Here is a 461373-nt window from a genome sequence, read left to right on the forward strand (position 1 = left end):
CACAGGGAGTGCAGTTCTCCCGAAGCCGTGGCGGCCAGTGCACTGCCGGGGAGATGGCTCATGTCGAGCTCGACCACCTTCAGCGCGGGGAGCCCGGTGAGGGGGCCGAGGTCCCGTACGCCAGGACAGTCGCTCAGCGACAGGGACTCGAGCTGCTCGGCGCAGTCCGTCAGGAACGAGAGGTCGGTCAGGCAGGGGTTCCGCAGGAAGGCCAGTCCGGTCCATGGGCCGTCGCGCAGGGCGGCGTGGAGTTCGGCGGCGGTGAGGGCCCCGGCGATCTCCAGGTTCGTGGCGGACGGCAGGTCGCGCAGTGCTGCCAGCTTCTCCGGGGCGTCGATCTGCAGGGCGTCGTGCGTCAGATCGCAGGTGGCAAGGACCTGCTGGGCGTATGCCCGTACCGGGTACCTGTTCCAGTACGCCTCGAACAGGTGGCTGTGTTCCGGGTGGGCGAGTGCCCAGCGGCGGGCGTGCGGTATGGCCTCCGGCCCGCCGATTTCGCTGATCAGGTCGATGAACAGGCCGGCCTGCTCCCTGCCGGATACGTTGGCCGGGTCCGGCAGATGGTCCAGAGCGGCCGGACCGAGCCGGGCGAGCAGCCGTACGTCCGCGTGGTCCCTCGGCGGGAACAGCGCCCCGACGGCCGTGCGGACCCTGTCCCGTGTCGTCTCGTCCAGCCAGGTCGCGTGCTGCGCGCAGAGCGCGGCCAGGACGACGACCTCGTCCCGGGTGACGGTGTCGGCGGGGCCGGGCCGCGCGTCCAGCAGCCCGTTGACCAGTACCGGGTGTTCCCGGCGGCCGCAGTGGCCGGCCGAGAGCAGGATGACGTCGTACCAGTGCTGTGCGCCCGCCCGGCCGAGCAGTTCGTTCAGCTGGTCGCCCTCGATGAACTCCTTCGCGGCGAGGAAGTCCTGGAAGGTGCGGTGGGCGAACTGGTAGACGTCGTCGGCGCGCTCCTGGAGGACTCCGCTGCGGTTCAGCAGATGGGTCAGGATCTCCTCGGCCGAGCCCTGGCCGCGCAGCCGTTCCATGCCCGGCAGGGCGCGTTCCAGCTGGTGCAGCGCCGCGGAGCGGTGGAGCTCCGACTGGCCGCCCCGCACCAGCCAGATCGCGATGCGCTGGAGGAGCTGGGCCTGCTCCGCCACGTTCGTCGTGATGCCCTCGGGAGCCTCGATCCTGCGCTGCTTGTCGCGGTCGCCGAGCAGCAGCGTGAGGGCCGAGTCGTACAGGCTCCAGCGGGTCTCCGGCAGGATGCCCTGGCGGCGTCGGTGCAGGGCGCAGATCACCGCGCAGAGCAGTGGCGTACGGGCCAGGTCGCGCAGGGTCCGGTTCCGGGCGAACTGCTGGATCAGGTCCCGTTCCAGCCTGCCGAGCGTCTCGTGGTCCTCGTCGTCCAGCCGGGCGGCCCGGTGCCAGGCGGCGACGAAGGCCTCGATGTCCTCGTCCCGCATCGGCAGCAGCCGCAGCTCGTCGAAGTCCTGGGACATCAGCCAGCCCGGCTCGACGGCCAGCGGGCGCACCGTGGCCACACAGCGGATGTCCGGGTACCGGTCGAGGAGACGGGACAGCCACTCGTGCGCCTGCTCGCGGTCGTCGCGCGGGACCTCGTCCAGACCGTCGACCAGCAGCAGCGCCCGGCCCGACTCCAGCACCCGGCCGACCCAGCCCCCGGGAGCCTCGTCGATCACCAGCCGGGCCGCGTCGGGGAGCTGCGCGGGGGCGGGGAACGTGCCGCCCTGGGCGCGCAGGGTGCGCAGCGGTACGACGAACGGGACCAGGCCGTTGAGCGGGGCCAGCTCCGGGCCCAGCGTGCCGGCCGAGGCGTGCGCCGCCAGCCACCAGAGCAGCGTGGTCTTGCCGGCGCCCGCGTCGCCGCGCAGCAGGACCCGGGGGCGGTCCGGGAGCAGCGTGTCGATCCGCATGGGCGACGGCCCCGCGCGCCCGGAGGCCTGCTGGGCCTCCAGGCTCAGGTACGCGGTGTCCAGATCCCACTCGGAGTCGCGCCGGCCCAGCTCGTCGAGGCCGAAGATCTTCGTACGGCGGTACGCGGCCCCGAGCGCCGCCGCGTACTCCTCCTCGTACCGCGCGTCCCTGGGGAAGCGGCCGTGGACCTGCTCGTGGCGCAGTGCCGTGCCGGTCTGCCGGTAGACGAGCTCGAACGGCTGCGAGGCGATGAGCGGGGCGAGCGGTACGCACTCCACGCGCCGGCCGCCGCGCTGCCGGGGGATCTGCCGGGCGATGCCGATGAGGACGTTCCCGGCGAAGACCGGTCCGCCGGACATGCCGCGCAGCGACGGGGGCTCCGAGTCGTTTCCCGGGGGCGGCGGGCCGTCCAGCTCGCAGACCAGCAGTCCGCGCAGGTGTCCGGCCATCGGCAGGGCGGTGGCCGTGTACTGGTCGGCCTCCAGATGCCGCTCGGGGCCGTACCGCTGGATGTCGGGGAAGCCGGTGATCTCGCATCCGGAGACGGCCTGCTCGGAGTGGAGGACGCCGAGCCGTACCGCGGAGACCGGGAGCACCGGTTCGGCGGTCAGCAGGAGGGCGGCGTCGAGGTCGTGGTCGACCCAGGCGACCGTTGCCGTCGCGTGGTCCGCCCGCCCGGGGTGGGCGACGGTGGCCCGGCTGCCGCCCCGGACCACATGGGCGCAGGTCAGCACGAGCCGGTCGGTGAGCAGGGCGCCGCTGCCCTGGACGGTTCCGGCGCCGAGGACGACGACCGTGCGCGCCGCGGGCGCGGTGGGCAGCGCGGTGGTCACGGCCGTGCCGCCCCGCCGCCGAAGCGGGCGGTGCTGCCCTGGTCCCCGTGGCCGATCTGCCAGGGCCCGCCGGTCGCGGCGTCGCGCGGCTTCAGGGTGAACGCGACCTTGTGCGTGCGGCCGGTCGCGCGGGAGGCATCGGCGCCCGCCTCGACCACCCAGGCCTTGACCTTGCCGCCGCCCTTGATCTCCTTGCGGAGTTCGAGGGTGAACTCCATCTGGATGTCGCCGACCTCGAAGGCCACGGGGCGGCCGGTGGCGCGGCCCGCGGCGTCGATGAGCTGGTTGCGGATCGACTCGACGGCGTCGGCGAGTTCGATGCCATCCATGTCGCTGGTGTCCGCGGCGTCACTGGCCATGGCATGCCCCCCGGAGTCGGCCTGGTCGTCGGGTCAGCCTAAGGGCTGTCCCGCGCACAGGCCGAAGGTCCCGAAACGGACAGCCTTCGGGCCCGCCGACGGTGACAAGGCGCACAGCCCGTTCCGGGCCTACTAGGCGCGGTAGGGGAGGGTGCCGTGATCACCGCGGGGGCCTTCGGCCCTGCGGTGGAGGGGGCTTTCGGTGCCGGACACCCAGGGGCCCGGATCGCTGGGATCTGTCCGATTCGAGCGGTTTGGAACTGGGGTTAAACCTGGCCGGAACAAGAGTTTCGACGGGTTCGGGCGCGCGTCGCGCGAAACCCGCTGCGGCGAATTCCCGGGGCTCGGGATACGGCTTTTGTTCGTAGATGGGGTGTTTGAGCAATGGCCGGGGTACGGGTTACCAAGGAATGGCCAGCCCGGCCGGAGCGCCGGGTCCAGTCATCTCCGGAGGTTCTCCGCTTATGTCGAAGCGCGTTTCGTTCCAGCACTCCCGCCGTCCGTCCCTGTCCCGTGTCCGTGGCGCCGTCGTGGCAGCCGGCCTGGGGACGTCGATGGTTCTCGGTGCGGGCGCTGCGTTCGCGGCCGGCTCGGCGGGCGCCCCGGATTCCGTGAACCTGATCAACGCCGGCGCGGCCGAATCGGTCGCCGAGCAGGCGGCCGTGCAGGGCAAGGTCGCCGAGAAGGCCGCGGCCAAGAAGGCGGCGGCGGTCAAGAAGGCGGCCGCGGCGAAGAAGGCCGCCCTGAAGAAGGCCCAGAGCTGGGAGGCCCCGGTGAGCCGCTACGAGCTGAGCGCGAGCTTCGGCAACGACGGCAGCCGCTGGGCGCACAAGCACTCCGGCCAGGACTTCGCCGTGCCGATCGGCACCAAGGTCGAGGCCGCGCACACCGGCACCGTCGTGAAGGCCGGCCCCAACGGCGGCGGCGACGGTCCCGCGTACGGCAACGCCGTCGTGATCAAGCACGCCAACGGCACGTACTCGCAGTACGCCCACCTGTCGAAGATCGAAGTGCGCATCGGCGAGACCGTGAAGACCGGCGAAAAGATCGCGCTCTCCGGCAACACCGGCAACTCCAGCGGCCCGCACCTGCACTTCGAGATCCGGCACACCGCCGACTACGGCTCCGCGGTCAACCCGGTCAGCTTCCTGCACAAGGAGGGCGTGCGCGTCTGATCCGGACGCCCCTGCCCGCGTTACTCCGCGGACCCCTGCCCGCGTTGCTCCGCGGACTCCTGGCCGTGTGCCCGGGTGACCAGTTCGAAGGCGACTTCGAGGACGGCCTTGCGCTTCTCCTCGGGGTCGCCTTCGAGGTCCTTGAGGGCGAACAGGCCCGCGTGCGTCGCGAAGAGCGCGGTGGAGCAGCGCACCTGGTCGGTCAGTGACGCGCCGGGTTCCTGGATCAGGGCGAACAGAGCGACGACGCGTTGCTTGATGGTCACCCCGATGCTCAGGTCCCGTACGGCCGCCTGGTTCTCCTGCATGAAGCGGAACAGCGGGGCGGCGCCGATCAGGGCCTCGCTGTAGCGGCTGAGGATCTCCTTCTTCGTCTCCAGGGTGCGCGGCTGTTCCTTGCCCCAGGCGAGCAGCTCCTCGACCGGGCGGTTGAGGTCCTCGAAGATGCTGACCAGGATGTCTTCCTTGGTCTTGAAGTGGTAGTACAGCGCGGCCTTGGTGACGTCCAGCCGCTCGGAGATCTCGCGGAGCGAGGTCTTCTCGTAGCCCTGTTCGGCGAAGAGCTCCAGGGCGACGTCCTGAATGCGCTGGCGCGTGTTGCCACGGCGCTGGTGCGGCGTGCTCCCCATGAAGCTCTCCCTTAAAAAAACTTACTTGACGCCCGGCTAGTTGGGGTCTACTTTCCCCAGTGTAGTTACTAGCCGGGCGGCAAGTAAGTGTCTGGCCCGCACAGAGGATCACAGGGGAGTGGGGGATCGATGTCCGATCTGAAGAAGGCGGCGGGCGGGACGGCAACAGTCGTCGACCGCCCGGCCGGGAAACCCGAGACGCAGCAGCGCAGCGTCCGGGTGGTGATGCTCGCCCTGATGATCACGATGCTGCTCGCCATGCTGGACAACCTGATCGTCGGCACGGCCATGCCGACCATCGTGGGTGACCTCGGCGGCCTGGAGCACCTGTCCTGGGTCGTCACCGCGTACACCCTGGCCACCGCCGCCTCCACCCCCATCTGGGGCAAGCTCGGCGACATGTACGGGCGCAAGGGCATCTTCCTCACGTCCATCGTGATCTTCCTGATCGGCTCGGTGCTGAGCGGTATGGCCCAGGACATGGGCCAGCTGATCGGCTTCCGGGCGGTCCAGGGGCTCGGCGCGGGCGGCCTGATGGTCGGCGTCATGGCGATCATCGGCGACCTCGTACCGCCCCGTGAACGCGGTAAGTACCAGGGCATGATGGCCGGTGTCATGGCCATCGCCATGATCGGCGGACCGCTGGTCGGCGGCACCATCACCGACCACCTCGGCTGGCGCTGGAGCTTCTACATAAACCTGCCGCTGGGCGCGGTCGCCCTCGCCATGGTCACCATCGTGCTGCACCTGCCGAAGACGAAGGCGGCCCAGGCCAAGGTCGACTACCTCGGCGCGGGGCTGCTGACCCTCGGCATCACCTCGATCGTGCTGGTGACCACCTGGGGCGGTACGGAGTACGACTGGAACTCCGCCGTGATCATGGAGCTCATCGCGATCGGTGTCGCCTCGCTCGCCGGCTTCCTCTTCGTCGAGACGAAGGCAGCAGAACCGATCATTCCGTTGCACATCTTCCGCAACCGCAACTTCACCCTGATGTCCGTCGTCGGCTTCATGGCGGGCTTCGTGATGTTCGGCGCGGTGCTCTTCCTGCCGCTGTACCAGCAGTCCGTCCAGGGCGCCTCGGCGACCAACTCGGGTCTGCTGCTCCTGCCGATGCTGCTGGCGATGATGGTCGTCTCGCTGATCGCCGGACGGGTCACCACCAGCACCGGCAAGTACAAGATCTTCCCCGTGGTGGGCTCCGCGCTGATGGTGACCGGTCTCTTCCTGCTCTCCCGGATGGATGTCGACACCACGCGGTTCACCTCCGGCGTCTACATGGCGGTGCTCGGCGCGGGCATGGGCTTCCTGATGCAGATCACGATGCTCGTCGCGCAGAACAGCGTGGAGATGAAGGACATGGGCGTCGCCTCCTCGGCGACGACCCTCTTCCGTACGCTCGGCAGCTCCTTCGGCGTCGCGATCATGGGCGCGCTGTTCACCGGACGGGTGCAGGACGAGATGATGGCCCGCGGCGGCGGGGCGGCCACCGCGAAGTCCGCGCAGCTGGACGCGGCGAGCCTGGCGAAGCTGCCGGCGGCGGCGCGCGAGGCCTACCAGTTCGCGGTGTCCTCCGGCACGCACATCGCATTCCTCGTGGGCGCCTCGGTCGGCCTGATCGCCCTGATCGCCTCGGTCTTCGTCAAGGAGGTACCGCTGCGCGGAGCGGGCCCGGTCACCAAGCAGGCCGAGGCCGTCTGACCCTGCGCGGTGTACGAGGAGGCTCCCGGGGCGCGCGCCCCGGGAGCCTCCCGTCGTATCCGGCCCCCCGGGGCCCGCCGCTGTATCCGGCTCAGCCGCCGGACCGCCCGCGGCCCGACTCCGCGCTCTGCGCCTCGTCGCCGTCCGGGCCCCGCTGCTCGGACACCTGGAGCATCGGGAAGCTGCCGGTGTTCGTCGGCGCGTGCTCGGGCAGCCACAGCACGGCGATGGCCCCGCCCGTGCCCTGCGCCGCCCCTTCCGGCGCCGCGTTGCGGAAGGTCAGCCGGGCCCCGAGGACCCGCGCCTGACCGGCCGCGATCGTCAGCCCGAGACCGTGCCCGTGCCCGGCCCGGTCGCTGCTTCCGGTACGGAACCGGCTCGGCCCCTCGAGCAGCAGCGCCGCCGGGAACCCGGAACCGTGATCGCGGATCCGGACCACCCGGCCCTCGACCGTGACCTCCACCGGAGTGGCGCCGTGCTTGGCGGCGTTGCCCAGCAGATTGCCGAGGATGCGCTCCAGCCGGCGCGGATCGGTGCTGACCCAGGACTCGTGCACGACCCGCACCCGCACGTCCGGGTCCAGCAGCGCGATCCGCCGGCTGACGAACTCGCCCAGCGCGACCTCCTGGAGCTCGGCCCGCTCCGACGCGCTGTCCAGCCGGGCCACCTCCAGCACGTCCTCGACGAGCGTGCGCATCGCCTGCGCCCGGTCCCGTACCAGCTCGGTGGGGCGGCCGGGCGGCAGCAGCTCGGCCGCCGTCAGCAGACCGGTCACCGGCGTACGCAGCTCGTGAGCGATGTCCGCGGTGACCCGGCGCTCCGCCTCGATCCGCGCGTTCAACGCGTCCGTCAGCGCGTCCACCGCACCGGCCAGCTCATCGGTCTCGTCCTGGACGACACCGCCGACGGCCTCCCTGACCCGTTCATCCGTATTGCCCTGCGCGACCCTGCCCGCCGCGGCCGCCGCCTTGCGCAGCCGGCGCGACAGCTGCCCGCCGATCAGCACCCCCAGCGCACAGCCGCCGAACACCACCGAGACCGAGCCGATGATCAGCGCCCGGTCGAGATCGCGCATGATCGTGGAGCTGCGGCCCGCGAACCGGGTGTGCAGCGAAAGCACGTCGCCGTGGCCGACCGGCACCGCCGCCCACACGTCGGGCACCCCCTTGGCGGACACCTCGACATGGGTGGCGCGCCGGTTCCTGGCGGTCTCCGCGCGCAGGCTGCGCGGCATGGTCGGGTCGTTGAGCTTGGCGCCGAACCGGGGGTCGGCCTTCTTCGTCTTCGTCGCCTCGTACAGCAGCTGCGCGTACGTCAGCCGCTCCAGCTGGACCTCGCGGGCGTTCTCCAGCATCGAGACCCGGGCCGCGTTGTGGACGACGAAGCTGAGCGCGACCGCGGTCAGCGCGCCGACCGCGGCGATCGCGATGCTGATCTTCCAGCGGACTCCCGTCCGCAGAACCGGCCGCTTCATGGCCTGAGTTTGTAGCCGAAGCCGCGGACCGTCTCGATCCGGTCCTGGCCGATCTTGGTGCGCAGCCGCTGCACATGGACATCCACGACCCGGGTGTCACCGCCCCATCCGTAGTCCCAGACCCGCTCCAGGAGCTTGTCGCGGGAGAGCACCGTGCCGGGCGCCGCGGAGAACTCCAGGAGCAGCCGCATCTCGGTCGGGGTCAGCGCCACCTGTTCGCCGCTCCGGTGGACCGCCATGCCCTCGGTGTCGACCTCCAGATCGCCGAAGACCAGCACCCCGCCGACGGGCTGCGACTCCGGCTCCCCGCTGCCCGGCTGCCCGCCCGCGGCATGGCCGAAACGGCGCAGCACGGCACGGATCCGGGCGACCAGGACCGCCCCGTCGAAGGGCTTGGTGACGTAGTCGTCCGCGCCGGCCTCCAGGCCGAGCACCACATCGATCGAGTCCGCGCGGGCGGACAGCATGATCACGGGCACCGTCGACTCGTCGCGGATGCGACGGCAGAGGCTGACCCCGTCGAGCCCCGGCACCATCACGTCCAGCAGGGCGATGTCGGGGCGGTCGGCCCGGAAGGCGTCGAGGCCCGACATGCCGTCGGGCATGGCGGTGACCACGAAACCTGCGCGCTCCAGCGCCAGCTGGGTGGCCTCGCGGATGACGTCGTCGTCCTCGACGAACAGGACGTGGGTCTCGGCCATCGGAAATGCTCTCAGTTCCCCGGCGGCTCGGCGTCCGGAGCAGGAAGGACCGCCCCGCCGCTGCCGACGGCTCGGTTGAAGTCGTTGTGCACCCGGTCGTGCTCGTTGAAGCGGCTACCCGCCCAGCGGTAGGTGATCACTTCCTCGCCGGAGGGGTACGCGACCGAGTCCTTCTTCTCGTACACCTGGGTCGTCACCACCAGATCGCCGCGGTCGATGGTGCCGTAGACCGCGGGCTGCTCGATGGCGAACACGTTCTCGTACCCGCCATTGTTCCGCGGGCGGTACACATAGGTGCCGACGCCCACCGAATCGCCGCAGGTCATCACGTTCACCACGACATCGGCCGAGGGGCCGCCGGTCATGGTGCCGTACGAGGTGTCCACCGGGTACTCGGAGCCGGTGCAGGGCTTCAGATCCGTTCTGACCCGCTCGCTGACCTTCGGGTCGTGCTTGAGCAGAGCCACGGGATCGATCCGCGAGGAGGGCTTCGCGGAGGAGGACGGCTCGTCGCTGGGGGTGACCTGGGCGACGGGCTGGGTGCCGGCCGGGCCCTCGTCCCGGGTGCCGGTACCGCCGGTCGAGCAGCCGACGGTGAGCAGCCCGAAGGCGGCGAGCCCGACCAGGGTCGTGGCGCTCGCCGCCCAGCCGGTCAGTGCCCGGCCACGTCCGACGGTGGCCGCGCGGCCACCGTTGTCTCTTTCACCGCCACGGTCGTCCCCGTCGCCGCTGGCTGTCAGGCCGCGCAACGCTCCCGCCCCCGTTCATCCGTACGCCTGCCCACCTGCGCCCGCGCACATACCGGAGCGCGGTCGGCCGCCGGACCGCGCTCCTCGCGGATCCGGGCCTCCCTGCTCGCCGCCTCACGGCTCTCCAGCTCCTGGCGCAGCCGTGCCAGCGCACGGTGCAGCGTGCTCTTCACCGTACCGGCAGACATACCGAGCGCCGCAGCCGTCTCCTCCGTACTCATCTGCTCCCAGTGTCGCAGCACGACGACGCTGCGCTGCTTGGGAGCCAGTACGCCCAGCACATCCATCAGCAGGGCGCGGTCGGCGCGCTGCTCGGTGCCGTCCTCGACGCTCGCGTCGGGAAGCTGCTCGGTGGGGACCTCGTCCAGCTTGCGGGCCCGCCACCACTCGGTACGGGTGTTGATCATGACGCGGCGCAGATAGGCGTCGGCCAGGGACTTGTCGGCGATGCCGTCCCAGCGGCCGTACGTACGGACCAGCGCGGTCTGGAGCAGGTCCTGTGCGTCCACAGGGTCCGGGACCAGCCGCCGCGCGCTGCGCAGCAGCGCGTCCTGCCGAGTGCGTACGTACTCTTCGAATTCGAGCACCTCGCCATGCGCCATTCCAACCGCCTCCGTCCCCGTGGATCCCCGTGGTACCGCCGTCAGCCATCGATCGGTCGGGCTGACATCGAAGACGCTACGGAGCTGTTGTCACGGGGTTGTGCGGAGCAGCCATACGCCGACGCACGGCTGTCCATCGGTTGTGTAACAGCGGGGGAGCGGAGCGGGCGAGGAGCTCAGCTCAGCGGCAGCCGGTACTGCCCGCCGGCCAGCGGTTCGACCAGGCCGTCGGCGACCAGGCCGTCCAACGCGCGGGCACGTTGCACCGGTTCGTCCCACACCGCGTCCAGCGCCGACTGCGGCACCGGCGTCATGGCCTCGCGCAACACGGCGAGCAGCCGTCCGCGGACCTGCCGGTCGGTGCCGGCGTAGGTCTGACCACGCCGCGGGGGCCCCTGGTGGGCGGGCTTCCCGGCCAGCCGCCAGGCGCACTGCCCGGCGATCGGGCACCGGGTGCAGTCCTCGTTCTTCGCGGTGCAGACGAGGGCCCCGAGCTCCATCGTCGCGGCGGCCCAGCGGGCGGCCCGCTCGTCCTCCTCGGGGAGCAGCGCTCGGGCGAGCTTGCGCTCGGCGGCGGTGGTCGCGTTCGGCGGGTACTGGATCCCGGTCGCGGCCCGTGCGAACACCCGGCGGACGTTCGTGTCGAGCACGGCATGCCGCTGCCCGTACGCGAACGAGGCCACGGCCGCCGCGGTGTACTCGCCGATCCCGGGCAGGGCGAGCAGCTGACCGTGCTCGCTCGGTACGTCGCCGCCGTGCCGCTCCGTTATGGCCTGCGCGGCTCCGTGCAGGCGGAGCGCCCGGCGGGGATAGCCGAGCCGGCCCCAGGCGCGGACCGCCTCGCCGGGCGGTTCGGCAGCCAGGTCGGCGGGACGGGGCCAGCGGGCGAGCCACTGCTCGTACACCGGGAGGACCCGGTTCACGGGGGTCTGCTGCAGCATGAACTCGCTCACCATCACGCCCCAGGCGCCCGCTTCGGGGCGGCGCCAGGGCAGATCGCGGGCGTGCTGGTCGAACCACCCGATCACGGGGGAGTGGAGGGAGGTGGGGGGCGTCTGTGTCGCAGTCATGGCAGTCATCGCACCGCCGATCCTGGCACGGAAGGGCGGACGACGGTTCCGCGTACGGTGGTGTTGCTCCTCCTGAGGGCCCTTGGGGTGATAATGCCACCCGTCCGCGCCCCGGCGGTCCGGCAACCGGCCCAAGCGGGCCCGGCCGGGCCCGGCCGGAGCCGTCAGCGCCGCTTGGCCCGATGCCGGGAGCGGCCGGCCTGGGCCTCGCCCGGCCCCGAGGCCCAGGCCGCCACCGGCGCCCGGCTGCTCCGCACCGTCCGGGCGAGCGACTGTGCCGGGCGGCGCAGCACCGCGACCACCAGGGCCGAGACCACGGCGCCCAGCAGCAGTCCGACCGCCACGTCATGCGGATAGTGCACCCCGACGAAGACCCGGGAGAAGGCCATCAGCAGAGCCATCGGCACCGTGAGCCAGGCCAGCCGGGGCCGGGCGATCGCCAGGGCGACCGCTGCCGCACCGGCGATCGCGGAGTGGTTGCTGGGGAACGACCAGTCGCCGGTCGGCGGGCAGGTCACCAGCGAGGCCGCGGCGCCGACCACCGATCTGCACGGGCGCTCCTCGTCCACCACCGACTTGAGCACCTCGCTGGCCACATAGCCGAAGGCCGTCGCGACGGGCGCGAGCACCGCCAGGGCCAGGGCGCCGTCGCCCTGGTTCCGGGCACGCCACCACCCGGTGATGAACAGGACACCGAAGACCAGGAGCCCGAGCTCCGTCCATATCTCGGCCAGATGCTGCACCCATGACGGCATGTCATGTGCGAAGTCGGTGATGTCCCGGTAGAGCGGGGCCGTAACTGAACTATCCATGTGACAGAGGGTAGTCAATGAAACCGGGAGTTCATCCGGGCGATGCCCGGAGGCCAACTCGGCGGCGGTACGGGGACGGAACGGGCCGCCCGTGATGATGATCCGTAAAACTTGAGACCCAGGGCGGCGGGTGGGGCGGGAGTTGGTGCCGATCTCTCGTACAGTTTGAGCCGTGGGATCTTTGCGTAATCCGATCGGTCCGCTTCCCTCCACCATCTACTGGCGACGGAGGGCCGTAGCGGCGACGCTCGTTGCGCTGCTCGCGCTGTTGATCGTATGGGTCGTCACCTCGGGCGGGGACAAGGAGAGCAAGGACGACTCCCGGCCTGCCGGGTCGGGCCCCGTACACGAGATCACGCCGGGCCCCGGAGGCTCGGGCCCGGCCATCACCCAACAGCCCGGCGGACGCGACGAGTCGGGCGACTCGGGCGGTGACGGCGGCGGCGGGGACGGCGGCGGTACGGGCGCGGGCTCGGGCGACGCCACGGGCGACGGCGGTACGGACACCGGAGCCGGCGGCGCGAGCGGCGGCGGTACGGCCGGCCGGCAGGTCCCGGCCTCCTCCCCGCTCCCCGACTGCACCCCCGCGGCACTGCGGTTGAGCCTGAGCACCGAGCTCAACTACAGCCCCGGCGAGAAGCCGAAGTTCAAGCTGGTCGTCAAGAACACCTCGGCCACCACCTGCAAGGCCGACCTCGGGCCGAAGAGCGCGGTGCTCACCATCACCGAGGCCGGCGGCGACGACAGCCAGGTGTGGTCCTCCAAGGACTGCCCGCGCGACGCGGGCGTTCTGCTGTTGAAGGTTCCGGCGGGCGAGACCGTCGTCCACACCGTGGAGTGGGACCGCAGGAAGAGTTCTCCGCAGTGCGCGACGCCGCCCGCGGGGACGGCGGGGCCCGGTACGTATCTGGTCGAGGCGAAGGCGCCGGGCGAGCCGGTGCAGCGCGCCTCGTTCGTCCTCGCGAAGGACTGACGTCCTCGCGAAGGACCGAGCGCGCGAGCGCCGGGGCGGGGCGGGCCCGGAGAAACGGCGGGGCCCGGTCTCCCGGGCCCCGATCGTCCTGCGCGCCGCGGCGCGTACCGGCTCTGCGCGTATCGGCTCTACACGTACCGTTCGAGGATCGACGACTCGGCCAGCCGTGACAGGCCCTCGCGCACGCTGCGCGCCCGCGCCTCGCCGACGCCGTCCACCGTCTGGAGGTCGTCCACGCTGGCGGCGAGCAGCTTCTGCAGACCGCCGAAGTGCTCCACCAGCCGGTCGATGATCGCCCCGGGCAGCCGCGGCACCTTCGCCAGCAGCCGGAAGCCGCGCGGCGAGACCGCCGAGTCCAGCGTCTCGGGCGAGCCGCTGTAGCCCAGGGCCCGTGCCACGACCGCGAGTTCGAGCAGCTCGGTGTGGGAGAGCGCGTCGAGCTCGGTCAGCGCCTCGGCGACCGTACGGGACCGCTTCGCGGTCGGCTCCGGCACATAGTCGCGCACGACCAGCTCGCGTTCCGGCTCGACCCCCGCGATCAACTCGTCGAGCTGGAGGGAGAGAAGCCGGCCGTCGGTGCCCAGCTCGACCACGTACTCCGCGATCTCGGTCGCGATCCGGCGGACCATCTCCAGCCGCTGTGCGACCGCCGTGACATCCCGGACCGTCACCAGGTCCTCGATCTCCAGCGCGGAGAGCGTGCCCGCGACCTCGTCGAGCCGGAGCTTGTACCGCTCCAGGGTGGCGAGGGCCTGATTGGCGCGGGAGAGGATCGCGGCGGACTCCTCCAGGACCCGGCGCTCCCCGTCCACGTAGAGCGCGATCAGGCGCATCGACTGCGAGACCGAGACGACCGGGAAGTTGCACTGCTTGGAGACCCGGTCCGCCGTGCGGTGGCGGGTGCCGGTCTCCTCGGTGGGGATGGAGGCGTCCGGCACCAGCTGCACGCCGGCGCGCAGGATCTTGGTCATGTCCTTGTCGAGGATCAGCGCGCCGTCGAGCTTGGCCAGCTCGCGCAGGCGCGTCGCGGTGAACTCCACGTCCAGCACGAATCCGCCGGTGCACATCGACTCGACGGTCCTGTCCATGCCGAGCACGATCAGCCCGCCGGTGTTGCCACGGAGGATGCGCTCCAGGCCGTCCCGCAGCGCCATTCCGGGCGCCACGGCGCTCAGCGAGGCGCGCATCAGCGCCTCATTACCGGTGCCTTGGCCGGACTTTCCGGGCGATGCTGCCCGGTCGTTGGCTGCCACTGCACTCCTCCGGTCACAGGTTTGCGGTGCCCTTACGTCCCTCGTACCGTTCGTACGGACGGGCGAGACCAGGGCAAAGTCTACCGGCGTGCGCTCTCCTCCTGGGGGGCCTGTGCATGAGACCGGCGCGGGAGGACGCTCAGCGCATCGCCCATGTTGGCGACTTCTGTGACCTTCATACCGGCCGGGACCTTCCCCGGGTCGGTCGGAACCAGCGCGTGCGTGAAGCCCAGGCGGTGCGCCTCGGCCAGCCTGCGCTGAACCCCCGTGACCCTTCTGACCTCGCCCGCGAGGCCCACTTCGCCGATCGCCACCAGGTTCTTGGGCAGCGGGGTGTCGCTCGCGGCACTGGCCAGGGCCAGCGCGACGGCGAGGTCCGCGGCGGGCTCGGAGAGCTTCACACCGCCGACCGTCGCGCTGTAGATGTCCCGCTTGCCCAGCGAACTGATCCGGCCGCGCTGCTCCAGGACCGCGAGCATCATCGACACCCGGGACGTCTCCAGGCCCGAGGTGGTGCGCCGGGGCGAAGGGATCTGGGAATCGACCGTCAGCGCCTGCACTTCGGCGACGAGCGGACGCTTGCCCTCCAGGGTGACGGTCAGGCAGGTGCCGGGCACGGGCTCGTCGCGCCGGGTGAGGAACAGCCCGGAGGGGTCGGCGAGGCCGGTGATGCCCTCGTCGTGCAGCTCGAAGCAGCCGACCTCGTCGGTCGCGCCGTACCTGTTCTTGACGCCCCGTACGAGCCGCAGGCGGGCATGGCGGTCGCCCTCGAAGGACAGCACCACGTCGACGAGATGCTCCAGCAGCCGGGGCCCCGCGATCGCCCCGTCCTTGGTGACATGGCCGACCAGGAGCGTCGACATGCCGCGCTCCTTGGAGGCCCGGATGAGGGCACCGGCGACCTCCCGGACCTGCGCCATACCGCCCGGCGCCCCGTCGATCTCGGGCGAGGCGACGGTCTGCACGGAGTCGAGGACGAGGAGCGAGGGCTTGACGGCGTCCAGATGGCCGAGGACCGCGGACAGGTCGGTCTCGGCGGCGAGGTACAGATGGTCGTCGATCGCCCGGATCCGGTCGGCGCGCAGCCGCACCTGGCTCGCGGACTCCTCGGCGGTGACGTAGAGCGTGCGGTGGTCCTCGCTCGCCGCCTTGGCGGCGACGTCCAGCAGCAGCGTCGACTTGCCGACGCCCGGCTCGCCCGCGAGGAGCACCACGGCGCCCGGGACGAGACCGCCGCCGAGCACCCGGTCCAGCTCGCCGACGCCGGTCGACCGGGCGGTGGCCTGCCGGCTGTCGACCTGGCCGATGGGGAGCGCGGCGGTACTGACCCGGCCGGCCGCGGTGGTCCGCACGGCGGGGGCGCCGCCGAACTCCTCGACCGTCCCCCATGCCTGGCATTCGGGGCAGCGGCCGAGCCACTTGGCGGTCGTCCAGCCGCATTCGGTGCAGCGGTAGGACGGCCGGTCCTTCGCGGTTTTCGTACGGGCAGCCATGGCGCAACCGTATAGGTGGGGTACGACAGTGCCGCCCGGCGCGGTCCGGCGGCGGCGCCCGGCGGCGGGTGCGCGCCCTCCGGAGGCCGGGGAACTTCCGGGCGAGCGCCGGGGCGATTCCGTTGGAATCGGAAATTCCTGTCCCCTTTTGAGGGATACGTTCACCCGTAAGGGTTAAAAGTGCTGAAGGGGAGCTAAAGGTGTGCCCTGTGCTGCCTACGGTCGCAAGGTGACGAGCAGCGGTCTGGAGCCCCCCACGCACACCACCGGCGCACACCGGGCGCGGCGCAGTGCGCCCCGCCTCTCGACGCCCTCTTCGCCGCGTCGGCCACCCGCCCGTTACGAACCGCATCTCGACGGCCTGTTCACCTACTGCCTCTCCGTGCTCTGCGACCACGACGCCGCCACCGAGGCGCTCGGCGGTGTGCTCGCGATCGCGGAACGGCAGGGCGGCCGGTGCCCGGCGGGCGAGGAGGAACGTAAACCCTGGTTGTACGCGCTGGCCAGATGGATGTGCCTGCGCAAGCTCACCGAGCAGAAGCAGGGCCGTCAGGCGCACCGGCACAAGGCCGGGAAGCAGCCGGGGCGACTCTCCTCGAAGCAGGCGGCGTCGTCGAAGCCGTCGAAGCAGGAGACGAGGCGGGCGGGCGGGCCTCCGGGCAAGCAGCCGGGCGGAACGGCCACCCAGGGGGCGCGCGCGGGACGCCGTACGCCCCCCGCCGTCGCGGCGAAGACCTCTGCCACCGCCGGGTTCACGCCGGGCGGCGCCCCCGTCGGCCCCGCCCGCGCCCCCGAAACCGAGGCCGCTGCCGAGGCGCACCGCCGTGAGCTCGCCCAGCTGGCCTGGCCCGAGGCCGCGGGCACCACCCCCGAGCAGCGCGAAGCACTCGAACTCGCGGTCCGCCACCGCCTCGCCCCGCGCGCCGTCGCCGCCGTCCTGGGCCTCGACCCGGCGGCCGCCCGTGAGCTCCTGGCCTGCGCGGCCTGCGAGGTGGAACGCACCCGCGCCGCCCTCGCCGTCGTCGAGACCGGCAACTGCCCCATCGTCGCCCGGCTCACCGGCGAACACCGCGTCCTGCTCTCCGCCGCCCTGCGCCGCGAACTCGTCCGCCACGTCGACGACTGCCCCCGTTGCCGCAGGGCCGCCGAACGGGCCGGGGCCGAGGGCCCGTGGCCCGGCGCCGCGGTCACCCCGGCCGCCGCGCTGCCGGTCGTCGAGGCGCCCCGGCCCTCGGCGTACGTTGCGATGGTCCACGCCCAGCGCAACCGCTCCGGCGGCCCGCGCTTCGACCGGGCGGGCTTCCCCATGGACCCGAAGGACCGCGCCGCGCGCCGGGACCGGCTGCGGGCCAGGGTCGTGACGACGACGGTGGTGGCCACGGTCGTCGCCGCCCCGGTGATCGCGCTGTGGACCGCCTACCGCGGCGCCCCGCAGACCGGCGAGGGCCACGAGGGCTCGTCGGTCACCGCCACCGAGACCGATGCCCGGCACGGACCCGACGGCACCGCGGACGGCCATTACGAGAACGCGGGCAATGCCCGGCCCGAGCCCGGCGCCCGCTTCGAGGACGGCCGCGCCCCGGACGTCTCGGCGGAGGTGATCAGCTCGGGTCCGGGCCGGGACGGCGTCGGCGGGCTCACCGTCGAGGCCCGCTCCTCCGGCGGCACCACCCTGATCCGGCTGACCGCGTCGGGCGGCGCGCCCGTCGCCTGGTCGGGCCGCGCGGACGCGTCCTGGGTCCGGCTGAGCCGCTCCTCGGGCACGCTCGCCGCGGGCGAGAGCATCACGGTCCGCGTCCTCGTGGACCACTGGCGGGAACCGGCCGGCCCGTGGAGCGCGCGCATCGCCCTCGCCCCGTCGGGCTCGGCGGTGGTGATCCGGGGGCACGGGGCGACGCCGTCCTCGCCCGGCGGCCCGGGGCACCCGGCCGAACCCTCCGCCACCCCCGGCCCGCCCACGTCCTCGCCGGGTCCCACACCGTCCACCGACCCGACACCCGACCCGAGCGACCCCACCCCGTCACCGACGGACCCGGACCCGACCGATCACCCGTCGCCGTCCCCGGACCCGTCCGACTCCAAGACCCCCACCGACCCGGGGCAGGGCACGACGGGCTGAACCGGGCCGTCCGGGGCTCGCGCCCGGCCGCCGAGCTTGGCCGTCATGCCCCGGCCGCCCCGCCCCGCCCGGGATTCACGCCCCGGTCGTCACGCCGGATCGACCGGATCCGCCGGGTGCGGTGCCATCGGCAGCAGCGAGGACAACCGCTCCTCGCACAGTTCGACGAGCCGCTCGTACGCCTCCTTGCCCATCATCTCGGTGAGCTCGGGCCGGTACGAGACGTACACCGGCTCCCCGGCCCCGTGCGCCGAGGTCGCCGAGGTGCACCACCAGTGCAGATCGTGACCGCCGGGGCCCCAGCCCCTGCGGTCGTACTCGCCGATCGACACCTGGAGCACCCGCGTGTCGTCGGGCCGGTCGATCCAGTCGTACGTACGCCGGACCGGCAGCTGCCAGCAGACGTCCGGCTTGGTCTCCAGGGGCTCCTTGCCCTCCCGCAGCGCCAGGATGTGCAGGGAGCAGCCCGCGCCCGCTGCGAATCCGGGCCGGTTCTGGAAGATGCACGAACCCTTCCAGCGTCGCGTCTGGCGCTCCCCGTCGTCGTCGACCTCGACCCAGCCGGTCCCGGTGCCGACATCGTGGAACTGCCACAGATCGGGGGTCAGCCGTTCGACATGGCTCGCCACCCGCTTCTCGTCGTCCTCGTCCGAGAAGTGCGCGCCCAGCGTGCAGCATCCGTCGTCCGCACGGCCCGCCTGGATGCCCTGGCAGCCGCTGCCGAAGATGCAGGTCCACCTGGAGGTCAGCCAGGTCAGGTCGCAGCGGAAGACCTGCTCCTCGTCCGCGGGGTCCGGGAACTCCACCCAGGCGCGCGCGAAGTCGATCCCCGTCTCGTCCTCGGACCGGTTCGGTCCGTTCGCTTCCTGCTGCCGCATCTCCTGCTTCGTTCCCTGCTTCTTTGTGTTTTTGCCCGGCTTCGCCTTTTTCGTCTTTGGCACGCGCCAAGAGTAAGGCGGCCGGCCCCGAGTTCGCGGTCCCGATCACTGGTCGGCCCGGCTCCGAGGTCCCGGTAGCGTTCCGGGTATGAGACTCGGAGTCCTCGACGTCGGTTCGAACACGGTGCATCTGCTGGTGGTGGACGCGCACCCCGGCGCGCGCCCGCTGCCCGCGCATTCGCACAAGGCGGAGCTCCGCCTGGCCGAACTCCTCGACGAGGACGGGGCGATCGGCCCCGACGGTGTGGACCGGCTCGTGGCGACGATCACCGACGCGCTCCAGGCCGCCGAGGACAAGGGGTGCGAGGACGTCCTGCCGTTCGCCACGTCCGCGGTACGGGAGGCGAGCAACGCCGACCAGGTGCTGGCCCGGGTGCGCGACGAGACGGGCATCGACCTCGCCGTCCTCAGCGGCGCCGAGGAGGCCCGGCTCACTTTCCTCGCCGCGCGCCGCTGGTTCGGCTGGTCGGCGGGGCGGCTGCTGGTCCTGGACATCGGAGGCGGTTCGCTGGAGATCGCGTACGGCATGGACGAGGAGCCGGACGCCGCGGTGTCGCTGCCGCTCGGGGCCGGCCGGCTCACCGCAGGGTGGCTGCCGGGCGATCCGCCGGACCCGGCGGAGGTGAAGGCGCTGCGCCGCCATGTCCGGGCCAGGATCGCCCGCAGTGTCGGGGAGTTCACCCGTCTCGGGCGCCCCGACCATGTCGTGGGCACGTCCAAGACCTTCAGACAGCTCGCCAGGATCGCGGGCGCCGCGCGCTCCGCCGACGGCCTGTACGTGCAGCGCGGCCTCACCCGCAAGGCGCTGGAGGAGTGGGTGCCGAAGCTGGCGGCGATGACCGTCGAGCAGCGGGGCGGTCTGCCCGGCGTCTCCGAGGGCCGGGCCGCGCAGCTGCTTGCCGGGGCGCTGGTCGCGGAGGGGGCGATGGATCTGTTCGGGGTCGAGGAGCTGGAGATCTGCCCCTGGGCGTTGCGCGAGGGCGTCATCCTGCGCCGCCTGGACCACCTGCCGGCGGAGCGGGCCGCGCTGGGCTGAGAGCCTGTCGGGTGACCTCTGATCGGGGGGAGGTCACCCGACAGGCTCTGAGTGCGCCGGGCCGAGTGCCGCCGGGTAGCCGGAAGTCCGCCATGGTCCTGCTCACTTTCCGCCGGGACCCCTCGGCGCGGCGTACCACTGCCCGTACGCTGTCCCAGTGGCAGAACCAGTGGTGCGCATCCCGGATGCGAAGGTCGCCCTGTCGACGGCTTCCGTCTACCCGGAGTCGACGGCGACGGCCTTCGAGATCGCCGCGCGCCTCGGTTACGACGGCGTCGAGGTCATGGTGTGGACGGACCCCGTCAGCCAGGACATCGAGGCGCTGCGACGGCTCTCGGACTACCACCAGGTGCCGATCCTCGCCGTCCACGCGCCCTGTCTGCTGATCACGCAGCGCGTCTGGTCCACCGATCCCTGGGTGAAGCTCCAGCGGGCCCGCGCCGCGGCGGAGAAGCTCGGGGCGACGACGGTGGTCGTCCATCCGCCGTTCCGTTGGCAGCGCAACTACGCGCGCGACTTCGTCACCGGAATCTGGCGCATGGCCGACGAGACCGATGTGCGGTTCGCCGTCGAGAACATGTACCCCTGGCGCTACCGGGACCGCGAGATGCTCGCGTACGCCCCCGACTGGGACGTCACCAACGGCGACTACCGCCACTTCACCGTGGACCTCTCGCACACCGCGACGGCCCGCACCGACGGCATGGCGATGGTCGAGCGGATGGGCGACCGGCTCGCCCACATCCACCTCGCCGACGGCAAGGGCTCCAACAAGGACGAGCACCTGGTGCCCGGCCGGGGCGACCAGCCCTGTGCCGAACTCCTGGAGCACCTGGCCCGCACCGGCTTCGACGGCCATGTCGTCATCGAGGTCAACACCCGCCGTGCCATGTCCACCGCCGAACGCGAGGCCGACCTGGCGGAGGCGCTGGCCTTCACCCGGCTCCACCTGGCGTCGTCCCCGATCCGCGCGCCGCGCCCATGACCGGCGCCCCCACCGGCCCCACGGACCCCGGCGGCCCCACGGGCGGCCCCGCCCCCAAGCGCCGCGGCCGCCCCTCCCGTACCGCCGCCCCCACCGGCCCCGACGCGCGCACCCGCATCCTGGAGGCGGCCCGCACCGAATTCGCGGAGCGCGGCTACGACAAGGCGTCGGTTCGGGGCATCGCCAAGGCGGCGGGCGTCGACTCCGCCCTGGTCCACCACTACTTCGGCACGAAGGACGAGGTCTTCGCGGCCGCGATCGAGCTCTCCTTCGAGCCGGCCCTGGTGCTCCCGGCCGTCCTCGGCAACGGCACGGACGGCCTGGGGGAGCGGCTGGCCCGCTACTTCATCTCCGTGTGGGAGAACCCGGCGTCCAGGGCCCCGCTGCTGGCGATCATGCGATCCGCGCTGACGCACGAGGCGGCGGCGAAGGTCCTCCGGGGCTTCGTCCTGCGCCGGCTCCTGGAACGCGTGGCGGAGGCACTCGACGTACCGGACGCCACGTTCCGCGCGGAACTGGCGGCTTCGCACATGATCGGGATCGCGATGCTCCGCTATGTGATCCGGGCGGAACCGCTGGCCTCGGCGGACCCCGAGAAGATCGTCGAGATGGTCGCACCGACCCTGCAGCGCTACCTGACGGAAGCCTGAGGATCCCCGAGCCCCACGGAATCGCGCACGCCGCCGCCCCGCCCACCCACCGAGCATTTCGTCCCGCATTTCGGACACTGTGTCCAGATCTTGGAGTCGGAGGCGTACGCTCGGAGACAGTCTTTAACGTCGAAGGAGCGAGAGACGATGCCCCAGCTGAGGTCCCGCACTGTCACTCACGGCCGCAACATGGCGGGTGCCCGCGCGCTCATGCGGGCCTCGGGCGTAGCGAGCGAGGACATCGGCAAGCCGATCATCGCGGTCGCCAACTCCTTCACCGAGTTCGTCCCCGGCCACACGCACCTGGCCCCGGTCGGCCGGATCGTCTCCGATGCCATCAAGGCCGCGGGCGCCGTGCCCCGCGAGTTCAACACCATCGCCGTCGACGACGGCATCGCGATGGGCCACGCCGGGATGCTGTACAGCCTCCCCTCCCGCGACCTGATCGCCGACTCCGTCGAGTACATGGTCGAGGCGCACTGCGCGGACGCGCTGATCTGCATCTCCAACTGCGACAAGATCACCCCCGGCATGCTGATGGCCGCGATGCGCCTCAACATCCCGACGGTCTTCGTCTCCGGCGGCCCGATGGAGGCCGGCAAGGCCACCCTCGTCGACGGCACGGTCCGCAAGCTCGACCTGGTCAACGCCATCAGCGACGCGGTCGACGAGAGCATCTCCGACGAGGACATCCTCCGCATCGAGGAGAACGCCTGCCCCACCTGCGGCAGCTGTTCCGGCATGTTCACCGCCAACTCGATGAACTGCCTGACCGAGGTCCTCGGCCTCTCCCTCCCCGGCAACGGCTCCGTCCTCGCCACGCACACCGCCCGCAAGGCGCTGTACGAGGAGGCCGGCCGCACGGTCGTCGGGATCACCAGGCGCTACTACGAGCAGGACGACGCCTCGGTCCTGCCCCGCTCCATCGGCACCCGTGCCGCGTTCGAGAACGCCATGGCACTCGATATCTCGATGGGCGGCTCCACCAACACGATCCTGCACCTGCTGGCCGCCGCCCAGGAGGCGGAGCTCGACTACGACCTCGGCGACATGGACGAGGTCTCGCGCCGCGTCCCCTGCCTGTCGAAGGTCGCGCCCAACGTCGCCCCCGGCGGCACGTACTACATGGAGGACGTGCACCGGGCCGGTGGCATCCCCGCCATCCTGGGCGAACTGCACCGCGGCGGCCTGCTCAACGAGGACGTGCACTCGGTCCACTCCGACTCCCTCGCCGAGTGGCTGAAGAACTGGGACATCCGCGGCGGCTCGCCGTCGCCGGAGGCCGTCGAGATGTGGCACGCGGCCCCCGGCTGCGTCCGTTCCGCGATCGCCTTCTCGCAGTCCGAACGCTGGGAGACCCTCGACCTGGACGCGGCCGGTGGCTGCATCCGCGACGTGGAGCACGCGTACTCCAAGGACGGCGGCCTCGCGGTCCTCAAGGGGAACCTCGCCGTGGACGGCTGTGTCGTCAAGACGGCGGGCGTCGACGAGTCGATCTGGACCTTCGAGGGCCCGGCGGTCGTCTGCGAGTCGCAGGAGGAGGCCGTCGACAAGATCCTCCGCAAGGAGATCAAGGACGGCGACGTCGTCGTCATCCGCTACGAGGGCCCGCGCGGCGGACCCGGCATGCAGGAGATGCTCTACCCGACCTCCTTCCTCAAGGGCCGCGGCCTCGGCAAGAGCTGCGCCCTGGTGACCGACGGCCGCTTCTCCGGCGGTACGTCGGGTCTGTCCATCGGCCACGCGTCGCCGGAGGCCGCGTCGGGCGGCACGATCGCGCTGGTCGAGGACGGCGACCGGATCAGGATCGACATCCCGAACCGTTCGATCGAGCTCCTCGTCCCCGAGGCCGAGCTGGCCACCCGCCGCGAGGCGCTGAACGGCGTCTACGCGCCGAAGAACCGCGAGCGCAAGGTCTCGGCGGCACTGCGCGCCTACGCGGCGATGGCGACGAGCGCCGACCGGGGCGCGGTGCGCGACGTGTCCAAGCTCGGCTGAACGACGCGCCGACCGACGACCCGGACGACGCGCTGCCCGACGAGGACCCCGCTCGCGCTCACCAGCGAGCGGGGTCCTGTCCGTCCACGGCGAACACGGACCCGTCGGGCGCGGTCCCGAAGACGGTCCGGCCGGCGGCGACGGGGGCGGGCAGCGCCGAGGAGTACGTGAGCCTTCCGTCCCGCAGCCGTGGGCCCGTCTGCCCCAGCAGCTTCCCGTGCTCGGTGTCCACGGCCAGCAGCCGCCCGTCCGCCGTCGAGAAGTACAGCCGGTTCCCGGGGGCGAGGACGGGCGCGGACGTCCGCCCGGCAGCGGTCTCCAGCTGCCAGCGGACCGTTCTGCCGCCGTCGGCCGGGCGGGTGTCGACGGCGACCAGCGTCCCGCCGTGCGCCAGCAGATAGGCGGTGTCCCCGCCCAGCACGACCTCCGGTTCATTCATCCGGAACGGCAGCGCCATCCGTACGACGCGCCGCGTCCCCGGCTCGTAGCGGACGAGCCCGACGGTCTGGGCGTCCCCGTTCATGGCCGTCAGGACGAGCGCGCCGTCCGAGGTCCCCACCGGGGTCAGCATCCCGTCCAGCCTGCGCTGCCACGCGGTGTGCCCCGTCGCGGCGTCGACGGCCGTGACCAGTGTGGTGGACCCGTAGGCCGAGTGCTCGAACGCGTAGGCCAGACCGGTCCTGTCGTCGTACAGCGCGTAGTCCGGGCGCTGGTGCCCGGCGAGCGGATGCCGCCAGAGGGAGACACCGGTCGCGGAGTCGAGCGCCTCGGTCGTGCCGTCCTCGGCGACCAGCAGCAGCGTGTCACCCGCGTCGAAGGGGGTGCCCAGATACGGGGAGAGGTCCGCGTCCCAGACCTGTTCGCCCTTGGCGGGGTCGTACGCCCGGAGCTTCCCGCCCGGCACCGCGGTGTGCACCAGACCGCCGGAGACCGACACCACGCCGACCGACGGGCTGTCCGCCGCCGGGCGACGGGACCAGAGCACCCGGCCGTCCGCCGGGTCCAGCCGGGTGACACCGACACCGCCCGCCGCGCAGTACAGAGCCGCGGACCGGTCGGACGCCTCCTTCCCGGACTCCCCGGACTCCCCGGAGCCGTCCACCGGGGAACAGACCGGCGTCGCCTTGCCCGCGGTCCGCAACGGCGTCCGCCACGGGGCGAACGCCTCCGCCGAACCCTTCGTCCCGCCCGACCCGTCGGCCCCGCCCGAGCCACCGAGGTCGAACCCCGCGCCGACGGCCCACACCCCGCCGGCCCCCATGACCAGCAGCGCCGCGGAGGCTGCCAGCCACCGCCGCCTGCCGCCGCCGTCCCCGGCCGCCCCCCTGCCCCGCGCCGCCGCGCCCGCGCCCACATGCGTGTCCGCGTCGGCCGCCGCCCCCGCGTCCGCCCCGGTCTCCGGGACGGGGGCCGCGGCGGTGACCGGCCGCCGCTGCGACGGTATGAACGCGGCGGCGTCGTACGAGGGCGGGCGCAGCGTCGTCATGATCTCGTCCGGGGTGGGCCGCCCGTCGGGGTCCTTCGCCAGGCACTGCCCGATCAGCGGAGCCAGGTCCGCCGGCACCCCCGCCAGATCGGCCTCGTCGTGCACCACCTGGTAGGCCACGATGTACGGGCTGTCCGAGTCGAAGGGCCCCCGGCCGGTCGCCGCGTGGACGAGCACGGCCCCCAGGGCGAACACATCGGCGGCGGGCCCGACCTCGCGCGGTCGCTGGAACTGCTCGGGCGCCATGTACGGCGGCGAGCCGATCAGCTTGCCCGTCTCGGTGCGCAGATCGCTGTCGTACGGCCGGGAGATCCCGAAGTCGATGACCTTGGGCCCGGAGTCGGAGAGCAGCACATTGCTCGGCTTGAGGTCGCGGTGGATCACCCCGGCCCGATGGATGTCGCGCAGCGCCTCGGCGAGTCCCGCCGTCAGCCTGCGCAGTTCGGCGGGGGCCATCGGCCCGTTCCGCTTCACCTGGTCGGCGAGCGTGGGACCGGGCACGTACAGGGTGGCCATCCACGGCCGTACGGCATCCGGATCGGCGTCGACGACCGATGCGGTGAAGGCGCCGCTGACCCGCCGGGCCGCCCCGACCTCCTGCCGGAAACGTGCCCTGAACTCGGGGTCCGCCGCGTACTGCTGGTGCACCACCTTGACGGCCAGCTGCAGCCCGGAGGCGGAGCGCGCCAGGTGCACGACTCCCATGCCGCCCGCGCCGAGACGTGCCTCAAGACGGTACTGCCCGGCGTACTCCGGATGCTCCGCTTCCGGAGTGGCTCCGGTACCTCGCAGCGGCGGCATCGCCCACCCCCGTGTGTTCGTCCGCAAGCGCGACGCACGGAGCCTAGTCGATGGTGCGTGCGATCCGGACGGGGCTTGTAGCCTGCGCGTCGTACACCTCGTACACACCATCTCTCGACGGGGGAGGGCCTCATGGCCATGGACGAGCACACCGGCGGCACGGCCGCCGCAGCCGATGTCACCGACGTCACCGAGGACGTGGAGACGCTCGCCGGGAACGACGACGTCACCAGGTATCCGATCGCGCCCGGCTACCGCGTCAACGTCCGCACGGGACCGGGCACCAAGTACGGGATCGTCAGGACCCTCCCGTACGGGATGAAGGTGCCGGTCTACTGCCAGAAGCCGGGGGAGCGGGTCACCGGCCCGTACGGCACCTCGAACCTCTGGGACAACATCGCCAACGGCCAGTTCGTGGCGGACGCCTACGTCCACACGGGCAGCGACGGCTACATCGCGCCGCACTGCGACTGACCGGGACGGCGGCCGGGATCGCGACCGGCGCGTCCGGGACCCCGGCCGCCCGGGGATAATCGACTTCGTGAGCGAGAACAGCGAAGCCCCCGTCGCCGGCGCCACGCCCGGCTCCACCACGCCCGGCCCGCAGCCCGAGCCCCTGCGCTTCTTCGGTACGACCTGGGTCGACCACAGCGGGGGCTACGGGCTGCGCCGCGCCGGCGCCGCGGTCGGCTCCCTGGCCGCCTCGGTCGCCGCCTGTTTCGTGCTCCGCTTCGCCTACCAGGGACTGCAGATCGCCGATGTCGGCGGCTTCGTCGGCATTCTGGTCGTCCTGATGTTCGCGATCTGCAGCGCCATCGCCTTCCGCAAGACCTGGGAAGGGTTCAGCCGCCGCCCCGCCGACCCGGCGCGCGAGGCCAATCTGCGCGGTCTCAAGACGATCGGCTTCGTCGGCTCGCTGATCGCGTACTTCCTCCGCACGTTCCGGGAGGCGCCGGGCGAGCGACTGCACCGCACGGAGTACGAGACGGCCCTGGCCCGCTACGAGAAGCGCCGCTCGGCCCGCACCGGGAACCCGGCGGCCCGCAGGACCGGCAAGGGCAAGCGCCCCAAGCGCAAGTAGGCGGCCCCGGGCGGAAGCCATGTGCGCACAGGGCGAAACCACCGGCGCGGGCCCGGCGCACGCGCCACGATGAACCCATGCTTCCCGCCGATCCCGACGCCCCCGCCTCCTCGCCCGCACCCCTGACCCCCGCCACCCCGTCCCGGGCGCTCTCCTTCGACGGCGCGGCCGCCCAGTACGCCGCGGCCCGCCCCGGCTACCCGCCCGCACTCTTCGACGCCGTCGAGGAACTGGCCCGCCGCCCGCTGCGCGGCGCCCGGGTCGTCGACGTCGGCGCCGGCACGGGCATCTCCACCCGGCTCCTCCACGAGCGGGGCGCCCGGGTCACCGCCGTCGAACCGGGCGCCGGCATGGCGGAGGAACTCCACCGCTCGCTCCCGCACCTGCCCGTCGTGCGCGGCGACGGCAACCACCTCCCCCTCGCCACCGCATCGGCCGACCTGATCACGTACGCCCAGTCCTGGCACTGGACGGACCCGGCCCTCGCCGCCCCCGAGGCGCTGCGGGACCTTCGCCCCGGAGGTGCCCTCGTCCTCTGGTGGAACGTCTCGGACCACTCCGTCCCCTGGATCGCCGAGCAGGACGCCCGCCTCCGCCGCTTCTTCGACACCGGCGACTCCGCCCACGGCTCGCCCGTCCGCCCCCGCGACCTGACGTCCGGGCTCCACTTCGCGCACCGCCGGGTGCCCTGGAGCCGACGGGTGTCCCTCGACACCCACCTCGCCAACCTCGGCACCCACTCCGCCTTCCTCGTCCTGGGCGCGGAACCGGCGCGAGGCTTCCTCGCGGAGGAGCGCGACCGGCTCGCGGAGCTCTTCCCGGACGGCACGGTCGAGGAGCGCTACGTGGTCGACCTGGGCGTGGCGATCAGCCCCGGCCCACCCTCGCACGCCCCTTGACGGGCGGACACCCCGGGATAAAAATTCACCACATGATGAATTCCCCGGGTGTCGCCGTCGAGGCCCGTGGCCTCACGGTCGTACGAGGCGACCGCACCGTCCTGCGAGGCCTCGACTTCACCGTCGAACCCGGCAGGATCACCGGCCTCCTGGGCCCCTCCGGCTGCGGCAAATCCACCCTGATGCGTGCCGTCGTCGGCACCCAGGCCAAGGTCACCGGCACCCTCGACGTGCTCGGCAGCCCCGCGGGCCACCCCACCCTCCGCCCGCGCATCGGGTACGTCACCCAGGCCCCGTCCGTCTACACCGACCTGACCGTCCGGCAGAACCTCGACTACTTCGCGGCGATCCTCCGGCCGGGCCGCCGACAGCGGGACGCCCGCCGGGCCGCCGTCGCCCGCGCCATCACCGAGGTCGACCTGACCGGCCACGCCGACGACCTCGCGGGCACCCTCTCCGGCGGCGAGCTCGCCCGCGCCTCCCTCGCCGTGGCCCTGCTCGGCACCCCGGAACTCCTGGTCCTCGACGAACCCACCGTGGGCCTGGACCCCGTGCTCCGCCGCGACCTGTGGAACCTCTTCCACCGCCTCGCCGCCGACCACGGCACCACGCTTCTCGTCTCCTCCCACGTCATGGACGAGGCCGAGCGCTGCCACCGCCTGCTCCTCATGCGCGAGGGCGAGATCCTCGCCGACGGCACCCCCGAGGCGCTGCGCGCCGACGCCCGCGCGGACACCGTCGAAGAGGCCTTCCTCCACCTGGTCGACCAGGCCGCCACCCACCGGGAGCCCTCCCGATGAGCACGCACCCGCCCCCGCCGCCCGCGCCCCGGAACCGCCCCCGCCCGGCCGCACCACCCCCGAGAGGCTGTCGGGTGACCTCGGACCGGGCGGCCCGCACCCTCGCCACCGCCGCCCGGGTGCTGCGCCAGCTGAGCCACGACGCCCGCACCGTCGCACTGCTGCTCCTCATCCCGGTCGTGCTGATCACGCTGCTCCGGTACGTGTTCGACGGCAGCCCCCGCGTCTTCGACACCATCGGCGCCTCGCTCCTCGGCATCTTCCCGCTGATCACGATGTTCCTGGTGACCTCGATCGCCACCCTGCGCGAACGCACCTCGGGCACCCTCGAACGCCTCCTCGCGATGCCGCTCGGCAAGGGCGACCTGATCGCCGGCTACGCCCTCGCGTTCGGCGCCGTGGCGATCGTCCAGTCCCTCCTGGCCACCGCGCTCTCCGTCTGGGCGCTGGGCCTGGACGTCACCGGCTCCCCGTGGCTGCTGCTCCTGGTCGCCCTGCTCGACGCCCTGCTCGGCACAGCACTGGGCCTGTTCGTCTCCGCCTTCGCAGCGTCCGAGTTCCAGGCCGTCCAGTTCATGCCCGCCGTGATCTTCCCGCAGATCCTGCTCTGCGGACTGTTCACCGCCCGCGACCGGATGGCACCCGTCCTCGAAGCGATCTCGAACGCCCTGCCCATGTCGTACGCCGTCGACGGCATGAACGAGGTCCTCCGCCACACCGACATCACCGGCGACTTCGTGCGCGACGTCCTGATTGTGGCGGGCTGCGCCCTCCTCGTCCTCGCCCTCGGCGCCGCCACGCTCCGCCGCCGCACCGCCTGACGGGCCGGTGCGAGGATGGCGGACACGAGCACCGAGCACCGAGAACCGTCAGCACCGCCCGGAGGGTGAACCACATGACCCAGACAGTCGCAGTCCTCGGCACCGGCAAGATCGGCGAGGCCCTGCTCAGCGGCATGATCCGGGCGGGCTGGCGCCCGGCGAACCTGCTGGTCACCACCCGCCGCTCCGAGCGCGCCGACGAACTCCACAACCGCTACGGCGTCGATTCCGTCAGCAACGCCGAAGCCGCCAAGCGCGCCGACATCCTCATCCTCGCGGTCAAGCCCCAGGACATGGGCCGGCTCCTCGACGAACTCGCCGAGCACGTCACCCCCGACCGCCTGGTCATCAGCGCGGCCGCGGGCATCACGACCTCCTTCATCGAGGACCGCCTCGCCGCGAACACCCCGGTCGTACGTGTCATGCCGAACACCCCCGTCCTCGTCGACGAGGGCATGTCCGTCATCTCGGCGGGCAGCCACGCCACCACCGACCACCTCGCCGCCGCGGAGGCGATCTTCGGCGGCGTCGGCAAGACCCTCCGCGTCCCCGAGTCCCAGCAGGACGCGGCAACCGCCCTGTCCGGATCGGGCCCCGCGTACTTCTACTTCCTCGTCGAGGCGATGACCGACGCCGGCATCCTCCTCGGCCTGCCCCGCGCCCAGGCCCACGAGCTGATCGTCCAGGCCGCCATCGGCGCCGCCGTGATGCTCCGCGACAGCGGCGAACACCCCGTCAAGCTGCGCGAAGCCGTCACCAGCCCGGCCGGCACGACCATCAGCGCCATCCGCGAGCTGGAGAACCACGGCGTACGAGCCGCCCTCATCGCCGCCCTCGAAGCCGCCCGCGACCGCAGCCGCGAACTGGCCTCCGGCAACGGCTGACCTACTCCGCGGCAGCGATCAGCTCCGCACTGCGCACCACCTTCGCGAACCCACCGCCGTGCAACGACACGGCGGTGGCCCGCGCCAGCTCGTCCGCGCCCAGCGTCCACCCCCACGGCCCGGCCAGGTCGAAGGTGTGCGTGGCATCGAGTGCGAAGAACACCTCGTACCCGAGGTTCCCGCCCATCCGCGCCGTCGTCTCCGCGCACATATTGGTCTGGATCCCGGCCACCACGAACTGCCGGATCCCGCTCCGGTCCAGCCACGCCGCGAGGTCCGGCGTCCCGTAGAAGGCGGAGTTCACGCTCTTCGTCAGCAACAGCTCGGGCCCACCGCCCTTCCCGCGCCGCTCCTCCACATACCCCTTGAAGTCGTTCCCCGGCTGCCCCACCCGCAAGGGCGAATCAGGCGTGAGCGAGTCATGCCGTACGAACACCACGGGGCGCCCGCCCGCCTGCCAGGCATCGATCAGCCCCGCGATGTTCCGATCGGCCGCGGGGTTGTTCCGCGGCCCCCAGTACGCCTCCTCCTCGAAGCCCTCCTGCACGTCCACCACGATCAGCGCTGCGTTCTCTGCGATCTCCATGCGAACGATCCTGCCGTCCGGCGACCCCACGCCCCAGAGGTCAGAAAGTCATCGATCGATGCTTTACTGCCACCATGGCGACCTCCCCCGAGCCCACCCGCATCGCGCTCGTCGCCTTCCCCGGCATCCGTGCCTTCGATGTCTCGGTCATCACGGAGGTCTGGGGCGTCGACCGCACCGACCGCGGCGTCCCGCCCTTCGACCTGCGCCGCACCGCCGCGGAACCGAGCCCCATCGCCCTGCGCGGCGGCCTCTCCCTCACCCCCGACCGCACCCTCGCCTGGCTCGCCCGCGCCGACCTGATCGTCGTCCCCGGCCTCGACGACCACCTGACACCGGCCCCCGCCCCGGTCCTCGAAGCCCTCCGCCGCGCCCACGCCCGAGCCACCCCGATCGCGTCCCTGTGCGGCGGAGCCTTCACGCTCGCCCAGGCCGGCCTCCTGGACGGCCGCCGAGCAGTCACCCACTGGAACCTCACCGACCTCCTGAGCACCCGCCACCCCCAGGTGAAGGTCACCCAGGACGCCCTCTTCCTCCACGAGGACAACATCTGGACGTCGGCGGGCACCGCGGCCGGCATCGACCTCTGCCTCCACCTCGTCCGCGCGACCCACGGAGCCGAGACGGCGGCGACGATCGCCCGCTCGATGGTCACGGCCCCGTTCCGCACCGGCACCCAGGCCCAGTTCATCGAGCACCCCACCCCCCGCGCCGACCGCGACGCGGACACCCTCGCCGCGGTACGGGCCTTCGCCCTGGCCCATCTGGCCGAACCCCACACGGTCGCCGACCTCGCCGCCCGCGCCGGAATGTCCCCCCGCTCCTTCGCCCGCCACTTCCGGGCCTCCACCGGCACGACCCCGCTGCGCTGGCTGATCACCCAACGCATCGCCGCAGCCCAGAAGCTCCTGGAACGCACCGACCTCCCCCTCCCCGAGGTGGCCCGCCGCACCGGCTTCGGCAGCGAGATCACCATGCGCCAGCACTTCGCCACCCACCTCTCCACCAGCCCCCGCGACTACCGCCTGGCCTTCCAGCAGGACCCGACCCGGCCCGAGGTTGACACGGCCTGCCCGGATCCGTAATGTGCTCCGAGTTGTCCGACGTGAGTGCCGACTCCGGTCGGTCCCCGGACAGCCATTCCGCAGTGACCACATCTAGTCAGCGACATCTGTCGCCGGACTTTCTGTGCGTATTTGCGAAATGAGGAATCCGCGTTCGAAGGAGCGCGACCCCGATTAGCGTCGGGGCCCAGGATTCCGCTAAAGTCTCACTCGTCGGAACGGCCCAACAGCTGGGAAGACAAACCCCGCTGACTGGGAATCAGGCCCGAAAGGATCTGATAGAGTCGGACTCGCCGGAAAGGGAAGCGCGAAAGCGAAGAACTGGAAAGCGAAACCCGCTTCGACCGGGAATCGGACACGAAAGAGTCTGATAGAGTCGGAAACGCAAGACCGAAGGGAAAAGCCCGGAGGAAAGCCCGAGAGGGTGAGTACAAAGGAAGCGTCCGTTCCTTGAGAACTCAACAGCGTGCCAAAAGTCAACGCCAGATATGTTGATACCCCGGCCTGCTTCGGCAGGTTGGAGGTTCCTTTGAAAGTCCCGCGGGGTCACTGACCCGGTGGGCAATTTACACAGCGAGGACGCTGTGAACGACCGGTCTTATTCCGTCCGGTCGTTCCGCTCTCGTGTTGTGTTGTCCCGATCACGGGAAAACATTCACGGAGAGTTTGATCCTGGCTCAGGACGAACGCTGGCGGCGTGCTTAACACATGCAAGTCGAACGATGAAGCCCTTCGGGGTGGATTAGTGGCGAACGGGTGAGTAACACGTGGGCAATCTGCCCTTCACTCTGGGACAAGCCCTGGAAACGGGGTCTAATACCGGATAACACTCTGTCCCGCATGGGACGGGGTTGAAAGCTCCGGCGGTGAAGGATGAGCCCGCGGCCTATCAGCTTGTTGGTGGGGTGATGGCCTACCAAGGCGACGACGGGTAGCCGGCCTGAGAGGGCGACCGGCCACACTGGGACTGAGACACGGCCCAGACTCCTACGGGAGGCAGCAGTGGGGAATATTGCACAATGGGCGAAAGCCTGATGCAGCGACGCCGCGTGAGGGATGACGGCCTTCGGGTTGTAAACCTCTTTCAGCAGGGAAGAAGCGAGAGTGACGGTACCTGCAGAAGAAGCGCCGGCTAACTACGTGCCAGCAGCCGCGGTAATACGTAGGGCGCAAGCGTTGTCCGGAATTATTGGGCGTAAAGAGCTCGTAGGCGGCTTGTTGCGTCGGTTGTGAAAGCCCGGGGCTTAACCCCGGGTCTGCAGTCGATACGGGCAGGCTAGAGTGTGGTAGGGGAGATCGGAATTCCTGGTGTAGCGGTGAAATGCGCAGATATCAGGAGGAACACCGGTGGCGAAGGCGGATCTCTGGGCCATTACTGACGCTGAGGAGCGAAAGCGTGGGGAGCGAACAGGATTAGATACCCTGGTAGTCCACGCCGTAAACGTTGGGAACTAGGTGTTGGCGACATTCCACGTCGTCGGTGCCGCAGCTAACGCATTAAGTTCCCCGCCTGGGGAGTACGGCCGCAAGGCTAAAACTCAAAGGAATTGACGGGGGCCCGCACAAGCAGCGGAGCATGTGGCTTAATTCGACGCAACGCGAAGAACCTTACCAAGGCTTGACATACACCGGAAAGCATCAGAGATGGTGCCCCCCTTGTGGTCGGTGTACAGGTGGTGCATGGCTGTCGTCAGCTCGTGTCGTGAGATGTTGGGTTAAGTCCCGCAACGAGCGCAACCCTTGTTCTGTGTTGCCAGCATGCCCTTCGGGGTGATGGGGACTCACAGGAGACTGCCGGGGTCAACTCGGAGGAAGGTGGGGACGACGTCAAGTCATCATGCCCCTTATGTCTTGGGCTGCACACGTGCTACAATGGCCGGTACAATGAGCTGCGATGCCGCGAGGCGGAGCGAATCTCAAAAAGCCGGTCTCAGTTCGGATTGGGGTCTGCAACTCGACCCCATGAAGTCGGAGTTGCTAGTAATCGCAGATCAGCATTGCTGCGGTGAATACGTTCCCGGGCCTTGTACACACCGCCCGTCACGTCACGAAAGTCGGTAACACCCGAAGCCGGTGGCCCAACCCCTTGTGGGAGGGAGCTGTCGAAGGTGGGACTGGCGATTGGGACGAAGTCGTAACAAGGTAGCCGTACCGGAAGGTGCGGCTGGATCACCTCCTTTCTAAGGAGCATCTAGATTCCGCAAGGAGTCCAGAGGCCATTACGTCGGCAAATGTTCGACGGTGGTTGCTCATGGGTGGAACGTTGACTATTCGGCACGACAGGTTGTTTTTCACTAGTACTGCTTCGGCGTGGAACGTGGGGGATGGCAGGTCGGGTCGGGCACGTTGTTGGGTATCTGAGGGTACGGCCGTATGGTCGCCTTCAGTTGCCGGCCCCAGTGAACCTGTTCTTCGGAGCGGGGTGATGGGTGGCTGGTCGTTGTTTGAGAACTGCACAGTGGACGCGAGCATCTGTGGCCAAGTTTTTAAGGGCGCACGGTGGATGCCTTGGCACCAGGAACCGATGAAGGACGTGGGAGGCCACGATAGGCCCCGGGGAGCTGTCAACCGAGCTTTGATCCGGGGGTGTCCGAATGGGGAAACCCGGCAGTCGTCATGGGCTGTCACCCGCTGCTGAACACATAGGCAGTGTGGAGGGAACGAGGGGAAGTGAAACATCTCAGTACCCTCAGGAAGAGAAAACAACCGTGATTCCGGGAGTAGTGGCGAGCGAAACCGGATGAGGCCAAACCGTATGTGTGTGATACCCGGCAGGGGTTGCGCATGCGGGGTTGTGGGATCTCTCTTTTGCGGTCTGCCGGCCGTGAGACGAGTCAGAAACCGTTGATGTAGGCGAAGGACATGCGAAAGGTCCGGCGTAGAGGGTAAGACCCCCGTAGCTGAAACATTGACGGCTCGTTTGAGAGACACCCAAGTAGCACGGGGCCCGAGAAATCCCGTGTGAATCTGGCGGGACCACCCGCTAAGCCTAAATATTCCCTGGTGACCGATAGCGGATAGTACCGTGAGGGAATGGTGAAAAGTACCGCGGGAGCGGAGTGAAATAGTACCTGAAACCGTGTGCCTACAAGCCGTGGGAGCGTCGCTGTGTGTGCTTGCACATGCAGTCGTGACTGCGTGCCTTTTGAAGAATGAGCCTGCGAGTTTGCGGTGTGTTGCGAGGTTAACCCGTGTGGGGAAGCCGTAGCGAAAGCGAGTCCGAATAGGGCGTTTCAGTAGCACGCTCAAGACCCGAAGCGGAGTGATCTAGCCATGGGCAGGTTGAAGCGGAGGTAAGACTTCGTGGAGGACCGAACCCACCAGGGTTGAAAACCTGGGGGATGACCTGTGGTTAGGGGTGAAAGGCCAATCAAACTCCGTGATAGCTGGTTCTCCCCGAAATGCATTTAGGTGCAGCGTCGTGTGTTTCTTGCCGGAGGTAGAGCACTGGATAGGCGATGGGCCCTACCGGGTTACTGACCTTAGCCAAACTCCGAATGCCGGTAAGTGAGAGCACGGCAGTGAGACTGTGGGGGATAAGCTCCATGGTCGAGAGGGAAACAGCCCAGAGCATCGACTAAGGCCCCTAAGCGTACGCTAAGTGGGAAAGGATGTGGAGTCGCAGAGACAACCAGGAGGTTGGCTTAGAAGCAGCCACCCTTGAAAGAGTGCGTAATAGCTCACTGGTCAAGTGATTCCGCGCCGACAATGTAGCGGGGCTCAAGCGTACCGCCGAAGTCGTGTCATTCACACATGAAGGGCCAACGCCTGTGTGGATGGGTAGGGGAGCGTCGTGTGCCGGGTGAAGCAGCCGCGGAAGCGAGTTGTGGACGGTTCACGAGTGAGAATGCAGGCATGAGTAGCGATACACACGTGAGAAACGTGTGCGCCGATTGACTAAGGGTTCCTGGGTCAAGCTGATCTGCCCAGGGTAAGTCGGGACCTAAGGCGAGGCCGACAGGCGTAGTCGATGGACAACCGGTTGATATTCCGGTACCCGCTTTGAAACGCCCAATACTGAATCAGGCGATGCTAAGTCCGTGAAGCCGGCCCGATCTCTTCGGAGTTGAGGGTAGTGGTGGAGCCGATGAACCAGACTTGTAGTAGGTAAGCGATGGGGTGACGCAGGAAGGTAGTCCAGCCCGGGCGGTGGTTGTCCCGGGGTAAGGGTGTAGGACGCACGGTAGGCAAATCCGTCGTGCATATAGTCTGAGACCTGATGCCGAGCCGATTGTGGTGAAGTGGATGATCCTATGCTGTCGAGAAAAGCCTCTAGCGAGTTTCATGGCGGCCCGTACCCTAAACCGACTCAGGTGGTCAGGTAGAGAATACCGAGGCGTTCGGGTGAACTATGGTTAAGGAACTCGGCAAAATGCCCCCGTAACTTCGGGAGAAGGGGGGCCATCACTGGTGAGTGGATTTACTCCATGAGCTGGGGGTGGCCGCAGAGACCAGCGAGAAGCGACTGTTTACTAAAAACACAGGTCCGTGCGAAGCCGTAAGGCGATGTATACGGACTGACGCCTGCCCGGTGCTGGAACGTTAAGGGGACCGGTTAGCTGACTTTCGGGTCGGCGAAGCTGAGAACTTAAGCGCCAGTAAACGGCGGTGGTAACTATAACCATCCTAAGGTAGCGAAATTCCTTGTCGGGTAAGTTCCGACCTGCACGAATGGCGTAACGACTTCTCGACTGTCTCAACCATAGGCCCGGTGAAATTGCACTACGAGTAAAGATGCTCGTTTCGCGCAGCAGGACGGAAAGACCCCGGGACCTTTACTACAGTTTGATATTGGTGTTCGGTTCGGCTTGTGTAGGATAGGTGGGAGACTTTGAAGCGGCCACGCCAGTGGTTGTGGAGTCGTCGTTGAAATACCACTCTGGTCGTGCTGGATGTCTAACCTGGGTCCGTGATCCGGATCAGGGACAGTGTCTGATGGGTAGTTTAACTGGGGCGGTTGCCTCCTAAAGAGTAACGGAGGCGCCCAAAGGTTCCCTCAGCCTGGTTGGCAATCAGGTGTTGAGTGTAAGTGCACAAGGGAGCTTGACTGTGAGACCGACGGGTCGAGCAGGGACGAAAGTCGGGACTAGTGATCCGGCAGTGGCTTGTGGAAGCGCTGTCGCTCAACGGATAAAAGGTACCCCGGGGATAACAGGCTGATCTTCCCCAAGAGTCCATATCGACGGGATGGTTTGGCACCTCGATGTCGGCTCGTCGCATCCTGGGGCTGGAGTCGGTCCCAAGGGTTGGGCTGTTCGCCCATTAAAGCGGTACGCGAGCTGGGTTTAGAACGTCGTGAGACAGTTCGGTCCCTATCCGCTGTGCGCGTAGGAATATTGAGAAGGGCTGTCCCTAGTACGAGAGGACCGGGACGGACGAACCTCTGGTGTGCCAGTTGTTCTGCCAAGGGCATGGCTGGTTGGCTACGTTCGGAAAGGATAACCGCTGAAAGCATCTAAGCGGGAAGCCTGCTTCGAGATGAGTATTCCCACCCTCTTGAAGGGTTAAGGCTCCCAGTAGACGACTGGGTTGATAGGCCAGATGTGGAAGCCCGGTAACGGGTGGAGCTGACTGGTACTAATAGGCCGAGGGCTTGTCCTCAGTTGCTCGCGTCCACTGTGTTAGTTCTGAAATAACGAACGGCCGTGTTTTTCCGGTGTTGGTTAATTTCATAGTGTTTCGGTGGTCATTGCGTTAGGGAAACGCCCGGTTACATTCCGAACCCGGAAGCTAAGCCTTTCAGCGCCGATGGTACTGCAGGGGGGACCCTGTGGGAGAGTAGGACGCCGCCGAACTCCTTTTACGGGAAAGCCCCGTGCCCTTGTGGCACGGGGCTTTTCTGCGTTCGGAGCGTCTAGGCTCGAACCATGCGCTACGAACTGGTCATCTTCGACAACGACGGTGTGCTCGTGGACAGCGAGCCGATCTCCAACACCATCCTGGCCGAGTACCTCACGGAGCTCGGTCACCCCACCTCGTACCAGGAGAGTCTTCGGGACTACATGGGCGCTGCCGTGCACCGGGTGCACGATCTCGTCGAGGAAAGGACCGGGGAGAAGCTGCCCTCGGACTTCGACGCGACGCTGCACTCGCGGATCTTCGCCGCGTTCGAGCAGGAGCTGGAACCGGTGGCGGGGGTCGAGGACGTGCTGGGGAAGCTCGTCGCCGACGGGGTTCCGTACTGTGTCGCGTCCTCCGGCAGCCATGAACGGATCCGGGTCGGGCATCGCAAGACCGGGCTCGACCAGTGGTTCGAGGAGGAGTGGATCTTCAGCGCGGAGGACGTGGCGCAGGGAAAGCCGGCGCCGGATCTGTTCCTGCTCGCCGCCGAGCGGATGGGGGTTCCTCCCGAGCGGTGCGTCGTCATCGAGGACAGCCCGCTCGGCGTGGAGGCGGCCAGGGCCGCGGGGATGGATGTGTACGGGTTTACGTCGATGATGCCGGCGGACCGGCTCCCCGGGGTGAACGGGCACTTCTCCGACATGGGCCAACTCCGGGAATTGCTCGCCTGATCCATCTACCCACGGGTAGAGACTGGCCTTACGCTCGCGGCCATGACAGATGCTCGTTTGCGGCACGGCAGGGCCTCCCTCGCGCTGAGTTTCTTCGTGCAGGGAGTCACCTTCGCGCTGCTGGTGACGCGGATTCCCGCCATTCAGGACCGGTACGGGATATCCGACGGGCTGTTGCCCGTCTTCCTGGCCGCGGTGCCCGTCCTGGCCGGGGTGGGCAGTGTGGGCACCGAGAAGGTGGTTGCGCGGGTGCGGCCCAGGGTCGTGCTGCGATGGGCCCAGCCCGTCGTGCTGCTCGCGCTGCTCGGTGCCGGGGCCGGGAACGCGCTGTGGGAGGCGGCTCTGGCGCTGGGCGTGTTCGGGCTGTCCGTAGGCGCGCTCGACGCCTCCATGAACATGATGGGGGTCAGCCTCCAGCGGGCGTACGGGCGTTCCATCATGCTCGGGTTCCACGCCGCGTACAGCCTGGGCGGGATCGCCGGGGCGTCCATGGCATGGGCCGGGGCGCACTGGGACCTTTCGCTGCTGGTCTCCTACCTGCCGGCGGTCGTCGTGCTGCTGCCCGTCGCGTTCATCGGGAGCCGGTGGTACGCCGAGGGCGCGGCGGCGGAGGCGGACCCGAGGGAGACGCAGGGCAAGGGGGCGGCGGCCTCGGTCTCCTTCAAGTTGCTGATGCCGCTCTGTCTGGTGATGAGCTTCGCGTACATCGGGGACTCGACGGTCTCCAACTGGAGCGCCAAGTATCTGCAGGACGTGCTGGGGAGCTCGGAGCAGCTGTCGACCGTTCCGTACAACGTCTACATGGTGACGACGCTGCTGGGGCGGGCCGTCGGAGACTTCGGGGTGCGGCGGTTCGGGGCGGTGGCCGTGGTGCGGTCCGGGAGTGTGCTGGCCGCTGCCGGGTTCGGGGTGGTGGCGCTGGCCGGTGGGGCGTGGACCGGGATGCTCGGGTTCACCATGCTCGGGCTCGGGCTCTGTGTGATCGTGCCGCAGACGTTCGCCGCTGCCGGGCGGATGTTCCCCGGGGCGAGCGATACGGCCGTCGCGCGGCTGAACGTCTTCAACTACGTGGGATTCCTGGTGGGATCACCGCTGGTGGGGGCGCTCGGGGACGCCTGGAGCTATCGGGGGGCGATGCTCGTACCGATGGTGCTGGTGCTCGCGACGCTGGTGTACGCCAAGTCGTTCGGCGCGGAGTCCGCCCGATACGGTGGCGGGCATGAGCGGCCGCGCACAGTTGATGTGGGATGACGCAGTAACGGGATACGACTTCGGGGAAAGTCATCCGATGGACCCCGTCAGACTCGCCCTGACGATGGGGCTGGTCCGGGCGTTCGGGCTCGACGGCGCGGTGGATGTGGTGGCCGCCAAGCCCGCCGGGGAGTCCACGCTGCGGCTGGTGCACCGCGAGGACTACGTGGCCGCGGTGCGTGCGGCGTCGGCGGATCCGAAGCGGGCCGATCAGCGCTACGGGCTCGGGACGGTGGACGATCCGGCGTTCGTGGGGATGCACGAGGTGTCGGCGCTGATCGCCGGGCAGTCGGTGGCGGCGGCCGAGGCGGTGTGGCGCGGGGACACCTCGCACGCCGTGAACTTCACGGGTGGGCTGCACCATGCCATGCCAGGCGGTGCGGCGGGGTTCTGCATCTACAACGACCCGGCGCTCGCCATCGCGCGGATGCTGGAGCTGGGTGCCGAGCGGGTCGCGTACATCGATGTGGACGTGCACCACGGTGACGGGGTGCAGGCGGCGTTCTGGGAGGACCCGCGGGTCCTGACCGTCTCGCTGCACGAGCACCCGCGGACGCTCTTCCCGCAGACCGGTTGGCCGGAGGAGACCGGCTCCGGGGCGGGTGAGGGCAGTGCGGTGAATGTGGCGCTGCCGGCCGGTACGGGGGACGCGGGGTGGCTGCGGGCGTTCCACGCGGTGGTGCCGGAGCTGCTGGCGGACTTCCGGCCGCAGGTGCTGGTGAGCCAGCACGGGGCCGATACGCATTTCGAGGATCCGCTCGCCCATTTCGCGGTGTCGCTGGACGCGCAGCGTGCGGTGATGTCGGCCTGTCACGACCTCGCCCATGAGCACGTGGAGGGCGGGCGCTGGGTGGCCCTCGGCGGGGGCGGTTACGCGGTGGTCGATGTGGTGCCGCGGTCCTGGACGCATCTGGTGGGGATCGCCGCGCATGCTCCGGTGGACCCGGAGTCGGTGATTCCGTCGTCGTGGCGGGACGAGGTCTATGCCCGGACCCGGCAGTTGGGGCCGGCCCGGATGACGGACGGGCGTACTCCTTCCTGGAAGTCGTGGGAGGAGGGGTACGACCCCGCGGACCGGCTGGACCAGGCGGTGCTGGCGACGCGGCGGGCGGTGTTTCCGTTGCGGGGTCTGCTGACCTGATCCGGGCGGGGGTGGTCGTGGCGCGGACGTTTCCGTGCGGTGGCGCGTAATGGTTACGCCAACTGTGGGGCGTAACCCGGCTTCCGGCCCTCCGTCCGGGTGATTGGGGGAGCATCGGTGGAGTGTTGAGCACCGGAGCGCTGCGTGCGCATCTGCTTGCGGCCCGGCTGGCCGGGCCCGTGGCCACCTCGCGGGAAGCGAGTCTGCGGAGCTATCGGCTCTTCGCGGCCAGGGATCCGCGGGCGACGCTCGGCCTCGTCCCCGGGCGGGGCTGGAAGGAGCTCGATCTGCTGCGTCTGATGGCCGACCGGTGCGGGGTCTCGGACGATCCCGCTCATGTCTCGGGGCCTGATGTGATCGATCCGGAGCGGACCCTGGCAGGTCTGGACGCATTCGCCGAGCGCTTGTCGCATGCCGCGGTCCGGCGGGCGCCGGTCCTCTTCGGGACCGGTCATCCGCACCGGCTGCTCGGTTTCTACGCAGCGCTGGCAGACGCCATGTCGGCGGCCGGGTGCCGCGTACTCACTCCCGCGCAGGGGCGATGTATCGACATAACGACCCGGTTCGGCGTACGTACGTGCAGCCTCGATTACGTACAAGGAGTCGCGATGGTGCGCGAGCCCGGCGTGCGGTCCGCCGGTGGTGACACCGGCGCACATACCCATTCCCCGTTGCCGGTCAGGGTCGTTCTGGAGGCGGCCGCGGAGGGTCGCGGGCGGCTGCCGGAACTGGTCGTCGGGGACCACGGGTGGGTCTGCGGGGCAGGTCAGCTGGGCATTGAGGCGATCGGCCTGGCCGATACGGACGATCCCGCGCTGTTCGTCGGGGAGGCCGAGGGGCGGGTGGCGGTGGCCGTTCCGCTCGATGACGCCGTGCCGTCCGCGTACTACCGGCCGCTCACGCGCTATGTACTCAATCGGGCGTTTCTGTCACGGTAGGCGGCCGATCGTCTCCCCTCTTCCCCACTCGCATCACCCGCCCCTAACCTGGGGAGTGAGCGCACAACGACGAAGAGTCACCGGAGGGGAAGCCGGTGCGCGTCTCGTGCGGAAGGTACAGGTGGGTCATGGCTGCTGGCAGCGAGAGGCCTCTCAACGAGGTCAAGTTTCTGACCGTGGCGGAAGTCGCCTCGGTCATGAGAGTGTCGAAGATGACCGTGTACCGCTTGGTGCACAGCGGTCATCTGCCGGCGATCCGGGTGGGCAGGTCCTTCCGGGTTCCGGAGCAAGCGGTTCACGAGTATCTCCGCGAGTCCTTTGTGGGGGTGGAGTCCGCCTGAGGTTCACCTCGGATTACGCCCCTCACGCGCTGGCGGGTAGGCTAGGCCGACGTAGGTCGTGTGGGCCCAGACGCCCCGCACCAGTGAAGAAGAAGTGAGCGAGGGTAGTCGTGGGCTCTGTTATCAAGAAGCGGCGCAAGCGGATGGCCAAGAAGAAGCACCGCAAGCTGCTCAAGCGCACGCGCGTTCAGCGTCGCAACAAGAAGTAAGCGAACGCAGTTCGTGAATCCGCAGCCCTCCCGCCGATCCGGCGGGAGGGCTGCGGCGCGTTGTGGGGGCAGTGACCCGCATTCGGGCCGAAGGGCATTCGGGCCAAAGACTTCGGGGAAGGCCGCCGCGCGGTCATCACAGGACAACATCCACCCGCTACGGTGACGGCCAGGGGAAACCTTTCGACGGAAGGCGCTGATCTTGGGGAAGGTCGTGCTGGTCACGGGAGCGGCCCGGCAGCTGGGAGGCCGCTTCGTGCGGCGCATCCAGCGTGATCCGGGCGTGGACCGGGTGATCGCCGTCGACGCGGTCACGCCCGGACACGAGTTGGGCGACGCCGATTTCGTGACGGCGGACATCCGCCAGCCCGCGATCGCCCGAGTCCTCGCCGAGCACTCCGTCGACACGGTGGTGCATCTGGACGTCTCGGCCAAGGCGGTCGGCACGGGCGGCCGGACGACGGTCAAGGAGACCAACGTCATCGGCACCATGCAGCTGCTCGGTGCCTGCCAGAAGGCGCCGAGCGTGCGGCGGCTGGTGGTCAAGTCCAGTACGAATGTGTACGGCTCGGCGCCGCGCGATCCGGCGGTCTTCACCGAGACCACCCCGCCCAAGTCCCTGCCCAGCGGGGGCTTCGCCAAGGACGTGGTGGAGGTCGAGGGGTACGTGCGGGGCTTCGCGCGCCGTCGGCCGGATGTGGCCGTGTGCGTGCTCAGGTTCGCGAACATCCTGGGCCCCCGGGCCGACTCGCCGCTCGCCGACTATCTGTCACTGTCGGTTCTGCCGACGGTGTTCGGATACGACCCGAGGCTCCAGTTCGTGCACGAGGACGATGTCGTCGACGTACTGGGCGTCGCGTCGGGCGAGCCGCGGCGCGGGACGCTGAACAGCGGCACGTTCAATATCGCCGGGGACGGGGTGCTGCTGCTCTCGCAGTGCTCGCGGCGGCTGGGGCGGCCGACGGTGCCGTTGCTGCTGCCCGCGGTCACCTGGGTCGGCCAGGCGCTGCGTACGGTCGGCATGACGGACTTCTCGCCGGAGCAGATCCGGCTGCTCACCCATGGCCGGGTGGTCTCCACGGTCCAGATGCGCGAGACCCTCGGCTTCCACCCCGGGTTCAGTACCGCGGAGACGTTCGCGGAGTTCGCGCGCAGTCAGGGGCCCGGACTGCTGCCGCCCGAGGCGGTGGGCAGGGCGGTCGACAGCTTGGCCGCCGTGCCGTTCGCCGGGGCGGGCGGCGATGTTCCGGGGATCACCGGGGCCGGCGACACCGAGCCGACCCCCAGCGCCAGGTAGAGGAGCGCATCGACGATGGCGGATGCCAAGGTCATTCCGTTCGACGACGACCGTTCGCGGACGGGCGGTTCAGGGCGGCCCGCACGGCGCCGGTCCGCAGGGGGCGGCGGCCGGGGCCAGGGGCCCGCGGCGGCCTCTGTGCTGGGGACCGCGGCCGTGAGCGCCCTTCCGGGGCAGCAGGACGCCTCGAAGCCGCAGGAGGAGCCGGAGGGGGCCGGGGGGCAGCCCCTGGGACGGGGCGAGCGCGGCGATTGGGACCGGCGGATCGCCGGCGGGCTCGCGTTCCTGCGGCGGCGGGTCACGGGCGAGTACGACGTCGACGAGTTCGGGTACGACGAGGAGCTGACCGATCAGGTCCTGATGTCGATGCTCCGGCCGGTGTACGAGAAGTACTTCCGGGTCGAGGTGAAGGGCATCGAGAACATCCCCTCCGAGGGCGGGGCGCTGATCGTGTCCAACCACTCGGGGACGCTGCCGCTCGATGGGCTGATGCTCCAGGTCGCCGTGCACGACGACCATCCGGCGGGCCGTCATCTGCGGCTGCTGGCCGCCGATCTCGTCTTCATGCTGCCGGTGGTGAACGAGCTGGCCCGCAAGGCCGGGCACACGCTGGCCTGCGCGGAGGACGCCGAGCGGCTGCTGCGGCGGGGCGAGGTCGTCGGGGTGATGCCGGAGGGGTTCAAGGGCATCGGGAAGCCGTTCGGGGAGCGGTACAAGCTGCAGCGCTTCGGGCGGGGCGGTTTCGTGTCCACGGCGCTGCGGGCCGGGGTGCCGATCATTCCGTGCTCGATCGTGGGGGCGGAGGAGATCTACCCGATGATCGGCAACTCGAAGACGCTGGCGCGGCTGCTGGGGTTTCCGTACTTCCCGATCACGCCGACGTTTCCCTGGCTCGGGCCGCTCGGGGCGGTGCCGCTGCCGACGAAGTGGACGATCCAGTTCGGGGAGCCGATTTCCACGAGCGGGTATCCGGTGGAGGCGGCGGAGGACCCGATGCTGATGTTCAATCTGACGGATCAGGTGCGGGAGCAGATCCAGCACACGCTGTACAAGCTGCTGGTGCAGCGGAGGTCGGTGTTCTTCTGAGGGGTGCGCCGATACGCGGTTGGGGGCGGGCTCGGTGAGCCCGCCCCCAACCGTTCGAGGTGGCGCTAGTCGTTCAGGTTCTCGCCGTTGATGCCCAGGCCCGGGAGCAGGCCGGGGAGGAGCGGCGGGAGGGTGACGTCCGGGGCGGGCGGGGTGCTGACCCGGCCATCGGTGGACGGCACGGTGCCCGGGGGCGGGGTGCCGAGGAGGCCGTCCGTGCCGCCGACGATCAGGCCCTCGGCCGGGGCGCTGCCGGATCCCGACGGGTGGGGCGAGGTGCTGTCGCCCGGACGGCCGTGTGGGGCTTCCGGTGACGTGGGCGCCGAGGGGGCCGTGCGCGAGGGTTGCGTGCCCTGTTCCCCCGTGTCCGACTGCTGGGCGCCGCCGCTGTCCGGGGTGCGGGGGAACAGCGACTGCAGCGGCTGGACCTCTTCGTCTATGGCGTCGAAGACCGAGCTGACCTTGTCGCCGATGTCCGTCAGCTGTACGGGCAGCCGGTCGCGGAGGCTGCTCCAGCTCTCGCGGTGCGAGCGGGAGAAGGAGTCCAGGGTCTGGATGGGGCCGATGGCGCCGTTCTGCTGGTAGGCGGAGTGGAGCAGGCGGTGGCCCTCGCCGGCGTCGTGCGTCATGCCGTTGAGCGTGCGCCTGACCTCGCCGAGCTGTTCGTGGTCCAGGGCGCCGGAGCGGGCGCGCTCCATCAGCCGGCGGGCCTCGTTGAGCCTGGTCGACGCCTGGTCCAGGTAGACCTCGCCGCGGTCGGCGTCGCCGCTGGCCATGCCGAGGTGGATGTCCTCCATGCCGCGCTTGAGCCCGTACAGCGAATCACCCGGCAGGGCGTCGGAACTGGCAGCGGCCACTCCGCCGAAGGCTCCCGCCGCCACACCGACGGTGAGTCCGCCGGCCGCGAGGCCCTTCGTCCAGCGTGAACGCGGACGCAGTTTCCGGAGCGGGGAGGCCCGGTGGGCTCCCTTGGCGCGCTGTTCGGGCACCGTAGGGCCCGCGGACGCACCGCCCTCGGTGAGCATGGCCTCCATGGCGGCGACGAGCTGGGCTCGCTGCACCACTTTGACCTCGGGGTCCAACTCCGGCCGCGGTACCTCGCCGAGGCCGTTCGCCAGGGCCAGCAGCGGTCCGTGGTCGGCCGGTTCGGCCGATTCCTCGGGCTGTGCGGCCGCCGCACCGCGGAGCGACTGCTCCTCCAGGGCCTGGGCGAAGGCGTTCGCCCGCCGGTGTGCCGAAACGTTTGCGATCACTGGCGGCACCTCCTCTCGTCATGACGGTCGACTCCCCTGGGGGTCCGGAAGGTTGCACACCTTGAGCGCTTCCACACGAATGAGTGAGTGTCGGCGGACACGGGGTGACGACAGGGGGCCTGCAACCGGCACAACGAGGAGCGCGGCACTTGGGTTACGCACGAAGGATGATCGGACCAGTGTGTGATGAACGTGTTGCCGAGCGTGATTCGGCCGGGGGTGGGTCAGCGGGCATCGTCCGGGAGGAGCCGGGCCAGCGTGCGGACGGCGCGGTACTGCAAGGTCTTGATCGCGCCCTCGTTCTTGCCCATGACCCGGGCGGTCTCGGCGACCGAGAGGCCCTGGAGGAAGCGCAGGGTCACGCACTCCTGCTGCTGGGGGTTGAGCCGGCGCACGGCCTGCAGGAGCGCGGCGTTGGAGAGGGACTCCAGGACGGAGTCCTCGGGGCTGCGTTCGACCTCGTTGGCGTCGAGCATTTCGCCGGTGGTCACTTCCAGTCGGAAACGGCTGGACTTGAAGTGGTCGGCGACCAGGTTGCGGGCGATGGTGACCAGCCAGGCGCCGAAGTCGCGACCCTGCCAGGTGAAGGTGGAGATGCGGCGCAGGGCGCGCAGGAAGGTCTCGCTCGTGAGATCCTCCGCCGTCGCCTTGCCGCCCACGCGGTAGTAGATGTAGCGGTAGACGGTGTCGCTGTACTGGTCGTAGAGGCGGCCGAAGGCGTCGGCCTCGCCGGCCTGTGCGCGCTCGACGAGATCCATCATGCGCGCGCTGTCACTGTCGGCGGTCGGCCGACGAACGGTGGACGTGGTCGTTGCGCCGCGGTTGCTGCGTCTTCCGACCGCCGCACCGCGTTCGGCCAGGGCATAGCAAGGGCCGACAGGTGCAGGGGTGGCAAATGCGGGTACGGCGTACGCGGTGGGGACGAAGCCGCGCAAGCGGTCGGCGACCGTTGCGCGCAGCGTAGCCAGGCCCGAGGTGTCAACCCCGACGTGTGGGTACACGGGACTCCCAGAGGCAGAGCTTCCATCACGTGCAGTGCGAAACCGTCACTCGTCGTAGTGAGTGGTGGGTTCCGGAATGCGTCTGAGGAGAATAACGCTTCGTACAGGCAGTGCTACACCCAGTTGCTCAAATCACCGATTACGTCGTTTCTGTAGCGACTAAACGACGCATCAAGTAGCACATCGTGACCGTTTGTTGATCGAATTACTTCGTGATCTGTCTATCGGTGCGACGGGTTGTGGCCGTGTGAGAGCAGGACGACTGGCCGGAGCGGTCGGTGGGTAAGGGGTTCCGATCGGCCGCGAAGGTCCGGGCGTGGCTCGCCCGGCCCACGGCGGGGCCGGGCGGGTCGGGGGCGCGTCAGCGGCGGCGGCGGTGCAGGGCGACGGCGGCGGCGGTGCCGCCCGCGATGGCGCCCACGCCGGCCGCGGCCGGGATGCCGACCTTGGCCGCCTTGCGGCCCGTCCGGTAGTCCCGCAGCCGCCAGTCGAGCGCGCGGGCGTGCTTGCGGAGCTTGGCGTCCGGATTGATCGCGTACGGGTGTCCGACCAGGGACAGCATCGGGATGTCGTTGTGCGAATCGCTGTACGCCGCGCAGCGGTCGAGATCCAGGCCCTCGGCGGCGGCCAGGGCGCGGACCGCCTCGGCCTTCGCGGGGCCGTGCAGCGGCTCGCCGACCAGGCGGCCGGTGTAGACGCCGCCGACGGATTCGGCGACCGTGCCGAGCGCGCCGGTCAGGCCGAGCCGGCGGGCGATGATCGTGGCGGTCTCCACCGGGGCGGCGGTGACCAGCCAGACGCGCTGTCCGGCGTCGAGGTGGGCCTGGGCGAGGGCCCGGGTGCCGGGCCAGATGCGGTCGGCCATGTACTCGTCGTAGATCTCCTCGCCGATGGACATCAGCTCCGAGACGCGGTGGCCCTTGACGATGGACAGGGCGCTGTCGCGGGCGTCCTGCATGTGCTCCGGGTCCTCGACGCCCGCCAGTCTGAACCAGGCCTGCTGCCAGGCGAACCGGGTCAGCTCGCGGCGCTGGAAGAACTTCCGCTTGTACAGGCCGCGGCCGAAGTGGAAGATCGCCGCGCCCTGCATGACGGTGTTGTCCAGGTCGAAGAAGGCGGCGGCCCGCTCGTCGCCGACGACGGGGAAGGGCGCTTCCTCGGCCTCCGCCTTCGCGGAGGCACCCTGCTCGGCACCGGGGGGCCGATCGTCGGGGAGGGTGGATTTCCGCGCTGCCTCAGCTGCTGCCTCGCCGGCCAGCACACTCCGTGCTGTCGCGGGGCGCCTACGTGGTGTGAGCCATCCAAGAGCGGCCATGTCGTGAGCATAGCCAGTCGGTTCGGCCCTTCCCGACCTGCCGGGATGCCGCGGCGTGAACTCTTGACCGCCGATTTGTTGAACGGGTGATTCCGGGCGTACCGGATCAAGGAGGGAACAGTTCCTCTCGCGGCGCAGAATGAAGGCATGAGTGCCTTGCTGCGACGTACGAAGAAGAAGCCCGCGGAACGCATGGTGACCCTGGTCGGGAAGCCTGGATGTCATCTCTGTGACGACGCGAGGCAGGTGGTGCGGGAGGTGTGCGAGGAGACCGGCGTGTCCTGGGAGGAGAAGGACATCTCCCGGGACGAGGAGCTGTACCGGGAGTACTGGGAACAGATTCCGGTGGTGCTGATCGATGACGAACAGCACACGTTCTGGCGGGTGGACCCGGTGAGGCTGCGCCGGGCACTGCGGTCGTGAGCGAAAGCCGGTTACCATCGTGGGCGTTTTGAGTGCTCTCGGGGGAGTGGTAGTGAGGAGTGTGTGCCGCTTTGCCCCCTTCGGGCCTGCAACGGGCTGATGCGATCCTTGGTTCCGGGATCGCGCGACGAATGTGCGTGACCCCGGTCACTTTGACCGGACAAAACGGACACTATCTTTGTGCACGCGTTCACAAAGACATAGCCTGCATTCGACGGGGCGGCCTTGGGAAATACGGCCGCCTGCAGCCCCGCTCATCCCGCAGGAGCACCGTGGCAACTGGCCGAACTCACCGACCGGCGACCCGTAGCCGAGGAATTCCCGAGGCCACCGTCGCCCGACTTCCGCTGTATCTGCGCGCACTGACCGCGCTCTCCGAGCGCTCGGTACCCACGGTCTCGTCCGAGGAGCTCGCCGCGGCTGCGGGGGTCAATTCCGCCAAGCTGCGCAAGGACTTCAGCTACCTCGGCTCGTACGGGACGCGCGGTGTCGGGTACGACGTCGAGTATCTCGTCTACCAGATCTCCCGCGAACTCGGGCTCACCCAGGACTGGCCGGTCGTGATCGTCGGTATCGGTAACCTCGGCGCCGCGCTCGCCAACTACGGCGGTTTCGCCTCCCGTGGTTTCCGGGTCGCCGCGCTGATCGACGCCGACCCCGCGATGGCCGGAACGCCGGTCGCCGGGATTCCCGTCCAGCACGCCGACGAACTGGAGAAGATCGTCGGCGACAACGGCGTGTCGATCGGTGTCATCTCGACCCCGGCCGGTGCCGCCCAGCAGGTCTGCGACCGCCTCGTCGCCGCGGGCGTCACCTCCATCCTGAACTTCGCGCCGACCGTGCTGTCCGTGCCCGACGGCGTGGACGTGCGCAAGGTCGACCTCTCCATCGAGCTCCAGATCCTCGCCTTCCACGAGCAGCGCAAGGCCGGCGAGGACACCGCCGAGAGCAGCTCGGACCCGGCCGCGCCTCCGGTGCGCTCGGCCTCCGGCAGTCGGAAGGGACCCGACGGGGACATGCCCGCCGTGATGCCGGCATGAGTCTTCTTGTCGTAGGGCTGAGCCACCGCAGCGCCCCCGTCTCCGTACTGGAGCGGGCCTCGCTGGCTGCCGAGACGCAGGCCAAGCTGCTCCAGGACACCCTCGCCGCGGAGCCCGCGGTCGAGGCCGCCGTGCTGGCCACCTGCAACCGCATCGAGCTGTACGCCGACGTGGACAAGTTCCACGCGGGCGTCGCCGAGCTGTCCACGCTCCTCGCCCAGCACAGTGGCGTCGGTCTGGACGAGCTCACTCCGTATCTCTATGTGCACTACGAGGACCGGGCCGTCCACCACCTCTTCTCGGTGGCGTGCGGGCTGGACTCGATGGTCGTCGGCGAGGGCCAGATCCTCGGCCAGATCAAGGACGCGCTGGCGCTGGGGCAGGAGCTCCACACCGCGGGCCGGCTGCTGAACGACCTGTTCCAGCAGGCCCTGCGGGTCGGCAAGCGGGCCCACAGCGAGACCGGGATCGACCGGGCCGGGCAGTCGCTCGTCACCTTCGGTCTGGAACAGCTCGCGGCCGGCGCGGACGTCGCCGACTGGGCCCGGGGCAAGCGCGCCCTGGTGATCGGCGCGGGCTCGATGTCCTCGCTCGCCGCCGCCACCCTGGCCCGCACCGGTGTCGCCGAGATCGTCGTCGCCAACCGGACCCGGGCCCGTGCCGACCGGCTCGTCGAGATCCTGGCCCAGCCCGGAGGTACGGGCGTGGCCGCCCGCGCCGTGGAGATGGCCGCGGTCCGCGACGAACTGACACGTGCCGACGTCGTCGTCTCGTGCACCGGCGCGACCGGTCTCGTGCTGACCGCCGAGGCCGTCGCCGAGGCGCTCGGCCTGGACGTCGCCGACGCCGTCGAGACGCCCGCCGCCGCGCCCGTGGTGCCCGCCCCCGCCGATGTCGACCGGCACGCCGCCTGGGTGGAGAACGGCAGCGCCGGCGCGGTGCGCCAGGCCGTCCGCCGGGCCACCGTGCCCGCGCAGGGCACCGGCCCCGTGCGCCTGGCCCTGCTCGACCTCGCCATGCCGCGCGACATCGACGGCGGGGTGGCCCGGCTCGACGGTGTGCGCCTCGTCGACATCGAGTCGCTCGCGGAGGCGTCGGCGGACGCCCCGATGGCCGCCGATGTGGACCAGGTGCGCACCATCGTCTCCGACGAGGTCGCCGCCTTCGGCGCCGCCCAGCGCGCCGCCCACATCACCCCGACCGTCGTCGCCCTGCGCACGATGGCCGCCGGAGTGGTCGCGGGCGAGATCGCGCGGCTCGACGGACGCCTCCCCGACCTGGACGAGAAGCAGCGCGCCGAGATCTCGCAGACCGTGCGCCGCGTCGTCGACAAGCTCCTGCACGCGCCCACCGTGCGGGTCAAGCAGCTCGCCAGCGAGCCCGGCGGCGCCGGGTACGCCGATGCGCTGCGGGAACTCTTCGACCTCGACCCGCAGACGGTCGCCGCCGTCTCCCGGGCAGACCTGAACGACCCGAATCGAGGGCGGTCATGACCGACAACTCACCCCTGGGCGCGGGGGCCGACAAGCCGCTGAGGCTGGGCACCCGGCGCAGCAAGCTCGCCATGGCGCAGTCAGGCCTCGTCGCCGACGCGGTCAGCGAGGTGACCGGGCGCGCCGTCGAGCTCGTCGAGATCACCACGTACGGCGACACCTCGCGGGAGCACCTCGCGCAGATCGGCGGCACCGGTGTGTTCGTCGCGGCGCTGCGCGACGCGCTGCTGCGCGGCGAGGTGGACTTCGCCGTCCACTCGCTCAAGGACCTGCCGACCGCCCAGCCCGAGGGCCTCGTGCTGGCCGCGGTGCCGGTGCGCGAGGACCCGCGCGACGTACTGGTGGCGCGGGACGGGCTGACCTTCGAGCAGCTGCCGTCCGGCGCCCGCATCGGTACCGGCTCGCCGCGCCGCATGGCGCAGCTCAACGCGTACGCCCGTAACCACGGTCTCGACATCGAGACCGTGGCGATCCGCGGGAACGTCGATACGCGTATCGGATTTGTCCGGAGCGGTGAGCTGGACGCGGTGGTACTCGCCGCGGCCGGGCTCAGCCGCCTCGGCCGGACCGGTGAGGTGACCGACTTCCTGTCGGTCGACACCGTCCTGCCCGCTCCCGGCCAGGGAGCACTGGCGATCGAGTGCGCTGCGAGCAGCGCCGACCTCGCCGCCGCGCTCGCCGAGCTCGACGACCCGTACACCCGGGCCGCCGTGACCGCCGAGCGTGCCCTGCTCGCCGCCCTGGAGGCCGGTTGCTCCGCACCTGTGGGTGCGTTGGCCGACCTCCTGGTCGACGGGCAGGCTGTCAACGAACTGCGCCTGCGCGGTGTCGTCGGTTCCACCGACGGTTCCTCGCTGGTGCAGCTGTCCACCACCGGTCCCGTTCCCACGTCGCAGGACGACGCGGCGGCTCTCGGTCGCGAGCTCGCGGCCGAGATGCTTGCCAAGGGTGCGGCCGGTCTTATGGGGGAGCGAGCACTTTGAGCCCCACCGGCCCCGCCGCAACCGACTTTCCGGCCCTGTCCGCACAAGGGCACGTCACCTTCCTCGGCGCCGGTCCCGGCGACCCGGGACTGCTGACTCTGCGCGCCGTCGAGGCGCTCGCGAGCGCGGACGTCCTTGTCGCCGAGCCGGACGTCCTCGGCGTCGTTCGCTGCCATGCGCGGGCAAGCGTAAGCACACCTGAGCTGGCGGTTGTTGACGCGCAGTCAGCAGCCGCCGGTGTTCCCGTTCTCAGGGACGCGGCCAATCTTGTCATGGAGGCGGTGAGGGGCGGCAGGCGGGTCGTGCGTGCCGTCTCCGGCGACCCGGGGCTGGACGGGAACGCCGGTGCCGAGATGCTCGCCTGCGCCGCCGCCGGCATTCCCTTCGAGGTCGTTCCGGGTGTCGCCAACGTCGTGGGCGTGCCCGCGTACGCCGGTGTACCGCTGCGTGACGCGCAGGGCGCGGACGTCAGGTTCGTCGACGCCCGTACCGCCTCCGACCGTTGCTGGACCGAGGTCGGCGCGAGCGATGCCACGGCCGTCGTCTCGACGACGCTCGACTCGGTGGCCGCGGCCGCCGGTGAGCTGGTCTCGGCGGGCCGCAAGCCCGACACCCCGCTGACCGTGACGGTGGCCGGTACGACGACCCGCCAGCGCACCTGGACGGCGACCCTCGGGACGATCGCCCAGGTCCTGAAGCAGGCGAAGGTCCTGCCGTCGCCGGAGGGGCACCGGCCCGTCATAGCCGTGGTCGGTGAGCGCGGCTCCGCCGCCCAGCGCGACCAGCTCGCGTGGTTCGAGTCCAAGCCGCTGTTCGGCTGGAAGGTTCTCGTGCCGCGTACGAAGGAGCAGTCCGCGTCGCTCTCCGACCAGCTTCGTTCCTACGGTGCCGTGCCGCACGAGGTCCCGACGATCGCCGTCGAGCCGCCCCGTACGCCCCAGCAGATGGAGCGCGCGGTCAAGGGCCTGGTCACGGGCCGCTACGAGTGGATCGCCTTCACCAGCGTCAATGCGGTGAAGGCCGTCCGGGAGAAGTTCGAGGAGTACGGGCTCGACGCCCGTGCCTTCGCCGGGATCAAGGTCGCGGCCGTCGGTGAGCAGACCGCCGCCGCGCTGGTCGACTTCGGTGTGAAGCCGGACCTGGTGCCGTCCGGTGAGCAGTCCGCCGCCGGTCTGCTGGAGGACTGGCCGCCGTACGACCCGGTCTTCGACCCGATCGACCGGGTCTTCCTGCCGCGTGCCGACATCGCCACCGAGACGCTGGTGGCCGGGCTCATCGAGCTGGGCTGGGAGGTCGACGACGTCACCGCGTACCGCACGGTCCGCGCCTCGCCGCCGCCCGCCGACACGCGTGAGGCGATCAAGGGCGGCGGCTTCGACGCGGTGCTCTTCACCTCGTCGTCGACCGTGCGGAACCTGGTCGGCATCGCGGGCAAGCCGCACAACGTGACCGTCATCGCGTGTATCGGCCCGGCGACGGCGAAGACCGCCGAGGAGCACGGACTGCGCGTCGACGTCCTCTCCCCGGAGCCGTCGGTGCACAAGCTGGCCCAGGCGCTCGCCGAGTTCGGCGCCCGACGCCGGGAGGCGGCGAAGGAGGCCGGCGATCCGGTGACGCGGCCGAGCGAGCGGCGCCCCGGCGCGCGGCGGCGTCGTACGACGACCTGACCTGCTCGGTCGAAGAAGAGGTCGAGGAGTGTGAGGGGCCCGGTTGCTTCGGCAGCCGGGCCCCTGCCCGTTTGGCGGTCTTTTTCCGGCACAGGTGTCGGTAAGACGGTGATGTGTGCGGGTCTAATCTCGAAGGATGACTGTGTACGGAAACTTCCCCGGCTCCCGCCCCCGGCGGCTGCGGACGACCCCGACGATGCGGCGGATGGTCGCCGAGACACGGCTCGATGCGGCGAATCTGATCCTGCCCGCGTTCGTGCGCGAGGGCATCGACGCCCCGGTCGCCATCTCGACCATGCCCGGCGTGCAGCAGCACACCCTGGACACCCTGCGGAAGGCCGCCGTCGAGGCGGTGTCGGCCGGGGTCTCCGGAATCATGCTCTTCGGCGTCCCCACGGACGAGAAGAAGGACGCCCGGGGCACGGCGGGCACCGACCCGGACGGCATCCTCCAGGCCGGGCTGCGCGCGGTGCGTGCGGAGGTCGGTGACGATCTCGTCGTCATGTCGGACCTGTGCCTGGACGAGTACACCGACCACGGCCACTGCGGTGTGCTCACCGAGGACGGCCGGATCGACAACGACGTGACGCTGGAGCGGTACGCCGAGATGGCCCAGGTCCAGGCCGACGCGGGCGCCCATGTGGTGGGCCCGAGCGGCATGATGGACGGCCAGGTCGGTGTCGTCCGCGACGCGCTCGACCAGACGGGCCACGAGGACGTCTCGATCCTCGCCTACACCGTGAAGTACGCCTCGGCGTTCTACGGGCCGTTCCGCGAGGCCGTGGGTTCCTCGCTCAAGGGCGACCGCAAGACGTACCAGCAGGACCCGGCGAACAGCCGTGAGTCGCAGCGCGAGCTGGCGCTCGACCTGGCGGAGGGCGCCGACATGGTCATGGTGAAGCCGGCCGGGCCGTACCTCGACATCCTCGCGAAGGTCGCCGACTCGGTGGACGTGCCGGTCGCGGCGTACCAGATCAGCGGTGAGTACGCGATGATCGAGGCCGCCGCCGAGAAGGGCTGGATCGACCGGGACGCGGCGATCATGGAGAGCCTGACCGGAATCCGGCGCGCGGGTGCGCAGATGATCCTGACGTACTGGGCGACGGAGGTCGCACAGCGGCTGCGGCGCGCGTAGCCGGGCAGGCGCCGGGGCGCCTGTGGGATTCCCGTGGGTGCGGGGTTCCCACAGGCGCCCTTTCGCGTCAGGCCCGCTTGGCGCGGCGGCGGGCCGCCACGGTCAGGCCGGCGCCCGCGGAGAGCACCACGACGGTGCCGATGGCCAGCGGGATGGTGCCGCCGCTGCCGGTCGAGGCCAGGTCACCGTCCTTGCCGCCGGGCGTGCTCTGCGACGCGGTCGGGGTGGCCGGTGCGGACTCGGACGGGCTGTCGGACGGGGTGCCGCTCGTCGGCGGTGTGCTCGCCGGGGCGGATGGCGTGCCGGTCACCGGCGGCGTGGTGCCGGGGGTCTCGCCGGTCTCCGGGAGGCAGCCGGTGAAGGGGGAGTGGTGCGTCTCCGCGCCGCCCGAGCCGTGCAGCGAGGCCACCCAGACCGAGCCGTTGACGGGGGCGCCGGTGCCCAGCTCCAGGTGTGCCTTGGGGGCCAGCACACTGCCGGGCCAGGCGGCCTGGCTGCTCTTGGTGACCGCGGTGGCGTCGGGGAAGTTCCACAGCAGGCGGGCGCGGACCTTGCCGTCGGAGGCGCTCTGGAGCTTGTCGTCCAGTACGTGGTCCTGGCCGCCGGAGAGGAAGAAGCCGGTGGTGCCGGCCTTGGCCATGTCGTACGTCGTGCCGCTGACATTGACGACCGCGGTGGCGCCGGCGGGGACCTTGAGGTAGATGTCCTTGGCGCCTTCGAGCTGTTCGGCCGTCACCTCGAAGATGTTGCGGGTGGTGTTCCCGCCCTCCAGGGTCAGCTTGCTGCCGGTCAGTTCCACTTCGGTGCCGGTGGTCGCGGGTTCCTTCGCCAGTGCGGTGGAGTAGGACCGGAGCTTGCTGAACTCGGCGTCGAAGTCGATCAGTCCGGCGTTCTTGCCGAAGGTGCCGGAGTGCATTTCGAGGGCGCGGTCGCTGACCTTGCCGCCGACGACCGCGTTGCCCTTCATCACCGCGGTGACCGAACTGCCGTTGAGCAGGTCGCCGCGCACGACGAGCGACGCGCGGCCGGGCAGGGCGTCGACCTCCGCGGCCGTCAGTTCGTTGGCGGCGCTGAAGCCGCCGCGGAAGTCGGCATTGCCACCGACGGCCACCGCGCCTTCCGCGTCGGGGGAGTGGACGTCGTCACCGAGGACGAACTCGCCGTACTTTCCGGCGATTCCGAAGGCATCGGTGGTGCAGCCCGCCGTATCGGCGACGGGCGTGGCCTGTGCGGCGGGGACGGCCGTGAGGCCGAGGACGAGGGCTCCGCCGAGCACTGCGAACGCTGTGGCGGCGGTTGCGGATATGCGCATGGGGGCGTGTCTCTCCAGCGGAGGCGCTTGTAAAGATTCTGTGGCGGCTACGGCCAAGTTCTTCACACAATAGGATATTGGTCAAGACCAATGCGGAGAGTGCTGCTTTGTCCGGTTGTCAGTTCCGGTCCCAGGCCGCTGTCGGTTCTTGGCCCCACGCCGTTGCCGGCCCCTGGCCCGTGGGCCTGCTTCCCCGTGGGCCTACTTCCCCGTGACGTAGGCGTTCCAGATCCGGAGCGGGAAGACATTGCCGCGTCCCGAATCGGGCCCGCCCACACCCTGCATTCCCAGCAGTTGAGGGGTGCCCGGCTTGTTGCGGAACATCGTGACGGCCGTGGTCAGCCCTTCGGTGTGGCCGATGAACCAGGCCGACTTCATCCGGTCGTCCTCGCCGGTCGCGCCCGCCGAGAGGCCGTCGGCAGCCTTGGCCCTGGCGAACGTGCCGAACTTCCCGTCCTGACCCAGCCGCGTCCAGGCCACCATCCCCAGGGTGTTGTTCACATCGTTGGCCACCGAGGCGTCCATCGCGCGCCGCGGCTCGGGCTTCCCGAAGCCCTCGACCGCCTCGCCGTCCCGGGTCATCCTGGTCACCGAGTAGGGATCGGCCCTCATGCCGTCGTTACTGAAGGCGGTGTACGCGTCTGCCATCCTGACCGCGCTCGGTGTGGACGTGCCGAGGGGAAAGGACTTGTCCAAACGGGCCAGGCTCTCCTCGTGCAGCCCGGCCGATACCGCCAGTTCCTTCACCTTCTTCAGCCCGATGTCCTTGCCGAGCAGCGTGAAGGTGGCGTTGGACGACTTGATCAGCGCATCGCGCAGGGGCGTCGGCGCCGTGACCATCGCCCGGCCGGGACCGGCACCCGACGGGGCGGGAGGTGCCGCGTACGGGCCGCCCTTGATCAGGCGCCCCCCACTGTCGTAGCCGCTGTCCAGGGAGATCCCGTCGCCGTACTGAAGGGCTGCGGCCAGCACGAAGGGCTTGAAGGCCGAGCCGACGGGGACGCCCGCGGTATCGGCGTTGTTGGCGAAGTGGGTGACCGCGTCGGCTCCGCCGTACACCGCGACCACGGCCCCGTCGGCCCGCACGGATGCGGCGCCGACCTCGACGTACTTGTCCTCGGAGCGCTTCTTGGGGTCGAGGTCGCGCTTGCGCACACTGCGCACGGCCCGCTCCAGCTGCCCCACCCTGGCCTTGTCGAAGGTGGTGTGCACCCGGTAGCCGCCCCGGAAGAGGTCCTTGTCGGTGAGGCCCGAACGCTTCTTGATGTACTTGTTGGCGATGTCGACGAGATAGCCGGTCTGGCCGCCGAGGCTGGTCGGCTTCGCGGCCGGCTTCGGCTCGGGGAACTTCTGGTACGCGGCCCGCTCGGCCTTCGTCATCGTGCCGATCTCCACCTGCCGGTCGAGGATCCACTCCCAGCGGTCGACGGCGCGTTCGTGGTTGCCCCTGCCGCCCGCGGGGTCGTACTGCTCCGCCCCCTTGAGCAGGGAGGCGAGCAGCGCCGCCTGACTGGGGTCGAGGTCCTTCGCGGGGATTCCGTAGTACGCGTTCGCCGCTGCCTGGATGCCGTAGGCGCCGCGGCCGAACCAGCTGGTGTTCAGATACCCCTGGAGGATCTCCTTCTTGCTCTGCTTGTTGTTGACCTTCAGCGAGATGAAGAATTCCTTGAACTTCCGGGTGGCCGACTGCTCCTGGCTGAGATAGGTGTTCTTGACGTACTGCTGGGTGATGGTGGAGCCGCCTTGGGTCTCACCGCCTGTGACGATGCTTGCGGCCGCGCGGGCGATGCCCGTCGCCGATACCCCCGGGTCGGAGTAGAAGGTCTCGTTCTCGGCGGCGATGACCGCGTTCTCCACCGAACGGGGTATGTCGGCGAGCGTGACATTCTGCCGATTGACCGCGCCCACGCTCACCAACTGGCTGCCGTCCGCCCAGTAGTAGACGGTGCCCTGCCTGCGCGCCTCGTCGTTCTCGTTCGGGATGTCGACGGACGCGTACACCACGGCGAACAGGCCGGCCAGCGCGACGAGTCCGAGCATGACCCCGCTCAGCGCCTGCCGCCACGAAGGGATCCAACGGCGCCAAGTACGTTTCCCCCGGCGGGGGTAGTCGATACCGAGTCTGCGATGGCGGATCGCGCGGATGGGGCGGATGGGGTGGATGGGGCTTCGGGCCATGCTCCAGCTCCTCGTTCACCGTCCCGTACCGGTGGCGCGGGGCTTGTGAGAGAGGACGTTCCGGATCGCGATCTGGTTGTCCCGGGGCCCGTCAGACACGAGTGGTGAACGCGTACCGGACGGCCTTTCCGGAGGAACAGTCCGTGATACCCGACTTTGTCGGCGGGCGCGGCGACCGGGCGTGAGCCCCGGGCGTGCTCAAGCGAGGCCCGCCTCTTCCAGGGCGGATCTCGCGCAGGCCTGGACGAGGGGGTCCTCCTCGGACCCTCCGGCGGCTATCAGAGCCTCGGTGACCGCCGGGTCGTCCGAGGCGTAGGGGCCGAGCGCCATCGCCGCGTACTGGCGCACCAGATCCTCCTCGGGGTCGTTCAGCGCCGCCAGCAGGGCCCTGCCCGCGCGGTGGCGCAGGTCGGGGTCGGCCGGGGGCCACAGGCGCAGGACGGTGGCGGCCTCGGTGCGGGCGAGGTCGTACTCCTGCGGGTCGGCGACGAGGGCGGTGAGGAAGGCCACCACGTCGGCGTTGCCGCAGTCGCCGTCCAGTTGCGCGACGATCTCGCGTCTGCGGTCGCTGGTGGCGGGCAGGGCGCGGAACTCTTCGACGAGGTGGCCGGCGCGGGTGGCGCGGGTGGCTTCGTCCGGGGCCGGCTCGGGGTTCATGGGCGGTGTTCCTCCGCTCGAAGGCTCAGGGCCAGTTGATCAGAGTCATGAAGGCGACCCAGGTGAAGAACACGGTGACGGGCGCGGCCACGGCGAGGCCGATCGCGGCCGGCGGTCTGCGCCATGAGCAAGACCCAGTCCTGTCAACAACGCTCGTGATCAATACACCTAGGGCCTCCGGTCGGTTCGGGTCAGTCCCACCAGAACGACCAGGTCTCCTGGTTCAGCACCATCTTCTCGGCGTAGACGTCGAGGTCGTACGGCGGGTTCTGGTTGATGTTGTCCGGGCAGAAAGCGAAGTGCTCGGCGGCGACCGCGCGGGCCTCCGGGAGGGTGGTGGGCGGGCGCCCGACCGAGACGGTCAGGGTGTCGAAGCCCAGCACCACGACCCGTATGCCGAAGCGGTCCTCCCAGGAGCGGAGCACGGCACAGAGCCGGGCCGTGTCGTCCTCGAAGTTGACCGGGCCCGACCAGCCGATCGCCGCCGGTATGTCCGCGCTGCGCCGGGCCGGGACGAGCGCCACCCGCGAGCCGGGGTACCAGCCGTCCGGGCCGACGCACTCCTCGGCGATGGCGGCCGCCAGGTCGTCGGGGGTGTCCTGCCCCTCGGCGGCCGGGACGGGGGCCAGGCCCGGCCAGTCGCCCTCGGCGGCGTCGAGCTCCTCGGGCGCGCAGTCCTCCCAGTACTCGCTGAGCACCTCCTCGGCGTCGTGATCGCCGGGGTACGACGTGCTGTCCGGGATCAGGTCCCAGTCGTCGGGCCACTGGTCGCGTCGCCCGCCGTCGATCAGCACGGGGAGCAGGCCGACCGTCCGCCCGGCCGCGCGCAGCGCGCGCCACGTCCCGTGGGACGCGGGCTCGTCGGCGCACCAGAGCAGCGGCTCGTGCCAGATGCCGTCGATCGTGGCGTCCACCAGTGAGCCGGGCGGGAGTCGAAGCCCTGAGGTGGCCAGGGACGGGAGCGGGTTCGGGAGCGTCGCCATGAACCGAACTCTAGGCGCGACCACTGACAACGGCCGGGCGGGGCAGGGCGGTCCGGGCTACGGGCGTGCGTGAACGACGACGTACGCGGTGCGCGCAGTGGTGCCGTCGGGCAGCGGCGCGTCCGCGGTGACGTGGCCGAGTGCCCGTCCGTCCGCGTTCTGCCCGGGGTGGAGAACGCGGTTGATGTGGAGGGTCAGCAGGCGGCCTGCGGGTGCCGTCGCGACCAGGAGGTCCGTGCCGTTCGGGTCGTCGGTGGCGGTCGTGGCGGCGATCTCCGCCAGGGTGTCCGATTCGGCGAACCGGGCGATGACGGACGGGTCGGGGGTGTCGCTCGTGCTCTGCATCTGCGGCTCGGCCTTGCCGAGGACGAGCGCGAACAGCTGGGCGACGAGGACCGGGTCACGCGTCCCGTCGTACACCCACCGCTGCCCCAGCACCCCGTGCTCGGTCGTGCCGATGAGCGCGTCGTCGGCGCCCGCGAGCGGTGTGCCGCGGTAGCTGAACGGCACCTGGTACGTGACCGGTTGGTCCCCCGAGGTGTCGGTGACCGCCATGAACTCGATCCCCACCTCGCCCTTCGGGTCGTCCAGCCGGAACCCGCCGGTCCTGGCCAGCTCGGGCTGCCGCCCCTTGCCGCGGTACCAGGGCTGTGCGGGCAGCCAGGAGGCGAGGAGTTCCAGTTTGGTGGGCGTCAGCGTGGTGCGGTGGATGACAGCCATGCGGTGGTATCCCTCCGGTGGATTCAGACGAGTCGCCGGTCGGCGGCGAAGCCGGCGAAGGCCGCCCAGGTGGTGGGGGCGACGGTGAGGATGGGGCCGTCGGGGTTCTTGGAGTCGCGGATGTGGATGGCGGCGGGGTGGGCGGCGACCTCGACGCACTCGCCGCCTTCGCTGCCGCTGTGGCTCGACTTCTGCCACTCGTAGGCGACTTCGAGGCAGGCGCCGCCTTCGTCGCCGCTGTAGCTGGACTTGAACCACTTGCGTGCAGTGCTCATTGCTCTCCCAGCAGACGGTCCAGCAGGCCCACGGTGTCTTCAGGGCTGAGGGCCTGGGCTCGCAGCATCGCATATTTCTGGGCGAGGATGCTGACCTCGTCGGGGTCGGAGACGAGCAGGCTGCCGCGCTGTGTCTCTGAGTAGGCGACGCGCTGGAAGTCCGGGGTTTCCAGCAGGATGAACGGGCCGTTCAGCCCGGCATGGGTGCGGTGGTTCAGTGGCAGGACCTGGAGGCAGACGCCGGGGAGCGCGGCGCAGGTACGCAGGTGGTTCAACTGCTCCGCGTGCCCTTCGTCGTCCAGGAGTTGGAGCATCAGGACCGGTTCCCAGACGACGAAGCTGATGGTCGGGGGCGACGGCCGATGAAGGATCTCCTGGCGTTCCAGGCGGGCTTCCGTCTGAATCGCCACCTTTTCCTCGCTGAAGGCCGGGACCCGGTTGCGGAACACCGCCTGGGCGTAGCGGTCCGCCTGGAGAAGGCCCGGTACGACCTGGTTGTCGTACCAGGACAGCGCCAGGGCCTCCCGCTCCAGCCCCAAGTACTCCTCCGCCCACGCCGGGATCAGATCGATCTCCGGCATGTGCGCCACGGCCTCCTTCAACGCGCCCTTGGTGTCCAGCAGTTCGTCCAGCTTGGCGGCCAGGTCGGGCAGTAGGGCGCGTCTGCCCTGTTCGATGGAGGAGATCGTCTCCACCTGGTGGCCCACCAGGTCGGCGAGTTGGGTCTGGGTCAGGCCGGCCGCCCTGCGGAAGACGGCGACCAGCTTGCCCACAAGTTTCATTGCCGACGCGTTCTTGCGCTTCCGCTTCCCGGGGTGCATACCGAGCCAACTTCCACCTGCGCGCCCGCGTTACGCGCGTACGACCCGTACAAGAAATCTGTACGGGTTCGAGCCCGGTCGGGGCGAGGGGCCTCAGGTCTCGGGTGCGCTGGACTCGACGGCCTCCCGGACCGTCGCGTCCGGGTCCTGGGCGAGGCGGTGGAGGAGTTCCGTGGCGCCATGGGACGACCAGTTCTCGACGGCCCATACGAGGGCCCTGCGGACCTTCGGGTCCGGGTGGTCCGCGAGGTGGGCCAGTTGGTCGACCGGTCCGCGGCGGCGCATCCCGAACCAGTGCAGGGCCTGGATGAGCTGTTCGGGGTCGCCGGGGCTGCCCGCCGCGGCGATCCGGCGCACGAGGACCGCGGAGGCGGGGGGAGGCCCGTCGAGGGGGTGCGGTCGGCGCTGACGCAGGCGCTGTGATCCGTACTCGCCGCGTACCCGGCAGCCGAAGCAGGTGCAGGGCGCCTTGCCGTTCGAGTCGGGGAAGTACCGCCAGCCGGTGACCTGGCTGACCGCGCGGATACGGTGCACCTCGCGCCGGGTGACGGGCCGGGGGACGAACACTTCCCAGCCGCGCGGGTCGGGCAGGGCGGCGACACGGCGTACGGCTTCGGCGGCCGTGACGGTCACGGGGTCGCGGTGGTAGCGGCCCACGGTGACGGGTTCGTCGTCCGGCAGGCGGATGTGCACGGCGACGAGTCCGCGCGGGCCGCCGTGCCTGGCCAGCTCGCGCAGCCACTGGTGGGTGAGGGTGTACGAGGGGAGGACGGGGAAGCAGTAGAGGCCCCGTGACTGCGATGCGTCGCGGCCGTGGCTGACGGCCCGTATTCCGGAACGGCGCACGCGCGCCGCGTTCGCCGAGGGTGTCAGGTGCACGAACATCGCCATGCGGCCGATGCTAGTGCTCGTCCTCGTGGGATCGGCCGGGGGCCGGGGCGTCGCGGGATCTGCGGTAGCTCAGCCAGGAGGCCGTCAGGGCGGCGGCTCCGGCGCCGAAGATCGTGACCGGGGTCCAGATCCGCCAGTGGAGCGGGGACGTGGAGTCGTACGCCCAGCCGTCGCCCGCGAAGATCGTGTCACCGGCGGCCACCTCGGCGCCGGTGATCTCGCCGGAGGCCGTGCGGCCGTCCGCGAACGCCCACGTCCCGTAGCAGTGGGCGGCAGGCAACTGCCCGCCGCCCTCCACGCACTGCGTGACGCTGTGGACCGTGGCGGAGTCGCCGGTGAGCAGCTTCTGCACGCCGTCGCCGACCCACAGCGCGACGAGGACCGGCAGGAGGGCCGCGAGCGCGAGCGCGGACACCAGAGAGCCCAGTGACTTCAGACGGGTCCGGTCCATGCGGTGTCCCCCGTGGGTCGACTACCGGTCAACGTAGTGCAGATGTCCGGCTGTTGGGCGTGGGTGGGACGTTACGCCCTGCGGCAGTCCGTACCGCCCGTCCTGCGCGGAGAACGGGAGTCACTGTGCAGTTACCGGAGACCGTTCGACGGCTGCGGCTGGGCGCGTCCCGGCCCCGGCGCGCCGTCTGCATGCGGGACCCTCGCGAACCGTCCGGTCGGGGGACGGGCAAGGGGCCGTCCGCGAGAGCGGACGACCCCGGCGAGGCGCTGACGGATCAGTACGTGTCGGCGGATCCGTACGTGCTGACGGATCAGTACATGAGGGCGTCGGCCATTTCGCTCTGCCAGTAGGTGACGAAGCCGTTGTCGCCCCAGGAGGTGCCGGCGGGGAGGGTCAGCTTGGCGGGGGCGCCCGTGGAGCCCTGGTTGCTCTTGCCGGTGAAGTACACCGTGAGGTGGGCGCTCTTGTGCAGCTCCTGCCCGTCGGGCTCACCGGACAGCCCGATGGAGGCGTAGGCGGACTGGCCCGGCGCGAGGGTGACCACGGCCTGCGGGATGCTGTCGCGGAGGACCGGGAAGGCGGCCTGGGCGTCGTCGAAGCCGAGTGCCGGTGCGTTGTACGCGTAGCAGGGCACGGAGCCGGTGTTGGTCGCCGTGAGCAGCAGGTGGTTGATGGGGCGGCTCACCTTGCTGACGGTGACCTTGGTGTTCGAGCCGGTGCAGGTGACGGGGGACTTGCTGCCGCTTGCGGTGGTGCCGACGCTGCTCTTCCCGCTCTTGCTGCCGCCGGTGGAGCCCTTGGCCGCGGTGGAGACGTTCTCGGCGGGGGCATTGGCCGTGTCGCTGTCGGTCTCCTTGGCGTCCTTGGCGTCCTTGCCCGTGTCGGGGGTGGTGGCGGTGGTGTTCGCTGCCGGAGCCGCCGCGCCTGCCTTGCCGTCGTTCCCGTTGTCGTTGCCGCCGCAGGCGGTGAGCGAGAGGGCGGCCAGGAGGGCGGTCGCGGCGAGGGCGGTGGTGCGGATGCGGTTGCTGCGCATGGTGGTACTCCCCGTGTGTGGGCTGGTGATGTTGTTCGGTCAGTTGTGGCAGATCAGGACCATGACGATCGCGGTGGACACGATCAACACGCCGATGGCCACGACATCGATGAGCTCGATGCGGAAGTGGATTCGCACTGCGTCGTCCCGGTGGTCGCTGCGGTGTGTCCACAGCTTGCGGCGCGGCGGAATCCGCCCGCAACGCCGAACAGCCCATTGGGGAAGCTGGAATGCCTGCGCGTACTGTGACCTGGGCAGATTCCACGTCCCTGGAACGCTGTTCTGGGACGGATCAGGAGGGGGAACGCCGAAGTGGCGACGCCGGAGGCCGGGGAATTCGCGGCTCTGCTGAAGGAACTGAAGGACCGTTCGGGGCGCAGCTACGGGGTTCTCGCCGGGAGACTGCACGTCAGCACGTCGACGCTCCACCGGTACTGCAACGGTGATGCGGTGCCGAACGAGTACGCCCCGGTGGAACGGCTGGCGCGGTTGTGCGGGGCCGGGCCGGACGAGCTGGTGGAGCTGCACCGGCGGTGGATCGTGGCGGATGCGGCCCGGCGGCGCCCTGCCGCGGCTGCTCCCGCTCCTGCGGCTGCGGACACGTCTCCGGATGCGGGGCGTGGCTCTCAGGCCGAGGCCGAGGCCGAGGCCGGGGCCGGGGATTCGTCCGGAGGGCGGGACGGGGAAGAGGGTGGGGGCGGCGGCACGTTCGTGTCGGTGCCCACGTCCGAGCCCACGTTCGAAGCCGAGCCCACGATCGTGGCAGGCGGGGCGAGCCGGCCCAGGCGGTTCCCGTCCTCCCGGCGGGCGCGCGTGCTGCTCGCGGCCGTCGCCGTCGTCGCGCTGAGCGTGCCCACCTCGATCGTCGTCAATAATCTGTCGGGCAAGGACACCGACGATCTCAGCAACGCCCCCGCCGTGGACGGCCAGGACCCGGACGGGTCCGCGCCCGCCCTGCTCGGCCGCGACAGGAGCCCCACCGCCTCGCCCAGCGGGGCGAAGAAGTCGGGCAAGCCCGTACTGTCCGGCTCGGCGACCGTCTCGTCCCCGCCGTCCGGCGGCGCCTCCGCCACGTCCGGGAGGCACGGCACGGGAGCCGGGTCGGGTGGGCAGCAGAGCGGGGGCGTACCGCTGAGCGCCACCATCAGCTCGTACAACTGGGAAGAGCCCTGCGGCAAGTACTACGTGCTGGACCAGAAGCCGAACGACGTGCCTCCGCCGCCCCCGCCGCAGGACACCCGCGGCTGGGCCAGGGCGCTCGGCGGGGTGGACGGCGGCGACATGCTGCTCGAAGTCACCGTGCAGGGGAAGTCGGGGCAGGCCGTCGTGCTGAACGGACTGCATGTGCGGACGCTGTCCCGGAAGGCGCCGCTGGCTTGGTCGGCGTACTCGATGGGGGAGGGCTGCGGAAGCGGCATCACCCCGCAGTCCTTCGACATCGACCTCGACGACGGCCGGCCGACCCTCACCCCGGTGGCGGGTCAGCAGGGGGACGTGCGGGTGCCGCCGAAGAACTTCCCGTTCCGGGTGTCCTCCACCGATGTGGAGGTGTTCGACCTCAACGCCCACGTCGAAGGCCACGACGTCAGCTGGTACCTGGAGCTGGAGTGGAGCAGTGGCGGCCGGGAGGGGACGCTGCGCATCGACGACGGCGGGAAGCCGTTCCGTACCAGCAGCATCAAGGCCCGGCCGGAGTACAGGTACCAGTACGACACGGCCCAGTGGGAGACCGCGGAGCCGAACTAGGCTCCCGGTCTCGCCACCGGGCCGGTGCGTACGGGCGGGCGCCCCGGGCAGGGGCGCCGGGGGTCAGAGGCGCTCGGGGGTCCGGATGCCGAGCAGCTCCATGCCCTGGTGCAGGGTGCGGGCGGTGAGGTCCGAGAGGAAGAGGCGGTTCTCGGCCACATCGCCCGGGACCTCGGGCTTGAGTACCGGGCACTGGTCGTAGAACGTGGTGAAGAGCGACGACAGCTGGTAGAGGTACGAGGCCAGCTTGTGCGGCTCGTACGCGGTGGCGACCTCGGCCACGACCTCGGCGAACTGGTCCAGGTGCAGGGCCAGCGCGCGCTCGGCCGGGGCCAGCTCCAGCTCCGGGTGGGGCTGGGACTTCAGCTCGCCCGCCTTGCGCTTGATCGAGCGGGACCGGGCGTGCGCGTACTGGATGTACACGCTGGTGTCGCCGGTCAGCGACACCATCTGGTCCAGGTCGAACTTGTAGTCGCGGGCCGCCGACGTGGACAGGTCCGCGTACTTCACCGCGCCGATGCCGACCTGCGTGGCGCGCTCGGTGATCTCGTCCTCGGTGAGGTCCTTGGCCTTCTCGCGCACGACGGCGGACGCCCGGTCGATCGCCTCGTCCAGGAGGTCGGCCAGCCGGACCGTCTCGCCCTCACGGGTCTTGAACGGCTTGCCGTCCTTGCCGAGCACCGTGCCGAAGGGGAGGTGCACGGCCTTGACGTCCTCGTTCAGCCAGCCGGCCCGGCGGGCGGTCTCGAAGACCATCTTGAAGTGCAGGGCCTGCCGGGCGTCCACGACGTACAGCAGGGTGTTCGCCTTGAGGTTCTGCACCCGGTCGCGGATCGCGGAGAGGTCGGTCGCCGCGTAGCCGTAGCCGCCGTTCGACTTCTTGACGATCAGCGGAACCGGGTTGCCGTCCGGGCCCTTCACGTCGTCGAAGAAGACGCAGAGCGCACCCTCGGAGCGGACGGCGACGCCCGACTCCTCCAGGATCCGGCAGGTCTCCTCCAGCATGGCGTTGTAGCCGGACTCGCCGACGATGTCGGCGTCCCGGATCTCCATGTCGAGCTTGTTGAAGACCGAGTAGAAGTAGATCTTCGACTCGTCGACGAAGCGCTGCCACAGGGCGAGGGTTTCCTCGTCGCCGGCCTGGAGCGCCACGACGCGGTCCCGGGAGCGGGCCTTGAACTCCTCGTCGGAGTCGAAGAGCGCACGCGAGGCCTTGTAGAGCCGGTTCAGCGAGGACATGGCGGCCTCGCCGTCCACCTCGCCGCCGTCGCCCTCGTGGGTCAGCTCGCCCGGGTGCTCGGTCAGGTACTGGATGAGCATGCCGAACTGGGTGCCCCAGTCACCGATGTGGTGCCTGCGGACCACGGACTCGCCCGTGAACTCCAGGATCTGCGCCATCGCGGCACCGATCACCGCGGAACGCAGGTGGCCGACGTGCATCTCCTTGGCCACGTTCGGCTGCGCGAAGTCGATGACCGTGGTGCCCGCGGCGCTGTTGTACGGCACACCGAGGCGGCCCTCGTCGTCCGCGGCGCGCGCGGCCAGGGTCTCGATGATCGCCCTGTCGGCGAGCGTGACGTTGAGGAAGCCGGGGCCGGAGACCTCGATCTCCTTGATCGGGCCGCCCGCCGGGAGCGCTGCGGTGACCTGGGAGGCGAGCTCGCGCGGGTTGCCCTTGAGCTTCTTGGCGAGGGCCAGGATGCCGTTGGCCTGGAAGTCGGCCCGGTCGCTTCGTCGCAGCAGCGGGTCCGCGGTGCCGGCATCCGGCAGAGCTGCCGTCAGGGCGTCCGCCAGCTGCTGCTGGAGCGTGGAAGCGAGGGAATTGACCGAGGCCATGGGCTGGCTGCCGTTTCCGTAGGAGTACAAGGGATCACACCCAGTATTCCACGGGCGGTAAAGCCGTTTTCGCGCTGCCGGTGGGACCTGGGAGAATGGGCGGAGCCCCTACGAGTCCCACAAGGGTGTTCCTACGAGTCCTACAAGAGAGAAGGACGTGCAGACCGTGGCTCAGAGTCAGAGCAGCACCGAGGCCGACTGGGTCTCCCGCTTCGCGGACGATGTCATCGCCGAATCGGAGCGTCGTGCGCCTGGCAAACCGGTCGTCGTCGCGTCCGGCCTCTCCCCGTCCGGCCCGATCCACCTGGGCAACCTCCGCGAGGTCATGACCCCGCACCTGGTCGCCGACGAGATCCGCCGCCGGGGGTACACCGTCCGGCACCTGATCTCGTGGGACGACTACGACCGGTACCGCAAGGTGCCCAATGGCGTCCCGGGGATCGACGAGTCCTGGGCCGAGCACATCGGCAAGCCGCTGACCTCGGTGCCCGCCCCGGCCGGGTCCGCGTATCCGAACTGGGCCGAGCACTTCAAGGCCGCCATGACGGCCGCGCTGGACGAGCTGGGCGTCGAGTACGACAGCATCAGCCAGACCGAGCAGTACACGGCGGGCGCCTACCGCGAGCAGATCCTGCACGCGATGAGGCACCGCGCCGACATCGACGCCGTCCTCGACCGGTACCGGACGAAGAAGGACCCGGCCGCGGCGGGCGCCAAGGGCGGCAAGAAGCCGCAGCAGCAGAAGAAGGCCGACGAGGCCGAGCTGGAGGCCGAGGCGGGCTCCGGCGCGGCGAGCGAGGACGACGGCAGCGGCGGTTCGGCCGGTTACTTCCCGTACAAGCCCTACTGCGGCAACTGCGAGAAGGACCTCACGACCGTCACGTCGTACGACGACGACAGCACCGAGCTGAACTACACCTGCACGGCCTGCGGCTTCGCCGAGACGGTGCGGCTGAGCGAGTTCAACCGCGGCAAGCTGGTCTGGAAGGTCGACTGGCCGATGCGCTGGGCGTTCGAGGGCGTGATCTTCGAGCCGAGCGGCGTGGACCACTCCTCGCCGGGCTCCTCGTTCGTCGTCGGCGGCCAGATCGTCCGCGAGATCTTCGACGGCGTGCAGCCGATCGGCCCGATGTACGCCTTCGTCGGCATCTCCGGCATGGCGAAGATGTCCTCCAGCAAGGGCGGCGTGCCGACCCCGGCCGACGCGCTGAAGATCATGGAGGCGCCGCTGCTGCGCTGGCTGTACGCGCGCCGCAAGCCCAACCAGTCCTTCAAGATCGCCTTCGACCAGGAGATCCAGCGGCTCTACGACGAGTGGGACTCGCTGGCGCGCAAGGTCACCGACGGCTCGGTGCTGCCGGCCGACGCCGCCGCGTACGCGCGGGCCATCGGCACGGCCGCCGGTGAGCTGCCGCGTACGCCGCGCCCGCTGCCGTACCGCACGCTCGCGTCGGTCGCCGACATCACGGCCGGGCACGACGAGCAGACGCTGCGCATCCTGAGCGAGCTGGACCCGGAGAACCCGCTGACCTCGCTGGACGAGGCCCGGCCCCGTCTCGACCGCGCCGAGAACTGGATCACCAGCCAGGTCCCGGCCGAGGCCCGCACCATCGTCCGCGACGAGCCGGACAAGGAGCTCCTCGGCTCGCTGGACGACGAGGGCCGGGAGTCGCTGCGGCTGCTCCTGGCGGGGCTGGACTCGCACTGGTCGCTGGACGGGCTCACCACGCTCGTCTACGGCGTGCCGAAGATCCTGGCGGGCCTGGAGCCGGACGCCAAGCCGACGCCCGAGCTGAAGGTCGCGCAGCGGTCGTTCTTCGCGCTGCTGTACCGGCTGCTGGTCAGCCGGGACACCGGGCCGCGGCTGCCCACGCTGCTGCTGGCCGTGGGGGCGGAGCGGGTACGCAGGCTCCTGGGCGCGTAGCGGTCCAGCTGTTTCGTACGTACGGAGGGCCGTCACCCGGTGATTCGGGTGACGGCCCTCCGTCGTTGCCGCCGATCGGATGCGGCCACGGGACAGCCCTCGGGGGCTCAGGCGATGTGGTCCGCTTCGAGTTCGGCGTGGTAGCGGTTCTTGAACTCCGGCATCAGGCGGCGGATCAGTGCCGCGCTGCGCGGGTGCCTGACGTTGTGGCCGTCCGTGACGTGTATGTCCAGGGCGTCGACGCTCGGGTAGTCGTTGTGCTGGTTCACGAACGCGGCGAACACCTCGTACGCGATCTCGGCGAACTCCGCGTCCTCCTGCGCCCACTCGGCCGGGTCCGGCTCGGGCTCCTTGGCCTGTTCCTTGGCCTGCTTCGGGAGCTGCGGCTGTTCGTGGAGCTGAGGCTGTTCATGGGCCTGCTGGGCCTGCTGGGCCTGTTCCTGCTGCTGGTGCTCCGCGGTGCGGGGGCCCGGGACGGCGCCGATCGTGCCCACGTTGCCCAGGGGGCGGGTGCGGCCGCCGGGGCCCGACGGGACCATCACCGGGGTCGGCTCCAGACCCTCGACGTATGTCGGGTTGTAGGCGCTCTCGTACGCGTCGTCCGGCACCTGGGGCGCCGCGAACCACGGGCTCTCGTGCGAGCCGGGGCCCTCCTGGGGCCATTCCTCGGCGGCGGCCGGGTCGGAGGGGTGGCCGTGCTGCTGGTACTGCTGGTGCGGCCCGTGCAGTTGGTGCTGGTGTTGCGGCTGGTGGTGCTCGTCCTGCTGGGCGTACTGCTGCTCGGGGGCGTAGGGCAACTCGGGCTGGGACTCGCCCGATTCGACCTGGGCCGGGGCCGGGGCCGGGGGCAGCAGGGCCGGTTCGACGCCCGCGGCGGCGAGGCCGGCCGGGCCGGTCTCGGCCAGCGGGACCCCGTACTTCGCCAGGCGCAGCGGCATCAGGGACTCGACGGGGGCCTTGCGGCGCCAGTTGCGGCCGAAACGGGCCTGGAGGCGGGCCTGGTAGATCAGCCGGTCCTGTTCGAGCTTGATGACCTGCTCGTACGACCGGAGTTCCCAGAGCTTCATCCGGCGCCAGAGCCGGAACGTCGGTACGGGGGAGAGCAGCCAGCGGGTGAGCCGGACGCCCTCCATGTGCTTGTCGGCCGTGATGTCGGCGATCCGGCCCACCGCGTGGCGGGCGGCCTCGACGGAGACCACGAACAGCACCGGGATGACCGCGTGCATGCCGACGCCGAGCGGGTCGGGCCAGGCCGCGGCGCCGTTGAAGGCGATCGTCGCGGCGGTCAGCAGCCAGGCCGTCTGGCGCAGCAGCGGGAACGGGATGCGCAGCCAGGTCAGCAGCAGGTCCAGGGCGAGCAGGACGCAGATGCCCGCGTCGATGCCGATCGGGAAGACCAGCGAGAAGTCCCCGAAGCCCTTCTGGAGGGCGAGCTCGCGCACCGCCGCGTACGAGCCCGCGAATCCGATCGCGGCGATGAGCACCGCACCGGCGACCACGAGACCGATGAGTATCCGGTGGGTGCGTGTCAGCTGCATCGCGGCCACCCGCGTTCCCCTCCCCGTTTCCCGTATCCGACGTCGTGCTGTGACGTCTCTTTCGGCGTCCTGCTGCGACTTCTGGCGGGCACAGCCTGGCACATGGGAACGCGGCGTGTTGCGCGGGGAGGGGCGAAGCCCGGTACTCGGGGGAGTGCCGGGCTTCGAAAAGCTGCTTCTGGGCAGGGGTGTTGAGAGGCCCTAGCTCGTCTTCTTGACGGACGTCTTGTGGGCGGAGGTCTTCTTGTCCGTCGTCTTGCTGCCGGTCGACTTGCCGTCCGAGGAGTCGTCGCCGGACGCCTTGGGGTCGTCGACCTTGTCCGTGGCCTTCTCGCTCGGCTTGTCCGAGCCGGCCGGCTTGTCCGACTTCGCGCCGGCGGCGATGGAGGCCACCGCCTCCTTGGCCGCCTTCTCGGCGCCCTTCAGGATGTCGTCGGCGGAGGGGGTCTTCGAGCCCGCGTAACCCGCGCCGTTGTAGGTGAGGGTGATGACGACGTTCTCCGTCCGGGCCACGACCGTCGCGTACTTGAAGTCCTCACCCGTCTTGGTGAGGTCGTAGGTGATCTTGGTGGCCTGCTCGCCGATGCCGCTGACGGGCGCTTCGGCGACCTTCTTGGCACCCTCGGCCGCCTTGGCCTTGGCGACCTGCTTCTCGAAGTCCTGCTGCGCGCGCTTGGCGCCGCTGCCCAGGGCCTGGTCCGAGTCGAAGCGGGTGAAGCCGACGTCGAGCCAGCGGTACTGGGAACCCTTCACCCCGTTGTCGTCGAGGCCGTTCCAGGAGCAGCCGGCGCGGTACGAGGTGTCGCTGGAGGTGGTGGCCGTGCCGTTCTTGGACTTCGCCGCGGGAACCAGGGAGGCGGCCGTCTTCTTGGTGATCGACTTGCACGGGTCGGGCAGCGCGGCGAACTTCGCGGGCTCGACGGTCGGCTCCGCCTTCTTGCTCGCGCTCGGCGATGTGGACGACGCGGACGAGCCCGATTCCTTCTTGTCGCCGGAGTCCGACGAGCAGCCGGCGACGACGAGCATCACCGGAACGGCGGCGCAGGCGAGTATGCGGGAGAGTCGCGGGGCTGAACGGTGCATGGTTCCTTCACTCGGGTGGCGCGGCGGGCGGGCTGCCAGGTGGTCGGGCGGGTGGTCGACCGGTGTTCCGGAGGGTGTCCCGGAAGCTGCTCCGGATGGGTTTCCGGAGGGCCACGGTACGACGGACTGCGACGGGATGCCGCCCCGGCCGAGGGCCCGGTGGCCGGGGGCGACGCGTGCCAGGGGCGCCCGGGACGGGGTCATTCGCTGAACTTGTCGACCAGGTTCCGGGCCACTGCCTGGGCCTTCTCCTGCAGTTCCTTGCTGTCGGGGACCATGCTGGAGACGGTCGGCTGCTCGGTGTACTCGACGGTCACGATGACGTTCGATGTGCGAAATACCACGCTCACCGTGCGGTGCTGTGCGGTGGAACCTGCCCGGGTGAGCAGATCGTCCAGAAACGCGTTGTCGCCGAGGTCGTCGAGGACGCGTGGCTGAAGGCTCTCGTCCGGGCCGCCGGAGCCGTCGCCGGTGTTTCCGTCGTCGGTGTTCCCGCCTTCGGTGTTCCCGCCTTCGGGGGTGGGAACGGCCAGGGCGTGCGAGGCGGAGTCCGAGGCGGGATCGGAAGCGGCGGGGGACGTCGGCTTCTTCGTGCCCTTCGTACCGTCCTTCGCGCTGTCCTTCGCGCTGTCCTTCGTACCGTCCTTCGCGCCGTCCTTCGTGCTGCTGTCCGCGCTGTCGGAGGTCGCGGAGGGCGAGGTCAGACCGGCGGAAGTCTCCTTCTCCGTGTACACCTCGCGGGCGCGGTCGTCGTCGCTCACGACGGGGTCGTAGGACACGACGCGCTCGAAGTCGATGGACAGGGTGTGCGAGGAGGAGGGGGCTTCGGACTTCCAGCGGCAGCCGACCCGGCGGTCGGTGTTGTAGGTGACGTCGGCGGTGCCCTCGTACACCTTCTTCTGCTGCTCCTCGGAGAGTTCGGCGGCGCCCGGGAGCAGGTCCTTCAGCGTGGACGTCGCGACGGCGCCGCAAGGCTCGGGAAGAGTGCGGTACTTGCCGGGTGCCGCGACGGCGACAGGTGTCTCGCCGGGCTTGCTGTCGGCTGCGGAACCACCGGTTCCGGTGTCGGTGGTGCAGCCGACGACGAGCGCTGCCAGTAGCGCGGTGCCGGTTACGTAGGCCATTCGTCGCACGGTCCTGGGCTCCCTTCGTGCGAAAAACGGTTGCCGCTCGATGGCGACCGGTGGACACAATGTGTATCGCACGCGCCGCTGTGAATGCCGGTCGACCGACTCATTTGCCGACCTTGGCACCGGTTTTGCGCTTTCAGACTTTTCGGGGGAATCGAGGAACTATGTCTTATGTAGAGGTGCCGGGCGCGAAGGTTCCCATCCGTATGTGGGCCGACCCGGCCTCGGTCGAGGACGTCGCGATGCAGCAGCTGCGCAACGTGGCCACGCTGCCCTGGATCAAGGGTCTCGCCGTCATGCCGGACGTTCATTTCGGCAAGGGCGCGACGGTCGGTTCGGTGATCGCGATGCACGGTGCGGTCTGTCCGGCGGCGGTCGGTGTGGACATCGGCTGCGGAATGTCCGCGGTGAAGACCTCCCTGACGGCCAATGACCTGCCGGGCGACCTGTCCCGGCTCCGGTCGAAGATCGAGCAGGCCATTCCGGTGGGCCGCGGCATGCATGACGAGGTCGTGGAGCCGGACCGGCTGTACGGCTTCCGGGCGCCGGGCTGGGACGACTTCTGGGGACGGTTCGACGGGGTGGCCGATGCGGTCAAGTTCCGTCAGGAACGTGCCACGAAGCAGATGGGAACGCTCGGATCGGGTAACCACTTCATCGAGTTCTGCCTCGACGAGTCGGGTTCGGTCTGGCTGATGCTGCACTCCGGATCGCGGAACATCGGCAAGGAACTGGCCGACTTCCACATCGGGCAGGCGCAGAAGCTGCCGCACAACCAGGATCTGATCGACCGCGACCTGGCGGTGTTCATCGCCGACACCCCGCAGATGGCGGCGTACCGGAACGACCTGTTCTGGGCGCAGGAGTACGCGAAGCACAACCGGGCCGTCATGATGGCGCTCTTCCAGAACGTGGTCCGCAAGGAGTTCAAGAAAGCCAAGGTGACCTTCGAACCGGTCATCTCCTGCCACCACAACTATGTGGCGGAGGAGCGGTACGAGGGCATGGACCTGCTGGTCACGCGGAAGGGCGCGATCCGTGCGGGGTCCGGGGACTTCGGGATCATCCCGGGTTCGATGGGCACCGGTTCGTACATCGTGAAGGGCCTCGGGAACGAGAAGTCGTTCAACTCGGCCTCGCACGGTGCCGGCCGGAAGATGAGCCGGAACGCCGCGAAGCGGCGCTTCTCGACGCGCGACCTGGAGGATCAGACGCGGGGCGTGGAGTGCCGTAAGGACTCCGGCGTCGTGGACGAGATTCCGGCCGCGTACAAGCCGATCGAGAAGGTCATCGAGCAGCAGCGGGACCTGGTGGAGGTCGTCGCCAAGCTCAAGCAGATCGTGTGCGTGAAGGGCTGAGGGCCTTGGACGGGGCCGGCTGAAGGTCTTTGCGCACGGCTGAACGGAAGGGCCTCGGACGCGGGTGGTGCGTCCGGGGCCCTTCCTGTCTTCGCTGGGCTCAGGTGGTGCGGTGGACCTTGGAGTTGGAGGCCTGGGCGCGGGGGCGGACCACCAGGAGGTCGATGTTGACGTGGCTGGGCCGGGTGACGGCCCAGGTGATGGTGTCCGCCACGTCGTCGGCGGTGAGGGGGGCGTCGACGCCCGCGTACACCTTGGCCGCCTTCTCGGTGTCGCCGCGGAAGCGGGTGGTGGCGAACTCCTCCGTCCTGACCATGCCGGGGGCGACCTCGATGACGCGGACCGGGGTGCCGACGATCTCCAGGCGGAGGGTCTCGGCCAGGACGTGCTCGCCGTGCTTGGCGGCCACATAGCCGCCGCCGCCCTCGTACGTGGAGAGGCCCGCGGTGGAGGAGAGGATCACGACCGTGCCGTCGCCGCTCCTGGTGAGGGCGGGGAGCAGGGCCTGGGTGACGTTGAGCGTGCCGATGACGTTCGTCTCGTACATCTGGCGCCAGTCGGCGGGGTCGCCGGTGGCGACGGGGTCGGCCCCGAGTGCGCCCCCCGCGTTGTTGACGAGGACGGCGAGGTTACGGAACGCCGTGGCGAACTCGTCCACCGCATCGCGGTCGGTGACGTCCAGCGCGTAGGCCGTTGCCTGGTGGCCCGCCTCGTTGATCTCGGCGGCGAGCGCCTCGATGCGGTCCTTGCGACGGGCGGTCAGTACGACGCGGTAGCCGGCTGCGGCCAGCTGCCGGGCGGTCGCGGCGCCGATGCCGCTGCTCGCTCCGGTGATGACGGCGATCGGGGTGGCGGCCATGGCGGACTCCTCGGACAGCTGATCGGTACGGGGCCAGGATAGGCAGGCGCGGGGTCAGTGGTTGCGGGGGGCGTACATGATCACGGCCATGCCGGCCAGGCAGATCAGCGCGCCGATCACGTCCCAGCGGTCGGGGCGGTAGCCGTCGGCGACCATGCCCCAGATGATCGAGCCGGCGACGAAGACACCGCCGTACGCGGCGAGGATGCGGCCGAACTCGCCGTCCGGCTGGAGTGTGGCGACGAAGCCGTAGGCACCCAGCGCGATGACGCCCGCCCCGATCCAGATCCAGCCCCGGTGCTCGCGTACGCCCTGCCAGACCAGCCAGGCGCCCCCGATCTCGAAGAGCGCGGCGACGACGAACAGAGCGACGGAGCGGGTGATGGACATGGAGCCAGCGTTTCACGGGGTGAGGGGCCGAATGAGGGGGAGGGCGCGCCGAACCGGTCGGCAAATACGGATAGTTCGGGGTGATCTGTATCTTCGGGTCATGGTAGTGACGCATGGATCCGCGCGAGCCGTCTCCGCGACAGCTTCGATGGTTGGGCTGGTTTCGACGGCGGTGTTGGCGGCGACCTTGGTGCTGGGGACGGGTGCCGCGGCGGCCACGGCGGCCACTCCTTCGGCTCCTTCGGCTCCTGTGTCTTCCGTGGCCATTGCGCCTGAGGCCGATGTGGCGCACCACGGGCATGTCCTGCTGTGGGGTGCGGGGCTCGGAGTCCGGGTGCGGACCGAGAACCACGGTCCGTCGAGCCTGGCGGGTGTGACCGTGCGCGTGCGGACGTCGGTGGCGCTCGCCGGACGGCAGGAACTTCCGCAGAGCTGTCTGCAGGCCGACCGGTGGACCGTGCTGTGCCGGACGGGTGCGCTGCACGCCGATGGGGCGGAGGAACGGCGGCTCGCCCTCGAACTGCGGCTTGCGGAGCGGCCGGACGACGTCGTCGTGCGCGTCGACACGCTGTGGAACGGCGGCGCGATCGACCGGAACCCCGGTAACAACGACCATGAGGTGCTGGCTCCGGCCACCGGGGACGAGTACGTGTTCTGAGCCCCGGCCGGTGACGCGGGTCCCCTCGATGCCGGCCCTTTCGGCGCCGGTCCCTTCGCCCCGCGTCCCGGTGATGCGGGTCCCGGTGATGGGGGTCCTGTGCTCATCGGGCGAGTGCGGCGCGCAGGGCCGTCGGGTCGGCGTGGTCGCTCGCCCAGGCGATGTAGCCGTCGGGGCGGATGAGCAGGGTGGTGGTGCGGTCACCTCGCCAGTGGGCATGCACCAGTGGGGCCGGTGATGCCGGAGCGGCGGAGCCGTCGGGAGTGACGAGGACGAATGTTCCGTCGCGCAACAGCTGGTGCAGCCGGCCCTCCCGCAGGCTCAGGTCGGGGGCGCGCTTCGCGGTCAGGGGATGCGCACCGCGCGGGGCCGGGTAGGCGATCGAGATGCCGGAGACCATGCCGATGACCTTGTCGGAGGCGGGCCGGACCATGGACAGCACCGTGGTGGCGATGGTCCTGACCGTCCGCTGGAGCGGGGTGCGGGCCATGGCGAGGCGGACGAGCGCGCCGCTGGAGCGGAGCACCTTCGTGCCGACCGGGTGCCGTTCGGCGTGGTAGCTGTCGAGGAGCGCTTCCGGGTCGGCCGACTGCCCCCGCAGTACGGCGGCGAGCTTCCAGGAGAGATTGGCGGCGTCCTGGAGGCCGGTGTTCATGCCCTGGCCGCCCGCGGGCGAGTGGACGTGGGCGGCGTCCCCAGCGAGGAAGACCCGGCCGGTGCGGTAGGACGGCACCTGGCGCTCGTCGCTGTGGAAGCGGGAGATCCAGCGCGCGTCGTGCATGCCGTAGTCGGTGCCGAAGGCGAGGCGGGTGATCTCGCGCAGCTCGTCGAGGTCGACGGGGTCGGTGGGGTCGCTGTCGGCGGACTGGCGCGCGCCGCTCCACCCCATCACGCGGTACCAGCCGTCGCCGAAGGGGGCGATGAAGGCGAAGGCGTCCCCGCCACCGCTGATCGTGAGGATGTCGTCCGGCTTCTCGGTGAGCCGGACATCGGCGAGGGCGATCGACCGGATCACGGATCTGCCGGGAAAGGGGAGCCCGAGCGCCTGGCGCACGGGGCTGCGCATCCCGTCGGCGCCCACGAGATAGCGGGCGGTGAGAGCGGTCCGGCTGCCGTCCGGCTCGCGCAGTTCGGCGGTGACGGATTCCGATGCGGCGCTCTGCTGGAGCCCGGTCAGCTCCGTGTCGTACCGGAAGCGGACGCCGGCGGTGCGGGCCCGGCGCTCCAGCAGGTGCTCCACCTCGTACTGCGGGGTGATCAGCACGAAGGGGAAGCGGGTGTGCAGCCGGGAGAGGTCGAGCGAGAGCTTGCCGAAGAAGCGCAGGGAGACGAGGGAGGTGCCCGTCTTGATCAGCTCGTCGGCCAGGCCGCGGCTGTCGAGCAGTTCGAGCGTGCGGGCGTGTACGGCGAAGGCGCGCGTCATGTTGCTCGTCCGGTGCGGGCGGCGCTCCACGAGCGTGACGGAGACGCCCTGGGCGGCGAGATCCCCCGCGAGCAGCAGGCCGGTGGGGCCCGCGCCCACGACGAGGGCGTCGACGGTGTCGGGTGCGGTGCTCGGGGTGGTGGTCATGGCTGCCTCCTGGGCCCGTTCATCGGCTGTCGGCTGTCACCTTCGTGCCAACAAGTGTTGGTCAACGCTTGTTGGCAACGGTAGACCCGGCGGGGCTGGCATGTCAACGCTTGTTGGCCTACATTTGTTGGCATGACGAAGCCCGCCACCGCGCCCCGCCGCTCGGATGCCACCAAGGCCGCGATTCTCGGCGCCGCGCGCGAGCGGTTCGCCGCCGACGGGTACGAGCGCGCCACCATCCGGGCCATCGCCCGTGACGCGAACATCGATCCGTCGATGGTCATGCGCTACTACGGCAACAAGGAGGGTCTGTTCGTCGCCGCCTCCGCGATCGACCTGCGGATGCCCCAGCTGGGGGCGATGCCGGGCAAGCACGTCGGTGCGGTCCTCGTCGCGCATTTCCTGGACCGCTGGGAGAACGACGACGTGCTCACGGCCATGCTCAGGGTCGGTGTCACCAACGAAGCCGGTGCGGAGCGGATGAGGGCCGTCTTCGCCGAGCAGATCGGCGCGGTCACGGCCGGTGTCTGCCCCGTTCCGGCCGAAGCGTCCCACCGCGCGGCGCTCGTCGCCTCGCAGATACTGGGGATGGCGCTCACGCGCTACGTGCTGCGGTTCGGGCCTGCCGTCGAGATGTCGCGCGACGAGGTGGTCGCCTGGCTCGCGCCCACCGTCCAGCGCTATCTGACCGCAGAGGCTCCGTAGGTCGGTAGGCCGGTAGGCCGGTCGGCCGGCCGGTCCGGGTGCCCGGGGTTGTCTGCTTCGTACACTCTCTGCATGTCGCAGAAGTCCCAGCCCCGCCGCAGTGCGCTGATGGCCGAGCTGACCGTCGAGTCACGCCGCTACATGGCCGCGTACGCGCTGTTCAACCAGGCCGTCGCGGACCACCTGCGGCTCCACCCGACCGATCTGCAGTGCCTCAACCTGCTCGGTCTGGAGGCGGCCCCGGTCACCACGGGCCGCATCGCGGAGCTGACCGGGCTGACCACGGGCTCGGCGACCCGGCTGGTGGACCGGCTGGAACGGGGCGGGTACGTGACGCGCGAGCGTGACACCGTCGACCGGCGACGGGTGCTCGTGACGACCGTGCCGGAGCGGATGGCGGAGATCGGCGCGGTGTGGGAGCGGCTGAACGGGGCGTGGTCGGCGATGTTCGAGGCGTACGACGACGACGAGGTGGCCCTGCTCATCACCCACATGCGGCGAACGGTCGAACTGAGCGCGCTCCAGGTCGAGGCCTTGCGCGAGGGTGTCGGTGCGACGGCGGCGGGTGGCGCGGCGCCCGAGGGCGGCGGGGCGACGGCCGGCCCCGGCGTGGCCGGCCCTTCGGCCCCCGGCTCCGGACGGGGCTGACGCCGTTCCCCGGCTCCAGGTCCGAGCTGACGCCGTTCCCCGGATCTACGCGCCGTCCGTGGACGTGGGCGCGAATTCGTGGAGCGCCTTCGTGACGATCGCTTCCAGATGGGAGTGGTGGGCGCCCCGCCAGTAGACGCGGTCGCACTCCGTGCACTGCGCGAAGACGTCGTACGACCGCCGGGTGCCGTGTTCCAGGTGGTCGCTGACCGTGTCCTTGTCGGCGGCCTTCAGCGGGCCGTTGCAGGCGGTGCACCTGGTCCAGGGGGCGAGACGCGGGGTGAACCTTCCCAGCACGTCGCGGAGTTGGTCCTCCGGGCGGTCGCTGTAGACGTACGCCCCGGCCCAGATCTCCCGCCGGTGCAGCAGGCCGCGGTCCCGCGAGAGCAGTACGCGCCGCTCGTCCGCCGACCGGGTGGCCAGCGCGGGATCGCCGATGTCCTCGCTCTCGTACGCCGCGTCGACGCCCAGCAGCCGCAGCCGCCGGGCCAGCGTGCCGAGGTGGACGTCGAGCAGGAACCGCAGGGGTGCGCCCGGGACGTGCTGAGGGCGCTCCACGGCCCGCACCTCGACCAGCTCGCCGGCCCCCGGGATGTGCGAGACGGGTACGGGCCGGCCGTCCACCAGGATCTGTCCGGCCTCGGTGAGCGGGATACCGAGCGACTCCACGACATGGCCGAGGGTGGAGGATCCGTCGGTGGTCACGGCCGTGCGTCCCCGGCGGCGTTCATGCGCGACGAAGAGCCGCAGCTCGGGGGCGACTTCGAGGTGGATCTCCGGTCCGTTCACCTCGTCAGGATGTCATCGGCCGGGGTGTGTCAGCCAGAGGGTTTCGGTGGTCGGCGTGCGCCGGGTGTGCGGGGTGCGCCGGGTGTGCGGGCGGGCTCAGGGGCGGAAGGCGGCGGCGTGTTCCTCGGCCCAGGCGGCGAAGGTGCGGGCCGGGTGGCCGGTCAGCTTCTCGACCTCGCCGGTCACCTCGGCCGGGGAGCCGTCCGAAGCGGCCGCGTACCCGAGCAGCGCGTCGGCGACCGGCTCGGGCAGAAAGGCGGCCATGGACTCCTTCCAGGCCGCCCCGGTCACGGTGTTGACCGTGATGGGGCGCCCGGACGCCGCAGCCAGCAGGCCGACCTGCTCGGCGGCGGTGAGCGATTCGGGGCCCGTCAGGTGGTACGCCGCGCCCCGCAGGCGAGGGTCGGTGAGAACGGCAAGGGCGGCCTCGGCGATGTCCGTGCTGTCGATGGGGCTGGAGTGGCTGTTGGGGTAGGGGAGGTCGACGGTGCCGTGGGCCCGTACCGACTGCGCCCACTGGTACGCATTGCTCGCGAAGGCGCCCGGACGGAGCAGCGTCGTGGTGAGGGGCGAGGCCGTCAGTGCCTGCTCCACCGCGTGGTGGGAGGCGGCGATCGGGTTGTCCCGGGCGTCCGGGTCGAGGACCGAGCTGGAGGAGAGCAGCACGATGTGGTCGACCCCGGCGGACTCGGCCGCGGCGAGGAAGGCGTCGACGCCGGACGGGTCGGCGTAGAGGAAGACGGAGTCGACGCCGTCGAGGGCGGCACCGAAGGTGGTCGGATCGCCGAGATCGCAGGTCACGACCGGCACGCCGGCGGGCAGCGCGGTGGCCGTGGCGGCGAGGTCTCCGGGGGTGCGCGAGGCCGCGCGGACGGTGTGGCCGTCGCGGTGCAGCAGCGAGACGAGCGTGGAGCCGATACGGCCGCGGCATCCGGTGACGAGAGTGTGCATGGTGGAGGAATCCCCTCTGGGTGCATGAGTATGTCTGTGACACGCATAAATTGCGTGACGCAGATGAATATCCGGGAGGGAGCCCCGGCCGTCAAACGTTTTCGAACGTCCCGGGCAGGCCCGGGACGTTCCTGGGCGTGAGGGTCGGCCACGGCACGACCCGGCGGCCGGCCGAGGTCAGCGCGCTCCGGCTCCGTTCCCGTCCCCGTTCCCGTGCCCGGCTCCGTTCCCGTCCCCGACCGCGTCCGGGTCCAGGTCCAGCCGCCAGTCGTTCGTCAGCAGCGCCTGGCCGGGCGGGTACTCGAAGTCGCACTCGCCGATCAGGGTGAAGCCCGCCTTGCGACACACCGCGTTCGACGCGCCGTTCCCGACGGACGGGTAGGCGTGCAGGAAGCGGTGCTTGCGCTCGGCCCGAGCCTGCTCGGCGACGGCCGTCGTCGCGGCCGTCGCGATGCCCAGGCCCTGGTGTCCGGGGAGGACGGCCCACCCCGTCTCGTACACCTCCTGGCCTTGCCAGGTCCGCTCCCAGAAACCGATCGTGCCCACGGCGTCGTCCCCGTCCGTCAGGGCGATGCGGAACATCCTGCCCCGGCCCGTGCGGTCCGCGCTCAGCTCCACGTAGCGCTGGTGACGCGCTATGAGCTGCTCCTCCGACTCGGGTCCGCCCAGGTGGTCCATCAACTCCGGTGCGTTGGCGCGGCGGAGCAGCTCCAGGTCGGCGTCCGACCAGGCCTCGATCCGTACGGGCGATGAAGCGGTGCGTTCCATGCCGGAACTGTAGGACGCGGCACTGACAACCGGCGGTCAGTGCGGCGCGAAGGCCGTCGGGGGCACGCCGACCGTGGCCGTGAAGTCCCTGATCAGATGGGCCTGGTCGCTGTAGCCGAGCTCCACCGCGAGCGCCGCCCAGTCCACCTGCCGGTCCGACTCGGCCCGCTCCAGCGCCTCGTGGATGCGGTAGCGGAGGATGACCCACTTGGGGCCGACGCCGACGTACGCGGCGAAGAGCCGCTGGAGCGAGCGCGACGACAGCCCCTCGGCGCGGGCGAGTTCGTCGACGCGGCGCACCGTGCGGTCCGTGCGCACCAGGTCGACCAGGGCCATCGCGCGTTCGGCCTGCGGGTCCGGTTCCGGGCCGAGCGCCAGCAGGTACGTGTCGAGTGCCGCCACCCGCGCGTCCTCGTCCGCCGGGCCGAGGACGTCCGACGGCGGGGCGGGCGGGGCGAACACCGCGTCGGCGGGAAGCCGCCGGCCCGTCCACTCCGCGACGGGCCGGTCCGGCGCGAACGGCCGGAAGCCGCCGGGCCGGAACTGCACTCCGCAGACCCGGCCCCGGCCCTCCAGCTTCTGCGTGAAGAGCTCCAGCCCGATGCCCGAGACCTCCACGAAATCGGCCTTGCCCTCGTACCGCTGGAAGACCAGGTTCACGGACGGGTGCGGCACCACGTGGGAGGCGTACGGCGCGGACAGGTCCCAGTCGATGAGCCAGTAGTGCTCCAGGTACGGCCGCAGCCCGGCGGCGGGTTCACGGCGGCGGAAACGTACCTGGGCGAAGAGCTCGGGGGCGTCCACGATGCCCCGGGTGTCGCGTCGAGGACCGGCCATGGCGGCGATCCTATGGTGCGCGGTCCGCCGGTGCGGACGGTGTCGCGTTTCTTCAAGCGCCGGACCGCCCCGTCGTGCATCGTCGAAGGATGACGAAGATCAGTGAGTTGCTGGAGACGGCCGCCGGACCGGCCGTGACCGTGCTGGACGGGATCGACGACAACAGCCTCGAAGCCCCCACCCCCTGCGCGGAGTACGACGTACGGGCTCTGATCAACCACCTCTTCCAGGTGATCGTCAACTTCCAGGCCCTGGCGGCCAGGGAGGACGTCGAGTTCGGCGCGGCGCCGGACGTCGTCACCGGGAACTGGCGGGCCCGCTTCGGCGAAGAGGCGGCCAGGCTGGTGGCGGCCTGGGCCGTGCCCGGCGCGGACGAGGGGACCGCGGGGGCCATGGGGCTCCCGGCCAGGACCGTCGGAAACATGGTGCTGGGCGATCTGACCGTCCACGCCTGGGACCTGGCGCGGGCCACCGGCCAGGAGTTCGCCCCGGACGCGTCGGTGCTGGACGAGATCGGTCCCGGGCTGGCCGCGATGGCTCCGATGGCCCGGGAGGCGAAGGTGTTCGGCGAGCCCCACCCCGTGCCGGACGGGGCCAGCCCCTTCGAGCAGGTGCTGGCGCTGACCGGCCGCGATCCCGGCTGGCGGCCGCCCGGCGCCTGACAGCGGCGGCCGGAGGGCGGGTGTCCGGTAGCCCCGGGACGTCGTAGAGGCCGTTGGAGATCACTCTTCGGCCAATGAATGAATGGCCGGATGCGGGTGATTGGCGACCGACGACCGGTGGGCGGGGCCGGGGCACGGCCCGTGCCCCGGCCCCGCCCCGGCCCGTGCCCGCCGGGCTATCGGCTCCACACATGCAGTGCGTCGCCCGCCGCCGACACCGTGTACCAGGTGCCGTCACCGAGGGCCGTGGGCGCGCCGGATATCGGGAACGGATACGTGATCCGCGCGGTCAGCCGCATCCGATCCCCGGTCGCGCTCACCAGCCAGTGGCGCTCCTCCCCGTACTCCCCGTCCCTCTCCGACGTACCGGCGATGACGGTCTCCTCGTCGAGGAAGCCGCACTCGTAGTCCCAGAGCGTCTCGTCGGCGTCCTGGTCGTCGGGATCGGCCTCGGGGTGGCGGGGGACGGTGTGCTCGGTGTCCAGTTCGGACAGTACGGAACCGTCGTCGACCCGGTGCACGCCGAGCGTCTCCTCGTAATGAGTCACCGTCAGGAAGCGGTCGCCCGACGGGCTCACATCCGTCAGGATCCGCTCGTCGTCGCAGAACCGCTCCACGGAGAGCTTCTTGCCGTCCCATCTGCCCCACAGCATCGGCACCCCGTCCTGCCCCTCGCCGACGCACAGTCCCATCCGGGCGGGGTCCGGGTGCGGGACGTGATCCGAGCCGACCGCCGCCGTCTCCGCGTCCGCCCGGCCGAGCACCCGTCCGTCGGCGGCGTCGATGACCAGCCACTCGTCCAGCGCCTCCGGATCGGGTCCGGAGGCGGCGACAGGGCCGCGGACATGGGCCCACACGAGCGTCCCGTCCGCGGAGAACACGGCCGATCCGCTGTCCGCGTACCGATGCCGGTGGTCGGTCGCGTACTCCTCGTACGCGGTGTGGAGGGTGCGGCAACCGCCCTCCCAGCAGCCGTGTCCGACCTCCCAGCGCACCGCCCCCGTCGGGTCCACCGCGCGCACCGCGTGCACCCCGGCGAACACCGCGAACTCACCGTTCGGCGCCACCGTGCTGGTGCCGAAGCGGCGGGGCCAGGGAGCGGGGAAGCGGATTGCCGCCGCGTCCGGGGAGTCGGGGTCGACGGCGACCAGCTCGGTGTCACCGCGCTGGACGAGCAGACGCGGGCCCTGTGCTGACCGCCCGCCACCGGGAGCGGGCCGGGTGTCCGGCCGCCGCGCGGGCCACCGAAGGAGGCGCGGGGCGTCCGCCGCGTCCTGTGCACGGTCCAGCGGTGCGGCGAGCGTGGTGACAAGGTGTGCGGCGGCATCGGCCATGGGGCGGCCTCCCCCTCGTGCGTGAGTACATCGACTCGAACGTGAGTACATCGGTACGAGGAGAACCGTAAGGCCGTGGACCGACGCGTATCACCCCTGGTACGTATCCGGGACGACGGCGACCGGGCAGGGCGCGTAATGCAGCACCGCGTGGTCGACCGGGCCCAGTTGGAGTCCGTGCCATCCGCTGCTCCGCCGGGCGCCGACGACCAGCAGTTCCGCGCCCTCGGAGGCTTCGATCAGTACCTGGTGCGCCGGTCCCTGCGTCACCGACCGGTGGACGACGGTTCCGGAATCGTCCCGTTCGGCCAGCGCGCCCAGGACCTCTTCGAGGTGTTCCTCGGCCCGTCGGCGGTGTGCGGAAGCGGGGGAGCCCGGGAGGGGCGTACGGCTCAGGAACTCGTGCGCGGGGCGGCGCCAGGCTCGTACGGCGATCAGTTCGCCGTGGCGCGAAGCGGCCTGGGCCAGTGCGAAGACGGCGGCCGCCGACGGGCCGGTGGCGTCGCTGATCCCGACGACCACGCGGCCGGGTTCCGCCGGGGCGAGCGGCGGCGTCGCCGGGACCACCACGACCGGGCAGTGGGAGCGGCCGGCGAGCGCGAGTCCGACGGACCCCAGGAGCATTCCGGCGATCCGGCCGCGGCCCCGGGACCCCAGGACGACGAGCGCCGCCTCGTGGCTCTCCCGGACGAGTGCGGCCACCGGGTCCTCGGGCTGCACATCGGCCACCACGCTCACCCCGGGGCTGAGGTCTCGCACGCGGTCCCGGGCCGAGCCGACGAGATGCTCGGCGAGGATCTGTTCGGGAGGCCGCCCGCTGTCGGCGGTCGGCCGCAGACCCTCGTAGTGCTCCCACAGCGACGCGTGCACGATGCGCAGGGGGAGCCGGGAGCGGGCCGCTTCCGCCGCGGCCCAGTCCAGGGCGCGCAGACTGCCCTCCGACCCGTCCACTCCGACGACTACGGGGAGCCGCATCGCTCCCACCGCCTTCTCTGCTCGGATTCGGCCGGACCCGCGTGTGGTTCCGGCGCCTCGCCCCGGCGTTTCTACGGTTCGATCGTCAGCACCCGGTCCAAGGGGCGGCGCGGCGTGCGCGGCCCGGTGGGCCCGTATCCCAGGCGGATGATCATCTGGGGGTTCCCCACGCCGTGGACCGGGTCGCGCAGGACCCAGCGCAGGTCCGGCCATTCGAGGGGTTGGGTCGCGAACGAGGTGGACACCGCGTCCAGCGTCGCGGTGAGCAGGACGCGCTCCAGCGCCTGACCGGCGCGCAGCCAGTCCGCCGGGCGGTCGCCCTCGGTGCTCAGCAGGGCCAGCTGCGGCTGGTGCTCGAACAGGACGCGGGCCCGGCCGGCGAGGGCGGCGGTGCCGGCGAAGTCGCGGTTGGTCGCTCTCCCGGTGGCGTCGCGGGGGCCGAAGGCGTAGTCGGGGATTCCGTCGACCGGCGCGTCGGTCTTCGTGTACCGGGTCCAGTGCTCCTGCTCGGCCTCCCGCGCCGGGTCTCCGCGGTCGTATCCCTCGGCGTCCCGGATCAGATCGAGCACGGTCTCCAGGTGGGGCTCGGTCAGGAACACGAGGTCCGCGCCCTCGGCACGGGCCGCGCGGACGAGGCGTGCGCGGACGTCGTCGGGGATCGCCCGCTCGTCGAACGGGTAGCGGCTGGTGTGCCGGTCCGCGACAGCGGGATGGAGAGCGCGGAGCGCTTCGTCGGTCTGCCCGCGGGGGGCCTCGGGGCGGTCGTCCAGGCGTACGGAGGCCAGGAGGACCGGATCCGACGGCTCGGGCAGCAAGGTGGTGGCCGCGTCCAGGCCGTGGTGGGCGGCGGACACCCGCAGGTTCAGCAGGGCCGCGCCGCAGCCCACGTGAAGGGCGCGGGTCGAGGGGTCGGCCTCCGGCATCCGGCGCTCGAAGTCGGCGAGGAGGGCGAGGGTGCGGCTGCGGTGCCCGTAGCGGAAGAGCCAGGGCTGGGCGTTGTGCATGGACGGTGCGGCGGTGGCGTCGGCGACGAGGTCGGTCACCACCGCGTCGGTGAGCGTCTGGGTGGACATCGGACCCCCGGGGGTCGGGAACTGTCGATGTCTCTCCAGCATGTATCAAGCGCCGCCACGGCGATATGGGGCTTTCGTCCCGAAGCTCATGTTTCCCGCGCTTCTCCGGGATCCCACTGAGGCATCCCGCCGAGGGATCCCGTCGAGGGATCCAGGTGAGGGATCGTGGTGGGGGGCGGGATGGCTACGCGGTCGCCCCGAGCCGGGTGATCAGGTGGTGCCAGGCCTCCTCCAGGCGCTCCAGCGGCATACCGCGCTCGACGGTGAGGTGGTGGACGAGGGCGGTGTCGATGGAGCCGAGCAGGGTGTGTGCGAGCAGTTCCGGATCGCCGGGCACGCCCGCCTGCCGCAGCAGCATGGCGATGTGGTTGATCCGCAGATGGAGCGCCGGGACGGCGTAGTTGCGCAGCGGGTCGGTCCGGCTGGCCAGGATCAGCGGGTGGTGGTCGCGTTCGTGGCGCAGGACGGCGGGCCCGAAGGCGTGCAGCCGCTCCGCCGCGGAGGCGTCGGGGCCCAGCGGCGGCGGACCGGAGAGGAAGGCGGCCTGGAGCTGCTTCTCCCGGTGGTCCAGGAGTGCGAGCAGGAGCCCGGCCCGGTCGCCGAAGCGCCGGAAGACGGTCCCCTTGCCCACCCCCGCGGCGGCGGCCACCGACTCCATGGTCAGGTCGGCCGCTCCGCACCCGGCCAGGAGCCGGGAAGCGGCGTCCAGCAGGAGCGTGCGGTTGCGCGCCGCGTCCGCCCGTAGTTGCGGGGGCTCATCGGTCGGGGCGAGCGGGAGATTCGTCCGCGCTTCTCCTGGTTCGGGCAGCCTCGGCGGAGGGGTAACGGGGCCGGTCATGGTGACAGCGTAGCGTCCGGGAAGAATAAGTGGACCGTGGTCCGTTTAGGTGGTACAACTTTAAACGGACCGCGGTCCGCTTGATTGGACGCAACTGCCTCTCCGCCTCCCGGGAGTTCCCCATGTCTGTACGCATCCTCGCGCTCGTCGGCAGCCTTCGCGCCGGCTCGCACAACCGCCAGCTCGCCGAGGCCGCCGCCAAGCACGCCCCTGCGGGCGCCGAGATCGAGCTGTTCGAGGGCCTGGCCGATGTGCCCTTCTACAACGAGGACACCGACGTCGAGGGAAGCGTCCCGGCGGCCGCCGCCCGGCTCCGTGAGGTGGCGGCCGGGGCCGACGCCTTCCTGCTGTTCTCGCCCGAGTACAACGGCACCATGCCGGCCGTCCTGAAGAACGCCATCGACTGGCTGTCCCGCCCGTACGGTGCCGGCGCCATCTCCGGCAAGCCGGTCGCCGTGGTCGGCACCGCCTTCGGTCAGTACGGCGGCGTCTGGGCGCAGGACGACGCCCGCAAGTCCGTCGGGGTCGCGGGCGCCGTGGTCCTGGAGGACGTCAAGCTGTCCATCCCCGGCTCCGTGACGCGCTTCGCCGACACCCACCCCGCCGACGACGCCGAGGTCGTCACCGCGCTCACCGAGGTCATCGCCAAGGTGAGCTCGGCCGTTTCGGTGGCTGCCTGACCTCTACGTACGCGGCGGCGGCGCGGGCGAGGATGCCCGGCCGCCGCCGTCGTCATGCCCCGGGCGTACCGGGACGCCCGGGGAGGTCCCGCCGCGGCACCGTGCTGAACGGGCCCCGGTCAGGGCCACACCAGGCAGTACGCCTGGTGCCCCGCGTCGTGCAGCCGGTGCGAGAAGTCCTGCCACTCGTGCAGGAGTTGGTAGACGTTGAACGCGTCGCGCGGGCCGCCGCGGTCGGGGACCGTGGACCAGATGAAGGCCGCGGCGCCCACCGACTCCTCGCCGACACCGCGCAGCGGGTCGACGACCGTCATCGGAAGCTTGACCACCGCGTAATCGGGGTGCAGCACGACCAGTTCGAGCGGGGGGACCGCGTGCAGGGGTATGCCCTGTATTCCGGTGAGGACCATCGCCGCCACCGTCTCCGGCTTGATCTTGGTGAACATGCCGCCCATGCCCAGCTCGTCGCCGCCGAGCTCCTCGGGGCGCATCGAAATGGGCACGCGTGCCGCGGTGGCCCCGTCGGGGGCACCGAAGTACTTGTAGGTCACCCCCACCCGGCCACCACTCCTGCTTCCGGCTCCGCCACCCTGCGCACCACCGGCCCGTATGCCTTGCTCGCGCTCCGCCTCACGCCGGTGCCGACCCCGCCGGGCAGGCTCGGGCCCCAGGTCGTCGGTCCCTTCGCCCACTCCGCCACCGCGATGCATATCTCATCCACCCGACTACTACTTAGGAGACACAGCCCCCGCCGCGCAACCCGATCATCGTGTCAGTGACCTCCCCCACGGGCGTGCGGTGAAACACCTGTCCGCAAGACCGTCCGTGGCTCTGACACCATGGCTTGTGTGAGCTTTCCCTATGACGCCCCAGTTTCGCAGACGCTTTTCGACCGCGCGTCCCTCGTGACGCCCGGCGGCGTGAACTCTCCCGTCCGTGCCTTCCGAGCCGTGGGCGGTACGCCCCGCTTCATGGTGTCCGGCAACGGTCCGTACCTCACCGACGCCGACGGCCGTGAGTATGTCGACCTCGTGTGCTCGTGGGGGCCGATGATCCTCGGCCACTCCCACCCGGAGGTCATCGCCGCAGTCCAGGAGGCTGTCGCCCGCGGCACCTCGTTCGGTACGCCCGGCGAGGGCGAGGTCGCGCTCGCCGAGGAGATCGTGGCGCGGGTCGAGCCCGTGGAGCAGGTGCGGCTGGTGTCGTCCGGCACCGAGGCGACCATGTCCGCGATCCGTCTCGCCCGCGGGTTCACCGGCCGGGCCAAGGTGGTGAAGTTCGCCGGCTGCTACCACGGCCACGTCGACGCGCTGCTCGCCGCCGCCGGTTCCGGGGTCGCGACCTTCGGTCTTCCGGACACCCCCGGGGTCACCGGCGCGCAGGCCGGCGACACGATCGTGCTGCCGTACAACGACCTGGACGCCGTCCGCGAGGCGTTCGCCGCGCACCCCGGCGAGATCGCCTGTGTGATCACCGAGGCGTCGCCGGGCAACATGGGCGTCGTACCGCCGCTGGACGGTTTCAACGCCGGGCTCAAGGAGCTCTGCGCCGCCAACGGTGCGCTCTACATCTCCGACGAGGTCATGACCGGGTTCCGTACCTCGAAGGCCGGCTGGTTCGGCGTCGACGGGGTGCGGCCCGACCTGATGACCTTCGGCAAGGTCATGGGCGGCGGCTTCCCGGCCGCGGCCTTCGGCGGGCGCGCGGACGTGATGGCGCACCTCGCCCCGGTCGGCCCCGTCTACCAGGCGGGCACGCTCTCCGGGAACCCGATCGCCACCGCCGCCGGCCTCGCCCAGCTGCGGCTGCTCGACGACGCGGCGTACGCCAAGGTGGACGCGGTCTCCGCGGAGATCCGCGGCCTGGTCAGTGAGGCGCTGGCCAAGGAGGGCGTGGCGCACACGGTGCAGGCGGCGAGCAACATGTTCTCCGTCTTCTTCACCGACCGCCCGGTGCGGAACTACGAGGACGCCAAGCAGCAGGAAGCTTTCCGCTTCACCGCCTTCTTCCACTCGCTGCTGTCGCAGGGCGTCTACCTGCCGCCGTCGGCCTTCGAGTCCTGGTTCGTCTCCACGGCCCACGACACGCAGGCCGTCGAGCGCATCGCCGCCGCCCTGCCCGCCGCCGCCCGCGCCGCCTCGGAGGCCACCGCATGAGCGAGAACGGAAGCCGCACGGACGACGGAAGCCGCGAGGGCAAGGACATCACCGTCGTCCATCTGATGCGGCACGGAGAGGTGCACAACCCGGAGGGCGTGCTCTACGGGCGCCGCCCCGGCTACCACCTCTCCGAGCTCGGCCGGCAGATGGCCGACCGGGTCGCCGAGCACCTCGCGGGCCGCGACATCACCCATGTCGTCGCCTCCCCGCTGGAGCGCGCACAGGAGACGGCCACGCCGATCGCCAAGACGCACGGCCTGGACCTGGCCACCGACGAGCGGCTCATCGAGGCGGCCAACGTCTTCGAGGGCAAGACCTTCGGCGTCGGCGACGGCGCGCTGCGCAAGCCGGACAACTGGAAGCACCTGACGAACCCGTTCCGGCCGTCGTGGGGCGAGCCGTACATCGAGCAGGTCGTACGGATGGTCGGCGCGCTGGACGCCGCTCGGGACGCGGCGCGCGGTCACGAGGCGGTCTGCGTCAGCCACCAGCTGCCGATCTGGATCGTGCGGAGCTTCGTGGAGCGGCGGCGGCTGTGGCACGACCCGCGCAAGCGGCAGTGCACGCTGGCGTCGCTGACCAGCTTCACGTACCAGGGCGACAAGATCGTGTCGGTCGGGTACACGGAGCCGGCGCGGGACCTGGTGCCGGCGCATCTGCGGGCCGGTGCGAAGCCGGTGAAGGGAAAGTCGAAGGCGTTCGGCGCGTAGCCGGCCCGGGGGCCGACGGGGCGGGGTGCCCACGAGGCCGGTTCGCCGGGGTTACCGGTCATCGAGTGCCGGTTTGTTCTTGTCTGAGTTTTTTGTCCTCAATCGCCGGACGGGCCTGCTTTTTCGCCCGCCCGGCGATTCTTCGTCTGCCCGGCGATTGCTGTCCTCGGTGGTGGTTGAAGCGCTGCCCCCACCCCGCGCCACCTGCTAGGTCATACGTTCGGCCATGGCTGGGGTCTGGTCGCGCAAAGAATCATGTGCTAAATCGCGGAACCCCCGTGTTGATTCCCTCATCTAAGCCTTCGCCAGTTTGTATGGACTTGAGGCAAAACGACCGCAGATGGGGTATTCATGCGTGACATCAGCCGAAGGGGTCTGCTCGGAGCCGGGCTTGGAGCCGCCGCCGCCGTCGGGGTGGCAGGCTGCGGTGCCTTCGGCTCCTCCGATTCGGGGCGGTCGGGGACCACGGGGGAGAAGGGGTCCGACGGACGCACTCGCGGGACCGGGTCCGAGCAGAAGGACGTCAGGAAGATCGGGGACGGTTCCACCGCGGACACCGGGAAGCAGCCGCACCAGCCCGCCAAGCCGGTCCCGCTCGAACCCGGGCAGACGCCGCCGCAGTTCGTGATCTTCTCCTGGGACGGGGCGGGCGAGGTCGGCAACGGACTCTTCCCGCGCTTTCTGGAACTCGCCAAGGATCATGACGCGGCGATGACCTTCTTCCTGTCCGGGCTCTATCTGCTGCCCGAGTCGAAGAAGTCCATGTACCGGCCGCCCAACAACCCGATCGGCGCTTCCGACATCGGCTATCTCACCGACGGTCACATCAAGGAGACGCTGAAGAACGTCCGTCAGGCATGGCTCGACGGGCATGAGATCGGGACCCACTTCAACGGGCATTTCTGCAGCGGTTCCGGATCGGTCGCGAACTGGTCGTCCGCCCAGTGGCGGAACGAAATCGATCAGGCGGTCTCCTTCGTCACCGAATGGCGCACGAACACCGGCTGGACCGACCTCGATCCGCTGCCTTTCGACTACCGCAAGGAACTGATCGGCGGCCGCGCTCCCTGTCTGCTCGGCCAGGAGAATCTGCTGCCCACGGCGAGCAAGCTCGGCTGGCGCTACGACGCCAGCTCACCCGGTGGTACCCAGGTCTGGCCCAAGAAGCGGGAGGGTGTCTGGGACCTGCCCCTCCAGGCGATGCCGTTCCCGGGGCACTCCTTCGAAGTCCTCTCGATGGACTACAACATACTCGCCAACCAGTCGCTGAATTCGACCAAGGGCATGCCCTCGCGCTATCCCGGATGGCGCGAGCAGGCCACCAATTCGTACCTCGCCGGTTTCAACCGCGCGTACTCGACGAATCGCGCGCCTTTCTATATCGGAAACCACTTCGAGGAGTGGAACGGCGGTATCTACATGGACGCCGTCGAGGCGGTGATCAAGAAAATCGCGGGGAAGCCGGATGTGCGCCTCGTCTCCTTCCGGCAGTTCGTCGACTGGCTCGACGTGCAGACCCCGGACGTGCTCGACAAGCTCCGTACGCTGGGGGTCGGACAGTCCCCCGAAGGCGGCTGGAACGCCTTCTTTAAACAGGCCTGACAACGGGCTTTACGGGCACCGAGGGGGGTGCCCGAGATCGTCGAAACCGCCATGCGAAACTTTTCACATGAGCTATGGCCGCGCACCCCGACGCCGCTTCACCCTGCTCGCCGCCCCCGCAGCGGCCGCCGCCCTCGCCCTCACGCTGACCGCGTGCGGCGGGGACGGCAACAAGGCCGGAGGCGGTGGCAATACGAACTTCGTCACGGGCAGCGGCGGTGTCTCCACCGTGGAGAAGGGCGACCGCAAGGCCGCCCCGAAGCTGGACGGCGAGACCCTCGACGGCAAGCAGCTCGACGTCGCCGACTACAAGGGCAAGGTCGTCGTACTGAACATGTGGGGCTCGTGGTGCGGGCCCTGCCGCCTTGAGGCCCAGTACTTCTCGCGGGTGGCGAAGGAGACGAAGGACAAGGACGTCCAGTTCGTCGGGATCAACACGCGGGACGCCAAGAAGGGCCCCGCGCTGAGCTTCGAGAAGGACTACGGGGTCCCCTACCCGAGCCTCTTCGACCCGACCGGCAAGCTCATGCTCCGCTTCCCCAAGGGCACGCTGCGCCCGCAGGCCATTCCGTCGACCGTGGTGCTGGACCGGGACGGGAAGATCGCCGCCCGCTCCCTGGCCGCCCTCGACTCCGACAAGCTGCACAAGATGATCGACCCGCTGATCGCGGAGAAGTGATCAGGTGATCGCCCTCGCCGCCGCCGGCCAGAACGAGACCGTCATGAACGGGGCTCTGCTGGTCGCCCTGCCCATCGCCGTGCTCGGCGGGCTCGTCTCGTTCTTCTCGCCGTGCGTCCTGCCGCTCGTCCCCGGCTACCTCAGTTACGTCACCGGTGTCAGCGGCACCGACCTGGCGCAGGCCAAGCGAGGGCGCATGGTCGCGGGCGCCTCCCTCTTCGTGCTCGGCTTCACCGCCGTGTTCGTCTCCGGCGGCGCCCTCTTCGGCTTCTTCGGCCAGACCCTCCTGGAGCACAGCGAGACACTCACCAAGGTCCTCGGTGTGCTGATGATCCTGATGGGGATCTTCTTCATGGGTCTGATGCCGTGGATGACGCAGCGTGAGTTCCGCATCCACAAGAGGCCGGTGACCGGGCTGGTGGGCGCACCATTGCTGGGCGCCCTCTTCGGGATCGGCTGGACCCCGTGCCTCGGCCCGACGCTCAGTTCGGTGAGCATCCTCGCGGTGCAGCAGGGCACCGCCGGACGCGGGGCGATACTGACCGTCGCCTACTGCCTCGGCCTCGGCATCCCCTTCGTGCTCGCCGCCGTCGCCTTCCGCAAGGCGCTCGGCGCGTTCGGCTGGGTCAAGCGCCACTATGCATGGGTCATGCGCATCGGCGGCGTCATGATGATCGCGACCGGTCTTCTCCTGCTGACCGGTGTGTGGGACACGATGATGCAGCAATTGCAGGGCTGGTCCAACGGCTTCACGGTGGGGATCTGAGTTCCATGAGCAACACCAAGTCCAACCCCCCCGCCCCGGAGCGCGAGCGCCGGGACGAGCGGGCGGCCCGGGACGAGCGGGACCGGGAGAACGCCCGCGAACTGGGCGCGGCCGGCTCCCAGCTCTCCACCGCCCCGCGCGAGGAGAGCGCGGCCGGTCTGCCGGCCATGGGCGTCATCGGGTGGGCCCGCTGGTTCTGGCGGCAGCTCACCTCGATGCGGGTCGCGCTGATCCTGCTCTTCCTGCTGTCGCTCGGCGCCATCCCCGGCTCGCTGATCCCGCAGAACAGCGTGGACGAGCTGAAGGTGGAGACCTTCAAGAAGGCCCACACCACCGTCTCGCCGGTCTACGAGAAGCTCCAGTTCTTCGACGTCTACAGCTCGGTGTGGTTCTCCGCGATCTACATCCTGCTGTTCATCTCGCTCATCGGCTGCATCGTGCCGCGCACCGGCCAGTTCATCAGCCAGCTGCGCAGCCGGCCGCCGGGCGCCCCCAAGCGCCTGACCAGGCTGCCCGCGTACACCACCTGGCGCACCGAGGCCGAGCCCGAGCAGGTCCGCGAGGCCGCGCTCGCGATGATGCGGAAGCGGCGCTACCGCGCGCACACCGTGGGGGACGCGGTCGCGGCGGAGAAGGGCTATCTCCGCGAGGCCGGGAACCTGGTCTTCCATATCGCCCTGATCGTGATGCTGGTGGCGTTCGCGTGGGGTCAGCTCTTCAAGTCCGAAGGCGGCAAGCTGATCGTCGAGGGCGACGGCTTCTCCAACACGCTCACCCAGTACGACGACTTCAAGTCCGGTTCGCTCTTCGACGCCGACTCGCTCGCCCCGTTCAGCTTCAAGCTCGACAAGTTCATCGGCACGTACGAGCGCCGCGGCCCCCAGATCGGTACGCCCAGGACCTACGAGGCCCATGTGACGTACGAGAAGGGCGCGTACGGCAAGCCGCAGAAGACCGTCATCAAGGTCAACGAGCCTCTCGTCGTCGACGGCACCAAGGTCTATCTCAACGCGCACGGCTACGCGCCGGTCGTCTCGGTCAAGAACGGCAAGGGCAAGGAGGTCTACCGGAGCGCGGTGCCGCTGCTGCCCATCGACAACAACGTCACCTCGACCGGTGCGATCAAGGTCTTCGACGGCTACCGCGACAAGAACGGCAAGAAGACCCAGCTGGGCTTCCAGGCGTTCTTCGTGCCGACCTTCGCGGGCAACGGCAAGGGCACGATGTTCTCGCAGTTCCCGGCCGCCGACATGCCCGTACTGGCCCTCAACGGCTACCACGGCTACCTCGGGCCGGACTCCGGGCTGGCACAGAACGTGTACCAGCTGGACAAGTCCAAGATGACGGAGTTCAAGGACGCCGACGGCAAGCAGCTCAAGCAGCGCCTGCTGGTCGGCGAGACGATGAAGCTGCCCGACGGCGCGGGCTCCATCACCTTCGAGGGCATCCAGGAGTGGGCCAGCTTCCAGATCTCGGAGCAGCCGGCCAGCGGCTGGGCGCTCACCGGAGCCGTCGCCGCAATCGCCGGACTCGTGGGCTCGCTGTTCATCCAGCGGCGCCGGGTCTGGGTACGGGCGGTCCCCGGTGCGGACGGCGTCACGGTCGTCGAGATGGCGGGTCTCGGCCGCAGCGAGTCCGCGAAGCTTCCCGAGGAACTGGCCGATCTCGCGGTCACGCTCATCGCCTCGGCGCCCACGGCGCCGGACACCGATACCGAGCCCGATTCATCCCCCGAACCCGATTCCGACTCCGTCGAAGAATCCTCCGAAGAACCTGCCGAAGGGGCTGAGAAGTGAATCTCGCCGCCGCAACCAACGAGAACCTGGCGCACACCAGCAATGTGCTGATCTATTCGTCGATGGCCGTCTACACCCTGGCCTTCTTCGCGCACATCGCGGAATGGGTGTTCGGCAGCCGCAGCAAGGTCGGCCGCACCGCCGCCGCGCTGACCGGGACCGAGGCCGCGGGCGCCGCCGGCTCGGTGAAGGTGCAGGTCGCGCAGCAGGGCGGCGGCACCGCCGTACTGGACCGCCCGAAGATCATCACGCGCGCGGCGGCCGGTTCCCGCGACGTACCGGACGGGCCCGGCGCGGCCGGCGGCACGTTCAAGGGCGACCTCTACGGGCGCATGGCGGTCTCCATGACCGTGCTCGCCTTCCTCGTGCAGGCCGGCGGAGTCGTCACTCGCGCACTGTCCGTGCAGCGTGCCCCCTGGGGCAACATGTACGAGTTCTCCATCACCTTCTCCACGGTGGCGGTCGGCGCGTACCTGATCCTCCTCGCGCTGAAGAAGAACGTCCGCTGGATGGGGCTGCTCCTGGTCACCACCGTCCTGCTGGACCTCGGCATCGCGACCACGGTGCTCTACACCTCCAGCGACCAGCTGGTGCCCGCGCTGCACTCGTACTGGCTGTGGATCCACGTCTCCACCGCCATCATCTGCGGCGCCGTCTTCTACATCGGCGCGACCGCCACCCTGCTCTACCTCTTCCGCGACAGCTACGAGAGCAAGCTCGCCAACGGCGTGCAGCCCGGTTCGTTCGCCCAGTCCGTGCTCTCCCGGCTGCCCTCCGCGTCCTCGCTCGACAAGTTCTCGTACCGCATCAACGCCGCGGTCTTCCCGCTGTGGACGTTCACGATCATCGCGGGCGCCATCTGGGCCGGCGACGCATGGGGCCGCTACTGGGGCTGGGACCCCAAGGAGGTCTGGTCCTTCATCACCTGGGTCGCGTACGCCTGCTACCTGCACGCACGCGCCACCGCGGGCTGGAAGGGCCGCAAGGCCGCCTACCTGGCGCTGATCGCCTTCGGCTGCTGGCTCTTCAACTACTACGGCGTGAACATCTTCGTCACCGGCAAGCACTCCTACGCCGGCGTCTGAGAACTTCTCGTAAGGGTGCGGATCCCGCACCACCGGGCCACGCTGGAACCATGACCGATGCGACCCCCGTCATCGAGCCCGGCACCAGCGAAACCCATGGTGACCTGCACACCCTGAGGTTCACGCTACGGCTGCCCCATCCCGTTCCGCGGGTGTGGGCAGCCGTTGCCAGTTCCGGGGGACTGTCCGGCTGGCTCGCCGCCGCCGACCCCTTCGAACCGCGCATGGGCGGAGCGATCACGCTCCGCTGGCTCAACACCGACCAGGAGGGCCGGGCCACGGTCGCCCCCGGCACCGTCACCGCCTGGGACGTCGAGCGGGTCGCCGAATACACCCTCGAAGGACTCCACGGCCGCATCCGCTTCCACCTGGAGCCCCCGCGCGGCGACCATGTGCTGCTGCGGTTCACCAACGAGTTCCGCGGCGACGACGAGCTGCGCCTCGACTGCCTGGCGGGCTGGCACGACCACTTCCGCTACCTCGTGGACGCGCTCGACGGATATCCCGCCGACTGGTCGAAGTGGACCCCGGTCCGGTGGGCCGGGCTGCGTGAGGAGTACGTGGCGGCCGAGCGGTGAGAGGTCGCCCGACAGCCTCTGAAGCGGCGTCACGGCGTCACGGCGCCGCGGACGGCAGCAGGCACTTCTCGTCCGGCGGCGTGCCCTCCGGCCAGGCGATCGACACGAACCGCTGACTGGCGTCCTCGGGCGCCAGCTCCACCACCGGAACCGCCTTGTTGTACGGGTTGCCGTGGTTGTCCAGGCAGATCCAGCCACTGGCCCCCGACACCCGCAGCGAGCCCTTCACCCGCGGCCACTGCTCGCCCACGTCCGCGAGCTGCGGCAGTCCCTTGCCCTCCGGGGTCGCCTGCCGGACGGCCTGCACCGCCAGCGTCATCGCGTCGTGCGCGATGATCACCTGGCCGTCGGTCAGGGCCTGGTGGTCGGTCGGACCGATCGGGCCCGCGGGCTTCCTCGACACCGTGGCCAGCAGATCCAGGAAGGCGCGGTAGTCCGCCGCGGAGCCGCCCGTGGCCGCCCGGCCCTTCCCCGTCGCCGCCCAGGCGTCCGGGTGCGCCAGCGAGGCGTAGCGGACGGTCACCTTCCGGCGCAGCGCGCCCCGGTCGAGCTTCTTGTCGCTGCCGAGGTACGAGCCCTCGTCGCCGGTCAGGATCGTGAACGCGCGGCTCTGGCAGCCGCGGGCCCCGAGCGCGTTGATGAACTGCCGCAGCTGGACGTGGCGTCCGGCGAAGAACACCGTCTCCGCGTCCGTGTCGCAGATCAGATGCGTGATCTGCTGGAAGGTGTTGGCCGTGGTGCCCTCGTCGTTGGGGTCGCTGCGCGAGGTGAACAGCTCCGGCTGGTACCGGGTGCCCTTCACCAGCGAGGTGAAGGCCGCCCGCAGCGTGTCCGTGTAGTGGTCCCCGGTACGGGTGTCCTGCACCAGCAGCGCCTTGTCCTTCTTGACCTGCCCGAAGTGGGCCAGGGCGCGCGCCTCGTCCCGGTTGGTCGGCGACACCCGTGCCAGGCCGGGGAACGGATCGCCCTTCGCGCCGTTGGCGATGTCGTCGGCCGTGATCGTGGTGCCGACGACCGCGATGTGCGCGGCGGTCAGCTCCTTGACCGCCGACTTGACCTGCGTGCTGCTGGTGGCGACCCCGGACACGGCCCGCAGGTTGTCCGGGGCCCCGGTCATCGTCTTCAGCCGCTCCACGGCCGGCCGCCACAGCAGGTTGTTCTTCCCGGTGTTGGCGAGCACCAGCCGGATCTGCGGCACCTGCTCGTTGGAGAGGTGGTTGGCCCGGTACTGCTCGGCGAACGCGCCCTGCAGCTCGCGCTGCATCTTCGTCTGCATCGCCTCGTCCGTCGACGTCAGCGGCAGCAGCAGCGCGACCGTCGCGTACCGGCCGGGCTTCAGGGTGTTGTTCTCCCGGGCGATGGCCGCGGCGACCTCGGTCAGCTTCGGCCGCCCGAAGTCGTAGCCGTCGCCGGAGACGCCGATGCACTCGTCACTGCCCTGCGGCCGCTCGACCCCCTTCGCGCAGGAGCGGTCCTCGGGGGCGGTGAGCCGGCCGATGCCGTACCAGCCGGACGTGATCAGCAGGGCGGCGACCACCACCGAGGTGACGACCTTCTGCCGTGCCGTGTACCAGAGGCGGTAGCGCAGTGGATTACGCATCCGGGCCACCGTTCCCCCGCCGTGGCCCCGGCCCGCTGCCGCCCGCGCCCGGTTCTCCCGGTGGCATGGACAGCGGACGCCAGGCCCTGATGTCCCGCGGCCAGTGCGTCGCCGCGTCCCACAGCACGCTGTTGCCCGTCGGATGCCTGCCGGACAGTTGTCGCAGTTCGTGCGCCATCTTGTCGATCACCTCTTCGTCCGGCAGGGCCAGCGGATCGGACAGCAGCCATACGCCGTGCAGCAGCCGGCGCAGCTGCACATGGAGCTCCGCGGCCGACGTTTCGAGCCCTCTCGGCACCGCGTTGTCCGCCCGGCCGAGCGCGACCGCGCGCCGCCGGTCGGGGCCGACGGATCCGCGCGTACGCGGGTACGGTGCCGAGGCGATGAAGCGCAGCGAGTCGAGCCACCCCGCCACGTCCGGTTCGTCGAACCGCAGCCGCAGATGCCCCACGCACGCCTCCGCGTCGCCCAGCACCAGCTTCTGGTGCAGCAGATGCGGGACGCTGGGGCGGCGGCCGCCGGGGCCGTAAGCCCCGCGCAGCGAGACATGCACCGCCTGCCACACCGCGTAGGACGGATGGTCGCCGTCCTGGAACCGCAGGCGGTGCAGCAGCAGCGACCGCAGCAGCGGATCGGCGACGAAGTGGCCGGGCCCGACCGGCCAGTCCTCCGCCCGCAGCGCATCGCGCATCCGCAGCGCCACATCGCCGTCCGGCGACCCCCGGCCCAGCCGGCTCTCCGCCAGCAGCCGCGCCGAGTCCTCGCCGTGCGCGGCGGCCAGCACGCCGAGGAAGTCCAGCCGCTGCTCGGGCCCCGGCAGCAGCCGCGCCAGCAGCTCGTCCGCCACCTGCGCGGGCGCCCGGTCCTCGCGCACCTCCACCGTGCAGTCCAGCAGCGATCCCGGCACCAGCGACGCGGGCTCCGGCGCCTCGCCCGCCGCCAGCGCCAGCAGCTCCACCGCCAGCGGACGCCCGCCCGTCAGCCGGTGCACCCCACGGGCCAGCCCGGCCGGGATACGGCCCGCCCGGTCGTGCCGGTCGAACGCGGAGCGCACCTGCTCCGGGTTGAGCGGAGTCAGCTCCACGGCCAGGATTCCGGACGTCACGCCCGTGCCCCTGGACCAGTGCGAGCCGTGCGCCACCTCCGGGAGCCGCCGGCGCACCGCATGGCTCAGCCCCTCGTGGTCCCGGACCCGCGAGGAGGCGAACACCGCGATCCGGTCGCGCACCCCGGTGGCCCGCTGCCGCAGCAGTGGCTCCAGCAGCTGCCGGCCCAGCGGCGTGTGCGCGTTGTCGACGAGCAGCACCGGGCGGCCCCGGCGGGCGCCCCAGGCCAGGCCCCCGTACGCCGCGACCAGGTCCGCGGCCAGCGCGAGCACCAGATGGTCCTCGGCCCGGCGGCGCAGATCGCCGCCGCGCTCGAAGTCGACCGCCAGCTGCCGCAGCCCGATCCGGCCGTTGCCGCCCGCGTGCGGATAGCTGCCGTACCAGTCCGCCGATCGCCGCTGGAAGCGGCTGAACGATTCCTCCAGGACCGTTTCGACCGTGGCCTCCGCGATCATCCCGGCCATCGGGGCCACCGAGTCGAAGGCGCTGGCGGCCAGCTTCGTCAGCACCTTGGTGACCCAGCCGGTCGCCGCGTCCCCGCGGCCGTCGACGGTCGCCAGCATCGGGCCGAGCGACTGCAGGTCCCGCCGCGCCCGCGTCTCGTCCTCGCGGGTCCAGGAGATGGAGGCAACCGCCACAAGCTCGTCTTGCCCATGCCCCGGCCGCCGGTCAGCACGGCGACCGGCGGATCGTCGCGGTGCTCGTAGACGACCCGGGCGGAGCCGTACGGAGTGAGGCCGGTCAGGCGCGCCGCAAGTCCGTCGTTGCCGAAGATCGCCTCGCGCCCGTACAGCTCTCTCTCCACAGCACCCCCGTCATCGACGCTCCATTCGATCTGTCACACCGTCAACACAAGGATATCGCCCGGGTGTTGGGGAGTGGAGAGGATTTTCGAACGTTCTGAGGTGGTGTGGGGCGGGGGTCAGCCGGCGCCGATGTCCTCGTTCCAGAGGTCGGGGTGGTCGCGTACGAAGTCCCGCATGAGCGCCACGCATTCGGCGTCGTCGAGCAGCACGATCTCCACCCCGTGCCGGGCCAGCCAGTCGTGCCCGCCGCGGAACGTCCGCGCCTCGCCGATCACCACCCGCGAGATCCCGAACTGCCGAACGAGGCCGCTGCAGTACCAGCACGGGGAGAGTGTCGTCACCATCGTCGTGCCGCGGTACGAGCGCTGCCGCCCGGCCGCGCGGAAGGCCGCCGTCTCCGCGTGCAGGGACGGATCACCGTCCTGGACGCGGCGGTTGCGGCCCCGGCCGAGCAGGGTGCCGTCCGGTCCGTAGAGGGCCGCGCCGATGGGCACACCGCCCTCGGCGAGACCGGTACGGGCCTCGTCGAGGGCGGTGGCGAGCATGGTGGCGTCGTTCATGTGTCCTGGCCCGGGGGCTACTCGCCCGAGGGGCTCGGGCTCTCCCCGTTCTCGCGGCGCTTCAGCTCCTCCTCGCGGCGGCGCAGATCGGCCTCCCAGTCCTTGAGGAGCGACTCGTCCTTCTTGTTCTCTTCCTTCAGCGCGTTCAGGAACTCCGGGTTGTCGTCCGGCGCCACCCACTGCGAGCGGTGATTGCGGTGCCATTCGGACGGCGTACGGCCTCCGGCGGGCGCGTGGCGCATCTTGCCCGCGGCCAGCCAGACGATCGGGCCGACGATCCAGAACAGCAGGATGATGAAGACCCAGGCGATCTTCGGCAGGTGCTTGGCCTCGTCCTCGGGCGTGTTCAGGCAGTCGATGAACGCGTAGATCGTCAGCGCCAGAGGCAGGAGATAGATCAGGGCCCGGAACATGATGGAAAGGTCCCCCTGCGGAGAGTTGGCGGGGCTTGTCCCGCCCCGGTTCGGGCCCAGAGTAACCGGTGTCCGTGACATATCACGGCGAGCGGGGTGAACCGGCGGCGAGCGGGCGGGGCCGCCTGATTCCGGGTGTGCGAGGGCGGGGCCCGGGGCGGGGTGGGGGGAGCCCCGGCGGCCGCGGCGGGCGGGGATGACAAACTGGACGGCATGGCTTACGACGATCTTCGTTCCCTCCTCCGGGCCCTGGAGCGCGAGGGCGAGCTCAAGCGCATCAAGGCCGAGGTCGACCCCTACCTGGAGGTCGGCGAGATCGTCGACCGGGTGAACAAGGCGGGCGGCCCCGCGCTGCTCTTCGAGAACGTCAAGGGGTCCTCGATGCCCCTGGCCATGAATGTCTTCGGGACCGACAAGCGGCTGCTCAAGGCGCTCGGGCTGAAGTCCTACGCCGACATCAGCGACAAGATCGGCGGGCTGCTCAAGCCGGAGCTGCCGCACGGCTTCGTCGGGGTGCGGGAGGCCTTCGGCAAGCTCGGCTCGATGGTGCACGTGCCGCCGAAGAAGGTGAAGCAGGAGAGCGCCCCGGTGCAGGAGACCGTCCTCACCGGCGACGATGTGGACCTGGACCTGCTGCCCGCGCTCTTCACCTGGCCCGAGGACGGCGGCTCCTTCTTCAACCTGGGGCTCACGCACACCAAGCACCCGGAGACCGGCGTACGGAACCTGGGGCTTTACCGGCTCCAGCGCCACGACCGCCGCACCATCGGGATGCACTGGCAGATCCACAAGGACAGCCGCAACCACTACCAGGTCGCGGCCAAGCGAGGCGAGCGGCTGCCGGTCGCCATCGCGTTCGGCGCGCCGCCCGCGGTGACGTACGCCTCCACCGCGCCGCTGCCGGGGGACATCGACGAGTACCTCTTCGCCGGGTTCATCCAGGGCAAGCGGATCGAGATGGTCGACTGCAAGACCGTGCCGCTCCAGGTACCGGCGCAGGCGGAAGTGGTCATCGAGGGGTGGCTGGAGCCCGGGGAGATGCTTCCCGAGGGGCCGTTCGGCGACCACACCGGCTTCTACACGCCGCAGGAACCGTTCCCCGCACTGACCATCGACTGCGTGACCATGCGGAAGCGTCCGCTGCTCCAGTCGATCGTGGTGGGCCGGCCGCCGACCGAGGACGGGCCGCTGGGACGTGCCACCGAGCGGTTCTTCCTGCCGCTCCTCAAGATCATCGTGCCGGACATCGTGGACTACCACCTGCCGGAGGCGGGTGGTTTCCACAACTGCGCGATCGTCTCGATCGACAAGAAGTATCCGAAGCACGCCCAGAAGGTGATGAGTGCCATCTGGGGTGCGCACATGATGTCGCTGACCAAGCTGATCGTGGTCGTGGACTCCGACTGCGACGTCCACGATCTGCACGAGGTGGCGTGGCGGGCCCTCGGCAATACGGACTACGCGCGCGACCTGACGGTCACCGAGGGTCCCGTCGACCATCTCGACCATGCCTCCTACCAGCAGTTCTGGGGTGGCAAGGCGGGCATCGACGCGACGAAGAAGTGGCCCGAGGAGGGATACACCCGGGACGGGGGCTGGCCGGACATGGTCGAGTCCGACCCGGAGACGGCGGCGAAGGTCGACCGCCGGTGGAAGGAATACGGACTGTGAGCGCCGCCGAAGCAGCACTGGGCTCAGGGCCCGTACATCCGAACAGCAGGGTCAAGGCGTTCCTGCGGCTCGTGATGATCGAGCACTCGGTCTTCGCGCTGCCCTTCGCGTACATCGCCGCCCTGACCGCGATGTTCCAGGCGGACAAGTCCATCCACTGGGGCACCCTGCTGCTCGTCACGGTCGCGATGGTGGGGCTGCGGACGTTCGCGATGGCCTGCAACCGGATCATCGACCGGGAGATCGACGCCCGTAACCCGCGCACCGCGAGCCGGGAGCTGGTCACCGGGGCGGTCTCGGTGAAGTCGGCGTGGACGGGGGCGCTGGTCGCCGTCGTCGCCTTCCTCGGCGCCGCCGCGCTGCTGAACCCGCTCTGTCTGGCGCTCGCGCCGGCCGCCGTCGTGCCGATGGTGGTCTATCCGTACGGAAAGCGGTTCACCCACTACCCGCACGCCATCCTCGGCATCGCGCAGGCCATAGGGCCGATCGGCGCCTGGCTGGCGGTGACCGGCAGCTGGTCGTGGGACGCGGTGATCCTCGGCCTCGCGGTCGGGATCTGGATCGGCGGCTTCGACCTGATCTTCGGCTGCCAGGACGTCCAGGCGGACCGGGCGCACGGGGTGCTCTCGGTGCCGGCCCGATTCGGCATTCCGGCCGCGCTGTGGGGCGCGCGGGTCTGCCATGCGGTGACGACCGGGCTGCTGGTCTGGTTCGGGCTGGCCACGGAGGCCGGGCTGTTCTACTGGATCGGCATGGTGATCGTCGCCGTCGCGTTCGTGTACGAGCACCGGGTGGTGCGGCCGCACGATCTGTCCCGGCTGAACCGGGCGTTCTTCTCGGTCAACGGCTTCATCGGGATCGCGCTGTTCGCGTGCGCCCTGCTGGACCTGCTGGTACGGGGCCTGACCGTCTGAGCCTGCCCGGGGTCGTGTCCGGCGGATCCAGGACCTCGTCCTCGACGGGCGGCTGCCCCGGGCGCGGGTGAGACGGGTCGAGGAGGCGTGTCACCTGGTGTGGTCAAGGACCGCCGCGTTACGGGTCCGTCCCAGTGGGCTGCGGGCGTCGACAGGTGCGGAACGGTGGCGGGAACCGCCGTTCCGGCCGGTCGGCGGCGTGTTCCGGTGCGGTGCGGCGCGGCCGTGTCCAGCCCCTGTTTCCCTTGCCGGTCGGCGGCAGGGAGCGGGTGCGGCAAGGGGCGGGTGCGGGCGGGGCATGCCCGGTGGTGGTGCGCGTTGTGCCCGGCTGTGCGTGTAACAGGGGTGTATTAGCGGGTGGTTGGGCGGAACGCCTTGCCGGGCCGGGCGGCTCTTGGTGATCAGAAACGCTCGCTCGTACCGACCGTGCCGAGCGGCCGACACCCCCCACCGACACTGAGGAAGAAACGATGCGCGTACGCAAGCTCACCTTCGCCGCCCTGGCCGTTGTCGCCGGTCTCTCGCTCACGGCCTGCCAGGACGGCGAGGACGACCTGGGACAGGTCGCCCCGTCCTCCGCGTCCAGCGCGTCCTCCGCGAGCGGCGGTTCGGGCTCGGGCGGTACGAACCAGGATGGCGGAAAGGACTCCGCCGGAAAGGGGTCCGGCGGGCAGGGCACGGCCGCCGGGACCGGCTCCGACGAGAACAGCAAGGTCGGCAAGTGCCGCACCGACGACCTGGACATCACCGCGTCGGACAGCACCATCGGCGGCGACACCGAGGGCACCGTCGCGGTGGAGTTCAAGAACGGCGGCGGCCGGGACTGCGTGCTCTCCGGGTACGCGGGCGTCGACCTGAAGACCAGCGCGGGGTCGCTCTCCGCGGAGCGCACCGGTGAGAAGGCCACTCCGATGACCCTCAAGGACGGGGAATCGGTGTACTTCGGAATCAACTACCCGCTCAACACGTCGGGCGGCTCCGGCGTCCGCATCACGGCCCTGGTGGTGACCCCGCCGGACGAGACGAAGTCGTTCTCCCTCGAATGGCCGGGCGCCGCCACGCTGCCCGCCACGGACGGCTCCGGCTCCCAGGTGAAGGTCGGCCCGATGGGGAGCGCCGGTCAGGGCGAGGGCTGACCCGGACGCCACGGGATCCGTCCGGGGGATCACGGGCGGAGCCGGAAGAGGACGGCTGTCCGACGACGGCGGACGCGGCCCCGGAAGCGACCACTCGCGACGCGCCAGATCCCCCGGCCCGCACCCGAACCGACGACTGGCCGGTCGGAAAGTCACATGACCGGCCGGGCAGGCCCCACGACATGACCGGCCGGGCAGGCCCTACGCCATGAGCGGTCGAACGCGCTCTACGGTATGACCGGCCGGGCGGGCGGCACCGTGCTCCGGCCGCGCGTGGGGCGGCGGAAGACGAACGCCGCCGCCACGCCCGCCGCCAGCCCGAACAGATGGCCCTGCCAGCTGACCGAGGTGTTGGCGGGCGAGAGCCCCACCAGGATCGACGAGCCCCATATCGCGCCGACCACCAGACCGGCGGCGATGTCCAGCACCCTGCGGTCGACGAACCCCCGGACGAGCAGATAGCCGAAGAGGCCGAAGACCAGCCCGGACGCGCCCGCCGTGTTGGAACCGTCCGGTGAGACCAGCCAGACGCCGAGCCCGTCGACCACGATGATCATCGCGGCCACGGCGGCGAATCTGCGGATGCCGCTCAGCGCCGCCAGGAAGCCGAAGACCAGCAGCGGCACGCTGTTGGAGGCGACATGGCCGAATCCGAAGTGGATGAAGGACGCGGGCACCACGTCCAGCAGCTCGCCGGCCCGGCGGGGCTCTATCCCGAACGTGTCCAGTGAGTTGCCGGTCGAGGCGTCGACGACTTCGAGCAGCCAGAGGAACGCGACCCAGCCCAGCATCACCTTGGCCGCGGCCTTCGCGCGGCCGCCCGCACTCCACGCCGGTGCGGATCGATCCGAAGATGCGGCCATCGTGCCCCCCTTGCCGTCCCCTGTCGTCCCTGTTCCCACCCCGTGGAACGCCCGAGGCACCGTACTCGGTTCCGGTTTTGTACCGCCGGATAGGCTCAGGCGTGTGGATTCCGGGACTTCAGTGAGTCAGTACCAGCGGCAGCCTTGGATTGTCGGGGTTTCAGGCGCTTCGGGCACCCCATTCGCCGCCGCCGTGCTGCGCGGCCTGCTGGCCGCGGGGGAGAGCGTCGATCTGGTGGTGAGCCGGGCCTCGCGGCTGACGCTGCTGGACGAGACAGGGATCGCGTACCGCGACGGGCACTGGCAGGAGGACCTGCGCAGCTGGCTGGCGCGCGGGGCGGACGGCAAGCCGCACACCTTCGACGTGGACGTCGAGGGCGTACGGCACTGGGCGGCCGGTGATCTCGGAGCGGGACCTTCCTCGGGTTCGTACCCGGCGAAGGGGATGCTGATCGTCCCGGCCTCGACGGCCTGTGTGGCCGGGGTGGCGCTCGGGCTCTCGAAGGATCTGCTCCAGCGGGCCGCGAGCGTGACGCTCAAGGAGCGGCGGAAGCTGGTCGTCGCGGTGCGGGAGACTCCGCTGAACGGGCAGACGCTGAAGCATCTGGTGAGCCTGGACGAGGCGGGCGCCGTGGTGCTGCCCGCCTCTCCGGCGTTCTACGCGGGGGCGACGCACATCCAGGATCTGGTGGACTTCGTCGCCGGGCGGGTGCTGGACGCGGCGGGCGTGCCGCACGACCTGTACCGCCGGTGGGAGGGCGAGCTCGGTGGCGGCTCCCGCGACTCCCGTGGCTGAGTCGGTGGTCAGCGCTTCTTCATGGCGCGCGGCTTGCGGGTCCGGTCGACCCGGTGCGCGGCGGCGGGCTGGTGGGCACGCGAGCGGTTGGCCAGGTCCTGCAGCTCGCGCATCCGGGCGTAGGCCATCTCGATCGTGTACACGGTGTTTTCACTCCTGAAGATTCGAAAGCATTTTTTGGATGTTCGGAAAGATTTGCAGGCGGTGAAGCCTGCATGCCTTAGATTCTACACGTAAACTCGCGATACTGCTGAACAATGGAAGGTTTCAGTCACATGGACGCGGTGGACAGGCAGCTCATCCAGGCCCTCAGGGAGAACGGCAGGGCCTCGTACGCCGAGCTGGGGCGGCTCGTGGGGCTCTCCGGGCCCAGCGTCACCGACCGCATCAACCGGCTGGAAACCGCCGGTGTCATCACCGGCTACCGCGCCACCGTCGACGCCGCGTCCCTGGGGCTCGGGGTCACGGCCCTGATCGGCATCTCGCTCTCCGACGCGGCCGATCACGAGGACGTGGCGCGCAGGCTGAAGGACCTCGCGGAGATCGAGGACGCCTGGTTCATCGCGGGCGACGACTCGTACATGCTCAAGGTGCGCGTCGGTGACGTGGACGGCCTGGAGAAGACCATCCGCCGGCTCAGCGGTACGAGGGGCGTCTCGCGCACCCGTACCACGATCGTGCTCTCCACCAAGTGGGAGAACCGGGTCGGGGAACTTCCCGACGAGTCGTAGGCGTAACGTGGTGGAGCCCCCGGGTGACCGGGGGTTTCGCCCGGTATCACCTGTCACCGGGAAACGCACTGCACGTCGACAACTGGGAGGCAGCCGCATGGATGTCGGGCTCAAGCGCGAGCTGGAGGAGAAGGTCCGCGCAGGGGAGCGGCTGACCCGTGAGGACGGCATCGCCCTCTACGAGTCGGACGACCTGGCCTGGCTCGGCGGCCTGGCGCACGAGGTGCGGACGCGCAAGAACGGTGACGTCGTGCACTTCAACGTCAACCGGCACCTCAACATGACCAATGTGTGCACCGCGTCGTGCGCCTACTGCTCGTTCCAGCGCAAGCCGGGCGAGAAGGACGCGTACACCATGCGCATCGAGGAGGCCGTCCGCCTCGCGAAGGCGATGGAGGGCGAGAACCTCACCGAGCTGCACATCGTCAACGGCCTGCACCCCACCCTGCCGTGGCGCTACTACCCGCGCTCGCTCTCCGCTCTGAAGGAAGCCCTCCCGCAGGTCTCCCTCAAGGCGTTCACCGCCACCGAGATCCACCACTTCGAGACCATCTCCGGGCTCTCGGCCTCCGAGATCCTGGACGAGCTGATCGAGGCCGGTCTGGAGTCGCTGACCGGCGGCGGCGCGGAGATCTTCGACTGGGAGGTCCGCCAGCACATCGTGGACCACGCCACCCACTGGGAGGACTGGTCGCGCATCCACCGCCTGGCGCACGAGAAGGGGCTCAAGACCCCGGCGACCATGCTGTACGGGCACATCGAGGAGCCCCGGCACCGCGTCGACCACGTGCTGCGGCTGCGTGAGCTCCAGGACGAGACCGGCGGCTTCCAGGTCTTCATCCCGCTGCGCTACCAGCACGACTTCGTGGACATGAAGGACGGCAAGGTCCGCAACAGGCTCCAGGCGCGGACGACGATGGCGACCGGCGCCGAGGCGCTGAAGACCTTCGCGGTCTCGCGGCTGCTCTTCGACAACGTCCCGCACGTCAAGGTCTTCTGGGTGATGCATGGCGTGCAGACCGCCCAGCTCGCGCTCCAGCACGGTGCGGACGACATGGACGGCTCGGTCGTCGAGTACAAGATCACGCACGACGCGGACAACTACGGCACGCCGAACAAGCTCGGCCGCGAGGATCTGCTGGACCTGATCCGCGACGCGGGCTTCCGGCCCGTCGAGCGCAACACCCGGTACGAGATCATCCGCGAGTACCCGGGCCCGGACGCCGGGCGGCGCGAGTCGCCGCAGCCGATGCGCGTCTGACCCGCGCGTCGTCAGCAGTCCGGCTGTACGGGAGCCCCGGCCTCAGGCCGGGGCTTTCTCGCGTGCTGGACCTGGTTTGAGGCCGTGGGTCGGTAATAGCTAATCTGCGCCTATGCCACTTACATTCGAATTGGACCCCACGTTCGACCGCACCCTGCGGGACGGCATCGTCGAGCTGTGGACCGATGTCTCCAACGCGGGCGGCGCGGTCGGCTTCGTACCGCCCGTCACGGCCGACGACGTGCGGCCCGAGCTGGTCAAGCATCTGGTCTCCATGGCCGAGGGGCGCACCCGCCTGCTGATCGGACGCGACGAGGAGGGCGCCGTCGCGGCCACGGCCTTCCTCGCCCTCAACACCCACCGGCTGATGATCCACTGGCTCTGGCTCTACACGGTGATGGTCCACCCCCGTCATCAGGGCAAGGGGTACGGGCGCGATCTGATGGACGCCGCCGCGCGGGCGGCCCGCGGGATCGACGGGATCGAGGCCGTCCGGCTCACCTGCCGCGGCGGCACCGGCGTCGACCGGTTCTACGCCTCGTGCGGATACAAGGAGGTCGGGCGGGTGCCCGACGCGATCCGGGTGGCCGACGGGGACGACCGCGACGACATCATCATGCTGCTGCCGCTCGGGCACTGAGCCGCGTCCGCCTCCCTTGGCGGAGCCCTCCGAACTGATCGATTCCGGGGCATGCTTCACTGGTCGGGCAGGATCGAAGGACCGTCATACGTTGAGAGAGAGGCCAACTGTGTCCGCTGCCAAGCCGAGCGCGACAATTCGGTACACCGCGATGCGCCTCAGTATCTTCGTCGGCTGCTTCGCCGTCGCAGCCGTGGCCGTTCACTTCGGCCTGCTGCCCTCCGGGACGAACGGCTCCAATATCGTCTGGGTGATTCTGCTCGCCCTGGTCCTGTCCGCGCCGCTCAGCTTTGTGCTGCTGCGCAAGCAGCGTGACGAGATGTCCGAGCAGATCGTGTCCACGGTCGACCGGGCCAAGGAGCGCCTTGAGGCGAACCGTACCCGCGAGGACCACGTCACCCAGTGACGGTGGCGACGGTGTGAGGGCTGCGTAAGGACTACGTAAGTTTCCTCACGCCCGCACAGTTTTCGTTCGAAACCCCAGCGCCGGAGCGTCCGCTCCTGTACTGGGGTTTTGTCGTTCCCGCAGGGATCCGGGGCGGGCCGGGGCGTGGTGGCGGCGGTCTCGCCGGCGAGCCGGGGTCAAAGAAGAGCTTTGAGCTTCTCAAAGTTCAAGTGTTAACGTGTTCGACATGAAGACAGCAGTGCGCCATCGATTCGCCGCGAGCGTCCCGCTCGTGGAGCGCCTGCATGTCGATCTCTGCCGCTGTATGTCCGCGGTCTGTTGCCGCAAGGTCTGAACGGCACCATGCAGCGGCGCCGCCCCTGACGCGGGCGCCGCACCCCCCGTCCCCCGCACAGTCGTCCCCGTGCGCCCCGATGCGTCACATCTGGAGTGTGTCCGTGTCCGCGAACCCCGCGTCCACCGTTGCCGGCAGCCCGTCCGGCTCCGGTTTCCGTATACCCAAGGTCCCGTTCTGGGCCCAGATAGTCGCCGGTCTCGTCCTCGGTGTCGTCCTCGGCTGGCTCACGCGTACGTACGACATCGGCTGGCTCTACACCACGCTCGACAAGGTCGGCCACATCTTCGTCCAGCTGCTGAAGCTGGCCGTCGCGCCCCTCGTCTTCTTCGCGATCCTGGTGTCGATCACCAACCTGCGCAAGGTCAACAACGCCGCCCGGCTGGCCACCCGCACCCTGCTCTGGTTCATGATCACTTCGCTGATCGCGGTCGCCATCGGCCTCACGATCGGCCTGGTCACCAACCCGGGCTCCGGTACGGGCCTCACGCCGAAGGACGGCAAGCTGCCGGAGCACGCGGGCTCCTGGCTCGACTTCCTGACCGGCATCATCCCGGACAACGTGATCACGCCGTTCACCGAACTGAACGTGCTCCAGATCGTCTTCATGGCCGCCGTCGCCGGCATCGCCGCGCTCCAGCTCGGCGAGAAGGCCCAGCCGATCCTCACCCTCAGCGAGTCCGTCCTGGAGCTCCTCCAGAAGGCCCTGTGGTGGGTCATCCGCCTCGCCCCCATCGGCACCGTCGGCCTCATCGGCTACGCGATCGCCGACTACGGCTGGGACCTGATCGGCAAGTACGCGACGTTCACCGCCGACGTCTACATCGGCTGCGCCCTGGTGCTGTTCGGTGTGTACCCGCTGCTGCTCGCCACCGTCGCCAAGCTCAGCCCGGTGCAGTTCTTCAAGGGCGCCTGGCCGGCGATCCAGCTGGCCTTCGTCTCCCGCTCCTCGGTCGGCACCATGCCGGTCACCCAGAAGGTCACCGAGCGCCTCGGCGTCCCGAAGGAGTACGCCTCCTTTTCCGTCCCGTTCGGCGCCACCACCAAGATGGACGGCTGCGCCGCGATCTACCCGGCGCTGGCGGCGATTTTCATCGCGCAGATCTTCGACGTGCAGCTGGGTGTCGGTGACTACGTCCTGATCGCGTTCGTCTCGGTGATCGGTTCGGCGGCCACCGCCGGTCTCACCGGTGCCACGGTCATGCTGACCCTCACCCTGTCGACGCTGGGCCTCCCGCTGGAGGGCGTCGGTCTGCTCATGGCCATCGACCCGATCCTGGACATGATGAGGACGGCCACCAACGTGGCAGGTCAGGCGCTGGTCCCGGTGATCGTCGCGGCCCGCGAGAAGATCCTCGACCACGACGCGTACAACTCGGCCTCGTCCTCCCCGGTCGACGGCGACGAGGTGCGCGACACCGAGCCGGAGCGGGTGCCGGTCGCCGCGTAACCGCTCACGCACGACACACGGGAGCGCCCCCGGTCCGCCTTTCGGCAGGGCCGGGGGCGCTCCCGTGCCGTACCGGACGCCCGGGGCGTGCGGCCCCTGCCGCGTACGACGGGGAGGAACCCCGCGCCGTACCCTTACCGGGGGAGTGGCACACCGGGGGCGGGAGGAAGTCGACGTGGGTGCTGTGAAGAGCAAACGGATGCCGCGGGCCGTGCGCGAGCAGCAGATGATGGACGCCGCCGTGCAGACCTTCGGGCAGCGCGGGTACCGGGCCGCCTCGATGGACGAGATCGCCGAGCTGGCGGGGGTGTCCAAGCCGCTCGTCTACCTGTATCTCAACTCCAAGGAAGAACTCTTCACCGCCTGTATCCGGCGCGAGGCGAAAGCGCTGGTCGAAGCGGTACGGGCGGGGGCGGAGCCGGGGCTTCCGGCCGATCGGCAACTGTGGTCCGGGCTGCGGGCGTTCTTCACACACACGGCGGAGCATCCGGACGGCTGGGCGGTGCTGCACCGCCAGGCGCGTACGCACGGCGAGCCGTTCGCCGACGAGGTGACGGCGATGCGGGACGAGATCGTTGCTTTCGTGACGGAGCTGATCGGGGCCGCGGCGCGCGAGGCACATCACGATCCGGCGCTGCCCGACCGTGATGTGTCGGGGCTCGCGCAGGCGCTCGTGGGGGCCGCGGAGTCGCTCGCCGGGTGGGCGAACGAGACCCCGGGCGTCTCGGCGAAGGAGGCCGCGGCCACCCTGATGAACTTCTCCTGGGCGGGTCTGGAGAACCTTATGAACGGCCGTCCCTGGCAGCCGCCGAGCCCGTCCGCCCGGTGAGGTGGACCCGGCCGGTGCCGCGCAGCTGGAAGCCGGTGGCGTCCGCCGCGTAGGTGACGGTGGCGGGCAGCAGGACGGGGGCCTTGAAGTCGGCCCGTACCCAATGGACTTCTTCGGGCCGTGGTGACTCGGCCAGGCAGCGGGCGACGGTCCACATGCCGTGGGCGATGGCCCGGGGGAAGCCGAAGAGCCGGGCGGTGAGCGGATACAGGTGGATGGGGTTCCGGTCGCCCGAGGCGGCGCCGTAACGCCGTCCCAGATCGCCGGGCAGCCGCCACTCGGCGACGGCGGGAAGCTCCGCGGCCGGGGTGCCGTGCGCCGACCCGGGCGGCCCGGACGGACGTCCTGCCGGTGGTGTACTTCTCGTGTGCCGGGAGAGGTAGCCGCTGCGGGACTCCCAGACCAGTTCGCCCGCCAGCCGTGCCTCGGTGGCCACTGTGACCTCGGTGCCGCGCCGGTGCGGTGTCAACTGCTGTGCATGCACCGCGAGTTCGAGCATGTCCGTGGGGTGCAGCACCCGGTGCCGGGTGATCTCGATCCAGGTGTGGACGAGCCCGACGACCGGCAGCGGGAACCTCCGGGCGGTCATCAGCCGCATGGCGAGCGGGAAGCCCAGTACGTGTGGGTAGGTGAGCGGCAGCGGGCCCGGGTCGGTGAAGCCGCAGATCCGGTTGTACGAGGCGAGCGGGCCGGCCGCGATCGGTGCGGCCGGGAGCACGGCCCGGTCGGCGGGCAGGGTGGCGCCGGGGCGACCGGCCCTCTTGAACGGGGACGTGACAGTCGCCCGTACGAGTGACACGTTCGGATTCGGCACAGGGTCACGCCCCCGGCAGGCTCTGGCCGCAGACGCGCGCGATCTGGCCGTTGACGGCCGTCGAGGCGGGCTGGGCGAACCAGGCGGTCGTCCCGGCGACATCGACCGGGAGGCCGCCCTGCGAGAGGGGGTTCATCCGGCGGCCCGCCTCCCGGATGAACAGGGGGACGGCCGCGGTCATCTTCGTCTCGGTGAAGCCGGGGGCCACCGCGTTGACCGTGACGCCGTGGTCGGCGGCGGTGAGGTGCAGCAGCGGGCCGTCCAGGGCCGGGGTCTCCCGCGACCAGCGGCGCAGCGGGGCGGGCTGCGGGAGGCCGAGCCTCCGGGTCGGGAAACGGCCGGGTGCTGTGCCGGTGAAGTGCAGATAGCGGTCGGCCATGGTCCAGACTCCCTGCTCGGTCGTGGATTTACTCCAAAGTAAGGTTACTCAAGAGTCAGGAACTGGTCGAGATGATCCCCCTCGAACGACCGCAGCCCCGCAGAGTCGCGGTCGTCGGCGGCAGCCGCGTTCCGTTCGCGCGCTCCGACGGCCCGTACGCACAGGGCGGGAGCTGGGACGGACCGACCTGACGCCCGAGGTGCTCACGGAGCGCCTGGAAAACTATGTGGAGAGTTTCCTCGAACAGTTCGACCGATAAGCCTGCCGCCGACGGCCTCCGGCGGGGTGGAACGTTACTGCTGAAGCGGTCCGGCGAAACACCGGGCGGTGTCCTTCGGCGCTGCCGATCCGGCGGTCCCGTAGAACGTCAACACGACGTATGCGCAAGGCATTCGGCGCTTTCCCGAGTTGTTGTTTCGGATGATCCGAAAGAAAGTGCCCATCGGATTCTTCGCGCCCTCGGCAGGCCCCCGGCGTGCGCCCGGAAAGCCTCGCACAGAAGGTAAAAAGCGCCGCGCCTCTGGGTAAAGACACGGTCACGGTTGTATAGATATACGCGTCTTCGTAAGTGGGCGGTTTTGCGTCCCGTGCGGCAGGAATGCCGACGCCTCTTCCGTAAGTGAGTGCTGCGCGTGGTGTTCCCGCACCCGCGGCATCGGTGACTCCGGGTCCCGGCGTCGACGGGGCCCGCAGCACCCGGGACGACATCGCCCAACACCCGTTCATCCATTGGTCAAGGAGAGACGCTGTGCGCTACGGAACTGCACTGAGGGAAGAAGTCCGATCTCCGGGTACGACCCCTCTCATCGGCATCTACGACATGTATTCGGCCTCCGTCGTGGCCCGGCACTACGACGGATTCTTCGTGTCCGGATTCGGCTTCGCCGCCTCCCACTACGGGCTCCCCGACATCGGCTTCATCGCCTGGCCGGACATGGTGGCCTTCGTGGAGCGGCTGCGGCTGGCCTTCCCCTCCCACCACCTGCTGGTCGACATCGACGACGGCTACGTCGATCCCGAGGTCGCCTGCCACGTGGTGCAGCGGCTGGAGCGGATCGGCGCCTCCGGCGTCATCCTGGAGGACCAGAAGCGCCCCCGCAGGTGCGGTCACGCGGACGGCAAGCAGGTGCTGCCGCTGGAGGAGTACCTGGAGAAGCTCAACCTGGTGCTGGAGAGCAGGCGGGACCTGGTGGTCGTGGCCCGCACGGACGCCACGGAGGAGGCCGACATCCTGCGCCGGGCCGAGGCGCTGGCCGAGACGGACGCCGATGTCGTCCTGGTCGACGGAGTGCGCAGCGTCGAGTGGATCAAGCGCATCCGGAAGGTCGTCGGTGACAAGCCGCTGCTCTTCAACCAGATCGCGGGCGGCAAGTCGCCCAGGCTCTCGCTCTCCGAACTGACCGACCTGAAATGCCAGGTGGCCATCTACAGCACCCCTTGCCTCTTCGCCGCGCACGCGGCCATCGACGGCGCGCTGACGGAGCTCAAGCGGGCCGACGGGCGGCTTCCCGAGTTCGTGCCCGCCGAGGGGATCGGGGTGCAGCGGTCGACGGAGCTGCTGGAGAAGAACATCAGCAGGCACCACTCCTCCGAATCCGTGGCCGTGACCGTCTGACGCGGACCGCGTGCCGGGAGCGGGGGAGCGCCCGGCCGTATCCGTACCGCCCGAACGCCGGGACCCCGTGGCGCACCCCCACGCCCCACGGGCCCCGGCACCACGTGAACCACAGCGAAAGAAGGACACGGACACATGGGAATCACCTCGTCCAGGGCGCGTGCGGCCCTGGCTTCGGTCGTCCTCGGCGCGCTCTGCCAGGGCCAGTGGGCCGCGGGTGCCGCCTGGGCGGACGCCCCGGACGGTGGCATGGAGACGCACCACGGGCCTTCCCTGGTCACCATCGACAACTCCAACGCCGACTCCTGGCTGGAGGTGGACCGCACGCTCAACGTGCTGGGCCCCTTCAGCAAGGGCACGGCGGGCAGCGATCACGACGGCGGCGGGGGCGCGATCGACCAGAACGTGTCGAGCTCACAGGGAGTGGGCGTCCAGGCCGCCCCGGACGAACACGAGGACGAGGGCGACGAGGAAGAGGAGGCGACGGCCCCCGGCACCGCCAAGGCCCCCGAGAGCGCGGCGACCGGCGGGGACGACGACGAGGGCGACGCGGATCACGACGCGGGCACCCCGCCGGCCTCCTGATTTTGCGCCAGAGCGAACTCCGCCGTGCCCGTTTTCCATCCAGCGTGGTCTCGTAGCTGAGGTGAACCAGCCCGGGTGCCAGCAGGACACCGGTGATCTTTGAAGGCTCGTAGCGCGGGCCGCATTTTCACGGGGAACAGCGGACCGCTTTTTCACGAGGAACAATGGACGGCCGGGGTGCTTGGGGTGGCGTTCAGGCCGTATGGGGCAGCCCGGTGACTTCCTGGATCTTCAGGACGGTTCTGGCGAAGTCCTCCGGGCCACCTCCCCAGGGGTCGGTGATGCCCTCGCCGAGGACGGAGACCGGTCGGCCCGGACCGGCCAGCGCTTCGACGGCCAGGGCGGTTTCGTCGTCCACTGCGATCAGGTCGTCAGCCCAGGAGAGAAGGTCCTCGTCCAGGAGCTGGCCCCGGTGCTCGGTGAGGTCGTAGCCGAAGGCGGCGGCGGCCTCCACCGCCAGGGGATGGGCGGACTTGCCGACATGCCAGTTGCGGGTGCCGGCCGAGCGCACCTCCAGTGTGCCCCCGGATCGCGCGGCGATGATCACGGCCGCGATCGGGGACCGGCAGTGGTTGCCCTTGCAGACCACCAGCACCCGCCGGGGCCTATTCATCGGCGTCCACCCGCTCGATCTCGAACGTGAGGACGCCGAGGGCTTCCTTGTGAGGCGGGAAGATCGCCTGAATCGCCCGCAACTGTTCGGCCGCGGTGGCGTTCGGGTTGACCGCCTTCACGTCCTCGGTGCCGAACATCTCCTTGAACGTCCGGTACCGGCCGATGCGCTTGACTCGGGTCAGGCACTCTTCACCGCGACAGGTGAAGTTGAGCAGGTCCCCGGCCTTGATCCGTTTCATCGAGTCGTAGGCCACCCGGACTTCGACGGTCTTGGAACCGTCGGCGATCAGGTCGAAGTACTGCTTGTAGATCTGGATGCTGCGGGGACGGCCATGTGCCTGGGACTGGTTCCTGGCAGGCCGGCGGCTGGTCATCAGAGTTTCCAATGCGGTCGTGGTGTAGGACCGGTAGAAGTGCCTCGGATCGCTGAGCATCAGCTCCCCGACACCGGTGAGCGCTTCCACGTAGTCCGCTTGCGTGCCGGGCCACACAGCCGGATTCAGCAGCCACTCGGCGGTGCTGCCTCCCGATGGGTCTCCGGCGTCGACAGTCGCGTTCAGGAGGCTCTTGGAGAGTTTCCCGCCGTCGCTGCCGAGGATCTGAGGGGTGAAGATCCGAAGCGGCACCGGGGCAGCAGGTGTACCGATGGCCGCGTGTGCGCCGTCCACCAACTGGCAGCCGAACGCCCAGTCGCCGCCCTTCACCATGACGTGCAACGTGCCGTCCTCAGGGCGGCAGGACCGTTCCTTGACGACATTGCGGCACAGAGTCGCCAAGTCCAGGTAGCCGCCGCCCAGGGGCGTCACGTCCGTCTCGTACCAGCCGTGCGCGTGGCACCTTGCCTCGAACAGGGCACCCGAGCCGTCCAACTCCAGCAGCCGCGTGTGATCGGCGTGCTTCTCCGCCCACCCGCACACCGGGCACGGCAGCCGGATGTGAGCGGTTCCCCTGGCCGGGGCCAACCAGAACCGGATTCCGTCCAAGTGCTCCAGCGTCCGCAGGAACTCAGCCCGGAACTCTGTACCGGCCTGCTGCTCGGTGTAGGTGCCCACCCGGTATTCCACGCCGGTGCGGCGGGCCATTGCCCTCAGAAGCGGGGAGTAGTGCTCGGCGACGAGGGCCCTGATGCCGTGAGCGCCGCGTTGGTGGTGATAGGACAGCTGATACTTTCGGCCGTCTCGGGTGATCGTCTCGGCGGGGGCGTTGTCCAGCGCGACGAAGTCGACGACCGTCTCGATCCCGAACTCGTCCCTGGCCCGCTCGGCAACCAGGAACGACAGGGACTGCACCAAGTGCGTCCCGATATGGGGGCGCCCGTTGAGCTGCGTCCCCACGGTGAAATCGATTCGTTCCGCTCCGGTCTCAAGGAGACGCGGGCGAAGCACGTCCAGAGCATCGTCAACAGCGTTGGCCAGTACGGTGTTGGGTGACCTGAGAAGGTCGACGGCGTTCAATTCGTACCTCCGCTCTGCTCACGAACCGCCGTGAGGACGGCTCAGCGCTGGTCTCGGTGACGCATGCACTCCGCATGCGGCCGGCTGCTGGGTGGATGGCAGCGCTCGTCTACGGTTTTTGCTCCTTCGCCGATGTGAGCGGCGTGGGGCGTGGGATGGACCGTACGAGCGTTGGCCGATGGGACTCAACGAAGTTGCTCATAGTTGCTGAGAGTTCGCCCGGGGGAAGGCTTCGTGCTGCTGGGCGCTTGACCTCGGGGTGGTCGCAGGGCGAGGGTCGGTGGGCGGCGTTGGCCCGAACATGGGGGAGAGAAATGCGGCAACACGGCTACAGTGACGACGATGTGACCGCTACGTTTTTCTGTACGGACCCCGAATCTCAAGGCGGAATCGAGTGCGAGACGTTCTACGAGACCGACCGTGATTCATGGATCGTGCAGCTCAAGAAGCGGGGGCCGAAGGTTCGGGATCAGCTCGTCGCGCTGGCCGACGACGAGACGTTCGGGGAGATGTCCGGGCGGACCATGGATGTGTTCGTGCGGAAGTACGTCAGGGAGCGCTATGGAATTGATCTCGGCATCGCGCCGAATCGAGCTGCTGTTCGGTGACCCTGCCCAGGAAATCCGAAAGCTTGAGCTGCGCGACTTCTATGAGGTAGACCGTTCACTGTTTGAAGCATGGCGTTCGGGCGACCGAGAGACAGTCGAGGAGACGATGTGCGGGCATCGTGAGTTCCTGACGGGGAAGGCCGCTTCCGGATTTCCTTACCGGCGTGTGAGGGTTGTCTCCGAACCGCTCTCGGACTATCAGCGGATGGCGGTCGAGCTGGCTGACCCCGCAGAGCGTCTTCGGTGGCTTCCCCGCCCTCTCGCATCGGTGCTGCCCTTGCCGGGTAACGACTGCCTGATCCGTGATGACCTGGTGGTGTTCAACCTCGTCGGGGGAGACAACCAACAGACGGACATTCAGCTCTCGACCGATCCGTACGTGGTCGGATTCTGCAATGAAGCATTCGAGCGGGCGTGGTCGCTCGGTGTCCCCAACGGTGAGTACAAGCCCTAGAGACATGTCGGACCAAGAACCCTCCGATTCCACGAGACGCGCTTTCGGCACCCAGCTCAAGGAACTACGCCGGGACAACAACATGTCGGCCGTCGAACTCGCGCGGCGCTGCGGTTGGCACAAGACCAAGGTGTCGAAGATCGAGCACGGGACACAGGTCCCGACCGAGGACGACATCCGAAGGTGGGCAACGGCTTGCGCCGCCGAAGGGAAGATTCCCGAACTTGTCGCGGTGCGTCGCGAGATCGAGTTGATGTGGACCGACTACAAACGGTGGCACCGACCGGGGATGAAACGTCTCCAGTTGCAAGCCATGGACCTGTATGCAAAGACCAGGGTTCTCCGCGTCTACGAGTCGCTGTTCGTTCCCGGTTTTCTACAGACGGTCGAGTACGCGAAGGCGCAGTTCACCATCCATGCCAGGCTTCACGACCTGCCATCGGAAGATGTCGAGGAAGCGGCGCAGAACCGCATGGCTCGGAAAAGGTATCTCGGCACCGGGGCACCGATCTTCTCGTTCCTCCTGGAAGCCTCGGCACTGACCAACAACACGGGCGGCGCCGAGGTGATGAACGGGCAGCTCGACCACCTCCTGGATGTGTCGCGGCTTCCGTATGTGTCCATCGGGATCATCCCGGAAGGCCGGGCGCGTTCGCTCTACCCCGGTGAGGGCTTCTACCTGTTCGATGAGAGCTTGCTCAAGCAAGAGTTTTGGTCAGGGGCGTTCCAGACGTCCAGGCCTGAGAACATCTCGTACTTTGTCCGCGTATTCGCCGCTCTGCGGGACCAAGCCGTATATGGCGCTGCCGCCCGGGACGAGATCGACGCCGCTCGCAGCCGCCTTCAAGGTGCCTGACGAGCGCCGCCTGATCGACACCGGACTTCGTCGGTGCTGATGGCCGCCTGCGCCCGAGCGTGGCGAGACTCCCTCTGACAGCCGAGGGGGCCGCCCGCACAGGTAGGGCAGTCAGGGTGTCAGAGGCCGACCGTCTGCCTCGCCGCGGCGTCGGGCCTCCTGTGCGGCGACCGGCGGCGACGACCCGGAAGGCGACGCGGATCACGACACGGGCACCCCGACAGCCCCCTGATTCAGAACCGCAGGGCCGCGACCAGCCGACGCGCCGTGGCCACGTCGATGGAGCCGAGCGCCAGCACCGGTTCCACGCCCGGTGCCGTTTCCGCTTCCTGTACGCGGCCGTCGAGCGCGTCCCCACCGGTGGCGGCGGCGAAGGCGAGCCGCAGCCGCTCGCCGACCCGGTCCGCGTCCAGCGGGGTGGCGGCCAGGGTCTCCGGGCCCGGCGGAGTGGCGCCGAGCAGCCGGGCCAGGCGTTCGGCGGTGGCCGGTGAGGCGCTGCCGAGCGCGATGCGGCCGTCCCGGACCTGGATTCCCGGCAGGTCGAGGCGGTAGGCGTCGACGATGTCACGTAAGGCCCTTGCGGCCTTGAGCGTGCGCTTCGTGCCCGTCCGGACCAGCTGGGTCAGCCGGCTCGCCTCGCCGGGGGACAGCGGCCCCAACTCGACCCGGCCGGGCTGTGGTTCGGCACAGTGCCTCGCGAGCGGGACGCGGATGCCCGCTTCCCGCAGCGCGGAGTCGAGTTCGGCCGCCGCGTGCCGGGAGGCCGGCCGGTGGTCGAGGGCGTGCGCGGGGGAGTCGTGGCGCCTCATGCGACGCTCCTCCGGCGTGAGCTGCGCAGGTCCGCCCAGACGTCCTTGCCGTACGGGGCGGGCTCGGAGCCCCAGTTGGCGGCCAGCCCGCCGATGAGCGCGAGCCCCCGCCCGCTCTCGGCCATCCAGTCCGGGACGCGAGGCGTGGGCGGCGTCGGGCTGGAGTCGCCGACGGTGATGCGTACGCCGTCGGTGCGGCGCCGGAGCGTGAGGGTGCAGCGCGGCGAGGGCGTGTGACGGCCGACGTTGGTCAGCAGTTCGTGGGCGCAGAGCGCGGTGGCGTCCGTCAACTCCCGGAAGTCCCACAGGTCAACCAGGCAGGCGACGATGCGGCGCATCTGGGCGAGTGACTGCGGATGGACGTACAACTCGTGCCGGTAGTGCGGGGGTTCTGTCTCGGTCGTGGCGTTCATGGCTCCTCCTGGGTGATGTGAGGGCGTGCCAATCGATCAATGCGCAGTGGCGGACCGACTGCTCTCGGTCATGCGGAGGATGGTGACGCGAGAACCATCTCGTAGGCAACTATTCCTTAAGTGATTCATGCGTACGGGTATAACCTGCCGGTGGCAGTTGTGTGTTGTTGAGGGGCGCGACCATCATGTGGCCATGGCTCAGAGCGACATGCCCACCATGCGTAGCCGCCGACTCGGCGGCGAACTTCGTCGACTTCGTCTGGAAGCCGGTCTCAAGGTGCAGGATGCTTCCGACGCCTTGGAGTGCGGCCAGCCCAAGATTAGTCAGATCGAGAACGGCAAGCGAGGTATCCGCCCGCTCGACCTGACCACTCTGCTCAATCTGTACGGAGTCGAGGACGAGCGGCAGCGGGCGAATCTGAAGCGCCTGGCGAAGGAGATCCACAGGGTCGACTGGTGGAGCGGGCACGGCCCACTCCTTCACGACGAGCTGAAGGACTATCTGACGTTGGAGGCGGACTCGCAGGCGGTCCGCACGTTCCAGCCGGTGCTTGTGCCGGGCCTTCTGCAGACCGAGGCGTACATGCGGCGCCTGTTCGGGGCCGCATCCTCCGAGGACCAGATCGAGGCTCTGGTCCAGACGCGCATGAAGCGCAAGGAACTCCTCGACAACACCGCGGGGTTCCGGCTTCGAGCAGTGGTCGACGCACCGGCTCTCCACCGGATCGGCGGAGGGGCCGATGTCGTCCAGGAACAGTTGCAGCATCTGCTGAGCGCGGGCTCCCGATCGAACATCACCATCCAGGTTCTTCCGCTGAACTCCGTACTGCCCATGGAGCAGTACGTGTCGTTCGCCGCTCTCAGCCTGCTGCCGGAGCCCCCGGTCGAAGTGGTGTGGTTGGAGCACATCACCGGTGGTACGTTGCTTGAGCAGCGTGCGGATGTTCAGAGGTATGCGAAGGCGTGGGACGAATTGACGGCGGCCGCACTGTCCCCGACCGCGTCCCGGCGGTACATTCGCGACCTCATCGAGGAAAGCAGACCATGACCGAAGAACTGGATCTGCCGGCTGCCGAACTGGAGGCCGCGTCCTGGCACACGAGCACCTACAGCGGCTCGAACAACGACTGCGTCGAGCACGCGGCTCTGGTATCCGGCCGTCAAGCCGTGCGTGACAGCAAGGACCACGGCCTCGGCGCTCAGGTCTTCGGGTCCGCCTCGTGGCAGGTGTTCGTCTCCGCCGTGTGCGACGGCGTGATCTGAGGAACGCGTGTCGGGGCATGACCGGTACCGGCTAGCCTTTGAGGAATTGCGGGCATCGGCTCTCGCGACGCGTCAGTCCATGCAGCTGATCGCGGAGATCGCGCGGGAGTTCGCGAACATAGCCTGAAGGTGGGCACAGCAGATGGCGCGATACGGCCTCCCCGAGAACGCGTGGACGAAGTCCTCGTACAGTGGCGACAACGGGGGGTCGTGCGTCGAGACCCAGGTGACGCCGGAAGACCTTGTGGCAGTTGGGGACAGCAAGGACCGGTGCCTGGGTGCGCAGGTCTTCGGGTCCGCCTCGTGGCGGGTGTTCGTCGCCGCCGTGCGTGACGGCGTGATCTGAGGCGGGCGTTCCCGGACCCGGGCAGTGGGCGGACGCGGGGATGTGGCTTCGGAGCGTGAGCGGTCGACCCGGCGGAGTCATGGGCCGAGGTCTATGCCATCGACTCCGAAACCTGGTCAGTAGGTGAAGTCCTTCTGGATTCCACTGACGGACGCTTGTGTGATGGCAGGTGGCAGGTGGTCGGTGGGGAAAACGCTGAGGCACACCACGTACTTGGCTCCCTGGACCAGGTCGATACCGACCTCCTCCTGTTCCCACTGCTTACGGGACGGGTCCGGGACGGAGACCTGCAGGCCCGTGTATCTGCGAGCCTGACTTTGCGGGTAGACCGCTTTGCCGGTCGCGTCCTTCAGCCAGAGATAGAGGTCCACTGTTTCCGAGCCCCGCGTGGCTCGCCATTCGCCCACCATGTAGACGCGCGAGCCGTCCCGCCGCCAACAGGGGCGGACCTGCACGTTGGGCATTTCCTTCGACGTGAACCACGTCCGGCAGTTCTTGGGATCCGCCGGGTTCGGCGGTGCCTCTGGCGCGGGGGCGGAGTTCCGTGTGTCGGGGACCGAGTCCTTCGGCGTGGCGGAGGGCTCCGTGGTGTGCCCCGCCTTGGGTGTGGTGCGGTGCGTCCTCGCGGACGGGGAGGGCGACGATGAACCGGGGGCGGACGGTCCCGTGGAGTGGTGGGCTTTGTCCCCGCCCGCGGTGACGGCGGGCGACGCGGATCTCAACCAGAGCCATGTACCGCCACTGGCCGCCCCGACCAGCAGGACGGCTGCCAAGGAGGTGAACCAGAACCGCGCGGGTCCGCCCTTGGTGGGGCGAGACGCTGCAGCGGGGGCGGGATGGGTCACCGGTCCGTGGTAGTGGTGCTCGTGAATACTCTGGTTCCCGGCGGCCTGATAGGCCCGCCCGGTGTCCGACGGCGAGGAATCGAAGGATGCCGTGGGGCGTGGTCCTTCAGGAGCTGACGAGCCCTCGGTCATCGCTCGTGGATGTTCTGGTCGCGGCCGGCCTGGTACACACGGGCGTTTCCGGTCGGATTGGCGTGGAAGACGATGGACGCGGCCGGTGCGGGTGCGGGCAGTGAAGGGATCAGCTCCTCGTCGAGGATGCGGCGTACTTCCTGCGCGAACTCCGGTTGTGCGAGGAGTAGCCGACGGAACTTGCCGCGCCACTCAGCGGTTCCCTCGTCGAATTCCGGCGTACCGGAGTCGGCCTGCTCGCCTGCGTGCAGCAGTAGTTCCCGGGTTTCCAGCAGTTCGGCCGCGACGGTCTCCACCCGGTCGGGGAAAGCGCGTCCCCATAGGGTGGCGACCGCAGTCGTGGCCCTTTCCCACGCGTCAGTGGCAAGCAGTGTCACCACTGTCGTGCCGGCCGTCGAGGCGAGCGCCATCAGTTCCGCGTCCACGGACAACCCTTCATCGCTTCCTGTTGTAGGCCCGCCATCATAGGCCCGTAGCACCGTTTAAAATGAGGGAAGTTCACCCGGCCCCAGGCGGCGCTGCTGGGCTTCCGCTGTCGAGAGAAGTTGAGTCTTCCCGTCCGCCGCGATTCACGCCGGGGCGACGGCGGAACCTCGGCCCGGTACGCCGGTGCGCCCATCGCGTTCCGACGCCCCACGCCCCTTGCCTGATGCGGCGTCAGGCGTGACGATGGCCCCCGCGCCCGTCAAGTGACGATGCGTCAGATCGGTTCGGGGAGGAGGCCGTCCGGTGCCGATATCACCCACCGGGCCGCTGTCGTACGGGATGCAGCTGCCGATCCAGTCGCAGAGCACCATCTATGCCGAGGGGTGGGAGGCGGCGGCCACCCCGGCCGACCTCGCCGCAATCGCCCGCACCGCCGACCGCACCGGCTTCGCCTATCTGGCGAGCTGCGACCATGTCGCGATCCCCCGTCGGCTCGCCGGGGTCATGGGCACCGTCTGGTACGACCCGGTCGCCACCCTCGCCTTTCTCGCCGGGATCACCGAGCGGGTCCTGCTGATGAGCCATGTCGCCGTCGTCGGCCTGCGGCACCCGCTGGCCACCGCCAAGCAGTACGCCACCCTCGACCACCTCTGCGGCGGCCGGCTGATCCTCGGGGTCGGCGCCGGGCACGTGCCGGAGGAGTTCGAGGCGCTCGGGGCGGACTTCGACGGGCGGGGCGGGGTGCTCGACGAGACCATCGACGCGCTGAAGGCGGCGCTCGGCCCGGAGGAGTACCCGGAGTTCGCGGGGGAACGGTTCTCCTTCGCCGGCCTCGGGCAGCTGCCGCGGCCGGCCCAGGAGCGGGTGCCGGTCTGGGTGGGCGGCTCCTCGCCGGCCGCCGTGCGCCGGGCGGCCCTGCGGGGCGACGGCTGGCTGCCGCAGGGCGATCCGCGGGAGAAGCTGCCCGCGCAGATCGCCCGGCTGACGGAACTGCGGGAGGCGGCCGGGGTCGAGGACCCGATCGTCATCGGTGCGATCACCGAGCCGCTGTACGTCGGTGAACCGGAGTGGTCCGTCGGGCGGCGCACCCTCACCGGGAAGCCGGAGGCCGTCGCCGAGTCGCTGCGCGCGTACCGGGCCATGGGCGTCCACCAGATCCAGGTGCGGTTCCGCAGCCGGAGCCGCAGCGAACTGACCGACCAGATGGCGGTGTTCGCCGCCGAGGTCGCACCCCATCTCGACAGGTAGGAGTCAGGCCATGGGCAAGCTGGACGGGCGGGTCGTACTCATCAGCGGTGCGGCGCGCGGGCAGGGCGAGCAGGAGGCGCGGCTCTTCGCCGCGGAGGGCGCGCGGGTGGTGATCGCCGATGTGCTCGACGAGCAGGGCGAGGCGCTGGCCAAGGGGATACGCGAGGAGCTGGGGGAGGACGTCGCCCGGTTCGTCCGTCTCGATGTGAGCCGGGAGGAGGACTGGCAGGCCGCGGTCGCCGCCGCGAAGGACGCCTTCGGGAGGATCGACGGGCTGGTCAACAACGCGGGGATCCTCCGGTTCAACGAGCTGGTGACCACGCCGCTGGAGGAGTTCCAGCAGGTGGTGCAGGTCAATCAGGTGGGCGCCTTCCTCGGGATCAAGAACGTCGCGCCGGAGATCGAGGCCGCGGGCGGCGGGACCATCGTCAACACCGCCTCGTACACGGGACTCACGGGCATGGCGTTCGTGGGCGCGTACGCCGCCACCAAGCACGCGGTGCTCGGGCTGACCCGGGTGGCGGCGGTGGAGCTGGCCGCGAAGGGGATACGGGTCAACGCCGTCTGCCCCGGGGCCGTGGACACCGCGATGACCAACCCGGCGGCGCTGGACCCGGCCGCGGACCCGGAGGAGTCCAGGGCGGCGGTGGACGAGCTGTACCGCAAGCTCGTGCCGCTGGGCCGGATCGGGCAGCCGCAGGAGGTGGCGGCGCTGGCGCTCTTCCTGACCTCGGAGGACTCCTCGTACATCACCGGACAGCCGTTCGTCATCGACGGGGGATGGCTGGCGGGCGTCAGCCTGTTCTGAGTCGACCTGACGATGTGTCAGGTATTGACGGGTGCAGGCGCCGGTGGAACAGTCGGACGCATCACGATCTGACGGAGTGTCAGAAACGATTGAGGACGGTGAACCCCCTTGGAATTCGGGCTCTTTGTACAGGGGTACGTGCCCGCCGCGCGGGCCAAGGTCGACCCCGGGGCAGAGCACAAGGCGCTGATCGAGGAGACCGAGTACGTCATCCAGGCGGACAAGTCCGGCTTCAAGTACGCCTGGGCCTCCGAGCACCACTTCCTGGAGGAGTACTCGCATCTCTCCGCCAACGACGTGTACCTGGGGTACCTTGCCCACGCCACCGACCGCATCCACCTCGGATCCGGCATCTTCAACCCGCTCGCCCCGGTCAACCACCCGGTGAAGGTGGCCGAGAAGGTCGCCATGCTCGACCATCTGTCGGAGGGGCGCTTCGAGTTCGGCTCGGGGCGCGGGGCCGGCAGTCACGAGATCCTCGGGTTCATGCCGGGCATCACCGACATGAACCACACCAAGGAACTCTGGGAAGAGACCATCGCCGAGTTCCCCAAGATGTGGCTCCAGGACGAGTACGTCGGCTTCCAGGGCAAGCACTGGTCGCTGCCGCCGCGCAAGATCCTGCCCAAGCCGTACGGGAAGTCGCACCCGGCCATGTGGTACGCGGCCGGCTCCCCGTCCTCGTACGCGATGGCGGGAAAGAAGGGGCTCGGCGTGCTGGGCTTCAGCGTGCAGAAGGTCTCCGACATGGAGTGGGTCGTCGAGTCCTACAAGACGGCCGTCAAGGAGGCCGATCCCATAGGGGACTTCGTCAACGACAACGTCATGGTCACCTCCACGGCCATCTGCGCCGAGACGCACGCCAAGGCCGTGGAGATCGCGGTGGGCGGCGGGCTGAACTATCTGCAGTCGCTGCTCTTCCGCTACCACGACACCTTCCCCCGGCCCGAGGGCATACCCGAGTGGCCCGAGCTGCTCCCGGAGTACACCGAGGAGATCATCGAGCTGCTGATCGCCGAAGAACTGATGATCTGCGGCGATCCGGACGAGGTGCTGCGGCAGTGCAAGCGGTGGGAGCAGGCGGGGGCGGACCAGCTGAGCTTCGGGCTGCCGATCGGGGTGAGCCGGGAGGACACGCTGAACTCGATCAAGCTGATCGGTGAGCACGTGATCCCGAAGATCGACACGGACCCGGTCCACCGGACCTCCCGCTTCCGCGACGCGGCGTAGTGGTTCCGGGGGCTCCGCCCCCGGACCCCCGCTCCTCAATCGCCGGAGGGGCTTGACTGTGCCCCGCTCGGACCAGCGGCGTCTTCCCGGACCGCCGCTCCGTGGGGCCGGGGTGCGTACCGCGGCCGTGCGCACCCCGGCCGCACAACCGCCCACCGCGGAAGCACCCACCCACCACAGAAGGGAACCCCGTCATGCTCGACCACCTCATCCGCGGAGCGACCGTCGTGGACGGCACCGGCGGGCCCTCGTACCCCGCCGACATCGGCATCCGTGACGGCCGCATCGCCGTCGTCGCCGAACCGGGCACGCTCACCGAGGAGGCCGTCACCGCCGAGGACGCCACCGGTCTCGTCCTCGCACCCGGCTTCGTCGACCCGCACACCCACTACGACGCCCAGCTCTTCTGGGACCCGTACGCCACCCCGTCCATGAACCACGGCGTCACCACCGTCGCCGGAGGCAACTGCGGGTTCACCCTCGCCCCGCTCCACCCCGAGCGCCCCGAGGACGCCGACTACACCCGCCGGATGATGGCGCGGGTGGAGGGCATGGCCCTCAAGGCGCTGGAGGAGGGCGTCGACTGGAGCTGGTCCAGCTTCCGCGAATACCTCGACGCCCTCGAAGGGCGGATCGCCGTCAACGCCGGGTTCATGGTCGGGCACTGCGCCCTGCGCAGGCACGTCATGGGCGCCGACGCGATCGGCGGGCAGCCCACCCCCGCACAGCTCGACGCCATGCTCGCGCTGTTCCACGACGCGATGGACGCCGGAGCCTGGGGGCTGTCCACCACCCAGTCCGCCACCCACTCCGACGGTGACGGTCAGCCCGTCGCCTCCCGGCACGCACTGCCGGAGGAGCTCCTCGCCCTCTCCCGGGCCGTCGGCGAACACGAAGGCACCCAGCTCGAAGCGATCGTCGCGGGCTGCCTCGACCAGTTCTCCGACGAGGAGATCGAGCTGCTCGTCGACATGTCCGCCACCGCCGGACGCCCGCTGAACTGGAACGTCCTCACCATCGACGCCGCCGTCCCCGAACGCGTACCGCGTCAGCTCGTGCCCAGCGAACGGGCCCGCCGGGCCGGCGGCCGGATCGTCGCGCTCACCATGCCGATCCTCACCCCGATGAACATGTCACTCGGCACCTTCTGCGCCCTCAACCTCATACCCGGCTGGGGCGACATCCTCGCCCTCCCCGTTCCCGAGCGCATCGAACGGCTCCGCGACGCCGCCACCCGCGCCGAGATGCTCCGCCGCGCCGACAGCAAGGAGGCCGGAGTCTTCCGCCGCCTCGCCGACTTCGGCCGGTACGTCATCGGCGACACCTACAGCGCGGCCAACGAAGGACTGACCGGCCGCGTCGTACGCGACATCGCCGCCGAACGCGGGCTGGACCCCTTCCACTGCCTCGTCGAGATCTGCGCCGCCGACGAGCTGCGCACGGTGCTGTGGCCCATGCCCACCGACAACGATCCCGCCTCCTGGGCGCTGCGCCGCGAGGCCTGGGAGCACGAGGACGTCATGCTCGGCGGCTCCGACGCGGGCGCGCACCTGGACCGGATGTGCGGCGCCCCGTACACCACCCGGTTCCTCGGCGACTGCCTGCGCGGACGCAAGCTCGTCCCCCTCGAACGGGCCGTGAAGATGCTCACCGACGACCCCGCCCGGCTCTTCGGGCTCCGCGACCGGGGCCGGATCGAGGAGGGCTTCCACGCCGACCTCGTCCTCTTCGACCCGGAACGCATCGATGCCGGGCCCGCCACCCTCGTGCACGATCTGCCCGGCGAGAGCCCCCGGCTCGACTCCAGGGCCATCGGCATCGTCTCGGTCCGGGTCAACGGGGTGGAGACCCTGCGCGACGACAAGGTGACCGGCGCGGTCCCCGGCACGGTGCTCCGCTCCGGGCGCGACACCCGGACGGTGAGCACCGCATGAGCGACGGGAAGCGACGTCTGTTCATCGGCGGGCGGTGGACCGAACCCGACCACGGCCACTACGAGGTGATCGACCCGGCCTCCGAGGAGGTCGTCGGCCTCGCTCCCGAGGCGAGCCGCGAGCAGGTGTACGCGGCGGCGGCCGCGGCCCGGGAGGCCTTCGCCGGCTGGTCCCGCACCCGCCCCGAGGAGCGCGCCGAGATCCTCGACCGGGCCGCGGGCCTGATGGTGCGCGACCTCGCCTCACACGCCGCGCTCGCCCGCGCGGAGAGCGGCGCCACCACCGCGACGGCCCGGGGCATGCAGGTCGCCGTCGGCGCCGCCCGCTTCCGCAGGTACGCCAGGGGCGCCCTGGAGCCGGTCGAGGAGGCCGTCGCGCCGCAGATCAACGAGGCCGGGCCGATGGGGCGGGCCGGGGTCTTCGGGGCGCTCGCCGTCCGCCAGCCGGTCGGCGTCGTCACCTGCATCACCTCGTACAACAACCCCTGGGCCAACCCGGCGGGCAAGGTGGCGCCCGCGCTGGCCATGGGCAACACGGTGGTCGTGAAGCCCGCCCCGCAGGACCCGCTCTCCGTCTACCGGATGGCCGAGGCGCTCGAAGAGGCGGGCGTTCCGCCGGGCGTCGTCAATGTCGTCACCGGGTCGGGCCCCGGGGCGGGCGAGGCCGCCGTCGACAGCGGGGACGTCGACATGGTCAGCTTCACCGGCTCCACGGCCGTCGGGCAGCGCATCGCCGAGGTGTGCGGCCGGGGCATGAAGCGGCAGCTGATGGAGCTGGGCGGCAAGGGCGCCGCCGTCGTCCTCGACGACGCGGACCTCGACTCGGCGGTGGCGGGGATCGGCACCACGTTCTCCTTCTACAGCGGCCAGATCTGTACGGCCCCGACCCGGGTCCTTGCCCAGCGCGGCGTCCATGACGCCCTGCTCGGGAAGCTCGCCGCGTACGCGGGCCATCTGAAGGTGGGCGACCCGGCGGCCAGGGGCACGGTCGTCGGACCGGTCATCTCGGCCGCCCACCGCGACCGGATCGAGTCGTACGTCGAGCTGGGCAGGAAGGAGGGGGCGAGGGTCGTCACGGGCGGCGTACGCCCGGCCGGGCCGGAGCGCGGTTTCTACGTCGCCCCGACCCTGCTCGCCGACTGCACCAACGACATGCGCGTCGTCCGCGAGGAGATCTTCGGCCCGGTCGTCGTGGTCGTCCCCTTCGACGACGAGGAGGAGGGCATCGCGCTCGCCAACGACAGCGACTACGGACTGATCGACTACGTCTGGTCCTCGGACGTGGCCCGCGCCTTCCGGGTGGCCCGGCGGCTGCGCGCCGGCGGGGTCGGCGTGAACACCATCGGACGGAACATGGAGGCCCCGTTCGGCGGGTTCAAGAAGAGCGGTGTCGGGCGCGACGTCGGCTCGTACGCCCTGCACGCGTACAGCGAACTCCAGTCGATCGTCTGGCCCGGCTGAACCGGAACACCCCGTGGGTGTCCGCTGAGCGGACACCCACGGGAAATTTTGAACCCCCATAAAACGGACAGTGCTGCGGTTCCCGTACGGTGCCGCTATCGGGCCTCGACATCGCATCGGAAGGCAAGGTTCGCGAACGGCCTTCAATTAGCCGAGGTCTTTCCGTATTGTTGCCTGGAATTCAAGGGTGAGACGGCGGAGTCTCATCCTCCAGATGTGGAAATCGCAGCGTTTATCGTCCTTTTCATGACTCAGCTGGACGTGCGGCCGCAGGCCGGAGACACGGCACGGGGCGCCGCCCCGGCCGACAGGGGGGTACGCGGCAAGGGCCTCGGCGGGAACTCCGTCGGCCTGATGGGCAGCGCCGTCATCGGCATCTCCACCGTCGCCCCCGTCTACTGCCTCACCTCCACCCTCGGCTCCACCGCGGGAGAGGTCGGCGTGCAGATGCCCGCCGTCTTCCTGGCCGGCTTCCTGCCGATGCTGCTCGTCGCCTTCGCGTACCGCGAGCTCAACAAGGCCATGCCGGACTGCGGCACCTCCTTCACCTGGACGGTCAAGGCGTTCGGCCCGCGCATCGGCTGGATGTGCGGCTGGGGCCTGGTCATCGCGACGATCATCGTGCTGTCGAACCTGGCGGGCGTCGCCACCTCGTACTTCTGGCTCCTGGCGGGCGAGATCACCGGCAATGACTCGATCGCCGCCCTGGACGACAGCAAACCCGTCCACATCCTGACCTGTCTGGCCCTGATCGCGGTCGCCACGGCGATCAGCTACCGGGGGATGACGGCCACCAAGGGCATCCAGTACGCACTGGTGGGGCTTCAACTCGTCGTCCTCGCACTGTTCGTGGCGATGGCCGTGCGGAAGGCGCAGAGCGGCGAGTTCGCCTCCTCGCTGGACTTCTCCTGGTCCTGGCTGAACCCGTTCGCCGTGCAGTCCTTCGCCGCGTTCACCGCCGGTCTGTCGCTGTCGATCTTCATGTTCTGGGGCTGGGACGCCTGTCTGACCGCCAACGAGGAGACCACCGGCAGCGAGAAGACCCCCGGGCGGGCCGCCCTCATCGCGATGGTCGTGCTGGTCGGCTCCTACCTGGCGACCGGCGTCGCCGCCCAGATGGTCGTCGGCTCCGGCACCTCCGGCCTGGGCCTGGCCAACCCCGGCACCTCCGACAACGTCTTCGCCGCGCTGGCCGGCCCGGTCATGGGCCCCGGGCTCGGCATCCTGCTCTTCGTCGCCGTGCTCGCCTCGGCCGCCGCGAGCCTGCAGACCACCTTCATCCCGGTGGCCCGCACGGTGCTCGCGATGTCCACCTACGAGGCCCTGCCCGCCTCGTACGCCCGGGTGCACCCGCGCTTCCGGACCCCGGGAAGGGCCACGATCACCGCGGGCGTCGCGACCGGCGTCTTCTACACGGTCATGACCCTGGTCAGCGAGCACGTCCTGGTCGACACGATCTACGCGCTCGGCCTCATGATCTGCTTCTACTACGCGCTGACGGCGTTCGCCTGCGTCTGGTTCTTCCGCGCCGACCTGACCCGCTCCTTCCGCGACCTGGTCTTCAAGGGCCTGTTCCCGGGCGTCGGCGGCATCCTGCTCACGTCGGTCTTCGGCAAGACCCTCTACGACATGTGGGACCCGGCGTACGGCTCCGGCTCGTCGGTCCTCGGAGTCGGCTCGGTGTTCGTCATCGGCGTCGGGCTGCTGCTGCTCGGTGTGGTGCTGATGCTGGTGATGCAGCGCCGCAGCCCGGCGTTCTTCCGCGGCGAGGTGCTGACCAAGGAGACCCCGTCGCTGGTCGTCGAGGACTGAGCGGCCCCGGCGGGGAGTCCGCCGAAAAGCCCGTGCGCGTGAGCACGGGACGGGCTAGGGTCCCGGGCATGTTCTTCATGCATCAGATCTACGGCTGACACGCGGGCGGGGCACGTACCCCGTCCCGCCGAACCCGAGTGCGCCCACGGTGATTTCCGCCCGTGGCCGGCGCACCGGATCGCTGTGTCCTATCTGCCGTAGACCTGAAAAGAGTGAACCTCCATGTCACGTCGCCGTGCCCATGTCGCGATGATCGGCGTCCCCGCCGTCAGCCATGTCCTGCCGAGCCTTGAGATCATTCGCGAGCTGGTGGCCCGGGGCCACCGGGTGACCTACGCCAACGACCCGGCGGTGGCCGGGCTGATCGAGGCCACCGGCGCCGAGTTCGTCCCCTTCGAGTCCGTGCTGCCGGTCGCCGACAACGACTGGCCCGAGGACCCCATCGGCGCGATGGGTGTCTTCCTCGACGACGCGGTCCAGGCGCTCCCGCAGCTGCGCGCCGTCTACGACCCCGACCCCGCGGACCTCTACCTCTACGACATCGGCGCCTACCCCGCGCGCGTCCTCGCCGAGACGCAGGGCCGTCCGCTCATGCAGCTGTCCCCGACGTTCGTGGCCTGGGAGGGCTACGACCAGGAGGTCGCGGCGCAGCTGTGGCAGCTGCCGGGCGCCGACGCGTACCGGGCGAGGTTCGCCCGGTGGCTCACCGACTGCGGGGCGTCCACCACCGATGTGGGCGCCTTCTGCGGCCGGCCCGCACACGCCCTGGCGACGATCCCGAAGGCGATGCAACCGCACGCCGACCGGGTCGACACCGGCACGGTCACGTTCGTCGGCCCCTGCTTCGGCGCGCGGGCTGACGCGGGGGACTGGACGCGTCCCGCCGATGCCGGGAACGTGCTCCTGGTCTCCCTGGGCTCGGCGTTCACGAAGCGGCCGGAGTTCTACCGCCAGTGCCTGGCCGCCTACGGCGACCTGCCCGGCTGGCACGTCGTGCTCCAGATCGGGAAGTACACCGACCCGGCGGAACTCGGCGACATCCCGTCCAATGTCGAGGTGCACTCCTGGGTGCCTCAGCTCACGATCCTGGAACAGGCCGACGCCTTCGTCACCCACGCCGGAATGGGCGGCAGCAGCGAAGGGCTGTTCACCGGTGTGCCGATGATCGCCGTTCCTCAGGCCGCCGATCAGTTCATGAACGCCGACCGGCTCGTGGAGCTGGGGGTGGCCCGCCGCATCGACACCGAGCAGGCCACCGCCGAGGCGCTGCGGACCGCCCTGGTCGAACTCGTCTCCGACCTGGAGGTCGCCCGCCGCTCGGCGCGGCTCCGCGCCGCGGCACGGGCCGAGGGCGGCACCACGCGGGCCGCCGGCCTCATCGAGGACATGCTGGGCTGACCGGCCGCCCCCGACAGGCTCTCAGGCGTGGGCCCTGACGTCGTCCACGATGTGCTGGTCGAGTGCGGCACGCACCAGGGCCGCCGCGAGCACGGCGATCCCATGCCCGTCCGTCTGTCCGCCCCGGCCGGCCTGTCGCGCCGGCCGGGGCGGCTCGGCCGGCCCGGCGGGCGCGGCCAGTTCCGCCAGTCTCGCCAGTTCCGCCGGGGAGCTGGGCAGGCCCAGCCGCTCGGCGCCCTGGAGCGCCTTCCCGTCCACGTACGGCGCCGTCTCCGGCCACACGGCCTGCACTTCGCGTACGAAGATGTCCGCGCCGGCCGGGCCGATGCCCGGGGTCCGGCGCAGCCCGGCCCGCAGGGCGTCCAGGTCGCCGTCGGCCTCCTCGCGCAGTCGCCGCAGATCGCCCCCGTAATCGTCGAGCAGGAGCCGCGCGCCTTCGCCGAGCTGGGTGGCGGTCCGTTCGTCGTAGCGCCGGTAGCCGCCCTCGCCCAGTGCGTCCACGCGCTGCTGCCAGGTCGCCGCGGCCATCCGGCGCGGCGAGCGCATGCCGTGGGCGAACAGTGCGCGCGCCGCCGCCACCGCCACGGAGGCCCGGATGCGGGCGCTCAACAGGTCGCTGAGGACGAGGAGTTGGTACAGGGGTTGCGGGGTGTTCCGCAGCCGGATCCCGGCCTCGGCCGCGTACGTGGTTCCGTGGTCGGCGAGCAGGACCTCGACGGTGTGGCGGGCGGTCACGTGGACCCGCTTCCCTCCTCGGCCGCGACCTGGGCCAGGGTGCGGCCGGTGCGGGCCGAACGTGCGAGGTAGGGGTCCGGGGTGTCAGGACCGTCCTGGGTGGCCCGTGCGTCCTTGGCCTTGATCAGCAGCCACACCTCTTCGCCCGGGGCGTCGCCGTCCTTGAAGCGGGTGAGGGCGAACTCGCCGTGCAGTCTGGTCCCGTCGAGCCAGAACGTCGCGTGACCGTCCTCCAGGGCCTGATCGAACGGCACGGGTTCGCCCCAGCGGTCGTGGCTGAGCGGCCGGTAGGTGCCCTGGTCCCAGACGATCACCGTGCCGCCGCCGTACTCGCCCTTCGCGATGACGCCCTCGAACGTGCGGTACTCCAGCGGGTGGTCCTCGGTCGGGACGGCCAGCCGCCGCACGCGCGGGTTCTCCGAAGGGCCGCGCGGCACCGCCCACGACTTCAGTACGCCGTCGACCTCCAGCCGGAAGTCGAAGTGCATGCGCCGCGCCTGGTGGATCTGTACGACGAAGCAGGGTGCCGGGCCCGTCCGTTCACCGTTGCCGTGCGGTTCCGACGTCAGGTCGAAGTGCCGTTCGCCGCGGTAGTCCCGGAGCCGGTCGTCGTTGTCGCCGGTCACATCCATCCGGACACCTCCTCCGGCAGCCCCCGCCCGGTGCTCCCTTCCACTGTGACGCCCCGTGCCGCGAAGCGCACCGGGACGGGTTCCGGCGCCGGTCCGCCCACAGGTATCTCGGCGTCAAGTATCTTGACATCGAGACTATTCTGCGGGCAGTCTTCCCCTTGTTCCAAGATCTCTTGATGTCGAGGCATGCCTGTCGGGGCATGCCTGAGGGGGCGCGTGATGCGGCGAGGCGAAAAGGGTGGCGGGGCGAGGGCCCCGGAGGGCGGGCCGGGTCTGCCGGCCCAGCTGCGCAATCCGCCGGGCGGCCGCAATGCGCGGATCATGCTGCTCGCCCTGGCCGTGGACCGGACCGGCTCGGGGCTGTGGGCCGCGTCCTCGGTCCTGTATCTGACGTTCGTGACGCATCTGAGCGCCCAGCGGATCGGCGTCCTGCTGGGCGCGGCCGGGGTCGCGGGCATCGCCGGTTCGCCGCTGGCGGGGCGGCTGGCCGGCCGCTTCCCGGTGCGCCCGCTGCTGATCGGCTGCCATCTGCTCCGGCTGGTGACCCTCGGCCTGGTCCTGGTGTGCTCGGGTTTCGACGCGCTGCTGCCCGTCGTCGCCGTGACCTACCTGGGCGACCGGGCCGCCAAGACGCTGGAGATGCTCTTCGCCACCCGGGTCGCGGGCGAGCGGCGCGCGGCTTATCAGGCGCTGTCGCGCAGCGCGGCCAACGCGGGCTACGGCGTCGGTGCCGGGATCGCGGCGATCGGCCTGGCGGTGGGGACCACGGGCGCCTATCGCGCCCTGATCCTGGGCAACGCGCTGTCGTTCGCCGTCGCCGCGGTGCTGGTGTGGCGCACGAGCGAGCCGGCGGAGAAGACCGTCGAGGTGGCACGGGCCGGGGATGCGGCACGGACGGGGGGCGCGGCACGGGCCGGGGATGCGGGGTCCGGTGCCCCGGTCTTCGCGGGCGAGCGGGATTCGGTCCGCCCCTCCAGCCCGTGGCGGGACCGCGGCTATCTCCGCTTCGTCCTCCTGGACATCCCGATGAACCTCGACGACTCGGTCCTCGCCGTCGGCCTGCCGCTGTGGCTGGTGGACCGCACCTCCGCACCGCATGCCCTGGTCCCGGCCTTCCTCGTCCTCAACACCATGATGGTCGTGGTGCTCCAGCTGAGCGTGTCGAAGCGGGCCGAAGGGCCGCGCCGGGCGACCAGGGCGGTGCTGCTCTACGGGGTCCTGATGTTCGCCGGCTGCGGCTTCCTGGCCGCGGCCACCCGGGGCGGGAGCCGGGTGGCCGGGGCGGTCCTGCTCGCCGCGGCGCTGCTGGTCACGCTGGCGGAGCTGATGCGGTCGGTGAGTTCGTGGGAGCTCGCGGTCCTGCTCGCGCCCCGGGACGCCCGAGCCGCGTATCTGGGGGTGGCCGGGATGTCGCAGTCCATCCAGAAGTCCGCCGGGCCGCCGCTGCTGACCGGTGTGGTGATGGCGGCCGGGCCGGCGGGGTGGCTGGTGCTGGGGACGGCGGTCGCGGGCCTGGCGGTCGTGCAACGGCGGGCCTGTGCGCACCGGCTCGGCATCGGCTCGCCCCCGGCGGAGGCCGCCGCTCTCACGGTTAGGTAGACTGACCTACCTAATTAAGGAGGCGGGTGGACGTGGGCGACGCGAAGGCCGAGGAGAAGCAGCCGGTGAAGCGGCGGCGGGGGGTGGCGCGCGGCCGGATTCTCGACGCCGCCGCGCGCCGGTTCTACACCGACGGCGTGGCGGCGACGGGCATCGACACGATCACGGCCGAGGCCGGCGTCGCGAAGATGAGCCTCTACAACAACTTCGACTCCAAGGCCGACCTCGTCTGCGCCTACCTCCAGGCCAGGCACGAGGAGTGGCTCGACCTCTACCGGCGACGCCTGGCCGGTGCGCGGGGACCGGCAGCGGCGGTACTGGCCGTCTTCGACGCCTACGCCGACCATGCCGATCTCGCCTACGAGCACGGCTTCCGGGGCTGCGGACTGCTCAACGCCGCCGCCGAACTGCCCACCGGGCACGAGGGCCGGACCGTGGTCCGCCACCACAAGGAGCAGGTCGAGAGCCTGCTCGCCGCCCACCTCCAGGAGCTGCTGCCGGGCCAGGAGGAGAAGGCCCGGGGCACGGCGGAGCACCTGGCGTTCCTGCTCGAAGGGGCCATCGTGCGCGCGGGCCTCGAAGGCGACGCCGTACGCATGCGGCGCGCCCGGGACCTGGCGGCCTCCCTGGTGGGCGCCCTGTGAGCCGGCCGGCCGGGCGCGCCGCCGGACCGGGCCTCGGCGCGCTCGCGGTCCTGCTGGCCTCGGTGCTCTGGGGCACCACGGGCACCGCGGCCACCTTCGCGCCCCAGGTCGGGCCGCTGGCGATCGGCGCCGCCGCGATGGGCCTGGGCGGCCTGCTCCAGGCACTGCTGGCCGGACGCGGCATCGCACGGGGCCGCGCGGCGCTGCGGGCGCAGTGGCGGATCGTGCTCGTCGGGGGAGCGGGCGTGGCGCTGTATCCGCTCGCGTTCTACACCTCCATGCACCTGGCCGGTGTCGCGGTCGGCACGGTCGTCTCCATCGGCTCCGCCCCGCTGGCATCGGCCCTGATCGAGCGGCTCGCCGACGGCCGGCGCCTGTCCCGGAGATGGATGGCGGGGGCCGCCCTGGGGCTGGCCGGCACGGTGCTGCTGTGTGCGGCCGAGGCCGCGCAGGCCGGTACCGGAACCGGTACGGGCTCCGCCCGGCAGACCGTCGCGGGAGTGGGCCTCGGGCTGGTCGCGGGCGTCACCTACGCCGTGTACGCGTGGGCGGCGCACCGCCTCATCACCCGCGGCATCGGCTCGCGGGCGGCCATGGGGGCGGTGTTCGGCCTCGGCGGGCTGATGCTCGTACCGGTCCTGCTGGCCACCGGCGCGCCGCTGGTCGCCTCCTGGGCGAACGCGGGCGTCGGGCTCTACATGGCGCTGGTGCCGATGTTCATCGGGTACGTCCTGTTCGGCTTCGGCCTGTCCCGCATCCCGGTCTCCACCGCGACGACCCTGTCCCTGCTGGAGCCCGCCGTGGCGGCCGTCTTCGCGGTCCTGGTCGTCGGCGAGCACTTCCCCGCCCTCGGCTGGACCGGCATCGCCCTCGTCATCGCCTGCCTGGGCGTACTGACCGCCCCGTCCCGGCCAGTCCGCGTACGCGGGGGCGCGGCGGCCTCCCCGGCCCCGGCCCCGACCCGGGCCACCGCACCGGCCCGACCCGCTCCTACCCCTCCAGGAACACCGGATTGGTGAGCGCCGCCAGTGCCCCCGGCAGCCCCGGCACCGTCGCCGGATGCCGGACCTCGGCCCGTACGTAGGCGGCGTAGGCCGGAGTCGTGCGCCACTCCACCGTCCCCGTGCCCGACTCGGGCAGCGCGGCCGTGAACAGCGTGCCCTGGTCGGTGACGAAGTGCGCGGTGCAGCCGGGCGCCCCGGTCACCTCCAGCCGCACGGTGACCGGGGTGTCGTCCCCGTCCACCCGCAGCCGCCCACCGATCCCGGCGTGCAGCCCGCGCCCGCCCGAGACGCCGAAGGAGACCGTGACGGCGGACGACTCCGCGATGTACGAGTGCCCGGCCCGGATCCCGGCCACGATCGCCTCGCGCGACAGTTCGTCGGCGAGGACGACGGTCTGCGGCAGCCCCACCACGTCCGGCTCCCGGTGAGCGTCGCTGTTGCCCATCGCCGCGACCCACGGCTTCGACCAACGGACGGCGGCGACCAGGGAGTTGTCCCACTCGGCGAGAGCGATCTCGTCCTCCGGGGAGTACGCCCCGTTCCACACCTCCACCGCGTCCGCCTCGCCGAAGCCGAATTTCCAGTGGCAGCCGATGCAGGTGGCGTGCGGATGGGCGGGCACGACCAGGCCGCCGGCCTTGCGCACGGCCTTGGCGTAGTGGCCGAACCGGTTGTCGCGGGCCCGGTAGCGCCAGTCCACGAACGTGCCCGGATCGGTGGCCACCGCGAGGACATGCCCGTTGCGGGTGGTGATCTCCTCGCCGGTGAGGACGAGCAGGTCGTCGCCCCACAGCCCGCCCCACACTCCGTGCGCGGAGTACGTGTTGTGCTCGCTGCTGTTGATGAAGTCGAGCCCGGCCGCACGCGCGGCGGCGGCGATCTCGGCGGGGGTGCGTCTGCCGTCCGAGTGCGTGGAGTGGAGGTGGCAGTCCCCCCGGTACCAGGCCCGTCCGCGCCCCTTCGCGCGCTCCGGCGGGTACACGGGCTTTGGCGTGGACCCGGCGGGCCCGAAGCGCAGGGTGATCGTCACCTCGTACGGCAGCCCCTCGGGGGCGACGGTGTAGGGGCCGAGCGCGATGTTCCACGTGCCGGCCCGGACCGGCCCGGCGATGTAGCCGGGCGTCGCCTCGTCCGCCCGGATGAAGAAGCTGCCGCGCGCCCCGCCGGACCACCCCCGGAATCCGCGCCCGCCCAGCGCGGTGCCGCGCTCGTCGAAGATGCCGATGTCGAGGGCGTTGCCCTGTGTCCCGGCCGGCACGGGTGTCCTCTCGTACGTGTACGAGACGGCGATCTCCCGTACCCCGCGCGGTACTTCGACCGGCAGGTACACGAAGTCGGGCGACCCGGTCGGCAGGGTGCCGCGCACGGTCCTGGCCCGGTCCGGGCCGTCCTCACCCTCGTTGCCGCCGTTCGGGGTCGCGGCGTCGGCGAAGCTCACAGTGCCCAACGTCAGAGCGGTGGCGGCCGTCCCGACGAGAAGGCCGCGCCTGGCCATCGGGTGGCCATGAGCGGAATGCGATGCGGACATGCGAAGGGCTCCCCTGGTGTCGTGAGCGGCAAGGCGTGAGCGGCGAGGCGTGAGCGAGCGGGACGGAACGACGCGCACCCGAAACCCTGGCGGCCGGCGGTGAACTCCGGACGAACGCCGGGATACCTGAACGGGCCGGCCCCTCAACTGCCTGGTTCCCCGATTTCCCCGACTTCCCGCATGCTCGGCTTTCCGCACCGCACGGCATACGTTGGGTTCTCGTCCCTCACCGGATCACGACGGAGGTGTCCTCATATGCGGATCGCCACAACGATCTTCCTCACCGATGAGACGATCACGCCGCTGCGGCTCGCCCGCGAGCTCGAACAGCGCGGCTTCGACGGGCTCTATCTGCCCGAGCACACCCACATCCCGGTGAGCAGGGACACCCCCTACCCGGCGGGCGGCGAACTCCCGCCCGAGTACGGCCGCACCCTCGATCCCTTCGTCGCTCTCGCCCAGGCCGCCGCTGTCACCGAACGCCTCGCGCTGGGCACCGGCATCACGCTCGTCGCCCAGCACGACCCGATCGACCTGGCCAAGCAGGCCGCCACCCTCGACCATCTCTCCGGCGGCCGGTTCACGCTGGGCGTCGGCTACGGCTGGAACGTCGAGGAGGCCGCGGACCATGGGGTCGACTGGCCCGCCCGCCGCGACCTCGTCCGCGACCGGCTGGCCCTGATGCGCGCCCTGTGGGCGGACGAACCCACGGCGTACAAGGGCGAGTTCGGCTCGGTCCGGGCCAGCCACGCGTACCCGAAGCCGGTCCAGGCGCCCCGCGGCCCGGTGAACGGCCCCCGCACCCTGATCGGCGGCGCGGCGGGTCCGAAGCTGTTCGACCACATCGCGCAGTACGCCGACGGCTGGCTCCCCATCGGCGGCCGGGGCCTGACCGAATCCGTACCGAAGCTCCGCGAGGCCTGGAAGGAGGCGGGCCGCGACCCGGAACACCTCCAGGTCGTCCCGTACGCGGTGCTGCCCAGCGCGGGGAAGCTCGCGCACTACGCGGACCTGGGCATCGAGGAGATCGTCCTGCAACTGCCCCCGGCGGGCGAGGCGGAGGTGCTGCGGGCACTCGACGGCTACGCGGAGCACCTCTGAGCGACAGATGCCCGTCCCCATGCCGGTACCCGTACCCGTACCCACGCCCACGGTCAGGGATGGTTGCGGGTGCAACCATTTGCCCGGAATCAGCATCTTCCTGGGTTAAGGATCAAATAGTCGGTGAGCCCGGGAGTGGATCAGGATGAACAGGCCGTTGCGGCACATAGCCATATTCTGCGGGCTGCTGGTGTTGGGGCTACTGCTGCGGGCGAACTGGATCCAGTATGTCAAGAGCGAGCCCCTGGCCACTCATGAGAACAACCGACGGGTGAAGATCGCCCAGTTCGCCACCCCGCGCGGCGACATCGTCGTCGGCAGCGACGCGATCACCGGTTCCAAGGCGGTCGACGGAACGGACTTCAAGTACCGGCGGACCTTCAAGCAGGGCCCGATGTACGCCCCCGTCACCGGATACGCCTCCCAGGCGCAGGGCATGTCCCTCCTGGAGAAGACGTACGACAGCATCCTGAGCGGCCAGGACGACCGGTTCGCGTTCCGGCACGCCAAGGACATCATCACCGGCGAGCAGCGGCGCGGCGGTGATGTGATCACCACGATCGACCCGAAGGCGCAGAAGGCCGGTTACAAGGGCCTGACCGACCTCGGCGCGCGGGGCGCGGTCGTCGCGCTGGACCCGAGCACGGGGAAGGTCCTGGCCCTCGTCTCCACCCCTTCGTACGATCCGTCGGTCTTCGCCGGGAACTCGTTCAAGGAGGGGGACAAGTTCCAGGCGCTCGTCAAGGACAAGAGCAAGCCGCTGGCCAACCGCCCGCTGCGGGAGACCTTCCCGCCCGGCTCGACGTTCAAGATCCTCACGGCGGCCGCGGCCCTGGAGAACGGCGTGGTCACCGATGTCGACGCGGCATCCGACGCCGTCTCCCCGTACCCCCTGCCGCTCTCCACGAACAAGATCGGCAGCGAGGCCGGCGACGCGGTGTGCAACAAGGCGTCCATGAAGACCGCGATGCAGTACTCCTGCAACAACGTCTTCCTCGACGCGGCGTCCAAGGTCGGCGCCGACAAGATGCGTGAGACCGCGGAGAAGTTCGGCTTCAACTCCGATGTCTACTCCGAGGAGTTCGGCGACATGCTCGCCACCAAGAGCCTCTACCCGAACAAACTGGACAAGCCCGGAACGGCGCTGACGGGCATGGGGCAGGGCAGTCTCACCAGCACGCCGATGCAGATGGCGATGGTGACGGCCGCCCTCGCCAACGACGGCAAGCTGATGCAGCCGTACATCGTCGACGAGCTGCGCGGCCCCGACCTGTCGGTCCTGGAGAAGAACGAACCGAAGCTCAAGAGCCAGGCCGTGTCCGAGGATACGGCGAAGAAGGTCCAGGAAATGATGGAGTTCACGGCCAAGGAGGGCAGCGCCAAGCGGGCCCTGATCGACGGCGTCACGGTCGGCGGCAAGACCGGCACGGCGCAGCGCGGTGTCAATGTGAACGACGAGGTGCCGTACGGCTGGTTCGTCTCGTACGGCAAGGCCGACGGCAAGTCGGTGGCGGTCGCGGTGTTCATCGACCCGACGGCCATGGACATCTCCCGGTCGGACATCTCCGGTGGCCGGCTGGGTGCGCCGATCGCGAAGAGCGTGATGAAGGCGGTGCTGGGCAAGTAGCCCCCTGGGACACGTGTGCGATCACCGTGTGCACTCTTCTTTACGAGTCGCACACATCTCGCTTGTGTCCCGGGCCGTCCCGCGTTCGCGCGTCGTTCGCGCGTCGTTCGTGAAGCCCCGGCAGAAGCGCACACTTCACCGGTCCGGGGGGAACGGAATGCCCAACTACCCACGCACGGCGGCGAGATCCGAGAGATCGGCGGCGTACGCGGCGCTGCTGCTCGCGCTGTCGGTCCTGCTCTCGCTACTGATACCCGCGACCGCCGCGCAGGCGTACGCCCCCACGGCGGCGGCCGGCGCCCCGTCCGACGAGGACGACAGCGAGGGCTGCGTACTGCCCGGCGACGGCCCGTACCGGGTCCTCTCGCAGGTCAGCGAGGCCGAGCACGGCTTCCCCGCCGCGTACGCCCTCGCCGTCCGCCGCATCTCCGACCCGGCCGGCTGCACCCACCCGGCGCTGAACGGATACAACTCCGGCCCCACGGCCGCCGATCCGGCCCGCGGATGCCGGACCTTCACCGCCCCGGCCGCCGGACGCTACGACGCGTACGCCGTCCACGACGGCGTACGGTCCGTGCTCGCCGTGTACGACCGGGAGGGCAGGACCGTCTGCGCGACCTGGGACGTCTGCTCCCTCCCCGCCGCCGGTGACTACACCGTCTTCACCGACGCCCCCACCCTCCTCATCGACCACTCCGCCACCACCGGCTGCGAGCCGGTCGAACTCGGCGTGCACCACGCCGGGTTCGCCGTCGGCGGTGAGATCGACTGCCTGTCCCTGCCGCTCCCCGGGGGTGCCCGGCTGGCGGTGCTGCGGGCGTTCAACGGGCCCGCACCACGTCCCGAGGCCACCGTGGTCGACGCCGACGGCATCCAGCGGTGCGGCACGTCCCAGCTCTCGGCCGGGACCTGCGGACTCACCGGCAAGGCCCCGTTCCGGGTCCTGGTCTCCACCACCAGCGAGTCGAACCCGACCGGCCCGTACACCCTCGCCCTGCACCGCACCGACGCGGCGAGCGACTGCCCGGCCGTCCCGGCGGGCGACTTCACCGCGACCGGCCCCGCCGCCCGCGTCGTCACCGGGAACGGCGTCTTCTCGAACTGCCTGAGCATCCCGGCCGACGACCACAGCACCCAGGAGAACATCCAGTTCCGGGCGGCACCCGGCACCACGGCCCTCGCCGGGTTCACCGTCCTGGACGCCCAGGGCAAGCAGATCTGCTCGGCCGGCCTCAACAGCTGGACGACCTGCGCGCTGACCCCCGGCGTCGCCCACACCGTGCTGGTCACCGGCCGCGACACCCCCGCCGAGTACATCCTGGCCCGCCGCGACGTCACCTCGACCGCCAAGGGCTGCACCCCGAACCCGGCGACGAAGGTCGGCGGCCCGTCCACCGGCGGCACCATGGGCGCCCCCGGCGAGCTGCGCTGCCGCCAGGTCACCACCGCCGACGCCAAGGACACCCTGCACATCGACGTCCGCGACCCGTACGGCGCCGCGAACATCGTGGTGTACGGCGCCGACGGCGTCGGCCACTGCAACAAGAACCGGGCGTGCGCCGTCACCGGCTCCACCCACTACCAGGTCCTGGTCACCGTCCCCGTGACGCTGAAGGCCCCCGACACGTACCGCTTCGACGCCCTGCGCATCGCGGGCCCGGAGGGCCCGGCCGCCGAGTGCGACAAGCCGCAGAGCATCGCGTACGTGTACGGCCCGATCACCGGCACCCTCGACGAGCAGCACACCGCCGTCTGCGCCGCGCTGCCCACCGGGTACAGCGACCGCTTCAAGATGGAGATCAGTGACACGACGGGCGCCGCCGAGGCGGCGGTGCCCGCGCTGTACGACCCGAGCCTCGACAACGGCTGCACGTATGCCACCCCCGGCGGCTACTCCTGCGCGGTGATCGAGCAGTACTCCAGGGAGACCACCCCGAGCATCCTCGTGCTCTCGCTGCCGGAGGAGGCCTCGAAGACCTCGTACAAGGCGGAGGCGGTCTGCACCATCGGCCTCTGCGGCCTGGAGCGGCTGTCCATCGGGCAGATGACCCCGACCACCGGGGTCGCCGGTACGAAGACGACCGTCACGGTCACCGGTACGGCCCTGCACAAGGACGACCACGTCGTGCTGCGCAGCTCCGGCCGGGAGATCACGGCGACCACCGTCTCGGTCTCGCCCGACCGCCGCACCCTCACCGCCGAGCTCGACCTGACCGGCGTGACCGAAGGCACCTGGGGCGCGAGCGTCATCACGCACACCGGCACGCAGTACCTGCGCGGCGACTTCACCGTCACCCCGGCCCCGCTCAGGAACGGCGCACTCCCGGCGATCACGGGCACGGCCCGTGTCGGCGACCGTCTCACCGCGTCCACCGGCACCTGGGCCCCCGCCCCGGTCTCGTACACCTACCAGTGGAACGCCGACGGCAAGGCGGTGTCCGGCGCGACCGCGTCCACGTACACCGTCCCGGCGTCGCTGCTCGGCAAGAAGCTCACCGCCACCGTCACGGCCCGCCGCACCGGTCACACCGACGGTTCCGCGACGACCGCATCGGTGAAGATCGCCACGGGTAGCGCGCCCAAGGCCACCAAGCAGCCCACGATCTCCGGCACCGCGAAGGTGGGCCGCACCCTCAAGGCCGCCCACGGCACCTGGACGCCCGCCCCGACCTCGTACGGCTACCAGTGGTACGCGAACGGCAAGGCGATCTCCGGCGCGACCAAGTCCTCGCTGACGCTCAAGTCCGCCCAGCGTGGCAAGAAGATCACCGTGAAGGTGGCCGCCCGCCGCACCGGCCACGCCAGTGGTACCGCCATCAGCAAGGCGACCAAGGCGGTTGCCCGCTGACGTAGTCGAGCTGAACGCAAGGGCCGGGCTTCGATGTGGCCGCGTCGCGCCGATCGCGAAGAGCGTGATGCGGGCGGTGCCGGGGAAGCAATCGGCGACACAGCGACATCGGCACAGATATGCGTGGAATGGCTTCTTTGTACCCGACCGGTCCTGCGGTGTCACGCCCTGGGCCTGTCCGAAATGACAGGTATGGGACCCCTCGGTACGTTCGCCGCAGGTCGGCCGTCAGGCCGGCGTCTCTGAGACGGAGAGAAGTGACATGCCTACGCGTACCTTCACTGTGGCCGCCGCCGTAGTCGGCACAGCGGTCCTTGCCACTGGCATCACCTATGCCTCGACTGACGGATTCACTCAGTCCGAACCGGCCGCCGGGCGGGCTGCTCAGCCCGCTCACCAAGCTGCCCCGCCCGCCCACCGGGCCGCCCCGCCCGCCCGGCAGGTTGCCCCCGCTCCGGCCCCCCTCGGCAGCGACAGCGGAACGGAGGGCAAGGGGGACAAGGGGGACAACGGTGGCGACCGTGAGGGCTCCGACCGCGGAGGGCGTGACGACGAGGGCGGCGGCCGGGGCGGGCGCGACGACGAGGGCGGCGGCCGGGGCGGGCGCGACGACGAGGGCGGCGGCCGGAAGAGGGAGCAGAGGATCTACTTCAACGAACGGGAGTACTCCGCCTATCCGGGGGGCTGCGTCCCCGCGGCCAGCGGGCTGGGTTCGAGCAGCTTCAGCATCTACAACGACAGCCGGTATGCGGTCGAGGTCTTTCGGGGGTTCGCCTGTGACGGCGGCTCTCCGGTCGCCACGGTCGGCCCCCACGGCAGCACCTACGGTGTCGTGACTCCTAACGTCCGAGGCGGCGGGTTCATCGACAACGGCGTCGCGGGCAGCTTCCGGGTGATCGGCCACTACGAGGAGTGGTGACGGGCCGGAGCACCGCGAGACACGGGAAGCGGCGGGCCGGGAAATCTCAGCTCCCGGGCAGCAGCGTCGGCAGCTTGCGCATGTCGTCGAAGACCACGGTGTCCGGGCCTTCCAGCCAGTGCGCCGGGGTCAGCCCGCCCGCGTAGCCGAAGGCTCGCATCCCGGCTGAACGGGCGGCCTGCACCCCGTACTTGCTGTCCTCGACGACCACACAGGCGGCGGGCTCGACCCCCATCCGCCGGGCCGCGTGAAGGAAGAGATCGGGGGCGGGCTTTCCGCGTGCGACCTCGGTGGCGCTGAAGATGCGTCCCTCGAAGTGCGCGTAGAGCCCGGTGTGACCCAGGGTGTGGCGCATCTTGTCGTGGCTGCCGCTGGAGGCCACGCAGGTGGGGAGCGTGAGGGCGGCCAGCGCTTCGTGGATGCCCTCCACCGCGACGAGTTCGGTCTCGACCGCGTCGTGGTGGAGGGCCTCGAAGCGCTGCTGCCAGGCGGCGGACGTGCCGGGCAGCCGGGCGTCGACCAGGGCTCCGATGGACTTGTTCGACCGGCCCACGAACTTCTCGACGACCTCCTCCGCTGTCAGCGGCCACCCCAGCTCGGCGCCCACCTGGACCTGGATGCGTACGGCGATCCGTTCGCTGTCGACGAGCACGCCGTCGCAGTCGAATATGACGAGTTCAGGGGTGGTGATCATCCGGTCAGGATAGGGAACGGGGCGTGGGCGGCGTCGGCTGCGCAGTCGTGGCAGTCGCCCGGGACGGGGGAGCGGAAGGCGCGGTCGCAGCGGTCGCAGTTCTGGAGCGGGACTGCGGGCATGTCCGGGGTCGGCGGGGGCGGCAGAAGAGCCGTGAGGCGGTGCCGGAGGAGCTTGGCGGGGTGCTTGAGGGGCTGGGGGAGGTCGTGGGTGAGGGCGTGCCGGAGAGCGGCGGGTGTGGCGCCGCGCTCGAACCAGGTGGCGGCAGCGGGGGCGAGAAGGATGACGTCCTTCTCGGCGAGGTGGATCTGGGGCGCGTGGCGGGGGAGATCGGTGAGCAGCGCGGTAGCGGCGCGGATGAGCTGGGGAAGCTCCTTGCGCGGCTGGGGGAGCGGCGGGGGCGGGGCCTTGGCGGGTGCGGGTGCGGGTGCGGGTGACGGTGCCGGTTCGGGGGTTGGTGCGGGGGCTGGGCGGCTGGGCTGGCGGCGCGGTTTGGGGGCCGGGGCCGGGTGGCGTTGTGCGGTGCCGGACGGCTGGTTGTAGGAGCAAGTGCGCGTGACGACACGGCCGTTGGGAAGCCGCTCGCGGGTACGGCTCAGGTAGCCGTGGGCCTCCAGTTCGCGTAACGCGGCGGCGATACGGGCCTCGCTGTCGGGGAAGCGTTCGGCGAGCGTCTTGATGCCGATCCGCGCCCCGGCGGGAAGCGACTGGATGTACGTCGAGAGCCCGATCGCGAGCAGGGAGAGCTCGCGGTGCTGGGCGAGATGGTTGCCGATGACGGTGAAGCGGCTGGTGTGCCGGGAGTTGATGTGCATGACACCGGATGTCGGCGTGGCGCCCCCGCGAACGGGAGACGGGGCGCGCGAGGGCGCGCTAACCTGCTGTGTATCCATCGGGAAGCCCTTTACTTCCTCGGTGGTCAGGCCCTCGTTCGGGATCGTGACTCCCGGCCGGGGGCCGACGCATGTCTGGGGGTTGTCGCGGCGAGCATATGCCAGCCAATAGCCCCGAAATCCAGCTCAGTTCGCGAACCTCACCCGTGCGAGTGACGGGCCCCTGTACGTGGCTGGGGGAGGGGTTGGGTTGGGAAAGTTTCTTCTTCCCAAAGCCTTTAAAAGCCTTTTTACGTCGGGGCCCGCCGCGTCGCGGTCCCCCGGGTCGCGGCGCACCGGGTCGCGACTGTCGCGATCCGGTGCGGGACCGGGCGAACGGGGGCTGACCTGGTGCGATCAGCCCTGACGGGCGTACGTGACGAAGGCGGACCAGGTGGCGGGGGCTACGCCGAGGTGGGGGCCCTGGGTGTCCTTGGAGTCGCGGATGTGGATGGTGGTGGGGCAGGTCGCGACCTCGACGCACTCGCCGCCACCGCCGCTGCTGTAGCTCGACTTACGCCAGTCGAAGGCGACCTCGATGCACTCGCCACCCTCGCCGCTGCTGTAGCTGCTCTTGAACCAGTGGAGTTGCTCGATATTCATCGCTCTCCCAGCATCTTCTCGATCAGCGTCAGGGACTCCGTGGGCGTGAGAGCCCGCGAGCGGATGATCCCATAGCGCTCGCTGAACACGCGGACCTCCTCCGGGTCAGTAATCAGCCGCGCATGGCCGTACGTCTCTGTGTACGCCACTTCCTGGCGACCCTTGGGGGTGAGGAGCGTGAACGCTGCATCCAAGCTCGGGTGTTCCTCGCGGTCCGTTGTCATGACCTGGAGTTCCACGGTTCGCATACGGCCAACGTCCAAGAGCCTCTGCAACTGCTGCCTGTGAACGGTCCGCCCGCCGATCGGGCGCTCCAGTACGACCTGCTCCAGCACGTAGCTGAATGTTGGTGCGGGCCAGCGGTCGAAGATCTGCTGGCGATCCATGCGGTCCGCTACCCGCTTCTCAATCGTCTGCACGTCCAGCAGGGGGCGTCGCTGCGTGAAGACTGCGCGTGCATAGTCCTCGGTCTGTAGCAGGCCCGGCACTGCCTGCGTGCTGTAGATATGTAGCGCAAGCGCCTCCGCCTCCACCCGCGCGTAGTTCCGGAACCAGTCCGGATGACGGGTCCGCGCCCGCGCCAGCGCCTCCCGTACCTCGTCGACGGCGGCACACAGCACCCCGCACCCGCCGAGGAGCGGGTCCACGCGGATCAGGAACTCCGGCTGCGGCGTACGTACCCCCCGCTCCATCGCCGAGATCAGGTCTTCCCCGCAGTGGGCCGCGAGGCCCAAGTCCTTCTGGCTCATGCCCGCGCGCTCGCGCAGCACCTTGATCTGTTTGCCCAGCGCTTTGAAGAGGTGCGCCGTTCCATCCGATTCGGCCGGCCGCTCCGGCCTTTCTTCGCGTTCCGCGTTCGCCATCTGCCCCGCACCGCTCTCTGCTCGCCCGGTCACGGCCGACGCCCCGTACAGCCGACGGGGCGTGCCCGTACAGCTACTCGGCGTCGTGGTGTCACTCCTGGTCAGCGTACGAGCAACCGGACACGCTGAGTCACATGAACGCCGAAATCACCCTTGCGGGCGCCGAGTTCGTCCAACGCTTCAGTGCCACCCGTCGGGGCGCGCGACTGGCCCGTCGGCTCGCGGTGCATCAACTCGACGCCTGGGGTGTGCCGTACGGGAGCGAGCTCTCCGAGGAGGCCGCCGTGATCGTGTCCGAGCTGGCGGCCAACGCGGTGCTGCACGGGCTCGTGCCGGGGCGGGACTTCGAACTCCGGCTCGTCGTTCTCGCGGACACGCTCCGTATCGAGGTGTCCGACGCGAGAGGGGAACGGGAGCCGGAGGTGAGGCCCTCCCGCCCCGGCGCGGAATCGGGGTTCGGTCTGCACCTGGTCGGGGCGCTGGCGACGTCATGGGGCGTGAAGGACCGGGACGTGGGCAAGACGGTGTGGGCAGAACTGGCCACGGCGCCGTGAGCGTCGACCGGCAGAGCGAACTCCTCCGTGCCGCGCCACACCGACGTGGCGAGGAATCGGCTCGAATCCCGGACTATATAAATTTCTGATCATGGTGCAGCCGCGCACACATACGACCGGAGCGAGGAGGCATAGTCGTGGATCACTCCCAGTGGAAGACACGGCAGACCAGAAAGCTTCTGGGGGAGACAGCCGAGGAGTCGTCCGCCTACATCGAGGCCGGGTACGCCTTCGCGCTGGGGCAAGCTGTCTACGACCGGCGGACCGAAATCGGGCTGTCGCAGACCGAGCTGGCCCGTCGCGCAGGGATGACGCAGCCGCAGATCTCCAACATCGAGGGCGGCGACTCCATTCCGACCCTGGCCCTCCTGACGCGCCTGGCCAAGGCCTTGGATGCTTCGCTCACCATTGATCTGGACGGCGACACCTCGGCGTTCTCCTTCACCGCGCACGAACACGGCGACCCTGGTGGGATCGGAGCGGGCGGACATTCGTCGGCCGCCTGACGCAGCTTTCCCCGGTACGCATACGGCTCGGTCCGGCCCGAGGCGTCGAAGCCCCGGGGCCAGATGCCCTGGTCCGGCGCGCGGGCCCCGCTCGTATGCTCGGGTTCATGACCGATCCTCAGCGCGGACGTCCGACCACCAATTCCATGCGGCGTGCCCTCAAGCGGGCCCGTGACGGTGTCGCTCTCGATGTGGCCGAGGCCGCCGTTCTGCTCCAGGCGCGGGGCGACGACCTGACGGATCTCGCCGCTTCGGCCGCCCGGGTGCGCGATGCCGGCCTCGATGCCGCAGGGCGGCCGGGGGTGATCACGTACTCCCGCAAGGTCTTCATCCCGCTCACCCGGCTCTGCCGCGACAAGTGCCACTACTGCACCTTCGTCACCGTGCCCGGCAAGCTGCGGCGCGAGGGACACGGGATGTTCCTCTCGCCCGACGAGGTGCTGGACATCGCCCGCGAGGGCGCGGCCATGGGGTGCAAGGAAGCGCTGTTCACGCTGGGTGACCGGCCCGAGGACCGGTGGCCCGAGGCGCGGGAGTGGCTGGAGGCCGAGGGGTACGACGACACCCTCGCGTACGTACGCGCCATGGCGATCCGGGTGCTGGAAGAGACGGGGCTCCTCCCGCACCTCAACCCGGGCGTGCTGACCTGGACCGACCTTCAGCGGCTCAAGCCCGTCGCGCCGTCCATGGGCATGATGCTGGAGACGACGGCCACCCGCCTGTGGTCCGAGCCCGGCGGCCCGCACCACGGGTCCCCGGACAAGGAGCCGGCCGTGCGGCTGCGGGTGCTGGAGGACGCGGGGCGGTCCAACGTGCCGTTCACCACCGGCATCCTGATCGGCATCGGCGAGTCGTACGAGGAGCGCGCCGACTCCCTCTTCGAGCTGCGCAGGACCGCCCGCGCCTACCACGGCATCCAGGAAGTCATCGTCCAGAACTTCCGCGCCAAGCCGGACACCGCGATGCGCGGCATGCCGGACGCCGAGCTGGAGGAGCTGGCCGCCGCCATCGCCGTGGCCCGCCACATCCTCGGCCCGTCCGCCCGCATCCAGGCCCCGCCGAATCTCGTCGACGCCGAGTACGCGCTGCTCATCGGCGCCGGGATCGACGACTGGGGCGGGGTCTCGCCGCTCACGCCGGACCATGTGAACCCCGAGCGTCCCTGGCCGCACATCGACGAACTCGCGGCGAAGACCGCCGAGTCGGGCTTCGCGCTGCGGGAGCGGCTCACCATCTACCCGGAGTTCATCCGGCGCGGCGAGCCGTGGCTCGACCCCCGCCTCCTCCCGCACGTCCGCGCCCTCGCCGACCCGGAGACGGGGCTCGCCCGCGAGGGTGCCATCCCCGCCGGGCTGCCCTGGCAGGAGCCCGACCAGGAGTTCGGCGCCACCGGCCGCACCGACCTGCACCGCACCATCGACACCGAGGGCCGCACCGGCGACCGCCGCGAGGACTTCGACGAGGTGTACGGGGACTGGGAGGCGCTGCGCGAGGCCGCCGCCCCCGGCATGGTCCCGTCCCGGATCGACGGCGATGTGCGCCAGGCGCTGAGCCAGGCCGCCGACGACCCGACGAAGCTCACCGACGAGCAGGCGCTCGTCCTGCTCCACGCGGACGGCCCGGCGCTCGACGAGCTGTGCCGGATCGCGGACACCCTGCGCCGCGACGTGGTCGGCCACGACGTCACGTACATCGTCACCAGGAACATCAACTTCACCAACGTCTGCTACACCGGCTGCCGGTTCTGCGCCTTCGCCCAGCGGCGCACCGACGCCGACGCGTACACCCTCTCCCTGGACCAGGTCGCCGACCGGGCCGCGCAGGCGTGGGACGTCGGCGCGGTCGAGGTCTGCATGCAGGGCGGCATCCACCCGGACCTGCCCGGCACCGCGTACTTCGACATCGCGAAGGCGGTGCGCGAACGCGTCCCCGGCATGCATGTGCACGCCTTCTCGCCCATGGAGGTCGTCAACGGCGCCACCCGCACCGGGATGTCCATCCGTGACTGGCTGATCGCGGCGAAGGAGGCCGGGCTCGGCTCGATCCCCGGCACGGCGGCCGAGATCCTGGACGACGAGGTCCGCTGGGTCCTCACCAAGGGCAAGCTGCCGACCGCGACCTGGCTGGAGGTCATCAGGACCGCCCACGAGGTGGGCCTGCGCTCCTCGTCCACGATGATGTACGGGCATGTCGACCAGCCCCGCCACTGGCTCGGCCACCTGCGGACCCTGGCCGGCCTCCAGCAGGAGACCGGCGGCTTCACGGAGTTCGTGACGCTGCCGTTCATCCACACCAACGCGCCCGTCTATCTCGCGGGCATCGCCCGCCCCGGCCCGACCGACCGCGACAACCGGGCCGTCACCGCCATGGCCCGGCTGCTGCTGCACCCGCACATCACCAACATCCAGACCAGCTGGGTCAAGCTCGGCACGGAGGGCGCGGCCGAGATGCTCCGCTCGGGCGCCAACGACCTGGGCGGCACCCTGATGGAGGAGACCATCTCCCGGATGGCGGGCTCCGGTTACGGCTCGTACCGCTCCGTCCAGGACCTGGTCGCCATCGCGGAACTCGCGGGCCGTCCGGCGAAGCCGCGTACGACGCTGTACGGGGAGGTCCCCCAGGAGCGGGTGTCGGTGGCGGCGGCGTCCGACGGACACCTTCCGGAGCTGCTTCCCGTGCTGCCGGACTGAGGCCTGCGGCGCCGTACGCCGGAGCGGTCGTACGGCGCCGTCCGCGGCGGTTTCCCCCGTGTCACTTCCGCCAGAACAGGTGGTGCGTCACGCCGCTCGGGCTGGGCACGACATCCAGGTGGAACCGGTCGAGCAACTCGTCGGGCGACTTCCAGAGCCGCGACCCGGACCCGAGCTCCACCTGCGAGACCGCCACATGCATCGTGTCGACCAGGTCGGCGTCGAGGAACTCGCGGATGGTGGTGGCTCCGCCGCCGAGTCGGACGTCCTTGCCCTGCGCCGCTTCCCGGGCCCGTTCGAGGACCGTGGCGGGGTCGTCGTCGACGAAGTGGAACGTGGTGTCGGAGAGCGTGAACGAAGGACGCGTGTGGTGGGTCATCACGAACACCGGGGTGCGGAACGGGGGCTCGTCGCCCCACCAGCCGCGCCAGTCGTGGTCCTGCCAGGGACCGCGCTGGGGCCCGAACTTGTTGCGGCCCATGATCTCGGCGCCGATGTTGCGGGCGAAGTCCCGCGTGAGGTAGTCGTCCAGGCCGCGGCTGCCACCGGGGTCGGTACGCATGGGCCAGCTCGCCGTGGCGCCGGCCCAGGAGAACATCGCCCCGGGATCGGCGTCGCCGAACGGCCGCTCCAGGCTCTGGTTCTCGCCGGCGCCGAAGCCGTCGCTCGAAACATTGAAGTTCTGGACTCTCAGCAGCTGAGTCACGTGTCTCCTCCTGTGCGTGTCGGTAACAGTGGGACTCCCCACGCCGGGAAAAATCATCGGTGCGGACGTGGCGATATCGGCGCCTGACCGACTCCGGCGCGGGGCGGGTACACCGCGGCTCAGTGGAAGCCGAGCATCCCGGGCGAGTCGATATCGACAGTGAGGATGCCGGGCGGGTAGTCGTCCTCGCGCCCGGTCAGGATGATCGACATGCCGCCGCTCTCCTGGTGGGGTGTCGCCACGTAAAGCGTGTGGCAGGTGTCGGGCCCTCCCCAGCCGTCGCGCACCATGGCTCCGACGGTGGCCGCTGCCGTCCGGTCGAGCGGGTCGACCAGAACCCCGGGCAGCGCCAGCGCCTCACGCGCCAGGTTCTCCGATGCCGCCTCTCCGTACATGAGGCACAGCGCGGGGACGTGCAGCCAGTCTCCCGGCGTGTGGGCCATGTTGTCGGCGAGGAGGTGCAGGGCGCGATGCCCTTGGGTGAGCGCCGCCACCGCGCTCGTGTCGAGGATGATCACGCTGCCCTGTTCCGACCGGCACGCATCTTCTCGGCCGCCATGGCGTAGACATTGGCCAGCACGTCCGGACCGTCCTCGAATTCCTCATCGGTCAGGGTGCAGCCCATGCGCTCCCGGAGCACCCGTCGGGTGGTGGCCACGCGCTCGGCGATCTGGGCAGCGGTGGGCTGCTGCGAAGCCAGCTGGTCGACCAGCTGGCCCAGGCTCAGGCCGCGTTCCTTGGCCAGCTGGGCGAGGTGGTCGCGCGTCTCTTTGGGGACTTGGATCGTCGTAGTGGCCATAGAGTCACTATAGGGCCGTCATGGCAAGAGGGGTGTGTCATGTCACCCGAGGCATCTTCGTCCGGTCATAAACGACCTGCGGGACGTCCGTTCACATACCGGCTCGTACCCGATTCGTGCGCTCTACCGACCGTCTCCGTTCGATTACAGTGCTGCGCAGTCGCAGGCGGGCCGGATCTCGGGCCGACGGGGGAGGGGCGCGGTGAGCACAGGGACCACGGCTGTGTGGGGCCGTGCCGAGCAGCAGGACTTCCGCAGCCGGGTACGCGGCGCGCTGCTGGGCGGGGCCATCGGGGACACGCTCGGGGCGGGGGTCGACGAGCTCACGCTCGAAGAGATCCGGGCGGCCCACGGTGCCGACGCCGTCACCGATCTGGTGCCCGTGCACGGCGGACGCGGCACCGTCACCGCCGTCACCCAGCTCACCCTGTTCACCGTCGACGGGCTGATACGCGCCCAGGTCCGTCGCGACACCGGGGCCTGGCACCCGCCCACCGATGTGCACCGGGCCCATCTGCGGTGGGCGGCCACCCAGCACGACTGGGGACCCGACGAACGCCGCGAGGACGACGGCTGGCTCGCCCGGCAGGAGTGGCTGTACGCCCGCCGCGGGCCCACCCGGGAATGTCTGACCGGGCTCGGCGACACCACCATGGGCACCCTCGACAAGCCCAAGAACCCCCAGGCGCGGGACTCGGCGGCCCTCACCCGGTCCGTACCGTTCGGGCTGCTCGTCGGCTGGGAGCCCCAGCTCGTCCTCCAGCTCGCCGTCGAGTGCGCGGCCCAGACCCACGGCCACCCCACCGCCCTGCTCTCCGCGGGCGCCCTCGCCGTGATGGTGCACGGACTGGCCCGCGGCGAGACCCTGGACGGCTCCGTCCAGCACGCGCTGGACCTGCTCGCCGAGCGCCCGGGGCACGAACCGGTCACCGAGGCGCTGAAGAAGGCCCTCGGCACCGTGCGCCAGGGCATTCCGGGACCCGCCCTGATCGAGTCGCTGGGGGCCACGGACGCCGCGGAGGAAGTCCTCGCCGGCGCCGTGTACTGCGCGCTGGTCGGCGAGGACATCCGGCACGGGCTGCGGCTGGCCGTCAACCACGGCGGGCCCTCCGCGGCCACCGGGTCCCTGTGCGGGGCGCTGCTCGGCGCGCTGCACGGCGAGACCGCGCTGCCGCCCGCCTGGCTCGCCGAACTGGAGGGCAGGGCAACGCTGTTGGAGCTCGCGGACGACTTCGCGATGGAGATGACGCAGGGGCCGGCCCTGCACAGCCCGTCGGCCGCCGCACCGGGCTGGCTGGCCCGCTACCCGCGCGCCTGACCCACCCCCGCCCCGCGGAGCGGCGGGCGTCAGTCCTTCGCACCCTCCGCGACCGCGGCGTCCCCCGGACCGGCCTGGGACGGCACCGTCGCCCCGGCCGCCGCGCCGTCACCGTCGGAGTTGATCTGCTCGATGATCGCGTCGCGCTCCGGGGTGTCCTCGGGCCTGACGAAGCCGATCACGATGTAGAGGACCAGCGAGATCGCCAGCGGCAGGGCCACCTGGTACTGGAGCGCGACGCTCGTCTTCACCGAACCGTCGAAGTCGTAATTGGTGAAGTAGAACGCCAGCAGCCCCGCCGCCCAGCTGACGAGCGCCGCCGTCGGACCCGACCTGCGGAACCTGCGCAGCAGGCCGAGCATGAACGGAATGGCGATCGGGCCCATCAGACCGGCGACCCACTTGATGACGACGGAGATGATGTCCTTGAACGTCGGTGAGTTGATCTGGGTGGCGAGCGCCATCGACAGGCCGAGGAAGCCGAGCGTGGACAGCCGCGCCGCCAGCAGCCCGGCCCGACTGCCCCAGTTGCGCGCCGACTTGGAGAGGACCGGGGCGATGTCCCGGGTGAAGACCGCCGAGATGGCGTTGGCGTCCGAGGAGCACATGGCCATCGTGTGCGAGAAGAAACCGACGACGACCAGGCCCAGCAGACCGTGCGGCAGCAGCTGTTCGGTCATCAGGGCGTAGCTGTCCGAGGCGTCCGGCTTCTGCGCGTGGACCAGCAGCGGGGCGCACCACATCGGGAAGAACAGGACCGTGGGCCAGACCAGCCAGAGCACGGCGGAGAGCCGGGCCGAGCGCTTCGCGGCGGCGGCGGAATCCGTGGCCATGTAGCGCTGCGCCTGGTTCCACATGCCGCCGTTGTACTCGAAGGTCTTGATGAAGAGGTACGCCAGCAGGAAGGTCACGGTGTACGGACCGGCCGTCGGGTTCGTATGCCCCTCGGGCAGCTTGTCCCAGACCGTCCACAGGGTGCTGACACCGTCGAGCTTGCTCATGGCGGTGACGAGCATCGCGACGCCGGCGAAGAGCTGGATGACGAACTGCCCCAGTTCCGTGAGCGCGTCCGCCCACAGCCCGCCGACCGTGCAGTAGACGGCGGTGATGCAGCCGGTGATGAAGATGCCCTGGGTGATCGAGATGCCCGTGAAGACGGACAGCAGAGTGGCGATGGCCGCCCACTTGGCGCCGACGTCCACGATCTTCAGCAGCAGCCCGGACCAGGCGAGCGCCTGCTGCGTCGGGATGTTGTAGCGGTTCTTCAGGTATTCGAGCGGCGAGGCGACATGCAGCCGCGAGCGCAGCCGGTTGAGCCGGGGAGCGAAGAGCTGGGCGCCGATACCGATGCCGATGGCGATCGGCAGCGACCAGGTGACGAAGGAGGTGACGCCGTACTGGTACGCGATGCCCGCGTACCCGGTGAACATCACCGCGCTGTAGCCGGACATGTGGTGCGAGATGCCGGAGAGCCACCACGGCATCTTGCCGCCCGCGGTGAAGAAGTCACTGACGTTGTCCACGCGCTTGTGGGACCAGATCCCGATCGCGATCATCACGCCGAAGTAGCCGATGAGCACGACCCAGTCGAGACTGTTCATGTGCCCCCTCCTGGGGTCCGCCTTGTGAACGGGGAGCGCGCTTCGTCAGTACGGCCGTTCAGCGGGGCCCCGTGCGGGAGCGGGGACATCGGGGATTGAACCGCCTGCCCGGTACCGGGGTCAAGGTTTTCGCGGTCAGGGATGTGAACGCAGATCAGTAAGTCGAACGATTTTGCTTGCTCTTGACTTACGCGGTCGTTGTCGCCGACGTGACGGCGGACACACGATGAGCGGGCACTTCGTCAGGCCGTGCAGAGGACAACGAGGAACGCCGCGCGGGATGCGGGTCCCGTGCGGCGGAGAGGGGGCTCTATCGCAGGAGGCGGGTCCGGGGTCCCTAGGCCGTGTATCGAAAGTGGATCTTGAGCAATGCACGATCACGGTTCATGGTGCGAGGAGATCTCACGGACGAACAGTGGGCGGTGTTGGCGCCGTTGTTGCCGAAGGGGGCGAAGGCAGGACGGCCGCCCATCTGGCCACGGCCGCATGACCTGTTCCACCCGCTTGCGGTTGACCGGGCGGCCCCGCCGAAGCAGTTCGGCGGTGACGCGCGGGACGCCGTAGTTCCGCCGCGACGCGAGGTGGATCACCGTGATCTCGTGGGCCAGGACCTCATCCGCCCGCCGCCGGTTGCGCGGGCTTCCCGTCCGGCCCGACGACCGCACGAGCCCGACCGCGTCCCGCTTGTGCTCTTCCGAGTACCGCTTCGTGTACTTGCTTCCCACCTGGCACTGCTTCCTCTGGGCTCTCACGTCCCAGTCTCCAGGTGTCCACGATCACGGGGAGCTTCACACGAGAATCACGGTAGAGCGGGTACTCAGCGCGCTTCCTGGCTGGGGGACCGAGCTGCCTGTAGATGTTCGGTCACACCCGCAGGTCAGCAAGCTCATCCATCACCTCGGGGACCAATCAGATCCCCATCTGGGCCCGAGCGGCGGCACTCCCTATCTCTGACTGAGACAGGGCACATGTGTTGGCCCGACAGGCCCTCGCATGAGCGAGCGTCCAGTGGCACAGGTATCGGATCTTGCTGGACGCGCGACGCCGGGTATCCCTCCCCTAACCCCTAGGGGGCGGGGGATCCGCGCGCTGGTCCGACAAAGCCGTAAGACAGGAAGGCCGCGCCGAGTGGGCCGACGGGCCGGACTGGTCCGCCACCGCCGCTCCCGAGGAGCTCGCCCCGACAAGAACTTGGCCACCGGTCGGGCGCTCGACCCGCGCCGCTCCACCCGTACCACCGCCCGCGGCACGGCCGAACTACTGTATGGGCCGATCATGGCGGGACCCTGCTGTCTGCGTGTGGCTGCGGACGGTGGTGGGGCGTCAACTAATTGACACCACCTTGTCGTTGGCATTCGTCCGCCGGTTTGGGCGGTTGCGAAGAGCGGCGGCCCGGTCGGTGTGGTGCGCAACGAGGTCGGCGTCGTCGCCCACCCCGGCGGGTGCCGGAACGCGGCAACCGTGTTCACCCGCTCCCGTCCGGGCGCCGGCGACACGGCGATCGGCCGCGCCGTCGGCGCTGCGGCCGCCCGTGCCGTCGCCGTGCTGCGGGCCGGGGTGTCGACGGCGTGACTGCCAGCAGGTGGCCGATCGGCCGCCTACCCGGACTGATGAACGACAAGGAGCAGGACTCCAGCAGGACGTCGGTGCGTCGCCGTACGCCACGAGTTGGATCACGAGCCCATCCCCGCGTCGTACGAGGTACGAGTGGGGCGGAACAGAGACTGGAGGTGATCCGAGACACTGATTCTGTACAGAGGACTGGCATGGCTCTACGAGGCGCCCGAACGATTTCCGTGCTCACGGTCGGCACGGTGACGACGGTGATGGCAGCGCTCACCCCCGTGACGGCGTTCGCGGCGGGGGATCCGCTCCAGCAGTACGCGCAGCAGGAACTCCGTTGGGAGCGCTGCGATCCGGGCGGGCCGGCGACGTTCGAGTGCGCGAAGGTCAAGGTGCCGCTGGACTACAGCGACCCCGGGGGCCGGAAGATCGACCTCGCGATATCGCGGGTCAAGGCGAGCGGTGCGAAGGAGCGGCACGGCGTGCTGCTGATGAATCCCGGGGGACCGGGCGTTCCGGGGCTGACCATGCCCGTGGAGATGGAGTCGCTGCTGTCGGCGGAGGTACGAGAGCGGTTCGACCTGGTCGGCTTCGACCCGCGCGGGGTCGGGCAGAGCGCGCCGATCGGCTGCGGTCTGACGGCCGACGAACAGGCCGTCCAGCACCCCTACACCGCACGGACGTTCGCGAAGGACGTGGCCCTGGCCCGGACGGTGGCCGACAAGTGCTGGGCCAAAGCGGGCGACATGCTGCCGCACCTCACCACCCGCAACACGGCACGGGACATGGACGTCGTCCGGGCGGCACTGGGGGAAAAGAAGATCTCCTACTTCGGGTACTCGTACGGCACCTACCTGGGCGCCGTCTACACGCAGATGTTCCCCCGGCGCTCGGACCGGTTCGTGCTCGACAGCGCCCTCGATCCGACGCTCGCGTGGCGAGGGACGTTCCGGGGGTGGTCGGCCGGAGCCGAACTCGCCTTCACCCGCTGGACCGAGTGGGCCGCCGCCCGCAACGCCACCTACGGTCTGGGTCCGACTCCGGCGAAGGTCCGGAAGACGTACTGGGAGCTCATCGCCCGCGCCGACCGCACACCCGTCCCGACGAACGGTGGGGCGCTCAGCGGCGGCGCCATCCGTTCCCAGTACGGTGCGTTCGTCGGCGTCAAGACCGTCACCCCGTGGATCGTCGCGTTGAAGGCCTCGGCCGCAGGCGGACCGCCCGCGCCGGCCACGCCCACCGCATCGGCGGTGACGGCAGCGTCGGCCGAACCGGCTGTCCCCGGCTCCGCCCCGGTCCGGTCCGCCGACGCGGGGGCGTTCGGTGCGGACGTTCCTGCCGACAACCAGTCCGCCGTCACCTGGGCCGCCTTCTGCGGCGACACCCGCAGCTGGCCGCGCAACCCCGAGCAGTACCGCCGGGACGTAATCCGAGACCGGGCCAAGTACCCGCTGGCCGGAGACCTGGGGGCCACCATTCAGCCGTGCGCGTTCTGGAAGTCGGCGGCAAGGGAGCCGGCCACCGTGGTGAGCAACGACGTCAACGCGCTGATCGTGCAGAACCAGTGGGACCCGCAGGCGACGCTGCCCATGGCGCAGGGCATGCGGCGGGCGCTGCACGGTGCGCGGATGGTCACCGTGGCCGGCGGCGAGGGCCACGGCGTGGTGGTGGCCGGACCGTCCTGCGCGGACGCCGGCGTCACGCGGTACCTGACCACGGGCCGACTGCCCGCGAAGGACCTGACCTGCGGCGGCTAGAGCCTGTCTCCTCGACAGGCTACGGTCGCCATTCCTGGCGGTAGGCGGGAGCCGACATGGGCTTTTGGCCCAGCTCGGCGGCCAGGTGCAGCTTGGTGGTGAACCCACCGCGCGACCGTCCCAGCCCGTGATCATCAGGCTCGGTAAACACACCGCCTGGCGGTTCCTTCTGCAGGTCACCCTGCTTCCGGGCCCCGGCCGCATGCTGATGGGCGCGGCACACCGTGGAGTCGACGCTTGGATCCCACACGATCGCACCCGTCGTGTCGGCCAGGGACTGGAGCCGGGTGAGGACCCTGTGCCACGTGCCGTCCCGTTGCCATCGCCGGAACAGGTCGTAGACCCGGCCCCACGGTCCGTACCCGACAGGCACGTCCCGCCACGGGACACCGGTACGGACCCGGAACCGTATGCCGTCGATCAGCTGCCGCCGTGGCCAGATGGGCGGCCGTCCTGCCTTCGCACCCTTTGGCAACAACGGTTCCAACACCGCTCACTGTTCGTCCGCGCGATCTCCTCGCGCCATGAACCGTGATCACGCATTGCTCAAGATCCACTTTCGATACACGGCCTAGCGCATCAGCTCGCCCGCGTTGACCAGGAGCGACTGCCCGGTGATCGCCCGCGCCCGGTCCGAGGCCAGGAATGCGGCGGCTTCGGCGACATCGCCGTCGGTGGCCGGTTCCGGGAGCGCCATGCGTTCGGTGAGCCTGCCCAGCACCTCGGCCTCGGGCACCCCCTCGCTGTGCGCCGTGAACTGCACGTACGCCTGCACCGGCGGCCCCCACATCCAGCCCGGCAGCACCGTGTTCACCCTGATCCGGTGCGGGCCCAGCTCCTGGGCCATGGAGTACATGGCCGAGGTGAGCGCCCCCTTCGAGGCCGCGTACGCCGCCTGCTGGACCTGGGACGGCGCGGCCACCGAGGACTGCGTGCCGATGATCACCACCGAACCGCCGCGCTCCTTGAGGCCGGGCAGGCAGGCGCGGGTCATCCGCAGCGTGCCGAGCAGATTGACGTCGATCACCGACTGCCAGGTGGCGAAGTCGGCATCCTCGATCCCGCCGAAGTAGCTGTCCCAGGCGGCGACATGGACCACCGCGTCGATCCGCCCGAACCGCTCCAGGGCCAGCGCGGCGAGCGCCTCGCACTGCGCCTCGTCGGTGATGTCGGTGGCCAGCCGGGCCGTGTGCCGGCCGTCCGGGTCGATCTCCGCGGCAGTCCTGGCGAGATTCGCGGCGGTACGCGCCCCGAGCACCGCGTCGCCGCCGTCCCGCACGACCGCCGCCGCGACCTGGTGCCCGAGCCCGGCGCCCACCCCGGACACGATGACGGTCTTCCCCGCGAGCAACATCGGTGGCCTCCCGGCTCTGGCAGTTCGTCTGACGGGGCGTCAGAGTAGGACGCCGCTGCGGAGTACGGAAGGGGAACGGCATGAGCGACGAGACGCGGAGCGACACCTACGCCGAACTGGCCGCGCTGGGGCCGTACGGCGTCCATCCCGGCCACGCGCTGATCACCATGGTCGAACCGCACCCGGGCCATGAGTACGCGTACAACCGCTGGTACGAGGACGACCACTACTACGCGGGCGCGATGGCGATGCCCTGGATGTTCGCCGGGCGGCGCTGGGTGGCCACCCGGGAGCTCCAGGAGCTGCGCTACCCGGAGACCTCCGCCGTCGCGCGGCCCGTCACGGCCGGCTGCTATCTGTCGACGTACTGGGTGACGGACGGGCGCTACGACGACCACATGAGGTGGACCGTCGGCATCAACCGGAGGCTCAACCGGGACGGCCGGGTCCACCAGGGCCGTACCCATGTGTTCACCGCGTTCCAGGACCACGAGGCGACGGTCTACCGGGACGGTGCCGCGGGGCCCCGGGACTTCCATGCTCTCGATCATCCCTACCAGGGGCTGGTCCTCGAAGTGATCGACGTCGAAGGGGCCGGTGCCGAAGGGGCCGGGAAGCGGGCCGAGTTGCTGGATTGGCTGCGCTCACGGCATCTGCCGAAGCGGCTGGCCGGCTCCCCGGCGGCGATGGTGACCGTCTTCCGTCCCACGCCGCTGCCCGGTGACCGGATGAGCTACGTGAAACAGGTCGAGGGCGTCGACACCCGGCTGACCCTGCTCTGGTTCCTCCAGGAGGACCCGAGGGAGTGCTGGGCCGAGCACTTCGCCGGGCTCGACGTGGCGGTCGCGGAATCCGGCCTGGGGCGGGTGGAGTTGGTGGCGCCGTTCATCCCGACGGTGCCGGGCACCGATCTGTATGTCGATCAGCTGCGCTGATCGTTCCGGTCACCCGGCCGCCCGTTGCACGGCTGCCCGTCGGGTCGGGCATCGAGCCCCCTCGGCCAGGACGGCGGACCAGTCGAGAGGGCTGACAACGGCACCGGAACCGGCACCGCGATGCGTACGGATAAATCATTGATCAGGCGTTGACGGCATCCTTGCCGACATCGCGCACGAATGCGTTCCAAGCGGCGGGGACGAACGTGATCGAAGGGCCCTCGGGGGCCTTCGAGTCGCGCACGTCGATTGCCTGCGTGAGAGGGGACTTGACTTCGACGCAGGCGCCGTTGCCCCCGGAATACGAGGACTTCGTCCACTTGTCCGTAGCACCCTGACGAATGGCCATGTTCACTCCGGTTCAAAGAGTCGCGTAAATGACACCAACAGTGTTCCGGTTGGTGTGATCGACGCTACTCGCCAAGCCCCCTGAGCGAAGGGGCCGTTCACTCGACCGAGTGGTATATACCAGGGAGATCTTCCACTCGGGGCGGGCGGCGGTGTACCTTGCCGCCGCCCTTCCCGTAACATCACTTCATTTTCCGCAATCCGGACTTTGCGGGCCGCCCCGCGCCGGTGCTCAGTCGGTGCTGAGCCGGGTGTAATCCTTCACGATCTCGGTGATGAAGTGCCGAGTCTGTTCCACATTCAGCGCCTGTGCCCGCAGGTGCTCGTACATGACGCTGTACCGCTGCACATCGTGGGCTTTCTCCAGATAGAGATCGCTGGTGACGCCTTCGATATAGACGACGCTGGAGTCGGCGGCGTCCGGGAATTCGAGAATGGCGTACTGCCCGTTGATGCCGGGGTGCGCGCCCATTTCGAACGGCAGCACCTGCACGGTCACATGCGGCAGCTGGGACAGCTCGACCAGTTGCTCCAGCTGTTCGATCATCACGTGCTTGCCGCCGACCAGCCGGCGCAGCGCGGACTCGTCGATGACCGCCCACAGCCGCAGCGGATGCTCGGGGTCGGTGACCCGGTCCTGGCGGCGGGCCCGGACGCTGACGCGCTTGTCGATGTCGGACGGCGGGGCCTCCGGCAGCGCTCCGTTGATCAGCGCCTCGGCGTAACTCCGGGTCTGCAACAGGCCGGGGACCACCTGGGGTTCGTACACCCGCAGCGATTCGGCGTCGGTCTCCAGGCCGATGTAGACGCTGTACGGGATGTCGCCGAAGGCGTGCCACCAGCCCTGCTGGCGGGAGTCCTTGGCCATCTGCATGAGTGAGTCGACGATCCGGTGGTCCTCGACCTGGTACACCCCGCAGAGATCGCGGACATCGCGCTGGCTGATGGAGCGGCGGCCGTTCTCCAGGCGGCTGATCTTCGACTGCGAGACCAGCAGCCGCTCCGCCACCTCCTCGGCCGTCATGCCTTTGAGTTCGCGCAGTCGGCGCAATTCCTGGCCCAACCGGCGTCGCCTGACGGTGGGATTGACGTTGGACGGCACGGAAACGGCACCTCCGGCTATGTAGCTGTGCGTATCTACTGCTCAGCAGATTGCCACCACTTCCCCCGGTCGCGCTGGGAAATGGCCACACGCATGTGCGCGGGGCAACCGATGTCTCTCGGCTGCCCCGCGCTTGGTGCGGCTCCCGAACCGGGTCTTGGGGACGGCGGTGCGGCGGTATTCGGTTGGTGCTGCCGTGCAGTTGCGCGGCGGTGCGGCGGTGCGTACGGCCCCGGTGCGTGGTGCGCCTAGTGGGCCGCGGTGTGCGCCATGCTGCCGCGGCGTGACTGCGACTGCACTTGCGGTTGCAAGGGAACTCCGGCCGCCTGATTGCGACGCGGCTGTGCGACCGCTCCGTTCTGGACGTCCATCACGGCATGCGCCACGAGTCCGCCCATGGGGTCGTGTCTGATCAGGTCCCGGAGCCGGGAGCGTGATGAACGCCCCTCGTTCCCGGGATACAGGTGCTTGCCGAGTCCGACCGCGTGGGCCAGCGCGGCGAGCGCCGCGGTCCGCGGGTCCGGCGGTACGCCGGTGCGGATCGCACTGTCCAGCCTGGCTCTGATGTCCCGGCTGATTGCCGTGTCCGTCGCCTGGTAGCGAGTCGTCGGCAGCACTCCGCACATCTGGCCCGCCACGGCATGCACCATGCCGCACCGCTCCAGGTGAGCGAGGTAGATCTGGCGCAGCCCCAGCCGGGGCCCGCCAATCCAGTGGACCGCCCGAACCGGGCTGCCGCGTCGCCGCAGCAGTTCCAGTGCGGAGTCCAGAGTCGGATCTCCTGTCGGCCGTGGCATCACCACGGCGATACGATCCCCATCAGGGGCTATCCGTCCTGCCAGAGCCAGCTCCACTAGCTGAGCTCCGGCGAGGCCGAGGTCGAGCGACTGCGGCTGCGCTGTGGTACCCGTGGTCGGGTCCAGAGCGAGCAGCAGAAGCTCCTCCGGAATTGTTCTGCGGCTCCTGCCCATCCATGCCTCCCCGCGTGGATGAATGACAGGGTGACCCCTCTCACATTGGTCTGTCGAGAGCGCCTGGGTGCTTTGTATGGGAACCAGTAGGTATGTCGTTCTCGTCTAGCAGCCGGGCCGGTGGTTCACACGGGACACTGGTAGATGGTTCGGACAGCGCGGGGGTGTCCCCCGTGCCGCATGGAGGAGGCATCGGTGGCGGGCGAGTCCCCCGACAAGTCGGAGCAGCAGAAGTCGTCGGGTACGGCTCGGAGCGAAAGCGATCCGCGGCTCGCCGTCTTCCGTGAACCGCCCGCCGATGACGCGGCCGCCGGAAAGGCGGACACGGCCACGGCCGTATTCCGCACGGCACCGGTCACCGAGGACGGCGAGGGCGCCGAGGGCGCCAAGGCGGACACGGCCACGGCCGTCTTCCGCGCGATGCCGTCCGAGGACGGCGAGCGTGGCGAGGGCGCCGAGGGCGTCGACGACTCGGCCCCGGAGGGCTCCGGGGCCGAGGAGCCGTCGGCGGAGGCGGACGGCGACACGGGCGCGGATTCCGAGGTCGAGGCCGAGGGCCCTGACGGCGCTGTGGGCGCCGAGGAGGCCCGGAAGACCGAGGGGGCCGCGAAGGACTCCGAGGGCCCGGAGAAGGCGCCTGAGGCCTCGGAGAGCGCGGATGCGGGTGAGCCCGCGGATGCCGCAGCGGACGAGGAGGCGGCGGCGAAGCCCGCCGAGGGCTCCGAGGAGGGCTCCGAGGAGGGCGATGCGCGGCTGCGTGCGGCCGTCGCCGCCTGGGTGACGAAGGACTACGACGCGGACGGCGACGGCGACGCGCAGAGCGATGACGCGAAGGCCGCCACGTCGGAGGACGAGGGCGCGAAGGACGCGAAGGACGCGGACACCGACGCGGCTGCGGACGCGGCGACCGCGTCGAATGATGCCGATGCCGATGCCGAGGGCGGGGACGAGCCGTCCGATGGCGCGTCCGGCGACTCAGACGACAAGGCACCTTCCGCCGACAAGAAGAAGGCCGAAGCGGCGAAGAAGGCCGAAGCGGAGGCTGACGACGACGCCGCCGAGGACAAGCAGGGCATCGATCAGCCGACCGCCATCTTCAGGGCGCCCGCCGCACTCCGGGTCGACCAGCCGACGACCGCGCTGAAGATCACCCCACCCGGGTCGAAGACGGCAAAGCCGGGCTCGGAGGCCGAGTCGAAGGCCGAGTCCGCCGCCGAGCGGACCAGCAAGTTCGTACCCCTGCGCGGGGACGACGTACGGCCGGCGTCGGCGCCCGCGCCCCGTAAGCCCGAGGTGCCCGCCGCCTCCGCCGCGAAGCCCGGCACGCCGCCTCCCAGCGCGCTGTCCGGTGCCGAGCGGACCACGCAGCAGCCGATGCCGCCCAGGCCGCCGCTCGACCTGCTGGCCGAGCTGACGAACACGCCTCCGCCACCGGAGACGCCGGTCCGCACCGCCGTGCGCAGGGTCAAGATCTGGACCCCCCTGGTCCTGCTCCTGGTGATCGTCTTTGCGATCGTGCAGATGGTGCGCCCGCTCCCGGACCCCGAGCTCCAGATGTCGGCGAAGGACACGTACACCTTCAAGGGCAGCAAGCCGTCCCTGCCGTGGCCCAACGAGGGCCAGGGCTACATGGCGGCGACCGGCCTGGGCCCGGTGGGCTCGTTCGGCGAGCAGAAGTCCGTGCCGATCGGCAGCGTGGCCAAGGCGATGACCGCCTACATCGTGCTCAAGGACCACCCGCTGAAGAAGGGCGAGGAGGGGCCGTCCATAGAAATCGACGCCACGGCGGAGAAGGAGGGCGGGTACGACGCGGTGAACGAGTCGACGCTCAACACCGTGAAGGAGGGCGACAAGCTCACCCTGAAGCAGGCGCTGTCGGCCATCATGATCCCGTCCGCCAACAACATCGCGCGGCTGCTGGCGCGCTGGGACGCGGGTTCCGAGGAGGCGTTCGTCAAGAAGATGAACGACACCGCCAAGTCGCTCGGCATGAAGAACACCACGTACACCGACCCGTCCGGCCTCAACGCGACCACGGTCAGTTCGGCCGAGGACCAGGTGAAGCTGGGCGAGAAGCTGGTGGAGATCCCGGCGCTCATGGCGATCACCGTGCTGCCGTCGTGGACCGACCCCTCGGGCCACGAGTGGCCGAACTGGAACAAACTCGTTCCGTTCAACGGCTCGCTCGGCATCAAGACCGGCTCCACCACCAAGGCCGGTGGCAACCTGCTCTTCGCCGCGCACAAGATGGTCGGCAAGACCGACCAGCTGATCGTCGGCGCCGTGCTGGGCCAGCACAAGAACCCGATCATCGACACGGTCAACGCGGTCAGCAAGGACGTCATGATCGCGACCCAGGACCTGCTGAAGAACGCGAAGGTCATCAAGAAGGGCGATGTCGTCGGCTCCGTCTCCGACGGTCTGGGTGGCAGCGCCCCGGTGGTCGCGACGAAGGACGTGACGGTGGTCGGCTGGGCCGGTCTCACGGTCAAGATCGAACTGACCGACGACGGGAAGACGATCCCGCACTCGGCGAAGGCCGGGACACCCGTCGGCACCCTCACCGTCGGTGAGGGCACCAGCCAGGTGAAGGTGCCCGTCGCGCTGCAGAGCGATCTGGCCGAGCCGTCCTTCGGGGACAAGCTGACCCGGATCGGCTGACCGGCCGACGGGGAACGGCCCGATGGCCGCAACGACCCGATGACGGAAGGGGGTGCCGATCCGGGCACCCCCTTCCGTGCTGTGTACGTGTTAGCGTCCCGAGGCAACTCGATGACGCAGGGACGGCGTCCTCACAGGTGCATGGGGTACAGGGGCACGGGGCAGGCGGATTCGGGGAGACGGGGAGAGCCGTAGTGACCACCGCGGAGCCGAGGCCCGGCCATGAGGCGGCCGACAGCACAGGCACGAGGGACAGCGACATCGGCAGCGCCGGCAGCACACGGACAGCCGTGCCCGCCCGGACGGGCACGGGAGGCGGGGATGCCTCGGCGCCGCGCACCGACCCGTCGCGCAGGGCCCGAACCGAACGGCTGCTGCGGCATCCGGTGACGATCGCGACCGCGATCGCCGCCGTCACCCACCTGCTCTGGTTCTTCTTCTTCGCAAACAGCGGCGGCGACCTCGCGGCCCAGGACGCCTGGGCCGAATTCGTCGGCCGGCATCCCGGTACGGCGTACAACCTCGCCTGGTACGGGGGCATGCACCCCGTCTCGTACAGCGTCGTCTCGCCGTATCTGATGTCGGTGCTCGGCGTGCGTACCACGATGATGGTCGCCGGGACCGTGTCGGCGGCGCTGACCGCGCTGATCCTGGTCCGGGTCAGGGCCGTCCGCAATCCCCTGGCCTGTTCGCTCGCCGGGGCGTTCGCGTATCTGTGCAACGCGCTGTCGGGGCGGGTGACGTTCGGGCTCGGCATGATGTTCGCGGTGGCTGCGACGGCCGCGGTCTTCTGCTGGCCCCACCGCTGGCGGTACAAGCGGTGGGCGAAGGCGGCCGTGGCCGCACCGCTCGCCGGGCTCGCGACGGCGAGCAGCCCCGTGGCCGGGCTGTTCCTGGGCGTGATCGCCGCCGCGCTGTTCCTGAACAAACGGCGCCCCGGCGCGTACGCGCTGGGCCTGGCCCCGGTCGCGGTGGTGGTGCTGTCCGCGTGGCTGTTCCCGTTCTCCGGTACGCAGCCGATGTCGATCGCGACGCTGTCGCTGCCGTTCATCTTCTCGGTCCTCGTCTTCGTCCTCGTACCGCGCGACTGGAAGACGGTCCGCACCGCCGCCGCCGTGTACGGCGTCGGGACGCTGCTGACCTATGTGATCGACTCGCAGATCGGCTCGAACATCACCCGGATGGCGATGCTGTTCGCCGGAGTGGTGCTCCTGGCCGCGCTGCCTTACACCGTGCCGCGCTCCCGGCGCTGGTACGCGCTGGTCATCGCGTTCGCCGGGCTGAACTTCTGGATCGGCTTCAAGAGCGTCGACGACATCGTCCGCACCGCCCCCAGCGCTTCCTGGGCGCGCGAGCTGGCCCCGCTGGTCAATGAGCTGCAACAGGTCGGCGCCGAGCGGGGCCGGGTCGAGGTCGTGCCGGCGAGCAGCCACCGGGAGGCGTCCGCGCTCGCGCCGTACGTCAATCTGGCGCGGGGCTGGAACCGGCAGGCGGACATGGAGCGCAACCCGCTCTTCTACGACGACACCCTGAACAGCGCCAACTACCACCAGTGGCTGGACCGCTGGGCGGTGCACTACGTGGTGCTGCCCAAGGGGACGCCGGACTCCAGCGGCGCGGTGCAGGAGGCGCAGCTCGTCGACGAGGGGCTGCCGTATCTGAAGCCGGTGTGGTCCGACGCCAACTGGCGGCTCTTCGAGGTGGACAGCCCGGTGCCGTTGGCCGATCCGCCGGCCTCGGTGGACCAGGCCGACGCGGGCGAGCTGACCATCCATGTGAAGACGCCCGGCCGGATCCTGATCCGCATCCCGTACTCGCCCTGGCTCGCCGTGGTCGACAGCGAGGGCAAGGGCGTCGAACGGCCGCAGGAGACCGAGGAGTCCAAGCGGCGCACGGACGAGAGCAGTCCGCGGACCTTCGTCAACACCAACGGCTGTCTGTTCAAGGTCGACGAGGACGCGGACGGCGACGAGTGGACGGAACTGCTCGCGCCGCGACCGGGCGTGTACCGGCTGGCCGCCCCCTACCAGCTGCCTCCGGGCACGCCGTGCCCGGAGGAACTGCGCTGACGGCGACGGCGCTCGCCACGGGCGTTCCCGTCACGGGGCGCTCCGCTACAGCCGCTTCGCGCTGCGCAGGGTCGCCGCGTAGTAGCCGTTTCCGTCGAGCCGGGACGTGCCGCCCTTGTCGCCGATGGTCGGGCCGTTGGCCTCCTCCCGGCTGGATATGAAGATCTTGTGGCCGTCGGTGTCGTGCCCGAGATACATGCCGACGTGGTCGAGGCGCTCCTTGGTGCGCTGGTCGAGCTTGAAGAAGACCAGGTCACCGGGTTGCAGCACATCGATGTTCTTCGGCCGGTCGGCCGGCGTGATGCCCTTCAGGTCGATCACGTCCGTACCGCGGTGGGAGCGGGCCATGCCGTTGGCGGTGCGCGGCAGGCCGTCGCCGGACGCATCGGTGGCCATGAGCGGGTAGCGGGCCCGGTAGCCGAACACGGTACGGATGAAGCCCGAGCAGTCCATGGAGCGGGCGCGCTCGGTGCGGGGCTGCATCGTCGTGCCGTTGCGGAAGGTGTACGGGATGCCGAGGTAGTCGAAGAAGTCGGACTCCTCCAGCCGCAGGTCGTTGCCCTCGCTGCCGTTCGGGTTGAGCGGACCGAAGTTGGCGTCACCGGCGTAGGAGACCCCCTCGTCGTCCTTCTTGACCGGGGCGTCGGCGACGTACTGGAAGGCGGTGGCGAAGAGGTCGTCCTCCTCGCTGCCGAAGAACTCCTTGAACCAGTCCTTGAACCACTTCTCGTTCTCGGCGCCCTTCTTCCACTGGTACGGCATCAGCCGCACCCAGTCCTCGGTGACGACCTTGGACGTGGTGGTGCTGGGCTCGGTGAAGGTACGGCTGGGGCCGGTGAGAGTGGCGGTGCGGGCGCCGTCGGTGAAGCTGGCGAGGATCTCGCCGTCGGCGCCGCGCAGCAGGGAGCGGGACGGGTTGCGCAGCCGTTCCCAGCGCTGCTCGCCGTTCTTCAGGTTCGAGGACTTCAGCGCCGGATTGTCGGTGACGGCCTGCACGGCCGGGGCCTTGGCCTGTTCGTCCTTGCGCAGTTCGACGGTGAGGTAGGCGCTGCCCGCGAGCAGAGCGGTCACCGTGACGGCGTGCAGCGCCTGGCGGGGACGGCGCTTGGTCTTGGCACTCATGAGTCAGTCAGCTCCGGAAGGTTCGGGTCAGACGGTCGGCAGCGCGCCGAGCAGGATGCCTGCGGTGAGAACGACATAGGCCATCAGCGTCACCGAGCCGGTCGCCAGCAGGGTCGCGCCCTTGGGCTGGCGGACGAGCTGGTACGCGATCAGGCCGGGGACGATGAAGCCCAGGGTCTGGTTGGTGTACATCAGCGGGAACTCGATCGACAGCACGATCATCAGCGTCCCCTGGAAGATCACACCGGTGAGGACGACGGTGGAGAACAGCCGCTTGCCGTAGAGGATCACGACCTTCTGGAGGCCGAGCACCGCGACGTACGTCAGAACGGTCACGCCGACCACCATGGCCGCGCGCTGGAGGTCCTCGACGAGGGTGAGCGCCAGCCAGCCCGGGGTGATCATCCCGCCGGGGGAGAGGTTGGTCGTCAGGTAGCAGACCAGCGAGAACATCAGCCCCAGGGCGATGCCTATGGCGGCAATCTCAGGGGTGAGGACGGAGGGGATCAACGGGGTTCTCCTGGGTTTTCCTGCTGGGCCGGGGCGGGCGGCCGGACCGGCTCGAACATCCCGCGGACGCGAGGTGCGGGCGGTTCGGACGGGTCTTCCGGACTCTGGTGCGGTGGCTCGTGCTGCTGCGACTGCGACTGCGACTGCTGCGGCTGCTGCGGTAGGGGGGAGGCCGGGCGTGGGGCCTGCTGGTACCGGGCCTCGTACGCCTCGGGGTAGGGCTGGTACGGGTCGAGGTGCGGGGTGTAGCGGGGGAGCGCCAGGGTCTCGTCGTGCCGCGGCTGCTGGGAGTGCGGCGACTGCTGCCGCTGGGCCGGGACCGGCGGGAAGGCGGCGGTGACCGGGCCGTCGGAGGGGACGTCGGCCGGGACGTCGGCGGGGACGTCGCCGTGCGGAGGTGCCTGCGGAGTTCCCTGCGGGGCGGCCTGGTCCGGCGTCCGGTCCGGCGTCCGGTCCGGGGCCTGGTCCGGCGTCTCGTCCGGGGTCTCGTCGGCGGGCAGCTCGGCGAGGTGTTCCAGGAGCAGTTCGCCCTGCCCGTGGATGTTGCCGATCGCGACCAGCGACGATTCCGGCCCGAGGTGCCCGAGCAGCTGGTTCATGAACTCCTCGGGGTCGCGCTTGTCGCCGCCGAGGTCGACCGCGGTGTGGCGCCACTCGGAGGGGATCGCGTCGATGGCGCTCTTCGCCGGGTGACCGATCACGAACACCTTCTCCGGCTGGAGTTCGGGAATGATCTGGCCCATCTGGCCGTTGCGCTCGACCCGGTCGGGGCGGCAGTTGATCACGACGTTCAGCGGCCGGTCGATCGCGCCCAGATCGAGCAGCTGGTTGATGTTCATCAGCGTCGACTCGGGGTCGTTCGCCGCGAAGACGTTGGCGAAGCGCAGCCGCTTGTCGTCGTGGGTGCGGTACCGCTCGACCGAGAGGACACCCGGGTCCGGCGGGGCGTCGTACATGCCCTGGAGCGCCGTCTGCCGGTCCACGCCGAGGAGTTCGGCGACCGTCAGCGCGATGGCCACGTTCTCCTTGAACGTGAACCAGCTGAAGCCGCGCAGCTCCTCGTCGCTCACGGTCTCCGGGTCCGCGTAGATCAGCTTGCAGTCCCGGGCGTCCGCCTCCTCCTGGAGGATGTGGAAGCGGTCCTGCTCGGCGGTGACGCAGATGCCGCCCTCCGGCATGGAGCGGCAGAGCGAGCGGGCCACGTCGTCGAGCGTGGGGCCCATCTCGGCCAGGTGGTCCTCACGTACGTTGCACAGCACACCGATCGTCGACCGGATCAGCTTGGACTGGTTGATCTCCTGGAGCGCGGGCATGACCGCCATGCACTCGATGACCAGCGCGTCCGGGTTGTAGGAGGCCGCGCGCCGCACGATGCCGATCTGCTCCACGACGTTGGCGATGCCGAACTTGCGGTAGACCGGCTCCTCGGTGGCGTCCGGGTGGATGAAGCGGGCTGCGGTACCGGTCGTCTTGGCGACGGTGACCAGGTCGCCGCCGCGCAGGGCGCCCGCGCAGAGGCGGGTGATGGAGCTCTTGCCGCGGATGCCGTTGATCAGCACCCGGGTGGGTATGCGCTCCAGATTGGTGAAGTGGCGCCGCTGTTCGACGATGCCGGAGATCAGGAGGATCACACAGCACACGACGAGCACGCCGTAGAGGAAGAGCACGGCCGTTCAGTTCCTTCCGACCAGGGGAGCGCTGTCGCGTCTGCGCTGCTCCTGGAGCTGCTGCCGGACAATTTCCAGACTGCGGGTGACCGCGCCGACCTCGTCGTGGTGGTGCGGGAAGAGCACGGTGCGGCGGTCGCCGTCGGCCAGCGATTCGGCCTTTCCGGCCAGTTCGCGCAGCGGACGTACGACGACGATGTACAGCCAGCCGAGGCAGGCCACGGCGGCGGTGATGCCGAGCAGACCGGCGAGAACGGTGCGGTTCTGCAGGCTGTACTCGGGGATGGCGAGGCCCGACGCGGGCTGCCAGCTGACCACCGTCCAGTGGAGCTGCTTCGCGGCGCCGCCACCGGCGAAGGGGGCGGCGGCGGAGATCTGGACACCGTCGCCGTCGCGGTAGACGACGGCGCCCGCGGGGGCGTTCATGCCGACCCGCTGGTTCGTGCCGGAGACCAGCTCGTCCAGTCGCTCCGGCAGGGAATCGAAGGCGAGGTAGCCGGTGTTGCCGCCGATGACCCGGTGTTCGTCGTCGACCACCCGGACCTGGCCGAGCCCGGGGCGCTTGAGCAGCCCGTTGATGAAGTCGATCCGGAACTCGCCGATCACCATGGCGCCGTTCCGGCCGGGGATCTCCGCGTACCCGGCGACGGAGGGCTCCTTGCCGGATTCGTTCAGGACGGTGATGGGCTGGGTGAGCGGCTTGCCCTTGGTGCCGCTGGGCAGCGCGTGCGGCTTCTCGCCGGCGCGGGCCTGGACGGTGCCGTCGGCGTCGCGTACGTAGATCGAGCGGTAGCGCTGGTGCTCGGTGCGGGTGCGCTCCAGGACCTTCTTCATGTCGTCGGGGGAGGTGCGGTTGCCGACGAGCGAGGCGACGGACACCAGGTCGGCGTGGCCCTCGTTGAGCGCGCGCCGGACCCGGTCGGAGATGGTGTGGGTGCGCTCGCGCTGGTCGCTGACGACCTGTTCCGGCACGGCGACGGTGGAGTCGGCGCGGTTGAAGAGCAGCAGCATCGGTGCGGACCAGGCCAGCAGGAGGACGCCGCAGATGACGATGAGCGCGCGGCTGCCGAGCCGGCTCCGGCGCCCCGGGCGGCCAGGCCCGGCGCCGGCGTCCTGGGCCGCCCCGCCCTCCGCCGGTTCGCCGAGGAGCTGGCGGCGCAGGCGCTCCAGGGCGCGCCCGATGCGCGCCGTCTCGCCGAACCTGGGGACGGAGACCGGACGGGTCAGGTCGCCCCGGGTCAGCCGGCGGCTCTCCAGGAACAGCTTCAGCAGTGGCCGTTGCACGGTGCCGAGCAGCAGCGCCACCGCGAGTGCGCCGATGAGCAGCAGGGCGGCGGCGGAGACCAGTCCGAAGAAGGGGCCCGCGACGCGGGTCGGGTCCTCCGCGACGTCGACCATGGCGACGACGGTGAGCCCGAGGGAGGTGGCGACGGTGCCCTCGCCCGGCTGCGGGCCGGCCAGCGCGGCATAGCCGGCGACGGCGCGGTCACCGCGGACGCTGTTGCCGCGCAGGCTGCCGCTGACGCCGGGGAAGCCGCCGGAGCCGGGTTCCTTGGCCTTGAGCGGGTGCTGCCTGGTCTTGGTCGCGGCCGTTTCGGCGAAGGCGTTCAGCTGCTTGGCGGACCGTTTGGCGTCCGCGCGCTGCTTGTCGGTCTTGACCTGTTCCGGCTCCTGGACGCCGTCGCGGCTGAGGATGTGCCCCGTGGTGTCGACGACGGCGATCGAGCGGAACTGCCCGCGGCTGACGCCGGGGAAGCGGAGACTGTTGGAGGCGATCAGCAACTGCTGCGGCCGGTCCGGCCAGGACAGCAGGGCGAAGGCGAGCAGCCTGCTCTCGCCGTTCTGGAGCCGTACGATGCGCGGGCTGAGCCCGTCCTTCTGCGCGAGTTTGCCGGTGTCGATGGCGGTGACGGGGACGTTCTCCCCGCGCGCGGCGAGCATCCGGCCGGACTCGATCTCGACGACGGCGGTGCCCGTCCACTTCTGGTAGACGCTGCCGATCTTGTCGAGGACGGCGTCGGGAGAGGCCGGATCGCCCGCGCTGAAGAGCCCCGCGGTGCGGGTCAGGTCGGTGACGCTCTCGTCGATCGAGGCACGCATCGTGACGGCGCCGTCCTCGGCGAAGTGCTGCTGGGAGGTCAGCACCGCCTTCGGTACGGAGTCCTGGCTCGCTCTTCCCAGGCCGAGGGCGGTGATGCCCGCTAGGGAGAGCAGGAGCGCGGAGAGAACCGCGATGGGGGGACGTATGCCACCCAGCAGCGACATATCGGCCCGCCGGCGGACCTTGTGCCGGCGCTTCGAGGACGAAGCGGCCATCGTGTTCCCCTTTGACTGTCTGCTCGGTTCCGGCGTGCTGAACGAGGCACAGCCGTTTGCTGGACATAAAAGCTTTGCGGAAGGTTGTACGGAGGGTGGCGAGTGTGAGCTTTCCGACTTCCGGCACCGGGGTGGAACCCCTGCCGCCCGCGGCCCCTCCCCGAGCCGTCCCGGCGTCCGTATGCGTCCGTATGCGTCCGCATGTATCCGCATGTCCCGGCCGCCGCGGGAGCCCGGCGGATCGGCCGGGCGGGTCGGGCGGGGCGGGCAGGCGGGTCGGTCGGGCGGGTCAGGGAGGCCGGGTCAGTCGACGGGGCTCGATCCCGTACTTGTCCCGGACTCATCCATTCAGGACCCACCCATTCCAGGGAGGCATTCCGAGGCTCACTCCGGGGCTCGTTCCGGGGCTCACTCGGGCAGGTCCTTCAAGGGTTTCAGCCCGTCCTCGACGGCGCCCCGGTTGAGCAGAGTGCCCTGGGTCCGCTGGAAGGCCATCCGGTACCTGGCCCGCTCGGCGGCCGGCAGGCCCTCGGGGTTCTGCAGCGATCCGGCCAGATCCACCAGCCGGTGGTCCTTCACCACCGCCGCATCGGGCTCCTGCGCACCGCCGCCGTCGGCATCCGGGGGGATCGTCAGCAGCGTCGGTACGTACCGGGCGTCGACGTCCCAGGTGTCACCGCGCTTGTGGAACTCGAACCAGCCGATGACGCCTTCCTCGGTCAGCCCCGACGGCACGTCGTGCCGCGCCACCTGGTTGCCCAGGCCGTACGCGATCCACGTGGAGCCGATCTTCTCCATCGGCTGCACCACATGGGCGTGATGGCCGATCACCAGATTGATCCCGGTCTCCCGCGCCAGCCTGCGGGCCAGCTTCAACTGGCCGTTGCTCGGGTCCGGATGATGTTCGCGACCCCAGTGGATGCTGAGGATCACCACCTCGGCACCGGCCTTGCGGGCGGCCTTCTCGGCGGCGGCGATCCTGTCGAAGTCGGTCTGGTTGGTCAGCCAGGGCTTGTCGGCCGGGACCTCGCGCCCGTTGAAGCCGAAGGCGTAGGACAGCTGGGCGACCTTCACGCCCTTCACGTCCATGATCAGCGGCTTGGCGGCCTCGGCGCTGCTGCGCGCCGACCCGGTGTGCTTGAGCCCGGCCCCGTCGAGCGCGTCGAGAGTGTTCCGTACGCCGGAGGCCCCGTGGTCGAGGGTGTGGTTCGAGGCCGTCGAGCAGGTGTCGTAGCCGACATCCTTGAGCGCCGTGGTGATCTGCGGCGGCACGACGAAGTCGGGGAAGCCCTCGAACGGTCCCTGCGGCTTGCCCGCGACCGGCTCGAAGTGGCAGATCGCCAGATCGGCCTTGCTGATCACGGGCTTGACCCCGGCCAGCAGCGGATGGAAGTCGATCTTCTTCCCGGTCTTGTCCCCGCCCGCCGCGGCGTCCTTGCGCCCCTGCTCGGTCAGTTGGGGGTGGATCAGGACGTCGCCGGCCGCGGCGACGGTGAAGGAAGGACCTTCCTTCGCGTCCGCGGAGTCGCTGTCACCGCCCGGAACCGAGCAGCCGACGAGGGCCGCGAGGAGGAGCACGGGCGCGGTGGCGCGAGTGACGGAGACCGAAGACGAATGGCGGGACACCCCTGATATTTTTATATGTCTATGACACGGAATCCGGCATCGAAGGTAACGATCAAGCGAACACTGATCGGTATTGCCGTGATGGTTGTCACTCTGGGGGCCCTCGTGACCCTTTTTGCGCCATTCGGGAGCCGGGGACCGGGCGCCGGGAACGGGGACGACCGCCCGGAGGGTTCCGCGGCGGACGGCCGCGACGGCGTGGATCTCGCGCGCCGCATCACGGACTTCACCCACGACACGGTCGCCCGCAGTGACTATCTGCCACCGCTGCGCGCCCAGCGCCGTACCGCCGCCGAAGCCGTGGGCCTCTTCCTCGACGGCAAGCGGGCCGAAGCCGGGCGCCGCCTCGGCGACATCGATTTCGCCGTCAGGACGTTCACCGACACCGTGACCGGCCGCCGGTTCGCGGAGATCTCCGACCGGGCGGCGGAGGGCCACCGGGGCTGGGGCCGGGTCTACATCGACCTGAGCGCCACGACCCGCTGGTCGGTCCAGGTGCCGCACCCAGTGGCCGACGCCGGCAGCGAACAGCTCGGCATCGGGGTGCTACGGGCCAGGCGCGGCGGCGTACTGGTCATGGCCGGAACCCACCGCAACGCCGACAGGAAGGGCCGAGCCGACGTGGCCCACCGCAGGGACACCGTGTTCGACGCCGTCTGCGACGAACTGGCCGCACGCCGCCTCCCCGGTCTCCAGGTCCACGGCTTCGCGGACAGCACCGAACCGGACTACGACGTGATCGCCTCCCTCGGCTCGGCGGACAAGGGCCTCCCCACCGCCCGCCGCACCGCAACGGCACTGCGCCACGAGGGCTTCGCCGTATGCCGCGCCTGGGCCCGCCGCTGCGCACTGGAGGGCCGCGGCAACGTACAGGGCCGAGAGGCCGAGGCCCAGGGCGTGCCGTTCCTGCACATGGAGTTCAGCCGCACCGTCCGCGACGACGCGTCCCGGATGCGCCGCGCGGCAGCGGCCATGGCGGCGTCCCTGCCTTCCTGAGGCCGGCCGGGAGGGTCCATTGCCTGTCCGGGAAACGGCACCGCGCGGCCGACTCCGCGGCCATAGTGGAGAGATGAGCCTGACCACCGGCGGAGATCCGCCCGGCCCCGTGCGGTTCTACCTCGCGTGCGACCGCAGACGCTGCCAGGCGCGGGCCGTGTTCGACCTGGTCATCGCGGAACCGCCGCCGGACATCGGGGCCGACCTGTTCGGCCATCTGCTGCACAGTGCGACCGTCGCCTCCCCGTACATCGAGGAGCTCGGGTGGATATTCATCCAGCAGGAGGGCTACTGGTGCCCCAACTGCGCCTCCCCGGGCAGGCGTCCGCGTTCGAGGGACGTCACGTCCTCCTGATCCGGAACGGTTCGGCGGTGGCCGAAGCGTCCCGGATCTAGCGTCGGACCATGACGAACACCGAGCACGCACACGGCACTTCCGGCAACGCCCCCGATACCCACAACACCCCCGATGCCCACAACACCCCCGGCGCTTCCGGCAACGACCCCGGCACTGCCCACAACACCCCCGGCACTACCGGCAACGCCCCCGGCGCTTCCGGCAACGCCCCCGGCGCTTCCGGCAACGCCCCCGGCACTGCCCACAACACCCCCGGCACTACCCACAACGCCCCCGGCGCTTCCGGCAACGCCCCCGACATCCCCGACGAGGCCCCGGCGACCGACGGCCGCGACCCCGCGCAGCTCCTGACGGCCATGGTCGACCACGTCCTGGCCCTCGCCGCGACCTGGACCACCTGGGACGGCCGCCCCGTCCCCGCCGGTGACCGGCTCTACACCCCGCACAAGGCGATCCGCCGCGTCGCCGACCACATGGTCGACCATCTCGCCGAGATGGAGGCGCGGCTCGTGGGCGAGGAGACGCAGCCCGACCACTGGCACGCCTCGGCGACCACCACCGCGGCCGACCTCGCCCCGTTCACCGCGGCCGACCTCGACGAGGCACGCAGCCGGCTCACCCGTCTGGCCAGGATCTGGGCGAACCGCCTGGACGCCCTGACGCCCGACGAGCTCGACCGGTCGGCCGGAACGGGCTGGACCTTCCGCCAACTCGCCTTCCACCTGGCCGAGTCGGCCTACTACGCGGACTCCGTGGGCGACCTGAGGACCCGGCGGGACAGGCATGTCAGCGCCCGCGTCTAGGCTCGCACGCATGACCGAACACAGAGATGGGCTCGCCTGGCTCCACCCCGGTCTCGAGGGCTACTACCTCACCCTCGCGGAGGGCATACCGGCCGAGGAGCTGGCGGTGCGGCTCGGATCCCCCGAAGGGACACCGGTGCTGGACGCGGACACCATCGCGGCGATCGACAGGGCCGCGCCCCCATGGGACCAGTCCGTCCCCGACATCGGCCGCATCGGCGACGCGGGCAACGGCTGGTCGTTCGTGCTGCTGCCCTGCACCGCGTACTGGGAGTTCGGACGCACCGGCCCCGAGAGCCCCTTCGGGCACCAGCCCTCGCACGGAATCCGCACCCTGAGCGCTGTGTGCACCGGCATGGACCCGGCCCAGATCGATTTCATGCACGACGAGCAGCACCTCTGGGGCTTCTTCGACGGCGGCTTCAACGGCTCCCGCCCCGACTTCCTGAACAACGCCCTGGCCGGGCTCGGCTGGGACGCCGATGAGGAACCCGAGAAGGACGAGGACGGCGAAATGCCCCCGCACGCACCCTCCTACGGACTCGTGTACGAAGCCCTCGGCAACGTCTTCGGCCTGGGCGGCCTGCCTCGCGCGGCCATCGAGAACAACACCCTGCCCGGCATGTTCTGCGAACCCCGCCAGCTGCCACGCCACGAGTACGCCGACGCCCCCGCCGGGCCGTACCAGCCGTGCGGGCAGTGCGGCGGACCGATGACCCTGAGCCATGTGGCGAAAGCAGTGGGCAGCTACGTCCTCTACTGCGACCGGTGCAAGGCCTTCGGCGGATACCGAGCCGAAAGACTGGAGCGCACCGCGGAGCGCACCGCGGAGCGCACCGTACCCAACCTCAAGTGGGAGACTCTCGAAGCCCTCGGCGACGACTTCGGCCACGACTGCTGACAACGGGGCGTCCGACGAGGCGCTCGTGGCGACGATCAGGGCGTGACCTGTTGCTTCAGCACCGGGTCCCGGCCGAGCCGGCGACCCAGGACACCGTCAAGGCCATCGGCGACGCCGCCAGGCTCGCTGAACTGCTAGGGCCTGTCCGGCGGATCATGGCCGGGGGCGTGGCGTCTGGCACGGCACCTCGCGGCGTTGCCGAAACGCCCGGACAGCTCCGCTATCAGGACGCTCCGGCGCCTTGCGATGCACCGCACCAGACGCCGCGCCCTGTCCGACCCTGATCCGCCGGACAGGCCCTAGAAGATTGCTGAAAATCTCGGGTTCTGGCCCCGGCTCGGTGGAGTCGGGGCCAATCTTGTAGGCATGCAGGGGGAATGGGCCGGGGAGATGGTCGGGCCGGATGTGTGGGAAACGTGCCGGGAGTTGATTCCGGCCGGCAGTGCGTTCGCGTTCCTGGCGGAACATCGCGAGGTGCTGTTCCCGCTGGGGATGTTCGCGGACATGTATCCGTCGTCCAACGGCCGTCCGAGTCTGCCGCCGCAGGTGCTGGCCGCGACGGTGGTGCTGCAGAGCCTTCAGGGGCTGTCGGACTTCGAGACGGTCCAGGAACTGCGGTGTGACCTGCGGTGGAAGGCCGCGTGCGGGCTCGGGCTGTACGACACCGCGTTTGATCCGTCGCTGCTGACGTATTTCCGGCGCCGCCTGCGTCATTCGGCCGACCCGATGCGGATCTTCACCAAGGTCAAGGAAGTCGTGGCCGCGACCGGCGTGCTCAAGGGCAAGCAGCGGCGCGCGCTGGACTCCACGGTGCTCGATGATGCGGTGGCCACCCAGGACACCGTCACCCAGATCATCTCCGCGGTCCGCCGGGTGATCCGCGAGGTCCCCGGCGCCGGGGAAGTGGCCGCGGAGCACTGCCAGGCGCATGACTACAGCGACCCGGGCAAACCGAGGATCGCCTGGGACGACGAGACGGCCCGCGCCGCGCTGGTCGACGCGCTGGTCACCGACGCCCTCAACCTGCTCGGACACCTGCCTGAGCAGAACCTGGGCGAGAAGGCGGCGAACGCGGTCGGCCTGCTGGCCCTGGTCGCCGGGCAGGACGTGGAACCCGCCGAGGACTCCGACGGGCGCGACGGACGCTGGCGCATCGCCAAGCGCACAGTGGCCGACCGGACGGTGTCCACCGTTGACCCCGACGCACGGCACATCCACAAGAACCGCAGCCGTCACCAGGACGGCTTCAAAGGGCATGCGTCTTTCGAGCCGGAGGCAGGCCTGTTCACCGCCGTCGCCCTGACCAGCGGCTATGGCCCCGACAACCACGAGGCCGCCGTCGCCTGCGGTCTGCTGGCCGACGAGGAAGAGGGCACGGCGTTAACCGTGCTCGGCGATTCTGCCTACGGAACCGGCGATCTGCGCGCACAACTGCAGGCCGACGGCCACACCCTGGTGATCAAGCCGCCGCCGCTGCGGCAGGCAGTCCCCGGCGGCTTCACCATCGACGACTTCCGGATCGAACTGGCCGCCGGCACCGCGACCTGCCCTGCGGGACACACCGCCGGCCTTGGCCAGATCAAGGCGGACGGCGCCCGCACCGCCCAGTTCAAGCGTGTCTGCACGGGCTGCCCTCTTCGGACGCGTTGCACCACCTCCAAAACCGGACGCACCCTCAACGTCCACCCCCAGTACGAACTGCTGGCCGCCGCCTGGGCCCAGGCCGCCACCGACACCGTCTGGCAGGACGAGTACCGCCGATGGCGGCCACCCGTCGAACGCGCCATCGCCTGGCTCGTCGCCAAGGGCAACCGCCGGGTCCCTTACCGGGGCGTCATCGCCAACAACATCTGGCTCCACCACCGCGCCGCCGCTCTCAACCTCCGCCGACTGATCACCCTCGGACTCACCCACACCAACAACATCTGGCATCTCGCCCCGGCCACCGCATAGCGAAAGGGGCCGTCCGGCCTGCGGCCGCACAACCCCTCGACAAGATTTTCAGCGGTCTCCTAGGCCACCTCGGCGATCCGGCCCCGAAGTTCGCCAGTGTCACACCGTGAGCCGACGGCCCGGCGACGCCCGGCGACGCCCAACGAGGGCCCGGCGGGGGACCGGGGTCAGGGGCTGGGGATCTCCTCGATCCGTTCGCGGTTGAGCAGGTACAGGGGCAGGTACGGCTGCGCCGGAGCGATGGGGAACCCGTGGTCGAAGGCGAGACTCGCCATCGCCAGTGGCCCCAGGGCCACTCGGGCGCGCGGTGCCGCCGACTCGCCCCAGTGGGCGCCGTGTTCCGTGAGGGCTTCGGCGAGTGTCTCGGCGAAGGCGTCGTGGTCCTGCGCGACGAGGCGGTGAAAGAGCGCGACCGGCTGGTAGTCGATCCCGTTCACGAACTCCATCGGCGCGTGGGTCACCTCGTCGGGCCCGGACGTCTTCATGGTGGCGACCAGCTTCTCCACGACCCCGTCCATGGAGTGGCGTTCGGAGAAGTAGGTCTGCAGGGTGTCGATCCAGCACAGCACGTACGCGTCGACGGAGTCGTCCTGCCGCAGCGTCTCCAGCGGCACCTGGCACAGCCGCCGGATCCGGTCCCCCTCCCGGCACACGATCGCCAGGTAGAGGGCGTCGAGCCAGGCACGGGCGTCCGCGGGCGGTGCGGCGGGCGTGGCCGGCAGCTGCCGGACGAGGTCCTCGCCCAGCCGGCAGTCCTGGGTCCGCGCACCGGTGAACAGGGCGCAGCCGAGCTGTACGGCGGTGGCCCAGGCGTCCCATGTGCCGATCTGCGCCGCCCTGGGGTCGGCGGCGCAGTGTGCGTGTGCATGGGCCACGGCGGAGGCGAAGGCGCCGCCCAGGTCGGCGGCCGGGCCCTGGGAGAGACCCGCTATCGACTCGGCTGTGGCGCGGGTGAGTTCGGCGAGGCCGGGAGCGGGCGCCTCGGCGACGGTACGGGTGGCGAGCCGTCCGGCGCGGTCGAGACGGACCAGGCCCTTCATCAGGCCGAGCAGCTGTGGCGGCGGCTGGATGGAGAAGGACCGGGTGTCCTCGTCGATGGCCGTGAGCGACTTCAGGCTGCCGCGGTGCCACCAGTAGACCCGCGGGGACAGTGCCCCCGGCCCGTCCTCGAAGGCACCCAGCGCGTAGGAGGCGAGGCCGTTGACGGCATCGACCACCGTGCCGTCGGCGATCGGGTGGTACACCAGGTTGTGGCGGCTCGGCATGACGACGAGGGCACCGGCGTGCGGAAGCGAATCGCCGGTGACCTGCCGGACCGCGGCGGACAGGAACAGCGCCTGGCTCCCGATGAAGTGCGAGTCGCCGTAGAAGGAGTGCAGGGTCGTCCCCTCGAAGGGGATCTCCTCGTGCGTGACGGGTACGCGCATCAGGTTCTCGTACGCCGCCCGCCCCAGCTCCTCCAGGCCGACGCTCTCCACGTCCGGGTCGGTGAGGATCCGTACATCGGTGGGCCGGTCGAGGGCATAGGCGAAGACGAGGCCGTCGGCCACGAGACGCGCGTAGCGAAGGGAACCGGCGATCTCAGGGGTGATCGAGTCGGCGGGCAGCAGTCGGGCGTATGTACCGCGCAGCAGTTCGTCGGTGTCGGGAGCGTGGTCCGGGTTCATTCCCCCGACTCTACGAAGGCGGCGTACGGACGAGCGACGCGCCCCGACCCCGGCCCCGGCCGGCGAGCTCGACCGCGCCCGTCCTACGACTGAGAACGGCTCCGCGGCGTTGAACAACAGCGTGGTGAACCGTTGGCCAACGCCGTACGCTCCCTCTGATCAATCGATGAATCCGTGGGGGGAATTCATGCGTACAACCATGCGCCTTGCCGTGCTCGGCACCGGCGCCGTGCTGGCCGTCACCGCGATCGGGGCCACCGCCGCCCAGGCGGAGGACGGCGGCGCGGGCAATATCACGATCGACAAGGTCGTCATCAACGGCGGCAAGCCGGTCGTGGTCGGTACCACCAACGTGGTGTCCGCCAAGGTCTCGGTGACCGCGTCGGACGATTCCGGTATCGCCGAGACCACCTACATCAGCGCCTTCGGCCCGAAGCCGAACTACGCGCAGATCTGGGACGACGAGATCAAGTGCGTCAAGGCGAGCGCCACCACGTCGACCTGCACCGGCACGCTGACGTTCGACCCGAAGGCGTCGGTCGGCTTCGTCGGCAACAACGCGGCAGCCACCTGGAAGCTCGGCACGCTGGTCTCCGCCAATGACTCCAACTTCATCCACCGCGACGCGGCCACCACATTCAAGGTGCAGCGCTACTCGAAGCTGACGGTCAACGCCTCGCCGGAGCCGGTGAAGAAGGGCAAGACCATCACGGTCACCGGCAAGCTCTCCCGGGCCAACTGGGAGGACAACAAGTACCACGGCTACACGAACCAGTCGGTGAAGCTGCAGTTCCGCAAGAAGGGCAGCAACACCTACACCACGGTGAAGACGATCAAGTCCAACTCGACGGGCAACCTCAAGACGACCGTCACCGCCGCCACCGACGGCTACTTCCGCTACAGCTTCGCCGGCACGGCGACGACTCCGGCGGTCAACGCGGCCGGCGACTTCGTCGACGTCCGATAGCCACGTACTGAGAGCGTTCCCGAGCGGGGGCGCCGTCCTCACCGGGGCGGCGCCCCCGCTGGTATGACGCTGATCCTCTGATCCTGCGGGCTCACCCCTGCCTGGCCGATCGATCAGCGTCGGGCATCTGCCGTATCGAGCCCAGGACGTTGTCCCATCCATGGCGCCACACGGGTCCGCGCACTGTCCGGTACGCCCGTGATGACGCCGAGAGCGGGCGTGGCCGGTCCGTGTATGCGAACGGCCCCGGACGGGAAGTCCGAGGCAGAGCGGAGCGCCTCCCTGGGGGAGAATCCCCAGGCCAGCGCCGTAATGTGTTGTGCCCCCGGCAGGATTCGAACCTCCGACACCCGCTTTAGGAGTCTTCCCTGGGCGGTGCTGTGACCTGCGTAAACGTCGTCCTCAGGGCGTCTGGCCTGCGAAATCACTCCTCCACGTTTCTCGTCTGTTCTCAGCCGTTCCCAGCCTCATGTGTGCTGGATTGTGTGCTGGATCCGTTCCGGCCGGCCACCGGGCTGGGACGGGCCCCCGGTGCGGAGCCTCACCGACGGAGGGCGGGCGTATCCGCGAGAACTGCCAGCGCCACTCGGCTGGCAGGCGGACGGACGCCCCGCTCTCGTCGTAAAGACTGGGGGCGGGCAGGCGGGAACCCGTAGCCTGGTACCAGCAGCAGACGGCGTGATCAAGCGGAGGCGATGCGGATGACCACAGCCCCCAGCGGTGGGTCTCACTCGCCGCCGCCCCCGTCGTCGCACCCCCTGCGGACCATCCGTGACATCCGGGAGTCCCTGCCGGAGGACCAGCGCCGGCACTTCGACGCTGAGCTTGCCGACACGGAGATCGAGGCGTTGCCCGAGATGCTCCATCGCTGGGTGACACTGAGCAACGACGGCTTCGAGGAGTTCCTGCTCTCCCAGCCCTTCGACGGCCTGGAGTTCGGTGCCCGCTCCTACGACGAGCAGACGGACGCCGAGTGATCCATCTGTTCGAACCAATGTCGTCGCCGAGCTCACGACCCGGGCGAAGCCCGACCCCCGCGTCATGGCATGGTTCCGCTCCACGGCTAGACCCAACCGCTTCCTGAGCGTGATCACTGTCGCTGAGATTGGGGCCGGCGTGGCCGCCGCCCCGGATCCCGTACGACAGGCCCGTTACGCCCGAGCCTCTGCCGCGGTGCGGCACGAATACGGCGACCGCATCGCGCCGATCGGCGAACGGGAGGCGGCTGCCTACCTCGCCATCCACAAGACGCTCAAGGCCACCGGCACCAGCATCGATCCGCCGGACGCACTGATCGCCGCCACCGCCCTGGCCAACGGCTGGACGGTCGCCACCCGCAACATCAAACACATGGCCCGAACCGGGGCTCTGGTCGTCAATCCGTGGGAACAGCGACTGTGAGTGGGCCGTAGCGGTCAGCGTTCCTGAGTCACGTGCGACACCGCAGAAGGACAACGAGATCCTGTGCAAGGCTGCCGCCGAATTCCCGAGAAGACGAAGGCTGATCCGCTTTCGTTTCGTCGACAAGCACCGAAACGCCCACGGAGCGAGCGGGCGGGGAACAGAACTACCGGCTGATTCCGCCAGGAGAAGAAGACGACACCCGGTCGTCCCGGCGCCGGGTCAGCTCGTGCTGCATATGTGCTGTGAGCGCAGAGGCCCTGCCGCCCGCTAGGACGAGAGGGCCTCTGGCCTGCTGCTCTGCTGTGCCCCCGGCAGGATTCGAACCTGCGACACCCGCTTTAGGAGAGCGGTGCTCTATCCCCTGAGCTACGAAGGCGGCGCTGACAGCGTAGCGGATGGGGCCTGTGGAGGTCGCCCCCGTTGGGGCCGCGGTCGGTCGTGTGGCCGGTCGGCGGGGGTCCCGGTGCCCTCGGTGACGGCGTGCTGTGTCGTGTCGGGGCGGGGGTTCGGCCTTCGCGTGGGTGGGGTTCAGCTTCCTGGCGGGTGGGGTTCGGTGCGGGGGTGGCCTTGGGGGAGGCGGTCGCAAGGGGGTTGTTCGCGGAGGGAGTTGGGGGTGGGCGTACCGTTCTGACTGACCAGCAAGAACCGTTGTTCAGCATGCGCGGGGGTGTTCCCGCATGCCCGCATGCCGTGTCCGCACCGCACCGCGGATTCCGGGGCCTCTTGGGGTGCCGGGTGTTGCCGTACGGGGTGCCGGGGGAAGCGGCGTGGTGCGGGGTCGGGAGCCCCCGGGCCCGGACGCCGGGTGGCGCCTGACCGCCGTCGCCCCGAAGGACCCCCCATGAAACGCCCCTATGTTCCCTTCCTGGCCGCCCTCGCCTGCGCCGTCGCTCTCGTCGGCGCGATCACGATCGGAGGTAGTCCGGGTACTCCCGAGGGCTATCACCGCGGCAAGGACGGCACGCTGACGATAGACAGCGCGCACCGTCCCGCCGCGCCGGACTTCATCGGGATGGATACCGACGGGCGCCCGGTGCGGCTCGCCGACTACGCGGGCAAGACCGTCGTGGTCAACGCGTGGGCCTCCTGGTGCGGGCCCTGCCGTAAGGAGACCCCGGTCCTGGTGGGCTACCACCGGAAGATGAAGGACCAGGGGGTCGTTGTCCTGGGGCTGAACCGGGACGCCTCCGCCAATGCGGCGCGTGCCTTCGCCCGTGAGTTCGACATGCCCTACCCCAGCATTCTCGACCCCGGTGGAAAGCAGCTCTTCGCGCTGCCCAAGGGGCTGCTGACCACTCAGGGGCTGCCCGTCACCCTCGTCGTGGACGCGCGAGGACGGGTCGCCTCGACGGCGTCCGGGGCCCTCAGGGAAGGTCGTCTGGAGGAGCTCGTCGCCGCCGCGCGGGCCGAGTCCCCGGCCGGGCGCTGAGCCGGCGGGCGAGGGGCCGGGGTGCCTTGACGGGGGGCGGGGGCGGGCATAGCGTCGCGAATGTACTGAGCAAGCGCTTAGACGCTTAGAAAGGTCGCTCGTGCCGCACATCGACCCGACTCCCGCCACCCCCGGACCGGGCTCTGCCGCCCCCGGCCCGACCGCCGTCGGCCCCGATCCGGAGGCGGTCGCGGCCGCCGCGGAGGCCGCCGTCCGCATCGAAGCCGCGCTGACCGGCCCGGGAGCCCCGTTCGCCGTGGTGCGGGTGGAGGACGGGGTGCACGCCGGCTCGCTCGTGTACGCGGACGGGCCCAGGACGCTCCGCGCGTTCGTGGAGACCACCTGGGCCTTCGGGGACCGGCCCTTCCTGATCTCGGGGGAGGGCAGCTACTCGTACGCCGAGTTCTTCGCCGCCGCGTCCGCGCTGGCGTGCCGGATGACCAGGACGTACGGGCTGCGCCGGGGTGACCGGGCCGTCGTCGCGATGCGCAACCACCCCGAGTGGCAGATCGCCTTCTGGGCGGCGCAGCTGGCCGGGCTGGTCGCCGTACCGCTCAACGCCTGGTGGACCGAGGACGAGTTCACGTACGCGCTGGACGACTCCGGGCCACGGGTGCTCCTGGTGGACGGCGAGCGGCTGCCCAGGGTCGCCGGGTGGGCGGCGGAGAACGGGGCGCGCGTGGTCGTCTTCCACGCGGAGGAGACCGTCCCGGACGGTGTCGAACGGTACGAGGACCTGCCCGCGCCCGATCCGCTCGCCGCACCCCCCGAGGTCGAGATCCGGCCCGAGGACGACGCGACGATCATCTACACCTCCGGCACCACCGGCCGGCCCAAGGGCGCGGTCGCCACCCATCTCGCCCAGGTGGGGGCGGCGGTCAACCCGCGGTTCCACGCGGCCGCCTCCGCGCTCGGCCGCGGGCTGATCCCGGGGCAGGGGCCCGCCCCGGTGTCGCTGCTGACCTTCCCGTTCTTCCACGTCGCCGCGTTCACCGGTTTCTACGCGGCGATGGCGGTGGGCGGCACCCTCGTCCTGATGCGGAAGTGGGACGCCGAGGAGGCGCTCCGTCTGATCCGCGAGCACGGCGTCACCCACTACGCCGGTGTCCCGGCGACCGCGCTCCAGCTGCTCGCCGCGGCCGAGCGGGCGGGCGACGGCCTGGAGGGTCTGCAGATGCTGAACACCGGCGGGGCCGCCGCTCCGCCCGATCTGGTCGCCCGGCTGACCGCCCGGCACGGCGACCGCATCGAACCCCGCAACGGCTACGGCCTGACCGAGACCAGTGGTGGTGTCCTGGCGAACTTCGGTGCCGAGTACCGGCTCCACCCGGGCAGCGTCGGCCGGCCGACACCCACCACCGAGGTGCGGATCGCCGGGCCCGCGGGCGAGGCGCTGCCCGAGGGGGAGGTCGGGGAGCTGTGGCTGCGCGGTCAGTCACTGGTCCGCGGCTACTGGCGCGACGAGGCGGCGACCGCCCAGGCGTTCACCGACGGGTGGTTCCGGAGCGGGGATCTCGCGGTGGCGCACGAGGGGCGGGTCGGCATCGTCGACCGGATCAAGGACATGGTGATCCGCGGCGGGGAGAACGTGTACTGCGTGGAGGTCGAGGCGGTGCTGCACGACCACCCGGACGTCGAGGACGCGGCGGTGCTGGGGGTGGCGCACCCGGTCCTGGGCGAGGAGGTCGCCGCCGTCGTCCGGCTGCGGGCCGGTGCCACCGTCACGGCCGAGGAGCTGAGGGCGCACGTCGGGCGCAGCCTGGCCGCGTTCAAGGTTCCGGCCCATGTGCTCGTACGGGACGAGCCGCTGCCCCGGAATCCGACCGGGAAGATCCTCAAGCGGGAGCTGCGCGGGCCCGTCGAAGCGGAGGTCCGGGGGCGATAGGCGACAGAGGGGCGACAGGGGGGGCGATAGGGGAGCGAGCGGGCGGCGTGGTCAGGGGCGGGTTATGCGGACTCGGTAGTTTCCCTTCTTGTCCTTGTCGACCACGGATATGCGTATCCCGCTGGTCCGGTCGGTGAAGGTCTCGCCGGGCCGGAAGGGGGCGTCGGACAGTTCGGAGTGCACATTGGGCAGCCGGGTGCAGCCGGCGCCTCCCTTGGTGCTGTCCACGACGGACACTGGGCCCTGTCCGGTGTCGAGGTCCGAGCTCACCTTGTAGATCAGTACGCCCGGCTTGCAGATCGCCTGGTCGTTGCCGGCCTTGGTCCGCACCTCCACCGCATAGCCGGACTCACTGCTCAGAGGTACGAACGCCAGCTTGGTGCCGCCCCGGGTGGCCAGTGGTCCGAGTACGTGTTCGCTGGTGCCGGGCCGTGCGGCGCAGCTGATCTGGTTGTTGTCCAGCCAGCCGAGCTTCCACTTGTGCCAGCCCAGCAGGTCGTTATTGGCGCCCCAGTCCTCGGACATGATGTCCCAGTGCCCGACCGAGCCGCCGCCCTCCATCGTGTAGAGGTCGGGGAGGCCGAAGACATGGCCGTTCTCGTGCGGCAGGACGCGGTATCCGGTCTGTTTGAACGAGCCCGAGCCGTCGTCCTGGCGGCTGTAGATGAAGGACGTGTTGGCGAGCGGGACGCCGTCCGCCCGCGGGGCGTCGTCGTTGCCGGAGAAGGTCACGGACAGGACGGTGTCCAGGGCGGAGGGGCCGGCGTTCGGGGTGACCAGGATGTTGACCAGGTCGTACGAGGCGAAGTCCACCTTCGGATCGGCGGCGGCGATGATGTCCTGGACGAGGTGGCGGTAGCCCGGCTCGTACGGTGAGCCGCGCTCCACCCCGTACTCCGAGAGCGGCAGTGGCATCCGCAGCCAGGATTTCAACGGGGCGTCGGGGACGTACGTGAGCCGTCCGTACGATGCGGTCCGGAACCAGCCGGTGGTCTGCGGGAAGAATTCGGCGTACCGGTCCATCGCGGAACCGGCGCCCGGTGCGTCCGGGAAGTCGATCATCAGGTTGAGGGCACGGACCTTGCCCGTGGAGCGGGCGTAGCCCTCCGGTGTCGGCATGCCTTCCGACATCTGTACGCCCGTGGTCGCCGGTATTCGGCACGGGGCTATGCCTGCCGAACGGGCGGTGGCCACCGGGCCGGCCGAGGCCCGGCTGGCTATCGGAAGAGTGTTGCTGGCTGTGGCCATTGCGGCTATGACCAGGGCTGTTGCGGAGGCGAGCGCGATCGGGTGGCGGTGGTTGCGTATCCGGTGGCGGGGCTTCTGCATATACGCGCCTCGGGGTCCGCGGCAGTCGGCCGGCCCTGACTGCGCTCTGCGGATCAGCCTGTTGCGGGTGGTGCGGCGCCGCTCGTTGGGTGCGCCGTTCGGCTGGTTTTCCGCTCCGGTTATGTGACTCAGGTCACATGGGAATGGGGAAATAAGCGGGGACGGTTTCCCCGTTTGAATTCGTGTCCCCGCGAAACGGGGAGGCGGTCCCCGGTTACGGGGAGGGTCGCCAAGGGGCGCCGTCGAGAACGAAGAGCGCCACAGCGGAAGCAGCAGAGCAGGAACAGCGGAAGCAGCAGAGCAGAGACAGTGAAAGCAGTGGAAGCAGTAGGAGGGGCAGTCGTCGTGGACACCGTCAGTCGTACCGCCACCGGAGCGACGCAGCCCCGGACGCCCCGTCCGCGGGCCGATGCGCTGCGCAACCGGGAGCGGATCGTGACGGCCGCGCGCGAGATGTTCGTCGAGTTCGGGTCCGACGTCCCGCTCGACGAGGTCGCCAGACGCGCCGGCGTCGGCAACGCCACGCTCTACCGGAACTTCCCCGACCGGGCCGCGCTGGTGCACGAGGTCGTGCTCGCGGTCACCTCCCGGACCACCGACCGTGCGGAGGAGGCGGTGGCCGAGGAGGCCGACCCTTTCGCCGCGCTCAGCCGCTTCGTGCACGCGGCGGCCGACGAGCGGATCGGGGCGCTGTGCCCGACGCTTTCCGGCAGCTTCGACAAGGACCATCCCGAACTGCTCGCCGAGCGCCGACGCCTCGAAGAGGCCGTCGAGGGGCTCGTGTCGCGCGCCATGTCCGCGGGGCGGCTGCGCACCGACATCGCCGTCGGTGACGTACTCGTCGCCCTCTCGCAGCTCACCCGGCCGCTGCCTGGTACCGGCTGCCTGGACATCGACCGGTTCACCCACCGTCATCTACAGCTGTTCCTGGACGGACTGGAGGCCCCGGCCCGGTCCGAACTGCCGGGAACAGCAGCGACCTTGGAGGATCTGCGGCGCCGGCCATGACATCCGCACCGGGCTCCTGAACGAGGAGCCCGGCGGCACGTCCGCCACGCCTTGACCATCCCTTTCACCACCCGCCCGCCCGATCACCGTCTTCCCTTTTCGCCGGCATCCCGGTTCATGTTCACCGGCATCCCGGTTCACGACTCCTCGCGTACATGCGCGCCCTTAGGTGGATACACCCATGTCAAAAACAGCCGATCTCCGACTCCCGGACCCCAGTCGCTGGAAAGCGCTGGCGTTCATCGCCCTCGCGCAGCTGATGGTCGTGCTCGATGCCACGATCGTGAACATCGCGCTACCGCACGCCCAGACGGCCCTGGGTATTTCCGATGCCAACAAGCAGTGGGTCATCACGGCGTACGCCCTGGCCTTCGGCGGGCTGCTGCTCTTCGGAGGCCGGATCGCCGACCTCTGGGGACGCAAGCGGACCTTCGTCGTCGGCCTGATCGGCTTCGCGCTGGCCTCCGCGCTCGGTGGCGCGGCGCAGAACCAGGGCATGCTCTTCGGCTCCCGCGCGCTCCAGGGCGTCTTCGGCGCGCTGCTCGCGCCGGCGGCCCTGTCGCTGCTCGCCGTGATGTTCACCGATGCGAGGGAGCGCGCCAAGGCGTTCGGCATCTACGGTGCGATCGCCGGTGGCGGCGGCGCCGTCGGCCTGATCCTCGGCGGCTTCCTGACCCAGGCGCTGAACTGGCGCTGGACGTTCTTCGTCAACATCCCGTTCGCCGTCATCGCGGCCGCGGGCGCGTACTTCGTGATCCGTGAGCCGGCCGGCAGCCGTAACCGCTCGTCGCTCGACGTCCCGGGCGTCGTCCTGTCCGCGCTGGGTCTGGTCTCGCTGGTGTACGGATTCACCCGCGCCGAGTCCGCCGGCTGGTCGGACGGGCTGACCATCGGCATGTTCGTCGCGTCCGGTGTGCTGCTGCTGTCCTTCGTCCTGACCGAGTCCAGGGTCAAGTCGCCGCTGCTGCCGCTGCGCGTCCTGATGGACCGCAATCGCGGTGGCGTCTACCTCTCGCTGGGTCTGGCCGTCATCGCGATGTTCGGGCTGTTCCTCTTCCTGACGTACTACCTGCAGGTCGTGAAGGGCTACTCGCCGATCAGGACCGGCTTCGCCTTCCTCCCGATGATCGCGGGCATGATCACCGGATCCACGCAGATCGGTGCCCGGCTGATGACCCGGGTCCCGGCGCGCAAGCTCATGGGTCCCGGCTTCCTGACCGCCGCCGTCGGCATGCTGCTGCTGACGCAGCTGGAGATCGGCTCCTCCTACGTCGGGCTGATCCTGCCCGCGCAGCTGCTGCTGGGTCTGGGCATGGGTACGGCGTTCATGCCGGCCATGTCGCTGGCCACGCACGGTGTCGAGCCCCGGGACTCGGGTGTCGCGTCCGCGATGGTCAACACCTCGCAGCAGGTGGGCGGCGCGATCGGTACAGCGCTGCTGAACACCATCGCCGCCTCGGCCGCGACGGCGTACGCCTCCTCGCACGCCGCACTCGGCGCCAAGAACCCGGAGCCGCTGAAGCTCCAGTCGATGGTGCACGGCTTCACCGGCGCCATCTGGTGGGCCGTCGGCATCCTGGTGGTGGCCTCCGCCATCGCGGTGACCTTCATCAACGCCGGGCGGCCTTTGGCGGGCCCGGCGACCGGAGGCTCTGGTTCGGGTGACGCCGGGGGTGTCGAGGACGAGTTCAAGATCCCGGTCGTCGCCCACTGAGCGCCGACGCGCGGATATGACACGGAGATGATGTGAACGCGGCTGTGCCCCGGTTTCCGCTCGAAGCTCGAAGCTCGAAGCTCGAAAGGTCGAAGCTCAAGAGGTCGAACGGAACCGGGGCACAGCCGTATCGGTATGCGCGCGGTTCAGCGCAGCCAGGGCAGATCCGCGTCCGTGCCCTCCGGCTGCAGTCCGGCGGCGACGACCTGCATGATCTCGCCCAGCGAGCGCACCTGCTCGGGCGTGAGCCGGTCGAACATCGCCTGGCGTACGGCGTCGACATGGCCCGGTGCGGACCGGCGCAGCATCTCGAAGCCGTCGTCGGTGAGGACCGCGTTCTGGCCCCGCTTGTCGGACGGGCAGTCCTCGCGGCGCACCCATCCGCTCTTCTCCAGCCGCGCGACGGCGTGCGAGAGCCGCGAGCGGGTGATCTTGGCGTCCTTGGCCAGTTCCGTCATCCGCTTCTGGCGGCGCGGGGCCTGGGAGAGCTGGACGAGCAGACCGTAATAGATGTGTGGCATGCCGGCATCGCGCTGCAACTGGCGGTCGAGGTGGTCCTCCATGAGCGTGGTGGCGTGGAGATACGCGCGCCACACGCGCTGCTCTTCGTCGGAGAGCCAGTGGGGCTCACCGGTGGATGCCGTGGTCATGTACTCCACTGTACGACCTTTTCTTGAAAGTTGAACTAGATAGAGCTAAGGTCTCCGCAGGAAGGAAGCTTGAACATTAAAGAATCCTTCCTTCTCAAAAAGGCCCCAGTAGAAGACTTACCCGGATCAGCAGTGGATGGGGAGTGCCATGACAGTCACCGCGGAGCGCATGCCCGCCCTCTACCTTTCCCACGGCGCCCCGCCGCTGGCCGACGACCCGGTCTGGCCCGGCGAACTGGCCGCCTGGTCCGCCGGGCTGCCCCGCCCCCGCGCGATCCTGATGGTCTCCGCGCACTGGGAGGAGGCACCGCTGGCCCTCGGGGCCACGGAGACGGTCCCGCTGGTCTACGACTTCTGGGGCTTCCCCGAGCACTACTACCGGGTGCGGTACGCCGCCCCGGGCGCCCCGGAACTGGCGGAGAGCGTACGCAAGCTGCTGCGCGGCGCCGGTACGCCGGTGCAGGACATTCCGGACCGCGGGCTCGACCACGGGGCGTACGTCCCGCTCGTGGAGATGTTCCCGGGCGCCGACATTCCCGTACTCCAGATCTCCATGCCGACGCTGGACCCGCAGAAGCTCATGGACATCGGGCGCAAGCTCGCGCCGCTGCGCGACGAGGGCGTCCTGATCGTCGGCAGCGGCTTCTTCACCCACAACCTGGCCGCCCTGCGGCATGCGGGCGGCGGTACCCCCGGCTGGTCGGCGGAGTTCGACGACTGGGGGAACCGGGCACTCCAGGCGCGGGACATCGACGCGCTGCTGGACTTCGAGCACAAGTCCCCGGCCGGCCGGCTGGCCCACCCGCGCACCGAGCACTTCGCGCCGCTCTTCGTGACGCTCGGCGCCTCGGAGGGCGAGCTGGACCGGGGGCGCAGCGTCATCGACGGGTTCTGGATGGGACTCGCGAAGCGGTCGGTGCAGTTCGGCTGAGGCCCGTGACCAGGGCCGAGGCCTCGGACGCGGCCCTGGTCACGGCCCCGTCCACAGGGCCGGGGCGGGTTCGGTCCGTCGTCGTCACATCACAGGGCCGGCGGGTTCAGTTCGATCGAGCGGAGTGCGGCGGCGAGGGCCGTCCCGTCGCCGACGTCCAGCGCGGTGTCGGTGAACTTGATGGTGTGATCGTCGCCGTGCGCCGCCGCCCGTGCGAACAGCTCGTCGGCGGACGCGGTCGCCGGTGCGTACGGGGCTGCCTCGGCCGGACTGTACGTGGCGGTGACCGCGGCGCTCGCCGCCCACGCGGCCTCCAGGCTCGGCACCCACAGCGCGCGCGGGAGCGCGGGCAGGGTGCGCAGCACGGCATTGGGCGCGGTCGCGGCGTGCACCAGCATGATCGGTTCGCCGTGCCCGTGCGTGGCGAACCGGTGGGTCGCGGCCCGCACCAGCTCCACGAGCCGGGCCCGCGCCTCGTCCGGGTCGTCGGTGAACCGCTGCGGCCACACCGGGAACGCGGTGAGCTGCGCCAGCCGGTCCCGGATACCGCCGCTCTGCTCGGGCACCGGCGGTACGGCGTCCAGTGCGGCCGCGGCGGTGGGCGCGGGCGCGAGAGGGGCCAGCGCGGGCAGCGGCTGGTGGCGGGCGGCCCAGTAGCCGAGTCCGTGGGCGAGCTCGGTGATCCGGGGTACGGTCGCCTCGCCGGCGAGCAGGGTGCGCACGGAGTGGCCGACCCGGATGGCGGGGTGGGTGGCGCCCGCCGCGATGCCGGGGAGCAGCCGTGGCCACCACTCGGTGAGGACGTCCCGCCAGGGGCGTTCGGCGGTCTCCCGCTCGAAGTACGCCGTCCAGTCCGCGATCCGGCGCGGGTCGCCGAGGGCCTCGCGCCAGTTCTCCGCCGTCACCCGGGTCGCGGTGTCCGGCATGTCCTCCAGCTTGTGGCTGTAGTGGTCGAGCCAGCGGTGGACGGCCGGTGCCTGACCGTGCCGGACCAGCGACTCCACGGCCATCGGGCCGTGATTGCTCAGCCAGCCGTCGCGTTCGGGGCCCGAGGAGTGGAGGCGTTCCAGCGCCTCGTCGAGCGTGCCCGTGGTGTCGTCCGCGACCGTGGTGCCGTCCGCGTCGTTCGGGCCCGCCGCGCCGCCCGTGTTCGTCGTGTCGCCCGTGTTCGTCGTGTCGCCCGTGTTCGTCGTGTCGTCCATACGCGAGCACGCTAGGCGCGGGGGTCGCGCGGCGTAACGGGCCGCGGACCCAGACCGGGACCGGCCGGGGGACTAGGGCTGTGGCCCCAGTCGCTTCTCGTACCAGGCCACGTCCCAGTACGTGCCGAACTTCCGGCCCACCTCGGCGTACGTACCGACATGGCGGAAACCGAAGCGCTCGTGCAGCCGTCCTGAGGCGTCGTTGGGCTGGGTGATGCCCGCGTACGCGCGGTGCAGGTCCTCGTCGGCGAGTGCCTCGAACAGGGACGTGTAGAGGAGCGTGCCGATGCCGAGGCCGGTGGCCCGGGGGGCGCAGTACACGCTCACCTCGACCGAGGTCGCGTACGCCGCCTTGGGGCGGAAAGCGCTGCTGGTGGCGTATCCCAGGATCGAGGCGGGGCCGACAAGCCGGACATCCTGAGCAACCAGAAGACGGTGCGGGCCGTCTTCAGGGTGGGAACGCAACCACGGCAGCCGCTGTTCGGGAGTGAAGGGGGTCGTGTCGAATGTGAGCGCGGTCTCACGTACGTAATGGTTGTAGATGTCCGTGAGCGCCACCAAATCACCCTCGACGCCCGGCCTGACCTGCGCTTCTGTGGGACTCTCCGGCATGCGCCCTCCCCTCGCGGCGGCACAGGGTACTGCATGATCGCGAAAGTGAATGCCAGGCGTGGGAATTCTGTCCGGATTCCAGTCGTTGTTTCCATCGGATGCAGGGCACCCGGAAGGGTGTCGCGACCTACTCAGCAAGGGAGCACGCATGGCAACCCGTGCCGTCGCCCGTCGTTCGTCCGCCACCGGTGGGACCAGCCGGGCAAGCAGTGTTCGCGCCTCGGGCGGAGAGATCGCCGATCGCGACCTGGTCGGCATGTACCTGGACGAGATCGCGCGTACGCCTCTGCTCGACGCCGCCAAGGAAGTCGAGCTGTCGCAGACCGTCGAGGGGGGCGTCTACGCCCGGCAGATACTCGACGGCGCGGTGGACAGCGAAGCCGGTGGAGCCACGCGCGAGGAGCTGGAGGCGCTGGTCGCCGAGGGCGAGCGCGCCAAGGACATATTCATCCGTTCCAACCTCCGGCTCGTCGTTGCCGTAGCCCGCCGCTATCCGCGGGCCGGGCTGCCCCTGCTCGACCTGATCCAGGAGGGCAACGCGGGCCTGGTGCGCGCGGTCGAGAAGTTCGACTACGCCAAGGGCTTCAAGTTCTCCACGTATGCGACGTGGTGGATCCGTCAGGCCATCACCCGTTCCATAGCCGACCAGTCCCGCACGATCCGGCTCCCCGTCCACCTGGTGGAGGAGCTCGGCCGGATCCGCCGGGTGCAGCGCGAGTTCAACCGTGAACACGGCCGCGACCCGGAGCACGCCGAGATAGCGGCCGAGCTGGACTCCACGCCGGAGCGCGTGGGCGACGTCCTGGACTGGGCCCGCGATCCGGTCAGCCTCAACATGTCCGTGGACGACGAGGGCGAGACCCAGTTCGGCGATCTGCTGGAGGACACCTCCGCGGTGTCGCCCGAGCAGTCGGTGATGACGCTGCTGCGCAGCGAGGAGCTCGAGGACCTGATCGGCAAGCTCGACAACCGCACCGCGTCGATCATCCGTATGAGGTACGGCATCGAGGACGGCCGTGAGCGGACCCTCACCGAGGTCGGCAAGCAGCACGGCCTCACCCGTGAGCGGATCCGGCAGATCGAGAAGCACGCGCTGCTCGAACTGAAGCGAATGGCCCACGACACGGGTTTTGATGCTGCGGCGTGAGCCTTCGTCCAGTAACCTCCGAAATGGGTCGCTTCGCGTGACCCCCTGAGCTGAGTCCCGGCGCCCACCCCCCCCCTGGCGCCGGGGCTCATTCCTTTCATGGCCGGTCTTTTCATGGCCGGTCCGCTTCCGTTCGGCTCATGACCCGGTTCGTCCCGGAGGCCGGCGTGCTGCCGCGCGGGTCAGGCGGGCACCCAGATCGCCCAGGTAATCCACCAGCTGCGGTGGCTCGTGCGCGGTGAAGTCGCAGTCCACCAGCGCCAGCCGGAGCGCCACCCACTCCAGCGAGTCCGCGAGCACCGCCCGCAGCCGGCAACTGTTCTCGCCGGTCCGCTCCAGCGGACCGATCGACGCCGGCAGCCGCGCGGACACGAAGTCCGCCGGGGCCGCGAAGCTCACGTCGACCGCCAGCTCCGGCTGCCGCCGGGCGATGGAACCGGCGAGGAACCTCGCCGCGTCCCCCGTGGGCAGCGCGCGCGGTGCGAACCGGGCCCCGGTCGCGAACGGCTCGCTCACCCGGTCGACCCGGAACGTACGCCAGCCCTCGCGCCCCAGGTCGTACGCCACGAGATACCAGCGCCACCCCGTGCTCACCAGCCGGTACGGCTCGGCCTCCCGCTTCGTCTCGGCGCCGTCGCCCGCCCGGTACGCGAACCGCAGCCGTTCCTGCCCGGTGACCGCCGAGGCCATCACGGTCAGCGTCCGCGGGTCGATGGTCGAGCCGTCGCCCCGGGTCAGCGGCATCGTCGCGTTCTGCAGGGTCGAGACCCGGTGCCGCAGCCGCGACGGCAGCACCTGCTCCAGCTTCGCCAGCGCCCGCACGGACGCCTCGTCCACCCCCTCGATGGCATGCCCGGCCCCCGCCCGCAGGCCCACCGCGATGGCCACCGCCTCCTCGTCGTCGAGGAGCAGCGGCGGCATCGCGGTGCCCGCGACGAGCCGGTAGCCGCCGATGGATCCCCGCGAGGCCTCGACGGGATAGCCGAGCTCGCGGAGCCGGTCGATGTCGCGACGGATGGTGCGCGGGCTGACATCGAGCCGTTCGGCGAGCTCGCTGCCCGGCCACTCGCGGGGCGTCTGGAGGAGCGACAACAGACTCAGCAGTCGTGCCGGGGTGTCGGTCATGGCCTCAGCCTTCCGCCGGGGTGTCGGTCGTCTCACCAGGGTGCTCACCCATTAGGTCATGGACCGACCTAATGAATGTTTAGCTTCTTCATATGACTTCTTCCTCATCTCTGTCGTCCACGGCATCCGGGCCAACGGTGTCCTCGGACCCGTCGGACCGGCGACGCTGGTTCGCGCTCGCCATCGTCATGACCGCGGCCTTCATGGACCTGGTCGACGTCACGATCGTCAATATCGCCATACCGAGCATCCGCGAGGACACCGGCGCCTCGTTCAGCTCGATCCAGTGGATCACCGCCGGCTACTCCCTGGCCTTCGCGGCCGGTCTGATCACCGGTGGCCGGCTGGGGGACATCTACGGCCGCAAGCGGCTGTTCCTCATCGGCATCGGCGGCTTCACCGTGGCCTCCGCGCTCTGCGGCTTCGCCGCCAACCCGGAGATGCTGGTCGCCTCCCGCATCCTCCAGGGCGGCACCGCCGCGCTGATGGTTCCGCAGGTGCTGTCGATCGTGCACGCCACCTTCCCGGCGCACGAGCGCGGCAAGGTCTTCGGCCTCTTCGGCGCGATCGTCGGTCTCGGTGCCGTGCTGGGGCCGCTGCTGGGCGCGCTGCTCACCGAGTGGAACATCGCCGGTCTCGAATGGCGGCCGATCTTCCTGATCAACCTGCCCGTCGGCATCGCGGGCCTGATCCTCGGCCGGAAGTTCATCACCGAGTCCAAGGCCCCGAAGGCGCTCCGGCTCGACCTGGTCGGCGTCGCCCTGGTGACCCTGGGCATGCTGATGCTGATCTACCCGCTGACCCGTGGGCACGAGCTGGGCTGGCCGCTGTGGGGCCACGTGTCGATGGTCGGCAGCCTGCTGGTGTTCCTGGTTCTGGTGCTGTTCGAGCGGGGCAAGGCGCGCAAGGACGGTTCGCCGCTCGTCGAACTGTCGCTGTTCCGGGTCAAGAGCTTCGCTGCGGGCATCGCCGTGCAGCTGACCTTCGGTATCGGGCTCGGCATCTTCTTCCTGGTCTGGACGCTCTACATGCAGATGGGCCTCGGCTGGAGCGCGCTGAAGGCCGGCACGACCGGTATCCCGTTCTCGATCGCCGTGTCGTTCGCCGCCGGGATCTCCGTACAGAAGCTGGTGCCCCGCTTCGGCCGCAAGGTCCTCCAGACGGGCGCGCTGCTGATGATCGCCGGCCTGCTCCTCTACATCTGGGAGTCCGACCGGTACGGCATGGACATCACGTCCTTCCAGATGGCGCTGCCGCTGGTGGTCATGGGTATCGGGATGGGCCTGATCGTGGCGCCGCTGACCGACGCGGTGCTCTCCGAGGTGCCCAAGGAACACTCCGGTTCGGCCTCCGGGCTGATCAACACCGTGCAGCAGATGGGCAATGCGCTCGGGCTCGGACTGGTCTCGGTCGTCTTCCTCGGCGCGATCGGTGACCGGCTGGCGCCGCAGGAGGTGGGCCCGGCGTTCGCGGAGGCGTTCCGGCACTCGCTGTGGTGGGTTGCCGGGGTGCTCGCGGTGATCTTCCTGGTGATGTTCGCGCTGCCCGCGCGGCAGCGGCAGCACATGGAGGACGGCGACGAGGCCGTGGACGCGGCGGGCGTCGAGGGCTCGGCGGGTGTCGTGGATGCGGCGGGCGGCTCCGAGGGCGCCAAGAAGCCGGTTCTGACGTCCTGACCGACCTCCGCCGGAGGCGAAGGAGGACAGTGCCCGCACCCTTCGGGGTGCGGGCACCGGTGCGTCTGCGCCCGAGCCCGTGTCTGCTTCTGATTCCGAGTCGGATCCGGTGCCGAGGCCTCGGGTTCCGGGCCTCGGCACCGGGTCAGCAGATGCGCGTACGGCTCTCCATGGCGCCGCGTGCGGTGTTCTCGTCGCCGTACACCTCGCACATGTGGCGGCCGTCCGGCGTGGCCGTGTGCTCGACCTCCCACAGGCTCGTCTCGCTGCCGTCGAGGAGCAGGAAGGCGTGCTCATACAGGGTGAATCCGGCGTCCCGCCCGTCCACCTGGCACTGCCGGCCGAAGACCTGGGTGATGTGGTGGGCGAAGGCGGCGCGCAGCAGCCGGGCGGTCTCCTCGCCGGGACCGTCGCTGTTCTCCGCGCGGCGCAGGACGCGGCGGGCGTGGTCGGCGGAGTTGTCCGGGGCGTACATCCTGGGCAGCGGGGCCGGGGGAGCCGCCATCAGGACCGTGAGTATCTCCAGGTCGGCCTGCGGCCCGTCGTCCCCGAACACCGGGACTTCGCCGAAGCTGCCGGTCAGCCTGGCGGCGGCGACATGGGCATCGGCCTCGTCGTCGTACAGCTCGTGGTGCATGAGGTCGGGCTCCGTCCGGAACCGCGGGTCCGTCGCGCTCCGCGGGCCGCCGTGCACCAGCTCCCACAGGGAGAGGGGGGTGCCGTCGGACAGCAGGTACGTGTGCCGGTAGGTCTCTCGGTGGAGTACGGAACTGTGGTGCGAGGAGTGCAGGGAACTGCTGTGGGCGAGCGCGGTACCGAGTCTCTCGACCGTGCTGTCGGGCAGGTCGAAAGAGTTGAGTGCCCGTCGCAGGAGTCGCTCGAGGTGCTGCTCGGTTGTCTCGTACGGATCGCTCAAGGTGCTGTCTCCAGGCCGTTGCCGCGTGTTACTTGCTGCGTGCATAACGTAGTCCCTGGGTCCGACATCATGACCGGGGTTCAGGAAAACGTATGGCACACGCAGATGGTTCCTGATGGTTCGTCCGAACTTCCTTACCCGGCAGGCGAGTCGGGGGCCGGGCGATCGTCCTCCGGCTGCGGCGAGGAGCGCGGCCGCAGGCCGTAGAGATCGCTGTACGAGGGGTAGCAGCCGCCGCCGGGGCGGCCGTCGACGCTCCGAGCTGCCCGGACGGCCTTCACGATGGCGCGCGTGAGCACGTCCGCGCCGGCTGCCAGCAGGTCGTTGAGCGCGATCGGATTCTGCGGATCCAGCGGCCGGGCGCCGGTCGCCAGCGCGAAAACGGTGTCCCCGTCGGTGAGCAGATGTACGGGGCGGACGGCGCGCGCCAGTCCGTCGTGCGCCGTACCCGCGAGCTTCTGCGCCTGGGCCCGGGTGAGGTCGGCGTCCGTGGCGACGACGGCGAGCGTGGTGTTGAGCGGGGGCCGCGCGGTCGCCTCCCGTACCTCGGTGAGGCGCTGCTCCGCCGCACGGAGGACCTCGGGCGCCGGGTGCGCCGGCGGTTCGGCGGCGCCGTACTCCCCGTAGAGCACCCCGGTACGCGGATCGACCACCGAGCCCGCCGCGTTCACCACGACGAGCGCGCCCACCGTGATGCCGGAGGCCAGCCGGATGCTCGCCGTGCCCACGCCGCCCTTGAGCTGCCCGGCGACCGCGCCCGTACCGGCGCCCACGCCCCCCTCGGCCACCGGCGCTCCCGGCCCCGCAGCCGCCGCGTCCTCCACCGCGGCGCGGCCCGTCGAGGCATCGGGGCGGGCCCGCCAGTCGCCGCCCCGCCCCAGGTCGAAGAGGCAGGCGGCGGGGACCACCGGCACCACCTGCGCCGGATCGGGGCCGACCCGCACCCCGCGCCCCTGCTCCTCCAGCCAGGCCATCACGCCGGACGCCGCGTCGAGGCCGTAGGCGCTGCCGCCCGTCAGGACGACGGCGTCGATGCGCTGCACCAGATTGCGCGGATCGAGCGCGTCCGTCTCCCGGGTGCCGGGGCCGCCACCGCGTACGTCCACGGCCGCGATCGCACCGCCCTCCGGGGCGAGGACCACGGTGGTGCCGCTCAGCGCGCCCTCGCCGGGCACCTGCGCATGGCCGACGCGCAGCCCCGCGACGTCGGTCAGCGCGTCGAGGAGGTCGGGCAGCGCGTCGAGCGGCCCGGGGGCGTTGGGCGGGGCGGCGTTCGGCCCGGGGGAGTTCGGTGGGGCGGCGTTCGGTGGGGCGGCGGGGTCCGTCGGATTCAGGGGTTCTTCCGTCATTGCGTGCTCCTCATTGATGACGCGGCTTGCGATCCACCGGCACTGATGACGCGGCTTGCGATCCACCGGCACTGATGACGCGGCTCGCGACCCACGACCCGCAACGTCCGATCACGTGAACCGTCGCCGGCCGTCCACTGCGCTCACCCGGCCACGGCCGGCCGCCGGGAGAGCAGCACCCCCACGGTCACGGCCGCCGCGGCGACCAGACCGGCCGCGAACACCGCCCACCCGCCGGCGAACGTACAGGCCAGGATGGCCAGCGCGGCCACGGGGAGGGGCAGTTGCTCCGCGAGGTCGCGCTTGAAGTGGCGGGCGTGCAGCGCCCACACCGTCAGCAGGAAGAGCGCGGAGGGAATGGTCACCGCGGCGGCGGCCACCGTGTCCGAGACGTGGGCCTTGCCCACGGCCTCCTCCACCGCGACCTCGATGCCCGCGCCGATGGCGGCCGCGGAACCGAAGATCAGGAAGTGTCCGTATCCCCAGATGAACGCTTCCCTGCTGCCGCGCAGGTAGTCATGGATCGGTACGGCGAAATAGATCCACCAGGCGGAGAAGACGATCAGCAGCCCGCCCGCGGCGATCGGCAGCAGTTCGCCGAGCGCGTCGTGCTCGTACACCGCCTCCTGGACCGCGACCGTGGCCGCCGCGATCGTCTCGCCCAGCACGATGATCGTGAACAGCCCGTACCGCTCACCGATGTGGTGCGGATGCCAACTTGTCGAGCGGTCGCGCTCGGCGAGCGCGGGAACGGACAGCTCCGCGAGCGCGAGCACGACGAAGACGGCGGTACGGGCTCCACGCGAGTCGGCGGGCAGCAGCAGCATGGCGATCCAGCCCAGCTGCACCACCGTGATCCCGACGGCGTACCGCAGCGCGACGCGCCGTTCCCCACCCCGGGTGCAGTGCGCGGCGCGCAGCCACTGGCTGGTCAGCGCGAGCCGCATCACCACGTAACCGATGACGACGACCGTCCAGTCGCCCCCGTCGAAGGCGCGCGGCACTCCGGCGGCGAGGACGAGCACACCGGTGATCTGGACGAGCGTGACGACGCGGTACAGCGGGTCGTCGGTGTCGTAGGCCGAGGCGAACCAGCTGAAGTTGACCCAGGCCCACCAGATCGCGAAGAAAACGGCCGCGTAGCTGCCGACTCCGGTAAGGGCGTGGCCTTCGGTGACGGCGTGAACCAGCCGCGCGCCCGCCTGGGCCACCGCGACCACGAAGCAGAGGTCGAAGAAGAGTTCCAGCGGGGTCGACGCGCGATGTTCCTCGGTGCGGCTGCGAGCCGTCATTACGGGCATGGGAGCCAGCACACCAGACGGGCTCGACCACGCCGAACGGGGCATGCCCCGGATGGGCGATCGGGCTCACCCGGCTGAGTCGTAAAACAGGACCAACTATCATGTACGTCCCTACGGTGACGGGGTGACAGAGCCGCCAGAAGCCTCCGCCGCAGCCGCGCGGCCCGGCCCCGGTGCACGTGCCGGCTCCGCCGGAGCGCCTGGCACCCCGCCCTCCGCCGGGCCCGGTGCCGCCGGACCTCAGGCCGCCGGACCCGGACCCGGTACCGCCGGCCGCCGGGCCGCCGGGCCCCGCTCCGTCACCGCCCGCGCGACCGCGGCCGGCGTCATCGTCTCCGTCCTGCTGATCCTCGCGATCGTGCTCGGCAGCCGGCTGCTGGAGAACTTCGACTCCGCTCTCCTCCCGTACGCCGTCGCCACCGTCTTTCTCGCCTTCGGCGTCGCCTACCGCTACACGGTCTGGGTCTCCGCGCCCGGCGCCCGGCGGCTGTTCAAGCAGGGGTGGCGGAGCTTCTTCTCGGTGGCCAACTTCCGCAAGGCCCCCACCGCGCTGCCCCGGATGATCGCCACATATCTGGGCTTCCAGAAATTCCTCGGCGCCCGCTCGCACGCCCGCTGGGCCGCCCATCAGCTGATCTTCTGGGGCTGCATCCTCGCTTCCCTGATCACCTTTCCGCTGACCTGGGGCTGGTTCACCTTCACCTCCGGCAGCGGATCGGGTCCCGGCTACGAGATGCGTATCTGGGGCTTCAAGATCATCGGGTTCGACTCCCTGGACATTCTGGGCTGGCTGATGTTCCACGGCCTGGACATCGCCGCCGTGCTCGTCATCCCCGGCGCCTCGTACTTCCTGTGGCGCCGGATGAAGGACCGCGGCGCCATCACCGGCCAGCGCTTCGCCTACGACCTGGTGCCGCTCATCGCTCTCATCGTCATCTCGGTGACCGGTCTGCTGCTCACCTTCTCGTCGATCTTCCTGCACGGCGGCGGATACGAGTTCCTGGCGGTCCTCCACATGGTGTCGGTGGTGTTCACCCTCATCTACATCCCGTTCGGGAAGTTCTTCCACATCGTCCAGCGCCCGGCCGCGGTCGGCATGCAGCTGTTCAAATACACCGCCCGGCAGGACCAGGAGGTGCTCGGCTGCCGCCGCTGCGAGGAGCCCATCGACACCGGGCCGTACGTCGAGAACCTCCGCGGCACCATGCGCGACCTCGGCCTCGACTTCGACGAGTGGGCCGAATACTGCCCGCGCTGCAAGCGGGTGCTGCGCGGCAGCGCCTATCTCTCCCAGGTGAAGAAGGGCTTCAAGTGACCGCGGATCCGCGTGCGGCCAACTCCCGTGCGGCCGACCCCCGCACGACCGGCCCCCGCACGGCCGACCCCCGTGCGGTCGTGCCTCTCGACCCCTCTCTCGCTCCGCCCGGCACCCGGGCCTTCCGGGACGCGGGCGGTATCCCCGCCGACCGGTGGCGCGCCGACCAGGAGGGCGAGACGCTCGTTCCCACCCACTGCTGTTTCTGCGGGGTCCAGTGCGGGATGTATCTGCGCGTCGACCGCGGTGGCAAGGTCTTCGGCGTCGAACCCCGCAACCACGACATCAACCGGATGCGGCTGTGCCCCAAGGGAATCAACGCGTACCAGCAGGTCAACCACCCCGATCGGCTCACCGCCCCGCTGATGCGCCGCTCCCGTGACGAGGACTTCCGCGAGGTCTCCTGGGACGAGGCGCTCGACTTCACCGTCGCCGAGATCGAGCGCATCCAGCAGAGCTACGGGAACGACGCCTTCGGGCTTCTCGGCGGCGCCAGTCTCTTCTCCGAAAAGACCTATCTGGTCGGCAAATTCGCCCGGGTCGCCCTCAAGTCCCGGCACGTCGACTACAACGGCCGGCTCTGCATGGTCAGCGCCGCGGGTGCCAACAAACTCGCCTTCGGCATCGACCGGGCCGGCAACCCCGCACCCTCGCCGAAGAGGATCGCCGCTCAGCTCCTGCCCGGTGAGTCCCTCGCCTTCCACTACCCGGATGAGGAGGACCGGGCGGTCGCGGTCCGCCTGGACGACGGCACCCTCGTCGGCTACTCCGCGATCTGCACCCATCTCGCCTGCGCCGTGCTCTGGCGCAAGGATCACGGTTCCGAGGGCGAGCTGTACTGCCCCTGCCATGAGGGCATCTTCGACGCCCGCACCGGCGAGGTCACCGCCGGGCCACCGCCCCGTGCGCTGCCCAAGGTGGTACTCACCGAACAGGCCGACGGCAGCATCTGGGCGGTCGGCACGACGCGCTCGGGCGAGAGCATCGAGCACGGCCTGTGCCGTCAGCTCTCCGAGGACCGCCCGGACCTCGCCTCCCGCATCGGCTGTCCCGCCGTCAAGGGCGGCGGCGCGGAGGCCCCCGCGGCCGGGGCCGAGGCCGAGCCCTCCGGCAGGCGGCCATGACCGATGCCCGGCAGTCCCGGAACCAGGAGCCTTCGGAGCCCCCGGAGTCCTCGCAGTACCCGGAGTACCACCCGGGGAGTGCTCGCCCCGAACTCAACCGGCCCGTCCACGAGCGCTATCCGCAGATCCGCGCCACCAGCGGCTACGGAGACCCCCGGGTCCGCCACACCGGCCCCGGTCCGGGGGCGGGCACCGACCAGGAGCCCGAGCGGTCCTCGAAGCTGACGGCCCGGCTGGCCCTCGCCATGACGGTGGTCGTCGGACAGCTCTGGGGTCTGACCGTCACCATCGACGCGTGGATGGAGGGCAACACCGGCACGGCCTGGTGGGGGGCCGGCTTCCTCTGTCTGTCGTTCCTCGTCGTCCTCGGGCTGTGGCTGATCGACCCGAAGGATCGCTGACCGCCGCCGTACCCTTGACGTATGAGCACCGCCCCCGCCCCCGGCCCGCGCGATTCGAAGCCCTCCGATCCGGAGCGGCCGAAGCCGAAACCGGCTCTGATCTTCGACGATCCGCTGGACCAGCAGTCCTCGGACGATACGGACCGAGGGTGGGGCGAGCGGGCCCCGGCCGGTGGCAGCGCCGCCGATCTGGCGCGCTTCCTCGACGAGAAGCCGCCCCACCACATCTGATTCCCCGCTCCGTGGTGGTCCGGCGGTGATGCTGCCGGTTCTTCTGCTGTGCGTGGAGTGGTCGGAGCTACTGGTCGTGACCCCGGCCGGGGTCCTGGCCGGGGGCCTCGCCCGCCGGGCCGCCGCGCTGCGAGACGAGGGCGTCGCGGATCTCCTTCAGCACCTCCAGCTCGCTCACCTCCAGCGTCTCCTGCACCCCTTCCTTCGCGGCCTGCATCGCCGCCCGCTTGGCGAGGTACTTGGCCATGGGCAGGACCATCAGGAAGTAGACGACGGCGGCCGTGATCAGAAAGCTGAGGGTGGCGCTGAGCACCGAACCCCACAGGATCCGGATGCCCTCGGTCGCCTCGCCCGTCTTCGGGTCCGTGATGCAGGGGCCCTTGAGGCAGGAGCTGTAGCTCTCCAGGTCCTTGGTGCCGAACGAACCGACCAGCGGGTTGATGACGCCCTTGACGATCGAGTTCACGATCTGGGTGAACGCGGCGCCGATGACGACGGCGACCGCCAGATCGATTACATTGCCGCGCATCAGGAAGGCTTTGAACCCTTCCAGCAGACTGACCTTCTTCTCGCACACGGATGAGCCTTCCTTCGCGTGTGCCGTAGGCGGAGCAAACTCCTCCACAACTTATGGCAGTACGCGTTGAAATCACCCAATCTGCGAGGTTGGTCAGGTGACTTGATCGATCGTCAGTGCGAATCAACACAGGGCCACCGCCAGTTGGGACGAGATACCCGCGCCGGCCAGTGCGGTGGCCGTGTCCCGGGGGACGGACAGCACGATCAGCGCACCGTCCTCCACGGAACCCCCCACCGGGGCCTGCGGAACCTCCGCCACCCGCGCGCCCTTCGCCAGCACCCGGGCACTGGTTCCAGCAACGGTTCCGGCACCGGCTTCCCCGGCGGCGATCACATCGACGTGGTCACCCGGCCGCAATAAACGAACGGCCCCCGCATCCGCGATCCGGACCGGCGCGGACACCAACCGGGCCGGTCGCCGGGCCTGCGCTGGCGCCGCACCGGCCTCACCCCCGGCCCCCGCCCCGTACGCGGCTTCACCACCCGTGCCCGCGCCGCCACCGCCCAGCCCCGTGGCGGCGAGCGCGGCGGCCGTCAGGGCCAGCCCGGCGGCCAGGGCCCGGCGCTGCCGCCACAACGCCCGCCGCAGCCGGCGCCCACCGCCCCCGCGCACTCGCAAGGGTTCGAACACGGGCACCCCGCAGGGCGGGGGCGCCGGAGACGGAGACGGCAACGCCGAGGAGGCCGAGGAGGCCGAGGGCGATACGGACGACGCGCGCGGCGCGGAAGACACGGACGACGTGAACGACACGGACGACGGGAACATGGTCGACACCACCTGCCATGAGGAGTTTCGGACGAACACCCCTCACGATCCACCGTCCGCGAGATTCCCGCCGAGGCCTGTGGACAGCCCCGGCGTTGTGGAAAACTCCGTCACCCGCCCCGCTGCCCCAAGTCCGTCACCCGCCCCGCTGCCCCAAGACCGCCCCCGCTCACCCGCTAGGGCAACTCGATCCCCGTCCTGAGACCGTCCAGCGCGTGCGAGCACGGGCAGTCCCGGTCCGCCTGCGCGGGCAGCGCGGCCACCACGTCGAAGAGCACCGCGCGCAGTCGGTCCACGTTGGCCGCGAACACCTTCAGCACCTCCCCGTGCGAGACGCCCTCGCCGGCCTCCGCGCCCGCGTCCAGGTCCGTCACCAGGGTCGTCGTCGTGTAGCAGAGGCCCAGTTCACGGGCGAGGACGGCCTCCGGGTGACCGGTCATCCCGACCACCGACCAGCCCATCGCCGCATGCCAGCGCGACTCGGCCCGGGTCGAGAAGCGCGGTCCCTCGACGACGACCAGAGTCCCGCCGTCCACCGGCTCCCAGTTCTTCGCCCGCGCCGACGCCAGCGCCGCCCTGCGCCCCTCGGGGCAGTACGGATCGGCGAAGCCCAGATGCAGGACGCTCGGCTCCGCACCGTCGGCCCGGATCTCCCCGTCGTAGTACGTCTGCGTCCGGGCCTTGGTGCGGTCCACCAGCTGGTCGGGCACGAGCAGGGTGCCCGGCCCGTACTCCGGGCGCAGGCCGCCCACCGCGCACGGGCCGAGTACCTGACGTACGCCGACGGAACGCAGCGCCCACAGGTTGGCCCGGTAGTTGATGCGGTGCGGCGGCAGATGGTGGCCGCGTCCGTGGCGGGGGAGGAAGGCGACCCGGCGACCGCCGACCTCGCCGAGGAAGAGGGAGTCGCTCGGCCGACCGTACGGGGTGTCCACACGCACCTCCGTGACGTCCTCCAGGAAGGAGTACAAGCCCGAGCCGCCGATGACACCGATCTCTGCGTTCGCCATGCGATCACACTAGCGGCGCCGGAAAACACCGGGAGCCCCGCCGAACGGATCGGCGGGGCTCCCGGTGCAAGTGCGGTGCGGAAGTGCGCTGTGGACGTGCGGTCCGGCTCAGGCGGCCGACGTGCCGCTCGTCGAGGACGAGGAGGACGACGACGCCGCCGAGGAAGAGGCGGACGACTTCGAGTCGGATCCCGTCGACGTCGAGGACGCCGAGGAGTCGGACGACGAAGCGGAACCGGACGCCTTTGCCGAGGACGAAGACGGCGTGCTGCTCGACGAGGAGCCGCGGCTGTCGTTCCGGTAGAAACCGGAACCCTTGAAGACGATGCCGACCGCCGAGAACACCTTCTTCAGGCGTCCTTCGCAGCTCGGGCACACGGTGAGGGCGTCATCGGTGAACTTCTGCACCGCCTCGAGGCCCTCGCCACATTCGGTGCACTGGTACTGATAGGTCGGCACTTGCTCCTCCTGGCACTCTGACTCAATGAGTGCTAACGACGCTCCATACTGACGTATTCCGCAGCATCAGTCCACCGTGACCGGCTTCCGGTGACCGACACCACGTGCCACGGTCCGTCCCGAGGCGGCGGGCGCGAGCCTCGAACGCAGTCCCACCAGGGTGATCAGGGCCAGTACGGTCCCCACCAACGGCACCACGAATCCGGTGCTGGCTCCGTGGGCGTCCGCGAGCCGTCCGGCGACCGTCACCGCCGCCGCCTGGCCGAGCGCGACCGAGCCCGTCAGCCAGGTGAACGCCTCGGTCCGGGCGGCCCCCGGCACCAGAGCGTCGACCAGCGTGTAGCCGCTGATCAGGGCCGGAGCGATGGAGAGTCCGACCAGGAGTCCGAGCCCGGCCAGCAGGGGCACCGAGTGCACCGCCCACAGTCCGGACGCGGTCAGGGTCAGTGCCACGTACCCGACGATCAGCCGCCGTCGCGGCCCGCTCTTCCAGGCGATGGCACCGCAGGCGATCCCGGCGAGCATGTTGCCGGCCGCGAAGACGCCGTACAGCAGACCGTTGGCTCCCGGGCGGCCGATCTCCTCGGCGAAGGCGGTCAGCGAGACCTGCATGCCGCCGAAGACCGCGCCGATCCCGAGGAAGGCCACCGCGAGCACCCGTACACCCGGTACGGACAGGGCGGAGGCGTGCCGCTGGGAGGTGCCGGACGCGGCGTTGCGCACCGCCGGCTGGGTGCGGTGCTGCGCGGCGAAGAGCAGCCCGCCGGCCAGGGTCAGCGTGGCCTCCGTGATCAGACCGGCCGCCGGGTGCACCCCCGTGCACAGCGCGGTGGCGAGCACCGGGCCGATGACGAAGGTGAACTCGTCCGTCACCGATTCGAAGGCGGCCGCGGTGGACAACAGCGGCGAGGCCTCGCGGCCCGGTGCCGCGCCGAGCACGGCCGCCCAGCGGGCCCGCACCATCGGTCCGACCTGCGGGACGGAGGCACCGGTCGGCACGGCCGCCACGAACAGCGCCCACAGGGGCGCGTCCGCCAGCGCGAGCGCCGTCAGCACCGACACGGACGCCGCGTGCACCAGGACGCCCGGCAGCAGCACGGCGCGCTGGCCGAAACGGTCGGCGAGCTTGCCGGTCTGCGGTGCGAACAGGGCCATGGAGACACCGGTCACGGCGGCGACGGCGCCCGCGCTGCCGTACGAGCCGGTGGTGTGCTGGACCAGGAGCACGATGCCGATGGTCAGCATCGCGAAGGGCTGCCGTGCGGCGAAGCCCGGCAGGAGAAATGTCCACGCACCCGGGGTGCGCAGCAACTGCCCGTATCCGGGGCGGTCGGTGACCGTGGACGCCACGGTCCATGCCTTTCTGCCGCCTGGTGGCCGGGCTCCCGCGGGGCGCCCGGCACGGATGGTGCGGGCTCGTTCCTGCGGGTGCTGCCGAGAGCTGTCCTCTTCGCGCGGGACTGCGGTAGATGCCGGGCGCTCAGCAGAGGCGGAGGACGCCACGACCGCCATACGGTCGCGCCAGCTCTGCGTCAGGCAGAGTTGGTCGTTCGGGTTGGTCGATCGGGTTGGTCGTTGAAGTCGACCGGCCCCGTCACAGGGGTCGATCGGGTCCCCTTCATGATACAGGCAGAGGTCCTTGTGCACCTGCGATTGTGCGCAAGGACTCCACCGGCACCTCGGATCGGAAGCGCCCCCCAGGGTGCACGCGCAATGCGTGCACCCTCAGTGGTGCGCCTTGGGTCCGCCCGGCTTCCCCCGCCGTTTCACGGATTTCAGCGCGTGTGTCATGTCGTGGACCACATCGTGTCCCGCATGGGACCCGGGGCTCTCGCCACCGCCGCCACCTCTGCCGCCGGCCCCCAGCCAGCCCGCGAGCTTGCCGCCCTCGCCGACCGCGTGCAGCCGTTCCTCCGCGGCGTCGCGCACCGGGTCGGTGGCGACCACCAGCAGCTCGTCGCCGCGCCGCAGCACGGTCGAGGGCGCCGGTACGAAGCTCTTGCCGTCCCGCACGACGAGGGTGACGGCGGCCCCGGCGGGCAGCCGCAGCTCCCCGACCTCCACGCCGTGCATCTTCGACCGGCCGGGGATCGCCACCGACAGCAGGTGGCCGCGCAGCCGCTCCAGCGGTGCCGACTCGATGCCCAGGTCGGCGGCCTCGGCCGGATCGTCGGAGATCTTCAGGGCCTTCGCGAGCCAGGGCAGCGTCGGTCCCTGGATGAGGGTGTAGACGACGACGAGGACGAAGACGATGTTGAAGACGCGGGTGGAGCCCTCGACCCCGGCGACCATCGGGATGGTCGCCAGGATGATGGGCACGGCGCCGCGCAGCCCCGCCCAGGACATGAGCGCCTTCTCCTGCCAGGGCAGCCGGAACGGCGCCAGCGAGATGAAGACCTCCAGCGGACGCGCCACCACGGTCAGCACCAGTCCCACGATGACCGCCGGCCAGAAGTCGTCGTACAGATCGTGCGGCGTGACCAGGAGCCCGAGCAGCACGAACATGCCGATCTGGGCCAGCCAGCCGAGACCGTCGGCGAAGCCGCGGGTGGCCGGCCAGTGCGGCAGCTTGGCGTTGCCGAGGATCATCGCGGCCAGATAGACGGCGAGGAAGCCACTGCCGTGGGCCAGTGCGCCCGCCGCGTACGCGGACACCGCGATCGCCATCACGGCGATCGGGTAGAGGCCGGAGGCGGGCAGCGCCACATGACGCAGTCCGAACGAGCCGAGCCAGCCGACGGCGATACCCACGGCCGCGCCGATGGCGAGTTCCAGGGCTATCTCGCCGACCAGGACGTACCAGCTGTCCACCGGCCCCCTGGTGGAGAAGGCGACCACCAGGATCACCACGGGGGCGTCGTTGAAGCCGGACTCGGCCTCCAGCACACCGGTGACCCGGGCGGGCAGCGGCACCTTGCGCAGTACGGAGAAGACCGCGGCGGCGTCCGTCGACGAGACGACCGCGCCGATGATCAGCGACTGCCGCCAGTCCAGGCCGACCAGGTAGTGCGCGCCGGCCGCCGTGACGCCCACGCTCACCCCGACGCCGACCAGCGAGAGCATCACCGCGGCGGGCAGCGCCGGTCTGATCTCTTTCCACTTCGTGCCCAGGCCACCCTCGGCGAGGATCACGACGAGTGCGGCGTAGCCGATGACCTGGGTCAGTTCCGCATTGTCGAACTTGACGTCGAAGATGCCGTCCTGCCCTATGGCGATCCCGATGCCGAGGTACAGGAGCAGGCTGGGGAGCCCGCTGCGGGACGAGATGCGCACCGCCACCACCGCGACGAGCAGAACGAGCGAGCAGACGAGCAGGAGTTCGTTGAGCGTGTGGACAGACAGTGGCCGTTCCTTCCCTGCGTACGCCTGCCGGGTCGATCGACCTTCGGCATCGGCCGTTGGCGGCCGGTACTTCGTTACCTTACCTAATCTTTAACGTTTTCTTGACGCGTTCGAGCGCTCGTACGATCGCTGCGCAATTCGAACCATCCCGATACCGCGTCAGAGCCGTCCCGGCGCTGCGCCTATGGTTGCTCCTGCACTCCCAGGACCACCTGCCCCTCGAAGGACAGCGATGCCCGCCAATACCACCGCCTCTTCCGCCGCCACCGGTTCCGCCGGTGCGAAGACCGGCAGGAAGAAGGGGCGACGTGCCCGCCTGATCGTGATCGTTCTGGTGCTGGCGCTTGTCGCGGGTATCGGTTACGGGACGTTCTGGTCCGTATCCACCGTGCGGGCCTCGTACCCGCAGACGACCGGGTCGATGAAGCTCGACGGCCTCGACGGCAACGTCGACGTCAAACGCGACAGCTACGGAATCCCGCAGCTGTACGCCGACACCGATGCCGACCTCTTCCGTGCCCAGGGCTTCGTCCAGGCGCAGGACCGCTTCTGGGAGATGGACGTCCGCCGTCACATGACGGCCGGCCGGCTCTCCGAGATGTTCGGCTCCGGCCAGGTCGAGACGGACTCCTTCCTGCGCACGCTGGGCTGGCGCAAGGTCGCGCAGGAGGAGTACGACAACGTCCTGTCCGAGGACACCAAGAAGAACCTCCAGGCGTACGCGGACGGCGTCAACGCCTACCTCAAGGGGCGCGACGGCAAGGACATCTCCGTCGAGTACGCGGCCCTCGGCTTCACCAACGACTACAAGCCGACCGAGTGGACCCCGGTCGACTCGGTCGCCTGGCTCAAGGCCATGGCCTGGGACCTGCGCGGCAACATGCAGGACGAGATCGACCGCTCGCTGATGACCAGCCGGCTCGACGCGAAGCAGATCGAGGACCTCTACCCGGCGTACCCGTACGAGAAGCACCGGCCGATCGTGGACCAGGGGGCGGTCTCCCCGGTCACCGGCAAGTTCGACCCGGACGCGACCCCGTCCGACTCCATCGGCTCGAACACCATGCAGGGCGCCACCGAGGGCCTGAACACCCAGCTCTCCTCGCTCTCCGACACCCTCGACCAGATCCCGGCGCTGCTCGGCCCGAACGGCAACGGCATCGGGTCCAACTCCTGGGTGGTCTCCGGCGACTACACGACGACCGGCAAGCCGCTGCTCGCCAACGACCCGCACCTGGCGCCGCAGCTGCCCTCGCTCTGGTACCAGATGGGCCTGCACTGCCGCGAGATCACGAAGACCTGCCAGTACGACACCGCCGGCTACACCTTCGCCGGGATGCCCGGCGTGATAATCGGTCACAACCAGGACATCGCCTGGGGCTTCACCAACCTCGGCGCGGACGTCACCGACCTCTTCCTGGAGAAGGTCTCCGGCGACGGCTACCTGTACGACGGCAAGGTCAAGCCCTTCACCACCCGCGACGAGACCATCAAGGTCGCCGGCGGCAAGGACCGGAAGATCACCGTCCGCGAGACGAACAACGGCCCGCTGGTCTCCGACCGCAGCAGCGAACTGGAGAAGGTCGGCCAGAAGGCCCCCGTCACCAACGCGGCGCCGGACCGGGCCGACGGCTACGCGGTCGCCCTGAAGTGGACCGCGCTGGAACCCGGCAAGTCCATGGATGCGGTCTTCGAGCTCAACCGGGCCAAGGACTTCACCACCTTCCGGGCGGCGGCCGAGCACTTCGAGGTCCCCTCGCAGAACCTCATCTACGCCGACACCAAGGGCCACATCGGCTACCAGGCACCCGGCACGATCCCGGTGCGCCTCAAGGGCAACGGCACGATGCCCAGCCCCGGCTGGTCCTCGGACTACGGCTGGAAGAAGGACCCGGTCCCGTTCGACGAGCTGCCCTACGAGTACGACCCGAAGCGCGGCTACATCGTCACCGCCAACCAGGCCGTGATCGACGAGAAGAAGTACCCCCACCTGCTGACCAAGGACTGGGGCTACGGCACCCGCAGCCAGCGGATCGACGACCTGATCCAGTCGAAGATCAAGGGCGGCGGGAAGATCTCGACCGAAGACATGCAGAAGATGCAGATGGACAACACCAGCGAGATCGCCGCGCTGCTGGTGCCCGAGCTGATGAAGATCAACGTCTCGGACAAGAGCGTCCGCGAGGCACAGAAGCTCCTGGAGGGCTGGGACTACACCCAGGAGCCCGACTCGGCCGCGGCCGCGTACTTCAACGCGGTCTGGCGCAACATCCTCAAGCTGGCCTTCGGCAACAAGCTGCCCAAGGAGCTGCGGGTCGAGGGCGAGTGCCTCAACGTGCCCCGGGCCGGCGGTTCGGGCCCGGTCGACGAGCAGGACAGGCTGGTGCGCGAGTGCGGCCGGCGCGACGCGGACTCCGCCCAGCCCGACGGCGGTGACCGCTGGTACCAGGTGGTCGCCGACCTGATGGAGGACCAGAACAGCGACTGGTGGAAGGCGCCGAGGAGCGGCCGGGACGAGCCGACCGAGAACCGTGACCAGCTCTTCGCCCGTGCCATGGAGGACGCCCGCTGGGAGCTGACCGCCAAGCTCGGCAAGGACATCACCACCTGGAGCTGGGGCCGGCTGCACCAGCTGACCCTGAAGAACCAGACCCTCGGCACCGAGGGCCCCGGCCTGCTCCAGCGGGCCCTCAACCGCGGCCCGTGGAACCTCGGCGGCGGCGAGGCCGCGGTGAACGCCACCGGCTGGAACGCGGCGGGCGGCTACGAGGTCGTCTGGGTCCCGTCGATGCGGATGGTGGTCAATGTGGGGGACTGGGACAAGTCCCGCTGGATCAACCTCACCGGCGCCTCCGGGCACGCGTTCAGCGCGCACTACACCGATCAGACCGACAAGTGGGTCAACGGTGAACTGCTCGACTGGTCCTACGGCACGAACGCCGTCTCCAAGACGACGACCGACACCCTGACCCTCAAGCCCTAGGGCCTGTCCGGCGGATCATGGCCGGTGTCACCACCACGTCCACGGGGTGGTCGTGCGGTTCCTCCGGGACCCGCGCGACCACCTCGTTGTCGTACAGCAGGACGATCAGCGCGGGATGTGCCCCGGCCGCGGCGAGCCTGGCCAGCACCCGGTCGTAGCTGCCGCCGCCGCGCCCGAGCCGCATCCCGCGCCCGTCCACCGCGAGGCCCGGCAGCAGGACCGCGTCCGCCTCCAGGACCGCTTCGGGGCCGAGCCGCGCGCCGTCCGGCTCCAGCAGCCCGCGGCCGGCCCCGACGAGACGGTCGGCTCCTTCGTACGGCGCCCAGTCCAGATCGTTGTCCGCGAGGAGAACCGGCAGCAGTACCCGCACCTCACGGGCGCGCAGCGCGTCCAGCAGTGCGCGGGTACCCGGCTCGCTGCCCACCGAGACGTAGGCGGCGACGGTACGGGCCCCGGACAACTCCGTGAGATCCAATGCGCCCCGGGACAGAACCACCGCGGCGTTCTCCACGTCTTCCCTGGTCAGAAGGCGCCGTGCGGCCAGCAGTTCACGTCGGAGCTGCGCCTTTCGGGACATCTCTGTGCTCAACGGGCACCCCTGGATCTCTCGCATGTGCATATAGGCGTACAAAGTTAACCGGACCCTCATCTTCCTCACATACGCACCGGTTATCGTTCTGCGCATGACTCAGTCGCACCCCAGGATCAGCAAGGCCGTCATTCCGGCTGCGGGGCTCGGTACCCGCTTCCTGCCGGCCACCAAAGCCACTCCCAAGGAGATGCTGCCTGTGGTCGACAAGCCCGCGATCCAGTACGTCGTCGAGGAAGCGGTGACCGCCGGTCTCTCCGACGTACTGATGATCACCGGCCGCAACAAGCGTCCGCTCGAGGACCACTTCGACCGCAATTACGAGCTGGAGTCCGCGCTCACCCGGAAGGGAGACGCCGAACGGCTCAAGAAGGTCCAGGAGTCGAGCGACCTGGCCACCATGCACTACGTCCGGCAGGGCGACCCGCGCGGCCTCGGCCACGCCGTGCTGTGCGCCGCACCGCACGTCGGGGACCAGCCGTTCGCGGTCCTTCTCGGCGACGACCTGATCGACCCGCGCGACCCGCTGCTGGCCCGCATGGTCGAGATCCAGGAGCGCGAGGGCGGCAGCGTCATCGCGCTGATGGAGGTCGCGCCGGAGCAGATCCACCAGTACGGCTGCGCGGCCGTCGAGCCCACCGCCGAAGGCGATGTGGTGCGCATCACCGGCCTCGTCGAGAAGCCCGACCCCGCCGAGGCGCCCAGCAACCTCGCCATCATCGGCCGCTATGTCCTGGACCCCGCCGTCTTCGAGATACTGCGCAGGACCGAGCCGGGCCGCGGCGGCGAGATCCAGCTCACCGACGCGCTCCAGCTCCTCGCCGAGGACGAGAAGGCCGGCGGCCCCGTGCACGGTGTCGTCTTCAAGGGCCGCCGCTATGACACCGGTGACCGGAGCGATTACCTCCGTGCCATTGTCAGACTCGCGTGCGAACGTGAAGACCTGGGCCCGGACTTCAAGACCTGGCTCCGCAGTTACGTCACCGAGGAGATGTAGCACTTTGAGCAGCACGATGTGGTCGGTGGACGAGCACCTGGCAGACATTCTCGAAGCGGTGCACCCGCTCGAACCCATCGAGCTGCAACTGCACGATGCCCAGGGCTGCGTCCTCGTCGAGGACGTCATGGTGGAGATCGCGCTGCCGCCCTTCGACAACAGCTCGATGGACGGGTACGCGGTCCGCGTCGCCGATGTCGAGGGCGCCGACGAGGAGTTCCCCGCGGTGCTCACCGTCATCGGTGACGTCGCGGCGGGCGATGACGGCCTGCCCGGCGACCGGGCCGTCGGCCCCGGTGAGGCCGCCCGCATCATGACCGGCGCCCCGCTGCCGGCCGGCGCCGAGGCCGTGGTCCCGGTCGAGTGGACCGACGGCGGCACGGGCGGCGGCCCCGCCGACACCATGCGCTCCCACCGGGACGCCCCGGAGGCCGCAGGCGGCGAGGTCCGGGTGTACCGCCCCGTCGAGGCCCGCGCCCATGTCAGGGCCCGCGGCAGCGACGTCAAGCCGGGCGATCCGGCGCTCAGCGCCGGATCGGTCGTCGGCCCGCCGCAGATCGGCCTGCTCGCCGCGATCGGCCGGTCGACGGTGAAGGTGCGGCCCCGGCCGCGCGTCGTCGTCATCTCCACCGGCAGCGAACTGGTCCAGCCCGGCGAGGAACTGACCGGCGGCCAGATCTACGACTCGAACAGCTTCGCGCTCACGGCCGCGGCCAAGGACGCCGGAGCGATTGCCTACCGGGTCGGCGCCGTCACCGACGACGCCGATACGCTCCGCGCCACCATCGAGGACCAGCTGATCCGCGCCGACATCGTCGTCACCACCGGCGGCGTCAGCGTCGGCGCGTACGACGTCGTCAAGGAGGCCCTGTCCTCGGTGGGCGACGAGGACGAACCGGGCAGCGGCATCGACTTCCGCAAGCTCGCCATGCAGCCGGGCAAGCCGCAGGGCTTCGGCTCGATCGGCCCCGACCACACACCGCTGCTGGCGCTGCCGGGCAACCCCGTCTCGTCGTACATCTCCTTCGAGCTGTTCGTACGGCCCGCGATCCGGGCCCTGATGGGTCTGCCGGACGTGAACCGCCCCACCGTCCGGGCCGTGCTGAAGACGGACAAGGCACTCTCCTCGCCGTCCGGCAGGCGCCAGTTCCTGCGCGGTACGTACGACGCGGAGGCCGACACGGTCACCCCCGTCGGCGGTTCCGGTTCGCATCTGATCGCCGCACTCGCGCAGGCGGACGCGCTCATCGTGCTGCCCGAGGACGTCACCTCCGCCGAGCCCGGCACGGAGACCGAGGTGGTCCTGCTCCGCTGATCGCCGGGCGGTGGCGGTACGGTGTCTGCCGCTGTGCCTTCCCGGGGACACCCCCGGGCCCCCGGCCCGTACCCCGGTGCGGGCCGAGCGGGCAACCGGCGCCCTACCGCGAGGCGGAGTTAGTTGAGTACGCAGAACAGGCTGACGCACATCGACGAGGCGGGCGCGGCCCGCATGGTCGACGTCTCGGAGAAGGACGTCACCGCGCGGGTGGCCCGTGCCAGCGGCCGGGTCCTCGTCTCGCCGCGCGTCGTCGAGCTGCTCCGCGGCGAAGGAGTCCCCAAGGGCGACGCCCTCGCCACCGCCCGTATCGCCGGGATCATGGGCGCCAAGCGCACCCCCGACCTGATCCCGCTCTGCCACCCGCTGGCCGTCTCCGGCGTCGAGGTCGACCTGGGCGTCGCCGACGACGCGGTGGAGATCACGGCCACCGTGAGGACCACGGACCGCACCGGCGTCGAGATGGAGGCCCTGACCGCAGTCTCCGTCGCCGCGCTCACCGTGATCGACATGATCAAGGCGGTCGACAAGGCGGCGGTCATCACGGACGTACGGGTCGAGTCGAAGTCGGGCGGCAAGTCCGGCGACTACCGGCGCACCGAGGCGGACGGAGCGGACGCGTGACGGCGCCCGGGGCGTCACCGGCCCCGCCCGCCTATCGCGCCCTCGTCGTCACCGCCTCCAACCGCGCCTCGGCCGGCGTCTACGCCGACAAGGGCGGCCCCCTGATCTCCGAGGCGCTCAAGGACCTCGGCTTCGCCGTCGACGGACCGCAGGTCGTGCCCGACGGCGACCCGGTCGAACAGGCGCTGCGCGCCGGAGCGGCCGCCGGGTACGACGTCATCGTCACGACCGGCGGTACGGGCATCTCGCCCACCGACCGCACGCCCGAGGCCACCCGACGCGTCCTCGACCACGAGATCCCCGGCATCCCCGAGGCGATCCGCGCCGAGGGCCGCGACAAGGTCCCCACCGCCGCGCTCTCCAGGGGCCTCGCGGGCGTCGCGGGCCGCACGCTCATCGTGAACCTGCCGGGCTCCACCGGCGGGGTGCGCGACGGCCTCGCCGTCCTCGCCCGTCTCCTGGTGCACGCCGTCGACCAGTTGCGCGGCGGCGATCACCCCCGACCGGGGAGCCCGAGCTGAACGTCTCGACCTGGCCGGTGGTCCTCGCCGACGGCGAGATCGTGCTCCGTCCGATCAAGCTGCGCGACCAGCGCATGTGGCGCGAGGTCAACCGGCGCAACCGTGACTGGCTGCGCCCCTGGGAGGCGACCGTGCCGCCGCCCGCCCCGGGCGGACCGGTGGCCCAGCGCCCCACGTACCGTCAGATGGTCCGTCATCTGCGCGCCGAGGCCAACGCGGGCCGGATGCTGCCCTTCGCCATCGAGTACGAGGGCCGGCTGGTCGGTCAGCTGACGGTCGCCGGGATCACCTGGGGCTCGATGTGCTCGGGCCATGTCGGCTACTGGGTCGACCAGGAGGTGGCCGGTCGCGGTGTGATGCCGACCGCGGTCGCCCTCGCCGTCGACCACTGCTTCCGCACGGTCGGGCTGCACCGCATCGAGGTGTGCATTCGGCCGGAGAACGGGCCCAGCAGAAGAGTCGTGGAGAAACTGGGATTCCGCGAGGAAGGCCTGCGCCCGCGCTATCTCCACATCGACGGTGCCTGGCGGGACCATCTGATCTACGCGCTCACCGCGGAGGAAGTACCCGACGGACTGCTCCGGCGCTGGCGCCGGGCACGACCAGGAACGCCACGGGAAATAAAATAAGTGTTCGATATTGATCGGCAGTTGACCGATGGCGAACGCACAAACCCCCATGGCTGATCTGAACAATCACAAAAAAAGTCCGTGATATCAGCCGGATCGTGCGACACACCGGGCCAATTGGCGGATGCCCCCGCGCAAACCCCTCTACGGTGTGAGACGTGAGCAGCAGCGGCCTCATCTACGCAGTCATCGTCGGGGCCTGGGCCGCCTACCTGGTGCCGATGTGGCTCCGCAGGCAGGACGAGCTCAACGAAGCCCGTCCGACGGAACGCTTCAGCACCGCCATCCGGCTGCTGTCCGGACGGGCGGCGATGGAGCGCCGGTACGCCAAGGACCTGCGGGAGCGCACTGCCGAGGAGGCGGAGCCCGACGCCGACCCGGACGTCGCCACGGACCGAATGGACTCCGTGGACGTCCGGGCCTTCGCCGCGCCCGACGCGCATACCGAAGCCCGGGTGCACGACCCGGCGCGCACGGCCGGGGAGCGTCCCGGACCGGCACGGGCGCAGGCACCGTCCTCCGCGCGGCGCGCACGCCCGCGTCCGGGCGGAACGGACGCCGAGCGCGTCCGGCGTGCCCAGCGCCTCCAGGTCCTCGCGCGCCGTCGGCGCACCACCGTCGTCCTCTTCCTGGCCTTCACCCTCGGCGCGGTCGTCGCGGCCGTCGGCGGCCTCCACTTCCTCTGGGCGCCCGCGGTTCCGGCCGTGCTGCTGAGCACGTACATCGTGCATCTGCGGACCCAGGAGCGGCGCCGGTTCGCCTTCACCATGGACCGGCGCCGGGCCGAGGTGGCGGCGCAGCATCTGCGCGAGAACCGTCCCCGCAGGCACCAGCCGGCCGCGGCGGCCCCCGCCGAGCCCGACGAGGAGCCCGAAGCGCGCCGCCCCGAGCCGGAGCCCGCGCCCGTGGTCTCCCCGCAGGAGGCCGGCCGCCGCGCCCTGGTCGAGCAGACGGACCACGCGGAATGGGTCGACCAGCAGCGCGAACGCGGCCGGGTCCAGGGCGACAGCTGGGAGCCGGTCCCGGTCCCGCTGCCGACCTACGTCACGGCCCCGGTCGCCCCGCGCGCCACGGGCGGCGTCGAGGTCGGCAACCCGGAGACGTGGAGCGCGGCCCGCTCCAGCGCCGCCGAGCCGACCCAGACGGGCACCTCGCACCCCGTGGCACCCCCGGTCGACCCGGCGCCGCGTCAGCGCACCAACCAGTCCCGCCGCACCCGCGACCGGGGCCGGACGCCGCTCTTCGACCAGTACGAGGACGGGGAGCGCCCCCGGGCCGCCAACGAGTGAGCCCGCCCCGGGCCCCGCTGCGTCCCCGCCTCGGCTGACCAGCACGGACCGGATTTCCGAGCACCCCGTTCGGGGTGCTAGAGTTTCACTCGTTGCAAGGGCCTGTGGCGCAGTCTGGTAGCGCACCTCGTTCGCATCGAGGGGGTCTGGGGTTCAAATCCCCACAGGTCCACCGCACACATGAGATCCCGTCCGATCGAAAGATCGGGCGGGATCTCGTCGTTTTGGGGCCCGCTTTCCGCGAAGGGCCGTGCCGCGATGGATGTGCGGCGAATCGGCTCACGGATCGTCAGCGGCGGTGGGCCGTCCGCAGCCAGGCGACGTCGATCGCCGCGATGGCGCCCCAGATCCAGCAGATGGCGGCAATGCCGCCCGGCGCGAGTGCCGTTGCGAGGGCGCCGAGGGCGACCGTGCCCAGCACGACCCGGGCGCCGCGCCCCGTGGTGAGGGCCGTGCGCAGCGGGCCCCGCTCCGCCAGGCGGTCGGACAGGTAGGCGTCGAAGGCCTCCGCCACCTGGTCGTCGATCTCGTCCCGCGTCCGGGCGTCCAGCGAATCAGACATGGGTATCCCCCCGAATCCCGGCGCCCGGTGGCGCCTCCCGGGCCAACGTAATCATTGCAGAGAGATTCTGCAAACAGTCTCTGCAACGATTGCAGAGAACCTCTGCACTATGCTGGCGGGCATGGTCGAGCGTCCCGAGACGAGAGTGCTCACCGGCCCGGACCTCAAGGCCTTCTACAAGGCGCTGTCCAACCCGGTGCGCCGCGACATCCTGAGCTATCTCGGCGAACACGGCGAAGCGAACTCCACCAGCGTCGCCAAGGCCCTCGGCGAGTCCACCGGCACCACCAGCTACCACCTGCGCAAGCTCGCCGAGCTGAATCTGATCGCGGAGATCGAGGAGCGTTCCACCGGGCGGGAGCGCTGGTGGAAGTCGCTCATGACGAACATCTTCACGCCGCCCGGCCTGGAGATGACCGAGGACGAGCGCGAGGCCGCCGTGAAGCTCGGCGCGCTCAAGATGACCCATGACCTGAACCTGGTCGTGAAGGCGTACGCCGGTTACGACGCCTCGGCGGGGTGGAACCAGATCTACCGCGCCGGGCTGCGGATGACGAAGGAGCAGGTCGCCTCGTTCGCCGAGGAGTACCAGGCGCTGCTGCACAAGTACACGAGCCCGCCCGGCGAACACCCGCCGGACGCACGTCAGATGGCCGTACGCCTGGTGATGCTGCCCGACGACGGGGGCAGGGCCGCGCCGCCGCCGTGGGAGGAGCAGTGACGGTGGGGGTCGTCGGGCGGTGTCGGCGGGGCCAACTACGCTGGCGGTGCTCGCCTGTTCCGTGTGTGCTGCCGGGGGTGTTCCCGCGTCAGGCCGAGTGCTCGGCTGCTCGTGATTTTCCGTACGGAGGAGCGTCCCTGTGAAAGCCGGCATGCCCAGGCCCCAGATCGACACCAGCAAGCCCCACCCCGCGCGCGTCTACGACTGGCTGCTGGGTGGCAAGGACAATTACCCGGTCGACCAGCAGGTGGCGGAGAAGCTGCCCGAGGAGGCGCGGGGCAACGCGGCGCGGAACCGGGCCTTCATGCACCGGGCCTCCGCCTGGCTGGCCCGCAGCGGGGTCGACCAGTTCCTCGACATCGGCACCGGCATCCCCACGGAACCCAATCTGCACCAGGTCGTCCAGGGCATCACGCCGTCCGCCCGGGTCGTCTACGCGGACAACGACCCGATCGTCCTGCGGCACGCGGAGGCGCTGCTGATCAGCAGGCCGGAGGGCATCACCGACTACCTCCACGCGGATGTGCGCCGGCCCGGGGCGATCCTCGAACACGCCCGTGAGCTGCTCGACTTCGACCGGCCCATCGCGCTCTCCCTCATCGCGCTCCTGCACTTCCTGCCGGACGACGAGGACCCGTACGGCCTCACCCGCACCCTCGTCGACGCGCTCCCCGCAGGCAGCTTCCTGGTGCTCTCGCACGGCACGGCCGACCAGCACCCGGAGCTCAAGCAGGAGACCGAGACCGCGTACAAGAAGGGTGCGATCCCGCTGCGGATGCGTACCCGGAGCGAGGTCGAGCCCTTCTTCGAGGGGCTGGACCTGGTCGAGCCGGGGCTGGTCTTCGCCACGGAGTGGTACCGCGAGGAGCCCGCGCCGGTGCGGGAGCGCAGCGGCTTCTACGTGGGCGTCGGCCGGGTGCGCTGAGCCGTCGGGGGAGCGGCTCCGGGACCGATGAGTCCGGGGCGGTGCGGCAGTCCTGCTTCTGGGCGTACGAGCGAGAAGGTGGACCGATGAGCAATCTGCGCGATCTCCTGGAGAAGCACGTCGGCGGCGGAGCGGCGCCGGGAGCCGTGGGCCTGGTGGCCCGTGGCGACCGGGTCGAGGTGGCGGCGGTCGGCTCCGCCGATGCGGGCGGTACGGCCGCGATGGCCAGGGACTCGATCTTCCGCATCGCCTCGATGACCAAGCCCGTCACCGCCGCGGCGACCATGATGCTGGTCGAGGAGGGCCGGATCGCACTGGACGAACCGGTGCGGCAGTGGCTGCCGGAGCTGGCGGCACCGAAGGTGGTCCGTACGCCCGCTTCGCCGGTCGACGACGTGGTGCCCGCCGAGAAGGTCATCACCGTGTCCGATCTGCTCACCTTCCGGGCCGGGTACGGCTTCCCGTCGGACTTCTCGCTCCCCGCGGTCGGGCTGCTGTTCAGCGAGCTGAAGCAGGGATCGCTGCAGCCCCAGGCCATCGAGGAGCCGGACGCGTGGATGGCCACGCTGTCCCGTATCCCGCTGCTCGACCAGCCGGGCGAGGCATGGCTGTACAACACCTGCTCCGACATCCTCGGCGTGCTGATCGCCCGGGTCTCGGACCGGCCGTTGCCCGAGTTCCTGGCGGAGCGGCTGTTCGAGCCGCTGGGCATGGCCGACACCGGATTCGCCGTGCCGGCCGACAAGGCCGACCGGTTCACCAGCTACTACCGCACCGCCCCGGAGGGTGGCGGCCTCCAACTGGTCGATGGCCCGGACGGGCAGTGGAGCAGCGTGCCCGCGTTCCCGTCCGGCACCGGCGGGCTGGTCTCGACCGCCGACGACTGGTACGCCTTCGCCCGGATGCTGCTCGCGGAGGGGAACCCGGAAGGGAGCCCCGGCGGGCGCCGGCTGCTGTCGGCCGAGTCGGTGCGGCTGATGACCACCGACCATCTGACGCGGGCGCAGCGCGAGCGCAGCACGTTGTTCCTGGAGGGGCAGGGCTGGGGCTACGGCGGTTCGGTCGACGTCGAGGCCATCGAGCCCTGGAACGTACCGGGACGCTATGGCTGGGTGGGCGGCACGGGAACGGCGGGACATCTCACGCCCGCCACCGGCGCGGTCGCCATCCTGCTGACCCAGCTGGAAATGGCCGGACCGACCCCGCCCACGCTGATGCGGGAGTTCTGGAAGTACGCGGCCGACGCCTGACAGCCTCTGAGGCCCAGGACCGCTACCGCAGCGGCTTGGCGAAGCAGCGGCTGCTCTCGTACATGCGGTAGTGGCCGAACTTCTCGCACGGGGCGTAACCGCTGGACGCGTACAGCGCGATGGCCTCGGGCTGCTTGTCCCCGGTCTCCAGAACCATGCGGACCCGGCCCGCCGCCCGCGCGTCGGCCTCCAGCGCGGCCAGGATGCGGCGCGCCAGTCCGTTGCCCCGGCCCTCGGGTATCACGAACATCCGCTTGAGCTCGGCGTCGCCGTCCGAGTAGCCCTCGTCGTTCCGGTCCTGGGTGCGCCAGCCGCCGGTGGCGACGGGGCGGTCGCGCGCGTCGTAGGCGAGCAGATACAGACCGTTCGGAGGCTCGAACATCGAGGGGTCGAGCGGTGTGACATCGCCCTCGTCCCCGTACCGCTCGGCGTATTCGAGCTGCACCTGGTCGTTGAGTTTGACGGCGTCGGGGTGGTCGAAGGGCCGAGGGTGGATATTCATGCGGATGATGGTACGTGTATGCGGTTCGTGAATGTCGGTATCGTGCCGGGATGCTGACTGTGACCTCCGTCAATGTGAACGGGCTCCGTGCCGCCGCCAAGAAGGGCTTCGCCGAGTGGCTGGCCCGGACCGAAGCCGATGTGATCTGCCTCCAGGAGGTGCGGGCCGAGCCGCAGCAGCTGCCCGAGGAGGTGCGTGAGCCGGAGGGCTGGCACACCGTGCACGCGTCGGCCGCCGCCAAGGGGCGGGCCGGGGTCTCCCTCTACTCGCGGCGGGCGCCCGAGCGTGTGCAGATCGGGTTCGGCGGCTTCGGGGACGCCGGTAGCGAGGAGTTCGACGCGAGCGGGCGCTACGTCGAGATCGACCTGCCGGGTGTCACGGTCGCGAGCCTGTATCTGCCCTCCGGCGAGGTCGGGACCGAGAAGCAGGACGAGAAGGAGCGGTTCATGGCCGCGTTCCTCCCGTACCTGAAGGGCCTGAAGAAGCGGGCCGCGGCCGACGGCCGCGAGGTGGTGGTCTGCGGCGACTGGAACATCGCCCACCAGGAGGCCGACCTGAAGAACTGGAAGGGCAACAAGAAGAACTCCGGCTTCCTCCCCGAGGAGCGGGAGTGGCTGACCCGGGTCTTCGACGAGGCCGAGTACGTCGATGTCGTACGGGCGCTGCACCCCGACGAGGAGGGGCCGTACTCGTGGTGGTCCTACCGCGGGCGGGCCTTCGACAACGACACCGGCTGGCGGATCGACTACCAGGTGGCGACGCCGGGGCTGGCCGGGCGCGCGGTGAAGGGCTGGGTCGAGCGGGCCGCGACGCACGCCGAGCGGTGGAGTGATCATGCACCCGTGACGGTGGTGTTCGAACAGTAGAGCGTGCGAACGCGGGGAGTGCCGGGCGGCTCGATCCGGGCAGTATCCCGGCGTGCGATCAAGGAAAACGGTCCGTCGGCCGCCGTGTGGCCATCCGTCAGCAGGGGTTCCGCGGCGGCTCGTCGGTGTTCTCGCGGCGCAGGCGCCGGTCCAGGGCCATGGAGAGCTCGGCGTCCACCACCGCGCGGGCCAGCGGCCGGAGTTGGGGCGGTTCGGCCTCGTCGCCGTGGTTCTCCAGGACGCCCACGAAGAGTTCGGCGAGCGCGTCGGCGTGCTCGCGGACGCGGCGGCCGACCGCGAGCACCGTGGCGAGCGGCACCCCTTCCCGTACCAGCTCGGACGAGACCTCCAGCAGGCGGCGGCTGATGTGGACGATCTCGTCGCCGTCGGTGGCGAGATAGCCCAGGTCGAGGGCGGCGGCCAGGTTCTCCGCGGTGGTCTCGCCCTCGAAGTAGTCCGCGAGCTGCTCGGGTGTGAGGCGTACCGGGGTCTCCTCGGTCGGCTCGCCCAGGCCCAGCACCTCGGCGACATCGCGGCCGCTCTCGAAGGTGCGGGCGAGATCGGCGATGCCGGTGAGGGTGTGGCCGCGCTCCAGCAGGCCCGTGATGGTGCGCAGCCGGGCCAGATGGTGGTCGTCGTACCAGGCGATTCGCCCCTCGCGGCGGGGTGGCGAGATCAGTCCGCGCTCCCGGTAGAAACGCACGGTCCGCACGGGGATGCCGGCCTCCTTGGCCAGCTCCTCCATGCGGTATTCGCGGTGCTCGCGTCCGTCAGCCACACCCGCACCCTATGTTGTACCGCCGGTAACTTTCCCTTGCCGTACCCCTACCCATCGGTACGGGGCTGCTCTACTCTCCCAACAATGCCAGTGATTGCTGGCAGAGTCGTGTGACGGACCGCGGGAGGCGGCAGCATGGCCCAGCACGAGCACGTACGAGTGGCGGTGATCGGATCCGGGTTCGGGGGCCTCGGGGCCGCGGTCCGGCTGCGCCGCGAAGGCATCACGGACTTCGTCGTCCTGGAGCGGGCCGAATCCGTCGGCGGCACCTGGCGCGACAACAGCTACCCGGGCTGCGCCTGCGACGTACCGTCCCACCTCTACTCGTTCTCGTTCGCACCCAACCCCGAGTGGCCGCGCACCTTCTCCGGGCAGGAGCACATCCGCGCCTACCTGGAGCGTGTGGCGGACACCTTCGGGCTGCGCCCGCACCTCAGGCTGGGCCATGAAGTGACGGTCATGCGCTGGGACCGCGAAGAGCTGCACTGGGCCATCGAGACGGCGAACGGGGCCTCCTTCACCGCCGATGTCGTCGTCTCCGCGAGCGGTCCGCTCTCCGACCCGAAGACGCCGGACATCCCCGGTCTCGCCGACTTCCCCGGCAAGGTCTTCCACTCGGCCCGCTGGGACCACGACGCCGATCTGACCGGCAAGCGCGTCGCCGTGATCGGCACCGGCGCCTCCGCCATCCAGATCGTGCCCGCGATCCAGCCGAAGGTCGGCAGCCTGACGCTCTTCCAGCGCACCCCGCCCTGGGTCATGCCGCGCATGGACCGGAAGATCAGCGGTGTCGAGCGCCGGCTGCACCGCGCACTGCCCATCACCGGCACCGCGCGCCGCGGACTGCTGTGGGGCATACGGGAGTTGCAGGTCAGCGCCTTCACCAAGCATCCGGGTGAGCTGGGCATGGTCGAGAAGATAGCCAAGGCCAACATGGCGCGGGCCATCAAGGACCCCGCGCTGCGGGCCAAGCTGACCCCCTCGTACCGCATCGGCTGCAAGCGCATCCTGCTCTCCAGCGCCTACTACCCGGCGCTCGCGAAGCCCAACGTGGACGTGGTCGCCTCCGGCCTGGCCGAGGTGCGCGGCTCCACGCTCGTCGCCTCCGACGGTACGGAGACCGAGGCCGACGCGATCGTCTTCGGCACCGGCTTCCACGTCACCGACATGCCGATCGCCGAGCGCGTGGTGGGCGCGGACGGCATCACGCTCGCCGATTCCTGGAAGGACGGCATGCAGGCGCTGCGCGGCGCCAGCGCCGCCGGCTTCCCCAACTGGATAACGATCATCGGCCCCAACACCGGGCTCGGGAACTCCTCGATGATCCTGATGATCGAGTCCCAGCTGAACTACATGGCCGACTACCTGCGCCAGCTGAACGTACTGGGCGGACGGGTCGCACTCGACGCGCGGGCCTCGGCGGTCGGGGCCTGGAACCGCCGCGTCCAGGAGCGGATGAAGCGCACCGTGTGGAACACCGGCGGCTGCAACAGCTGGTACCTGGACGCCAACGGGCGCAACACCACCGTCTGGCCGGGCACCACCGCCGAATTCCGCAAGGTGACACGGTCGGTCGACCTCTCGGAGTACGAGGTCGTACGCGTCCCGAAGCAGGCCACCGCCGCGGCGAAGGCCGTCGCCGAGGAGGTCGTGGGATGAGCCGGCTGCTGCGGCGCGACGACGCCCCGCCGGTCCCCGCGCGGGAGCTGACCGCGCTCTCCGCCGACGGCGCCCGGATCCATGTCGAGGTGCACGGGCGGGACGGCGCCCCCGCGGTGGTCCTCGCGCACGGCTGGACGTGCAGTACCCGATTCTGGGACGCGCAGATCCGGGACCTCGCGGTGGACCACCGGGTCGTCGCCTACGACCAGCGGGGCCACGGCCGTTCGCCCGCCGTCGGCCGCGAGGGATACAGCACCGACGCCCTCGCCGACGACCTCGAAGCGGTGCTGGCCGCCACCCTCGCACCGGGTGAGAAGGCCGTGCTCGCCGGGCACTCCATGGGCGGCATGACGATCATGGCGGCCTCGCGGCGGGCCGGGCTGCGCGAGCACGCGGCGGCCGTACTGCTGTGCAGCACCGGCAGTTCGCGGCTGGCCGCCGAGTCGCTGGTGGTGCCGGTCCGGGCCGGGGCCGTGCGGACCCGGATGACCCGCGCGATCCTCCGTGCGAAGGCCCCGCTCGGACCGGTCACACCGGTTTCCCGGCGGATACTCAAGTACGCGACGATGGGAGCGGGCTCCGCCCCCGACCGGGTGGACGCCTGCGCCCGGATCGTGCACGCCTGCCCGCGGGGCGCCAGGGCGCCCTGGGGCCACGTCCTCGCCGAGCTCGATCTCGACGCGGGCGTACGGGAGTTGCGGGTGCCCGCGGCGGTGATCGCGGGTACGGAGGACCGGATGACGCCGCCCGCGCAGGCCCGCGCCCTCGCGGCGGCGCTGCCCGACTGCCTCGGGCTCACCGAGCTGACGGGCATGGGCCACATGACGCCGGTGGAGGCGCCGGAGGCGGTCACGGCGAAGATCCGGGAGCTCGTCGCCGGGCACCTCCCGGCGGGCAGGGACGCGGGCGCGGACGCAGGCACGGACGGCACGGCCGAGAAGGAGGAGGTCGCATGAGCGACAGGCGGAGTCTCGAAGGACAGGTCGTCGTCGTCACGGGCGCGGCACGTGGTGTGGGCGAGCTGCTGGCCCGCAAGCTCTCGGCGCGCGGCGCGAAGCTCGCGCTGGTCGGCCTGGAGCCGGACGAGCTGAAGAGGGTCTCCGAGCGGCTGCACTCGGAGAGCGACCACTGGTTCGCGGACGTCACCGACCACGAGGCGATGGCGCGGGTCGCCCAGGAGGTCAAGGCGCGGTTCGGGAAGATCGACATCGTCGTCGCCAACGCCGGGGTCGCCTCGGGCGGGCCGTTCGTCGACTCGGACCCCGAGGCGTGGCGGCGGGTCATCGAGGTCAATCTGATCGGCGGCGCGGTGACCGGGCGGGCCTTCCTGCCGGTGCTCATGGAGAGCCGCGGCTACTTCCTCCAGATCGCCTCCCTCGCGGCGATGACACCGGCGCCGATGATGACCGCGTACTGCGCGTCCAAGTCGGGCGTGGAGGCCTTCGCGCACAGCCTGCGGGCCGAGGTCGGATACCGGGGCGTGAAGGTCGGGGTCGGCTATCTGTCCTGGACCGACACGGACATGGTGCGGGGCGCCGACCAGGACGACGTGATGCGGGAACTGCGGCAGCGGCTGCCCTGGCCGGCGAACCGCACGTATCCGCTGGGTCCCGCGGTCGACCGGATCGTGGCCGGGATCGAGCGCCGGTCCCCGCATGTGTACGCGCAGTGGTGGCTGCGCGGGATGCAGTCCGTGCGGGGCTACCTGCCCTCGCTGATAGGAGTCGTCGGACAGCGGGAGGTCCGCAGGTTCGGGTCCCGGCTGGACGGCGTGAGCAAGGGACTGGTGGGCGCCGGGGGCGCCGCTGACCAGGACGCGAGGGCGGCGACTACGCAGCGTAAGTGATCGACATGCGGTGGATGCCGGGGCCTGCGACGCTGATCGAGGTCCTCACGGACCGCCCCCAAGCACCCACTAGGAGTGAACAGCATGGGTATTGCAGACCAGTTCAAGGACAAGGCGCAGGAGCTCGCCGACCAGGCGAAGAAGAAGGCCGGCGAGGGCCGCGGCCAAGGCCAGGAGCGGACGCGCACCGAAGGCCAGGAGCGGATGCGCACCGAGGGCCGGGAGCGGATGCAGAACGCGTCCGAGCGGGCCTCGAAGACGTCGCAGCAGGGCCGTGACAAGGCCCGGGGCGCCGCGGACGAGCTCCGCGAGCGCCGCGACCGCTGACGGTCGCATCGCGACACTGCGCGTTGTCTGTGAGGGGCGTGCCCGGATCTCCGGGCGCGCCCCTTCCGCGTGGCGCGGACCGGGACTTCCGGCGGCCCCGGTCTCAGCTTCCGGCCGGGTGCACCAGGTCGCCCAGGTCGGTGTTCGCCCCGCACAGCACCACGGCGACCCGCTCGCCCTCGCCCGGCCGGTAGCCGCCGCCCGGTGCGGTGAGCGCGGCCAGCGCGGTGGCGGCGGCGTGCTCGACGGCGACGCGGCGTTGGTCCCACAGCGCCTGGCGGGCGCGGACGATCTCCCCGTCCGGTACGAGGACGGAGCGGACGTCGTTCTCGCGCACGGCGTGCAGGGCCAGGGCGGTGGCACGTCGGGCGCCGAGGGCGTCGACGGCGACCGAATCGACGGGGACGTCGACCGGCCGGCCGGCCTCGATGGCGGCGTTCAGCGCCCGGCTGTTCTCCGGCTCGACGGCGACCGTGCGGATTCCGTGGTGCCGGGCGGCGGTGGCGACGCCCGCGAACAGACCGCCGCCGCCGACCGAGACCACCACGGTGTCCAGGCCGGGGATCCGTGCGTGGATCTCCTCCATCAGGGTGCCGGCCCCGGCGGCGATCAGCGGGTGGTCGTAGGCGTGCGCGGCGAGCGCGCCGGACCCCAGGGCGAACTCCTCGCACGCTTCGAGGGCCTCGGCGTACTCCGCGCCGTACAGCCGCACGTCCGCCCCGAAGCCGCGCAGCTTGGCCACCTTCACCGCCGGGGCGGTGCTCGGCAGGAACACCGTGGCCCGTACGCCCTGCTGCTGGGCGGCCCACGCACAGGCCAGCCCGGCGTTGCCGCCGGAGGCGATGGTCACCCCCGCGTCCGGCAGGGTGCCCGCCTCGCGGTGGGCCTGGATGAAGTTCTGCGCGCCGCGCGCCTTGAAGGAGCCGGTGTACTGCATGTACTCCAGCGCGTACCAGAGTTCGTAGGGCTGCTCGGGCCGCTCGTCGGGTGCGACGGGTGTGACGGTGACCGGGCGGATGTGCCCGGTGGTCCGGTCGGTGGCGGCCTTGATGTCGTCGTACGTGAGCTGGTCCACGTTGTTGCTCCTGCCGGGAGTCGGGCCGGGAGGCCGGGATGGTGCGGGTACTAGTTTCGCGGAAGCGGTTTCTGACCTCACGGGGGCCCGGAACCGAGCAGCGCAAAGGCTCCGTACACCCCCGACGCGAGCGCCGCCACGCCCACGACCACCGCCGGAACCATCCTCCGCCGGGCGCCCGCCAGGGCCACCGCAGCCGGCAGCAGCAACGGAAACGCGGGCATCATCAGCCGGGGCCTGGAGCCGAAGTAGCCGGACCCGATCAGTGAGATCACGACCACCACGACGCAGTAGACGATCACGGGCAACGGTTGGCGCGGCCGTTGCCGTACGCACAGCCACACCACCCAGAAGAGGAGGGCGAAGGCTGCGCACAGTCCGAGTCCCGCGAAGACGTTGCGGCCGAACTGTTCCACCACGAAGGCGGCCAGCGCCGCCCCTCCGTCGATCCGGTTGTTCCAGGCTGCCTGGACATCGAAGTACGCGAACGGGTTCCTCTCCCGCACGGCCACGAAGACGATGTACGACAGCCAGCCCAGCGGGGCCAGACAGACACCCACCGCCATCCGCCGATGGGTCCGGAGCGGTTCGTCTCCGCCCCGCGCGGTGACCAGCCGCCACATCGCAGTGACGCCGATCGCTGCGATCAGCGCGGCCGCGACCGGCCGGGTGAGCCCGGCGCCGACGCACAGCACACCCGCTGTGATCCATCTGTCGGTCAGAACGGCGTACAGCGCCCAGGCCGCCAGCGCCGTGAACAACGTCTCGGTGTACGCCATGGACTGCACGAACGCCGTCGGGTACGCCCCCCAGAGCACGGCCAGCAGTATTCCCGCCCGGCGCCCGTACAGCCGCGCACCCACGGCGAAGATGCCACCGGCGGCGACGAGCGAGGCGAGCCAGGAGATCAACAGGCCCGCGCCGGCTGTGCCGAGGGGCGGGAACAGGGCGGACAGTCCCCGCTCCAGCGCGGGCAGGAGCGGGAAGAAGGCCAGATCGGAGTGGAAGGTGCCGTCCGGGAGCCGGACCCCGTAGCCGTATCCGTGCTCGGCGATCCGCTGGTACCAGACCGAGTCCCAGCGGCCCGTCAGCCGGTGCATTCCGTCCTTGCCGGTGACGGAGGCGGTGATCAGGAGGATCGCGACGCCGGTGATCCGTACGGCGGCGTAGCCCAGCAGTGCGGGCGCGGCGTAGCGGAGCGAATCCGTCAGCGAACGGGATGCGGAACCTGGCCGCAGGGCGGCGGCCCATGAGGGGGGTACGACCTTGGTCTCGGGCATGCTCGAAAGTATGCCCGGGGCGCTGCGGCGGGGTCAGGACGCCTTGACGGCCTCGACGAACGGAGTCCAGGCGGACGCGGCGATGACGAGCGCCGGGCCTTCGGGGCGCTTGGAGTCGCGGACGGGGACGAGGTCTTGGTGGCCGTCCGCGACTTCGAGGCAGTCGCCGCCGGAGGTATTGCTGTAGCTGCTCTTGCGCCAGGTAGCGAACCCCTCGGCGACTTCGACGCAGTTGCCGCCGGAGGAGTTGCTGTGGCTGCTCCTACGCCAGATCGCGGCGCTCAAGTCGATTTGGGTGCGCACCATTTCGGTATTCCTCTGCCGCTTCTTCGATCATGGCTAGGGACGCCTCCGGCGGCAAGGCGGCGGCCCTCAGGAGATCGTACGACCTCCGATACTGCTTCACGAGGCCCGGATCGTCGACTGTAATTCCGTGGTGCTGGCCCTCCGTGTAGGCCAGTGGGGGAGCGTCCGCGAAGTCCAGAATCAGGGCGTTGCCCAGCATGAGGGCGTGCGCTCCTGTGTTCCACGGAAGGATCTGCGTAAAGATGCGGCCGCGTCGGGTGAGGGCGGCGACGTGTTCCAGCTGCTCGGCCATCTGCTGCGGTGGCAGGATCGGCAGACGCAGCAGGGACTCGCTCAGGATGGTCCAGTACTGCGGGGTCCGGTGGCTCCGCTCGAAGAGCTGTGCCCGCGCCAGCCGCGCGTTCACCTTCACCTCGGTCTCTTCCTGAAGTTCCGGGAGTCGCTCGGCGCAGATTACGGCCTCTGCGTACGCCCTCGTCTGGAGCAGGCCGGGAAAGACCGTCGGAGACCACTCTTCGATGGTCTCGGCACGCTTCTCCGCCTCCAGCACACGCTCGAAATACTCCGCGTGCCCCTTGCGCCGGGCCTTCCGCACGTCCTCGCACCGCCGCTGGAAGAACCCGTCCGTCTTCAGCACCCGGTCCACGTGCTGGGCCAGATCCACCGGCATCCGCCGGTGACCGTGCTCGATCTCGCTCAGGTACGTGATGCCGTAGAAGCTGCCGTTCACCAGCTTCTCCAGGGTCAGGCCCGCCTCCTCCCGCTGGAAGCGGAGTTCCTTGCCGTAGAACTGCGGGACGCCCGCCGAGCCGTCGATCTCCTTGCGTGTGGCCACTGTTGACCGCCTTTCGCGCTGTGCGTTGTGGAGCGGGAAGTCCTTTCACGGTAGAGGCCCATGCGGCAGCGTGTGAGGCGTTCGTCACAGTCAGCAACGAAAGGTGGACTTCCCCCCATGGACGACACGTACGACCTCACCGGCCACGACATCGGTACGGACATCGACGCACTCCGTACCGCGCTCGCCGCGCACGGCATCACCCTGCCGTCGCTCGGTGTCGATCCGCTGACCCTCGCCGGATGGACGACCCGGCCGCCGCTGGTCGCGCTCGGCAACTGCAATGTGGCGACCGCGCGCCGCATGGCCGAGGTGCTGCGCTCGGCGGCCGGGGGATGACTCCGCTGCCGCTCACGGTGGATCTGCTCGCCGTGCCGAAGGCCGTACCGGAGATGCGGCGCACCCTGCGGGAGCGGTGCGGGGGTGCGGACTCGCCCGATCTGCTGCTCTGCGTCAGCGAGTTGCTGACCAACGTGATCGTGCATCTCGGTGAGGGGACACCGGTCACGCTGCGGGTGGCCGGTACGTGTTCCGGCCGGGTCCGGGTCGAGCTGAGCGATCCCGAACCGTGCGCCTGGCCGACGCTCCGCACCGCCGGTCCCGGCGACGAGTCGGGGCGGGGACTGTCGCTCGTGGACGCGTTGGCGCTGCGGTGGGGCGTCGACCAGGGGCCGTACGGGAAGACGGTCTGGTGCGAGTTGCGCTGAGCGGCCCCGGCTAGCGCGGCGGCAAGGGGGGCCGTCGCCGGTCCGGGACGTCGTCGTACGTCGGTGGGGTCGCCGCCGGTTGGGCGGCCAGCAGGTCCAGGGCCACCTGGACCGCGTCGTCCAGTACCGCGTACCGGCCCTCCGCCCAGTCGAGGGGGGTGCGCAGTGCCTCCAGGTCCGGTTCGACGCCGTGGTTCTCGACCGACCAGCCGTAGGTGTCGAACCAGGCCGCGTTCATCGGCACCGTGATCACCGTGCCGTCGCCCAGCCGGGTCCGGCCGGTCATGCCGACGACGCCGCCCCAGGTCCGCTGGCCCACCACCGGGCCGAGCTTCAGCAGGCGGAACGCGGCGGTGATCATGTCGCCGTCGGAGGAGGTCGCCTCGTCGGCCAGGGCGACCACCGGGCCGCGCGGGGCGTTGGAGGCGTAACTGACCGGCTGGGCGTTGCGGGTCAGGTCCCAGCCGAGGATCGTGCGGGTCAGCTTCTCGACCACCAGCTCGCTGATGTGACCGCCCGCGTTGCCGCGCACGTCGACGATCAGGGCCGGCCGGGACACCTCCAGGCGCAGGTCCCGGTTGAACTGGGCCCAGCCCGATCCGCCCATGTCGGGGATGTGCAGGTAGCCGCACTTGCCGCCGCTCAACTCCCGTACGACTTCACGGCGTTTGGCCACCCAGTCCTGGTAGCGCAGCGGCCGTTCGTCGACCAGCGGTACGACGGCGACGCGGCGGGGGCGGCCCTCGCCCTCGGCCGGGCGGAAGGTGAGTTCGACCGTGGTGCCGCCCGCCGCCGTGAGGAGCGGGTACGGGCCGGTGACCGGGTCGACCGGGCGTCCGTCGACATGGGTGAGGACCGCGCCCTCCCGGATGCCCGTACCGGCCAGCGGGGAACGGGCCTTGGAGTCGGAGGAGTCGCCCGGCAGGATGCGCCGGACCGTCCAGTCGCCGTCCCGGCACACCAGGTTCGCGCCGAGCAGGCCGATCGCCCGCTGGTAGTGCGGCGGGCCCTCGTTGCGGCGGGCCGGGGTCACGTACGCGTGCGAGGTGCCCAGTTCGCCCAGGACCTCGCGCATCAGATCGGCGAACTCGTCGGGGGAGGCGACCCGTTCGACGAGTGGGCGGTACTGGTCGAGCACGCCCGTCCAGTCGATGCCGCACATGTCCGGCTCCCAGAAGTAGGAGCGGATGATGCGGCCGCCCTCCTCGTACGCCTGCCGCCACTCGGCCGCCGGGTCGACCTCGTGCAGGATGCGGCGCAGGTCGAGGTAGACCGTCGAGTCGCTGTCGCCGGTCTCGGTGGCGGGGACGGCGCGCAGCTCGCCCTCGTCCATGACGACCAGCCGGGTCGCGTCCCCGCTGACCGCGAACCAGTCGAGATGGCCGACCAGTTCGGTCTTCCTGGCCTTGGTGATGTTGAAGTGTTCGAGGGTGGGGCGGCCCGACATGTCCGCCGGGTTGGCGAAGGTCTCGCCGAGCGCGCCGGAGATCGGCCAGCGCAGCCAGACCAGGCCGCCGCCGCTCACCGGGTGCAGGGCCGAGTACTTCGACGCGGAGACCGGGAAGGGTGTCACCCGGTTCTCCAGGCCCTCGAACTCGACCGTGACCGTCGAAGGGCCCTCGCCGGTACCGGCGTCGGGGATGTCGTCGGCCGGGTCGAGACCGCCCGCCGCCGGGCGCCCCTCCGGGGACAGGGCGAAGGGGGAGGGCGTGGCGGAGGAGAGCGGCACCAGGTACGGGCGGCAGCCCAGGGGGAAGGAGAGGTCGCCGGTGTGGACGTCGTAGACCGGGTCGAAGCCGCGCCAGGAGAGGAAGGCGAGGTAGCGGCCGTCGCCCGTGAAGACGGGATTCTCGTCCTCGAAGCGGCCGTTGGTGACATCGACGATCACGGGCGCGCCGGTGCCCAGGATGCGGGCCAGCTTGATCTGGCGCAGCGAGCGGCCGATCCCGGGGTGGGACCAGGTGAGCCAGGCGCCGTCCGGCGAGAACGCCAGGTCGCGGACGGGGCCGTTGATGGAGCGGATCAGCTCGGTGGGTTCGCCGGTGGAGGTCTCCTCGTCGGTGTCCAGGAGCAGCAGCCGTCCGTCGTTCGTCGCGATGGCCAGCCGCTCGCCGTCCGGGTCGGCGATCAGTTCGTGCACCCTGCCGAGCTGCCCGGAGGCCAGCCGGCGCGGCTCGCGGTCGCCGCTGGCGCGCGGCAGGTAGGCGATCTCGATCGCGTCCTCGCCGTCGGCGTCCGTGACGTAGGCGACCTGGCCGCCGCTGCCGAGCATCTCGGGCAGCCGGACCCGGACCCCGGGGGTGTCGGCGATGGTGCGGGCGGGGCCGTCGCGGTGGGTGAGCCAGTACAGGCTGCCGCGTACGGTGACCGCGCTGGCCCGGCCCGTCTCGTCCACGGAGAGCGAGTCGACGTGGCTGGCGGCGGGCACCTGGTACGGGCGCCGTCCGGTGCGCGGCCCGCCGAGCCGGACCTCCAGCTTCCGCGGCAACGCGTTCGGTGACGCCAGGTCGTCCACCAGCCACAGATCGCCCGCGCACTGGTAGACCACCCGGTGCCCGTCACTGGAGGCGTGCCGGGCGTAGAAGGCGTCGTGGTCGGTGTGGCGGCGCAGATCGGTGCCGTCGGGCCGGCAGGAGTACAGATTGCCGACGCCCTCGTGGTCGGAGAGGAACGCGATCCGGTCACCGACGAACATCGGTGAGGCGAGATGGCCGCCGATGTCCGGCAGCAGCCGTTTGCCGTGCAGCCAGAGCCGGCCGGTCGCGCCGCCCCGGTACCGCTTCCAGGCAGCCGGTTCGTGCGGGGGCGTACCGGTGAGCAGCAGGGTGCGCCGCTCGCCGTCGATGTCGGAGACCGCGATGTCGGCGACCGGGCCCCAGGGCAGCTTGCCGCCGGGGCTGCCGTCGGTGGGGACGCTGTAGGCCCAGGAGATGTGCGAGAACGGCTGGTTGTGCGAGGACACGGCGAGGATGTGGGAGGAGTCCCCGGGGTCGGGGGTCCAGCCGCAGACCCGGGTGTCCGTCGAGCCCCAGTAGGTGAGCCGGCGTGCCGGGCCGCCGTCGACCGGCGCGAGATGGATCTCGGGGTCGAGGCTGCGCCAGGTCGTGTACGCGATATGGCTGCCGTCGGGGGAGAAGCGCGGGTGGCTGACCCTGGTGCGGTCGACGGTCAGCCGCCACGCGCGGCCGGGCCGCTGCCCCTCGGGCGCGAGGGGGGCGACCCAGAGGTCGTCCTCGGCCGCGAAGCAGAGCAGGTCGTCGTGGAGGTGCGGGAAACGGAGATACGCGACGTCGTCACTCACCCTCCAATGCTTTCCGCGCGGGAGGGCCCCGGCAACTCGTGGTGCCGGACCAGTTGTGGTGCGGAACACAAGCGAAACGATTTCGTTTCGCTGGACGGGCGGGGTACCGTCGATGTGTACGAAACAGTTTCGTTCGATTGACTGGCGTACGAGCAACTGAAGTTCGAGCACCCGAACAGGAGGTCGAGACATGGCACGCACCCGACTCACGCCCGAGCGCGAGAGCGAGCTGTACGCCGCCGTGCTCGACCTGCTCCGCGAGGTCGGCTACGACGCCCTGACCATGGACGCCGTCGCCGCTCGCACCCGTTCCAGCAAGGCCACCCTCTACCGCCAGTGGGGGAGCAAGCCCGAGCTGGTCGTCACGGCCCTGCGGCACAACAAGCCGGTGACCCTCGGTGAGATCGACACCGGGTCGCTGCGCGGGGACTTCCACGCCGCACTGAACCGCAGCGACGACTGCCAGATGGAGAAGAACTCCGCGCTGATGCGGGGTCTGGCCCATGCCGTCCACGACAATCCCGATCTGCTCCAGGCCCTGCGCGACCTGCTGATCGAGCCGGAGATGACCGGCCTCGACCTGCTGCTGCGCCGAGCCGTGGACCGGGGCGAACTGCGTCCGGACAACCCGGCGCTGAAATATGTATCGCACATGCTGATCGGTGCCTTCACTGCTCGGCAGCTGGTCGATGACCGCGCCGTCGACCAGGCGTTCCTTACCGATTACGTCGACTCCGTGATTCTCCCCGCTCTCGGAGTCTGACCCCCGGACCGCCCCGCGCGGTCCGTCCCCACCGCACGGCCCCCTCCCCAAGCCCCACCTGACACGCCGCTCTCGTCGTCGGGCTGGTTCCGCACGCCCTTTTTCCACTCACGACCTGACCGGGAGTTTCCCTCCGTGGCCACATTCCTCTACAAACTCGGACGGCTCGCCTTCCGGCGCCGCCGCTATGTCGCCCTGATCTGGGTGGCACTGCTGGCGCTCGCCGGATTCGGCGCGGCCTCCGCGTCCACCGCCACCTCCAGCTCCTTCTCGATCCCGGGCACGGAGGCGCAGCGCGCCTTCGACCTGCTGGAACAGCGCTTCCCCGGGGGCAGTGCCGACGGTGCGAGCGCCCGGGTCGTCTTCAAGGCCCCCGACGACCAGAAGATGACCGACCCGGCGAACAAGGCCGAGGTGAACAAGGTCATCGCCGAGCTGAAGTCCGGCTCCGACCAGATCGCCTCGGTCACCGACCCGTACGCGGCCGATGCCGTCAGCAAGAACGGTTCCACGGCGTACGTCTCGGTGTCCTACAAGGTCAACTCGATGGAGCTGACCGACGCGACCCGGGACGCCCTGGAGGACGCGGGCCACGCGGCGCAGAAGAGCGGGATGACCGTGGAGATCGGCGGTGACGCGCTCATGGTGATCCCGGAGACCGGGGTCACCGAGATCATCGGTGTCGCCATCGCCGCGGTGGTGCTGGTCATCACCTTCGGCTCGCTGATCGCCGCCGGGCTGCCGCTGCTCACCGCCCTGATCGGGGTCGGCATCGGTGTCTCGACGATCACCGCGCTGGCGAACGTGCTGGACCTGGGCTCCACCACCTCCACCCTCGCGATGATGATCGGCCTCGCGGTCGGCATCGACTACGCGCTGTTCATCGTCTCCCGCTACCGGGCCGAGCTGGCCGAGGGCCGGGAGCGCGAGGAAGCGGCCGGACGGGCCGTCGGCACGGCGGGTTCCGCGGTGGTCTTCGCCGGTCTCACCGTCGTCATCGCGCTGGTCGGCCTCGCCGTCGTGAACATCCCGATGCTGTCGAAGATGGGCTTCGCCGCGGCCGGTACGGTCGCCATCGCCGTCCTCATCGCGCTCACCCTGGTCCCGGCACTGCTGGGCTTCGCAGGCAAGCGGGTCATGGGGCGCAAGGCGCGCAAGGCCGCCGAGGCCCCGGCCGGGGCCGAGGAGAAGCCGAACATGGGCACCCGCTGGGCGCGGTTCGTGCTGCGCAAGCCGGTGTGGGTGCTGCTCGTCGGCGTCATCGGCCTCGGCACGATCGCGGTACCGGCCGCGTCCCTGGAGATGGGCCTGCCCGACGACGGCTCCCAGCCCACCAGCACCACCCAGCGGCGCGCCTACGACCTGCTCTCCGAGGGCTTCGGCCCCGGCTTCAACGGGCCGCTGATGGTCGTCGTCGACACCGCGGACAGCTCCGACGGCAAGACCGCCGCCAAACAGGTCTCCGACGAGATCTCCGGCATCAAGGGCGTCGTCGCCGTCACCCCGGCCCAGTTCAACAAGGCCGGCGACGCCGCGATGATCACCGTCGTCCCGAAGGACCGCCCGAGCTCCGTCGAGACGGAGAACGTGGTCCACGCGATCCGCGACGCGGGCAAGGACATCAAGTCCGACACCGGCGCCGAGGTCCTGGTCACCGGTTCCACAGCGATGAACATCGACTTCTCGCAGAAGATGAACGACGCGCTGCTGCCGTATCTGGCGCTCGTCGTCGGACTGGCCTTCCTGCTGCTGATGGTGGTCTTCCGGTCGGTGCTGGTGCCGCTGAAGGCGGCCCTCGGCTTCCTGCTCTCGGTCGTCGCGGCCCTGGGCGCGGTCGTCGCGGTCTTCCAGTGGGGCTGGCTCGGCTCGCTCTTCGGGGTGGAGCAGACCGGTCCGATCATGTCGATGATGCCGATCTTCATGGTGGGTGTGGTCTTCGGTCTCGCGATGGACTACGAGGTCTTCCTCGTGACCCGGATGCGCGAGGCGTACGTCCACGGCGAGAAGCCCGGCCAGGCGATCGTCACCGGTTTCCGGCACGGTGCCCGGGTCGTCACGGCCGCGGCCGTGATCATGATGGCGGTCTTCGCCGGCTTCATCGGCTCCAGCGAGCAGATGGTCAAGATGATCGGCTTCTCGCTCGCCATCGCCGTCTTCTTCGACGCGTTCGTGGTCCGGATGGCGATCGTGCCCGCGGTCCTCGCGCTGCTCGGCCGCCGCGCCTGGGCGCTGCCGCGCTGGCTGGACCGGATCCTGCCGAACGTGGACGTGGAGGGCGAGGGGCTGCGCGAGCAGTTCGACGAGACGCCCGGCGGCGACGCCGGGGGTGAGCGGGAGCTGACCCGGGTCTGACCGGCGAAAAGGCCTCCGGGGTCCGCGTCTGAGCGGAGCGCGGCCCGGGAAGCGCCGGTTACCTGTGGGGACGGGGGACCGGGGCGATGAAGAAGCCCCCGTGCGAGCGGCACGGGGGCTTCTGTCCTGCGGATGCGCCATGCGGGTGAGCCGCGCGGGCGGAGCTCACGCGGGCGTCACGTCGTGCGCGGGTCTGGCGCCCCCGTCGGTGTGCGTACGGTGCAGAAAGCGGATCAGCGGCGCGTTGTCGAACTGCACCACCTCCACGCCTTCCTTCGAGTGGACCTCCACGACCAGCTGCGCCCGTCCGCAGGGCCACACGCGGACGCCACCGCGTTCGGTGGGGGAATGCAGCCCGCCCTCCAGCAGGTCGCGGCCGAACGCCCAGTCGGCGCCGCCGGGGAAGGAGACGTGGACGGTGCGCGGGTCCTTGTCGGCGTCGTACAGCAGGTCGACCGGGATCGCCGGGAGGTCGGGGGTGTCGTTGACGAGCCAGGCTTCTGCCTGCTCATGGATCACGGGGGGCATGGTCCGACTCCTCCTGTGCATACTGCTTCGCCATCCAATGTCCCATATTTTCCGTAAGGGGTGCGGCGAGATTTTCCGTAAGGGGTGCGGCGAGCAGTTGTGACGTAACCGCTCTTGCGAAGGGTTTGCAACAAGGCCCTATCATTGAGCGGTTCACGACATCGTCCGCAGCAACGCAGGACCGCAGGAAGCGGAGCCCCCCATGCATGTACCCGACGGATTCATCGACGCGCCCGTCTCCGCCGCCGCCGGAGTCGTCGCGGCCGGTGCGGTCGCCGTCAGCCTGCGGGGCGCCCGGCGGGAACTGGACGAGCGCACCGCGCCGCTCGCCGGTCTCGTCGCCGCGTTCATCTTCGCCGTGCAGATGCTGAACTTCCCGGTCGCGGCGGGCACCAGCGGGCATCTGCTGGGCGGGGCGCTGGCGGCGATCCTGGTCGGGCCCTACACCGGCGTGCTCTGCGTCACCGTCGTCCTGCTCATGCAGGGCATCCTCTTCGCCGACGGCGGCCTCACCGCGCTCGGCGTGAACGTGCTCGACATGGGCATCACGACCACCGTCGTCGCGTACGCCCTCTTCCGCGGGCTGCTCGGGGTGCTGCCGCGGACCCGCCGCTCCGTGACGGCCGCGTCCTTCGTCGCCGCCCTGGTCTCCGTACCGGCCGCGGCCTGCGTCTTCACGCTGATCTACTGGATCGGCGGCACCACCGACATCCCGATCGGCAAGGTCTTCACCGCGATGGTCGGGGTCCACGTCCTGATCGGCATCGGCGAGGCCGTGATCACCGCGCTGACCGTCGGCGCCGTCATCGCCGTACGCCCCGACCTGGTCCACGGCGCCCGCGGACTCACCACCTCGCTCAAGCTCCGGGTCGACGGCGAACTCGTCGAAGCCCCCGCCCGGCAGCCCCTCGCCCCGGTCGCCGCCCGCTCGCACCGGGGGATCTGGGCCACCGGTCTGGTCACCGCCCTCGTCCTGGCGGGCTTCGTCTCCTACTACGCCTCCGCCAACCCCGACGGCCTGGAGAAGGTCGCCGCCGACCAGGGCATCGACAAGAAGACCGAGGAACACGCGGCCAAGGACTCCCCGCTCGCCGACTACGGCGTCAAGGACGTGTCCAGCGCCCGGATCTCCGGCGGCCTCGCCGGAGTCATCGGCGTCGGGGCCACGATCGTGGTCGGCAGCGGGGTCTTCTACGTGGTCCGCCGTCGTCGTACGCAGGACGCCCCCGACGGCACCACGCGCACCAGCGAAAACGTCTGACATGGGCGCGGGACACGCACACAAGCTCTACCGGCACGGTCACTCGCCCGTCCACGACCTGCCGCCGCACTGCAAGATCGCCGCCGCCTTCTGCTTCGTCGTGGTCGTCGTCTCGACGCCGCGCGAATCGGTGTGGGCGTTCGGGCTGTACGCGGTGCTGCTCGGCGCGGTCACCGCGCTCGCCCGCATCCCGGCGGGCTTCCTGCTCAAGCGGCTGCTCATCGAGGTGCCGTTCGTCGCGTTCGCGCTGCTCATGCCGTTCGTGGTGCCCGGCGAACAGACCCATGTCCTCGGCCTCTCCGTCAGCGTCCCCGGCCTCTGGGGCGCCTGGAACGTCCTGGCCAAGGGCACCCTCGGCGTCGCCGCGTCCGTGCTCCTCGCCTCCACCACCGAACTGCGCTCGCTGCTGCTCGGCCTCCAGCGGCTCAGGCTGCCGCCGCTGCTCGTCCAGATCGCCTCCTTCATGATCCGGTACGGCGACGTGATCACCGACGAGATGCGCCGGATGTCGATCGCCCGCCGCTCCCGGGGCTTCGAGGCGCGCGGGGTACGGCAGTGGGGTGTCCTGGCCAAGTCGGCGGGCGCCCTCTTCATCAGGTCGTACGAGCGCGGCGAACGCGTCCACCTCGCCATGGTCAGCCGCGGCTACGCCGGTTCCATGCCGGTCATCGACGAGGTGACCGCCTCCCGGACCCAGTGGGCGTACGCCGCCGCCCTCCCCGTGCTCGCCCTCGCGGTCTGTCTGCTGGGATGGTCCCTATGAGTCAGCCCACCGCCCCCGCACCGTCCCTGGAAGTCAGCGGCCTCGCGTACGCCTACCCCGACGGCCACCAGGCGCTCTTCGGGGTGGACCTCGCGGTCGCCCGGGGCGAACGGGTCGCCCTGCTCGGCCCCAACGGCGCCGGCAAGACCACCCTCGTACTCCATCTCAACGGCATCCTCGACGCCGGCGCGGGCACCGTCCGGGTCGCGGGCCTCCCCGTGGAGAAGCGCAACCTCGCCGAGATCCGCCGCCGCGTCGGCATCGTCTTCCAGGACCCCGACGACCAGCTCTTCATGCCCACCGTCCGCGAGGACGTCGCCTTCGGCCCCGCCGCCTCCGGGCTGCGCGGCGCCGAACTGGAGGAACGCGTCACCGAGGCCCTGAAGCAGGTCGGCATGGAGGAGTACGCGAACCGGCCGCCGCACCACCTCTCCTTCGGCCAGCGCCGCCGCGTCGCCGTCGCCACCGTCCTCGCCATGCGGCCGGAGATCCTCGTCCTGGACGAGCCGTCCTCCAACCTGGACCCGGCCTCGCGGCGCGAACTCGCCGACATCCTGCGGTCCCTGGACGTCACCGTGCTCATGGTCACGCACGACCTGCCGTACGCACTGGAGCTCTGCCCGCGCGCGGTGATCCTCAGCGAGGGCGTCATCGCCGCCGACGACCGCACCCAGGACCTGCTCTGCGACGAGAAGCTGATGCGCCGCCACCGCCTGGAACTGCCCTTCGGCTTCGATCCGCGCTCCGTGACGGTGGACGCTCCGTGACATTGAACGTTCCGCGTCCGCGAACGTTCCGTGCCGGTGAACGTTCCGGCGCTGTGCTCATGAGGTGACCCGCCACACGTCCGACCCGCCACGCGATGCACCATGGGGGGATGAGCGGGAGCGCAGGAGCAGGCGTGGACGTACGGGGCACGGTGGCGGCCGGATTCGAACCGGTCCGGGATGCCTTCATCCGTAATTTCGAGCAGCGCGGCGAACGCGGTGCGGCCGTCACGGTCTACCGGGACGGGCACAAGGTCGTCGACCTCTGGGCCGGTACGAGAGACGTCGACGGCGCCGAACCGTGGGCCGTGGACACCGTGCAGATCGTCCGCTCGGCGGGCAAGGGCATCGCCGCCGCCGTACCGCTGCTGCTGCACCAGCGCGGCCAGGTCGACCTCGACGCCCCGGTGGGCACGTACTGGCCGGAGTTCAAGGCGGCCGGCAAGGAACGCGTGCTCGTCCGGCACCTGCTGTCCCACCGGGCCGGGCTCGCCGCGCTCGACTGCCCGCTGACCCCCTCCGAAGCCGCCGACGGGATCTCCGGCCCGCAGGCCGTCGCCGCCCAGTGCCCCCAGTGGGAACCCGGCACCGATCACGGCTACCACGCCCAGACCTACAGCTGGCTCATCGGCGAACTGGTGCGCCGGGTCACCGGCCGCACCGTCGGCCGCTGGATCGCCGAGGAGATCGCCCGGCCGCTCGGCCTGGACTTCTGGTTCGGTCTCCCGGTGGACGAGGCGCACCGGGTCGGCCGGATCGGGCCCGTCGAACCGCCTGCCGCCGCGGGCAACACCGGCATCCTGCGGGTGCGCCCCAAGCGCTCCGTCGCCGAGGCGTACCGCGATCCGCAGTCCCTCACCCGCCGCGCCTTCGGGGCCATCGACCCGCTCCCCGACGAGAACGACCCCGGCTACCGGGCGGCCGAACTCCCCGCCTCCAACGGCATCGCCACCGCCCGCGCGCTGGCCCGCTGCTACGCCGCGATGATCGGCCCGGTCGACGGCCACCGCCTGTTCGCCCCGGCCACCCTCACCCTGGCCCGCACCGAGGAGTCGGCGGGCCCGGACCGGGTCCTGGTCGTCAACACCCGTTTCGGCCTGGGCTACATGCTGCACGGCCCGTCGGCGCCGCTGCTCGCCCCCGGCTCCTTCGGCCACCCCGGCCGGGGCGGCTCGCTCGGCTTCGCCGACCCCGAATCCGGCATCGCGCTCGGCTATGTGACGAACGGTCTGCAGAAGGGAGTCACCGCCGATCCCCGTGCCCAGGCCCTGGTCAGGGCAGTACGGTCGGCGCTATGACTCCTCCTCACTCCGCTGGTCCACGGTTCGACGGATACGGCGTGCTCATCACCGGCGCGGGCCAGGGCATCGGCGCGGCCACGGCCCGCCGGCTTGCCTCCGAGGGCGCGCGCGTCCTGGTGACCGACCTGGACGGCGACCGCGCCGAACGGGCCGCCGCGGCGATACGCGGGACGGGCGGTGCCGCCGAGGCGCTGCCCTGCGACGTGGCCGACCGGGCGGCCGTCGACGCGGCGGTGGCCCATGCCGTCGCCGCCTTCGGCTCCCTCGACGTGCTGGTCAACAACGCGTACGCCTGCGCCGCCGACGCCCCGCTCTTCGAGGACGAGCCCGACGAGGCCTGGCAGCGCGACCTGGACATCACCCTCACCGGCCCCTACCGCTGCGCCCGCGCCGCCCTCCCGCACCTGGTGGCCTCCGGCCGGGGCGCGATCGTCAACATCGGCTCGGTCAACGGCGAACAGGACTTCGGCAACCACGGCTACAGCGCGGCCAAGGCGGGCCTGGGCAGCCTCACCCGCACCCTCGCGGGCCACGCGGGGCCGCGCGGCGTACGCGTCAACCTGGTCGCCCCCGGCACGATCCGCACGGACGCCTGGGCGGGCCGGGACGCCGAACTGTCCCGGGTGAGCGGCCTCTACCCGCTCGGCCGGGTCGGCGAACCGGAGGACATCGCGTCCGCCGTCGCCTTCCTCGCCTCGCGCGACGCGGCCTGGATCACGGGGACGACGCTGCGCGTGGACGGCGGGCTGACGGCGGTCAACTACGGCTTCCGGGACGCGGTTTCGGGGGCCTGACCGATGCGGGCCGGGTCCGCCCCGCGCCCGGGTCAGGCGAGCGCGGGGTGGATGAGCCGCCCGTTGAGGATCAGGGAGGCGGCCTGCTTGAGGCGGCGCACGCGCACACTGATCTCGTAGCCCCTGATGCCCTCGGTACGGGCGAAGCGGCCGCTGAGGTAGCGGTAGAAGTCCGGGGCGTCCTTGCAGATGACCACGGCCATGATGTTGTGCTTCCCGCTGATGGCGGCGGCGAAGGCGCACTCGTCGTGCCCGCTGAGCTCCTCGCCGATCTCCTGGAGCCGAGGCAGGTCGACCTGGAGCCAGAGGGTGGCGTTGAGCTCGTAGCCGAGGCGTTCGGGCACGGTGTCGATGTCGTAGACCAGCGAGCCGGTCGCTTCGAGGGCCTCCAGCCGACGGGCCACGCGCGGCTTGGACCAGCCGGTGGCCTCCGCGAGCCGGGTGTGGGAGGCGCGGCCGTCCTCCGCCAGCGCTTCGAGGAGCGGGCGGTCCTCTTCGGTCGGGGTGAGCGGGGGCCCGGCGGGGATGGGGCGCTCCGCGGTCAGCAGCCGCACCTGCTCCTCGGTGAGCGAGCCCTCCCGCCCGGTCCAGCCGGCCGTGTCCGGGGAACCGAAGGCGTGGACGAGAAGATCGACGTTCAGGTCGAGGACCGAGGCCGCCCGGGGAAGCTGCCGCAGCAGCACGTCGTCGCCGGCGGTCCCGGCGGGCGAACGGATGATGCAGATGATCTCCGAACCGCCCGACGCGATGCTCGTGTACGCGACCTCCGGCCTGCGGGCCAGGGAATCCGCGAGCGGCCCCACGGCGTCCGGGCGGCAGCGCAGCCGCGCGATCCACTCGGACCGGCCGTGGGCGGCGGGGCTGCTCAGCCCGACGACGCGGACGACGCCGCCGCGGCGCAGGGCGCTGTAGCGGCGCGCCACGGTCTGCTCGGACACCCCGACGACCTCGCTGAGGCGGCGGAAGGAGACCCGCGGCGAGCAGTTCAGCCCATGGATGATTTTGCGGTCCAGATCGTCAGGCATGGATGAATGGTCACATAGGCGGCGCTCCATCCGGAGGTTCCATGACGTTTGCCGGGATCGCTTGGGGATTCATCGACGGTCGGGGCGAAGCTGGTCGGCGGCTTTGCGGGTGATCCGGCGGACCGCGCGGAACGCGGTGGTACGCCGGTGCGCCCGGGAGCGGGCGCACGCCGGACGGCGGTGCTCACATCGCAACCGGTGCCCGCGCGGCACCCACCCCCGCAGCAGAAGGAACCTCTTCGTGAATTCCGCAACGACACAGGACAGATCAGGGCGGGGCGTCACGCTCGTCATGGCCTGCCTGGGCGTCTTCGTCGCCTACCTCCCCGTGACCACCGTGTCGGTGAGCCTGCCGGCCGTCCAGCGGGCTCTGGGCGCCTCCACGTCCCAGCTGTCCTGGGTCTCGGACGCCTTCGTGCTGCCGATGGCCGCGCTGATCCTGACCACCGGGGTGTGGGGCGACGTCCACGGCCGCAAGCGGGTCTTCCAGGCGGGCATGGCCTTCTGTGCGCTGGGCGCGGCGATCTCGCTGTCCTCGGACTCGGTGCAGGCCCTGTGGGCAGGGCAGGCCGTCTCCGGGCTGGGGGCGGCGGCGCTGCTGCCCACGACGCTGGCCCTGATCAGCCACGCGGTCCCCGACCACCGGGAACGGGGCAGGTTCATCGGCCTGTGGGTCATGTCCCTGATGGCCTCGCTCGCCGTGGGCCCGCTGATCGCGGGTGCGCTGCTGGAGCACGTCGCGTGGCGCTGGATCTTCCTCCTGCCCGTGCCGGTCTCCCTGATCGTGCTGGTTGTCGCGGCGTTCCTGCTGCCCGACTCGCGCGCCCCGCACGGTCGCCGGCTCGACTGGCCCGGACAGATCAGTGCGGCCGTCGCGGTCACCGCGGTCGTCTACGGCGTGATCGAGGGCGGCGCGGACGGCTTCGGCGAGCCTGCCGTGGTGACGGCCCTGGTGCTCGGCGCGGTATCCGCCGCCGTGTTCGTCGCCGTGGAGCGCCGCAGCGCGAGCCCGATGCTCGACCTGGCGCTGTTCCGCAGCCCGGCCTTCACCGCCACCGCCCTGGTCGCCATGATCAGCTTCCTCGGGCTGATCGGCTTCTTCTTCGTGCTGAGTCTCTACTTCGGCATGGTCCAGCACCTGACCACGATCGAGGCGGCGCTGCGGATGGTGACGGTGTCCGGGGTGGCCCTCGTCGTCGGCGCGCCCATCGGACGCCTGATGCACCGGGTCTCCGCCCGGGTCCTGATCACCACGGGCCTGGTCGTCGCGGCGGGCGCGATGCTCTCGCTGACCGGCGTCGACGCCCACACCTCCTACGGCTCGATCGTCTGGCGGCTGGCCCTGCTGGGCCTCGGCATGGGCGCGGTGCTCACCCCGATGACCGCCTCCGCGGTGTCCTCCGTCCCGTACCACCTGGCCGGGATGGCCGCCGCCGGGAACAACGCCTTCCGCCAGGTCGGTGGAGCCCTCGGCCCCGCCGTGCTCGGCGCCCTGCTGACCACCCGGGCCCTCGACGCGCTGCCCGGCCGCCTCGCCGACGCGGGGGTGCCCGCCGAGGCCGGTGCCCGCGTTCTCGACACCGCCCGCGAGCAGGGAATCGGCGCCGTGGCCGGGCTCGACCTGGACGCCGCCACCGGACCGGCCCTGAGCGCCCTGGGCGACTCCTTCCTCGACGGCATGCGGCTGTGCCTGACCGTCTCGGCCTCGCTCGCCCTGCTGGCCGCCCTCGCCTGCGCCGTGCTCCTGCGCCCGGCCGCCAGGCCGGTGGCCCCGGCGGCCCAGGCCGCCGGGGAGACGTCGGCTACCGGGGAAACGCCGACCCGCCCGGCGCCGGTCCCGGTGAGCTGAGCGCGGACCGCACCACGTCAGCTGGACGCCCGACCGCCCCGCCGTGCGTGGCACGGCGGGGCGGTGTGGGGTCGGTCCAGGTCAGACGGCGCCGAACCCCCCGGCCTCGACGCCTGCGACGAAGCTGGCGAAGGAGGCGGGGGAGGCGTGCAGCACGGGCCCGCCCGCCGGGGTTCTTGGAGTCGCGTACGGGGACGATGCCGCGCGGGGCGGCGAGGTCGGCGGCAACCTCCACGCAGTCGCCACCGTTATCGCTGTAGGAGGACTTGAACCAGCGAGGGGATTCGGCTGTCACGGGATGCCCTTTCGTAGGAGGCGGAGCTGCGAAAGCGGCCTACCCACACGACGCAACGCCCATGGCGGGGAGAGGCATGGGTGAGAACTCTCAGCGTGCGGACTCCGGATCCGTACCGCCCCTGAAGCCGCCCCTGCACCGTCGCGCTCAGCTCGTGTGCAGCATCAGCCCGATGCCGACGACCATCAGCCCCGCCGCCGCGATGCGCGGGGCGCCGAACCGTTCCTTGAAGAACAGTGTCCCGATGGCCGCTCCGACGATGATCGACGACTCCCGCAGGGCCGCGATCGGGGCCAGTGCCGCCCGGGTCTGGGCCCACAGGACGAGGCCGTACGCCGTCACCGAAAGGGCCGCGCCCAGCAGTCCGCGTACGGCGAACGGGCGGAGGGCGGGCAGGAGTTCGGCGCGGCGGCGGTACAGCGCGTAGGCCGGGATGGCCAGGCCCTCCAGGATCATCAGCCAGGCGATGTAGCCGAGCGGGGTGCCGGAGGCGCGTACGCCGACGCCGTCCACCGTGGTGTACCCGGCGATGGCCAGGCCGGTCGCGAGGGCGGCCAGCAGGGCCGGCCAGTCGGGGCGCCTGCCGGAACCCCGGATGCCCCAGAGGGCCAGTCCGACCAGCCCCGCCGAGGCCACCGCGACCCCGGCGGTGGCCCAGCCGTCCGGGTGCTCGCCGACGAAGACCGCGGCGAGGACCGTCACCACCAGCGGCGCCGTGCCCCGGGCGATCGGGTACATCTGCCCGAAGTCGCCCAGGGTGAACGAACGCATCAGCAGCAGCATGTACGCCACATGGAGCGCGGCCGAGACCAGCAGATACGGCCAGGCCCCGGCGGCCGGGAGCGGTACGAAGAGGGCGGCGGCCGCGCCGATCAGCAGACCGCCGCCGGAGATCAGGGTGAAGGAGAGGAGCTGGTCCTTGATCGCGTGCGCGATCGCGTTCCAACTGGCGTGCGTGACCGCCGCGATCAGGACCGCGAACGCGACCAGCGGCGTCATTTCGACTGCTCGCGCACGTCCACCACGCTGCCGCCGGCGTGCCCGATCAGTGACGTGGGGTCGAGCGGGAAGACGGTGTGCGGGGTGCCCGCCGCCGCCCACACCACGGCGTGGTCCAGCAGCCCCCGGTCGGCCAGCACCCGGGTCCTCGTACGGTGCCCGAAGGGCGGTACGCCGCCGATCGCGTACCCGGTCGTCTCCCGGACCAGCTCGGCCCCGGCCCGCTTGACCTTCCCGGCGCCCAGCTCCGCGCGTACCCGCTCCACGTCGACCCGCGAGGAGCCGTCCATCAGGACCAGCACCGGGGCCCCGTCGACCTCGAAGATCAGGGACTTGACGATCTCGCTGAGCTCACAGCCGATCGCGGCAGCGGCCTCGGCGGCGGTACGGGTGGCCTCGGGGAACCGGCGGACCTCGACATCGAGTCCCAGCTCCCGCAGGGCCTCGGCGAATCGGGGGTGGGCTTCGGCGGCGGCGGTGGCATCGGAAGGGCTCATGCCCCGCACGCTAGCGAACCCCGTGCGGGGCATGCGACGGGGTTCCACGCGGGCGGGAACGGCCGACGCGCGAGGCGGTGTCGGTCGTCACCGCTCCTTGGCGTAATTCACCACGCAGCCGACGGCCAGCAGCACCCCGAACACCCCTACGGCCAGCATCCCGAGGACCTTGAGAAGCCCCATACCGTCCGCCGCGCCCCTGACCGCACCCGCGATGCCGCCCACGGACGCGCACATTCCGAGAACGAACGTGCGCGACCCCCGGGGCCCGGCAGCAGTCATCTCACGACCCCGCGCGAAGGACCGCCGCGACCACCGGGCCCGCCGCGTCGCCGCCGTGGCCGCCGGACTGGACGACCGCGGCGGCGGCCAGGTCGTTGCTGAAGCCGGTGAACCAGCTGTTGGACGTGGCCTGGCCGTCCACCTCCGCCGAGCCCGTCTTGGCGCCCTTGTCGCCGCCGACCGAGGCCATGGCACTCCTTCCCGTGCCCCAACTCGCGGTCTGGCGCATCATGTTGGTGACCTGCTGGGATACGTACCCGGGCAGTGAACGGGACGCGGTGGCGATCGGCCGGCCGTCGAGCTCCGGGGACACGATGATCGGCTGGCGGAAGGTGCCGGTCCGCGCGGTGGCGGTGATGGACGCCATGTTGAGGGCGTTCATCTGGACGGTGCCCTGCCCGATGTACTGCGCGGCGGCCTCGCCCTGGGTCTCCTCGGGCACGCTGCCGTCGAAGGAGACGACGCCGGTCTGCCAGTTCAGGCCGATCCCGAAGACGTCGCGGGCCTCCTTGGCGAGCGCCGCGTCGTCCTTCGTGTCGTCGATCAGCTTGATGAAGGCCGTGTTGCAGGACCGGGCGAAGCTGGTCGTCAGAGTGCCGTCGGGGATGGAGAAGTCGTCCAGGTTCTTGAAGGTGCGGCTGTAGTACGTCGCGGTCGGCGGGCACTCGATCTTCCGGTCGGCCGAGGCGAGGCCCTTCTCGATCAGCATCGCCGCCGTCACGATCTTCATCGTCGAACCGGGTGCCTGCTTGCCCTGCATCGCCGCGTTGAAGCCGGTGGCCGGATTGTTGGCGACCGCGCGGATCGCGCCCGTGGACGGCTGGACCGCGACCACCGAGGCCTGGCTGAACTTCTTCACGGCCACCTCGGCCGCCGCCTGGGCGTTGGCGTCCAGGGTGGTCCGCAGCTTGCCCGGCCTGCCCTTGGTGAGGGTCAGCAGGGTCTTGTCCGGGCTGCCCGCGTCCGCGCCCTCGATCCAGGTCTCGATGCCCGCGGTGCCGCCGGCCTTCTCGCCGTACTTCTCGCGCAGCGCGTCCAGGATCGGGCCCAAGGAGGGGTACTTCTCCTTGGTGAGCGCCCGGCCGTTGTGGTCGACGGCCTCGATCGACGGGGCCGCCGCCTCACCCGTCTTGAGCGACGCGCCGTCCGTCAGGTCCGGGTGGATCACGGCGGGGGACCAGTCCACCAGGGGCCTGCCGGTGGTCAGTCCGCGCACCACGGTCAGCTCGGAGGAGTACGACCAGGGCTTGGACGTGCCCTCGAAGGAGACGGTCGCCTTCACCGTGTACGGCACCTTCGAGCCGACCGCGGGGCCGGGGGTAATCACCGCCTTGGTGACATGGGCGCTCTCGCGATAGTCCGTGAGGACCGGCCCGGCCTCGGCCGCGTTGTTGGTGAGCTGGGACGCGGTGTCCGAGTCGCTGCTCGCCCAGGCCTGAAGGAACTTCTTGGACGCGTCGCCGATCTCCGCCTTGGTGACCGGGCCCGTCTTCACCTCGGCGGAGGCGGACTTGCTGTCCGTACCGTCGCCGCCCCCGCCGCCCAGCCCGTCCAGGATGTTGTACGCCCCGTAGCCCACCCCGCCGACCACGACCGCGAACACTCCGCCGACTATCGCAACCTTCGCTCCACTGCGCATGCCTGCAGTCCCCCTCCCCAGGAGTCCCCCTTGAACGTGTTCAAGGGGATGCTGCTGGGCACCCTACGGGACGGTGGTGAGGGCCGGGACGGTTGTTATCGGAACGCGATACGGGTGACGCGAACACGCCGATCCGGGCATCCGGGCGCGCCATCACGGGCGTCCGCCCGCCCCGGCGTCCCGGTCGAAGGCCTACGGGCCCACCGCGCCCCGCACGAATCCCCGAAGGTGCGCGCGTGCGGCTTCGGGCTGGTCGAGCCAGGGTTCGTGTCCCGCGCCGTCGAGCCGTGTCAGTGGCACATCCAGCCGGAGCGCGAGCGATTCGAGTGCCGACAGCGGGCGGGGGTCATCGGCGCCGCCGAGGATCTCCACCCGCGCGGGCAGGCACCCGCGCAGCTCGTCGAGGTGCTGGTCGAGCGGGTCCGCACGTCCTTCCTCGCCGAGTTCACGGTTCATGAGCCAGTTGACGGGGCGGCGTTGCCGGGCACCCTGCGCGGCCCAGTGCCAACCGCGTTCGGGATCGGCGTGGTCGGTGAACCAGGACAACGTGAGCAACTCGACTTCCTGGTCCTCCGTGCGGTGCGGCAACTGCTGCAGCGCGCGGAGTCGCTCCTGTTGTGTCGCGGACATGCGGCGGTCGCGTTCCGCCCGGTCCCCCCTGCGCCACTCGCCGACGAACGGCCCGCACATCAGCAGCATCGCGGCCACCCGGTCCGGGTGGGCCATGCAGAACCGGCCGGCCAGGGTGGCGCCGTAGGAGTGCCCGATCAGTACGGCCGCAGGCGCGTCCCATACGTCGAGAAGCTCGGCGAGGTCGTCGACATGCCGGGCGAAGGTATGGCGGCCCTGCCACGGGGACCCGCCCGTGCCGCGCTGGTCGTAGCGGTACACGGGCGCGAGGTCCGCGATCATCGGGGCGACGCCGCCCAGATAGTCCGGCAGACCTGGGCCGCCGTGGAGCATGACCACGGGTGGCTTCCGGGTCGTGTCACCCAGCGCCACCCAGCGAATTCGGGCCTCGTCGGTCATCGACGCGAGGCCCCGGGTCTCCATCGGATTCACCGTGGAGAACCTACGGACACCGATGACGGCCGGCAACCTGTGGTTCCACCCCGCTAGGGCCTGTCCGGCGGATCATGGCCGGGGTCGCGGCGGCTGACACGGCACCTCGCAGCGTTGCCGAAACGTCCGAATAGCTCCGCTATCAGGACGCTCCGGCGCCTTGCGATGCACCGCACCAGCCGCCGCGCCCTGTCCGACCCTGATCCGCCGGACAGGCCCTAGATCCAGGTGTCCAGCCACATCCGGTCCCGCCACGACCCGTCGGGGATCGGCGTGCCCGTGTAGATCGGCCAGAAGTAGATGAAGTTCCAGATGATCAGCAGGACCAGGACGCCCGCCGCAATCGCGCCCAGCGTCCGCCGGCGCTCGCCCGAGGGATCGCCGGTCATCAGGCCCAGCTCCTGTTTCGGCCCGGTCCCGGCCGCCGGGCCCAGCATCGCGCCGATCATCATCGTCACCGCGAGACACAGGAACGGCACGAACACGACCGCGTAGAAGAGGAAGATCGTCCGCTCCTGGTAGAAGAACCAGGGCAGCCAGCCCGCCGCCACACCGCAGACGATCGCACCCGCCCGCCAGTCGCGCCGGAAGAACCACCGCCACAGCACGTACACCAGGGCGAAGCACGCCGCCCACCACAGCAGCGGTGTCCCGATCGCCAGCACCTCGCGCGCGCACTTGCCGGTCTCCGACGCCTCGCAGCCCGGCTGTTCCTTCCAGAAGTACGAGACCGGCCGGCCGAGCACGATCCAGCTCCAGGGATTGGACTGGTAGGTGTGGCCGGACGTGAGGTTCACATGGAATTCGTAGACCTGGTACTCGTAGTGCCACAGGCTGCGCAGCCAGTCCGGCAGCCATGTCCAGTTGCCGCCCCGGCCGTCGGTCTGCGCCCAGTTCCGGTAGTAGCCCTTGCCGGTGACGATCCAGCCGGTCCAGGAGACGAGATACGTGAGGAGCGCGACCGGGACCGTCGAGACGAACGCGGGCAGCAGATCCCGCTTCAGCACCGCCAGGTACGGACGGACCGCACCCGCGGTCCGGCGCGCGCCCACATCCCACAGCACCGTCATCAGGCCGAAGCCGACCATGATGTACAGGCCGTTCCACTTGGTGGCGAAGGCCAGTCCCAGCATCAGGCCCGCGGTGATCCGCCAGGGACGCCAGCCGAGCCGCAGATTCTCCGCGACCCCCACGTCGGGGCGCAGCACCCCCTCCTCGTCGACCGGCAGCGCCGCGGCGAGTCTGCGCCGCGCCCAGTCGCGGTCGATCAGCAGGGCGCCGAACGCCGCCAGCACGAAGAACATCAGCACCAGGTCGAGCAGCGCGGTGCGGCTCATCACGAAATGCAGACCGTCGACGGCGAGCAGGGTGCCCGCCAGACAGCCCAGGAACGTCGAGCGGAACAGCCGCCGCCCGATCCGGCACAGCATCAGCACCGACAGCGTGCCGAGCACCGCCACCATGAACCGCCAGCCGAACGGCGTGAACCCGAAGAAGTGCTCACCGAGCCCGATGATCCACTTGCCGACCGGCGGGTGCACCACATAGCCCGGGTCCACCGGGATGTGCACCTTCGACGGGTCTTCGAGGATCAGCTTGTCGATGTCCTTGGGCCAGTCGCCCTCGTACCCCTGGTTGATCAGGGCCCAGGAGTCCTTGGCGTAGTACGTCTCGTCGAATATCAGCGCGTGCGGGCTGCCCAGATTCCAGAACCGCAGCACCCCGGCGACCAGCGCCACCAGCAGCGGACCGCCCCACGCCGACCACCGCACCAGGCGCTCGGCCATCGGCGGGGAGATCCCGAGCACCGCCCACAGCTGGGCGCCGGGCCTGGTGAACGGCGGGACAAGCCGCTCGCGCAGCCCGATCCCGGGCCGGGGCGAATGGCCGAAGCGGCGCAGCCGCTGCTGCCAGGAGGCCGGTTCTTCGCCGTGCGGTTCCCCGGCGTCTTGGCCCTGTCGGGCTTCGGGCGCAGTACTCGTCACCGCGCCATCGTAGGGAACGCTGCTGTGCGAGCGCTGTCGCCCGTGCTGGGAGGATGGCTCTTGTGACTGGAACGACTGGAACGCTGGTACTCGCAGGAACCCCCATCGGCGATGTGGCGGACGCCCCGCCACGCCTTGCCGCCGAACTGGAGACGGCGGACGTCGTCGCCGCCGAGGACACCCGGCGGCTGCGCCGCCTCACCCAGGCGCTCGGCATCCACACCACGGGGCGGGTCGTCTCCTACTTCGAGGGCAACGAGTCGGCCCGTACGCCCGAACTCGTCGAGGCGCTGACCGGCGGCGCCCGCGTCCTGCTGGTCACGGACGCCGGGATGCCGTCCGTCTCCGACCCCGGCTACCGGCTCGTGGCCGCCGCCGTGGAGAAGGACATCAAGGTCACCGCGGTCCCCGGCCCGTCCGCCGTGCTGACGGCGCTCGCCCTGTCCGCGCTGCCCGTCGACCGCTTCTGCTTCGAGGGCTTCCTGCCCCGCAAGGCGGGCGAACGGCTCGGCCGACTGCGCGAGGTCGCCGACGAGCGCCGGACCATGGTCTTCTTCGAGGCCCCGCACCGGCTCGACGACACCCTCGCCGCGATGGCCGAGGTCTTCGGCGCCGACCGCAGGGCCGCCGTGTGCCGGGAGCTGACCAAGACGTACGAGGAAGTGAAGCGCGGCCCGCTGGGCGAGCTGGCGGTCTGGGCGGCCGAAGGAGTACGCGGCGAGATCACCGTCGTCGTCGAGGGCGCGGCCGAATCCGGGCCCGAGGAGCTGGACGCCGAGGAGCTGGTGCGCAGGGTGCGGGTGCGCGAGGAGGCGGGGGAGCGGCGCAAGGAGGCGATTGCCGCCGTCGCCGCCGACGCGGGGCTGCCCAAGCGCGAAGTGTTCGACGCGGTCGTCGCGGCAAAGAATGCGGCGCGAACCGTACCCGCGGAGGGCAAAGGACTAGCGTAAAAAGCAAAGCCAGAGTCGCGCAACGCACCTTTCTGCCACGAGAAGGCCAAAAGCGCTCCAACAGTCGACAGGGCCCGATGCGTTCCTGCCAGTAAAGGCGTCCACTGAATCAGGGACGCAATCTCCGGGGCGCTTGCCCGGAGTGCCTGTCCGGCGGACAAAGGAGCGGGCATGAGCGACATCGCAGCAACCACCGCACACGAGGCATACGCCTTCGCCTGCATGAGGTGCGGACACGGCTGGGAGCAGGCCTACGAAATAGAGCACCACGTCGACGGATCAAACAAGGCCTTCGTCATATACAAGGCGGACGGGGAGCGGGTTCCCTCCCCCCTGTCCAGGCCCAGCTGCGCGAACTGCGGCGGACACGTGGTCCGCATCATGCGGTCCGGCCGGGTCTCGACCGTCCAGCAGCTGCTCCACAACAACCCCCGGCCGGCACGGCCGGCGAACGAGGGCGACGAGGCCGTGGCCGCCGCCCCCGCGGGCACCGGACACCACTGGCACCTGTCCGACCTGCTGCACCCCTTCCACCGGAGGTAGCCCCACCGGCTCCACCGCGAGCGGGGCCCACCGGCGCGTCCTCGTACGATCGTCGTCATGAGCCGTACCGAAGCCCCGCCGCTGCCCGAACCCCTCCGGGTACCGGTCGCCGATTCGCACACCCACCTGGACATGCAGGACGCGACCGTCGAGGAAGGCCTGGCCAGGGCCGCGGCGGTCAATGTGACCACCGTGATCCAGGTGGGGTGCGACGTGGCCGGCTCGCGCTGGGCCGCCGAGACCGCCGCCGCACACGCGAACGTGCACGCGGCGGTCGCCCTGCACCCCAACGAGGCACCGCGCATCGTGCACGGCGACCCCGACGGCACCTCGCGCCAGGGGGCGCGCGAAGCGGGCGGACAGGCGGCGCTGCACGAGGCGCTCGCGGAGATCGACGCGCTGGCCGCGCTCGACCACGTACGGGGCGTCGGCGAGACCGGACTGGACTACTTCCGTACGGGCCCCGAGGGCATGGCCGCCCAGGAGGAGTCCTTCCGGGCCCACATCGAGATCGCCAAACGGCACGGCAAGGCGCTGGTCATCCACGATCGCGAGGCGCACGCGGACGTGCTGCGCGTCCTCGCCGACGCGGGCGCCCCCGAACGGACCGTGTTCCACTGCTACTCCGGCGACGCCGACATGGCCCGGATCTGCGCGGACGCCGGGTACTTCATGTCCTTCGCGGGCAATGTCACCTTCAAGAACGCCCAGCCGCTGCGGGACGCCCTCTCCGTCGCCCCGACGGAGCTGGTCCTGGTCGAGACGGACGCACCGTTCCTGACGCCCGCCCCGTACCGCGGCCGGCCCAACGCGCCGTATCTCATCCCGGTCACGCTCCGTGCGATGGCCGAGGTGAAGGGGGTCGACGAGGACACCCTGGCGGCGGCAATCGCCGACAACACGGCACGGGCCTTCGACTACTGAGCGGCAGGGCGGCGGGCACGAACCGCGAGGCGCCTTACGCTTTACAGGTGAGCACCACTGAGCCCGACGCCCTCCTGGGCCCCGCAGACATCCGCGAGCTGGCCGCCGCGCTGGGCGTACGCCCGACCAAGCAGCGCGGTCAGAACTTCGTCATCGACGCCAATACGGTCCGCCGGATCGTGCGGACGGCGGAAGTCCGCCCGGACGACGTCGTCGTCGAAGTCGGTCCGGGGCTCGGCTCGTTGACCCTGGCGCTGCTGGAGGCGGCGGACCGGGTCGTCGCCGTCGAGATCGACGACGTGCTGGCGGGCGCGCTGCCGTCCACCGTCGCCGCCCGGATGCCGGGGCGTGCCGACCGGTTCGCCCTGGTGCACTCCGACGCGATGCTGGTCCGGGAGCTGCCCGGCCCGGCGCCCACCGCGCTGGTCGCGAACCTGCCGTACAACGTCGCCGTGCCGGTCCTGCTGACCATGCTGGAGCGCTTCCCGTCCATCGAGCGCACCCTCGTCATGGTCCAGGCCGAGGTCGCCGACCGGCTGGCCGCGCGGCCGGGCAACAAGGTCTACGGCGTGCCGTCCGTGAAGGCCAACTGGTACGCGGACGTCAAGCGGGCCGGCTCCATCGGCCGCAACGTCTTCTGGCCCGCCCCGAACGTCGACTCCGGTCTGGTGTCCCTGGTCCGGCGCACGGAGCCGATCGCGACGAGCGCGAGCAGGGCCGAGGTCTTCGCGGTCGTCGACGCGGCCTTCGCCCAGCGCCGCAAGACACTGCGGGCGGCCCTGGCCGGCTGGGCTGGCTCCGCCCCCGCCGCCGAGGCGGCCCTGGTCGCCGCCGGGATCTCGCCGCAGGCCCGCGGCGAGGCGCTGACGGTCGAGGAGTTCGCCGCCATCGCCGAGAACAAGCCCACCGGGAGTGGCGAGTGAGCGTCACCGTCCGCGTACCCGCCAAGGTCAACGTCCAGCTCGCGGTCGGCGCCCCGCGCCCCGACGGCTTCCACGACCTGGCCAATGTCTTCCTCGCCGTCGGCCTGTACGACGAGGTCACCGTCACCCCCGCCGACGAGCTGCGCCTCACCTGCTCCGGCCCGGACGCCGCCCAGGTCCCGCTGGACGCGACGAACCTCGCCGCCCGCGCCGCCATCGCGCTGGCCGAGCGGCACGGCATCGCGCCCGATGTGCACATCCACATCGCCAAGGACATCCCCGTCGCGGGCGGCATGGCGGGCGGCAGCGCCGACGGCGCTGCCGCGCTGCTGGCCTGCGACGCCCTCTGGTCCACCGGCGCCACCCGGGACGAGCTCCTCGCCATCTGCGCGGAGCTGGGCAGCGACGTCCCGTTCAGCCTGGTCGGCGGCGCCGCCCTCGGCACCGGACGCGGCGAGCGGCTGACCCCGGTCGACGTCGGCGGCACCTTCCACTGGGTCTTCGCGGTCGCCGACGGCGGGCTCTCCACCCCGGCCGTCTACGGCGAGTTCGACCGGCTGACGGCGGACACCGACGTCCCCGTACCGGAAGCCTCCCCGGCGCTCCTCGACGCCCTGCGCACCGGCGACCCCGCCGCGCTCGCCGAGGCGCTCTCCAACGACCTCCAGCCCGCCGCGCTCTCCCTGCGCCCCTCGCTCGCCGACACCCTCGCCGCAGGCACCGCGGCCGGTGCCCTGGCCGCCCTGGTCTCGGGCTCCGGGCCGACCACCGCGTTCCTGGTGGCGGACGCGGAGTCGGCGCAGAAGGTGGCCGAGGCCCTGCTCACCTCGGGCACCTGCCGGAACGCACGGGCCGCGGTGTCCCCGGCACCGGGCGCGGCCGTCGTCTGACCGCGCCTGCCACCAGGGAGGGACGGCAAGGGCGAGCGGGCATCGCACCGCCGCCGCCCCGTACCCTGGGAAGCCGATCGATCCCCCCGGGCAGGAGTGAAATGGCCGTCAATCTGGTCAATGTCGAGCAGGTCAGCAAGGTGTACGGCACCCGTGCCCTGCTCGACGGAGTGTCCCTCGGGGTGTCCGAGGGAGACCGGATCGGTGTCGTGGGCCGCAACGGCGACGGCAAGACGACGCTCATCCGGATGCTCGCCCGGCTGGAGGAGGCGGACAGCGGACGCGTCACCCACAACGGCGGGCTGCGGCTCGGCGTCCTCACCCAGCACGACTCGCTCGACCCGCAGGCGACCATCCGCCACGAGGTGATCGGCGACCTCGCCGACCACGAGTGGGCGGGCAGCGCCAAGATCCGCGACGTCCTCACCGGGCTCTTCGGCGGGCTCGCCCTGCCGGGCTTCGAGCACGGCCTGGACACCGTCATCGCCCCGCTCTCCGGCGGCGAGCGGCGCCGGATCGCGCTGGCCAAGCTGCTCATCGCCGAGCAGGACCTGATCGTCCTCGACGAGCCCACCAACCACCTCGACGTCGAGGGCATCTCCTGGCTGGCCGGACACCTGCGCGCCCGCCGCTCCGCACTCGTCTGCGTCACCCACGACCGCTGGTTCCTCGACCAGGTCTGCACGCGCATGTGGGACGTCCAGCGCGGCACGGTCCACGAGTACGAGGGCGGCTACAGCGACTACGTCTTCGCACGGGCCGAGCGGGAGCGGATCGCCGCGACCGAGGAGTCCAAGCGGCAGAACCTGATGCGCAAGGAGCTGGCCTGGCTGCGCCGCGGCGCCCCCGCCCGCACCTCCAAGCCGCGCTACCGCATCGAGGCGGCCAACGAACTGATCGCCGACGTGCCGCCGCCGCGCGACACCAGCGAGCTGATGAAGTTCGCCAACGCCCGGCTCGGCAAGACCGTCTTCGACCTGGAGGACGTGACCGTCCAGGCCGGCCCCAAGACGCTGCTCACCCACCTCACCTGGCAGCTCGGCCCCGGTGACCGGATCGGCCTGGTCGGGGTCAACGGCGCGGGCAAGACCTCGCTGCTGCGGGCGCTCGCCGAGGCGGCCCGCACCCAGGGCGAGGAGCAGCCCGCGGCCGGGAAGGTCGTCGTCGGCAAGACCGTCAGGCTCGCCTACCTCTCCCAGGAGGTCTCCGAACTCAATCCGAACCTGCGGGTGCTCGAAGCGGTGCAGCAGGTGCGGGACCGGGTCGACCTCGGCAAGGGCCGCGAGATGACCGCGGGCCAGCTCTGCGAGCAGTTCGGCTTCTCGAAGGAGAAGCAGTGGACCCCGGTCGGCGACCTCTCGGGCGGTGAGCGGCGCCGGCTCCAGATCCTGCGCCTGCTGATGGACGAGCCGAACGTCCTCTTCCTCGACGAGCCCACCAACGACCTCGACATCGAGACCCTGACCCAGCTGGAGGACCTCCTCGACGGCTGGCCCGGATCGATGATCGTGATCTCCCACGACCGGTTCTTCATCGAGCGGACCACGGACCGGGTGATGGCGCTGCTCGGCGACCGCACGCTGCGGATGCTGCCGCGCGGGATCGACGAGTACCTGGAGCGCAGGCAGCGGATGGAGGAGGCGGCCACGCCCTCCGCCGCACCCGCGGCGGCCAAGGAGAATGCCGCGCCGGCCGCGGCGGTCTCCCCGCAGGCGGCCCGTGCGGCGAAGAAGGAGCTCCAGAAGGTCGAGCGGCAGCTCGACAAGATGTCGACCCGGGAGACCACGCTGCACGCACAGATTGCGGAGCACGCCACGGACTTCGAGAAGGTGGCCAAGCTCGACGCGGAGCTGCGTGAACTGGTCGCCGAACGGGACGAGTTGGAGATGCGCTGGCTGGAACTGGCCGAGGACGCCTGATCGATACGGTGCGTCAGGTGTGACCGTTTGGGCTCGTGGGGCGGGTGATAGAAAGAAACCTTGCCCGGCGCAGAAGCCGGAACGGTCCGCACGAAGGGGGACGTGCTGGTGACCCAGCCGCCCGGCCAGCAACCGCCGCAGGGGGGCTTCGGGGCTCCGTACGAGCCGCAACCCGGCCAGTACGGGCAGCCCCCACAGCCGTACGGGCAGCCCTCACAGCCGTACGGGCAGCCCTCACAGCCGTACGGGCAGCCCGCGCAGCCGTACGGGCAGCCCTCACAGCCGTACGGGCAGCCTCCGCAGCCGTACGGGCAGCCTCCGCAGCCGTACGGGCAGCCCTCACAGCCGTACGGGCAGCCCCCGCAGTCGTACGGACAGCAGACGCCGGGGGGTTACGGCGGGCCCGGATACGGCTATCCGCAGCCACAACCGCAACCACAACCGCAACCGCAGCCTCCCGGCGGGCCCGGTCGTGGCGGGCGTTTCAAGGGGAAGCCCGCGGTCGTGGTCGCCGCCGTGCTTGCCGTCTGCCTGATCGTGGGCGGCGGCGTCTGGTTCGCCACGAGCAAGGGCGACGGCGACCGCGAGAAGAAGCCCGTCGCCGGGCAGCCGAGCTCCTCGCCCCCCGCCGATGACGGCAAGGGCAAGGGCAAGGGCAAGGCGGTCGTGGACCGCGACACCGCCGAGAAGCTCAACGCCGGGCGCAAGTCCGGCGAGGCGAAGGTCCTCTGGATCCAGAAGAACGGTGTCGACCTGCCCCGCAACGGCTCCGACGCATACGGGCCCTGGATCGTCGGGGGCATCGTGGTCAAGGCCATGTACCGGACGGTGTCCGGCTATTCGGCCGTGGACGGTACGCGGAAGTGGAGTCTGCGTCTGCCGTCCGACGTCTGCGCCGCCCCCACACAGCCGACCGCCGACGGCAAGATCGTGATCGGGATCGAGCGCGGCACCGCGAGCGACGCGTCCTGCGAAAGCCTTCAGATGATCGACCTCGCCTCGGGGAAGGCGGGCTGGCGCAAGTCGTACGAGCGGCCCGGTCTCTGGGACGGGCTCTCCGACGTGGCGATGGCGATCAACGGAGACGTTCTGACCGTGGGACGGACCAGCCGGACGGATGCCTTCCGGGTCAGTGACGGCAAGGCGCTGTGGGGCAAACTGCCGGGCAACTGCCAGCCGTTCGGCTTCGCGAGCGGCCCACTGGGGATCGCCGCGGCCAGCTGCCAGACCGAGGCCGACGACCACAAGGAACAGCTGGTGGAGCGGATCGACCCGGTCAGCGGGAAGGTCCGGTGGAAGTACAAGGTCAAGAAGGGCTGGCAGGTCGACCAGTTCTACTCGGTCAGTCCACTGGTCGTCTCCCTGAGGAAGGGGGAGAAGAACTGGGCCATCGCCGTGCTCAACTCCGATGGCACGTACCGGTCCCAGCTGACCGGTGGCACCGACGACTACGAGACGCGGTGCGGCGGTGACCTGCTCACCCGGGGCAAGAACGTCGACAACTGCCTGGGGGTCGCGGCGGACGCGAACACCTTCTACATGGCGACGAAGCCCGAGTACGTCGGCTCCGACATGACCAACGCGGTCGTCGCCTTCGATCTGGCCACCGGCAAGTCCAAGTGGAAGGTTGCGGCACCTGCCGGGCAGACCCTGACGCCGATGCGGATGGAGGGCGGCAAGGTGCTGATCTACCTGGGCGCGACCAAGGGCACGGGGGGCGGCGTCATGTCGCTCGCCCCGACAGGCGGCACCCTCCAGCCGGTCCTGCGGCATCCGGCGTCGGCGGCCGAGGTGGAGCGCGGCTTCTCCACTCCCCGGGTCGCCTACGTGAACGGGCGCTCCCTGCTCATGCATGCCTTCGTCAGCGGAGTCACCGACGAGGAAGAGATCGCGATGAAGACCATGATCTCTTTCGGCGACTGACCGACTGACCGACTGGCTGGCTGGCTGATTGGTCGGCTGACTGGCAGTCAGTTCAGGTCGGGCGTAACGGGGACATCACCGGGCTGTTCCCCGTTGGGGACAGGGTGCGGACCGACCCGGTGTCCGCGGTGACGCGGGTGGTACAAAGAAGCCCCGCCCGACAGTCGTGACACCGCGGGATCCATGCCCGATCCGCTCCTTCCCGTGGAGCCCAGGGGGTTTGCCGCCCCTTCCGACTCCGCGGGATCGCGGGGGAGACCGGACCGGGCACCGGACCGCACGAAGGGGGACGTGCTGATGACCCAGCCGCCCGGCCAGCAACCGCCGCAGGGAGGCTTCGGGGCTCCGTACGATCCCCCGTCGGGTCCGTACGGGACCCAGCCGCCCGGTCAGACCGCGGGTCCGTACGGCACCCCCGCGCAGCCGGGCCCGTACGGCACGCAGCCGCCCGGCCCGTACGGCGCGCCGCCGCAGCCCGGTCCGTACGATGCGCCGACCCAGCCCGGTCCGTACGGCATGCAGCCGCAGCCGCAGCCCGGTCCCGCGGGAAGCGGTGGCGGCGGGTTCTTCCGGGGCAGGCGCGGGAAGGTCGTCGGTGCCGTGCTCGCGGTGGTGCTGCTGGCGGGCGGTGGCGTCTGGCTGGCCACGAGCGGCGGCGACGGGACGCAGCCCACGGCGAAGAAGAGCGCCGACCCCGGGCCCACCTCGCCCACCGACGACGGCAAGTCCAAGGGCAAGGACAAGAAGAAGGACCAGGGGCCGCGCGACCTCCGCCCGGAGGTCGACGGGATCAACGCCAAGCGCAAGCCGGGCGAGGCGAAGGTCCTCTGGCTCCAGGAGGGGGGCGTCGACCTGCCGCGCATCGGCTCGGACGTGTACGGCCCCTGGTTCGTCGGCGACACCGTCGTCAAGGCGATGTTCCACACCGTCTCCGGCTATTCGGTCGCCGACGGCAGTCAGAAGTGGAGCCTGCGCCTGCCGTCCGCCATGTGCGCGGCCCCCTCGCAGGCCACCGCCGACGGCAAGATCGTCCTCGGGATCGAGACCGGTCACGGCGACCAGGCGCTCTGCAACGGGCTCCAGATGGTCGACCTCACGACCGGCAAGGCCGGCTGGCACCGGACGTACGAGCGGCAGGGCACCTGGGACCTGCTCTCCGACCCCGCGATGGCGATCAACGGCGACACCGTGACCGTCGGGCGCAAGACCAGGACGGATGCCTTCCGGGTCGGCGACGGCAAGGTGCTCTTCGGGAAACTGCCGGGCAACTGCCAGCCGTTCGGCTTCGCGAGCGGCCCCGTCGCGGTCGCCGCGGCCAGCTGCCAGACGGCGGCGGACGACCACAAGGAACAGCTGGTGGAGCGGATCGACCCCGCGACCGGCAAGGTCCTGTGGACGTACAAGGTCAAGAAGGGCTGGGAGGTCGCGCAGTTCTACTCGGTCAGCCCGCTGGTCGTATCGCTGAAGAAGGGGCAGAACTGGGCCATCATCATGCTCAACGCGGACGGTACCTACCGCTCCCAACTGGTCGGTGGCACCGAGAACTACAAGACGCAGTGCGACACCGACGTCGTCTCCGTCGGCAAGAACCTCGACAACTGCCTCGGGGTGGCGGCCGACGACAGGACGGTCTACCTGGCGACCAAGCCCGACGAGTCCGACCCCGCCCCCACCAACAAGGTCGTCGCCTTCGATCTGGCCAGCGGCCAGACCAAGTGGAAGGCCGCGGCCCCCGCCGGGCAGACCCTGATGCCGATGCGGGTGGAGGGCGGCAAGGTGCTGATGTACCTGTCGCCGGCGAAGAACAAGGGCGGCGGCATCGCGTCCCTCCCGCCGACCGGCGGCACACCGCAGATGGTGCTCCGGCACCCGGCCTCGGGGGCGGAGGCCGAACGCGATCTCTTCGACACCCGGGTCGCCTACCTGAACGGCCGCTCTTTCCTCCTGAGCACGAGCATCACCGGGATCGAGGACGGGGACGAGATGCGGGCGAAGTCGATGGCGGCCTTCGGCAGCTGACGGGCAATGAGGCGTAACGGAGGCATCACGGGGCGGTTCTCCCTTGGGAACAGGGGGCGGACCGACCCGGTGCCCGAGGTCTTGCGGGTGGTACAAAGAAGCCCCGCTCGACTGACGTAACGCCGCGGGATCCATGCCTGATTCGCTCCTTTCCGGGAAATTCAGGGGGGTTTCGCCCCCGTGGTGCTCCGCGGAATCGCGGGGGAGACCGGACCGGGCACCGGACCGCACGAAGGGGGACGTGCTGATGACCCAGCCGCCCAGCCAGGAACCGCCGCAGGGCGGCTTCGGCGCGCCGCAGGAGCCGCCGCCGGGAAGTCCTCAGCCGCCCCAGGGCCCGCCGCAGACCCCGCCGCCCGCCCAGCCGGGCTACGGCTACCCGCAGGCACCCGCTCAGCCTCCGGGCCAGGCCCCCGGCTACGGCTACCCGCAGCAGCCGGCCCAGCAGCCCGGCCCGTACGGGCAGCAGCAGCCGGGCCCGTACGCCCAACAGCCGGGCCCCTACGCCCAGCAGCCGGGCCCGTACGCCCAACAGCCGGGTCCGTACGGCCAGCAGCCCGGTTACGGCTACCCGCAGCAGCAGTACCCCGGCGCACCGGCCCCCGTCGGTCCGGGCGGTGGCGGCTCCTCCAAGCGCAAGCCCGCGATCATCATCGGCGCCGCGGCCGCCGCGCTCCTCGTGATCGGCGGCGGCATCTTCGTCGCCACGAGCGGCGGAGACGACGACAAGAAGCCGATTGCGAAGGAGAGCGGGGACGCCAAGCCGAGCACCTCGCCCTCCGTCAACGAGGGCAACGGCAACGGTGACGGCGAGGGCCGCGGCGCCGACGGCGACCTCAACGCCGGGCGCAAGTCCGGCGAGGCGAAGGTCCTCTGGCTGCAGAAGAACGACGTCGACCTGCCGCGCGACGGCGCCGATGTGTACGGCCCCTGGGCGGTCGGCGACACGATCGTCAAGGCCATGTACCGCTCGGTCTCCGGCTACTCCGCGGCCGACGGCAAGCAGAAGTGGACCCTCAAGCTGCCCGCCGACCTGTGCGCGGCGCCCTCGCAGCCCGCGGCCGACGGCAAGATCGTCATCGGGGTCAAGAACGGCACCACCGACAAGGCGGACTGCGCGGATCTCCAGATGATCGACCTCAACACCGGCAAGGCCGGCTGGAAGAAGGCGATCAAGCAGAACGGCACCTGGGACTTCCTTTCGGACATCTCGCTGGCCATCAGCGGCGACACCGTGACGGTCGGGCGCACCGGGAACTCCAACGCCTACCGGGTCAGCGACGGCAAGGAACTGTTCGGCAAGCCGTCGGGCATCTGCCAGCCGTTCGCCTTCGCCGGCGGGTCCAAGCTCATCGCCGCCTCCAACTGCCGCGCCGGCGACTCCGTCAATCCGCAGCACCAGCTCCAGGAGCTCGACCCGGTCACGGGCAAGCCCCGGTGGACGTACCGGCCCAAGCGCGGCTGGGAGATCGACCGGGTCTACTCGGTGAACCCGCTGGTGGTCTCGCTGAAGAAGGACAAGCAGTGGAGCATCCTCTCGCTGAAGCAGAACGGGACCTTCCGCTCCGGCATCGTCAGCGACAAGGGCGACAAGTTCGCACCGGACTGCGGCAGCGCCTTCGCCATCTTCGGCAAGTCCCTCGACGGCTGCACCGGGGTCGCCGCCGACGCCAACACCTTCTACATGTCGACCACGCCGGACTCCAGCGGCACCGCCCGTACGAACAAGGTCGTGGCGTTCGACCTGAACACCGGCAAGCCCAAGTGGAAGGCCGCGGCCCCGGCCGAGCGCACGGTGAAGCCGCTGCGCATGGAGGGCGGCAACGTGCTGCTCTACATGGAGGCCGGCTACGAGAAGGGCGGCGGCATCGCCACCCTCGCACCGACCGGCGGCACCCCGCGGATGCTGCTGCAGCACCCCGCGTCGACGGCCGAGATCGAGAACGACTTCTACAACTCGAAGATCGTCTACGCGGACGGCCGCTCCTTCATCGCGAGCGGCCGGGTCAGCGCCAGGAACGACAAGGAAGAGCTGGAGACGAAGACCATGATGGCCTTCGGCAACTGACGGCTCACGAAGCCTTTCGGCGGCAGCTCCCGGCCGTCGGAGCCCCACGGCTCACGACCGGCGGCGGCCGGAGTACAACCGACCGCCGCCGGTCCCGTCCCACCGACTCCCTTTCCCCAGAGGTACGTACGCCATGACGCAGCCGCCCCAGCCGCCCAACGATCCGCCCCAGGGCGGATTCGGCGCCCCGCAGGACCCCCCGCCGGATGGATTCGGCGCCCCGACCCCGCCGCCCGCCGACCCGTTCGGCAAGCAGCCGGCCACCCCGCCCGCAGGCGGATTCGGCGCCCCGACTCCGCCGCCCGCCGCCGCCCAGCCGCCCGCCGGGGCCCCGCAGCAGCCGGGCCCCGGTTACGGCTATCCGCAGGGCCAGCAGCCGGGCTACGGCTACCCGCAGGGCCAGCCCCCGCAGCCCGGTTACGGCTACCCGCAGGCACCCGTGCCCGGCCAGCCGCAACAGGGTTACGGATTCCCGCAGGGCATGCCGCCCGGCCAGCCGCCGCAGCAGGGCTACGGCTACCCGACCACGCCGATGCAGCAGCCCCCGCAGCCGCCGCAGCCGAACGGGAACGGCAAGAAGTTCTCCACCCAGATGCAGATCATCGTCGCCGCCTCGGTCGCCGTGGTGCTGATCGTCGCCGGCGGCATCTGGTACTCCTCCGGCAGCGGTGACGACGGCAAGACGGACAAGGCGTCCCAGTCCAGCGGCTCCACCGAGGGCAAGAGCGGCGAGAACAAGGGCGGCGCCGCCGCCGATGGCCCCGGCAAGGAGAAGGCACCCGCGGACCCCAAGTCCAAGGTCGCCTTCCAGCTGCCGCTGCCGAAGGTCACCGACATCACCAAGGTCGACGGTTCCTGGCTGACCGACAAGGCGTACGTGAAGACCGGTCTCAACGAGATCGTCGCCTACGACCCGGCCAAGGGCACCAAGCTCTGGTCCATCCCGCTCGCGGGCCAGGTCTGTGCCGCCTCGCGGCACATGTCCAAGGACTACAAGACCGCCATCGCCTTCGAGCAGAGCAAGCCGACCAAGGCGACCAAGTACCCGCCGTGCAACCAGGTCGGCGCGATCGACCTGAGCACCGGCAAGCTGATGTGGAGCAAGTCGGTGACCGCCGCCACCAGCGGTGACGCAGCGGTCAGGTTCGAAGAGGTCACGCTCAGCGGCACCACGGTCGCCGCGGGCGGATCCGAGGGCGGCGCCGCCTTCGACCTGAACACCGGCGCCGAGCGCTGGAAGCCCAAGGCCACCACCGACGGCTGCTCCGACAGGGGATACGGCGGCGGCGAAGCACTCGCGGTGGTCCGTAAGTGCGGTTCGTACGACGACCCGCAGCTCGTCATCCAGGCGCTGAACCCCACCACCGGGGCGCCGATCTCCTCGTACAAGATGCCGCCCGGTGTCGACTACGCGAGCATCGTCTCCACCAAGCCGCTGGTCGTCGCGGCCGACGTCGGTGACACCGCCGGTGACGGCAGCGGCATTTCGGACTTCTTCTCCATCGACACCTCCACCGGCAAGCTGCTCACCCGGATCGCGGCGGACGGCGAGAAGTACGCCGCGCGCTGCGCCTCCGCCAAGGTCGAGAGCTGCAGCCAGCTGGCCGTGGGCAACAACCGGATCTACGTGCCGACCGAGGACCACGAGGGCACCGGCGAGTACGGCGACACCAACGAGATCGTCTCCTTCGACCTCACCACCGGCAAGCCGACCAGTGACAAGGCCGACGCGGGCGACCGCTACACGATGTTCCCGATCCGCATGGACGGCGGCAACATCATCGCGTACCGGGTCCCCCCGTACGACAAGGGCGGCCAGGTCGTCTCCATCGACGGCGCCACGTTCAAGCAGACGGTGCTGATGGAGAACCCGAGCGACGAGTCCATCCGTGACGCGGAGACCAGCTTCACGCCGGACTACTCCGAGTTCCGCTACAACGACGGGCACCTGTACCTGTCCAGCACGATGGTCAGCAAGCCGAGCGGCTCGCTGGACACGAGCCGCCGCCTGGTGGTCAGCTTCAGCAGGGACTAGCAACGGGGCGCATGCGCGCGGGGGTGGTGTCCGTTCGTCGGGCACCACCCCCGCGCACGTTCGGGAGCAGATGCGGGCCGGTCCTCTTCGGGCGCACGGGTCCCCCGGGAAGCGATCCGTAATGGTCGGCAGGCCGATGACAACGGTGACCAGTCGGACATGGCGCACCATCAACCGGTCCCGAACGCACGCCGATTCGGCGTTCTGGAGCCTTTTGGCCGGTAAGACGCCCCTGGCGTCGAACAAGCGTGTAGCTTGCCGGGTCAGGAAGGCCGGGGGGCCCGGTGTGCCGGTGCTACGGGGGTGTGCTCGATGGGCGTGCGGCTCATGGTGGTCGATGATCACAGACTGCTCGCCGAGGCGCTCGCCTCGGCGCTGAAACTGCGGGGCCATCGCGTCCTCGCGGCAGCCGCGCCGACTTCGGGGGCGGCGGAACTGGTGGTCAGCAGGGCCCCGGAGGTCTGCCTGTTCGGCACCGCGGCACCCGCCGAACCCGGCGCCTTCGACCCGATCGTACGGATCCGCCGCGAGCGCCCGCAGGTGGCCGTCGTGGTGCTCGGACCGGTGCCCAGCCCGCGCGGGATCGCGGCGGCGTTCGCCGCGGGTGCCGCGGGATACGTACGCCACGACGAGCGCATGGAGGGCGTCGAACGGGCGATGGTCAAGGCGCGGGCCGGCGAGGCGGCGGTGGCGCCGCAGCTCCTCCAGGGCGCCTTCGCCGAACTGCTCAATCCCGCCGCGGCGCCGGACGACGAGGGGCAGCGGCTGCTGCAGATGCTCACCCCGCGCGAGGTCGAGGTCCTGGTGCGGGTCGCCGAGGGGGAGGACACCCGGCTGATCGCGGCCGGGATGCGGATCGCGCCGAGCACCGCGCGTACGCATGTGCAGCGGGTGCTGATGAAGCTGGGCGTCGGCTCCCGTCTTGAGGCCGCGGCACTCGCGGCCCGCACGGGGCTGCTGGACCGCGCGGCACCGGTCGGTCGGCCGGACCGGCCGGACCGCTGAGTCGCGCCCCGCCCCGCTCGCCCGGCCTTCTCCGCGCCACGCAGACCCATCCACGCACAGCCATCCACGCACAGCCAGCCACGCACAGCCATCCACGCACGCCCGGATACCGGACCCTGGCCCATGCCGTCCGGCGTGGGCCACTCATTGACGCCTTTGTTGAGTTGTGGTTCATTGTGTTTGGTTATGTTTGGAGGAACCTGGTGAAGAAGACGGTTACGACGCTCGCCGACGGCCGGGAGCTGCTCTACTACGACGGCCGCGACGATGTCGTGCGCGACGCCGTCGACCGGCGCCCCCTCGACGCCGTATCGACCTCGTCCGAGATCCGTCGCGACCCGTTCCTCGGTGACAGCGTCGCCATCGCCTCGCACCGCCAGGGCCGCATCTACCACCCGCCGGCCGACGAGTGCCCGCTCTGCCCCTCGCGGGACGGCCGGCAGAGCGAGATCCCCGAGGCCGACTACGACGTCGCCGTCTTCGAGAACCGCTTCCCCTCGCTTGCCGGTGACTCCGGCCGCTGCGAGGTCGTCTGCTTCACCTCCGACCACGACGCGTCCTTCGCCGACCTCACCGAGGACCAGGCCGCCCTGGTCCTGGAGGCATGGACCGACCGCACCGCCGAACTCGCCGAACTCCCGCAGGTCAAGCAGGTGTTCTGCTTCGAGAACCGGGGCGCCGAGATCGGTGTCACGCTCGGCCACCCGCACGGTCAGATCTACGCGTACCCCTTCGTCACCCCACGCACCGAGCTGATGTTCCGCTCGATGGCGGCCCACCGCGCCGAGACCGGCGGCAATCTCTTCGACGACGTGGTGGCCCGCGAGGAGGCGGACGGCTCCCGGATCGTCATCGACGGCGAGCACTGGGTCGCCTTCGTGCCGTACGCCGCGCACTGGCCGTACGAGGTCCACCTCCACCCGCGCCGCCGCGTCCCCGACCTGCGGGAACTCGACGAGGCCGCGCGCACGGAGTTCCCACAGGTCTATCTGGAACTCTTGAGGCGATTCGACCGGATCTTCGGCCCCGGCGAGCCGCCGACCCCGTACATTTCGGCCTGGCACCAGGCCCCGTTCGGTGTTCCCGGACGGGAGGACTTCGGGCTCCATCTGGAGCTTTTCACCATCCGACGTACCTCCGGCAAGCTGAAGTTCCTCGCGGGTTCCGAATCCGGCATGAACGTGTTCATCAACGATGTGCCGCCGGAGGCCGCGGCCCAGCGACTGCGAGAGGTAGCGAGCGAGTGAGCAAGCCCCAGAAGAAGTACCTGGTCACGGGCGGCGCGGGATATGTCGGCAGCGTGGTCGCCCAGCACCTGCTGGAGGCCGGGCACGCGGTCACCGTTCTCGACGACCTCTCGACCGGGTTCCGGGAGGGCGTCCCGGCCGGGGCCGAGTTCATCGAGGGCCGCGTCCAGGACGCGGCGAAGTGGCTGGACCCCTCCTGCGACGGGGTGCTGCACTTCGCCGCGTACTCCCAGGTCGGCGAGTCCGTCACGGACCCGGAGAAGTACTGGGTGAACAACGTCGGCGGGTCCCTCGCGCTGCTCGCCGCGATGCGGGACGCCGGAGTGCGCACCCTGGTCTTCTCCTCCACCGCCGCCACCTACGGCGAACCCGTCACCACCCCCATCACCGAGTCCGACGCGACCGCGCCCACCAACCCCTACGGCGCCACCAAGCTCGCCGTCGACCACATGATCACCGGCGAGGCGGCCGCGCACGGACTGGCCGCGGTCTCGCTGCGCTACTTCAACGTGGCGGGCGCGTACGGCAGTTGCGGGGAGCGGCACAGCCCCGAGTCGCACCTCATCCCGCTGGTCCTCCAGGTCGCCCTCGGCCGGCGCGAGTCGATCTCCGTGTACGGCGACGACTACCCGACCCCCGACGGCACCTGCGTCCGCGACTACATCCATGTCGCCGACCTCGCCGAGGCCCACCTGCTGGCCCTGGACGCGGCCACCGCGGGCGAGCACCTGATCTGCAACCTCGGCAACGGCAACGGCTTCTCGGTGCGCGAGGTCATCGAGACCGTCCGCGAGGTCACCGGCCACCCCGTCCCGGAGACCGCGGCCCCCCGCCGCGCCGGTGACCCCGCCGTGCTGGTCGCCTCCGCCGCCACCGCCAGGGAGCGGCTCGGCTGGTCGCCGTCCCGCGCCGACCTGACCGGAATCGTCACCGACGCCTGGACGTTCGCCCGCCGAGAGGAGCCCACCGCCCCATGACCGAGAACAGTGAGCCGACCGCCTCCCTCGCCGAGAACGGCGAGTTGACCGCCTCCTTCACCGAGCTGTACGGGCGCGCGCCCGAAGGGATCTGGGCGGCCCCCGGCCGGGTCAACCTGATCGGCGAGTACACCGACTTCAACGACGGCTTCGTGATGCCGCTCGCCCTGCCGCACACCGCACGCGCGGCCGTCGCCCGCCGCACCGACGGCGAACTGCGGCTCCACTCGACCGACGTACCCGGTGGCGTGGTCCAGCTCCGGCTCGACGACCTGGCCCCGCACGAGGGACACGGCTGGGCGGCCTACCCCGCCGGAGTCGTCTGGGCACTGCGCGAGGCCGGCCACCCGGTCACCGGGGCGGACATCCAGCTCACCTCCACCGTTCCCACCGGCGCGGGCCTGTCCTCCTCCGCCGCGCTGGAGGTCGTCACCGCGCTCGCCCTGAACGACCTCTTCGAACTCGAGCTCTCCGCCCAGCAGTTGGCGGTTCTCGGCCAGCGCGCCGAGAACGACTTCGTGGGCGTGCCCTGCGGGGTCATGGACCAGATGGCATCCGCCTGCTGTACCGAGGGCCACGCCCTGCATCTGGACACCCGCGACCTCACCCGGCGTCAGGTTCCCTTCGACCTGGCCGCCCACGGACTGCGGCTGCTCGTGGTCGACACCCAGGTCAAGCACGCGCTCGGTGACGGCGCGTACGCCGAGCGGCGGGCCGGCTGCGAGGCGGGCGCGGCGGCGCTCGGCGTACGGACGCTGCGCGAGGTGCCGTACGACGGCCTCGGCGCGGCCCTGGACACCCTGGCCATGGCCGACGTCGACGAGTCCGTGGTGCGCTACGTACGCCATGTGGTCAGCGACAACCAGCGGGTGGAGCAGGTCATCGCGCTGCTCGACGCGGGCGACGTGCGGGCCGTGGGCCCGGTCCTCGACGCGGGGCACGCCTCGCTCCGCGACGATCTGCGGGTCTCCTGCCCGGAGCTGGACCTGGTGGTGTCGGCGGCCGGCGAGGCCGGCGCGCTCGGTGCCCGGATGACCGGCGGCGGCTTCGGCGGTTCGGCGATCGTGCTGGTGGCGGAGGAGCAGGCGGACACGGTCTCCAAGTCCGTGCTGGAGGCGTTCGCCTCGGCGGGTCACGCGACGCCGCGGATCTTCCCGGCCGTGCCCTCGGCGGGTGCCCGCCGGCTCAGCCGAGTTCCTTCGTCAGGATGAACTCGGTGACCCCGGGCGGGTAGTTCTCGACCCGCCCGCTCACCTCGTAGCCCCGTTCCCGGTAGAAGTCCGGCGCCTGGAAACCCCAGGTCTCCAGCCGGGAGCGGGTGCAGGCCCGGTCCGCCCCGGCCACCCGCTCCGCCTCCGCGAGCAGCAGCGAGCCCAGGCCCCTGCCGCGGTGGCGGGCATCCACCCAGAGCTGGTCCACATGGAGCCAGTACGCCCAGGTGCGGCCGGTCAGTCCACCGGCGACGGCGCCCTCGATGTCCAGCGCCCATACCTCCAACGGGAGTTCCCGCCCGGCGGGGCCGGTGCGCAGCGCGCGCAGCTCCGGGGAGCCGGCCGTGTTGTCGTCGCGCAGTCGCCGGCCCAGCAAGGTACGCCGCCCTTTGTCCACTTCTGTCTCAAGACGAAACATGGACCACACCTTAGAACCGCCCGGAGCCGGTCAGTTCTGCGAATTGCCTTCCGTCACGGCCCGCCGGCCGTACCCTGATGCACAGCACCGGTGGGGGCCGGTGCTGATTCAGGGGTACGAGACAGTCGGGTGCGGCGCCCGGGGGTGGGTGGCGGTCGGGACACGGCGGCGGCCGTGGAACCATGGTCCATCTCCCCGATCCGGGCGTCGTACCCGCGCTGATCGGTCCCTTTCGGCGGGCCCGGGGGTGGCCCGGGAGCAGACGCGGCATGGGGGTGCCTGTGGTTCGTATCCGGGTTCTCGTGGTGGACGACCACCGTATTTTCGCCGAGTCGCTCGCAGCGGCACTGGCGGCCGAGCCGGACGTGGAGGTGGCGGCGGCGGGCAACGGCCCCGCCGCGCTGCGGTGCCTGGAGCGGGCCGCCGCCGAGGGGCGCGGCTACGACGTGATGCTGGTCGATGCCGAGCTGGGCATCCTGGGCCCGGCGGGAGACCGCCGGGCGCCGGTCCCGGTCCCCGCCGACGGGGAGAACGCCCCGGTGGACGGCATCTCCCTGGTGGCCGGGGTCCGTTCGGGCCGGCCGTCCGTGCGCACGGTGGTGCTCGCCGAGAAGGACGACCCGCGCCGGGCCGCGCTGGCACTGCAGGCCGGTGCCTTCGGCTGGGTCGCCAAGGACTGCTCGCTGCAACGGCTGCTCGTGGTCATCCGCGGGGTGCTGCGGGACGAGACACATCTGCCCCCGGCGCTGCTCACCGGCGTGCTGCGGGAGCTGACGGCGGCGCGCAAGCACCGCACCGAGAGCGAGCAGCTGGTCGAGTCCCTGACCCCGCGCGAACGCGAGGTGCTGCGCTGCATGGTGGCGGGCCTGGGCCGCAAGGCGGTGGCCGAGCGGCTCTTCCTCTCCCCGCACACGGTCCGTACCCATATGCAGAACGTGCTGGGGAAACTGGGCGTGCACTCCACCCTGGCCGCGGTCGCCCTGGCCCGACGCGCGGGCGTCGGCCCGGCCGGACCTGCTCTAGCCGGGAATGTTGTCGAACGGGGCGGTCAACTGGCGTAGCAGTCCGGCCAGTTCGCCCCGTTGCTGGGTGGAGAGCTCGCTCAGGATGGCGCGCTCCTGGGCGAGCAGTCCGGCCAGTGACTGGTCGGCCTTGTCGCGGCCCTCGGCGGTGAGCCGGACGAGCACGCCACGGCGGTCGCTGGGGTCGGGGAGGCGCTCGACGAGGTTCTTCTTGGTCAGGCGGTCGATGCGGTTGGTCATCGTGCCGGAGGTGACCAGGGTCTGGGTGAGGAGCTGGCCGGGGGAGAGCTGGTAGGGGGCGCCGGCGCGACGCAGGGACGTCAGTACGTCGAACTCCCAGGGCTCCAGATTGTGCTCGGAGAAGGCGATCCGGCGGGCCCGGTCCAGATGGCGGGCCAGGCGGGAGACGCGGCTGAGCACCTCGAGTGGTTCCACGTCGAGGTCGGGGCGCTCGCGGCGCCATGCAGCGACCAGTCGGTCGACCTCGTCCTCCATGTGGATCAGTGTAGAGGGTCTGTCGACATGAAGTCTCTTGAATTCAAGTGTCTTGACATCAAGATATTTCTGGCGTGATCCTGACTCCATGACCTCACCCACCTGGGACCCGCAGCAGTACCTGCGCCACGCCGACCACCGCACCCGCCCCTTCCTCGACCTCCTCGCCCGCGTCGCCGATCTCCCGGCCGCCCCCGCACCCCGTATCGCCGACCTCGGCTGCGGAGCGGGCAACGTCACCGTCCTGCTCGCCGACCGCTGGCCCGAGGCCCGGATCACCGGCTACGACAACTCTCCGCAGATGCTCGAACGGGCCCGCGCCCACGCCGGCCCCCGCCTCGACTTCGCCGAGGCCGACGCCACGACCTGGACCCCCGCCGAGCCGTACGACCTGATCGTCTCCAACGCCCTGCTCCAGTGGGTCCCCGGCCACGCCGGCCGCTTCCCGGACTGGCTGGACGCGATCACCCCCGGCGGCACGTTCGCCTTCCAGGTCCCCGGAAACTTCGACCAGCCCAGCCACGTCCTGATGCGCGAACTCGCCGGCTCCCCGCGCTGGCGCGACCGCCTGGCCGGTGAGCTGCGCCATGCCGACGCCGTGCTCGCCCCCACCGCCTACCTCGACGCGCTGACCGCCCCCGGCATCACGGCGGACGTCTGGGAGACCACGTACCTGCACCTGCTGCCCGGCGAGGACCCGGTGCTCGACTGGGTGAAGGGCACCGGCCTGCGCCCCGTTCTGACCGCCCTGGCCGACGACCCCGAGGCCCGCGACGCGTTCCTCGCCGAGTACCGCGACCTGCTGCGCACCGCCTACCCCCGGGGCCCGCACGGCACGGTCTTCCCGTTCCGCCGCATCTTCGCCGTGGCCCGCAAGGAGAAGTGATGATCGCCGCCGTCGACCACGTACAGCTCGCCGCCCCGGAGGGTTCCGAGGACGCCCTGCGCGCCTACTACGCGAACATCCTCGGCATGACCGAGATCCCCAAGCCTCCGGCCCTCGCGGCCCGTGGCGGCTGCTGGTTCCAGGCGGGCCCGGTCCAGCTCCACCTGGGTGTCGAGCAGGACTTCCGCCCGGCAAGGAAGGCCCACCCGGGCCTGCGCGTCACGGACATCGAGGCGTACGCGGCCCGGCTGGCGGAGCGGGGCGCCGAGGTGCACTGGGACGGCGACCTGCCGGGACACCGGCGCTTCTACAGCCACGACCCGGTGGGGAACCGGCTGGAGTTCCTGGAGCGGGTCGCCTGACGAGCAGCCGGGCTCAGTCGTACCAGGTGACGTTGCTGCTCGATCGCCACGAACACGGCCCAGGAGTGGATGAACACCCTCAGCGGAGCGAGGCGCTGCGTCTGCTGCGCGTTCGTCGTGGCCTCGAAAAGATGCTGAGTGAGCGCGGGAATGCGGCTGGGAGCGATCCGGGCAACCGCAGCCCGCAAGGCGTCGGGCGTGAGCTCAGGCATGGGGATCAGCGGTCAGTACGGGTTGTCGGGCTGTGCGCTCACGGTGCCCCCGGTGCGGGTGATTCGGTCTTCGTCGAGCAGTTCGGCTCCTTCGAGGACGTGGCCGAGTATGAGCACGGTGTTTGACTACTTGCGATCCCAAGCGGCAGATACTTCGTGCAGCGTCGAACTACTGGCCGAGGCACGACAGGAGCTCACCCGATGAACAACGCACCACTCGAGTGATGCAGGGGCCCGAACTTGCCCTGCCCGTCGCCGCGTTCGCCGTGTTCCTCGGCGGAGTCAAGGGCAGCGGACTGGACCCGCTACTACACGCACAACGGCGAAACCGTGGCCGTCCGCACGGGGGCGACCACCTCGTACCTCATCAGCGACCACCAGGGCACGGCGATGACGGCCATCACGGTCGGAACTCTCGCCCTCACCCGCCGCAAGCAGCTCCCCTTCGGACAGCTCCGCACCACCCAGTCGACAGCGTTCGGAACCCGAGGCTTCGTCGGCGGCACCAACGACCCCACCGGCCTGACCCACCTCGGCGCCCGCGAATACGACCCCACCCTCGGCCGCTTCCTCTCCGCCGACCCCATCATCGACGTCAACGACCCGGCGCAGATGAACGCGTACAGCTACGCCCACAACAACCCCCTCACCAAGTCCGACCCGGACGGCCTCCGCCCCGACGGCCCAGCCGGCGGCGCCTCGTACAACGACGACGCCTGGGCACGGGACCGCGGCATGAACGCCGGCTACACCCTGAAGGGCAGCAAATGGGTCTGGCACCAGACACCCAAGAAGGACCCGGAATCCCAGTTCCTCTATGCCGCGTACCGCCAGAACACCAGCGGCTACCTGATCAACGACTACTACGCGAAGCAGCGGGCGAATAAGGCGGCGGAGTACCGGGCACAGGCCAAGGCGCGCGCCAAGGCGCAAGCGGAAGCCCGTCAGAAGAATAATAGTATTTTGGGTAGCATCAAAGGCGGCCTGGGGGGTTTCTGGAACAGGCACAAGGAAACCATAGTTCACCGGGCAATTAGCATTGGTGTCGGATTTGCTGCAGGTGTGGCGGCAGGAGCGATGTGTGCTGGGACGGCTGGAGTTGGGTGCGTAATAATCGCTGGAGCTGCCGTCGGTGCGCTGATAGGGACGCCGTCACATCTAATTGCCGATAAGGCGCTGGGGCATGAAACGACTGGGAGCGATGCTGCTCGGTATGCCCTTGCGTCCGCTGGAGGTGGGGCATTCCAGGGCGCTTTTAGGCTGCGATATGATGCCGGACCTGCGACTGTCGTGAGTAAGGGGGCCGTTCGGGGGGCAAGTTATCTCGGCAGTTCGGTTGCTGCGGGGGCAACCCGTCTGGGAGGGGCGTTGGCGGGCTTGGCGTCAAGGGGTTTCGGTCTGGGTGTGGGCGCCGGCGCCTGGCAGGATTCAAAAAATTAGAATTCCCGTATAATTTCCGGGGCTCTGTGCTTAATGCAGGGCCCCGGAATGGGTTCTGCCTAGAGGGAAGGTGGCGGCGGTGAAAATGCGCAAGGTGGTTTCCTCCAGTGTTTGGAGTTCTCCTGCTGATCGGGAGAGGGTCTATGCCTTGGCGGATACGCCTCTCGGACAAGTGACCCTGGTTCGCCGGCCAGCGGCCCGCAGTGATGCTATTTCGGCATCGGAGGGACACGAGTGCTGGAATATTTCCTTCTCGGGTTCGGAGGGAATCGAAGTGTATGGGCTCGGAGTGCCAGGCGTGGTGTCCTCTAGAATTCTTAAGCGTGGCACGCGCGGAAGGATGGGGGGATCTGAGTTTGAGATCTCTGTGAAATCCGCCTATCGAAAATCAAGAAGATGCGTCGAATTCGAAGGTCTCGATGTTTCCTTCGTTCGTCATGGTGTTGGCTTCGATATGGTTATGAGGGGCAAGCGGATCGCGCGATATAGGTTCGGAGGGTGGGAAATTGTTCCGGATGCGGCCCCGGGAATCCTTATTCTGTGTCTATTTGAGTGGGCGCGAATGGATTTCTTCCTGCGGGCTCCGCTGATTCGACTTCTTTGAGCCTTTTTCTCGCTGCACCCTACCGGCTGCGCTTCCCGCCCCTGACGCAAAGGATTGGTGTGGGCCCTCTCGTTCCTCACTGCTCCCCGGCCGGCGACCAGCGAGATTTCTACGATCGTGCGGGGCGCGCTGCCGAACTCGTGATCAGGAAAGAGGGGGCGTCACCCTGCTGCGCCGTCAGGCCCCTCTTTCCCTGCCCCTGCGAAACAGCTCCAGACACGCGAGCATGGCTCACCGATATGCGCTGCCATGGCCCGGGCATCCGCCATGGTTGGGCGCCCCACTGGCTGACGGCCGCTCGGCGGCCGCATCACTGACCCCGTCGCGGCGATCCCGAACTGCTGCACGCCTTCATCCGAAACGGAGTGGGCTACGAGATCCGCGAAGTTGCCAACCCCAATTGCTGGGCCTACTGGCTCAACATCCAACATCCCGGCTTCCCGCCCTGGCGACACCTTCGTTATCGACCGCTCTTGACGGGACCGTTCTTGGCTGCCGTGGAGCTCGTGCCGGGCCAATGTTGATGGCGCCGACGGTCGGAGCCGGGTCGATGGCCAACTCTGCGAGCAGCGTCCGCCTGCGTACCGTTCGGTCTTCGTCCGGGGGCCGACACTGGGACGCAGGCATGCCACGGACGCTCCCGTGAAGACGGTCCGTGATTCCCGTACAGAAGCGTCGTTCCTGGGGATGCGGACCCGAGAACGCTGCCCATTTGCCCGATTCGGGCTGATCCGGCCGAACGGGTGACCGGCCCCCCGTTCAGCTCTTGCGGTGCCCTATCAGCCTCGGCTTCGCCTCCAGGTTCTCCAGGCCATGCCAGGCCAGGTTCACCAGGTGGGCGGCGACCTCCGACTTCTTCGGCTTGCGGGCGTTCACCCACCACTGGCCGGTCAGGGCGACCATGCCGACCAGCGCCTGCGCGTACAGCGGGGCCAGCTTCGGGTCGAAGCCGCGGGCCTTGAACTCCAGGCCCAGGATGTCCTCCACCTGGGTGGCGATGTCGCTGATCAGGGAGGCGAAGGTGCCGGTCGACTGGGCCACGGGGGAGTCGCGGACCAGGATGCGGAAGCCGTCGGTGTACGTCTCGATGTAGTCGAGCAGGGCGAATGCGGCCTGCTCCAGGAGTTCGCGCGGGTGGCCCGCGGTCAGCGCGCTGGTGACCATGTCCAGGAGCTGGCGCATCTCGCGGTCGACCACGACGGCGTACAGGCCCTCCTTGCCGCCGAAGTGCTCGTACACGACCGGCTTGGAGACACCGGCGCGGGAGGCGATCTCCTCGACCGAGGTGCCCTCGAAGCCCTTGTCGGCGAAGAGCGTGCGACCGATGTCCAGCAACTGCTCGCGGCGTTCCTTGCCGGTCATCCGCACCCGGCGGGTGCGCCGGGGGGAGGAGGAAGGACGTTTTTTCTCGCTGCTGGTGCTGGAGTCGGTCGCCACGTCGTCAATCATGCCGCGTCGGCGCGCTCGGGGGAGCGCCGGGCGTCGATACGGCGGGACTCGATCCGGGCAGCGTCCGGCCAGCGCACGTCGTGCGCCCAGCCCAGCTTCTCGAACCAGCGGATCAACCGGGCACTCGAATCGATCTGCCCCCTCATCACACCGTGCCGGGCACTCGTCGGATCGGCGTGGTGCAGGTTGTGCCAGGACTCCCCGCAGGACAGGACCGCCAGCCACCACACGTTCCCGGACCGGTCACGCGACTTGAAGGGCCGCTTGCCGACCGCGTGGCAGATCGAGTTGATCGACCAGGTGACGTGGTGCAGCAGGGCCACCCGGACCAGCGAGCCCCAGAAGAAGGCCGTCGCCGTGCCCCACCACGACATCGTCACCAGACCGCCCACCAGCGGCGGCAGCGCCAGCGAAACGGCCGTGAGGGTCATGAAGTGGCGGGAGACGCCGCGGAGCGCCGGGTCCTTGACCAGGTCGGGGGCGTACTTCTGCTGCGAAGTCTGTTCCTGGTCGAACATCCAGCCGATATGGGCCCACCACAGGCCCTTCATCAGGGCGGGCAGACTCTCACCGAAGCGCCACGGCGAGTGCGGGTCGCCCTCCGCGTCGGAGAAACGGTGATGCTTGCGGTGGTCGGCCACCCAGCGCACCAGCGGGCCCTCCACGGCCAGCGAACCGGCGACGGCGAGAGCGATGCGGAGCGGGCGCTTCGCCTTGAAGGAGCCATGCGTGAAATAGCGGTGGAAACCGATCGTGATGCCGTGGCAGCCGATGAAGTACATCGCCACGAGCAGGCCCAGATCGAGCCAGCTCACGCCGCGGCCCCAGGCCAGCGGCACCGCCGCGACCAGCGCCACGAACGGCACCACGATGAACAGCAGAAGGGCGATCTGCTCGATCGACCGCTTGTTGTCCCCGCCGAGCGTGGCGGAGGGAAGGGTCTGACCGTCGGCCGCCGATGGCTGGGCGCCGTCGATCGCAGCGGGGCTGGTGTTCATGGGGAGTCCCCTGGGGATGAGGAATACGACGGATAGCTCTGGCTACGGTTCCGTAACCTACGGCAACGTAAGTATGGCAGCGCGGAGGCCCGCTGCACGAGAGCGCGACGGGCCGTCCACGAAGGGGAAACCCGATCGGGCCGCGAGCGGTGCCGACGGAGTGGACACCTATCCTGGTGGGGTCGGACAGCGCGGTCCGCACTCTGCTGTCCCGGGGTGGCGTCAGCATCGCTGCCTGCCGCGGCCCCGGAGAACCCCCGTGCTCAACCACTGCAAGGAGCCGCACACTGTGAGCAGTGCCGACCAGACCCCCGCCGCCAGCCCCGAGCTGCGCGCCGACATCCGCCGCCTCGGCGACCTGCTGGGCGAGACCCTCGTACGCCAGGAGGGCCAGGAGCTCCTCGACCTCGTCGAGCGCGTCCGCGCCCTGACCCGCACCGACGGCGAAGCCGCGGCCCAGCTCCTCGGCGACACGGACCTGGAGACCGCCGCGCAGCTCGTGCGCGCCTTCTCCACCTACTTCCACCTCGCCAACGTCACCGAGCAGGTCCACCGCGCCCACGAGATGCGCGACCGCCGCGCCGCCGAGGGCGGGCTCCTCGCCCGCACCGCCGACCGGCTCAAGGACGCCGACCCCGTCCACCTGCGCGAGACCGTCAAGAACCTCAACGTACGACCCGTCTTCACCGCACACCCGACCGAGGCCGCCCGGCGCTCCGTGCTGAACAAGCTCCGCCGCATCGCCGCGCTCCTGGAGACGCCCGTCGTCGACGCCGACCGGCGCCGCCAGGACCTCCGGCTCGCCGAGAACATCGACCTCATCTGGCAGACCGACGAACTGCGCGTGGTCCGCCCCGAGCCCGCCGACGAAGCCCGCAACGCCATCTACTACCTCGACGAACTGCACGCCAACGCCGTCGGCGACGTACTCGAGGACCTGGCCGCCGAACTCGAACGCGTCGGCGTCGAACTGCCCGCGGGCACCCGCCCGCTCACCTTCGGCACCTGGATCGGCGGCGACCGCGACGGCAACCCCAACGTGACGCCCGCCGTCACCTGGGAAGTGCTGATCCTCCAGCACGAACACGGCATCACCGACGCCCTCGAACTCATCGACCACCTGCGCGGACTGCTCTCCAACTCCATCCGCTACACCGGTGCCACCGACGAACTGCTGACCTCGCTCGAAGCCGACCTGGAACGCCTCCCCGAGATCAGCCCGCGCTACAAGCGGCTGAACGCCGAGGAGCCCTACCGCCTCAAGGCCACCTGCATCCGGCAGAAGCTCGTCAACACCCGCGAGCGCCTCGCCACCGGCACCCCGCACCGCCCCGGCTGCGACTACCTCGGCACCGCCGAGCTCCTCGCCGACCTGGAACTCATCCAGACCTCACTGCGCGAGCACCGCGGCGGACTCTTCGCCGACGGGCGGATGGACCGCACCATCCGCACCCTCTCCGCCTTCGGCCTCCAGCTCGCCACCATGGACGTCCGCGAACACGCCGACGCCCACCACCACGCCCTCGGCCAGCTCTTCGACCGGCTCGGCGAGGAATCCTGGCGCTACGCCGACATGCCCCGCGACTACCGGCAGAAGCTCCTCGCCAAGGAGCTCCGCTCCCGCCGTCCGCTCGCCCCGACCCCGGCCCCCCTCGACGCCGCCGGCGAGAAGACCCTCGGCGTCTTCCACACCGTCAAGGAAGCCTTCGAGCGCTTCGGCCCCGAAGTCATCGAGTCCTACATCATCTCGATGTGCCAGGGCGCCGACGACGTCTTCGCCGCCGCCGTACTCGCCCGCGAGGCCGGCCTGATCGACCTGCACGGCGGCTGGGCCAAGATCGGCATCGTGCCGCTCCTGGAGACCACCGACGAGCTGCGCGCCGCCGACGTCATCCTCGACGAGATGCTCGCCGACCCGTCGTACCGCCGTCTGGTCTCGCTGCGCGGCGACGTGCAGGAGGTCATGCTCGGCTACTCCGACTCCTCCAAGTTCGGCGGCATCACCACCTCCCAGTGGGAGATCCACCGCGCCCAGCGCCGCCTTCGCGACGTCGCCCACCGCTACGGCGTACGGCTGCGGCTCTTCCACGGCCGCGGCGGCACCGTCGGCCGCGGCGGCGGCCCCTCGCACGACGCGATCCTCGCGCAGCCGTGGGGCACGCTGGAGGGCGAGATCAAGGTGACCGAGCAGGGCGAGGTCATCTCCGACAAGTACCTCATCCCCGCGCTCGCCCGGGAGAACCTGGAACTGACCGTCGCGGCCACCCTCCAGGCCTCCGCGCTGCACACCGCGCCCCGCCAGTCCGACGAGGCCCTCGCCCGCTGGGACGCCGCGATGGACACGGTCTCCGACGCGGCGCACGCGGCCTACCGCAAGCTCGTCGAGGACCCGGATCTGCCCGCGTACTTCCTCGCCTCCACCCCGGTGGACCAGCTCGCCGACCTGCACCTGGGCTCGCGGCCCTCCCGCCGCCCCGGCTCGGGCGTCTCGCTCGACGGCCTGCGGGCCATCCCGTGGGTCTTCGGCTGGACCCAGTCCCGGCAGATCGTGCCCGGCTGGTACGGCGTCGGCTCCGGCCTCAAGGCCCTGCGCGAAGCCGGTCTGGACACCGTCCTGGAAGAGATGCACGAGCAGTGGCACTTCTTCCGGAACTTCCTCTCCAACGTCGAGATGACCCTCGCCAAGACCGACCTGCGCATCGCCCGGCACTACGTCGACACACTCGTCCCCGACGAGCTGAAGCACGTCTTCGACGCCATCGAGGCCGAGCACGCGCTGACCGTCCAGGAAGTCCTCAAGGTCACCGGCTCCACCGAACTGCTCGGCACCAGCCCGGTGCTCCAGCAGACCTTCGCCATCCGCGACGCCTACCTGGACCCCATCTCCTACCTCCAGGTCTCGCTGCTGGCCCGCCAGCGCGAAGCCGCGGCACGCGGCGAAGAGCCCGACCCGCTGCTCGCCAGGGCCCTGCTGCTCACCGTGAACGGCGTCGCCGCGGGCCTGCGCAACACCGGCTGATCCCACCCGGACACGGGTGCGGCCCCGCTCACAGGGCGAAGAACGTCGCCACGAGCAGGGCCGCACCCGCGATCCCCGTGCACCAGCCGGTACGGGACAGCCGCAGGCCACCACCGATCACCAGCCCCGACAGCAACAGGGCACCGCCCAGCGGCACCCAGGCGTGCAGAAAGCCCGGTGTCCCGGCACGCACCACATCATCCGTGCCCGGCTTCACCACGACGGGGAACCGGTCGCCCCTCCTCGCCGCGACGGACCTGTCGATCGTCACCCGGGAGCGCGCGACGGCCTGCCCCGACGGCGCGAACGGACCGGTACAGACATCGGCGCCGCAACCCGTCACGGTCATCGTGCCGTGCTCACGGCCCTTGGACAGAACTATGTGGTGCGCCTCGTTCCAGGACGACAGCACACCCGCCACCAGCAGCAACAGGACGACACAGCCCATGGCGGCGTTGCGGGCGTAGACCAGGGCGCGGTGGGAGGAGCTCCGCTTCATGGGGAGCGATCCTTGGGCAGACCGGCACCACCGGTCAACTCGTGGCCGGAAATCGCCGGGGTACCGGCAGGAATGTCAGAGTTGTGCGCGCCACCGCCGTTGCTGCGGGCGTCAGGAGTTGTACGCGCTCTGCGCGCGCTCCAGGCCCTCCGCCAGCAGACACTCCACCGAGTCCGCAGCCCGGTCCACCATGTACCCGAGCTCCTTGCGCTCGGTGGACGAGAAGTCCTTCAGTACGAAATCCGCGACCTGCATCCGCCCCGGCGGCCGCCCGATCCCGAACCGGATCCGGTGATAGTCCGCACCCATCGACTTGGTCATCGACTTCAGCCCGTTGTGCCCGTTGTCGCCACCACCCAGCTTCAGCCGGAGTGTCCCGTAGTCGATGTCCAGCTCGTCATGGATCGCCACGATGTGGTCGGTCGGCACCTTGTAGAAGTCGCGCAGCGCCGTGACGGGACCGCCCGACAGGTTCATGTACGACATCGGCTTGGCCAGGATCACCCGCCGGCTCGCCGGGCCGGGCGGGCCCATCCGGCCCTCCACAACCTGCGCCTGCGCCTTCTGCGCCCGCTTGAACTTCCCGCCGATCCGCTCGGCCAGGAGATCGGCCACCATGAAGCCGACATTGTGCCGGTTCGCCGCGTACTCGGGACCGGGATTGCCGAGGCCCACGATGAGCCAGGGATCAGTGGCGTCGGACATCTCTGCTCGGTCTCCTCGCGTGCGACGGCTGGTTACGGGGGCTGATCACAGGGAAACGGGGCGGCAGGTCCTCGAACAAGGAACCGCCGCCCCGTCAGTCAAGCAGTGCGGGCGAGGCTCAGGCCTCGGCGCCCGCTTCGGCGGACTCGGCAGCCGGCTCCTCGGCCTGCGCGGCGACGACCTGGAGCACGACGGCGTCCTCGTCACCGGCCAGCACGGAGCCCTTCGGCAGCGGGATGTCCTTGGCGAGGACGGACGCACCGGCGTCCAGGCCCGCGACGGAGACCGTGACGGACTCGGGGATGTGGGTGGCCTCGGCCTCGACGAGCAGGGTGTTCTGCACGTACTCCAGGAGGTTGCCGCCCGGGGCCAGGTCGCCCTCGACGTGCACGGCGACCTCGACGTTGACCTTCTCGCCGCGCTTGACGGTCAGCAGGTCGACGTGCTCGATGTCGCCCTTGAGCGGGTTGCGCTGCACGGCCTTCGGGATGACCAGCGCGTCCTTGCCGTCGATCTCCAGACCGATGAGGACGTTGGCGGTCTTGAGCGCCATCATCAGCTCGTGACCCGGCAGGGTGACGTGAACCGGCTCGGCACCGTGGCCGTAGACGACCGCGGGAACCAGGTTGGCGCGGCGGGTGCGACGGGCGGCACCCTTGCCGAACTCGGTACGGACCTGGGCGGCGAGCTTGACCTCAGCCATGACTGCACTCCTCGTAAGGTGACGAAAATCGGACGGTCACCCGGCCCACGACAGGCCTGCTACGAAGAGCGCGTCGATAACGGACCGCCGTACACATGAGTACGGCCTCCCTCGCCGAGCAACTCGCTGAGTCTACCCGGCGGGGAGGCCGCCCCCAAAGTGGATCTTCGGTACCGCTGTTCCTACTGCTCCTCGAAGAGGCTGGTGACCGAGCCGTCCTCGAAGACCTCACGCACCGCGCGCGCGATCGTCGGGGCGATCGACAGCACCGTGATCTTGTCGAGCTCCAGCTCGCCCGGGGTCGGCAGGGTGTCCGTGAACACGAACTCGCTGACCTTGGAGTTCTTCAGCCGGTCCGCGGCCGGACCCGAGAGCACACCGTGCGTCGCCGTCACTATGACGTCCTCGGCACCGTGCGCGAACAGGGCGTCGGCAGCGGCGCAGATGGTGCCACCGGTGTCGATCATGTCGTCGACCAGGACACAGACCCGGCCCTTCACATTGCCGACGACCTCGTGGACCGTCACCTGGTTGGCGACGTCCTTGTCCCGGCGCTTGTGCACGATGGCGAGCGGGGCGTCCAGGCGGTCGCACCAGCGGTCGGCGACCCGCACCCGGCCGGCGTCCGGGGAGACGATCGTCAGCTTCGAGCGGTCGACCTTGGCGCCGACGTAGTCGGCCAGGATCGGCAGCGCGAAGAGGTGGTCCACCGGGCCGTCGAAGAAGCCCTGGATCTGGTCCGTGTGCAGGTCGACGGTGAGGATGCGGTCGGCACCCGCCGTCTTCATCAGGTCGGCGACCAGACGGGCCGAGATCGGCTCGCGACCGCGGTGCTTCTTGTCCTGGCGGGCGTAGCCGTAGAACGGCACGATCACCGTGATGGAACGGGCCGAGGCGCGCTTCAGCGCGTCCAGCATGATGAGCTGCTCCATGATCCACTTGTTGATCGGAGCGGTGTGGCTCTGGATCAGGAAGCAGTCGGCGCCGCGGGCCGATTCCTGGAAGCGGACGTAGATCTCACCGTTGGCGAAATCGAAGGCCTTCGTCGGCACGAGGCCGACACCCAGCTGGTGCGCAACCTCCTCGGCCAGCTCGGGGTGGGCGCGGCCGGAGAAGAGCATCAGTTTCTTCTCGCCGGTCGTCTTGATCCCGGTCACAGCACAGTCTCCTCAGACGTGTTCCTGGCGCTGCGCGCATGTGTCCCGATGCGCAACGAGCCAGCCGAAATGGGGTGAGCATCTATCACGGTACGCCGTGCGCGGCGCACCTGTTTCCGGTCAGCTTTCGCTGTCGCGCTCCGATGCGGCGGCCTGAGCCGCCTGCGCGGCGCCGCTTCCCGGACGCTTGCGGGCCACCCAGCCCTCGATATTCCTTTGCTGGCCGCGGGCGACGGCCAGCGAACCGGGCGGTACGTCCTTGGTGATGACCGAGCCGGCCGCGGTGTAGGCGCCGTCCCCGACCGTGACGGGCGCCACAAACATATTGTCCGACCCGGTACGGCAGTGGGAGCCGATCGTGGTGTGGTGCTTGGCCACGCCGTCGTAGTTCACGAAGACGCTGGCGGCACCGATGTTGGTGTGGTCGCCGATCGTCGCGTCGCCCACGTAGCTCAGGTGCGGGACCTTGGTGCCCTCGCCGATCGTGGCGTTCTTCATCTCCACGTACGTACCGGCCTTGGCCTTCGTGCCGAGCGTGGTGCCGGGCCGCAGATAGGCGTACGGACCGACCGTCGCGCCCTCGCCGACCTCGGCCCGGTCCGCGACCGTGTTGTCCACGCGCGCGCCCGCGCGGACGACGGTGTCCGTGAGCCGGGTGTTGGGGCCGACCTCGGCGTCCTCGCCGAGATGCGTGGTGCCGAGCAGCTGGGTGCCCGGGTGCACGATCGCGTCCCGCTCGTAGGTGACGGTGGCGTCGATCAGCGTGGACGCCGGGTCCACGACGGTCACCCCGGCCAGCATGGCCCGCTCCAGCAGCCGCTGGTTCAGCAGCCGCCGGGCCTCGGCCAGCTGGATCCGGTTGTTGATGCCGAGGATCTCGCGGTGGTCCCCGGCCGGTGAGGCGCCGACCCGGTGCCCGGCCTCGCGCAGGATGGAGAGGACGTCGGTGAGGTACTCCTCGCCCTGGCTGTTGTCGGTACGGACCTTGCCGAGGGCGTCGGCGAGCAGTCGGCCGTCGAAGGCGAAGACCCCGGAGTTGATCTCCCGGATCTCGCGCTGGGCGTCGGTGGCGTCCTTGTGCTCGACGATCTCGGTGACCGCGCCGTCGGCCGGGTCGCGGACGATGCGGCCGTAGCCGGTGGAGTCCGGGACCTCGGCGGTCAGCACGGTGACGGCGTTGGAATCGGCCGTGTGAGTGGCGGCGAGCGCGGCGAGCGTCTCGCCGGAGAGCAGCGGGGTGTCGCCGCAGACGACGATCACGGTGCCGTCGACGGTGCCGCCCAGCTCGTCGAGACCGACACGCACGGCGTTGCCGGTGCCCTTCTGCTCGGTCTGGTGGGCGGTCCGCAGCCGGTCGTCGACGGCGTCGAGGTGCGCGGTGACCTGCTCGCTGCCGTGGCCGACGACCACGACCAGGTGTTCGGGGTCCAACTCGCGGGAGGCGGCGACGACATGTCCGACGAGCGAGCGCCCGGAGATCTCGTGCAGGACCTTGGGGGTCTTCGACTTCATGCGGGTGCCCTCACCCGCTGCGAGGACGACGACGGCTGCCGGGCGTTCGGAGCTCACAGAAATGCCCTTCGGCTTCGGGTGGTGGACACCCGAAGGATACCGGGGGGGTATGGGGCAGGCATGAGTGCGGGCCCCGACCTTGCTGGTCGGGGCCCGCACGCGGAGGCTCCCCTGCCAGGACTCGAACCCGGACAAATAGCACCAAAAGCTACTGTGCTGCCAATTACACCACAGGGGAATAAAGTCAACTAACCGGACATGTCATCCGGTCGCTGAACCGGCACCCAACACTATGCCGTACCAAGTGCCTTCTACGCGATGATAAAGGTCCGCGCTCTTGGTGACGTGGATGATCAGGCGGCCGCGGATCTGCCGGAGGCTGAGGTCCTCCCTGTGCAGAGCGACGACCTGCTCGCGCAGGTCTTCGAAGTTGGCGTACTTGCTCGTGATTTCCGTCATGCAATGAGCGTCGTCCGGAATGCGGACGTCCGGTGCGAAAGGCTGCTCGCTTCGCCATTTCAAGCGATAAGTGGTCGTTCCGTCTCTGTCCGGCGGACGCACGTGCTGTCCAGGTCGCCCGAAAATGAGGTGCGGTCGCCCTTAGGGTGGACGACATGACCGCAACGGGGGCAGACCGGGAAGCGGCGGGGTCGACCACCCGCGGCTACTGGTGGTGGGAGCGGCGGCGCAGTGTCGCCCTGGATGTGGGGCTCGCGCTCCTGTCGGCGCTGGAGTGTGCGCTGGAGGGTGTGGAGTTCGCCGGGGACACCGGGTTGCCGGTGCCGGTGGGTGTGCTGTTCGGGCTGCTCGCGGGGTCGGTCCTGGTGTTGCGGCGGCGCTGGCCGATCGCGGTGGTGCTGGTGGCGGTCGCGACCACACCGGCCGAGATGGGTTTCCTGATGGGCCTGGTCGGCCTCTACACGCTGGCCGCCTCCGACGTGCCGCGAAGGATCACCGCGGTGCTGATGGGGATGTCCTTCGCGGGGACGTTCATCGTCACGTACGTACGGCTGCGGCAGAGCGTCTCCCAGCAGGACGATTTCGGGCCGGGCGACTGGTACGTACCGCTGATCTCGCTCTTCATGTCGCTCGGGCTCACCGCGCCGCCCGTGCTGTTCGGCCTCTACATAGGGGCCCGGCGGCGGCTGATGGAGAGCCTGCGGGAGCGGGCGGACTCGCTGGAGCGGGAGTTGTCGCTGCTCGCCGACCGGGCGGAGGAGCGGGCCGAGTGGGCGCGTACGGAGGAACGCCACCGGATCGCCCGCGAGATGCACGATGTGGTCGCGCACCGGGTGAGTCTGATGGTCGTGCACGCCGCCGCGCTCCAGGCCGTCGCGCCGAAGGATCCGGCGAAGGCGGTGCGCAACGCGGCGCTGGTCGGTGACATGGGACGGCAGGCGCTGACGGAGCTGCGGGAGATGCTCGGGGTGCTGCGGGCGGGGGAGTCGGTGACGGCCCGGCCGGCCTCGGTGCCGCTGGCCTCGGTCGGTCAGGCGGCTGCCGCCGCGGCCGCCGCCGCCACGGAGGACGGGCCGCGGCTGCATGAGGTGGAGGTCCTGGTGGGGGAGTCCAGGGCGGCGGGGATGACGGTGGAGCTGTCGGTGGACGGTGAGGCGCGCGCGTATCCGCCCGAGGTCGAGCAGACGGCGTACCGGGTGGTGCAGGAGGCTCTGACGAACGTGCACAAGCATGCGGCGGGCGCGAAGACGTGGGTGCGGCTGGCGCACCGGGACGCGGAGGTCGCGATGCAGGTGGAGAACGGACCGTCGGACGCGGCGACGGCGGACGCGGGGCTGCCGAGCGGGGGCAACGGCCTGGTCGGTATGCGGGAGCGGGTGCTGGGGCTCGGCGGTGTCTTCGTCTCGGGTCCGACGGACGCGGGCGGCTTCCGGGTGTCGGCGGTGCTGCCGGCTCAGAGGGCGGCGGCCTGATCCGTGGGACCGGCGGGGCGGGGCCCGGCCGGTCCTGCGGGGGCGGTGCGCGGGTTCGGGGCCTGGTGGGCCCTGGGCCGGACGGGCCTAGGGCCTGTCCGGCGGATCATGGCCGGGGGCGTGGTGTCTGGCACGGCACCTCGCGGCGTTGCCGAAACGCCCGGACAGCTCCGCTATCAGGACGCTCCGGCGCCTTGCGATGCACCGCACCAGACGCCGCGCCCTGTCCGACCCTGATCCGCCGGACAGGCCCTAACCCGAGACGAGGCGCTCCGGCTGGATGCCCGTGACCAGGGTCGCCAGTGCCCGGTCGATGTCCGGGCCGAGGTACCAGTCGCCGGTGTGGTCGACGCTGTAGACGCGGCCTTCGGTGTCGATCGCCAGGACCGCCTGTCCGTCCCCTTCTTCGCCCAGGGGGCTGACCTCGGTCTCCAGCGCCCGGCCGAGGTCGCCGAGGGTGCGGGCGAGGTGGAGTCCGCTCAGCGGGTCGATGCGTACCGGGGCGGGCGCGATCTGGCGGCCCGGCGCGGACGCGGTGATGTGGAGTCCGCCGAATTCGGCCCAGGCCTCCACGGCCGCGGGGAAGACCGCGTGCTGGTGGCCGGCGGGCGAGGCGTGCGAGCGCAGTGCGTCGGCCCATTCCTCGGCCTGCCGGATGTCCCAGCGGCCGGGCTGCCAGCCCGCGGCGCGCAGGGCGGCGTCGACGGCGACGGGGAAGCGGGTGGAGGCGCTCCGGTCGCGGTCCGCGGGGCTCGTTTGTTCGGGTAGGTCGGTTCGGTCGCGCATCGGCGTGCGGTCAGCCCTTCTCGGCGGTGGTCGCCGCCCCGGTGGTCGTGAGGTCGACGGGACGTACGCCGAAGTGGGCGAGCATCGCCGCGCAGGAGCGGCACGGCGGCGCGTAGCTGCCGTGCATCGGGTCTCCGTCCTCACGGATGCGTCGTGCGGTGAGCCGCGAGTGCTTGAGGGCGCGCCGGGCCTCGCCGTTGGTCAGCGGCTTGCGCTGGGCGCGCTTGGAGCGGTTCGACTCCGCCGCGGTGAGCTGCCGGGAGAGCAGTATCGCCTCGGGGCAGCGGCCGGTGAACCGTTCGCGCCGGCTGCTGGGGAGGGTGTCGAGGAAGTCCTGGACGAGTGGGTGCAGTACGGGGGGCTGGTCACCCTTGCCCGCGGTGCAGGTGAGTGTCTCGCCGCGTACGGACAGGGCCGCCGCGACTGCGGGCAGGATGCCGTCGCGGCGGTGGTGCAGGCGGGGTGCGCGGCCGGCGTCGGTGCTGCTCCAGCTGAGGCGCGGATCCCCGGATGTGACTGATTGTGTGGTGTGCATGGCGCTTTCCCTCCCGTGCCGCAGCGGTAGCTGCGCGGTGTGCACGCCCCCGAGTTGCGGTGACAGCCTGCCAAATGTCCCGGCTGGTGGGGAAGCTGGGGCAGTGAAACGTGTCTCTGTGTCGCCCGTCCGTGGCGGGGGCGTCGCTCGTCCGTCACGCCGGTGTGACGGTTCGTGACGGATGCGGAGGGGGAGGCGTAGGACAGGTCACATGGGCGAGACCCGCCCTTGCGCCACCGCATAGGCTGTGCCCGGACCGTCCCCCTTGGGCAGGCCGGTCCTCACCAGCCAGACGCAGCAGGGGGCAACCGCCATGACGACAGGTCGGCTCGGGCAGCAAGCCGCGCCACCGAACGCGGCCTACGCCGGGCAGCTCGTGCATTTCCCGGACCCGGTCCGGGCGTCCCGCCACCCCGGTGGTGTGCGCATGGACGAGAACGGCAGCCCGGACTTCGCGCCGTACGCGCGTGCCGCCGCCGAGATCGCCGAGCCTCCGCAGGGCTTCGGGGTCGATGAGTTGCGGCTCACCGATTACGTGTCGGCCAATGCGGCGCTGGCGGCGAGCGGCCATGAGCTGTGGGACACGATCCCGGCGGTCGCCACTCCGCACGGCTGGACGTGGCACCACGTGCCCGGTGGCCGGCGTATGGAGCTGGTCCCGGTCGAGGTGAAGGCGCTGCTCAGACATCACGGTGGCCTTGCCGCCACGGCGGTCGACCACAACAAGCGGGGGACCCGCCCGTTGCAGGAGACCCGGCCCGCGCATTTCCGGCTGCCGAAGGGTGCCGTGGCGGTGAGCGAGGCGCAGGTGCTGGGTGTCGAGGAGGACCTCGGCTATCGACTGCCGGGCGCCTACCGTTCGTTCCTCAAGGCGGCGGGTGGTTCGGCGCCGGTCGGCGCGGCGCTCGACGCGGAGCTGGGGCTTCTGGTCGACCAGCCGTTCTTCACGGTGCGCGAGCAGGCTTCTGCGAACGACCTTGTGTACATCAACAAGTGCTTGCGCGATCACCTCACCAAGGACTTCCTGGGCGTCGGTTTCGTCCAGGGCGGCATCATCGCGGTGAAGGTGAAGGGCAACGGTGTCGGCTCGGTCTGGTTCTGCGCGTACGACGACGCCCGGGACCAGGACGGCTGGAACGTGCAGGAGCGGGTGGACCGGCTGTTGCTGCCGTGCGGCGGTGACTTCGATGCCTTCCTGCAGCGTCTGGCGGGCAATCCGCCGGAGCTGGAGACCGTGGCGAACCTGATGGTGGACGGCGGCTTCGCGCGGGCCGTCCCGGTGGAGGGGTGAGCGCGATGGTGACCTTTGCGCAGGCGCAGGAGCGCGCGGACGAGTGGATCAACGGCGATGTGCCCGCGTACCAGCACCGTGAGGTGCGGGTGCGGGAGTTCGAGCTGGGCTTCGTTGTGTGGGGCGAGGACCGCGCCGAGGGCCCGGTCTCGGACGGCGGCAGGCAGCGGCTGGTGATCGCCAGGGACAGCGGTGAGGCCACCTTGTGGCCGGGGCTGCCGGTGGGCGAGGTGATCCGGCGGTACGAGGAGGAGTACGGCGCCCACGCGGCGGCCGTGGCCGCTCCGGAGCCGCCGCAGCGCATCGACCTCAATCAGACGTCATTCCTGTTGAGCCCCCCGGAGTGGCTCCAGGAAGCGGCCGACAAGCTGGGCATCCCGGACCGCCGGGAGAACCGGGGCCAGGACGCGGCGCCTCCGGCGGCGTCCTCGGCCCCTCCGGTCTCTCCTGCTCCGCCCGTCTCCCCTGTTTCGCCCGCCTCCGCCGCCGCGCCTGTCGGTCAGGCGTCGCCGGGTTCGCACGGCGGGCAGGTCGCGTACGAGCCCACGGCCAACGACGGTGTCCCGGTATCCCCGCCGAACGTGCCCGCCGGGTCCACCCCCTGGGCCGGCACGGACACGAACGCGGGTTCCGACGACGGGGCGGTGCCGCTCCCGGCCACGGTGTTCGCGCCGCCGCTCTCGGGTGCCGACGACGACGGCGCCCCGCCGCCGGTCGTTCCGGCCGACGCGCCGACCGCCCTGATGTCGGGCGGCAGTCAGCTGCCCCGGACGGCGATCGTGCCCGGTCTGCCCCCGCAGGGCGGCGCCCCGGGTGTTCTTCAGGGTGCTCCGGGCGCGGGTGCTCCGGGTCTGAACGCTCCGGGTCTGAATGCTCCAGCCGGTCCGGGTGCTCCGGGTCTGAACGCTCCGGGTCCGAATGCTCCGGCCGGTCCGGGTGCCGGTGACATCGCCGATGCGGCCACCAGCAAGGCCGTGGTGCCGCCACGTGGTGCGCGTGGTGGCGGTCCGTCGACCCCGCCGCCGCCCGGTGCCCCCGGAACCCCGGGCGCCAGGCCGGGTCCGCCCGTGCCGCCGCCCTCGGGACCGGGTGCGCCCGGTGCTCCGGCGGGCGGGTACCTGCCGACCCAGCTCGCCCCTCAGACGGGTCCGCCCGGTGCGCCGCTGCCGCCTCCGGGTCCGCCCGGTGCGCCTGGTGCTCCGGTGCCGCCTCCGCCGCCTGGTTCGACGACGCCGCCCGGTGGTGGGGTGCACCATGCCGCGACGATGCTGGCCGACCCGAGCATGGGTGGTCCGGGTGGGCTGCGGCCTCCGGGGCCTCCCGGTGCGCCTGGCGCCCCTGGCGCCCCTGGTGCGCCGGGTATGCCCGGTGCTCCGGTGCCGCCTCCGCCGCCCGGTGGCGGTGTGCATCATGCCGCGACGATGCTGGCCGACCCGAGCATGGGTGGTCCGGGTGGGCTGCAGCCGCCCGGTGCGCCCGGCGCTCCTGGTGCTCCGGTGCCGCCTCCGCCGCCCGGTTCGACGCCGCCGCCCGGTGGCGGTGTGCACCATGCCGCGACGATGCTCGCCGACCCGAGCATGGGCGGCCCCGGTGCGCCGCAGCCTCCCGGCCCGCCCGGTCCTCCCGGTCCGCCCGGAGTGCCGCAGGGCGGCGCCCCCGGCCCCGTACCGCCCCCGGCGTACGGCTATCCGCAGGCGCCCACCGGTCAGCCGACCGTCGGGCCCGGCTACCAGGCCGTGCTGCGCTACCGCGCGCCCGACGGCAGCGAGCAGCAGCTGATCCGGCGCTCGGCGCCCGGCACCCCGCACCCCGAGTGGCAGATGCTGCACGAGCTGCGGGCGATGAACGTGCCGCCGCAGCAGGTCATCGAGCTGCACACCGAGCTGGAGTCCTGCGAGCTGCCCGGTGGCTACTGCGCGCGGATGATCCGTGAGACCTGGCCGCAGGTGCGGATCACCAGCGTCGCCCCGTACGGCACCGATCACGCCAGCCGTCAGCAGGGCATGCAGCATCTGCTCACCCACCAGGGCGAGCTGCACCAGGTGGCGGACGGACCGGCCCGTCCGGCTCCGGTGCGCGCGCCGCTGCCGCAGATGCCGCCCGCGATGGCGGCGCCGCCGGAGGTCATCGCGGACGAGCTGCTGCAGACCTTCGGGCCGCAGGGCATCTGCCGCTTCGATCAGCGTGCCGTCTCCCGTCAGGGTGTGCCCGAGACCGTGGCGCGCACGCTGGTGTGGGCGGGGCTGCCCGCCGACTTCGGGCCGTTCTTCTGGGCGCAGCCCGGTCAGCCGGTGGTGCCGACGCTGGCCGAGCTCGCCGCGCAGCGCCAGGTGCAGGCCGCCCCCGACGCGGGGTCGTATCTCGTCATGGGGTCCGACTTCGGGCGGGCGATCTGTGTCCAGTACGGGACCGCGAACATCGTGGCCGTGCCGGTCGAGGCGGGGCCGGGCGGTCAGTCGGTGGCGCCGCAGTTCGTGAACACGGGGCTGCCGGAGTTCCAGCGTTCGATGGCATTGCTCGGCCGGATGTGGCGGCTGCGCTTCGGGCTCAACCCGGAGCAGGCGGGTCGTTGGACGGTCGACTTCCAGGCCCAGCTGGTGGCGCTGGACGCGGCGGCGCTGGCGTCGCCGGAGAGCTGGTGGTCCGTACTTCTCGAACAGATGTGGGACGGGCTGATCTGACCCGGCGGGTTCCGCGGACGGCGCCCGGCTCCCGGAAGGGGGCCGGGCGCCGTGCTGCGCGCTGTCTGTGATGCCTGTCGCTTCCGCCCGGAAAGCAGTTGATCGATTCCGACTTCTGGGCCAATTGCCGCATCCTTGACGTACTGCTGATGGTCGGAGAGTCGGAAAGAGGCTTCAAGGATGAGTTCTGCACCGGTGTCCGCGCACGGCTTCGTCGGCGGACGAGGACGTGGTTACCGTCCGGAGCAGGTGGACCGCGCGGTGGCCGGGCTTTCGGCGGAGCGGGACGCGGCGCTGGACGAGGTGTCCCGGCTGACCGCGTTGGTGGAGGAGCTGTCGGCGGAGTCGGTCCGGCTGAGCGAGGTCGTCGCCACGCTCGCCCCGCAGAACTACGAATCGCTGGGTGAGCGTGCCCAGCAGATCCTGGCGCTCGCCGAGGGCGAGGCGGAGACCCTGCGGGGCGCCGCCCAGGAGGAGGCGCAGGCGCTGCGGGACGCCGCGGACGAGGCGGGCCGCGGGATCCGTGCTTCGGCGCGGGCGGACTCCGAGGCCATGCGGGCCGCGGCCGTGACCCACGCCGACGAGACGCTGTCCACGGCGAGGGGCACCGCTGACGGGACCGTTGCCGAGGCCCGCGAGGAGGCCGCGGAGGTGCGGGAGCGCTCGGAGTCCATGATGACGGAGACGATCCGCCGTACCGAGAGCGTCCTCGCGCACCAGGAGCAGGAGCACTCCGAGCGCTGGCAGGCGGCCGAGCTCGAACTGGCCGGGGCCGAGGCCGCGCAGTCGGCGCATCACGACGAGCTGACCGAGCAGGCGGAAGCCCGCCTGGCCGAGGCGCGGCGGGCGCTCGCGGAGACGGAGGAGGCCGCCCGGCACGGTCAGGAGGACGCCGAGGCGCGGGCCGCGGAGCTGGTCGCGGCGGCCAGGGTCCGTGAGGAGCGGGTGGTCCGGGAGACGGAGCGGATCATGCGGGAGCACGAGGAGGGCCGCGAGGAGGTGCAGGCGCACATGGCACACGTACGGAATTCGCTCGCGGCACTCACCGGGCGGGTGACACCGGCGGAGGACTGACCCCGACTTCGGCGTTCCGGTACGCGAGTCCCGAGCCCCGGGCTCCGGGCTCCGAGTTCCGGACTTCGAGCTCCGGGAGGGTCTGTTCACTCTTTCGTGGGTACGGAGATGGGCTTGGGGCCGGGTCTTGAGCTTCGGGCTTCGGGAGTCGGGGTGCGAGGGCCGGGATTCGAGCGGTGTGTACCAACTGGTTGGATACAAGGGTTGGTTGGGGAAACCTCCCCGCCCTCCCTGACCCGTCACGGCCAGCAAGTATGACTAGTTGTGATCGACTTGCGGCGCGGAGTCGCGGCTGCTTACGGTGCCCAACGTAACGACCCCGACACGGTGTTCGTAGCACCGGCCGGGGTCTGACCCCAAGATCGAATTCAGAGGCGATCCCGTGGCTGTTTCAAACCTTAGCCCTGCCCTGTGCGCGCCCGCATCCTCGCGCCCCTCGCACCCGAAGGCCCGCCCCGGTTACGGAAAGCGATCCGTTCCGGAGCAACGCCCGCCGCGCGAGGCCGACTTCGCATTGCTGCCCGATCGCGAACGGCACATCGCCGGTTACGTGGATGCCCTGCCCGAGGGGGCGGCGATGGACATCAAGTCGCTGGCGAAGAGCCAGCCCCTCTACGGGCAGATGGCCGTCGGCAGCGCGCTGCGGGCCCTGGGGGTGGCCGGTCATCTGCGGCATGTCCGGTGCCTGAGCGGCGAGAACGGCGACCAGGTCCGCTGGGTTACGCGTACCTTCTGGTCGCGGGTTGCTCACGACAACGAGTGGTGGGACGCCTTACTCGCCGCCGAGGAGCGCCGGTCCGCGCCGATGTCGACCGCGAAGGCGGTGGAGCCCCCGGCGCCTGCCGAGCCCGAGGCGGGCGCCCCGGCCCAGGTGCCCGTGCCCGTGTCCAAGCCTGAGCCCGTGCACGTACCGTCGCAGCTGCCCACCCCGGTGGTGCCGCAGCAGCGCACTGCAGAGCCGGAGCCGGAGCCGCAGTCCCCGCCGGGACCTTCTCCCGCCTTTGCCGCCCTGGCCCGCCTCGGCCGTACCGACTCCCGCCTGGCCCTCTCGGCAGCGGACTGTGCGGCGCTGGAGCAGGGGGTCACCGAGTGGTTCGCGCGCGGTGTGGACGCCGATTACCTGACGCACGCCCTCACCGCCGGGCTCCCCGCGTCCGTCGACTCACCCTTCGGCTTCGTCCGCCGCCGCCTCCGCGACAAGCTCCCGCCCCGCCTGCCCGACGCGCCCCCGGCCACGCAGGCAACTCCCGTACGCCGTCTGATGATGGAGTGCACCGAGTGCGGTACGCCCGGGAGGCCCGAGGCGTTCCGTGACGGCTTGTGCAGGCCTTGCCGGGAGTTCGGTCCGGTCGCCCGACCGGCTCCGTGAGGCGTCGCCCCTGCCCTGCCGGCGCGTTCACAACCCGCCCCGACTGCTCCTGAGGTTCCGCAACGCGTTCTCGACGCTCAGCCGCTCGGCAGGTGTGAGCGCGCGAACCCACTCCGGCTCGGCCTCCCACTCGATACCGCCGCCGACCGGCCGCAACGCCCAGTACGGGCCGGTGACCCCTCGGAACTCCCCGACCCGGTTGCTGTGACCGGCGTCCCTCATGAGCGTTCCGGGGGGCGGGACTTGAGCTTGAGAGGGCTCGTGGCGATTCACGGCAACGTTCTCTTCGGTCACGTCAACTCCGCTCCGTAGCGATTCCACTACCAAGGGGATTCAGAGTGGCCTAGAGTCGGAACCCGATCAACGTGGCGGACCTGGATGAAAGGTTGGTGATAACCCTTTGAACCGCAAGGAGTTGAACCCGGACAGTTCCCCGGAAGCGGCCTTCGGCGCACGTCTCCGCAGCTGGCGCGAGGAGCGCGGCTGGAAGCAGGAGGACCTGTCCGATCGCATGGGGTACTCCAGCACCCATATCTCGGCGGTCGAAACCAGCCGGAAACTTCCGACCTTGCGTTTCTCGCGCAGCGCGGACCGGGCTTTCGGCACGGGCGATACAGCTGACACGTTCGAGCGCCACTGGCGCGAGATCCGGCACGGCTCGCTGCTGGAGGGCTTCCCCGAGTACGTGGGGCAGGAGAGTCGTGCTGCGGAGATCCGGCTGTACGAAGTGGGTGTGATGCCCGGCCTGCTCCAGACGCCCGAATACGCGACCGTGCTCGCGGAGAGCGCCGTCAAGCGCGGGGCGATCACCAACGACCAGGCGAAGGAACGGATCTCGCTCGTCGCCGAGCGGCAGGCCGCACTCGCCCGCACGCATCCGCCGTTGTTCCTGGTCGTGCTGGACGAAAGCTGCCTCCGCTGCCCGGTCGGCGGACCCGCCGTCATGGACGCGCAGCTGGAGCGGCTGATCGAGTTCGCCGAGCTGCCCAACACCGTGCTCCAGGTCGCCCCGTTCGACATGGCGGAGCTCCGTCCTTTCGACCTGCCGCTGTACATACTGACCCTGCCGGACCGCCAGCTCATGTCCTATGCCGAGTCCTCCCACCTGGGTACCCTCAACCGGGAAAGCGCTTCGGTTGTCCCCCTGTTGACGGCCTACCATCAGTTGCAGGCCGGGGCTCTGTCCCCAGCGGCATCCGTGGCCATGATCAGCCAGTTACGAAAGGGCTCCCCGTGACGACCGAATCCCCCCGCTGGTTCAAGTCCTCCTACAGCAACAACGGTGGCGCCTGCGTCGAGGTCGCCGCCAACCTCGTCGGCTCGCTCGGTGTCATTCCCGTCCGTGACTCGAAGAGCCGGAGCGGCCCCGTGCTGAGCACCTCCCCCGCTGCATTCGCCACGTTCGTGGCAGGGGTCAAGGCTGGAGAGTTCGGCTCGGTCTGACCGCCCCTCCTGCGCAACGACGACAGCCCCGCGCACTCTCGATCGATCCGGAGTGTGCGGGGCTGTCGTCATGCCGCCTGGCGGCAGGGGGCCGTGGAGCGGGCGAGGGCCGGGCTCACTGGTGTGTCGGTGGGGCGCCCGCCAGGATCCGGGGTTCCTCGCCCTGGTAGAGCCGGCGTGCCGCGGGGGCCGTGTGGCGGGGGAGGACCGTGCCCAGCCAGCCCGCCAGGAATCCGGCCGGGATGGAGACGAGCCCGGTGGTGGTGTACGGGAACCAGTTGAAGTCGTGGTCGGGGAAGACCGAGGTGGGTGAGCCGGAGACCAGGTTGGTGCCGGTGATCAGCACCAGTGTGGTGAGGGTGCCGACGACGAGGGTGCAGAGCAGTCCGGCGCGGGTGAAGCGCCGCCAGAACATGCTGTAGACGAGCGCCGGGGCGAAGGCGGACGCGCCGACGCAGAACGAGAGCGTCGCCAGCGCCTGTACGTTCCAGTGTCTGGCCACGACGGCGAGAACGGTGGCGAGCAGTCCGACGACGATCGCCGAGAACTGTGCCGTACGCATCTCGGACAGGCCCGGCAGCGGCTTGCGGTCCGGGTCGCGCACCCCGTGCAGGCCGTGCGCGAAGAGGTCGTGGGCGAGGGAGTTGGCGCAGGAAAGGATCATTCCGGCGACGGAGGCGAGCAGGGTCAGGAAGATCGCCGTCGTCATCGTCGTGATGACCAGGGCCCCCATCCGCGTACCGTTCGCGACCTCGCCGCTGATCTGGAGGATCGCGCTGTTCCCGGACGCCCCGGCGGCGGTGATGACGTCGTGGCCGACGAGGGCCCCCGCGCCGAAGCCGATCACGACGAGCAGCAGGCAGATCGCGGCGACCACGCCGACCGCCCAGGACATCGAGCGCCGGACGGCCTGGGTGGAGCGGGCGCTCGACATGCGCATGGCGACGTGCGGCAGGCAGGCGGCGCCGAGCACCACGGTCAGTTCGGAGCTGACCATGTCGAGTCCGCTGCCGTCGAACTGGAGCCCCGAGCGCAGATACGCGGCCCCCGCGCCGCTGCTCTGCCGGGCGGCGGAGAGCAGGGAGTCGGTGTTCCAGTCGAACCGGTTCATGATCAGTACGGCGATGGTGAAGGCGGCCACGAAGAGGACCACGGTCTTCACGATCTGGATCAGCGAGGTGCCCTTCATCCCGCCGATCGCCGCGTAGCCGATCATCAGGGTGCCGAGTCCGATGATGGCGCCGGTGCGGAAGCCCGAGGTGTCGAATCCCAGGATGAAGGCGAGCAGATCGCCGCTGCTGGCGAGCTGGACGACCATCATCGGGACGAGCGCGGCGAGGGTGGCGGCGCAGGCGGTGATGCGGACCGCGCGGCCGGGGGCGCGGCGCACGAGCAGGTCGCCCATGGTGAACCCGCCCGTGTTGCGCAGGGGTTCGGCGAGCAGGAACATCAGCAGGACGAGCGAGAGGGTGATGCTCAGGGCGAGGATCATCCCGTCGTAGCCGGTGAGGGCGATGATGCCGGTGGTGCCGAGCACCGTGGCCGCGGAGAGGTAGTCGCCCGCGAGGGCGAGGCCGCTCTGCAGGGGCGAGAGCGAGCGGGAGCCGGTGTAGAACTCGTCGAGGTCGTCGCGGTCCGGGCCGGTCATCACGCAGAGCAGCAGAGCCACGGTGCCCACGGCGAGGAAGGCGACCAGGGACATCGACTGCGCGGAATTGTTGAATCCGTTCACCGCGCCGCTCCCGCTCTTCGGATCCGGGCGGCGAGCGGGTCGACCGTACGCCGTGCGGTCCGCTCGTACACCACGATGGCGAGCACCGTCACGGGGAGCTGGCAGAGCCCCAGGGCCAGGCCGAGGTTGAGGCCGCCGAACAGGGGGACGTCCATCAGCTCCTTGGCGAATCCGGAGAGCAGCAGGAAGGCCACGAAGTAGCCGAGTGCGGTGAGGGTCGCGATGCGCCGCAGCAGTCGGTACGCGGTGCGCAGCCGGCGCAGGTCGCTGTGGCGGCCGGGGGCGGTTGCGGGTGCGGGAGCGTCGGCCGGGCTCGGCGGCCGGTCGGGCGGTGCCTGTTCCGAGCTCTGCCAGGGGAGCAGATAGTCGGGGTGGTGGGGGGAGGGGGGCGGGTTTCCGTGCGACATCGGGGTGCTGCTCCTTGCGTGGCTCGGGTCCTGGTCTGGACGGCAAGGCAGGAGTGCGGGGTGCGGTCGGAAGCGCGAACATTACTCGTGGGTACGGCAGTTGGGGAGAGGGTGGCCTGAATTACCCAGGGTAATGGCTTAGTTGCGTGCGGCCCCGTGAATGGAAGGTGGCGGCCGGGCGTGAAGCGGGCCCCGGTCGCCCCGGCCGGTACACCCTTGGGTCCAGCCCCTGATACAGGACTCCACCCAGGGGTCGAGACCCTTAGGGGGAGCTCCTTACATCTGGCCAGGGACGGTTCCTCCCGGCGGAGGACGTGGCGGCGGGGACTTGTTCCTTAGCGTGTTCTTACACCGCGGAAAGCGGCCGAATCCCACCGCGGACGCGGTCGGGCACGGGGGCGGGGGTGGGGAAAACCCCACCCGAGAACTGCGCCGGGCACCAGTGCGCCGGATCCGCTCCCGACACCAGACTCTGTACGCGCACCGACGCATTCCCCACACTGACCGACATAGGAGATAAACCGTGACAACGGCTGTAACCATTCCCAGGCACGGGGGCACTGGAAGGCGTACGGCCGTCGCTGCGCGAGCACGGCAGGTCGTCAAGGCGTACGGGGCGGGGGAGACCCGGGTCGTCGCGCTCGACCATGTCGACGTGGACATCGCCCGCGGGCAGTTCACCGCGATCATGGGCCCGTCCGGCTCCGGCAAGTCGACCCTGATGCACTGCCTGGCCGGCCTGGACACCGTGAGCTCGGGGCAGATCTTCCTCGACGAGACCGAGATCACCGGGCTCAAGGACAAGAAGCTCACCCAGCTCCGCCGGGACCGGATCGGCTTCATCTTCCAGGCGTTCAACCTGCTCCCCACGCTCAACGCGCTGGAGAACATCACGCTGCCGATGGACATCGCGGGCCGCAGGCCCGACGCCGCTTGGCTGCGGCAGGTAGTGGAGACCGTCGGTCTCGCCGAGCGGCTCAAGCACCGGCCCACCGAGCTCTCCGGCGGCCAGCAGCAGCGCGTCGCGGTGGCCAGGGCGCTCGCCGCCCGGCCGGAGATCATCTTCGGCGACGAGCCCACCGGCAACCTGGACTCGCGGGCCGGCGCCGAGGTGCTGAGCTTCCTGCGCAGGTCGGTCGACGAGCTGGGCCAGACCATCGTCATGGTCACCCACGACCCGGTGGCCGCCTCCTACGCGGACCGGGTGCTGTACCTCGCCGACGGACGCATCGTCGACGAGATGCACAACCCGACGGCCGACCAGGTCCTCGACCGGATGAAGGACTTCGACTCGCGCGGGCGGACGTCATGACCGTCTGGAAGACATCGAGGCGGAATTTCTTCGCCCACAAGGGACGCATGGCGCTCTCCGCCGTCGCGGTCCTGCTGTCGGTGGCGTTCGTGTGCGGCACGCTCGTCTTCACCGACACCATGAACACCACGTTCGACAAGCTCTTCGCCGCGACCGCGGCCGATGTCACGGTCAGCCCGAAGGAGCCCAAGGAGGACGACCGGCTCCCGGGCAACGGCAAGCCCGTCACGATCCCCGCGTCCGCCGTCGGGCAGGTCGCGAAGGCCACCGGCGCGAAGGCGGCCGAGGGCGCGGTCTCCAGCATGTCCGTCACCGTCGTCGACAGCCACGACAAGAACATGGGCTCGACCTCGGGCGCCCCGACGATCGCGGGCAACTGGACGAGGAACGACCTGCGTTCGATGGAGATCTCCTCCGGTCACGCGCCGCGCGGCCCGACCGAGGTGATGGTCGACGCCGACACCGTCGAGAAGCACCACCTCAAGCTCGGCGACGAGCTGCGCACCATCACCGCCAACGGCGACATCAAGGCCGCGATCAGCGGCATCGCCACCTTCAAGGTCACCAACCCCGGTGCCGCGGTCGTCTACTTCGACACCGCCACCGCGCAGACCAAGCTGCTCGGCAAGCCCGATGTCTTCAGCCTGATCTCCGTCACCGCGGAATCCGGCGTGGCCGACGAGCAGTTGAAGAAGAACGTCGCCACGGCGCTCGGCGGCCACTCCACGTACAAGATCCAGACACAGAAGGAGGCCGCGGACGCCAACAAGGACTCGATGGGCTCCTTCCTCGACGTCATGAAGTACGCGATGCTCGGCTTCGCCGGGATCGCCCTCCTCGTCGGCATCTTCCTGATCGTCAACACCTTCTCGATGCTGGTCGCCCAGCGCACCCGCGAGATCGGCCTGATGCGGGCCATCGGCTCCAGCCGCAAGCAGGTCAACCGGTCCGTGCTGATCGAGGCGCTGTTCCTCGGCGTCGTCGGCTCGCTCCTCGGCGTGGGCGCGGGCGTCGGCCTCGCCGTCGGCCTGATGAAGCTCATGGGCGCCATGGGCATGGAGCTCTCCACCGAGGACCTCACCGTCGCCTGGACGACCCCCGTGGTCGGCCTCGTACTCGGCATCGTCGTCACCGTCGTCGCCGCGTACTTCCCGGCCCGCCGGGCCGGGAAGGTCTCCCCGATGGCCGCCCTGCGCGACGCCGGAACCCCGGCGGACGGCCGCGCGGGCCGGGTCCGGGCCGCGATCGGCCTGGTCCTCACGCTCGCCGGCGGCGCCGCGCTCCTCGCCGCGACGAAGGCCGACAAGTCGAGCGAGGGCTCGCTCCTCCTCGGCGTGGGCGTGCTCCTCACCCTGATCGGCTTCATCGTGATCGGCCCGCTGCTGGCCGGCTTCGTGGTCCGGGTGCTGAGCGCGGTCATGCTGCGGATGTTCGGCCCCGTGGGACGGCTCGCCGAGCGCAACGCCCTGCGCAACCCGCGCCGCACCGGAGCGACCGGCGCCGCCCTGATGGTCGGCCTGGCCCTGGTCGCCTGCCTCTCGGTGGTCGGCTCCTCCATGGTCGCCTCGGCCACCGAGGAACTCGACAAGTCGGTCGGCGCGGACTTCATCGTCCAGCCGGCCGGCGGCGACGGCGCACCGATCGTGGCCCAGGCGGCGAAGGCCCTGACGACCGTGCCGGACATCGAGCACCTCACCAATTACAAGATGGTGGGCGCCCGGCTGACCACCCCCGACGGCACCACCGAGGACGGGGGCCTGGTCGCCGCCGACCCCTCGTACAAGGACGACGTCCGCCGCGAGACGGTCTCCGGCGAGCTGGCCGCCGCGTACGGCAAGGACGCCATGTCGGTCGGCGAGACGTACGCCACCGAGCACCGCGTCGAGGTCGGTGACCGGATCACCGTCGCCTTCAGGGGCGGCGAGACCGCGAAGCTGAAGGTCGCCGCGATCACCTCGGACGACGTGAACATCGACAAGGGCCGGATGTACGTCAACATCGCGACCGCCGCGCGGTACGTCCCCGCCGACGCCCTGCCGCAGAACGTGGCCATGTTCGCGAAGGCCGTGGACGGCAAGGAGAAGGAGGCGTACGCCGCCCTCAAGAGCGCCCTGGCCAAGTACCCGCAGTACGAGGTGAAGAATCAGGCCGACTTCAAGCAGCAGCTGAAGGACCAGATCGGCCAGCTGCTGAACATCGTCTACGGCCTGCTGGCGCTCGCGATCATCGTCGCCGTCCTCGGCGTGGTGAACACCCTGGCTCTGTCGGTGGTCGAGCGGACCCGCGAAATCGGCCTGATGCGCGCCATCGGCCTCTCCCGCCGCCAGCTGCGCCGGATGATCCGCCTGGAGTCGGTGGTCATCGCGGTCTTCGGCGCCCTGCTCGGCCTCGGTCTGGGCATGGGCTGGGGCACCGCGGCCCAGAAGCTGCTGGCCCTGGAGGGCCTCGGCGTCCTGGAGATCCCGTGGCCGACGATCCTCACGGTCTTCGTCGCCTCGGCCTTCGTGGGCCTGTTCGCCGCCCTGGTCCCGGCGTTCCGGGCGGGCCGGATGAACGTCCTGAACGCGATCGCCACGGATTAGTGCGGGCGACGGCCGACGTAGGATGACCGAATCCGGCCCCGGGGTGTTCCTCCAAACATCCCGGGGCCGGATTCGTGTGTCCGGGACGTCGCCGCGAGGCCGGGTTCCTGCGGCGCGGTGTCCGGCACGCCGCCCCGGGACACCCCGCCGGGCCTGATTGCGGGCGCGGCTGTCACACCGGAGTCGTACGCTGGGAACCCCCGACCCGTGCGACGTGTCGGGCGCTTCGCGTTGCCCTTCGCGTTGCTCTTCGTGTAGCCCCCTGGCAGCAGCCGGCTGCCGGACCTCGCCCTCGTTACCCGGACGGAAGCCCTTCATGAGCCTGCACGGTCTGCTGGATGTCGTCGTACGTGATCCGGCGCTCGAAGACGCGGTGAAGGCCGCCGGCGACGGCCACCGCATGCATGTCGACCTCGTCGGCCCGTCCGCCGCCCGCCCCTTCGCCGTCGCCGCGCTGGCCCGCGAGACCGGGCGGACCGTGCTCGCCGTCACCGCGACCGGCCGGGAGGCCGAGGACCTGGCGGCCGCGCTGCGCACCCTGCTGCCGCCGGACACGATCGCCGAGTTCCCGTCCTGGGAGACCCTGCCGCACGAGCGGCTCTCGCCCCGCTCGGACACCGTGGGCCGCCGCCTCGCCGTGCTGCGGCGCCTGGCGCACCCGAGGAAGGACGACCCGGAGACCGGACCGGTCTCCGTCGTCGTCGCGCCGATCCGCTCCGTGCTCCAGCCGCAGGTCAAGGGGCTCGGCGACCTGGAACCCGTGGCGCTGCGCATCGGACAGAGCGCCGACCTCGGCAAGACGGTCGACGCGCTCGCGGCGGCCGCGTACTCCCGGGTCGAACTGGTCGAGAAGCGTGGCGAATTCGCCGTGCGCGGCGGCATCCTGGATGTCTTCCCGCCGACCGAGGAGCACCCCCTTCGGGTGGAATTCTGGGGCGACGACGTCGAGGAGATCCGCTACTTCAAGATCGCCGACCAGCGGTCGCTGGAGATCGCCGAGCACGGGCTGTGGGCGCCGCCCTGCCGCGAGCTGCTGCTCACCGACGAGGTGCGGGAGCGGGCCGCCGCCCTCGCCGAACAGCACCCGGAGCTGGGCGAGCTGCTCGGCAAGATCGCCGAGGGGATCGCGGTGGAGGGCATGGAGTCCCTCGCCCCGGTCCTCGTCGACGACATGGAGCTGCTGCTCGACGTGCTGCCGAAGGGTTCGATGGCGCTGGTCTGCGACCCGGAGCGGGTCCGCACCAGGGCCGCCGACCTGGTCGCCACCAGCCAGGAGTTCCTCCAGGCCTCCTGGGCGGCCACCGCGGGCGGTGGCGAGGCCCCGATCGATGTCGACGCGGCCTCGCTGTGGGGCATCGCGGACGTCCGGGACCGGGCCCGCGAGCTGGAGATGATGTGGTGGTCGGTCTCCCCGTTCGCCGCCGGCGAGGCCGACGAGGCCGACGAGGACACCGACACGCTCAAGCTCGGCATGCACGCCCCGGAGGCGTACCGCGGCGACACCGCCCGCGCGTTCGCCGACACCAAGGGCCGGCTCGCCGACGGCTGGCGCACGGTGTACGTCACCGAGGGCCAGGGCCTCGCCTCCCGCACCGTCGAGCTGCTGAGCGGCGAGGGCATCGCCGCCCGCCTCGACCCGGACCTGGCGGAGATCTCCCCGTCCGTCGTCCACGTCTCCTGCGGCGCGATCGACCACGGCTTCGTCGACCCGGCGCTGAAGCTCGCCGTGCTCACCGAGACGGACCTCACCGGCCAGCGCACCGCCACCAAGGACCTGGGCCGGATGCCGGCCCGCCGCCGCAAGACGATCGACCCGCTGACGCTGGAGACCGGCGACTACATCGTCCACGAACAGCACGGCGTGGGCCGCTACATCGAGATGGTGCAGCGCACGGTGCAGGGCGCCACCCGCGAGTACCTCCTCGTCGAGTACGCCCCGGCCAAGCGCGGCCAGCCGGGCGACCGCCTGTACATCCCGACCGACCAGCTGGAACAGGTCACCAAGTACGTCGGCGGCGAGGCCCCCACCCTGCACCGGCTCGGCGGCGCCGACTGGACGAAGACCAAGGCGCGCGCCAAGAAGGCCGTCAAGGAGATCGCCGCCGACCTGATCAAGCTGTACTCGGCCCGGATGGCGGCCCCCGGCCATGTCTTCGGCCCCGACACGCCCTGGCAGCGCGAGCTGGAGGACGCCTTCCCGTACGCGGAGACGCCCGACCAGCTGTCCACCATCGCCGAGGTCAAGGAGGACATGGAGAAGTCCGTCCCGATGGACCGGCTGATCTGCGGCGACGTCGGCTACGGCAAGACGGAGATCGCCGTGCGGGCGGCGTTCAAGGCGGTCCAGGACGGCAAGCAGGTGGCCGTGCTCGTACCCACCACCCTGCTGGTCCAGCAGCACTACGGCACGTTCACCGAGCGCTACTCCCAATTCCCGGTCAACGTACGGGCGCTGAGCCGCTTCCAGTCGGATTCCGAGTCCAAGGTGACCCTCGAAGGGCTCCGCGAGGGCTCCGTCGACCTGGTCATCGGCACCCACCGCCTCTTCTCCGCCGAGACCCGGTTCAAGGACCTGGGCCTGGTCATCGTCGACGAGGAGCAGCGCTTCGGCGTCGAGCACAAGGAACAGCTGAAGAAGCTCCGCGCCAACGTGGACGTCCTCACCATGTCCGCGACGCCGATCCCCCGTACGCTCGAAATGGCCGTGACCGGCATCCGCGAGATGTCGACGATCACCACGCCCCCCGAGGAGCGCCACCCGGTCCTCACCTTCGTCGGCCCGTACGAGGAGAAGCAGATCGGCGCGGCCATCCGCCGCGAACTGCTCCGCGAGGGCCAGGCGTTCTACATCCACAACCGCGTCGAGTCGATCGACCGCGCCGCCGCGCGGCTGCGCGAGATCGTCCCGGAAGCCCGTATCGCGACGGCCCACGGCCAGATGTCCGAACAGGCCCTGGAGCAGGTGGTGGTGGACTTCTGGGAGAAGAAGTTCGACGTCCTGGTCTCCACGACGATCGTCGAGTCCGGCATCGACATCTCCAACGCCAACACCCTGATCGTGGAGCGCGGCGACAACTTCGGCCTCTCCCAGCTCCACCAGCTGCGCGGCCGTGTCGGCCGGGGCCGCGAACGCGGTTACGCGTACTTCCTCTACCCCCCGGAGAAGCCGCTCACCGAGACGGCCCACGAGCGCCTGGCCACGATCGCCCAGCACACCGAGATGGGCGCGGGCATGTACGTGGCGATGAAGGACCTGGAGATCCGCGGCGCCGGAAACCTCCTGGGCGGCGAACAGTCCGGCCACATCGCGGGCGTCGGCTTCGACCTGTACGTACGCATGGTGGGCGAGGCCGTCGCCGACTACCGGGCCTCCCTCGAAGGCGGCGTGGAGGAGGAGCCGCCCCTGGAGGTCAAGATCGAGCTCCCGGTCGACGCCCACGTCCCCCACGACTACGCCCCCGGCGAGCGGCTGCGCCTCCAGGCGTACCGCGCCATCGCCTCCGCCAACACGGAGGACGACATCAGGGCCGTCCGCGAGGAACTCACCGACCGCTACGGCAAGCTCCCCGAACCGGTCGAGAACCTCCTCCTGGTCGCCGGCCTGCGCATGCTGGCCCGCGCCTGCGGCGTCGGCGAGATCGTCCTCCAGGGCCCGAACATCCGGTTCGCCCCGGTGGAGCTGCGTGAATCGCAGGAGCTCCGCCTCAAGCGCCTCTACCCGAGGACGGTCATCAAGCCCGCCGTCCACCAGATCCTGGTCCCCCGCCCCACCACGGGCAAGGTCGGCGGCAAGCCGGTCGTGGGACGTGAACTGCTCGCGTGGACGGGGGAGTTCCTCACGACGATCCTGGGGTCGTAGCCCCGGGACGCCTACTGTTTCGGCCCCGTCGCGAGTGCGGCGGGGCCGGGTTCTTTCATGGCGTGAGGTGGGCGGCGGGCATCTTGAACGTGAGCCACACGGTCTTACCGACGACGTGGTCATCGACTCCGAAGCCGTCGGCGAGCTCGTTCACGAGGTGTAACCCGCGCCCCGAGCACGCGTCGTGATCGGGACGCCGGACCACCAGCTGTCCGGGCCCGCTGTCACGGACCTCCAGCCGTACCAGTTCCTCATCCCGGCGCAGGCCGACGCAGAACTCACGGCCGGGCGGTACGCCGTGCAGCAACGCGTTGGTGGCGAGCTCCGAGACGCACAGCTTTATGTCCTCGATCAGAGGGTGAAGCTCCCACTCGACGAGGACGCCGGTGACGAAGTCGCGCGAGGCCCCAACTGACGTGCGTCTGCGGGGGAAACGTCGCTGTTCCGTCAGGTGCACGGTGATCACCGCCTTGTTCACGGGCTGTAATGTGACGGTGACTGTACTGCTATTCGCGAAAAGCAGCAAGATTTGCTCTGTGGGAGTGAGTCCGACTCGCCTACGGTGTGATGCGACAGACCGGTAGGGGCGGCGAAGGGAGAGGCGGTATGAGCGGCGGTGAATGGGTCGGCACCTCGGTGCCGTACCTGGCGGCGTCTGCCGGTATCGGCGGCGCGTGGGCTGCGGAGGCCGCGGCGGAAGGTCGCCGGGGGAGTCAGCGGATCGTCCGGGCGGGCGAGGTGGAGCCGCCGGAAACGGTCGCGGAGCTGCTGGGGACCCCGGTCGGGCAGTGCGTCATCGCCCGCCGCAGGATCATGTACCTCGATGACGAACCCTGCGAGTTGACGGACACGTACTACCCGCTGGACATCGCGTTCGGCACTGGCCTCGCAGGAACCGCCAAGATCCGTGGCGGGGCGATCAGACTGCTGGCGGACCTGGGGTATGTCGGTGTGCGCGTGCGCGAGGACGTGACTGCGCGGTCGGCGACCGGTCGCGAGTGTGAGCAACTGCGGCTGACGGCCGGTGAACCCGTGCTGCAACTGACCCGCCTTACCCTCGACGGGGCGGACCGGCCCATTCAGGTCGATGTGATGGCTATGCCGCCGCGACGTCAGAAACTGCGATACGAGATCAGGATCGGATGACCGTGCCCAGACCCGAAGCGGATGCCACCGACCGTCGTTCACTGCACGAGCGGATCGCCGCCGATCTCAGAGACCAGATCATGGGCGGGGATCTCGCGCCCGGGGCGGCTCTGCCGTCCACGGCGCACCTCAAGGAACGGTTCGACGCCTCGGGCGCGACGGTGCAGAAGGCACTGCAACTGCTCAAGGAAGAACAGTTGGTGGTCGGTAGGGCGGGTGCCGCCGTGACGGTCCGCGAACACCGGCAGCGAACCGTCCGCCCCGCCTCGTACATGGCCCCGGCGGGTCCGGGCGAGCCGTACCGCTGGCTGACCGAGATCGTCAAAGGCGGATCGCGGGCACACAGCACACTTCTTGAGGTCGCGGAGAGCCGACCGCCCACGGACGTCGCCGAGGCTCTCGGGCTCCCGGAGTCCGGCACCGCGTTCCTGCGGCGGCAACTTCTCATGATCGACGACGAGCCCGCCGAACTTGTTGCGTCGTACTACCCGTTGGAGATCACCCGTGGCACGGCGATGGAGGCACGCCGGAAGATCCCCGGCGGCACGCCGACACTCCTCGCCGAACTGGGCTACCCGCCACGGCTCAGCGTGGACCGGGTCTCCGCCCGGATTCCCACACAGGAGCAGTACCGGGCCCTGCGACTGCCCGGTGACCTTCCAGTGCTCCGCACCCTGCGCGTCGTCTACAGCGACAACGGTCGGCCCATCGAGGCGACCATCATGGTCAAAGCGGGGCATCTGTACGAGCTGCAGTACGAGTTCACAGCCGAGTGAGCACCGCAGGAGGAGGTGCGGGAGCCATCAGCCCGCAGCCTCCCGGGCCACCCGTTCCAGCCGGGGGCGGGAATCATACATCTAGGTAACTTACACGGATGTACGTTGAGTGGTCCGGTGGCTCGGCCGGTGTGATTCACGCCGCAATCGCCCGGACCATCGGCATGTGCATGTCCGCGAGGAGAAGGCGTCCGTAGGATTCCCGGGTTCGACTTTCTCCCCGTCAGGACGGTTTCGAGTGATATCTCCCCGCGCTTACCGAGTGATGCTGCCCGCCTTCAGCGTGGCGGCGGTGCTGGCCCTGGCCGGCTGCGACCCCGAGAGCGCGCACTCCGGGACCGGACGGCAGGGGGGCGGATCGGACGGTGGCGGGCAGGCCGTCACCGGGTTCGGGGCCAGCCCGCTCGACAACGCCGACGGCACGAAGCCGGGGCTTGCGCCGCTCACGTCCGAGGCGGACCGGGCGGCCGGGCGGAAGGTCATCGAGAAGGTGGCGACGAAGGGGCGGGGGCCGAAGACCGGTTACGCGCGGGACAGGTTCGGCTACGCGTGGAAGGACTCGATCGACGGGATACCGCTCGCGAGGAACGGCTGCGACACCCGTAACGACCTCCTCGCCAGGGACGGCAAGGACGTGAAGTTCCGGTCCGGTTCGGACTGCGTGGTCGTGGCGATGACCCTCAAGGACCCGTACACCGGCTCGACCATCGACTGGCGCAAGCAGCAGGCCACCAAGGTCCAGATCGACCACGTCATGCCGCTCTCGTACGACTGGCAGATGGGCGCCGCGCGCTGGAACGAGGCCAAGCGGCAGCAGATCGCCAACGACCCGCTCAACCTCATCCCGGTGGACGGGCCGGCCAACAACGCCAAGCGCGATTCGGGGCCGGCTTCCTGGCTGCCGCCGTACAAGCCGGTCCGCTGCTCGTACGCGGTGCGGTTCGCGCAGGTGTCCCTGAAGTACGAACTGCCCGTCACCGCCGCCGACAAGACGGCGATGCTGGAGCAGTGCGGCGGGTGAGCGGGGGAGTCCGGGGTGCGCAGAACCCGCCCGGGAGCGGGGCGGGTTCTGTGGCCTGAAGCGTTCGGGGAGTTCAGGGCTTCGGCTTGTTCGCCGTGAACGGCTTGTCGAATTCGGAGAATTCGACTGTCGCGGGGGCGGTGCGGTCGGTGTCCTTTCCCGATGTGCCGTGCGGGAGGGGCGGGTTCAGGTGCAGCTTGAGCAGGGAGGGTTTGCCGTCGGTGGCGATGTCCGCCGTCCACTTCCCGTCGTCCGTCCCGCCGGTGACGGTCAGGGCGGGCGTGCCGGAGCCGGGTGCGGTCGTCCGGCCCTTGTGGGCCGTTCCGCTCTTCGGCGCGAGGAGGCCGAGGAAGGTCTCCCGGTCGCAGTAGCGTTCGGCCAGCTCCGCGTGCCGGTCGCCGGTGGCGGGCTTCAACCAGCGGCCGGTGAGCTTCCTGGACTGCGAGGCGGAGACTGATCGCAGCATCGCGGCGTCCGACCGGGTGCGGACCTTGCCGCCGGTCCGTACCAGTTCCATGGTGCCCGCCGCACCCATGGAGAGCGTGACCGTGCACTCTCCCCTGATGTCCGTGGCGACGTACGCCTCGACCGGGCCCTCGGGGGAGGTCGTCTCCACTGTCATGCGCAGCGACTTGGCGGCGCGCGTCGCCGCGAGGGCCTTGTTGACGACCTCGGGGGCGGTCAGTCGGGCGTAGGGGGCAGTGGTGTCGGGTGCGCTGTCCGGAAGCATTCCGCAGGCCGTCGCGAGTGCGAGGGCGGTCGCGGCGCTCAGGGTGGCTGCCGAGGCGCGTGCGAGAAGGCGCATGGTGGTCGGCTCCGGTCTCTCCGGTTCATTCTGTCCGGTCCAGGAGGGACGGTCAGAGCTTCAGGTCCCACTGCGAGGCGTCATACGTAAAGCCGGGGTTGACCTCGACGGTCAGGTTCTTGGCGTCCGCCGGGGCGTCGAAGGCGAACTGGACCGTGACCTTCTTGCCCGGCAGGACCGTGCCGCTGAAGCCCGCGCCGACCTTGTTGTCGAAGATCTGCTCGGCGTCCACGCCGTCCTGGCCGGCCCGCGCCGAGACGCTGACGAGCGCGGAGTTGAACTTCTCCTTGCCCGCGTTCTCGATGACGACGGCGACCCGGTAGGCCTTCTGTCCCTTGGTGTGTCCGGCGGCGTAGGCGTCCGGGGTGTACGAGGTGGCGTCGCCGACCGTGACTGTCAGATCGTCGTCGTACACGGCCGAGTCGCCCGCCTCCAGCGCCTTGCCGGTGTCCTTCTTCTTGTCCGCGCCGTCCTTGGCGGAATCGCCGCCGGGCTTCGGCTTCGCGGAGGCCGTGGTGTCCGACACCGCCTTGTTGAGGTCGTTCACGGCGTCGTCCACGGCCTTGAACGTGATCACCGCACCCACCACCGCGAGGATCAGCGAGATCAGGCCGAGCACGGCGCCGAAGGTGGTCATCCCCTTGTTGGTGGCCTCGCCGCGCTTCGCGCGGCCCCGGCCGGCCAGACCCAGGACCAGGGCGATGAGGCCGAGGATGCCCGCCAGCCAGAACAGGAACGGGATCAGGCCGGACACGGCGCCGATGACACCCAGGACGAGGGCGGCGATGCCCAGTCCGTTACGGGCCGGGCGCGTGCCCGGCATCTGGGCGGGAGCGTACGGCTGCTGGGGCTGCGGGGACTGGGGCGGCTGCGTGAACTGGGACATGGCTGTGCCCTCCGGCGAAAGCAGAGATGAGTGGTGAGCGGATTCATGCGTCGTGCTCGTGCATCGCTCGCTGTCGTGCGGCGATGGGTCAATAACAGCAGAGCTTGTGAACCGAGTCAACACGGTTCACGGTGGATGGGTTGATGCACGCTGTGAATCGATGTCGTGTGAACCGGGTCGGTATGCTCGCCGACAAGCCAGTACCGGGACGAGCGCCAGGACCAGGGAGACAGTCAGTGCCGGAGAACTCGACAGAGGTGACCGCGGCCGGGATCGCACGGCTGGCGGGGGTGGGGCGCGCCGCGGTCAGCAATTGGCGCCGCCGCCACGCCGACTTCCCCAAGCCCGCCGGCGGCACCGAGACGAGCCCGTCCTTCGCCCTGTCCGAGGTCGAGCAGTGGCTCCGCGACCAGGGGAAACTCGCCGAGGTCCCGCTGCGCGAACGAGTCTGGCAGCAGCTCGCGGGCCACCCCGCCGGCGCCGTCCCCGCCCTGGTCCATACCGGCTGCGCCCTGCTGCTCCTGCGGACCTCCCCCAACGCCTGGCCGGAGATCACCGCCGCGTCGGACGAAGGGATGGCCGGCGTGCTCTCCCTCGCCGTCGACAAGGTGCTCACCACCCGCTTCGGACCGGCGGCGGAAGCCGGGCGGGCCGTTCACGCCCCGAGCCCCGCCGAACTGCTCCCGTCCGTTCCGCTGCTCCGCGCCGCCGCCGAACTCGCCGCCGGGACCGGGATCCAGGAGACCTTCGAGTTCCTGCTCGGCCGTCAGCTGGACGCCAACCCGCGCCAGTACACCCTCACCCCGCCCGGACTCGCCGAACTGATGGCCGCCCTGGTGGAGACGGGGGAGCGGCCCGTCCGCACGGTCCTCGACCCGGCCGCGGGCACCGGCGCCCTGCTGCGTGCCGTCGGCCGCCCGGCCGCCCTGTACGCCCAGGAGACCGACCCCGACCTCGCCGCGCTCACCGCGCTGCGACTCGCCCTGCACACCGACACCGGCTGCGCCCTGGCGGCACGGACCGCCGACACCCTGCGCGCCGACGCCTTTCCGCAGCTCGCCGCCGACGCCGTGCTCTGCCACCCGCCGTTCAACGAACGCAACTGGGGCCACGACGAGCTCGCCTACGACCCGCGCTGGGAGTACGGCTTCCCGGCCCGTACCGAATCCGAACTCGCCTGGGTCCAGCACGCCCTGGCCCATCTGCGCGAGGGCGGCACCGCCGTACTCCTGATGCCCCCGGCCGTCGCCTCGCGCCGCTCCGGCCGCCGGATCCGCGCCGATCTGCTGCGCCGTGGCGCCCTGCGCGCCGTCATCGCGCTCCCGGCCGGCGCCGCACCCCCGTACGGCATCCCGCTCCACCTCTGGGTGCTCCGCAAGCCGGGCAGCGGTCGGCACCCCTCGCCCGAACTGCTGCTCGTCGACACCGCCGAACCCGCCGAATCGCCTTCGGCGGGCCCGGCGGCGACCGCCCCCGCGGGCGGGCGCGACCGGCTCGACTGGCAGGCGGTGCACGGTGCCGTGCTCGACGCCTGGCAGTCCTTCGACGACGCGGGAGGCCCCGGTCGGGAGGGCCGGACCGAGCCGGGCCACCCTGCCTCGGCCCGCCCCGGCGCCGGCCGCGCCGTACCCGTCATCGAACTCCTCGACGACGACGTGGACCTGGCCCCCGCCCGCCATCTGCCGTCACCGGCCGCCGCGGGCGGACCCGCCGAGCTGATCCGGGTACGGGAGCGGCTCACCGAGACGCTCGGCCTCACCGGCACCCTCACCCCGATGGCCGTGCCGCCCGCCGAACCGGCCCACTGGCCGCTCACCACCGTCGGCGAACTCGCCCGCGCCGGCGCCCTCCAGCTCCGCACCGGCGGCTCCGGCACCGGCCCGGGGCCCGTCCTCACCGAACACGACGTCCTCGGCTCCACCGCCCCTTCGGGAAGCCTGCCCGTCGACGGGCCCGCAGAGGAGCCGGTCCTCGTCGAACCAGGCGATGTCGTCGTCCCCGTGCTCGGCGGCGGCTCCGTCGCCCGCGTCGTCGACGACGCCACCGCGGGCGCCGCACTGGGCCGCAACCTCCAGCTGCTGCGCCCCGATCCGGCCGCCCTCGACCCCTGGTTCCTGGCCGGCTTCCTGCGCGGCACCGCCAACAACCGTCAGGCCAGCAGCTACGCCTCCACCGCCACCCGGCTGGACGCCCGCCGCCTCCAACTGCCCCGGCTGCCGCTCGCGGAGCAGCAGCGGTACGGACAACGGTTCCGTGCCCTGGCCGAGTTCGAGGATGCCCTGAGGCTGACCGGCCGGCTCGGCGGACAGCTCGTCCAGGGGATGTACGACGGGCTGACGGACGGCACGGTCGCGCCGGAGTGAGCTGAACCACAGCCGATCCGTACAACCCGGGGCCGGTTGTCGGTGTCGCCCTTTACGCTCGGATCTGCGTACACGGAGCGTGTGCGCGGATGTTCAACGACCAGGTCTCCAGGAGCAGCCATGTACGCCCCGGGTCATCCGCCGACGCCGCCGCGCCGGGTTCCCAGCCGGGCCTGGATCGTCTCCATGCGGGTGCTGTTCGGCGTGCTCTCGGTGTGCTCGCTCGGACTGCTGCTGTGGAGTCCGTTGCTCCGGCTCGCGATCGTGCGCCGCCGGGCGTCCGACTGGTGGCTGACCGGGGCCGGGTTCGTGTTCGTCTGCGTGCTCCTGCCGATCCTCGGCAGGGACGGCAACGACGAGCCGACCGGCATCGACAACGTCCTCATCCCGCTGCTGCTGGTGACGATGCTGGGCTCGCTCGCGTACTACCTGGTCGGGGACGTCCGCCATTACGAACGGCTGACGAAGCAGCACCGGATGGGCGGCTACGCGGCCGCCCCGCCGGTGCCGGGGTACGGATACGGGTACCAGTACGCGCCCACGGTGCCGATGCGGATGTCCACGCCCGCGCCCATGCCTGCGCCCATGCCTGCGCCCATGCCTGCGCCCATGCCTGCGCCCATGCCCGCGCCCATGCCGGCCCCGGCGCCCGCGCCGCCGGCACAACCGGCACAGCAGCCGCAGCCGCAGCCGCACCGCATCGACCAGGTCCGCGCCGAGCTCGACGAGTTGAGCGACTACCTCCGCAAGGAGGAGGGACGGTGAGCGGACGAGTCATCGGCGGGCGGTACCAACTGGCGACCGTCCTCGGACAGGGCGGCATGGGCCAGGTCTGGACGGCCTACGACCAGCGCCTGGACCGCCGCGTCGCGGTGAAGCTGCTCCGCCCCGACCGGGTCACCGGCCCCATCGGCAGCGAGGCCGCGGGCGAGCTGCGCCGCCGCTTCGTCCGCGAGTGCCGGGTCACCGCCCAGGTCGACCACCCCGGCCTGGTCACCGTCCACGACGCGGGCAGCGACGGCGACGACCTGTTCCTCGTCATGCAGTACGTCGAGGGCGCCGACCTCGCCGACCATCTCGCCGAGCACGACCCGTACCCCTGGCAGTGGTCCGTCGCGGTCGCCGCCCAGCTCTGCGCCGTGCTGTGCGCCGTGCACGCGGTGCCGATCGTCCACCGCGACCTCAAACCCCGCAATGTGATGGTGCGCCCGGACGGCACCGTCACCGTCCTCGACCTGGGCGTCGCCTCCGTCCTCGACACCGACACCACCCGGCTCACCCACACCGGCTCGCCGATCGGCTCCCCGGCCTACATGGCCCCCGAGCAGGCGATGGGCGGCGCCGTCGGCCCGTACACCGATCTGTACGCCCTCGGCGTGCTCCTCCACGAACTGCTCAGCGGCGACGTGCCGTTCGCCGGGTCCACCGCCCTCGGTGTGCTGCACCGCCACCTCTACGAGCCGCCGGTCCCGGTCCGCCGGATCAGGCCCGACATCCCCGAGCCGCTCGAAGCGCTGGTGCTGCGGCTGCTGGCCAAGGACCCGCAGCACCGGCCGTCCGGCGCCCAGGAGGTGTACGAACACCTCGCCCCGCTGCTCCCCTCGCCGGGCACCGGGCTCTGCGCCGGACCGCTCGACCCGACCCGCCCCTTCCTGCGCCCGCACGCCCCGTGGCCCGACCGGGCCGCTGCCCCGCCCCCGCCACCGGCCCCGACCGCCCCCGTGGCGGCCCGGCCCGATGTGGCCGCCGCCGTCGACGACGTCAAGAAGCTGCTCGGCGAGGGCCGGATCACCCAGGCCGTGGACATCCTCGGCTCGATCCTCCCGGTCGCCGCCGAACAGCACGGCGAGGACTCCGCCGTGGTCCGCATCCTGCGCAAGCAGTACGCGGCGACGCTGATGGACGACGGCCAGTACCGCCGCGCCCTGCCCGAGCTGCGCCGCCTCGCCGACGACTGCGCGGCGGAGGCCGGCCCGGCCGACGCGCAGACGCTCCAGTTCCGCTACGACGCGGCCCAGTGCCTGGAGCAGCTCGGCGAACCGGCCGCCGCGCTCGCGGAGTACCGCGCGGTCCTCCCGTACTACGAGAACCACCGCGCCACGGGCGGCGACCCGGCCCGCTTCTTCGAGATCCGCAACCGCATCGCGCACCTGCTGCTCGCGCTCGGCGACCACGTGACGGCGCGCGTGCAGCTCCAGGCGCTGCTGTACGACGCCGAGCGGGCCTACGGGTCCCACCACCCGCTGCCGGTGGAGCTGCGCCGCCGGCTTGACCGCCAGGTGGAGGTGCGGGGCGGCTGACCACCGGCCCCGGTCAGGCGTCCACGGGTTGCGGAGTTCCGGCCTGCCGCGGAGCCCGGTCGGGCCCGTGCGGCCCGGCCCCCGTCGTCCGCCGCCGGTACACGAGCACCGCCCCGCCGAGCACCAGAACGGCGAGCGCGCCCGCCCCGGCCAACGCGCCCGCCCGCAGGCCCGGGGGCCGGAACGTGCAGTCGACCGCCGTGCCGCGGGCCGGGGCCGGGGTGGCGACCAGGCCCAGGTAGCTGTCGGCGGGGCGGCCCTGGCAGCTCCAGCCCGCGATCCGGGGCGCGGCGATCACGACCGTTCCGGTGGTGCCGGGCGGCAGTTCGGCCCGGATGCCGTGGTCGGTGACGTGGACCGTGGCCGCGCCGGTGCGCTTCAGCCCGGCGACCGCCGAGGACAGCCGGGCCCGGTCCAGACAGCCGATCGCCCGATGCGGCACGGTCCCGGCGCGCACCGGGGTCAGCGTGACCCGCACGCTCCCGGCCCCGCCGACCGTGCCCAGGTGCTGCATCGCGGCCCGCCTGGCCGGCAGCTGCCCCTTGAACTCGACCTCCGGGCCGTCGCCGAGCCGTGCCCAGCCGAACATGTCGGGCGACCACAGATATGCCTCGGTGCCCGTCGGGCAGGCGGCGGTCAGCGTGTACGTGCCGCGTCCCACCCGGTAGTCGTACGCCCCCTTGTCGGCCACCGCGTCGCCGTCCGCCGTCCGCAGCACCGTCGTCGGGACCGTGTAGACCCGCGCGCCGAGCAGCTGCTCCTGGTTCCGGAACGCTGAACGGCCGTACGGCACCGGACCGCCCGGCCGGCGCACCGTCACCAGCGGCGGCGTCTCGGCACGGCTCACCGTCACCGGCCGGTCGTCCGGGACGTTCGCCCCCTGGTGCGGATCGCGCGGCCCGCGCACCCGCGCGCCGACCGAGAAGACCGCGTCCGTGACCGGGTTGTCGAGGCTCTGCACGGCCCGGCCGTTCGACGTCCACCCGCCGCCGAGCGCCCGCATCGTGCGGGTCAGCACGGCGGGCGTGTGGCTGCTGTAGTACGCGCCGCCCTGCCCGCCCACCAGCAGCGGATCGTTCGCGGTGGTCTGCTCCCGGCCGGGGTCCGTGCGATAGCCCGGCCAGCCGTCGGCGCCCGCGACCACGGCCGCCTGGGTCCGCTGGCGTTCGCCCCACGGCGCGTAGTCGTCGAGCCGGTTCAGCCGCTGCCGGTCGAAGTACGCGGTGGACGCTGCGGCCTGCCCGGCCTGTGCGCCGATCAGCAGCACGGCGGCCAGCGCCGCGAGCCTCCGGCCCCGCCCGACCAGCACCAGAGCGCAGGCCGCGGCCACCAGACCCACCGCGAACAGCGGATACGTCCACCCGGTGACCAGGTCGCTGAAGCCGGCCCCGGCCGCGAGCACCACCAGGACCACGCCCCCGCCGAGCAGCGCCCGCCGCCCCGGCCAGTCGTGGGAGACCGAGACCCAGGCGGCGATCACCACCAGCCCGGCCAGCACGAACGTCTGCCGGTACGGACTGCCGTTGGGCGTGGTGAAGGCATGCCAGAGCAAATGCGTGGGGCCCCACTGCAACGACAGTGCGACCCCGGCCACCAGCCCCGTCCACGCCCACCGCTCGCGCCCCGGCACCGACCGCTGGAAGGCCAGCGCACAGGCCAGCAGCAGGGTGCCGGTGCCGAGGAAGAGGGCCGGGGTGAAGAAGCTGTACGTGGCGGGCAGCAGCCGGGCGAGCACATCGGGCCAGGCGGCGGGCGCGAACGGACGGTCCCAGCCCGGGTAGGCGTGCTTGGTGCCCAGGTAGACGGGGAGCAGGACGGGCGCCGAGAGCCCGACGCCCACCCCGACCGTGCAGCCGGCCCGCACCAGCCCCCGGACCACCGTCCGCCGGTCGTCCCGCTCGGTGAAGAGCCGGACGGCCAGCACCAGGGCGGCACCGAGCGTCGCCATGTACGCCGTGTAGAAGTTGGCCGCCCACACCACCGCGACGAGCAGCGGCCCGGCGATCCGGTGCCGTCCCGTACGGGCCCACTCGGCGACCAGGCAGAGCAGCGGCAGGGCGACCAGCCCGTCCAGCCACATCGGGTTGTACGAGGCCTCGGCGACCGACCAGCCGCACAGCGCGTACGAGGCGCCGAGCGCCCCGGCCGCCCACCGGCGCCCGCCACGCAGCGTCAGCAGGAACACGGCCATCAGCGCCGCCGCCGACGCCATCTTCAGGACCGTGACCACATAGACCGCGAGATCGATCCGGTCACGCGGGAAGACCCCGACGAGCAGGGCGAACGGGCTGGTCAGATAGGTGCCGAGATCCGGCAGGAAGCTCGTCCCGTACCCGGAGGACCAGTTGAGCAGCAGCCCGCCGTCGGCATTCCCGTGCAGCAGGTCCCACAGCCGGGCGTGGAACGGCACGAACTGATTGCCCAGGTCGTTGACGCTGCGTGTGTGCGGACCGAACGGGAAGACGCGCGCCACGGCGTCACCCGCGCAGACTGCGGCGACGGTGAGCAGCGCGGCGAGCGAGCCCGCGCGCAGGCGGGGACGGGAAGTCGGCATACGCAGGAATATGCCAGCTTCGAACGCCCAAACCCGGGCCGAATTAGGTCAGTTCACTTGATGGACGCCCATCGGTCACATGCTGCATCGGGTTCCGACATCTGGCCGCGCTGATGTACATCCGTGCTGATCTCTCTGGTGGTGCCTTGTTTCAACGAGGAAGAGATCCTCGAACGCTTCCATGAACGCGTCACGGACGAAATGGCCGGGCTGGGACATGAATTCCAGCTGGTGTTCGTCGACGACGGCAGCGCGGACCGGACCCTGGTGATCCTCCAGGAGCTGGCCGCCGCCGACCCACGGGTCCGCTATGTCTCCTTCAGTCGGAACTTCGGCAAGGAGGCCGCCATGCTGGCCGGCCTCCAGCACGCCGAGGGCGACGCCGTGGTCATCATGGACGCCGACCTCCAGCACCCGCCCGAGCTCGTGGGCCGGATGCTGGAGGAACACGCGCAGGGCTACGACCAGGTGATCGCCCGCCGCACCCGCAAGGGCGACCGCGTCACCCGCACCCTCAGCGCCCGCGCCTACTACTGGCTGATCAACCGCCTGGTGGACGTGGAACTGGTCGACGGCGTCGGGGACTTCCGCCTGCTGTCCCGCCGCACCGTCGACGCCGTACTGGAACTCACCGAATACAACCGGTTCTCCAAGGGCCTTTTCGCCTGGGTGGGATTCCGTACGACGACCTTCAGCTACGAGAATGCCGTCCGCGAACAGGGCAGTTCCGCCTGGACCTTCGGAAAGCTGCTCAATTACGGTCTCGACGGGCTGCTGTCCTTCAACAACAAACCGCTGCGCGCCGCGCTCTACCTGGGCATGCTGCTGCTGTCGGTGGCCTTCGCCTATGCGGCGTGGATCGTCGGGGTCGCCCTGGTGCAGGGGGTGGACACCCCCGGCTATGTCACCCTTCTCGTCGTGGTCACCGCACTCGCCGGGGTCCAGATGGTGATGGTCGGGGTGGTCGGCGAGTACGTCGGCCGTATCTACTACGAGGTGAAGCGACGCCCGCACTTCCTGGTGAAGGCCACGAACACCGGGGCGCCGCAGAGGATTCGGGAGCCGCAGGAGTTCGTACGCCGATGACGGTCACCGCGCAGATGGCCCGATTCGCCCTCGTGGGAGTGGTGAACACCGGCACGTACTACGGCTGCTACCTCGTCCTGCTGACGTGGCTGCCCTATATCGCCGCCCATGTGATCGCCTTCGCGCTGAGCATGATCGGCTCCTTCTTCCTGAACTCCTGGTTCACCTACCGGACCCGGCCCACCTGGCGGAAGTTCCTGCTCTTCCCGCTCACCAACGCCGCCAACTTCGTCATCACGACCGGCGGTGTCTATCTGCTGGTCGACCTCGCCGGGTTCAGCAGCCGGTACGCGCCGCTGGTCGCGGCCGCGGCGGCCATCCCGATCACCTTCGTCGTCTCGCGCACGATCATGCTGCGACCGGACATTCCGGCCCCGTCGGTCGAACGCGTGCCCTGAGCCCCGCCGGGCGGCCCCGGGCGGTCCCGAGCGGGCCCATATCCCCAACTCCTTCCGAATCGTTGGTCGAATCGGTGGCCCCAGCCACGTCCACTGCCTAACATCGATCACCGCAAGGTCTTGTGCACTGATGCACAAAGTCTCCCCGGGAGGTTCCTTTGCACCGCCGCCGTCGCACCGCGCTCACCGTCGCCGCCGCCCTGCTCGCCGGCGCCCCACTCCTGACCGCCTGCGGCAGCGAGGCCCACCCGGGCGCCGCGGCCGTCGTCGGCGGGGACCGGATCGAGGTCTCCACGCTGCAGAGCCAGGTGGCGGCCGTACGCGAGGCCCAGCGCGATTCGAAGGACGCCTCGCAGCTCATCGACAAGTCCGGGCAGCTCAGCCGGGTCAAACTGCAAACCATGATCTTCGACCGGGTGCTGGACCGGGCCGCGCAGGACGCGGGCGTGAGCGTCAACCGCAACGAGATCCAGCAGATGCGCAGGACCGCGGCGGCCCAGTCCGGCGGGGAGGCGCAGTTGCGGACGGCGATGCTCCAGCGGGGCTGGGTCGCCCCCGGTCAGATCGACGCCGTCCTGCGCGAGCAGGTCCAGTTGACGAAGCTGGCCCAGGCGCTCGGCGCCGACCTGCAGCAGCCCGCCGGTCAGCAGGCCGTCGGCGAGGCGCTCGGCAAGGCGTCGAAGGCACTGCGCGTCGACGTCAATCCGCGCTACGGCACCTGGGACAGCAAGCAGACCCAGCTCGCCGACTACAAGGCCCCCTGGATCACCCAGGTCACCAAGCCGGCCGGCGCGGACACCGAGGCCGGCGCCTGACCGGCCGCGGAACGGGCGACGCGAACGACCGAGGTAGATTCGAACGGTGAACGCTGAAGAACCCGGCCGTATCGTTCTGCTCACCGCCAGCCACCGCGTCGCGCCCGGACTCCTGTCCTGGCCCGCCTGGCAGGCGCTGCACGCCGCCGACCGGGCGCTCTGCGCCGAGCCGGACCACCCGCAGCTGCCGTATCTGCGCGAGGCGGGCGTCACCGTCGAGCACTCCGTGTCCACCGCGCAGGAACTCGTCGACGCCTGTGCGGGCGGCCGGACCGTCGTCGTCCTCGCGGGCGGCGAGGGCGACCGGCCGCTGACCGACGGTCTGGCCCGGCTCGCCGGCTCGGGCCGGGTGCGGATGCCGGACCTGGAGCTGCTGCCCGGTTCGTACGACCTGCCGGGCGCCCGGCTCCTCGATCTGGTCCAGGTCATGGACCGGATCAGGCTCGAATGCCCGTGGACCTCGCAGAAGACCCACAAGGGCCTCGCCAAGTACGCCATCGAGGAGGCGTACGAACTCGTCGAGGCGATCGAGGACGGCGACCGCGACGAACTGCGCGAGGAACTCGGCGACGTACTCCTCCAGGTCGTCTTCCACGCCAGGATCGCCGAGGAAGACGAGGAGGAGCCGTTCTCCGTCGACGACGTGGCCGCGACCCTCGTCGAGAAGCTGATCCACCGCCATCCGCACGTCTTCGGCGACGAGAGCGCCGAGACCCCGGAGGACGTGCACGCGCACTGGCTGCGGACCAAGGCCATCGAGAAGCAGCGCGACTCGGTCACCGACGGAGTCCCGCTCGGCCAGCCCGGTCTGGCCCTGGCGGCGAAGCTGGCCGGCCGGGTCCGTACCGCGGGGCTCGACGTGCCGCTCCCCACCGGCGACGGCATCGGCTACGAGCTCCTCGCCCTCGCCGTACGCGCCGAGCAGGACGGTATCGACCCCGAGGCCGCACTGAGGGCCGCGGGCCGCGCCTACCGCGACGCCATCAGGACGGCGGAGGGCAACGCCTAGGGCCTGTCCGGCCCTGATCCGCCGGACAGGCCCTAGCCCCGGAGTGCGACGGAACGGACCGTGCCGGAGGGCGACGACGGACCGTGCCGGAGGGCGCCGGATGACATTCGGGGGCAACGGATAACGTCGGGGGGTGAACCACAGCCCCGCCGACCGTCCCGCCGACCACCCCACCGATCAGCCCGCCGCCTGCCCCGTCGGCGCACCCGAACTCTTCACCTGGGAGTTCGCCACCGACCCGTACCCGGCGTACGCCTGGCTGCGCGAGCACAGCCCCGTGCACCGGACCGCACTGCCCAGCGGTGTCGAGGCCTGGCTCGTGACCCGGTACGCGGACGCGCGGCAGGCGCTCGCCGACTCCCGGCTCTCCAAGAACCCGGCGCACCACGCCGAGCCGGCGCACGCCAAGGGGAAGACCGGCATCCCGGGCGAGCGCAAGGCCGAGCTGATGACGCATCTGCTGAACATCGACCCGCCCGACCACACCCGGCTGCGCCGCCTCGTCTCCAAGGCGTTCACCCCGCGCCGGGTCGCCGAGTTCGCGCCGCGCGTGCAGGAACTGACGGACCGCCTCATCGACCGTTTCATCGAGGAGGGGAAGGCGGACCTCATCCACGACTTCGCCTTCCCGCTCCCCATCTACGCGATCTGCGATCTGCTCGGCGTCCCGCCCGAGGACCAGGACGACTTCCGGGACTGGGCGGGCATGATGATCCGCCACGGCGGCGGTCCGCGCGGCGGGGTGGCCAGATCGGTGAAGAAGATGCGCGGCTATCTCGCCGAACTGATCCACCGCAAGCGGGAGAACCCGGGGGACGACCTGATCTCCGGGCTGATCCGGGCCAGCGACCACGGCGAGCACCTCACCGAGAACGAGGCCGCGGCCATGGCCTTCATCCTGCTCTTCGCCGGATTCGAGACGACGGTCAATCTCATCGGCAACGGGGTCTACGCGCTGCTGCGCAACCCCGGGCAGCGGGAACGGCTCCAGCACGCGCTCGACTCGGGGGAGAGCGGGCTGCTGGAGACCGGGATCGAGGAACTGCTGCGGTACGACGGCCCGGTGGAGCTGGCCACCTGGCGGTTCGCCACCGAAGCGCTGACGCTCGGCGGGCAGGACATCGCGGCCGGGGACCCCGTGCTCGTGGTGCTCGCCGCGGCCGACCGCGACCCGGAGCGCTTCGAGGACCCCGACACGCTCGACCTCGCACGGCGTGACAATCAGCACCTCGGATACGGGCACGGCATCCACTACTGCCTGGGAGCGCCGCTCGCCCGGCTGGAGGGACAGACCGCGCTCGCCACGCTTCTGAACCGCCTTCCGGACCTGCGGCTTGCGGTGGAACCTACCGATTTGCGGTGGCGTGGCGGGCTCATCATGCGTGGACTTCGCACGCTCCCCGTGGAGTTCACGCCGGGGCCCGCGACCACCGGAACTGACGCTCCGTCAATTCTGTGACTTTCACGTGATCTGTGCTGCATCGACTTGTGATGCGCGTTCGAGTCCCGCTAGGTTCACCGTTCGACTCACCAGTCACATGTCAGTCACACGGAAGGCAACCCCATGGGCTCCGCGAACGGCAGACACCGTCGCCCCCGTCAGGCACCCGCCATCGTCGTCGCCGCGGGCGTGACCGGATCGGCCATCGCCATCCCGCTGCTCGGCGCGTCCGGTGCGCACGCGGCCGACGCCACGACCTGGGACCGGGTGGCCGAGTGCGAGAGCGGCGGATCGTGGAGTGCCGACTTCGGGAACGGCCACTACGGCGGCCTGCAGTTCTCGCCGGAGACCTGGAAGGCGTACGGCGGTGAGGCGTACGCGGAGCGCGCCGACCTCGCCAGCCGGGCGCAGCAGATAGCGGTGGCCGAGGAGGTCCTGGACGGCCGGGGCCCGCAGGCCTGGCCCAGCTGTGCGGTCATCTCCGGCCTCGCGGTGGACGGCACGCTGCCGGGGGTCGACCCGGGCTCCGTTCCCGCCGACGACCCGACCGGGAGCGCGAAGCCGGCTGACGACGCGTCGGCGGCCCCGTCCGACGACGCCACGCCGTCCGGGAGCGCCTCGGGCGGCTCGGACGCCGTGGACGGCTCGGACGGCTCGGACGGGGCCGACAAGCCGTCAGGGAAGGCCTCGCCGTCCCCGAAGTCCCCGAAGTCCCCGAAGTCCTCGGCTTCGACCGCTCCGTCTCCCGGAGCGTCCTCCGGTGCGCCCCGCGACACGTCCGATTCACCCGACTCGTCCGGTGATGCGGGTGGCAAGCACCGCGGCACGCCGGCCACCGAGGGGAGCCGCGGCACGGACGGCGGTGGCCGTGAGTCGGGCCGCCACGCCTCCCGCGGCGGCAACGGCGCGCGCGACACGGCCGAGCCGACGGCTGACGACGCGTACACCGTCCGGCCCGGCGACAACCTCTGGTCGATTGCTGATGCACAGAAGGTCCCTGGAGGCTGGCCCGCGCTCTACGAGGCCAATAAGGGTGCCGTCGGCTCCGACCCGGACCTCATCCTTCCTGGCCAGAGCCTCGATCTCGATGTGAAGGCCCAGTGAAGGCAGTCTGATAATCGCCTAAAAGCACCTCAAAAATCGGGGTAGTTCAGGGACCTATGTCCACTTATGCGTAAGTGAGACATGGGTCTCTTTGCGTCAACTGGCGTGTCGCGCCCGGGAGGCCCTTCCGCATCACGTCCCACCTGCGGAAACGACGGTTCTTCAGATGCAAGTACGGGTTGATTGTCCGATGTGTCCATCTTTGAATGTGGGGGTTGCGTATGTTTACGGTCGGAACCGCTCGCACCGCGGGCCCCGTCGACCGTCACGCCGAATCCTGCCGTCGGTCGAAGGGAACAGACGCGTAAAGCGCCGTAGGCAGGAGCGGGGGACCCAGGTAAGCGCCGGGCCCGATCGTCGAAAGACGTATCAGGACCGGCTTGGGGTGAAGTCGCGTGCTAGGACGTGCGACCGGGCAACTCACTTGGCCCGAACCCGACAGCTCACCTCGTAGGCGTCGGTGAGGAGAAGTTCCATGCTGCTTTCCAGCAAGGGCAAGCACCGCCGCCCGTCCAAGGCCGTCCGTATCGCCACGCTCGCCGGTGTCGCCGGTGCCGCCGTCGCCGTGCCCCTGATGGGTGCGACCAGCGCCTCCGCCGCCTCCGTCGCCACCTGGGACGCCGTCGCCCAGTGCGAGTCCGGCGGCAACTGGTCGATCAACACCGGCAACGGCTACTACGGCGGTCTGCAGTTCTCGCAGTCCAGCTGGGCCGCCGCCGGCGGTACGCAGTACGCCGCCCGTGCCGACCTGGCCACCAAGGCCCAGCAGATCGCCACCGCCGAGAGGCTCCTCGACATGCAGGGCCCGGGTGCCTGGTCCTGCGCCGGCGCCGGCAACCTGACCAGCGACGGTGTCGACCCGGGCGTCAACACCGGCTCCTCCTCGAACTCCACCGCGAGCTCCGGCGCCTCCGAGCAGCAGAGCGCCCCGGCTGCCCCGAAGCAGCAGTCGCAGCCGGTCCAGCAGGCCCAGCCGAAGCAGAGCGAGCGCACCGAGGCCCCCGCCGCCTCCCGCTCGGAGCGCTCCGCCGCCCCGCAGGCCGAGTCGAAGAAGACCGTCACCACCCCGACCGGCGAGAAGGTCGAGAAGGGTGACGGCGAGTACAAGGTCGTCTCCGGCGACTCCCTCAGCGAGATCGCGGCCGACCACAAGGTCGAGGGCGGCTGGCAGCAGCTGTTCGAGCTGAACAAGGACATCGTCAAGGACGCCGACCTGATCTACCCGGGTCAGCAGCTGCACCTGACGAAGTAGTCGAGGCTCTCTCCTCCCCGAGCACCCCGGCCCGGCGCGCATTCCCCCGTATGCGCCGGGCCGGGGTTCGGCCGTCCGCGCTCGGGGGAGCGCCGGACCGTTCAAGTGTTGTAGTTACTGGCCAGTAAATTTCTGCCTGTTTGCCCGGCAATGTGCGTCCTCGGGTCCTTTTTCGTCCCAGGGGTCGGGCGGTCGTCGGGCTCAGCGGGCCGGGCCGGTTAGGCTCTTGTCGCAAGGCCAAAGTGACCCTGCACAACCAGCGTCATATCCCAGAAGGAGATGCCTCGTGCCGTCCATCGACGTCGTCGTAGCCCGGGAAATCCTCGACTCCCGTGGAAACCCCACGGTCGAGGTAGAGGTCGGCCTCGACGACGGCAGCACGGGCCGTGCTGCCGTTCCGTCCGGCGCCTCCACCGGTGCGTTCGAGGCCATCGAGCTTCGCGACGGTGACCCCAACCGCTACCAGGGCAAGGGCGTCGAGAAGGCCGTCCTCGCCGTGATCGAGCAGATCGGCCCGGAGCTCGTCGGCTACGACGCCACCGAGCAGCGGCTGATCGACCAGGCGATGTTCGACCTGGACGCCACCGAGAACAAGGGCTCGCTCGGCGCCAACGCCATCCTCGGCGTCTCGCTGGCTGTCGCCCACGCCGCCTCCGAGGCCTCGGACCTGCCGCTGTTCCGCTACCTCGGCGGCCCGAACGCGCACCTGCTGCCCGTTCCGATGATGAACATCCTCAACGGCGGTTCGCACGCCGACTCCAACGTGGACATCCAGGAGTTCATGATCGCGCCGATCGGCGCGGAGTCCTTCTCCGAGGCACTGCGCTGGGGCGCCGAGGTCTACCACACGCTGAAGAAGGTCCTGAAGACCAAGGGTCTTTCGACCGGTCTCGGCGACGAGGGCGGCTTCGCGCCGAACCTGGAGTCCAACCGCGCCGCCCTCGACCTCATCGTCGAGGCCATCAAGGAAGCCGGCTACGCCCCGGGCAAGGACATCGCGCTCGCGCTCGACGTCGCCGCGTCCGAGTTCTACAAGGACGGCAAGTACGAGTTCGAGGGCAAGTCCCGCTCGGCCGCCGAGATGACCGAGTACTACGAGGAGCTCGTCTCCGCGTACCCGCTGGTCTCCATCGAGGACCCGCTGTACGAGGACGACTGGGCCGGCTGGAAGGTCATCACCGACAAGCTCGGCGCCAAGGTGCAGATCGTCGGCGACGACCTCTTCGTCACCAACCCTGAGCGCCTGGCCCGCGGCATCGAGGAGGGCTCCGCCAACGCCCTGCTCGTCAAGGTCAACCAGATCGGCTCGCTGACCGAGACCCTGGACGCCGTCGAGCTGGCCCAGCGCAACGGCTTCAAGTGCATGATGTCGCACCGCTCCGGCGAGACCGAGGACGTCACCATCGCCGACCTCGCGGTCGCCGTGAACTGCGGCCAGATCAAGACCGGCGCCCCGGCCCGCTCGGACCGCGTCGCCAAGTACAACCAGCTGCTGCGCATCGAGGAGATCCTCGACGACGCCGCGGTGTACGCGGGCCGCTCGGCGTTCCCGCGGTTCAAGGGCTGATCATCCCTTTCGGCCCGCCAGGGGCCGAAGGCCATGGCGTCCGTCCGTCCCCGCACCCGGTCCCGTACCGTGTGCGGGGACGGACGTGCGTAGTGGGGAGGCGGAGACATGGCCGCGAAGGACCGGGACCGGTTCTCCACCGCGACCCGGCTGCGGCTGCTCGGCGAGCAGACCGCCGCCCGCGTCTACCGTTCCCAGAACCGCCGTCAGGCCCGCCGCTCACGGCTCACCGGCCGGGCGGCCTTCCTCGCGCTCATCGTCTGCTCCCTGGTGGTCGCGCTCGCGTACCCGATGCGGCAGTACGTCTCGCAGCAGGACGAGATCGCCGACCAGGAACGCCTGGCGCAGGAGGCCAAGGCCCGTACCGAGGAGCTGCGCGACGAGAAGGCGCGCCTCCAGGACGACGCGTACATCAGGCAGCTGGCCCGCACGCACCTGCACTACCTTCTTCCCGGGGAGACCGGTTACACGGTGATCGACCCCGACGCGGTCAAGGAGCGCGAGGGCAGGACGGACAAGTCCGGCCGGCCGTGGCACTCCAACCTCTGGGACGGCGTCGACAGCGCCGACCGCGACTGACTCTCTTCATCCATCTGCAGAACCGCAGTTCGAGCAGCCCGATCAGAACCTAGGCAGGCATGGAAACGCCCCCTCCCCAGACCGAGTCCACCGCGCCCACCGAGGCGGACATCGCCGCGTTCCAGCAGCAGCTGGGCCGCCCGCCGCGCGGTCTGCGCGCGATTGCGCACCGCTGCCCGTGCGGCAACCCGGACGTGGTCGAGACGCAGCCCCGGCTGGAGGACGGTACGCCGTTCCCGACGACGTACTACCTGACGTGCCCGCGTGCCGCGTCCGCGATCGGCACGCTGGAGGCGAACGGGGTCATGAAGGAGATGACCGAGCGCCTCGGTACGGACCCCGAGCTGGCCGCCGCGTACCGGGCCGCTCACGAGGACTACATCGCACGGCGCGACGCCATCGAGGTGCTGGAGGGCTTCCCGAGCGCGGGTGGCATGCCGGACCGGGTGAAGTGCCTGCACGTCCTGGTCGGGCACTCGCTGGCCGCGGGGCCCGGGGTGAACCCGCTGGGCGACGAGGCCATCGCGATGCTGCCGGAGTGGTGGCGCAAGGGGCCGTGCGTCTCGCCGTGCGGCGCGCCGGACGAGGGCTGACCCGTTCGTCTCCCGGGGGCTCCGCCCCCGGACCCCCGCTCCTCGATCGCCCGAGGGGCTTGATCCGGGGCTCTGCCCCGACCCCGCTCCTCGTTCGCCGGAGGGGCTTGAGCTGGGAGTACTTCATGACCCGCGTGGCCGCCATCGACTGCGGTACCAACTCCATCCGCCTGCTCGTCGCCGACGCGGACCCGTCCACCGGTGAGCTCGTCGAGCTCGACCGGCGGATGGAGATCGTCCGCCTCGGCCAGGGCGTCGACCGGACCGGGCGGCTCGCCCCCGAGGCCCTGGAGCGGACGTTCGCGGCCTGCCGTCAGTACGCGGCGGTGATCAAGGAGCACGGGGCGCAGCGGATCCGCTTCGTCGCCACCTCCGCCTCCCGCGACGCGGAGAACCGGGACGAGTTCGTCCGCGGGGTGCTGGAGATCCTGGGCGTCGAGCCCGAGGTGATCAGCGGTGACCAGGAGGCGGAGTTCTCCTTCACCGGAGCCACCAAGGAGCTCGCGGGCCGCGATCACCTGGCGAAGCCGTATCTCGTCGTGGACATCGGCGGCGGCTCCACCGAGTTCGTCGTCGGCGACGACCATGTGCGGGCCGCGCGCTCCGTGGACATCGGCTGCGTACGGATGACCGAGCGGCACCTCGTACGCGACGGCGTCGTGACCGACCCGCCGACCGCCGACCGGATCGGCGCGATCCGGGCCGACATCGACGCCGCCCTCGACCTCGCCGAGGAGAGCGTCCCGCTCACCGGGGCCGCCACCCTCGTCGGCCTCGCGGGGACGGTCACCACGATCGCCGCGATCGCCCTGGGGCTCGACGCGTACGACTCCGAGGCGATCCACCACTCCCGGATCTCCTTCGAGCAGGTCCGGGAGATCACCGGACGGCTCCTCGGCTCCACCCACGCCGAGCGGGCCGCGATCGGCGCGATGCATCCGGGACGGGTCGACGTGATCACGTCCGGGGCGCTGATCCTGCTCGCCGTGATGGAGCGGACCGGGGCCCGGGAAGTCGTGGTCAGCGAGCACGACATTCTCGACGGAATCGGCTGGTCGATCGCCTAGGAACTCGATGCTCATGCGCGCTTTGGCCTGCACCTTTGAGCCGGTGCGGGCCGCGTGGGCGGTGGTTCGCGAGACACGGCGCGACGAAGTTCGTGAACTTCTTCACAAGGAATTCGGCCCCGCGGAGGGCAGTTCTGGTCCGTATGGGTATCCGGAGCCGCTCGCGGGGCCGTCGTGTCTCCGTACGGAAGTGTTCCGGACGTGTTGCCGGTAGATGAATCGGAGCGGTGGCTCACCCCGTCCGGAGGGCCAAGGGCCAGCTCACAAGCGGTGAACAACGTTCGCCGTCGCACCGCGGTTCCCTCGCGGCGCCATGACCTCGGTCACGTGGGCGGCGAAGTGTAGCAGAAGGTTGCTCATAGCTTGTGAAGGGGCTCACGAGCATGCCCTCGGAGGGGGGTGGATACTCGATGGCATGAGCACCACGGAGCGTCCCAGGATCCTCGTAGTAGGCGGTGGGTACGTAGGCCTGTACGCAGCTCGACGCATTCTCAAGAAGATGCGCTACGGCGAGGCGACCGTCACGGTCGTCGACCCGCGCTCGTACATGACGTACCAGCCCTTCCTCCCCGAAGCTGCTGCCGGCAGCATCTCGCCTCGGCATGTCGTCGTCCCGCTGCGACGTGTACTGCCGAAGGCCGAGGTACTCACCGGCCGCGTCACGACCATCGATCAGGACCGCAAGGTCGCCACGGTCGCGCCGCTCGTCGGCGAGGCCTACGAGCTGCCCTTCGACTACCTGGTCATCGCGATGGGCGCGGTCTCCCGCACCTTCCCGATCCCCGGCCTCGCCGAGCAGGGCATCGGCATGAAGGGCATCGAGGAGGCCATCGGCCTGCGCAACCACGTCCTGGAGCAGCTGGACAAGGCCGACTCGACGACCGACGAGGACGTCCGCCGCAGGGCGCTGACGTTCGTCTTCGTGGGCGGCGGCTTCGCCGGTGCGGAGACCATCGGCGAGGTCGAGGACATGGCCCGCGACGCGGCGAAGTACTACACGAACGTGAAGCGCGAGGACATGCGCTTCATCCTCGTCGACGCCGCCGACAAGATCCTTCCCGAGGTCGGCCCGAAGCTGGGCACCTGGGGCCGGGAGCACCTGGAGTCCCGCGGTGTCGAGGTCTTCCTCTCGACCTCCATGGACTCCTGCGTCGACGGTCACGTCGTCCTGAAGAACGGCCTCGAGGTCGACTCCAACACCATCGTGTGGACGGCCGGCGTGAAGCCGAACCCGGCGCTGGCCCGCTTCGGCCTGCCGCTCGGTCCGCGCGGTCACGTGGACACCTCCGAGAAGCTCCAGGTGCAGGGCACCGACTACATCTGGGCCGCGGGCGACAACGCCCAGGTTCCGGACATGGTCGGCCGCAAGGCCGGCAACCCGAACGCCTGGTGCCCGCCCAACGCGCAGCACGCGCTGCGGCAGGCCAAGGTCCTCGGCGACAACGTCATCTCCGGGATGCGCGGCTTCCCGCAGAAGGACTACAGCCACGCCAACAAGGGTGCGGTCGCCGGTCTGGGGCTGCACAAGGGCGTCGCGATGATCGTCATGGGCAAGATGAAGATCAAGCTCAAGGGACGCCTCGCCTGGTACATGCACCGTGGCTACCACGGCATGGCGATGCCGACCTGGAACCGTAAGATCCGGATCTTCGCCGACTGGACCCTTGCGATGTTCCTCAAGCGCGAGGTCGTCTCGCTCGGCGCCATGGAGACGCCGCGCGAGGAGTTCTACGAGGCCGCCAAGCCGGCCCCGGCGCCGGCCGCCGCCAAGGCCGAGGGCGAGAAGGCCAAGGCCTCCTAGTCCGACCGCGGGCCCACTCGCCCGCGCAGTACGTGCACAACGCCCGAAGGGGCCGTCCGCCATCCGTGGTGCGGGCGGCCCCTTCGGCGTACCCGGTCCCGCGCGGCGGGGCGTGGTGCGGGGCACCGTGGGTCGGCCCGGCGAACGGATGCATGTAGTGTACAGCTATTTTGCCCTTCCATTGCGCTGTAGCGGGATGGCGTGCGCTTCGCAGACTGTTGACGGGTACGTACCTCGTCGCGGCGCACGGGTGCCCGGCGTGGTTGCAGGCATGTTCGACCATGTTTGGGCACATTGGGAACACCATCACGGAGGTGTGCGCCATGGCAGACGCCGCGCTGCGGCTGACCGCTCTCGCCGAGGAGTTGCTGGGAGAAAAGCTGCCGGTCCGTATCCGGGCCTGGGACGGCAGTGAATCCGGACCGCCCGGGGCCCCCGTACTTGTGATCCGGAACCGCCGCGCGCTGCGCCGGCTGCTCTGGAAGCCGGGCGAACTGGGCCTGGCCCGCGCCTGGGTGGCGGGCGAGCTCGACATCGAAGGCGATCTCTACGAGGCCCTGGACCTGATGGCCTCACTGATCTGGGAACGCGGGGCCGACGCCAAGGACAGCGTCCACCCGGTCCGCGACCCCGGGGTACGGGCCTTCGCCAAGGGGCTGCTGCAACTGGCCGGCCCCTGGCCCCCGCCGCCCCCGCCGCCCGAGGAGGTGCGCCGCCGCACCGGCACCCTCCACACCAGGCGTCGCGACAAGGAGGCCATCAGCCACCACTACGACGTGGGCAACGACTTCTACGAACTGGTCCTCGGCCCGTCCATGGTCTACTCCTGCGCCTATTGGGAGGACGGCGGAAACCTTGAGGACGCCCAGCGCGACAAGCTCGACCTGGTCTGCCGCAAGCTCGCGCTGAAGGAGGGCGACCGCCTCCTCGACGTCGGCTGCGGCTGGGGCTCCATGGCCATCCACGCCGCCCGCGAGTACGGAGCCCGGGTCACCGGAGTGACCCTCTCCGTCGAACAGGCCGCCTTCGCCCGGAAGCGCATCGCGGAAGCGGGACTGACCGACCGGATCGAGATCCGGGTCCAGGACTACCGGGACGTCAGGGACGGCCCGTACGACGCCATCTCGTCCATCGGCATGGCGGAACACGTCGGCTCGGCCCGCTTCCGCGAGTACGCCGACGACCTCTACACACTCCTCAAGCCCGGCGGCCGGCTGCTCAACCACCAGATCGCCCGCCGCCCCGAGAAGGACGAGTCCGCGTACCACGTGGACGACTTCATCGACGCCTATGTCTTCCCGGACGGTGAACTGGCCCCGGTGGGCCGGACCGTGGCCACCCTCGAAGAAGCCGGCTTCGAGGCCCGCGACGTCGAGTCGCTCCGCGAGCACTACGCGCTGACCCTGCGCCGCTGGGTGGCCAACCTGGAGGAGCACAGGGACCGCGCGGTCCGGATGACCTCGCCCGGACGGGCCAGGGTCTGGCGCCTCTACATGGCCGCCTCCGCCCTCTCCTTCGAGCACAACAAGATCGGCGTCAACCAGATCCTCGTGGTGCGTCCGGCGGCGGGCGGGTCCTCCCGCATGCCGCTGCGGGCCCGCGACTGGACGGCGTCCGCGACCGGCTGACACCGGGACGGACCGAGGGCCGGTACCCGCAGCTCCGTGCTGCGGGTACCGGCCCTCGGGCGCGTCCGGCGACATGCCGTCCGGTTCGCTACTCGGTCTTGATCGCCGTCAGCATGTTCAGCTTCGCGGCGCTGCGGGCCGGCCAGAGCGCGGCCAGCACACCCACGACCCCTGCCAGCACCAGGAAGACCGCGATCCGGTCCCACGGGATGACCAGCGCGTAGTCCGGGATGTCCGACGACAGGGTCTGCCCGATCGCCCAGCCGAGGAACATGCCGAGCACGACACCGACCACCGCACCGAAGAGCGAGATGACCACGGCCTCCAGCCGGATCATGCGCTTCACCCTGCGCCGGTCCAGGCCGATCGCCCGCAGCATGCCGATCTCCTGCTGGCGCTCGAAGACCGACATCGCCAGGGTGTTGATGACCCCGAGCACCGCGATGATCAGGGCCATCGCCAGCAGCCCGTACATGATGTTCATCGCGAGGTTGACCGAGCCGCCGAACATGTCACGGATGTCCTGACGGTCCATGATGCTCATCCCCGGGTTGTCACCCAGAGCCTTCACCAGGGCCTGCTCGTTGGCCTCGCTCGCGCCGCCGTCCATCTTCAGCCAGATCTCGCGGATGTCCGACATGCTGCCGTGCGCATCGGCGACGTTCTTCGGGAGCAGGACCGAGGAAAGCATCTCGTTCCCCTCGAAGATCGCCCCGACCTTCAGCTCGCCCTTCTTGGCGTCGTCGAACTTCACCCGGAGGGTGTCGCCGGTCTTCCAGCCGTTGGACTTGGCCGTCTTCTCGTCGACGGCGATCTCGCCCTTGTCCAGCGCGTCGATCGAGCCGGAGACGGTCGGCAGAGCGAAGAGCTTCTGCAAGTCGCCGGGGGTGACGGCGGACGCGGAGTGGTACTCGTCCTTGACCTCGATCGAGGTGGCCTGCTGCGGCGAGACCGCCGAGACCCCGTCGGCCTTCTGCAGGGCGGTGAGCGCCGACTCGTCGAGCGGACCGCCGCTCGCCATCGTCACCATGTAGTCGGCCTTGATGTTGTCCGTGGTCATCCGGTCGACCGCCTGGCCGAGGGTGACGCCGAGGACCGAGATGCCGGTGACCAGGGTGAGGCCGATCGCCAGCGCGGAGGCGGTGGCACCGGTACGGCGCGGGTTGCGGACCGCGTTCTGCGCGGCCAGCTTGCCGGAGACCCCGAACAGCCGCTTCAGCAGCGGGCGGACCAGTGCGATCACCGGCCGCGACAGCAGCGGGATCAGCACGATGACACCGATCAGCGTGAGGAAGGCGCCCACGGCGATGACGGTCCGGCCGGCCGATCCGGACTTGGCCGCGCCCGCCACGATCGCCACCCCGCCCAGCAGGGTGAGCACCGCGCCGATCGAGTTGCGCAGCACCAGGGACTTGACGGTGGCCGTCGCGTGCACGCTGCTCATCGCCGCGACCGGCGGGATCTTGGCGGCCCGGCGGGCGGGCAGCCAGGCGGCCAGCACGGTGATCAGGACACCGACGGCGAACGCGGCGATGACCGCGATGGGCGAGATGATCAGCGGTCCGGCCGGGATCTTCCCGCCGAACAGGCCCATCGCGGAGCGCAGTCCGATGGCGAGGCCGAGGCCGAGGGCGAAGCCGACGACCGAGGCGATCACGCCGACGACGGCCGCTTCGAGGAGCACCGAGCGCTTGACCTGGCGGCGGGAGGCGCCGACGGCGCGCATCAGTGCCAGCTCCTTGGTGCGCTGGGCCACCAGCATGGTGAAGGTGTTGGCGATCAGGAAGATACCGACGAACAGGGCGATGCCGGCGAAGGCGAGCAGCATCCCGTTGAGACCGCTCAGACCGTCCTCGATCCGCTTGGCCTGATCGTCCGCGAGCGCCTGGCCGGTCTTGGCCTCGGCGTCCTTGGGCAGCAGCGGCTTCACTCCGGCCAGCAGCTTCTCGGCGGAGACGCCGGGCGCGGCGGACACGTTGGCGTCCCTGAACACGCCGGGCCTGAGGTAGAGCTTCTGGGCGACCTCGGTGTCGAAGAGGACCAGGCTGCCGCCCGCGTTGACCGCGCCGTCCTCGGTGGTGAAGACACCGGAGAGGGTGTACTCCTTCACCGGCCCGTTCGTGGCGACCCGGACCCGGTCACCGACGTGGTACTCGCCCCGCTTCGCGGTCTCCTTGTCGAGCGCGATCCGGTCGGCCGCGACCGGGCCCGTACCGTCGACGAAGGTGTACGCGGAGTCCTTGCCGTTCTTGCCGGGGGAGTAGTTCCCGCCGGTGTTCGACCAGCCGTTGCCGATCAGCTTGCCGTCGGGGTCGGCGACCCCGGCGAAGCCGGAGACCCGGCCGGTGGCGGTGCCGACGCCGTCCAGGCCCTGGATCTTCTTCAGGGTGGCGGCGGTGATGCCGGCCGTCTTCTCGTCGCGCTGGTCGGCGTAGGTGGTGACGGCCACGGCGACGTCGTCGTAGCTCTTCGCCGACTGGTTACGGAGGGCGTTGCCGAGGGTGTCGGTGAAGACCAGCGTGCCGGAGACGAAGGCCACGCCGAGCATCACGGCGAGGACGGTCATCAGCAGCCTGGCCTTGTGCGCGAGCACATTGCGCAGGGCGGTACGGAACATGTCTGTCAGTCCTGGGATGGGGAGGGGTTCCGGAAAGGGGCGTGGGGAAGGGCGGGCTTCAGCTGGTGCGGCCCTTGGCGTCGAACGCCTTCATCCGGTCGAGGACCCCGTCCGCGGTGGGGTGCAGCATCTGGTCGACGATCCGGCCGTCCGCGAGGAAGATGACCCGGTCCGCGTAGGAGGCGGCCGCCGGGTCGTGGGTCACCATCACCACGGTCTGCCCGAGCTCGCGCACCGAGTTGCGCAGGAAGCCGAGGACCTCGGCGCTGGAGCGGGAGTCCAGGTTTCCGGTCGGCTCGTCACCGAAGATGATCTCCGGCTGCGAGGCCAGGGCGCGGGCCACGGCGACGCGCTGCTGCTGGCCGCCGGAGAGCTCGGTCGGCCGGTGGCTCAGCCGGTCGGAGAGGCCCACCATGTCGATGACCTGGCGCACCCACGCGGCGTCGGGCTTGCGGCCCGCGATGTCCATGGGGAGCGTGATGTTCTCCTGGGCCGTCAGCGTGGGCAGCAGGTTGAACGCCTGGAAGATGAAGCCGATCTTGTCCCGGCGGAGCTGGGTGAGCTGCTTGTCCTTGAGGGAGCCCAGTTCCGTGTCGCCGATCCGTACCGAACCGCTGCTGAAGCTGTCGAGGCCGGCCACGCAGTGCATCAGCGTGGACTTGCCGGAGCCGGACGGGCCCATGATCGCGGTGAACTCGCCCCGCGGGAAGTCCACGGAGACCCGGTCCAGGGCCGTGACCCTGGTCTCGCCCTCTCCGTAGACCTTCGACAGGTCCGTGGCGCGGGCGGCCACCGTGGTGACGCGGGGTGCGGTGGAAGTGGTCACGGGAATCTCCTGTTTCGGGGCTCCGGCCGAGGGCTCGTCCGGGGTTTTGTTCGGAACCCTTCAATCGTCACCGCCGTTCCGCCGCCGGACGTCAGTCCGCGTGCCCGTTCCGGGGACAGCCTTGAGTCGCACCAGGAAGGCCCTGCGTCCTCCTGCGGTATGACACCGACCCTGAGGCGTCGGTCCGGGGTACCACCGCCGGGACCGGTCTGTCGCGGCCTCTGGGCCGGGGCCGGTGGCGCGCCCGTGGCGGCCGTCGGCGCGCGCCCGGTGAATGCGCCGTCCGGGTGCGGCGACTTTACGTCAATCCGGATTACCGGCCGGCGCGCCCGCTACCCCGCCCAGGCATGTGGCGATGCCCTTTCGCGAGTGCTGACGACCCCTCAAACGGTCAATAAAATAAGACAACATCGCGCCACTGATCCGCTGTTCGGGGGAAGTCCCCGGATAGGGTCATGTGCCAACGCGGAGCCGCGCGCCAGGCCTGGATGGTGGAATGCAGACACGGCGAGCTTAAACCTCGCTGCCCCTCGGGGGCGTACCGGTTCGAGTCCGGTTCCAGGCACCACTACTCACTCGGAGGCCGAGCCGGCGGAACGCCTCGGACCGCGACCGATTCCGGGATGGCGGGCCACGCGCAGCGCATGCTCCATGACTTCAGCCGCCGCTCCTGTCGTCCGGGCGCGATGACGCCGTAAACGCGATGACGCCGTAAAACCGGTCGGTCGGCACGTTACTGGACCGCGAGCCCGGACGATATGGGGCGCAGTCGGTTTTTCTGCGCGGTGCCGCGCGGCCCGGTGGCCGACGGACGGGTGTCGCTCCGGACAGGTATCCGCAAAGATCCTCCCCAAGCAGTAGTCTGATTCTTTTGCCTACCCATTACTCTTGTGGGAAGGCCGCGCAGGGTGGCCATGGAGGAGTGAGATGAGGAGCAGCAACCCGGTCTTCTCGCGACGGGGCTTCAGCCGCGACAACGGATACGCGGGCTTCAACGCGGCGCCGCAGGCCGGGGCCCCCGCAGCGGGTGCCAACCCGTACGCGCAGGGCACCGCCGCCAACCCGTACGCCACCAACCCCTACGCCCAGCCGGACGCCCAGTACGGCGCCCCGCAGGCACCGGCGCGCACCGGCGCGATGACGATCGACGACGTCGTCACGCGGACGGCGATCACGCTGGGCACCGTGGTGCTCGGCGCCGCGCTCGCCTGGGCGCTGCTGCCGGTCGACGAGGCGAACCTCGGCAAGTCGTACGGCATCGCGATCGGCGCCGCCCTGGTGGCGTTCGTCCTGTCGCTCGTCCAGTCCTTCAAGCGCAGGCCGGTGCCGGCGCTGATCGTCTCGTACGCGGCCTTCGAGGGTGTCTTCCTCGGAGTGATCTCCAGCGCGGTCAGCACGTACATCGGACCGGGCGTCGTGATGCAGGCGGTGATGGGCACCATGTGTGTCTTCGCCGGTGTGCTGCTCGCGTACAAGATGCGCTGGATCCGCGTCACTCGCCGCTTCTACGGCTTCGTGATGGCCGCCGCCATGGGCTTCATGCTCCTGATGGTGGTCAACCTGCTGTTCGCCGTCTTCGGCGGCGGTGACGGCCTGGGCTTCCGCAGCGGTGGCCTCGGCATCCTCTTCGGCGTCATCGGGATCGTCCTCGGTGCGTGCTTCCTGGCCCTGGACTTCAAGCAGGTCGAGGACGGCATCGCCTACGGCGCCCCCCGCGAGGAGTCCTGGCTGGCGGCCTTCGGCCTCACCATGACCCTGGTGTGGATCTACCTGGAGATGCTGCGTCTGCTCTCCATCCTCAGCGGCGACGACTGATCCGCCCGCACCCGCACGACGGGAACGGCCCGCAGGCACTGCCTGCGGGCCGTTCCCGTTTTCCACGCCCGTCGCTAGAGCAGCTTGCGGGCGGCCCTTCTGAGGTCGTACTCGTGGATGAGCGCCTTCGCGTGTCCGTAGGCGAGGTCGTGTTCGCTCCGCAGCCAGCTGACCTTCTCCTCGAAGCGGAGAGCGGGTCCTTCCTCCACGGTGCGGAGCCAGTCGGTGATTTCACGACCGGTGCAGCGGGGGATCCGGGCGAGCAGATTGCGATGGGTTTCTTCGGAGAAGACTTGGGACATCGGCGCCTCCGACGCATTGCGCGTTGCTGGTCCTTGCCGACACCGTGCCCGAGCATCGGCCCGTTGGCAACCGTCCTGCCGGGGCGCGTAGGGTCGCGGAGTGCTCGATACGACCCCGCTGATCACCGCCGTGGACCGATTCGCCGACCGGCTGCGCGCCGCCCCGCAGAGCCGCCTCCAGCGCGGCGCCGCCGCCGAAGGACTTGCCGCGGCGCGGGAACTGGCGCTGCGTGCCCAGCGGATCGAGGCGCCGGACCGGGAGCCGCACACCATGCCCGACGCCGGGATCTTCTCGATCGGCGACCAACTCGCCGTGGCCGGGCGCGATCTGGCGGTGGCACTGGAAACGGCCCCGTCGGCTGAGCTGGACGAGGCCGTGCAATTCGTGGACGAGGCCGCTGCGCGCGCGTTCGCGTAGCGGCGGGCGGCAGTCCGGGGGATCGCCCCGGGGGCGGCGGCCGGCGAGAGCCGCTGTGCCCGGATGTCGCGGTGTCAGAACGAGGCGATGACGCGGTCGGCGAGGACGTAGACACTCTCCTCGCCGCAGGAGAAGGTCAGGGCGTACGCGCCGGAGACGCCGGAGCCGCCCAGCAGTACGGGATGCTCGCCGGCGAGCAGCGAGCCGGCCAGCCGCTCGGCCGTCTCGCGGTGGCCGGGGGTCATGCAGAGCGTGGTGCCGTCGGCGAAGACATAGACGTCGAGCGTGCCGAGTGGACCGGGGCGCACATCGGCCAGTTCCGTACGGCTGTCGGCGAGCTCTTCGAGACGGTTCACGGTGCGCTCGTGGTCGGTGACGACCGGGGTCTGCACCGGCACGAAGTCGGGGTGCGAGGGGTGCCGGCGGCGGGCGGCGGCCAGCTCGGGGGAGTCCTCGGCGAACTCCGCCGTCCCGGGCAGCTCGGTCATGTCCGCCAGCTCCGTCAGTTCCACCAGCTCGTCGAGGGCTTCGCCGGCGTCGAGGTCCATCGCGTCGAGGCCCGCGAAGTCGGCCTGGCGGGGCATGAAGAACGGGGCGTCCTCGCCCAGCCCGGTCAGGCCGCCCAGCAGGGACGGGGCATCGGCGGCATCGCGCGCTTCCTGGGTGGCCCAGAAGGCACGGGCCTCCGCGAGCTCGCGCTCGCGTTCCTCGGCCAGCGCCTCGGCGACGGCCGCGCGTATCTCGGCGACGGGGGTGACGGGGCTGCGGCTCTGCGCGGGCACGGTGACGCCGTGCACACGGGCCTCGGCCAGCTCCGTACGAAGGGCCGTGACCTGCTTGCGCAGCCCGTGAGCAGCGTGCAGAGCAGCAGCGCCCACGGCCGTGGCGGCGGCGGTGGTCAGCAACAGGGCAAGAGACATGGCGCTCACTGACATACTCCCGGTTTCAATCGATCCCCCGACTTCCTACATCAGCTTGTCCCCTACCTGCGCCCTGTGTCAGTGCATTACGTCACGAATTGGACAGGTCTTTGGGCCTGGGGTTTAACCCTGATGCGGGTGTGACCTGCGGGAATGCCTCTCCCCCAGGAGATAGGTCACATCCTGGGGGAGATTCGGTCACGGTCGGGGCTCGGAACCGGCCACCGTAGGGGGCGTGGGCCCGCTGACGGCTATGTCGGGTCCGGCCCGCCCGGCACGGTTCGGCTCAGCTCAGCCGCTCCATGACCATCGCCATGCCCTGGCCGCCGCCCACGCACATGGTCTCCAGGCCGAACTGCTTGTCGTGGAACTGCAGGCTGTTGATCAGCGTGCCGGTGATCCGGGCGCCCGTCATGCCGAAGGGGTGACCGACGGCGATTGCGCCGCCGTTGACGTTGACCTTCTCCAGTGGCAGGCCGAGGTCGCGGTAGGAGGGGATCACCTGGGCGGCGAACGCCTCGTTGATCTCGGCCAGGTCGATGTCGTCGATGGTCAGCCCGGCCCGCTTCAGTGCCTGCTTGCTGGCCTCCACCGGCCCGTACCCCATGATCTCGGGGGAGAGGCCCGAGACGCCGGTCGAGACGATCCGGGCCAGCGGGGTCAGGCCCAGCTCGCGCGCCTTGGTGTCGGACATGATCACGAGGGCGGCGGCGCCGTCGTTGAGCGGGCAGCAGTTGCCCGCGGTGACCAGGCCGTCGGGGCGGAACACCGGCTTCAGGCCCTGCACGCCCTCCAGCGTGACGCCCGCGCGCGGGCCGTCGTCCTTCGAGACGACCGTGCCGTCCGGGGTGGTGACCGGGGTGATCTCGCGCTCCCAGAAGCCGTTCTTGAGGGCTTCCTCGGCGAGGTTCTGCGAGCGGACGCCGAACTCGTCCATGTCCTGGCGGGTGACGCCCTTGAGGCGGGCCAGGTTCTCCGCGGTCTGCCCCATCGCGATGTACGCGTCCGGGACCAGGCCGTCCTCGCGCGGGTCGTGCCAGTCGTCGCCGCCCCGCTCGGCGCGGGCCGCGGTGCGGGCCTCGGCGTCGGCGAACAGCGGGTTGTGCGTGTCCGGCCAGCTGTCGGAGTTGCCCTTCGAGAAGCGGGACACCATCTCGACACCGGCCGAGATGAAGACGTCGCCCTCACCGGCCTTGATGGCGTGCAGCGCCATCCGGCTGGTCTGGAGGGAGGACGAGCAGTAGCGGGTGACCGTACAGCCCGGAAGGTGGTCCATGCCCATCTGTACGGCGATGATGCGGCCCAGGTTGTTGCCCTGCTCGCCGCCGGGGAGGCCGCAGCCGAGCATCAGGTCGTCGATGTCCTTCGGGTCCAGCTCGGGCACCTTCGCCAGCGCGGTCCGGATGATCGTGGCGGTCAGGTCGTCCGCGCGCAGGTCCTTCAGCGAGCCCTTGAAGGCCCGGCCGATGGGGGAACGGGCTGCAGAGACGATCACGGCTTCGGGCATCACGCGGCTCCATGAGGGCTGGAAGGCGGGTTCTGGCAGGTGCTGACTTGGAAGTTACCTGTACGTAGGCGCCGGGTCACCGGGCAGCGCATGTGACGCCGACCTCTTTTCTAAGCGACCGCTCAGTCCGACTGCTCGCCGACTGCGCGGGTCGATCAATTGGCCGGGAGATTGCGCGGCTCCCCGTGCGACTCCCCCGTCTCTCCAGTCTCCTCCGTTGCTCCTGTTGCTCCTGTTGCTCCCGTTGCTCCTGTTGCTCGCGTCGCTTCTGTCGCTCCCGTCTCCCCACTCTTCTCGGTTCCTCCGGTTCTCTCCTTGGATTCCTCGGTCCTTCCCGTCTCCCCGTGCGGCTCCGGATGCGGGTGGGGCTCCGTGGCCGCGGGCAGGCGCCGCCGCCTGCGGTGCTTGAGGAGTGCCCAGGGCGCCCGCGCCCCCGTGACCTCCGTACCGGCCTCCCTGGCCGCCTGGGAGGCCGCCTTGGCCACCGGCAGCATGTCCTCGCGCCGGGCCCCGTCCAGCCGGTCGGACTCCGGCCACAGCCCCAGCACCGCGCAGAGCGTGGGCAGCACCGCCATCGCCGCCGTGGCGTACCCCTCCGCCGACGGGTGGTAGTTGTCCGGCCCGAACAGCTCCCGCGGATTCGCCTCGAACTCCGGCCCGAGCAGATCGCCCAGCGACACCGTGCGCCCGCCCTGCTCCACCGAGCCGATCGTCTGGGCCGCCGCCAGCTGCCGGCTCACCCGCCGGGCCATCCAGCGCAGCGGCTGATAGACCGGCTCGATCGTGCCCAGGTCCGGACAGGTGCCGACCACGACCTCCGCGCCCGCCGTACGCAGCCTGCGCACGGCGGTGGTCAGGCAGCGCACCGACTGGGTGGCCGGCATCCGGTGCGTCACATCGTTCGCGCCGATCATGATCACGCAGACGTCGGGCGTACGGGAGGTGTCGGCGAGCAGCAGCGAGACCTGCCTCTCCAGATCGTCGGACCGGGCACCCGGCTGCGCCACATTGCGCAGATCCACCGGCCGCTCGGACACCGCGGCGAGCCCCGAGGCGAGCAGCGCCCCCGGGGTCTGCCCGGCCCGGCGCACCCCCTGCCCGGCCGCCGTCGAGTCGCCCAGCAACCCCAGCCGCAACGGGTCCGAGGGGCCGGCGAACGCCACCCCGTACCGCCCGTCCGCGCTCGGCGGAACCGGTGCGATTCCGCCGCCCACCTGCCGTTTCGCCAGATGGACCTCCGCCAGCAGTACGCCTGCCGCCGCAGCGCCGAGCAGCCCGATGCTGCCCCCGCCGTAGGCCGCGCCCGCTGCGATCCGCCGTGCCACCCTTGCCCTTGACACAGTCCGGTCCACCTCCTCGTTGCCGTACCGCCGTACATACAGCTAACTGCCCCGCAGCGGCCGTCGTTCAATCGCTTCGCCCAATCTCGTGCCCGTACGCATACCCTTGCCGCACCATCTCGGAGACCCCGGAGTACACGGTGCAATTCCACGATTCGATGATCAGTCTCGTAGGCAATACCCCGCTGGTGAGGCTGCGCAGTGTGACGGCCGGCATCCAGGCGACGGTCCTGGCCAAGGTCGAGTACTTCAACCCCGGCGGTTCGGTCAAGGACCGCATCGCCCTGCGCATGATCGAGGCCGCCGAACAGAGCGGCGAACTGCAGCCCGGCGGCACGATCGTCGAGCCGACCAGTGGCAACACGGGCGTCGGCCTGGCGATCGTCGCCCAGCAGAAGGGGTACAAGTGCATCTTCGTCTGCCCGGACAAGGTGTCCACGGACAAGATCAATGTGCTGCGCGCCTACGGTGCCGAGGTCGTCGTCTGCCCGACGGCCGTTGACCCCGAGCACCCCGACTCGTACTACAACGTCTCCGACCGGCTGGTCCGCGAGACACCGGGGGCCTGGAAGCCCGACCAGTACTCCAACCCCAACAACCCGCGTTCCCACTACGAGACCACCGGTCCCGAGCTGTGGGAGCAGACGGACGGGAAGATCACCCACTTCGTCGCGGGTGTCGGCACCGGCGGCACGATCAGCGGCACCGGCCGCTATCTGAAGGAGGCCAGCGGCGGCTCGGTGAAGGTGATCGGGGCCGACCCGGAGGGCTCGGTCTACTCCGGCGGCTCCGGGCGTCCCTACCTCGTCGAGGGCGTCGGCGAGGACTTCTGGCCGAGCGCCTACGACCGTACGGTCACGGACGAGATCGTCGCCGTGTCCGACAAGGACTCCTTCCAGATGACCCGCCGTCTCGCCAAGGAGGAGGGCCTGCTGGTCGGCGGCTCCTGCGGCATGGCGGTGGTCGGCGCCCTGGAGGTCGCCAAGCGCCTGGGCCCGGACGACGTGGTCGTCGTCCTGCTGCCCGACAGCGGTCGCGGCTACCTGAGCAAGATCTTCAACGACGAGTGGATGGCCGACTACGGCTTCCTGGAGGACACCGGCCCGTCCGCGCGCGTCGCCGACGTGCTCGACTACAAGGACGGCCCGATCCCGACGCTCGTCCACATGCACCCCGAGGAGACCGTCGGCGAGGCGATCGACGTCCTGCGCGAGTACGGCGTCTCGCAGATGCCGATCGTGAAGCCGGGCGCGGGCCACCCGGACGTGATGGCCGCCGAGGTCATCGGTTCGGTGGTGGAGCGGGAGCTGCTGAACGCGCTGTTCGCCCAGCACGCCTCGCTCTCCGACCCGCTGGAGAAGCACATGTCGCCGCCGCTGCCGCAGGTCGGCTCCGGCGAACCGGTCGAGGACCTGATGGCGGTGCTCGGCGGTACGAACACGGCGGACGCGGCGATCGTGCTGGTGGAGGGCAAGCCGAAGGGCGTGGTCAGCCGGCAGGACCTGCTGGCGTTCCTCGCCAAGGACGCGACGGCCGGCAAGGCGTAGCGCCGCCGTGGGTCCGGGCTTCGCGAAAACGGTACGAGCGCGACACGTCCGCGCAGCACCGGCTTAACACGAGTCCGGCAGATTGATGGGTGCCGGCGGGGAGACCCGCCGGCACCCGATACGGCGACACGGACTACGGAGCGGCTCCCGGACCTCCATCGTCGCCAGGACGCGGTGACCGGCCCTGACCCGGACCGTGTCCCTCGCGGGGACCGCCGTCGTCCCGCCCCCTGGGCAACCGGGGGTGCGGCGGTCCCCGCGACACACTCATGTCCGCGCCTCCACGGCCCCCCGGGTCCGTGGGCGTGCGGACGCGACAGGCTCTCAGCCGGTCGGTGCCGGTGCGGCCGCCCAGCTCGCCAGCAGCGCGACGCGTTCGGCGGTCTCGCTGCCGGGCTCCGGCGTGTAGACCACCAGGCACTGGCCGGGATCGCCGGCCGCGCCGAGCGTCTCGTACGGGAGCACGAGCTCGCCCGCGACCGGGTGGTCGATGCGCTTGACCCCGTAGGTCTTCGACTTCACCTGATGGTCCGCCCACAGCCGGCGGAAGTCGTCGCTCTTCAGGGACAGCTCGCCGACCAGTGTGGCCAGTCGCTTGTCGTCGGGATGCAGGCCCGCGTCCAGGCGCAGATACGCCACCGTCTCCGCCGCCACCGCGGCCCAGTCCGGGTACAGCTTCCGCGCCGCCGGTTCCAGGAATACCTGGCGCGGCATGTTGCGCTCGGCGACGGGCATCCGGGAGAAGCCGACGACGGCGTCCCCCAGCGCGTTCCAGGCCAGCACGTCCATCCGGCGGCCCAGGACGAACGCCGGGGCCGCGGTGAGCGAGTCCAGCACCAGGCGCAGACCGGGGCGGACCCGCTGGGAGGAGGCCGGAGCGGAGGCGCGCGACTTCGGGCGTGCCACGGTGTACAGATACGTGTGCTCCGTCTCGTCCAGCCGCAGCACCCGGGCTATCGCGTCGAGCACCGCGTCCGAGACGCTCGGGCCGCGCCCCTGCTCCAGCCGGATGTAGTAGTCGACGCTCACTCCCGCGAGCTGGGCCACCTCCTCGCGCCGGAGTCCGGGTACGCGACGGCGCCCGTACGCCTGCAGCCCCACGTCCTCGGGCTGGATGCGGGCCCGCCGGGAGCGGAGGAAATCACCGAGGTCAGCGTCCATGGCGTCGATCGTAGAAGAAGGGCGGACGCCGAGCCTGGTACTGGCAGACCCAGGAACAGCGTCGCCCTGGCTGGGCCCCGGACGGCCACGCAGAGTGGAGTCGGGCCCGGGGAAACGCTCCGGTCCCGCAACGCCTCAAGGAGCACGGACATGTCGTACAAGACCCTCGCAGGCCGCACCGCCGTCATCACCGGAGCCGCCAGCGGCATGGGCAGCGCGACCGCCCGGCTGCTCGCCGCCCAGGGGGTCAGGGTCGCCCTGCTCGCCCGGCGCGCGGAGCGGCTGGAGGAGCTGGCCGCCGCGATCGGGGCGGCGGGCGGCGAGGCGCTCGTCGTGGTCACCGACGTCACCGACCAGGCGTCGGTCGACGCCGCGGCCGAACTGGTGCACCGCACCTTCGGTCAGGTGGACCTGGTGGTCAACGCGGCCGGTGTGATGCTGCCGAACCCGGTGGACGAGGGCCGGACCGACGAGTGGCAGCGGATGATCGACACCAATGTGACGGGCGCCCTGCGGATCATCCGGGCCTTCACGGCCGACCTGGTGGCGGTGGCCGCCGGGGGCCGCACCGCGGACCTGGTGAACATCTCGTCCATCGGCGCGCACGTCATGTTCCCCAACTACGCGGTGTACGGGGCGACGAAGGCCGCGCTGACGTACCTGTCGACGTCGCTGCGCACCGAGTTCGGGCCGCGCGACGTCCGGGTCACGAACATCGAGCCGGGCCTCACCGACACGGAGCTGGCCGGCCACGTCGACAACGCCGAGCTGAGCGGACAGCTCGACGACATGTTCGGCGCGCTCGGCGGGCTCTCCAGCGACGAGATCGCCGATCTGATCGCCTACGCCACCAGCCGGGCACGCCACATCAACCTGCGCCAGCTGATTGTGCAGCCCACCCGCCAGGCGTAGTGCCGTGCGCTCCAGGGGCCGCTGTGTTCCGGGTGGCCGCTCCGCGGCCCCAGGCCGTCAGTCCTCCCAGTCGGAGTCCGCACGTCCGGGACGGTGCGAGAACCACGTCCAGTTGCGGGCGGCGTGCACGGCGTTGACCGCGACGATCCCGAGCCAGGCGACGACCAGGCCCCCGGTGTGGGCGGTCGAGGCGCCGATCGCCGACAGCGGGACGGCCAGGATCAGCGAGATGATCCCGAAGCCGTAGCGCTCGCCGAAGTTCCCCAGGGGCTGCGGCGGGTGTGGACCCCTGGCGACGCTCACCCGCTGTTCGGCGAGATGGCGCCGGACGCGCCGGTCGAGCGTGCTGTCGAGCCGCTGCTCGACCTTCTCCAGAAAAGACTCGACGAGCGCGGGCTCGTACTCCGAACCCAGCTCACTACGGGCCTGCAGGGCGGCATCGAGCTCGTTCTGGAGCTCGGGGTCACGGGTTTTCATATCCTTCACGGTACGAATCGCGACCGCCGCGGGCAGTGGGGTTAACCCCCCTCTTTCCCTGCGCCCCGGCCGCACGGGATCAGCGCCCCGGCCGCACGGGATCAGCGCCCCGGCCGCACGGGATCAGCGCCCGGCCGGACAGGGACATCGACCCGGTCGCACGGGGACATCGCCCCGGCTGCATATGGACATGCAGACGCCTTGCTGGCTGAATGGATTTGTCGGCGCCGGATCGCGGTGCGCCGGATCTACCGAGGGGACAGCATGAGCGGGAGCAGCCCGGCCGCGCGGTTGCAGCAGCTCTTCGAGGGGCGCCGGCTCACACCCACCCAGCGGCGCATCGCGCACTCGATGGTGCGCAGGGCCGGGGACGTCCCGTTCCTGTCGAGCGTGGAGCTGGCCGAGCTCGCCGGGGTCAGTCAGCCGTCCGTCACCCGCTTCGCCGTGGCGCTCGGCTTCGACGGCTATCCGGCGCTCCGCAAGCATCTGCGGGAGGTCGCCCCCGCCGAGCCCGAGCCGGCGGGCGGGGACGACGCGTACAACGAGTACCAGCAGGCGGTGCTCGGCGAGATCGAGAATCTGCGGCACCTGGCGGAGCTGCTCGCCGACCCCGGGCCGGTCGAGCGGGCGGGCAGGCTGCTGGCGGCCTCGCGGCCGCTGCCGGTGCTCGGGCTGCGGGCCGCCTCCTCGCAGGCGCGGGGCTTCGGGTACTTCGCGGCCAAGGTCCACCCCGATGTCCGGGTGCTCGACGAGGGCGGCAGCATGCTGCGCGACCGGATCGACGCCGCCCGGCGGGCGGGCGCCTCCGCGCTGATCTGCTTCGCGCTGCCCCGGCACCCGAAGGAGGTCGTGGACGCCCTCGCGTACGCGCAGGAGCAGGGGATGGCCGTGGTGTCGGTGGCGGACTCCGCGTTCGCGCCCGTCGCCAAGTACAGCGATCTGCTGATCCCGGCCGCCGTCGGCACCGGGCTCGCCTTCGACACGGCGTGTGCGCCCATGCTGCTGGGGCGGGTGCTGCTGGAGGCGATGTGCGACGACCTGCCCGACGCGCAGGCGCGGCTGGAGGAGTTCGACGCGAGGGCGGCGGCGCGGGGACTGTTCGTGGAGTGACGGACGGGGACCGTGCGCCGGGGGCGGCGGGGGCCCGGCGGGCCCGTCGGCTCCCGGACTTCGCCGATTCTCAGGCACCGCTCATCTACGGCCACTAATCTCCGGGCCGGAAAGGCTCACGAGGAGCTGCGGAGAGAGGTACGGACGTGGGGCGCGGAGCGCAGTCGTTGGCGAGAGTGGCCGTGATCGTACGGGCCGGAGCCGCACCGATGTGGTGGCCGGGGCTGCTGGCCACGGGGATCGGCGCGCTGGTGCCGGGGCTCACCGGGCGCCGGATCGGCCTGCTGTCCGGGGCCGCGCTGTTCCTGATCACCGTGGCCGTCGTGGCGCTCGTCCGGAGCCGCAGGTACGCGGAACTGGCCGGGGGCGCCACGCGTGCCGGGCGGTCCGACTTCCTCCAGGACCGCGCCGTGACCGTACGCAACTGGCGTCGGGGGCACCGGTGGTGGCTGTTCGGGGCGTTCCTCGTGGCGGTGGCGAGCGCGTTCCTGCTGCCCGGGGCCGGCGGGATGATGCTCGCTGGGGTGGGCGCCGGGCTCTGGATCAAGGCCGTCCGGATCGGGCGGCGCGAGCACCGGGACGACGCCCTGTACTGGGTGCGGACCGACTGGGTTGAGCGCGGGCGGCCCGCGGGCAAGCGGGTCAAGGGATATCGGACGACCGGGCCGATGGCGGGGGACGCCGCGCCTGGAGGGGCGCGGCGCAGGCGCTGAATCCGCCCGTGGGGGGCTCCGGCGGTCAGGTGCGGGGCGGCAGCGGGCCGGACTGCGGGGGCAGCTGCCGGGGAGAGGGGACCGAGGGAGCCGGACAGGCGGCGCGGCGCGCTGCGGCGTCGATCAGCTCGCCGATGAGAGCACTCGCCCGGTGGCCCTCGGAATGGAGCGCGTCGATGTCGATGGGGTCCTCGGCGAGCAGGGTGAGAACGGCCGAGGAGCCTGCGGCGTACGAGGCGATGCAGCCGGACTCGCCCCGTACGAGAAGTTCACCGAAGCCGCCCCGCCCGGTCGCCTCCGCCATCCGGACCGCGACGCTGAGCGCGGTCGCGGTCAGCGCGGCGACACCCTCGGGCTCGACCCCCGGAGTGTCATGGGCCAGGACGTATCCGTCGGTACCGGCGACCAGGGCGCCGGACAGGAGCGGGACCGCGGTCCGTAATCGTTGGAGTTCGGCCAGGACTTCCTGCGCTTCGACCGCGGGCTCCATCGGCTGCTTCGTCCCGGCGCGCAGTCGGAGTGCTCGGATCACAGGGGCCTCCCATAGGTCTCTGAGCCGGCGCGGCGGAGCGGCCGCGGGCATACGGTCGCCCTTCCCGGCTCGGTGTGCGGTGTGACCACGAGGCTACGCAACGTGCCTGTTCCCGGAGGGGGTTCGGTACTTTCCACGGGCACATGCCGGAGGCGTACGGGAGTGCGCGGAGGGCGCGCGACGGGGGCGTCGGGGCGGCCTGCGCGCGGGGCGGGCGCGGGTGTTGCTCCCGTGCGACGGTGCGGGACTGTTGACTACGAGTATTCAGACCATCAGGATGTGAATAGAAGACTTACAGTCGCGAGGAGGCACCGCCATGTCAGGACCCCGCCCCGTACGGGCACCACGCGGTACGGAACTGAGCGCCCTGGGGTGGCAGCAGGAGGCCGCCCTGCGCATGCTGCAGAACAACCTCGACCCCGAGGTCGCCGAACACCCCGACAAGCTCGTCGTCTACGGCGGCACCGGCAAGGCGGCCCGTGACTGGCGCTCCTTCGACGCGATGGTGCGCACGCTGCGGACGCTCAAGCAGGACGAGACGATGCTCGTCCAGTCCGGCCGTCCGGTCGGCGTCATGCAGACGCACGAGTGGGCGCCGCGCGTCCTGATCGCCAACTCCAACCTGGTCGGCGACTGGGCGAACTGGGAGGAGTTCCGCCGCCTGGAGGCGCTGGGGCTCACCATGTACGGCCAGATGACCGCCGGATCGTGGATCTACATCGGCACGCAGGGCATCCTGCAGGGCACGTACGAGACGTTCGCCGCCGTCGCGGCGAAGAAGTTCAACGGGACGCTGGCCGGCACGATCACCCTGACCGCCGGGCTCGGCGGCATGGGCGGCGCCCAGCCGCTCGCCGTGACGATGAACGACGGCGTCGCGATCTGTATCGACTGCGACCCGCGCGCCATCGAGCGCCGGATCGAGCACCGCTACCTGGACGTGCGCGCCGACTCCCTGGAACACGCGCTCCAGCTGGCCACCGAGGCGCGGGACGCCCGCAGGCCGCTCTCCATCGGTCTGCTCGGCAACGCGGCGGAGCTGCTGCCGCGGATGCTCGCCGAGGGCGCCCCGATCGACATCGTCACCGACCAGACCAGTGCGCACGACCCGCTGGCGTACCTTCCGCTCGGGGTCGACTTCGACGACATGGCCTCCTACGCCACCGAGAAGCCCGCCGACTTCACGCAGCGCGCACGGGAGTCGATGGCCAAGCACGTCGAGGCGATGGTCGGCTTCATGGACGCCGGGGCCGAGGTGTTCGACTACGGCAACTCCATCCGCGGCGAGGCCCAGCTCGCGGGCTACGACCGGGCCTTCGACTTCCCGGGCTTCGTGCCCGCCTACATCCGGCCGCTCTTCTGCGAGGGCAAGGGCCCGTTCCGCTGGGCCGCGCTCTCCGGCGAGGCGTCGGACATCCACAAGACCGACAAGGCGATGCTCGAACTCTTCCCCGAGAACGAGTCGCTGCACCGCTGGATCAAGATGGCCGGCGAACGCGTCCACTTCCAGGGGCTGCCCGCCCGGATCTGCTGGCTCGGTTACGGCGAGCGCGACCGGGCCGGTGAGCGGTTCAACGACATGGTGGCGAGCGGTGAGCTGGCCGCGCCGCTGGCCATCGGGCGCGACCACCTCGACTGCGGCTCCGTGGCCTCCCCGTACCGGGAGACCGAGGCCATGCTCGACGGGTCCGACGCAATCGCCGACTGGCCGCTGCTGAACGCCATGGTCAACGTGGCCTCCGGGGCCTCCTGGGTCTCCATCCACCACGGCGGCGGCGTCGGCATGGGGCGCTCCATCCACGCCGGGCAGGTGACCGTCGCCGACGGCACGAAGCTGGCGGGCGAGAAGATCCGCCGGGTGCTCACCAACGACCCGGGCATGGGCGTCATCCGGCACGTCGACGCCGGGTACGACATCGCGGAGTCGGTCGCCGCGGACAAGGGCGTGCGCGTGCCGATGGCAGAGGGCGAACAGTGAGCCTTCCGTCCGGGAGCGGGACCGCGAACGGGGCCGAGGGCACGGTCGGAGGCGGCGCCGGGGCCGGCGCCGTCTCCGGAGGCGGCTCGTCGTCGTTCCAGGCCATGTGGCGGGAGCTCCTGCCGGTCGGCCGGCATCAGGACAGCGGGGGCTACCGCCGCTACGCCTGGACCGGGGCCGACGCCGACTGCCGTGCCTGGTTCCGGGCACAGGCCGAGGCGCGCGGGCTCACCTACGAGGTCGACCGCAACGGCAACCAGTGGGCGTGGCTCGGCGACCCCCTGGCCGGGGACGCCGTCGTCGCGGGATCGCATCTCGACTCCGTTCCGGACGGCGGTGCCTTCGACGGGCCGCTCGGCGTGGTCTCCTCCTTCGCCGCGCTCGACGAACTCCGCAGCAGGGGGGCGACGTTCACCCGGCCGCTGGCCATCAGCAACTTCGGCGACGAGGAGGGGGCCCGCTTCGGGCTCGCCTGTGTGGGCTCCCGGCTCGCCGCCGGACAGCTGACCGTCGAGTCGGCGCACCGGCTCCGCGACGGCGACGGCATCACGCTGCCGCAGGCCATGGAGGCGGCCGGGTACGACCCCGACGCCATCGGCCCGGACCCCGAACGGCTCGCCCGCATCGGCGCGTTCGTCGAGCTCCATGTCGAGCAGGGGCGCGCCCTCGACCTCACCGGCGACCCGGTCGGCATCGCCTCCGCGATCTGGCCGCACGGACGCTGGAGGTTCGACTTCCGGGGCGAGGCCAACCACGCGGGCACCACCCGTCTCGCCGACCGGCGCGACCCGATGCTCACGTACGCCGAGACCGTGCTGGCCGCCCGCCGCGAGGCGGAACTCGCCGGCGCCCTCGCCACCTTCGGCAAGATCGCCGTCGAGCCGAACGGGGTCAACGCCATCCCCTCCCTCGTCCGCGGTTGGCTCGACTCCCGCGCCGCCGACCAGGCGTCCCTCGACGCCGTGGTCGGCGGCGTCGAACGGGCCGCCAGGGAGCACGCCGAGCGGGCCGGGATCGACCTCGATGTCGTACGGGAGTCCTTCACGCCCGTCGTCGAGTTCGAGCACGCCCTGCGCGACGAGCTCGGCAAGATCCTCGCGGGCCGGGACGGCCGGGACGGCGGTGGCGCCGACCGGGCGGTACCCGTCCTGGGCACCGGCGCCGGACACGACGCGGGTATTTTGTCCGCTTCGGTCCCTACCGCCATGCTGTTCGTACGAAACCCCACCGGGATCTCGCACTCTCCGGCCGAGCACGCGGGCGAGGACGACTGCGTGGCCGGGGTGATCGCACTCGCCGACGTACTGGAAGGTCTCGCGTGCAGCTGACAACGCAACCGACGGGCAGGCCCGCCACCGTGACGTACTGGTTGTCCCACGCCTGGCTCGGCACCCATGTCGAGCCGGGCGTCGCCCTGGACGTCTCCGACGGGCTGATCGCGGGCGTCCGCACCGGCGTCGCCACCCCGCCGCCGGGCGCCACCGTGCTGCGCGGGCTCACCGTCCCCGGGCTCGCCAACACCCATTCGCACGCCTTCCACCGCGCCCTGCGCTCCACCGTCCAGGTCGGCTCCGGCACCTTCTGGACCTGGCGCGAGACCATGTACCAGGTCGCCTCCCGGCTCACCCCCGACTCGTACTACGACCTCGCCCGTGCCGTGTACGCCGAGATGGCGCTGGCGGGCATCACCGCGGTCGGCGAATTCCACTATCTGCACCACGCGCCGGGCGGCACCCCGTACGACAACCCGAACGCGATGGGCGAGGCCCTGATCGCGGCGGCGGGCGAGGCCGGTATCCGGATCACGCTGCTGGACACCGCCTACCTCTCCGCCGGATTCGGCAAGCGCCCCACCCAGTACCAGCAGCCCGACCGGCACCAGCTGCGCTTCTCCGACACCACCGCGGACGCCTGGGCCGAACGCGCCTCCCTCCTCAAGGGCGGCGACCACGCCCTGATCGGCGCGGCCGTCCACTCCGTGCGCGCCGTGCCCGCCGCACAGCTCGCCACCGTGGCGGCCTGGGCCGAGGAGCGGCAGGCCCCGCTCCATGTCCACCTCTCCGAGCAGACCGCGGAGAACGACGCCTGCCTCGCCGCCCACGGCTGCACACCCACCCGGCTCCTCGCCGACCACGGTGTCCTCGGCCCGCGCACCACCGGTGTCCACAACACCCACCTCACCGCCGAGGACATCGCGCTCCTCGGCTCCTCGGCGACCGGCACCTGCATGTGCCCCACCACGGAACGCGACCTCGCCGACGGAATCGGCCCCGCCGTCGCCCTCCAGCGCGCCGGCTCGCCGCTCTCCCTCGGCAGCGACAGCCACGCCGTGATCGACCTCTTCGAAGAGGCCCGCGCGATGGAGCTCGACGAGCGCCTGCGCACCCGGGCGCGCGGTCACTGGACGGCGGCCGCCCTGCTGCGCGCCGCGACCGTCGACGGACACGCGGCGCTCGGCCGGCCCGAGGCGGGCGTCATCGAACCCGGTGCGCCCGCAGATCTGGCGACCGTCGCCCTGGATTCCGTCAGAACAGCGGGACCGGTGCCCAGACTTGCCGCCGAAGCGGTCGTATTCGCCGCCTCCGCGGCCGATGTGCGGCACACGGTCGTGGCAGGCCGGCACATCGTCCGCGACGGGCGGCACGCACTCGTCGAGGACGTACCCGCAGCACTCGCCTCGGCCATCGCCGCCCTGCACGGCTGAGACCGGACCCCCGCAAGGAGAGCAGCCCCCCGATGACGACGACCGCCATCACCAACATCGCCAGCCTGGTCACCAACGACCCCTCCCTGCGCGCGGATTCCCCCCTGGGCTCCATCCAGGACGCGGCCGTCGTCATCGAGGGCGACCGGGTCGTCTGGACCGGTGAATCAAGCAAAGCACCCGCCACTGACAACGCCGTCGACGCGGGCGGCCGGGCGATGATCCCCGGCTTCGTCGACTCCCACTCCCACCTGGTGTTCGCGGGCGACCGCACCGAGGAGTTCAACGCCCGGATGTCCGGCCGCGCCTACAGCGCGGGCGGCATCAGGACCACGGTCGCCGCCACCCGCGCCGCCACCGACGAAGAACTCGCCGCCAACGTCGCCCGCTACCTCGCCGAGGCGCTGCGCCAGGGCACCACCACCTTCGAGACCAAGTCCGGCTACGGCCTCACCGTCGAGGACGAGGCCCGCGCCCTGCGCATCGCCGCCCAGCACACCGAGGAGGTCACCTACCTCGGCGCCCACATCGTCTCCCCGGACTACGCCGACGACCCGGCCGGCTACGTCGACCTGGTCACCGGAGCGATGCTCGACGCCTGTGCCCCGTACGCCCGTTGGATCGACGTCTTCTGCGAGAGGGGCGCCTTCGACGGCGACCAGGCCCGCGCGATCCTGACCGCGGGCATGGCGAAGGGCCTGCACCCCCGCGTCCACGCCAACCAGCTGGGCCACGGCCCCGGCGTCCAGCTCGCCGTCGAGCTCGACGCCGCGTCCGCCGACCACTGCACCCACCTCACCGACGCCGACGTCGACGCCCTGGCCCAGGGCAGCACCGTCGCCACCCTGCTCCCCGGCGCCGAGTTCTCCACCCGCGCCACCTGGCCCGACGCCCGCCGCATCCTCGACGCGGGCGCCACCGTCGCGCTCTCGACCGACTGCAACCCGGGCTCGTCGTTCACGTCCTCCATGCCCTTCTGCATCGCCCTCGCCGTACGCGACATGGGCATGACGCCGGACGAGGCCCTCTGGTCCGCCACCGCGGGCGGCGCCGCGGCCCTGCGCCGTACCGACATCGGCCGCATCGCCCCCGGCGCCCGCGCCGACCTGGTGCTCCTCGACGCGCCCAGCCATGTCCACCTCGCCTACCGGCCGGGCGTTCCGCTGGTCCACGCGGTCTGGCGGCACGGCGAACGCGCCGTATGAGCCTCTCCCGGCGCCCGTGACGCGGTGCCAAACGCACGGAAGGACCCGCCCCTTTGCCGGGGCGGGTCCTTCCGCACGTTTTCGCGGTGCGCCGCGCGGATGCTGAACGAGCGGGCGACGCGCGCCCGTTCACTCCTCCAGGGTCAGGCCCTTGCGCAGCTTGACCAGCGTGCGGGAGAGCAGCCGCGACACATGCATCTGGGAGATGCCCAGCTCCTCGCCGATCTCCGACTGCGTCATGTTGGCGACGAACCGGAGCGAGAGGATCGTGCGGTCGCGGCGCGGCAACGCGGCGATCAGCGGCTTCAGGGACTCGACGTACTCGATGCCTTCGAGCCCGTGGTCCTCGTAGCCGATACGGTCCGCCAACGCGCTTTCGTGCTCGTCCTCCTCGGGCTTGGCGTCCAGCGAGCTCGCGGTGTACGCGTTGCTCGCGGCCATGCCCTCGACGACCTCGTCATGGGTGATGCCGAGGCGGTCGGCGAGCTCGCCCACAGTGGGCGATCGGTCCAGTTGCTGGGCGAGCTCGTCGCCCGCCTTGGCCAGGTCGAGCCGCAGCTCCTGCAGCCGGCGCGGGACGCGCACGGACCAGCTGGTGTCGCGGAAGAAGCGCTTTATCTCGCCGACGATGGTCGGCATCGCGAACGTGGGGAACTCCACGCCACGACTGAGCTCGAAACGGTCGATCGCCTTGATCAGGCCGATGGTGCCGACCTGGACGATGTCCTCCATCGGCTCGCTGCGGGAGCGGAACCGGGAGGCGGCGAACCTGACCAGGGCCAGGTTCAGTTCGACGAGCGTATTGCGGACGTACGAGTACTCGTGGGTGCCCTCTTCGAGAGATACGAGCCGTTCGAAGAGCGTCTTCGACAACGCCCTGGCGTCCAGCGGGCCCACCTCGTCGAAGGGCGGGATCTCGGGAAGTCCTTCGAGACCGTCGCTCACGCCGTGGTCGTCGGCGCCGATGCGGTCGAAGCCACCGATGCGGCCGGTGCCGCTCGCGTCGCCGGTGTCGCTGATGCTGGCGTCACTGATGGTGACGGTGCTGCTGGTGGTGCTGGTGCTGCTGCGGGTGCCGTTCTCGGCGCTCGCGGCAGGGGAGTCTGAGTGGGTCAGTCCCTGAGGACATGCTGACGTCGCGTTGTGGGGACGCGGTCCGTCGAGCCGGGGTGACATGGTCTCCTCCATCGTTCTCGGCATATGGCTGCCGATGCCCATACGTGTTCCTGCGGTGAAGCGGCGCCTCCGAAGCCGGTCGTGTTTTGGTGTCCCCTTACCCTTACCCGGTCCGGACGGGCAGTTACAAGCGCCAATTGACGCTATATGTCCGGTTTGTTGAGGTCTTCGGGTATCGCGTGGCGCACAGACCGCGTACTGTTTCAAGAACGTCAGAGGCAGCGCATACGCATCTGCGCACGCAGAGACGCAGGCAGTGACGAACGGCGAAGAGGGACGGGCATGGACCGCGGGACGGTCGGCAGTGCGAGCCGGGGTCGACTTCAGGTCGAGGTCCGGACCGAAGGGCGCAGCGAGATCGTGACGCCGGTGGGTGAGCTGGATCACCACACGGCGGATCTGTTGCGGGAGCCCCTGGAGCACGCGGTCGAGCAAGGGCGAGTACGCCTGGTGGTCGACTGCTCGGGACTCGAATTCTGCGATTCCACCGGGCTCAATGTGTTGCTCGGTGCCCGCCTGAAGGCGGAAGCGGCCGGGGGAAGGGTCCATCTGGCCGGAATGCTGCCGGTGGTGGCGAGGGTCTTCGAGATCACCGGGGCCGAGGCGGTCTTCACCGTCCACGACTCCCTCGAAGCGGCCCTGGACACATGACCGCGGCGCGTATCGCGGCCCCGGGCGCCCCATGTGTTGCCGGTGTCACGCGATCCGCGTAGACGAAGTGGGTGTTGTCACGATTCGGCCGGGCAGAAGACATCCGGCGGGGCCGTGGGCGCCCCGCACACTCTGTATCTGTAACTGTTCGATGGCGACATGGTGAATCGGTGAGGTGAAGCGCTGATGAGCACCACCCGGCAGCATCCGCCGGGCGACCTCGGCCGTGAGCCGCAGGGCGCAGGCGTGGACGCGGACGCGGGCGCCGGCGCGGCCTCCCCCGAGCCGGCCGAGCGACAGTGGCGCACCCTGTCGCTGCGGGGGGTCAGCGGCATCGTGCCGACCGCCCGTGACTTCGCCCGCCAGGCGCTTCATGAATGGGGCTGGCTCCCCGCGTCGAGCGCCGACGGCCGGGCCGCCGCCGAGGACGTCCTGCTGGTCGTCTCCGAGCTGGTCACCAACGCCTGTCTGCATGCCGACGGCCCCGAGGAGATGCGTATCGCCTGCACGGCGAAGGTGCTGCGGGTGGAGGTCGTCGACTCGGGCGCGGGGCAGCCCGCGCCGCGCACCCCGCACCGGGCCGGGCGGCCCGGCGGACACGGCATGTTCATCGTGCAGCGGCTCTGCCTGGACTGGGGTGTCCTGCGGGTGCCCGGCCGGTCCGGGAAGACCGTCTGGGCGGAGCTGGCCGCGCCCGCGTAGGCCGCAGGCCGTACTTCCGGGGCGCACCGCCCCGCCGTTCGCACCACCGAAGAGCGCGCCGGATCGGCGCGCTCTTTGTCTTCCCTCCACAAGGCGCCGGGCGTACCTTGAGCGCCCGATCTGATGTGTCGTCAGTAACTTGCGTCGGTCAGCACCGGCGTGCGGCGACTTCCGGCATGAGGGGAACTCAGGTGTCCTACCAGAAGCGAACAGCTTTCGCGCTGGCGTCCGCGCTGGCGGGCACGGTGGTGCTGATGGCCGCGCCCGCCGCCCACGCCACGGTCGTGGACGTCGACTACAAGTGCAAGACCCCGATCGGCGACAAGAGCGCCGTGTCTCCCATCGACATCAAGAGCGTCAAGAGCGGCGGTGGCTACCGGCTCACGATGTCCTTCCAGAAGGGCGTCTCCTCCAGCCCCGTCGAACTGGGCAAGGGGGCGATGAGCCCCGGCGCGGTCATCAAGGTGGGTGGTGCCGACCCGGGCCAGGTCCAGGTCTCCGGCCCACCGAACTCCGCCGCGATACCCGCCAACACCCCCATCAAGATCAGTGACCTGTCGGGTACGTACACCCCGAAGAAGAGCGGCAAGGTCGACTTCACCGCAGGGGTGCTCACCATCAAGGCACTCGGTACGACCACGACCTGCACCCCCTCCAACAACCCGGGACCGTCGCTCCAGCTCGATGTGACGGCCGCGGGCAACGCGCGGAGCACCCCGGACGGGGGCGGGCAGCTGCCGAAGACCGGCCCGCTCGACTCGGCCGTGGCACTCGGCACGCTGGGCGGCACGGTGCTGCTGACCGGTGCGGCCGGGGTGCTCTGGCTGACCAGGCGCGGGCAGGGGGCCGCGGCCCGATAGGGCGGTTCTGCCGGACCCAGCCGCCGCCGTCACGCACCAGGGAGCCGCCCATGCCGTCGCCGACCGGTCACGCCGCCCGACTCGCCCTTGCCGTACTGCTGTGTGCCCTCGCCATGACACCGGTGGCCGGCGCCGCGACGCCGCCTCCGTCGCATCCGGGCGCCGCTTCGTGGACGGCGCGGCCCGCGGTGAGCGGTTCCGGCACGGGCGGCAGACCGTACTTCTATCTGGAGGGCCCGCCCGGCACCGTTCTGCAGGACCGGCTCTCCGTCACCAACCCCGGCCCGTCCCCGGTCACCGTGCGGCTGAGCGGCGCCGACGCGGACGACGCGAAGAGCGGCGGCTCCGGCGTACGCGCCGGCGGCGAGGGCGCGACCGGGACCGGGCGCTGGCTGCGGACCGCCGTCACCGAGGTGACCGTCCCGGCCCGCACCCGGGCCGATGTGCCGTTCACCGTCACGGTGCCGGCCGGCGCGACGCCCGGCGACCACCCCGGCGCGATCGTCGTGCGCGCCGGCGACCGCTCGGTGGGCGTACCGGTCCGGCTGCGGGTCGGCGGGCCGACGCTGGCCGCGCTCACCGTCGAGGACGTCAGCGTGTCCGGGCGGGCCATCCACTACACGCTGGTCAACCGCGGCAACGCGGTCCTCGCCCCGCGGATCGCCGTCCGCGCCGACGGGGTGTTCGGGGCGCTGCTGCGGCGCGAGGCCCGCAGCCTGCCGGTGCGGGTGCGGCCCGGACAGCGCCTCAGGCTCACCGAGCCGTGGCGGGACGTCCCCGCGCTCGACTCGGCGACCGTACGGCTGCGCGTCACGGCGGCGGGCGGCGCGCACGGCGAGGCGACGGCCCGCGCGGTCTTCGTCCCGTGGGCGCCGCTGACCGCCGGCGTGCTGCTGGTCCTGGCCGCCGCCGGGGCGGGGACGTACACGTACCGGCGCGGGCGGTCGCGCGACCGGCAGCCGGACGGCGAACAACGGCCGGGACGGTCCCCGGACGACGAGGAGCGGCCCGGACGGTCATCGGGCGACCAGCAGCACTCCGGGAGCAGGCACTTGGCGAAGGCGGGAGCGGAATCGTGACTGGACAGGCCGTACCGGCAGCACTCCGCAGCGGCCACCAGCGGTGGGCCGTCGCGCTGTTCGTCGCGCTGCTCGTGGCCCTGCTGCCCGCCCTGCCGATGCTCCCCGCGACCGGAGCCGAAGCGGCGGTCACGCGGGCCGCGGAGGCGAAGCCCGTGGTCACCCTCTCCAAGCAGCAGGCGGGCAAGGGCGGTGAGATCACCGTGAAGGGCAGCGGCTGGCGCCCGAAGGCACTGCTGATGATGCTGATCTGCGGACGGTCCGCACCGGACCGCGGCGTGATCGGCGGCACCAACTCCTGCGCCAACGCCGAGGGCCGGGCCGTCACGACCGATGCCAAGGGCGCCTTCCGCAAGAAGATGCCGGTCGCCGAACCACCCGTGCCCTGCCCCTGCGTGGTGCATGTCGCCACCGTCACCGGGGAACAGGCCGCCGCCGACGCCGTGTTCGTCGTCGCGGGCCACCCGATCGCCCCGCTGCCGAAGGAGTCCGGGGGCGGCAGGCTCGCGGTGCTCGCCACCACCAGGCTGGAGGGCGACAGCGGGATCCTCACCTGGTTCGGCGCCCCGCCCGCCCGGCAACTGGTCTTCACCGTGGGCAACCTGGGCTCCGCGCCCGTCAAGGACCCGGTCTTCGAGATCGGTACCGCACACGGCGTCTTCGCCCCGCAGTGGGAGGAGCGGCAGTGGCGCGGCACCATCGGGTCCGGCCGCAAGGCGCAGATCGAGCTGCCGGTCGAACTGACGGCGGGCGCCCACGGCGACTACCAGGTCTCGCTCAGGTACGGCGGCAAGGTGCTGGCCGAACAGCCGTGGGGGGTCGGCCGCCCCTGGGGCGTCACGCTCTTCTGGATCCTGCTCTGCCTCGTCGTACCGGCCGCCGTGTTCCGGATCGGCATGGCGATCGTCGACAAGGTACGGCCCCGCTCCTCGCGCGCCCCGGGCCGCGCCGGACGCCACCGCCCGCCGGGACCGGCCGATGCCACCGCGAAGACCGCGAAGACCGCGAAGACCGCGAAGACCGCGAAGATCCCGAGGCGCCGCCGCGCACCGGGGCGCGCCGCGGACCCCGCGACCGCGCCCACCGACGACCCGTCCAGCACCACGGCCGCACTGCCGTGGTTCACACCCGATTCCGCACCGTCAGAGAACAGACCGACGACGAAGGGACATTCGTGAGTACGCAACGCAGGACCGTCGCGGCGGGAGTCGCGATGATGCTCGGCGGCGCGGGCATGCTGCTGGCCGCGAGTCCGGCCCAGGCCGCCGACGTCTCGTACCGGACGGAGTGCATTCCGCCGCCCATCTCCGGGCTGCCGGCCGTGCAGGGCACCACCGAGGTGCAGCTGACCGCGCCCGCCGAGGCCAAGGTCGGGGACACCGTCGAGGTGGTCTGGAAGACGGTCGAGGCCGCTTCCAAGAACCCCGACGTGCTCGACCTGGACAAGGACACGGTCAAGCCGACCGGCACCCTCAAGGTGGGCGGCGCCGCCACGGGCACCGTGCAGATGGAAGGGCCGCGGCAGAACCCGCCGATCCCCAAGAACAGCGCCATGGTGCTGCCCGACATGAAGGGCACGCTGAAGCTGGAGAAGGCCGGTGAGATCACGCTGACGCCGGACGCGTACAACATCAACGTCTCCAAGCCGATCTCCACGGACACCAAATGCAGTCCGAAGGAGACCGTGCAGCCGGGCGCGACCATCAAGGTCACGGACGGCGGCGGATCCACCGCCGCGGGCGGTACGACGAGCGGCACCACGAGCGGCTCGACGACCGGTTCCACGACCGGTTCCACGACCGCGGGCGGTACGACCTCCGGATCCACGTCCGCGGGCGGCACCACCTCGGGCTCCACCACCGCGGGCGGTACGACGGCGGGCGGCACCACCTCGGGCTCCGGCGGCGGCAGCGGACAGACCGACTTCCCCGGCAAGGAGGTCGCGGTCCACTTCACCTGTACGTCCCCGGGACCGCCCGACATCTCCTCCAAGGTGACGATCAACGCCAAGAAGAGCGGCGGGAGCTACGCCCTCACGGTCAAGACGGCCAAGGGCGTGATGGACAGCCCGGCCGCGCTGCCGGCCGGTGCGCTCAAGCCGTCCATGGACGTCACCATAGGCGGCGCCGACAAGGGCTCGGTGAAGGTCACCGGACCCGCCAACGCCGAACCGCTGGAGCAGGGCAAGCCGGTCGACCTGCCCGACATGACCGGGACCTACAAGCCCGGCGCGTCCGGCAAGTCCACGCTCAGCCCCGGCACCCTGACGATCGACGTCACCCTGGGCGCCTCGAAGATCAACATCCCGTGCAAGGTCAAGGGCTCGGTGACCCCGTCGCTGGCGCTCGACACCACCGCCCAGCAGGGCGGCGCCTCCGGCTCCGCCACCACGGGCTCCACGGGCGCCTCCGGCTCGACGGCCGGCGGCACGGCCTCCGGCGGCGGACTGGCCGCCACCGGGGCCGAGGACAACGGCACCCTGCGCGCCCTGGGCCTGGTCGCGGGCACGGCGATCCTGCTCGGCGGCGCCGTGTTCACCTTCACCCCGTGGCGCAGGCTGCGCGGCACCAGGTGAGCCGGTTCCCGTAACAACGGCACAAAGGCCTCCGCACCGTCGACCGGTGCGGAGGCCCTTGTGTACGGGCGGTACGTGTTCAGCTGTACGGGCGGTACGCGTTCGGCTGTGCGGGCGGTACGCGTTCAGCGCGTCAGCGCACGTTGCCCATGAGCTGGGTGACCTTCTTGCGGTACATCCAGATCGCGAACGCCGCGACGATCGCGAGCGCCGCCTCCAGACCCACCATGCCGGTCTTGTTCAGGTCGACCCCCGCCAGCGACAGCAGGCTGGTGGTGCAGTCGCCCGCGGTGACCGCGAGGAACCAGACGCCCATCATCTGGCTGCCGTACTTCGCGGGCGCCATCTTCGTGGTGACCGACAGGCCGACCGGGGAGAGGCAGAGCTCACCGACGGTCTGCAGGAAGTAGATCGACACCAGCCACATCGGGCTGACCTTGTCGCCGTCCGTCGTCATGGTCAGCGGCAGCATGAAGACGAGGAAGGAGACACCGACCAGGAAGAGGCCCGAGCCGAACTTGACGACCGTGCTCGGCTCCTTGCCGCGCCGGTTCAGCGCCAGCCATATCCAGGCGACGACCGGGGCCAGCGCCATGATGAAGACCGGGTTGACCGACTGGTACCAGGAGGTCGGGAAGTCCACACCGAACAGGCTGTTGGTGGTGGAGGACTCACCGAAGAGCGACAGCGTGGAGCCGCCCTGGTCGTAGATCATCCAGAACACGGCCGCGGCGACGAAGAACCAGATGTAGCCGGACATCTTCGACTGCTCGGTCTTCGACAGGTCCCGGTCCCGCTTGATCCGCACCAGCACCGCGACCGGAATGAGCAGACCGGCGACGGTGATCGGGACGAGCGCCCAGTTCAGCGTGTAGACATCGGTGGCGACGAGCACGCTGTAGAAGACGACGGCCACTATCAGCCACAGCAGGCCCTTGCGCAGGGTCGTACGGCGCTCCTCGGCCGACAGCGGCTTCGGGACGACGCTGCTGCGTGCGCTGAGGTGGCGCGTACCGATCAGGAACTGGGTCAGGCCCAGCGCCATGCCGACCGCGGCGATGGCGAAGCCGAGGTGCCAGTTCACCTTCTCGCCGATCGTGCCGATGATCAGCGGCGCGGCGAAGGCACCGAGGTTGATGCCCATGTAGAAGACGGTGAAGCCACCGTCGCGACGCGGGTCGTCCGGACCGTTGTAGAGGTGGCCGACCATCGTCGAGATGTTGGCCTTCAGCAGACCGGATCCGAGCGCGACCAGCGCCAGACCGGCGAAGAAGGTGCCGGAGCCCGGCAGCGCGAGCGTCAGGTGGCCCAGCATGATGACCGCGGCCGAGATGGTGACCGTCTTGCGCGGCCCCCAGACCCGGTCGCCGAACCAGCCGCCGGGCATGGCCAGCAGATACACCATCGCCATGTAGATGGAGTAGATCGCGGTGGCCGTGGCCGCGTTCATGTGCAGGCCGGAATTGGAGACCAGGTAGAGCGGAAGCAGAGCCCGCATGCCGTAGAAGCTGAAGCGCTCCCACATCTCGGTCATGAAGAGAGTGGCCAGGCCGCGGGGGTGGCCGAAGAAGGTCTTCGCGGATCCAGATGTACTGGCCGGGTCCTTCGTCAGGCTGGACGCCATGGTCGATCCTTGTGTGCTCGGGACGCTACGCCTTGTGAGCGTGGTGCGCCCGGTGGGGGGAGGCCGGCACCGGCACGGGCACGCCCCACCCCTCACGCCTGAGAGGGGATTCGTCCCGGCCGCCGGACTCGCGAAGGAGTCGGCTGAAGGGGACGGGGACCGACCGCGTCGGGATCCACGCCCGGTGCGCATCCTCGCGCTCCGGGCCCGGCCACAGGTCATTCACTGAGTCCGCGACTGGCGGGTACCAGTCGGCCAACAAAAGAGACCCTTGGCGCTAAAAGCTGCCCAAGGGTCCTTGAGTAGTGCAACAGGCGTCGAGCAACCATACGACACGACAGTGCCGGATATGAACGGACTTGAGAGATGGATCACAGGTTTCAATGGAACCGCGCTCCCATATTCAAAGGCAACTCCCCGTTTATTTCGCAGACCCGCAGGGCTTTTGGATCACCTCACGGCATCCCCTCCGCGCGGACTACCATCACTGCATGACCCGTGTACTGCTCGCCGAGGACGACGCATCCATCTCGGAGCCACTGGCCCGCGCCCTGCGTCGGGAGGGTTACGAGGTCGAGGTCCGTGAAGACGGTCCGACCGCACTCGACGCCGGCCTCCAGGGCGGAATCGACCTGGTCGTGCTCGACCTGGGACTGCCCGGGATGGACGGCCTCGAAGTGGCCCGCAGGCTCCGTGCCGAGGGTCACACCGTGCCGATCCTGGTGCTGACCGCCCGCGCGGACGAGGTGGACACCGTCGTCGGCCTCGACGCGGGCGCCGACGACTACGTCACCAAGCCCTTCCGCCTCGCCGAACTGCTCGCCCGCGTCCGGGCCCTGCTGCGCCGCGGCGCCACCGAGCCCGCGCCGCAGCCCGCGACGCACGGCGTCCGGATCGACGTCGAGTCGCACCGCGCCTGGATGGGCGAGGAGGAACTCCAGCTCACGGCCAAGGAGTTCGACCTGCTGCGGGTCCTGGTCCGCGACGCCGGCCGGGTCGTCACCCGGGACCAGCTGATGCGCGAGGTCTGGGACACCACCTGGTGGTCGTCGACTAAGACCCTCGACATGCACATCTCCTGGCTCCGCAAGAAGCTCGGCGACGACGCCGCCAACCCCCGCTACATCGCGACCGTACGGGGCGTCGGCTTCCGCTTCGAGAAGAGCTGACGTGCGGAAGCACTCATGCGTCGCAGACTGATCAACTCCACGCTCGCCGTGGTGCTCGTGGTGATCGCCGTCTTCGGCGTCTCCCTCGTCATCGTCGAGACCCGCACCATCAGCAACAGCGCCCAGGAGAGCGTCGACTCCGAGGCGCTGCGGCTGATCAACGTCGTCGAGAGCCGGCTGCTGGAGGACGAGCGGATCACCTCCGTGCTGCTCTCCCAGCAGATCGCCGGCAAGCGCTACGCGCTGGTCCAGATCCCCGGCCGTGCGCCCCTCGAAATCGGCAAGCGCCCCACCGGCAGCGTGATCAGAAGCACGGCCGAGGGGGAGCGGGGCGAGCGGGTCACCGTCGAGGAATCCAGCTCCGCGGTCACCCGCGAGGTCGGTCGCACCCTGATGATCATCGGCGCGGTGGCGCTGCTGGCCATCGTCTCCGCCGTGCTCCTGGCCGTACGCCAGGCCAACAAGCTGACCTCACCGCTGACCGACCTGGCCGAGACCGCCGAACGCCTGGGTTCCGGCGATCCGCGACCGCGCCACAAGCGGTACGGGGTGCCGGAGCTGGACCGGGTCGCCGACGTCCTGGACGCCTCCGCGGAACGGATCGCCCGGATGCTGACCGCGGAACGCCGGTTGGCCGCCGACGCCTCGCACCAGCTCCGTACGCCGCTCACCGCGCTCTCCATGCGGATCGAGGAGATCTCGGTCACCGACGACCCGGACACGGTGAAGGAGGAGGCGAACATCGCCCTCACCCAGGTCGAGCGGCTCACCGACGTGGTGGAGCGGCTGCTGACCAACGCCCGCGATCCGCGTACCGGCTCCGCCGTCGTCTTCGATCTCGACGAGGTCGTCAAGCAGCAGATCGAGGAGTGGCGTCCCGCCTACCGGAGCGCGGGCCGCGCCATCGTCCGCTCCGGGAAGCAGGGACTGCGGGCCGTCGGCACGCCGGGCGCGGTCGCCCAGGTGCTGGCCGCGCTGATCGAGAACTCACTGATGCACGGCGGCGGTACGGTCGCGCTGCGCACCCGGGTCACCGGAAACCAGGCGGTCATCGAGGTCACGGACGAGGGCCCGGGGGTTCCCCCCGACCTGGGCGCCCGGATCTTCGAGCGGACGATCAGCGGCCGCAACTCCACGGGCATCGGCCTCGCGGTGGCCAGGGACCTCGCGGAGGCGGACGGCGGCCGCCTCGAACTGCTCCAGCAGCAGCCCGCGGTCTTCGCCCTGTTCCTCAGCCGAGTGGCCCTGAAGCGGCAGGAACCGGAACGCCCGGTGCGGTGAGCGGCGGGCGCGGTCCGTCACCGACCGTCATCGCCGTACCGGATCCGCCTCGACCCGCGGCACCTGCTCCGTCCACCCCTGCTTCAGGATCCCCTCGGGGCCACTGGGCACGGCCTTCTCGACGGGCAGCGCGGCCTTCTCGACGGGCAGCGCCTTGAACACCCACGTCCGGTAGGACCAGAAGCGGAACAGCGTCGCGATGCCGATCCCGAGGATCTTGAAGACATTGCTCTGGACCGGGCTGTTCCATCCGAAGCCGTACGTCGCCGTGTACAGCACACCGGTCTCGATGACCGCGCCCACCGCGCTGAACAGCAGGAACAACGTCAGCTCGCGGGTCCGTCCGCTCTTGTCGCGGTCCCGGTACGTCCAGTAGCGGAAGCCGATGTAGTTGCCGAGGATGGCGACGACGGTGGCCAGCAGACCGGCCCGTACCGTCGGGATCTCCGTGTAGCGCCAGAGCAGGTTGGACACCGCGATGTTGACCACCAGGCCGACCGCGCCGACCACGCCGAACTTGGCGACTTCCCGGGCCAGCAGCTCCAGCCGCGCCCGCAATGCGCCCCGTTCGCTCATGGTGATCGCTCAGCCTGTCTGTCGGTTACGTCAACCCGGTCATGCTAACCAGCCCGTCCCCGCGCCGTCCGTGGATGCCGGGAGCCGTGTGGCGATGCTGGGACACGAGCGCCCGGCCGGGCGGTCGGAGGGCGTCGTCGGGAGCTCCCCGGGGCGGCGGATACCCTGGAGGAGTGACGTTCCCGGTAGTCGGCATGGTCGGCGGCGGTCAGCTCGCCCGTATGACCCACGAGGCGGGCATCCCCCTCGGCATCAAGTTCAAGCTCCTCAGCGACACCCCCCAGGACTCGGCGGCCCAGGTGGTGAGCGAAGTCGTCGTCGGCGACTATCGCGACCTGGACACGCTGCGTGCCTTCGCGCGCGGCTGCGACGTGATCACCTTCGATCACGAGCACGTACCGACCGAGCACCTGCGGGCCCTGGAGGCGGACGGCATCCCCGTGCGCCCGGGACCCGACGCGCTGGTGCACGCCCAGGACAAGGGGGTGATGCGCGCGAAGCTCACCGAGATCGGCGCGCCCTGCCCCCGCCACCGCATCGTGAAGGACCCGGCCGATGCCGCCGCCTTCGCCGAGGAGGCCGGGGGCTTCCCCGTCATCCTCAAGACGGTCCGCGGCGGCTACGACGGCAAGGGCGTCTGGGTGGTCCGCTCCGAGGCGGACGCGGCCGAGCCCTTCCGGGCCGGCGTCGCGGTCCTGGCCGAGGAGAAGGTGGACTTCGTACGGGAGCTGGCGGCCAACATCGTCCGCTCGCCGCACGGCCAGGCCGTCGCGTACCCGGTCGTCGAGTCGATCCAGGTCGGCGGGGTCTGCGACACGGTGATCGCCCCGGCCCCCGAGCTGGACGAGCGGCTCGCCGGCGAGGCCCAGCAGCTCGCGCTCAAGATCGCCTCCGAGCTCGGTGTCGTCGGCCACCTCGCGGTCGAACTCTTCGAGACCCGTGACGGGCGCATCCTGGTCAACGAGCTGGCCATGCGCCCGCACAACTCCGGCCACTGGACGCAGGACGGCGCGATCACCTCGCAGTTCGCCAACCACGTCCGCGCCGTGCTCGACCTGCCGCTCGGCGACCCGCGCCCGCGTGCCACCTGGACGGTCATGTCCAACGTCCTCGGCGGCGACTTCCCGGACATGTACCAGGCGTATCTGCACTGCATGGCCCGTGACCCGCAGCTCAAGATCCACATGTACGGCAAGGACGTGAAGCCCGGCCGCAAGGTCGGACACGTCAACACCTACGGCGACGACCTGGCGGACGTGCGGGAGCGCGCCCGGCACGCGGCCGACTACCTGCGAGGAACGATCACCGAATGACCTCCCCCGCCACCGCCGCACCGCTCGTCGGCATCGTCATGGGCTCGGACTCCGACTGGCCCGTCATGGAAGCGGCGGCCAAGGCCCTCGACGAGTTCGAGATCCCGTACGAGATCGACGTCGTCTCCGCCCACCGCATGCCGCGCGAGATGATCGCGTACGGCGAGCAGGCGGCGGACCGCGGCCTCAAGGCGATCATCGCGGGCGCGGGCGGCGCCGCCCACCTGCCCGGCATGCTCGCCTCCGTCACCCCGCTGCCCGTCATCGGCGTGCCGGTCCCGCTGAAGTACCTGGACGGCATGGACAGCCTGCTCTCCATCGTGCAGATGCCCGCCGGTGTGCCGGTCGCGACCGTCTCGGTCGGCGGCGCGCGCAACGCGGGCCTGCTCGCCGCCCGCATCCTCGCCGCCCACGACGGCGAGCTGCTGGCCCGGATGCGGGAGTTCCAGCAGGAGCTGAACGACCAGGCGACGGAGAAGGGCAAGCGGCTCCGCAGCAAGGTCCAGGGCGCCGACTCCTTCGGCTTCGGGAAGTAGGCGGCCGTGCGGCAGCTGGAGCGGGCGAGGGAACTCCTCGCCGAGTACCCCGTCGTCGACGGACACAACGACCTGCCGTGGGCGCTGCGCGAACAGGTCGGCTACGACCTCGACGCCCGCGACATCGCCACCGACCAGTCCGGCCATCTGCACACCGACATCCCGCGGCTGCGCGCGGGCGGCGTCGGCGCCCAGTTCTGGTCCGTCTACGTACGGACCGACATGGCGGGCGACGAAGCCGTCAGCGCCACCCTGGAACAGATCGACGTGGTCGCCGAGCTGATCGGCCGCTACCCCGCCGACCTGCGGCGCGCACTGACCGCCGACGACATGGAGGCGGCCCGCGCCGAGGGCCGCATCGCCTCCCTGATGGGCGCCGAGGGCGGCCACTCCATCAACAACTCGCTGGGCACCCTGCGGGCCCTGCACACCCTGGGCGTCCGCTACATGACGCTCACGCACAACGACAACATCGCCTGGGCGGACTCGGCGACCGACGAGCCCGGCGTCGGCGGCCTCTCGCCGTTCGGCCACGAGGTCGTACGGGAGATGAACCGCACCGGCATGCTGGTCGACCTCTCCCACGTGGCGGCCACCACGATGCGCGACGCGCTCGACACCTCCACGGCGCCGGTGGTCTTCTCGCACTCCTCGTCGCGCGCGATCTGCGACCACCCGCGCAACATCCCCGACGACGTCCTCGGCCGGCTCCCGGCCAACGGCGGCATCGCCATGGCGACCTTCGTGCCGAAGTTCGTCCTGCCGGAGGCCGTCGCCTGGACCCTGGCCGCGGACGAGAACATGCGCGCACACGGCCTGCACCACCTCGACACCACCGCGCAGGCCATGGAGATCCACGCCGCCTTCGAAGCGGCCAACCCGCGCCCGATGGCCACCGTGGCGACCATCGCCGACCACCTCGACCACATGCGCGAGGTCGCCGGCATCGACCACATCGGCATCGGCGGCGACTACGACGGAACGGCCTTCCTCCCGGAGGGCCTCCAGGACGTCGCCGGCTACCCGAACCTGATCGCGGAGCTGCTCGGCCGCGGCTGGTCCACCGCCGACCTCGCCAAGCTCACCTGGCAGAACGCCGTACGGGTGCTGCGTGACGCCGAGGACGTCGCGCGCGAGCTGCGCACCCGCCGCGGCCCGTCGCACGCCACGATCGAGCAGTTGGACGGCGCGACCGTCTGAGGCACGACGCGTGGGGCGCCCTCCGGGGCGCCCCACGCGTCGTCCGCTATCCCGCGCAGAGGCAGAACGGGTGCCCGGCGGGATCCGCGTACACCCGGAAACTCCGCTCCCGGTTCTCGGCGTCCAGCACGGTGGCGCCCAGCGCGAGCGCCTCCTTCTCCGCCGCGTCCAGATCCGCCACGGTCAGGTCCAGGTGGACCTGCTGCGGTGCGTCCGGGCTCGGCCACCGCGGCGGTACGTGACCGGGCGCGGCCTGGAACGCGAGGAGCGTGCCCCCGACCCCGGTCAGCTCCACCCAGCCCTCCCCGTCGTGCACGATCTCCCCGCCGAGCAGCCCCGCGTAGAAACCGGCGAGCGCGGCCGGGTCGGGGCAGTCCAGAACGACGGCACCCAGGGTGGCAACAGCCATGACAATTCCTCCTCCGACGGATGAATCCTGCCGGTTACCCATATGTGACCTCAACTGGTAACCGTTACTGCATGCTGCCCCAAAGGAGGTAACGTCGCAACCATGAGTGAGAAGGAATCCGCGCCCGGCGCACTCGCGCTGATCGAGGCCCTGGTCAACACACTGGACATCGAGACGGGCGCGGACATGCTCGAAACGGCGGACGGGCGCGCCACCTTCGGTCTCACCGAACCGGAGGTCCCGGACGCCCGGGTCCTGCGCGAGGCGCTCCGCACCGCCTGCCTCGCCCATGCCGGCCACCACCCGCCGGACGATGCCGAGTTCCCGCTCGACCGGCTGCTCGCCGAGGCGCCCCTGCGGGTCACCGTGGACGCGGCGGGCGCTGCCGCACTGCGCCCCGTCACCGAACCGGCCGGGCTGACCGCACGCGTCGCGGCGGCCATCGCCACCGCGGCGGCCGAGGGCACCTGGGCCCGGCTCAAGGCCTGCGAGGCGGAGGACTGCCGCTGGGCCTACTACGACCGCAGTCCGGCGGGACGCCGCCGCTGGTGTTCCATGTCGGTGTGCGGTGCCCGCGCCAAGATGCGTACCTACCGCGCGAAGCGCGGCTGAGGGGCTACGGCTCAGGCCGTCGGGCGCCCCATCGCCCGGTACGTCCAGCCGGCCCCGCGCCACAGCTCGCTGTCGAGCGCGTTGCGGCCGTCCAGGATGATCCGGCGGGACACGACCTCGCCGAGCGCCGCCGGGTCCAGCTCGCGGAATTCGCGCCACTCCGTCAGATGCAGCACCACATCGGCGCCGCGCACCGCGTCCAGTGCCGTGTCCGCGTAGCCGAGGGTCGGGAAGAGTCGCCGGGCGTTGTCCATGCCCTTCGGGTCGAAGACGGTGACCTGGCCGCCCTGGAGGTGGATCTGCCCGGCCACGTTCAGCGCCGGCGAGTCCCGTACGTCGTCCGAGTCCGGCTTGAACGCCGCGCCCAGCACCGCCACCCGCTTGCCGAGGAAGGAATCGCCGCCCACGGCATCCCGGGCCAGTTCCACCATGTGGCCGCGGCGCCGCATGTTGATCGAGTCGACCTCGCGGAGGAAGGTCAGCGCCTGGTCCGCGCCCAGCTCACCGGCGCGTGCCATGAAGGCCCGGATGTCCTTCGGCAGACAGCCGCCGCCGAAGCCGATCCCGGCCCGCAGGAACTTCGAGCCGATCCGCTCGTCGTGCCCGATCGCCTCGGCCAGCTTCTTCACATCGCCGTCGGCGGCCTCGCAGACCTCCGCCATGGCGTTGATGAACGAGATCTTCGTGGCCAGGAACGAGTTGGCCGCGGTCTTCACCAGCTCGGCGGTCGGGAAGTCGGTCACCACGAACGGCGACCCCTCGGCGACCGGCACCGCGTACACCTCGCGCAGCAGCTTCTCGGCCCGCTCGCTCGCCACACCGACGACGATCCGGTCCGGGCGCAGGGTGTCGTTCACGGCGAAGCCCTCGCGCAGGAACTCCGGGTTCCAGGCCAGTTCCGCATCGGCACCCACCGGCGCCAGCTCCGCCAGCCGCGCCGCGAGCCGGGCCGCCGAGCCCACCGGGACGGTCGACTTCCCGACGACCAGGGCGGGACGGGTCAGGTGGGGCGCCAGCGACTCGAACGCGGCGTCCACGTAACTCATGTCGCAGGCGTACTCACCATGCTTCTGCGGAGTGTTCACACAGACGAAGTGCACATCGCCGAAGGCGGCCACCTCCTCCCAGGAGGTGGTGAACCGCAGCCGTCCGGTGGACCCCGCGATGCCCTCGACGTGCTTGCCCAGCAGCTCCTCCAGCCCCGGCTCGTACATCGGGACCTTGCCGGCACCGAGCATCTCGATCTTCTCGGGCACGACATCGAGGCCGAGCACCTCGAAGCCCAGTTCCGCCATGGCCGCGGCGTGGGTGGCGCCGAGGTAGCCGGTGCCGATCACAGTGATCCTGAGGGCCATGAAGTGCTCCTGTGAGATGCGGACAGACGTGCGGTGAACGAGCATAGTCGTGCCCCCGAAGACCAGGTTTTCCGCCCGTCCGCACAGCTTGCCCGCCCCTTCCCCGACCCCTTTCCTCCCTTTCGCCCACCCCTGTCGCGAAGCTCACGCGGACATTGCGTAGGCCATCTCGGGAGCCGCGCTCTAAAATTGGGTTACTTAACGGTAGTTAGCGTCTTGGGGAGTGAGCGTCTTGGCGGGTTCGACCGATTTCGACCTGTACCGTCCGGCCGAGGAGCACGAGATGCTCCGGGAGACGGTGCGTGCGCTCGCCGAGGCGAAGATCGCCCCACACGCGGCGGCGGTCGACGAGGAGGCGCGCTTCCCGCAGGAGGCGCTGGACGCCCTGACCGCGGCGGACCTGCACGCGGTGCACGTACCCGAGGAGTACGGCGGCGCGGGCGCCGACGCCCTCGCCACGGTCATCGTGATCGAAGAGGTGGCCCGAGTCTGCGCCTCCTCCTCCCTCATCCCGGCCGTGAACAAGCTCGGCTCCCTCCCGGTGATCCTCTCCGGCTCCGAGGACCTGAAGAAGAAGTACCTGGGCCCCCTCGCCAAGGGCGACGGCATGTTCTCGTACTGCCTCTCCGAGCCCGACGCGGGCTCGGACGCGGCCGGCATGAAGACCAAGGCCGTCCGCGACGGCGACTTCTGGGTGCTCAACGGCGTGAAGCGCTGGATCACCAACGCGGGCGTCTCCGAGTACTACACGGTCATGGCTGTCACCGACCCGACCAAGCGCTCCAAGGGCATCTCGGCCTTCGTCGTCGAGAAGTCGGACGAGGGCGTCTCCTTCGGCGCCCCGGAGAAGAAGCTCGGCATCAAGGGCTCGCCGACCCGCGAGGTCTACTTCGACAACGTCCGCATCCCCGCCGACCGGATGATCGGCGAGGAGGGCACCGGCTTCGCCACCGCGATGAAGACCCTGGACCACACCCGCATCACCATCGCGGCCCAGGCCCTCGGCATCGCCCAGGGCGCCCTCGACTACGCCAAGGGCTACGTCCAGGAGCGCAAGCAGTTCGGCAAGCCGATCGCCGACTTCCAGGGCATCCAGTTCATGCTCGCCGACATGGCCATGAAGCTGGAGGCGGCCCGCCAGCTCACCTACTCGGCCGCCGCCAAGTCCGAGCGCCTCGACGGTGACCTCACCTTCTTCGGCGCCGCGGCCAAGTGCTTCGCCTCCGACGTCGCGATGGAGATCACCACCGACGCGGTCCAGCTGCTCGGCGGCTACGGCTACACGCGGGACTACCCGGTGGAGCGGATGATGCGCGACGCGAAGATCACCCAGATTTATGAAGGCACGAATCAGGTGCAGCGGATCGTGATGGCACGGAACCTGCCGTAACGGTTGCTGATCCTGCGTCCGGCCCCCGATGCGCGCATCGGGGGCCGGACGTGTGTATGTGGCGAGGAGACCGGGGCTGGATCACTCCCCGGTGAATACTTCCTCGATGGTGGCGGCGGTGGCGGCGCGGTTCAGCCACTGGCGCAGGAGCTGGAGGTCGTCGCAGCTGGTGATTTTCTCGCGGGTCTTGTCGGCAAGGGCGATGCCACGTGCTTCGAGAACCAGCAGGATGTCCTCGGCGCGGCTTTGCGCCCGACCTTCCGCCCGGCCCTCTGCTCGGCCTTCGTCCCGGATTTCTTCCGACATGAAGGACTTGTAGAAAGACGTGTCCACGGCCACCAGGTTCCTCCACTGTTGTGCGGCCGGGCGGTTGCCCAGGCCCTGTGCGGTGAGTTCGACGATGGGATCGGCGATTGCTTCCGGTGTGTCCCGCAGCGCGGCGGACAGCGTTTTCAGTATGGCACCGACGTCCGGATTGTCGGCGTGTGTGATGGCGGCCAGGGTGGCGAGCGCGAGGTCTTTGCGGGCTTCGGCCACATCGGTGATGAGGTGTCGGGGTGGGCGTCGCGTTCGAGCCAGGTGGCGACGCCGGGGGCGAGGGCGTGGATGTTGCTCTCGGAGAGGACGAGTTGAGGCGCGTGGCGGCGCAGGTCGGCGAGGAGTGCGGTGGCCACGCGCTGGAGTTCCGGCGTGAGCTCTTGCGGCTGGGGGAGCGGCGGAGGCGGCGTCGTGCGCGCGGTGGGGGCCGGTACGAGGGCGGGGGCGGGCTGCGGTTGCGGCGCGGGGCGCGGTTCGGGAGTGGTTTCGCGCGGCGGTGGCGGTGGTGTGGGCTGCGGGGTCGGTTTGCTGGGGACCGTCCTGGGCCGAGGAGCCGGGACGGGGTGGCCGACCGCGCCGGGCTGGTTGTACGAGACGGTGCGGGTGACGATGCGGCCGTCGGCGAGGCGTAAGCGACTGCGGTGGAGGTAGCCGTGGGCTTCGAACTCGCGCAGGGCGGCGGCGATGCGGGTTTCGCTCTCGGGGAAGCGTTCGGCGAGGCGCTTGATGCCGATCCTGGCTCCGGCGGGGAGCGACTGGATGTGGGCGGCGAGCCCGATTGCGGCGAGGGAGAGTCCGCGGTGCTGGGCGAGGTGGTTGCCGATGACGGTGAAGCCTGCGGCATGCCGGAAGTTGTTGTGGATGACACCGGATGACGGTGTGGCGTCTCCGGGTACGGGGGACGGGGCGCACGGGGGCGCGGTAATCTGCGGGGTATCCATCGGGAAGGCTCTTCTTCCTCGGTGGTCAGGCCCCCGGTTGAGACTGTGAATCTCGGTCGGGGGCCGTCGCGTGTCTGGAGTTGTCGCGGCGAGCATATGCCAGGCAACCCGTATGAAATCCAGCCCAGTTGCCCCATGTCACCCGAGTGAGTGACGGGAGTGGGGCGGGGTCGGGTTTGGGTGGGGGAGGGTAATTTCCCCAAGTTCTTAAAAGCTTTATGCGTCGTGGAACGCGAGGACGTGGCTCACCGGGTCGTGGGTTTCCGCGACCCGGTGGAGCGGTCGCGGTACGAGGTCGAGTTCGGCCCAGACGGTCTTGCGCGGGACGGGGCCGACGACGGCCCCAGCGGTCGGCGAGTGCCTCGACGATCAGCAGGCCGCGCCCGCCCTCCGCGAGCCGGTCGGGCGTGGACGCGACGGGCAGTTGCTCGGCCCGGGTGTCGGTCACCTCGATCCGCAGGAGCTCGTCGCGGTGGGCGGTGAGGCCGAGTTGGAAGCTCCGTCCCGATACGCGGCCGTGGACGGCGGCGTTGGCGGCCGGCTCGGCGACGATGTGCGCGGCGGGTTCGCAGGCGATTCGCCATCCAGGTCATGCCAACGGCCCGGGAGGAGCACGCTGGAATGCAGGGGGAGACGCAGGTGCTGAAGTTCAAGGACGGTACGGCCATGGGGCGTTCGGAAGGGGCGTTCAATGGTCGGGCTGTATCCGACCCGAAGCAGCTCCGAATCCTTGAGCTGCGGTGTGGCGTGATCCGGGCCCAGGCTCTCACCCCGCGTGAGTCGTTGGCCTTCATCGAGCAACTTCTGGGAGAAACATGATCAGCGAGCTCTCCGCCAGGGGCGGCCATGAGCTGGAGTGGCGCAAGAGCAGCTACAGCAGCAACAGCAGTGAGGCTGACTGCGTCGAGGTCGCCGCTGCCCCCGGCACGGTTCACGTCCGGGACTCCAAGAACGCCCAAGGCCCACGCCTCGCCTTCGGCCCCAACGCCTGGGCGGGCTTCGTCTCCTACGCGGCCGAGCACTGATCCCGCTCGGCTGCCGGCCCTGACGGGACGACTCCCGTCAGTCCTCCTCGCCCTCCTCGTCCTCCCCGTCGAAGCGGTCGAAGGCCGCCTCCGTGCGGGCACGGAACACCGCGGTCCCGCGATCGTCGCGGAGGATGATCTCGTCGTGCGCGTACCAGCGTGAGCCCGGCTGTTGGCTGATCGGGTATTCCGGGAACGGCAGGCGCTGGAAGGTGGCGGGGATGTCCTCGGGCAGGCCGGTGTCGTCGTCGGGGGTCACCCATCCCATCAGGTCGTCATCGGCGCACAGAGCCTCGGAAAGGACGATCTCGACGAACGCGACGCTGACCCGGCCCAGCCACGCGGCCCAGTCGTCGGCGGTGGGCCGGACGAGGTCGGCGCGGACCACGACGGGCGGGTCGTCCTGGTCGAGGTCCGTGACGCGTATGCCCCAGTAGGCGCAGGACTGGTTCTCGACGCGGAAGACCAGCACGCCGCGGTCCTCGTCCAGGTAGAGGTCCTGCGGGGCGAGCAGCGCGTCCTGATTGTCGGTCAGGTCCTTGCGTCGCCCGAGCAGTTGGTAGGCCTCGCGCAGCGCCGCGGGCAGGGGCAGGCCGAGCCGGGCCTGTGCCGCGTCGAGTTCGGCGGGGGCGTAGCCGTCGGTCCCGGCGAGGGGGCTTTGGCTCCAGTCGCGGGCGAAGGCGCGGATGAAACGCCATGCCGCCTGTCCGTCGGGCTGCTCGCCGACGGCCGCGGCGAGTGCGTCGAGGTCGAGCATGAGGTTCGGGGGCTGCGGCTCCTGGGTCATGCGTGCGACTGTAGGCGCCGCCACTGACAAGGTTCCGTGCCCTCCTTCCCGTATTCCCCGCACCTTCCGTCCACGGCCTCGGCACACTGGGTGCATGAGCGATCACCATCAGGCACCTCCGGATCACCTCGTCATCAATGTGCAGCGCCGGGACGACCCGGTGGCCCTGGTCACCGAGGCGGACGCGTTCGCCTCGTCCCGGACGTACGGGAAGATCGTGGTCCGGGGGCCGCTCTTCGGCATTGCCGAGCAGCGCCGCGGCGAGCGGCCGCGGTGGCGGCTGCTGACCGACATGGCGACCGGCTATCCGCAGGATGCCCGTGACGAGCTGAACTCCCATCTCTGGTTCAAGGCCAAGGACGAGACGAACGACCCCCGCGAGCGACGCATCCTGCTGGACGCGGTGGCCCGGCTGGAGACCGAGCCGCTGAATGAACTGACCGTCGGCGATACGCGCTACCGCGTCGTGCGCGCCGACGAGTTCGCCCGGACCGGCGAGGGGCGCCTGGAGCCGCCCAGGCCCACGGACGTCGACTCCGAGGGCTGGGACACCCAGCCGCGCACGCCCTCGACCACCAAGGGCTTCGTCATCGACCACGCGGCGGCGGTAGGGCTGACGGAGGGCCTGGACCGGATGGGCCTGGTGCCGCTCTCGTACACCTCGGAGCGCTTCCCGCCCGATGTACTGGCGGATTCGCAACGGGCGTTGCGGACCCATCCGGGCCTGGTGCTGCTGCCGGTCGTCTTCCGGGTGATGGAGCGCAAGGAGAAGTCCTGGTCGATGGCGTCCAGTCAGCACCCCACTCCGCAGGACGCGCGGCGCTCACTGGTCCACTATCTGAAGACGATGCTGCCGCTGACCGGGGAGGTCGACGAGCAGGAGGCCGCCGTGTACGCGCGGGCGGTGGATGCGTTCACCCGGCGAGTGCGGCCCAACGAGCTGAAGGTACGGGGACGTAGCTTCGAGATCGCCCGGATCGAACGGATGATGCGCATCGGTCCCGCCGGTCCGGAGGGGCCACGGCGCTCGGACGTCGACGACCAGGAACCCACGAAGATCCATCCCTCGATGGACGAGTGGGGCAACATCGACTACAGCGAATAGCGGTGGGCCGGAACCCGGCACAGGCGGAACCACAAAGGCCCGGACGGCGAACCGTCCGGGCCCTGCCGCCGGTCGTCGTCAGTTCTCGGTGACGGTGACCTTCTCGTCGTTGTTGAGCTGCTCCACCAGCTGCTTGACCTTGGCCTTGTCCCAGACCAGGTTGCCGCCCGTGGAACCCGAGATCGGCATGTTCATCGACTTGCCGTCGCCGCCCGTGACGTCCTTCATGGCGAAGAACATCTGGCCCAGGGACCAGAGCGACATGTCCTTGTCCACGATCAGGGTGTCCAGGCCGGCCCCCATCGTCGGGTACAGCTTGAACGGGTTGAGGATCGTGGAGGGCGTCGCCGTCTGGCTCGCCAGCGCCGCGAGGAACTTCTGCTGGTTCTTCGTCCGGTCCAGGTCGCTGCTGAAGGCGTGCCGGGTCCGGACGAAGGCCAGCGACTGCTCGCCGTTCAGCGTCTGCTTGCCCGCCGGGAAGTCGGCACCGGACCACTTGTCCTTGAAGGCCTTGGGGATGTCCAGCTCCACCCCGCCGATCGCGTCCACGATCTGGGCGAAGCCGCCGAAGCCGATCTCGACGTAGTGGTCGATGTGCAGTCCGGTGTTGAACTCGACGGTACGGACGAGGAGTTCGGGACCGTCCGTGGCGTACGCGGCGTTCAGCTTGGTGAAGCGGCCGCGGCCCGGGTAGAGCTTGCCGGAGTCGGAGCCCTTGAACGAGGGGATCTCGACGTTCGAGTCGCGCGGCAGGGAGATCAGCGTCGGCCCGTTGGATCCGTCGTGCAGGATCATCATCGAGTCGGTCCGCTTGCCTTCCGCGGAGCCCGTGTGGAGCTTCTTCTTGTCCTCGGCCGTCATGCCCTCGCGGCTGTCGGAGCCGACGATCAGGTAGTTGGTGCCGTCACCGCTCTTCGGCCGCTCGATGACCTTGGAGAGGTCCACCTCGCGCTTGAGCTTGGAGTCGGCCCAGAAGTAGGTGCCGATGGAGACCGCGAGCACCACGACCACCAGGGACAGCGCGCCTATCTTGATCCGGCGGCGCCAGTCGGGCGCCGGGCGTCCCTGGGCGTAGCCGCCACCGCCCTGGCCGCCGCCGTGGCCGTTGCCCTGGCCGCCGGCATTGCCGCCGCCGTAGACCTGGCCCGTGCTGTACCCGCTGTCGTACTGCGGGCCACCGTTGTCGTAGCCGCCCGGCTGCTGGGGGATCGGCCGCTGCCTCGGCGGCGCGGGGTGCTGCCGCTGCGGGGCGGGGCGCCGCTGGACATGCGGCATCGAGCGGGCGCTCTCCGGTTGCTCACCGGCGCTGCCCTGCCCGTAGCGGTTGCCGCGGCGGTTGTCGTCGGACCATCCCTCGGGCCAATCGTTCATGCGAACCAGTGTGCAGGCCAGGAGTACCGCTATTACAGGGGGTGCGGGAAATCGCATCAGGGCTGTTGCGAAGCTGATGCATTGCCGCCGGGTGGAAGCCCCCGCATAAGGTGGACGGTATGACAGATCAGGCCCCGCGCCCGGAGGGCGACATTCCGGGCAAGCCGACCGCCGCTTCCCGGACCACCCTCAGCCACATCATGACCGGCAGCGACACCAATCTGCTGGGTACGGTGCACGGTGGCGTGATCATGAAACTGGTCGACGACGCGGCGGGCGCCGTGGCCGGCCGGCACTCCGGCGGTCCCGCCGTGACGGCCTCGATGGACGAGATGGTCTTCCTGGAGCCGGTCCGGGTCGGTGACCTCGTGCACGTCCGCGCCCAGGTGAACTGGACCGGCCGCTCCTCGATGGAGGTCGGCGTCCGGGTCATGGCCGAGCGCTGGAACGAATCCACCCCCGCCCAGCAGGTCGGCAGCGCCTACCTGGTGTTCGCCGCGGTCGACGCGGACGGCAAGCCGCGCCCCGTACCGCAGGTGATCCCGGAGACGGGGCGCGACAAGCGGCGCTACCAGGAGGCGCAGATCCGGCGCACCCACCGCCTCGCCCGCCGCCGCGCGATCAGGGAACTGCGCGAGAAGCGCGCGGCGGAAGGCATCGAGGACTGAGAGGCTGTCGGGGCCGGTGCCCCGGGGGCGTGGTCAGGGGCAGGCCACCTGGTCACCCGTGACCGTGTCGAACTCGCCGTTGTTCGTCTCCTCGGCCTGTACCTGCCGCACCTTCTCGAAGTCCGCGCCCGCCGTCACCCGCAGCGTGGCGCCCTGCCCCGGCACCGCCCGCAGCTCGGCCCCGGGCAGCGCGAGGGCCAGCGACTTCGCGGACCGGTCCCAGCGCGGGTCGTAGGTGATCAGGGTGTGCTTGAGGCCGCGCGGCTCCCCGTTGAGCGGGGCGCGGGTGGTGTCGAAGCCGGTGGCGCGCAGCGCGTCGTCGACCGTCTTGCCGAGTCCGTCCCTGGCAGTCCCGTTGTAGACCTGGACCCGGACCTCCCGGGGGGCGACGTCGACCTTCACCGCCTTCGGCTGCTCGGGCCGCGCGGGGGCGAGCGGTTTGTCCTCGCGCAGCGCCCGGAAGAGCTTCTTCGACTTCGCCTCGTCCCATTTCACCGTCGAGCCGATGCCGTTGACCGGGTAGGAGACATTTCCCATCGGTACGGAGGCGAACTCGGACGAGGCCGGCGAGAAGCCGCGCATCGCCTGGCCGAGCTCCAGCATCTGCTCCGTACCGAACCCCTTGTCGGCCCGGACGGAGCTGAGCATCGTCGAGGCGACGTCCTGGAATTTCACCGGGTTCAGCAGCACGCCGCTACTGGTCGTCTGCTTGATCAGCGAGGCGAGGAACTTCTGCTGGCGCTGCATCCGGCCCAGGTCGGCGGCCGCGTCGATATGCCGGGAGCGTACGTACTGGAGGGCCTGCCCGCCGTTCAGCTCATGGGTGCCCGCGGCGAGATCGAGACCCGTGTACGAGTCCTTCATCGGCCGGGTCGTGCAGATCTTCACCCCGCCCAGGGTGTCCACCGTCTTCATGAAGCTGGTGAAGTCGACCTCCAGATAGTGGTCGATCTTGATGCCCGTCATGTGCTCAACGGTCCGCACGGTCAGACTCGGCCCGCCCTCGGCATAGGCCGCGTTCAGCTTCACGGGGTGCGCGGAGTGCTGCGCACCGGTGTTCCGGTCGGTGTGCTCGGGGATCTCGGCGTAGCTGTCGCGGGGCAGCGAGACGATGCTCGCGCGCTTCTTGTCCGCCGACAGATGCACCAGCATGACCGTGTCGGTGCAGTGGCAGGGCGCACCGCCCAGCCGGTACTTCTCCTTCTCCTCCGCGGTGATCCGGTCGCGGCCGTCGGTGCCCACGAGCAGCAGATTCATGCCGTTGCCCGCGCGTGGCCGGTTCTTCATGTCCTTGAACGGATCGATCCGGTCGATCCCGGTCTCCAGATTGGTCACCACCGCATGACCGATCCCGCCGGCCCCCAGCACCAGCACGGAAAGACCGGTCACCATTCGCATGCCCCAGCGGGGCCGCTCGTCCTGTTTTCTGGACCTGCGCTGCGGCGGAACCGCGCGGGAGCGCGACGAACTGGGGGAGTGGTGCGGTGTGGGCACGGGGGACCTCCGCGGTGCGAGGGGAACCGTTCGCACAGTAGGTCCATATGATCTACGGCCCGGTGCGCAACCCGGCGGGGCGCGCCGGTATCCCCCATTCGCGGTAACGTGGCGGCCGAATCATGCCGCCTGGTGGGGTGCGAACCCCCGGCGCTCCCGAGGACCACCCGAGGATCACCATGTCTGCCGCGCAGCACCCCGCCGTCTCCGTGATCATGCCGGTGCTCAATGAGGAACGTCACCTCAGGAACTCCGTCCGGCACATCCTGGAGCAGGAGTACGCAGGTGAGATGGAGGTGGTCATCGCGCTGGGCCCCTCCACGGACCGGACGGACGAGATCGCCGCGGAACTGGTGCGCGAGGACCCCCGGGTCCACACCGTCCCGAACCCGACCGGCCGCACCCCGGCCGCCCTCAACGCCGCGATCAAGGCCTCCCGCCACCCGATAGTGGTGCGGGTCGACGGCCACGGCATGCTCTCGCCGAACTACATCGCGACCGCCGTCCGCCTCCTGGAGGAGACCGGTGCGCAGAACGTGGGCGGCATCATGCACGCCGAGGGCGAGAACGCCTGGGAGGACGCCGTCGCCGCGGCCATGACGTCGAAGATCGGCGTCGGCAACGCGGCCTTCCACACCGGCGGCCAGGCGGGCCCGGCGGAGACCGTCTACCTCGGCGTCTTCCGCCGCGAGGCGCTGGAGAAGGCCGACGGCTACAACGTGGAGTTCATCCGCGCCCAGGACTGGGAGCTGAACTTCCGCATCCGCGAGGCCGGTGGCCTGATCTGGTTCTCGCCCGAGCTGAAGGTGCAGTACCGGCCGCGCCCCTCCGTGCGGGCGCTGGCCAAGCAGTACAAGGACTACGGCCGCTGGCGGCACGTCGTCGCCCGCTACCACTCCGGCTCGATCAACCTGCGCTACCTGGCCCCGCCCACCGCCGTCTGCGCGATCGCGGCGGGCATCGTGGTCGGCGCGGCCGTCACCCCGTGGGCGTTCGTCGTCCCCGCCGGGTACGTCGCGGCGATCGTCGCCGGGTCCGTACCGGCGGGCAAGGGCCTGTCGCTGAAGGCGCGGGCACAGATCCCGGTGGCCCTCGCGACCATGCACATGTCGTGGGGATACGGCTTCCTGACCAGCCCGCGCTCGCTCGCGAAGAAGGTCATCGCCAGCCGCCGCCCGGCCGTGACCGTCTGAGCACCGGAACCACACGGGGCCCCTCCGATGTACCGGAGGGGCCCCGCGGTGCGTCGTACCCGGCTACCAGCTGAAGCCCGGCTGGATGTCCATGCAGGCCGTCTCGTCGTCGCCGTTGAGCGCCCGCGCGCTGTCCGGGGTCTTCTCCTCGGCGGAGGACGCGTGGTAGTCGCCGTCCTCGCGCCAGTCGGCCCCCACGGTCAGCGTGATGCCCGAGACGTCGGTCGACTTCTTCACCGCCGACAGCGGGATGCCGAGCGCCTTGGCGACCGACTGGGCGTTGCCCTCCATGTCCACGGTGGGGAAGAGGATCCCGGTCCGCTTCTCCGCCTCGGTGTTCTGCGAGTCGATCGCGGCCTGGGTGAAGCCCTTGCCGGTCAGCAGCTCCTTGACCGTCGAGGCGCGGCCCTTGACCGGGTAATCGGTGTCGGTACGCGTTCCGTTGCGGACGGTCACCGGGATCTCGGCCGGGGATGCCGTGGGCTTCTTGGCAGCGGCCGGCGTCTTGCGCTTGGACGCCTTGCCGTCGAGCGGGACGTCGTCGCGGACCATCTGGAAGAGCTGGTCGGCGTCGCCGGGCTTGGGGAGCACCCGCTCCTTGAGCGTGCCCGTCCCGTAGACGTTCGGCATCGTCGTCATGGTGATGCGCTTGGTGGGTACCTTCTTGAGCTCCTCCGCGAGGTCGTAGAGCTTCTTGACCGTCTCGATGGACTTGTCGACGGTGAGCGCGTCGGTTGCCGCCTCGGCGAGGTCGGTCAGCTTGCCCGGGTCGGTGAGCTTGGTGCCCTTGCGCAGCTCACGGACCATCGAGTTCATGTACATGTGCTGGGCGTGGGTGCGGCCGAGGTCGGTGCCGTCCTCGAAGCCGTAGCGGGTGCGCAGCCACTGGAGGGCCTGCTGGCCCTTGATCTTCGTGGTGCCCTTCTCCAGCTTCAGCCCGGAGCCCTTGCCCGCGCTGTTGCGCGAGTAGACATTGCTCTTCACACAGACCGGGACGCCGCCGATCGCGTCGGCCATCGAGACCACACCGGAGAAGTCGATCATCATGAAGTGGTCGATGGTGATGCCGGTGAGCTCGTACCAGGTGGCCACGGAGCATCCGGGACCGCCGCGGCCGAGCGTCTCGTTGGTCATCTCCAGACCGGTGGTCGCCTGGTAGACGTGCTTCGTCTTCGGGTCGGTGCACTTCGGGATCTTCAGCATCGTGTCGCGCGGCATGCTGATCACCGACATGTTGCTGCGGTCGGCGGAGACGTGCAGCAGCATCTGTACGTCGGCCAGGGGAGGCGCCCCGAAGGTGTCCTTCGCCCCGCCGAGTTTCTGGTTCTCCTTGGAGTCCCGCGCGTCCGAGCCTATGAGCAGGATGTTCAGCGGGGTCTGACCGGCGGCGTTGGCCTTGTGGTCGGCCATCTTCTTGTCGCCGAGGGTCAGATCGGCCTTCTTGAGATTGCCGTTGAGGTGCTCGTAGTAGAGGTATCCGGCCCCCGCGCCGCCGACTATGAGCAGCGCGAGAACCGACGCGCTCCAGCGCAGCACCCGGCGTTTGCCCTTCTTGCCGCGCCGCTTCGAGCCACTGCGCCGGTGACCGCTCTCCCCGGAAGCGGCCCGCTGCTCCCCGGTGCCGGAGTCCGTGCTGCTCTCCGACCCCTCCTCGTACAGCCCGTCGTCCCAGCCGAGTTGGCCGGCGTGCCGGACGCGTGGCCGCGTCCCCTCCCCAGGCGTACTGCTTCGTGCCACCAGGACCCCCCTGCTGCTCAGACTCGTTGTTCCGCGCAGTGACCCGGTGTCACTTGGCGCACTCTGCCTTGTCGGCGTTTGCTTGCTGAATGTCGGCCGGCACCTTTGCCGGTCCGACGATGGGCGTGCCCGCGCCCTTGAAGTCGTTGCCCAGGGTCAGCACCATCGCCTGGAGCCCTTCGGCGTCCGTGGTGCCCTTCTTCATGGCCGAGCCGGGCAGGCCCATCATGGCGGCCAGCGCGCGGGCCTGGTCCGCCTGGTTCGGCGCGTACTCCAGCGTCGTCTTCGCGACCTTCGCCGGGGCGTTCGCCTTGTTCGTGGACTTGAGTGCGCCCTGGTCGTTCTGCAGCCAGGCGACCGTCGCCTGCGCGGCGCCGGGCACCTTGCCGCCGTTGTACACATCGACGCGTACGTCGCCCGCGGCCGCCTTGGAGCCCTTGAGGAGCGCGTCCTGCTTGCTCTTCGCGGCCTTCTTCTTCGACTTCACCTCGGTCAGCGAGGTGTCGTCGCGCATCATGGCGAACAGCGGGTCGGACTTGGGCGGGTTCAGTACGACGGTGACCGGTGTTTTCTCGGCCGGGTTGTCGAGCACCGGCACCGTGGTGAAGGTGATGTTCTTCGTGTTGACCTTGCTGAGCTCCTGGGCCAGCGAGGCCAGCTTCTTCCCCGTGCCGATGCCGGTGTCGACGGTGAGTGCCTTGGTCGCCGCGTCCGCCAGCTTGTACAGCTTGGTCGGGCTGGTCAGGGTGTCGTCCGACTGCATCTGCCGGATCATCGAGGCGATGAACTGCTGCTGGACCTTGATCCGGTCCAGGTCGCCATGGTTGCCGAAGCTGTGCCGGGTCCGTACGAACGCCAGGGCGTCCTCGCCCTGGATGCGGTGCTCACCGGCCGGCAGGTCCAGGTGCGAGTCCGGGTCCTTGACCGGCTTGGCCAGGCAGATCTCGACCCCGCCGACCGCCGTGGACAGCTCCTTCACCGCGTTGAAGTCGACCATCATGAAGTGGTCGACCTTCAGGCCGGTGATCTCCTTGACCGTCTCCATGGTGCAGCCGGGGTTACGGCCCTCCTGGCCGAGGCTCTGGTTGAAGCGGACGTTCTGCGTCCCCGGGACGACCTTCTCCGAGCCGTCCGGCTGCTTGACCTTGCAGTCCGGGATGTCGGTGATCAGGTCGCGGGGGATGCTCAGCGCCGTCGCGTTGGTGCGGTCCTCGGAGACGTGGAAGAGGATGTTGGTGTCGGCGTGGCCCACGCTGCCCTTGTCGCCGTAGCCCTCGTTGCCCTTGCCGGTGCGCTTGTCGGTACCGATGATCAGGATGTTGATCGGGGCGTCGGTGTCGAAGACGTTCTTGTTGCCGGACCCGCCCACGTCGACCGTGTTCAGGTTGCCGTTGAAATGCTGGTACAGCGCGTACCCACCCACCGACAGGCCGACCAGAACGAAGGCCATCGTGCCGCCCGTCCACAGCAGAGCCTTCTTGCGGCGGGCCTTGGGGGCCTTGCGGCTGCGGCGGCCCGCCGGGCCGCCCGGACCGGAACTCTCCTGGCCGCGCGGGCCGTTGGCCGAACGGCGGCTGCGCTGCCCCGGCACCTCGCGGTTCGAACCGGACCCCTGGCCGTCGCGGGCCGGATTCCGGCGCTCGCCCCTGCCGTCACGGGAGGCGCCTCTGCGCCCGCCGCCGTCCTCCCGGGCCGGTCCTCTGCTTTTGGGAACACGCGCGCCGGAAGTACGGGAAGGGCCGTCCGAATCCCCTCCGGAATTATTCAGTCGCAGTTCGTAATCGCCGGTGTGCGGGTTGAGTACCCACTGGTCTGCGGGGTCGATTCCGTCCGCCCGCCCACGGCTTTGCGCATCCACGGTTGCTTGAGTCCTCCGTCGGTGCCACGCGAGGCGCCTCCCCCGATCAGGCGCTCGATCTTTCGCTCCAGAAGTGCGCGGCCTGGTGGCCGGCAGCACCGGATCGCGTCACACTATCGGCCCTGTTCCACGTCGAGCGACGTGCGTGACAAATTCCACGGTCCTTACAACTGGTCATACTGCCCATTACACGCCGATCACCGGCTTCTGTTTGGGAATTGCTTTACTGCTTGCACAGGTCCGCCGCCGCGTTGTTGCCCGAATATGTGGGTGTGGGGCTGGGGCCCGAAGCATCCGGGGTATCGGTCGCGGCATTGTTTTTCCCGTTGTTCTTCTCGTCGTCACGCTTGAGCCGGTCCGCCGGGACCACGGCGACCGGATCGTCGTCGCGCAGCCGCTTGAAGAGCCGGTTCGCATCGGGCTGTACGAGTTCGTCCCGGTTCCGGTTGGCGGCGTACGGCTGCCGGGGCACCGTCAGGAACTGCACCTTGTCGGTCGGTACGTTGCGCATGCCGCGCACCAGCTCGTACAGGTCCTTGAGGCTGTCCAGCCCCGGGTCGGTGGTCAGCGCCTTGGTGGCCGCGTCCAGCACCGGGTAGAGGCGGGTCGGATTGAGCAGTACACCGTCGCTCTGGACCTTGTTCACCAGCGCGCCCAGGAACTGCTGCTGGCGGTCCATCCGTTCGGTGTCGCTGCCGTTGCCGATCGACTTGCGGGCCCGTACGTACCCCAGCGCCTGCTCGCCGTCGAGCTTCTGGCGCCCGGCGGGGAGCTTCAGGTGGGCGTCCGCGTCGTCGACCGGCTTCTTCAGGCAGACCTCGACCCCGTCCACGGCGTCGACCATGTCCTTGAAGCCGTTGAAGTCGACGACCATGTGGTGGTCGATCCGGACGCCGGTCATCTTCTCGACCGTACGGATCGTGCAGGCGGTGCCACCGAACTCGAAGGCCCAGTTGAACTGGGCGAATTGTTTCTTCGTGGCCGTGCCGTCCGCCTTGTGGCAGACCGGGATCTGCACCATCAGATCGCGCGGCAGGGACATCGCGGTGGCGCTCTTCCGGTCCGCTGCGAGGTGGAGCAGGATCGTGGTGTCCGATCGCTGGCTGCCGCCGTCGTCACGGCCGTACTTGCGGTTGTCCCCGGCCCGGCTGTCCGAGCCGATGAGCAGGATGTTCTCCGCGTCGTGCACCACGGAGGCGGGCCGCTCCCGCTCGTACGCCTTGAGTTCGGCGGCGGCGGACGTGTCGGTCCTGATGTTGCCGTCGAGCTTCCGGTACAGCCACGCGCCGACGCCCGCCGCGACCAGGACGACGAACGAGGCGCCGAGCGCGGTCCAGCGCAGCCAGTGGTGCCGGTGCCCGGCTCCGGATACCGGGGCGCCCGATCCGTTCCCGGACCGCGACTTGTCCCCGCCCGCCGCCGGGTCGTCCGGCGGGCCGGCGCTTTCACTCACGTCTGCGTCCATCCTTCACGTTCGGCGGCGCGTCGGGCCGCCGGTCGCAGGAGTAGACGGCTGAACCTCACGCTTGGTTGTGTCCTTGGTGGTCCGTAACGCCGATCATGTACCGGAGTTGAGGCGTAGCCCCCGAGGACTCGACGCGACGTGGGCCGGAAGAGTGGCCCTCAGCCTGCTTGTCATACCGCGCTGTTGGTGACCCGCTCGCTCTCCACACGCTTCGCCAGCCCTTCCTCGCCCAGTCGGCCCAGGTGCCGGCACAGGACCACGGACCCCCCGGCGGCCAGCGGCGCGAACAGCCCCGCGCTCAGCCCCTCCCAAGTGTCGTACGTACGCCCCGTGAGCAGCCGCGATCCGGCGGACAGACCGAGCCCGCCGGCATCCTCGCGGGCCCGCGCCACCAGCCGCGCCGATGTCAGCTCGACGCCGTCCACCGCCAGCGCGGGGGCGTCCGGGTCCACGGGGGCGAACGGCGCGAACCGGTCGCCCTGGCTCGGCACCTCGACCGCGTAGTCCGCGAAACCCTCGGGCGCCTGCGGAAACCTGCCGCCCAGCGGGCGCAGCGCCAGGGCGACCCGCTCGCCGCGGCAGGCGCGCGCGGCCTCCAGGGTGTCCGGGCCGCTGACGACGAGGTCGGCCCCGGCCGGGTCGCCCTGCACATCGGCGATCACGCCGACCGAGGAACAGGCGAGCAGCCAGACCGCGGACTGCCAGTGCGCGGGCAGCAGAAGCGCGAGCCGGTCGCCCGGTCCGGCGGCGAGGTCGCCCTGCAGGAGGTTGGCGGTCTTGGCCACCCAATTGGCGAAGGTGGCCACCGACAGTTCGACGCGTTCTCCGGTGGCGTCGTCGTAGAAAGTGACCAAGGGGCGGGCCGGGTCCGCGGCGAGTGCGGAACGCAGCAGGTCGGCAGGGGTGCGGTCGGTGGCGTTCATCCGCGCAAGGGTACGCGGCGGCCACCGGCCCGGCGGGGAGGAAGGGTGCCGGATGCACCGGATGGGCAGACGGGCCGTCAATTGCGCGGGCACACCCCGGTGGCCGGAGTTGCTGGTGTATGCCCAGGATTATTCGTATGCGTGCCTTCCTTGCATCCTCGATAGGTGTCACCTGCGCGGCCGTTCTCGTACTGCTGCCGGCCGTGCCCGCGGGCGCCGCCCCCGACACCCGCACCGTCCCCGCCGAGTCGGCCGGGCCCGCCGGGCCCGCCGAGCCCGTCGATGTGCCGGGCTCGACGCAGTCCCTGCCGATGCGGACCCTGCCGGCACCGTCCGACCGGACCACCGACGAACCCACCCGGGCCGCGGCGGCCCCCGAACAGGGGCTGCCCGAACGCGAGGTCCGCCCCTTCTCCCTGGTCGGCGTCGTCTGGGACGACGCGAACGCCGAACTCCACGGCACCGTCCAGGTCCGCACCCGCGCCACCGGCACCGGTGACTGGTCGGACTGGCAGGACCTGGAGACCCACAACGCCGAGCACGCCGCCGACCCCGGCACCGCCGAGCGCGAATCCGGATCCGTCCGGGGCTCCACCGCCCCGCTCTGGGTCGGCGACTCGGACGGCGTCGCGGTCCGCGTACGCCCCGAGGCCCCGGATCCGCAGGACCGCACCGCCTCCCCCGTACCGCTGCCGATCGGACTGCGCCTCGAACTCGTCGACCCGGGCAAGGACCCGCAGCAGCTCCCCGCGACGGACGCCGAGGCCGAAACCGAGGCCGCGACCGGTCCCGGAACCGGAACCACGGCGGGCGCCCCGGCCGCCGAGGACGGGCGCACCACGCCTCTCTCCCCGAGCGTGCTCCCCGCCCTGGGCAAGGCGGCGTCCGAGGCGCAGGGCGAGGCGGAGGCGGGCCTCGCACCCGGCGCCCAGCCGTACATCGGTCCCCGTCCGCGCATCATCACCCGCAAGGGCTGGGGCGCCGACGAGAAGCTCAGGGAACGCACCTTCGTCTACACCAGCACGGTCAAGGCCGCCTTCATCCACCACAGCGCCACGGGCAACAACTACACGTGCGCCCAGGCGTCCTCGGTCCTGCGCGGCATCTACCGCTACCACGTCAAGAGCAGCGGCTGGCGCGACATCGGCTACAACTTCGCCGTCGACAAGTGCGGAAACATCTACGAAGGACGTGCGGGAGGCGTGACGCGGGCCGTCCTGGGAGCGCACACGCTCGGCTTCAACACCAACAGCATGGGCATCGCGGTGCTCGGGACCTTCACCAGGTCGAACCCGCCCGCCGCCGCGGTGAACGCCGTCGCGAAGCTCACCGCCTGGAAGCTCGGTCTGTTCGGCGCCGACCCGCGCGGCAAGACCACGCTCGTCTCGGGCGGCGGGAACAAGTACAAGAAGGGCAAGAAGGTCAGACTCAACGTCATCTCCGGCCACCGGGACGGCTTCGCAACCGAATGCCCCGGAGCGCGTCTCTACAAGAAGCTCGGCTCGGCCCGGACCAGCTCCGCCAAGCTCCAGGGCCGCTAAACGGAACCAAAGGCTGCCGCGGGCCGCTGACCGGGGACGACCGAACCGGTCTGCATACACTGGCCAGCCGAAACCAGGCCAGGCCCAGCAGGAAGCAGAGTCAGTGCTGTGACAGAGGCAAAAGAAGCGATCCTCCTGGTCGGCGGAAAGGGAACCCGGCTGCGCCCGCTCACGGTGCACACGCCCAAGCCCATGGTTCCGGCAGCGGGCGTTCCGTTCCTCACCCACCAGCTGGCGCGCGCCAGGGCAGCCGGGGTCGAGCACATCGTGCTCGCGACGTCGTACCTGGCGGAGGTCTTCGAACCGTACTTCGGCGACGGCTCGTCGCTCGGCCTCCACATCGAGTACGTCACCGAACGCGAACCGCTCGGCACCGGCGGAGCGATACGCAACGTCGCGTCCCGGCTGACCGCGGGCCCGGACGACCCGGTGCTCGTCTTCAACGGCGACATCCTCACCGGCCTGGACATCCGGTCGCTGGTCGCCTCGCACACGAGCTCCGGAGCGGATGTCTCCCTCCATCTCACCCGGGTCGAGGACCCGCGCGCCTTCGGCCTCGTACCGACGGACGGCAGCGGCCGGGTCACCGCGTTCCTGGAGAAGCCCGAGACGCCCGAGGAGATCGTCACCGACCAGATCAACGCCGGGGCGTACATCTTCCGCCGCTCGGTCATCGACACCATCCCGGCCGGCCGCCCCGTCTCCGTCGAGCGCGAGACCTTCCCCGGACTGCTCGCCTCCGGAGCACACCTCCAGGGCATGGTCGACTCCACGTACTGGCTGGACCTCGGCACCCCGCAGGCCTTCGTACGCGGCTCCGCCGATCTGGTCCTGGGCCGCGCCCCGTCCCCGGCCGTGCCCGGCCGATGCGGCGACGGGCTCGTGCTGCCGACGGCCTCCGTCGCCGCCGATGCCAAGATCAGCGGCGGTACGGTGGTCGGAGAGGGCGCCCTGATCGGCGAGGGAGCCCGGATCGACGGCTCCGCGATACTGGCCGGCGCGGTCGTCGGACCAGGAGCCGTGATCAAGGACTCGCTGGTCGGAGCCGGTGCCCGGATCGGCAGCCGTACGGTGCTCACCGGCGCGGTCGTCGGGGACGGGGCCCGGGTCGGCGCCGACAACGAACTGCGCGACGGCATCCGCGTCTGGTGCGGGGCGGTCCTCCCGGACGCGGCGGTGCGCTTCTCCTCCGACGCATAGCGAGGAGCGGTCCCGCGAACGGCGCGGACCGACGAACAGCCGGACACCGGCCGCAGCATTTACCCTCGACAGGCACCCCGACGACCGAGGACCTCACCGTGGCAGGACGATTCGCACCCCGCAGTGCACCCCGCGCGGCCGTCCCGCACCAGGCGGCGGCTCCGGCGGCGGACGCGCTGACCCGTGAGTGGACCCCGCCCGGCCCGCTCGACCTGCGCCTGGTCGTCGGGCCACTGCGCCGCGGCCCCGCCGACCCCACGTTCCGGATGACCGGCGACGGCACGGTCTGGCGGGCCAGCCGCACACCCGCGGGCCCCGGCACCCTCCGCCTCACCGCCCGGGGCGGCCGGATCGACGCGGCGGCCTGGGGCCCCGGCGCACCGTGGCTGCTGGACCGGCTCCCGACGCTGCTCGGCGCGACGGACGACCCGGACGCCTTCCGCCCGCGCCACCGCCTGCTCGCCCTGACCCGGCACCACCGCCCCGGCCTGCGTCTGCTGCGCACCGGCCTGGTCATGGAGTCCCTGATCCCGTCGATCCTGGAACAGAAGGTCACCACGGACGAGGCCTACCGTGCCTGGCGCCTCCTGGTCCGGAAGCACGGCACCCCGGCGCCCGGCCCCACGGACCACGCCGCGTTCACCGCGCTGGGTCTCCACGTCATGCCGGACGCCCGCACCTGGTCCCTGATCCCGTCCTGGGAATGGCACCGCGCGGGCGTCGACGCCAAACGCTCGGGCACGATCCTGCGCGCGGTACGCGTGGCCCGCCGCATGGAGGAGGCGGCTGCCATGGAGCTCCCCGAGGCCATGGCCCGCCTGGAGCTGATCCCCGGCATCGGCCCCTGGACCTCCGCCGAGACGCTCCAGCGCTCGAACGGCGCCGCGGACGCGGTCACCGTCGGCGACCTCCACCTCCCCGGCATCGTCGGCCACGCCCTGGCGGGCAACCGGGACGCCGACGACGAGGAGATGCTGACCCTCCTGGCCCCGTACGAGGGCCAGCGCCACCGGGCGACCCGACTCATCCTGCTGTCGGGCCACACCCCGGCCCGCCGCGCCCCGCGCATGACCCGGGGCGACATCGCCCGCCTGTAGAGCCGCCCGCCCCGGCCCGGCTCCCGGAGCGCCCCCGCCTCAGAGCCTGTCGGGTGACCTCCGACCGGTCGGCCACGCCCTGGCACGCACGCTTCCCGCGCTGTCGTCGGTCGCCAACGCTCCGCGTCGACTCGCTCCTCCGCCTTGGAACCGCACGCACCGGACCGCGTCCGCTTTTCCGATCCGAGGTCACCCGACAGGCTCTCAGCGCACCTCGACGAACGCCTCCGCGTCCCGCCCCGGCCGCGCCGCGGGTTCGGCCGCCGCGCGCCCCACCGCCACCGCCCCCAGCGGATCCCACGTTCCCGGCAGGTCCAGCACCTCGCGCACCACGGAGCGGCAGAACATCGTCGACGACACCCACGCCGAGCCCAGCCGCTCGCCCGCCAGTGCCACCAGGAAGTTCTGGATGCCGGCCCCCGCGGCCACCACGAACATCTCGCGCTCCGCCGTGTCCCGCCGCTCGTCCCCGTACGTGTGGGAGCCGTCCATCACCAGACACGGCACCACCAGGTACGGCGCCCGGCGCAGCACATCGCCCCGCCGCACCCGCTTGGCGATCGACTCCTCGCTCCTGCCGTCACGTCGCAGATCCGCGATCCACGCGTCCCGCATCGCGTCGAGCAGCCGGGTCCGTGCCCCCTCGGACTCCAGCAGGACGAACCGCCACGGCGTCGTGTGATGCGGCGCGGGCGCCGTCACCGCCGCGGCCACGGCCCGCCGCACCGCACCCGGGTCCACCGGTTCGTCGGTGAACTCGCGCACCGTGCGCCGCAGGGTCACCGCTTCCCGTACCGCCTCCGACGTGCCGAGCCGGAACATGTCGTCGGCCGCGACCCGCACCATGGCCCGAGCGCCGCCCGCGGTGTCCGCCGGGTCCACCACATGACCGAGCCCCCGCACGACCGCGACGGGCAGTCCGTCCGCCTTGCCCTTGACCAGATCACCGGCCGAGGCCAGCTCGTCGGCGGTGGCGACCACGGTGGCGCTGAGCGCATTGCCGTACGCGTCCGTGCCGCCGCGCAGATCGTCCAGCACCCGGACCCCGGCCGCCCCGATCGCCACATCGGTCAGTCCGTTGCGCCACGGCCGCCCGAAGGTGTCCGTGACGACGACCCCGACCTCGACGCCGAGCGTGTCCCGCAGCCCGTCGCGGATCGCCCGCGCCGAGGCGTCCGGGTCCTCGGGCAGCAGCAGCACCGTCCCGGCGGGGGTGTTCGAGGCGTCGACCCCGGCCGCGGCCATGACCAGACCCTGCCGGTTCTCGACGATCCGCAGCGCGCCGCGCCGCGCCACCACCCGGACCGTCTCGGCGTCGATCGCCGCCTCCCGGTCGGTCGCCTCGACGATCCGGCCCTCCGCCTTGGAGACGATCTTCGAGGTGACCAGCAGGACGTCACCGTCGACCAGACCCGGTCCGGTCGCGGCGATCAGCTTCGCCAGGTCGTCCCCGGCCCGCACCTCGGGCATCCCGGGCAGCGCCCAGACCCGGTACGAGGGCGCCGCGCCGGAGGCCGCGCCGGCGCTCACGCCCGTACCTCCTCGGCCAGCACCAGCGCCTGCCGGGCCATCTCGGCCGTCGCGTCGACATCGGTCATCATCAGCGGCACGGAACGGCAGCGGATGCCCGCGGCCTCCACCTCGCCGACCGCCCCGGCGTCCACCGTGTCGACGAGCCAGCCGTCGAGCAGCCCGGAACCGTAGTGCGTGGCCACGGCCGACGCCGTCGACTCGACGCCCACCGCGGCGAGCACCTTGTCCGCCATGCCGCGCACGGGCGCGTCCCCGACGATGGGGGAGAGGCCGACGACCGGCACTCCGGCCTCGGCGATGGCCTCCCGGATCCCGGGCACGGCAAGAATCGTCCCCACCGACACGACGGGGTTGGACGGCGGGAAGAGGATCACGTCGGCCTCGGCGATGGCCTCCAGCACTCCCGGAGCCGGCTTCGCCTGCTCGGCGCCGACCGGGACGATCGCCTGCGCCTCGACGGAGGCACGCAGCTTCACCCAGTACTCCTGGAAGTGGATCGCTCTGCGCTCGCCGTCCATGTCGACCGCGACATGCGTCTCGACCCGGTCGTCGGACATCGGCAGCAGCCGGACCCCCGGCTTCCAGCGCGCGCAGAGCGCCTCGGTGACGGCGCTCAGCGGATAGCCCGCGCCCAGCATCTGCGTGCGGACGATGTGCGTCGCGAAATCACGGTCGCCGAGCCCGAACCACTCCGGCCCCACGCCGTACGCCGCGAGCTCCTCCTTGACGTGGAAGCTCTCGTCCGTACGCCCCCAGCCCTGCTCCTCGTTGATGCCACCGCCGAGGGTGTACATCACGGTGTCGAGGTCGGGGCAGACCTTCAGCCCGAACAGATGGATGTCGTCACCGGTGTTGCCGATCACCGTGATGTCCGCGTCGGGCGCGGCCTGCTTGAGGCCACGCAGAAAACGAGCACCACCGATACCGCCGGCCAGAACCACAATGCGCATGCAGACAGTCTGTCAGGCGCAGCCTGGTCCTTGCGGGGGCGGTGGTGGGCGACGGGTGGGCTGTCAGGCGCAGCCTGGTCCTTGCGGGGGCGGTGGTGGGCGACGGGTGGGCTGTCAGGCGCAGCCTGGTCCTTGCGGGGGCGGTGGTGGGCGACGGGTGGGCTGTCAGGCGGGTACGACGTCCACGGCTGCCGGGGCGCACTGCGCCGCGTGCATCGGCATCTCGGTCAGACCCGGGTAGTAGATGTGCAGACTGACGGCCGGTTCGAGGGAGTCGTTGACCACCTCGTGCGCATAGCCGGGCGCGAAGACCCGCTGCGCACCCGCGTCCAGCGCGCGGGTGGTGCGCTCGGTGCGCTCGGTCAACCGGCCGTCCAGGACGGTCAGTACACCGGAGGACCGGCCGTGGTCGTGGAGCCCGCTGCCCTGGCCGGGCACCCAGCTGAGCAGCCAGACCTCGTAGCCGAGTCCGGTGCGCAGCCGGTGGTACCAGCGGGTGGTGGTGTCGTACCGGACGAGCGGTGCCCACTGGGCACGGTCGGCGGCGATGGTGCGGGCGAGTCCGACGAACTCGGCCACGGTGGAGGGGTGCTCGCGGGCCGGCTGGAGGAGGTGCTGGACCTCGAGGATGTCGCCGGCGATCTGAAGGTCGCTGTCGCTGTTCATGGGTGAGGTGGTTCCTCGGCATGGGGGTGCGTGTGCGGGGTGTCGCGGAGCCCGGAGAACCTCGGCCGCGCGGAGGACCGCGGATGAAGAAGTCCTGCGGAAGCGGAAGTGCTGCGGAGAAGCTCTGCGAGAGGAGCTGGATCAGAGCCGGTGCCCTGGGGGCATCAACAGCTGTGACAGCTGGAACAGCAACAGCGGGCCTGGACAGCGGTGCGGAACCCACGGACGTGGGTGGCGTACATCGCGGCGGTCGCTGGCATGCAATAAAGGAGACCGGCTGGATCCGTCGCTGTCAACTCGATGCCCGATTTGGGGGTAATGTTTCACCTCATCCGGTTACTGGATGAGGTGAAAGGTTTATGCAGCCGCCGCGACGGAGATGTGGCGCATCAACCGTGCCCCCAAACCTCGTTGAGCTCCCGTGACCCGACTGTGATCTTGGTCGCTTCGGTGATCGAATCGAAACATCGGGGTGACTCCGGTCGTCTCACTCGGTGAGAAGCGGGGCACGGTGAGGCCCATGGCATATGTCAGGTTTTTGGTGATTTGCACACTTTTCGCATACGCTTGGTTCCGCAGAGTGAATACCTGGGCCAATAGCAGATCTTCGCTTGACTGGCCCGGAGCTACACACTTGTAATTTCACTCGTGTCGTTCGGCCGCAATCAGTAACGGCTGCATCACGGGGACGCAAGAGACAGACGAGGGGCGCACATGACCGAGCTGTTCCAGCAACTGCTGGTCGAGGACGCGGACGAGGAACTCGGCTGGCAGGAGCGCGCACTGTGCGCCCAGACCGATCCCGAGTCCTTCTTCCCCGAGAAGGGCGGATCCACCCGCGAGGCCAAGAAGGTCTGTCTCGCCTGTGAAGTCCGGTCCGAATGCCTTGAATATGCCCTTTCCAATGACGAACGCTTCGGAATCTGGGGCGGTCTCTCGGAACGTGAACGGCGCCGCCTGAAGAAGGCCGCCGTCTGACCGCGGAACCCCGCGGCGACGAAAACGCCTCATCGCCGGAACGCCCTGGCAACCGCACACCCCGACACCGGACATCCCGGACCGCGACCGACCATGGCCCGCCGCCTGCGCCCTGCCCGCAGACGACGGGCCATCGCCGTATCCGCCGCGGCTCCACCACCGCCCGGCCGCGGTCCCGTTCGAGCGCTCGGCGCCGCCGCGGTTATCCGTACCGTTAGTGTGGGGCCCCGTCCGAGACGCGCCAACGCCCCGACAGGGCGCGCGTGTACACCGATGCAGCCCCCGGGGTGACGCCCCCCGGACCCGGCCGGAGGGCCCGTACCTCGATGTCCGTGCACAGCCAATCGGCGGCGCCGTACGCGGCCGCCGCCGCCCCAGAGTTCCCCCGGCATGTCGTCACCGCCGTGCTCGTCTCCCACGACGGCGCACGCTGGCTGCCCGACGCGCTCGCCGGGCTGCTCGGGCAGGAACGCCCCGTACAGAACGTCGTCGCCGCCGACACCGGAAGCGCCGACGACTCCGCGCGGCTGGTCACCGAGGCGCTCGGCGCCGAACGGGTCCTGCACCTCGCGCGCCGTACGAGCTTCGGCACCGCCGTCGACGAGGCCACCCGCACGGCCGGCGCCCTCACCCCCGAGGACCTGCCGTACCTGAAGCGCCCCAGCAGCTGGGACCCCGTCAGCCGGAGCTGGCGCGACGACGCCTACGACCTGCCCGAACTGCCGCACGGCGAACCGGTGCAGTGGCTCTGGCTGCTCCACGACGACTGCGCACCCGAGCCCGACGCGCTCGCCGAACTCCTGCGCGTCGTCGACGCCGATCCGCACGCCGCGATCGTCGGCCCCAAGCTGCGCGGCTGGTACGACCGCAAGCAGCTGCTGGAGGTCGGTGTCTCCATCGCCAACAGCGGACGCCGCTGGACCGGACTCGACCGCCGCGAGCAGGACCAGGGCCAGCACGACCAGGTCCGTACCGTGCTCTCCGTCTCCACCGCCGGCATGCTGATCCGCCGTGACATCTGGGAGGAGCTCGGCGGGTTCGACCGCAGGCTCCCCCTGATGCGTGACGACGTCGACCTGTGCTGGCGCGCGCACGTCGCGGGACACCGGGTGCTCGTCGCCCCCGACGCCGTCCTCAGGCACGCCGAGGCCTCCGCCCGCGAGCGCCGCCCCATCGACTGCGCGGGGCGCTCCGTCGCCTCCCCGCACCGCGTCGACAAGGCCGGCGCCGTCTACACGATGCTGGTCAACGCCCGCGCCAAGGTACTGCCCTGGGTGATGCTCCGGCTCGTCCTGGGGACCCTGCTGCGCACCCTCGCGTATCTCGTCGGCAAGGTGCCCGGCCAGGCCGTCGACGAGGTCGCCGGGCTCTTCGGCACCCTGCTGCGCCCCGGGCGGATCCTCTCGGCCCGGCGCAGCCGTGGCAAGGGAGCCGTCGACCAGGCCGAGTTGCGCGGCCTCTTCCCGCCGCCCGGTGCCACCGTCCGCGCCACCGTCGATCAGGTCGCCGGGAACTTCGGCAGCGGCTCCGACGCCGACGCGGGCGGCTCCCGGCACGGCGCCGTGGAGTCCGGTCCCGGTGGCGACGACGCGGACTTCCTGGAGATCGAGCAGTTCGCGCGGCTCAAGCGGATCGGGCGCAAGCCGGGCCCGGTGCTCTTCGCCGTCCTGCTCCTCGTCTCGCTCGTTGCCTGCCGCGGCCTGCTCGGCGGCGGGGCGCTGACCGGCGGCGCACTGCTGCCCGCCCCCGCCGACGTCTCCGACCTGTGGAGCAAGTACGCGGACGGCTGGCACACGGTCGGCACCGGCGGCACGCAGACCGCGCCGCCCTACCTCGCCGTGCTCTCGGCCCTGTCCGCGCTCTTCCTCGGCTCGACCGGCTTCGCGCTCACCCTGCTGCTGGTCTGCTCCGTACCGCTCGCCGGACTCACCGCGTACTTCGCCTCCCGGCCGCTGCTCGAATCGAGGCTGCTGCGGGCCTGGGCGAGCATCGCGTACGCCTTCCTGCCCGCCGCGACCGGCGCCCTGGCGACCGGCCGTCTCGGCACCGCCGTGCTGGCCGTGCTGCTCCCGCTGATCGCCCGCGCCGCGGTCTCCGCGCACGGCATGCGAGCCACCGGTGACGCCCGCGGCAGCTGGCGCGCCACCTGGGCGTACGCCCTGCTCCTCACCTTCGTGATGGCGTTCACGCCGATCGTCTGGCCGCTCGCCGCGGTCCTCGGCATCGGTGTGCTCGCCCTGCGCCGCGACGACATCGCCGCGTACGGGCTCCGCTTCCTCGCCGCGATCGGCACCCCGCTGCTCGTTCTCGCGCCCTGGTCGCTCTCGCTCCTCACCAGCCCGTCCGGCTTCCTGAAGGAGGCGGGCCTGGACATCGGTACGGGCACGGCCTCCGCGCTCGACCTGCTCTCCATCAGCCCCGGCGGCCCCAAGGCGGCGGGCAGTGTGCTGCTGCTCGGCATCGTGCTCGCCGCACTGGCCGCGCTGTTGCGCGGGGAACGGCAGTTCGCGGTACGCACCGCGTGGGCGGTCGCGCTCGTGGCGCTGGTCTTCGCCGCGCTGGCCAACGGCTCGGGCTGGGCCGGTCCCGCCACCCTGGTCTACGGCATCGCGCTGATCGCCGCCGCGCTGGTCGGCGCGGACGGTGCCCGGGTACGGGTCGCCGAGCTCAGCTTCGGCTGGCGGCAGCCGGTCGCCGTGCTGATCGCCCTCGCCGCCGCGCTCGCCCCGGCGCTGGCCGCCGCGGGCTGGATGATCAGTGGCGCGGCGGGCCCGCTGGAGCGCCGCGACCCGGTGCAGGTGCCCGCGTTCGTGGCGGAGGAGAGCACCACCCGGGACCAGCCGCGCACCCTGGTCCTCGGCGGCACCTCGCCCGCCGCCGTCTCGTACACCCTGGTACGCGGCTCCGGCGCGCGGCTCGGTGACGCCGAGCTGGTCGAGGCGGGCGGCAGCAACAGCCACCTCGACAAGGTCGTCGCCAACCTGGTCGCGGGCTCCGGAGCCGACCAGGGCAGCCAGCTCAGCGGCTTCGCGATCCGTTACGTACTGGTCCGCGACGGCGCTCCGAAGGAGATGAGCCGGGTACTCGACTCGACCCCGGGGCTCAGCCGGCTGAGTCAGCTGGACGGCAGCGCGCTGTGGCGGGTCGACCGCCAGGTCGCCCGAGTCATGATCGTCCCGTCCGGCACCGACGGGGAACCGCTGCCCGTCGGCTCCCTCCCCGTCGAGGCGCACACCAGGATCCCGGCGGGCGGCTCCGGCCGCGTGCTGCGGATCGCGGACGCCGCCGACCCCGGCTGGCAGGCCACGCTCGACGGCCGGGCGCTGACCCCGAAGACCGTCGACGGCTGGGCCCAGGGCTTCGAGCTCCCCGCCGAGGGCGGCACGCTGGACCTCACGTACGACACCCCGCTCACCCACACCGCCTGGATCTGGGCCCAGTCCGCGCTGGCCGTCGTCCTGCTGGTCCTCGCCCTGCCCGGCCGTCGCCGGGAGATCGACGACGACCTTCCCGAGGAGACCGTGCCGGTCCCCGCGGAACCGGTCGCCGGCGAGGGACGCCGGGCCCGCAGGCTGCGCGCGGCCGCCCAGGCGGAGGCGGAGGCCGAGTCGGCCGGGAACGGTCCGGCCGAGGAGGCACCGGACGCGGCGAGCCAGTACATCCCGGCCCAGCAGGCGGGGGAGCACACCCCCGCCGAGCAGACCGCCGAGCCGCAACCGCACGGGAGCGACGACCGGGACGCCTTCGTCCCGCAGGCCGACGACCGGGACGCCTTCGCCCAGCAGGCCGACGACCAGGACACCTTCGTCCCGCAGGCCGACGACCAGGACACCTTCGCCCCGCAGGCCGACACCGGCCGGTACGCGGCGGTGCCGCAGCAGCAGTACGGCGAATGGGACGCGCAGCAGTACCAGCAGACCGGCTACCAGCAGTACCAGGGCGAGCAGTACCAGACCGGCCAGTACCAGGACGGTCGGTACGACCCGCAGCAGAACGGCCAGTACGGCACGCAGCAGGACCACCTCGCCGCCGATCCGTACCAGCAGAACACCTACGACCCGTACGGCTACGCCGCGCAGCAGCAGTACGACCCGCAGGCCCAGGCCCAGACCCCCCCGTACGACCCCCAGGCCCCGTACGACCCCCAGGCCCACTACGGGCAGCAGGGCGGACAGCAGGGCGCACCACAGGGCCAGTACGACCCGCAGAACCCCGACGAGAACCCCGCCCCGGGCCAGAACCCGTGGCCGACCGGCAACGCATCGCGAGGCGAGTCCGAGTGAAGTCCACCAGCCTGTCCCTCATCGCGGGCACCGTCGCCCTCGCTGCCGTCACCGGATTCGCCGCGCTCACCGCGCCCGGCGACGGGGACGCGGCACCGGCGAAGTCCGCCGCACGGCTGCCGGTGGAACGGTCCAGCCTGCTCTGCCCGGCCCCCGGCCTCTCGGACCTCGCGGAGACGACCTACACCTCCGTCACCCCCGCGGGCGGCAGTGGCGGCGAGGCCGGCGCGGCCGAACTGCACAACTCCACCGCGGCCGACGGCGGGAAGAAGGGCGGGAAGGACGAGAAGGGCAAGAAGAAGGCGGATCCCGGAAAGCCGGTCATCTCGCTCAAGGAGCCCGGCAAACCGGCCACCGCCGAGGTGTCCGGCGCCGACGCCCCCGCGCTGGTCGGCACCGCCACCGGCCGCCTGGCCCCCGGCTGGACCACCCAGCAGACCACCATGGTGGAGGCGGGCGGCGCCCGCGGCCTGCTCGGCGTCAGCTGCACCGGGCCCGGCACGGACTTCTGGTTCCCGGCCGCGAGCACCGCGAAGACCCGCGAGGACTACGTCCACCTGACCAACCCGGACGACACCGCGGCCGTCGCCGACATCGAGCTGTACGGTCCGGACGGCTCCCTGAAGTCCGATGTCGGCGAGGGCATCACGGTGCCCGCCCGCTCCAGCGTGCCGGTCCTGATCTCCACGCTGACGAGCAAGGCCGCCGAGGACGTGACCGTGCACGTCACCACCCGCACCGGACGCGTCGGCGCGGTCGTCAGGACCGCGGACGAGGGGACCGGCAGCGACTGGCTGGCCGCCTCCACCGACCCGACGGGCACCCTGGTGCTCCCCGGTATCCCCGCGGACGCCACCTCGGTCCGGCTCGTGGTCTTCGCACCGGGCGACGGCGACGCCGATCTGAAGGTGAAACTGCTCGGCAGGACCGGCGCGATCTCCCCGGTCGGGCACGAGGCCATCCACGTCAAGTCGCGGATGACCGCGGGTGTCGACCTGAAGGACATCACCAAGGGCGAGGCCGGCTCCCTGCTGCTGACCCCCGCCGAGGGCGGGAAGGGCACCCCGGTGGTCGCCGCACTGCGGGTGGTCCGCGGCACCGGCGACAAGCAGGAGGTCGGCTACATCCCGGCGACCGGCCCGGTGGGCGCGCGGGCGAGCGTGGCCGACAACCGGGACAAGGGCTCGGTCCTCTCGCTCACCGCGCCGGGGGCCACCGCCACCGTCAAGGTCACCGCGTCGGCGGGCAGCGGGGGCGGCGAACAGGCCGTCAAGAAGTACACGGTCAAGGGCGGTACGACGCTGGCGGTCACCCCGCCCGTACCGTCCGGCCTCAAGGGCGGCTACGCCCTGACGGTGGAGACGGAGTCGGGCGGCCCGGTCCACGCCGCACGCGCGCTCACCCTCGCGCAGGACGGCGTCCAGATGTTCACCGTGCAGACCCTGCCGGACGACCTCGGAACGGTCGAGGTCCCCGCGGCCGAGCAGGACCTCTCGGTCCTCGACGACTGAGCGGGCGGTACGGGCGGGGGCCGGGACACCGGGCTCCCGTCCGTACGGCCGGCGCTACTCCTGCCCGTACCTCGGATCCACGGAGTCCGGCGCGAGCCCGAGCAGCTCCGCGACCTGCTCCACCACGACCTCGTGGACCAGCAGGGCGCGCTCGTCGCGGTTCTTGGTGCGGATCTCGACGGGCCGCCGGTAGACCACGATCTGCGCGGGCCGGCCCTTCTCCGCGGAGACCGCCCGCCCCAGCGGCACGGTCTCCTCCTGTGTCCCCGGCACGTCGAGCACCATGAAGTCGACATCGGCCAGCTGCGGCCAGCGCCGTTCCAGCCGTTCCACCGAGTCCTGCACGAGATCGCGGAAGTTCTCCGCCCTGCTGGCCGAGAGCGGCACCTGGGGCGGGGCGACGGGCCCCCGCATGCCGCGGCCATGGCGGTCACGACGACGTGGGCGCGGCTCGGGCGGGTGGGGAGGTACGGGACTGTCCATCACTGACGCAGGGTAACTCTCCACGGGTCGGGCGGACCGCCGCTCCCCGACAGGGCATCGGCGTTTTCCGGGACAGGGCAACGGCATGTCAAATCCTGAACAATCCGGCCAATCGGGGGCCCGTTTCAGACCCTGCTCCTGACCGTTGATCTCTAGCTGTATGACAGCTTTTGTGCCGAGTGGTGACCGGAATCGTTGCCGCCAGGGCCGGTCTTTTTCCGTTCCCTCGCAGGTCGGATGGTCTGTCCGGAAGGCGCTCGTGCCGGAGTTCACAGGGCGACACGGTGGGGTGACCTGAGGGAGAGTCGTCGCAGCCCGCTCAAGAGTGCGGTACCGTCCAACATCGTGAGCCCTGTACGTCGCTGTTCGCGCACCGCGTGCGGCCGCCCTGCCGTCGCGACACTGACGTACGTCTATGCCGACTCGACTGCGGTCCTCGGCCCGCTCGCCACCTATGCCGAGCCCCACTGCTACGACCTCTGCGCCGAGCACAGTGAACGGCTGACGGCACCACGCGGCTGGGAGGTCGTCCGGCTCTCCGACCCCTCCGCTCCCACCCGCCCCAGCGGCGACGATCTCGAAGCGCTCGCCAATGCCGTACGGGAAGCGGCGAGGCCGCAGGACCGTGGCGCCGACAGGAGGGCCGGCGGTCCGCACGCCGCCGATCCGAGGGAGGTCGCGCGCCGCGGCCATCTGAGGGTGCTGCGTTCACCGGACTCCTGAGCCGGTCCGCTTCGGGTCTTCAGCCACCGAAGTCACCGAAGTCACCGAGCCATCGACCTGTCCCACCGGTCAGTACGATCCATTGATCCATTGATCCATTGATCCATTGATCCATGTTTGTCGTGAACACGACTATCCCCTCATTCGTGGGAACGCGCTTTCCGCGTCACGGAATCCGAGGGGGTCTGTGTGTTTGTCCAGCAATTCGAACCGTAGCCGATTCGCTCGTCCGGTCCTCCCTCGTCGCATCGCTTCCCCTGGTCACCGTGCTGGTACTGCTCGGGGCGGTCCGGATGCGTGCGCACCGGGCCGGGCTCGTCGGACTGGCCGTCGCGGTGGCCGTCGGCTCGTTCGCGTACGGGATGCCGCTCGGCCAGGACCTCGCCGCGGGCGCCCAGGGCGTGCTCTTCGGGCTCTTCCCCATCATGTGGATCGTCGTCAACGCCCTGTGGGTGTACCGGATGACCGTGCGCACCCGGCACTTCGACATCCTCATCCTCCGCCGGTCCTTCGGCCGGCTCTCCGGCGACCCGCGCATCCAGGCGCTCGTCATCGCCTTCTGCCCCGGCGCGCTCCTGGAGCCCTCGCGGGCTTCGATGCGTCCGTCGCCAGCTCCTCCCTGATGCTGGTGGCGCTGGGCTTCGACCCGGTTAAGGAGCTGCTGGCCAGGGCGCCCCGGGTCTTTGACTGGCCCTTCCGCGACGTCGTCGGCCCCTCGGGCAGACCGGCCGGCGCCAATCTCTTCTGGCGCTCGCGCACGTCATGAACCTCTCCGACAGGCCGCCACCATCGGCCAGTCCGTGGCCGCCGCAGGAGCCGGACTCGCCTCCCTCTCCCCGGTGCTCGGCTGGTTCGGCGTCGCCGGCTCCGGCTCCGACAGCTCCGGCTCCGACACCTCCGCGAACGCGCTCTTCGGCGCACTCCAGGTATCGGCGGCACGCGAGTCGGGCCTCCGCCGGAGCTGCTCGCCGCGGCCGACAGCTACGGCGGGGTGCTCGGCAAGATGATCTCCCCGCAGAACCAGACGATCGCCCGTGCGGCGGTCGGCCTGACCGGACGCGAGGGTGCCCTGCTGCGCAAGGTGCTGCCGTGGAGCCAGGGGCTGCCGCTCGTGATGTGCCTGATCGTGGTGGCGCAGAGCGCGGCGGTCCTGGGCCGGATGCTGCCCTGAGCACGGCGTACCAGCCCGCCGGGTAGTTTGGGCGGTCCGAAGAAATCTCAGGAGGACCGGCCCGTGGCTGCTGATCTGTCGCAGATCGTGAAGGCGTACGACGTGCGCGGAGTGGTGCCCGACCAGTGGGACGAATCGCTGGCCGAGCAGTTCGGGGCGGCGTTCGTCGAGGTGACGGACGCGGACGCGATCGTGATCGGCCACGACATGCGGCCCTCGTCGCCCGGCCTCTCGGGGGCCTTCGCACGTGGAGCCGCGGCGCGTGGCGCGGACGTCACACTCATCGGCCTCTGCTCGACCGACCAGCTGTACTTCGCCTCGGGCAGCCTGGGTCTCCCGGGCGCGATGTTCACCGCCTCGCACAACCCGGCGCGCTACAACGGCATCAAGCTCTGCCGGGCGGGCGCCGCACCCGTGGGCCAGGACACCGGGCTCCTGGAGATCCGCGCCCTGGTCGAGAAGTGGTCCGGGACCGGCGTCCCGCAGCCGGTCGCCGCCCCCGGCACCGTCACCGAGCGCGACACCCTCACCGACTACGCGGCCCACCTGCTGTCCCTGGTCGACCTGACGTCCGTCCGGCCGCTGAAGGTGGTCGTCGACGCGGGGAACGGCATGGGCGGCCACACCGTCCCCACCGTCTTCGCGGACCTGCCCGTCGACCTCGTACCGATGTACTTCGAACTCGACGGCACGTTCCCCAACCACGAGGCCAACCCCCTCGACCCGAAGAACCTCGTCGACCTCCAGGCCCGGGTCGTGGCCGAGGGCGCCGACCTCGGCCTCGCCTTCGACGGCGACGCGGACCGCTGCTTCGTCGTCGACGAGCGGGGCGAGGGCATCTCGCCGTCCGCGATCACCGCCCTGGTCGCAGCCAGGGAACTCGCCCGCAACGGTGGCAAGGGCACCGTCATCCACAACCTGATCACGTCCCTCTCGGTCCCTGAAGTCGTCCGCGAGAACGGCGGCACCCCGGTCCGTACCCGCGTGGGCCACTCCTTCATCAAGGCGGAGATGGCCGAGCACGGCGCGATCTTCGGCGGCGAACACTCCGCGCACTACTACTTCCGCGACTTCTGGAACGCCGATACGGGCATGCTCGCCGCGCTCCACGTCCTGGCCGCGCTGGGCGGTCAGCCGGGCCCCCTGTCCGAACTGGTCGCTCGGTACGACCGCTACGCCGGCTCCGGCGAGATCAACTCCACGGTCGCCGACCAGCCGGGCCGCACGGCCGCGGTACGCGCGTCCTTCGCACCCCGCGACGGCGTCACGACCGACGACCTGGACGGCCTGACGGTCACGGCCCCCGACTGGTGGTTCAACCTCCGTGCCTCCAACACAGAACCCCTGCTGCGCCTGAACGTGGAAGCCCGCGACGAACAGACAATGACAGCCGTACGCGACGAGGTCCTGGCCCTGGTCCGAACCCCGGCCCCCTCCCTCCCCCCCCACGCTTGAGACACCGCCTCCGACCTGGTCCGGCTGCTGGGGACTCCGCCTTCGGCGTCCCGGTCGCTGGGGGCTCCGGCTTCAGCCTGGTTTGTCCGGTGCCGGGGGCTCCGGCTTCAGCACCCTCCGGCCACTTGGGGCTCTGCCTTCAGCCCATCCGTCCGCTTGGGCTCTGCCTTCAGCCCCCGGTGCCCCCGCCCTCCACCCCAGTCCCTGGGCCCCGGCCCCATTCCCAGAGCCTCCGCCGCTTGTTTTCAGCCCCTCCGGCGCTTGAGGAGCGGGGTCCGGGGCAGAGCCCCGGTTACGGGAAGGGGCGGGCAGGGGAACAGGCCCGCCGCAGGCGCACCCACCCGCACCGCGCACCCGCACCAGCCCAACACCGCACCGCACCGCGCAACCGCACCGCGCACCCACCCGACACCGCACCCACCGCACCGCACCGCGCACCCACACCGCACCCCCCACCCGCGGGCCCCCGGCCCGCCCCGCACCCCACCGCCCCCGGCGGTAGGCTGACGTCGCCTGATCCGTTGCTTGAAGGGACCCGCCCATGCCGCTCGAAGCCGGCCTCCTGGAGATCCTCGCCTGCCCGGCCTGCCACTCCCCGCTCGATGACCAGTCGGCAGCCGACAGCCCCGAGCTGGTCTGCACCGGCAAGGACTGCGGCCTGGCCTACCCGGTACGGGACGGCATCCCCGTCCTCCTCGTCGACGAGGCCCGCCGCCCCGCGTAACGGACTCCGGGCCCGCAGCGGGCCCGCCGCCCGCACCCCGCACGGTGATCAGCACGTGATCGGAGGACCGTCCCCATGCTCGACGAGTCGCTGCTCGACGCCCCGGAAGCCCTGGCCCGAGCCGACCGCCGCGGCCTGCTCCGCGGCGCCGCCGAGGCTGGGGCCCGGGTCCGTACCGCCGCCCGGCACACCACCGAGGCGGGGATCGCCCAACTGAACCCGGAGGGCCGCCCCCGCGCCGTACTCGTCGCGGGCTCCGGCACCGCCGCATCCGGCGTCGCCGACCTGATCACCGCCCTGGCAGGCTCCTCCGCGCCCGTCACCCGCATCCACCCCACCGGCGTCGCACCCGCCGCGGGCGCGATGCGCTGGACGCTGCCCGGCTGGGCCGGCTCCGTGGACCTGCTGCTGATCGTCACGGCAGACGGCTCCGAGCCGGGCCTCGCCCTCCTCGCCGAGCAGGCGTACCGCCGAGGCTGCAGCGTCGTCGCCGTCGCCCCCCGCCAGTCGCCCCTGCGCGAGGCGATCGACGGGGCGCACGGACTCGTCGTACCGATGGCCTCCGCCCCGCACGGCGAGTACGACGCCGAGACATCGGCCGCGGGTCCGGGCACGCTCTGGGCCCTGTTCACCCCGTTGCTCGCGCTGCTGGACCGGGTCGGCCTGCTCACCGCGTCCGCCGAGGCGCTGCAGAGCGTCGCCGATCGCCTGGATCGCACCGCGGAACGCTGCGGTCCGGCCATCGCCACGTACAGCAACCCGGCCAAGACCCTCGCGGCCGAACTCGCCGACAGCCTGCCCCTCATCTGGACGGAGGGCGACGCCGCTGGACCGGTCGGCCGCCGATTCGCCGCCGTCCTGGCCGAGCTGGCCGGCCGCCCGGCCCTCGCCGCCGAACTGCCCGAGGCGCTTCCCGCCCACGGCACACTGCTGGCGGGCACCTTCGCCGCCGGGGCCGACCCCGACGACTTCTTCCGCGACCGGGTCGACGAGCCGGAGCCGCTGCACGCCCGCGTCGTACTGCTCCGCGACCGTCCCACCGGCGGTCTGAGCGCGGCCCCCGCCGCCCGCGAACTGGCCCTCGGCCACGACACGGCGATCAGTGAACTCGAACCCGACGAGGGCACCGAGCTCGAAGCCCTCGCCGAACTGCTCGCGGTCACCGACTTCGCCGCCGTCTACCTGGCACTCGCGTCGGCAGCCGGCGCCTGACCCCGACGAGCCGCCCGGTCGACCGCACCTCACCGGAAGCGCAGCCGCCACCAGAACACGGGCAACCGCCACCAGAACACAGCGCACACAGCGCAGAGCACACAGCGCAGAGCACACAGCACACAGCACCGCACCCCCGATCCACGCACCTCACAAGGACGAACACCATGGACCGGCTCTCCAACACCGTGCGCCCTTACGCCTGGGGCTCCACCACCGCCATCCCCGAACTGCTCGGCATCGCCCCCACCGGCGAACCCCAGGCCGAGATGTGGATGGGCGCCCACCCCGGCGCCCCCTCGCTCCTCACCCGCATAACTGGCACCGGAGAGGCCGGCTCCGAACAGCCCCTCACCGATGTCATCGCCGCCGACCCCGAGCGCGAACTGGGCCGGGCCACCGTCGAGAAGTTCGGCCCCCGCCTCCCCTTCCTCCTCAAACTGCTCGCCGCGGGCGCCCCGCTCTCCCTCCAGGTCCACCCCGACCTCACCCAGGCCAAGCGGGGTTACGAGGACGAGGAGCGCCGGTCCGTACCGATCGATGCGCCCCACCGCACGTACAAGGACGCCAACCACAAACCCGAGCTGATCTGCGCGCTCACCCTCTTCGCCGGTCTGTGCGGCTTCCGCCGGCCCACCGAGGCGGCCGAGGCGATGGCGGCACTCGGCGTCGACTCCCTCAAGCCGTACGTCGACCTGCTCGGCGCCCACCCCGAAGAGGCCGCACTGCGCGAGGTCCTCACCGCGATCCTCGGCGCCGACCCCGCGGAGATGGCCGAAACGGTGAACCTGGCCGCGGCCGCCGCCGAACGCCTCGGCGGCGCCCACGCCCCGTACGCCCGGATCGCCCACCACTTCCCCGGCGACCCCGGTGTCATCGCGGCGATGCTGCTGAACTACGTGGAACTCCAGCCCGGCGAAGCCCTGTTCCTCGGCGCGGGCGTCCCGCACGCCTACCTCGACGGCCTCGGCGTCGAGATCATGGCCAACTCGGACAACGTGCTGCGCTGCGGACTCACGCCCAAGCACATCGACGTACCCGAACTGCTGCGCATCGTCCGCTTCGAGGCGACCGAGCCCGGCGTCCTGCGTCCCGAGGCCTCGCCGTCCGGCGAGGAGCTGTACAAGACGCCCGTGAACGAATTCCGGCTCTCGCGCTTCGACCTCTCGCCCGGCGCCGCCCCCGTCGACCTGACCAGGGACACCCCGCAGATCCTGCTCTGCACTGGGGGAGCCCCGAAGGCGGGCGAGCTCGACCTCGCACCCGGCGCCTCCGTATTTGTACCCTCCGGCGAAAAGGTCGAAGTGTCCGGTACGGGGACTCTGTTCCGTGCCACAGTGGTGGCCTGACGTACCGTCCGCACCAGCGACTGCAACAATGTCCGGCCGTACCGCGGCGCCAGGGCCGCAGCACCGAAGAAGGGACACCAGGCACCCATGAGTGCGTCAGGCGGAACCAAGGCGATCGTGGCGGCACTCGGCGCCAACCTCGCGATCGCAGTGGCCAAATTCGTGGCGTTCCTGTTCAGTGGCTCGTCGTCGATGCTCGCGGAGAGCGTCCACTCGGTCGCCGACTCGGGCAACCAGGGCCTGCTGCTGCTCGGCGGCAAGAAGGCCCAGCGCGAGGCCACCCCCCAGCACCCCTTCGGCTACGGCCGTGAGCGCTACATCTACGCATTCCTCGTCTCCATCGTGCTCTTCTCGGTCGGTGGCATGTTCGCGGTGTACGAGGGCTACGAGAAGATCAAGCACCCGCACGAGATCGAGGCCTGGTACTGGCCGGTCGGCGTACTGGTCTTCGCGATCGTCGCCGAGGGCTTCTCCTTCCGTACGGCGATCAAGGAGTCCAACCAGACCCGCGGATCGCTCTCCTGGAGGGAGTTCGTCCGCCGGGCGAAGGCCCCCGAACTCCCCGTCGTCCTCCTGGAGGACCTCGGCGCGCTGATCGGTCTGGTGCTCGCACTCGCGGGCGTCGGCCTGGCCCTCGCGACCGGCAACGGCGTCTGGGACGGCATCGGAACCCTCTGCATCGGCATCCTGCTGATCATCATCGCGATCGTGCTCGCCGCCGAGACGAAGTCACTCCTGCTCGGCGAGGCGGCCGGCGCCGACCAGGTCGAGAAGATCAAGGCCGCGGTCGTCGACGGCGACACGGTCACCGGCGTCATCCACATGCGGACGCTCCACCTCGGCCCGGAAGAACTGCTCGTCGCCGCCAAGATCGCGGTGCAGCACGACGACACGGCCACCGAGGTCGCCAACGCCATCAACGCCGCCGAGAGCCGGATCCGCGCGGCGGTCCCGATCGCCCGGGTCATCTATCTGGAACCGGACATCTTCAGCGAGGCCGCCGCAGCAGCCGGCACCAACCCCGGCAAGGCCCCGGGCGACGCCCCCGGCGGGATCGACGGCGGCACCCCGGACACCCCGACGGAATCCGGCCACTGACAGCCCCACCGCACTGCCCGCCCAACACGACCGCCCTGCGCGACCGCCACACCGGCCCACCGCACCCTCCATCCACCTGCCCATACGCCCTCCGAGCACCCTCCCCGCCCCTGCCTGAAACCCTCCCGACCCTTTCCAGACCGCCTCTCGATCCACCCTCCCTTCCGCTCCCGGTACGTCACCCCGGCCGCTTCCCGGTCACTTCCCGTCCCGGGGCGGACTGGGAGCGGCTGGGCCGATCGGTGTAGATTCGACGGCAGTGTCAGACGTCGCTGCTGATGGCGGTCGATCGGTCCGTATGCGCGGACCGGCCGAGGGAGAGAGGGCCTCCGACGGACTGCGCTGCGAGCGCTCGGGCATTCCTGTGCCCGCCGCCGCAGAGCCATCCGTGCCCCACCTCGACCCCATTACGAGGAGCAGCCCGTTATGACGACGGTCGCCAATCGACAGGACTTCAAGGTCGCCGACCTCTCCCTCGCGGCGTTCGGCCGCAAGGAGATCACCCTCGCCGAGCACGAGATGCCCGGCCTGATGTCGATCCGCAAGGAGTACGCCGCAGCGCAGCCGCTGGCCGGCGCCCGCATCACCGGTTCGCTGCACATGACCGTGCAGACGGCCGTGCTGATCGAGACCCTGGTCGCCCTCGGCGCCGAGGTCCGCTGGGCCTCCTGCAACATCTTCTCCACCCAGGACCACGCCGCCGCGGCCATCGCCGTCGGCCCGAACGGAACCCCGGAAGCCCCGGCGGGCGTCCCGGTCTTCGCCTGGAAGGGCGAGACGCTGGAGGAGTACTGGTGGTGCACGGAGCAGGCCCTGACCTGGCCGAACACCTCCACTGGCGGCCCGAACATGATCCTCGACGACGGTGGTGACGCCACCCTCCTCGTCCACAAGGGCGTCGAGTTCGAGAAGGCCGGCGCGGCCCCGGACCCGTCGACCGCGGACAGCGAGGAGTACGGCTACATCCTCACCCTGCTGAACCGGACCCTCGGCGAGACCCCGCAGAAGTGGACCCAGCTGGCGTCCGAGATCCGCGGCGTCACCGAAGAGACCACGACCGGTGTGCACCGGCTGTACGAGATGCACCGCGACGGCACCCTCCTCTTCCCGGCGATCAACGTCAACGACGCCGTCACCAAGTCCAAGTTCGACAACAAGTACGGCTGCCGCCACTCGTTGATCGACGGCATCAACCGCGCCACGGACGTCCTGATCGGCGGCAAGACCGCCGTCGTCTGCGGTTACGGCGATGTGGGCAAGGGCTGCGCGGAGTCCCTGCGCGGCCAGGGCGCCCGGGTGATCGTCACGGAGATCGACCCGATCTGCGCCCTGCAGGCGGCGATGGACGGCTACCAGGTCGCCACCCTCGACGACGTCGTCGGCCAGGCCGACATCTTCGTCACTACGACGGGCAACAAGGACATCATCATGGCCGCCGACATGGCCAAGATGAAGCACCAGGCCATCGTCGGGAACATCGGCCACTTCGACAACGAGATCGACATGGCCGGTCTGGCGCAGATCGACGGCATCGTCAAGGACGAGGTCAAGCCGCAGGTCCACACCTGGACGTTCCCCGACGGCAAGGTCCTCATCGTGCTGTCCGAGGGCCGCCTGCTGAACTTGGGCAACGCCACCGGCCACCCCTCGTTCGTCATGTCCAACTCGTTCGCGGACCAGACGCTGGCCCAGATCGAGCTGTTCACCAAGCCCGAGGAGTACCCGACCGATGTCTACGTGCTGCCCAAGCACCTGGACGAGAAGGTCGCCCGTCTCCACCTCGACGCGCTCGGCGTGAAGCTCACGACGCTCCGCCCCGAGCAGGCCGCGTACATCGGTGTCGAGGTCGACGGCCCGTACAAGCCCGACCACTACCGCTACTGATCCAGCCCGTCAGCGACCGCACCCGCCACCACCGGTCAGTGACGACCGGCCGCTGACAGACGGAACAACCTCAGCAGCAGCTACGAGCGCAGGCCCCCGCACCCCCGTGTCGGGGGCCTGCCCCGTACCGCGCCCGCTCAGCCCGTGGAACCCCGAAGGACCCCATGCCCCGCGGCCGATATTCGCTCCACGATCTCCACGATCACACCCCCCTCGGCGAAGAACACTTCCAGTGCGCACCCGGACCCTCCGGCTGGCGCTACCTGTCCCGGACCACCGCCCCTTCCGGTGACCACCTCGGCTCCGTCGACCTCACCCTCGACGAACTCGGCCGTCCCATCCGCCTCGAACTTCATGCCGCGAGCTGGCAGGTCCGCGGCGCCGCCCTCGAAGGCGTCACCTGGGTCCGTACCGATCCGACCGGCACTCATGCCACCGAAGGCAATGTCCGCGCCCACGCCTTCACCGGCACATCCCCCGCGTTCCTCATCGCGACCGCACGTCTGCTGCGCCTCACCCCCGATTCCCCCGCGACGCGCGTCCGCCTGGTCGCCTTCACCGACCCGGTCCTCGCACCCCGCACCGTCGACCAGTCCTGGGCCCTGGTGAACAGTGAAACGCACGCCACTGACAACGGCCCCCTGAGCGTGGACGAATACCAGGTCAGCGCCCTGGACACCGGCGAGCAGCACACCGTTCACATCGCCGGCGACGTGGTCCTCGCGGCCCCGGGCATCGAGCTCGAAGACCTGGAGTCCCCACCCTCACCCCTCTAGGGCCTGTCCGGCGGATCATGGCCGGGGGCGTGGCGTCTGGCACGGCACCTCGCGGCGTTGCCGAAACGCCCAGAGTGCTCCGCCATCAGGATGCTCCGGCGCCTTGCGATGCACCGCACCAGCCGCCGCGCCCTGCCCGACCCTGATCCGCCGGACAGGCCCTAGGAGGGCGGCGCGAATCCCGTGGCGGCAGGCGGCACCTGACCGCCCTCCGCCCCCGCGCGCGGTACGGGCGCACCCGCCCCGGCGGCCCCCGCGGAAGGCACGGCCCCGACCGGTGCCCAAGCGGCAGCCCCACTTACCGGAGCCTGATCCACCACCCGCCCCTCGGAACCAACGCGAGCAGCACCGTCCTGAGCGGCGACGAACAGCCTCCGGGCATCCCGCGCCTGCCGCTCGTTCACCACCGCCGCCAGATACGCCCCGGCAGGCACCCCCTCCGGCACCGGCACTCCGGTCCGCTCCGCCAACTCCCCGGCCAGCCGCCCCGCCATCGACCAGCCCACCTGCGCATCGAGCTGATGCATACGGGTCAGGTACTGCCGTACGGCCAGCCACAGAGAATCCGGCACCGCCGACAGATCCAGCCCGGCGAACCGCCCGACCAACCACGGCGGCGGAGGCGGCACGGCGGCCGCCCGTCCCGCGGGCACCCGCTCCCGTACGACGAGCGTCCCCGAGAACACATCCCCGAGGCGCCGCCCCCGCGCCGACACCAGCGAGGCGATACACGCGACGACCCCGAGCGTCATCAGAATCTCGACGACCCCCATGGCCCCGCGCACCAGCGCATGCCGGAACCGGATCGGCCCCCCGTCGTCCCGGACCACCCGCAGCCCGCACGCCAGCTTCCCCAGCGAACGCCCGTGGCTGAGGGTCTCCACCGCGATCGGCCCGCCCACCAGCACGAGCAGGAAGGCCGCCACGGAGACCGCCGCGAGTGCCGCGTCATCCAGCGCCGCCGTCGCGACGGCCAGTCCGATCGACACCAGGACGAACGCCGCCCCCACCACGGCGAGATCGATGGCCAGCGCCAGCGCCCGACTCGGCAGTTTCGCCGGCCGCAGCCCCAGCACGACCGCGTCCCCGGTCACGAGCTCACTCATCGCCGCCCCACCCTTCGCCGATCATCCCTGCCCCTCGGAGCCTCAGTCTGCCAAGCTGACCCGCAGCGCGCCGCCGTAGTACGAACCCGTACGCACCCATGCCTGGAGCAGCAGCCGATCATGGATCTCGATGTCTTCGTGACCGCCCACCGCACCGAGTGGGACCGCCTGGACCATCTCCTGCACCGCGGGCGCCGGCTCACCGGCACGGAAGCGGACGAACTCGTCGAGCTCTACCAGCGCACGGCCACCCACCTCTCGCTTCTCCAGTCCAGCACCCCGGACCCGATGCTCACGGCGCGCCTCACCCAGCTCGTGGCCCGCGCCCGAGCCACGGTCACCGGCACCCGCCGAGCCTCCTGGCGCGATGCCACACGCTTTCTCACCGCCGGTTTCCCCGCCGCTGTCTACCGGTCCAGGCACTGGTGGATACCCACCGCGGTTCTTTCCACCGTGCTGGCGGCAGTCATCGGCTGGTGGATCGGTACGCACCCGGAAGTCCAGTCGGCCATCGCGGCTCCGGAGGATCTCCGTCGGATGACCAACCCGGGCGGGGAGTACGAGACCTATTACTCCAGCCACCCGGCCGCCTCGTTCGCCGCTCAGGTATGGACGAACAACGCCCAGGCCGCAGCCATGTGCCTGGTCCTGGGAGCGTTCCTCGGCATCCCGGTGATCTGGATCCTGTTCATCAACGTGCTCAACCTCGCGGTCGGCATCGGACTGATGTCATCGGCCGGCCGGCTCGACACCTTCCTGGGGCTGATCCTCCCGCACGGCCTGCTCGAACTCACTGCCGTCTTCGTCGCCGCGGGTACGGGCCTGCGCCTCGGCTGGACGGTCATCGACCCGGGCCCGCGCAGCCGGCGCTCAGCCCTCGCACAGCAGGGCCGGGCCGCGATCGGCATGGCCATCGGCCTCGCGCTGGTCCTGTTCGTCTCCGGTGTCATCGAAGGCTTCGTCACCCCTTCCGGCCTCCCGACCTGGGGGCGCATCACCATCGGCATCGCGGCCGAGCTGGCCTTCCTCGCCTACGTCTACATCCTGGGCGGCCGAGCAGCGCGAGCGGGAGACGGTGGCGACGTCGATCCCATGGAACGCAGCGCCGAGCTCCCGGTCGCAGCCTGATGTGCATACGACCCCGCTGACCTGCTAGTCTCCTCCTCGCCCCAAAAAGCCATTGACATGGCCGACGCGGGGAGGTAGATTTTAACGGTTGCCTCGGACTGGACAAGTCCGGGCCCGGCGGTTAGTGTCTAGCTCGCTCTCACCGGAAATCGAATTTCCGCAGAGCCATCGATTCCTTAATCCGAATCACGAAGCCGATTTTTCGGCCGAATGTTTCTGATAAAGTCGAATCAGTCGAAAGGCAAAGACCACTCCAAAGGTCACCGGAATTCAAATTCGGACCGGAAACGGAACGAAAAAGAGTCTGGTAAGGTTGGAACCGCCGGAAAGGGAAGCGCGAAAGCGAAGAACTGGAAAGCAGCAAAAACTCTCCTGCTCCGCAGGGGGCCCGCTTCGACCGGGAATCGGACACGAAAGAGTCTGATAGAGTCGGAAACGCAAGACCGAAGGGAAAAGCCCGGAGGAAAGCCCGAGAGGGTGAGTACAAAGGAAGCGTCCGTTCCTTGAGAACTCAACAGCGTGCCAAAAGTCAACGCCAGATATGTTGATACCCCGGCCTGCTTCGGCAGGTTGGAGGTTCCTTTGAAAGTCCCGCGGGGTCACTGACCCAGTGGGCAATTTACACAGCGAGGACGCTGTGAACGACCGGTCTTATTCCGTCCGGTCGTTCCGCTCTCGTGTTGTGTTGTCCCGATCACGGGAAAACATTCACGGAGAGTTTGATCCTGGCTCAGGACGAACGCTGGCGGCGTGCTTAACACATGCAAGTCGAACGATGAAGCCCTTCGGGGTGGATTAGTGGCGAACGGGTGAGTAACACGTGGGCAATCTGCCCTTCACTCTGGGACAAGCCCTGGAAACGGGGTCTAATACCGGATAACACTCTGTCCCGCATGGGACGGGGTTGAAAGCTCCGGCGGTGAAGGATGAGCCCGCGGCCTATCAGCTTGTTGGTGGGGTGATGGCCTACCAAGGCGACGACGGGTAGCCGGCCTGAGAGGGCGACCGGCCACACTGGGACTGAGACACGGCCCAGACTCCTACGGGAGGCAGCAGTGGGGAATATTGCACAATGGGCGAAAGCCTGATGCAGCGACGCCGCGTGAGGGATGACGGCCTTCGGGTTGTAAACCTCTTTCAGCAGGGAAGAAGCGAGAGTGACGGTACCTGCAGAAGAAGCGCCGGCTAACTACGTGCCAGCAGCCGCGGTAATACGTAGGGCGCAAGCGTTGTCCGGAATTATTGGGCGTAAAGAGCTCGTAGGCGGCTTGTTGCGTCGGTTGTGAAAGCCCGGGGCTTAACCCCGGGTCTGCAGTCGATACGGGCAGGCTAGAGTGTGGTAGGGGAGATCGGAATTCCTGGTGTAGCGGTGAAATGCGCAGATATCAGGAGGAACACCGGTGGCGAAGGCGGATCTCTGGGCCATTACTGACGCTGAGGAGCGAAAGCGTGGGGAGCGAACAGGATTAGATACCCTGGTAGTCCACGCCGTAAACGTTGGGAACTAGGTGTTGGCGACATTCCACGTCGTCGGTGCCGCAGCTAACGCATTAAGTTCCCCGCCTGGGGAGTACGGCCGCAAGGCTAAAACTCAAAGGAATTGACGGGGGCCCGCACAAGCAGCGGAGCATGTGGCTTAATTCGACGCAACGCGAAGAACCTTACCAAGGCTTGACATACACCGGAAAGCATCAGAGATGGTGCCCCCCTTGTGGTCGGTGTACAGGTGGTGCATGGCTGTCGTCAGCTCGTGTCGTGAGATGTTGGGTTAAGTCCCGCAACGAGCGCAACCCTTGTTCTGTGTTGCCAGCATGCCCTTCGGGGTGATGGGGACTCACAGGAGACTGCCGGGGTCAACTCGGAGGAAGGTGGGGACGACGTCAAGTCATCATGCCCCTTATGTCTTGGGCTGCACACGTGCTACAATGGCCGGTACAATGAGCTGCGATGCCGCGAGGCGGAGCGAATCTCAAAAAGCCGGTCTCAGTTCGGATTGGGGTCTGCAACTCGACCCCATGAAGTCGGAGTTGCTAGTAATCGCAGATCAGCATTGCTGCGGTGAATACGTTCCCGGGCCTTGTACACACCGCCCGTCACGTCACGAAAGTCGGTAACACCCGAAGCCGGTGGCCCAACCCCTTGTGGGAGGGAGCTGTCGAAGGTGGGACTGGCGATTGGGACGAAGTCGTAACAAGGTAGCCGTACCGGAAGGTGCGGCTGGATCACCTCCTTTCTAAGGAGCATCTAGATTCCGCAAGGAGTCCAGAGGCCATTACGTCGGCAAATGTTCGACGGTGGTTGCTCATGGGTGGAACGTTGACTATTCGGCACGACAGGTTGTTTTTCACTAGTACTGCTTCGGCGTGGAACGTGGGGGATGGCAGGTCGGGTCGGGCACGTTGTTGGGTATCTGAGGGTACGGCCGTATGGTCGCCTTCAGTTGCCGGCCCCAGTGAACTCGCCTGTGAGGGTGAGGTGATGGGTGGCTGGTCGTTGTTTGAGAACTGCACAGTGGACGCGAGCATCTGTGGCCAAGTTTTTAAGGGCGCACGGTGGATGCCTTGGCACCAGGAACCGATGAAGGACGTGGGAGGCCACGATAGGCCCCGGGGAGCTGTCAACCGAGCTTTGATCCGGGGGTGTCCGAATGGGGAAACCCGGCAGTCGTCATGGGCTGTCACCCGCTGCTGAACACATAGGCAGTGTGGAGGGAACGAGGGGAAGTGAAACATCTCAGTACCCTCAGGAAGAGAAAACAACCGTGATTCCGGGAGTAGTGGCGAGCGAAACCGGATGAGGCCAAACCGTATGTGTGTGATACCCGGCAGGGGTTGCGCATGCGGGGTTGTGGGATCTCTCTTTTGCGGTCTGCCGGCCGTGAGACGAGTCAGAAACCGTTGATGTAGGCGAAGGACATGCGAAAGGTCCGGCGTAGAGGGTAAGACCCCCGTAGCTGAAACATTGACGGCTCGTTTGAGAGACACCCAAGTAGCACGGGGCCCGAGAAATCCCGTGTGAATCTGGCGGGACCACCCGCTAAGCCTAAATATTCCCTGGTGACCGATAGCGGATAGTACCGTGAGGGAATGGTGAAAAGTACCGCGGGAGCGGAGTGAAATAGTACCTGAAACCGTGTGCCTACAAGCCGTGGGAGCGTCGCTGTGTGTGCTTGCACATGCAGTCGTGACTGCGTGCCTTTTGAAGAATGAGCCTGCGAGTTTGCGGTGTGTTGCGAGGTTAACCCGTGTGGGGAAGCCGTAGCGAAAGCGAGTCCGAATAGGGCGTTTCAGTAGCACGCTCAAGACCCGAAGCGGAGTGATCTAGCCATGGGCAGGTTGAAGCGGAGGTAAGACTTCGTGGAGGACCGAACCCACCAGGGTTGAAAACCTGGGGGATGACCTGTGGTTAGGGGTGAAAGGCCAATCAAACTCCGTGATAGCTGGTTCTCCCCGAAATGCATTTAGGTGCAGCGTCGTGTGTTTCTTGCCGGAGGTAGAGCACTGGATAGGCGATGGGCCCTACCGGGTTACTGACCTTAGCCAAACTCCGAATGCCGGTAAGTGAGAGCACGGCAGTGAGACTGTGGGGGATAAGCTCCATGGTCGAGAGGGAAACAGCCCAGAGCATCGACTAAGGCCCCTAAGCGTACGCTAAGTGGGAAAGGATGTGGAGTCGCAGAGACAACCAGGAGGTTGGCTTAGAAGCAGCCACCCTTGAAAGAGTGCGTAATAGCTCACTGGTCAAGTGATTCCGCGCCGACAATGTAGCGGGGCTCAAGCGTACCGCCGAAGTCGTGTCATTCACACATGAAGGGCCAACGCCTGTGTGGATGGGTAGGGGAGCGTCGTGTGCCGGGTGAAGCAGCCGCGGAAGCGAGTTGTGGACGGTTCACGAGTGAGAATGCAGGCATGAGTAGCGATACACACGTGAGAAACGTGTGCGCCGATTGACTAAGGGTTCCTGGGTCAAGCTGATCTGCCCAGGGTAAGTCGGGACCTAAGGCGAGGCCGACAGGCGTAGTCGATGGACAACCGGTTGATATTCCGGTACCCGCTTTGAAACGCCCAATACTGAATCAGGCGATGCTAAGTCCGTGAAGCCGGCCCGATCTCTTCGGAGTTGAGGGTAGTGGTGGAGCCGATGAACCAGACTTGTAGTAGGTAAGCGATGGGGTGACGCAGGAAGGTAGTCCAGCCCGGGCGGTGGTTGTCCCGGGGTAAGGGTGTAGGACGCACGGTAGGCAAATCCGTCGTGCATATAGTCTGAGACCTGATGCCGAGCCGATTGTGGTGAAGTGGATGATCCTATGCTGTCGAGAAAAGCCTCTAGCGAGTTTCATGGCGGCCCGTACCCTAAACCGACTCAGGTGGTCAGGTAGAGAATACCGAGGCGTTCGGGTGAACTATGGTTAAGGAACTCGGCAAAATGCCCCCGTAACTTCGGGAGAAGGGGGGCCATCACTGGTGAGTGGATTTACTCCATGAGCTGGGGGTGGCCGCAGAGACCAGCGAGAAGCGACTGTTTACTAAAAACACAGGTCCGTGCGAAGCCGTAAGGCGATGTATACGGACTGACGCCTGCCCGGTGCTGGAACGTTAAGGGGACCGGTTAGCTGACTTTCGGGTCGGCGAAGCTGAGAACTTAAGCGCCAGTAAACGGCGGTGGTAACTATAACCATCCTAAGGTAGCGAAATTCCTTGTCGGGTAAGTTCCGACCTGCACGAATGGCGTAACGACTTCTCGACTGTCTCAACCATAGGCCCGGTGAAATTGCACTACGAGTAAAGATGCTCGTTTCGCGCAGCAGGACGGAAAGACCCCGGGACCTTTACTACAGTTTGATATTGGTGTTCGGTTCGGCTTGTGTAGGATAGGTGGGAGACTTTGAAGCGGCCACGCCAGTGGTTGTGGAGTCGTCGTTGAAATACCACTCTGGTCGTGCTGGATGTCTAACCTGGGTCCGTGATCCGGATCAGGGACAGTGTCTGATGGGTAGTTTAACTGGGGCGGTTGCCTCCTAAAGAGTAACGGAGGCGCCCAAAGGTTCCCTCAGCCTGGTTGGCAATCAGGTGTTGAGTGTAAGTGCACAAGGGAGCTTGACTGTGAGACCGACGGGTCGAGCAGGGACGAAAGTCGGGACTAGTGATCCGGCAGTGGCTTGTGGAAGCGCTGTCGCTCAACGGATAAAAGGTACCCCGGGGATAACAGGCTGATCTTCCCCAAGAGTCCATATCGACGGGATGGTTTGGCACCTCGATGTCGGCTCGTCGCATCCTGGGGCTGGAGTCGGTCCCAAGGGTTGGGCTGTTCGCCCATTAAAGCGGTACGCGAGCTGGGTTTAGAACGTCGTGAGACAGTTCGGTCCCTATCCGCTGTGCGCGTAGGAATATTGAGAAGGGCTGTCCCTAGTACGAGAGGACCGGGACGGACGAACCTCTGGTGTGCCAGTTGTTCTGCCAAGGGCATGGCTGGTTGGCTACGTTCGGAAAGGATAACCGCTGAAAGCATCTAAGCGGGAAGCCTGCTTCGAGATGAGTATTCCCACCCTCTTGAAGGGTTAAGGCTCCCAGTAGACGACTGGGTTGATAGGCCAGATGTGGAAGCCCGGTAACGGGTGGAGCTGACTGGTACTAATAGGCCGAGGGCTTGTCCTCAGTTGCTCGCGTCCACTGTGTTAGTTCTGAAATAACGAACGGCCGTGTTTTTCCGGTGTTGGTTAATTTCATAGTGTTTCGGTGGTCATTGCGTTAGGGAAACGCCCGGTTACATTCCGAACCCGGAAGCTAAGCCTTTCAGCGCCGATGGTACTGCAGGGGGGACCCTGTGGGAGAGTAGGACGCCGCCGAACTCCTTTTACGGGAAAGCCCCGTGCCCTTGTGGCACGGGGCTTTTCTGCGTTCCACGGCCGGCTCGGAAGCCCCTTTCCCTGCGGATGCTTGGTTCGTGGCGGCGGGATGGGTCAGAGCCGACCCGCTCCCTTGAGGGCGAGGTAGGCATCGGCGAGAGCAGGGGCGAGGTTGTCAGGAGTGGCATCGACAACCACCGCGCCCTGCCGTTGGAGCTGCTCTGCGGTGCGGAGTCGCCTTGCTTGGGCCTGTGCGCCCGCGGCAGCTTCGTAGATTGCGTCCACTGTGCCTCTTGCGCCCGCCATCTGCTCGACGTGCGGGTCCGCCACGGATGCCACCAGCACGGTATGGCGCTGGGTCAGACGACGGAGTACAGGGAGCAGACCTTCTTCCACGGGGGCTGCGTCCAGACCGGTGAGAAGCACGATCAGGGAGCGACGAGGCGCACCGGCGAGCACGGCAGCGACGAGACCTCGGGCATCTGTTTCCATAAGGGCCGGTTCGATGGGCGCCAGCGCGTTCACCATGGCCGACAGGACCTCTCCCGCGGACCGGCCCTGAACCTGTGCGCGGACGCGACGGTCGTAGGCCAGTAGATCCACGCGGTCCCCCGCACGAGTGGCGAGTGCCGTGAGCAGCAGGGCCGCGTCCAGAGAGGCGTCGAGACGGGGCACGTCCCCGACACGCCCCGCTGAGGTACGGCCGGTGTCCAGGACGACGAGGATGTGACGGTCCCGCTCTGGGCGCCATGTGCGCACTGCGACGGCGGCCTGACGTGCAGTGGCCCGCCAGTCGATGGAGCGGATGTCGTCGCCGGGCACGTACGCACGCAGGCTGTCGAACTCCGTGCCCTCCCCACGGGTGAGAACACTGGTGCGGCCGTCGAGTTCGCGGAGTCTGGCGAGGCGGGACGGCAGATGCTTCCGGCTGGTGAAGGGCGGCAGGACCCGCACTGTCCACGGGACCTGGTGATTCCCTTGTCGGGCGGCAAGCCCCAGAGGTCCGAACGAGCGGACGGTGATGCGCTCGGCTCGGCGGTCACCCCGCCGTGTAGGTCTCAGGACGGTGGTCAGCCGGCGGCGTTCGCCTGCCGGGACCGCAAGTGTGTGCCGCGAGGAAGTCTGTTCCGTACCGGTGGGCCAGCTGCTGGGTGGCCAGGCGTCACGAAGGTGTGCCCGCAGTCTGCGACGGGAAGGATTGGTTACGGTGAGTTGCAATTCGGCGGTTTCGCCAAGTCGAACGCTTGTGTCACCGGATCGGGTGAACTGAAGCGTTCGCACTGGTGCAGCGAGGGCATAGTCGCAGAGAATTGCCAAAGAGAGCGGTGCGTTGACTGCCAGCATCCCGGTCCAGCTGGGGGCCAGGATGCCTACAGGGAGTGACCCCAGGGCGGCCAGCAAGGCGGTACGTCCGGTGAGGGCCACGGTCACCGCCTCATCGGGGTACGGGGACGTGGGCGAGGACGGCTGTGATGACGGAGTCGGGTGTGACACCCTCCATCTCCGCCTCGGGCCGCAGTTGGATGCGATGGCGAAGTGTGGGGAGCGCCAGTGCCTTCACGTCGTCCGGAATGACGTAGTCGCGGCCGGTGAGCCAGGCCCAGGCGCGGGCAGTCGACAACAGGGCGGTGGCGCCTCGGGGAGAGACACCGAGGGATAGCGAGGGGGATTCACGCGTGGCACGACAGATATCGACGACGTAACCGGCGATCTCGGGAGAGATCTTGGTCCGGGCGACCGCGTTGCGGGCGGCTTCCAGGTCGGCGGGGCCGGCGACGGGCCCTATGCCGGCTGACTTGAGGTCACGTGGATTGAAGCCGTCGGAATGACGGGTGAGGACGCTGATCTCCTCTTCCCGCGAGGGCAGGGGCACCGTCAGTTTGAGGAGAAACCGGTCCAGTTGGGCCTCGGGGAGAGGGTAGGTGCCCTCATATTCGACGGGATTCTGCGTGGCGGCCACGAGGAAGGGGTCGGGTAGCGACCGGGGGGTTCCGTCGACGGTGACCTGGCGCTCTTCCATGGCTTCCAGGAGGGAGGACTGCGTCTTGGGAGGGGTGCGGTTGATCTCGTCGGCGAGAAGCAGATTGGTGAAGACAGGGCCGGGCTGGAAGGAGAACTCGGCCGTGCGGGCGTCGTAGATCAATGAGCCGGTGACGTCGCTGGGCATCAGATCGGGGGTGAACTGGACGCGCTTGGTGTCGAGTTCGAGCGAGGCGGCGAGAGCCCGGACCAGGAGGGTCTTGGCCACTCCGGGGACGCCTTCGAGGAGGACGTGGCCACGGCAGAGCAGAGCGACGACGAGTCCGGTGACGGCCGGGTCCTGGCCGACCACGGCCTTGGCGATCTCTGAGCGCAGCGCTTCCAGGGATGCGCGGGCTGTGTCGCCGTTCCCGAGGGGCTCGGTGGTCTCGGCGGGCACTGGGGGCGGGGCGCTCATGACGTGCGTACCTCACTTTCGAGGGTGTCGAGTTGGTCTGCCAGGTGGATGAGAGCGGCGTCGTCGGACGGGGCGGGTCCGAAGAGCAGGGTTTGGAGGCTGTCGTCAGTGTTGCCCAGGCGGGCGGAAACGGCAGGGACAAGTGCTGAGGGGGAGTGGGCGTCGCGTGGGGAGACGCCGATGAGTGGGGCGATGCGGGTGCGGGTCGCGGAACGCAGTGAGTCGGCGGCCCGGTCGCGGGCGTTCGTCTTGCGGTAGAGCCGGGCCCGGCCCTCGGTGGATTCGGAGGCCCGGATGGCCACGGGCAGTCGCTCGGACACCAGGGGGCCCAGACGACGGCCACGCCAGATGGCAGCGAGCACAGCGGCCAGTGCGAGTTGCAACGTCCCCCACAACCAGCCCCGGGGGATCAGGTCGGCGAAGCTGCGGTTGTCAGGGGCGCCGGCACCACCGGTGCCCCCGTTCTCGGTGGCACCGGATGAATCAGCGAGCGAGGGGAGGTACCAGATCAGATGCGGGCGGGAACCGAGAAGTTGCAGGGCCAGGGATGCGTTGCCCTGGATGGCGAGCCTGTCGTTGAGGAGAAGGTCGGGGGAACCGAGGAGCACGGTGTCGCCCGCGCCCTGTTCGACCAGGAGCACGGTGGGAAGGCCGCCGCTCGGGAAGCAGCCGATGGTGCCGGGGTCGGCCGAGGCGTAGCGGAAGCCTCCCGTTTCGACGTCGCCGGCACTGCGGGCGGCGGGCAGGGAGCATTCGGGGGCGCGGGGGGACACGGGGCCGGCGGACTCCGCCGTGACACCTGGGACCAGCGTGCGCACGGAGGGCGGGCCTGCCGCGAGGAGGATGGTGCGACCGGCCGAGCTCTCGGTCGCGGCACGGAGTTCGCTCTGCTGGCGCGGTGCCAGCAGATTGGGGGAGGCGACGAGCAACGTGGTGTCGGGGCCGACCTTGGCGGTGGCGTCGTCGAGCGTGGTGACCACGTGAACGGAGACGCCGCGTTCCTTGAGGAGTTCGGCGACGGCCCGGCTGCCGTAGCGGTCGGCGGAGCGAGGGTCGAGGCGACCGTGCTGGTCACCGGAGCGGATGGTTGCCAGGGCGATACCGGCGGCGACGAGTACGAGGAGGGCGAGGAGCAGACCGCGGATGCGGACCCAGATCTGGTGATGGGTGAGGGCCGCCGAGGTGGAGGCAGCGGTGACCCCGGTCATTCGGCTGCCGCCTGGGCCGCGGTCGTCAGGAGAGGCTTGGCGGTTTCGAGATCGAGGTCCAGAGCTCGTACGGCCAGATATGCCTGCTGGTCGGCGGTACGACCGCCGTATGTGACGTCGTCGAATTCTCGGGCGGCAGCGTGGAGTCGCGTCGCATGTGTGGGCAGCGGGCGGCCTGCTTCGGCGGCGGCCTCGTCGGCGGTGCGCCCGGGGCGGGGGTCGAGCAGGGCTCGCTCTTCCAGGGAGCGGACGATGGCGCGCATCCGTTCCTGGACCGCCTCGTTCCAGCGTCGGGCGGCGGCGTGGGCCTCGGCGGCCTTCCGGTGTTCGGCCGCGCTGCGGGGGCTGTCGTCGAAAAGGGCGTCCGAGGAACGCACGGTGCGGCTCGGAGTGCCCAGCCGCCACCAGAGTGCGGCGACCAGGCCTGTGACGACCAGCACGAGCACGACAAGACCGACCGGGCCGCCGGGCGCGGCGCCGGAGGCCGTGTCCAGGAGATCGCCGATCCAGCCCCAGAGCTTGTCGAGGCCCTGCTGGAGGAGGTTGGGATCGTTCTCGTGGTACATCGGTTTGGACAGTTCGTGCTTCGCGGCCTCGCGGGCGGGGACACGTGGAGTGTCCACAGGTATGTCGCCGCTCGAGTGGATCAGTAGCCGTACTGCTGTGGTGCCCCCCGCCCCCGACACGGCATCAGCTCCTGGTGTCGTATCCGGGCAGGCCCGCTGCCCGGGCGAGTTCGAGGTCGAGTGCCTCGCGGCGGATGCGCTGATCGATGTAGAGCAGTGCCATCCCGCCGGCGGAGAGCGGGTACGTGATCGTCGTGATGATCACCTGGCCGATGCCGGAGACGATCAGGAACGGCCAGCCGAAGTCTGCGGAGCCGTTCGTGAGGGCGGAGCCGATTCCGTCGCCGTCCACGACCATCGCGATGACGCCGAACGGAATGGCGATGACCACGGCCACGATGAGCGTCAGCAGCCCGGTCAGCGCCAGGATGCCGAAGGTCCGCCACCAGGCACCCCTGACGAGCTTTGCGGAACGGCGCATGGAGGTGATGATCGACTGCCGCTCCAGCATCAGGGCCGGCGAGGCGAGGCAGAAGCGGACCATCAGCCAGATGACGACGACGAACGCGGCCATGAATCCGATGAGGACGAGTCCGGCACCCGCGGCCGATCCGGTGAGCATGCCCGGGAGCAGGCCCGCCGCCATGATGGCGGCGCTGATCAGGGCCACCAGCAGGGTCAGACCCAGCATCTGAGGAAGCCGGGGCCGGGCCTCGGTCCAGGCGTCGGAGAGCGTCACGGGGCGGCCCAGCACCGAGCGGCTGATCACCACGGTCAGCACAGATGTCGTGATCAGCGTGGCGATCATGGTGATGAGCATGGACGGCACGCTGTTGAACACTGTCGACTGGGCAGAGTCGGCGGCCTGCCGCAGCGCTTCCGTGCCGGTGGCGTTCGGATCGATCTGCGCAGGTTTCGGCAGCAGGAAACGTTCCACGAGAATGGTCGCGATCTGGGCGATCACGGACACGGTGAGTGTGATGCCGAGGACCGTGCGCCAGTGGGCGCGCATCGTGGAGACCGCACCGTCGAGGATCTCGCCGACGCCGAGAGGCCGGAGTGGGATGACGCCGGGCTTGGCCGCGAGGGGCGGCTGCCTCCAGCCGGGGCCCTGCGGTCCGCCGCCCCAGCCCGCGGCGGGGGGCGGTGCGCCAGGACCTGTGCCGGGAATGCTCGGTGGGGACCACTGCTCCGGGGGCGGCTGAGTGGGAGACCAGTTCCCTGCCGGGCCGCTGCCGTCGACGGGCTCGGAGGGCCGGGGGACGTCGGCGCCCTGACCCTCGGAGGGGGCAGATCCGGGCGAGGCCCAGCCCGGAGTGTCGTTCATTCTCGCTCCTTCATGGTCCTGTCCGCTCATCGGGGCGGCAGGTTGGCAGCCATCGTGCCACGCGCTGCTCCGGTATGGGCCGGGCGCTCTATCTCCTTCGTACCTTCATTTGTGGGTGGCTCACCGGGCAGACTGGGCGGATGGCTGATCAGGACGCGCAACCGCCGGTGGGCATCGAGCCTCCCGCGCTTCCCGTACTTCGCTGGGCCGAGCCTCCAGAAGGTCCCGCACTGGTGCTCCTCGACCAGACGCGGCTGCCGGCGGAGGAAGCCGAGTTGGTGTGCACCGATGTGCCTGCTCTGGTGCGGGCGATCCGGACGCTGGCGGTGCGTGGTGCCCCGCTGCTGGGGATCGCGGGGGCCTATGGGGTGGCTCTCGCGGCCGTGCGGGGAGACGACGTGGCGGTGGCCGCGGAGCTGCTGGAGCGGGCGCGGCCCACCGCGGTGAATCTCGGGTACGGGGTGCGGCGGGCCGGCGGGGCCTATCGGGAGGCCGTCGGGAAGGGGGCGGATCCGGAGCGGGCCGCGGCCATGGCGCTGGCCGAGGCCAGGGCGCTGCACCGGGAGGACGCCGAGGCCAGTGGGCGCATGGCTCGGCACGGCCTCGCCCTGCTGGACGAGCTGCTGCCCGGTGGCGGTGGGCATCGCCTGCTGACGCACTGCAATTCGGGAGCCCTGGTCTCCGGCGGTGAGGGCACTGCCTTCGCGGTGGCGCTCGGGGCGCACCGGGAGGGGCGGCTGCGGCGGCTGTGGGTGGACGAGACGCGTCCGCTGTTGCAGGGGGCCAGGCTGACGGCGTACGAGGCGGCGCGCAATGGCATGCCGTACAGCCTGCTCACGGACAGTGCCGCAGGTTCGTTGTTCGCTGCGGGGGAGGTGGATGCCGTGCTCATCGGGGCGGACCGCATTGCCGCAGACGGGGCGGTGGCGAACAAGGTGGGGAGCTATCCGCTGGCGGTGCTCGCGAAGTACCACCACGTACCGTTCATCGTGGTCGCGCCGACGACGACCGTGGATCTGGACACTGCGGACGGAGCGTCGATCATCGTTGAGCAGCGGTCGGCGGTCGAAGTGACGGAGCTCACATCGTCGCGGGTCGGGGTGGCGGGCGCGGATGCCGGTCGGCTGCCCGTGGCACCGGTGGGAACCCCCGTGTACAACCCCGCGTTCGATGTCACGCCGCCGGAGCTGGTCACGGCGATCGTCACGGAGGAGGGTGCAATTTCCCCGGTCACGGGGGTCGGACTGGCAGAGCTGTGTGCCAGATCATCGCAGGTAACGATTAGCTAATGGGATGATGTCGATTATGAAGGGACGCGTCCTTGTCGTCGACGACGACACCGCACTGGCCGAGATGCTCGGGATTGTGCTGCGTGGTGAAGGGTTCGAGCCGTCGTTCGTAGCGGACGGCGACAAGGCACTTGCCGCATTTCGTGAGGCCAAGCCGGACCTGGTCCTGCTGGATCTCATGCTGCCCGGTAGGGATGGCATCGAGGTCTGCAGGTTGATCAGGGCCGAGTCCGGTGTGCCGATCGTCATGCTCACTGCCAAGAGCGACACGGTTGACGTGGTGGTGGGTCTGGAGTCCGGGGCCGACGACTACATCGTCAAGCCGTTCAAACCTAAGGAGTTGGTTGCCCGGATCAGGGCACGCCTGCGGAGGTCCGAGGAACCGGCGCCGGAGCAGCTGGCCATCGGGGACCTGGTCATCGATGTGGCCGGTCACTCGGTGAAGCGGGAGGGGCAGTCGATCGCCCTCACCCCGCTGGAGTTCGACCTGCTGGTCGCGCTCGCCCGTAAGCCGTGGCAGGTCTTCACCCGTGAGGTGCTGCTCGAGCAGGTGTGGGGATACCGCCACGCCGCCGACACCCGGCTGGTGAATGTCCATGTCCAGCGACTGCGTTCCAAGGTGGAGAAGGACCCGGAGCGCCCGGAGATCGTGGTGACCGTCCGAGGGGTCGGTTACAAGGCCGGACCGAGCTGAGATGCCCCCGAGTAGCACTGCTCCGCAGCCCGGGGAGCCGGGACCCCGTGCGGAGCGGGCTGCCGGTCCACGACACAAGGCGTTCCAGATGGGGCGCCTCCTGCAGGGCGGCCGGTTGTTCCACGACCGGGCGCCCGGCGGCCCCGTGCCGCGATTGCTGATGCGTTGGGTGCGGCGTCCGTTGCTGCCCGCCGTACGGCTCTGGCGGCGCAACCTCCAGCTGCGGGTCGTCGCGGGCACGCTGCTCATGTCGCTCGGTGTGGTGCTGCTCCTCGGGCTGGTGGTGATCGGGCAGGTGCGCAACGGCCTGCTCGACGCCAAGGGCAAGGCTGCACAGACGCAGGCGGCCGGCGGTTTCGCCGCAGCCCAGGAGAAGGCGAACGCCCCGCTCACCCCCGGCGGCCAGGGCGGCGATACGACGGACGGCACCACTGCCAACAACTCCTGGCGGACCGAGCTCGTCGACCAGCTCGCCAGCGGCGGAAAGAACGCCTTCAACGTGGTGGCGCTCAGTGCCGACGCGGGGACCCGTGCCCCGCGCGGCTCGGGCAGCGTGGAGGCGGTGAGCATTCCGCAGAGCCTGCGGGACGCCGTGAACAAGGGGCCCGGGGCGTACCAGACATACTCCGAGATCCAGTATGCGAACGGGCAGCAGCCGCAGCCCGGACTTGTCGTGGGCAAGCGGCTCTACGACATCGACCACAATCCGTACCAGCTCTATTACCTCTTCCCGCTGACGCAGGAGGAGAAGTCGCTGACGCTGATCAAGGGCACGCTGGCGACCGCGGGACTCTTCGTGGTCGTGCTGCTCGGGGCCATCGCCTGGTTCGTGGTGCGGCAGGTCGTCACGCCGGTACGCATGGCGGCCGGTATCGCCGAGCGGCTTTCCGCCGGCAGGCTCCAGGAACGGATGAAGGTCACCGGCGAGGACGACATCGCCCGGCTCGGTGAGGCCTTCAACAAGATGGCGCAGAACCTGCAGCTGAAGATCCAGCAGCTGGAGGAGCTCTCCCGGATGCAGCGGCGCTTCGTCTCCGACGTCTCCCACGAGCTGAGGACACCGCTGACGACCGTGCGGATGGCCGCCGATGTCATCCATGAGGCCCGCAGTGATTTCGATCCTGTGACGGCCCGCTCCGCGGAGCTGCTCGGGGACCAGCTCGACCGGTTCGAGTCGCTGCTCTCGGATCTGCTGGAGATCAGCCGGTTCGACGCGGGCGCCGCGGCGCTGGAGGCGGAGCCGATAGATCTGCGGCAGGTCGTACGGCGGGTGATCGGCGGGGCCGAGCCGCTGGCCGAGCGCAAGGGCACCCGGATCCGGGTGGTCGGCGACGAGCAGCCGGTGATCGCGGAGGCCGACGCACGGCGCGTCGAGCGCGTGCTGCGCAACCTTGTGGTCAACGCCGTCGAACACGGTGAGGGCCGCGACGTCGTGGTGCGGATGGGGGTGGCCGGAGGCGCGGTCGCCGTGGCCGTCCGGGACTATGGAGTGGGGCTCAAGCCGGGCGAGGCGACGCGGGTGTTCAACCGATTCTGGCGGGCGGACCCGGCCCGCGCGCGGACGACCGGTGGTACCGGTCTCGGGCTCTCCATCGCAGTGGAGGACGCCCGGCTGCACGGCGGGTGGCTGCAGGCATGGGGCGAGCCCGGCGGCGGTTCGCAGTTCCGTCTGACTCTGCCGCGCACGGCGGACGAGCCGCTGCGCGGATCACCGATACCGCTGGAGCCCGAGGACTCCCGTAGCAACCGGGAGAACCGTGAGCGGGCCGCGACCGCGCCGAAGGCCGGGAGCGAGCACCGGCTGACGGCTGTGCCGGCCCAGCCCGGCGGCAATGACAGGTCCGCACTGCCCGTACCGTCCCGCACGCCTGCGGCTCCACGGACGGCGCCGGCCTCGGTGCATCCGGCGGCCCTTCCGGGGAGCGGCGCACGGGTGGTCGCGCGCCACGCCGAGGACCGGTCGGGCGGCGAATTCGACACTGCGGTGCAGGACCCGGAGCGGGGGGACACGAATCGTGGGCACTGACCGTCGCAGGGACGGCCATGGACGCGTGCTGGCGCTGTTCGCGTTGTTCGGATGCGGTGTGGTGCTGCTGTCCGCGTGCGGCTCGATGCCCGTCACCGGGGATGTCAAGGCCGTCGACGCCTCGCAGCCCGGCGACTCCCAGGTGCAGGTGTATGCCGTCGCGCCGCGTGACAACGCCACCCCCAACGAGGTGGTCGACGGCTTCCTGGAGTCCATGACCAGTGATGACCCGCGCTTCAGGACGACCCGTCAGTACCTGACGAAGAAGGCGGCCGAGACATGGAAGCCGAACGCCTTCACCACCGTGCTCACCAACGCACCGAACAGGAACGACCGGCCGCTGCGCGACAGCGACCGCAACATCACCGAGGTCACCTACACCCTGACCGGTGAGAAGGTGGCGACGGTCGACGCCGAGAGCGCCTATCAGCCGCTCGCGCCCACCGACTACAACCAGACCCTGCATCTGGTGAAGGAGAACGGGCCGGACGGCAAGGAGTGGCGGATCGACCTCGTGCCGGACGGTCTTCTGCTCGGGCAGTCGGACTTCAAGCGCCTCTACCGTTCCGTCAACAAGTACTACTTCGCGACGGGGCGGCCGGAGGTGCAGTCGACCCTGGTCGCCGACCCCGTCTATCTCCGCAGCCGGACGGATCCCGTCACGGGGATGGACACCGTGACACAGTCCGTCCGCAGCCTCCTTGCGGGGCCGACCAGCTGGCTGCGGCCGGTGGTCGCATCCCGGTTCCCTCGCGGTACGGCGCTGAAGAAGGGCGTCACCTCGCTGGCACCCGACGACCGCAACGTACTGAAGGTCCCGCTCGACAAGAAGGCGGACGGCGTCGGGCAGAGTTCCTGTCGCATGATGGCCTCGCAGATCCTCTACACCCTGAGGGATCTGACGTCCGCACGGGTCGAGCAGGTCGAGCTGCAGCGCTCCGACGGCTCCCCGTTGTGCCTGCTCGGGGCGGATCAGGCGGAGGAGTTCGCCCCTGACGGTTCGTCGAGCGGTCCGGACAGCCAGTACTTCGTCGATGCCAAGGGGCATGTGGAACGAATTCCCGGCAGCACCAAGGGCAGTGGAACCCCGGAGGCGGTGGCCGGTCCGCTCGGTGACGGGCCGGTGCGGATGGGCGCGGTCGGTGTGGCCAGGGACGAGCAGTCGGCGGCGGCGGTCTCGAACGACGGGGCGTCTCTCTACGTGTCGTCCATCGTCTCGGACGGCGAGCTTCCCGCGGCCTCGGTGACCAGCGGTGCCCACGATGCGAAGCACCGTCTGTCGACCCCGAGCTGGGACGGGCGGGGCGACCTGTGGGTGGCCGACCGGGATCTCGACAGGCCCCGACTGCTGCGGCTGGCCGGTGGTACCGGCAAGCCGCAGGAGGTCGCCGTGCCCGACCTGGGCGGTGGGCGGATCGAGGCGTTGCGCATGTCCGCGGACGGAGTTCGGATCGCCCTGCTGGTGACCCAGGACGGCCGCAACACGCTGAAGATCGGCCGGATCGAGCGGCGCGGGCCGGCATCGGAGCAGCAGGTGTCGGTGGTGGAGCTGCGTCAGGCCGCGCCGCAGCTGACGGATGTGACCGCGATGTCGTGGTCGGGCCGCAGCCGCCTCGTGGTGGTCGGCAAGGAGCAGGGGGGCGTGCAGCAGGTGCGCTACGTGCAGGCGGACGGTTCGACGTCCGCATCGGGTGTGCTGCCGGGTGTGAACCAGGTGTCGTCGGTCGCGGCGGCGGACGACGAGCAGCTTCCGCTGATGGCGGCCACGTCCAGCGACGGGATCGTGAAGCTGTCGCCCGGTGACAACTGGCAGACGGTGGTCAAGGAAGGCTCGTCGCTGGTCTACCCGGGCTGAGAGTCGCAGGGCCCGTTCCGCGTTTTCCACAGGGGTGGCCCGCTCGCTCCGGGAAGAGCACAGTGGAGTCATGCGGGGGTGGTGGCGGGAGCTCTCCGGCCTGGTGCTGCCGGTGTCCTGCGGCGGCTGCGGCAGGCCGCGCGTGGAGCTGTGCGAGGAATGCGGTGCGGAGCTCCACGGCGGGGTGCCGCGCCGGGTGAGGCCCGTCCCGGAACCTGTGGGCCTGCCGGTGGTGCACGCGGCCGCCGCGTACGAGAACGCGGTACGTGCCGTGCTGCTGGCCCATAAGGAACGGGGTGAGCTGGGGCTGGCCGGAGCGCTCGGCAAGGCGCTGGCGGGGGCCGTACGGGCCGGGACGGGGCAAGTGGGTGTTGTCGGCCCGCTGCTGCTCGTGCCCGTGCCGTCGGCGCGGTGCGCGGTGGCGGCGCGAGGCCATGATCCGACGCGCCGGATCGCGCTGGCCGCGGCAGGAGAGCTGAGACGCGGCGGCACCCGGGCCCAGGTGGTCGCGGTGCTTCGGCAGCGACGCGCGGTGGCCGACCAGGCGGGGCTGGGCGCCCGTCAGCGGCAGGTGAATCTGGCGGGGGCGCTGCAGGTCGTGGCCGGGGGTGAGCGGCTGCTTGCGGCCGGACGGGTGGTGCTGGTGGACGACCTCCTGACGACGGGAGCCTCGCTCACCGAGGCGGTCCGGGCGGTGGGGGCGGCGTGCGGGCACGAGGGTGCTGCCCCCGGCAGCGGGCAGGCGGCCGTTGTCGCAGCATCTCCGTCGGCCTTCGAAATAAACCGGAACTGTCAATGAACCTGCATCGTTGCAGGTAATGAGTAGGGAAAACAGCCCGATCGGAGGTACGTGCGAGTAGCGGGTGCCGACATCCGGCCAGGCAGGCTATGTTCGGTTGTGAGGAATGGTGAATGCCGGACCTCGATGAATGCACCGCCAGGTTTCGGGCAGGCAACACACCGGTAGTCCAGAAGCTGGAATTCGGTGGGGTGGAGTCCTCACCGATGGGGGAGGAGGAGGTGGAAGTCACCGAGTCCGCGGCTCCGGTTGTCACCGGGGCCTGGTGCAAAAGGGAGATGCTCCGCCCCTGAGCGGAGCGATCCGGGAACGGAGTTCTGCGTGGACATCGTCGTCAAGGGCCGCAAGACCGAGGTGCCCGAGCGGTTCCGCAAGCACGTGGCCGAGAAGCTGAAGCTGGACAAGATCCAGAAGTTCGACGGCAAGGTGATCAGCCTCGACGTCGAGGTGTCCAAGGAGCCGAACCCCCGTCAGGCCGACCGTTCCGACCGGGTGGAGATCACGCTCCGCTCGCGTGGTCCGGTCATCCGGGCGGAAGCGGCCGCAGGCGACCCGTACGCAGCGCTGGACCTGGCCACCGGCAAGCTGGAGGCGCGGCTGCGCAAGCAGCACGACAAGCGCTACAGCCGCCGTGGCAATGGCCGGATTCCCGCTGCCGAGGTCGCCGAGACCGTGCCGGGTGCGGCGTCGTTCAACGGCGAGGGCGACCTGATCGCCAATGAGTCGACCGAGTCCGTGCCCACTACCAGGTTCGGCTCGCTGGAGATTCAGGGCGAGGGTCCGCTGGTGATGCGCGAGAAGACGCATGTCGCCGCACCGATGTCGCTCGACCAGGCGCTCTACGAGATGGAGCTGGTCGGGCACGACTTCTATCTGTTCGTCGACTCCGAGACCAAGGAACCCAGTGTCGTCTACCGACGGCATGCCTATGACTACGGTGTCATCCACCTGAGGACCGACCCGCTGGCCGCCGACGAGGCGGGCGGCGCGGGCGGTGCGCTCGGCGGCTGACGCCACCCTTCCGCGGTGCCCCTGGAGTGCCTGTGCGCCCCCAGGGGCACCCCGCGTGCGACCACACGATCACCGTTCTGACGTCCAGGCATGGAATCATGGCGTTCCAAGCCAATCGGTGCTCTGTGAACTGCCGTTGGCGGACAGTGTGTACTTCAGGCCACGGCCTTCAGGGGGAGGAACGATGGCGGACGCCTTCGGGCCCGTGCGTGATGCGAATGATGCCGACGACATCGCCGGTGCCGGCACCGGCGCGGGCAGCGGTTTCCGCAAGGAGCCGATCAGGGTCCTCGTGGTGGACGACCACGCGCTCTTCCGCAGAGGCCTGGAGATCGTCCTCGCCCAGGAGGAGGACATCCAGGTCGTCGGCGAGGCGGGTGACGGGTCGGAGGCGGTCGACAAGGCCGCCGACCTGCTCCCCGACATCGTGCTGATGGACGTACGGATGCCCAAGCGCGGTGGCATCGAGGCCTGCACCTCCATCAAGGAGGTGGCCCCCAGCGCGAAGATCATCATGCTGACGATCAGCGACGAGGAGGCCGACCTCTACGACGCGATCAAGGCCGGAGCCACCGGTTATCTCCTCAAGGAGATCTCCACGGACGAGGTGGCCACGGCCATTCGTGCGGTCGCGGACGGGCAGTCCCAGATCAGCCCCTCCATGGCGTCCAAACTGCTCACCGAGTTCAAGTCGATGATCCAGCGGACCGACGAGCGCCGGCTGGTACCCGCGCCGCGGCTCACCGACCGGGAACTCGAAGTCCTCAAACTCGTTGCAACGGGCATGAACAATCGCGATATCGCGAAGGAACTGTTCATTTCCGAGAACACCGTGAAGAACCACGTCCGCAACATTCTGGAGAAGTTGCAGCTGCACTCCAGGATGGAAGCCGTGGTCTATGCCATGCGGGAGAAGATCCTGGAGATCAGGTGACCTGCCCGGAGACACGCCGGACAAGGCCGGATACGACAGGACGGCGGGACAGCGTATCGGGACAGCGGGACAGCGGGACAGCGGGACAGCGGGGCGGAAGAGCGTAACGCCAGGTGAAGGTTCGGCCCGTGAAGTCCGGTCCGGAAAAGGGGCGGGTGAGGGCGGGGGAATGCGGGCTCAGGCCAGGGCGCGGGCGATTTCCTGAGCGAGCGGTCCGCGCAGTTCCGGTGCGTCGACCCGCTCCAGCCGGACATCCGTACAGCCGACCCAGGACGCGGCCTCCACCAGCGCCTCGGCCATCGGCACCACGGCCTTCCTGCTCGCCAACGACACCTGCCGGGCGACCAGCGTGCTGCCCTCGCGCGCCGGGTCGACGCGGCCCTGCAGCTTTCCGCCCGCCAGCAGCGGCATCGCGAAGTATCCGTGGACCCGCTTGGGCTTGGGGACGTAGGCCTCCAGGCGGTGGGTGAAACCGAAGATCCGCTCGGTGCGCGCCCGCTCCCAGACCAGTGAGTCGAACGGCGACAGCAGCGTCGTGCGATGCCGCCCGCGCGGCTCCGAGGCCAGCGCCGCCGGGTCCGCCCAGGCCGGCTTCGCCCAGCCCCGCACCGTCACGGGAACCAGTCCGGAGTCCGCCACCACCGCGTCGAACTGCTCACCCTTCAGCCGGTGGTAGTCCGCGATGTCCGCCCGGGTGCCCACCCCCAGGGACTGTCCCGCGAGGGCGACCAGCCGGCGCAGGCACTCGGTGTCGTCCAGATCGTCGTGCAGCACATCGTCGGGCAGGGCCCGTTCGGCGAGGTCGTACACCCGCTTCCAGCTGCGGCGCGCGGTGCACACCACCTCGCCGTACATCAGTGCGCGCTCGACGGCGACCTTCGACGCCGACCAGTCCCACCACTCCCCGCCGTTCTTCGCGCCGCCCAGCTCCGTTGCCGTCAGCGGGCCCTCGGCGCGCAGCTGCTTGATCACCGTCTCGTAGGCGCCGTCCGGCAGATCGTGGTGCCAGTGCGGGCGCGAGCGGTAGGCGCGGCGGCGGAAGGCGAAGTGCGGCCACTCCTCGACCGGCAGGATGCAGGCCGCGTGCGACCAGTACTCGAAGGTACGGCCACCCGACCAGTACGCCTCCTCGACGGTGCGCCGGCCGACCGCGCCGAGGCGCGCGTACGGAATCAGTTCGTGTGATCGCGCGAGCACCGAGATCGTGTCGAGCTGTACGGCGCCGAGATGCCGCAGCACGCCCGGAACCCCGGACCGGCGGTCCGCGGTGCCGAGGAAGCCCTGGGCGCGCAGAGCGATCCTGCGCGCCTGGTCGGCGGAGAGTTCAACGGCGGGAGGCGGCACAGACGTCATGCCTCGCACCCTAGAGGCAGGCACTGACAGCCGGCCGAGGAGTCGTGGAGTCCGTGGGGATCGCGATCTGCGGGGATCTCGATCCGTCGGGACCGGAGACCGGCGGCAGGCCCCGGAGGGGTCAGGGGGCGGGCAGATAGGCGTGGGTGCCCGGCAGGCCGAGATCGGAAGGGAGCAGCGCACCGATCCAGGCGTCGCGCCGTACTCCCTTGTTGAACAGGCCCGACCGCTGTTCGCCCTCCATCCGGAATCCCGTCCTCAGCGCCACGGCACGCGAGGGGACGTTGCCTACCTCGGCGCGCCACTCCAGCCGGTCGCCGCCGAGTGCGGTGAAGGTCCAGCGGGCGGCGGCCAGCACCGCCTCCGCCGTGTAGCCGCGGCCCCGGTGCTCCTGGGCGGTCCAGAACCCCACCTCGTACGTGCCCGGAAGGTTGCGGCGGTTGATACCGAGGGCGCCGGCCAGGGCCCCGCTCTCGCGCAGGACCACTGCGAAGTTGTACACGGAGTCGTCGTGCCAGCCGCCGGGAGACAGCTTTTCCGCGAAGAGTTCCGCGTCGGCACGGCTGTACGGGGAGGGCACGACCGTCCACCGCTGGATGTCGGGGTCCTGACAGGCGGTGTGGATGGCGTCCGTGTCGCCGCCGCCGAGGGGGCGCAGCAGCAGACGGTCGCTGGTGAGGGTGATCGGCTCCATGTACGGATTCTGGTGAGGCGCCGCTCGTGAAGCGAACACTTTTCGGACTTCCCGGCACCTTCGGCACTCCCCGGCCGTTGACTCGGAGGGGACAGCGGGGCCAACGCGGCGGCGGCCCTCCCGGCGCGGCGGGGTCCTCGCTTACGATGGCCGTTGCGGTGGGGCCCACCTGCCGTGCCCGCGCCAGTGTCCGTAACACGACCCAGTGCCAGGCCCGACCGGCAAGGAGACCAGCCTCAGTGTCCGTCTTCAACAAGCTCATGCGTGCAGGCGAAGGCAAGATCCTGCGCAAACTGCACCGCATCGCGGACCAGGTCAGCTCCATCGAAGAGGACTTCGTCAACCTCTCCGACGCCGAGCTGCGGGCGCTCACCGACGAGTACAAGGAACGGTACGCGGACGGCGAGAGCCTGGACGACCTGCTCCCCGAGGCATTCGCGACCGTCCGTGAGGCCGCCAAGCGGGTCCTCGGACAGCGCCACTACGACGTTCAGATGATGGGCGGCGCAGCGCTCCACCTCGGCTATGTGGCCGAGATGAAGACCGGCGAGGGCAAGACCCTCGTCGGCACCCTGCCGACGTATCTCAACGCGCTCTCCGGCAAGGGCGTGCACCTGATCACGGTCAACGACTATCTGGCCGAGCGCGACTCCGAACTGATGGGCCGCGTTCACAAGTTCCTCGGCCTCACCGTCGGCTGCATCATCGCCAACATGACGCCGGCCCAGCGCCGTGAGCAGTACGCCTGCGACATCACGTACGGCACGAACAACGAGTTCGGCTTCGACTACCTCCGCGACAACATGGCGTGGTCCGCCGACGAACTCGTCCAGCGCGGCCACAACTTCGCCGTGGTCGACGAGGTCGACTCGATCCTCGTCGACGAGGCCCGTACGCCGCTGATCATCTCCGGCCCCGCCGACCAGGCCACCAAGTGGTACGGCGACTTCGCCAAGCTGGTCACGCGGCTGACCAAGGGCGAGGCGGGCAACCCGCTCAAGGGCATCGAGGAGACCGGCGACTACGAGGTCGACGAGAAGAAGCGGACCGTCGCCATCCACGAGCCCGGTGTCTCGAAGGTCGAGGACTGGCTCGGTATCGAGAACCTCTACGAGTCGGTGAACACCCCGCTCGTCGGGTACCTCAACAACGCCATCAAGGCCAAGGAACTCTTCAAGAAGGACAAGGACTACGTCGTCATCGACGGCGAAGTCATGATCGTCGACGAGCACACCGGCCGTATCCTCGCCGGTCGCCGCTACAACGAGGGCATGCACCAGGCGATCGAGGCGAAGGAAGGGGTGGACATCAAGGACGAGAACCAGACGCTCGCCACGATCACCCTGCAGAACTTCTTCCGCCTCTACAGCAAGCTCTCCGGCATGACCGGTACGGCGATGACCGAGGCCGCCGAGTTCCACCAGATCTACAAGCTCGGTGTGGTGCCGATCCCGACCAACCGGCCGATGGTCCGTGCCGACCAGTCGGACCTGATCTACCGCACCGAGGTCGCGAAGTTCGCCGCGGTCGTCGACGACATCGCCGAGAAGCACGAGAAGGGGCAGCCGATCCTCGTCGGCACCACCTCGGTCGAGAAGTCCGAGTACCTCTCGCAGCAGCTCTCCAAGCGCGGTGTCCAGCACGAGGTCCTCAACGCCAAGCAGCACGACCGTGAGGCGACGATCGTCGCCCAGGCCGGCCGCAAGGGCGCGGTCACGGTCGCGACGAACATGGCCGGACGAGGCACCGACATCAAGCTCGGCGGCAACCCCGACGACCTCGCCGAGGCGGAGCTGCGCCAGCGCGGCCTCGACCCCGTCGAGCACGTCGAGGAGTGGGCGGCCGCGCTGCCCTCCGCGCTGGAGAAGGCCGAGCAGGCCGTCAAGGCGGAGTTCGAAGAGGTCAAGGAGCTCGGCGGGCTGTACGTGCTCGGCACCGAGCGGCACGAGTCGCGGCGTATCGACAACCAGTTGCGCGGTCGTTCCGGCCGTCAGGGAGACCCGGGCGAGTCCCGCTTCTACCTTTCGCTCGGCGACGACCTGATGCGTCTGTTCAAGGCGCAGATGGTCGAGCGCGTCATGTCGATGGCCAATGTGCCGGACGATGTGCCGATCGAGAACAAGATGGTGACGCGGGCGATCGCGTCGGCCCAGTCGCAGGTCGAGCAGCAGAACTTCGAGACGCGGAAGAACGTCCTGAAGTACGACGAGGTGCTCAACCGGCAGCGTGAGGTCATCTACGGCGAGCGTCGCCGGGTCCTGGAGGGCGAGGATCTGCAGGACCAGATCCGCCACTTCATGGACGACACGATCGACGACTACATCCGCCAGGAGACTGCCGAGGGCTTCGCGGAGGAGTGGGACCTGGACCGGCTGTGGGGCGCGTTCAAGCAGCTCTACCCGGTGAAGGTCACCGTCGACGAGCTGGAGGAGGCGGCCGGCGACCGGGCCGGGATCACGGCCGAGTTCATCGGCGAGTCCATCAAGGACGACATCCACGAGCAGTACGACGAGCGCGAGAAGCAGCTCGGCTCGGACATCATGCGTGAGCTGGAGCGGCGTGTGGTGCTGTCCGTCCTGGACCGCAAGTGGCGCGAGCACCTCTACGAGATGGACTACCTCCAGGAGGGCATCGGCCTCCGTGCCATGGCGCAGAAGGACCCGCTGGTCGAGTACCAGCGCGAGGGCTTCGACATGTTCAACGCCATGATGGAGGGCATCAAGGAGGAGTCCGTCGGCTACCTGTTCAACCTGGAGGTTCAGGTCGAGCAGCAGGTCGAGGAGGTGCCGGTGCAGGACGAGGCCGAGCGGACCTCGCTGGCCAAGGAGGACGCCGTGCCGGCGGCGCGTCCGGAGATCCGGGCCAAGGGGCTCGAAGCTCCGCAGCGTCCGGACCGGCTGCACTTCTCCGCTCCCACGGTGGACGGGGAGGGCGGGGTCGTCGAGGGCGACTTCTCCAACGGTGACGGTACGGCCGGGTCCGAGTCCGACGGGCTGACCAGGGCGGAGCGGCGCAAGGCCCAGAAGAATGGTGGGGGCGGGCGGCGCCGTAAGAAGTAGCCGGTGCGGGTGCGGGAGGCGCGGGTGCCGGTGACGTCGGTGGACGTCGTTGCGGTGGTCGGGCTGTAGTTGGGTTGTAGCCGGGGTCGGGCGCGTGGTTTGGGCGTCCGGCCCCGGCGTTTTGGGGTTTGAGCCTGTGGGAGTGCGGGTGTGGGGCGCGGGGGTGTGGGGACGCGTGGGCCCGTGGGGTCCGTGTGGGTGGAGTGCTTGGAGGCTGGGGTGGGTGGGGTTGCTTGGCGTGGGTGGGTGGGCTGCTGCGCGGGGCCTGCCCCTCCCCGCCCCTTCCCGGAACCGGGGCGCTGCCCCGGACCCCGCTCCTCAAACGCCGGAGGGGCTGGGGTGTACGTGGGGGTGCTGCCCGGGGCCGTTGCTCTTCGATTGCCGGAGGGGCTGGGGGTGTACGTGAGGCGCTGCCCCGGACCGCTGCTCCTCGATCGCCGGAGGGGCTGAGAGGGGCGGCGAGGGGCGGTGGGCCAGAAAGGGCCGGGGAGGGATGGGGGAAGCGGGGAGGGGCTGAGACGTGGCCGGAGGGGCTGGGAGGGGGCTAGAGAGGGCGGAGGCTGCTGGGTGGGAGTCGGGGAGGGCTGAGGCGGGCGGGAGAGCTTAGACGGCCCTGGAGAGGCCGAGAGGGTGAGACGGGGGCAGGAGGGGGGAGCCGGTGTGGCTGGGTAGGGGGCGGTGGGTTGAGGAGAGGGAGTGGAAAGAGGGCTGGGGAGAGGAATGTGGCTCGGGGGTCCCGTAGGTTTCGTTGCTTGAGCGCCATCGGGCTGGAAGAGGTTGGAACGGGGTCCGGGCGGGCCCGCTCTTGACGCCGGACTGCTGAGAGCGGGAGTGCAGGTTCCGGGGCCTGTTGTCCGTTTGCCCCTGCCCGCGCTGCCCGCGCTGCCCGCGCTGCCCGCGCTGCCCGCGCTGCCCGCGCTGCCCGCGCTGCCCGCGCTGCCCGCGCTGCCCGCGCTGCCCGCGCTGCCCGCGCTGCCCGCGCTGCCCGCGCTGCCCGCGCTGCCCGCGCTGCCCGCGCTGCCCGCGCTGCCCGCGCTGCCCGCGCTGCCCGCGCTGCCCGCGCTGCCCGCCTCGCTTCTTGGCGTCGGAGCGCTGGAAGCCGTTGTGAGTGGCTCTGCTCATGAGTTCAAACTCGTGGGCAAAGCCATTGTGAGCTCGCCGCAGCTTCGGTTCCGTTTCGTGCTGCCCCCGATCCTGCCCCGGCCCTGCCCCGGCCCTGTTCCGTAAGGTCTGCCTGCTTCTCGGCGTCCGGCACGCACGCTCGCATGCCGGACGCCGCGGCGCTCCGTTTCCCGGGCGGGCGCGTTAGCGGGTTGGGGTCGTTTGTAGGTGTTCGTCGCCGAGTTCCACCGCTGAGCAGCGCCAGCGGAGGTCGGTGCCCTGTTCCAGGCGGAAGGCCATCGCCCGTACCTGTTCGCCCGCCGCGATGCTTGCGCAGGCCTCCACCACCCCGGGAGCCGGTTGGGCGCCGTGGCACATGCGGATGACGGGGCGGGCCCCGCGGGCCCTGAGAGGGGTGCGCGGGGCCAGTTCGGCCAGTTGGTCGTAGGCCTCGCCGATGGTGTGTCCGAGCATCCAGTGCACCGGACGCTGGCCGCTGAGGACCGCCAGGAGGCGCTCGGCGAACCAGTGGTGCGGGCGGACGCGCCGGGGAGTCCGGGCGCGCTGCGGTGGTACGGCTTCGGGCCTGCGCTGGTCGCGTCGTCCAGTGGGCCGGGTCCTGTTCGTGCTCATCGATCATCGCCCCCGTGCTTCAGAGGCCCGGTCCAATACCGGGCGGTAACTTCTGCTGGGGACCTTCTACGGCGACGGTCGAGGCGGCCGCAAGCGGCGACGGGGTGCCGGGAGTGATCGGGAGGAATCACCTATCCGGGTGATGCGTCCGCTGCCGGGCGGGGCGTGAGACGGGCGCAGGGAGGGTGAGGGGCGGTTGCCGGGTGGACGGCGGGGTATCGGTGCACGTGACCCCAAAGGGGGACGTCGCACGTATCCTGAGGGCGTTTCCGACTACGAAAGCGACCCGGCCATGCGCGTGTACGTCCCCCTGACCCTGTCCGGTCTCGCAGCGGCGCACCGGGCGGGCGAAATCGGCCCCGGTCCGCTCACCGCGTACGCGGTGACCCCCGCACTGCGCGAGTGGTACGTCTCGGACGACATCGAGGAGCTGGAGTACGCGGCGCTCAACCGGGCCGCCTCCGCCTCGCTGCGCATGATCGCGCAGAACCCCGACGCGGTGCGCAGGCGCGTCGTCGTGGCCGTCGAGGTGCCGGACGGCGCGGCCGTCGCCGACCCGGACCACAGCTTCGACCCGTCCTCGCTCGGCGAGGTGCGGATCGCTTCCCCCGTGGCGCTCGCCAAGGCCGCCGCGGTGCATGTCGACGCGGACGACGCGGAGAAGGACGTCACGGCGGCGGCCGCGGCGCTGGGGGCGGCGGACCTCGGTGACGACGACGCGCAGTTCACCGTGGACGGCGCCGAGGACCACGAGCTGCTGTGGTTCGGCATCCAGGAGATTCCGAACCTGATCGGCTGAAGGGGAGAGGCCGGGGGAGATCGGGGGAGGCCGGGAGCGGACCGGGCCGACTTCGAACGGGTGTCGGAGGCGACGGGTACTTTCTATGCATGGGGACGCATGGGAAGCACCGCACTCATCTGGTCTGGGACTGGAACGGCACACTGCTCGACGACAACGACGCGGTCGTCGGCGCGACGAACGCCGCGTTCGGCGAGGTCGGCCTGGAGCCGATCACGCTTGAGCAGTACCGCGAGATGTACTGCATCCCGATCCCCCTCTTCTACGAACGGCTGATGGGCAGGCTGCCCACGGAGGCCGAGTGGGAGCGGATGGACGGGATCTTCCACCGGTACTACACCGAGCAGCGGGCCGCCTGCGGGCTCACCGAAGGCGCCGAGGAGCTTCTCACGCAGTGGCAGCTGGCCGGGCGCAGCCAGTCGCTCCTGAGCATGTACGGGCACGACCAGCTGGTCCCCGTGGTGCGGGGGTACGGCATCGAGCGGCGCTTCGTGCGGGTCGACGGGCGTACCGGGCCTTCCGGTGGCAGCAAGGCCCGGCACATGGAGCGGCACATCGCCGCCCTGGACGGGATATCCGCCGAGCACACGGTGGTCATCGGCGATGCGGTGGACGACGCCGTGGCCGCGGCCCATGTCGGTGCGAAGGCCGTGCTCTACACCGGCGGATCGCACAGCAGGGCCAGCCTGGAGGCAGCCGGGGTGCCGGTGGTGGACAGCCTGGCCGAGGCCGCGCAGCTCGCCGAGCAGCTGGCCGGATAGTGGCGATCGGGTGGCAGTGATCCGATAGTGGCGATCCGAAAGTGGTGATGCGAGTAGTGGCGATCCGAGCAGTGGTGATCGGATCGCGGCGCATCGGGTGGCAGCCGTCGAACCGGGGTGGAGGGTGAAGAGGGGGCGGGTGAGGCGGCCGGACGGGGTCAGGTGGTGACCGGGGCCTTTGTGCGGAGGACCTTCAGGAATTCGCGCATCCACGCCGAGTGGTCCGGCCATGCCCGGGACGAGACCAGGGTGCCGTCGACCACTGCCTCGTGGTCCTCGAAGGTGGCGCCCGCCGTCTGCATGTCGAGCTCCAGCGCGGGGTAGGCGGTGACATGCCGGCCGGCCAGCGCGCCGACCGCCGCCGTCATCAGCGGGCCGTGGCAGATCTGGGCCACCGGCCGGTCCGAGTCGAAGAAGGCCTTGAGGATCTTGCGGAGCTCGGCGTCGTTGCGCAGGTACTCGGGCGCCCGGCCTCCCGGGACGACCAGCGCCACGTAGTCCCCGGCGTCGACCTCGGAGAAGGCCAGGTCGGCGGGCCAGGTGTAGCCGGGCTTCTCGGTGTACGTGTCGAAGCCGGGCTCGAAGTCGTGGACCACGAAGCGGAGCGTCTTGCGGGCGGGGGCCGCGATATGGACGTCGTAGCCCTCCTCGCGCAGCCGCTGGTACGGATAGAGGACTTCCAGGGACTCGGCGGCGTCGCCGGTGACGATCAGGATCTTCGGTGCCATGGCGGGGCTCCCACGGTTCGTCGGCCTGTTCCGACTACCAGAGTGCGGCAACACGGACCCGCGCGCTGTCCAGAGTGTCAAAGTTCGGGTCCATCTTTTTACACAAACGGCTCGTGACGGTCACGGGGTGGGGCGATATAGCCTGGACCCCGTGATCAGCGCGATACGCCTCGGGGGCAGCGAAGCCCCCGGCCTGCGCCCGGAGTGCCACAGCACCCGGGCCGTCGCTGATTCCCACAGCCCGGTCCGACTGCCAAAAATGGCCAATATGGTCCCGGGCGTCTCTCATGGCGGCATAGCGTCGACTCAGACCGGAAACCCCGTGTCGTGGCGGTACGTCGTCTTTTCACCTACGTCTCGCAACGGCGCGTGACAGGAGCCAGAGGACATGCAGACCAAGCTGGACGAAGCCAAGGCCGAGCTGCTCGCACGGGCCGCCAAGGTAGCTGACAACAGCCCGGGCGGTGGTGTCGGTGGCCCGGGAGGTAACTCCCGGGCGCGTGTTGCGGCCGCCGGGGCCGAGCAGGAGCGTCCCGGACAGGACGTGCTCCTCCCCTACCTCCAGCGCTACTACCTGCACACCGCTCCGGAGGACATCGCGGGCCGCGACCCCGTGGACGTCTTCGGTGCCGCCTCCTCCCACTACCGCCTCGCCGAGACGCGCCCGCAGGGCACGGCGAACGTCCGGGTGCACACCCCGACCGTCGAGGAGAACGGCTGGACGTGCAGCCACACGGTCGTCGAGGTCGTCACCGACGACATGCCGTTCCTGGTCGACTCCGTCACCAATGAGCTGTCCCGGCAGGGGCGCGGCATCCACGTCGTGATCCACCCGCAGGTCGTCGTACGCCGCGACGTCACCGGCAAGCTCATCGAGGTCCTCGCCGAGGGCAACGGCATCGCGGGGGGCCCGCAGGGCCGCAAGGGCGGCGCGGGCGCCAAGGACGCGAAGAACGAGCTGCCGCACGACGCGCTCGTCGAGTCCTGGATCCACGTCGAGATCGACCGCGAGACCGACCGCGCCGACCTCCAGCAGATCGCCGCCGACCTGCTGCGCGTGCTGTCCGACGTGCGGGAGACCGTCGAGGACTGGGACAAGATGCGTGATGCCGCGATGCGCATCGCCGACGACCTGCCCGGTGAGCCGCTCGACGACCTCGCCGACGAAGAGGTGAACGAGGCCAGGGAGCTGCTGCGCTGGCTCGCCGCCGATCACTTCACCTTCCTCGGCTACCGCGAGTACGAGCTGAAGGACACCGACTCGCTGGCCGCCGTCCCCGGCACCGGCCTCGGTATCCTGCGCTCCGACCCGCACCACAGCGTCGACGAGGCGCACCCCGTCAGCCCGTCCTTCGACCGGCTGCCCGCCGACGCACGGGCCAAGGCCCGCGAGCGCAAGCTCCTCGTCCTCACCAAGGCCAACAGCCGGTCGACCGTCCACCGCCCCAGCTACCTCGACTACGTCGGCGTGAAGAAGTTCGACACGGACGGCAACGTCATCGGTGAGCGCCGCTTCCTCGGACTGTTCTCCTCCGCCGCCTACACCGAGTCGGTGCGCCGGGTGCCCGTCATCCGCCGCAAGGTCGCCGAGGTGCTGGAGGGCGCGGGCTTCTCGCCCAACAGCCACGACGGCCGTGACCTGCTGCAGATCCTGGAGACGTACCCGCGCGACGAGCTCTTCCAGACGCCCGTCGACCAGCTGCGCTCCGTCGTCACCTCCGTGCTGTACCTCCAGGAGCGCCGCCGGCTGCGGCTCTACCTGCGCCAGGACGAGTACGGGCGCTACTACTCCGCGATCGTCTACCTGCCGCGCGACCGCTACACCACCGGTGTGCGGCTCCGCCTGATCGACATCCTCAAGGAGGAACTGGGCGGCACCAGCGTCGACTTCACCGCCTGGAACACCGAGTCGATCCTCTCCCGGCTGCACTTCGTCGTCCGCGTCGCGCCCGGCACCGAGCTGCCCGACCTCACCGACGCCGAGGCCGACCGCATCGAGGCCCGGCTCGTCGAGGCCGCCCGCTCCTGGGCCGACGGCTTCCAGGAGGCGCTGGGCGCCGAGTGCGGCGAGGAGCGCGCCGCCGAGCTGCTGCGCCAGTACGGCCACTCGTTCCCCGAGGGCTACAAGGCCGATCACACGCCGCGCTCCGCCGTGGCCGACCTGGTCCACCTCGAAGCGCTCAAGCAGGACGAGAACGACTTCGCCCTCAGCCTGTACGAGCCGGTCGGCGCCGCCCCCGGCGAGCGCCGCTTCAAGATCTACCGGACCGGTGAGCAGGTCTCCCTCTCCGCCGTGCTCCCGGCCCTCCAGCGGCTCGGCGTCGAGGTCGTCGACGAGCGTCCGTACGAGCTGCGCTGCGCGGACCGTACGCACGCCTGGATCTACGACTTCGGGCTCCGGATGCCGCAGACCAACGGCAACTATCTCGCCGACGACGCCCGCGACCGCTTCCAGGACGCCTTCGCCGCCGTGTGGACCGGTGAGGCCGAGAACGACGGCTTCAACTCGCTGGTGCTGGGCGCCGGTCTGAGCTGGCGCCAGGCGATGGTGCTGCGCGCGTACGCGAAGTACCTGCGCCAGGCCGGGTCGACGTTCAGCCAGGACTACATGGAGAGCACGCTCCGCAACAACGTCCACACCACCCGGCTGCTGGTCTCGCTCTTCGAGGCCCGGATGTCCCCGGAGCGGCAGAACGCCGGCACCGAGCTGACCGACGGCCTCCTCGAAGAGCTGGACGGGGCCCTGGACCAGGTCGCCTCGCTCGACGAGGACCGCATCCTGCGGTCCTTCCTCACCGTCATCAAGGCCACTCTGCGCACCAATTTCTTCCAGAGCGCAAGCGAGGGAAGCGGCAGGAGGGGGCAGAGGGCGGACAGCGGCAAGCCGCATCCGTACGTCTCGATGAAGTTCGACCCGCAGTCCATCCCGGATCTGCCGGCGCCCCGCCCGGCCTTCGAGATCTGGGTCTACTCGCCGCGCGTCGAGGGCGTGCACCTGCGCTTCGGCAAGGTCGCCCGAGGCGGTCTGCGCTGGTCGGACCGGCGCGAGGACTTCCGTACGGAGATCCTCGGCCTGGTCAAGGCGCAGATGGTGAAGAACACCGTCATCGTGCCGGTCGGCGCCAAGGGCGGATTCGTCGCCAAGCAGCTCCCGGACCCGGCCGTCGACCGTGACGCCTGGATGGCCGAGGGTATCGCCTCGTACCGCACCTTCATCTCGGCGCTGCTCGACATCACCGACAACATGGTGGCCGGCGAGGTCGTGCCGCCCAAGGACGTCGTCCGGCACGACGAGGACGACACCTACCTGGTCGTCGCCGCCGACAAGGGCACCGCGAGCTTCTCCGACATCGCCAACGAGGTCGCCGTCGGGTACGGCTTCTGGCTCGGCGACGCCTTCGCCTCCGGCGGCTCCGCGGGCTACGACCACAAGGGCATGGGCATCACCGCCCGCGGCGCCTGGGAGTCCGTCAAGCGGCACTTCCGCGAGCTGGGCCACGACACCCAGACCGAGGACTTCACCGTCGTCGGCGTCGGTGACATGTCCGGTGACGTGTTCGGCAACGGCATGCTGCTCTCCGAGCACATCCGGCTCGTCGCGGCCTTCGACCACCGGCACATCTTCATCGACCCGACCCCGGACGCCGCCACCTCGTACGCCGAGCGGCGCCGCCTGTTCGACCTGCCGCGCAGCTCCTGGGCCGACTACAACAAGGACCTGCTCTCCGCGGGCGGCGGCATCCACCCGCGCAGCGCCAAGTCCATCCCGATCAACGCGCACGTCCGCGAGGCGCTCGGCATCGAGCCGGGTGTCACCAAGATGACGCCCGCCGAGCTGATGCAGACCATCCTCAAGGCCCCCGTGGACCTGCTGTGGAACGGCGGCATCGGTACGTACATCAAGTCCTCCGCCGAGTCGAACGCGGACGTCGGCGACAAGGCCAACGACGCGATCCGCGTCAACGGCGAGGACCTGCGGGCCAAGGTCGTCGGCGAGGGCGGCAACCTCGGCGCCACCCAGCTCGGCCGGATCGAGTTCGCCCGGGGCGGCGGCCGGATCAACACCGACGCGATCGACAACAGCGCCGGCGTGGACACCTCCGACCACGAGGTGAACATCAAGATCCTGCTCAACGGCCTGGTCCGGGACGGCGACATGACCGTCAAGCAGCGCAACAAGCTGCTCGCCGAGATGACCGACGAGATCGGCCGTCTCGTCCTGCGCAACAACTACGCGCAGAACGTCGCACTCGCCAACGCCACGTCCCAGTCCTCCTCGCTGCTCCACGCCCAACAGCGCTTCATGCGCCGGCTGGGCCGTGACGGGGACCTCGACCGCGGGCTGGAGTTCCTGCCCAACGACCGCCAGATCCGTGAGCTGCTCAACGGCGGCAAGGGGCTCAGCCAGCCCGAGCTGGCCGTGCTGCTCGCGTACACGAAGATCACCGCGGCCCGGGAGCTGATCCGGACCAGCCTGCCGGACGACGAGCACCTGCAGAAGCTGCTGCACGCCTACTTCCCGCAGCAACTGCGCGAGCAGTTCCCCGAGGCGGTCGACGGACACGCGCTGCGCCGCGAGATCATCACCACGGTCCTGGTCAACGACACCGTGAACAGCGGTGGTTCGACCTTCCTGCACCGGCTGCGGGAAGAGACCGGTGCCTCGATCGAGGAGATCGTGCGGGCGCAGTTCGCGGCCCGCGAGATCTTCGGTCTCGGCCAGGTGTGGGACGCCGTCGAGGCGCTCGACAACCAGGTCGCCGCCGATGTGCAGACCCGGATCCGGCTGCACTCGCGCCGGCTCGTCGAGCGCGGTTCGCGCTGGCTGCTCGGCAACCGGCCGCAGCCGCTGGAGATCGCCGGGACGATCGACTTCTTCAAGGCGGGCGTCGACCAGGTCTGGGCCGAGCTGCCCAAGATGCTGATGGGCGCCGACCTGGAGTGGTACCAGTCGATCCTGGACGAGCTCACCGAGGCGGGCGTCCCGGGCGAGCTGGCCCAGCGGGTCGCCGGATTCTCCTCCGCCTTCCCGGTGCTGGACATCGTGGCGATCGCGGAGCGCACGGGCAAGGACCCGCTCTCCGTCGCCGAGGTGTACTACGACCTCGCGGACCGGCTGGGCATCACCCAGCTGATGGACCGGATCATCGAGCTGCCGCGGGCCGACCGCTGGCAGTCCATGGCCCGCGCCTCCATCCGCGAGGACCTGTACGCCGCGCACGCCGCGCTCACCGCGGATGTGCTGTCGGCGGGCAACGGGACCTCGACGCCGCAGGAGCGGTTCGAGGCGTGGGAGGAGAAGAACGCGGCGATCCTGACGCGGTCCCGCTCCACCCTTGAGGAGATCCGGGGGTCGGACGCCTTCGACCTGGCGAATCTGTCGGTCGCGATGCGGACGATGCGCACGCTGCTCCGTACGCACGCCTAGCCGGTCGGGAGGGGAGGCGGTCGCCGGGTCTTCGGTGGCCGCCTCCCCTCCCTGTTGCCGCAAGGCGTGCTGCCCCGTTGCCGTGAGGTGCGCGGCCCCCGGCGTCAGTACAGGCGGGTTTCGCCCGCCGCGTCCGGCGGGGGCGGTTGGCGGCGTTGCCATTCCTGGGCCAGCTCGGTCGGGAAGCGGCGGCCGCTGCGGGCCAGGACCACGCCCTCGACCAGTTCGAGTTCGTCTCCGCCGTGGTACTGCCGCTCGGCCGCGCCGAGCTCCTTCCACGGGCCCGGCCCCGATTTCCCGGCGGTCGAGCGCCACCGGGTGCCGTAGGTGCTGTGGTCGCGTACGTGGACGATGCCGCCGGTCACCCGCAGCTCGACATGGGCGCGGCTGAGGCCGGCGGTGCGGCGCTCCGGGATCAGGCCGTGCAGGGCTATGCCGCCCTCGCCGGGCGCCCTGCCCACCTTCACGTTCGTGCCGTCCTCCAGGGTGAACCGGGCCTTCACGTCGCCCTCCACCAGGAGCTTCAGCTGGACGGTCGCGGTGCGTGGGCCGTCGTCGACCAGCGGGGTGCCGTGGCTCTGGCAGTGGGGTACGCCCCTGAGGACGCGCGGCAGCAGGGCGGCGCTGCCCTTGCGGGTGTCGTAGAGCGTGCAACGGCGGTCCTCGCAGCGCCAGTTGCGGCTGACCATGTCGAAGCGAGGGCTGCGGTGCGGGCCCAGCAGCCCCATCTTCTTCAGCACGTCCTCCTCCATCTTCCTGGAGATGTCCAGCGCGCTGGCCACCCCCATGTCGACGGGGACCAGCCGGACCGTGCCGCCGCGGGCCGGGACCGGCTCCAGGAAGTCGTCCGTATTGCCCTGGAGCCAGGGGTGCGACTCGCGATGGCCGCGGAAACGGTCGCCGGTGATGACGGGGATGCCGGTGTACGCGCACAGTTCGAGCAGGCGGTCGTCGGCGTCCGGCAGCTCCTCGACCAGGCCGCGGTCCACCCAGCGGCCGAGCAGCCGGATGTCGGCGGGATCGGTGAACTCCCGCCGTCCGCCGAGCCGCAGGCCGGCATCGGCGACCAGATACAGCGTGACGTCCGGATCCCGGGCGAGCTCCTCGGCGGCCTCCACGAGGAGCCGCAGCCGGCGCAGCGAGCGCGCACCGGGTTCGCCCAGCGTGCGGTTGCGCACGACGTTGGACAGATCCACCAGGAAGCAGGCTGCACCGAAGTCCGTGGTGAGGTGGTTCTCCATCGGAGGTCGCCTTCCCGGTGGTCCCTGAACGGGAGCTGACGGCATGTGAAACTGCCGCGCCAGGTCAACAAGGACGGCAACCGCTGGTTCTGCCGTTCGTGCGGCTACGAGGCGGTCGAGGTCGTCGTCGAACCGCCGGTGCCCGAGGGGCTGGACGCCGGTCCGGTCCTGGTCACCGTGCAGCACGGCTACACGGTCCGGGCGACCGTCATGGTGCCGTCGCAGGGGCTGACACTGGGCCGGGCCTCGCGCAGCCGCCCCGGGACCACCGATGTCACCGAAGGGCTCGGCGCCGACCGGGCGGCCGAGATCAGCCGGGCCCATCTGCGGATCTTCCTCGACGACGACGGCAGACCGCTCGCCGAGCATCTGCCCGAGAACAACGCCTCCTTCCTCAACCCGGAGCTGGACTTCGACGGACTGCCGCGCACCGCCCGGCTGGCCGCCGGGACGCCGTACGCGCTGGAGGACGGCGACGAACTCCACCTGGGCCCCGGCACCGTACGGCTGCGCATCAGCAACGGGGCCCGGACCGGTGACGAGCCCGGAAGCGAGTACGCCAGGTGACCCCGTTCCAGCCCGGCTGGGTGCACGCCGAGCATCCCGACACCCTGGGCTCGCCCCGGCTGGCCTGGCTCCCCGAGGCCTACGGCGAGGACGGCCGCTTCCGTACCAGGCGCCTGCTCGCCGGTGCCGGCCAGGGGTACGCCGTACTCGCCGAGGACCGCTGGTCCGGCGGCGACGTGGTGATCAAGGGCATGTGGTGGTCCCAGTCGGACCTCGACGACCCGCGCAGTGTCCACGGAGCGCTGGGCGAGCAGAAGAAACAGCGCGACCAGGGGCTGCGGGCCGCCCGGCAGGCCGCACAGCTCACCCAGCAGTGCCCCGTCGTGATCAGCGTGGAGTCCCAGCCGTCCCCCTCCCTGCTCGCCGACGGCAGGCACGGCAGGCCCGGCGGGCGGCCGGGCGGCGGCATGCCGGGCGAGGTGCCGTACGAGAGCTTCGTGGTGCAGCAGTTCATCGGGCACCACGGCGGCGTCTCACGCACCCACCACGGCGGCGTCTCACGCACCCTCCAGGAGGAGATCGACGAGCGGGCCGCATCGCACCGCCGCTTCAAGCCCGATCAACTCCTCGACCTCGCCGAGCAGTTGTGCAACACCCTCGCCGCGCTCCACGCCGACCGGCACAACGGGGACGAGCACTCCAAGGGCTGGATCCACGCCGACATCAAACCGGAGAACATCCTCGTCCTCGGGCCGCCCGCCCGGTACGTGCTCATCGACTACGACGCGGCCGTCCAGATCGGCGACCGCATCCGCACCACCACGAGGGCCTACGCCCCGCCCTCCGCCGAAGGCACCGACGAACCCTCCGAACTCGCCCCGGCCTCCGAGCGGTTCGACATCTACATGCTGGGCGCCACCCTCGCCCACGCCGCCGCGCTGCGCAGGCTCACCGACCGGCAGGCGCGCGAGCTGTACGCGGAGGACTTCGACGTCAGCGCCCCGGCCCGCCGCTTCATCGCCGGTCTGCGCTACGGGCCGATCCTCACCAATGCCCTCACCACCTGCCTGTCGGCGAAGAAGTTCCGGCTGGCCACCGTCGACCGGGTCAGGACCGACCTCGCCCGCGCCCGCAGCGCCACGGCCCTGCAGGCCGCGCTCCGCACCCTGGGGGAGCACCGATGAACCAGCCGGGAGCCGCGATGACCCGCCGTACCGGAGCCAATGCCACGCTCACCGGGCTGCTCACCCGTATCCCCGGCCGCTCCGGCCGCACCTGGGAGCCGCACACCGTCCAGCTGCGCCCCGGCCATCTGCGCTCCTCGGCCGGCGCGGCCGTCCGGGCCACCCGGCTCGTGAAGGACGAGGACGCCGACGTGTACGGCGCGCTGCGGGTCTTCCCGAACCGCAAGCAACGCGGCAGGACCGCGGCCCTCCTCGCGGCCGGCAGCCCCGTCACCCCCGCCCTCCTGGACATCGTCGACCATCCGGGGCTGCCGCCCGCCCTCGTCACCGCCTGGTCGCCCGGCGCCTCCTCCGTACCGCTGCACGCGCTGCGCGAGCGCGACGACCTCGACACCATGCTCGCCGCCGGGCACCGCTGGACCCCCGCCGAGGCGCTGCACACCCTCGTTCCGCTGGTCCGTGCCCTGGACGACATGGCGCACGCCGGATTCACCCCGCTGGAACTCTCCCCGGACCATCTCGTCCTCAACTCCGGCTCCCTCGCCCTCGTCGGCCTCGGCCGGCACGGCTACGTACCGACCGAGGGCCGGATGCCGGGTCCGCAGGGCATGTCGCTGCCCAGTGCGCTGCTGCTCGGCGAGGACCTGCCGCCCGCCTCCGCCGCCGGCCGGGACACCGCGGTGCGCTGGCGGGAGGTGCAGCTGCGCGCCCTGACCCGGCTGGCCGGCTGGATGGCCTGCGGACTGC

Annotated in this window: 401 protein-coding genes, 4 tRNA genes, 6 rRNA genes, 10 pseudogenes and 1 riboswitch (2 of these 422 cut by a window edge); of the genes and pseudogenes, 246 read left to right on the forward strand and 175 right to left on the reverse strand. The window is 70.4% G+C overall.

The window, feature by feature from the left end; translation table 11 throughout:
- Both OG520_RS22945 and OG520_RS22950 read right to left on the reverse strand, forming a co-directional pair.
- Window positions 1–2753 carry the 5' portion of an NACHT domain-containing protein gene (locus OG520_RS22945; RefSeq protein WP_406014421.1) on the reverse strand. Its footprint begins 457 nt before the window's first position, so the window shows 2753 of its 3210 coding nt (coding positions 1–2753); the start codon lies at window positions 2751–2753; its stop codon lies off the left edge, out of view.
- Window positions 2750–3112, reverse strand: a complete 363-nt coding sequence (locus OG520_RS22950) for a trypco2 family protein (protein WP_399329455.1) — start codon at window positions 3110–3112, stop codon at window positions 2750–2752. Before OG520_RS22950 ends, OG520_RS22945 begins: the two co-directional genes overlap by 4 nt.
- Before the next feature lie 464 nt (window positions 3113–3576).
- Between OG520_RS22950 and OG520_RS22955 the strand changes: the two genes are divergently transcribed.
- Window positions 3577–4287: a M23 family metallopeptidase gene (locus OG520_RS22955; protein WP_406014422.1), complete on the forward strand. Its 711-nt coding sequence runs from the start codon at window positions 3577–3579 to the stop codon at window positions 4285–4287.
- A gap of 20 nt (window positions 4288–4307) precedes the next feature.
- Here the strand turns inward: OG520_RS22955 and OG520_RS22960 are convergent, their stop codons facing one another.
- Window positions 4308–4916 carry a TetR/AcrR family transcriptional regulator gene (locus OG520_RS22960; protein ID WP_399336564.1) on the reverse strand — a complete coding sequence of 203 codons (609 nt, stop codon included), beginning with the start codon at window positions 4914–4916 and terminating at the stop codon, window positions 4308–4310.
- A 129-nt stretch (window positions 4917–5045) separates the two neighbouring features.
- Between OG520_RS22960 and OG520_RS22965 the strand changes: the two genes are divergently transcribed.
- Window positions 5046–6617 (forward strand): MDR family MFS transporter, encoded by a 1572-nt coding sequence (locus OG520_RS22965; protein WP_406014423.1) that lies wholly within the window; start codon window positions 5046–5048, stop codon window positions 6615–6617.
- A 91-nt stretch (window positions 6618–6708) separates the two neighbouring features.
- Here OG520_RS22965 and cseC read toward each other — a convergent pair whose 3' ends face one another.
- From cseC to OG520_RS22995, 6 genes are all read right to left on the reverse strand, one after another.
- Window positions 6709–8091, reverse strand: coding sequence for a two-component system sensor histidine kinase CseC (cseC, locus tag OG520_RS22970; protein WP_399336568.1), 1383 nt, complete (start codon window positions 8089–8091; stop codon window positions 6709–6711).
- Window positions 8088–8792, reverse strand: a complete 705-nt coding sequence (cseB, locus tag OG520_RS22975; RefSeq protein WP_399336570.1) for a two-component system response regulator CseB — start codon at window positions 8790–8792, stop codon at window positions 8088–8090. The genes cseC and cseB overlap by 4 nt, the downstream gene beginning before the upstream one ends.
- An 11-nt stretch (window positions 8793–8803) precedes the next feature.
- Window positions 8804–9541 carry a hypothetical protein gene (locus OG520_RS22980; protein WP_406014424.1) on the reverse strand — a complete coding sequence of 246 codons (738 nt, stop codon included), beginning with the start codon at window positions 9539–9541 and terminating at the stop codon, window positions 8804–8806.
- Complete coding sequence (locus OG520_RS22985) at window positions 9529–10143, reverse strand: SigE family RNA polymerase sigma factor (protein ID WP_399336574.1); 615 nt, start codon at window positions 10141–10143, stop codon at window positions 9529–9531. Before OG520_RS22985 ends, OG520_RS22980 begins: the two co-directional genes overlap by 13 nt.
- Window positions 10144–10319: 176 nt before the next feature.
- Window positions 10320–11222, reverse strand: a complete 903-nt coding sequence (locus OG520_RS22990; RefSeq protein ID WP_266417737.1) for an A/G-specific adenine glycosylase — start codon at window positions 11220–11222, stop codon at window positions 10320–10322.
- 155 nt (window positions 11223–11377) lie between these two features.
- On the reverse strand, window positions 11378–12025 hold the full coding sequence (locus OG520_RS22995) for a phosphatase PAP2 family protein (RefSeq protein ID WP_406014425.1): 648 nt from the start codon (window positions 12023–12025) through the stop codon (window positions 11378–11380).
- 172 nt (window positions 12026–12197) lie between these two features.
- Here OG520_RS22995 and OG520_RS23000 point away from each other — a divergent pair, with 172 nt between their 5' ends.
- Window positions 12198–12998 (forward strand): hypothetical protein, encoded by an 801-nt coding sequence (locus OG520_RS23000; RefSeq protein WP_406014426.1) that lies wholly within the window; start codon window positions 12198–12200, stop codon window positions 12996–12998.
- Between the two features lie 128 nt (window positions 12999–13126).
- On the opposite strand, the gene disA is transcribed toward OG520_RS23000, so the two are convergent.
- Window positions 13127–14251: a DNA integrity scanning diadenylate cyclase DisA gene (disA, locus tag OG520_RS23005; RefSeq protein ID WP_266417745.1), complete on the reverse strand. Its 1125-nt coding sequence runs from the start codon at window positions 14249–14251 to the stop codon at window positions 13127–13129.
- Between the two features lie 80 nt (window positions 14252–14331).
- Window positions 14332–15744: a DNA repair protein RadA gene (gene radA / locus OG520_RS23010; protein WP_399336580.1), complete on the reverse strand. Its 1413-nt coding sequence runs from the start codon at window positions 15742–15744 to the stop codon at window positions 14332–14334.
- 229 nt (window positions 15745–15973) lie between these two features.
- On the opposite strand from radA, the gene OG520_RS23015 reads away from it, so the two are divergent.
- The gene (locus OG520_RS23015) at window positions 15974–17863 is read left to right on the forward strand and encodes a hypothetical protein (RefSeq protein ID WP_406014427.1); all 1890 of its coding nucleotides are present in this window, start codon (window positions 15974–15976) and stop codon (window positions 17861–17863) included.
- Window positions 17864–17952: 89 nt separating this feature from the next.
- On the opposite strand, the gene OG520_RS23020 is transcribed toward OG520_RS23015, so the two are convergent.
- Entirely contained in the window at window positions 17953–18804 is an 852-nt protein-coding gene (locus tag OG520_RS23020) for a hypothetical protein (RefSeq protein ID WP_406014428.1), read from the reverse strand.
- An 85-nt stretch (window positions 18805–18889) separates the two neighbouring features.
- On the opposite strand from OG520_RS23020, the gene OG520_RS23025 reads away from it, so the two are divergent.
- The 4 genes from OG520_RS23025 (at window position 18890) to ilvD (ending at window position 23470) form a co-directional block, all read left to right on the forward strand.
- A complete protein-coding gene (locus OG520_RS23025; RefSeq protein ID WP_399336586.1) occupies window positions 18890–19837 on the forward strand; it encodes a Ppx/GppA family phosphatase in 948 nt (315 codons plus the stop codon).
- A gap of 157 nt (window positions 19838–19994) precedes the next feature.
- Window positions 19995–20822, forward strand: a complete 828-nt coding sequence (locus tag OG520_RS23030) for a sugar phosphate isomerase/epimerase family protein (RefSeq protein ID WP_399336588.1) — start codon at window positions 19995–19997, stop codon at window positions 20820–20822.
- Window positions 20819–21472 (forward strand): TetR family transcriptional regulator, encoded by a 654-nt coding sequence (locus OG520_RS23035; protein WP_406014429.1) that lies wholly within the window; start codon window positions 20819–20821, stop codon window positions 21470–21472. The genes OG520_RS23030 and OG520_RS23035 overlap by 4 nt, the downstream gene beginning before the upstream one ends.
- 147 nt (window positions 21473–21619) lie before the next feature.
- The gene (gene ilvD / locus OG520_RS23040; protein WP_406014430.1) at window positions 21620–23470 is read left to right on the forward strand and encodes a dihydroxy-acid dehydratase; all 1851 of its coding nucleotides are present in this window, start codon (window positions 21620–21622) and stop codon (window positions 23468–23470) included.
- A gap of 58 nt (window positions 23471–23528) precedes the next feature.
- Here ilvD and OG520_RS23045 read toward each other — a convergent pair whose 3' ends face one another.
- Window positions 23529–25757, reverse strand: coding sequence for a serine/threonine-protein kinase (locus tag OG520_RS23045; RefSeq protein WP_406014431.1), 2229 nt, complete (start codon window positions 25755–25757; stop codon window positions 23529–23531).
- 132 nt (window positions 25758–25889) lie between these two features.
- Here OG520_RS23045 and OG520_RS23050 point away from each other — a divergent pair, with 132 nt between their 5' ends.
- The 6 genes from OG520_RS23050 to proC all read left to right on the forward strand — a co-directional run bounded on the left by OG520_RS23050 (window position 25890) and on the right by proC (window position 30242).
- Entirely contained in the window at window positions 25890–26231 is a 342-nt protein-coding gene (locus tag OG520_RS23050) for an SH3 domain-containing protein (protein ID WP_406014432.1), read from the forward strand.
- Window positions 26232–26298: 67 nt separating this feature from the next.
- Window positions 26299–26838: a hypothetical protein gene (locus OG520_RS23055; RefSeq protein ID WP_406014433.1), complete on the forward strand. Its 540-nt coding sequence runs from the start codon at window positions 26299–26301 to the stop codon at window positions 26836–26838.
- Between the two features lie 77 nt (window positions 26839–26915).
- A complete protein-coding gene (locus OG520_RS23060; RefSeq protein ID WP_406014434.1) occupies window positions 26916–27737 on the forward strand; it encodes a class I SAM-dependent methyltransferase in 822 nt (273 codons plus the stop codon).
- A gap of 32 nt (window positions 27738–27769) precedes the next feature.
- Entirely contained in the window at window positions 27770–28537 is a 768-nt protein-coding gene (locus OG520_RS23065; RefSeq protein WP_399336602.1) for an ABC transporter ATP-binding protein, read from the forward strand.
- Window positions 28534–29358 carry an ABC transporter permease gene (locus tag OG520_RS23070; RefSeq protein WP_406014435.1) on the forward strand — a complete coding sequence of 275 codons (825 nt, stop codon included), beginning with the start codon at window positions 28534–28536 and terminating at the stop codon, window positions 29356–29358. Before OG520_RS23065 ends, OG520_RS23070 begins: the two co-directional genes overlap by 4 nt.
- Window positions 29359–29432: 74 nt before the next feature.
- Entirely contained in the window at window positions 29433–30242 is an 810-nt protein-coding gene (proC, locus tag OG520_RS23075; RefSeq protein ID WP_406014436.1) for a pyrroline-5-carboxylate reductase, read from the forward strand.
- 1 nt (window position 30243) lies between these two features.
- Here the strand turns inward: proC and OG520_RS23080 are convergent, their stop codons facing one another.
- The gene (locus OG520_RS23080) at window positions 30244–30828 is read right to left on the reverse strand and encodes a cysteine hydrolase family protein (RefSeq protein WP_399336606.1); all 585 of its coding nucleotides are present in this window, start codon (window positions 30826–30828) and stop codon (window positions 30244–30246) included.
- 74 nt (window positions 30829–30902) lie between these two features.
- Here OG520_RS23080 and OG520_RS23085 point away from each other — a divergent pair, with 74 nt between their 5' ends.
- The 12 genes from OG520_RS23085 (at window position 30903) to OG520_RS23140 (ending at window position 44667) form a co-directional block, all read left to right on the forward strand.
- Window positions 30903–31913, forward strand: a complete 1011-nt coding sequence (locus OG520_RS23085) for a GlxA family transcriptional regulator (RefSeq protein WP_406014437.1) — start codon at window positions 30903–30905, stop codon at window positions 31911–31913.
- A 633-nt stretch (window positions 31914–32546) separates the two neighbouring features.
- A 16S ribosomal RNA gene (locus tag OG520_RS23090) occupies window positions 32547–34072 on the forward strand.
- Between the two features lie 296 nt (window positions 34073–34368).
- Window positions 34369–37493, forward strand: a 23S ribosomal RNA gene (locus OG520_RS23095).
- A gap of 77 nt (window positions 37494–37570) precedes the next feature.
- Window positions 37571–37687 (forward strand): 5S ribosomal RNA (gene rrf, locus OG520_RS23100).
- The 16S, 23S and 5S rRNA genes sit together here, the layout of an rRNA operon.
- 72 nt (window positions 37688–37759) lie before the next feature.
- The gene (locus OG520_RS23105; RefSeq protein WP_399328372.1) at window positions 37760–38404 is read left to right on the forward strand and encodes an HAD family hydrolase; all 645 of its coding nucleotides are present in this window, start codon (window positions 37760–37762) and stop codon (window positions 38402–38404) included.
- Window positions 38405–38446: 42 nt separating this feature from the next.
- Window positions 38447–39655 carry an MFS transporter gene (locus OG520_RS23110; protein ID WP_406014438.1) on the forward strand — a complete coding sequence of 403 codons (1209 nt, stop codon included), beginning with the start codon at window positions 38447–38449 and terminating at the stop codon, window positions 39653–39655.
- Window positions 39624–40796 carry an acetoin utilization protein AcuC gene (locus tag OG520_RS23115; RefSeq protein ID WP_406014439.1) on the forward strand — a complete coding sequence of 391 codons (1173 nt, stop codon included), beginning with the start codon at window positions 39624–39626 and terminating at the stop codon, window positions 40794–40796. The genes OG520_RS23110 and OG520_RS23115 overlap by 32 nt, the downstream gene beginning before the upstream one ends.
- A gap of 122 nt (window positions 40797–40918) precedes the next feature.
- Window positions 40919–41734: a phosphatase gene (locus OG520_RS23120; RefSeq protein ID WP_406014440.1), complete on the forward strand. Its 816-nt coding sequence runs from the start codon at window positions 40919–40921 to the stop codon at window positions 41732–41734.
- Window positions 41735–41862: 128 nt separating this feature from the next.
- On the forward strand, window positions 41863–42075 hold the full coding sequence (locus tag OG520_RS23125; RefSeq protein WP_014046653.1) for a helix-turn-helix domain-containing protein: 213 nt from the start codon (window positions 41863–41865) through the stop codon (window positions 42073–42075).
- 110 nt (window positions 42076–42185) lie between these two features.
- Entirely contained in the window at window positions 42186–42284 is a 99-nt protein-coding gene (locus OG520_RS23130) for a 30S ribosomal protein bS22 (protein WP_003948845.1), read from the forward strand.
- 202 nt (window positions 42285–42486) lie between these two features.
- Window positions 42487–43581: an NAD-dependent epimerase/dehydratase family protein gene (locus tag OG520_RS23135; protein WP_399328366.1), complete on the forward strand. Its 1095-nt coding sequence runs from the start codon at window positions 42487–42489 to the stop codon at window positions 43579–43581.
- A 15-nt stretch (window positions 43582–43596) separates the two neighbouring features.
- Window positions 43597–44667, forward strand: a complete 1071-nt coding sequence (locus OG520_RS23140; RefSeq protein ID WP_406014441.1) for a lysophospholipid acyltransferase family protein — start codon at window positions 43597–43599, stop codon at window positions 44665–44667.
- A 65-nt stretch (window positions 44668–44732) separates the two neighbouring features.
- Here the strand turns inward: OG520_RS23140 and OG520_RS23145 are convergent, their stop codons facing one another.
- The 3 genes from OG520_RS23145 to OG520_RS23155 form a co-directional block, all read right to left on the reverse strand.
- Window positions 44733–45920 (reverse strand): DUF5667 domain-containing protein, encoded by a 1188-nt coding sequence (locus OG520_RS23145; protein ID WP_406014442.1) that lies wholly within the window; start codon window positions 45918–45920, stop codon window positions 44733–44735.
- A gap of 224 nt (window positions 45921–46144) precedes the next feature.
- On the reverse strand, window positions 46145–46921 hold the full coding sequence (locus OG520_RS23150) for an ECF subfamily RNA polymerase sigma factor, BldN family (protein ID WP_266417839.1): 777 nt from the start codon (window positions 46919–46921) through the stop codon (window positions 46145–46147).
- A gap of 361 nt (window positions 46922–47282) precedes the next feature.
- Window positions 47283–48236, reverse strand: coding sequence for an HAD family hydrolase (locus OG520_RS23155; RefSeq protein ID WP_406014443.1), 954 nt, complete (start codon window positions 48234–48236; stop codon window positions 47283–47285).
- 147 nt (window positions 48237–48383) lie between these two features.
- On the opposite strand from OG520_RS23155, the gene OG520_RS23160 reads away from it, so the two are divergent.
- From OG520_RS23160 to hemB, 6 genes are all read left to right on the forward strand, one after another.
- Window positions 48384–48659 (forward strand): glutaredoxin family protein, encoded by a 276-nt coding sequence (locus tag OG520_RS23160; protein WP_406014444.1) that lies wholly within the window; start codon window positions 48384–48386, stop codon window positions 48657–48659.
- Between the two features lie 272 nt (window positions 48660–48931).
- The gene (locus OG520_RS23165; RefSeq protein WP_266417845.1) at window positions 48932–49699 is read left to right on the forward strand and encodes a redox-sensing transcriptional repressor Rex; all 768 of its coding nucleotides are present in this window, start codon (window positions 48932–48934) and stop codon (window positions 49697–49699) included.
- Window positions 49696–51192, forward strand: a complete 1497-nt coding sequence (locus OG520_RS23170; protein WP_406014445.1) for a glutamyl-tRNA reductase — start codon at window positions 49696–49698, stop codon at window positions 51190–51192. The genes OG520_RS23165 and OG520_RS23170 overlap by 4 nt, the downstream gene beginning before the upstream one ends.
- A complete protein-coding gene (gene hemC, locus OG520_RS23175) occupies window positions 51189–52175 on the forward strand; it encodes a hydroxymethylbilane synthase (RefSeq protein ID WP_266417849.1) in 987 nt (328 codons plus the stop codon). Before OG520_RS23170 ends, hemC begins: the two co-directional genes overlap by 4 nt.
- Window positions 52172–53842 carry a uroporphyrinogen-III synthase gene (locus OG520_RS23180; protein ID WP_399328355.1) on the forward strand — a complete coding sequence of 557 codons (1671 nt, stop codon included), beginning with the start codon at window positions 52172–52174 and terminating at the stop codon, window positions 53840–53842. Before hemC ends, OG520_RS23180 begins: the two co-directional genes overlap by 4 nt.
- A gap of 136 nt (window positions 53843–53978) precedes the next feature.
- Complete coding sequence (gene hemB / locus OG520_RS23185; protein ID WP_399328352.1) at window positions 53979–54977, forward strand: porphobilinogen synthase; 999 nt, start codon at window positions 53979–53981, stop codon at window positions 54975–54977.
- Window positions 54978–55044: 67 nt separating this feature from the next.
- On the opposite strand, the gene OG520_RS23190 is transcribed toward hemB, so the two are convergent.
- The 10 genes from OG520_RS23190 to OG520_RS23235 form a co-directional block, all read right to left on the reverse strand.
- Window positions 55045–56289: a choice-of-anchor A family protein gene (locus tag OG520_RS23190; RefSeq protein ID WP_406014446.1), complete on the reverse strand. Its 1245-nt coding sequence runs from the start codon at window positions 56287–56289 to the stop codon at window positions 55045–55047.
- 201 nt (window positions 56290–56490) lie between these two features.
- Window positions 56491–58467 carry a transglycosylase domain-containing protein gene (locus OG520_RS23195; protein WP_406014447.1) on the reverse strand — a complete coding sequence of 659 codons (1977 nt, stop codon included), beginning with the start codon at window positions 58465–58467 and terminating at the stop codon, window positions 56491–56493.
- A gap of 198 nt (window positions 58468–58665) precedes the next feature.
- Window positions 58666–59124, reverse strand: coding sequence for a hypothetical protein (locus tag OG520_RS23200; RefSeq protein WP_406014448.1), 459 nt, complete (start codon window positions 59122–59124; stop codon window positions 58666–58668).
- A gap of 191 nt (window positions 59125–59315) precedes the next feature.
- The gene (locus tag OG520_RS23205; RefSeq protein WP_399328344.1) at window positions 59316–60107 is read right to left on the reverse strand and encodes a DUF4253 domain-containing protein; all 792 of its coding nucleotides are present in this window, start codon (window positions 60105–60107) and stop codon (window positions 59316–59318) included.
- 57 nt (window positions 60108–60164) lie between these two features.
- Window positions 60165–60827: a maltokinase N-terminal cap-like domain-containing protein gene (locus OG520_RS23210; RefSeq protein WP_406014449.1), complete on the reverse strand. Its 663-nt coding sequence runs from the start codon at window positions 60825–60827 to the stop codon at window positions 60165–60167.
- 23 nt (window positions 60828–60850) lie between these two features.
- Window positions 60851–61102, reverse strand: coding sequence for a DUF397 domain-containing protein (locus tag OG520_RS23215; protein WP_406014450.1), 252 nt, complete (start codon window positions 61100–61102; stop codon window positions 60851–60853).
- Window positions 61099–61884 (reverse strand): Scr1 family TA system antitoxin-like transcriptional regulator, encoded by a 786-nt coding sequence (locus OG520_RS23220; protein WP_406014451.1) that lies wholly within the window; start codon window positions 61882–61884, stop codon window positions 61099–61101. Before OG520_RS23220 ends, OG520_RS23215 begins: the two co-directional genes overlap by 4 nt.
- 132 nt (window positions 61885–62016) lie before the next feature.
- Entirely contained in the window at window positions 62017–62814 is a 798-nt protein-coding gene (locus OG520_RS23225; protein WP_406014452.1) for a HEAT repeat domain-containing protein, read from the reverse strand.
- A gap of 10 nt (window positions 62815–62824) precedes the next feature.
- Window positions 62825–63265, reverse strand: coding sequence for a hypothetical protein (locus OG520_RS23230; RefSeq protein WP_406014453.1), 441 nt, complete (start codon window positions 63263–63265; stop codon window positions 62825–62827).
- A gap of 313 nt (window positions 63266–63578) precedes the next feature.
- Window positions 63579–64301, reverse strand: a complete 723-nt coding sequence (locus OG520_RS23235; RefSeq protein ID WP_399328334.1) for a DUF4232 domain-containing protein — start codon at window positions 64299–64301, stop codon at window positions 63579–63581.
- Between the two features lie 312 nt (window positions 64302–64613).
- On the opposite strand from OG520_RS23235, the gene OG520_RS23240 reads away from it, so the two are divergent.
- Window positions 64614–66047: a helix-turn-helix domain-containing protein gene (locus OG520_RS23240; protein WP_406014454.1), complete on the forward strand. Its 1434-nt coding sequence runs from the start codon at window positions 64614–64616 to the stop codon at window positions 66045–66047.
- Between the two features lie 63 nt (window positions 66048–66110).
- Here OG520_RS23240 and argS read toward each other — a convergent pair whose 3' ends face one another.
- Window positions 66111–67883 carry an arginine--tRNA ligase gene (gene argS, locus OG520_RS23245; RefSeq protein WP_406016542.1) on the reverse strand — a complete coding sequence of 591 codons (1773 nt, stop codon included), beginning with the start codon at window positions 67881–67883 and terminating at the stop codon, window positions 66111–66113.
- 157 nt (window positions 67884–68040) lie between these two features.
- On the opposite strand from argS, the gene lysS reads away from it, so the two are divergent.
- On the forward strand, window positions 68041–69807 hold the full coding sequence (gene lysS, locus OG520_RS23250; protein ID WP_406014455.1) for a lysine--tRNA ligase: 1767 nt from the start codon (window positions 68041–68043) through the stop codon (window positions 69805–69807).
- 107 nt (window positions 69808–69914) lie between these two features.
- Here the strand turns inward: lysS and OG520_RS23255 are convergent, their stop codons facing one another.
- From OG520_RS23255 to OG520_RS23265, 3 genes are all read right to left on the reverse strand, one after another.
- Window positions 69915–71345: a DUF2637 domain-containing protein gene (locus OG520_RS23255; RefSeq protein WP_406014456.1), complete on the reverse strand. Its 1431-nt coding sequence runs from the start codon at window positions 71343–71345 to the stop codon at window positions 69915–69917.
- A 201-nt stretch (window positions 71346–71546) separates the two neighbouring features.
- Window positions 71547–72428, reverse strand: a complete 882-nt coding sequence (locus OG520_RS23260) for a DUF3558 family protein (protein ID WP_406014457.1) — start codon at window positions 72426–72428, stop codon at window positions 71547–71549.
- 200 nt (window positions 72429–72628) lie between these two features.
- Window positions 72629–73552, reverse strand: a complete 924-nt coding sequence (locus tag OG520_RS23265) for a DUF3558 domain-containing protein (RefSeq protein ID WP_406014458.1) — start codon at window positions 73550–73552, stop codon at window positions 72629–72631.
- Between the two features lie 170 nt (window positions 73553–73722).
- On the opposite strand from OG520_RS23265, the gene OG520_RS23270 reads away from it, so the two are divergent.
- Entirely contained in the window at window positions 73723–74916 is a 1194-nt protein-coding gene (locus tag OG520_RS23270; protein ID WP_399328322.1) for an RtcB family protein, read from the forward strand.
- A gap of 100 nt (window positions 74917–75016) precedes the next feature.
- On the opposite strand, the gene OG520_RS23275 is transcribed toward OG520_RS23270, so the two are convergent.
- Window positions 75017–75775, reverse strand: coding sequence for an SDR family NAD(P)-dependent oxidoreductase (locus OG520_RS23275; protein ID WP_399328320.1), 759 nt, complete (start codon window positions 75773–75775; stop codon window positions 75017–75019).
- A 54-nt stretch (window positions 75776–75829) separates the two neighbouring features.
- Window positions 75830–76165: a YnfA family protein gene (locus OG520_RS23280; protein WP_266417897.1), complete on the reverse strand. Its 336-nt coding sequence runs from the start codon at window positions 76163–76165 to the stop codon at window positions 75830–75832.
- Between the two features lie 259 nt (window positions 76166–76424).
- Here OG520_RS23280 and OG520_RS23285 point away from each other — a divergent pair, with 259 nt between their 5' ends.
- Window positions 76425–76823 (forward strand): hypothetical protein, encoded by a 399-nt coding sequence (locus tag OG520_RS23285; protein WP_406014459.1) that lies wholly within the window; start codon window positions 76425–76427, stop codon window positions 76821–76823.
- Between the two features lie 103 nt (window positions 76824–76926).
- Here OG520_RS23285 and OG520_RS23290 read toward each other — a convergent pair whose 3' ends face one another.
- Window positions 76927–78393 (reverse strand): FAD-dependent monooxygenase, encoded by a 1467-nt coding sequence (locus tag OG520_RS23290; RefSeq protein ID WP_406014460.1) that lies wholly within the window; start codon window positions 78391–78393, stop codon window positions 76927–76929.
- 132 nt (window positions 78394–78525) lie between these two features.
- On the opposite strand from OG520_RS23290, the gene OG520_RS23295 reads away from it, so the two are divergent.
- Both OG520_RS23295 and OG520_RS23300 read left to right on the forward strand, forming a co-directional pair.
- Entirely contained in the window at window positions 78526–79098 is a 573-nt protein-coding gene (locus OG520_RS23295; protein ID WP_406014461.1) for a TetR family transcriptional regulator, read from the forward strand.
- Between the two features lie 72 nt (window positions 79099–79170).
- Window positions 79171–79644: pseudogene (locus tag OG520_RS23300) on the forward strand (MarR family winged helix-turn-helix transcriptional regulator); the annotation flags it as partial.
- Between the two features lie 147 nt (window positions 79645–79791).
- On the opposite strand, the gene OG520_RS23305 reads toward OG520_RS23300, so the two are convergent.
- From OG520_RS23305 to OG520_RS23320, 4 genes are all read right to left on the reverse strand, one after another.
- A complete protein-coding gene (locus OG520_RS23305) occupies window positions 79792–80535 on the reverse strand; it encodes a Mut7-C RNAse domain-containing protein (RefSeq protein ID WP_406014462.1) in 744 nt (247 codons plus the stop codon).
- Between the two features lie 96 nt (window positions 80536–80631).
- Window positions 80632–81486: an NAD(P)H-binding protein gene (locus OG520_RS23310; RefSeq protein ID WP_406014463.1), complete on the reverse strand. Its 855-nt coding sequence runs from the start codon at window positions 81484–81486 to the stop codon at window positions 80632–80634.
- Between the two features lie 177 nt (window positions 81487–81663).
- Window positions 81664–82254: a GNAT family N-acetyltransferase gene (locus OG520_RS23315; protein WP_406014464.1), complete on the reverse strand. Its 591-nt coding sequence runs from the start codon at window positions 82252–82254 to the stop codon at window positions 81664–81666.
- Window positions 82255–82290: 36 nt separating this feature from the next.
- Entirely contained in the window at window positions 82291–83091 is an 801-nt protein-coding gene (locus OG520_RS23320) for a DUF6597 domain-containing transcriptional factor (protein ID WP_406014465.1), read from the reverse strand.
- A gap of 89 nt (window positions 83092–83180) precedes the next feature.
- Between OG520_RS23320 and OG520_RS23325 the strand changes: the two genes are divergently transcribed.
- Window positions 83181–83753, forward strand: coding sequence for a TIGR03086 family metal-binding protein (locus OG520_RS23325; RefSeq protein ID WP_399328304.1), 573 nt, complete (start codon window positions 83181–83183; stop codon window positions 83751–83753).
- A gap of 176 nt (window positions 83754–83929) precedes the next feature.
- Here the strand turns inward: OG520_RS23325 and OG520_RS23330 are convergent, their stop codons facing one another.
- The 4 genes from OG520_RS23330 to OG520_RS23345 form a co-directional block, all read right to left on the reverse strand.
- Complete coding sequence (locus OG520_RS23330) at window positions 83930–85087, reverse strand: hypothetical protein (protein WP_406014466.1); 1158 nt, start codon at window positions 85085–85087, stop codon at window positions 83930–83932.
- A gap of 90 nt (window positions 85088–85177) precedes the next feature.
- Window positions 85178–86062 carry a universal stress protein gene (locus tag OG520_RS23335; protein WP_406014467.1) on the reverse strand — a complete coding sequence of 295 codons (885 nt, stop codon included), beginning with the start codon at window positions 86060–86062 and terminating at the stop codon, window positions 85178–85180.
- Between the two features lie 71 nt (window positions 86063–86133).
- A complete protein-coding gene (locus tag OG520_RS23340) occupies window positions 86134–87135 on the reverse strand; it encodes an Acg family FMN-binding oxidoreductase (RefSeq protein ID WP_406014468.1) in 1002 nt (333 codons plus the stop codon).
- Between the two features lie 184 nt (window positions 87136–87319).
- Entirely contained in the window at window positions 87320–87973 is a 654-nt protein-coding gene (locus tag OG520_RS23345; RefSeq protein ID WP_399328296.1) for a TetR/AcrR family transcriptional regulator, read from the reverse strand.
- 122 nt (window positions 87974–88095) lie between these two features.
- Between OG520_RS23345 and OG520_RS23350 the strand changes: the two genes are divergently transcribed.
- Window positions 88096–88653 (forward strand): NAD(P)H-dependent oxidoreductase, encoded by a 558-nt coding sequence (locus OG520_RS23350; RefSeq protein WP_399328294.1) that lies wholly within the window; start codon window positions 88096–88098, stop codon window positions 88651–88653.
- A gap of 119 nt (window positions 88654–88772) precedes the next feature.
- On the opposite strand, the gene OG520_RS23355 is transcribed toward OG520_RS23350, so the two are convergent.
- The gene (locus OG520_RS23355) at window positions 88773–89264 is read right to left on the reverse strand and encodes a hypothetical protein (protein WP_266425731.1); all 492 of its coding nucleotides are present in this window, start codon (window positions 89262–89264) and stop codon (window positions 88773–88775) included.
- The gene (locus OG520_RS23360; RefSeq protein WP_399328292.1) at window positions 89201–89374 is read right to left on the reverse strand and encodes a hypothetical protein; all 174 of its coding nucleotides are present in this window, start codon (window positions 89372–89374) and stop codon (window positions 89201–89203) included. Before OG520_RS23360 ends, OG520_RS23355 begins: the two co-directional genes overlap by 64 nt.
- Before the next feature lie 118 nt (window positions 89375–89492).
- Here OG520_RS23360 and hemL point away from each other — a divergent pair, with 118 nt between their 5' ends.
- The 8 genes from hemL to OG520_RS23400 all read left to right on the forward strand — a co-directional run bounded on the left by hemL (window position 89493) and on the right by OG520_RS23400 (window position 98028).
- Window positions 89493–90809 (forward strand): glutamate-1-semialdehyde 2,1-aminomutase, encoded by a 1317-nt coding sequence (hemL, locus tag OG520_RS23365; RefSeq protein ID WP_406014469.1) that lies wholly within the window; start codon window positions 89493–89495, stop codon window positions 90807–90809.
- On the forward strand, window positions 90806–91522 hold the full coding sequence (locus OG520_RS23370; RefSeq protein ID WP_406014470.1) for a histidine phosphatase family protein: 717 nt from the start codon (window positions 90806–90808) through the stop codon (window positions 91520–91522). Before hemL ends, OG520_RS23370 begins: the two co-directional genes overlap by 4 nt.
- 351 nt (window positions 91523–91873) lie before the next feature.
- A complete protein-coding gene (locus OG520_RS23375; RefSeq protein ID WP_406014471.1) occupies window positions 91874–93124 on the forward strand; it encodes a hypothetical protein in 1251 nt (416 codons plus the stop codon).
- 67 nt (window positions 93125–93191) lie between these two features.
- Entirely contained in the window at window positions 93192–93803 is a 612-nt protein-coding gene (locus OG520_RS23380) for a TlpA disulfide reductase family protein (protein WP_266417961.1), read from the forward strand.
- A gap of 43 nt (window positions 93804–93846) precedes the next feature.
- On the forward strand, window positions 93847–94569 hold the full coding sequence (locus tag OG520_RS23385) for a cytochrome c biogenesis CcdA family protein (RefSeq protein WP_406016543.1): 723 nt from the start codon (window positions 93847–93849) through the stop codon (window positions 94567–94569).
- A 5-nt stretch (window positions 94570–94574) separates the two neighbouring features.
- The gene (locus tag OG520_RS23390) at window positions 94575–96365 is read left to right on the forward strand and encodes a cytochrome c biogenesis protein ResB (protein ID WP_406014472.1); all 1791 of its coding nucleotides are present in this window, start codon (window positions 94575–94577) and stop codon (window positions 96363–96365) included.
- On the forward strand, window positions 96362–97450 hold the full coding sequence (gene ccsB / locus OG520_RS23395) for a c-type cytochrome biogenesis protein CcsB (RefSeq protein ID WP_399328283.1): 1089 nt from the start codon (window positions 96362–96364) through the stop codon (window positions 97448–97450). The genes OG520_RS23390 and ccsB overlap by 4 nt, the downstream gene beginning before the upstream one ends.
- Before the next feature lie 50 nt (window positions 97451–97500).
- Window positions 97501–98028, forward strand: coding sequence for a hypothetical protein (locus OG520_RS23400; RefSeq protein WP_406014473.1), 528 nt, complete (start codon window positions 97501–97503; stop codon window positions 98026–98028).
- A 37-nt stretch (window positions 98029–98065) separates the two neighbouring features.
- Here the strand turns inward: OG520_RS23400 and OG520_RS23405 are convergent, their stop codons facing one another.
- The 4 genes from OG520_RS23405 to OG520_RS23420 form a co-directional block, all read right to left on the reverse strand.
- A complete protein-coding gene (locus OG520_RS23405; protein ID WP_406014474.1) occupies window positions 98066–99628 on the reverse strand; it encodes a hypothetical protein in 1563 nt (520 codons plus the stop codon).
- Window positions 99621–101372 carry a hypothetical protein gene (locus tag OG520_RS23410; RefSeq protein ID WP_406014475.1) on the reverse strand — a complete coding sequence of 584 codons (1752 nt, stop codon included), beginning with the start codon at window positions 101370–101372 and terminating at the stop codon, window positions 99621–99623. The genes OG520_RS23405 and OG520_RS23410 overlap by 8 nt, the downstream gene beginning before the upstream one ends.
- 284 nt (window positions 101373–101656) lie before the next feature.
- The gene (locus tag OG520_RS23415) at window positions 101657–102100 is read right to left on the reverse strand and encodes a nucleoside deaminase (RefSeq protein WP_399328275.1); all 444 of its coding nucleotides are present in this window, start codon (window positions 102098–102100) and stop codon (window positions 101657–101659) included.
- Between the two features lie 17 nt (window positions 102101–102117).
- Window positions 102118–102513, reverse strand: coding sequence for a PLD nuclease N-terminal domain-containing protein (locus OG520_RS23420; RefSeq protein ID WP_399328273.1), 396 nt, complete (start codon window positions 102511–102513; stop codon window positions 102118–102120).
- A gap of 213 nt (window positions 102514–102726) precedes the next feature.
- Here OG520_RS23420 and OG520_RS23425 point away from each other — a divergent pair, with 213 nt between their 5' ends.
- From OG520_RS23425 to OG520_RS23435, 3 genes are all read left to right on the forward strand, one after another.
- Window positions 102727–104184 (forward strand): menaquinone biosynthesis decarboxylase, encoded by a 1458-nt coding sequence (locus tag OG520_RS23425; protein WP_406014476.1) that lies wholly within the window; start codon window positions 102727–102729, stop codon window positions 104182–104184.
- Entirely contained in the window at window positions 104181–105098 is a 918-nt protein-coding gene (gene mqnP, locus OG520_RS23430; protein WP_399328269.1) for a menaquinone biosynthesis prenyltransferase MqnP, read from the forward strand. The genes OG520_RS23425 and mqnP overlap by 4 nt, the downstream gene beginning before the upstream one ends.
- A 470-nt stretch (window positions 105099–105568) precedes the next feature.
- Window positions 105569–106234: a DUF4232 domain-containing protein gene (locus tag OG520_RS23435; RefSeq protein WP_406014477.1), complete on the forward strand. Its 666-nt coding sequence runs from the start codon at window positions 105569–105571 to the stop codon at window positions 106232–106234.
- Window positions 106235–106461: 227 nt separating this feature from the next.
- On the opposite strand, the gene OG520_RS23440 is transcribed toward OG520_RS23435, so the two are convergent.
- A complete protein-coding gene (locus OG520_RS23440; protein ID WP_406014478.1) occupies window positions 106462–107097 on the reverse strand; it encodes a rhomboid family intramembrane serine protease in 636 nt (211 codons plus the stop codon).
- A 121-nt stretch (window positions 107098–107218) separates the two neighbouring features.
- On the opposite strand from OG520_RS23440, the gene OG520_RS23445 reads away from it, so the two are divergent.
- Complete coding sequence (locus OG520_RS23445; protein ID WP_406016544.1) at window positions 107219–107893, forward strand: UbiX family flavin prenyltransferase; 675 nt, start codon at window positions 107219–107221, stop codon at window positions 107891–107893.
- An 8-nt stretch (window positions 107894–107901) separates the two neighbouring features.
- Here the strand turns inward: OG520_RS23445 and OG520_RS23450 are convergent, their stop codons facing one another.
- The gene (locus tag OG520_RS23450) at window positions 107902–108036 is read right to left on the reverse strand and encodes a hypothetical protein (protein WP_256260259.1); all 135 of its coding nucleotides are present in this window, start codon (window positions 108034–108036) and stop codon (window positions 107902–107904) included.
- Between the two features lie 132 nt (window positions 108037–108168).
- Here OG520_RS23450 and OG520_RS23455 point away from each other — a divergent pair, with 132 nt between their 5' ends.
- The 6 genes from OG520_RS23455 to OG520_RS23480 all read left to right on the forward strand — a co-directional run bounded on the left by OG520_RS23455 (window position 108169) and on the right by OG520_RS23480 (window position 113544).
- On the forward strand, window positions 108169–108624 hold the full coding sequence (locus tag OG520_RS23455; RefSeq protein WP_266418001.1) for an Lrp/AsnC family transcriptional regulator: 456 nt from the start codon (window positions 108169–108171) through the stop codon (window positions 108622–108624).
- 97 nt (window positions 108625–108721) lie between these two features.
- Entirely contained in the window at window positions 108722–109885 is a 1164-nt protein-coding gene (gene mqnE / locus OG520_RS23460) for an aminofutalosine synthase MqnE (RefSeq protein WP_266418005.1), read from the forward strand.
- A gap of 112 nt (window positions 109886–109997) precedes the next feature.
- Window positions 109998–110525, forward strand: a complete 528-nt coding sequence (locus OG520_RS23465; protein ID WP_406014479.1) for a GNAT family N-acetyltransferase — start codon at window positions 109998–110000, stop codon at window positions 110523–110525.
- Window positions 110526–110676: 151 nt separating this feature from the next.
- Complete coding sequence (locus OG520_RS23470) at window positions 110677–110931, forward strand: DUF4229 domain-containing protein (RefSeq protein WP_399328260.1); 255 nt, start codon at window positions 110677–110679, stop codon at window positions 110929–110931.
- A 437-nt stretch (window positions 110932–111368) separates the two neighbouring features.
- The gene (locus OG520_RS23475) at window positions 111369–112715 is read left to right on the forward strand and encodes a dicarboxylate/amino acid:cation symporter (protein WP_406014480.1); all 1347 of its coding nucleotides are present in this window, start codon (window positions 111369–111371) and stop codon (window positions 112713–112715) included.
- Window positions 112716–112914: 199 nt separating this feature from the next.
- On the forward strand, window positions 112915–113544 hold the full coding sequence (locus OG520_RS23480) for a TetR/AcrR family transcriptional regulator (protein WP_399328417.1): 630 nt from the start codon (window positions 112915–112917) through the stop codon (window positions 113542–113544).
- On the opposite strand, the gene OG520_RS23485 is transcribed toward OG520_RS23480, so the two are convergent.
- Together OG520_RS23485 and OG520_RS23490 are read right to left on the reverse strand one after the other, a co-directional pair.
- Window positions 113498–114358, reverse strand: coding sequence for a MaoC/PaaZ C-terminal domain-containing protein (locus OG520_RS23485; protein ID WP_406014481.1), 861 nt, complete (start codon window positions 114356–114358; stop codon window positions 113498–113500). The two genes, OG520_RS23480 and OG520_RS23485, sit on opposite strands and share 47 nt — an antisense overlap.
- A gap of 4 nt (window positions 114359–114362) precedes the next feature.
- Window positions 114363–114596: pseudogene (locus OG520_RS23490) on the reverse strand (SDR family oxidoreductase); the annotation flags it as partial.
- 889 nt (window positions 114597–115485) lie between these two features.
- On the opposite strand from OG520_RS23490, the gene OG520_RS23495 reads away from it, so the two are divergent.
- The gene (locus OG520_RS23495; RefSeq protein ID WP_406014482.1) at window positions 115486–116352 is read left to right on the forward strand and encodes an oxaloacetate decarboxylase; all 867 of its coding nucleotides are present in this window, start codon (window positions 115486–115488) and stop codon (window positions 116350–116352) included.
- 135 nt (window positions 116353–116487) lie between these two features.
- Entirely contained in the window at window positions 116488–116937 is a 450-nt protein-coding gene (locus OG520_RS23500) for a hypothetical protein (RefSeq protein WP_406014483.1), read from the forward strand.
- A gap of 1 nt (window position 116938) precedes the next feature.
- Here OG520_RS23500 and OG520_RS23505 read toward each other — a convergent pair.
- The 3 genes and pseudogenes from OG520_RS23505 to OG520_RS23515 form a co-directional block, all read right to left on the reverse strand.
- Window positions 116939–117058 (reverse strand): annotated as a pseudogene (locus OG520_RS23505) (DUF4440 domain-containing protein); the annotation flags it as partial.
- 72 nt (window positions 117059–117130) lie between these two features.
- On the reverse strand, window positions 117131–117550 hold the full coding sequence (locus OG520_RS23510; protein ID WP_399328250.1) for a low molecular weight phosphatase family protein: 420 nt from the start codon (window positions 117548–117550) through the stop codon (window positions 117131–117133).
- On the reverse strand, window positions 117543–118841 hold the full coding sequence (locus tag OG520_RS23515; protein WP_406016545.1) for an ASCH domain-containing protein: 1299 nt from the start codon (window positions 118839–118841) through the stop codon (window positions 117543–117545). The genes OG520_RS23510 and OG520_RS23515 overlap by 8 nt, the downstream gene beginning before the upstream one ends.
- Before the next feature lie 260 nt (window positions 118842–119101).
- On the opposite strand from OG520_RS23515, the gene OG520_RS23520 reads away from it, so the two are divergent.
- From OG520_RS23520 to OG520_RS23530, 3 genes are read left to right on the forward strand one after another with little or no spacing between them, the layout of a single operon-like run.
- Entirely contained in the window at window positions 119102–119614 is a 513-nt protein-coding gene (locus OG520_RS23520) for a hypothetical protein (RefSeq protein ID WP_399328248.1), read from the forward strand.
- Complete coding sequence (locus tag OG520_RS23525; protein ID WP_399328246.1) at window positions 119568–120068, forward strand: DUF6879 family protein; 501 nt, start codon at window positions 119568–119570, stop codon at window positions 120066–120068. Before OG520_RS23520 ends, OG520_RS23525 begins: the two co-directional genes overlap by 47 nt.
- Before the next feature lie 4 nt (window positions 120069–120072).
- Window positions 120073–120924, forward strand: coding sequence for a helix-turn-helix domain-containing protein (locus tag OG520_RS23530; protein ID WP_406014484.1), 852 nt, complete (start codon window positions 120073–120075; stop codon window positions 120922–120924).
- 233 nt (window positions 120925–121157) lie between these two features.
- Here OG520_RS23530 and OG520_RS23535 read toward each other — a convergent pair whose 3' ends face one another.
- Together OG520_RS23535 and OG520_RS23540 are read right to left on the reverse strand one after the other, a co-directional pair.
- A complete protein-coding gene (locus OG520_RS23535) occupies window positions 121158–121733 on the reverse strand; it encodes a hypothetical protein (RefSeq protein ID WP_406014485.1) in 576 nt (191 codons plus the stop codon).
- Window positions 121730–122146, reverse strand: coding sequence for an ATP-binding protein (locus tag OG520_RS23540; protein ID WP_406014486.1), 417 nt, complete (start codon window positions 122144–122146; stop codon window positions 121730–121732). The genes OG520_RS23535 and OG520_RS23540 overlap by 4 nt, the downstream gene beginning before the upstream one ends.
- 193 nt (window positions 122147–122339) lie before the next feature.
- Here OG520_RS23540 and OG520_RS23545 point away from each other — a divergent pair, with 193 nt between their 5' ends.
- From OG520_RS23545 to OG520_RS23555, 3 genes are all read left to right on the forward strand, one after another.
- The gene (locus OG520_RS23545; RefSeq protein WP_406014487.1) at window positions 122340–123194 is read left to right on the forward strand and encodes a helix-turn-helix domain-containing protein; all 855 of its coding nucleotides are present in this window, start codon (window positions 122340–122342) and stop codon (window positions 123192–123194) included.
- A complete protein-coding gene (locus tag OG520_RS23550; protein WP_406014488.1) occupies window positions 123191–123409 on the forward strand; it encodes a DUF397 domain-containing protein in 219 nt (72 codons plus the stop codon). The genes OG520_RS23545 and OG520_RS23550 overlap by 4 nt, the downstream gene beginning before the upstream one ends.
- Window positions 123410–123551: 142 nt before the next feature.
- Window positions 123552–123755 carry a DUF397 domain-containing protein gene (locus tag OG520_RS23555; RefSeq protein WP_406014489.1) on the forward strand — a complete coding sequence of 68 codons (204 nt, stop codon included), beginning with the start codon at window positions 123552–123554 and terminating at the stop codon, window positions 123753–123755.
- Between the two features lie 116 nt (window positions 123756–123871).
- On the opposite strand, the gene OG520_RS23560 is transcribed toward OG520_RS23555, so the two are convergent.
- The gene (locus tag OG520_RS23560) at window positions 123872–124219 is read right to left on the reverse strand and encodes a hypothetical protein (protein WP_406014490.1); all 348 of its coding nucleotides are present in this window, start codon (window positions 124217–124219) and stop codon (window positions 123872–123874) included.
- Window positions 124220–124301: 82 nt separating this feature from the next.
- Here OG520_RS23560 and OG520_RS23565 point away from each other — a divergent pair, with 82 nt between their 5' ends.
- Window positions 124302–124613 (forward strand): hypothetical protein, encoded by a 312-nt coding sequence (locus tag OG520_RS23565; protein WP_406014491.1) that lies wholly within the window; start codon window positions 124302–124304, stop codon window positions 124611–124613.
- 115 nt (window positions 124614–124728) lie between these two features.
- Here OG520_RS23565 and OG520_RS23570 read toward each other — a convergent pair whose 3' ends face one another.
- Entirely contained in the window at window positions 124729–125157 is a 429-nt protein-coding gene (locus tag OG520_RS23570) for a hypothetical protein (RefSeq protein WP_406014492.1), read from the reverse strand.
- A gap of 304 nt (window positions 125158–125461) precedes the next feature.
- On the opposite strand from OG520_RS23570, the gene OG520_RS23575 reads away from it, so the two are divergent.
- The 7 genes from OG520_RS23575 to OG520_RS23605 all read left to right on the forward strand — a co-directional run bounded on the left by OG520_RS23575 (window position 125462) and on the right by OG520_RS23605 (window position 135048).
- Window positions 125462–126406: an LLM class F420-dependent oxidoreductase gene (locus OG520_RS23575; RefSeq protein WP_399328228.1), complete on the forward strand. Its 945-nt coding sequence runs from the start codon at window positions 125462–125464 to the stop codon at window positions 126404–126406.
- 10 nt (window positions 126407–126416) lie between these two features.
- Window positions 126417–127214, forward strand: coding sequence for an SDR family NAD(P)-dependent oxidoreductase (locus OG520_RS23580; protein ID WP_266418031.1), 798 nt, complete (start codon window positions 126417–126419; stop codon window positions 127212–127214).
- 108 nt (window positions 127215–127322) lie between these two features.
- The gene (locus OG520_RS23585; RefSeq protein ID WP_399328224.1) at window positions 127323–128444 is read left to right on the forward strand and encodes an LLM class flavin-dependent oxidoreductase; all 1122 of its coding nucleotides are present in this window, start codon (window positions 127323–127325) and stop codon (window positions 128442–128444) included.
- 194 nt (window positions 128445–128638) lie between these two features.
- The gene (locus tag OG520_RS23590; RefSeq protein WP_406014493.1) at window positions 128639–130378 is read left to right on the forward strand and encodes an amidohydrolase family protein; all 1740 of its coding nucleotides are present in this window, start codon (window positions 128639–128641) and stop codon (window positions 130376–130378) included.
- Window positions 130375–131838: an aldehyde dehydrogenase family protein gene (locus OG520_RS23595; RefSeq protein WP_406014494.1), complete on the forward strand. Its 1464-nt coding sequence runs from the start codon at window positions 130375–130377 to the stop codon at window positions 131836–131838. The genes OG520_RS23590 and OG520_RS23595 overlap by 4 nt, the downstream gene beginning before the upstream one ends.
- A gap of 246 nt (window positions 131839–132084) precedes the next feature.
- Window positions 132085–133650: an APC family permease gene (locus OG520_RS23600; RefSeq protein ID WP_406014495.1), complete on the forward strand. Its 1566-nt coding sequence runs from the start codon at window positions 132085–132087 to the stop codon at window positions 133648–133650.
- 222 nt (window positions 133651–133872) lie between these two features.
- Window positions 133873–135048: a macrolide family glycosyltransferase gene (locus OG520_RS23605; protein ID WP_406014496.1), complete on the forward strand. Its 1176-nt coding sequence runs from the start codon at window positions 133873–133875 to the stop codon at window positions 135046–135048.
- A gap of 21 nt (window positions 135049–135069) precedes the next feature.
- On the opposite strand, the gene OG520_RS23610 is transcribed toward OG520_RS23605, so the two are convergent.
- Together OG520_RS23610 and OG520_RS23615 are read right to left on the reverse strand one after the other, a co-directional pair.
- Window positions 135070–135783 carry an endonuclease gene (locus OG520_RS23610; protein WP_406014497.1) on the reverse strand — a complete coding sequence of 238 codons (714 nt, stop codon included), beginning with the start codon at window positions 135781–135783 and terminating at the stop codon, window positions 135070–135072.
- Window positions 135780–136415, reverse strand: coding sequence for a DNA polymerase ligase N-terminal domain-containing protein (locus OG520_RS23615; RefSeq protein WP_406014498.1), 636 nt, complete (start codon window positions 136413–136415; stop codon window positions 135780–135782). Before OG520_RS23615 ends, OG520_RS23610 begins: the two co-directional genes overlap by 4 nt.
- A gap of 219 nt (window positions 136416–136634) precedes the next feature.
- Here OG520_RS23615 and OG520_RS23620 point away from each other — a divergent pair, with 219 nt between their 5' ends.
- Genes OG520_RS23620 through OG520_RS23630 form a run of 3 tightly spaced genes read left to right on the forward strand, consistent with a single transcriptional unit; the run spans window position 136635 to window position 139677 of the window.
- Window positions 136635–138014 (forward strand): MFS transporter, encoded by a 1380-nt coding sequence (locus OG520_RS23620; protein WP_406014499.1) that lies wholly within the window; start codon window positions 136635–136637, stop codon window positions 138012–138014.
- A 32-nt stretch (window positions 138015–138046) separates the two neighbouring features.
- Window positions 138047–138658 (forward strand): TetR/AcrR family transcriptional regulator, encoded by a 612-nt coding sequence (locus OG520_RS23625; RefSeq protein ID WP_406014500.1) that lies wholly within the window; start codon window positions 138047–138049, stop codon window positions 138656–138658.
- Window positions 138655–139677, forward strand: coding sequence for a DMT family transporter (locus tag OG520_RS23630; RefSeq protein WP_406014501.1), 1023 nt, complete (start codon window positions 138655–138657; stop codon window positions 139675–139677). Before OG520_RS23625 ends, OG520_RS23630 begins: the two co-directional genes overlap by 4 nt.
- Here the strand turns inward: OG520_RS23630 and OG520_RS23635 are convergent.
- Window positions 139649–141157: a CehA/McbA family metallohydrolase gene (locus OG520_RS23635; protein ID WP_406016546.1), complete on the reverse strand. Its 1509-nt coding sequence runs from the start codon at window positions 141155–141157 to the stop codon at window positions 139649–139651. The genes OG520_RS23630 and OG520_RS23635 overlap by 29 nt on opposite strands.
- Before the next feature lie 288 nt (window positions 141158–141445).
- Between OG520_RS23635 and OG520_RS23640 the strand changes: the two genes are divergently transcribed.
- From OG520_RS23640 to OG520_RS23655, 4 genes are all read left to right on the forward strand, one after another.
- On the forward strand, window positions 141446–142291 hold the full coding sequence (locus tag OG520_RS23640) for an LLM class F420-dependent oxidoreductase (protein WP_406014502.1): 846 nt from the start codon (window positions 141446–141448) through the stop codon (window positions 142289–142291).
- A gap of 145 nt (window positions 142292–142436) precedes the next feature.
- Window positions 142437–143918, forward strand: a complete 1482-nt coding sequence (locus OG520_RS23645) for a peptidoglycan D,D-transpeptidase FtsI family protein (protein ID WP_406014503.1) — start codon at window positions 142437–142439, stop codon at window positions 143916–143918.
- A 157-nt stretch (window positions 143919–144075) separates the two neighbouring features.
- Window positions 144076–146766, forward strand: coding sequence for a hypothetical protein (locus OG520_RS23650; protein WP_406014504.1), 2691 nt, complete (start codon window positions 144076–144078; stop codon window positions 146764–146766).
- 262 nt (window positions 146767–147028) lie between these two features.
- Complete coding sequence (locus tag OG520_RS23655; RefSeq protein ID WP_406014505.1) at window positions 147029–147685, forward strand: hypothetical protein; 657 nt, start codon at window positions 147029–147031, stop codon at window positions 147683–147685.
- Window positions 147686–147731: 46 nt separating this feature from the next.
- On the opposite strand, the gene OG520_RS23660 is transcribed toward OG520_RS23655, so the two are convergent.
- The 4 genes from OG520_RS23660 to OG520_RS23675 form a co-directional block, all read right to left on the reverse strand.
- The gene (locus OG520_RS23660; RefSeq protein WP_406014506.1) at window positions 147732–148379 is read right to left on the reverse strand and encodes an HAD family hydrolase; all 648 of its coding nucleotides are present in this window, start codon (window positions 148377–148379) and stop codon (window positions 147732–147734) included.
- Complete coding sequence (locus tag OG520_RS23665; protein ID WP_406014507.1) at window positions 148376–149272, reverse strand: helix-turn-helix domain-containing protein; 897 nt, start codon at window positions 149270–149272, stop codon at window positions 148376–148378. The genes OG520_RS23660 and OG520_RS23665 overlap by 4 nt, the downstream gene beginning before the upstream one ends.
- Window positions 149273–149608: 336 nt before the next feature.
- A complete protein-coding gene (locus tag OG520_RS23670; protein WP_399328194.1) occupies window positions 149609–149854 on the reverse strand; it encodes a DUF397 domain-containing protein in 246 nt (81 codons plus the stop codon).
- Window positions 149851–150717 (reverse strand): Scr1 family TA system antitoxin-like transcriptional regulator, encoded by an 867-nt coding sequence (locus OG520_RS23675; protein WP_399328192.1) that lies wholly within the window; start codon window positions 150715–150717, stop codon window positions 149851–149853. The genes OG520_RS23670 and OG520_RS23675 overlap by 4 nt, the downstream gene beginning before the upstream one ends.
- A 134-nt stretch (window positions 150718–150851) precedes the next feature.
- Here OG520_RS23675 and OG520_RS23680 point away from each other — a divergent pair, with 134 nt between their 5' ends.
- The 3 genes from OG520_RS23680 (at window position 150852) to OG520_RS23690 (ending at window position 154467) form a co-directional block, all read left to right on the forward strand.
- Entirely contained in the window at window positions 150852–151271 is a 420-nt protein-coding gene (locus OG520_RS23680; RefSeq protein WP_406014508.1) for an ATP-binding protein, read from the forward strand.
- Between the two features lie 137 nt (window positions 151272–151408).
- Complete coding sequence (locus OG520_RS23685) at window positions 151409–151777, forward strand: helix-turn-helix domain-containing protein (RefSeq protein WP_266418074.1); 369 nt, start codon at window positions 151409–151411, stop codon at window positions 151775–151777.
- A gap of 107 nt (window positions 151778–151884) precedes the next feature.
- Entirely contained in the window at window positions 151885–154467 is a 2583-nt protein-coding gene (locus tag OG520_RS23690; protein WP_406014509.1) for a bifunctional FO biosynthesis protein CofGH, read from the forward strand.
- A 61-nt stretch (window positions 154468–154528) separates the two neighbouring features.
- Here the strand turns inward: OG520_RS23690 and OG520_RS23695 are convergent, their stop codons facing one another.
- The 3 genes from OG520_RS23695 to OG520_RS23705 form a co-directional block, all read right to left on the reverse strand.
- Window positions 154529–155173, reverse strand: coding sequence for a dihydrofolate reductase family protein (locus OG520_RS23695; protein WP_406014510.1), 645 nt, complete (start codon window positions 155171–155173; stop codon window positions 154529–154531).
- Window positions 155174–155292: 119 nt separating this feature from the next.
- Entirely contained in the window at window positions 155293–155691 is a 399-nt protein-coding gene (locus OG520_RS23700) for a hypothetical protein (protein WP_406014511.1), read from the reverse strand.
- Entirely contained in the window at window positions 155688–155972 is a 285-nt protein-coding gene (locus tag OG520_RS23705; RefSeq protein WP_399328184.1) for a hypothetical protein, read from the reverse strand. The genes OG520_RS23700 and OG520_RS23705 overlap by 4 nt, the downstream gene beginning before the upstream one ends.
- A 202-nt stretch (window positions 155973–156174) precedes the next feature.
- Between OG520_RS23705 and OG520_RS23710 the strand changes: the two genes are divergently transcribed.
- Entirely contained in the window at window positions 156175–157290 is a 1116-nt protein-coding gene (locus OG520_RS23710) for an ADP-ribosylglycohydrolase family protein (protein ID WP_406014512.1), read from the forward strand.
- Between the two features lie 29 nt (window positions 157291–157319).
- Here OG520_RS23710 and OG520_RS23715 read toward each other — a convergent pair whose 3' ends face one another.
- Window positions 157320–158891, reverse strand: coding sequence for a sodium:solute symporter family protein (locus OG520_RS23715; RefSeq protein WP_399328180.1), 1572 nt, complete (start codon window positions 158889–158891; stop codon window positions 157320–157322).
- Between the two features lie 377 nt (window positions 158892–159268).
- Window positions 159269–159616: an IS3 family transposase gene (locus tag OG520_RS23720; RefSeq protein ID WP_406014513.1), complete on the reverse strand. Its 348-nt coding sequence runs from the start codon at window positions 159614–159616 to the stop codon at window positions 159269–159271.
- 679 nt (window positions 159617–160295) lie between these two features.
- On the opposite strand from OG520_RS23720, the gene OG520_RS23725 reads away from it, so the two are divergent.
- Window positions 160296–160463 carry a hypothetical protein gene (locus OG520_RS23725; protein ID WP_406014514.1) on the forward strand — a complete coding sequence of 56 codons (168 nt, stop codon included), beginning with the start codon at window positions 160296–160298 and terminating at the stop codon, window positions 160461–160463.
- A 194-nt stretch (window positions 160464–160657) separates the two neighbouring features.
- On the forward strand, window positions 160658–162211 hold the full coding sequence (locus tag OG520_RS23730) for an alpha/beta hydrolase (RefSeq protein ID WP_406014515.1): 1554 nt from the start codon (window positions 160658–160660) through the stop codon (window positions 162209–162211).
- A gap of 19 nt (window positions 162212–162230) precedes the next feature.
- Here OG520_RS23730 and OG520_RS23735 read toward each other — a convergent pair whose 3' ends face one another.
- On the reverse strand, window positions 162231–162701 hold the full coding sequence (locus OG520_RS23735; RefSeq protein ID WP_406014516.1) for an IS5 family transposase: 471 nt from the start codon (window positions 162699–162701) through the stop codon (window positions 162231–162233).
- Between the two features lie 81 nt (window positions 162702–162782).
- Entirely contained in the window at window positions 162783–163565 is a 783-nt protein-coding gene (locus OG520_RS23740; protein ID WP_406014517.1) for an SDR family oxidoreductase, read from the reverse strand.
- An 80-nt stretch (window positions 163566–163645) separates the two neighbouring features.
- On the opposite strand from OG520_RS23740, the gene OG520_RS23745 reads away from it, so the two are divergent.
- Complete coding sequence (locus OG520_RS23745; RefSeq protein WP_406014518.1) at window positions 163646–164500, forward strand: hypothetical protein; 855 nt, start codon at window positions 163646–163648, stop codon at window positions 164498–164500.
- 142 nt (window positions 164501–164642) lie between these two features.
- Here OG520_RS23745 and OG520_RS23750 read toward each other — a convergent pair whose 3' ends face one another.
- From OG520_RS23750 to OG520_RS23760, 3 genes are all read right to left on the reverse strand, one after another.
- On the reverse strand, window positions 164643–164849 hold the full coding sequence (locus OG520_RS23750; protein ID WP_385328922.1) for a DUF397 domain-containing protein: 207 nt from the start codon (window positions 164847–164849) through the stop codon (window positions 164643–164645).
- A gap of 231 nt (window positions 164850–165080) precedes the next feature.
- Window positions 165081–165950: a helix-turn-helix domain-containing protein gene (locus OG520_RS23755; RefSeq protein WP_406014519.1), complete on the reverse strand. Its 870-nt coding sequence runs from the start codon at window positions 165948–165950 to the stop codon at window positions 165081–165083.
- 248 nt (window positions 165951–166198) lie between these two features.
- Complete coding sequence (locus tag OG520_RS23760) at window positions 166199–166921, reverse strand: GPP34 family phosphoprotein (RefSeq protein WP_148836626.1); 723 nt, start codon at window positions 166919–166921, stop codon at window positions 166199–166201.
- A gap of 180 nt (window positions 166922–167101) precedes the next feature.
- Between OG520_RS23760 and OG520_RS23765 the strand changes: the two genes are divergently transcribed.
- Both OG520_RS23765 and OG520_RS23770 read left to right on the forward strand, forming a co-directional pair.
- On the forward strand, window positions 167102–169582 hold the full coding sequence (locus tag OG520_RS23765; RefSeq protein WP_406014520.1) for a D-alanyl-D-alanine carboxypeptidase: 2481 nt from the start codon (window positions 167102–167104) through the stop codon (window positions 169580–169582).
- Window positions 169583–169776: 194 nt separating this feature from the next.
- On the forward strand, window positions 169777–171651 hold the full coding sequence (locus tag OG520_RS23770) for an MFS transporter (RefSeq protein ID WP_406014521.1): 1875 nt from the start codon (window positions 169777–169779) through the stop codon (window positions 171649–171651).
- Between the two features lie 45 nt (window positions 171652–171696).
- Here OG520_RS23770 and OG520_RS23775 read toward each other — a convergent pair whose 3' ends face one another.
- From OG520_RS23775 to OG520_RS23795, 5 genes are all read right to left on the reverse strand, one after another.
- Complete coding sequence (locus OG520_RS23775; protein ID WP_399328165.1) at window positions 171697–172773, reverse strand: C40 family peptidase; 1077 nt, start codon at window positions 172771–172773, stop codon at window positions 171697–171699.
- A gap of 27 nt (window positions 172774–172800) precedes the next feature.
- A complete protein-coding gene (locus OG520_RS23780) occupies window positions 172801–173283 on the reverse strand; it encodes a poly-gamma-glutamate biosynthesis protein PgsC/CapC (protein WP_266418098.1) in 483 nt (160 codons plus the stop codon).
- Window positions 173280–174950 (reverse strand): poly-gamma-glutamate synthase PgsB, encoded by a 1671-nt coding sequence (pgsB, locus tag OG520_RS23785; protein ID WP_406014522.1) that lies wholly within the window; start codon window positions 174948–174950, stop codon window positions 173280–173282. The genes OG520_RS23780 and pgsB overlap by 4 nt, the downstream gene beginning before the upstream one ends.
- Before the next feature lie 6 nt (window positions 174951–174956).
- Window positions 174957–177266, reverse strand: a complete 2310-nt coding sequence (locus tag OG520_RS23790) for a HAMP domain-containing protein (RefSeq protein ID WP_406014523.1) — start codon at window positions 177264–177266, stop codon at window positions 174957–174959.
- 408 nt (window positions 177267–177674) lie between these two features.
- Window positions 177675–178892: a CapA family protein gene (locus OG520_RS23795; protein ID WP_406014524.1), complete on the reverse strand. Its 1218-nt coding sequence runs from the start codon at window positions 178890–178892 to the stop codon at window positions 177675–177677.
- A 105-nt stretch (window positions 178893–178997) separates the two neighbouring features.
- Between OG520_RS23795 and OG520_RS23800 the strand changes: the two genes are divergently transcribed.
- From OG520_RS23800 to OG520_RS23820, 5 genes are all read left to right on the forward strand, one after another.
- Complete coding sequence (locus tag OG520_RS23800; protein ID WP_406014525.1) at window positions 178998–179888, forward strand: hypothetical protein; 891 nt, start codon at window positions 178998–179000, stop codon at window positions 179886–179888.
- Between the two features lie 73 nt (window positions 179889–179961).
- Complete coding sequence (locus OG520_RS23805; protein WP_399328154.1) at window positions 179962–180243, forward strand: hypothetical protein; 282 nt, start codon at window positions 179962–179964, stop codon at window positions 180241–180243.
- A gap of 50 nt (window positions 180244–180293) precedes the next feature.
- Window positions 180294–181049: a hypothetical protein gene (locus tag OG520_RS23810; protein ID WP_406014526.1), complete on the forward strand. Its 756-nt coding sequence runs from the start codon at window positions 180294–180296 to the stop codon at window positions 181047–181049.
- Window positions 181050–181059: 10 nt separating this feature from the next.
- Window positions 181060–181950 (forward strand): hypothetical protein, encoded by an 891-nt coding sequence (locus OG520_RS23815; RefSeq protein WP_406014527.1) that lies wholly within the window; start codon window positions 181060–181062, stop codon window positions 181948–181950.
- 366 nt (window positions 181951–182316) lie between these two features.
- Window positions 182317–183903: an IS1182 family transposase gene (locus OG520_RS23820; protein ID WP_406014528.1), complete on the forward strand. Its 1587-nt coding sequence runs from the start codon at window positions 182317–182319 to the stop codon at window positions 183901–183903.
- A gap of 167 nt (window positions 183904–184070) precedes the next feature.
- On the opposite strand, the gene OG520_RS23825 is transcribed toward OG520_RS23820, so the two are convergent.
- On the reverse strand, window positions 184071–185570 hold the full coding sequence (locus OG520_RS23825) for an immunity 49 family protein (RefSeq protein WP_406014529.1): 1500 nt from the start codon (window positions 185568–185570) through the stop codon (window positions 184071–184073).
- Window positions 185571–185757: 187 nt separating this feature from the next.
- On the opposite strand from OG520_RS23825, the gene OG520_RS23830 reads away from it, so the two are divergent.
- The 3 genes from OG520_RS23830 (at window position 185758) to OG520_RS23840 (ending at window position 187938) form a co-directional block, all read left to right on the forward strand.
- Window positions 185758–186537, forward strand: coding sequence for a calcium-binding protein (locus tag OG520_RS23830; protein WP_406014530.1), 780 nt, complete (start codon window positions 185758–185760; stop codon window positions 186535–186537).
- A 701-nt stretch (window positions 186538–187238) separates the two neighbouring features.
- Window positions 187239–187514, forward strand: a complete 276-nt coding sequence (locus tag OG520_RS23835) for a hypothetical protein (protein WP_073725748.1) — start codon at window positions 187239–187241, stop codon at window positions 187512–187514.
- The gene (locus OG520_RS23840) at window positions 187477–187938 is read left to right on the forward strand and encodes a type II toxin-antitoxin system VapC family toxin (RefSeq protein WP_406014531.1); all 462 of its coding nucleotides are present in this window, start codon (window positions 187477–187479) and stop codon (window positions 187936–187938) included. Before OG520_RS23835 ends, OG520_RS23840 begins: the two co-directional genes overlap by 38 nt.
- 306 nt (window positions 187939–188244) lie before the next feature.
- Here the strand turns inward: OG520_RS23840 and OG520_RS23845 are convergent.
- A tRNA-Arg gene (locus OG520_RS23845) sits at window positions 188245–188317 on the reverse strand.
- A gap of 465 nt (window positions 188318–188782) precedes the next feature.
- Between OG520_RS23845 and OG520_RS23850 the strand changes: the two genes are divergently transcribed.
- On the forward strand, window positions 188783–189370 hold the full coding sequence (locus tag OG520_RS23850) for a TlpA family protein disulfide reductase (protein ID WP_406014532.1): 588 nt from the start codon (window positions 188783–188785) through the stop codon (window positions 189368–189370).
- A 100-nt stretch (window positions 189371–189470) separates the two neighbouring features.
- Entirely contained in the window at window positions 189471–191255 is a 1785-nt protein-coding gene (locus tag OG520_RS23855; protein ID WP_406014533.1) for a class I adenylate-forming enzyme family protein, read from the forward strand.
- A 51-nt stretch (window positions 191256–191306) separates the two neighbouring features.
- Here the strand turns inward: OG520_RS23855 and OG520_RS23860 are convergent, their stop codons facing one another.
- Window positions 191307–192584 carry a M6 family metalloprotease domain-containing protein gene (locus OG520_RS23860; RefSeq protein ID WP_406014534.1) on the reverse strand — a complete coding sequence of 426 codons (1278 nt, stop codon included), beginning with the start codon at window positions 192582–192584 and terminating at the stop codon, window positions 191307–191309.
- 345 nt (window positions 192585–192929) lie between these two features.
- Here OG520_RS23860 and OG520_RS23865 point away from each other — a divergent pair, with 345 nt between their 5' ends.
- Both OG520_RS23865 and OG520_RS23870 read left to right on the forward strand, forming a co-directional pair.
- Window positions 192930–193592 carry a TetR/AcrR family transcriptional regulator gene (locus OG520_RS23865; RefSeq protein WP_406014535.1) on the forward strand — a complete coding sequence of 221 codons (663 nt, stop codon included), beginning with the start codon at window positions 192930–192932 and terminating at the stop codon, window positions 193590–193592.
- A gap of 181 nt (window positions 193593–193773) precedes the next feature.
- On the forward strand, window positions 193774–195306 hold the full coding sequence (locus tag OG520_RS23870; protein ID WP_406014536.1) for an MFS transporter: 1533 nt from the start codon (window positions 193774–193776) through the stop codon (window positions 195304–195306).
- A 146-nt stretch (window positions 195307–195452) separates the two neighbouring features.
- Here the strand turns inward: OG520_RS23870 and OG520_RS23875 are convergent, their stop codons facing one another.
- Window positions 195453–195965 carry a MarR family winged helix-turn-helix transcriptional regulator gene (locus OG520_RS23875; RefSeq protein WP_406014537.1) on the reverse strand — a complete coding sequence of 171 codons (513 nt, stop codon included), beginning with the start codon at window positions 195963–195965 and terminating at the stop codon, window positions 195453–195455.
- Window positions 195966–196104: 139 nt separating this feature from the next.
- Here OG520_RS23875 and OG520_RS23880 point away from each other — a divergent pair, with 139 nt between their 5' ends.
- Window positions 196105–196887, forward strand: coding sequence for a dioxygenase (locus OG520_RS23880; RefSeq protein WP_406014538.1), 783 nt, complete (start codon window positions 196105–196107; stop codon window positions 196885–196887).
- Window positions 196888–196976: 89 nt separating this feature from the next.
- Here OG520_RS23880 and OG520_RS23885 read toward each other — a convergent pair whose 3' ends face one another.
- Together OG520_RS23885 and OG520_RS23890 are read right to left on the reverse strand one after the other, a co-directional pair.
- Entirely contained in the window at window positions 196977–198089 is a 1113-nt protein-coding gene (locus tag OG520_RS23885; RefSeq protein ID WP_406014539.1) for a questin oxidase family protein, read from the reverse strand.
- A gap of 72 nt (window positions 198090–198161) precedes the next feature.
- Window positions 198162–198701, reverse strand: coding sequence for a GNAT family N-acetyltransferase (locus OG520_RS23890; RefSeq protein ID WP_399328124.1), 540 nt, complete (start codon window positions 198699–198701; stop codon window positions 198162–198164).
- Window positions 198702–198849: 148 nt separating this feature from the next.
- Here OG520_RS23890 and OG520_RS23895 point away from each other — a divergent pair, with 148 nt between their 5' ends.
- Window positions 198850–199848: an RNA polymerase sigma factor RpoD/SigA gene (locus OG520_RS23895; RefSeq protein ID WP_406014540.1), complete on the forward strand. Its 999-nt coding sequence runs from the start codon at window positions 198850–198852 to the stop codon at window positions 199846–199848.
- 138 nt (window positions 199849–199986) lie between these two features.
- Here OG520_RS23895 and OG520_RS23900 read toward each other — a convergent pair whose 3' ends face one another.
- Window positions 199987–200973, reverse strand: coding sequence for a helix-turn-helix transcriptional regulator (locus tag OG520_RS23900; protein WP_399328122.1), 987 nt, complete (start codon window positions 200971–200973; stop codon window positions 199987–199989).
- 92 nt (window positions 200974–201065) lie between these two features.
- Here OG520_RS23900 and OG520_RS23905 point away from each other — a divergent pair, with 92 nt between their 5' ends.
- Entirely contained in the window at window positions 201066–202649 is a 1584-nt protein-coding gene (locus OG520_RS23905) for an MFS transporter (RefSeq protein WP_406014541.1), read from the forward strand.
- Window positions 202650–202794: 145 nt separating this feature from the next.
- On the opposite strand, the gene OG520_RS23910 is transcribed toward OG520_RS23905, so the two are convergent.
- From OG520_RS23910 to OG520_RS23920, 3 genes are all read right to left on the reverse strand, one after another.
- Window positions 202795–203565: a DUF6227 family protein gene (locus OG520_RS23910; RefSeq protein WP_406014542.1), complete on the reverse strand. Its 771-nt coding sequence runs from the start codon at window positions 203563–203565 to the stop codon at window positions 202795–202797.
- 134 nt (window positions 203566–203699) lie between these two features.
- Window positions 203700–204914: a P1 family peptidase gene (locus OG520_RS23915; RefSeq protein ID WP_406014543.1), complete on the reverse strand. Its 1215-nt coding sequence runs from the start codon at window positions 204912–204914 to the stop codon at window positions 203700–203702.
- A gap of 143 nt (window positions 204915–205057) precedes the next feature.
- Window positions 205058–206215, reverse strand: coding sequence for a low temperature requirement protein A (locus OG520_RS23920; protein ID WP_406014544.1), 1158 nt, complete (start codon window positions 206213–206215; stop codon window positions 205058–205060).
- 124 nt (window positions 206216–206339) lie between these two features.
- On the opposite strand from OG520_RS23920, the gene OG520_RS23925 reads away from it, so the two are divergent.
- From OG520_RS23925 to OG520_RS23945, 5 genes and pseudogenes are all read left to right on the forward strand, one after another.
- Entirely contained in the window at window positions 206340–207530 is a 1191-nt protein-coding gene (locus OG520_RS23925) for an MFS transporter (protein WP_406014545.1), read from the forward strand.
- Window positions 207527–208240: pseudogene (locus tag OG520_RS23930) on the forward strand (molybdopterin oxidoreductase family protein); the annotation flags it as partial. The gene OG520_RS23925 and the pseudogene OG520_RS23930, both read left to right, overlap by 4 nt.
- A 75-nt stretch (window positions 208241–208315) precedes the next feature.
- Window positions 208316–208654: pseudogene (locus OG520_RS23935) on the forward strand (Rieske (2Fe-2S) protein); the annotation flags it as partial.
- Window positions 208651–209055: a hypothetical protein gene (locus tag OG520_RS23940; RefSeq protein ID WP_406014546.1), complete on the forward strand. Its 405-nt coding sequence runs from the start codon at window positions 208651–208653 to the stop codon at window positions 209053–209055. The pseudogene OG520_RS23935 and the gene OG520_RS23940, both read left to right, overlap by 4 nt.
- A 21-nt stretch (window positions 209056–209076) precedes the next feature.
- Window positions 209077–209286, forward strand: a complete 210-nt coding sequence (locus OG520_RS23945) for a hypothetical protein (RefSeq protein WP_385328972.1) — start codon at window positions 209077–209079, stop codon at window positions 209284–209286.
- A 67-nt stretch (window positions 209287–209353) separates the two neighbouring features.
- Here OG520_RS23945 and OG520_RS23950 read toward each other — a convergent pair whose 3' ends face one another.
- The 6 genes from OG520_RS23950 to OG520_RS23975 form a co-directional block, all read right to left on the reverse strand.
- Entirely contained in the window at window positions 209354–209863 is a 510-nt protein-coding gene (locus OG520_RS23950; protein ID WP_406014547.1) for an MscL family protein, read from the reverse strand.
- Between the two features lie 123 nt (window positions 209864–209986).
- Complete coding sequence (locus OG520_RS23955) at window positions 209987–210631, reverse strand: RcpC/CpaB family pilus assembly protein (protein WP_406014548.1); 645 nt, start codon at window positions 210629–210631, stop codon at window positions 209987–209989.
- Between the two features lie 176 nt (window positions 210632–210807).
- Window positions 210808–211641, reverse strand: a complete 834-nt coding sequence (locus OG520_RS23960; RefSeq protein ID WP_399328104.1) for an S-methyl-5'-thioadenosine phosphorylase — start codon at window positions 211639–211641, stop codon at window positions 210808–210810.
- A 108-nt stretch (window positions 211642–211749) separates the two neighbouring features.
- The gene (locus OG520_RS23965) at window positions 211750–212100 is read right to left on the reverse strand and encodes an FmdB family zinc ribbon protein (protein WP_406014549.1); all 351 of its coding nucleotides are present in this window, start codon (window positions 212098–212100) and stop codon (window positions 211750–211752) included.
- Between the two features lie 66 nt (window positions 212101–212166).
- Window positions 212167–213450 carry an MFS transporter gene (locus OG520_RS23970; protein ID WP_399328100.1) on the reverse strand — a complete coding sequence of 428 codons (1284 nt, stop codon included), beginning with the start codon at window positions 213448–213450 and terminating at the stop codon, window positions 212167–212169.
- A gap of 375 nt (window positions 213451–213825) precedes the next feature.
- Entirely contained in the window at window positions 213826–215382 is a 1557-nt protein-coding gene (locus tag OG520_RS23975) for a potassium/proton antiporter (protein ID WP_406014550.1), read from the reverse strand.
- A 292-nt stretch (window positions 215383–215674) separates the two neighbouring features.
- Between OG520_RS23975 and OG520_RS23980 the strand changes: the two genes are divergently transcribed.
- Window positions 215675–218425, forward strand: coding sequence for a penicillin acylase family protein (locus tag OG520_RS23980; RefSeq protein WP_406014551.1), 2751 nt, complete (start codon window positions 215675–215677; stop codon window positions 218423–218425).
- On the opposite strand, the gene OG520_RS23985 is transcribed toward OG520_RS23980, so the two are convergent.
- Window positions 218415–219002, reverse strand: a complete 588-nt coding sequence (locus OG520_RS23985) for a 5-formyltetrahydrofolate cyclo-ligase (RefSeq protein WP_399328402.1) — start codon at window positions 219000–219002, stop codon at window positions 218415–218417. The genes OG520_RS23980 and OG520_RS23985 overlap by 11 nt on opposite strands.
- A gap of 106 nt (window positions 219003–219108) precedes the next feature.
- On the opposite strand from OG520_RS23985, the gene galU reads away from it, so the two are divergent.
- The 7 genes from galU (at window position 219109) to OG520_RS24020 (ending at window position 224561) form a co-directional block, all read left to right on the forward strand.
- Window positions 219109–220011 (forward strand): UTP--glucose-1-phosphate uridylyltransferase GalU, encoded by a 903-nt coding sequence (galU, locus tag OG520_RS23990; RefSeq protein ID WP_266418191.1) that lies wholly within the window; start codon window positions 219109–219111, stop codon window positions 220009–220011.
- Window positions 220012–220015: 4 nt separating this feature from the next.
- Window positions 220016–221326, forward strand: a complete 1311-nt coding sequence (gene glp, locus OG520_RS23995) for a gephyrin-like molybdotransferase Glp (protein ID WP_406014552.1) — start codon at window positions 220016–220018, stop codon at window positions 221324–221326.
- Between the two features lie 123 nt (window positions 221327–221449).
- Window positions 221450–221950, forward strand: coding sequence for a cyclic pyranopterin monophosphate synthase MoaC (moaC, locus tag OG520_RS24000; protein WP_399328093.1), 501 nt, complete (start codon window positions 221450–221452; stop codon window positions 221948–221950).
- Complete coding sequence (locus OG520_RS24005; RefSeq protein WP_406014553.1) at window positions 221947–222471, forward strand: molybdenum cofactor biosynthesis protein B; 525 nt, start codon at window positions 221947–221949, stop codon at window positions 222469–222471. The genes moaC and OG520_RS24005 overlap by 4 nt, the downstream gene beginning before the upstream one ends.
- 17 nt (window positions 222472–222488) lie before the next feature.
- The gene (locus tag OG520_RS24010) at window positions 222489–223100 is read left to right on the forward strand and encodes a GNAT family N-acetyltransferase (protein ID WP_406014554.1); all 612 of its coding nucleotides are present in this window, start codon (window positions 222489–222491) and stop codon (window positions 223098–223100) included.
- Between the two features lie 158 nt (window positions 223101–223258).
- The gene (gene glpR / locus OG520_RS24015; RefSeq protein ID WP_406014555.1) at window positions 223259–224389 is read left to right on the forward strand and encodes a gephyrin-like molybdotransferase receptor GlpR; all 1131 of its coding nucleotides are present in this window, start codon (window positions 223259–223261) and stop codon (window positions 224387–224389) included.
- A 98-nt stretch (window positions 224390–224487) separates the two neighbouring features.
- Window positions 224488–224561 (forward strand) — tRNA-Ala (locus OG520_RS24020).
- Window positions 224562–224678: 117 nt separating this feature from the next.
- Here OG520_RS24020 and OG520_RS24025 read toward each other — a convergent pair.
- On the reverse strand, window positions 224679–224951 hold the full coding sequence (locus OG520_RS24025) for a hypothetical protein (RefSeq protein WP_406014556.1): 273 nt from the start codon (window positions 224949–224951) through the stop codon (window positions 224679–224681).
- Between the two features lie 121 nt (window positions 224952–225072).
- On the opposite strand from OG520_RS24025, the gene OG520_RS24030 reads away from it, so the two are divergent.
- From OG520_RS24030 to OG520_RS24040, 3 genes are all read left to right on the forward strand, one after another.
- A complete protein-coding gene (locus OG520_RS24030; protein ID WP_399328085.1) occupies window positions 225073–225672 on the forward strand; it encodes an ArsR/SmtB family transcription factor in 600 nt (199 codons plus the stop codon).
- Window positions 225673–225811: 139 nt separating this feature from the next.
- Entirely contained in the window at window positions 225812–226597 is a 786-nt protein-coding gene (locus OG520_RS24035; RefSeq protein WP_406014557.1) for an SAM-dependent methyltransferase, read from the forward strand.
- Between the two features lie 86 nt (window positions 226598–226683).
- On the forward strand, window positions 226684–227847 hold the full coding sequence (locus OG520_RS24040; protein WP_406014558.1) for a serine hydrolase domain-containing protein: 1164 nt from the start codon (window positions 226684–226686) through the stop codon (window positions 227845–227847).
- A 22-nt stretch (window positions 227848–227869) separates the two neighbouring features.
- Here OG520_RS24040 and OG520_RS24045 read toward each other — a convergent pair whose 3' ends face one another.
- Window positions 227870–228349, reverse strand: coding sequence for a GNAT family N-acetyltransferase (locus OG520_RS24045; protein ID WP_385328999.1), 480 nt, complete (start codon window positions 228347–228349; stop codon window positions 227870–227872).
- A gap of 50 nt (window positions 228350–228399) precedes the next feature.
- Between OG520_RS24045 and OG520_RS24050 the strand changes: the two genes are divergently transcribed.
- The gene (locus OG520_RS24050; protein WP_406014559.1) at window positions 228400–229215 is read left to right on the forward strand and encodes an exodeoxyribonuclease III; all 816 of its coding nucleotides are present in this window, start codon (window positions 228400–228402) and stop codon (window positions 229213–229215) included.
- A 97-nt stretch (window positions 229216–229312) separates the two neighbouring features.
- On the opposite strand, the gene OG520_RS24055 is transcribed toward OG520_RS24050, so the two are convergent.
- A complete protein-coding gene (locus tag OG520_RS24055; RefSeq protein ID WP_406016547.1) occupies window positions 229313–229960 on the reverse strand; it encodes a MerR family transcriptional regulator in 648 nt (215 codons plus the stop codon).
- 168 nt (window positions 229961–230128) lie between these two features.
- On the opposite strand from OG520_RS24055, the gene OG520_RS24060 reads away from it, so the two are divergent.
- From OG520_RS24060 to OG520_RS24075, 4 genes are all read left to right on the forward strand, one after another.
- Entirely contained in the window at window positions 230129–231652 is a 1524-nt protein-coding gene (locus OG520_RS24060) for a flavin-containing monooxygenase (protein ID WP_406014560.1), read from the forward strand.
- A complete protein-coding gene (locus tag OG520_RS24065) occupies window positions 231649–232611 on the forward strand; it encodes an alpha/beta fold hydrolase (RefSeq protein WP_406014561.1) in 963 nt (320 codons plus the stop codon). The genes OG520_RS24060 and OG520_RS24065 overlap by 4 nt, the downstream gene beginning before the upstream one ends.
- A complete protein-coding gene (locus tag OG520_RS24070; RefSeq protein WP_406014562.1) occupies window positions 232608–233501 on the forward strand; it encodes an SDR family oxidoreductase in 894 nt (297 codons plus the stop codon). The genes OG520_RS24065 and OG520_RS24070 overlap by 4 nt, the downstream gene beginning before the upstream one ends.
- 84 nt (window positions 233502–233585) lie before the next feature.
- On the forward strand, window positions 233586–233828 hold the full coding sequence (locus tag OG520_RS24075) for a hypothetical protein (protein WP_406014563.1): 243 nt from the start codon (window positions 233586–233588) through the stop codon (window positions 233826–233828).
- A 103-nt stretch (window positions 233829–233931) separates the two neighbouring features.
- On the opposite strand, the gene OG520_RS24080 is transcribed toward OG520_RS24075, so the two are convergent.
- The 4 genes from OG520_RS24080 to OG520_RS24095 all read right to left on the reverse strand — a co-directional run bounded on the left by OG520_RS24080 (window position 233932) and on the right by OG520_RS24095 (window position 237324).
- Complete coding sequence (locus tag OG520_RS24080; RefSeq protein WP_406014564.1) at window positions 233932–234903, reverse strand: serine/threonine dehydratase; 972 nt, start codon at window positions 234901–234903, stop codon at window positions 233932–233934.
- A 77-nt stretch (window positions 234904–234980) separates the two neighbouring features.
- Entirely contained in the window at window positions 234981–236183 is a 1203-nt protein-coding gene (locus OG520_RS24085) for a hypothetical protein (RefSeq protein WP_406014565.1), read from the reverse strand.
- Between the two features lie 33 nt (window positions 236184–236216).
- Window positions 236217–236489, reverse strand: a complete 273-nt coding sequence (locus OG520_RS24090; RefSeq protein ID WP_406014566.1) for a DUF397 domain-containing protein — start codon at window positions 236487–236489, stop codon at window positions 236217–236219.
- On the reverse strand, window positions 236446–237324 hold the full coding sequence (locus OG520_RS24095) for a helix-turn-helix domain-containing protein (protein WP_406014567.1): 879 nt from the start codon (window positions 237322–237324) through the stop codon (window positions 236446–236448). The genes OG520_RS24090 and OG520_RS24095 overlap by 44 nt, the downstream gene beginning before the upstream one ends.
- A 117-nt stretch (window positions 237325–237441) precedes the next feature.
- Here OG520_RS24095 and OG520_RS24100 point away from each other — a divergent pair, with 117 nt between their 5' ends.
- Both OG520_RS24100 and OG520_RS24105 read left to right on the forward strand, forming a co-directional pair.
- Entirely contained in the window at window positions 237442–237663 is a 222-nt protein-coding gene (locus OG520_RS24100; RefSeq protein WP_406014568.1) for a hypothetical protein, read from the forward strand.
- The gene (locus OG520_RS24105; RefSeq protein WP_399328059.1) at window positions 237660–238031 is read left to right on the forward strand and encodes an ATP-binding protein; all 372 of its coding nucleotides are present in this window, start codon (window positions 237660–237662) and stop codon (window positions 238029–238031) included. Before OG520_RS24100 ends, OG520_RS24105 begins: the two co-directional genes overlap by 4 nt.
- Before the next feature lie 10 nt (window positions 238032–238041).
- Here the strand turns inward: OG520_RS24105 and OG520_RS24110 are convergent, their stop codons facing one another.
- Window positions 238042–241332, reverse strand: a complete 3291-nt coding sequence (locus tag OG520_RS24110; RefSeq protein WP_406014569.1) for a S41 family peptidase — start codon at window positions 241330–241332, stop codon at window positions 238042–238044.
- Between the two features lie 190 nt (window positions 241333–241522).
- On the opposite strand from OG520_RS24110, the gene OG520_RS24115 reads away from it, so the two are divergent.
- Both OG520_RS24115 and OG520_RS24120 read left to right on the forward strand, forming a co-directional pair.
- Entirely contained in the window at window positions 241523–242095 is a 573-nt protein-coding gene (locus tag OG520_RS24115; RefSeq protein ID WP_406014570.1) for a TetR/AcrR family transcriptional regulator, read from the forward strand.
- A 135-nt stretch (window positions 242096–242230) separates the two neighbouring features.
- Window positions 242231–244447, forward strand: a complete 2217-nt coding sequence (locus OG520_RS24120) for an MMPL family transporter (RefSeq protein WP_406014571.1) — start codon at window positions 242231–242233, stop codon at window positions 244445–244447.
- Window positions 244448–244612: 165 nt separating this feature from the next.
- On the opposite strand, the gene OG520_RS24125 is transcribed toward OG520_RS24120, so the two are convergent.
- Complete coding sequence (locus OG520_RS24125) at window positions 244613–244975, reverse strand: SsgA family sporulation/cell division regulator (protein ID WP_266418239.1); 363 nt, start codon at window positions 244973–244975, stop codon at window positions 244613–244615.
- A 202-nt stretch (window positions 244976–245177) separates the two neighbouring features.
- On the opposite strand from OG520_RS24125, the gene OG520_RS24130 reads away from it, so the two are divergent.
- The 5 genes from OG520_RS24130 to OG520_RS24150 all read left to right on the forward strand — a co-directional run bounded on the left by OG520_RS24130 (window position 245178) and on the right by OG520_RS24150 (window position 249861).
- Window positions 245178–246236 (forward strand): energy-coupling factor ABC transporter permease, encoded by a 1059-nt coding sequence (locus tag OG520_RS24130; RefSeq protein ID WP_406014572.1) that lies wholly within the window; start codon window positions 245178–245180, stop codon window positions 246234–246236.
- A 1-nt stretch (window position 246237) separates the two neighbouring features.
- A complete protein-coding gene (gene cbiQ, locus OG520_RS24135) occupies window positions 246238–246999 on the forward strand; it encodes a cobalt ECF transporter T component CbiQ (RefSeq protein WP_385544902.1) in 762 nt (253 codons plus the stop codon).
- Window positions 246996–247766, forward strand: a complete 771-nt coding sequence (locus tag OG520_RS24140; protein WP_389975438.1) for an energy-coupling factor ABC transporter ATP-binding protein — start codon at window positions 246996–246998, stop codon at window positions 247764–247766. Before cbiQ ends, OG520_RS24140 begins: the two co-directional genes overlap by 4 nt.
- Before the next feature lie 134 nt (window positions 247767–247900).
- On the forward strand, window positions 247901–249064 hold the full coding sequence (locus OG520_RS24145; RefSeq protein ID WP_406016548.1) for a serine hydrolase domain-containing protein: 1164 nt from the start codon (window positions 247901–247903) through the stop codon (window positions 249062–249064).
- On the forward strand, window positions 249061–249861 hold the full coding sequence (locus OG520_RS24150) for an SDR family NAD(P)-dependent oxidoreductase (protein ID WP_406014573.1): 801 nt from the start codon (window positions 249061–249063) through the stop codon (window positions 249859–249861). The genes OG520_RS24145 and OG520_RS24150 overlap by 4 nt, the downstream gene beginning before the upstream one ends.
- Window positions 249862–249893: 32 nt before the next feature.
- On the opposite strand, the gene OG520_RS24155 is transcribed toward OG520_RS24150, so the two are convergent.
- Complete coding sequence (locus OG520_RS24155; RefSeq protein ID WP_406014574.1) at window positions 249894–250886, reverse strand: Lrp/AsnC family transcriptional regulator; 993 nt, start codon at window positions 250884–250886, stop codon at window positions 249894–249896.
- A gap of 292 nt (window positions 250887–251178) precedes the next feature.
- Here OG520_RS24155 and OG520_RS24160 point away from each other — a divergent pair, with 292 nt between their 5' ends.
- Window positions 251179–252735: an MFS transporter gene (locus OG520_RS24160; RefSeq protein ID WP_406016549.1), complete on the forward strand. Its 1557-nt coding sequence runs from the start codon at window positions 251179–251181 to the stop codon at window positions 252733–252735.
- 81 nt (window positions 252736–252816) lie between these two features.
- Here OG520_RS24160 and OG520_RS24165 read toward each other — a convergent pair.
- The 7 genes and pseudogenes from OG520_RS24165 to OG520_RS24195 all read right to left on the reverse strand — a co-directional run bounded on the left by OG520_RS24165 (window position 252817) and on the right by OG520_RS24195 (window position 259494).
- Window positions 252817–253030 (reverse strand): annotated as a pseudogene (locus tag OG520_RS24165) (DUF397 domain-containing protein).
- Between the two features lie 147 nt (window positions 253031–253177).
- Window positions 253178–254029, reverse strand: a complete 852-nt coding sequence (locus OG520_RS24170; RefSeq protein ID WP_399328044.1) for an EamA family transporter — start codon at window positions 254027–254029, stop codon at window positions 253178–253180.
- Complete coding sequence (locus OG520_RS24175) at window positions 254026–254526, reverse strand: YbaK/EbsC family protein (RefSeq protein WP_406014575.1); 501 nt, start codon at window positions 254524–254526, stop codon at window positions 254026–254028. Before OG520_RS24175 ends, OG520_RS24170 begins: the two co-directional genes overlap by 4 nt.
- Window positions 254527–254613: 87 nt before the next feature.
- Entirely contained in the window at window positions 254614–254763 is a 150-nt protein-coding gene (locus tag OG520_RS24180) for a hypothetical protein (protein ID WP_406014576.1), read from the reverse strand.
- 46 nt (window positions 254764–254809) lie between these two features.
- A complete protein-coding gene (locus OG520_RS24185; protein ID WP_406014577.1) occupies window positions 254810–256447 on the reverse strand; it encodes a penicillin-binding transpeptidase domain-containing protein in 1638 nt (545 codons plus the stop codon).
- Window positions 256448–256639: 192 nt separating this feature from the next.
- Window positions 256640–257500 carry an alpha/beta fold hydrolase gene (locus OG520_RS24190; protein WP_406014578.1) on the reverse strand — a complete coding sequence of 287 codons (861 nt, stop codon included), beginning with the start codon at window positions 257498–257500 and terminating at the stop codon, window positions 256640–256642.
- A 227-nt stretch (window positions 257501–257727) separates the two neighbouring features.
- The gene (locus OG520_RS24195) at window positions 257728–259494 is read right to left on the reverse strand and encodes a dolichyl-phosphate-mannose--protein mannosyltransferase (RefSeq protein ID WP_406014579.1); all 1767 of its coding nucleotides are present in this window, start codon (window positions 259492–259494) and stop codon (window positions 257728–257730) included.
- A 53-nt stretch (window positions 259495–259547) separates the two neighbouring features.
- Between OG520_RS24195 and rsmI the strand changes: the two genes are divergently transcribed.
- The 14 genes from rsmI to galK all read left to right on the forward strand — a co-directional run bounded on the left by rsmI (window position 259548) and on the right by galK (window position 278128).
- The gene (gene rsmI / locus OG520_RS24200) at window positions 259548–260444 is read left to right on the forward strand and encodes a 16S rRNA (cytidine(1402)-2'-O)-methyltransferase (RefSeq protein ID WP_266418264.1); all 897 of its coding nucleotides are present in this window, start codon (window positions 259548–259550) and stop codon (window positions 260442–260444) included.
- A 171-nt stretch (window positions 260445–260615) separates the two neighbouring features.
- Window positions 260616–260987 (forward strand): hypothetical protein, encoded by a 372-nt coding sequence (locus tag OG520_RS24205; RefSeq protein ID WP_266418266.1) that lies wholly within the window; start codon window positions 260616–260618, stop codon window positions 260985–260987.
- Window positions 260988–261044: 57 nt separating this feature from the next.
- Window positions 261045–261911, forward strand: a complete 867-nt coding sequence (locus OG520_RS24210; RefSeq protein ID WP_406014580.1) for a TatD family hydrolase — start codon at window positions 261045–261047, stop codon at window positions 261909–261911.
- 47 nt (window positions 261912–261958) lie between these two features.
- Window positions 261959–262834, forward strand: coding sequence for a 16S rRNA (adenine(1518)-N(6)/adenine(1519)-N(6))-dimethyltransferase RsmA (gene rsmA / locus OG520_RS24215; RefSeq protein WP_389975470.1), 876 nt, complete (start codon window positions 261959–261961; stop codon window positions 262832–262834).
- Entirely contained in the window at window positions 262831–263724 is an 894-nt protein-coding gene (locus OG520_RS24220; protein WP_399327999.1) for a 4-(cytidine 5'-diphospho)-2-C-methyl-D-erythritol kinase, read from the forward strand. Before rsmA ends, OG520_RS24220 begins: the two co-directional genes overlap by 4 nt.
- Before the next feature lie 101 nt (window positions 263725–263825).
- On the forward strand, window positions 263826–265643 hold the full coding sequence (locus OG520_RS24225) for an ABC-F family ATP-binding cassette domain-containing protein (RefSeq protein ID WP_399327997.1): 1818 nt from the start codon (window positions 263826–263828) through the stop codon (window positions 265641–265643).
- A gap of 108 nt (window positions 265644–265751) precedes the next feature.
- The gene (locus OG520_RS24230) at window positions 265752–267566 is read left to right on the forward strand and encodes a PQQ-binding-like beta-propeller repeat protein (RefSeq protein WP_406016550.1); all 1815 of its coding nucleotides are present in this window, start codon (window positions 265752–265754) and stop codon (window positions 267564–267566) included.
- A gap of 297 nt (window positions 267567–267863) precedes the next feature.
- Window positions 267864–269585 carry a PQQ-binding-like beta-propeller repeat protein gene (locus OG520_RS24235; RefSeq protein ID WP_406014581.1) on the forward strand — a complete coding sequence of 574 codons (1722 nt, stop codon included), beginning with the start codon at window positions 267864–267866 and terminating at the stop codon, window positions 269583–269585.
- A gap of 247 nt (window positions 269586–269832) precedes the next feature.
- Window positions 269833–271653, forward strand: coding sequence for a PQQ-binding-like beta-propeller repeat protein (locus OG520_RS24240; RefSeq protein WP_406014582.1), 1821 nt, complete (start codon window positions 269833–269835; stop codon window positions 271651–271653).
- A 133-nt stretch (window positions 271654–271786) separates the two neighbouring features.
- Window positions 271787–273688, forward strand: coding sequence for a PQQ-binding-like beta-propeller repeat protein (locus OG520_RS24245; RefSeq protein WP_406014583.1), 1902 nt, complete (start codon window positions 271787–271789; stop codon window positions 273686–273688).
- A gap of 312 nt (window positions 273689–274000) precedes the next feature.
- Window positions 274001–274693, forward strand: coding sequence for a LuxR C-terminal-related transcriptional regulator (locus OG520_RS24250; RefSeq protein ID WP_406014584.1), 693 nt, complete (start codon window positions 274001–274003; stop codon window positions 274691–274693).
- A gap of 203 nt (window positions 274694–274896) precedes the next feature.
- Window positions 274897–275940 carry a galactose-1-phosphate uridylyltransferase gene (gene galT, locus OG520_RS24255; RefSeq protein ID WP_399327987.1) on the forward strand — a complete coding sequence of 348 codons (1044 nt, stop codon included), beginning with the start codon at window positions 274897–274899 and terminating at the stop codon, window positions 275938–275940.
- Window positions 275937–276917, forward strand: coding sequence for a UDP-glucose 4-epimerase GalE (galE, locus tag OG520_RS24260; RefSeq protein ID WP_406014585.1), 981 nt, complete (start codon window positions 275937–275939; stop codon window positions 276915–276917). The genes galT and galE overlap by 4 nt, the downstream gene beginning before the upstream one ends.
- Window positions 276914–278128 carry a galactokinase gene (galK, locus tag OG520_RS24265; RefSeq protein WP_406014586.1) on the forward strand — a complete coding sequence of 405 codons (1215 nt, stop codon included), beginning with the start codon at window positions 276914–276916 and terminating at the stop codon, window positions 278126–278128. Before galE ends, galK begins: the two co-directional genes overlap by 4 nt.
- Here galK and OG520_RS24270 read toward each other — a convergent pair.
- Window positions 278103–278546, reverse strand: a complete 444-nt coding sequence (locus OG520_RS24270; protein ID WP_399327981.1) for a GNAT family N-acetyltransferase — start codon at window positions 278544–278546, stop codon at window positions 278103–278105. The two genes, galK and OG520_RS24270, sit on opposite strands and share 26 nt — an antisense overlap.
- A 269-nt stretch (window positions 278547–278815) precedes the next feature.
- On the opposite strand from OG520_RS24270, the gene OG520_RS24275 reads away from it, so the two are divergent.
- Window positions 278816–279607 (forward strand): LuxR C-terminal-related transcriptional regulator, encoded by a 792-nt coding sequence (locus tag OG520_RS24275; protein WP_406014587.1) that lies wholly within the window; start codon window positions 278816–278818, stop codon window positions 279605–279607.
- On the opposite strand, the gene OG520_RS24280 is transcribed toward OG520_RS24275, so the two are convergent.
- Window positions 279566–280063 (reverse strand): MarR family winged helix-turn-helix transcriptional regulator, encoded by a 498-nt coding sequence (locus tag OG520_RS24280; protein WP_072487439.1) that lies wholly within the window; start codon window positions 280061–280063, stop codon window positions 279566–279568. The genes OG520_RS24275 and OG520_RS24280 overlap by 42 nt on opposite strands.
- A gap of 88 nt (window positions 280064–280151) precedes the next feature.
- On the opposite strand from OG520_RS24280, the gene OG520_RS24285 reads away from it, so the two are divergent.
- The 3 genes from OG520_RS24285 (at window position 280152) to OG520_RS24295 (ending at window position 282963) form a co-directional block, all read left to right on the forward strand.
- Window positions 280152–280949 (forward strand): trans-aconitate 2-methyltransferase, encoded by a 798-nt coding sequence (locus OG520_RS24285; RefSeq protein ID WP_406014588.1) that lies wholly within the window; start codon window positions 280152–280154, stop codon window positions 280947–280949.
- Window positions 280949–281311 carry a VOC family protein gene (locus OG520_RS24290; protein ID WP_406014589.1) on the forward strand — a complete coding sequence of 121 codons (363 nt, stop codon included), beginning with the start codon at window positions 280949–280951 and terminating at the stop codon, window positions 281309–281311. Before OG520_RS24285 ends, OG520_RS24290 begins: the two co-directional genes overlap by 1 nt.
- Before the next feature lie 542 nt (window positions 281312–281853).
- On the forward strand, window positions 281854–282963 hold the full coding sequence (locus tag OG520_RS24295) for an RHS repeat-associated core domain-containing protein (RefSeq protein WP_406014590.1): 1110 nt from the start codon (window positions 281854–281856) through the stop codon (window positions 282961–282963).
- Between the two features lie 1363 nt (window positions 282964–284326).
- Here OG520_RS24295 and OG520_RS24300 read toward each other — a convergent pair.
- A complete protein-coding gene (locus OG520_RS24300) occupies window positions 284327–285016 on the reverse strand; it encodes a TetR/AcrR family transcriptional regulator (RefSeq protein ID WP_399327973.1) in 690 nt (229 codons plus the stop codon).
- Window positions 285013–286014: an acyl-CoA desaturase gene (locus tag OG520_RS24305; RefSeq protein ID WP_406014591.1), complete on the reverse strand. Its 1002-nt coding sequence runs from the start codon at window positions 286012–286014 to the stop codon at window positions 285013–285015. Before OG520_RS24305 ends, OG520_RS24300 begins: the two co-directional genes overlap by 4 nt.
- 289 nt (window positions 286015–286303) lie before the next feature.
- Here OG520_RS24305 and ppc point away from each other — a divergent pair, with 289 nt between their 5' ends.
- Window positions 286304–289033, forward strand: a complete 2730-nt coding sequence (ppc, locus tag OG520_RS24310; RefSeq protein ID WP_406014592.1) for a phosphoenolpyruvate carboxylase — start codon at window positions 286304–286306, stop codon at window positions 289031–289033.
- Between the two features lie 28 nt (window positions 289034–289061).
- Here the strand turns inward: ppc and OG520_RS24315 are convergent, their stop codons facing one another.
- From OG520_RS24315 to OG520_RS24345, 7 genes are all read right to left on the reverse strand, one after another.
- Entirely contained in the window at window positions 289062–289532 is a 471-nt protein-coding gene (locus tag OG520_RS24315) for a hypothetical protein (RefSeq protein ID WP_389975515.1), read from the reverse strand.
- Between the two features lie 111 nt (window positions 289533–289643).
- Entirely contained in the window at window positions 289644–290237 is a 594-nt protein-coding gene (gene pth / locus OG520_RS24320; RefSeq protein ID WP_266418307.1) for an aminoacyl-tRNA hydrolase, read from the reverse strand.
- 118 nt (window positions 290238–290355) lie between these two features.
- Complete coding sequence (locus tag OG520_RS24325; RefSeq protein ID WP_266418309.1) at window positions 290356–290940, reverse strand: 50S ribosomal protein L25/general stress protein Ctc; 585 nt, start codon at window positions 290938–290940, stop codon at window positions 290356–290358.
- Window positions 290941–291122: 182 nt separating this feature from the next.
- Complete coding sequence (locus OG520_RS24330; protein ID WP_030976866.1) at window positions 291123–292097, reverse strand: ribose-phosphate diphosphokinase; 975 nt, start codon at window positions 292095–292097, stop codon at window positions 291123–291125.
- A 120-nt stretch (window positions 292098–292217) separates the two neighbouring features.
- The gene (glmU, locus tag OG520_RS24335) at window positions 292218–293666 is read right to left on the reverse strand and encodes a bifunctional UDP-N-acetylglucosamine diphosphorylase/glucosamine-1-phosphate N-acetyltransferase GlmU (protein WP_406014593.1); all 1449 of its coding nucleotides are present in this window, start codon (window positions 293664–293666) and stop codon (window positions 292218–292220) included.
- A 109-nt stretch (window positions 293667–293775) separates the two neighbouring features.
- Window positions 293776–293847: transfer RNA gene (locus tag OG520_RS24340), tRNA-Gln, on the reverse strand.
- Between the two features lie 23 nt (window positions 293848–293870).
- The gene (locus OG520_RS24345) at window positions 293871–294068 is read right to left on the reverse strand and encodes a hypothetical protein (protein ID WP_406014594.1); all 198 of its coding nucleotides are present in this window, start codon (window positions 294066–294068) and stop codon (window positions 293871–293873) included.
- A gap of 155 nt (window positions 294069–294223) precedes the next feature.
- Between OG520_RS24345 and OG520_RS24350 the strand changes: the two genes are divergently transcribed.
- The gene (locus tag OG520_RS24350; protein WP_406014595.1) at window positions 294224–295540 is read left to right on the forward strand and encodes a sensor histidine kinase; all 1317 of its coding nucleotides are present in this window, start codon (window positions 294224–294226) and stop codon (window positions 295538–295540) included.
- A gap of 252 nt (window positions 295541–295792) precedes the next feature.
- On the opposite strand, the gene OG520_RS24355 is transcribed toward OG520_RS24350, so the two are convergent.
- Window positions 295793–296326, reverse strand: a complete 534-nt coding sequence (locus OG520_RS24355; RefSeq protein ID WP_399327960.1) for an SUKH-3 domain-containing protein — start codon at window positions 296324–296326, stop codon at window positions 295793–295795.
- A gap of 10 nt (window positions 296327–296336) precedes the next feature.
- Entirely contained in the window at window positions 296337–296861 is a 525-nt protein-coding gene (locus OG520_RS24360; protein ID WP_406014596.1) for a YwqJ-related putative deaminase, read from the reverse strand.
- Window positions 296862–297174: 313 nt separating this feature from the next.
- Between OG520_RS24360 and OG520_RS24365 the strand changes: the two genes are divergently transcribed.
- The 4 genes from OG520_RS24365 to OG520_RS24380 all read left to right on the forward strand — a co-directional run bounded on the left by OG520_RS24365 (window position 297175) and on the right by OG520_RS24380 (window position 303276).
- Window positions 297175–298152, forward strand: a complete 978-nt coding sequence (locus OG520_RS24365) for an SMI1/KNR4 family protein (protein WP_399327957.1) — start codon at window positions 297175–297177, stop codon at window positions 298150–298152.
- 5 nt (window positions 298153–298157) lie between these two features.
- Window positions 298158–300833 (forward strand): SUKH-4 family immunity protein, encoded by a 2676-nt coding sequence (locus OG520_RS24370; protein ID WP_406014597.1) that lies wholly within the window; start codon window positions 298158–298160, stop codon window positions 300831–300833.
- Between the two features lie 180 nt (window positions 300834–301013).
- Entirely contained in the window at window positions 301014–301907 is an 894-nt protein-coding gene (locus OG520_RS24375; RefSeq protein WP_266418326.1) for a cellulose-binding protein, read from the forward strand.
- A 382-nt stretch (window positions 301908–302289) separates the two neighbouring features.
- Window positions 302290–303276, forward strand: coding sequence for a MarR family transcriptional regulator (locus OG520_RS24380; RefSeq protein ID WP_406014598.1), 987 nt, complete (start codon window positions 302290–302292; stop codon window positions 303274–303276).
- A gap of 27 nt (window positions 303277–303303) precedes the next feature.
- On the opposite strand, the gene OG520_RS24385 is transcribed toward OG520_RS24380, so the two are convergent.
- On the reverse strand, window positions 303304–303570 hold the full coding sequence (locus OG520_RS24385) for a hypothetical protein (RefSeq protein ID WP_406014599.1): 267 nt from the start codon (window positions 303568–303570) through the stop codon (window positions 303304–303306).
- Window positions 303571–303676: 106 nt separating this feature from the next.
- On the opposite strand from OG520_RS24385, the gene OG520_RS24390 reads away from it, so the two are divergent.
- Window positions 303677–304513 (forward strand): helix-turn-helix domain-containing protein, encoded by an 837-nt coding sequence (locus OG520_RS24390; protein WP_389975553.1) that lies wholly within the window; start codon window positions 303677–303679, stop codon window positions 304511–304513.
- Entirely contained in the window at window positions 304510–304719 is a 210-nt protein-coding gene (locus OG520_RS24395; RefSeq protein WP_266418331.1) for a DUF397 domain-containing protein, read from the forward strand. Before OG520_RS24390 ends, OG520_RS24395 begins: the two co-directional genes overlap by 4 nt.
- Window positions 304720–304834: 115 nt before the next feature.
- Here the strand turns inward: OG520_RS24395 and OG520_RS24400 are convergent, their stop codons facing one another.
- Both OG520_RS24400 and OG520_RS24405 read right to left on the reverse strand, forming a co-directional pair.
- Complete coding sequence (locus OG520_RS24400; protein WP_406014600.1) at window positions 304835–306451, reverse strand: cation acetate symporter; 1617 nt, start codon at window positions 306449–306451, stop codon at window positions 304835–304837.
- On the reverse strand, window positions 306448–306858 hold the full coding sequence (locus OG520_RS24405) for a DUF485 domain-containing protein (protein ID WP_406014601.1): 411 nt from the start codon (window positions 306856–306858) through the stop codon (window positions 306448–306450). The genes OG520_RS24400 and OG520_RS24405 overlap by 4 nt, the downstream gene beginning before the upstream one ends.
- A gap of 523 nt (window positions 306859–307381) precedes the next feature.
- Here OG520_RS24405 and OG520_RS24410 point away from each other — a divergent pair.
- From OG520_RS24410 to mfd, 3 genes are all read left to right on the forward strand, one after another.
- Complete coding sequence (locus OG520_RS24410; RefSeq protein WP_266418337.1) at window positions 307382–308170, forward strand: ABC transporter ATP-binding protein; 789 nt, start codon at window positions 307382–307384, stop codon at window positions 308168–308170.
- Window positions 308167–310752, forward strand: a complete 2586-nt coding sequence (locus tag OG520_RS24415) for an ABC transporter permease (protein WP_406014602.1) — start codon at window positions 308167–308169, stop codon at window positions 310750–310752. The genes OG520_RS24410 and OG520_RS24415 overlap by 4 nt, the downstream gene beginning before the upstream one ends.
- 316 nt (window positions 310753–311068) lie before the next feature.
- Complete coding sequence (mfd, locus tag OG520_RS24420; protein ID WP_406014603.1) at window positions 311069–314611, forward strand: transcription-repair coupling factor; 3543 nt, start codon at window positions 311069–311071, stop codon at window positions 314609–314611.
- Between the two features lie 55 nt (window positions 314612–314666).
- Here the strand turns inward: mfd and OG520_RS24425 are convergent, their stop codons facing one another.
- On the reverse strand, window positions 314667–315068 hold the full coding sequence (locus OG520_RS24425) for an ATP-binding protein (RefSeq protein WP_406016551.1): 402 nt from the start codon (window positions 315066–315068) through the stop codon (window positions 314667–314669).
- 149 nt (window positions 315069–315217) lie between these two features.
- Here OG520_RS24425 and OG520_RS24430 point away from each other — a divergent pair, with 149 nt between their 5' ends.
- The 3 genes from OG520_RS24430 to OG520_RS24440 all read left to right on the forward strand — a co-directional run bounded on the left by OG520_RS24430 (window position 315218) and on the right by OG520_RS24440 (window position 317554).
- Complete coding sequence (locus tag OG520_RS24430; RefSeq protein WP_406014604.1) at window positions 315218–315757, forward strand: GntR family transcriptional regulator; 540 nt, start codon at window positions 315218–315220, stop codon at window positions 315755–315757.
- Complete coding sequence (locus OG520_RS24435; protein ID WP_406014605.1) at window positions 315754–316533, forward strand: GntR family transcriptional regulator; 780 nt, start codon at window positions 315754–315756, stop codon at window positions 316531–316533. The genes OG520_RS24430 and OG520_RS24435 overlap by 4 nt, the downstream gene beginning before the upstream one ends.
- Window positions 316534–316771: 238 nt before the next feature.
- Window positions 316772–317554 carry an HNH endonuclease family protein gene (locus tag OG520_RS24440; protein ID WP_406014606.1) on the forward strand — a complete coding sequence of 261 codons (783 nt, stop codon included), beginning with the start codon at window positions 316772–316774 and terminating at the stop codon, window positions 317552–317554.
- Window positions 317555–317627: 73 nt separating this feature from the next.
- Here OG520_RS24440 and OG520_RS24445 read toward each other — a convergent pair whose 3' ends face one another.
- Entirely contained in the window at window positions 317628–318359 is a 732-nt protein-coding gene (locus OG520_RS24445; protein WP_406014607.1) for a hypothetical protein, read from the reverse strand.
- Between the two features lie 52 nt (window positions 318360–318411).
- Window positions 318412–319245, reverse strand: coding sequence for a DUF4190 domain-containing protein (locus OG520_RS24450; protein ID WP_406014608.1), 834 nt, complete (start codon window positions 319243–319245; stop codon window positions 318412–318414).
- 236 nt (window positions 319246–319481) lie between these two features.
- Here OG520_RS24450 and OG520_RS24455 point away from each other — a divergent pair, with 236 nt between their 5' ends.
- The 3 genes from OG520_RS24455 to OG520_RS24465 all read left to right on the forward strand — a co-directional run bounded on the left by OG520_RS24455 (window position 319482) and on the right by OG520_RS24465 (window position 323908).
- Window positions 319482–321608 carry an N-6 DNA methylase gene (locus OG520_RS24455; protein WP_406014609.1) on the forward strand — a complete coding sequence of 709 codons (2127 nt, stop codon included), beginning with the start codon at window positions 319482–319484 and terminating at the stop codon, window positions 321606–321608.
- 120 nt (window positions 321609–321728) lie between these two features.
- On the forward strand, window positions 321729–322373 hold the full coding sequence (locus OG520_RS24460; RefSeq protein ID WP_406014610.1) for a hypothetical protein: 645 nt from the start codon (window positions 321729–321731) through the stop codon (window positions 322371–322373).
- Window positions 322370–323908 carry a protein kinase domain-containing protein gene (locus tag OG520_RS24465; protein WP_406014611.1) on the forward strand — a complete coding sequence of 513 codons (1539 nt, stop codon included), beginning with the start codon at window positions 322370–322372 and terminating at the stop codon, window positions 323906–323908. Before OG520_RS24460 ends, OG520_RS24465 begins: the two co-directional genes overlap by 4 nt.
- Before the next feature lie 13 nt (window positions 323909–323921).
- Here the strand turns inward: OG520_RS24465 and OG520_RS24470 are convergent, their stop codons facing one another.
- Window positions 323922–326462, reverse strand: coding sequence for a YfhO family protein (locus tag OG520_RS24470; protein WP_406014612.1), 2541 nt, complete (start codon window positions 326460–326462; stop codon window positions 323922–323924).
- A 123-nt stretch (window positions 326463–326585) separates the two neighbouring features.
- Here OG520_RS24470 and OG520_RS24475 point away from each other — a divergent pair, with 123 nt between their 5' ends.
- The 13 genes from OG520_RS24475 (at window position 326586) to OG520_RS24535 (ending at window position 340802) form a co-directional block, all read left to right on the forward strand.
- Window positions 326586–327548 (forward strand): glycosyltransferase family 2 protein, encoded by a 963-nt coding sequence (locus tag OG520_RS24475; protein WP_399327924.1) that lies wholly within the window; start codon window positions 326586–326588, stop codon window positions 327546–327548.
- Complete coding sequence (locus OG520_RS24480; protein ID WP_406014613.1) at window positions 327545–327946, forward strand: GtrA family protein; 402 nt, start codon at window positions 327545–327547, stop codon at window positions 327944–327946. The genes OG520_RS24475 and OG520_RS24480 overlap by 4 nt, the downstream gene beginning before the upstream one ends.
- Before the next feature lie 158 nt (window positions 327947–328104).
- A complete protein-coding gene (locus OG520_RS24485) occupies window positions 328105–328761 on the forward strand; it encodes a SurA N-terminal domain-containing protein (RefSeq protein WP_399327921.1) in 657 nt (218 codons plus the stop codon).
- 46 nt (window positions 328762–328807) lie between these two features.
- Window positions 328808–329770 carry a nucleoside triphosphate pyrophosphohydrolase gene (locus tag OG520_RS24490; RefSeq protein ID WP_406014614.1) on the forward strand — a complete coding sequence of 321 codons (963 nt, stop codon included), beginning with the start codon at window positions 328808–328810 and terminating at the stop codon, window positions 329768–329770.
- A gap of 133 nt (window positions 329771–329903) precedes the next feature.
- Complete coding sequence (locus OG520_RS24495; protein WP_399327918.1) at window positions 329904–331229, forward strand: cytochrome P450; 1326 nt, start codon at window positions 329904–329906, stop codon at window positions 331227–331229.
- A 105-nt stretch (window positions 331230–331334) separates the two neighbouring features.
- Window positions 331335–332315, forward strand: a complete 981-nt coding sequence (locus OG520_RS24500; RefSeq protein ID WP_406014615.1) for a transglycosylase family protein — start codon at window positions 331335–331337, stop codon at window positions 332313–332315.
- A 300-nt stretch (window positions 332316–332615) separates the two neighbouring features.
- Window positions 332616–332787, forward strand: a riboswitch (cyclic di-AMP (ydaO/yuaA leader).
- 3 nt (window positions 332788–332790) lie between these two features.
- On the forward strand, window positions 332791–333567 hold the full coding sequence (locus OG520_RS24505; protein WP_406014616.1) for a transglycosylase family protein: 777 nt from the start codon (window positions 332791–332793) through the stop codon (window positions 333565–333567).
- A 286-nt stretch (window positions 333568–333853) separates the two neighbouring features.
- Entirely contained in the window at window positions 333854–335134 is a 1281-nt protein-coding gene (gene eno, locus OG520_RS24510) for a phosphopyruvate hydratase (protein ID WP_266418369.1), read from the forward strand.
- A 108-nt stretch (window positions 335135–335242) separates the two neighbouring features.
- Window positions 335243–335713: a septum formation initiator family protein gene (locus OG520_RS24515; protein WP_406014617.1), complete on the forward strand. Its 471-nt coding sequence runs from the start codon at window positions 335243–335245 to the stop codon at window positions 335711–335713.
- Window positions 335714–335772: 59 nt separating this feature from the next.
- Window positions 335773–336306 carry a DUF501 domain-containing protein gene (locus OG520_RS24520; protein ID WP_124722936.1) on the forward strand — a complete coding sequence of 178 codons (534 nt, stop codon included), beginning with the start codon at window positions 335773–335775 and terminating at the stop codon, window positions 336304–336306.
- A 125-nt stretch (window positions 336307–336431) separates the two neighbouring features.
- Window positions 336432–337373, forward strand: a complete 942-nt coding sequence (locus tag OG520_RS24525) for an exopolyphosphatase (protein WP_385552084.1) — start codon at window positions 336432–336434, stop codon at window positions 337371–337373.
- Window positions 337374–337788: 415 nt separating this feature from the next.
- Entirely contained in the window at window positions 337789–339174 is a 1386-nt protein-coding gene (locus OG520_RS24530) for an NAD(P)/FAD-dependent oxidoreductase (protein WP_124722938.1), read from the forward strand.
- Between the two features lie 323 nt (window positions 339175–339497).
- A complete protein-coding gene (locus OG520_RS24535) occupies window positions 339498–340802 on the forward strand; it encodes a class I SAM-dependent methyltransferase (RefSeq protein ID WP_406014618.1) in 1305 nt (434 codons plus the stop codon).
- Between the two features lie 88 nt (window positions 340803–340890).
- On the opposite strand, the gene OG520_RS24540 is transcribed toward OG520_RS24535, so the two are convergent.
- Together OG520_RS24540 and OG520_RS24545 are read right to left on the reverse strand one after the other, a co-directional pair.
- Window positions 340891–343419 carry an ABC transporter permease gene (locus OG520_RS24540; RefSeq protein WP_406014619.1) on the reverse strand — a complete coding sequence of 843 codons (2529 nt, stop codon included), beginning with the start codon at window positions 343417–343419 and terminating at the stop codon, window positions 340891–340893.
- Window positions 343420–343477: 58 nt separating this feature from the next.
- Complete coding sequence (locus OG520_RS24545) at window positions 343478–344245, reverse strand: ABC transporter ATP-binding protein (protein WP_385329122.1); 768 nt, start codon at window positions 344243–344245, stop codon at window positions 343478–343480.
- A 482-nt stretch (window positions 344246–344727) separates the two neighbouring features.
- On the opposite strand from OG520_RS24545, the gene OG520_RS24550 reads away from it, so the two are divergent.
- Both OG520_RS24550 and OG520_RS24555 read left to right on the forward strand, forming a co-directional pair.
- Window positions 344728–344813 (forward strand) — tRNA-Leu (locus OG520_RS24550).
- Window positions 344814–345172: 359 nt separating this feature from the next.
- Window positions 345173–346060 (forward strand): Bax inhibitor-1/YccA family protein, encoded by an 888-nt coding sequence (locus OG520_RS24555; protein WP_385329124.1) that lies wholly within the window; start codon window positions 345173–345175, stop codon window positions 346058–346060.
- Between the two features lie 74 nt (window positions 346061–346134).
- Here OG520_RS24555 and OG520_RS24560 read toward each other — a convergent pair whose 3' ends face one another.
- Entirely contained in the window at window positions 346135–346362 is a 228-nt protein-coding gene (locus OG520_RS24560; RefSeq protein ID WP_266418379.1) for a DUF4287 domain-containing protein, read from the reverse strand.
- 100 nt (window positions 346363–346462) lie between these two features.
- Here OG520_RS24560 and OG520_RS24565 point away from each other — a divergent pair, with 100 nt between their 5' ends.
- Window positions 346463–346780 carry a hypothetical protein gene (locus OG520_RS24565; RefSeq protein ID WP_266418380.1) on the forward strand — a complete coding sequence of 106 codons (318 nt, stop codon included), beginning with the start codon at window positions 346463–346465 and terminating at the stop codon, window positions 346778–346780.
- A gap of 74 nt (window positions 346781–346854) precedes the next feature.
- Here the strand turns inward: OG520_RS24565 and OG520_RS24570 are convergent, their stop codons facing one another.
- From OG520_RS24570 to OG520_RS24580, 3 genes are all read right to left on the reverse strand, one after another.
- Window positions 346855–347685 (reverse strand): hypothetical protein, encoded by an 831-nt coding sequence (locus OG520_RS24570; protein ID WP_406016552.1) that lies wholly within the window; start codon window positions 347683–347685, stop codon window positions 346855–346857.
- A gap of 301 nt (window positions 347686–347986) precedes the next feature.
- Complete coding sequence (locus tag OG520_RS24575) at window positions 347987–349207, reverse strand: acetyl-CoA C-acetyltransferase (RefSeq protein ID WP_406014620.1); 1221 nt, start codon at window positions 349205–349207, stop codon at window positions 347987–347989.
- A gap of 155 nt (window positions 349208–349362) precedes the next feature.
- Window positions 349363–350532, reverse strand: coding sequence for an SGNH/GDSL hydrolase family protein (locus OG520_RS24580; RefSeq protein ID WP_406016553.1), 1170 nt, complete (start codon window positions 350530–350532; stop codon window positions 349363–349365).
- Window positions 350533–350687: 155 nt separating this feature from the next.
- Here OG520_RS24580 and OG520_RS24585 point away from each other — a divergent pair, with 155 nt between their 5' ends.
- Window positions 350688–352094, forward strand: a complete 1407-nt coding sequence (locus OG520_RS24585; protein WP_385329130.1) for a cystathionine beta-synthase — start codon at window positions 350688–350690, stop codon at window positions 352092–352094.
- Between the two features lie 324 nt (window positions 352095–352418).
- Here OG520_RS24585 and OG520_RS24590 read toward each other — a convergent pair whose 3' ends face one another.
- Window positions 352419–353255, reverse strand: coding sequence for a helix-turn-helix transcriptional regulator (locus OG520_RS24590; RefSeq protein ID WP_406014621.1), 837 nt, complete (start codon window positions 353253–353255; stop codon window positions 352419–352421).
- A 150-nt stretch (window positions 353256–353405) separates the two neighbouring features.
- Here OG520_RS24590 and OG520_RS24595 point away from each other — a divergent pair, with 150 nt between their 5' ends.
- Complete coding sequence (locus OG520_RS24595; RefSeq protein ID WP_406014622.1) at window positions 353406–354167, forward strand: SDR family oxidoreductase; 762 nt, start codon at window positions 353406–353408, stop codon at window positions 354165–354167.
- 57 nt (window positions 354168–354224) lie between these two features.
- On the opposite strand, the gene OG520_RS24600 is transcribed toward OG520_RS24595, so the two are convergent.
- Complete coding sequence (locus OG520_RS24600) at window positions 354225–354644, reverse strand: hypothetical protein (protein ID WP_406014623.1); 420 nt, start codon at window positions 354642–354644, stop codon at window positions 354225–354227.
- Between the two features lie 264 nt (window positions 354645–354908).
- On the opposite strand from OG520_RS24600, the gene OG520_RS24605 reads away from it, so the two are divergent.
- Together OG520_RS24605 and OG520_RS24610 are read left to right on the forward strand one after the other, a co-directional pair.
- Entirely contained in the window at window positions 354909–355754 is an 846-nt protein-coding gene (locus tag OG520_RS24605; RefSeq protein ID WP_266418387.1) for a MurR/RpiR family transcriptional regulator, read from the forward strand.
- A 176-nt stretch (window positions 355755–355930) separates the two neighbouring features.
- The gene (locus tag OG520_RS24610) at window positions 355931–356467 is read left to right on the forward strand and encodes a hypothetical protein (RefSeq protein ID WP_406016554.1); all 537 of its coding nucleotides are present in this window, start codon (window positions 355931–355933) and stop codon (window positions 356465–356467) included.
- 25 nt (window positions 356468–356492) lie between these two features.
- Here OG520_RS24610 and OG520_RS24615 read toward each other — a convergent pair whose 3' ends face one another.
- Complete coding sequence (locus tag OG520_RS24615) at window positions 356493–356957, reverse strand: roadblock/LC7 domain-containing protein (protein ID WP_406016555.1); 465 nt, start codon at window positions 356955–356957, stop codon at window positions 356493–356495.
- Window positions 356958–357315: 358 nt separating this feature from the next.
- On the opposite strand from OG520_RS24615, the gene hutU reads away from it, so the two are divergent.
- The 4 genes from hutU (at window position 357316) to hutI (ending at window position 362886) form a co-directional block, all read left to right on the forward strand.
- On the forward strand, window positions 357316–358977 hold the full coding sequence (hutU, locus tag OG520_RS24620) for a urocanate hydratase (protein WP_266418388.1): 1662 nt from the start codon (window positions 357316–357318) through the stop codon (window positions 358975–358977).
- Between the two features lie 104 nt (window positions 358978–359081).
- Window positions 359082–360305, forward strand: a complete 1224-nt coding sequence (locus OG520_RS24625) for an allantoate amidohydrolase (RefSeq protein ID WP_406016556.1) — start codon at window positions 359082–359084, stop codon at window positions 360303–360305.
- Window positions 360296–361681 (forward strand): formimidoylglutamate deiminase, encoded by a 1386-nt coding sequence (locus OG520_RS24630; protein WP_399327890.1) that lies wholly within the window; start codon window positions 360296–360298, stop codon window positions 361679–361681. The genes OG520_RS24625 and OG520_RS24630 overlap by 10 nt, the downstream gene beginning before the upstream one ends.
- A gap of 32 nt (window positions 361682–361713) precedes the next feature.
- Window positions 361714–362886 carry an imidazolonepropionase gene (hutI, locus tag OG520_RS24635; protein WP_406014624.1) on the forward strand — a complete coding sequence of 391 codons (1173 nt, stop codon included), beginning with the start codon at window positions 361714–361716 and terminating at the stop codon, window positions 362884–362886.
- Between the two features lie 129 nt (window positions 362887–363015).
- On the opposite strand, the gene OG520_RS24640 is transcribed toward hutI, so the two are convergent.
- A complete protein-coding gene (locus OG520_RS24640; RefSeq protein WP_406016557.1) occupies window positions 363016–364062 on the reverse strand; it encodes an RNA polymerase sigma factor SigF in 1047 nt (348 codons plus the stop codon).
- 282 nt (window positions 364063–364344) lie between these two features.
- Between OG520_RS24640 and OG520_RS24645 the strand changes: the two genes are divergently transcribed.
- The 6 genes from OG520_RS24645 (at window position 364345) to OG520_RS24670 (ending at window position 369929) form a co-directional block, all read left to right on the forward strand.
- A complete protein-coding gene (locus tag OG520_RS24645) occupies window positions 364345–364713 on the forward strand; it encodes an STAS domain-containing protein (RefSeq protein WP_406014625.1) in 369 nt (122 codons plus the stop codon).
- A gap of 186 nt (window positions 364714–364899) precedes the next feature.
- The gene (locus OG520_RS24650; protein ID WP_389975658.1) at window positions 364900–365415 is read left to right on the forward strand and encodes an ATP-binding protein; all 516 of its coding nucleotides are present in this window, start codon (window positions 364900–364902) and stop codon (window positions 365413–365415) included.
- A gap of 191 nt (window positions 365416–365606) precedes the next feature.
- Window positions 365607–366275: a peptidase gene (locus OG520_RS24655; RefSeq protein WP_406016558.1), complete on the forward strand. Its 669-nt coding sequence runs from the start codon at window positions 365607–365609 to the stop codon at window positions 366273–366275.
- A gap of 50 nt (window positions 366276–366325) precedes the next feature.
- Complete coding sequence (locus tag OG520_RS24660; RefSeq protein WP_406014626.1) at window positions 366326–367354, forward strand: hypothetical protein; 1029 nt, start codon at window positions 366326–366328, stop codon at window positions 367352–367354.
- On the forward strand, window positions 367351–368532 hold the full coding sequence (locus OG520_RS24665; protein ID WP_406014627.1) for a hypothetical protein: 1182 nt from the start codon (window positions 367351–367353) through the stop codon (window positions 368530–368532). Before OG520_RS24660 ends, OG520_RS24665 begins: the two co-directional genes overlap by 4 nt.
- A 38-nt stretch (window positions 368533–368570) precedes the next feature.
- Entirely contained in the window at window positions 368571–369929 is a 1359-nt protein-coding gene (locus OG520_RS24670; protein ID WP_406016559.1) for a hypothetical protein, read from the forward strand.
- A 133-nt stretch (window positions 369930–370062) separates the two neighbouring features.
- Here OG520_RS24670 and OG520_RS24675 read toward each other — a convergent pair whose 3' ends face one another.
- Window positions 370063–371553, reverse strand: a complete 1491-nt coding sequence (locus tag OG520_RS24675) for a peptide MFS transporter (protein WP_406014628.1) — start codon at window positions 371551–371553, stop codon at window positions 370063–370065.
- Window positions 371554–372044: 491 nt separating this feature from the next.
- On the opposite strand from OG520_RS24675, the gene OG520_RS24680 reads away from it, so the two are divergent.
- Together OG520_RS24680 and OG520_RS24685 are read left to right on the forward strand one after the other, a co-directional pair.
- Window positions 372045–372722, forward strand: coding sequence for a response regulator transcription factor (locus OG520_RS24680; protein WP_072488330.1), 678 nt, complete (start codon window positions 372045–372047; stop codon window positions 372720–372722).
- Between the two features lie 15 nt (window positions 372723–372737).
- Window positions 372738–374003 (forward strand): ATP-binding protein, encoded by a 1266-nt coding sequence (locus OG520_RS24685; RefSeq protein WP_406014629.1) that lies wholly within the window; start codon window positions 372738–372740, stop codon window positions 374001–374003.
- Window positions 374004–374030: 27 nt separating this feature from the next.
- On the opposite strand, the gene OG520_RS24690 is transcribed toward OG520_RS24685, so the two are convergent.
- A complete protein-coding gene (locus OG520_RS24690) occupies window positions 374031–374579 on the reverse strand; it encodes a GtrA family protein (protein WP_406014630.1) in 549 nt (182 codons plus the stop codon).
- Window positions 374580–374752: 173 nt separating this feature from the next.
- Here OG520_RS24690 and OG520_RS24695 point away from each other — a divergent pair, with 173 nt between their 5' ends.
- From OG520_RS24695 to OG520_RS24705, 3 genes are read left to right on the forward strand one after another with little or no spacing between them, the layout of a single operon-like run.
- Window positions 374753–375892 carry a 5-(carboxyamino)imidazole ribonucleotide synthase gene (locus OG520_RS24695; RefSeq protein ID WP_406014631.1) on the forward strand — a complete coding sequence of 380 codons (1140 nt, stop codon included), beginning with the start codon at window positions 374753–374755 and terminating at the stop codon, window positions 375890–375892.
- Window positions 375889–376428 (forward strand): 5-(carboxyamino)imidazole ribonucleotide mutase, encoded by a 540-nt coding sequence (gene purE, locus OG520_RS24700; RefSeq protein ID WP_266418407.1) that lies wholly within the window; start codon window positions 375889–375891, stop codon window positions 376426–376428. The genes OG520_RS24695 and purE overlap by 4 nt, the downstream gene beginning before the upstream one ends.
- A gap of 6 nt (window positions 376429–376434) precedes the next feature.
- Window positions 376435–377628 (forward strand): dipeptidase, encoded by a 1194-nt coding sequence (locus tag OG520_RS24705; protein WP_399327870.1) that lies wholly within the window; start codon window positions 376435–376437, stop codon window positions 377626–377628.
- A 46-nt stretch (window positions 377629–377674) separates the two neighbouring features.
- On the opposite strand, the gene OG520_RS24710 is transcribed toward OG520_RS24705, so the two are convergent.
- Window positions 377675–378037 carry a VOC family protein gene (locus OG520_RS24710; protein ID WP_406014632.1) on the reverse strand — a complete coding sequence of 121 codons (363 nt, stop codon included), beginning with the start codon at window positions 378035–378037 and terminating at the stop codon, window positions 377675–377677.
- Between the two features lie 102 nt (window positions 378038–378139).
- Between OG520_RS24710 and OG520_RS24715 the strand changes: the two genes are divergently transcribed.
- Window positions 378140–378649, forward strand: coding sequence for a CGNR zinc finger domain-containing protein (locus OG520_RS24715; RefSeq protein ID WP_406014633.1), 510 nt, complete (start codon window positions 378140–378142; stop codon window positions 378647–378649).
- 11 nt (window positions 378650–378660) lie between these two features.
- Here the strand turns inward: OG520_RS24715 and OG520_RS24720 are convergent, their stop codons facing one another.
- Entirely contained in the window at window positions 378661–380004 is a 1344-nt protein-coding gene (locus OG520_RS24720; protein WP_406014634.1) for a UDP-glucose dehydrogenase family protein, read from the reverse strand.
- A 232-nt stretch (window positions 380005–380236) separates the two neighbouring features.
- Here OG520_RS24720 and OG520_RS24725 point away from each other — a divergent pair, with 232 nt between their 5' ends.
- Entirely contained in the window at window positions 380237–381394 is a 1158-nt protein-coding gene (locus OG520_RS24725) for an acyl-CoA dehydrogenase (protein ID WP_124723042.1), read from the forward strand.
- An 81-nt stretch (window positions 381395–381475) separates the two neighbouring features.
- Here OG520_RS24725 and OG520_RS24730 read toward each other — a convergent pair.
- The 3 genes and pseudogenes from OG520_RS24730 to OG520_RS24740 form a co-directional block, all read right to left on the reverse strand.
- Window positions 381476–381943: pseudogene (locus OG520_RS24730) on the reverse strand (hypothetical protein); the annotation flags it as partial.
- Window positions 381847–382653 carry a helix-turn-helix domain-containing protein gene (locus OG520_RS24735; RefSeq protein ID WP_406014635.1) on the reverse strand — a complete coding sequence of 269 codons (807 nt, stop codon included), beginning with the start codon at window positions 382651–382653 and terminating at the stop codon, window positions 381847–381849. The pseudogene OG520_RS24730 and the gene OG520_RS24735, both read right to left, overlap by 97 nt.
- A 216-nt stretch (window positions 382654–382869) precedes the next feature.
- Window positions 382870–383236, reverse strand: a pseudogene (locus OG520_RS24740) (ATP-binding protein); the annotation flags it as partial.
- Between OG520_RS24740 and OG520_RS24745 the strand changes: the two are divergent.
- Both OG520_RS24745 and OG520_RS24750 read left to right on the forward strand, forming a co-directional pair.
- A pseudogene (locus tag OG520_RS24745) lies at window positions 383224–383472 on the forward strand (Scr1 family TA system antitoxin-like transcriptional regulator); the annotation flags it as partial. The pseudogenes OG520_RS24740 and OG520_RS24745 sit on opposite strands and share 13 nt — an antisense overlap.
- Window positions 383469–383678, forward strand: coding sequence for a DUF397 domain-containing protein (locus OG520_RS24750; protein ID WP_406014636.1), 210 nt, complete (start codon window positions 383469–383471; stop codon window positions 383676–383678). The pseudogene OG520_RS24745 and the gene OG520_RS24750, both read left to right, overlap by 4 nt.
- 37 nt (window positions 383679–383715) lie before the next feature.
- On the opposite strand, the gene OG520_RS24755 is transcribed toward OG520_RS24750, so the two are convergent.
- Entirely contained in the window at window positions 383716–384465 is a 750-nt protein-coding gene (locus OG520_RS24755; protein ID WP_406014637.1) for an SMI1/KNR4 family protein, read from the reverse strand.
- Between the two features lie 94 nt (window positions 384466–384559).
- Here OG520_RS24755 and OG520_RS24760 point away from each other — a divergent pair, with 94 nt between their 5' ends.
- Window positions 384560–385570 (forward strand): DUF5954 family protein, encoded by a 1011-nt coding sequence (locus OG520_RS24760; protein ID WP_406014638.1) that lies wholly within the window; start codon window positions 384560–384562, stop codon window positions 385568–385570.
- Window positions 385571–385648: 78 nt separating this feature from the next.
- Here the strand turns inward: OG520_RS24760 and OG520_RS24765 are convergent, their stop codons facing one another.
- Window positions 385649–386941: an LCP family protein gene (locus OG520_RS24765; protein WP_399327848.1), complete on the reverse strand. Its 1293-nt coding sequence runs from the start codon at window positions 386939–386941 to the stop codon at window positions 385649–385651.
- 119 nt (window positions 386942–387060) lie between these two features.
- Between OG520_RS24765 and OG520_RS24770 the strand changes: the two genes are divergently transcribed.
- A complete protein-coding gene (locus tag OG520_RS24770) occupies window positions 387061–387609 on the forward strand; it encodes an acyl-CoA thioesterase (protein ID WP_266418430.1) in 549 nt (182 codons plus the stop codon).
- Window positions 387610–387642: 33 nt separating this feature from the next.
- Here the strand turns inward: OG520_RS24770 and OG520_RS24775 are convergent, their stop codons facing one another.
- Window positions 387643–389007, reverse strand: a complete 1365-nt coding sequence (locus OG520_RS24775) for an LCP family protein (RefSeq protein ID WP_406016560.1) — start codon at window positions 389005–389007, stop codon at window positions 387643–387645.
- A gap of 275 nt (window positions 389008–389282) precedes the next feature.
- Here OG520_RS24775 and OG520_RS24780 point away from each other — a divergent pair, with 275 nt between their 5' ends.
- Window positions 389283–390296 (forward strand): glycosyltransferase family 2 protein, encoded by a 1014-nt coding sequence (locus tag OG520_RS24780; RefSeq protein ID WP_389975707.1) that lies wholly within the window; start codon window positions 389283–389285, stop codon window positions 390294–390296.
- 63 nt (window positions 390297–390359) lie between these two features.
- Here the strand turns inward: OG520_RS24780 and OG520_RS24785 are convergent, their stop codons facing one another.
- From OG520_RS24785 to OG520_RS24800, 4 genes are all read right to left on the reverse strand, one after another.
- A complete protein-coding gene (locus OG520_RS24785; RefSeq protein WP_406014639.1) occupies window positions 390360–392033 on the reverse strand; it encodes an LCP family protein in 1674 nt (557 codons plus the stop codon).
- A 49-nt stretch (window positions 392034–392082) separates the two neighbouring features.
- Window positions 392083–393891 carry an LCP family protein gene (locus OG520_RS24790; RefSeq protein ID WP_406014640.1) on the reverse strand — a complete coding sequence of 603 codons (1809 nt, stop codon included), beginning with the start codon at window positions 393889–393891 and terminating at the stop codon, window positions 392083–392085.
- A 223-nt stretch (window positions 393892–394114) separates the two neighbouring features.
- A complete protein-coding gene (locus OG520_RS24795; RefSeq protein WP_406014641.1) occupies window positions 394115–395356 on the reverse strand; it encodes an LCP family protein in 1242 nt (413 codons plus the stop codon).
- A 170-nt stretch (window positions 395357–395526) separates the two neighbouring features.
- Complete coding sequence (locus OG520_RS24800; protein WP_406014642.1) at window positions 395527–396279, reverse strand: TIGR03089 family protein; 753 nt, start codon at window positions 396277–396279, stop codon at window positions 395527–395529.
- 137 nt (window positions 396280–396416) lie between these two features.
- Here OG520_RS24800 and OG520_RS24805 point away from each other — a divergent pair, with 137 nt between their 5' ends.
- The 3 genes from OG520_RS24805 (at window position 396417) to OG520_RS24815 (ending at window position 400117) form a co-directional block, all read left to right on the forward strand.
- Entirely contained in the window at window positions 396417–397820 is a 1404-nt protein-coding gene (locus OG520_RS24805) for an N-acetylmuramoyl-L-alanine amidase (protein ID WP_406014643.1), read from the forward strand.
- Window positions 397821–397928: 108 nt separating this feature from the next.
- Window positions 397929–399020 carry a sugar phosphate nucleotidyltransferase gene (locus tag OG520_RS24810; RefSeq protein WP_399327835.1) on the forward strand — a complete coding sequence of 364 codons (1092 nt, stop codon included), beginning with the start codon at window positions 397929–397931 and terminating at the stop codon, window positions 399018–399020.
- Window positions 399021–399118: 98 nt separating this feature from the next.
- Entirely contained in the window at window positions 399119–400117 is a 999-nt protein-coding gene (locus OG520_RS24815) for a DNA-3-methyladenine glycosylase family protein (RefSeq protein WP_406014644.1), read from the forward strand.
- A gap of 204 nt (window positions 400118–400321) precedes the next feature.
- On the opposite strand, the gene OG520_RS24820 is transcribed toward OG520_RS24815, so the two are convergent.
- The 3 genes from OG520_RS24820 to OG520_RS24830 form a co-directional block, all read right to left on the reverse strand.
- Window positions 400322–401647, reverse strand: coding sequence for a coenzyme F420-0:L-glutamate ligase (locus OG520_RS24820; RefSeq protein WP_406014645.1), 1326 nt, complete (start codon window positions 401645–401647; stop codon window positions 400322–400324).
- Window positions 401644–402600, reverse strand: coding sequence for a 2-phospho-L-lactate transferase (gene cofD / locus OG520_RS24825; protein WP_385546620.1), 957 nt, complete (start codon window positions 402598–402600; stop codon window positions 401644–401646). The genes OG520_RS24820 and cofD overlap by 4 nt, the downstream gene beginning before the upstream one ends.
- Window positions 402601–402765: 165 nt before the next feature.
- Window positions 402766–403266 carry a cysteine dioxygenase family protein gene (locus OG520_RS24830; RefSeq protein ID WP_266418453.1) on the reverse strand — a complete coding sequence of 167 codons (501 nt, stop codon included), beginning with the start codon at window positions 403264–403266 and terminating at the stop codon, window positions 402766–402768.
- A gap of 714 nt (window positions 403267–403980) precedes the next feature.
- On the opposite strand from OG520_RS24830, the gene OG520_RS24835 reads away from it, so the two are divergent.
- The 3 genes from OG520_RS24835 to OG520_RS24845 all read left to right on the forward strand — a co-directional run bounded on the left by OG520_RS24835 (window position 403981) and on the right by OG520_RS24845 (window position 410038).
- Window positions 403981–404244, forward strand: coding sequence for a WhiB family transcriptional regulator (locus tag OG520_RS24835; protein WP_030927001.1), 264 nt, complete (start codon window positions 403981–403983; stop codon window positions 404242–404244).
- Window positions 404245–404570: 326 nt separating this feature from the next.
- Window positions 404571–408527, forward strand: coding sequence for a glycosyltransferase (locus tag OG520_RS24840; protein WP_406014646.1), 3957 nt, complete (start codon window positions 404571–404573; stop codon window positions 408525–408527).
- A complete protein-coding gene (locus OG520_RS24845) occupies window positions 408524–410038 on the forward strand; it encodes a DUF5719 family protein (protein ID WP_406014647.1) in 1515 nt (504 codons plus the stop codon). Before OG520_RS24840 ends, OG520_RS24845 begins: the two co-directional genes overlap by 4 nt.
- Before the next feature lie 54 nt (window positions 410039–410092).
- Here the strand turns inward: OG520_RS24845 and OG520_RS24850 are convergent, their stop codons facing one another.
- Window positions 410093–410521 (reverse strand): metallopeptidase family protein, encoded by a 429-nt coding sequence (locus tag OG520_RS24850; RefSeq protein WP_266425795.1) that lies wholly within the window; start codon window positions 410519–410521, stop codon window positions 410093–410095.
- Window positions 410522–410866: 345 nt separating this feature from the next.
- Here OG520_RS24850 and OG520_RS24855 point away from each other — a divergent pair, with 345 nt between their 5' ends.
- From OG520_RS24855 to OG520_RS24900, 10 genes and pseudogenes are all read left to right on the forward strand, one after another.
- On the forward strand, window positions 410867–411244 hold the full coding sequence (locus OG520_RS24855) for a DUF3499 domain-containing protein (RefSeq protein WP_399327823.1): 378 nt from the start codon (window positions 410867–410869) through the stop codon (window positions 411242–411244).
- Window positions 411245–411510: 266 nt separating this feature from the next.
- Window positions 411511–411867: an L-lactate permease gene (locus tag OG520_RS24860; protein WP_406014648.1), complete on the forward strand. Its 357-nt coding sequence runs from the start codon at window positions 411511–411513 to the stop codon at window positions 411865–411867.
- A 216-nt stretch (window positions 411868–412083) separates the two neighbouring features.
- A pseudogene (locus OG520_RS24865) lies at window positions 412084–412415 on the forward strand (L-lactate permease).
- 63 nt (window positions 412416–412478) lie between these two features.
- Window positions 412479–413870 carry a phosphomannomutase/phosphoglucomutase gene (locus OG520_RS24870; RefSeq protein ID WP_399327821.1) on the forward strand — a complete coding sequence of 464 codons (1392 nt, stop codon included), beginning with the start codon at window positions 412479–412481 and terminating at the stop codon, window positions 413868–413870.
- Between the two features lie 541 nt (window positions 413871–414411).
- Window positions 414412–414594: a Trm112 family protein gene (locus OG520_RS24875; RefSeq protein WP_266418468.1), complete on the forward strand. Its 183-nt coding sequence runs from the start codon at window positions 414412–414414 to the stop codon at window positions 414592–414594.
- Between the two features lie 75 nt (window positions 414595–414669).
- Window positions 414670–415806 carry an SIS domain-containing protein gene (locus OG520_RS24880; RefSeq protein WP_399327819.1) on the forward strand — a complete coding sequence of 379 codons (1137 nt, stop codon included), beginning with the start codon at window positions 414670–414672 and terminating at the stop codon, window positions 415804–415806.
- A gap of 167 nt (window positions 415807–415973) precedes the next feature.
- Window positions 415974–417155, forward strand: a complete 1182-nt coding sequence (gene manA / locus OG520_RS24885; RefSeq protein WP_406014649.1) for a mannose-6-phosphate isomerase, class I — start codon at window positions 415974–415976, stop codon at window positions 417153–417155.
- Window positions 417156–417242: 87 nt separating this feature from the next.
- Complete coding sequence (locus OG520_RS24890) at window positions 417243–418253, forward strand: cation diffusion facilitator family transporter (RefSeq protein WP_406014650.1); 1011 nt, start codon at window positions 417243–417245, stop codon at window positions 418251–418253.
- A 426-nt stretch (window positions 418254–418679) separates the two neighbouring features.
- A complete protein-coding gene (gene ahcY / locus OG520_RS24895) occupies window positions 418680–420137 on the forward strand; it encodes an adenosylhomocysteinase (protein WP_406014651.1) in 1458 nt (485 codons plus the stop codon).
- A 164-nt stretch (window positions 420138–420301) separates the two neighbouring features.
- Complete coding sequence (locus OG520_RS24900) at window positions 420302–420913, forward strand: hypothetical protein (protein ID WP_406014652.1); 612 nt, start codon at window positions 420302–420304, stop codon at window positions 420911–420913.
- A 161-nt stretch (window positions 420914–421074) separates the two neighbouring features.
- Here OG520_RS24900 and OG520_RS24905 read toward each other — a convergent pair whose 3' ends face one another.
- Window positions 421075–422019, reverse strand: coding sequence for an RDD family protein (locus tag OG520_RS24905; RefSeq protein ID WP_406014653.1), 945 nt, complete (start codon window positions 422017–422019; stop codon window positions 421075–421077).
- Between the two features lie 120 nt (window positions 422020–422139).
- On the opposite strand from OG520_RS24905, the gene OG520_RS24910 reads away from it, so the two are divergent.
- The 4 genes from OG520_RS24910 (at window position 422140) to rrf (OG520_RS24925) (ending at window position 428995) form a co-directional block, all read left to right on the forward strand.
- Window positions 422140–423147 carry a stage II sporulation protein M gene (locus tag OG520_RS24910; RefSeq protein ID WP_399327807.1) on the forward strand — a complete coding sequence of 336 codons (1008 nt, stop codon included), beginning with the start codon at window positions 422140–422142 and terminating at the stop codon, window positions 423145–423147.
- A gap of 707 nt (window positions 423148–423854) precedes the next feature.
- A 16S ribosomal RNA gene (locus OG520_RS24915) occupies window positions 423855–425380 on the forward strand.
- A gap of 296 nt (window positions 425381–425676) precedes the next feature.
- Window positions 425677–428801, forward strand: a 23S ribosomal RNA gene (locus OG520_RS24920).
- Window positions 428802–428878: 77 nt separating this feature from the next.
- A 5S ribosomal RNA gene (rrf, locus tag OG520_RS24925) occupies window positions 428879–428995 on the forward strand.
- Window positions 428996–429106: 111 nt separating this feature from the next.
- Here rrf (OG520_RS24925) and OG520_RS24930 read toward each other — a convergent pair.
- Genes OG520_RS24930 through OG520_RS24950 form a run of 5 tightly spaced genes read right to left on the reverse strand, consistent with a single transcriptional unit; the run spans window position 429107 to window position 434530 of the window.
- Window positions 429107–430417: a DUF58 domain-containing protein gene (locus OG520_RS24930; RefSeq protein ID WP_406016561.1), complete on the reverse strand. Its 1311-nt coding sequence runs from the start codon at window positions 430415–430417 to the stop codon at window positions 429107–429109.
- A gap of 10 nt (window positions 430418–430427) precedes the next feature.
- On the reverse strand, window positions 430428–431429 hold the full coding sequence (locus OG520_RS24935; protein ID WP_406014654.1) for an AAA family ATPase: 1002 nt from the start codon (window positions 431427–431429) through the stop codon (window positions 430428–430430).
- A complete protein-coding gene (locus OG520_RS24940) occupies window positions 431426–432637 on the reverse strand; it encodes a DUF4350 domain-containing protein (RefSeq protein ID WP_406014655.1) in 1212 nt (403 codons plus the stop codon). The genes OG520_RS24935 and OG520_RS24940 overlap by 4 nt, the downstream gene beginning before the upstream one ends.
- Window positions 432634–433323, reverse strand: coding sequence for a DUF4129 domain-containing protein (locus OG520_RS24945; protein WP_399332073.1), 690 nt, complete (start codon window positions 433321–433323; stop codon window positions 432634–432636). The genes OG520_RS24940 and OG520_RS24945 overlap by 4 nt, the downstream gene beginning before the upstream one ends.
- A gap of 4 nt (window positions 433324–433327) precedes the next feature.
- Window positions 433328–434530 carry a hypothetical protein gene (locus OG520_RS24950; RefSeq protein WP_406014656.1) on the reverse strand — a complete coding sequence of 401 codons (1203 nt, stop codon included), beginning with the start codon at window positions 434528–434530 and terminating at the stop codon, window positions 433328–433330.
- 140 nt (window positions 434531–434670) lie between these two features.
- Here OG520_RS24950 and mtnA point away from each other — a divergent pair, with 140 nt between their 5' ends.
- From mtnA to OG520_RS24985, 7 genes are all read left to right on the forward strand, one after another.
- Complete coding sequence (gene mtnA / locus OG520_RS24955; protein WP_406014657.1) at window positions 434671–435819, forward strand: S-methyl-5-thioribose-1-phosphate isomerase; 1149 nt, start codon at window positions 434671–434673, stop codon at window positions 435817–435819.
- 4 nt (window positions 435820–435823) lie between these two features.
- Window positions 435824–436513: a two-component system response regulator MtrA gene (mtrA, locus tag OG520_RS24960; RefSeq protein WP_187438793.1), complete on the forward strand. Its 690-nt coding sequence runs from the start codon at window positions 435824–435826 to the stop codon at window positions 436511–436513.
- Between the two features lies 1 nt (window position 436514).
- Window positions 436515–438539, forward strand: coding sequence for an MtrAB system histidine kinase MtrB (gene mtrB / locus OG520_RS24965; RefSeq protein ID WP_406014658.1), 2025 nt, complete (start codon window positions 436515–436517; stop codon window positions 438537–438539).
- Complete coding sequence (locus OG520_RS24970) at window positions 438529–440394, forward strand: LpqB family beta-propeller domain-containing protein (RefSeq protein ID WP_399332064.1); 1866 nt, start codon at window positions 438529–438531, stop codon at window positions 440392–440394. Before mtrB ends, OG520_RS24970 begins: the two co-directional genes overlap by 11 nt.
- Before the next feature lie 70 nt (window positions 440395–440464).
- Window positions 440465–441193 (forward strand): ComF family protein, encoded by a 729-nt coding sequence (locus OG520_RS24975; protein WP_399332062.1) that lies wholly within the window; start codon window positions 440465–440467, stop codon window positions 441191–441193.
- Window positions 441194–441514: 321 nt separating this feature from the next.
- Window positions 441515–442204, forward strand: coding sequence for a ribosome hibernation-promoting factor, HPF/YfiA family (hpf, locus tag OG520_RS24980; RefSeq protein ID WP_266418499.1), 690 nt, complete (start codon window positions 441515–441517; stop codon window positions 442202–442204).
- 184 nt (window positions 442205–442388) lie between these two features.
- On the forward strand, window positions 442389–443138 hold the full coding sequence (locus OG520_RS24985) for a response regulator (protein ID WP_399332060.1): 750 nt from the start codon (window positions 442389–442391) through the stop codon (window positions 443136–443138).
- Between the two features lie 177 nt (window positions 443139–443315).
- Here the strand turns inward: OG520_RS24985 and OG520_RS24990 are convergent, their stop codons facing one another.
- The gene (locus OG520_RS24990; protein ID WP_406014659.1) at window positions 443316–444491 is read right to left on the reverse strand and encodes a winged helix-turn-helix domain-containing protein; all 1176 of its coding nucleotides are present in this window, start codon (window positions 444489–444491) and stop codon (window positions 443316–443318) included.
- 121 nt (window positions 444492–444612) lie between these two features.
- Entirely contained in the window at window positions 444613–445185 is a 573-nt protein-coding gene (locus OG520_RS24995) for a GNAT family N-acetyltransferase (RefSeq protein WP_406014660.1), read from the reverse strand.
- A 239-nt stretch (window positions 445186–445424) separates the two neighbouring features.
- Here OG520_RS24995 and secA point away from each other — a divergent pair, with 239 nt between their 5' ends.
- Complete coding sequence (gene secA, locus OG520_RS25000) at window positions 445425–448244, forward strand: preprotein translocase subunit SecA (RefSeq protein WP_399332054.1); 2820 nt, start codon at window positions 445425–445427, stop codon at window positions 448242–448244.
- Window positions 448245–449102: 858 nt separating this feature from the next.
- The gene (locus tag OG520_RS25005; RefSeq protein ID WP_406014661.1) at window positions 449103–449471 is read left to right on the forward strand and encodes a hypothetical protein; all 369 of its coding nucleotides are present in this window, start codon (window positions 449103–449105) and stop codon (window positions 449469–449471) included.
- A gap of 78 nt (window positions 449472–449549) precedes the next feature.
- On the opposite strand, the gene OG520_RS25010 is transcribed toward OG520_RS25005, so the two are convergent.
- Entirely contained in the window at window positions 449550–449978 is a 429-nt protein-coding gene (locus tag OG520_RS25010) for an Rv3235 family protein (protein WP_266418509.1), read from the reverse strand.
- Between the two features lie 292 nt (window positions 449979–450270).
- Here OG520_RS25010 and OG520_RS25015 point away from each other — a divergent pair, with 292 nt between their 5' ends.
- The gene (locus OG520_RS25015) at window positions 450271–450777 is read left to right on the forward strand and encodes a DUF6912 family protein (RefSeq protein ID WP_266418511.1); all 507 of its coding nucleotides are present in this window, start codon (window positions 450271–450273) and stop codon (window positions 450775–450777) included.
- Between the two features lie 89 nt (window positions 450778–450866).
- Complete coding sequence (locus tag OG520_RS25020) at window positions 450867–451538, forward strand: HAD family hydrolase (RefSeq protein ID WP_406014662.1); 672 nt, start codon at window positions 450867–450869, stop codon at window positions 451536–451538.
- Window positions 451539–451696: 158 nt separating this feature from the next.
- On the opposite strand, the gene OG520_RS25025 is transcribed toward OG520_RS25020, so the two are convergent.
- Window positions 451697–452266 carry a DJ-1/PfpI family protein gene (locus tag OG520_RS25025; protein ID WP_399332052.1) on the reverse strand — a complete coding sequence of 190 codons (570 nt, stop codon included), beginning with the start codon at window positions 452264–452266 and terminating at the stop codon, window positions 451697–451699.
- A 388-nt stretch (window positions 452267–452654) separates the two neighbouring features.
- On the opposite strand from OG520_RS25025, the gene OG520_RS25030 reads away from it, so the two are divergent.
- A complete protein-coding gene (locus tag OG520_RS25030) occupies window positions 452655–457694 on the forward strand; it encodes an NAD-glutamate dehydrogenase (RefSeq protein WP_406014663.1) in 5040 nt (1679 codons plus the stop codon).
- Between the two features lie 104 nt (window positions 457695–457798).
- On the opposite strand, the gene OG520_RS25035 is transcribed toward OG520_RS25030, so the two are convergent.
- Window positions 457799–458935, reverse strand: coding sequence for an FHA domain-containing protein (locus tag OG520_RS25035; protein WP_406014664.1), 1137 nt, complete (start codon window positions 458933–458935; stop codon window positions 457799–457801).
- A 45-nt stretch (window positions 458936–458980) separates the two neighbouring features.
- Here OG520_RS25035 and OG520_RS25040 point away from each other — a divergent pair, with 45 nt between their 5' ends.
- Window positions 458981–459502 (forward strand): hypothetical protein, encoded by a 522-nt coding sequence (locus OG520_RS25040; protein ID WP_399332046.1) that lies wholly within the window; start codon window positions 458981–458983, stop codon window positions 459500–459502.
- Window positions 459503–460472: 970 nt separating this feature from the next.
- Here the strand turns inward: OG520_RS25040 and OG520_RS25045 are convergent.
- Window positions 460473–461373 carry the 3' portion of a hypothetical protein gene (locus tag OG520_RS25045; RefSeq protein ID WP_406014665.1) on the reverse strand. 536 nt of this gene lie beyond the right edge of the window, so only the last 901 of its 1437 coding nucleotides appear in the window; the start codon falls outside the window, past its right edge; it ends in the stop codon at window positions 460473–460475.

The organism is Streptomyces sp. NBC_00984 (assembly GCF_045162475.1).
Classification (GTDB): Bacteria; Actinomycetota; Actinomycetes; order Streptomycetales; family Streptomycetaceae; genus Streptomyces.

What these genes read in the sequence shown, in the direction of transcription:
- OG520_RS24415 (WP_406014602.1), top strand. Translation starts at nt 308,167, where the DNA reads ATGACCGTCTGGAAGACATCGAGGCGGAATTTCTTCGCCCACAAGGGA.
- OG520_RS24315 (WP_389975515.1), bottom strand. Translation starts at nt 289,532, where the DNA reads ATGAAGCGGAGCTCCTCCCACCGCGCCCTGGTCTACGCCCGCAACGCC.
- OG520_RS24150 (WP_406014573.1), top strand. Translation starts at nt 249,061, where the DNA reads ATGACTCCTCCTCACTCCGCTGGTCCACGGTTCGACGGATACGGCGTG.
- OG520_RS23655 (WP_406014505.1), top strand. Translation starts at nt 147,029, where the DNA reads ATGCCTACGCGTACCTTCACTGTGGCCGCCGCCGTAGTCGGCACAGCG.
- OG520_RS23690 (WP_406014509.1), top strand. Translation starts at nt 151,885, where the DNA reads ATGACCGATCCTCAGCGCGGACGTCCGACCACCAATTCCATGCGGCGT.
- OG520_RS24055 (WP_406016547.1), bottom strand. Translation starts at nt 229,960, where the DNA reads ATGGAGGAGCTGGCCAAGGAGGCCGGCATCCCCGTGCGGACCGTGCGT.
- OG520_RS23380 (WP_266417961.1), top strand. Translation starts at nt 93,192, where the DNA reads ATGAGCTATGGCCGCGCACCCCGACGCCGCTTCACCCTGCTCGCCGCC.
- OG520_RS23705 (WP_399328184.1), bottom strand. Translation starts at nt 155,972, where the DNA reads ATGGCCACTACGACGATCCAAGTCCCCAAAGAGACGCGCGACCACCTC.
- OG520_RS22960 (WP_399336564.1), bottom strand. Translation starts at nt 4,916, where the DNA reads ATGGGGAGCACGCCGCACCAGCGCCGTGGCAACACGCGCCAGCGCATT.
- OG520_RS23255 (WP_406014456.1), bottom strand. Translation starts at nt 71,345, where the DNA reads ATGCAGCTGACACGCACCCACCGGATACTCATCGGTCTCGTGGTCGCC.
- OG520_RS24250 (WP_406014584.1), top strand. Translation starts at nt 274,001, where the DNA reads ATGGGCGTGCGGCTCATGGTGGTCGATGATCACAGACTGCTCGCCGAG.
- OG520_RS23920 (WP_406014544.1), bottom strand. Translation starts at nt 206,215, where the DNA reads ATGCCCGTAATGACGGCTCGCAGCCGCACCGAGGAACATCGCGCGTCG.
- OG520_RS23105 (WP_399328372.1), top strand. Translation starts at nt 37,760, where the DNA reads ATGCGCTACGAACTGGTCATCTTCGACAACGACGGTGTGCTCGTGGAC.
- OG520_RS24370 (WP_406014597.1), top strand. Translation starts at nt 298,158, where the DNA reads ATGGTGACCTTTGCGCAGGCGCAGGAGCGCGCGGACGAGTGGATCAAC.
- OG520_RS23550 (WP_406014488.1), top strand. Translation starts at nt 123,191, where the DNA reads ATGACCGAAGAACTGGATCTGCCGGCTGCCGAACTGGAGGCCGCGTCC.
- OG520_RS23985 (WP_399328402.1), bottom strand. Translation starts at nt 219,002, where the DNA reads ATGTCCCGAAAGGCGCAGCTCCGACGTGAACTGCTGGCCGCACGGCGC.
- OG520_RS24880 (WP_399327819.1), top strand. Translation starts at nt 414,670, where the DNA reads ATGCTCGACGAGTCGCTGCTCGACGCCCCGGAAGCCCTGGCCCGAGCC.
- OG520_RS23600 (WP_406014495.1), top strand. Translation starts at nt 132,085, where the DNA reads ATGACTCAGCTGGACGTGCGGCCGCAGGCCGGAGACACGGCACGGGGC.
- OG520_RS23455 (WP_266418001.1), top strand. Translation starts at nt 108,169, where the DNA reads ATGGACGCGGTGGACAGGCAGCTCATCCAGGCCCTCAGGGAGAACGGC.
- rsmI (WP_266418264.1), top strand. Translation starts at nt 259,548, where the DNA reads ATGGCTCTTGTGACTGGAACGACTGGAACGCTGGTACTCGCAGGAACC.
- mtrB (WP_406014658.1), top strand. Translation starts at nt 436,515, where the DNA reads ATGCCCCCGAGTAGCACTGCTCCGCAGCCCGGGGAGCCGGGACCCCGT.
- OG520_RS23730 (WP_406014515.1), top strand. Translation starts at nt 160,658, where the DNA reads ATGGCTCTACGAGGCGCCCGAACGATTTCCGTGCTCACGGTCGGCACG.
- OG520_RS24245 (WP_406014583.1), top strand. Translation starts at nt 271,787, where the DNA reads ATGACGCAGCCGCCCCAGCCGCCCAACGATCCGCCCCAGGGCGGATTC.
- OG520_RS23370 (WP_406014470.1), top strand. Translation starts at nt 90,806, where the DNA reads ATGAGCGAGAACGGAAGCCGCACGGACGACGGAAGCCGCGAGGGCAAG.
- OG520_RS23290 (WP_406014460.1), bottom strand. Translation starts at nt 78,393, where the DNA reads ATGACCACCACCCCGAGCACCGCACCCGACACCGTCGACGCCCTCGTC.
- OG520_RS22985 (WP_399336574.1), bottom strand. Translation starts at nt 10,143, where the DNA reads ATGGCGCATGGCGAGGTGCTCGAATTCGAAGAGTACGTACGCACTCGG.
- OG520_RS25020 (WP_406014662.1), top strand. Translation starts at nt 450,867, where the DNA reads ATGGGGACGCATGGGAAGCACCGCACTCATCTGGTCTGGGACTGGAAC.
- radA (WP_399336580.1), bottom strand. Translation starts at nt 15,744, where the DNA reads ATGGCTGCCCGTACGAAAACCGCGAAGGACCGGCCGTCCTACCGCTGC.
- proC (WP_406014436.1), top strand. Translation starts at nt 29,433, where the DNA reads ATGACCCAGACAGTCGCAGTCCTCGGCACCGGCAAGATCGGCGAGGCC.
- OG520_RS24935 (WP_406014654.1), bottom strand. Translation starts at nt 431,429, where the DNA reads ATGAGCGCCCCGCCCCCAGTGCCCGCCGAGACCACCGAGCCCCTCGGG.
- OG520_RS24305 (WP_406014591.1), bottom strand. Translation starts at nt 286,014, where the DNA reads ATGAACACCAGCCCCGCTGCGATCGACGGCGCCCAGCCATCGGCGGCC.
- OG520_RS23415 (WP_399328275.1), bottom strand. Translation starts at nt 102,100, where the DNA reads ATGAACGACGCCACCATGCTCGCCACCGCCCTCGACGAGGCCCGTACC.
- OG520_RS23345 (WP_399328296.1), bottom strand. Translation starts at nt 87,973, where the DNA reads ATGACCGGCCCCGTTACCCCTCCGCCGAGGCTGCCCGAACCAGGAGAA.
- OG520_RS23820 (WP_406014528.1), top strand. Translation starts at nt 182,317, where the DNA reads ATGCAGGGGGAATGGGCCGGGGAGATGGTCGGGCCGGATGTGTGGGAA.
- OG520_RS23045 (WP_406014431.1), bottom strand. Translation starts at nt 25,757, where the DNA reads ATGCCGCCGCTGCGAGGTACCGGAGCCACTCCGGAAGCGGAGCATCCG.
- OG520_RS23665 (WP_406014507.1), bottom strand. Translation starts at nt 149,272, where the DNA reads ATGGATACACAGCAGGTTAGCGCGCCCTCGCGCGCCCCGTCTCCCGTT.
- OG520_RS23635 (WP_406016546.1), bottom strand. Translation starts at nt 141,157, where the DNA reads ATGGCCAGGCGCGGCCTTCTCGTCGGGACGGCCGCCACCGCTCTGACG.
- OG520_RS23435 (WP_406014477.1), top strand. Translation starts at nt 105,569, where the DNA reads ATGCGCGTACGCAAGCTCACCTTCGCCGCCCTGGCCGTTGTCGCCGGT.
- OG520_RS23035 (WP_406014429.1), top strand. Translation starts at nt 20,819, where the DNA reads ATGACCGGCGCCCCCACCGGCCCCACGGACCCCGGCGGCCCCACGGGC.
- OG520_RS24710 (WP_406014632.1), bottom strand. Translation starts at nt 378,037, where the DNA reads ATGGCTGTTGCCACCCTGGGTGCCGTCGTTCTGGACTGCCCCGACCCG.
- OG520_RS24950 (WP_406014656.1), bottom strand. Translation starts at nt 434,530, where the DNA reads ATGAACGACACTCCGGGCTGGGCCTCGCCCGGATCTGCCCCCTCCGAG.
- OG520_RS24345 (WP_406014594.1), bottom strand. Translation starts at nt 294,068, where the DNA reads ATGACGGAAATCACGAGCAAGTACGCCAACTTCGAAGACCTGCGCGAG.
- OG520_RS23510 (WP_399328250.1), bottom strand. Translation starts at nt 117,550, where the DNA reads ATGAATAGGCCCCGGCGGGTGCTGGTGGTCTGCAAGGGCAACCACTGC.
- OG520_RS24640 (WP_406016557.1), bottom strand. Translation starts at nt 364,062, where the DNA reads ATGTCACCCCGGCTCGACGGACCGCGTCCCCACAACGCGACGTCAGCA.
- OG520_RS24560 (WP_266418379.1), bottom strand. Translation starts at nt 346,362, where the DNA reads ATGTCCCAAGTCTTCTCCGAAGAAACCCATCGCAATCTGCTCGCCCGG.
- argS (WP_406016542.1), bottom strand. Translation starts at nt 67,883, where the DNA reads ATGGCCTCGGTCAATTCCCTCGCTTCCACGCTCCAGCAGCAGCTGGCG.
- OG520_RS24540 (WP_406014619.1), bottom strand. Translation starts at nt 343,419, where the DNA reads ATGTTCCGTACCGCCCTGCGCAATGTGCTCGCGCACAAGGCCAGGCTG.
- OG520_RS24480 (WP_406014613.1), top strand. Translation starts at nt 327,545, where the DNA reads ATGACGGTCACCGCGCAGATGGCCCGATTCGCCCTCGTGGGAGTGGTG.
- OG520_RS24660 (WP_406014626.1), top strand. Translation starts at nt 366,326, where the DNA reads ATGCCGTCGCCGACCGGTCACGCCGCCCGACTCGCCCTTGCCGTACTG.
- OG520_RS24835 (WP_030927001.1), top strand. Translation starts at nt 403,981, where the DNA reads ATGACCGAGCTGTTCCAGCAACTGCTGGTCGAGGACGCGGACGAGGAA.
- OG520_RS23420 (WP_399328273.1), bottom strand. Translation starts at nt 102,513, where the DNA reads ATGTTCCGGGCCCTGATCTATCTCCTGCCTCTGGCGCTGACGATCTAC.
- OG520_RS23465 (WP_406014479.1), top strand. Translation starts at nt 109,998, where the DNA reads ATGCCACTTACATTCGAATTGGACCCCACGTTCGACCGCACCCTGCGG.
- OG520_RS23225 (WP_406014452.1), bottom strand. Translation starts at nt 62,814, where the DNA reads ATGGCGATGTTCGTGCACCTGACACCCTCGGCGAACGCGGCGCGCGTG.
- OG520_RS24900 (WP_406014652.1), top strand. Translation starts at nt 420,302, where the DNA reads ATGCCCCGCGGCCGATATTCGCTCCACGATCTCCACGATCACACCCCC.
- OG520_RS24805 (WP_406014643.1), top strand. Translation starts at nt 396,417, where the DNA reads ATGCGTGCCTTCCTTGCATCCTCGATAGGTGTCACCTGCGCGGCCGTT.
- OG520_RS24735 (WP_406014635.1), bottom strand. Translation starts at nt 382,653, where the DNA reads ATGGATACCCCGCAGATTACCGCGCCCCCGTGCGCCCCGTCCCCCGTA.
- OG520_RS24590 (WP_406014621.1), bottom strand. Translation starts at nt 353,255, where the DNA reads ATGGACGCTGACCTCGGTGATTTCCTCCGCTCCCGGCGGGCCCGCATC.
- OG520_RS23500 (WP_406014483.1), top strand. Translation starts at nt 116,488, where the DNA reads ATGGGAATCACCTCGTCCAGGGCGCGTGCGGCCCTGGCTTCGGTCGTC.
- OG520_RS24050 (WP_406014559.1), top strand. Translation starts at nt 228,400, where the DNA reads ATGCTGACTGTGACCTCCGTCAATGTGAACGGGCTCCGTGCCGCCGCC.
- OG520_RS24720 (WP_406014634.1), bottom strand. Translation starts at nt 380,004, where the DNA reads ATGGCCCTCAGGATCACTGTGATCGGCACCGGCTACCTCGGCGCCACC.
- OG520_RS23440 (WP_406014478.1), bottom strand. Translation starts at nt 107,097, where the DNA reads ATGGCCGCATCTTCGGATCGATCCGCACCGGCGTGGAGTGCGGGCGGC.
- OG520_RS24065 (WP_406014561.1), top strand. Translation starts at nt 231,649, where the DNA reads ATGAGCCGGCTGCTGCGGCGCGACGACGCCCCGCCGGTCCCCGCGCGG.
- OG520_RS24905 (WP_406014653.1), bottom strand. Translation starts at nt 422,019, where the DNA reads ATGAGTGAGCTCGTGACCGGGGACGCGGTCGTGCTGGGGCTGCGGCCG.
- OG520_RS23535 (WP_406014485.1), bottom strand. Translation starts at nt 121,733, where the DNA reads ATGAGGCGCCACGACTCCCCCGCGCACGCCCTCGACCACCGGCCGGCC.
- OG520_RS24525 (WP_385552084.1), top strand. Translation starts at nt 336,432, where the DNA reads ATGACCCGCGTGGCCGCCATCGACTGCGGTACCAACTCCATCCGCCTG.
- OG520_RS23525 (WP_399328246.1), top strand. Translation starts at nt 119,568, where the DNA reads ATGGAATTGATCTCGGCATCGCGCCGAATCGAGCTGCTGTTCGGTGAC.
- OG520_RS24275 (WP_406014587.1), top strand. Translation starts at nt 278,816, where the DNA reads ATGGGGGTGCCTGTGGTTCGTATCCGGGTTCTCGTGGTGGACGACCAC.
- OG520_RS24850 (WP_266425795.1), bottom strand. Translation starts at nt 410,521, where the DNA reads ATGGACAGTCCCGTACCTCCCCACCCGCCCGAGCCGCGCCCACGTCGT.
- OG520_RS23210 (WP_406014449.1), bottom strand. Translation starts at nt 60,827, where the DNA reads ATGGCTGTCATCCACCGCACCACGCTGACGCCCACCAAACTGGAACTC.
- OG520_RS24125 (WP_266418239.1), bottom strand. Translation starts at nt 244,975, where the DNA reads ATGCCCCCCGTGATCCATGAGCAGGCAGAAGCCTGGCTCGTCAACGAC.
- OG520_RS23110 (WP_406014438.1), top strand. Translation starts at nt 38,447, where the DNA reads ATGACAGATGCTCGTTTGCGGCACGGCAGGGCCTCCCTCGCGCTGAGT.
- cseC (WP_399336568.1), bottom strand. Translation starts at nt 8,091, where the DNA reads ATGAAGCGGCCGGTTCTGCGGACGGGAGTCCGCTGGAAGATCAGCATC.
- OG520_RS23050 (WP_406014432.1), top strand. Translation starts at nt 25,890, where the DNA reads ATGGCCATGGACGAGCACACCGGCGGCACGGCCGCCGCAGCCGATGTC.
- OG520_RS23520 (WP_399328248.1), top strand. Translation starts at nt 119,102, where the DNA reads ATGGCAGCGCTCGTCTACGGTTTTTGCTCCTTCGCCGATGTGAGCGGC.
- OG520_RS24445 (WP_406014607.1), bottom strand. Translation starts at nt 318,359, where the DNA reads ATGCGCCTTCTCGCACGCGCCTCGGCAGCCACCCTGAGCGCCGCGACC.
- OG520_RS23915 (WP_406014543.1), bottom strand. Translation starts at nt 204,914, where the DNA reads ATGACGGAAGAACCCCTGAATCCGACGGACCCCGCCGCCCCACCGAAC.
- OG520_RS24875 (WP_266418468.1), top strand. Translation starts at nt 414,412, where the DNA reads ATGCCGCTCGAAGCCGGCCTCCTGGAGATCCTCGCCTGCCCGGCCTGC.
- OG520_RS24600 (WP_406014623.1), bottom strand. Translation starts at nt 354,644, where the DNA reads ATGAAAACCCGTGACCCCGAGCTCCAGAACGAGCTCGATGCCGCCCTG.
- manA (WP_406014649.1), top strand. Translation starts at nt 415,974, where the DNA reads ATGGACCGGCTCTCCAACACCGTGCGCCCTTACGCCTGGGGCTCCACC.
- hemC (WP_266417849.1), top strand. Translation starts at nt 51,189, where the DNA reads ATGACCGACAACTCACCCCTGGGCGCGGGGGCCGACAAGCCGCTGAGG.
- OG520_RS24625 (WP_406016556.1), top strand. Translation starts at nt 359,082, where the DNA reads ATGTGGCGGGAGCTCCTGCCGGTCGGCCGGCATCAGGACAGCGGGGGC.
- OG520_RS24280 (WP_072487439.1), bottom strand. Translation starts at nt 280,063, where the DNA reads ATGGAGGACGAGGTCGACCGACTGGTCGCTGCATGGCGCCGCGAGCGC.
- OG520_RS24045 (WP_385328999.1), bottom strand. Translation starts at nt 228,349, where the DNA reads ATGAATATCCACCCTCGGCCCTTCGACCACCCCGACGCCGTCAAACTC.
- OG520_RS25035 (WP_406014664.1), bottom strand. Translation starts at nt 458,935, where the DNA reads ATGGAGAACCACCTCACCACGGACTTCGGTGCAGCCTGCTTCCTGGTG.
- OG520_RS23295 (WP_406014461.1), top strand. Translation starts at nt 78,526, where the DNA reads ATGACGAAGCCCGCCACCGCGCCCCGCCGCTCGGATGCCACCAAGGCC.
- OG520_RS24025 (WP_406014556.1), bottom strand. Translation starts at nt 224,951, where the DNA reads ATGTCTGATTCGCTGGACGCCCGGACGCGGGACGAGATCGACGACCAG.
- OG520_RS23580 (WP_266418031.1), top strand. Translation starts at nt 126,417, where the DNA reads ATGGGCAAGCTGGACGGGCGGGTCGTACTCATCAGCGGTGCGGCGCGC.
- OG520_RS23885 (WP_406014539.1), bottom strand. Translation starts at nt 198,089, where the DNA reads ATGGACGACACGACGAACACGGGCGACACGACGAACACGGGCGACACG.
- OG520_RS25025 (WP_399332052.1), bottom strand. Translation starts at nt 452,266, where the DNA reads ATGGCACCGAAGATCCTGATCGTCACCGGCGACGCCGCCGAGTCCCTG.
- OG520_RS22965 (WP_406014423.1), top strand. Translation starts at nt 5,046, where the DNA reads ATGTCCGATCTGAAGAAGGCGGCGGGCGGGACGGCAACAGTCGTCGAC.
- OG520_RS24750 (WP_406014636.1), top strand. Translation starts at nt 383,469, where the DNA reads ATGATCAGCGAGCTCTCCGCCAGGGGCGGCCATGAGCTGGAGTGGCGC.
- mfd (WP_406014603.1), top strand. Translation starts at nt 311,069, where the DNA reads ATGAGCCTGCACGGTCTGCTGGATGTCGTCGTACGTGATCCGGCGCTC.
- OG520_RS23595 (WP_406014494.1), top strand. Translation starts at nt 130,375, where the DNA reads ATGAGCGACGGGAAGCGACGTCTGTTCATCGGCGGGCGGTGGACCGAA.
- OG520_RS23220 (WP_406014451.1), bottom strand. Translation starts at nt 61,884, where the DNA reads ATGAAACTTGTGGGCAAGCTGGTCGCCGTCTTCCGCAGGGCGGCCGGC.
- OG520_RS23200 (WP_406014448.1), bottom strand. Translation starts at nt 59,124, where the DNA reads ATGAACCCCGAGCCGGCCCCGGACGAAGCCACCCGCGCCACCCGCGCC.
- OG520_RS24070 (WP_406014562.1), top strand. Translation starts at nt 232,608, where the DNA reads ATGAGCGACAGGCGGAGTCTCGAAGGACAGGTCGTCGTCGTCACGGGC.
- OG520_RS23815 (WP_406014527.1), top strand. Translation starts at nt 181,060, where the DNA reads ATGACCGAACACAGAGATGGGCTCGCCTGGCTCCACCCCGGTCTCGAG.
- OG520_RS23715 (WP_399328180.1), bottom strand. Translation starts at nt 158,891, where the DNA reads ATGAACAGTCTCGACTGGGTCGTGCTCATCGGCTACTTCGGCGTGATG.
- hutU (WP_266418388.1), top strand. Translation starts at nt 357,316, where the DNA reads ATGTCAGGACCCCGCCCCGTACGGGCACCACGCGGTACGGAACTGAGC.
- OG520_RS24515 (WP_406014617.1), top strand. Translation starts at nt 335,243, where the DNA reads ATGGCCGCGAAGGACCGGGACCGGTTCTCCACCGCGACCCGGCTGCGG.
- OG520_RS23260 (WP_406014457.1), bottom strand. Translation starts at nt 72,428, where the DNA reads ATGCACCGTTCAGCCCCGCGACTCTCCCGCATACTCGCCTGCGCCGCC.
- OG520_RS24180 (WP_406014576.1), bottom strand. Translation starts at nt 254,763, where the DNA reads ATGTGCGCGTCCGTGGGCGGCATCGCGGGTGCGGTCAGGGGCGCGGCG.
- OG520_RS24470 (WP_406014612.1), bottom strand. Translation starts at nt 326,462, where the DNA reads ATGCCGACTTCCCGTCCCCGCCTGCGCGCGGGCTCGCTCGCCGCGCTG.
- OG520_RS24235 (WP_406014581.1), top strand. Translation starts at nt 267,864, where the DNA reads ATGACCCAGCCGCCCGGCCAGCAACCGCCGCAGGGAGGCTTCGGGGCT.
- OG520_RS24225 (WP_399327997.1), top strand. Translation starts at nt 263,826, where the DNA reads ATGGCCGTCAATCTGGTCAATGTCGAGCAGGTCAGCAAGGTGTACGGC.
- OG520_RS23980 (WP_406014551.1), top strand. Translation starts at nt 215,675, where the DNA reads ATGCCCGCCAATACCACCGCCTCTTCCGCCGCCACCGGTTCCGCCGGT.
- OG520_RS23850 (WP_406014532.1), top strand. Translation starts at nt 188,783, where the DNA reads ATGAAACGCCCCTATGTTCCCTTCCTGGCCGCCCTCGCCTGCGCCGTC.
- OG520_RS24795 (WP_406014641.1), bottom strand. Translation starts at nt 395,356, where the DNA reads ATGGACGCAGACGTGAGTGAAAGCGCCGGCCCGCCGGACGACCCGGCG.
- OG520_RS24685 (WP_406014629.1), top strand. Translation starts at nt 372,738, where the DNA reads ATGCGTCGCAGACTGATCAACTCCACGCTCGCCGTGGTGCTCGTGGTG.
- OG520_RS23830 (WP_406014530.1), top strand. Translation starts at nt 185,758, where the DNA reads ATGCGTACAACCATGCGCCTTGCCGTGCTCGGCACCGGCGCCGTGCTG.
- OG520_RS23765 (WP_406014520.1), top strand. Translation starts at nt 167,102, where the DNA reads ATGGAGGAGGCATCGGTGGCGGGCGAGTCCCCCGACAAGTCGGAGCAG.
- OG520_RS24210 (WP_406014580.1), top strand. Translation starts at nt 261,045, where the DNA reads ATGAGCCGTACCGAAGCCCCGCCGCTGCCCGAACCCCTCCGGGTACCG.
- OG520_RS24285 (WP_406014588.1), top strand. Translation starts at nt 280,152, where the DNA reads ATGACCTCACCCACCTGGGACCCGCAGCAGTACCTGCGCCACGCCGAC.
- OG520_RS23065 (WP_399336602.1), top strand. Translation starts at nt 27,770, where the DNA reads ATGATGAATTCCCCGGGTGTCGCCGTCGAGGCCCGTGGCCTCACGGTC.
- OG520_RS24085 (WP_406014565.1), bottom strand. Translation starts at nt 236,183, where the DNA reads ATGCCCGAGACCAAGGTCGTACCCCCCTCATGGGCCGCCGCCCTGCGG.
- OG520_RS23805 (WP_399328154.1), top strand. Translation starts at nt 179,962, where the DNA reads ATGAGCCTGACCACCGGCGGAGATCCGCCCGGCCCCGTGCGGTTCTAC.
- OG520_RS22990 (WP_266417737.1), bottom strand. Translation starts at nt 11,222, where the DNA reads ATGACTGCCATGACTGCGACACAGACGCCCCCCACCTCCCTCCACTCC.
- OG520_RS23115 (WP_406014439.1), top strand. Translation starts at nt 39,624, where the DNA reads ATGAGCGGCCGCGCACAGTTGATGTGGGATGACGCAGTAACGGGATAC.
- OG520_RS23480 (WP_399328417.1), top strand. Translation starts at nt 112,915, where the DNA reads ATGCCGCGGGCCGTGCGCGAGCAGCAGATGATGGACGCCGCCGTGCAG.
- OG520_RS24535 (WP_406014618.1), top strand. Translation starts at nt 339,498, where the DNA reads ATGGCAGACGCCGCGCTGCGGCTGACCGCTCTCGCCGAGGAGTTGCTG.
- OG520_RS22950 (WP_399329455.1), bottom strand. Translation starts at nt 3,112, where the DNA reads ATGGCCAGTGACGCCGCGGACACCAGCGACATGGATGGCATCGAACTC.
- OG520_RS23620 (WP_406014499.1), top strand. Translation starts at nt 136,635, where the DNA reads ATGCGGCGAGGCGAAAAGGGTGGCGGGGCGAGGGCCCCGGAGGGCGGG.
- OG520_RS23190 (WP_406014446.1), bottom strand. Translation starts at nt 56,289, where the DNA reads ATGCGCATATCCGCAACCGCCGCCACAGCGTTCGCAGTGCTCGGCGGA.
- OG520_RS24140 (WP_389975438.1), top strand. Translation starts at nt 246,996, where the DNA reads ATGAGTCAGCCCACCGCCCCCGCACCGTCCCTGGAAGTCAGCGGCCTC.
- ahcY (WP_406014651.1), top strand. Translation starts at nt 418,680, where the DNA reads ATGACGACGGTCGCCAATCGACAGGACTTCAAGGTCGCCGACCTCTCC.
- OG520_RS24505 (WP_406014616.1), top strand. Translation starts at nt 332,791, where the DNA reads ATGCTGCTTTCCAGCAAGGGCAAGCACCGCCGCCCGTCCAAGGCCGTC.
- OG520_RS24990 (WP_406014659.1), bottom strand. Translation starts at nt 444,491, where the DNA reads ATGACGTCTGTGCCGCCTCCCGCCGTTGAACTCTCCGCCGACCAGGCG.
- cofD (WP_385546620.1), bottom strand. Translation starts at nt 402,600, where the DNA reads ATGCGCATTGTGGTTCTGGCCGGCGGTATCGGTGGTGCTCGTTTTCTG.
- OG520_RS23880 (WP_406014538.1), top strand. Translation starts at nt 196,105, where the DNA reads ATGACAGTCACCGCGGAGCGCATGCCCGCCCTCTACCTTTCCCACGGC.
- OG520_RS24270 (WP_399327981.1), bottom strand. Translation starts at nt 278,546, where the DNA reads ATGTTTCGTCTTGAGACAGAAGTGGACAAAGGGCGGCGTACCTTGCTG.
- OG520_RS23400 (WP_406014473.1), top strand. Translation starts at nt 97,501, where the DNA reads ATGACCGATGCGACCCCCGTCATCGAGCCCGGCACCAGCGAAACCCAT.
- cbiQ (WP_385544902.1), top strand. Translation starts at nt 246,238, where the DNA reads ATGGGCGCGGGACACGCACACAAGCTCTACCGGCACGGTCACTCGCCC.
- OG520_RS24890 (WP_406014650.1), top strand. Translation starts at nt 417,243, where the DNA reads ATGAGTGCGTCAGGCGGAACCAAGGCGATCGTGGCGGCACTCGGCGCC.
- OG520_RS23860 (WP_406014534.1), bottom strand. Translation starts at nt 192,584, where the DNA reads ATGCAGAAGCCCCGCCACCGGATACGCAACCACCGCCACCCGATCGCG.
- OG520_RS23375 (WP_406014471.1), top strand. Translation starts at nt 91,874, where the DNA reads ATGCGTGACATCAGCCGAAGGGGTCTGCTCGGAGCCGGGCTTGGAGCC.
- OG520_RS23125 (WP_014046653.1), top strand. Translation starts at nt 41,863, where the DNA reads ATGGCTGCTGGCAGCGAGAGGCCTCTCAACGAGGTCAAGTTTCTGACC.
- OG520_RS23275 (WP_399328320.1), bottom strand. Translation starts at nt 75,775, where the DNA reads ATGGCCGCCACCCCGATCGCCGTCATCACCGGAGCGAGCAGCGGCATC.
- OG520_RS24155 (WP_406014574.1), bottom strand. Translation starts at nt 250,886, where the DNA reads ATGCCTGACGATCTGGACCGCAAAATCATCCATGGGCTGAACTGCTCG.
- OG520_RS23025 (WP_399336586.1), top strand. Translation starts at nt 18,890, where the DNA reads ATGAGACTCGGAGTCCTCGACGTCGGTTCGAACACGGTGCATCTGCTG.
- OG520_RS24770 (WP_266418430.1), top strand. Translation starts at nt 387,061, where the DNA reads ATGACAGATCAGGCCCCGCGCCCGGAGGGCGACATTCCGGGCAAGCCG.
- OG520_RS24190 (WP_406014578.1), bottom strand. Translation starts at nt 257,500, where the DNA reads ATGGAGACCCGGGGCCTCGCGTCGATGACCGACGAGGCCCGAATTCGC.
- OG520_RS24115 (WP_406014570.1), top strand. Translation starts at nt 241,523, where the DNA reads ATGGCACGCACCCGACTCACGCCCGAGCGCGAGAGCGAGCTGTACGCC.
- OG520_RS23390 (WP_406014472.1), top strand. Translation starts at nt 94,575, where the DNA reads ATGAGCAACACCAAGTCCAACCCCCCCGCCCCGGAGCGCGAGCGCCGG.
- OG520_RS25015 (WP_266418511.1), top strand. Translation starts at nt 450,271, where the DNA reads ATGCGCGTGTACGTCCCCCTGACCCTGTCCGGTCTCGCAGCGGCGCAC.
- OG520_RS23960 (WP_399328104.1), bottom strand. Translation starts at nt 211,641, where the DNA reads ATGGCGAACGCAGAGATCGGTGTCATCGGCGGCTCGGGCTTGTACTCC.
- OG520_RS24185 (WP_406014577.1), bottom strand. Translation starts at nt 256,447, where the DNA reads ATGCGCAGTGGAGCGAAGGTTGCGATAGTCGGCGGAGTGTTCGCGGTC.
- OG520_RS23905 (WP_406014541.1), top strand. Translation starts at nt 201,066, where the DNA reads ATGACTTCTTCCTCATCTCTGTCGTCCACGGCATCCGGGCCAACGGTG.
- OG520_RS24940 (WP_406014655.1), bottom strand. Translation starts at nt 432,637, where the DNA reads ATGACCGGGGTCACCGCTGCCTCCACCTCGGCGGCCCTCACCCATCAC.
- OG520_RS24365 (WP_399327957.1), top strand. Translation starts at nt 297,175, where the DNA reads ATGACGACAGGTCGGCTCGGGCAGCAAGCCGCGCCACCGAACGCGGCC.
- OG520_RS23895 (WP_406014540.1), top strand. Translation starts at nt 198,850, where the DNA reads ATGGCAACCCGTGCCGTCGCCCGTCGTTCGTCCGCCACCGGTGGGACC.
- OG520_RS23640 (WP_406014502.1), top strand. Translation starts at nt 141,446, where the DNA reads ATGCGGATCGCCACAACGATCTTCCTCACCGATGAGACGATCACGCCG.
- OG520_RS23945 (WP_385328972.1), top strand. Translation starts at nt 209,077, where the DNA reads ATGAGCACCGCCCCCGCCCCCGGCCCGCGCGATTCGAAGCCCTCCGAT.
- OG520_RS23235 (WP_399328334.1), bottom strand. Translation starts at nt 64,301, where the DNA reads ATGCGCAGCAACCGCATCCGCACCACCGCCCTCGCCGCGACCGCCCTC.
- OG520_RS23590 (WP_406014493.1), top strand. Translation starts at nt 128,639, where the DNA reads ATGCTCGACCACCTCATCCGCGGAGCGACCGTCGTGGACGGCACCGGC.
- mqnE (WP_266418005.1), top strand. Translation starts at nt 108,722, where the DNA reads ATGGATGTCGGGCTCAAGCGCGAGCTGGAGGAGAAGGTCCGCGCAGGG.
- OG520_RS23750 (WP_385328922.1), bottom strand. Translation starts at nt 164,849, where the DNA reads ATGGCCATTCGTCAGGGTGCTACGGACAAGTGGACGAAGTCCTCGTAT.
- OG520_RS24995 (WP_406014660.1), bottom strand. Translation starts at nt 445,185, where the DNA reads ATGGAGCCGATCACCCTCACCAGCGACCGTCTGCTGCTGCGCCCCCTC.
- OG520_RS23605 (WP_406014496.1), top strand. Translation starts at nt 133,873, where the DNA reads ATGTCACGTCGCCGTGCCCATGTCGCGATGATCGGCGTCCCCGCCGTC.
- OG520_RS24175 (WP_406014575.1), bottom strand. Translation starts at nt 254,526, where the DNA reads ATGAGCCCTTCCGATGCCACCGCCGCCGCCGAAGCCCACCCCCGATTC.
- OG520_RS24375 (WP_266418326.1), top strand. Translation starts at nt 301,014, where the DNA reads ATGAGTTCTGCACCGGTGTCCGCGCACGGCTTCGTCGGCGGACGAGGA.
- OG520_RS24300 (WP_399327973.1), bottom strand. Translation starts at nt 285,016, where the DNA reads ATGATTGACGACGTGGCGACCGACTCCAGCACCAGCAGCGAGAAAAAA.
- galK (WP_406014586.1), top strand. Translation starts at nt 276,914, where the DNA reads ATGACCGAGAACAGTGAGCCGACCGCCTCCCTCGCCGAGAACGGCGAG.
- OG520_RS23205 (WP_399328344.1), bottom strand. Translation starts at nt 60,107, where the DNA reads ATGGCGACGCTCCCGAACCCGCTCCCGTCCCTGGCCACCTCAGGGCTT.
- OG520_RS24430 (WP_406014604.1), top strand. Translation starts at nt 315,218, where the DNA reads ATGAGCGGCGGTGAATGGGTCGGCACCTCGGTGCCGTACCTGGCGGCG.
- OG520_RS23215 (WP_406014450.1), bottom strand. Translation starts at nt 61,102, where the DNA reads ATGAGCACTGCACGCAAGTGGTTCAAGTCCAGCTACAGCGGCGACGAA.
- OG520_RS24760 (WP_406014638.1), top strand. Translation starts at nt 384,560, where the DNA reads ATGAGCGATCACCATCAGGCACCTCCGGATCACCTCGTCATCAATGTG.
- OG520_RS24240 (WP_406014582.1), top strand. Translation starts at nt 269,833, where the DNA reads ATGACCCAGCCGCCCAGCCAGGAACCGCCGCAGGGCGGCTTCGGCGCG.
- OG520_RS23890 (WP_399328124.1), bottom strand. Translation starts at nt 198,701, where the DNA reads ATGCCGGAGAGTCCCACAGAAGCGCAGGTCAGGCCGGGCGTCGAGGGT.
- OG520_RS23790 (WP_406014523.1), bottom strand. Translation starts at nt 177,266, where the DNA reads ATGGCCGCTTCGTCCTCGAAGCGCCGGCACAAGGTCCGCCGGCGGGCC.
- OG520_RS25010 (WP_266418509.1), bottom strand. Translation starts at nt 449,978, where the DNA reads ATGAGCACGAACAGGACCCGGCCCACTGGACGACGCGACCAGCGCAGG.
- OG520_RS24130 (WP_406014572.1), top strand. Translation starts at nt 245,178, where the DNA reads ATGCATGTACCCGACGGATTCATCGACGCGCCCGTCTCCGCCGCCGCC.
- OG520_RS23140 (WP_406014441.1), top strand. Translation starts at nt 43,597, where the DNA reads ATGGCGGATGCCAAGGTCATTCCGTTCGACGACGACCGTTCGCGGACG.
- OG520_RS23540 (WP_406014486.1), bottom strand. Translation starts at nt 122,146, where the DNA reads ATGAACGCCACGACCGAGACAGAACCCCCGCACTACCGGCACGAGTTG.
- OG520_RS23170 (WP_406014445.1), top strand. Translation starts at nt 49,696, where the DNA reads ATGAGTCTTCTTGTCGTAGGGCTGAGCCACCGCAGCGCCCCCGTCTCC.
- OG520_RS24205 (WP_266418266.1), top strand. Translation starts at nt 260,616, where the DNA reads ATGAGCGACATCGCAGCAACCACCGCACACGAGGCATACGCCTTCGCC.
- OG520_RS24555 (WP_385329124.1), top strand. Translation starts at nt 345,173, where the DNA reads ATGAGGAGCAGCAACCCGGTCTTCTCGCGACGGGGCTTCAGCCGCGAC.
- OG520_RS25030 (WP_406014663.1), top strand. Translation starts at nt 452,655, where the DNA reads ATGCAGACCAAGCTGGACGAAGCCAAGGCCGAGCTGCTCGCACGGGCC.
- OG520_RS23470 (WP_399328260.1), top strand. Translation starts at nt 110,677, where the DNA reads ATGCGCCTCAGTATCTTCGTCGGCTGCTTCGCCGTCGCAGCCGTGGCC.
- OG520_RS24160 (WP_406016549.1), top strand. Translation starts at nt 251,179, where the DNA reads ATGGCCTGCCTGGGCGTCTTCGTCGCCTACCTCCCCGTGACCACCGTG.
- OG520_RS23825 (WP_406014529.1), bottom strand. Translation starts at nt 185,570, where the DNA reads ATGAACCCGGACCACGCTCCCGACACCGACGAACTGCTGCGCGGTACA.
- OG520_RS23385 (WP_406016543.1), top strand. Translation starts at nt 93,847, where the DNA reads ATGAACGGGGCTCTGCTGGTCGCCCTGCCCATCGCCGTGCTCGGCGGG.
- OG520_RS23325 (WP_399328304.1), top strand. Translation starts at nt 83,181, where the DNA reads ATGACGAAGATCAGTGAGTTGCTGGAGACGGCCGCCGGACCGGCCGTG.
- OG520_RS24060 (WP_406014560.1), top strand. Translation starts at nt 230,129, where the DNA reads ATGGCCCAGCACGAGCACGTACGAGTGGCGGTGATCGGATCCGGGTTC.
- OG520_RS24575 (WP_406014620.1), bottom strand. Translation starts at nt 349,207, where the DNA reads ATGCCCGAAGCCGTGATCGTCTCTGCAGCCCGTTCCCCCATCGGCCGG.
- OG520_RS23085 (WP_406014437.1), top strand. Translation starts at nt 30,903, where the DNA reads ATGGCGACCTCCCCCGAGCCCACCCGCATCGCGCTCGTCGCCTTCCCC.
- OG520_RS24355 (WP_399327960.1), bottom strand. Translation starts at nt 296,326, where the DNA reads ATGCGCGACCGAACCGACCTACCCGAACAAACGAGCCCCGCGGACCGC.
- OG520_RS24780 (WP_389975707.1), top strand. Translation starts at nt 389,283, where the DNA reads ATGTCTGCCGCGCAGCACCCCGCCGTCTCCGTGATCATGCCGGTGCTC.
- purE (WP_266418407.1), top strand. Translation starts at nt 375,889, where the DNA reads ATGACCTCCCCCGCCACCGCCGCACCGCTCGTCGGCATCGTCATGGGC.
- OG520_RS23650 (WP_406014504.1), top strand. Translation starts at nt 144,076, where the DNA reads ATGCCCAACTACCCACGCACGGCGGCGAGATCCGAGAGATCGGCGGCG.
- OG520_RS23810 (WP_406014526.1), top strand. Translation starts at nt 180,294, where the DNA reads ATGACGAACACCGAGCACGCACACGGCACTTCCGGCAACGCCCCCGAT.
- OG520_RS23740 (WP_406014517.1), bottom strand. Translation starts at nt 163,565, where the DNA reads ATGTTGCTCGCGGGGAAGACCGTCATCGTGTCCGGGGTGGGCGCCGGG.
- OG520_RS23425 (WP_406014476.1), top strand. Translation starts at nt 102,727, where the DNA reads ATGGCTTACGACGATCTTCGTTCCCTCCTCCGGGCCCTGGAGCGCGAG.
- OG520_RS24690 (WP_406014630.1), bottom strand. Translation starts at nt 374,579, where the DNA reads ATGAGCGAACGGGGCGCATTGCGGGCGCGGCTGGAGCTGCTGGCCCGG.
- galU (WP_266418191.1), top strand. Translation starts at nt 219,109, where the DNA reads ATGACTCAGTCGCACCCCAGGATCAGCAAGGCCGTCATTCCGGCTGCG.
- OG520_RS24040 (WP_406014558.1), top strand. Translation starts at nt 226,684, where the DNA reads ATGAGCAATCTGCGCGATCTCCTGGAGAAGCACGTCGGCGGCGGAGCG.
- OG520_RS24170 (WP_399328044.1), bottom strand. Translation starts at nt 254,029, where the DNA reads ATGACGCCGCTGGTCGCGTTCGCGGTCCTGATCGCGGCGGTCACGCAC.
- pth (WP_266418307.1), bottom strand. Translation starts at nt 290,237, where the DNA reads ATGTCCGACGCCACTGATCCCTGGCTCATCGTGGGCCTCGGCAATCCC.
- OG520_RS23230 (WP_406014453.1), bottom strand. Translation starts at nt 63,265, where the DNA reads ATGGACCGGACCCGTCTGAAGTCACTGGGCTCTCTGGTGTCCGCGCTC.
- OG520_RS24985 (WP_399332060.1), top strand. Translation starts at nt 442,389, where the DNA reads ATGGCGGACGCCTTCGGGCCCGTGCGTGATGCGAATGATGCCGACGAC.
- OG520_RS24405 (WP_406014601.1), bottom strand. Translation starts at nt 306,858, where the DNA reads ATGTCGCACGGAAACCCGCCCCCCTCCCCCCACCACCCCGACTATCTG.
- OG520_RS24520 (WP_124722936.1), top strand. Translation starts at nt 335,773, where the DNA reads ATGGAAACGCCCCCTCCCCAGACCGAGTCCACCGCGCCCACCGAGGCG.
- OG520_RS23335 (WP_406014467.1), bottom strand. Translation starts at nt 86,062, where the DNA reads ATGCGGCTCCCCGTAGTCGTCGGAGTGGACGGGTCGGAGGGCAGTCTG.
- OG520_RS24100 (WP_406014568.1), top strand. Translation starts at nt 237,442, where the DNA reads ATGGACGACACGTACGACCTCACCGGCCACGACATCGGTACGGACATC.
- OG520_RS24755 (WP_406014637.1), bottom strand. Translation starts at nt 384,465, where the DNA reads ATGACCCAGGAGCCGCAGCCCCCGAACCTCATGCTCGACCTCGACGCA.
- OG520_RS23615 (WP_406014498.1), bottom strand. Translation starts at nt 136,415, where the DNA reads ATGGATGTGACCGGCGACAACGACGACCGGCTCCGGGACTACCGCGGC.
- OG520_RS23320 (WP_406014465.1), bottom strand. Translation starts at nt 83,091, where the DNA reads ATGGCCGGTCCTCGACGCGACACCCGGGGCATCGTGGACGCCCCCGAG.
- OG520_RS24450 (WP_406014608.1), bottom strand. Translation starts at nt 319,245, where the DNA reads ATGTCCCAGTTCACGCAGCCGCCCCAGTCCCCGCAGCCCCAGCAGCCG.
- OG520_RS24830 (WP_266418453.1), bottom strand. Translation starts at nt 403,266, where the DNA reads ATGAACAGCGACAGCGACCTTCAGATCGCCGGCGACATCCTCGAGGTC.
- OG520_RS24675 (WP_406014628.1), bottom strand. Translation starts at nt 371,553, where the DNA reads ATGGCGTCCAGCCTGACGAAGGACCCGGCCAGTACATCTGGATCCGCG.
- OG520_RS23835 (WP_073725748.1), top strand. Translation starts at nt 187,239, where the DNA reads ATGACCACAGCCCCCAGCGGTGGGTCTCACTCGCCGCCGCCCCCGTCG.
- OG520_RS23745 (WP_406014518.1), top strand. Translation starts at nt 163,646, where the DNA reads ATGAGCGACGAGACGCGGAGCGACACCTACGCCGAACTGGCCGCGCTG.
- OG520_RS23955 (WP_406014548.1), bottom strand. Translation starts at nt 210,631, where the DNA reads ATGTTCCCGTCGTCCGTGTCGTTCACGTCGTCCGTGTCTTCCGCGCCG.
- OG520_RS23315 (WP_406014464.1), bottom strand. Translation starts at nt 82,254, where the DNA reads ATGGAACGCACCGCTTCATCGCCCGTACGGATCGAGGCCTGGTCGGAC.
- cseB (WP_399336570.1), bottom strand. Translation starts at nt 8,792, where the DNA reads ATGGCCGAGACCCACGTCCTGTTCGTCGAGGACGACGACGTCATCCGC.
- OG520_RS23645 (WP_406014503.1), top strand. Translation starts at nt 142,437, where the DNA reads ATGAACAGGCCGTTGCGGCACATAGCCATATTCTGCGGGCTGCTGGTG.
- OG520_RS24680 (WP_072488330.1), top strand. Translation starts at nt 372,045, where the DNA reads ATGACCCGTGTACTGCTCGCCGAGGACGACGCATCCATCTCGGAGCCA.
- OG520_RS24975 (WP_399332062.1), top strand. Translation starts at nt 440,465, where the DNA reads ATGCGGGGGTGGTGGCGGGAGCTCTCCGGCCTGGTGCTGCCGGTGTCC.
- OG520_RS24325 (WP_266418309.1), bottom strand. Translation starts at nt 290,940, where the DNA reads ATGGCTGAGGTCAAGCTCGCCGCCCAGGTCCGTACCGAGTTCGGCAAG.
- OG520_RS23560 (WP_406014490.1), bottom strand. Translation starts at nt 124,219, where the DNA reads ATGCCCAACGTGCAGGTCCGCCCCTGTTGGCGGCGGGACGGCTCGCGC.
- OG520_RS23545 (WP_406014487.1), top strand. Translation starts at nt 122,340, where the DNA reads ATGGCTCAGAGCGACATGCCCACCATGCGTAGCCGCCGACTCGGCGGC.
- OG520_RS23760 (WP_148836626.1), bottom strand. Translation starts at nt 166,921, where the DNA reads ATGGGCAGGAGCCGCAGAACAATTCCGGAGGAGCTTCTGCTGCTCGCT.
- mtnA (WP_406014657.1), top strand. Translation starts at nt 434,671, where the DNA reads ATGGCTGATCAGGACGCGCAACCGCCGGTGGGCATCGAGCCTCCCGCG.
- OG520_RS24105 (WP_399328059.1), top strand. Translation starts at nt 237,660, where the DNA reads ATGACTCCGCTGCCGCTCACGGTGGATCTGCTCGCCGTGCCGAAGGCC.
- OG520_RS24615 (WP_406016555.1), bottom strand. Translation starts at nt 356,957, where the DNA reads ATGGAGCCCGCGGTCGAAGCGCAGGAAGTCCTGGCCGAACTCCAACGA.
- OG520_RS24500 (WP_406014615.1), top strand. Translation starts at nt 331,335, where the DNA reads ATGGGCTCCGCGAACGGCAGACACCGTCGCCCCCGTCAGGCACCCGCC.
- OG520_RS23405 (WP_406014474.1), bottom strand. Translation starts at nt 99,628, where the DNA reads ATGCGTAATCCACTGCGCTACCGCCTCTGGTACACGGCACGGCAGAAG.
- OG520_RS23660 (WP_406014506.1), bottom strand. Translation starts at nt 148,379, where the DNA reads ATGATCACCACCCCTGAACTCGTCATATTCGACTGCGACGGCGTGCTC.
- OG520_RS23280 (WP_266417897.1), bottom strand. Translation starts at nt 76,165, where the DNA reads ATGTCCATCACCCGCTCCGTCGCTCTGTTCGTCGTCGCCGCGCTCTTC.
- OG520_RS24775 (WP_406016560.1), bottom strand. Translation starts at nt 389,007, where the DNA reads ATGCGAATGGTGACCGGTCTTTCCGTGCTGGTGCTGGGGGCCGGCGGG.
- OG520_RS23775 (WP_399328165.1), bottom strand. Translation starts at nt 172,773, where the DNA reads ATGAGTGCCAAGACCAAGCGCCGTCCCCGCCAGGCGCTGCACGCCGTC.
- hemL (WP_406014469.1), top strand. Translation starts at nt 89,493, where the DNA reads ATGGCTTGTGTGAGCTTTCCCTATGACGCCCCAGTTTCGCAGACGCTT.
- OG520_RS23340 (WP_406014468.1), bottom strand. Translation starts at nt 87,135, where the DNA reads ATGTCCACCCAGACGCTCACCGACGCGGTGGTGACCGACCTCGTCGCC.
- OG520_RS23160 (WP_406014444.1), top strand. Translation starts at nt 48,384, where the DNA reads ATGAGTGCCTTGCTGCGACGTACGAAGAAGAAGCCCGCGGAACGCATG.
- OG520_RS24670 (WP_406016559.1), top strand. Translation starts at nt 368,571, where the DNA reads ATGCTCGGCGGCGCGGGCATGCTGCTGGCCGCGAGTCCGGCCCAGGCC.
- OG520_RS24090 (WP_406014566.1), bottom strand. Translation starts at nt 236,489, where the DNA reads ATGGTGCGCACCCAAATCGACTTGAGCGCCGCGATCTGGCGTAGGAGC.
- OG520_RS24645 (WP_406014625.1), top strand. Translation starts at nt 364,345, where the DNA reads ATGGACCGCGGGACGGTCGGCAGTGCGAGCCGGGGTCGACTTCAGGTC.
- OG520_RS23330 (WP_406014466.1), bottom strand. Translation starts at nt 85,087, where the DNA reads ATGGCCGATGCCGCCGCACACCTTGTCACCACGCTCGCCGCACCGCTG.
- OG520_RS23195 (WP_406014447.1), bottom strand. Translation starts at nt 58,467, where the DNA reads ATGGCCCGAAGCCCCATCCACCCCATCCGCCCCATCCGCGCGATCCGC.
- OG520_RS24350 (WP_406014595.1), top strand. Translation starts at nt 294,224, where the DNA reads ATGACCGCAACGGGGGCAGACCGGGAAGCGGCGGGGTCGACCACCCGC.
- hemB (WP_399328352.1), top strand. Translation starts at nt 53,979, where the DNA reads ATGACTGTGTACGGAAACTTCCCCGGCTCCCGCCCCCGGCGGCTGCGG.
- OG520_RS24605 (WP_266418387.1), top strand. Translation starts at nt 354,909, where the DNA reads ATGAGCGGGAGCAGCCCGGCCGCGCGGTTGCAGCAGCTCTTCGAGGGG.
- OG520_RS24840 (WP_406014646.1), top strand. Translation starts at nt 404,571, where the DNA reads ATGTCCGTGCACAGCCAATCGGCGGCGCCGTACGCGGCCGCCGCCGCC.
- OG520_RS22995 (WP_406014425.1), bottom strand. Translation starts at nt 12,025, where the DNA reads ATGGATAGTTCAGTTACGGCCCCGCTCTACCGGGACATCACCGACTTC.
- OG520_RS23555 (WP_406014489.1), top strand. Translation starts at nt 123,552, where the DNA reads ATGGCGCGATACGGCCTCCCCGAGAACGCGTGGACGAAGTCCTCGTAC.
- OG520_RS23870 (WP_406014536.1), top strand. Translation starts at nt 193,774, where the DNA reads ATGTCAAAAACAGCCGATCTCCGACTCCCGGACCCCAGTCGCTGGAAA.
- ilvD (WP_406014430.1), top strand. Translation starts at nt 21,620, where the DNA reads ATGCCCCAGCTGAGGTCCCGCACTGTCACTCACGGCCGCAACATGGCG.
- OG520_RS24460 (WP_406014610.1), top strand. Translation starts at nt 321,729, where the DNA reads ATGTACGCCCCGGGTCATCCGCCGACGCCGCCGCGCCGGGTTCCCAGC.
- OG520_RS24360 (WP_406014596.1), bottom strand. Translation starts at nt 296,861, where the DNA reads ATGCACACCACACAATCAGTCACATCCGGGGATCCGCGCCTCAGCTGG.
- OG520_RS24910 (WP_399327807.1), top strand. Translation starts at nt 422,140, where the DNA reads ATGGATCTCGATGTCTTCGTGACCGCCCACCGCACCGAGTGGGACCGC.
- OG520_RS23060 (WP_406014434.1), top strand. Translation starts at nt 26,916, where the DNA reads ATGCTTCCCGCCGATCCCGACGCCCCCGCCTCCTCGCCCGCACCCCTG.
- OG520_RS24075 (WP_406014563.1), top strand. Translation starts at nt 233,586, where the DNA reads ATGGGTATTGCAGACCAGTTCAAGGACAAGGCGCAGGAGCTCGCCGAC.
- OG520_RS23675 (WP_399328192.1), bottom strand. Translation starts at nt 150,717, where the DNA reads ATGGCGAACGCGGAACGCGAAGAAAGGCCGGAGCGGCCGGCCGAATCG.
- OG520_RS23265 (WP_406014458.1), bottom strand. Translation starts at nt 73,552, where the DNA reads ATGGCCTACGTAACCGGCACCGCGCTACTGGCAGCGCTCGTCGTCGGC.
- OG520_RS23310 (WP_406014463.1), bottom strand. Translation starts at nt 81,486, where the DNA reads ATGCACACTCTCGTCACCGGATGCCGCGGCCGTATCGGCTCCACGCTC.
- hutI (WP_406014624.1), top strand. Translation starts at nt 361,714, where the DNA reads ATGACGACGACCGCCATCACCAACATCGCCAGCCTGGTCACCAACGAC.
- OG520_RS24030 (WP_399328085.1), top strand. Translation starts at nt 225,073, where the DNA reads ATGGTCGAGCGTCCCGAGACGAGAGTGCTCACCGGCCCGGACCTCAAG.
- OG520_RS23530 (WP_406014484.1), top strand. Translation starts at nt 120,073, where the DNA reads ATGTCGGACCAAGAACCCTCCGATTCCACGAGACGCGCTTTCGGCACC.
- OG520_RS24800 (WP_406014642.1), bottom strand. Translation starts at nt 396,279, where the DNA reads ATGAACGCCACCGACCGCACCCCTGCCGACCTGCTGCGTTCCGCACTC.
- OG520_RS23680 (WP_406014508.1), top strand. Translation starts at nt 150,852, where the DNA reads ATGAACGCCGAAATCACCCTTGCGGGCGCCGAGTTCGTCCAACGCTTC.
- OG520_RS24650 (WP_389975658.1), top strand. Translation starts at nt 364,900, where the DNA reads ATGAGCACCACCCGGCAGCATCCGCCGGGCGACCTCGGCCGTGAGCCG.
- OG520_RS22955 (WP_406014422.1), top strand. Translation starts at nt 3,577, where the DNA reads ATGTCGAAGCGCGTTTCGTTCCAGCACTCCCGCCGTCCGTCCCTGTCC.
- OG520_RS23670 (WP_399328194.1), bottom strand. Translation starts at nt 149,854, where the DNA reads ATGAATATCGAGCAACTCCACTGGTTCAAGAGCAGCTACAGCAGCGGC.
- OG520_RS24290 (WP_406014589.1), top strand. Translation starts at nt 280,949, where the DNA reads ATGATCGCCGCCGTCGACCACGTACAGCTCGCCGCCCCGGAGGGTTCC.
- OG520_RS24765 (WP_399327848.1), bottom strand. Translation starts at nt 386,941, where the DNA reads ATGAACGATTGGCCCGAGGGATGGTCCGACGACAACCGCCGCGGCAAC.
- OG520_RS23270 (WP_399328322.1), top strand. Translation starts at nt 73,723, where the DNA reads ATGTCTTATGTAGAGGTGCCGGGCGCGAAGGTTCCCATCCGTATGTGG.
- OG520_RS24530 (WP_124722938.1), top strand. Translation starts at nt 337,789, where the DNA reads ATGAGCACCACGGAGCGTCCCAGGATCCTCGTAGTAGGCGGTGGGTAC.
- OG520_RS23940 (WP_406014546.1), top strand. Translation starts at nt 208,651, where the DNA reads ATGACCGATGCCCGGCAGTCCCGGAACCAGGAGCCTTCGGAGCCCCCG.
- OG520_RS23080 (WP_399336606.1), bottom strand. Translation starts at nt 30,828, where the DNA reads ATGGAGATCGCAGAGAACGCAGCGCTGATCGTGGTGGACGTGCAGGAG.
- mtrA (WP_187438793.1), top strand. Translation starts at nt 435,824, where the DNA reads ATGATGTCGATTATGAAGGGACGCGTCCTTGTCGTCGACGACGACACC.
- OG520_RS24715 (WP_406014633.1), top strand. Translation starts at nt 378,140, where the DNA reads ATGAGTGAGAAGGAATCCGCGCCCGGCGCACTCGCGCTGATCGAGGCC.
- OG520_RS23350 (WP_399328294.1), top strand. Translation starts at nt 88,096, where the DNA reads ATGTCTGTACGCATCCTCGCGCTCGTCGGCAGCCTTCGCGCCGGCTCG.
- OG520_RS23070 (WP_406014435.1), top strand. Translation starts at nt 28,534, where the DNA reads ATGAGCACGCACCCGCCCCCGCCGCCCGCGCCCCGGAACCGCCCCCGC.
- OG520_RS23900 (WP_399328122.1), bottom strand. Translation starts at nt 200,973, where the DNA reads ATGACCGACACCCCGGCACGACTGCTGAGTCTGTTGTCGCTCCTCCAG.
- OG520_RS24435 (WP_406014605.1), top strand. Translation starts at nt 315,754, where the DNA reads ATGACCGTGCCCAGACCCGAAGCGGATGCCACCGACCGTCGTTCACTG.
- OG520_RS23155 (WP_406014443.1), bottom strand. Translation starts at nt 48,236, where the DNA reads ATGGCCGCTCTTGGATGGCTCACACCACGTAGGCGCCCCGCGACAGCA.
- OG520_RS24595 (WP_406014622.1), top strand. Translation starts at nt 353,406, where the DNA reads ATGTCGTACAAGACCCTCGCAGGCCGCACCGCCGTCATCACCGGAGCC.